Origin of the sequence: Sulfuriflexus mobilis, assembly GCF_003967195.1 — a bacterium.
GTDB lineage: Bacteria > Pseudomonadota > Gammaproteobacteria > AKS1 > AKS1 > Sulfuriflexus > Sulfuriflexus mobilis.
Map to the genome: position 1 here is coordinate 2600001 of NZ_AP018725.1, position 461373 is coordinate 3061373.

Here is a 461373-nt window from a genome sequence, read left to right on the forward strand (position 1 = left end):
CAGATCAATTGCCCTTCGACATTGATCATACACATGATATTCGTCAGTGCACTGGTGACAGCGTGTTGCCGTTTAAACATATCGGCCATCCTGGCCTGTGCCTGCCTTAATTCATGTTCGGTTTTCCTTAACCGGCTCACGTCCCGGATCACCTGTACCATACCGCCCGATTCATCTGCGCCAGAAATGGGCGCCAGGGTATAAATAAAACATCCCTGAGCATCTTGGTGCTCTACTTCCAGGTAATCCAGTGGGCTTTCGTTTTCTATGTGTTCACAAATCGGACATTCGGCCTTTGCTGCAAAGGCCGAATGAAACAAGGTGTGACAATCCTTGCCCAGCAGGGCCTGTTCGTTTTTTCCCGTCATCTGGGCTGCGGCCTTGTTTACCTGCCGGACAAGTCCTTGCCGGTCGACGACAATCGTCGCATCCGGCACGGCATCAAATGTACTCGCCCCTCGCGCCAACATGGTGAACGGTTCACTCAGGGTATAACGAATGACGGCAACAAAAATAAGCCAGTAAGAAACAAACTTCAGGATATGCCCCATCGCGTTAGACAGGTCATAGACCCCCACATAGAAGGTGAAGGCGATTTCGGCCAGGATCGTCAGCAACATTGAGGCAATCATCAAATAGACGACTTTGGCCTCCAGCAAGCTACGTTTTTGCCAAACGTGCACAATCGCCAGGGCTATGATGGCAATGATCAGGTATTCACTGTATATCTTGAACGCTGTGAGACCGGTGCCCTCAATATAACCCGAAGGGAAATGACCAAACCAAACGGAAAGAAAAATGCCCAGGGCAAGCATGCCAATGCCGGAGAACACCAACTTTCTATGCAGGGGCATGGAGAGGAAAAGCGGCGCCATGAGTAATGTCCCGGCCTCAAGAAATCTTGCACCGAGCCAGAATTGAACGGACAAGTTTGCCCCGGCGTTGTCGAAGGTTGACATACCCTTGTATGCCAGTGCGTGGGCCAGGTCGATCACCCCAACCCAAAAATAACCACAACCCAGAAACATTAAATAACTATTCCTGGTAAATGGGTACGTATGCCACGCCACCAAGCCAACCAGCATCGCAATGATTATGGCAAAGAATTCTGCCAGGGTGTGAAAAAGAAGAAAATTCTGAAGTAGCGATAGCAGTAACACAATCGCTATGACGAACGGCGCGGCGATAAAAAACAGCCTGTCACCGCGAAAATTTTTATTTCTCTGCTTGGCAATATCGGTATCCATACCCTTAAGCTGTGCTGTGCTTAGCTTACTCCCGGCGTTCAGAGAGATATCTTTCTACCACCGCGACAAAAACTTCGACCTCAAAGGGCTTGGATATATAACCGTCACAGCCTGCCGCCAGGATAGCCTCCTTGTCGCCACTCATCGCCTTGGCAGTTAAGGCTACAATCGGCGCACTGACGCCGGCAGCCTTGATGCGTCTTGTTGCCTCGATGCCGTCCATACCAGGCATTTGTATATCCATCAGGATGAGATCAAAATTATCCGCAGAGGCGGTATTAACCGCCTCTTCACCACTTGTTACCTGAACAGTTTCATGGCCGGCATCTTCCAGGAGAAACCTGGCGATATAAAGGTTGTGCTCGTTGTCGTCAGCGATCAATATCTTGCTCAAAACACTACTCCCCTCAGTAATGAAGCATTAGCAAATAACCAGGCGCATCAACAAGGAGACTCTCCCCATTGATACTAGACGCACACGTAGCAAAATAATTTCATCTATAAAGCCTTGCCGTTCACAAGGCCCCTGAACCATTACACGACCCTTGGATAAAACCCTGTATTTTTTGCGAGTTATTATTAAATTTGTGTCAACGTCTCCACAGTACCCTTCATAGTCGCTAAGAGTATTGTAATCATAGGATATTTATTGACATGTAACAGGGGCTCACTGTGTTTTCTGCGCACACAAACTAAAATAATCTTATTTAATAATAAGATAGATGTGGATAAAGACCGCTGCTTTTGTCCCCAGCCCGGTATGTGTAACCGGACAATCAACCCTCAGGAAAGCATAATGCGTGCAAAACGGCGTTTCCCCACCTGGAAAACGTGACTAGTACCCGCCACCAGTACCCGCTTCGGATCTGCCACACGCTCGCCGTCCATTTTCACCGCACCCTGTTTGAGCATGCGCATGGCCTCCGAGGTGCTCTTGACCAGTTCGGCCTCCTTGAGCAGGTTGGCAACGGGCGTATCCGCTGGCAGATTGAACTCGGGCATTTCATCCGGCATCGCGCCCTTTTGAAAACGGGCAATGAACGTCTCACGTGCCTGTTCGGCGGCATGGTGGTCATGAAAACGCGCAATGATCTCCTCGGCGAGCAGGAACTTGATATCACGCGGATTGGTGCCCGCCTCAATATCTTTTTTGAATTGTCCGATCTCATCCAGTGGACGGAAGCTGAGTAATTCAAAATAACGCCACATGAGGTCATCCGAGATTGACATGATCTTACCGAACATCTCATCCGGCGCATCACTGATACCGATGTAGTTGTTCAGTGACTTCGACATCTTCTGCACGCCATCCAGACCTTCCAGGATTGGCATGGTCAACACCACCTGCGGCTTCTGGCCGTAGGCCTCCTGTAGCTGGCGACCGACGAGCAGGTTGAACTTCTGATCCGTACCACCGAGTTCGACATCGGCCTTCATCGCCACCGAGTCATAGCCCTGGATCAGCGGGTAGAGGAATTCATGGATCGCAATCGGCTGGCCGCCACTGTAACGTTTGTTAAAGTCATCACGCTCGAGCATGCGCGCGACAGTGTGCTTGGCGGCCAGCTGGATCAACTCACTGACATCCATGCCGTTCATCCAGCTCGAGTTGAACATGACCAGGGTCTTTTCCGGGTCCAGTATTTTGAAAATCTGTTGCTCGTAGGTCCGGGCATTTTCGATCACGTCATCACGGGTCAGTGGCGGACGTGTCGCGCTCTTGCCCGTCGGATCACCAATCATGCCGGTAAAGTCACCAATCAGGAACATGACCTCGTGACCCAGGTCCTGGAACTGCCGTAGCTTGTTGATCAACACCGTGTGGCCCAGATGCAGGTCCGGGGCGGTCGGGTCAAAACCTGCCTTAATGCGTAGGGGCTTACCGGAGGCCAGGCGCTCCTCAAGCTCTTTTTCTACCAGTATTTCTTCCGCGCCGCGCTTAATCAGCGCCAGGGATTCCGCCAGCGAAGCCATGCCTACCTCTCTATATAGGTCACTACCACAAAATTTCAGGCGCAAGGGTACCACAGGCAATACCCTGCACGCAGGCTGGTAAAATAATGCCCCTATTGACCGATACTTATATAACCGCTATGGTTAGCAGGATATTAAAAAGTGACTAAATTTCCGTGGATTACCGTTCATTCATAAAGCGTGACTATAAGTCACATGAGCCAGACCAGCGCCGATTGCCTAAATACCTGTCATGGCGCCGGCGGCATATCGTCGCTTTTGCTGTCTCGGTCAGCCTCGGCGCCCTGTTGATCACCGCCGCACCCTTCGAGGCCGAGGCCACCCGCCACGAGGGGCTCGGCGCTGACGATATGCCGATTACCCAGTCACTGGCGCTGCCACAGGCCCAGAAAGACAGTAAACCGTCGATTGTTCGTGCCCCCGCCATCACACCTGCCGAGCAGGAAACCACGGCACAGACCAAGGTCAAACGTGGTGACACCCTGGCCGCGATCTTTGCCCGTTACAAGCTCTCGGCCACCGAGCTACACAACATCATGGCCCTGGGCAAACCCACCCGTGACCTGCGCTATATAAAACCCGGTGATAAAATCCACCTGCGCCGTGATGCTGATGGCAAACTGCTGGAACTGACCCACGAGAAGAACCGCCTCGAATCGTTGCGCGTCACCCGCGCTGAAAACGGCTTCCAGGCCAAGCAAATCCGACGTCAGCCGGAAACCCGTATTACCTATGCCACCAGCAAGATTGATAACTCGCTGTTCGAGGCCGGGCAAAAGAACGGTCTGCCACAGGCCATTATTATGGAACTGGCCGGGATCTTCGGCTGGGATATCGACTTTGCCCTCGATATTCGCCAGGGTGATGAGTTCCGCCTCGTCTACGAAGAGCAATTCCTCGATGGTGAGAAGATCCGCAACGGCAATATCCTTGCCGCCGAATTCGTCAATCAGGGCCGTAGTTATCGGGCTGTGCGTTACCAGGCCAAAAACGGTCGTGCCGATTACTACACCCCGAGCGGCCAGAATATGCGCAAGACTTTCCTGCGCAGCCCGGTCGATTTTCGTCGTATCAGTTCGCGCTTCGGTAAACGCCACCATCCGGTGCTCAACCGTATGCGTCTGCACAAGGGTGTCGACTATGCCGCCGCGCGCGGCACGCCGATTCGTGCCACCGGGGATGGCAAGATCATCTTCCGCGGTCGTAAGGGTGGCTACGGCAAGACCGTGATCATCCAACACGGCAGCCAATACAGTACCCTGTATGCCCACATGTCCTCGTATAACCGCAAGGCCGGCAATGGCAGCAAGGTCAAACAGGGACAAATTATCGGTTATGTCGGGGCCACCGGCCGTGCCACCGGGCCACACCTGCACTACGAGTTTCGTGTTCATGGTGCGCACCGCAATCCGCTCACGGTCAAACTGCCCAATGCAGCGTCGATCAACAAAACCCTCAAGGCTGATTTTCTTGAACAGACCCGTGGCTTGATCGCACAACTTGATGGCTTGCAGCGTATTAACGTTGCCCTTGCCGAAACCCGCTAAGTCCCAGCACATCAAGGAGGACACAGGATGGCTGAGCTTTATATCGGTCTCATGTCCGGCACCAGCCTTGATGGCATTGATGCGGTCCTCGTCGATTTTTCAGCCGACAAACCACAACTGCTCGTCGCGCATAACACCCCCCTGCCGGCAGACTTGCGTAAGAACTTATTGGCACTGAATCGCCCGGCTGCCGGGGAGATTGCACGCATGGCACAGGCCGATGTCGAACTCGGCAGGCTGTTGGCACAGACCGTCAAGCAATTGCTGGCCCTGCACAATATTGATAACACCCAGGTCCGGGCCATTGGTAGCCATGGCCAGACCATCCGCCATAATCCGGATGCCGATGTCCCCTATACAGTGCAAATCGGCGACCCCAACACGGTTGCCGAACTCACCGGCATCACTACTGTCGCGGATTTTCGCCGCCGTGACCTGGTCGCGGCGGGTCAGGGCGCACCGCTCATGCCTGCCTTCCACGCTGCCTACTTGCGCGTCAATGATGCCAGTCGTGTGATCGTCAACATTGGCGGCATGGCCAATATCACCCTGTTGCCGTCCCATCCGAATAAGGCCGTAACCGGCTTTGATACCGGCCCGGGTAACGTGCTCATGGATGGCTGGTATCAACGGCATCAAAAGGGCCGCTATGACAAGGGCGGCAAATGGGCCGCCAGCGGCAAAACCGACCCCGCCTTCCTGCAGCGCATGCAAGGCGACAAGTTCTTCAAGCTCGCCCCACCCAAGTCCACCGGCCGTGATCACTTCGATATGCGCTGGCTGGACAGACTCATCAAACGTCACGGCAAACGCCTGCAACGCAAACATGTGCAGGCGAGCCTCTGTGAGCTCAGCGCCTGGAGCATTGCCACTGCGATCAACGAATACGCGGCCGATGCCCACGACGTCATTGTCTGTGGTGGTGGCGTGCACAACACCGCGCTCATGTTCCGCCTGCAGGCCCTGCTAAACGGCAGACAGGTGTTATCCAGTGAAGATTTCGCTATCGACCCAGATTATATGGAGGCGATTGGTTTTGCCTGGCTGGCAAAACAAACCATGGATGGCAAGCCGGGCAACCTGCCTTCGGTAACGGGGGCGCGGCATCCTGTGGTGTTGGGTGGGATTTATTCTGCTTAATTTTGGTGTTTCTTTAAAGAACTTTTAAGTTTTTTAAGAACGGCTGTTCTTTCCGCGCCGGCGCGGTGCGTGTGTCTTTTCTTTGCTTGCCAAAAGAAAAGGCACCAAAAGAAAGGGCACCCGGATCTCACGCCCTTCGGGTTCCCTGCGTTTCTCGACAAAGCAGGCGCTGCGCGCTCACAGAACCCTAACGGGTTCATTATGAGTACCCTAACCTTTGTGCCAAAGGTTCAGGGCAACTCGCGCTGTGCTCCGCACTCTTTAGCGCTCAAACAGTGCTCGCTATGATCCTGCTTTGTCTGCGATGCTCGGCGAGAGATAACGGGACTTTAAGGGCGCTTTATAAAAAACCAATTCATAGCAATGAACTTGCTCTTTACCTTAAAACCCCTTCGGGTTTCTCCCTAGAATCTCTTCGAGCTTCATCAGGGATTCCCTGCTCTTGCTCCGCAAGTTCTGGTTATTAGGTATTTCCTACGCTTCGCTACGGTCATCCCCTTCGATGCAGCCGAGCCGCGCAGGACATTTCCGGATAGTCACGTGCAGTCGACCCCGTTTGTAGGCGCGACCGTAGCAACGCGAAGGTTACATTAAGCCGTTAAACAAACGGGCGGAGTTCTGCGTGTGCCGGAAATTTCTAAGCAGTGAGGGGACTTGTTTATTCAGTGATAACTGAATAAACAAGCAAATCGTGGGGCGTGCTTTCTTTGGTTACTTTCTTTGCACGAGCAAAGAAAGTGACACGCGCCCAGTGGGCGTGTAAGAAACAACTGTTCTTAAAAACTCAAAAAGCCTTTAATAAAAAACAAATAAAAAACCCGGCAATGCCGGGCTTTTCACTTATCTCTTATCCAGCGAGACATACTCACGTGATGGTTCACCGGTATAAACCTGTGTCGGTCGGAAAATCCGGTTACTGCCTAACTGTTCACGCCAATGCGCCAGCCAGCCGGCTGAACGGGAGATCGCAAAAATAGCCGTAAACTGGTCGGTCGGTATACCCATTGCCTTATAGAGGATCCCGGAATAGAAATCGACATTGGCATAAACACCCTTGCTCGCCAGTCGTTGCTCTGCCGCCTTTTCAACCGCCATGGCGATTTCAAAGCTTTTATTGGCCTCATCATCGCGTGACTCAAGCAGGTCTTTAACCAGCTTCTGCAAAATAGTAGCGCGCGGGTCCTTGGTCTTGTATTCGCGGTGCCCCATGCCCCAGATCACTTCTTTATTATCCAGCTTACGTTCAACGTACTCTTCGGCCTTATCCGGCGAGCCAATCTCATCGAGCATTTCCAGCACACGCTCATTCGCTCCGCCATGCAGAGGCCCGGATAATGTCGCAATCGCCGAGGCCATCACGCTATTAGGGGTTGCCAGCGTCGAACCACTCACCAGCATGGAGAAGGTTGAGGCATTGATCGTATGCTCGGCATGCAGGATCAAACAGACATCAAGAATGCGTGCCATCTCAGGCTCAGGTACCTTGCCAGTCAGCATGTACAGGAAATTCTCGGCATAGGTTAAATCTTCACGCGGTGGAATCGGGTCATAGCCATTACGGATGTGTTCCCACATCGCCACAATGGTCCCCATGCGGGCAATGATCTTGACCGTCATACTGTGCACGTAACCAAGGTCATTACAGACATCACTACCCGTCAGACACTCATTCCCCGGATAGAACATACCCAGGCTAGCGACGGCCGTTTGCAGCATCTCCATCGGGTGGCCGGTGGAAGGCAAGGTCTTCATCAGTTCACGAATATGGTACTGGACAACACGGTTACGACGTAACTGGTGATCAAAGTTTGCCAGTTGGCTGCTGGTCGGCAGCACCCCGTCAAGGAGTAACAGGGTGGTCTCTTCAAAGGTACTGTGTTCGGCCAGTTGTTCAATGGAATACCCGCGGTACGAGAGTATCCCCCGCTCACCATTGATATCAGAAATATTCGATTTTGTGGCAGGAACGCCTTCCAGGCCCGGCAGGTATTCGTTCATGTATTTGGTCCAGATTTCGTCACAAGGTGGTAAGCATACCAAAAAAACCCTGTGCTGACGCATTAACCCTGTAACGACAAGGCGGGAACCTGCTAGCAGGTTCCCGCCTTGTCAGGGAAATTATTATTAATTCAATTCGTTATACTGAGAACGAGGAGCCGCAACCACAGGTCGTGGTGGCATTGGGGTTATCAATGGTAAAACGTGCGCCTTCCAGGTTGTCGATATAATCGACCGTACCCCCCTCGAGGTACTGGATACTCATTGGGTCAACGACCAGGGAAACACCCTCGGTCTCAACAATGAGATCACCGTCATTCACGTTTTCATCGAAGGAAAAACCATACTGGAAGCCTGAGCAACCACCACCGGTGATATATACCCTCAGTTTCAGGTCGTCACGACCTTCATCTGCCATCAGCTTCTTCACCTGATTGGCCGCATTACTGGTAAAACTTAGTCCTGAACTTGCCGCAGTCATGATGACACTCCGCTAAAACCAATGACGCTATATATTAGCACTTCATGAATTACGGACAATACCTATCCCGAGTGTTTTAGTCAAGAACTCTCGGCCAATTGCGTGGGGGCGGCCGGATTACTGCTCACCTTGACCGCGCTCACTGACTGGCGCGCATCGGATTCATGCACAAGATTACCGTTGACCTCGGCACCCATGGCCATCTCGATCAGCTTGTAATAAACATTACCATTAACGCGGGCATGGCTGGCCAGTTCCACACCCTGGCTGGCGTGTACATCACCATTCACCGTGCCATTCAAACTGATATGCGGGACACGCACTTCCCCTTCAATCCGGCCATGTTCACTCAGGCGCAGCACTGACGAACTGCCCTCTTCTGCGCTCACATTGCCGCGGATAACACCGTCTACATGCAAGCCGCCGCTGAAGTGGATATCGCCCTGTATCTCTGTATTACGGCCTACCAGGGTTTCAACCTTCATAGAATTGCGTTTTTTACTGCCATTTCCGAACATGAGAATCTCTACTCCCGAATCACGAGGGCACCCCCGCCATATTATCTAACCATAATCACATTATGCGCCTTTCGGTCACTGTCGCAAGTACTCTCTGCGAGGGCTGTTAAATACTTCACATTAAAGAATATTTACTCGTCTACTGGCCAGTAGGGCTTGTCTTGTGTCACAATTTATCATTAACTTAGTCAAGTATATGGTTAACAAGTGTTCAAAGAATGAAAAAACGATATTTTCTGTATTTATTACTGGCCCTCAGCCTGCCCGTCCAGGCGGACCTGCAGGAGGCCCGCAGCCTGCTGGAACAGGGTCGTCCCGCGGATGCCCTCCGTGAGGTCGAGCTGCAGCTGGCCGGGCAACCAAAGGCATTACAGGCGCGTTTTCTGCAGGCACAGCTACTCGATAAACTGGGGCGCGACAAGGAGGCTATTGCCGTCTACGAGGACTTGAGCCACGACTACCCGCAACTGCCCGAACCCTATAACAATCTTGCTGTGCTCTATGCGAAACTTGGCGAACACAACAAGGCCCGCGATGCCCTGCTCAATGCCATCAACACCCATCCCAGTTATGCCACCGCCTATGAAAATCTTGGCAATATTTACACCAAGATGGCCATAAGCGCCTACAACAAGGCCCTCGAACTAGGTAAACAGAAACAACCTGCGCCGATCACACTGGCGACGATTGAACGTATTCAACAGGTCAGCGAGGCCCCTGTCGTAGAAACCAAAACTGCCACGCCAGCCCCGGCATCCCCCCCCCTCGCCGTCTTACCCCCGGTTATCGCCCAACCGATAAATATCGATGACGAGGTCAAACTCCTCGTCGATACCGTCAACGGTTGGTCCAATGCCTGGTCTGCCCAGAATGTCGATGGCTACCTTGCCTATTATGCCCCGGCATTTATGCCCGCCAATGGGGTATCGCGAAGACGCTGGGAGCAACAACGCCGACAGCGACTCCGTTCACCGCGTTTCATTCGCATCACTATCAACGAACCCGAAGTCAAGATCCTCGGCAGCACCACCGCACGCATGGTGTTTGAGCAAGGCTATGAATCTGATCGCTTCAAGGATGCGGTGAAAAAGGTGCTGTTGATGGAAAAGATCGAGGGTCAGTGGCAAATCCTGCGCGAGTATAATAGCTGATGCCTTATGATCACCGTGAAGACTAACCACCAAGCCGGCATTCGGCCCTTGCTCACAGGGCTGTTGCTTTCTGTGTTGTGCTGGCCCGTCAACGCCGACACCACCTCTCATGGAAACAGTTACGAGCACTCGCTGATTCAAAGTCTTGATGACCTGTCACAGCAACGTATCGAACCGGCCTTTGCGCGAATAGAAAAACTCGTTGAAGACAATCCCAGCTTTCGTCTCGCCCAGCTGATTTATGCTGACCTGCTGATGGCCAAGGCACAAACACCGACCGATTTTGGCGCCCACCCGAAAGCCCCGAAGGCAGAATTGAAAGGCCTGCGTGACGAGGCACGTAAACGTTGGCAACACTATTTAACGCCCCGTCAGCCTGACACACTGCCGGCCAGCATGATCCAACTGGCCCCGGAAACCAAACACGTCCTGTTAGTCGACCTGAACCATTCACGCCTGTACATCTTTAAAAATAATAAAGGCAGCCCTGAGCTGGTTGATGATTACTATATCTCGATTGGCAAGCGTGGTGCCGACAAGCTGGTGCAGGGCGACAAAAAGACCCCTATCGGGGTGTATGCCGTCACCCGTTTTATCCCGGATCAAAAACTCCCAGACTTTTATGGCTCAGGGGCCTTCCCGATCAACTACCCCAATCACTGGGATCGACGCCTCGGCAAAACCGGCTACGGCATCTGGTTACATGGCACCCCCATCGACACCTACAGCCGTCCACCCCTTGCCAGTGATGGCTGCGTGGCGATCAGTAATGATGAGTTCACCAAACTCAGACCGTTTGTCGAAATACGTCAGACGCCGGTGATCATCACACAAGAGGTTAACTGGATCCCCCGCGCCGAATGGCTACAACGCCAGAAATTTTTCTCTACGTTGCTTGATGGCTGGGAACAGGATTGGGAGAGTAAAGACAGTAAGGCCTACCTCGCCCACTATTCACACCAGGACTTTAGCAGCGGCAATTACAACTACAAGCGCTGGGCAAAACATAAGAATCGTGTAAACCAGGCCAAACAGTACATCGAGGTTGAGCGTTCGGTGGTGAATGTCTTCACTTATCCCGGGCAGGAAAATATGCTTGAGGTAACCTTCGAACAGCGTTATCGCAGCAACAATTACAATAACAATAGTTATAAGCGCCAGTACTGGAAGAAGGAGGTCGATGGCCGCTGGCGCATTATCTATGAGGGTCCGGCCTGATTATCCGCTGCGGTCGCCGGGGCCAGTAATTGTTCACGACGCGGCGTATTCTTTTTCAGCCAGCGAACCAGGTCCGTCCAGATATGACTGATCTGTTGCTTGCTTGGCATGATCCCCGCGTGAGGTAATTCAATCGTGATCACCGGGATATTATTCTCGACACCCGCATAATTCCCCAACGAACCCGGATAGGCACCCAGCAGATTCAGATAGAGATGCCCGAGGCGTTTCGGTGGACGTGGCGGCCCATCGAAATCCAGCACGCCATAGGGGGCATGCACGGCGACGATGGCATCCGGTTTAAATTCTTCAATCAGACCATACAGCCAGCGTGACTCCGGCTCACTCAGGGGCAGCTTGCCGGGGTAACGACGAGGATTACGATGGGTACGTTTAACCCAGTAGTGCTCGGCCTCCTCAACCCAGTTACGTGTCGGGAAATTGCGATTCAGGTCGACACCATTGGCGTTCATGCGCATGGACTTACGCTGTAACAGGCCATCCGGGTTCAACAGGGGCACCACCTTCCAGTGAAACAGACCTGAGTGATGCTGGTTCAGGGTCTTCATCCACTTGAACACCACGCTCACGGATGAGTATTCATCGCCATGAATGCCCCCCACCAGTAACACACGAGACTGCGGTACACGTGTTGCGACAGGCGGGTATTCTTTCATCAGGATAGGGGTGTGCTTAATAGAACTTGCACCACTCAGTACGAGTCCGCTATCACACTCGGCATATTTGACACTGGCCAGTTTGTTGGCGATACGCTGGCAGACCTGCTCGATTCCCGTCTCCGCCATGGCCGGACTGGCACTGAACGCACCGAGGAGAAAGAGGCCATATAGATTTTTCAGGTTCACAGGGCTGATATCTTCAAGGCGCCACTGCCACTGCTACTGATACCACCTGACCAGCTAAAGGTCTTGTCCAGCGTAACGCGGTTCGAGACGAGATTGATATTGACCCGGCTGGGCACAAAGCCCTCCGGCAGGATCAAATCTCCCTCAAAGCTCTGGAAATATTTGAACTTGAACGGTAGCTTGCCAATCTTCTCCACACTGATATCCGACAGCAGCAAGGTACGGAGCTTACCATCCTGCACGCCCTCCAGCTGTATACTCGCTTCGCCACGCGTAACACGATTATTCTTGATCACCTGTGTCAGTACCAGCTTGTAACGATAGGCGTTTTTCTGTGCAGCGGGTTTGATCTGAAAACGCTGGATACGCAAACCACGCGCGGACTCACGCGGGGCGACGATACTCCGGTAAAAGGCCACCTCTTCCTTCAATTCCAGTATCTCAGCCTGCAGATTACGCAACGACTCATCCACCTCGGAATAGGCACGCTTTTCGATCTCGCCACTGCGTTGTCGGGAAATCAGTTTCTGCCGCAGACCATCGAGTTCACTGTTGAGTACAGCGATCTGGTCATGCATGACCTCACGCTCATTCTCCAGAGAGGTGAAGTCAAAATTGGCACGCGAACGACCGTAGTCGTAAATCAAAAAGCCACCGACAATCACCGCAAACACGAGTGCCGCGATCAGGATGCCACGCTTGAGCGGGTCATGCTCACTGACAATGAGTTGAGGTGACTTCATGGCAGCAAGGCAATCCCGTTAAGCCCGGTCTGTTCATCCAGACCAAACATGATATTCATATTTTGTACCGCCTGACCGGCGGCGCCCTTGACGAGGTTATCGATCACCGACAGCACTACCACCGTATCACCAGCCTGTGGCCGGTGTACCGCGATGCGGCAGGTATTGATGCCCCTCACGGTGCGTGTCTCGGGGTGGCCGCCGGCCGGCAGGACATCGACAAAACCTTCACTCGCATAGCGCTGCTCAAACAGAGCCTGCAGGTCGACATCCGTGGCCTTCAGGGTCGCGTACAGGGTGGCGTGAATACCGCGGGTCATCGGCATCAGATGCGGTACAAAGGTCAGGTCAACACCCCCAGCAGCAGCGAGCTCCAGGCCCTGGCGGATCTCCGGCTGGTGACGATGACCCGGCACGGCATAGGCCTTGACGCTCTCGTTGACCTCGCTCATGAGGATGCCGACGGCCGCCGAGCGCCCGGCGCCACTGACCCCGGACTTGCAGTCAGCAATCAAACGCCCGGTATCGATGAGACCCTGCTCGATCAGGGGCAAAAAGCCCAGTTGTACTGCGGTCGGATAACAGCCCGGGTTGGCCACCAGACGTGCCCCACGCACGGCCTCACGGTTGATCTCAGGCAAACCGTAAACGGCCTCGGCGACAAGCTCCGGACAGGCATGTGACATGCCATACCATTGCTCCCACACACCAATATCCCGGATGCGGAAATCGGCGGCCAGGTCGATGACCTTGACCCCTGCCTCGAGCAGGGCCGGGGTATGTTGCATGGCAATGCCATTCGGCGTAGCGAAAAACACCACGTCACAATCGCTCAACGAGGCCGCACTGGGGTCACTGAAGCCTATCTCCACATGGCCGCGCAGGTTGGGGAAGATATCGGCCACCGCTGTCCCCGCCTCGGCACGCGAGGTAATTGCCTGCAGCTCGACGTCAGGGTGCATCGCCAGCAGGCGCAGTAACTCAACGCCGGTGTAGCCGGTACCACCTACTATGCCTGTCTTGATCATCGCTCTCGTACTCCAAACCCGCTGCCTACAAAGGAACCCGCATAATAAGGACTGCGGCCCACCGAGTGAAGCCCCAGTCTCCCCTTACACGGGCACCACACCGAAAAACAGACAAAAAAAAGCGGCCGAAGCCGCAGAGTCTGCATAGTATTGTTATTATTATTAGGTTGTTGTTATTGTTAGATTTTAAATCTTAAAAAAAATAATCTTTAAAAAACTGCCACGTACTTCTACGTGTGGGCGCCAATTTAGCGAATTACTCAGACAGGGTCAAGTTATTGATTTTATATTACTTTATAAGGATATCCTTATTTAGCTCATGGTGCGGCCGGTGCGAGCCCCTATCAAGAAAGCCATCGATTTCCGGTCAGAAAATCATAAAGACCTAATGAGAAATGGGAGTTGTGTGTGCAAGTCTTGTGAGCCTTGTTGTGTAGTATTTTTAGATCACCACAGCGGCATGACATCGGCCTATTCAGGTAATAAATGATTTAACCCCTGCTCAAATACTGTTTGGTCATTAATGAAATGAGACTTTTATTACTTTGGTGAATGAACCGAGCAATATCAAATAACTGCCCATGTCAGGTAAAACAGATTACCCACCTATGCAGCATGGGCTCTGGCATAATCAGGGCATGCTGATGGATGGAATCCCCGCGACATGAACCGCTGGCTTGATAACTTGCGCCTGCGACTCGCCAGTGTTGATGCACTGCTGCTGCTTGCCGCCCTCGGCCTGATCGTCGGCCTGTTGGCCGGGGGGGTGACGCTGCTGTTTCGCCTGCTCGTCGAGGTACTGCAAGGCCGCTTCCTCGCCCACCCGGAAGGCTACGAGGCCCTCGGCTGGCAGGCCCGCCTGTTCCTGCCCCTCGGGGGCGGCGTGGTTATCGGCGTGGTCCTGCAACTACTTAAACAGGAAGACCGCAGCACCGGCATCGTCCACGTTATGGAACGTCTGAATTACCACGAGGGGCACTTACCGCTGCGAAATATCCTTGTGCAGTTTTTTGGTGCAGCCACCAGCCTGGTCAGCGGTCACTCCGTGGGCCGTGAAGGCCCGAGCGTGCACCTCGGCGCCGGCAGCGGCAGCGTATTGGGACAAGTCTTGCGGCTACCGAATAACAGCATCCGCAGCCTGGTCGCCTGCGGTGCGGCAGCGGCCATTGCCGCCTCCTTTAACACCCCCCTGGCCGGCGTGATCTTCGCCATGGAGGTGATCCTGCTCGAATACACCCTCAGCGGCTTCGTACCGGTGATCCTCGCTGCGGTCAGCGCCACAGTCTTGTCACGTGCCGTCTATGGTGCCGACGCCGCCTTTAGCGTGCCTGCCTTTGAACTCGCCTCACTACTGGAGATGCCCTGGATCCTGGTCATGGGCCTGGTCATCGGTGGCATCGCCGCCAGTTTTAACGGCCTCCTGAATCGCATCACCACACTCAGCAGCCAATGGCCCATCCTGGTCCGCTGCAGTCTCGGCGGCCTGCTCACTGGCCTGCTTGCCTTACTCGCGCCCGAGATCATGGGGGTAGGCTACGATACGATCACGACGGCCATGCTTGGGCAGTTGGGGATCGGTGTGCTGGCCAGCATCTTGCTGCTTAAGCTCATCGCCACCGCCCTGGCGATTGGCCTCGGCATCCCCGGCGGGCTGATCGCCCCCTCACTCGTCCTCGGCGGCATGGTCGGTGGTATAGCCGGCATTACCGGCGCGCACCTCATGCCCGGGACAATCGGTGAAAGCGGCATGTACGTCATGATAGGCATGGCAGCCATGATGGCGGCGGTCCTCAATGCGCCCCTGGCGGCCCTGCTGGCCCTGCTCGAGCTGACGGGCAATCCGAATATCATCCTGCCGGGCATGCTCGCCGTGATCACCGCGACCCTGACGCATAGCGAGTTATTTGGCCGTCAGTCGGTCTTCATTATGCTACTGCGAGCCCGTGGCCTCGACTATCGGCATAATCCCTTCGCCCAGGGCCTGCGCCGGATCGGTATCGCCAGCCTCGCCGACCACAGCTTTGTCCGCCATGCCCAGGCGATCACGACTGAACAAGCCAGAGTACTGCTCACTGAACCACCACGCTGGGTGCTTGTCGAAAACGAGCAAGGCCCCGTTGCGCTACTACCCGGAGGCGACCTGGCCCATGCGCTCGAGGTGGCCAGTGAGGGGCAAACACTGGACCTGCTCGCCATCCCCGGCCAGCGTCTGCAACTGACCGGCATACATCAGCAGGCGACCTTGCAGGAGGCCATGGGGCGACTCGATGCCGAGCAGGCCGAGGCGCTCTATATATGGCGCCCCAGTGCCCCGCAGATCCTGCGCATCGAGGGCGTGGTGACCCGCGAAGCCATTAATAAGGCCTGGCGGGGGGTGCCGGGATAAGGCAGACAGGCTAATATAGCTACCACCCTTACAACAGGATAAAGCCGATGGATGTCGCTGCAACCGATCTTGTACAAACCATTGCCCTGACCATGGGTGTGGCCTGGGCCAGTGGGATTAACCTCTATGCCGCCCTGTTCATGCTTGGCTGGATGGGCAGTAGCGGCAACATGACACTACCTGCCGATATGCAAGTACTCACTAACCCCCTGGTAATGGGTGCCGCCGGCTTTATGTATTGCGTGGAATTCTTTGCCGACAAGACCCCCGGTATCGACACCGGCTGGGATGCCATTCACAGTTTTATCCGTATCCCCGCCGGGGCCATGCTCGCCGCGAGCGCGGTCGGTGATGTCGGCCCCGGAGTAGAAATCGCCGCCGCCATCCTCGGCGGCACACTGGCCACTGGCTCCCACCTCACCAAGGCCGGTAGCCGCGTGCTCATCAACACCTCGCCCGAGCCTTTCTCGAACTGGGTGGCCTCGGTGACCGAGGATGCCCTAGTCATCGGCGGCCTGTGGACGGCCCTGAATCACCCGTGGCTGTTTATTCTCTTGCTGGTCCTGTTCATCGCCCTGATGATCTGGCTGTTGCCGAAACTCTGGCGCGGCATTAAGGGTGTGCTCCGTTTTATCGGTCGTGTGCTCGGCATCGTCAAAGACCCTCCCGAGGCAGTCGCCGCGGAGACGGCACCGAAACAGGCCGAACCGGTAGCGCACCCCCCTGACAACTAAAACTTCAATTAAAGACGTGATCCCATGAAAGCTAAAGATTCCCTCATAGCATTGGTCGTACTCGCCCTCCTCGGGCTGCTCGGCTATCTCTGGTTTGCCCCGGCCGGCCTGCGCCAGGCCCCGGATATCCACCTGACCACCCTCGACGGCGACAAGCTGGCGCTCAATGACCTGCGCGGCAGACCCGTGCTCATCACCTTCTGGGCCACCACCTGCCCCGGCTGTATCAAGGAGATGCCTCATCTCGTCGAACTGCACAACGACTACAGCCAACAGGGTTTCAAGCTGATAGGCATCAGCATGCCCTATGACCCACCGAACCAGGTCTATGAACTCGTCAAACGCCGCGGCCTGCCTTATACCATTGCCCTCGACATCAATGGCGAGGCGACCCGTGCCTTTGGTGATATTCGCCTGACCCCGACCACCTTCCTCATCGCCCCGGACGGCCGCATTGTGCAACACACGATCGGTGACCTGGACATGGCGGCCCTGCGCGCCAGGATAGAGGCCATGTTGCCGACACGGGTTTCATTACGGGGAAATCACTAACATGTTATGGCTCAAGGCCTTTCACCTCATCTTCATGGTGACCTGGTTCGCCGGCTTGTTTTACCTGCCACGCCTGTTCGTCTATCACGCCATGAGCGAGGATGCCGTTAGCAACGCACGCTTCAAGGTCATGGAACGCAAGTTGTTCTTCGGTATCATGACCCCAGGCGGCATTATCACCATCGCCCTTGGCCTGTGGATGCTTTATGACTATTCCTGGCAGGCCTACGCCAACAGCGGCTGGTTACAGGGCAAGCTGGCCCTGGTCGCCGTTCTCATTGCCTACCATATCTACTGTGGCAAATTACTCCTCGACTTCCGTCACGACCGCAACCACCACGGCCATGTATTTTATCGCTGGCTAAACGAATTCCCCGTATTAATCCTGGTTGCGGTGATCATTCTGGTGGTCGTCAAACCGTTTTGATAAGGCTATAATCGCCAACCCGAATTGAAACAACTCCGGCAAGAAGGAAATAGAGTCATGGCAAAAATGGTGCAGTGTGTGGTCCTCAAGCGCGAGGCAGAAGGTCTCGATAGCCCTCCTCACCCGGGCGAACTCGGGCAACGCATTTTTGAGAATGTTTCCGCCGAAGGCTGGACCCAGTGGCTGGAGCGCCTGACCACAATCATGAACGAGAATGGCCTGAGTACGGCTGACCCCCGCAGCCTGCAGGTCATCGAGACCCACATGCGTGGCTTCTTCTTTAATGAAGGCGATGCCGGTCAACTGCCTCCCGGCTACAGCGCCGGTGGCGGTGGTGGCAAAAAGTAAGCCTTCTCAAGGCTTCGTTTGAAAGCATCTTAAAGGCTCAACGCAAAGAAACAGATTGCTCTTCTATCGGCCAGGAACACTGTCTTTTCGATGTCAATGCGTTGAATTTAAGACCTTGCGTCTCGCCGGTCTTCGATACCAAATAATGGTGCGGTAACAATCGTTAATTTGGCATGCGCCGCTCGCAGGGCCTGCTCGGCCTGCGGCGCATCCTCGGCGACGGCATAAATAAAACCGAGATAACTCGCGCCATCCGGCACCGGTACCAGTTCGTGACCTTCGCGCACGCTGATGACCAGCTCCTCAATACCCTCAACGGCCTGTGCCGCCAGGGTGCCTTCGACGCGTCGCAGGATCCCGGCCTTTGGGATCGGTATCATCAGGACCCCCGCCCCGCCGCTAAATTCTTTTTGTGGAATGACCTGCCCCAGTGCCTGCGCGATCACCAGGGTTTCCAGACGCTGACCGGTGGCCAGTTCCACCAGGCGCGCGCACTCACCGCCTATCGTGCGTGCCGCCACCTCCATGACCCAGAGCTTACCTTCTGCATCCATGCGTAACTCGGCATGCACCGGCCCCTGTTGCAGCCCATAGGCTTGGCAGGCGGCGGCTACGGTTTCATGCGCGGCCTGTTGCAAGGCTATCTCATGGCGCGAGGGGGTGATGTAATACGTCTCTTCAAAATAAGGGCCTTGCAAGGCATCCGGCTTGTCGAACAGGGCCAGCTGTTGCAGCAGGCCCTTATCCAGCATGCCTTCATAGGCGACCTCGAGCCCCTCTATATAGTCCTCGACCAGCACATAGCGCCCTTCTTCTTCGTCTTTGGTATCGCGCAGGAGGGTCTCGATACGCGCAGCGGCCTTGAGCAGGCCCTCCTCATCATCGACCCGGATCACACCACGACTGGCCGACATGGCCAATGGTTTTAACACGCAGGGATAACGCACCGCATTGATCTGCCCGGCTAAAGAGTGGTGCAAATCGAGTTGAAAATGCGCCGGCACCCTGACACCGGCCGACTGCAGGCAGGCCCGCGCCTTATCCTTGCGTCGGGCGATCGCGGCGGCCCCGGGTGGATTGTGCGGCAGACCAAGGGCCTCTGCGACCTGGCTGGCCAGTTCAACGCTGTGGTCATCACTACCCATGACAGCGTCAAAGGGTGTCGCGAGGTGGACGCTATGTAGCAAGGCAATGGCCGCATCGGGGTCGTTAAAATCGATATGCAGGCCTTCACTGATGGCGGACACCAGCGAGTGTTTACCGGCCGAGGCAATCGTGACCTCAACACCCAGTTCTGCCGCTGCCTGCAGGTAGGGCGCGATACGGTAGCTATTATGGGGGGCCAGCAACAGCAAACGCCGGGCCAATGACGAAATATTTTGAGACTGACTCATATTAAACGGTACACGATAAAAAACGGGGCCAACTCACAATAAGGAGTGGCCCCGCTCTCAATCTTTTCAGGCTACCGGTTTAGGCGCAACCACCGCCGCCACTACCACAACCACCGCAGGAACCACTGCCACCGGTTGAGGCAAAGACATTATTAAACACGAAGCTCGCGCCGTTCATGCCGTTTTCAACATAATCAATCTCGACACCTTTCAGGTAATTGTGGGCAAACGAGTCAACGAAGATCTGGAAACCTTCGGCCTGCATGACCTTGTCGTGATCGAAACGTTCACCGGTAAAGGTCATGCCATAGGTCATGCCACTACAACCCCCGCCGGAGACAAAGACGCGGACCGCGGTAATATCATCGTCATCAACATCGGCAAACAGTTTGGCCATGACCTCCGTCGCAGCCGGTGTCAGGCTAATGTCTTCACTGGTTAACTGGTCTGAAAAATCTATTGCTGCACTCATCGCTGTTCTCCATCTCTCTGCCGCCTGGTGGCGACATTTTTCAAGCATTTATGTGGCCTATTGTACGCCTGTTTGCCCGGCTGAAAAGGCCTAATTCATCCCTATAAACCGTCCGGACAAATGACTTAAAACTTATAGGTATAACGCAGGTAATAATCGACATCGACACGGTCTTCCGCCGCACCGTTCTGGCGATCAATGTCCTCGCGGTGACGCAGGCGTGCCTCAAAACTCTGTTTCTTGGCGATCTTCCATTGATAACGTGCCTCAAGGAGATTGGTGTTACTACGGAAATCCGGTGACAACAGGTAACCGTCTCCGGCACGACCCAGCACAATACCCACGCTGTGCTTCGGTACGATATCGATAAAGTTAAAGGTCAGCTGACCGGCAAGGCCATCGGCACGGCCCGAGGTGTCCGTGCGTACTGCCAGTGCCGTCGGGCGGTTCGGCGCATAACCCAGTTCACCGGCGAGCATGAACTTCATGCCGCTATTGCCCAATGGCCAGCGTGCCGCCATGCGACCGACCACGGCCCAGTAATCATCGATACGTCCGGTGACATTTCCGTCCACGCGCAGGGCATCGGGCAAATAGGTGACGTCGATGCCACGCTGCACGACCGGCCCCCACTGCTGCTTGTTTTCCAGGGCAACAAAGTAACTGGCCCGGCTGCCTTCTTCGGTGAAGGCCAGCGGGCTGCGCCGCACCTGGGTCGCACCGGCCTGTGGGTTGTACTGCACGATGCCGTGCACACCCCAACCGTTGCCGGCCTGGTATTTCACGTAAACGCCATCGGTCCAGGTGATATCGGTATTCGGGCTGTCATTACGATCCAGCGACTTTTTCGCCACCCCCTCGAGTTCGAACTTGGTCTGCATACGACCGACACGCACCTGCCATTGTTTGCTCGGCCGATAGTTCAAATACAGTTCATCGATGGTCGAGTCCCCGCGACGCAGGCCATCATCGGAAGGGATCGAGGAGAAAAACTCGAAATGGTTGTGATTGCGATCATCGGTGGAGTAACGCCCTGCCGCGCGGACCTTGGCGCTCAAGGTATCGGTCAGCTCCCCCCCTAGCCCGACACGCAGGCGCAGGCGGAATTCATCCGTCGTATTTTGACTGCCATCACGATCCTCTCGGTCACTAGAAAAGAATCCCGTACGAATATCGCCTGAAATATCGACAGGTGAACCGGCACTCTCGGCCAGGGCAAAAGAACTCGTCAGGCAGAGCAGCGACAGCATTGTGGTACGTAACATGGTAAATGCCCTACAAATGAGAATGATTATCAACAACTATATCAGAATTTGTCTATTTATGGAATTAGACTGCATGATGTTAATCTTAATGAGAATGATTTGCATTTAGATTACAGTTATGTACAATCCTTCCACTCAAGAATGCATATTGTTCACCCTGTGGAGGTTTTAAATGAAATACCCAGTTTTATTACGCCAGAGTATCGTGCTGACGGCACTGACGACGACCGGACTGGTACACGCCGCAGCCGGACCGGCCCCCACTATTGAGGAATTGTGGACCGTTATTCAGGCTCAGCAAAAACAGCTTGAGGCACTGAAGGCCAAGGCGCAGCAGACTGAAGAAAAGGTTGAGGCGACGGGTGAAATACTCGAGCAGCAGGTCGCCAGCAGCGGTGGTCACGGTGGCAGCGGCAAGACCACGATCGGTGGCTACGGTGAACTGCATTACAATAACCTTGAAGCCGGTGATGGCACCGATACCAAGGAAATCGACCTGCACCGTTTTGTTGTGTATTTTGGTCACGAATTCAATGAACGTACTCGCTTCGTTTCCGAACTCGAAGTCGAACACGGTGGGGTGGAGGCCGATGGCAGCCCGCTCGATGGCGAAGTCGAGGTGGAACAGGCCTATGTCGAGTTTGATATTAATGATGAGGTCAGCGCCAAGGGCGGTGTCTTCCTGCTGCCCGTGGGTATTATCAATGAGACCCATGAGCCACCGACCTTCTATGGTGTAGAGCGTAACCCCGTAGAAAGCGTCATTGTTCCGGCGACCTGGTGGGCCGGTGGTGCCGCGGTCACCGGTAATTTTGCCAACGGACTCAGCGCCGACCTGGCCCTGCACTCCGGCCTGCAGATCCCGACCACGGGTAGCAGTGCCTTCCGCATTCGCAGTGGCCGTCAGAAAATTTCTAATGCCAATGCCAATGACCTCGCCATGACCGGTCGCCTGAAATATACCGGCATCCCCGGGCTCGAACTGTCCGGCTCGGTTCATTACCAGAACGATATCAGCCAGGTCAGTGGCGACGGTGCCGACGAGGCCACCCTGCTCGAGGCCCACGCCATCTGGAACCGCGGCCCGTTTACCGCCAAGGCCCTGTATGCGAGCTGGGATATCGACGGTGATGCCGTTGAAGCCGCCGACGCTGACAAGCAGGATGGCTACTATGTCGAGGGTAGTTACAAACTGACCAAGGAATTCGGGGTCTTTGCGCGCTTTAATGATGTTGATGGTGTCCGTGTTCAGGACGAGTTCGACCAGGTCGATGTCGGTTTCAACTGGTGGCCGCATGAAGATGTCGTCATCAAGGTCGACTACATGGATCGTGAAAACGATAACGACAGTGATCGTGACGTGGATGGGTTTAATGTTGGCATCGGCTATCAATTCTAAGTTTATTTTCCTTAGAAATACTATACTGTAGGCCATTATGTACAGGGTACCTCGGTGCCCTGTACATTTTTTTTCAGGAAACAACGATGATTCGCATACTTGGCCTGTTACTCATTAGTCTGCTGCCAATAACAAGCTCGGCACGTGGTGTCTACCAGGAACCGACTGCGTTTATTAATGAGGTCTTCGCCGGCAAGCCGCCGGCGGTCAGTCGTCTCTGGCTAACCGGGACATTGAAAGAGGATGCCAGCGAAATCCTTGGTCACCCACCCGCCAGCCTGCGCCTGCGCTACTGGGGCCAGGCCAGGCGCACGGCCTGGGTATTGGAGGAAATTGGCAAGGAAAAACCGATTACCGTCGGTATTGTCATAAATGCAAATCGCATAGAGCGTATTAAGGTATTAATTTTCAGAGAAAGTCGTGGCTGGGAAGTTCGTCATGACTTTTTTACCGCGCAATTCAGCAATATTGGTTTGCAAGCTGATCGCGACTTGGACAAGCCCATTGATGGTATCAGTGGCGCAACCCTGTCGGTGCGTGCCCTGAAAAAATTATCACGCCTTGCATTGTATCTCCATCAACACACACCGTTCGCCCATGACGCGCCATAAACATAAAAAACCGTTCGCCATAAAACTACGCTCGTTATATTTGTGGCACCGGTATATCGGCCTGAGTGTTGCACTACTGACAGTCATCCTGGCTGTCAGCGGGCTGATGTTAAACCACACTGACCGGCTTGGACTTGATCGACAGCATGTCGCATCTGAATGGTTGCTCGACTGGTATGGCATTGAGGCGCCCGCGAGGCTGTCCAGCTACCCGGTTGCACAAGAGCATGTCAGCCTGGTTGAAGACCGTCTCTACCTGGGGCAACGTGTCCTGCCGGGTCATTACACCCAGCTTGTCGGTGTGCTGTCTTTTGACAAACTGATCATCATCGCCGTCGATCAACAACTGCTCATCGCAACCAGCGGGGGCGAGATCGTTGAGCGTATCGGTGAGGTTGAAGGCCTGCCGGCAGCACCACTGGCCATTGGCCGGCTTGGCAACCGGCAACTCGCCCTGCGCACCGCAGACGGGATTTATCTGACCAATGTGGAATTTACGGCCTGGCAAGCTGGCAGCCTGGCCCCGACGGATATCGACTGGTCAACCCCTGGTACTTTGCCCGACAAACTGGGGCAAACACTCCGACGCCATTACCAGCAAAGCACTTTGCCAGTCGAACGGGTTGTCCTGGATATTCACAGTGGCCGGATTCTCGGCAGTTTCGGTGTTTATCTGATGGATATAGCCGCCATCCTGCTAATCATACTGGCTGCCTCCGGCAGCCTGATCTGGGCGCAACAACTACACAAGCGCCTGACACACCGCAATAAAAAAACCGGCAATTAATCTGCCGGTTCATTGCAGCCAGGCCCGTCGGCCTTACTTGGACAGTCAGTTTTCCGCCTAGTGGCTCAGGGTCGAGGCCGCCGGGTTGAGCTGACGTTCGGCATCGATCAGGTGATGCCGCCAGTGAAATTCATAACTGTGCTGCCAGTCACGCGCCGCCAGCTGCGGGTTGTTATCCAGCAACTTCAGGCCGCGTTTCAGATCGAAATAAATATCGGTGATGTCATCGGCGAGGCTGCCGGAGAGACGCTGTCCTTCGAGGCCGTCATATTCATAATTGTAGCCATCACGCTCACCCAGGGCCTTATAGAGTTGGGTAAATAACTCAAAGCGCTCATCGTAATCGGTGCTCGATTCATAAACCGACATATCCTGGTTATGACCCAGCGCGCTCACGGCCTCTTCCAATTGGGGTAACAAGACCGACATATCGACTAACCATGGCTCAACAGCCTTTTCATCGAAAGACTCGACCAATTGGCAAAAACGCTCTGCCAGGTCTGCCATTTGCTGTGTTGTCTCATTCGCCATCGGTCTTCCCCTCGTGCTTATTGTTCATTTTTACTTATTTCTAAGTGTAGCCAAAAATATGAATATTTATAGGCCACCTGTCATACCTTTATTATTGCTAATGCCCTGTTTTAACAGACTGTTTTTGCAAGGCCTGTAAATCCCTGAGGATTTCACCGGCATGCTGTCGGGGGCTGACGCGAGCATAGTGGCGGGCGATACGCCCTTGCGGGTCAATAATAAAGCTCTGCCGACGGGCAAACTTGATAGGACCAAAACCACTGAGCACGCCATAGGCGGCGGCAAATTTTTTCTCACCATCGGCCAGCAGTGAAAACGGCAGGTGGTACTTGGCGGCAAAGGCCTTGTGTGAGGCTAGATCATCCAGGCTCACACCCATGACCACGGCGCCAAGTGCCTTAATCCGGTAATACTCATCACGAAACTGGCAGGCCTCGGCGGTACAGCCGGGGGTATCGTCTTTCGGGTAGAAATACAGCACCAGCCACTGGCCGCGATAATCTTCAAGACGTTGACGCTGGCTGTTTTGGTCCAGCAGGTCAAAGGCTGGTGCGTCCTCGCCCACCACCGGGCCGGCACTGGCCGGGGCGCTGCGCAATACCAGTATGGCCAGCAATAGCAAGGCTAATAGGAACAGCCCAATAGGGAGAAAATAACCCGTGCTCATCGTGCGTCGTCCTTGCGCCCCCTTCCACGAGCAGGGCGTTAAATTGCCACCATTTCAAAGTCTTCCTTGCCGGCACCACATTCCGGGCACTTCCAGTTCGGCGGTACGTCTTCCCACTTGGTGCCTGCGGCAATCCCTTCCTGGGGATAACCCTGTTCCTCATCGTAGATAAACCCGCAAATCACGCACATATAGGTCTTCATGAAATTATTTTCCTTTTTCTAATCCAGTCGGCCTTATTCATACCGACACAGCGACGGGCATGATAACCTAGTTACTTTGTTTCCGGCTTTATTCTAAGCTGCCGATATTGAAACCGAATTATGTCACGACAGCAAGCCAGCCCCATCATCCTGTGTTTTTCCGGCCATGACCCGATTGGTGGTGCGGGTATACAGGCCGACATTGAGGCGATCGCCGCACAAAGTGCCCATGCCGCAACCCTGATCACCGCATTGACCGTGCAGGATACGCGTAATGTGCAACGCATCGAGCCGGTCGCTGCCGAAACCTTGCGCGAGGCCGCCAGTGCCGTGCTCAAGGACCTGCCCGTTGCCGCCTTCAAGATCGGCCTGCTCGGCAGTGCCGAGATTGCGCAGACCGTCGCCAATATCATCCGTCAGCACCCCGGTATCCCACTGGTGTTGGACCCGGTGCTGGCCGCCGGCGGTGGCAAGAAGCTGAGCGATGACAGGCTGCTCGAGGTGATGCGTAAGCAGCTACTGCCCCTGGCGACCCTGCTGACACCGAACAGCCTCGAGGCACGCCAGCTGAGCGGGGAGGAAGACCTCGACCTGGCGGCACAACAACTCCTCAGCATGGGTTGTAAAAACGTACTCATCACCGGTACTCACGAAGCGACCGACCGAGTATATAACACCCTGTATACTGCTGCGGGCCAGCAGGTGTTTGAGTCCGAACGTCTGCCCGGCGATTACCACGGCTCCGGCTGTACCCTGGCCGCCACTCTCGCCGCCCGTCTGGCGCTGGGCGAAGAGGCCACCTCCGCCTGTCACCATGCCCTTGCCTATACCGAACACTGCCTGCGCCGTGCCCATTCACCCGGGCACGGCCAGTCGTTACCGGGGCGTATTAAAAAAGACCATGAACAGAATGCTATTGAAGATTTAAACCCTGACAAAGACTTATGACTAAAAATACTCTTAAAGGCCTGTATGTCATCACTGATGATCAACTCAGCGGTGAGCACTTACTGACACACGTGCAACAGGCGCTGGCCGGCGGCGCCCGCCTCGTCCAGTACCGCAACAAGACCGGCAGCGAGGCCGTGCGTGAACACACAGCGCGTGCCGTGCTCGAACTGTGCCGTGAACAGCGCGTGCCCTTGTTGATCAATGATGATATCGAACTCGCTGCGAAGATCGGTGCCGACGGCGTGCACCTCGGCCAGGATGATGGCCGGGTCACGGCGGCGCGCAAGCGATTGGGGAGTGGCGCCATCATCGGCGTGACCTGCCACGCCTCGCTGGCACTGGCGCAGACGGCAGAGGGTGAAGGCGCCAGTTACGTGGCCTTTGGCCGCTTCTTTGACTCGCAGACCAAGCCCGAGGCCCCGTCCGCCGAGCTGGACATCCTGCGCGAGGCCCGGGCCGCACTGGATATCCCCCTCTGCGCCATCGGTGGCATCACGCCCGACAACGCCCCGGCCCTGCTCGAGGCCGGCGCCGACCTGCTGGCCGTGATCTATGGCGTCTTTGGCCAGCCGGATGTTGCCGCCGCCGCAGAACGTTACACACAACTATTCAATTTCGAGTAAAAAACGCAGAGGTCGCAGAGGCGCAAAGGCCGCAAAGTTGTTAAAATAACCTAAAATTATGATCGTAAGCACTCTGGTATTTCTTCGCGCCCTTTGCGCCTCTGCGATCTTTGCGTTACTAACTCCTCTACTCAAACAGTCAGGAAATATAAATGTCCCGTTCGCATGATCTATTTGTCGCCGCCCAGCAACATATCCCCGGTGGGGTGAATTCCCCGGTCCGCGCCTTCAAGGGCGTCGGCGGTGACCCGGTGTTCTTCAAACGTGCAAAAGGTGCCTACCTGTTTGATGAAGACGACAAGCAGTACATTGACTACGTCGCCTCGTGGGGCCCGGCGATCCTCGGTCACGCCCAGCCGGATGTGATCAAGGCAGTCCAACAGGCGGCAGAGAATGGCCTGAGCTTCGGCGCGCCGACCGCAATCGAGACCGAGATGGCCAACACGCTGTGCGAGATCGTGCCGTCGATGGACATGGTGCGCATGGTCAGCTCCGGCACCGAGGCGACCATGAGCGCGATCCGCCTCGCCCGTGGTTACACCGGCCGCGACAAGATCGTCAAGTTCGAGGGCTGTTACCACGGCCATGCCGACTCACTGCTGGTCAAGGCCGGTTCGGGCATGCTGACCCTCGGTGTGCCGACCTCGCCGGGCGTACCGGCCGGGCTCGCCAACCACACGATTACCCTCACCTACAATGACATCGAACAAGTCAAACAGGTATTTTCTGAGATCGGCGATCAGATCGCCTGCATCATCGTCGAACCGGTGGCCGGCAACATGAACTGTATCCCGCCCCTGCCCGGTTTCCTCGAGGGGCTGCGCGAGGTCTGTGATGCACACGATTCTGTACTCATCCTCGATGAGGTCATGACCGGTTTTCGTGTCTCGCTCGGTGGCGCCCAGGGCTACTACAACATCACGCCGGACCTGACCACGCTCGGCAAGGTCGTCGGCGGCGGCATGCCGGTCGGCGCCTTCGGTGGCAAGAAGGCGATCATGGAACACATCGCTCCGCTCGGTCCCGTCTATCAGGCCGGCACCCTGTCCGGCAACCCGATCGCCATGGCCGCCGGCCTGAAGACCCTGCAGCTGATCAGTGAACCCGGTTTCTACGACGCGCTCGCCGCCAAGGTGGATAAGCTGGTCAGCGGCATCATGGCTGCGGCGAAAAACGCCGGCGTGCCGATGACCGAAAACCACGTCGGCGGCATGTTCGGCCTGTTCTTCACCGATGCCGACAAGGTCAGTAACTTCGCACAGACCTCAGAGTGCGATGTCGAGCGCTTCCAGAAGTTCTTTCACGGCATGCTCGAAGAAGGTATCTATCTGGCACCGAGTGCCTACGAGGCCGGCTTCGTTTCCAGCGCACATACCGATGCGGATATTGAGGCGACGATCGCCGCCGCGGCCCGGGTATTGGCCACACTGTAATAAAATATTCACCGCCCTGCATGGGCGGTGAACAGTGCCGCTATTTCGAGAGGTATTCTTCCAGGCACTCGAGCGTGCCCTGCCAGCCACCCTCGTGTGCGCGGCGCAGTTCCTCATTCGGCAGGCGCTCATGGGTCAGGACGATATCCGTGCCGGCGGCCGTTGCCGTAAACTCGATCGTCAGCAGCGTCTCGCCGATGTCGGCAGCGTTTTCGATCCAGCCGAAGGTCATGACAATCCTTTCATCCGGCTTGATCTCAACAAAGCTCCCGGCACAGACGGAGTCCGCCTCCGGGTCACCCTTGCAGTCATGGTCTTCACGCACGGGGATCATGCGGATCTGGTAGTCACCCCCCTCGCGAAAATCATATTCCTCTACCTTGCAGTCGTGTGAGTGAGGGCCGAACCACTGACCGAGTACCTCGGCCTTCGTCCACGCCTCGAATACGCGCTCACGGGGAAACACGTAGGAATGACTGAGTTTTACAACCTCCGTTGCCGTTTCTGCTGCCATGGTCATTTTTTACCCTCCTTGTTCGAAGTTGTCTCCAGATAACGCCCCAATGCCTCCAGTTGTTGCTCCCAGAAGCGCTGATAGTGTTCAACCCAGGACATCGCGGCCTGCATCGGTGCCGGGTTGACGACAAAACGGTGTACCCGACCCTCTTTTTTCCGCTGTATCAGCCTGGCCTTTTCCAACACCCGCAAGTGCTTGGATACCGCCGGCAGGGACATGCCAAATGGCGCCGCCAGTTCCGTTACCCGTGCCTCGCCCTCTGCCAGACGGGCCAGGATCGCACGCCGAGTCGGGTCTGAGAGGGCGCCAAAGGTGGCATCCAGCTCGTTGTCTTTATATTTAACCATATGGTTAAATATATGTCGGGTTCTGGCCGATGTCAAGTCCTACAGTCATAATAGCTGCCCAGGGATATATGACCGTGAGGGTCAATGCGATAACGGTGAGGGGGCTGACCCTATACGGGTCATAAAGCGGACGTGCCGATGTCGATATTCGAGGTAAGCCCTTATTACCGGGGATGCCGCCGCCTGGCAGGGTTTAACGATTATGCGCTGTCGCCGCTAAGGGCGCATCGTTTCGCAACCAGCGGGCAAGGTCTTCTGCTGGCTGGGGCCTGGCCATGTAATATCCCTGGCCCCGGCCACAACCCAGCGCCGCCAGGAAATTGAATTGCTGTTCGGTTTCAATGCCCTCCGCAACAACATCGAGGCCCAATCCTTGCGCCATGGTGATAATGGTCGATGCGATCTGTGCATCCGATTTATCGTCGGGTATATTCCTAATGAATGAACGATCGATCTTTAGTGTATCGATAGGCAGCTGTTTGAGGTAACTGAGACTGGAATAGCCCGTACCAAAATCATCAATCGACAGTTCCACCCCTTCACTCTTAAGCTTGTCAAAGACCTCGGCCACTTTATCTGAAATATTCAGGAACATGCGTTCAGTAATTTCCAGTTCCAGCCGCTGTGGGTCAAGTCTGGCATTGCGTAATGCCCGCGCCACCGTGGCAAGGAGTTTGTTGTGCTCGAACTGCCTGGAGGAAACATTCACCGCCAAACGCAACGGGCTAAGACCCTGGTCATCCCATTCACGTACCTGGGCGCAGGCATGTTCCAGCACCCATTCTCCCAGTGGCACAATAAGGCCGGTCTCTTCTGCGAGCGGGATAAAACTGTCCGGGGGCACCAGTCCACGCTCGGGGTCTTCCCAACGCATTAATGCCTCCACACCCACTGGGCGTTGATCGGCAATATTAAATATCGGCTGATAATGCAGGCGTAATTCATCGCGTTCAAGCGCGTGGCGCAGGCGTGTCTCCAGACTCAATCGGTTACGAACCCGATTAGTAAATTCCGCATTATAGAACTGATAATTGTTACCGCCCTGCTCCTTGGCATGATACATGGCGACATCCGCATCTTGTAACAGACTGTCACTGGTATCATCGTCATCAGGGTACAAGGCCACACCGATACTCGCTGATGAATACACATCCGTCACGCCTATATCGAAAGGTGCGCGCATGCTCCTCAGCATACGTTTGCAAACGAGGTCGATATTGGATATATCAATAATGCCCGGCAGGATAGCGACAAATTCATCGCCACCAAAACGATTAATGGTGTCTTCATCACGCAAACAACCCTTAAGACGCTGGGCAACATGCGTAATAAGTTTATCGCCCGCATCGTGGCCGAGACTATCATTAATGGTTTTAAAACGGTCCAGGTCAATAAACAACACTGCCAACTTGTAGTCTCTACGGCAGGCACTGGCAATGGCAACCTTAAGCGTTTCCGAAAATGAGACCCTGTTTGGCAGGCCGGTAAGCGGGTCGTAGTAGGCCAGGCGATCGAGGTGTACCTGGGTTTTGCGTCGCTCATCTACCTCCGCCTGTAGCTCACGGGTGCGTGCCGACACCTGTCGGCGTAGCAATATCGCCAAGCCAGCCATCAGCATCACGATACTGAACAGCCCCAGTACGAGCCATAGTAACCAATCAGGGAAATGAGGTTTTATTGACTGGTTCATCCAGCGCTGTAAGGCCGCATAGTAGACCGAATGCGTATCAGCCTTGAATTGATTCAGTTGCACATCGATAGTGTCCAGTATCGCTTTATGCCGGGTATGTGGTGCGGCATAGTGAATATTGATGGGATTAAATACGATACCGGTTTCTACCAGATGATAGGCATTGGCGTTGACTGCACCAAAGAGACGATTGGCCACACCCACATCGGCCTCACCTGCGCGCACACTTTCCATGACATCGCTAAAGTTCTCACGCTCTACCAATTCCAGCTTTACGCCGAATTTTTCCACCAGTTCACGGAAAGCTGCCGCGTGTATGTTATTCCGCATTACCGCAACCCGTTTGCCCTCCAGCTCAAGCAATGAACCAATATTTGAATTGGTGCGGGTATAGATAAGCCCCCAGTTACTGATAAGTGCATTACGGCTAAACGAATACTTTTGGGCGCGTTTGTCCGAATAGGCAATCGCGGTCAGTATATCGATCTGGTGATTGTCGAGGCCCTTAAGATGATCTGCAAACGAACCCGGCACGAATTCCAGTTGCCAACCTTGCAGTTCGGCTATGGACCTGAGCGTATCAATGGCAATGCCGCGCCATTGCCCCCCCTCATCCTGCAAGACGATAGGCGGATTGTTCCAGACCCCGACGCGAATGCTTGTCCCGGGCTTATCCTGTAACGTATGTCCTGAGACAAGGCTTATAGGAAAAACAAGAAATAAAGCCAGAAATATTTTCTTCATGCCTTAACCCTAATCGCCCATTATCGTCTTTAGAATTTTCTTAATGTCGCGGCCCAGTCATGGTGGTATTGCTGATATAGCCAAGCAGGCGGCACCCGCCACAAGACTTCAAATTTCGTTGCAACCTGCTGAATTTTCTAATATTAACGACTAAACATCGTCTTTAGAAAAAGCCCATACACTATATATATCGGCTATGATATGGAAAACCTTAAGAAAAATATGATATGACTACCCGCGCTACGAGCAGACCGATAAGCCAGGAAAGCATCGGATTCCTTGCTGCCTGGCCCATCATGACAGGTATCTCGCAGAGGAATACCAGCCCTCCCCTTGGAACCTATGCCTACAAAAACAGCGAGGTTCAGGAGGTGGTAAATGTCGTGGTGACAGTCCTTCAGCCTGGATTATTTGTTTTCATCGGTGGTGTTCTGTAACCGCCATTTTGTATAACAGTCCAGACCACAAAAATGACGGACGTAATCGTCTGCCTCCTCATTTACTGCTTCAGAGACGGGGATCACCTTGAGACATACCTCGCACGGGACGTTTTCTTCTGCGCTCTGTTCTTTTCTATCGGCCATGGCCTATCCCTATGAATGCAAACCCTCAAGGATAAGAGATGAACCATTCATCTACGCGTTTACCCTTGTCTTTACTGAGTAAAGAGTAACGAAGGGAAAAGGTCAAGAACGGCAGGGTATTTAAGGGTGTGCTGATATTTGCGTATGGTTTTAAATTATATGCTGCGAGCCTCAACCACGCGAACAAGATCCGCTTTCCGATTCAATCACTGCGTCAATGGTACTTAATAACTCTTTAATGTTAAAAGGCTTGGTTAAATACGCATACGCACCGGCGGAGAGCAGCTTCTCGATTTGACGCTTTGTTGCATCGGCGCTGATAATCACTACGGGTATTTGCTGGGTTTCCGGGTGCGACTTCAGACGTGCCAGGACTTCATCCCCCATCAGGTCCGGCAAGTGCAGGTCCAATAGGATCAAGGCTGGCTTATGCTGGAAGGCCAGGTCGATCCCCATCTTGCCCTGCATCGCGGCGATCAATTCAATATGTGGCTTTCTCGATAGCGCGACCTCTACCAGGCGAAGATTGGCTATATTGTCCTCAATATAAAGCAACGTAACAGGCTTGACCTGTTCCTCATCAGTAGTTGTGGCCAGCCCCTGGTTTTCTTTCCCATCATGATGTTGCTCGGCCACCCCATCAATCAAAGGCAGTTCTATCCAAAACGTGCTGCCTACACCCAGTTCACTGTCCAGGCCCAGCTTACCGCCCATGGCCACGATGAGCGCCTTGCTCAGCGCCAGTCCAACACCACTGCCTTCTACCTCACTTTCATCGGCATTGAGGCGCTCGAAGGCCTCGAAAACCCGCTCATGACTTTCCGCGGCGATACCCGGGCCAGTATCGCTGACGCTGATGCGAATGATCTTATCGTTAGTCGCAGCACATGACAGCTGCACTGTGCCGCCATCATGATTATACTTAACCGCATTCGACAGTAGATTCAATATGACCTGCTTTAAGCGCTGGAGATCGGCGAACACGCTGACATTACAATCTTTGGGAATATTACCCTTGAGCTGAATGTTACGCTCGGCGGCAAGCGGGCGCATCAGGTTCCAGGTATCCTCCAACACACTGTATATGTGCACTGGCTCGGGGGACAGATTCTGGTGGCCGGATTCGATACGGGCGATGTCCAGCACCTCGTTAATCAAATCAGTCAGATGCCGGCCAGCCTTATGGATGTGCCCGACACTTTCACGCTCCCTTGCTCCGAGTTCATCCAGTTCAAGTATCTGCGCAAAGCCCACAATGGCATTCAAGGGTGTACGCAGTTCATGACTCATGCGCGAGAGAAAATCACTTTTCGCGCGGTTGGCACTTTCCGAGCTTTCTTTGGCGGCCAATAATTCGTCTCTGGAGGATTTTAACGCTTTGCACATTTTATTGAATGAGATGCCTAATTCGGCAAATTCATCATTTGTTTCAATTTTAGATTGCGCATCAAGATTGCCTTTCCCTATTGAGATTGACATAGCCTTCAGTTTTTCTATAGATCTGGTGATTGATCGATATAAACCATAACCAAGCAATGAGGCAATAAAAATACATGCAATCACCAAAGCAATAATATTCTTCTGAATTGAAGCCGCCTGCTCTCTGGCTAACTTGGTCTTATTGGTCTCCCAATCAAAATTATGCAACATCACTTCATTGCTGTATTTTTGCACCAAAGAGGTGGCGGAAGACAAATCCAGAACAGGCCCTCTATACTGCTGAATCTGAAAATCCCCATGTACCCTGTTGCCACTATCGTGGGCCTCCAGCAAAGTCTTCCCTGCCTGTAGTATTTTTCTTGCTTCGAATTCCATTTTATCTATTATATCGCCGGCCGCAGGATGATTTGTTAAGCGCCTGAGTGTTGTTATCCTCTCTCTTAATGATGCATGCCGTTTGAAAAATTTCTCTTTGTCGGCCGGCTCATTTAAGGCCAAGTACAACATTAAATGACCTTCCGCCCTTTTAGCATAACTGCCCGTTTCGGCGGCAATCGTAATGGGCTTTTGCCTGTTCAGGAATAGCGTGTTCTCATCGGCAAGCATAATTCCGATTTTTCTTATAGAGGAACTTCCATCATGAAATTTTCTAAGCTGTTCCCCGTATTGTTTAGTGTTGAATTTTCCGGTACTGGCCAGATCATTATTATATTCTTCAATCAAAGACATTCCTGTCTGTAAGATATTTTCTAACTCAAATTCCATTTTATAAATGAATTCTTTTTCTCTGGGTGACGTTAATTTCTCCTTGATTTCCTGTACCCGATTTTGTAGCGATACATAGCCTTCAGAAAGCTGCTCTTTGTCAAATGGGGCGTCCAGTGTTAGATGTAAAACCAGCTTACTCTCGAGGGTTTTGACCTGCCCGCTGAGTTCCGTCGCGGCTAAAACAATTGACCGAAAGTGTTCATCCTTTCCTTCATAGGATTTCGCCACATACTTACTCGCCAATGCCCCCAGGTAGCCAATTAACCCCATCAGGGACACCAGGATAAAAAGGATTGCGATGAGTTTATGTTTTACTTTCATAGGACAAAGCCAGTTTGTAGTTGATAACACCTGTTAAGCGATTAAATAGTTTCCACTGCCTCAGTGCCTTTGCCATTATGTGACATGCACCCTTAAGCCAGTGACGATTCGTCCCGGCATTACGAGAGAGGGCTCGCTATTGTTAAACAGATCGCAGGTTTACTTATAATGTTAGCAGTAGATGCCCTGCTTTTATAAAAACAATACTAATTTTGAGAATAATCAAGGCTTGGAAAAAATATATAAGAAGTTCATTGCCTGCAGATTATTTACTTCCGCCAATGAATAGCACGTAGATGGAAGTTGACTTAGATCCTCTGCACAAATCAAGTTTGAAGGATATCGGCTACGGTTTTAAACACCCGCCTAGCCATACTTGCCATCAACCCGTCCCTTCACCAGCATCGGTGCATAGACCAGCACGAAGCCGGTAAAGGCCGCCATCCATAACAACTGCGAAAGCATGATCCACATGGCATAACTGCCCGATGTCAGGATCGGCATGACTACACGAATAAAGGCACCACTGAACAACAACAGGAACAACACCGGCATCACCCGCGGCGGGGTAAACACATCACGCCCGGTATGGCCGAGTGTGATACGTGCCATCATGCCGAGTGTGATCATGCCAACGCCACCATAGGCAAAGGCATGGATGGCCAGCATTGGGTTGACCGTACTCCAGTAGGAGAGGGCCTTGAGGGCAAAACCAGCAACCAGCCAGGCATAGCCGAGATACAAACTCCAGAGCAGGGGCTTACTCCAAATACCGTTGCTGTACCAGCCGACCAGGCGCCAGGCATGCAGGACGGCTAATGCCGCGGCGGTGATGGCGGCAAGCATCGGTGAGACAACAAACACCTCGACAATGATGAATGCCAGCATCAGTGCCAAGCTGGTCAGATCCAGCCAGCGGTGGTTGACCAGGCTCACTGGTTGATCGACGCCCTTTTCGATAAAGAACGGGATCACGCGCCGGCCCATGAGCATAATGAGCGAGACAATAAGATACAGGGCCGTGTACAGGCCGAGCCGAATGCCGTCATCCAGTTCGTTAACTGCCCCAAGGTAAAACAATATATTACCGACCAGTAACAATAACACCTTGCTCCAGATCGCCAGGTGCTGCCACTGCCGTACCTTGACTATCGGGTATAACAGGGCGAGGCAAAGCCCGGCATTAAACATAAGGTCGAACGCCGCCATGAACAGCAGCGACTGCGGCGTATTCATGAATGGCATCAGGCGCGCCAGCAGCCATAACACGGCCAGCAACAACAATGGCATACCGTGCAGGGTTTGCACGCCGGTCCAGTTACGTTCTGCCGTGAGCAGAAAGCCGGCGATCACGGCCACAACATAACCATAGAGCATTTCATGCGCATGCCAGCTCACCGGTGACAGGTTCAGGCTGGCCGGCAGGTGCCCCTGATAGGTCAGGATCCATAACCAGCCACCTATCGATACCACGGCGAGGATGCTGGCCAGGAGGAAAAAGGGGCGAAAGCCGAGGTGCTGAAAACCAATACGATAGTGCCGCGCCTCTTCTATCTGCATGTCTAGTACACTCCAGTCGAATTCTGTCACCACTTTATCAGCTTGTGGATTTTTCTGCCCGTACCGGTCGTCAGCGCGAATCACTGGTCACGGGTGCATGGCCGCGAACGGCACACCTTTCACGCCGACATTTTTCATTCGCCTGCCAAGGTGATTTTCGACCCGGGATCCCCCATAATAATATTCCTAACAGGAATATAACTATGCTTCCGGATACAAACGGCTGGGCGGCCCTGCGTGCCGTGGTTGAACTCGGCGGGGTCAGCGAGGCGGCCAAGGCCCTGCATGTCGGCCAACCCGCGATCACCAAGCGCCTGCGGACCCTGGAAAAGGTCTATGGCATCCCCCTGACCGAACGCCGTGGCGGGCGCCTGCAACTCACCGCCGCCGGGGAAAAGGTCTACCTGCTCGCGGTACAGGCCCTCGATCGGCAACGGGCGCTGGCTGCGGAACTGCGTGTGCTCGCCAGCGGCCTGGAGAGTATGCGCCTGCAGGTCAACTTCGCCATTGGCGAGCATCTGTTACCGGACCTGCTGATACGCTTTGATGAGTTATACCCGAACTTTCGCGTCGAGAGCCGCATGGGTTATGGCCGCAAGATCCAGACCGAACTGGCCGCCGGCATTACCGACCTCGCCCTGCTCGAGCAGGCCCCGGACCACCCCGATGTGCTGGTGCAAAAATGGATGGACGATGAGTTGTGGTTGCTTTGCGGCCCCAGCCACCCCTTAACCGGTACGGACCTGTTACCCGTAGACGAACTGCGTGGCCTGAAATACGTCCTGCGTGAAAAACACTCTTCAATACGTGATGGCATGGACGAGGCCCTGCAACGTATCGGTATCGGACAGTTACAGGTCGCCATGGAAGTCGGTTCCAACGAGGCCATCACCGAGATACTCACCCGTGGCAAATATGTCAGCTTCCTGCCACGCTTTGCCGTGGAGGAGGCGGTCCGTAACGGCGAGCTGTTCCATATCAAGGTCAATGGTTTTCGCATCATCCGTACCCTGTGGATTGCCCGTCACCGTAGTAAACTCGATCACCCTGTGGCCGAGGCCTTTGTCGGTATGTTGCTGAAAAAATGACCCACCCGCCTGACCAGGCCATGCTGCATAAAAAAGACCGCAACGTTGCGGCCTTTTTTATTTCTATTCTGAAAGCAACTACGTCTTATATCCTGAAGCGGGCAACGATTGCCTGCAACTTGCCTGCCTGAAGATCGAGTTCAGTACCGGTTGCCGATGTCTGCTGCGAACCGTTGGAAATAATCGTCGCCATATCACTAATATTGACGATATTGCGATTAATCTCCTCGGCCACCGCAGACTGCTCCTCTGCAGCACTGGCAATCTGCGTATTCATATCATTGATCGATGAGATGGCCTGGGTAATCGTCGTCAGGGACTCACCCGCATGGCTGGCATGACCCACGCTCACCTCGGCCTGTTCACGACCATGTTGCATCACTGTCACGGCGTTACGTGAACCCTTTTGCAGGCTCTCAATCATTTCCTGGATTTCTTCGGTCGAGGCCTGGGTTCGACTGGCCAGGGTCCGTACCTCATCGGCGACCACGGCAAAACCACGCCCCTGTTCACCGGCACGCGCCGCTTCAATCGCCGCATTCAGTGCCAGCAGGTTGGTTTGTTCGGCAATACCGCGGATCACATCCAGTACCGTACCGATGCGCTCACTATCGCTCTCCACGGTATTGATCACCTCGGCGGCATTGTCGACCTCACTGGCCAGTGTGCGGATGGCGCTGATGTTCTGCTCGACTACGTTCTGGCCATCCATGGACTGTTCGTTGGCTGTCGCGGCAGAGCCGGCGGCATCCGAGGCGCTGCGTGCGACTTCCTGCACGGTCGCAGTCATTTCGTTCATGGCGGTCGCCACCTGCTCGATCTCGGCCTTTTGTTGCTGGATACTGCTGTCCAGTTCAACCGTGACCGCATTCATCTCGCCCGCAGCGGTGCTCAGATAGGCCGTGGAGTCGGCCACATCACTCACCAGCGCATGCACCTTTTCGGCAAACAGATTAAAACCGTGACAGAGTGCGGCCACTTCGTCCTTGCCATCAACCGCCAGACGTTTCGTCAAGTCGCCATCACCCTCGGCGATTTCCTGCATGGCGGTGGCGGCATGTTTGATGGGGCTGACAATCCCCCTGGCGATCAGACCTGAGATCAGCAGGCCGATCACGACCGCCACTACACCCAGGACCAGATTGAGGAGGGTGGCATTGTTCTGCTTCGTCGCATAGGTGCTCCTGTCCATGACGATTTCCAGTACGCCAATGGCATGACCACTAAAGTCCTCGATGGCCCTGGCATACGTTGCGACGCTCAATTCCTCGATATGACCATGGGCGAAAATATGATGACCCTTGAGGGCATCTTTCAGGTGGGCCTGAATTAATGTGGTCTTGTTCGCCAGGGTACTGGCAAAGGGTTCGAGGCCCTCACCTTTGATCACATGCAGGGCCACATCCACACCATAACGCTTTTTAAAACTGTCAAAGAAGGGCTGGCCGAAAGACATGCCAAACTCGACGGAACCGATATGCTGACCCTCGTGTTTCACCGGCACAATGCCTCGCAGGCCGAGACCGGCCACACCCTTTTCAATACCGCCCACCGCTTCGACTTTTTGATTGGTTTCCACCACGGTCTTTCTGAATGATGACAGGTCATCGCCGAACTTTTGCGGCTTGTGCACGCGCAGATAGGAGATTGCCGGCGGCTCATGGAACTGGAACTGGCGGGCACCATAGTCTTTTTTCAATGTGGCAAACCCCGGCACAAACATGGACGCCAGGGCCTCACGGTCTTTGTCGGCAAAGGCCTTTTGCACCTGTGGGATCCCCGCAACCACGGCACTCATGGCACGTGCCACGCGAGTTTCTGCACCAATCGAATTCTGGATGTTTTCAAAAATACTCTGGAGTTCGCGCTGCTCAGCCTCACTAATTATGTCGTTCATACTCTGCTGGACGACAGTCACAATCACCGCGACTGCGAGAACCAGCACGCCGGCGCTGCCCACGGCGATGCGGGTACCAATGGAAAAGTTCTGTAGAGTCTTCATAGCCGGTGCCTCGTGTCCTCATAGATAAAAAGCTGCTGATGGACAGGCTATCGACCTGGTGGCAGATATATTTAACACAAAAATAGTGCCGTATTTTCCGCGCAAGTGGGACAGGGACCAGGACGGTCTTTCAGGAACGGTCGATCTCGGCGAGGATGGCACTCAGGCGTTCGAGGCGTTCAAGCGGGTCATCGAGTTGCAGGAAATACTGCTTTTGTACCAGGGAAATTGGCAGTAGTTCGGCCAGGCGGTAACTGACCCAGCCAGCCTGATCGTAATATTTCGGCAAGGTGGTATACGGGTGCCCCAACTCCTGCAACATATCCCTGACCATATTCGCCAGCATTTCAAAACGCGAGGGAAGTTCAACCACGGGCTCATTTTCAAAAAGCTCCACCCGCGCGGTGGTGAGTTGGTTCTTGCCCACTTCATGGTCGAGAATCCGGAAACGTTGCTGGCCACGCACGGTAACACCGAGCAGGCCATCCGGTAACTGTTGCCAGTAACTAATGGTGGCGAGTGTACCCTGTTCAAAACTCTCCGCGGCCTTGCCGGTCTCCTTGCCTTCACTAATCAGGCAGACACCGAAACCACTGTCGGTCTTCAGACAGTCACCCACCATATCAAGATAACGCGGTTCAAAGACGCGCAGCGGCAGGGCACCACCCGGGAATAACACCGTGTGCAAGGGGAAGAGCGGGATCTCCAATGTTTGTCCGGTTGCTGTCATCGGTGTCTCCCTGTCACGTCTGGCTCAAGGCGCATTATCTGAACCCCAGCTGGGCAAGAGGTCATGACCGATACCCAGCTGGTCGAGGATGCGTGCGACGATAAAATCGACCATGTCATCGATCGTCTGCGGCCCCTGGTAAAAACCCGGGTTGGCCGGCAACATGACCACACCCAAACGGGCCAATTTAAGCATATTCTCCAAGTGAATGGCCGACAAGGGGGTCTCGCGCACGACCATGATCAGGGGCAGGCCTTCCTTAATGGCAACATCGGCAGCCCGTTCAATCAGGTTATTGCTCGAGCCACAGGCCACTGCCGACAGCGTACCAGTTGTACAGGGACAGATCACAGTGGCATCGGCCGCGCCGCTGCCACTGGCGACCGGTGCCGTCCATTGATCCTTAGCGAAGACCTGCAACTGCCCTGCCGCCGCGCCATAACGTGCAGTAAAATAGGCCTGCATCTCGGTGGGGCGACCCGGCACATCAAGCACGGTCTCCATCGATAACACCACCTGTCCCGGTGGTGAGACCATCAGATACACCTGTGCACCGGCGGCAATCAGGCACTCGAGCAGGCGCAGGCCATAGGGGGCACCCGAAGCACCGGTCATGGCCAGGGCAATGGTCTTGTCGCTCGGTTCGATGTTCATGGCTAAACCTTATTCAATGCGGCGAGCAGTTTTTCGTGGATGCCGCCAAAACCACCATTGCTCATTACCAGGATAACATCACCGGGCCGGGCCTCAGCGACCACGGCCGCTACCGTTTGCTCGATGTCCTGCCGATGCGCGGCCTTGCCAGGCAGGGCATCGATCACCACCGCGGGTGACCACGCCAGGTCAGCCGGGGTATAGAGAAAAACCTTGTCGGCCACCTGCAACGAAGCGGCCAGACTGTCACGGTGCACCCCCATACGCATGCTATTGGAACGGGGTTCGAGCACGGCCAGCAGACGTCCCGCCCCGTTCATTGCCGCACGCGCACCTTGCAGGGTGCTGGCGATCGCCGTTGGGTGGTGGGCAAAATCATCATAGACCTTCACACCGGCGACTTCACCTCGTAATTCCATGCGTCGCTTCACACCCTGAAAGCGCCCGAGCGCAGCAATGCCTTCGGCCACGGGGACACCGGCGTGCCGGGCCGCCGCGAGTGCGGCCAGTGCATTACTGACATTGTGCTCGCCAGTCTGCGTCCAGTCGAGGCGAGCGACGTGACGGCCTTCACAAATCACATTAAAGGCATGCCCGTCAGCGACCCTATCAGTAGCCTGCCAGCACCCGCCCTCGCCGATGCGTTCAACGGGTGTCCAGCAACCCATCGCCAACACCTCGTCAATGGCGGAGTCATCTGTCGGCGTAATAATCAGGCCATTACCCGGCACGGTGCGTACGAGGTGATGAAACTGCCGCTGGATCGCCGCCAGGTCATCGAAGATGTCGGCATGGTCAAATTCGAGATTGTTGAGGATCACGGTACGTGGTCGATAATGCACAAACTTGGAGCGCTTATCGAAAAAGGCCGTGTCGTATTCATCCGCCTCGACAACAAAAAACGGCGCCTTACCGAGGCGCGCCGAAATGCCGAAGCCCTGCGCCACGCCACCAATGAGAAAACCCGGGCTGAGACCACAGTCATCGAGAATATGCGCGAGCATACTCGCCGTGGTGGTCTTGCCATGCGTACCGGCCACAGCCAGTACCCAGCGATTCGGCAGCACGTGCTCGGCGAGAAACTGCGGCCCCGAGGTATAGGCCAGACCACGGTCGAGCATGTATTCCACGGCAGGGTTGCCACGCGACATGGCGTTACCGACCACAACCCAATCGGGTGCGGGATCCAGGGGTGCCGGGTCATAACCTTCGTGCAGAACAATGCCGGCCGCCTCAAGCTGGGTGCTCATGGGCGGATACACGCCGGCATCTGAACCAGTGACCTCGTAGCCCATCGCCCTGGCGAGCAGGGCTAAGCCGCCCATGAAGGTGCCACAGATACCGAGAATATGAATATGCATCAGCCGCCCCTCGCAAATATCCAGTCACTGACCTGCCAGAACAGCAGGATATACGCAATCGCGACGACAAAGGCATAGGCAAAGTGAATATTAAAACCGTGGCGGAGGATGTGGGCAAAGACCGTCACGTTCCAGAACACGAGCCCCCACCACACCAGTGCCGCAGCCGGGGCCGTGTCGTTGGCCGCATTCGCGGCAACCAGTTGGTAAATCACCGGCATCATCAACATACCGAAGATGACTCCGGTGCCCATCAGGGCAATGAAAATTTGTACAAAGCGTGCGTTAAGACCACGCCACTGCAGACCGGCATACAGCAGGGCGCTGAGCAAGAGGATATCGAGGATGACCTCCACCAGGGCGCGGTCAAAACCGCTGACCGGGAAGCTGACCAGGGTCGCGACGAGGATATTCATGGCCAGCACGATACGCAACAGCAGGGGCGAGGCAGGCAGGTCCTGCGGCCCGGCGCGCAACATACATATATCGAAAAAACGGAAAATCAGTGCATGCATAGCGCGCAGCTTAACCGCTTGCCACGCTCAAGGCCACTCTGTACAGGCGATGCATGGCATGCACGTCCCCTGGCTGCTATGCTGCGCGACATGAATGACGCCTTATATATAGACCATGACGCAGATCTACAGCACTTTTGCACACAACTGGCCGGTAGTCAGTGGCTAAGCCTGGATACCGAATTCGTCCGCGAAAAAACCTATTACCCGAAGCTCTGCCTGATCCAGATCAGCAATGGCGAACACCTCGCCTGTATCGACCCCCTGGCCATCAATGACCTTGCGCCACTGTTTGACCTGCTCTATGACCCGGCCATTACCAAGGTCTGGCATGCCTGTTCCCAGGATATGGAAATCTTCGCCCATCTGCGAGGCGATATCCCGGCACCGTTGTTTGATACACAATTAGCCGCCTCCCTGCTCGGTCATGGCAACCAAATCAGTTACGCCGCACTGGTTAAAGAACTTTGTGATATAGAACTGGACAAGTCACACAGCCGCACCGACTGGTCACGCCGGCCCCTCAGTGCTGAACAACTCACCTATGCCGCTGATGACGTGCGCTATTTATGTACGCTGTATGAAACCTTGCGCGATGAACTGGCCGCCAGTGGTCGCGGCGCCTGGCTGGATGAAGATTTTCATGCCATGACCGACAGCCGTCGTTACCTGGTTGATGCCAGCACCATCTGGCAACAGGTCAAGGGACTGGAGGTACTGTACGACGTACAACTGGCCGTGCTGCAGGCCCTTGCCGAGTGGAGGGAAAAACGCGCACAAAAATCTGACAAACCAAGGCGCTGGATACTCAATGATGAACTGCTTATCGCCCTGGCGCAAAACAGCCCGCAGGATGCCGCGGGCCTGAGTGAGGCCGGTCTGTCTGACAAGGCCCGGGATCGGTTCGGCAGCGAGTTACTCGTTTTGATTCGCCAGGCACTGGCAACACCGAAGGAACAATGGCCCGTCATTATTCGCCGCGAGCGCCCCACCGCCGAGGAAAAAAAACTCGGCAACGACCTGATGAAGGTAGTGAAAAGGGTCGCACAGGAACACGCTATCGACCCGGCATTACTGGCCACGCGCAAGACCCTTAACGCACTGATGACAGGACAACGTGAACTGCCTGTGTTACAAGGCTGGCGGAAAAAAATCGTCGGCGATAAGTTGCTCGAGCTACTGGAATAACCTGCCCGACCCTCAGTCCTGGCAACGCAGGATCACGATGGAGATATCATCGTGTGCCATACTTTCCCCGAGGTGCAGACTCATGGCATTGATCAGGGCTATCAGGCTGCCCTCATCACTCGCGCCCTCCAGGGCCACCACCACCCGTTCCTCACCAAAATTTTCACCCTCGCTGTTTTTGGCCTCTATCAGACCATCCGAATAGAGCACCAACTGTTCCTTGCCACAATCTTTATAAACAACGGTTTCGACAAATAACTCATTGTAATCCGTTATGCCCAGGGCCACATGCCGAGAGGTGAAACGCTGGCTAACACGGTTTTGTTCATCGAGTAATAACATATCGGGGCAACCACCGTTCCAGACCTGCATGATCTTTTTTAACGGGTCAATCACGACCAATGCCGCCGCCACAAAACGTTCCACCGGCATGAGTTCCTTGAGACGCCGATTCATTTCCATGACGAGTTCTGAGAGGGGCAGCCCCTTGGCAACCATCGCATAAAATATCTGCGACAAGGGCATGAGCGGCAGTGCCGCAGTCAGGCCATGGCCGGTGGAATCGGCCTGTAACACGTACAAACGACCGTCACTGGAACGTGATGCGGCAACAATATCGCCACTAAAACGGCTTGCTGGGAAAACCCAGTGCTGGAGCATTTCATCATTGAGTCGCTCCTGATTGATCATGCGCTCCATCAGGGCATACGCAGTTTCCTGCTCGGCCTCCGCCTGCTTGTGATAAAGCTGCAATTCTGCTGTGGTCTGTGCGAGTTGTTGTTGCATCTCGACAATGCGCTGCATCGACATGATCTTGGCATCCAGCACATCGAGGTTCACTGGCTTGGTCAGGTAATCATCGCCACCGGCTATCAGACCCTTAACCTGTTCCTCACCCTTGGCCAGGGCGCTAAGAAAGATAATCGGTGTCCAGCGGCCATTGGCACGGGCCTTGATCTGCTGTGCGGCCTCGTAACCGTTCATGCCCGGCATCATGACATCAAGCAAAATCATATCCGGTTGCTCACTCTCGTACAGGCCCACCGCCTCCTGTCCGTCACAGGCCTCCAGCACCTGATAGCCCTGCTTTTGCAGATATTTACTCACTAACAGTCGGTTGGCGGGTAGGTCGTCGACGACCAGAATTTTCAAACTATCACGCATGCTTATCTCATCACCCTGCTTGCATTACTGCATATCGATATATTCTGAACTGCCTTTATCTGGCAGATATTCATCAAGTACCTGAAATAGCTTACGCGCATCAAGTGGCTTTGTCAGGTACGCCTCAAAGCCGGCCGCGGCGGCCTTTTCTATATCACCGGGCATGACATTGGCACTTATTGCAACGAGGGGTACATCCTTGGTGAGCCAGTCCCCGCGCAGGATGTCCGCCACCTCGATGCCATTGATACCAGGCAGATTGATATCCATCAAGACAATATCCGGGTGTGTGCTCTGCGCCATCCGCACACCCTCCTCGCCGTTTTCGGCAACCAGCAATGTATAATCAGAGCGTTGTCGCATCAATAATCTCATCAGTCGCACATTCGCCGGATTGTCCTCAACATAAAGGATCTTATAGGTATTACTGGCATCGGCGATATCGTCTGCGGCTTCTTTCTCGGTGGCCGCGGCTGTTGCAGACATGCCCAGCCCTGGCATTTCAATGGCCTCCACGGCGACACAACGCCTTAACTCAATCCAGAAGCAGGAGCCTTGTTCCAGTACACTGTCCACACCCATGCGGCCCCCCATCAACTCCACCATGCGTTGCGTGATCGTCAGGCCGATACCCGAACCCTCAATAGTGGTTTGTTCCGCGCCCAGACGTTCAAAGGGGATAAAGATTTTTTCCTGGTCCTGCCGGGATATCCCCTGACCGGTGTCGGTGATACTGATGCGTAACCAATCACTCTCCATCACCTCACAGACCAGCCTGACTTTACCCTGCTGGCGATTGTATTTAATCGCATTGGACAACAGGTTAATAATCGCCTGCTTCAGGCGCACATGATCGGCCTCGACCCATATTCCCTCCAGGCCATCCATGTCGGCCGTAAACTGAATATCGTACATTTCTGCCAGGGGCTGGGTCAGGCTGATACATTGTTCAAACACATCATGCATGGCCACCTGTTCACAACGCACTTCCATACGCCCGGATTCAATCCTTGCCAGGTCCAGTATCTCGTTGACCAGTTCCAGCAGGTGTTGCCCGGCCTGGTAGATTTCGTTGGTACTCTCTTTCTGCTCTTCAGTGAGCGGCGTGGTGCTATCCTCGGCAAGCAATTGCGAAAAACCCATGATGGCATTCAGGGGGGTACGCAATTCATGGCTCATATTTGACAGAAATTCGGACTTCGCACGACTGGCGTGCTCGGCATCCAGTTTGGCATTCAACAGGTCCTGTTTGGTCTGCTCTTCATGCTTGGCACTGCGCATGGCATGAATGAGAATGCCGTAAGTTGCCTGCAGGGGTTGCAGGAAATCCATCAATGAATGATCAAAACCGTCCTCGCGGTTGGCCAGGGCAAATATCCCGACCATCTCCTCGCCGTAATATACCGGCACGCCGAGAAAATTTTCGATCCGGGTGTGTCCAATCGGCACCCCACCACCGCGCGGGTCAATCGTCGCGTTATTACTAATCAATGGCAGGCCGCTATTCAGTACATACGTCAGAAGACTATGCTTATCCCGCGACATGAGTTGTCCCTCGGTATAGCGTTCTCGCGAGTCTTCATCCCAGGCGATATTACTCACGGCATGCATGGTGATATACGGCGTGTCTTCATCCGTATTCACCTCACCAAGAAAGCCCAGGCTACAATCCGTGACTTGTAACAGGCCCGCCAGCAGATCTTTTGCAACCTCCTGCAGGGAAGGTGTTTGTACATAATGCAGTATGGCCTGTCGCAACATATCGAGCAGACGTTTCTGCTTGTCCAGCATCAATTCCATCTGGCTACGCTGAGTAATGTCCTGCACGATACACAGCAAGTGTAACGGAGTGCCATCTTCAGCACGGGTGACATTACCCTTTAGCTGTAACCAATGTATGCTCCTGTCTGGCCAGAATATGCGGTGCGTGATCGAGAGTTCGCGCCCCTCGTGATTGCATGCTTCGATCGCAGTAATCACCCCCTCCCTGTCCATCGGCGGAATGGCCAACAGGTAATTTTCATAACTGGGGCTATAACTGCGGTTATCGCGCCCGAGCATCTGCGTGACCTGTTCCGACCATTGCATCTGGCCAGTCTGGATATTCCAGTCCCAGCTACCAATGTTGGCGAAGGCCTGCGTCTGCAGCAGACTCTGTTCACTCTTGACCAGGGCGTCCCGTGTCTGCATGAGTGGCGTAATATCCGTACGCACGGAAATATAGTGCTCCGGTCTGCCTTTTGCATCGAGAAAGGGCTGGATCGTTGAGTCTACCCAGTACAGACTGCCGTCCTTGCGCTGGTTACAGACAATACCGTGCCATGCCTTACCGGCACTGATGGTGGCCCATAGCTGTGCGTAAAACTCATCGCTGTGTTCACCTGAGCGCACGATACGATGATTCTGGCCAAGTAATTCTTCACGCCTGTAACCACTGACCTCGCAGAACCTGTCATTCACATAGGTAATGTACCCATCCACATCTGCCACGCTGACGATCGAGTGCGCATCCAGCACCTGTTGTTGTTGCGCCAGTTCGATACCCTGACGCTCCAGCGTATCCGCCTGCTTGCTAATCACCTTCAGTCCCATCTCTGCGCTGACACGCAACGCCGCCAGCCGCTGCGCATAGGCCTGGTACAACACCATAATTGACAGGGTCAGCAGGACGCCGGCCACCAGGACCAGCGTAATATGCATGGTATCGATATCTGAGAACTGTATCGGGTAGCGCATTTGCAGGCGGTAATCCTGATTACCGAGCCTCAGCGGGTGCAGCGCCGTGGCTATTGGTAACAGGCTCTCCCTACCCGGCATTTCCCATAGCGTATTACTCTCCACCAGTTCAAGCCGCAGACCCGGTTGCCATTCCATCTCGCGCAACAACAGGCGCAGGTCATATTGCAGGGCCAGTACGCCGTGCAGGACCTTCTCACGGCTATGTAGCGTTTCATTGATAATGTCTTTGGCGTAAATGGCCTGCAACAAATACAGGTTGTCGTTATGTATGATAGACACTGTCTCGTTGCTATCACCGGCCGCCAGCAATTTTTCCTGCAGGCCAACATGGGTCAACCAGTCACGCCCGGGTTGCTGCAGGGCCACTGTCTCAAGGCCGTTACTGTAATGGACGGCCAGGTGCATAGCCGCCGGGCTGTCCTGATAAAACTCCTCGTCGACGGGGTGAATCCGGTAGTCCTGCTTGCCATTCGCCTGCATCAGGCGCTCGTAGTCAGCTCGCCGGCCGGCGTTGACCCGACGCAGGAAGGTGACACTGCTCAGGCCGTAGTGGTGGGGCAAATGCTCGTCGGTATAACGGTGAAAGGCCGGTTCACTGGGCGCATCACGACTGGAATCAAACCGTGTCTGCAAGTCCTTCAGGAGATGCTCGGCGGCGGCGACATCGTGTTCGAGGCGCTCACTATAGGCAAACAGGCCGTTGACATAATCCCTGGCCGCCTCACGTCCGGAGTGTTGAAACTCGGTGATAAAGAACAGCAGGGTTAGCAGCAGGCCAATCACGGCAATGCCGAATAACACGTTATTATCTTTATTCACCCAACGATTTCCTTAAGTTTTATACGGCATTAAGTACCGATGATACCCATACTTTTTTCATAGTCTAGAAGTACTTATAAGTTATCGGCAAGGCAGGGGCATCCCTTAGGCCATTAGCCGGGCGTTTCACTGCACGCATCACTTGAAAGTTCTCCAAACGTTCTCTATGCTCTGGACATGCTCACACCCCGCCTGCAAGACACCCTCGACTTTATCCGCGGCTACCTCGCGCAGCATGGCTATGCCCCGCTATTGAGTGAAATCGCCCTCGGTATCGGCATCCACTCCAAGGGCGTGGTGCACCGCTACCTGCAGGACCTGCGCCGTGTGGGTTATATCGAGATCCTTGCCGGCAAGCACCGTGGCATACGCCTTATCGAGAGTGAGTCCTCACACTCCCTGCCGTTGCTCGGCCGTATCGCCGCCGGGCAGCCCATCGAGGCCATCCCCGACCATGACCGGATCGACCTGGCCGCATTTTTCATCGGCGAGAACCGTTTTGTCCTCAAGGTGCAGGGCGAGTCCATGGTCGAGGCCGGGATCCTCGATGGCGACATGGTCATCGTCGAGCAATGTGATCGCGCCAGCGATGGCGATATCGTCGTTGCCCTCATCGACCGGGAAGAGGCCACCCTCAAGACCCTGCGCCACCACGGCGATGGCGCGGTCATGCTCATCCCGGCCAATGAGCAGATGACACCCATGATCTACCCCGCCGAACGCATCACCATCCAGGGTATCGTGGTTGGCCAACTCCGCAGTTATAAATAGATCTGAATGATCATTTCTTCAGGCCTGATTTTTATAAAGGCCCAACGCAGAGGCGCGAAGACGCAAAGATCGCAGAGTAAATTACTGCAATCTCAGGATTACATATTTCAGTCCGCCTTTGCGTCCTCCGCGCCTCTCTGCGCGATGTTCAGGATGAATGAGTGTCGCGAAGTGCATGGACGCACGAGAGCGACCCTCTGTGTTGGGCTTTGATCTTCAATGCCAACACAATGTCCTGTTATCTGGCCACGGGCGATTGTCCACATCGACATGAACGCCTTTTTCGCCTCCATTGAGCAGCGCGACTTCCCGACGCTGCGTGGCCTGCCGGTAGCGGTGACCAATGGCGAACGCGGCAGTTGCATCATCACCTGTTCTTACGAGGCCCGTGCCTATGGCATCCATACCGGCATGCGCCTGCCCGAGGCAAAAAAACTCTGCCCAAAACTCATTCAGCGCCCGGCACGACCACGTGCCTACATTAAGGTCTCCACGGCGATCATGCAGGTCCTGCAGGATATCAGCCCGGACATTGAGGTCTTTTCTGTCGATGAGGCCTTCCTCGATGTCAGCCACTGCCAACGTCTGCACGGCAGCCCGGTACGTATGGCCCGCATGGCCAAACAGCGGGTACTCGAGGTCTCGGGGATCACCTGCTCGGTGGGTGTGGCCGGCGACAAGACCACGGCCAAGTTCGCCGCCAAACTACAAAAACCGGATGGACTGACCGTGATCCCGCCATGGGAGGCGCGCGAACGCCTGCGACACGAGCCCGCCACCGCACTGTGTGGCATTGCCGAGGGCATCGGCAGTTTTCTCGCCGAACACGGTGCCTGCACCTGTGGCGAGGTCGGCCAACTGCCCATCAGTGTGCTGGCACGACGCTTTGGTAATCTCGGTCGACGCATCTGGCTCATGTGCCAGGGCGAGGACCCGGACAGAGTGACGACCGATATCCCCGCGCCCAAATCGATGGGCCACGGTAAGGTCGTGCCGCCAAACACTCGTGACCCCGAGGTGCTGCTCACCTACCTGCGCCACATGAGTGAAAAACTCGCCGCCCGCCTGCGCCGCCATGCCATGCAGGCCCAGCACTATGGCATTGGCCTGCGCACCCGCGAAGGCTACCTCGGCCTGAAACTAAAACTGGCCAGCCCGGATAATGATGCCGAGGCCATTTTCAGACTCTGCCGTTTTGTCCTCGCCCATCGCTGGCATGGCGAGGGCGTGTTTCAGGTCCAGGTCAATGCCCTCGACCCGCAACCCGCCGATCAGCAACTGCAATTGTTTTCTGCTGCGGACGTCACACACGGCGAGGTCAACAAGGTCATGGATCAGATCAATCAGCGCTACGGCGAGTTCGTCCTGGCCCCGGCACGTTTACTTCACCGCTCCGATATGCCTAACGTGATTGCACCGGCATGGAAGCCGGAAGGACATAGGCAAACGATTGATGATGCCCTGAACCATCGGGACGATGATTAGGGTTGCCCCAAGCCAGTACGGCTGGGGTACGCATAATGAACCTCGAAGAGGTTCTGTGAGTCGGTAGCAACAAACTAGCTTCTAACCGTATCAGGGAACATTTAATCTTTATCTCACTCTAATATTTTTATGCAGAATAAATACAAAATCGGCCTTCTCACCACCGCACTCAACAGCAGCCTGCTTGTCTCCTTGCCCACACAGGTATTCGCCGCTGAAATCCTGCCACCAGTTTGCACAAAACAGCACTTCGACCCCTGGGCCTGTTACTGGCTGGAGGGCAAGATCACCGAGGGCATGTGTGGTGAAGCACTAAGGCCGGACATTCCCCGCATCCAGGCGGCCGCTGAACAGGGTAAACATGCCGCGGCCTATCGCCTCGGCCAGTTGTATTCCAGTGCTACCTGGGGGGTAAAACGCGACTACCGGCAGGCCCACTACTGGTTCGAACGCGGTGCCATCGGTGGTAATCGTGATGCACAGGTCGAACTGGCCCGACAGTACGAATTCGGTCGCGGCGTGAAACGTGATCTGCAACAGGCCCTGCACTGGTACGAACAGGCCGTCAGCCAGGGGCCTTACAAGGGTCTCGATAAAAAGATTAACTACTTGCTACAAAAAACTCAGATTGATGAATGATGACCTGCTGCAGCAGTTATCTGTTCAGCAATCATCAATTCTGACGACAAGGTTTTTTGCACCTCGGCGTCGGCTCCGTTAAAGTCGCCCCCCCTCATTTCACGCTCAAAATGACACTTATGAAAAACCCCTACAATATCGGCACCCTCACCGCCGTGCTGGGTGCCAGCCTGCTAAGCCCCGTTCCGGGGCTTAAGGCCGAGGGTAAAGACGCCCTCCCCGGCATATCAAGTGAGAGTAAGGCCTCTCGCTGTTACTGGCTCGAAGCCAAACTCACCGACGAGGGTTTGTGTGGTGATAAGTTGCGCCCGAATGTGCCGCTGATGATTAAAGAGGCAACACAGGGGAACACGTTTGCCGCCTTTCGCCTGGGACAACTCTACGCGGCGGGCTCCTGGGGTACCTCACGCGATATAAAGGCATCGCTTAAGTGGTTCCGTGTCGCAGCCCAAGGGGGCCACTGGCCCTCACAGGTAAAGCTGGGCCTTATGTATCAACTTGGCCGCGATGCCAAACGCGATCTGAAACAGGCCCTTTACTGGTATAAACAAGCGGCTGAACAGGGACTTTATCCGGATCTCGAAGACAAGATCCTGCAACTACAAGAACAATTATCTGCAAACCAGTAAGCATCGTTAACGAACTAAAACGGATATTAAAAAACCCGGTGAGCCGACTCACCGGGCGATTAGTTTCATAGGGATATTGTTTGCGGCCTTACCCGGGCATAACTACGTCCCACCGCACAATCAGACACCCGCTAAAGCGAATGCCCTGTAGGACAAACCACCCCTGCAGACCTAATCGTTGTCCGATGTCCGAAAAAACTTCTGACTGCCATTAACGCTTTTTAACGGCCTTCTTTTTTGCCTTCTTTTTTGCCGTTTTTTTGGCGACTTTTTTCGCCACCTTTTTCTTCGTTACCGCTTTTTTTGTCACTTTTTTCTTTGTTGCCACCTTCTTTTTTGTCGTGGTGGCATCACTGACTTTCTTTTTCAGGCCCTTGACGGCCTTGTTCACCTTCTTGCCAATTTCCCTGGCCTCTTTCTTTGCAGCCTTGCTGACCTTTTTACCAATGGCCTTGGCCTCCTTCTTGATTACCTTCGACTCTTTCTTCGCTGCCTTGGTGACCTTCTTGCCGATGGCCTTGGCTTCTTTCTTGATCACCTTGACCTCTTTCTTCGCTGCCCTGGTGACCTTCTTGCCGATAGCCTTGGCTTGTTTCTTTATCTCCTTGACCTCCTTTTTCGCGGCCTTGCTGACCTTGTTACTAACCTCTTTCACTTCCTTGGTGACAACTTTCTCGGCCTTTTGCAAGGCCTCGTCGGCCGGCTCGATCAGGTCCTTGTTGGCGGTGGCCAGCGCCTGCTGTACGGATTCAAGTACCTTGCGCTCCAGATCATCAAAGGTTGTCGAAATAATGTCCTTGAGCAAGGCCTCTTCACTTGGCAAGGTCTTGAGTTCCTTTTGCAAGGCGGTAAAGATGTCCTCGATCTCTCCCACACCCTGGATGGTGCGCAACTTATCCTGTTCCCGATAGTAATCGAGCAGTGGCATCGTCTGGGTTTCATAGATACGCAGACGGTTGCCAATGGTTTCCTCGTTATCATCGGCACGCTGCCGTAGCTCACCACCGCAAACATCACAGTGGTCATACAACCTTGAGGGCGAGGTGTATAGATTGTACATCTGACCGCATGCGCTACAGGTCTGACGGCCGCCAAGGCGTTGAATCAGCGCATCGACGTCCACATCAATGAGCAGGGCGCCCTGGACCGGCAGTCGCAACTGGACGAGTATCTTGTCCAGTTCCTCGGCCTGCGGCAGGGTGCGGGGGAAGCCGTCGAGGATAAAACCCTTGGCCACATCCTCTTCCTCGAGGCGTTCGCGGATCACGCCGAGCACGATCTCATCAGGGACGAGCTGACCACTGTCCATCAGCGGTTTGGCCTGACGACCCAGCGCCGTACCCTTGTCGACGGCATCACGCAGCAGGTCACCCGTAGAAATCTGTACGACCCCAAATTTTTTGACGAGTAACTTGGCCTGCGTGCCTTTCCCTGATCCTGGCGCGCCTAGTAAAATGATCCTCATGCTGCCCACCTGACTTTTTAAGTCTTTATTTATATTGTAGTTTTTATCCCCACCACGCCCTCGGCGCGATTACGCCCAAGCATTTCCGGGGGAGAAAATGCCGCTTTTTTATCTAACCTACTCTGCCGATGGCCGCCAAGTCAATGAACGGTTATGCATTTTCTGCGCTTTTGCAGTATCCTTTACCGCCCGCGGATGGCCCGCGTGGCAATACCAGCAACCAAAATCATCGCAAGACGGCAAAATGAGCAAAAAAATCCCCGATTTCACCGATAGCCAGATATGGACCGTCGAGAGTACCCTCGCAGCGCGCTTCAAGAAGAAGATCGAGACCCAAATCATCGACAGTGAAAACCGTCTGCACCCGCATGACCGTGAACTGCCCCCGGTGACAGGCCTGTACTGTGAGGCCAATGACGGCCATTTCGTGATTTTTCAAACCGACCGAAGTAATACCGCTGCCAGTTTTCTACCGCATTCACCAGCAATACGGCACCGGTATCGAAGAATACGATGCAATCGAAGACTGTATTATCTCGCTGTTGCGCGTACAGGCCGACCATACGCGCGATACCCGGCAGGAAGATGACGCCGCCAACTAACTCTATTTATATAAACCTAGCTAACTGACCATCTCAGGAGACTACATCATGGCAACAAAGAAAACTGCCAAAAAGAAAACAGCTGTAAAAAAGACAGCCGTTAAGAAAACCGCCGCGAAGAAGAAAACGGCTGAGAAACCAAAGAATGCGTTTTACGCACAGTCCGGTGGTGTCACCGCCGTGATCAATGCCTCTGCCTGTGGCGTGATCGAGACTGCCCGTGCCAACAAGGCCAAGATCGGCAAGGTCTACGCTGGTCGTAACGGCATTATTGGTGCCCTCACCGAAGACCTGATCGATACCAGCAAGGAATCCGCTGCGTCTATCAAGGCACTGCGTCATACCCCTTCCGGTGCCTTCGGTTCCTGCCGCTTCAAACTGAAGAGCCTCGAGGCCAACCGACGCGAATACGAACGTCTGATCGAAGTCTTTAAGGCCCACAACATTGGCTACTTCTTCTACAACGGTGGTGGTGACTCTGCGGATACCTGTTACAAAATTTCACAACTGTCTGAAAAGATGGGTTACCCGATTCAGGCCATTCACGTGCCAAAGACCGTTGATAATGACCTGCCGATTACTGACAACTGCCCGGGCTTCGGTTCGGTGGCCAAGTACATCGCCGTCTCAACCCGCGAAGCCAGCTTCGATGTCGCCTCAATGGCCAAGACCTCGACCAAGGTCTTCATTGTTGAAGTTATGGGCCGTCACGCCGGCTGGATCGCCGCCGCCGGTGGTCTTGCCTCGACTGACGATACGCCGATCCCAATCATTATCCTCTTCCCTGAAGTTGAATTTAACCAGAAGAAGTTCCTCGCCAGGGTCGATGCCATGGTCAAGAAGCACGGTTACTGCACCGTAGTGGTATCAGAGGGTGTGCACTACCCGGATGGCAAATTCCTGGCCGAGACCGGCCTCAAGGACTCCTTCGGTCATGCCCAGCTCGGTGGTGCCGCAACCGTCATTTCCGGCATGGTTCAGAATGAACTGGGTCTGAAGAATCACTGGGCCGTCGCCGATTACCTGCAGCGTGCCGCACGCCACATCGCCTCCAAGACCGATGTCGACATGGCCTATGCCATGGGTAAGGCCGCTGTGCAGTTTGCCCTCAAGGGTCACAACTCCATCATGCCTACAGTTGATCGCATCTCGAACAAGCCGTTCAAGTGGAAGGTTGGCATGGCCCCGCTGAGCAAGGTGGCCAATGTTGAGAAGATGATGCCGAAGAACTTCATCACCACCGATGGCTATGGCATTACCAAGAAGTGCCGTGAGTACCTTGAGCCACTCATCAAGGGTGAAGACTATCCGCCCTACAAGAACGGCATGCCACAGTACGTACGTATGAAAAACGTTGGTATTAAACAGAAACTGCCAAAGTTCGAGCTTTAATCCGGTACGGGTTCGGGTGCCCCATGTCTCGGGGCACCCGCCTCTGCCCTTATGACTATCGACAAAGCCCGGGAACTCATCCTCACCGAGGCCCAGAATGTACATGGCCAGGCCGCCGTAGATGGCCTGATCCGCGAATTCGACCTTGAGACCATCTTTGGGCAGGTCTTTCTCACGCCCTGTCTAACCCAGTTTGTAAGCCGTACTACCGTACTGCGCCTTTTACCCCTCCACATCTGTCCCGACTTGCCCTGTCGCCTGAAAGGCAGTAATAATGGGCGCACAAAAATAGCTACATCGTCCGACCCTGATAATTACAAATAAGTAAGGTGGAGGAATTGCAATGTCTACTGGTCTGCTAATCGCGATCGCCTGTTCGTTTATCGCCCTTGTTTACGGTGCCTGGTCCTATACATGGATCCTCTCAAAACCCTCCGGTAACGACCGCATGCAAGAGATCGCTGCGGCCATACAGGAAGGCGCCCAGGCCTACCTGAACCGCCAGTACACGACCATCAGTCTGGTCGGGGCTGTGCTGTTCGTGGCCATCTTCCTCTCCCTCGGTGTCCTCACCGCCATCGGTTTTGCCATCGGTGCCCTGTGTTCGGCCGGGGCCGGATATATCGGCATGAACATCTCGGTGCGTGCCAATGTGCGTACCGCCGAGGCCGCCAATGATGGCCTCAATGCTGCCCTGCAGGTCGCCTTCCGTGGCGGTGCCATCACCGGCATGCTTGTGGTCGGCCTCGGCCTGCTCGGTGTCGCCGGTTATTACGCCGTCCTCACCGCCATGACACCGACCGGGGGGGCTGTCAGCCTCACACCGCTGGTCGGCCTGGCCTTCGGTGGCTCACTCATCTCTATCTTCGCTCGTCTTGGCGGCGGTATCTTCACCAAGGGTGCCGATGTCGGTGCCGACCTGGTCGGCAAGGTTGAGGTCGGGATCCCAGAAGACGACCCACGCAATCCGGCTGTGATCGCCGACAACGTCGGTGATAACGTCGGTGACTGTGCCGGCATGGCCGCCGACCTGTTCGAAACCTATGCCGTCACCCTCATCGCCACCATGCTGCTCGGCGGCCTGCTGCTGAGTAACGCCGGTGATGCCGCCGTGCTCTACCCGCTCGTCCTCGGCGCCGCCTCCATTATCGCCTCGGTGATCGGCACCTTCTTCGTCAAGGCCAGAGAGGGTGGCAAGATCATGAATGCCCTCTATCGTGGCCTCGCCGTTGCCGGCGGCATTTCCGCTATCGCCTTCTACCCCATCACAACCTGGATACTCGGTGACAGTGTGACGATTGATGGCAGCAGCGTGGCCTCGATAAACCTGTTCTACAGTGCCCTCATCGGCCTCGTCCTCACTGCCGCCATGGTCGTGATCACCGAGTACTACACCGCAACTGAATATGCGCCGGTCAGACACATCGCCGAGGCCTCGACCACCGGTCACGGCACCAATGTCATTGCCGGTCTCGGTGTCTCCATGAAGTCTACTGCCCTGCCGGTGCTCGCCGTCTGTGCCAGCATCTGGGGAGCTTATGAACTTGCCGGCCTGTATGGCATCGCCATCGCCGCGACCTCGATGCTGTCCATGACCGGTATCGTCGTCGCCCTCGATGCCTACGGCCCTATCACCGACAACGCCGGTGGCATCGCCGAGATGGCCGAGCTGGATGACAAGATCCGCAGCATCACCGACCCGCTCGATGCCGTTGGCAACACCACCAAGGCCGTAACCAAGGGTTATGCGATCGCCTCGGCGGGTCTCGCCGCACTGGTGCTGTTCGCCGACTACACACACGAACTGGCTGCCCACACGAGTCAGACTATTACCTTCGGTCTTTCCGATCACATGGTCATCATCGGCCTGTTCATTGGTGGCCTCGTACCCTACCTGTTCGGTGCCATGGCCATGGAGGCCGTCGGTCGCGCTGCCGGTAGCGTCGTCGTCGAAGTCCGCCGCCAGTTCAAGGAGATCCCTGGCATTATGGAACGCACGGCCAAGCCGGACTACTCACGCGCCGTCGACATGCTGACCCGCTCCGCGATCAAGGAAATGATGTTGCCATCGCTGTTACCGATACTGGTACCGATACTCGTCGGCCTCATCCTTGGCCCCAAGGCACTCGGTGGCCTGCTGATCGGTACCATCATCACCGGCCTGTTCGTCGCCATCTCCATGACCACCGGTGGTGGTGCCTGGGATAACGCCAAGAAGTATATTGAAGACGGCAACTGTGGCGGCAAGGGCTCTGAGGCCCACAAGGCTGCGGTGACCGGTGACACCGTCGGCGACCCTTACAAGGATACTGCTGGTCCGGCAATCAACCCGCTGATCAAGATTATTAATATTGTCGCGTTGTTGATTATTCCGCTGCTGCCGATGGCGGGATAGTGTTGGTTGTTTGATTTAATGAGAAACGGGCTCCGGCCCGTTTTTTATTCCCTCTCCTTCAGGGAGAGGGTTAGGGTGAGGGGTGTTATTAGTTTTTTTCTTTAAGAGATTTTAAATTTTAATAAGCAGCTGTTTTTTCGCGCTTACCGCGCGCGAGTTACTTTCTTTGCTCGCACAAAGAAAGCTAACCAAAGAAAGTGCGCCCAACAACCCCGCCCTTCGGGTTCCCTGTGCTTCTCGACAAAACAGGCGCTGCGCGCTCACAGAACCCTAACGGGTGTGAGGGGTCACTTGGTATGCGACAAACAGGGATAGAACGGGAAGGCTAGGGATTTGGTGGGAACGCCTTTAGTGGTGCGGGTTTGAGGGCGGCGGAGGGCGTGGCGAACCGATTGCGTTTGAATTGCGACAAAATCGAAAAACGGGCCGCTCGCCACTAGAATTGCGACACGACAACAGGCCATTTAACGGGTATTTACATGCGGCGGCCTGACCACACGACACGGCCTATTACGCCAGCACCTTCACGATCATCCTGATAATCGGCGTTAAACCAGACTTTTTCCATCTCAAAGGGCTCGTAGGCAGGGTTGTCACTAGAAATGCGCATGCGCCCACCTGGCAGGCTCTGTATTCGCTTTACCAATAGCGTGCCATCCATCACCAGGACATAAATACCCTCACGGCTTGCCTTGTTGTCGCTACGGTCCACAAGGATGACATCACCAGCACGTAGTGTTGGCTCCATGCTCTCCCCCTGTACATATATAAGATAGAGGTCGGATGGGTTGATGTGGAGTTCGTTATGCAGCCATTCTTGCTTAAATGCTAATGAATCAATAACTTGTTCGCTTTCAACGATGGAACCATGCCCTGCAGCGGCGCGAACATCGTATAGAGGGATGTAGGCGTATTCATCACCGAGCTTATCCGTTTTTACTCCATAGGTGGCTGCCTGCTCTTTGATTTCAGTGATCATCATGGGGCCTTCGCCGGTGGCCAGCCATTCAATCGAAACACCGCCTGCCTTGGCCATTGAGGCGATTGTCTCAACCTTGGCCTGGCTATCGCCCGCAACAATGCGATGTAGTTGCGATTCAGACAAACCAACCCTTGCCGCCAGTTCTTTCTTCCCACCTACGCGATCGGCAGTCGCGGTTATGCGAGTTCCGATTCCGTGCGTTAGAATCGGAACCGAGTTCCTGTTTTCTATATTTGGTTCTGATTGTCTTTTAGTCATAATATTTCAACCACTTACATAATATAAAAAATTCTTACGCATAATTGCGAATCGGAACTCGCATAAACGCTTGACTTGAGTCGCAAATATGCGATAAGTTTTAACCATGAGCAAACAACGCAACCCAAAAAAAGCAGTCACAGAGGACTGGCATCGCGCCGACATTGTCGCCGCACTACGTAAAGCCGGATGGAGTCTGCGTCGTCTTTCTACGCATCACGGGTATAAGAGCCCTACCACCCTGGTGATCGCCCTGGACCGCCATTGGCCGAAGGGCGAGCGCCTGATTGCCGAAGCCTTGGACATAAAGCCCGGTGAGATATGGCCTACCCGATACCCCATAAAAGGCAACACTAAAAGCAATACTAAATGTACCACACCGGAGGCGGCGTAATGGTGCATCAATGCCCATATAAACCATCAGAATATCGATTCAAAAACGAAGGATATCAAGCTGGCGCACCCATGCCAGGGGCAGCAGAGCCCTCCCCAATAGCAATTCGATACGTTCAGAGAATGAAATGGGAAGCAGTAAACCTGTGGCGGTACTTGTGTCATCTACCAAGCCGCTTGCGTGCTTTATGGCCCGGAGCGCACGGCAAATCTGAACGGCAACTATCTGACGACTTCGATCAGTGGCTGAAAGGGCCCATTGGGTGCAAATATCGCTTTCAGGCAAAGGGCCAAGATAAGCCATGAAGTCTGAAATGATGTCATTCCACTCATCATCATCGCAGTCATCTAATGGCTCTGTGGTAGCGGGAAGCTTCATTGCACGACGAATCATTGTGAGTTCTGACTTCATTTCGCTCACTGTAAATATTGCTAAAGGATATTTACGGGCGACCTCTCTGATTGGTACAGCAGGCTGTGCATTTTTCATGTCCGAGTTCTCGGTTGTTGGATGCTTAAAGCCTAGGTCCGACAGTGATGCTGTGCAATCTCAAAATTTAGAACAGGTGACGTTATGAGACTTCCGAAAACCAAGGCCGCATGGAAACGGTTACAGCCATCCAATCTACGTGATGCGATGCGCCTCTGTAATGAATATGCACGATACTTCAATCGCCTCACAGTACCGGCCATCGCAGAGTTAATGGATGTCACAGAATCGGTCTTATACAAGTGGCTTTCAAACGGGCACATGCCCGCCAGTAAAATACCGGCTTACGAGAACATCTGTGGTATCGACTACGTAACCCAGTATCTCGCTATTCGCTCACACAAACTTCTGATCGATATCCCCACCGGCAAAGCTGCAGAGGCACTCGATATCAATGAGCTGCAGCTCATTATCGCCCGGGGTATGGGGCTCTTGATGCGGTTTTATACAGATGGCAGCAACGTCGAGGAAACTGCCGAAGCGCTGACTCAGATCATGGGTGGTGTGGCGTATCACCGGGAAAACATTCAGCGCCAGCCAGAGCTTGACATGTTTGCGGAGGGTGAGGCATGAGCAAGGAGTGGTATAGCGCTTCTGAACTGGCTGGGGTGCAAGGCATGCCGACCAGTGTTCGCGGCGTCAACAAAATGGGTGATCGTGGTGATATTACACGACAGAAAAGAACAAAAGGTAAAGGGTGGGAGTATCACTTATACAGCCTGCCAACCGATACCCAAGCCGCACTGTTAATTCAGCAGCAACCGGTTGCGACTGCAAAACCAGCAATAAAAAAGGCCGGGATTCATCACTACGATAGCGAAGGTCTCTGGGCTAATTACGAGAGCAAGTCCGAGACAGCAAAACAACAGGCACAAGATCGACTCGCTGCCATCAATGCCGCACTCACACTGATTGAAAACGGCACAGCAAAGAGCGTCGCCTGGAATACCGCCGCCAAGACAGCCGGTGTGAGCAAGGCAACCCTATACCGTCAGTATGGCAAGGTTGAGCACTACCACCGTTCCGACTGGCTTGCTGCCCTGGTCAGCGGATACACCGGACGCACCGCAAAAGCCGAGTGCAGCGATGAGGCATGGAGCTTCTTTAAGAGTGATTATTTGCGCCTTGAACAGCCTGGTGCTGCAGCATGTTATGACCGGCTACAAAGAACCGCTGCCGAGCACGGCTGGGCGATACCAAGTCTTCGCACGTTGGAGCGGAAAATAGAGAAAGATATCCCCCCAACAGTTCGAGTACTCATGCGCGAGGGTGAGTACGCCTTGATGCGTATGTACCCAGCGCAGCAACGTAGTATTCGTGATTTACATGCCTTGCAGTGGATTAATGGTGATGGCTACCAGCACAACGTCTTCGTTGAATGGCCGAACGGTGACATCGTCCGACCCAAGACATGGTTCTGGCAAGACATATACAGTCGTAAGATACTCAGCTATCGCACAGACATTAGCGAAAACACGGATGTGATCCGTTTATCCTTCGGCGATTTGGTTGAGCAGTATGGCCTCTCGGATGATGTCACCATCGATAACACCCGTGCCGCCGCCAACAAATGGATGACGGGTGGTGTCGCCAATCGTTATCGCTTCAAAGTAAAGAAAGACGATCCTCTCGGCCTGTTTCCAACACTGGGTATTCAGGTGCATTGGACATCAGTCCTTGCGGGTAAGGGTCATGGCCAGGCAAAACCGATTGAGCGTTCCTTTGGTGTCGGGGGCCTGGGTGAGTATGTCGACAAGCATCCCGCTTTTGCTGGTGCCCATACGGGCGCTAACCCAATGGCCAAGCCCGACAATTACGGCAGCAAGGTTGTGCCGCTCGATACGTTTCTTAAAGTACTCGATCAAGAAATATCCGCATGGAATGCCAAAGAAGGTCGACGCACTGAAATTTGTGACGGCGTGCAATCCTTTAACCAGGCATTTAACGACTCTTATGAAAAAGCCACGATACGCAAGGCCACCGCCGAGCAACGTCGTCTCTGGCTTTTGACTGCTGAGGCCGTCAACGTCAAAGCAGATGCCACCGTCACACTCGATGCGGGCAAGGCATCCGGTATCGGCAAGAACCGCTATGGCAGCGACGCGCTTTATGAGTTCGTTGGCAAGAAGGTGGTGGTGCGTTTCGACCCACAGGCACTGCACGATAATGTTCACCTCTACACCCTCGACAGTCGCTACATCGGTGAAGCCCAATGCATCACGACCACAGGCTTCGGCGATACCACGGCCGCACGCGAACACACGCGCCAGCGCACCGCGATGATCAAAGCGACCAAGATTGCCGCCAAGGCAGAAGATAAGATGGACGCTATCGAAATCGCCGGTATGGTGCCGACCATGCCGGTTGAGCATCCACCACAAGCCGGTTCAGTCCGTCTGTTTAATCCGGTGACCCATCAACGAAAGGCCCCGCAGAAGCGCGCACTCACCGCTGCAGAGCAGGCCATCGCCGAGGAGTTGGCCAGCATCCCGTTGGCTGACGTACAGCAACTCCCTGAACAGCCTCGCCAGCGCTTTCACCGTTGGCTTGAGATAGATGCAGCGATTGCTGCAGGAGTGGAGGTGGCAGAAAACGACCTTACCTGGCATCAGCGATACCAGGGCACGCCAGAGTATGCGGCGGAGCGGATGGTGCATGAGGAATTCGGGCTGAGCATCGCCCAATAAAAAAGCCCGCAGTTGACGCTACGGGCCGTGTTCGAAAACACTTTAGGAGCCATAAGAATGAACCAACAACAAGACCACGTCAACCCAACCGTTGCACCACTGGCCAACGTCTCCATCTGCGCGGCAGCGGTACAGCGGACGATGAATCGACCTGAACACCTGCCCGGCATGGTCTGTTTCTACGGGCCATCTGGCTGGGGAAAGAGTACCGCCGCCGCCTATGTGGCTAACAAACTACGTGCCTACTATGTCCAGTGCATGAGTGCCTGGACAAAAAAAGCCTTCCTCGAAAATGTGCTGAATGAAATGGGGGTGGTGCCCAACACCACTATCGCCGCCATGACGGCACAGGCAGGCGAGCAGCTCGCGCTCTCCAATCGCCCACTCATCATCGACGAAATGGATCACCTGGCCGACAAGAAGGCCGTCGAGATCGTGCGCGACCTTTACGAGGCCAGTCACAGCACCATCTTACTTATTGGTGAAGAACGGTTACCCGAGAAGCTGCGCAAATGGGAACGGGTTCACGGCCGCGTGCTTGACTGGGTACCCGCACAGCCAGCCGACATTGATGATGCCAAACACCTGGCAAAACTCTTCGTGCATAAGGTGACTATAGCCAACGACCTGCTCAAGCGCATCGCAGAACTCGCCAACGGCAGTGTCCGTCGTATCTGCGTCAACCTGGACCGTGTTGAGCAGCATGCCCTCACGCAGGGGCTCGACAAGATAGACCTCAAGGTATGGGGCAACAACGAACTCTTCACCGGCGAAGCGCCGAAGCGGAGAGTCTAATGATCCAGAGACAATCTATCAATGATCAAATTAGCCGGAATGCTATGTGGGCAGCGATCAGGAAGCTTCGCAGATTCACTCTGTCTGATATCGAGAATGAGACTCGCATGAATGCGTCCGTTATTCGAATCTATGTGAAGGGTCTTGAGAGGGCTGAATATTTAACCATAGCCAAAGGAGACAAAGGCTGTAAGCGAGGTTCGCACCTTTTCAAATCAGATGTATGGGAACTCATTAACGACATAGGTATCGAGCGCCCCTATGTAAACCGTGACGGCAAGGATGTCACGAATGCCGGTGGACGAGATGCCATGTGGCGTTCAATGAAAGTGCTCCAGGAGTTCAACAAAAATGAATTAGCCCTTCACGCATCAACAGAAGATCGTCCAGTTCCTCCATGCGACGCGAAGCTCTACATGCGCTACCTGAAATATGCGGGCTACATCGTAGTAGTCAAAGAAAGCCTGGGGCCTGTTGCTGAACGATGCCGCTTCCTCCCGTCAAAAAATACAGGCCCATGTCCTCCTATCGTTAGAAGGGTTGGTCAAGTCTATGACCCGAACCTTGATGAGATTGTATGGACCGCCGAAGTCAAGAAGGAGCGTGACGAATGAGCGCCGCAGAGAAGAAAAACATACCCGTGCCCGCCGTTGAGCGCGCAAAGGACAGCTGGGGCGATGAGGTGCCCTACTGGGTCGCAATCATGGCCGAGCAGTGTGACCACAGCAGCCAGAAACGCGTCGCCGACAAGATCGGTTACTCACCGGCCGTGGTCAGCAACGTCCTGGCCAACAAATACAGCGGTGATTTAGGTGCCGTTGAACAGTCTGTAAATGGCGCGTTATTGATGGCCACCGTCAACTGTCCGGTGGTCGGCACCCTCAAGGCCCATCACTGCCTGGAGAATCAACGCCGTAATTTTTCACTGAGCAACCCGCAGCGCGTGAGGCTCTACAAAGCCTGCCGCAGTGGTCATTGTCCTCACAGTCGACTGAAAGGAGAAGAGTCATGAATCGCAAGTTAAGCATGGGTCAGATGATGGTGGATGCAGAAGCGGTATTGGTGTACCTGCAAAACAGAGGTCTTGAGCTGAAGAAGATAGAGATCGACCGTGCCAACGCCGTTCTCTGGATCGAGAAACCCCCGGAGGATGAGTTTGAGACGTATGCACGCGTCACGCATAGCCGTCGAGGTCTTGGTCCTGTCGAGCGTTACGGCGCAACGCAAGTACGCGACTGTTTTGTGCAATGGAAATTAGAGTCATGAACGGGGCAGTCATCGGGCTGTGTGAGGGCTGGTGTGGACGCGTTGACCACCACTTGGTCGAGGGGCTGTGCCGTGAGTGCCGGGCACGTTCACAAATAGTCAGCAATGATGATGTTGAAGAGGTACCACTCGGTGCCGAGGCGACCGTATCTCATGTGCTATCGGTCGACGGCGAACCACAGGGGATCATGAGGAGACGATGAACATGAAAAAGTCACAGGTACTGCACGCACTATCACGCCATATTGGTGAGCGCCACGGTGTTTGTGGCAGCGTCATTGTCGCCGAGATAACAGGAGACTGGCATAAAAACGCCGTCGCTGAACGTCAACTGCGCGAGTTGATCAAAGAACTACGGCTTGAAGGCGAACATATCTGCGGGCTGCCAAGTACCGGCTACTACATGGCCGAAACACCCGAAGAACTGGAGCGGACCTGTGAGTTTTTGTACAGCCGTTCCGAGAGTACCTGGGCACAGATTGCGGCAATGAAGCGAATCTCTGTCCCCGACTTGCGTGGCCAGCTACACCTGCCAACGTAAACAACATGCAACACGAACCGGAGAATAACTGATGACTACATCCGTCCCAGAGGGATTTATACAAGACCAGCAAGGCCGCCTCGTCCCGCTCGACATGGTCAAAGATATCGACCGCGAGCGGCACGACCTGGTCAATGAACTCGTTACCAGGGCGAAGCAGGCCCAACAGGTCATGGCTCGATTCAAGGGCGAGGCAATGGGTGATATCGAGGCATTCATCGAACTCTCTGCCGAGAAGTACAACGCCAAGATGGGTGGGCAAAAAGGCAACGTCACGCTCACCAGCTTCGACGGCCGCTACAAGATACAGCGCGCTATCTCTGAGTACCTGGTATTCGATGAACGCCTGCAGGTCGCCAAGGCCCTGGTCGATGAGTGTATTCACGAATGGACGCAGGGCAGTCGCTCCGAGATACGCGCGCTGGTCGACCATGCCTTTCAGGTGGATAAGGAAGGCAAAGTCAACACCAGCCGCATCCTTGGCCTCAAGCGTCTCGATATCAAAGACCCGAAATGGCGACAGGCCATGCAGGCCATTGCCGACTCCATGCAGATTGCGGGCAGCAAGACCTACTTGCGGTTATACGAGCGCATCGAAGAGTCAGGCGACTACGAAGCCATCCCTCTGGATATCGCGGCGCTTTAACTCCAGGAGAGAACCAGTGCCACAGCCAACCAAAAAACAGTGGGCAGACGTTGCCAAAAAGTTAGACCGCCTATACGACACGGTCTTCTTTCGCTGTGACGGCTATCTGGTTCAGGCTGTGCTTGGTCGGATAAGTAATAACGGTATTGCCATTGCTATCTATGTGAACGGGTTAGCTGCGGTGCATGAGTGGGTAGATGGCAAGGATGAAGAGCCTCGTCGTTTCTGGCGTCCGATAACACGCTCTTCATTTAAGCAGCGCTACATAAAAGAAATGGAACGAATCGTCGGTAAAGATGAATGTGAGAAGCAAGGGCTTTATAACAAGGAGACCACTTACAACCCATCGTGGCTTCGCCCTTGGCCCTTCATTCGGCACCTCATCAAACACAACGAATCAATCGAGATTATTGACTACGAGACCTACAGGAAAGAAGCGGGCCTGCCCACGGAGAAAGAGAATGTCGAATAGCGTACGCAACACTGACCTCTCAAAAATCCACATTGCCAAGAAGCAACTGGGTATGGATGACGACACCTACCGCGACATGCTGTGGACCATCTCCCGCGTGCGGTCGGCGAGTAACCTTGATGATGCAGGCAGAAAAAAGGTGCTCGACCACCTTCGCGCATGCGGTGCCAAGTTCACCCGCAAGGGCCGAACTACACCCGCCAATGCTCGCGCCGGGCTTATCAGCAAGATCAAGGCACAACTCGGTGCCGCCAAACGGCAAGATGCCTATGCCGATGGTATGGCTAAGAGAATGTTTCACGTGGATCGTTACGAGTGGTGTGACGAAGCACAACTGCGCAAGATGATTGCAGCACTCACCTACGACGCTAAGCGTCACGGGAGAAACTGATGGAAAAGACTAAACAAGAACAGATCGCCAACATGCAGGCAGCGTTCCGCATCATGCTTTACAGCTTGCCGGAAGACGCGAGTGTCAAAGTTTTCCGTGAAGTGGAATCGAATACCGTCGTTATTGAGTACCGCGACGGTGATGGTCTGCAAACGTACAAGCCTGCGGACAGCAAGTAAGGCTATTTGATGGATGCCACGCTCGAACATCTGCCGCCGTCTATCCAGGAACTGGTTGAAATCACCGACCTACCTGCGGCACTTGCTATCGTCGAGGTGCGCGGCGGCATTCGCTTGTGCGTGCCAAGGCGTGCGCGTGAGGACCACTGGCTGGCTGAGTTGATTGGGCTGGAGAATATGGAAAAGCTGATAGCCATCTATGCCGGTGAAGAGATTGATATACCCCGTTGCCTTGCTGCGCTTAAAGCCGCAAAGGACCTGCAGATAGCACGAGATATTGAACAGGGTGTTAGTGGTGCTAGGTTAGCCAGAAAATATGAGTATACCGAACGTGGCATGCGCAAAGTTAAGCGTCGCCTCGAAGAGCGTGGCGAGCTCAAAGAGCGGCAAGGTGATTTGTTTTAATAGATAAGGTTCTTAATGAAGTGTAAGTTGCAGTAGTTCAGACTTGAGCTGACAGGCAGTGTCAGATGGTGCAGGTTCTGAACGTCGGCATGCGGCCAGGAGCGGCCGTTGGGTTATCAATTTATAAATCGATAGCTGACCAACTACAAGGGAACATGGTCTGTCCTCTATGATTTGCCTAATTTGCCTATAATTCAGGTCTGCGACGTCCACTGTCGACGTGACTCCTCAACTTTTTCTTCGACGCACTTAAAGATGTATTCGAAGTCATCGTGCCCAACCACCTTAGTTGAATAAACGGACGCCACGAACATATAGCTATATCGATTCACAATCGTTTTTGCCCGCTCAAGTAACGTACGAATATCATCGAACGTCAGTCCAAATCTTTCGCCGATGTCACCTGGGGAAAGAAGGGCTTTGGCATTCCGGTGAGCCATCCGGCTGCTTCGGTAGACCGTCAACTTCTTAACAATCGGATCAATATTCGAACATGTTGCGATATCGTATGCCAGCGTCGTAGCATCTGGTTTTCGTGAATCTTGCGCGAGGCTTGCGACGTATGGGTTTTCCCTGAGTCGTTCGCGAAACGACTCCTCATCAAACAAATGCAGATTCTCTTGAATCGTCGTTAGCCAATTGCGCAAGTGTAAAGCTCTTGTGTCTTGGTCGTACGCCCTAAACAGCGCATACATACACGAATTCAAATGGGCTTGGAGCGTAAATGTCCAGAAGGTGTTCGATTGTTGGACAACTAGCGGATGCTTGTCGATGGCCTCAACCAGATCCTCGTACATCTGATAGTGAATATGTGCATCGACTACGTCGTTGGACAGCGCCTTCAACAACTGTTCGAATTCAGCGGAATCTTTGATGCTGATCATAGTGTCGAAGGCCTAACGACTTGGGTAAGTTGCGCCGTTTTTTGGCGGCAACTTGACCCTTTTGTTAGACGATATAATTACCTCAATTTGTCTGGCCATTCTTTTAATTCTCGTCTTTCCTTTTTAACGAGGCGTGTTCTCCATACTAGATCTACCATGAGCATAGACATGGCTGTACAAAATCGATCTTTTATTGTTGTATTTTTCTCAAATTCAGCAGGCCCGCGCCAAGGCAAAGAGTTTGTTAGGTCTTTTATTGAATCAGTTTGGAATGACACTTTGTCCCAATTGTGTGCAAACTTATTTCGAATTTTTCGAATTGTTTCCATTTCTTCGAATTCAATTCTGTCTATTAAACCGAGAGCAAAACATGCAGATATTCTCGATGATAGAGTTCCAAAAGGCGCATTCGTACCCTTCAACAATTTTTCACTTTCCTTTGAGTCAATTAAAAATCCTTTTATTATGTCCCCGAGTCTATCTTCAAGCATTGCACCAGCAGTAAGCGCAGCACCTCTGTCAGTCTCTTTTGAAAATTGACTAAAGAATCGTTCGATTTCTTCTAGCTCAGGTTCCAATTGCTTCCTCATATATCTTTATTCGTCTAACAGCATGTTATACGGATTCCCTAGTAGTGCCACTAGTGTCGATTTGGCCTATTGTGCGGATGGCCGCTTTGGGTCGTTTCCAGTCACCGTACCCATTTTAGCCTTATTTTTCTTAATATGTCTGCCCTCGGCCAGGAGCGGACATTCGCAGGCTTGATATAACAAGATGAGGAAACAGACATTTATTCAGAAGGTGGTCCGCGTCTCCTGTTGCGCTGCGGCTTAACGGCGAAGCCTTTTGCTATCATATTCATCGTATAGCGCTCGGCAAGGAGCTCAACCAGTTCCTTCTGAGACATAGCTTGAAGACTTTCTTGATCGGCGTAATTCGGTAGAAGTTCTATAACCCGCTCTTTCAGTGTATCCCGATAACCGTCGACGAAGAAATCGAACATCTCCATCGCGGTCTCGACTCTCCGGTTTTGCTGCTGATAGACGCCGAAATAGGTATCTGGGTGCCTGGCATAGTCGGCTAGTTCGTCAAATGTCATGTCAAACGTAACGATCAATGATTTGTTCGTTGCCGGATCATGAAGTATGCAATGTGCCTTATCATTCATGACTGTTGCTTGCGTAAGCTTCGCATTGACTTCTACCCCATCAGGTCCCGGTACAACATAGAACTGACCGACCTGTAGCCTCGGCGGTGGGTTAGGAACGAAAACCTCCGAAGGTAGCTCACCACCGAATGTCTGCGGAATTTCGCGATGCTCCTCTATGGACTTAAAAAGTTGGAACATGGGCCAATGGCGTTCCCTTGCTCGCGCCGCTTCCCGCAGCGAGGGAAACTCGTCCCCCATGAAGTCGTGTATCTTGAAGCCTTTAAACGAAATGATCGTTGCGAGCGCCGATGTATCGAGCGCGTACTGGTCATTCATGTTCGTTATGCAAACGTAAGCTGCGGGCGCGGGTTTACCGGCAATCTTCAATCCTTCCGACTGTCTTACGATGCGTTCTGCTCGGTCTATTGCGATTTCTGCTGCCTCCAGTGTATGTAGCGGCTTATTGAGGTCGAGAAAGATTAGTCTCTTGTGATCAGCTTTCTTCTCAAGGGCCTCGTAGAGTTTACGGCCCACTCTTGCACGCGAGGAAGCGTTGGATTCAATCTTTCGCGATTTTGCTTCAACGGAATATTTTTCGCCGGTTTCTAAGTATGTAGCAGTGAACTCGCAATGCTTTGATGTTTTGTCCGACTCATCCTCGAATTCCAGCTCGAAACCTGCATTTATCAGCCATGCGGCGACCTGGGTCTCGAAGAAAGCACCTTGGAAATTGTCATTATTCTTCAGTCGCGCGATGAGTCGGGTTTGGATGTCCTTGCCGTTGTGTGTGATGAGATACAGGTTATAAGCGAGCCGGTTATAAGCCGATACCGCACCGGTCTTGGGTGTGGAGAATAAGGCACCTGGTTCTTTGGCATGCGCGGCTTGAAGGTGGCAGACTTTGTCGTACCACTGAATTAATGGATGACGCTCTGCCAGAGGTTTGGCAATCTCGGCATTGCCCCATTCGCTACCCAACGTATGCTTGATGTAATTGGCCAAGAAATCGGGGAAACTCTTCCATTTCCCGTAGTGAAATTTGTTCCCGACTGCGACGAACCGGTATCCCTTGTGCTCCGTCGATATAATCGGTCGGCCCAACCCCTGTTGCTTCTGCCGTTGGAGTTCTTGGGCCTTGTGTTTCTCGAAAAGACGCCGACCCTGTTCGATGATCTCCTTTTCAGCTCTATCCTGGGCAAGCAGGGCTGGGATCGTATGCTGCACCCCACCGTGACAGAGCTTGAATTTTTTGCCGCTGCCGCAAAAGCATGGTTGATTGGGGCCGATCTTGGGGCCGCGACGAAAAGGGGTATTAGTCATGAAGTAAGTACGCAAGCGGTAGCAACTGCATCATGAAAGCCTCAAACTTTTTTACCCACGCCCACATAAGCATCACGTAGCGCTCTGGCAAACACTGTGCCGCGTGTACACGGGGCACACACCTTTTTCCAGAACCTCTAACATCCGCATAATTTTATCAGTCACCTCAAATGTCTGCTTCGGGTCGATTCTTGCCCTTCATCAATCATCATCACTACCAATCAGTAAACGGAACCGCACTGGATGATGATCAGAATAACGTACCCGAAACGCGTTGTGGTTATATGGATCATCGCCTGGGTATGGCTGGTTAAAATCTTCAAACCACGGTACACGCATTGCATCAATGAGATTAATTACCTCAAACTGTCCACCCTTTACCAAACCATTCGTGCTGGAAGCAGGGTGTAGCACATTGTCATATGGTTTTGGCCCGTTAACGTTAGTATTTGTAGTTAGACATGCAGTGCCCGTATTGAGTGCCTGAAAACCTGTAGGCACAATTGCTGCTATCTCGGCACAATTCTTAAAGTTCATATCGCCGAGTATAAAAAAATCCTTTTCATCGTCATCATTAGCAGTCACCCAACTGGCTATCGCATCGAGTTCATGCTCGCGTCGTTCTTTATCTGCGTTCCGATCACCGGGTTTTAAGTGGACGGATATCAGTACAAAGTCATTACCGCCGGTGAGTGTGCGAAACGCTGCAGCATAGGGTACGCGTTCATAATCATCATGGTTGCCGCGTTTGCCTGCTAAAAATCCATTCGGTAAGTCTGCGGCAAGCTCAACGAGTTCAGGCTTATAGAAGGTTACCCACCATTCAGTCGCGGTACTATTCACATGAATTTTGTCTTTTGTGCCGGTATCTTCTTCAGATAGAATAAAGTCATAACCATTCGCCGTCATCGCTTCAAAAAAACGTCGAGCCTCTGTATCAGGGCGATAGGCTGTGCCATCAGGAAAGGTGCCATCGAATGGTGGGGCCACCAGCTCCTGTACGACAACGATGTCAAACGGTGACAACAACGCGGCCAGAGCAGTGTCGTCACGGTTCTTGAAATTTCCCAGGAATTGGATATTGAATGATACGACATCCAGGTGGCCAGCCGTGGGATCGACAAAGAAGGGAGATATACAATCATCATGATGACAATGGTACTCACCGGTGGCACGGTTTACATGCCCACCGTTGTCATCTACTCCGCCCGGGTGTGCTTGCAGTAGTGGAGTTATCAGCAATCCTAACCATAAAACTGCAATGCGACATTTGACAGGTAGTGTATTCATCCTTGTTACCCTATTTAATGTATCATTATTAAGAATAAAGTGGTCAGTACTCTTTTCCGATGACAGCCACAGGTCGTTTCCGGCCATTCAATTATCTAATGTCGACTATCTGAACGGTTGCGCCATAATGTGCGATCAATTATCGTGTAATTAAGAAGAATAGTATACCCTCGGAACGTGTTCCCCCGTTAAAACCATCCCATTGTTGCCTAGTCTGGCAGCATGTCATATCAATTACTCATAGACCGCATTCGAGACAAGGCCCGCGCCTGGCCGTGGCTCTTTTTTGCCGTTATCACAGTATCGTATGTCTCGGTCATCGCCCCGCACCAGGTGGGCGTGCTGTTGTGGTCACTCTCCAAGTTATGCATCGGTGCCTATCTGGGTTACTGGATTGACCGTTCCTTATTCAAGCATGGTCGGCCCGATCATCAGACTGAATTGCAGTGCCGCAACACGGCCTGGCTACGGCGCGCTATCATCGTCGCTGCCACCATCGTGGCACTCGGGTTGGGCGTATGAGACGCCGTTACTCATCGCCACGCAGCGGGTCACGTAGCACGGCCATTGTATTTATAGCACTCATGCTCGGCATGCTGTTGATGGCTGTAGTGGGCAGTGCTCTGGCTGAAGGCTCGATACCGGCCAATGCCAAACGCTATCAACGCACGCTCATGCGCGAGGCACAGGCACACTGGGGGCTTAATGCCCCTGTCGCACGCTTCGCTGCACAGATTCACCAGGAGAGCGGCTGGCGCATCACGGCCAAGAGCCGCTATGCCGATGGCCTTGCCCAGTTCACACCCAGCACCGCCGAGTGGATTGCTGAAATTTACCCGGCACACCTCGCCAACGCCGCACCGTATTCGCCGCAGTGGGCGATTAAGGCTTTAGTCATATACGACAAGTATCTGTTCGATCACATCCAGCCGCAGCACGCCGGGTTGATGGATGAGTGTGACCGCTGGGCAATGGCGCTGTCTGCGTACAACGGCGGTCTCGGTTGGGTGAATCGTGATCGCCGTCTGACAACAGCGAACGGCGACGATCCCGACCGCTGGTTCGGCAACGTCGAGAACCACACGCAGCGCGCCGACTGGGCGCGTGATGAAAACCGCCGCTATCCGCAGCGCATCCTTTGCATCCTTGAGCCACGTTACCTGCGCCAGCACTGGTTCGGAGAGCCTGAGTGTTAAAGCTTCTGAAATTATTCCTGCCCACATCGAAGATGGCATGGGGAGGATTGGTTGCGGCACTGGCCGCCGTTTTCGCGTTTGGCCTCTGGGTCGGCGTAACCAATGCCAGCAACGCCTGCAAGGCCGACAAGTTAACGACGGTTGAACGTGCCATTAAACAGGCACAAGCCGTCGCCGATGAGAACTATGAGATTGAACTGGATCATGTGCTAACCCAGGCAAACCGCCGCGCCGAGTTTCGGGTGCTGAGAGAGAGGGCAAAAAAACATGCAACTGCGCACCCTGAGCTTAATGACTGCAGTCTCGATGCTGACGGCCTGCAGTTTTGGATCGATGCCAATCGCGGACGTCGGCACTGACCGGCTGCCAGCGGACATGGCACAACCCTGCCCGAATGAATTGCCCGTGCCGAACAGTGGTCGTTTGCCCGATTTGCTCGATAACCATATCGAGTCGGCTGAACTGTATCACCGCTGCCGCATTCTGCATGACAGCACGGTAAAGTGGATTCGTAAACGAGAAAATAACAATGGTAAATAGATTCCCAGACCCACTCGACACTGCCAAGCAGTTGGAGATGGAGCAACGCAAGAAGGCGCTCGATGCGCATGCAGAGAAAGTCGCTAACGATATAGCAGACCTGCCAGCTCCCTGCCACGACGACGATGGCAACCGCGTCTGCTGTAGCTGTACCGTTGTGATACCCAAAGCCCGTCTCGAAGCGCAGCCGGAGTCAGTCTTTTGTGTGCCGTGCAAAGAGCAGTGGGAGGCGGCGCGATGAATGCAGGCATTAATTGGGAAACACTTGTAACCATATTGGCATTGCTCGCGGCGGTTGCCGGGCTTCTCAAGTACGTCTTCTATTTGCTGGATAAACACAAGGAGCATGTATCAGAGAAGCTCACCGATCATGCCAAGAGGCTAGACACCCATGAGTTGGATATCAGGGCTCATGGTGAACGCCTTGAAACAACCAAGGCAGAACTGCATAAGCGGGTAACGAATACCCGCGAGGAAATGCATCGAGATTTTGCCAGAAATGAACACCTCGACCGCAAGCTTGATGAGCACGGCAAGGTACTCGGTAACATTTACACCAGGATGAACGATATGGCTGGTGACCTTAATCAGGTGATCGGGGCGCTCAACGGCAAGGTAAAGGGCAAGCACGATGGCGACTGATAAACACATCATGCACCTTCGTCGCCTGCGTGTACTGCAGGCATTGTCTCGCGCCACGCCTGACCCTGTTGGCCAGAGCCTGATTCTGCAGGCAGTGCAAACCGACCCTGAGCTTTCACCCACCATCGAACGTGTGCAGTCGTCGCTAACGTATCTGGCCAGGGTCGGTTTTGTAGACGTTATAACCATCGATGGTTCTTACTGGATGGCTGGGCGCATTACCGAGGCTGGCCATGCCTGGTTGAATGCCGACGTACAAGACGACCAATTAGAAATCTATCACCCGGCAACACTGCCTGCACCGGCACCGGTTGAAAAACGAGGCCGCCTGTCTACGGTCGTCACGCTGCCGCCAGAGGTTAAGGCGTGGCTAGACCAGGAACTGATGCGCCGCAACTTTACCGGCTACATCGAACTGTCCGATCTCCTCGAGGAACAGGGCTACGAAATCAGCAAGAGTGCAGTCGGTCGCTACGGCAAACGTTTCAAGGAAGAACAGAAGCAGCTCAAGCAAACCATCGAGATGGCGCGGGCTATCTCCGAGGTTTATGGCGATGATGGTGCCGACATGAACCAGGCTATCACGGCGCTGATGCAACAGGAGGTGATGGCCATCATCCGCGACAAGACCTACAGCGAAGAGATTAAGTTGCCGCAGCTTATCCAGGGCGTGGCACAGCTCAACAAATCCAGCCTGGCCACCATCAAGTTTCAGATTGAACAGAAGGCCAGAAAGCAAGCGCTCGATGATGCGGCCGAACTGTTTACTCCAGAAGCCGCGGCGCAACAGGGCCTCAACGCTGAACAGGCACAGTTCTGGCGGGAACAGGTACTGGGCGTTAAGTGATGGGCAGCACTCCTTCAGACGTCATCCGCATAGTAGGCTGGGAAGAACTCCCGGCCTCCGTGCGCGAGATCCCGTCCACGCATAACCCAATGGCCGATGGCTTGCTGATGAAACACCAGAAAGAGTGGATCGCGCTCTGCCAGGAGCAAGACCTTACCATTGCTGAAAAGGGTCGCCGTACCGGCATCACCTATGCCTCAGCACTTGATGGTTCAATCACAGCGGCCAGTCAAAAGAACGCAGGCGGCGATAACATTTATTACATCGGTGACACCAAAGAAAAAGGTCTGGAGTTCATTGGCTACTGTGCCCACATGGCCAAGGTCATGGCGATGGCAATGGCCGAGGGCTGGAAGGGTATTGAAGTATTTCTATTTGAAGACCAGCAAGAGGATGGCAGTAGCCGTCAGATAACCGCCTACCGCATTCGCTGGGCGACTGGGTTTGAGATTGTGGCGCTGTCGAGTAATCCGGCAAACATTCGAGGCTTGCAGGGTATCGTTATCATTGATGAGGCCGCGTTCCATCAGAACGTGCAGGCCGTCATCGATGCCGCACTGGCATTGATTATCTGGGGTGGCAAGATCCGGATCATCAGCACGCACAACGGTGCCAGCAACCCGTTCAACCAACTCATCAAAGACAGTCGTCTCGGCGAGAATGACTTCAAAGTCTATAACGTATTTTTCGATGATGCCGTTGCCAACGGCCTTTATGAGCGCGTGTGCTTCATGAAGGGCTGGGAACCAACACCGGAAGGCAAGAAGGCCTGGTACAAGAAGGTTCGTGGTGCCTACGGCTCAAACAGAACCGCCATGCTGCAGGAACTGGATGGCATACCAAGCGAAGGCAGCGGCGTTGCTATTCCTGGCATCTTGATCGAAAACTGTATGACAGAGGAACGGCCTGTCTTACGCCTTGCGCTTGATGATGAGTTTGCCGTCAAGACCGAAGCCTACAAACGCAGCTGGGTGGAAGGCTGGATTAACGACCATTTAACGCCTGTTCTGGACACCCTTAACCCGGATGTGTCACACGTCTTCGGCGAAGACTTTGCCAGGCATGGCGACTTCTCCATCGTTGCCCCGATGTCCACCGAGCAAAACCTTGCCCGCCGTGTGCCGTTTCTGCTTGAGATGAAGAACACGCCTACCCGGCAACAGGAACAAATCCTCTGGCACCTCATTGAGCGCCTGCCACGCTTCACTGGCGGGGCAATGGACGCCACGGGTAACGGTGCAACGCTTGCCGAGTACACCGCTGATAAATTTGGCCGACCACTTATCCAGGAGATCATGCTGAACGATGCCTGGTACAAGGCAAACATGATCAAGGTGCAGGCCGCATTCGAAGACCAGGTGCTCGACCTGCCAAAGGATGCCGATATAAAAAATGACATCCGCGCCCTGCAGATGATCGACGGCATCATCAAGCTACCCAAGCTACGCACACAAGATACAAAGAACAGCGAGTTTAAACGTCACGGCGATTCGGCTATCGCTATCGCCCTCGCTTACATCGCCAGCCTTATGGACGTAGAAGAGTACAGCTACCACGCCATCCCTAATCCACGTCGCCAGCAAAATGTTGATCGCCTGTCGCGTCCTGTCCGTATCACGGCCGGGTTCGGTAGGCGCGGAGGAATCATGTAATGCCAAAAGATATCCGCATCCTTGGGCCGAATGGTAAAGCCATTCGCAAGCAAGACCTTACTCAGGAAATCGCTACCGCCAGCCTCACTGGCGTGCGTACTGTCTGGGGCAATGGCTCCATTGCCGAAGGCATTAACCCGTCACGGCTGGCTGCCATCCTGCGCAATGCGGCGGAAGGTAATACCAATGAATTCCTCACTCTTGCCGAAGAGATGGAAGAGCGTGAGCCGCACTACGGTTCAGTGCTTGCCACACGCAAGCGTGCTGTGACCAAGTTGCCTGTTACGGTCGAGGCTGCGAGTGATGATGCCAAAGACGTCGAGCTGGCCGATGCCGTGCGTAACCAGGTGCGCCGCCCCCAGTTCCGCAAAATGAAAAAGGCGCTGATGGATGCGCTGGGTAAAGGTTATAGCGTGGTCGAGATCATGTGGGACCGCAGCGGCCGTCAATGGCAGCCGAAGGAATTTGTCTGGCGCGACCCCCGCTTCTTCATGTTCGACCGAGTAACCGGGCGCGAGCTGCGCTTGCTCGATGAGCAGGACATGATGAATGGTATCCCGTTGGGGCCCTATAAATTCATCAAGCATGTGCCGCAACTCAAAATGGGCCTGCCAATCCGCGCTGGTCTCGCTCGCCTGGTTGCCGTCAGTTACATGTGTAAGAGCTACACCCTCACCGACTGGATGGCATTCGCCGAAGTGTTTGGCATGCCCATTCGTGTCGGTCGTCATGGTCCCAATGCCACCAAGGACGATATCGAAACCTTGATCAGTGCCGTGGCCAATATCGGCAGTGATGCGGCAGCGGTGATCCCTGACTCCATGAAAATCGAATTTATTGAAACAGCCAAGGCATCAGGCGGGCATGAGTTGTTCCAGAACCTCGCTGAGTGGCTTGATAAACAGACCTCAAAGGCTGTGCTCGGTCAGACCATGACCACCGACGACGGTAGCAGCCAGTCACAGGCCAATGTCCACGACGAGGTGCGTGAAGACATTCAGGAAGACGATGCCCATGACCTGGCCGATACCCTCAATGAAGGGTTTGTGCGGCCGTTTATCGACCTGAACTATGGGCCGCAGGAGAGCTACCCAAGCATCGGCATTAACGTGCCACAGCCGGAAGACCTGAAGGCGCTCTCTGAAGCGTTGGAGATACTGGTACCGCTCGGCTTGCGTGTTGAAGAGTCAGGGATACGCGACAAGTTTAGCCTGGCCGATCCCGCCAAGGGCGCAACACTGCTGCAGCCGCAGGGCCAACCAGTGGCAACGGAGACCGGTGCCAACCGTTCACATGCACACTGCCCGACCTGTGCCACCGCAATGAATCGTGACACCGCACCCGCCGATGAGGTTGACGAACTGGCTGATGCCGCCGCTGAAGAGTGGGAGCCGGTCATCAATGAAGTGCTCGATCCTGTTGAAGCGATGGCCGAACGGGTGGACAGTTACGAAGCGTTTCTTGCCGAGCTGCCCGGGCTCATTGAAGAGATGGGTGCCGACGAACTGGTTAAGCGACTGGCGCTGGAAACATTCAAGGCACGCGGTGTTGGTGATGCAGAGTAATGCCTGACTTCACCTTCCCTGGTCCCGTACCCAAAGATGCCCTGGACTACTTCCGTGATAAGGAACTGCGCGTTGGTTTCGACTACCGTGATGTATGGGGCGAAGAACATGCCAACGCCTTCACCGTGGCCAAGGCCATGCAGCTTGATGTGCTCGATGATGTTCGCGGTGCGCTCGATGAGGCATTGGCCGATGGCACAACCTTCCAGCAATTCAAAAAAGAATTAAAGCCTCGCCTGCAGAAGAAGGGTTGGTGGGGCCAACAAGAGCAGGTCGACCCGGCATCGGGTGAGAAACGCCTGGTGCAGCTGGGTAGCCCGCGTCGCCTCAAGACTATCTACCGTGCCAACCTGCGCAGTGCCCGTGCCGCCGGGCAGTGGCAGCGTGCGCAACGTACCAAGAAGACGCACCCTTATCTTATATATGAACTCGGCCCCTCTGAAAAACATCGAGCTCAGCATGTTGCCTGGGCGGGGATCATCCTGCCGATTGACCACCCGTTCTGGAAGACCCATTACCCGCCGAATGGTTGGGGCTGCAAGTGCCGTGTGCGCCAGGTATCACGCCGTGAACGCGAGCGCCTGGTGGCGACCGGTAACTATCTCACCGAGGCCCCCACGATCAAGACCCGGAAGTGGCTGAACAAGCGCACAGGTGAATCACTCGATGTACCTGAAGGGCTCGACCCGGCATGGATGCGCAACCCCGGACAAGACCGCACACGTGTGTTGCGTGAGCGTTTAACGCAGAAGGTCGCCTCTGTTGATCAGCAGTATGCCAGCGCCGCTGTTAATTCGATCATCAAGACCCCAGTGCTCGATGGCTGGATGAAAAAACCGGGCGGCGAGTTGCCCGTTGGCATCATCAGCCGCGACATGCAGAAGGCACTCGGCAGCACGTCACAGATGGTGCGCCTGTCTGAGGCCACGCTCGACAAGCAGTCCCGTGGCCACGCCGAACTGACGGCCGCCCACTACCGCTACCTGCCGGACCTCATCCATCGCGGGGTGGCCATCCGTCAGGGGAAAAACAAGCTGGTACTGTTCCGGCGTGAGGCCGGGAAATGGCAGAAGGCCGTGGTCAAGGTCACAGAGGATGGCAAGCGGGTCTATCTGGTGAGCTATCACCCGGCCGACCCACGCGAGATGCGTCGCATGATGAAGAGTGGCTCGGTGATTAGAAGCGTAGAAAAGTAGAGACGTTGGTGGGGCCTGCCATCCGGCCAGGCCGGAAACCCCACAAAGCACTCCGTCCCGAGGGACGTGTTACGGCAGGCAGAATGTCACCGCGTCGCAACGTCTATTCGTAGGATAGCACAAAATCCCCCCATTCGACCTCGGCCGCCACAGCGCCCCTGTGCACCCCTGAGAGGCTCTGGGTGCTGCCGTACCCCTGCCTTTTTGGTTCACCCCGTTTAACCCCCGTTTAACGGCCGGATAAAACGCTAGTCCGTTCCACATCCCGAGGCAGAATCGGCCCAGGCGAGAAAATCACCGAATCTGAACAATATTCCGGCAGCGCATATATAAGACTGGAAATGTGGCCGTGCTGTTCCGACCTTGCCAACCCGCCTTCTCACTGGTAGCGTGGAATGGTCCCTGTTCTACCTATCCCCGGAACGCGTTCCCCCGTTATTTAGTAAGTCAGCCCGCCTAATCTGGCGGCATGCACAAACACCACGACCTAGCCATCGCCGTGAACAAGGCGCTCGAATCGGACCAGCGCATCGCGCTGTGCTTCGCCCTGCCTGAAGACGGCAGTGTGCCGGAGTGGGTCGAGCTGGTCCCGGCTGGCGATGTCAAAGGGGTCGATGGCCGTAAATGGATCAATGACCGGCCACAGGCCATCCTCGATTATCACAAGGCCATGCAGGCGCAAGGCCGCGACCTCCCGTTTGACTGGGAGCACAGCACCGAAATTAAAGCCCCCAAGGGCGAAGAGGCACCCGCCTCTGCCTGGGGCGTTGAGATGCAAAACCGCGAAGGTGTTATCTGGGCACGCCCTGAATGGACCGAACGTGGCCGAAACTCGATTGCCTCTCGTGAGTACCGCTACCTATCCCCTGTTCTGGTGTACGAGAAGAACACCCGCCGCATCGTCGGCATCGCATCGGTTGGGCTGACCAACAGCCCCAACCTTAATTTAACTGCCCTTAACCGGGAAATGAATCCCGATTCCATCGACCATGAGGAGAATCCAATGGACGAAGCATTGCTACAGGCCCTCGGCCTGACTAAAGACGCCAATCTGGCGAGTGCCCTTAACGCTATCAATCAGCTCAAGGGTGATCTGACCACGGCCAACAATCGCGCCGAAAGCCCGAGCCTGGAAAAGTTCGTGCCGCGTGCCGATCACGACCAGGCACTGGAACGTGCCGCCAATGCCGAGCAGAAGCTGGCCGACCATGAAGCCGCCACGCTTGACGCTGACATTGAAACGGCCATTAACAGTGCGTTAGAGGCAGGCAAAATCACGCCTGGCACGGCCGAGTTCCACAAGGCGAACTGCCGACAGGAAGGTGGCCTGGCACGCTTCAATGACTACGTTGCTGCCGCGCCGGTGGTTGCCGCTGCCTCCGACCTCGATGGCAAGACAGTGCCTGGTGAGACAGACAAGGCGCTGAATGCCGAACAGAAAAAGATCGACGCCATGTTCGGTCATTCCTCTGACGACGTTGCCAAGCACGCCGACGCGTAACGGGTCTCGAACTCACTCATAGAACAGGAGAAAAGAAATGCTGACTTCAGATCGTAACACCCCGCACAAGGGCACCGAGATTCTGGCCGTCGCGGTGGCGGCCGCCGCCGTCATTCATGCAGGAGCCATTGTTGTGGCTAATGCAACCGGCTTTGCCGCTCAGGGCACTACTGCCCTGAACCTCACCTACCTTGGCCGCGCCGAAGAGGCCGTGGACAACACCGCCGGTGCCGATGGCGATGTTTCCATTCAGGTGCGCCGAGGCAAGGCGTTCCAATGGAACAACTCAGGGGCTGATCCAATCACCCAGGCTGAACTTGGCAAGGTCTGTTACATCGTAGACGACGAAACCGTGGCCAAGACAAATGGCGTCGGCACACGCTCCGCTTGCGGCGTAGTGGTCGGTATCGATGCCGATGGCGTTTGGGTCGAGTAGTACTAGCCCATAACGAATAACAACACCTGATTATTGACGATAGGAGTAACAAACGATGTTAATTAACAAAGCCAATCTGGAGCGCATCTTCGCTAACTTGAAGACCTCCTTCCACAACGCCTTTGAAGCGGCTCCCTCTACCTGGGAAAAGATCGCCATGAAGGTGCCTTCCACGGGTGCTCAGAATGATTACTCGTGGCTTTCTAATTTCCCAAAGATGCAGCGCTGGATTGATGAAAAAGCCATCAAGGCCCTGAAGGCCTTCAAGTATGTCATCACCAATGACGACTTCGAGACCACGGTTGAGGTTGATCGCAATCATATCGAGGACGACAACATCGGCATCTATGGGCCGCAAGCCCAGGGTGCGGGTTTTGCCTCCAAGCAGTTCCCCGATGAGCTGGTGTATGAAGCGGTTAATGCTGCCTTCGCCACGCCGTGCTACGACGGCCAGTTCTTCTTCGACACTGACCATGAGGTAAAAGGTGCCAGCGTCAGCAACAAGGGAACAAAGGTACTCGCTATTTCCACACTGGCTCTTGCCCAGGGCAGTTATGGTGCCGGTCGCACCGCCATGCGCAAGTTCAAGGATGATGAAGGTCGTCCTCTGGGCGTTCGCCCTAACATTCTGTTGGTACCGCCTGCACTGGAAGATACCGCTAATGCGCTAATGAGCGTCGACAAGCTGGAAGACGGTAAGCCCAACCCTTACAAGGGCACCGCTGAAGTGGTGGTGGGTGACTGGCTGACTTCTGACACCGCCTGGTTCCTGTTGGATACCACCAAGCCGGTGAAGCCGTTCATCTACCAGGAACGCAAGGCCCCAGTGTTTGTCTCGCAGACCGATATGAATGCCGACGGCGTGTTCCTGCGCAAGAAGTACCTCTTCGGTGCTGAAGCGCGCGGCGCATCCGGCTACGGCTTCTGGCAGCTGGCCTGGGGTTCTGACGGCACCGTATAACGCCAACCATGATAAGGGCGGGTTTAACCCGCCCTTAACTTGAACGCAAACAGATAACCAGGGGATAGCTCTCATGGCTGAAGAATCAAAGAACGAAAATAAGCAGGAAGGTAGTACGGCCGCATCCAGTGCGCCTGCGGCTACCTCACCGGAAAAAAAGAAAGTCGCTGCAAAGAAAGTGGCGAAGAAAAAGGTAGCGAAGAAAGTCGCTACAAAAAAAGAAAGTGACATCGACGGCGTTTGGGTAAAGACCAAGCCCGGCGTCAAGTCATTCCGCCGCGCTGGTTTGGCATTCAATGAAGTCGGTTATGGCATCGCACTCGATGCGCTGACCAAAGAACAGTTGAAAGCGCTCAAGGATGAAAAGAATCTCATCGTTGAACACACCACCTTCATCACCGACGGCATCACTATAGCCAGAAAGGAATAATCACGCATGTACGCCACACAACAAGACATCATTGATCGCTACAGCCTGGAAGAGTTGTTGATCCTGGCTGACCGCGATGATGATGGTGTGGCGGACGCGGACGTTGTGGACCGGGCACTGATCGATGCCGATGCCGAGGTCAACGCCTATCTGGCCGCAAAGTATGACTTGCCGTTAGCAACAACGCCGGATGTTATCACCAGATTGTGTGTCGACATCGTTATGTACCGACTTGCCGATGATGCCGGTACCGCAACCGACGAACGCCGCCTACGTTACGACGACGCAGTGACATTATTGAGCCGCATCGCAAAAGGCATTGTAAGCCTCGGCTTACCCAAGCCACCCGCATCAAGCAATGGTGGTGTCACCGTAACAAGTAACGATCGACGATTCAAGCGAGGGACGCTGTTGTGAGCCTAGGGTTTCGATACAACCTCAATGACTTAGCCAGGCTGCAAAAACGTCTCGCCAACCTGCCACAGTCAATTGACCTGTATGGCCTCGCTGAAGCGTTATCGGCAGAGGGTGAGGCACAGACCCGTCGCCGTATCTCCAGTGAGAAAAGCAGTCCCGAGGGTAAGGCATGGGAGCCCTGGTCAGAAGCTTACGCAGCAACCAGGCATGGCGGTCATTCGCTATTGGAAAACGAAGGCGATCTACTCGACTCGATTCAAGGTTTCGTTGAAGGCACAACGGCTGGCTGGGGAACCAATTTGATTTATGGCGCTACGCAGCATTTTGGTGATGAAGACCGTGGCATCCCCAGCCGAGAATATTTAGGCTTGAGTGCTGAGAATGAAGCCGACCTGGTCGCCGTAGCGGATGACTGGATTGATTCTCATATCGGAGCGGCATTGCATTGAGCATTCAATCAAATCGCGCAGCCATTGCCGTGCAGCTCGCCGCCGCGCTCGCCGCCATCGAGGTTGATGTGCATGAGCATGCCGGTCGCTTTGATAAAAATGAACTGGGTCGCATCGCGGCCAAGGCCCCTGCAGTTTTTCTCGCCATGTTGAATGTTACTGACATGAGAAAAGAAATGGGTGAAGTGGCCGGCGTGGTTCGCTGGGGTGTCTTTGTTATTACCAAGGACACCTCTACGAAGAGTCGTGACGATATCGGTCTTGAGGTTGTGCAAGTGCTAACCGACCTAATCACCGACTACGACTTTGGCCTTGAGGCGCAGCCCGCTGAACGCTTCAACATTAACAATCTGTACCGTGGCGGCATTGCAAAAAAAGGTGTGGCCATGTGGGCGGGCGAATGGACGCAGCTGATGAACATCGGCACGCCGTTCGATATCAACACGCTCAACGACTGGTTGGTATGGAACGCTGAGCATTCCCTGGCACCAGGTGAAGATGAGCCTGCTGCAATAGACAAAGTAACAGCACCATAAGGAGAACAATGTGAGCAAGATAATTCATATTAAACCCGCCGTTAATGAGCAGACGGATAAGAAAGGTCAGCAGTTGCAAGTTCGCATGCCCGATAAGCCAGGCACCTTTATGCCGTCGTATGGTGCAGAAGTGCCATACAACTCGCACTGGCTACGTCGCATTAAGGATAAAAGCGTGGTGGAAATCACCGCCGATGAATTCATAAAGGGTAAAGCCGCCGCCAAGAAAAAAGCAGCTGCTGAAGCCAAGACCCAGACTGCACAGACCAACTAGGAGTAATCAGTCATGCCACAGACAATTCCGTTTAACGAGATGCCTGCCAACTGGCGTCTGCCCGGTGTACATATCGAAATCAGTAACCTGCTGGCGGCTCAGGCGGAGCAACAGTTCAAGGTGCTGGTGATTGGTCAGCGACTAGCTACAGGTACGGTAGCCGAAGGTTTGCTGCATCGCATTACCGATGGCGTTAACCAGGGCGAAGAGAACTATGGCCGTGGCTCCATGCTCGCCGAGATGCTCAAAGCCGGTAAGGCTGTCGATGAGTTCACCGAAATGTGGGCCGTCTCTCTCGATGAAGCGGCTGCAGGTGCAGTAGCCACAGGCACTATAAATATCACCGGTGCAGCCACGAAGTCAGGGACGCTGGCGATTTATATCGGTGGCACTCGTGTACGTGTCGCAGTGACCGCAGGCGATGCCGTCGCCACAGTGGCCGCCGCCATCGCAACCGCCGTCAATGCCGACACGTCTCTGCCCGTTACGGCGGCCTCTGCATTGGGTGTTGCCACACTCACTTGCCGATGGAAGGGTGAGACTGGCAACGATATCGATGTTCGCCTCAACTTCTATGGTGAAAAAACGCCAGAAGGCATTGCTGTTGCTATTGCAGCAATGAGTGGCGGTACCGCCAACCCGGACATCACGCCTGCCCTGGCTGCAATGGGTAACGAATGGTTCAACTGGATTATTTTCCCTTACGCGGATGCTGCCAACCTTGCCCTGCTTGAAGCAGAGTTAGGCGACCGTTGGGGACCTGTTAAACAGATGGGTGCTCGAGCCTTTATGGCCTTCCGTGGCAATCATGCGGCTACCGGTACCTTTGGCTCTGGGCGTAACTATCCGCACGTGACCTGCCTCGGCACCAACATTGCGCCACAGTCGCCTTATATTATTGCGGCTATCGATGCCATGACAGCAGCCAACCCACTGGCCCTCGATCCTGCACGCCCACTGCATACGCTGGAGCTTGAAGGAATGATGGCACCGGCAATTGAAGACCGCTGGACAGACTCTGAACGTAACCTGCTTTTGTACGATGGCATTGCCACCTACACCGTAGGTGCCGATGGTCGCTGTCGCATTGAACGGCAGATAACGACCTATCAAACCAACGCAGCGGGCCTGGGCGATATCTCTTATCTGGATATCAACCGACCTGAAACCTTGGAGCGTGTGCGTTTCGAACAGCGTGCTCACATTGCCAGCCTGTTTATCCAGGGCCGTTACAAACTCTCCTCTACTGAAGAAAACTTCGGTGCCGGTGCTCCCATTATTACTGAGAGCGTGATCCGGGCTGAGTTGTTTGGATTGTACAAGGGCTTTATCGAGGAGCGTGCTTGGTGTGAAGACCTAGAAGGCTACATGGCCACGGTGGTGATCGTTATCGATACCGCACTCGGCACCATCACTTGGAAAGATGAACCACGACTGATTGGTCAGGCTCGAGCATTTGCTGGTCTGGCTCAGTTCCGCATTTAAGGAGTAAGCAATGAGCAGACTGACATATATAGCCACCGTCACTATTGACGGCAAAACCTACAAGTTCGCCAACGCCGTCACCTTCAATCCGGGCGGCATTGCAAAAACGCCCGAGGTGCATGGTGGCAAGACGTACTACACCGGAGAAGAGATGCCTGCGCTTATCAAAGGCACTCTGTTGCACGATAAGGATGCCGATATCATTGCGCAGGGCGAGATCGAAGGTGCCAATGTGCTGGTCCAGGCTAACACAGGTCAAAAATGGATCGTGCGTAATGCCGAAACCAAAGACCCGCTTGAGGTTGATCTTGGTACCGGCAAGGCACCCTTTGAAATGTTCGGTGATAAAGCAGACCGAATGTAAGCCAATTTAATTTAAGCAGGAGCAATATCGCATGAGCGAAACGCAGAACGAACAAAACAACTTATACCTTCAGTCAGATGGTACGGCAGCTGGTAAGTTGAAACACGGCCTGAAGATTGGTGATACTCAGCCTATGACTGACTTCGCAATGAAACCTGTGGCGACTGCGCAGGAAATGTTCGATGCCGAGCAGGAGGCAGGGGTGGATACACCGCTGAGTTTCAACGCCGCCATGATGGCACGGCAGATGGTACGTATCGGAACTTATGAAGGGCCATTTACCCTCGGCGTGATCGGCACCCTGAGCCCGTCTGACTACGGCATTCTCCGCACCGCGCAGATGGAGATGGAACAAGCGGGAAACTAAGAACAGCACGGCAGCAGACAATATGGGATGCCGTGCTGTTAATTGCCATAAAGACGGGTTGGTCACGCAGTGAAATTCTTGCGTTACCCGCCGACGAATTCACCCACATCATGGACAAACTGACCGAAACCAATGAACACTGAAATGACACTCGCTATGCGACTGTATCTGGAGTCCACCCAATTCAGGGGTGGTCTTCGTCAGTCTGGTCGTGAAGTCACAGGATTTACCGGCAAGGCAAAGCGTGAGCTAGGTCAGCTCAAAAGAATGTTCGGTGGCATCAAGGGGCAACTAGCTTCTCTGGGTGTTGCCTTTGGCGGGGTCCTTTTAACAAAACAATCTGCCCAGTTAGACAAGTCATTAACGCAGCTTGGACAAACGGCAGGTGAAGATAAAAAGAAGGTGCGCGAATTGCGTGCCGAGCTGTTCCGAATGACTCAGGAAACTGGGCAAGGCCTGGACGATTTGCAGGGTGGTTACAACAACCTGATCCAGGCTGGCCTTAGTTGGGAGCAGTCGCTCGCCACCATTGACGCTATCAACCCAGCGATGGCAGTAACCAGTGCCAAGGCCAATGTTCTCGCCTCCGGCCTTACTGTGGCGGCAGAAGCATTTGACTTCGACCTTTCCAAGCCGGGTCTCGCTGTCACGCTGCTAGATAAAATGGTAGTGGCAGGCCGACTTGGTAACGCCGAGTTGGAAGACTTGTCGAGTATCTTTGCTCGTGTAGGTGTGAATGCAAAAACGGCCAACCTGTCCTTTGATGAGACGCTCGGTTTTCTTGAGCAGCTATCTCTCATTGAGCGTGCGCCGGAACGTTTGGCAACACTGGCAGATAGCACGCTACGGCTCTTTACTAATGAGACTTACAAACGCAATGCACAGAAAAAGTTAAAGGTAGACTTCTACAACGATGACGGCTCTTCTCGTGGTGCATTCGATGTACTCAAGGATATCCAGGCTAAGTACAAAACGCTAAAATCTGATCGTCAGCGTGCTGCATTTATCCAGGCCGGTTTTGGCCAGACCGACCTCGACACCAAGAAAGGTCTCCGCACGCTGTTATCCGGTAATAACTTGCAGAGCATCGATGGCATGGTGAGTAACATCAGTCAGGCAGGCGGAACTATAAAGCGTGACCTGAGTGATGCACTGGACAACTCCATCGACCAGACAGGTCGGCTCAAGGCGGCGTTGCGAGAAGCAGCTGATGAATTTGTTAGTCCGATTAACTCCGTAATTTCAGAGTCCATTAAGTTTGGCCTGGATAAAAAAGAAAACGGTGGTCTTGGATTAGATGGCAAGGAAATAATCGGCGGTGGTATCGGGCTGCTCGCAGGTACTGCGCTGGCTGCGCGTTATGGCGGCAAGGCCGTTAAGGCGATAGGCGGCAAGTTGTTCGGCACGGCCGGTGGTGTGGCAACAGGCAAGGCACTGGAAGCGGCTGCGGGTGTCACCCCCGTTTATGTCGTGAATATGCCTAGCGGCATGGGCATTGATGGCCTGGCATCAGGAAGGCTCGGTGCGGCGGGTGGACTCGTACCAAAAACAGTTAGCAAACTTAAAGCCACCATTGGTTTGTTGGGCGGTGTGAATCTCAAAAGCTTGTCGATGATGGGTGCCGGGGCATTGAGTACGGCTGGACTGGCAGTTGGAGCGGCAGGTGCGGCGGGCTACGGGGCAGGCACATTGGCCAATGATTACCTGATCTCCGGCACGTCTACGAGTGACGCTATCGGTGAAGCGCTAGCTCGCATTGCCGCATTCTTCGGTAACGATGAAGCACAGGCAGCTATAGCGCGTACAGAAAAATATGAGGCCTCGCTAAAAGTCACGGTCGATGATGAACGTGTTCGTGTCACTCGTGTTGAATCAAGCAAAGGCTTCAATATGGATGTTGATGCCGGAATGGTAATGGCAGGGCCATGATGTTACGTCAACTGATCAACAATCACGCCTCTTGGCTCATCAATAAATGGGGACGTATCGCCAACGCCACAAAACCAACCCGCCGTCGATTTGCCAATATCGATACCAGGTCGCTTATCGCCAACAACGGTATAGAAAAGGTTGTGCCCTGCCGCTCTCCATTTATTGGGAAGGCTGGACGGGTTGTCAGCAATTTTAATCTTAAAGTTAACGCCCTTTACCCAGCCAGCATTTCGGGAACCAATTCCTCCTATAGAGGCTTCGACCTGTTCGATATCAGAGGCGTATTTCTTAAGGCCATCGCACGTCGTAAACAAGAGCTTGCCCGTCTGCTTGATAACGGCCATCTGTTCGGGCGTTGCACCCGGAGCATGAATGGTGAGACTGGCTTTCTTGGCCTCATAAGCCTCCTCAAAATCAAGAACGCCAGAGAAAATGGCGACAGAGATAATAATCAAGATAGCGGCAATCCAACGCATAGCAGCACTTCCATATATTTGAATGATGTGTGGAGTATAGCATGAGCCTGAAAGGAAGCTTCCGTGGAGCCGATTTTTTCATACCAGAGGATGACGTTGAGCTAGGCCGACGCAACCAGGTGTTTGAGTACCCGCTGCGTGATGATGCCTATGTTGAAGACATGGGCAAGAAGGTCCGGAAGTACAATATTCCAGCTGTCGTCATAGGTAAGGATTACAAGCAAGCGAGGGATAAACTGATAGTGGCGCTGGAAAAGCCGGGTGCGGGCACGCTGGTACATCCCGAGTTTGGCACCATGCAGGTTTCTATTGTCGCTGCACGCATGAAGAGCAGTAGCCGCGAGCTAGGCAAGGTCACTTTTTCCATCTCCTTTGTTCAAGCCAAGGACCAGCCGCGTTATCCAACCGCAACCAATGACACCGCAGAGATTGTTGACACAAAAGCCAACGACGCACTCGGAGCCGTGCTGACCGATTTCAATACAGGTTTCAATGTTACCGGATTTCCGCAATACATCCGCGATGCCGCGAGCGGCCTTTCCGGTACCGCGCTCGATGCAATTGGAGCACTCGCGGCCAGTGTTCCTGGACTACCTTCTGAGATGTCTGATTTAGTGGGCGATATTGCGAGCGCGAATGGTTCGCTAAGCAGCCTTGTCGGCTCTCCGGCCTCACTGGCATCTGAGATGGTTGGCCTGATAGGACGCCTGACAGGGATCGTTAAACAGCCAGTTAATGCGCTGTCAATCTACCGCTCACTGTTCAGTCATGGCGATGATGCGTTGCCGGTACCGCGTACCACCGTCACGCGTCAGCGTCAGTCTTCTAATCAGGCTGCCATAGATACCCTGGTGCAGCGTACCGCCGTGATTGAAGCCGCACGTACCAGCGCGCAACTCAGTTATGCCAATCGCAGCCAGGCAATCGTCATTCGTGATGAACTGGCCGAGCAGCTCGACAACCACATGGAAGCAACAAGACCGGATGGTAGCCCTATAAGCGATCAGTTGTTCATGGCACTTGTCGACCTTCGCGTCGCAGTGATTGATGACCTGACGGTTCGTGGTGCCGAGCTTCCCCTGGTTGTTAACTACACACCATTCGCCACGCTGCCAGCACCCGTCATTGCGCACCAGATTTACGGCGACGCCAGACGCGCCGATGAAATTGTGGCAAGCAACCCCGTCCGACATCCCGGCTTCATAGAGGGTGGTCAGGCGTTGGAGGTGCTGAATGCCTGAAGTCATTCTCAAGGTCAATGGCACTCGCTACGGCGGCTGGCTGAAGATACGCATCACGCGCTCGATTGAGCAGATCGCAGGGACATTTGAATTGACTGTTACCGAACGCTGGGCAGGCCAGACAAGTGCTCGCCGCATTCTGACCGGTGATAAATGCCAGGTACTGGTCGACAAAGAGATTGTGATCACCGGCTACGTCGACGACGTAGACCCTACCTACGATGCCAACCAACATGTTGTGACTATCACCGGCCGCGATAAGACCGGCGATCTGGTGGACTGTAGTGCTGCGGGTGTGCAACTCAGTAAGCGCACTTTGTTGGAAGTTGCCATACAGGAATGCAAACCCTTCGGCATTAAAGTAAGAGCTGAGACCAACGTGGGCGGCAAGTTTGAAAAAAACAAACCAGATGAAGGTGAGACCGTATTCGAATCACTGGAGAAAATCGCACGCATTCGTGCAGTACTGTTAATTTCAGATGGTCTTGGTGACCTGGTTATTGCTCGTGCAGGCAAGAAACGTATCAGCACCACTCTTGAGCTGGGCAAAAACATATTGAAAGCAAGTGGTGCCACTTCACACCGTGACCTCTATAGCAAGTACTCGGTTAAGGGTCAGCATGCGGGTGATGATTTTACTAGCCCTGAAGATAACGCTCATGCTTTGGGTGAGGCAATAGACAAGCGCATCAAACGTTACCGGCCACTGACCATTATCGCTGAAGAACAAGTCGACAAGGCGTCTGCTAAGCGCCGTGCAGAGTGGGAGCGTAATGTTCGCTTCGGTCGCTCGAAGCCGAACACGTATACCGTTCAGGGCTGGCATCATAAAACAGGCCTGTGGATGCCCAACGTTTTAGTTCCGGTTCGTGACCCGTACAAAGGCATCAATGGCGATCTTCTGATTGCTGGCGTCTCTTTAGTGCTGGATGAAAATGGATCGACCACTGAGTTGAGTATGAAGCCACGCGAGGCTTTTGATTTGCTGCCGCTGCCTGAGCCTTCTGATTGGGAGCTGGACTTTTGAGAGTGCTTCAAAAATTACTAGCCCCGCTACGCAGACGTATCAGAATGATTGTGTCTCGTGCCGTTGTAACGCTGGTTGACGACAGTCTGAAAATGCAAAGCATACAGGTGCAGGCATTTTCTGGTGAGGTGCTGGACGATATAGAGCGGTTTCAGCAGTACGGCTTCACTTCGGTACCACACCCTGGTGCCGAGGGCATCATGCTCTCAGTAGGCGGCAATCGCAGTCACGGTGTTTTGGTTTCAGTTGATGACCGTCGCTACCGGCTCAAGGGATTAGAAGGTGGTGAGGTTGCTCTCTACACCGACGAAGGCGACCACATTATTCTGAAGCGCGGCAAGGTGATGGAAATGAACACCGATACCTTGCTGATTAAAGCCGCGACAAAAGTCCGCATGGAAACACCGCTGCTTGAAACAACTCACGACATTATTGATCGTGAGGCATTGGGTAACACCAACAGTGTGAATGGTATGCGCGACATCTTTGACAACCATACTCATCCCGGTGATAGCGGTGGCACGACCGGCAACCCTAACCAGGTGATGAATTAATGGATATCGCATTAATACAAAATGAGACCGGCCTCGGCTTTGACATTGCCCGCAATGGTGCCGACCTGTTAACAGACCAGGGTCTGCGTACCGCAGTTATATATTCACTGTTCACTGATCGTCGTGCAGCGGATGACGACATTTTACCTGATGGCACCAATGATCGACGTGGCCACTGGGGTGATGCCTATCTGAAAGATGAAGGCGATAGCGAGGGCTCACGCCTATGGCTGCTTTCACGTGAAAAAGAGATTGTCGATGTGCTGAATCGCGCCAAGGAGTATGCCGAAGAGGCGTTGGCCTGGTTAATTGATGATGGTATCGCTACATCGGTGCAAGTCACCACCCAGTGGGTGCGCCGAGGTCTGTTGGGCCTGCATGTTGTCATCACACTACGTGAAGGCGCTCCATTTTCCGACAATTTTAACTACCCACTGGAGGCTGCTTAAATGCCGTTTGCACGCGCCGACCTTGCGACCCTGATTGACCGCCGCCAGGCGGATGTAGAGAGCCGTTTGCCTGGCACTGATCCAAAGCTGCGCAGGAAACTACTGACGGCCGTTGTACGCTCTGAGTCCAGCTCTGCACACTTGCTGCATGGCCACCTCGACTGGATAGCAAACCAGATATTGGTCGACACAGCCGAGGAAGAAATTCTCGAACGTCATGCCTCGCTATGGCTAAAGAACGGCCGCAAGGCCGCCGCCAAGTCGGGCGGCAATATCACGGTAACCGGCACAGACGGAAAAGTAATTTTGGCAGGCACCATCTGGCAGCGTAGCGATGGGGCTGAGTTCAGCGCTGATGCCGAGGCGACCATTGCAGCGGGTAGTGCCACTGTCGCCGTGACTGCCAGCGAGAGCGGCACAGAAGGCAACACCGCTGCTGGTAGCAAGCTTAACCTGGTTGAGACGGCTGACGGGGTGAACAGTGCGGCCACGGTCGATGTTGACGGCCTCACCGGCGGCACTGACATTGAGAATGGCGATAGCCTGCGTGCTCGAGTGATTGCACGCAAGCAGCAAGCACCACATGGTGGAGCCAGCTTTGACTACGTGACCTGGGTGCTGGAGGTTCCCGGTGTTACCCGTGCATGGGTGTATCCGCAGGAACTCGGTCTGGGCACGGTCACTGTGCGCTTCATGATGGATGATACCTATGCAGACGGCATTCCGCTGGCCGCTGATGTTACTGCCGTGCAGGACTACGTCGACGCGGTTCGCCCGGTTACTGCAGGGCTGACGGTGGTGGCACCGGTTGCCGTGCCGTTGAATTTCAATATCACTGGTCTGTCACCAAACACTGCCGCAGTGAAACTGGCCATCGAAGCCGAACTGAAAGACCTGGTCGCTCGCGAAGCGGTACCGGGTGGCACGATCTTGCTCAGTCACGTTCGCGAGGCCATCAGTATTGCATCGGGTGAAGCTGATCATGTGCTTGTATCACCTGCCGTCGATGTGACGCATACCACCGGCCAAATCGCCACCTTCGGAGTTATTACCTGGTAATGAGTTATTCAGCCAAACATTACCTGAACCAACTGAAGGCACAACTGCCACGCGGCATGTTGTGGGATTCGTTGCGCGAGGAAGGCAACGACTTTTCTGAATTACTTGCAGTCTCCGCCGCAGAGCTGGCGCGCATTGAGGCCCGAGCCGAAGACCTGCTCGATGAGGCCGACCCGCGCACCACTTACGAGTTATTGCCCGAACATGAAAAAGAAGCGGGTCTGCCTGACACCTGCACCACCCAAGCCGACACTCTGCAGGAACGGCGTGACGCCCTGGTGGCCAAGCTAACGAGTGTGGGTGGTCAGTCCCGCCAGTACTTCATCGATATCGCTGCGGCGCTTGGCTACACCATTACCATCGCAGAGGCGAAGGCCAGCCAGTTCGGCAAAAGCTATGGCGACCTGTACAACGGGGTTGGCTGGCGGTTTGTTTGGTATGTGGATGCACCTACAGAGACAGTCAGGCCGCGAAGATTCGGGCAAAGCGGCTATGGTGAGCCATACCGTGACTGGGGCAACGAGCAACTTGAATGTCTTATTAATAGATTAAAACCTGCACACACTAAAGTGTATTTCAGATACGGAGTATAAATTATGGATTATCCAAGCGATCCTAATGTTGGCCTGGTCGGAGGGAAATTTACCGACGGTAATGAATTGGGTGGCGTTCCCGCATCACTTGATACCGCCGGTCATATGAATGGCATTACAGATGAAATATTAAATGTCATTGTCTCGGCGGGCCTCACGCCAGATGAAGCGGTTCTGACCCAGCTCGACACCGCCATTGCCACACTGATTGCCGGTGCCACGCCGGATGCCAGCGAAACAGCCAAGGGCATTATTGAGCTTGCCATCAACGCAGAAGCAGCAGCCGGAACGGATGCGCTTAGAGCTCTCACGCCAGCGGCGCTGGCTTCATTGTTTGGTGTGAGCTCTCCGGCGGAAAATGGCTATGCGCGAATTCCTATAAAGATTGGGACGGCGATTGATGAAATTATTGTTCAATGGGGAAGAGCCACGAGTAACGCATCCGGGCTTGCGGCAGTCACTTATCCGATAGCCTTCACGGCAGCGGTTTATGTTGGACTCGGAACTGTATTCGCTAATGTCCTGGATAATAATCTCGTGACGGTAGGAAATCTATCGACGACAGGAATGTCCTTGTTTGCAAGTGACGGGTCGGGTGTCGCGCTCAATGCGACGGTTGTTCATTGGATTGCAATAGGTAAATAAAATGGCCAATAAATATTACATACAATTTAACGTAGCAAACGAACTTGTTACTCGATTCGACAGCCACTCGTCGCATCTCCCACACCCTGCGGGCACAGTCGAGGTGTCTAAAACCGTATGGGATCAAACTGTTCAGGAAACCGACGGTATCTGGAAGCGTGATCCAGTGACGGGTGACATCACCAAGCATCCACTCCCATTGATGCCGCTCGCTGCCTTGCAAAAACAAGGCAAGGCCCGAGTTGATGCCGCCGCCGAACAAGCCCGCATGCAATTCATTACGCCAGGCTCCGGTCAGGCTATTGTCTACGAACTGAAGCGTGCTGAGTTGATGGCGTATGAAGCAGCAGGTTCGCCCGTTGCTACCGACTACCCATTGATGAACGAACGTGCCACGCGCAAAGGCATGACGCTTGCTCAGGTGGCTACTGAATGGCGTGCCAAAGTGGATGTATGGACTGGATATGCTGCGCAGATCGAGGGCTTACGTGAAGGTGCCAAAGAGGCCATCGATGCTGTAGTTGATGATGCCAGCGCACAAGCCAACATCGACGCCATCGTCAACGGCATCACCTGGCCCGCGCCGGTTTGATTCTTGGCTAATAAGGGTGGCCGAAGACCCTGAAAAATGAGGACGGGAAAATGATAACGGCTCAGGGAAAGCCTGGGCAGTCCATTAAAGAAGAAGGGAGCGACCAGGCGGTGCGGTAACACCACCCAGCCCCCAACCACAGTGTACAAGCCACTGTGAGCCAGGCAAGGCTCCCCCGCCGCACGTGCAGCATGGGTGAGCCTACCATAACCACAATAAGAACCAGAGGCTCACATGACTGCTAAACCATTAATTCCTTGGATAGGTGGCAAAACCAGACTTGCGGACAAAATACTGCCGCTATTCCCGGCCCACACCTGCTACGTTGAACCGTTCGCAGGGGCAGCCGGATTGCTCTTTAAAAAAGAACCCAGCAAGGTCGAAGTGCTGAACGACATCAACGGTGACCTGGTCAACCTGTACCGGGTTGTCCAGCACCACCTGGTCGAATTCCTGAAGTGCTTCGAGTATGCCGTTGTCGGTCGCCAGATGTTCGAGTGGGAGCAGATGAAGAACCCGGAAACGCTCACCGACATCCAGCGGGCCGCCCGCTTCTTCTACCTGCAGAAACTGGCCTTCGGTGCCAGGGTGGAATCGCAGCACTACGGCGTTGACCCTACAGGCCCGCCAAGACTTAATCTGCGCCGTATCGAGGAGGCACTGACCGCCTCGCACCTGCGCATCTCCCGTGTCCATGTCGAGCATCTGGACTGGCAGGAATGCATCCGACGCTACGACCGCAAGCACACCCTGTTCTACCTCGATCCACCGTACTGGCAGACCGAGGGCTACGGAGTGGAATTCGGCCTCGAGCAGTACGAGCAGATGGCCGACCTGGCCGCCAGCATCAAGGGCAAGATGGTGGTCAGCGTCAACGATCACAAGGACATGCGCCGTGTGTTCAAGGGGCTTCGCATCAAGACCGTGCCGATCACCTACACCGTGGGTGGCAAACAGGGCAGGAACGAGAAGAAGGAGCTAATTATCAGGTCGTGGTAGACTATGATGAAATATATACCGTCAGGGGATGTTATGAGAGTCTTTATAAGCTGGTCTGGAGAGGCTTCAAAAATTGCAGCAATGGCACTGCGCGACCATCTTCCCGAGATCATCCAAGCATTAAGGCCTTGGTGCTCTACTGAGGATATTGATTCAGGTACCGTCTGGAATGCTGAACTTATTAAGGCGCTTAATGAATCGGTTTTTGGTATTATTTGTGTGACCCATCATAACCAAAATCGACCGTGGCTGATGTATGAATCGGGAGCGTTGGCTCATAAATTAGACCCTGAAAATACGATTAATAATGTCTGTCCGTTATTAATTGGCATGGAGAACATAGACCTCAATAAGGTTTTGGGTGCGTTTCAATCGAAGACAACCAAGAAAGAGGAAGTATATAGGCTTGTTGTTGATATAAATAAAAAGCTGAATTCTTCTGATCGGCTCAGAGAGGGCGTGTTAGAAAGGTCGTTTGAACGTGTATGGCCTGACCTCAATGCGAAGCTCGGCGAGGCAACTAAGCTTGCCAAAGAAGAGCCTGACCAACCCAAGCAGTTAACAACCCCGGACATGCTATCCCGTATAATGGGTCAAAATAGCCTCATACATGATCTCGCTATCAGAATCCTTGCCGAGAACCAGCTTCATCAGAACGATATCCTGAATAATCTCGGAATCAATAAGCAAGCTCTTCAGTATTTGCAATTGGCCGGGGCGATTACTCCACCCCCAGAACTCAGTCAATTTGGTCTTTCCCGCCCGTCAAGGGCACAAAATGACAACATCATGGCCCCGGGGGGGTTGAGTGAATTGGGTTCCCGCTTTCCTGGAACAGAGGCAGATGTATCAAAACCAAAAGACGATGATAGCCCAGGCAGTTCTAATTAATAAGCCCACAACCCGCCGTATTTATTCTTAATATATAGGGTGTATTGATGTAGCAGCGGCTACTGCCCGGTCTAGGGCTGTTTAAGGCCCATTCAAGAGGCCGCAAATCAGACGAAAACGGCGATTTTTACTGTCGCAATTCAAGTGGCGAGGCGTCGCAAACCATGTGCCGCGTTACAACGGGTTCATTATGAATACCCTAACCTTTGTCCCAAAGGTTCAGGGCAACTCGCGCTGTGCTCCGCACTCTTTAGCGCTCAAACAGTGCTCGCTATGATCCTGCTTTGTCTGCGATGCTCGGCGAGAGATAACGGAACTTTACGAGCGCTTTAGAAAAAATCAAAAACCCAACCCATAGCACTGACTTGGCTCTTCACCTTAGAACCCCTTCGGGTTTCTCCCTAGAATCTCTTCGAGCTTCATCAGGGATTCCCTGCTCTTGCTCCGCAAGTTCTGGTTATTAGGTATTTCCTACGCTTCGCTACGGTCACCCCCTTCGATGCAGCCGAGCCGCGCAGGAAATTTCCGGATGGTCACGTGCAGTCGACCCCGTTTGTAGGCGTAACCGTAGCAAAGCGAAGGTTGCAGTAAGCCGTTAAGCAAACGGGAGGAGTCTGTGCGTGCCGGAAATTTCTGAGCAGTGAGGGGACTTGTTTATTCAGTGGTGACTGAATAAACAAGCAAATCGCGGGGCGTGCTTTCTTTGGTTACTTTCTTTGCACGAGCAAAGAAAGTAACACGCGCCCGGTGGGCGTGTAAAAAACAACTGTTCTTAAAAACTTAAAAGTCTTTCGTACGCGAAGCGTACATATATTCCCCTCACCCTAGCCCTCTCCCGCAAGGGGAGAGGGAAAAGCTACAAAAACTTAACCAGAAATTTATCCAACTCATTAGCAAACGCCTGCCGATCCCGCTGATTGAGCACCGGTGGCCCACCCTCCTGAACACCACTCGCGCGCATGGTATCCATAAAATCCCGCATGTTGAGTCGTTGCCGGATATTTTCCTTATCATAAAACTCGCCACGTGGATTCAGGGCGTGGGCACCTTTATCGATCACTTCTGACGCTAATGGAATATCCGCGGTAATAATCAGGTCACCGCTGGCACAACGCTGCACAATTTCATCGTCGGCCACATCAAAACCACTCACCACCTGTATGGAGGTGATGTTTTTGTCTACCGGGGTTTGCAAGGCGTGATTGGCAACCAGGGTCAGCCGCACGCCGGTACGGCGTGCGGCACGAAAGAGGATTTCCTTGATCACCTTCGGGCAGGCGTCGGCATCAACCCATATCTGCATACTGCATCAGCCCTTGGTGTTTTTATCGACCCAGCGTTGCCCTGCTGCCAGCGATTCCTTCTTCCAGAACGGGGCATCGGTCTTCAACTTCTCGATCAGGAAACGTGCCGCATCAAACGCCGCCCCGCGGTGTGCCGACCAGGCAGCAACCAGCACGATCGGGTCATTCGGCAGGATGTCGCCGACGCGGTGCAGGACCAGGCAATCAAGGATGGGGTAGTCGGCCATGGCCTGGGCGCAGAGTTGCTCCAGCACCTTCTCGGTCATGCCCGGGTAGTGTTCGAGAAACATCTTCGTGACCTCGTCACCCTCGTTGAAGTCACGCATCGTGCCGACAAAACTGGTGGTGGCACCGTACTGGCCGGCACCATGTTGGGAGATCAGGTCGCGTTCATAGGTGGCGAGTTCGACGTAGGGGTCGAGGCGGCCGGGGAAAAGGCGGACTTCAGGCATCTGTCTAGCCCCCTGTTACCGGTGGGAAGAAGGCGACCTCGTCGCCGTCCGCTACGCTGGCATGGGCCTGCACGTAGTCCTGGTTGATGGCCATGAGCAGGTTATCGGGCATGGCCTCACCCCCGGCCACGGCCGCCCAGACTTCGCCGACGGTATTCGCTGCACCGGCCTCGAGCTCGGCATCGGCGCGGCCCATGCGCTCGCGCAGGCTGGCAAAGAATCGGACCTGGATCGTCATATACACCTCGTCTTTTCGCAAACACGGCCGCGGGCATGCCTGCGGCGGGCAGACCCGTTATACTCCCAATTACACTGGGGGCCTGTATAGAGGAGATTGTAACACCGATGGGCAAACTGACTCATTTCAATACGCGCGGCGAGGCGCATATGGTCGATATCGGTGACAAGGCCGTGACCCGCCGCGAGGCCGTCGCCGGGGGGCGCATCCTGATGGCGCCGGCGACCCTGCAATTAATCCGCGAGGGTGGGCACAAGAAGGGCGATGTGCTCGGGATTGCCCGGGTCGCCGGGATCATGGCGGCGAAGAAGACCGCCGAGCTGATCCCACTCTGTCACCCCCTGAGCCTGACCCACGTCGATATCGAACTGGATGCCCAGGCACGCGAAGATGGCGTGACCTGCACGGTCACGGCACAGACCGATGGCAAGACCGGCATCGAGATGGAGGCCCTGACCGCCGTGCAGGTCACCCTGCTGACCATCTATGATATGTGCAAGGCCGTCGACCGCAGTATGGTCATCGAGGCCGTCAGGTTATTGAAAAAATCCGGAGGCAAGTCCGGTGACTGGGTTCGCGCAGAATAGACCCGACGAAAAACGATTTTCCTATGGCAAAACAATCCTTCACCTTCGATGGTAACGAAGAAAACGTTGATGCGCTGGTGCTCGAGAATTCGACGCTCGGCCCCTATTGGGCCGCCTATGCCGGCCCCTGCCTAAAGCTCTGGCCAGAACTGGAGAAACTGGCCCGGGAGTATAACGGCCGTTTCCTGCTCGGTGGCGAACACGAACTGGTGGTGAAATACCGCAAGCAAATGATGAACTTGATGTTCTGAATCATCATGGTTATTCATCGATGACCATTCGCCCGCCTAAATCCGAACAGGAACTGCTTGAGCGCTGCCAGGCCATTGCCGGCCTGAGCGTGGCGGAACTCGCCCGCCAGCTTGATGTTACCGTGCCTGCCAACCTGCGTCAGCACAAGGGCTGGCTCGGTGAACTGGTCGAACAGGCGCTCGGAGCCGATGCCGCCTCACTCTCCGAACCTGACTTCCGTGCCCTGGGGATAGAGTTAAAAACCCTGCCCCTCAATGCGCAGGGCAGGGTCCAGGAATCGACCTGGGTCTGTAGTGTGCCGCTACGTGATGCGGCCGGGTTACGCTGGGAAGACAGTTGCGTGTATCACAAGCTGCGCCACGTACTGTGGTTACCAGTAGAAGCCGATGCCGACACCCCCCTGCCTGAGCGCCTTATTGGCACCGGCCTGCTATGGCGTGCGGAAAATGAGCAACTTGAGGCCCTGCGTGCCGACTGGGAGGAGCTCATGGAACAGATTGCACTGGGGCAATTCGAGTCGCTGGATGCGCGTCATGGCGAGGTCTTGCAGATCCGCCCCAAGGCGGCCAATGCCAGGGTATTGGTGGAGGCCGTCGGCCCGGAGGGGGCGCCGATGCAAACCCTGCCACGGGGCTTTTATTTGCGTGCGGTCTTTACCAACACCCTGTTACAGGCACATTATTTCAGCCGCTGATTAAACGCCTTGCCAGATATCCTTAATGTTACTGGCCAGGGTCATGGGGTCAAAGGGCTTGGCAATGACATCCACGGCCCCCAGGTCTTTATACTCTTTAACCTCTTGCGGTTGCACCTTGGCGGTCATGAAGATCACCGGGGTATTGGCCAGGGCCGGGAACTCCCGCAACTTTTTCATTGTGGTCGGGCCATCCATCTCGGGCATCATAACATCAAGCAGCATCAGTTGCGGGGCAAAAGCCTCAGCCTTGTCGAGCGCCTCCTGACCGGAACTGCATACCTCCAGGGTAAAACCGCCCACTGCCTCCAGGGCCAACTTGGCCACGGCCTGGATGTCCGGCTCATCTTCCACGTAGAGAATGCGATTCAATGTCTCTGAACTCATTAGTAACGCTCCTGTTGATACCTGTCCACTTATTCTGGCAGAAGCATAACACGCCGCCAGTCTCTGCTCTATTCCCTGATAAGTCTTATAGTTATTGCCGGTAGGCTGCTGCCTTAACATGGCGGCGACCCGGCGGACCCAGGGATGCTTTATGGTACCACTGTCAGCCTTCCCCGTTATCCGTCATACTATCGGGCCTTTGATAGTGACCTGTTAATTCATGCTACGCGCCGTACTACACATCATTGCCCACTTTGCCGTACCGGGCCTGGTCGCCCGGCTGGCCTTCAGGCCGCAGTGGAAATATGCCTGGCTGCTCATGTCTGCGACCATTCTTGTTGACCTGGATCACCTGCTGGCGGATCCCATCTACGACCCCAATCGCTGCAGTATCGGCACCCATCCGCTACACACAGAACCCGCTATGGCGATATACGGTGTACTCTTGCTTGTGCCGCAACTGCGTATTATTGCCGCCGGTCTGCTCATACACATGGCACTGGATGCCTCGGACTGTTACCTGCAGGCCCTATATTAATAACTGGCATTAATACCGACTTGACAGCATTGGGACGGCATCGCATGCTTGAAGCCTGACGTGCTGGAGGTCTGTATGAGAACGATTCTGGTGTTTTTAAGTTTAACCCTGGCGGCCTGCCAGTACATGCCACCGCGTGATGTCAACTCACCGTTCTTTTTTCCGCCGGTCGGCTCACAGCTGCGTTTAACCCAGCCCCTGACCATCCCCGCCGATGATGCCGGTGTCTTTATTCAGTATGGAAAACCGCAATATTCCAACTGGCGGCTAAATCAATATTACCCGCACTGTGATTTCGAGGTGTATACCCGCGCCAACCACGAAAGAATTATCCAGCCGGATACCTTTACCGTGACACGGGCCGTGCGTGAAACCGAAAATGTCTCGCTGGCACCGGCTACCGTTGCCGATATTGGTTCTAGTGCCGGCCCACCGCATGAAAACTACATGACCGTGCTCTATCTGCACTCTGACAAACAACCGGATGTCTTTCGCATGACCTGCCAGCAATGGGAAGACCCCAGCCAGGGGGATCACCTGACGGTGAAACAAATCCGTCAAGCCCTCGGTGACCTGTTTATCCTCACACTTGCGGGTGGCGAGAATTAATCCCCGCTCGGGGTGATACTGAATTCCACCAGGCGCTCAGTCCCTTTTAGGCTGCCCGCCAGTTTGCGGAAGTTTTGCGCATCATTGGTAAAAATGGTCATCCGGTATTCGAGAATACGTCCTTGATCCTCAAGGTGATAACTCGGGTGGTAGGCCATGATATCGTGATCAGCAATCAGCGTGTCGATGTCCTCATGCAGGGTTTCATCACTGGTCTTGTAACGCAGCACCAGACGGCCGAAGCGTCGAGATGGCAGTTTCCCCTCAAGCCGGCCAAACAGTGCCAGCACGACCAGTGTAATCACTGTCGCGGCAGAGGCTGAAGAATAAAAACCCAGCCCGACCATAATACCGATCGAGGCCGTCATCCAGATCGATGCCGCCGTCGTCAGGCCGCGAATGGTCAGTTTTTCCTTCATAATCACACCGGCACCAAGAAAACCGATACCGGTCATAATGCCCTGTGCCATGCGTGTGGGGTCAATACGAATCGCCTCAAGCGGTACCGTGGCAGAGAGCAGGTCCCATTGATAAACCGTCAGCAACATCAACAGGCTCGATGACACACAAACCAGCGAGTGTGTCCGCAGCCCCGCCGGGCGACCATGCCAGGCACGCTCCAGGCCGATGAGGCCACCCATTAACAAGGCCACCAATAGTGGCGTAGTAATCGTAATATAGTGACTCAACATCTTTTTCCTTTAACCACCAGGTGGTTTGTTTATACCGGTCTCTTTGCAGGCGAGCAGCTGTTTTTCCAGGAGTGTCGTACCCATTCGCCTGAGCGTTTCAACATTATTAACGGGGATATCATCCATACTTCGCCCCTTGCCTGTCCACTGGCGTACCGCCTCATCAATACTTTCTTCGCGTAACAGGTGCAACATCGGGAACGGTGAACGGTTGGAATAATTTTCCGCGGCATCGACCTCGCTGTCGGCAAAACAGTAATCAGGATGAAAACTCGCTATCTGGATCACACCTTGTAAACCGGCCTCATTGAGGACCGCATCAGCCACATCGAGGAAATCATTATAGGTCTCGAAGTCGGTCAAGACATAGGGGTGTACCAGCAGGCTGGTCTCGACCTCATCCCGCGGCTGATGGCCGAGCGCTAACAAGGCCCCAATCAGGTCTTCCACCAGTACCTCGACCCGTGCCGCCTCGCTGACGATAATTTGCAAGCGCTCTTTTGCCAGCACCGGTGCTGCAAACGGGCACAGCCCATGACGGATCACCACCGACTGGATCCAGCGTTGGGTTGCATCAATGATGAGTGAATGATCCATGCGAATTATTTTGTGATCCATGACGCAAAGTAGTAGTGCATAGCCCACAGTTTAGCATTTTACCGATTGTACATATCCAGCACTGTGCCAGAATCTGAACAGGATTTCGATATACCTATAAGCAGAGGATGACATGACCCCAGCCAGCGCCACGAACCAGCCATTGACTACCGAGCAATTGGCAACCCAGCATATACTGCGCGGCGAAAGTGAGAATAACCTGCGCTGGTTGCTGGAGCACGCCCAATATGAAACTTTTGCCGCTGGCGATGTCTTACTCACACCGGAACGCGATAACCATACCTTATACCTGATCCTCAGCGGCCGTGTACAGGTGCGTCTCGACTGGCAAGGCCACGAGGCCCTGACTTTCCTCGATGTCGGGCACTGCGTGGGCGAAATGTCGATCATAGAACGTAAGCGGCCGTCGGCGATCGTGGTCACGGACTGTGTTTGCCAATTATTACTCATCCACGAGGAAGTGCTCTGGAGCCTGGTCGAACGCTCGGGCACGCTCGCCCGCAACCTTCTCTACATGCTCTCTTCACGCGTGCGTAAGGACAATCTCGTGATTTTTGAGAGCCGCCAGCAACAGGCGATCTCCGAACAACATTCCAGGATAGATGCCCTAACCGGGCTGTTTAACCGTCGCTGGCTGGAAAGTAGTCTGCCGCGCCTGGCCACTCATGCCCAGTCACAACAGCAGCCGCTGTGCGTGATCATGCTCGATGTCGATCACTTTAAACATTATAACGACAGTCATGGCCACCGGGCCGGTGATGCCGCCCTGGCCGCTCTGGGTCATGACCTCGGTGACAATATCCGCCCCTGCGATTACGCGGTGCGCTATGGTGGTGAGGAGTTTATAGTGATCCTGCCCGATACCACGGTCAGTGATGCGCGCATTATTGCCGAGCGCCTCCGTGAGCTGTTACGCAATATGAATATACTGGACCAGGATGGTAAGCCGTTGCCGCCCATTACCGTCTCGATGGGGCTGGCCGAGCTGAAGGCCCGCCAGACCATGGACACCCTGATCGAGGCCGCCGATGTTGCCCTCTACCGCGCCAAACATGCCGGCCGCGACCGCGTAGCCCTCTGAAACAGGCTAGTGTAAAGGCCGGCCGCGGGTGGGCATTTGCAGGTCGACCTTGACCTGATTTTGACGTGTCTCGTCAAAGACCAAATCAATGGAAATCTGCTCACCGTCCTGGAGTATCTTGACCTGCTTGAGATCAGGCAGGCGGGTTGCCAGCCACGAGGTACTGGCGGCGATCATCTGTTCATTCTCGTCAAACAGGGCCTGACTCAGATAACCGGCAACGAACTTGGCACGCTGCAGCAGGTCTGGCTCTTCAACCGTATCACTGCCCAGCTGTATACCTGCATCCATCCCCTCGTCCATCTTGTCGAGGTATTCCTGCTGTTTTTCGGAGAGCGCCTTGTTGCGGTCATAATCGATTTGCGGCTGACCGTTGACGTGTACCTGCATCAAACTCATAACGTGAAAGGTTTCCCGGTGTTCAACGAGGCGCTAGAATAAGCTGCGTTTGCGCGAGCTGCAAGGCAAAATCATGTTTGATAGCGATATTCCCGATTGGGTGGAGTGGCTGGCCCAGGATAAAGACGGTAGTTGGTGGGGTTATTCGGTCGAGCCGCATCAACACTCGACCGGCTGGTATGAAAACGAAGTCGGTGATTACACCCGGCTCGGCGCCGCGGCGCCAAATCCTGACTGGCAAAACAGCCTGCGCCGAAAGCCCTGATTAGCTGTAGGAGATCTCGGCCTTTAAGCCCACCTCGTTGAGGTGATCGAGGATATTCATGGTCATATTGCTGTGGTCATCCACATCAACCAGCACCTCGCGAGGCAGGCCCTGGCCGATCTCGACATTGTGCACATGGCTCATGGCCATCAGATCGGCCTTGATGAAGGTCAACCTGTCGGCATCGATATCTCCATTGACGTAAAAGTGCAGTGTATTCATGTTGCTCTCCGATTAGTGGCAGTCATTTGCTGCCAGCCTAACTAATCTATAGTTAAGGTGGCAGCAATGGTCAAGCCGTTGCGCCGGTATTTCGAAAAATCTGTTATGCTCTCGCCGAATTAAATCCGACCCAGGCCAAACCATGCCCCGAATCACGATTTACAGTACCGCCGTCTGTCCTATTTGCGACAAAACCAAGACTCTGCTCAAAAAATGGGATATCAGTTTTGAGGAGAAACGGGTGGACCAGAGCCAGGCCAATCTCAAGGAGATGCTCGAGATCAGCAACCATGCCCGCTCCGTTCCCCAGCTCAGTATCGATGGTAAATGGATAGGTGGTTTTACCGAGCTGACCGAAATGCATATGGACGGTGAGCTTGATGCCTTGTTTGGCAGTTAGGGCTCACCTGCCGGCATAAAAAAACCCGCTGCTGCGGGCTTTTTTTATTCTTATCGGTATATTTCAGGGCATCTGGATGCCGCCGCCCGGCACACCGCCGCCACCCGGCACGACAATCTGGGAACTGGCCTGACGCTGCATTTCCTTTATTTCCTCAATGGCCTGTTCCACCGCCTGTCTGGCCGCTGCCGCATAGTTTTCCACGGCCTCGGCAAGATCCGCCGCCGCGATCTCAAAGCTCAGCGGCATCGGCCCGGCGGCCGTCATCATCTGTGCGTGGCCAAGGAACAGGGTCGGACGGCCGGCATCAGCCTCACCTGTCACCGTCACCGGGCTCAGTACCCGAATCGTGCCCGCCTTCCTGTCCGTGTAACTCTGGTCGCGATACAGGCCATTCGCGTCCATGGTCATATTTTCAAGATCAGTCATCGTCAAGGCTTCCGGAAATTGTTAGCAAATAATGCCTTAGAGTGTAACGGAAAATGGCAGGTGACCCCAACCGGGTGGAGTGATCAACCCGAGCAGATTTCAACAAAGAATTCGCCTGATTCGGTCTTAAACGGCAGTAAGACCACCGGGCCGCTGATGCTGTGTTTCACCTCGTGTCCCTCACCGGCATCAACCGTGGGCAGGGTTAGTTCAAAATCATAACCCTCTTTTTCGAGACTGGCCTTGGCGCCACCCGCCATCATGTTGGCGATCTCGCCGACCAGGTCCATAACCATATCATCGACCTCTTGCGGTTCGGTTCTGAGCATACGCTTGGTAATCTCAAAAACGACAGGTTTGGGGAAACTGATGGCCGTGGATACCTTTGCCTGTTTACCCGAAAAATCGATCAGGCCGGTGACCACGCCGCGTGCCCGGCTGTCGGCCTTGAGCACAGGTATACCCGCCTCGGGTGTCATCTGAGCCATGGTCGACAAGACATTGACGATGGAATCGAGTACCGGGTTAACAAACCTGACATCCACTATACATTCCTCTTCAAAGCAAGATTAGAGTAATAGTAGTTCAGTTCCCAATAAATACACCCGACTATATTGCCCAAAATAGCGGGGGTTTATATTGATTTACACTGCCACGGGGCACGCCATTATCCTTATTGTCATTCTGCACGCAAAGATTAGAAGATGTTTTTCGATGATGAAATATCTACCTCAATATTTCTATGATATTTGCTATGGCCGGTTATATGGAGAATTCACCTTGCCACTGACCCTTTACATGGTCGAGCGATAACCGTGCCGGGAACATACGTGTCGCAAAGCGGCTGGATAACTGCCGTTTTACCGGGTGCTGCGCGGCAAACTGCTCCGGGTCACAGGACAGGGCCTCTACCGGGCGAAAACATACCTTTAGGTTATCGCTCACAGGAACATACTCTTGTTCCGTCTCGCTACAAAACAAGACACGCTTTTGTACCACACAGGAAAAATACAACTGCATCTCAACCAGCAGGGGTTGACTACGTTGCCGCAGGGCCGTTTCGGCCCGATGTGTCCAGCTGACCTGTAACGTGTGGCCGTTCAGACTAACTGTTTGGCGATATTTATAGGGGTGCAACCAGCCAAACATTCTGGCCAGCGGATTGCCGATAGAAAAATAGCTGCCTCGCAGGTCAACGGCCATCCCGTCAGTCCAGCAGACCTGTCAGGGTATCAACGATACTGCCCACCGATGACGGATTCTTCCCGGTTATTAACATTCCGCAGCAGTTATCAGAATACGCCTTGCCATAGCTTGCCCCTCTTAGTGCCTTGCACTATTGGAACACAAGTATTTATTTCCCCACAACAGCAACCGGGACAATACACCATGGCCAGCGAGCCAGGGCAATATTCACAGTAAAAATACGTCTAAATCGTTGCGTTGCCGGACCCGACCTATTGCTTGCGTGTAAATATCAGGGAATTGCCGGCACTGAGCTTCTTATTAAAGGCGTAGCCCGCCTCATTGAAATCCTTCAGGCCCTCAGGCTTGGTGATCTGGTTCTGGATAATGTAACGTGCCATCAGGCCGCGAGCCCGCTTGGCGTAGATGCCGATCATCTTGTAGTCGCCGTTTTTGTATTCCTTGAATTGCGGCGTGATGATCTCAGCGGCGATATTTTTTGTCTTCACCGATTTAAAGTATTCATTCGAGGCCAGATTCACCAGGGTGCCCGATTTGATCTTGCTGAGCTGCTGGTTAAGGCCGTCGGTGATGATATCGCCCCAAAACTCGTACAGGTTTTTGCCACGTTCTGTATCCAGTCTCGTACCCATTTCCAGGCGGTAAGGTTGCATCAGGTCCAGCGGCCGCAACAGGCCATACAGACCGGAGAGGATGCGCAGGTGCTGCTGCGCAAACTTGAAATCCGCCGCACTGAAGCTCTCGGCATCCATGCCCTGATAGACATCACCCTTGAAGGCCAGTAAGGCCTGCTTGGCGTTGTCCTGGGTACACTCCGGCGCAAAGGCCTCGTAACGGTCGAAGTTCAGCTCAGCCAGCTTCAGGCTCAGGTTCATCAACTCGGCAATATCGAGTGAACAAAACTTACGCAGCCGCTGGATCAACACCATGGAGTGCTGCATGTAATCCGGTGTTGTCGCCGTTTTGGTCTTGGCGGGCGTGTCGTAGTCCAGCTTCTTGGCTGGCGAAATAACAATAAGCATGATGTGTCTTTAGGTCTGATTGGCAGAAAATATCATAGCGGCATTATGACATATTTGGCCATGCGCACCACCGCCTTCAGGGTACCCGCGCAGTACTTGTCGCGGTGCGAGGGACGATGTCCAGATTTTTATCATAGGCCGTTGACTGGATCTCCATCAGGCCCAGTATCGTATGGAACAGGTTGTCATGGCTGAACTGCTCGTTCTGCCTTTCCCGCACCCGGCTCATGTCGATCTCGTCATAGCTATCGCCAACCCACAAAATGGCTGGCACATGAATTTGTGCACCCGGTGCGAACAGGTATGGCATGCCGTGTAAATAGATCCCATTCTCGCCCAGTGATTCGCCGTGGTCACTAACATAAAGCATCGCCGTCTCGAAACCATGATTATTGGTCTTTAGCAAATCGATGACCTTCTTCAGAAAGTCATCCGTATAGAGGATGGCATTATCATAGGCGTTATTAATTTCTTCTACACTGCAATCTTCCAGTTGATTGGTCGCACACACCGGTTTGAATTTCTCAAAGGATTTCGGGTAGCGTTTGTAATAGGCGGGGCCGTGGTTTCCCATCTGATGCAGAACAATAAATATATCGCCCGACGTATTCTTATTTATATAGTCCTGCAGGCCGACCAACATGCCTTCATCCCTGCACTCAGGATTACAGATCGTATTCTTGTCCGCATGTTTATAACTTTCATAGGTAACCCGATCTGCCACACCCTTTGAGCTGGAATTATTGTCACGCCAGAGTATATTCACCCCGGCATGTTTCAGCACATCTAACAAGTTCTCCCGTTCCACGGCTTTGGCGATACTGTAATCATTCTTGTTCAGAACAGAGAACATACAAGGTACAGACTCGGCAGTAGAGGTCCCACAAGCAAGCACATTAGAGAAACTGATCACATCCTCTTTTTCCAACAGTGGGTTGGTCTTTCTGTTGTAGCCATTTAGCGAGAAGCGATCTGCACGTACTGTTTCGCCAATCACCAGGATGATTAACTCTCTATCTTTATCCGTAAGCGGTATACGCGCATCACGCCCAACGGCCTGCAGCTCATGTGGCCCGGCCATGACGGTATTTTTAATATATTTTCCGGCTGAATAGACATAAAAGACCGGGTTGGCGTAATAGCGGAGGGGTTTATGCTCCCTGAAGAATGAGGCGTAAAACTTGCTAAATGATAACACCACAACCACCAGCACCACTATCGCCACCAGTGTGGTGACTATCCTGGCGAGGAGTTCCTTTTTCAACGGGGCATAGTTTATCCTCGCCTTGATGACCAGATAGGCCGGCAGGACACCGAGCAAAAGAAAATACCCCAGCAACTTGAGGCTGAGCAGGTCCGCGCTTTCATCAATATCCGTGCCGACAATATTCTCTATCATGCCGTCATCAATAATGACGTTATAGCTATCCATAAAATAGGCCGCCAGCGATGACAGTAGAAAGACCAGTACCAGGGCAGGCTTAATGGTGTAACGAGAACTGAATGGCATTAGTAGCAGTATGATAATACTGCCAAGAAACGGCGCCAAAGATGCAACAAAACCAATATTTTTAGTGTTTAGTGGATACACCTCAACGACATGGCTAAAAAAAGAAATATTGTATATCGCCACCAGCATCAGTGATGCCAGCACCAGCAACTTATTGGTGGAAATATTATAAATATTGCGCGAGATCATTTTTTCATGAGATCAAACGATCATCCTTAATATTCATTCAACTTCACCCTGAAACCTTGCTACATTCCCTGAATATTCTCTTTGTACAGATATCACAAGTATCTATATCAAGCGTCTTGTAAATAAATGCTACCGCCTTTGATTTATGATCAAAAAATGCATTTGAACCTATGCTCTTGATGTATTTTCCTTGCGCCAAAAACTCCCAGACATTGGACTCAAGCCCATAAAAGTATAGACCACCACCCTTTTTACGCAGACGTTCATTCTCCATTACCAGCATTTCGGCGCCGGCGGCATCTATATAATTCACCTTCGACGCATCTATCACGATGTTTTTTATGCCTTCCTTGTCTGCAATCAGGCCCAGCTTGCATTGAATATAGTTCAAGGAGCCAAAATAGATCGAGCGATCAATGCGAATAAATTTTATCTGCGGACATTCACTAATCGGCTTGGTATCAACAGAAATAAACTTTCTTGTTGGACTTTGAGGGTCTGGCGCCAGTACGGTCATTTCTGGTTTTGAGGTGCGTGCCAGAAATATTAATATGGATAACAAGACACCCAGATAAATCGCAAATTCAAGCTCGAGGAATAATGTTGACAGGAACGTCACCACCAGGATCATTGTTTCAGATCGGTTCTTCCTGACTGTTGATTCAATGTGATGAAAATCAACCAGACCATACGCCACCAACAAGATCACTCCGCCCATTGCCGCCACCGGAAGATAGGCCGTTAAAGGTGCAATCAATAATACCGCGGCCATTAGTAATACCGCCGCGAAAATGGCAGACATGGGTGTCTCTGCACCCGCCTGATAGTTAATCCCCGAGCGTGTAAATGAACCTGAACCGGCGTAACTTGAAAAGAAACTACCGACGATATTTGAAAGACCCTGCCCGACAAATTCCTGGTTACCGTCTATACGCTGGTGAGACTTGGTGGCTACTGAACGGGAAATTGAAACCGCCTCGATCAGGCCCAATAGTGCTACCGCGAAGGCCTCTGGCGCCATCTCACGTATGGTTGATATGGAAAAATCAGGTAGCGAAAAGGGCGGCAACTGAGATGGGATCTGGCCGATAAAGGTGATCCCTGATGCCTCACCACCGAGTGCAATCGCAGCGAACGCGCCAGTAATCAAACCAATTAATAGATGCGGAAGTTTCGGATACAGGCGCTTAACCACAATTGCCGTCACCAGGGTGATCATGGCCACCGCCAGGATCATTATATTAATACTATTTATACTCTCCGCAATATTTACCCAGGTATGGGCGAAGGATTCACCGCGTGGCACTTCAATACCCAGAACATTTTTCATCTGACTGGTTACAATCAAAATCGCGGCACCCGCGGTAAAGCCCATCACCACCGTATGTGATACGAAATTCACCAGCATTCCCATTCGGGCCAGCCCGAATGCCAATTGGTAGATGCCGGCAAGAAAGGTCATTGTCAGCGCCAGGGTAATAAATTCCTCAGTCCCAGGCATGGCATGGCGGCTTACCGAGGCAAAAATTACAATGGAAATGGCCGTCGTTGGGCCGGATATCAGGTGCCTGGACGAGCCGAACAAGGCGGCGATGATGGGTGTCACCATTGCCGTATACAGGCCGTATTGCGGCGGCAGGCCGGCAATGGTGGCAAATGCCACACCCTGCGGTAAGACGATGACGGCACCAGTTACCCCTGCCATAAAATCGGCACGTAGCGTTTTACGGTTGATCAGGCCAAACCAGCTTAAAAAGGGGAACAAGGCCTTAATTGTTTCTGCTTTCATATTCTTGCATCTATAACGTTATGTTAAATATTTTCCAGGGATGTTCCCAACCGCTGGCAAAACCGACCTCGCTTGAAGCCATAAGAGTCCTTGCCGGGCAAGATCTTCGACCGACCAGCCATTTCCAGACGACAGGGCTGCATGAATACCAAAGTACCCGGGCTTTCACACAGGCCCGGCAACACATGAAAGCGTTGACTGAAAATAACGCCAAGTATGGCAATTCTATTGGTTTGGAGCCGATAGCAGGGGGAACGCAGGCGCTATTATGCCATATTTTGCTGTTTTCAAACAGTGGCTATTGACTAGACCGGCAAGTAAAAAAACACAAACCGCCCGTCTTCAATATCCACCATCAGACTAGCACCATGTGACAGGCCGTAATCGACATAGCCGGGGATGGCACTGGCCTGGTGACATTCACTCGAGTGTTGCGGGGCTTCAAAATCACGGTCGCGGTCGTACCATGAGAGCAGCATGTAAGCCCCTAATCGCAGTTCGGCCTCGGTATTGGCCAGGCTCATCGCGGCCTCATAGTCGCGCAATGCCGGGGCCGGCGACAATTTAACGACCTCTACGCCGGACAGGTCCACACCGGCACTGACCAGGCAGGCCTCGCCACTCTTCGCAGGTTTGTCTGTATCCCCCATCAGCCCTCAAAACCACACTGCTTGTGACTCGCATCGCAGAAGGGTTTATTGGCTGAGGCACCGCAACGGCACAAGGCACCTTTGCTTCGTGTCGTCACCGACACCCCGTTGCGGCTGAATATCGTCACCGGGCCCTTGATGGTCAGCATCGCATTTATTTTAACCGTAATCACAAGCGGCCCTCCCTGCCCGACAATATCTTCACCGCGTTCATCAGTGAATTCTTCGCCGGCCTGGAAACCATTTTTCTTATGACTGCCATCACAGAAGGGCTTGTTGGCCGAGCCACCGCAACGACACAGGGCCAATTCTTTTTCCTGCGCAAGGATAATTCCCTCGGCATCCTCCACCGTCAGCTGTGTTTCACTGCCGCAAATCAGAGGCCCATCAGGTCGGACCATGATGGTATTACCGGGGTAACTGGGTTTTTCGCTCAATGCCATGCCTCACTCATAGGGCCAACGGTATTCAGGCACTATTTAATCAGTTTTTTCCCTGAGCTGCCAATCGTGGCACTGTGATTACTACGCAGATAAAGGCACCAAAGCCTGACAATATTCACTATACTCCGAACATGGCAAACAAAACTGTATCACTGGTACTCGGTAGTGGCGGCGCCCGTGGGCTGGCGCACATCGGTGTTATTAACTGGCTCGATGAGCAAGGCTACGATATCAAGTCCATCTCCGGTTCCTCGATGGGCGCATTGATTGGCGGTATCTATGCCACCGGCAAACTCCAGGTTTATACTGACTGGGTCACCCAGCTGGAAAAACTGGATGTCTTACGCCTGCTCGATTTTTCCTTCGGCGAGGCAGGCCTTATAAAGGGCGAACGGATCACCAAGGTCCTGCGCGACCTTATCGGTGACCATCGCATAGAAGATTTGCCACTATCGTATACGGCCGTGGCGACTGACCTGGATAATCAAAAAGAGGTCTGGTTAAACGAGGGCTCACTGTTTGATGCGATACGTGCCTCTATGGCAATACCTTCTATCTTTACCCCGGTTGACCACCATGGCAAAAGACTCGTTGATGGGGGCCTGCTCAATCCGATCCCCATCGCGCCGACCCTGAAAGACAAAACGGATCTCACCATCGCGGTGAACCTCAGTGCCCCGGCCAGTGCCAAAGCCGCCGCTGCCACACCACAGGTAAAAAAACCTGAGCAGGAGAGTTACCACGAAAAAATTCTTCAGTTCATCGATGACCTGCAACGACGAGTATTAAGGGACGAGCCTGGTGACATGGGTATGTTTGACATTATTGCCAACTCGCTCGACGCCATGCAAAATACCATTGCCCGTTTCAAGCTCGCCGCCTACGCCCCCGACCTGATTATCAATATCCCGAGCAATAGCTGTACCTTTTATGAATTCTACCGTGCGGAAGAACTCATCGAGATCGGACGCCGTAAGACCGAAGAGGCCTGCAACGGCTCACACTGAATACCCAACTTTATCTTAATCGAGCCCCATGCATTCTATACATGCCAACCTTTAAGACTTAAGGGTTGGCAGAAACTCTGGCAAGTGTTCGCGGACCGTTTTGGCAGAGCGTTTAACCAGGTTTTTTGTCACTTCCAGCGTCACATGCCTTTTCACCTGCTCATCAAGCTCATTACGCAGTTCGCCGAGAAACGTCGGTTCACATACCAACAGCAGTGAATCGTAATGATTTTCATTCAGGTTGTTATGCAGGTAACCGGCAACCTCGCGGGCAAACTCAACGCTCGCCTGTTTGTGGGCATCCGTTTTTGGCTCCGCGGCATGATGCCCACCCGAACCGGCACTATGCAGCTTGCCGGGCAGGTCCGATGTGATCTCACGCGTATGCAGGCGTGCCTCCGGGTGCGTAAGATCATCGTGTTCAAGCAGTTCGCCAGTGGGTGTACTGGCGGTGAAAACGCGTGCACTGTTTGTGTCTGCCACAAGGACCCAAATTCTAGACATTGCCTATCTCCTTACTGAAAACTCTTGACTAGTACAGTCAGCTAACCAGTCGCCTGCAAAATGCGTGAGGCCAGTGCCGACGTAAACATTTTGTTTATTACATAGTGCGCAGAAAATCTGATATCAACCTCAATAAATAAAGTATATGGGTTAATACCCGATACGGCCAGCCATTGAATGCAATGGCTACGACAAATCGGCAGTCATCATTGATTCAAGGCCTCAGCCCTTGATCACAATAAGCGGTTCAAGCCGTGCGACCTTGTGTGCCAGCCCGGCCTTGTCGGCAGCATCGACCACCGCGGCCACATCTTTATAGGCATCTGGTGCCTCTTCGGCCACGCCACGCAGCGAGGGACTTTTGATGATGATGCCGCGTGTGGCCAGTTCATCGACCAGCTCTCGCCCCCGCCACTGGCGCTTGGCCTGGTGTCGGCTCATGGCACGCCCGGCACCGTGGCAGGCAGAGGAGAAGGCCTGCTTTTCACTTTCCACCGTACCTGCCAGAATGTAGGAGCCGGTACCCATGGAGCCACCGATCAACACGGGTTGCCCCACTGCACGTAGTGCTTGCGGAATATCCGGATGCCCGGGGCCATAGGCGCGCGTCGCACCCTTGCGATGGATGAACAACTGGCGTTTTTTGCCCTCGACCTCGTGCTCTTCGACCTTGCAGGTATTGTGCGAGACATCATAGAGCAGGTGCAGGTCGGCCTTGGGTATCACGCTGGCAAATGCCTGGCGCGTCAGGTGGGTGATGATCTGACGATTGGCCAGCGCACAGTTAATACCTGCACGCATGGCGCCCAGGTAACGCTGACCAATGTCGGAGAGAATCGGTGCGCAGGCCAGCTCCCGATCCGGCAGGTGGATGCCGTACCCCGCGGCACTCATCGCCATCTCCTTCAGAAACTCGGTACCTATCTGGTGGCCCAGGCCACGCGAGCCACAATGGATACTCACCATCACATCACCGACATGCACGCCGTAAACATCGGCGATGTCTTCATCATAAACGGCCGTGACATGCTGTATTTCAAGATAATGGTTACCGGAACCGAGCGTGCCCATTTCATCGACCTGCCGTTGCCTGGCCTTGTCGGATACCTGCTGGGGTTCGGCACCCGCCATGCAGCCCTGTTCCTCAACACGTTGCAGGTCTTCCGCCACGCCAAAGCCCTGCTCAACCGCCCACTGCGCACCGCCCTCGAGCATGGCCTTCATGCCACTGTGGTTCAGGTGGATACGGCCGGTACTGCCGAGACCGGCGGGGATGGCTCGCGACAATTCGTGGGCCAGTGTTTGCTGGTGTGCGAGGATATCTTCACGCCGCAGGCCGGTGTGCAGGGTGCGCACACCGCAAGAGATATCAAAACCGACCCCGCCACCTGAAATAATCCCGCCCTGCTCCGGGTCGAATGCCGCCACGCCGCCAATCGGGAAACCATAGCCCCAGTGGGCATCCGGCATGGCATAGGCACTTTGCACGATCCCCGGCAGGGTGGCGACATTGCAGATCTGTTCGTAAACCTTGTGGTCCATGTCGCCGATCAGCGGTTCATCTGCATAGATCACGGCCGGCACACGCATGTTACCGTGGGCAGCGATCTCCCAGCGCGTGTCACTGTGCTGCGTAAACAAACCCAGGTCCATAACGACCCCTCATTAGCGATTCAGACATCCACCACGCATTGTGCCAGCCATTTTCCATCGGCTTGTTGTCTAACCTGCAGAGAGGTATAGGTGGCGCCTTTTACCTCCACGGCGGGGTGATGCTTGTCGATTTGTAACGGCTCGCCCCAAACGGTGGCGGAAAGGCGATGGTCGTCAATCCTGACCTCGAAGCGACTGAATATCATATTGCGCGTGGCTATTTCAAAGATCAAGCTATTCAGCCACTCGGCCAATAACAACTCATCGTCAGGGGCGTCACAGCTTAGCGTAATACTTTTTGCAGGCGTAATACGTTCAAGATCGGTGATAACCGCACACAGCGCAAGGGCCGCCTGGGCGAATGCCTCAGCCTTACTGGCCGCGATACCACGTACGCCGATATCCGCGCCGTGTTCAAAATGTTGCCAGTAATTAGCCACGGTAAATTATAGAACTGTCCCTTTGACCAGCGGTCTCCACTCCCTTGTCACATCATGGCGACGTGAAGACCAATTAATAACATACTGTGTTTGCCTTATTCCAGCACAACCGAAAAGAGCTCTTCCGGTTTGAGTACCGAGATGGCGGTCTTGCTGGCGCCCTTCAAGCGGGGCGCAGCTACAGGCGCTCATCGGCCAGCAGGCTGACGGCCCTGAAAAGCCCGTCACAGACCTGTGCGAGTCGGGCATAGTCCAGCTTTTCAGCAGTATCCTGTGCGCTATGGTAGTAAGGATAACGGTAAAAGGCCGTATCGGTCACCATCAACGCCTTGTAGCGTTGTATCCAGAACGATAAGTGATCGCTCCAAGCCACGCCGGGAATAACGGCAAAGGTAGCGATATGCTGGAGCGGGAAGTCAGTTGAATGGCGAAAAGCACGCGCGAGCCTGTGCATGAGCCGGCGCGAACCGAAGTTGGAAACTAAGCTGATAAAGTCAGCACGGTGCGGATAGAAATAGCGGAACAGAGGCGGATAACGCTGGCTGTGCGGGGCGTCCGAATAATAGCCCATGGTTTCCAGCGCCAGCATGAGTCGAATGTCATCGCCGCGGCGACGTGCGGCCTTCGCGTAAAGACGACTACCCTGACGACCGGAAAAGAAGAACGGCGGTTCTTCGTTGGTGAAGGCAACAAAACGGATCGTCATGGCGGGTGATAGTGTTCGGAACAGGCGCGACAGTTCCAGCAAGACGGCGACCCCGCTGGCATTGTCATTGGCGCCGGGGCTACCCTGCACCGAGTCATAGTGTGCACCGAGCAGGATAATTTGTTCCTCTTGAGACGTTCCCTGCCGCGTAACCTCAAGGTTTGCACAGGGCACACCGTGTTCCTGGTAGGCCTGCCGTTCAACCGTGTAGCCCTGCTCGCGCCAGATGGATGTCACGTACTCTTCGGCGACGTGCAAGGCGTCCGGGTGCCAGATATTACGCTCGCCGATCTCATCGGCGAGATGATAGACATGGCGCCGCAGATTCTGTTCGAGGGTTTCAAGTTGCATGGATGAAGGCCGGTTAAAGCATTGCCAGTTCCACGTTATCGAAACTGTCAGGGTAATTGTGCAGATAATCGACTTTTCGTTCGAGGGACAGGATGACCTCGCGACAAAAATTACGTTCTTCCATTTGACCCACACTCTTCAGGCCGCCGGGACTGAACACATTAATCTCCATGAGTTTATCACTGACAATATCCAGGCCGACCAGGAACATGCCATCCTGCTTCAGTTTGGCACGTACCGCATCTGCCAGCGCCAGAATGGTATCGTTGATTTGCACCGGTATGGCTATGGCCCCGGCGGTCATGTTGCTGCGCATGTCCAGATCGCCTTTTTTACGTTGCCTGCGGAAGGCCGCGTACTTGCCCTTGCTACAGAGCGGTTCGCCATTCATCAGGAACAGACGGATATCGCCATGACTGGCATCGGGCAGGTATTCCTGGGCAATGACATAACCCTCACGGCACACGGCCTCGATCATCTGGTTGATATTGGGCTTGTCCTCCGGCTGGACGAGGAAGACATTCCTGCCGCCGGAACCGGTGATGGGTTTGAGGACGCCGCGTCCACCCTGTTCATCGATGAAGGCTTTTATCTCGCCCTTGTCACGGCTAATCAGGGTGCGGGGCCGGACTTCTTCCGGGAAGTACTGCAGGTACATCTTGTTGATGGCGTGGCTCAGACCGTTGGGGTCATTCAACACGATCACGCCATGTTGCATGGCCAGCCGCCCGAAATTAATACCTGCCAGACGTGCCCATGGCCGGTCGAGGACGTCCTCTGCCGGATCATTACGCAGCAGCAGGATATCCATATCCTCGACAGAAATACGCTCCCGGTAGGCGGAATCACTACGCAGCGACTCCAGGTACACGCTATGCGAACGGTATTTCCTGTCAGGGACCCGCCGTGCCCGGGCATGCACACGTTCATCGGGAGCATAGTCGAATTGTCCTACATCGATATACCAGACCTCGTGTCCCATGTTGGTGGCATTCATGGCCAGACCAGTGGTGGTATAGTCCGACAGCTCGGTATGGATATTGTTGACGACCATCCCCAGACGCATTACACAGCCTCCTTCATCAGATCCATGACCGTTGCCCCCTGACGCAGGTACTCGAGACGCGTAACCGTTTCAGCCGCGTCGAGGAACCTTGGTCGCAGGCGCGGTGGCAGGAGCACCTGGCGCCACTGAAGTTCCTCGATGAGTGGCAGGTAGTCATAACTGATCTTGCCAAGATACAGCCGTTCCAGGTCACCACCGCCCGACAGGTAGCTCAGAACCTGGGCCAGTCCCTGCAGGTAAACCTTGTCTTTTGTATAACCACCACCGCGGAATACTCGCATGGCAATCGTGAATGCTGTGTAAGGCGTATTATCATAATCACTGAGCAGGCTGCGGAAGGTCTCGATGAAATTGGCACCCTCGGTGATCATATGCACGGCCAGCACCCGACTTGCCAGTAGACGCAGGCGTGAACGACTCAACCCCCCGACAAGGTATTCCGCCAGCACAGCCAGGCCTTCCTGCATGGATTCATAACCGGCCATCCCCGCATACAGTTCCCGAAAGGGCTGTTGGCTACCATTGTAGTGGGTGAGCACGTGCGTGCCGATTTCATGGGCAAGTGTGGCATTAATCCGTGCCTGAGAAACGCTGGCATCTGTGCCGACCAGGAAATTACCCTTTGCTACCATGATACCCGGCACATCATCACGCAGTTCCACTCGCGCAGGCAGGCCGGCATCCTGTTGCCGGTAGTATTCGATTTCCTGGCGTGCACGTTCGACTAACTCGGCAGGGTTCAGATAACCGCGTTCGTCTTGGCTGTGAGCAGTCTCGGTCTCTATGCCGAGTACCTGCCTGGCGAGTTCCAGCAATTCGGCATCGACATCACCGTACAGCTGACGACTGCCAAGCAGGAAACGATTCGTGTTGCGATCAGCGATCAGCGTGAGCTGCCGGTCCAGTTCCTCGCGTTTCTGGGCAAAGATATGCGCCAGGGTCGGATCTTCGATCCGTTCCAGAGGGATGGCGAACAGTTCACGCTTCATCAGACTCGGATCGACTCTGCGCGGGCGGTACAGGAACTCGGGAGGGCTTGCACAATTCGCTTGCTCGAATGCCTGCCAGGCAGCGTGTGCATTGACCGGTGAAACATGCAAGAGCAATTCAAATTGTTGATTGATTCGAGTCAGTCTTTCGTCTGTTTCGTAAACCGCCCGGTTCATGGTGCGATGTCCCAGTTCGAGGTAGTGGGCAGGGCGCAGCGGCGTACAATGGCGTGTGAAGGCATAGAAACTGCGCTTGAGTCCATGTGCCAGGGCATAATGTAGCCTGCGCCAGCGAAATGGCAGCAGTGTGTTGGTCTCGGCATCACGATAGATAGGACTGACCTCCAAACCGATATGCAGGCAGTTGAGCCGCGTGAGCTCCTGTTTGGTTAACAATAGTGACTGTTGTGGTGGCGTGACGTCTTCTGCGTAGCTGATCGCCACGTCTGGGCGATCATCATCGATACGGATATTCAGCAATGCATTTTCCATGCGTTCCAGGAATGCTGATGGCGAGCCATGCTTGGGGGCAATGATACGAAAGGCCGGCTGGCGGGTTTCGTCAGTCACCTCGGCGCCGGACCACAACTCCAGCAGCAAGCAGGCACCGAATTGCTTGTGCTGGATGCTGAGGATTTCTTTTATCAGTTTGACCAGCGAGGCCTGGTGTTCGGGCCGGTCATCGGCCAGCAGATAGGAGGCCTCGCCCAGCAGCAGACGTTCCGTACCGAGGTCTGCGCGCGTTGCCGGCCGACGATATAGGGCCAGGAACGGCAGCTGGCGATCGATATGAATACGCCCGCCATCACGTAGCTTGTAACGGACAGGCTCATTACGCTGATAGGCATCGGTGATGGAGCCGATGAGCGCGTCGCTAATGTAGTCAGCACTTCCATTCATTGGATTTTCTTCAGCTCTTCCAGGATGCCAGGTATCGTTGATTGTATAGCATCCCGTATGGCCTGAATTTGATCTATGTCACCTACACCGGTCCATTCGTCCATATAGAACTTCTTGAACTCGATCGACAGCACGCAGATGTTGTCCGGGTAATTGTTATGGATCCACTCGGCCAGTTGCCGGCCTTTGAACTTGATGTTTTCACGCACATCCAGCTGCCGGCCCATAAAATCATACGCACGCAGGTCGGCAATGAAACGCGTAATAGTGGGCAAGCAGCGCTCACGATCCACCATCGTGCCGGTTCCCACATTCACTTCCGGGTTGCTGGCAGGATCGGCGGGTGCTTGCTCAGGACCTGCACGCCGGTAGTTATAGGCATGCAGATCGAACACGACGATGTGGCCGAAGTGTGCCACCAGCTTGTCGAGCAGGAACCTTAATTCTGCATAGAAGGCATCATATTCTTCCAGGGAGCGGTCTATCATGTCCTGGCCAAGGGGTTCTTTCCACAGGTGCAGCCCCCAGGCCATCTCCGGGCTCGTGTAGACGGCCTCATCGCGGGGCCGGTTCAGGTCGACTTCAAAACGTGAGCGGTCAGGAACCAGCCAGGTAGGTACTACCTTGGCGAGGTAGTCCGTATAGGGGTCTTCTTCATGGGCGCGTTCAGCATCGTCCAGAGCGAACAATGGCAACAGTTCGTGGCGAACCTTGTGTCCGGCGTGAATGGCCGTTGCCATGAGCGGGCTTTCGCCGAAGTGTTCGATCCAGATTTTACTATCGGGCATCCCGGTTCCTTTGCTAACTGATCTGGATGATTAGGCATTGCATGATGTATGAATGGGCGGTACCGTTTCAATACAGCCAATAATTCTCTTAATAGTAAACAGTGTAGAGGAAATCTGTATTTTTCCTAATAGCTGATAATCAGTCTCATTATTGGAAATGAGAGCAAGGCGAGACAGCCAATGCCGGTACACAATGAAGACATCGCGGTGATCTTCGAGGAGATGGCCGATTTACTCGAGATCGAAGACGCCAATCCCTTCCGGGTCCGCGCCTATCGCAATGCGGCCCGGACCGTACGCGGGCTGGCGCGTCCGCTGGCCGAGATGGTGGCCGACGGTGAGGACCTGACACGCCTGCCAACGATAGGCAAGGACCTGGCCGCCAAGATCATTGAGATAGTGGCCACCGGTCACGCCAAGGCGCTCGAAAACCTGCACGAGGAGGTGCCGGTCAGCCTCGAGGCCCTGCTCCGGATCCCCGGGCTTGGGCCCAGGCGCGTCAAGGCCCTCTACCAGGAATTGCATATAAAAACCCTCCGGCAACTGGAAAGCGCCGCCCGCCAGGGGCAGCTGCAGGAACTCCCGGGTTTTGGCGCCAAGCTCGAACAGCAGATCCTGGCAACGGTCTCCGCCCATCGCACAACCGAAAGGCGTTTTTTGTACCGCACCGCGCGCGCCTATGCAGAACCCTTACGGGCCTGGCTGGAGGCGGCGCCCGGTGTGCACGAGGTGGTGATCGCCGGCAGTTACCGGCGCGGCAAGGAGACCGTTGGCGATCTGGACATCCTCGTTACGGCAAAGGCTAACAGCCCGGTGATGCAACACTTCGTCGACTACGATGAAGTCCAGGATGTCGTCGCAAAAGGACCGACCCGTGCCACAGTGTTTTTGCACAGCGGCCTGCAGGTGGATTTGCGCGTAGTGGAAAAAAACAGTTTCGGTGCAGCCCTGTATTATTTTACCGGCAGCAAGGCACATAACATCCAGGTTCGACGTCGCGCGCAGCAACGCGGTCTCAAGATCAACGAATATGGCGTGTTCAAGGGCGACAAACGTATCGCCGGAGAAACCGAGGCCTCCGTCTTCAAGGCCGTGGGCCTACCCTTCATCCCTCCGGAACTTCGCGAGGCGCATGGCGAGGTCGAGGCGGCCGAGGCCAAACGGCTGCCCAAACTGATCACGCGGCAGGACTTACAGGGCGACCTGCATGTGCACACTGACGCTACCGACGGTCATAACACCCTTGAAGAAATGGCACGCGCCGCCAAACAACGTGGCCTGGAATACATTGCCATCACCGATCACTCCCGCCACCTGACCGTCGCCCACGGTCTGGATGAAAAGCGTCTTCACCAGCAGCTTGAGCAGATCGACCGCCTCAACGCTAAACTCAAAGGGTTTACTATCCTGAAAGGCATCGAGGTCGACATCCTCGAGGATGGTAGCCTGGACTTGCCTGATAATGTGCTCTCGCAACTGGACCTAGTCATTGGTGCCATACACCACAAGTTTCACTTGTCACTCCGCGAGCAAACCACACGCATCCTGCGTGCCATCGACTCGAAATACTTTACGATGCTGGCGCACCCGAGCGGACGCCTGCTGGAAGAGCGCGATGCCTACGAGGTGGATATACCACGCATTATTGAGGCAACACGTGAGCGTGGTTGTTACCTCGAACTCAACAGTCAGCCCCAACGCCTTGACCTAATAGACACCTATTGTCAGCTCGCCAAACAACAGGGTGTTCTGGTGAGTATCAACAGCGATGCCCACAGCCCGGATAACTTTGACTATTTGGAGGGCGGCATCAACCAGGCCCGACGCGGTTGGCTGGAGAAAAACGACGTCCTCAATACGTGTTCATTACGTGAATTGCGCAAGCGGCTCAAGGCAACGATGGGGTAATATAAAGTGCAGTTCCTGCGACGTGACCTGACCAAAATCATCAGATTTATTTCATATGGCAGAGGTCTCAAAACGACCCACAGCGGCCATTTATGTGATAGTTGTCTCTTGTAACTCACTCACAGCATAGAGAGTATTATGAAAATATTTGGTTACTCTTGTTTACCGCATGATTCCAATAGGGATCATTATCGAATTTTTCAGCAAGGTAATCAATCAGGGCTCTGACACGCCGGGGTAAAAAACGCTGCTGAGGATAGATGGCATAGATTACCTCTTCAGGGAAAGTATAATCTGTTAGGATTGGGCATAACAATCCCTGTTCAATTGCCTCAGAACTGATGAAGGTCGTTGTTACCAGAATACCTAGACCGTCAATGGCGGCTTTAAGTAATATATCTCCATTGTTGGCTCGCATGCGACAGGGCACATGTGCCAATACTCTTGTTTTATCCTGTTGCAAGAATTGCCAGATTTGAGTTTCAGCCAAATAACTATAATTAAGCCCCACATGGTTTTCCAACTCTTCCGGAGTTTTTGGTTCGCCATGCTGAGACAAGTAATCAGGGCTGGCGCAAACGATACGTTGCGTTGTTGCTAGCTGACGGGCGATCAAGGTTGAATCAGCCAACCGGCCAATTCGAATGGCCAAATCAATATCTTCTTCCATAAAATTCAGTGTTCGATCATTAAGATCCAGATCCAGGCTGAGCTCCGGGTGTTCCTTGAGGAATTGATTCAATAGCGGTGACAGGTGCTTAATCCCAAAGGTAAGCGGTATGGCGATGCGAATGGTGCCACGCAATAAGACCTGTTCACAGGAAATAGCCTGTTCAGTCTCTTCCAGGTCAGCCAAAATTGCCAGGCAACGTTGATAAAATTGCTGCCCATTTCCAGTCAGATTAAGGCGGCGAGTGGTGCGTATGAGTAGTTGTACGCCTAGCCTGCCTTCGAGTTCAGCCAGACGGCGACTTACTGCCGACTTGGCGATATTGAGGCGATCGGCGGCGGCACTCATGCTGCCCGCCTCGACCACTCTGACAAAAGTCAGCATTTCTTCGAAACGATCCATTGTTCACCATTGAAGAACAGTAATTTCCTTATTATCGCGTTTATTTCCAATATTGCAATGATAGACTTATTCTACAAATTTATTCGTTACATAAAACCAGGGAAACCAAACTATGAGCGACTCACAAAACATCGCCCCAATAGCAGTCGACGTTGAAGCCGGTAAGGAATATTACTGGTGCACCTGTGGCAACAGCACGACTCAGCCTTTTTGCAATGGATCACATGAAGGGACAAGCTTTACACCAACAGCATTCACACCTGAAAAATCGGGAACAACTTATTTCTGCCAATGTAAAAACACCAAAACACCCCCCTATTGTGACGGCTCCCATGCAGAGCTGTGATGAATGGGAAAACCGCTACCAACAGGGGCAGACTGGATGGGACAGAGGTGAACCTAGTCCCAATTTACTCTATTGGATAGAACGCGAATTCCTGAAACCGTGCCGTATTCTTATTCCAGGCTGTGGTAATGGTCATGAGGTTTTAACACTAGCAGAAAAAGGTTTTGATGTTGTTGCTATTGATATTGCCCCAACACCTATCGAAAACCTTAGAAAAGTGCTTAAGGATAAGCAATTAAGTGTTGAATTAATACAAACTGATTTTTTTACATGTGAATTTGAAAAAAGTTTTGACGCTATTTACGAGCAAACCAGCTTATGTGCTTTACACCCTGGGCAATGGAAGGACTACGAACAATGCCTGTATAACTGGTTAAAACCAAAGGGGAGGTTATTTGCCCAGTTTATGCAAACTGGGCAAGAAAGTGGCCCACCGTTTCACTGCGACATCCAGGCGATGAGTGGCTTGTTTGTTAAAGAAAGATGGTTATGGAGTGAACAGCATAAGACGAATGTAGTCCATTCTGATAATCTATATGAAAAAATGTACTTGCTTGAGAGGGCTTGGTAAGTGTTGTAAGTACACAGTAAAGGCTATCAATAAAACTATTTATCCATAGAAGGCCTGCTATAAAATATGAATAATCCGTGCCAGATCCTAGTATTCGCTAATATAGGGTGATCTGGTATCTGCCTCGGTTCTTCGTGAAACCGACTCAAAAAGGAAGATATGTACATACCTGAACATTTTAATGTGACCGACAAAGAAGAGATATTAGCCTTTATAAAAGCTAATGCTTTCGGTCAATTAATATCCCTAGTCGAAGGAAAGCTTTTCTCTTCGCATATTCCTTTCTTTTTGAGTGACGACAACCAATCACTCATTTGTCATATAGCCAAACGCAACCCTCAATGGGAAAACATTGAAGATCAAGAAGCCTTAGTAACTTTTCAAGGCCCACACGACTATGTATCACCATCTTGGTATTCCTCATCAGGTGTACCCACTTGGAACTACCAATCAGTTCATATTTATGGAAGGCCCCAACTAATTACTGAAACAGAACAACTTAGTACTATCGTTAACGAACTTACGGGGATATATGAATCCTCACTCGAAAAACCTTGGGAGCCTGAATACAAAGAATCTATGCTTAATGCAATTATTGGCATTAAAATAAAAATCACAGATATTCAATGCAAATATAAACTCAGTCAAAATCGTTCGGCAAATGACCGCTTGCAAGTAATCGAGGAACATAAAAAGAGAGGTTCTTCTAAACTATCATCGGCAACGAAAAATGCGTTATAACAAGGCACTCCTGTTGATCACCAAATGCGGCGGGGCTAGTACACGTGAATGGCCCCTGCGACCAGTTCCTGCCTGATCTGGTACATCCTGGCAAATTGCCCTTGCACGACCTCTTCGGCCCGTGACCTCACTGCCTCGACAGCTATGCCGTCCTGCATACAGAGCCGAAGGTCCACGACCTGGGGTTCATTGATAGGGCTGCCGATCCGACTGACCAGATAGCAGTACGCCTCACGCACCTCAGCGACCTCCCGGACCAGGCTTTCGGCAATCCGCTGCGCAACGATGTTGTAGAGCTTGCCGACATGGGTCACCGGATTCTTGCCCGCCGCCGCCTCCATATTCATGGGGCGGTAAGGGGCAATGAGACCATTCACGCGGTTGCCGCGGCCAACCTCGCCATCGTCGCCGGATTCGGCGGAGGTGCCCGTCACGGTCAGATACAGGCTGCCCGTTGCCACGTCATCGGCGGCATTGGCCGTTATGCTTAGCTGCCGGTCTGTTTCCTGTCTCGCGGCCTGCTCGGCCAGCGTGATGAGGCGGGTCTTTTTCTGCACATAGTCATCGGCATCCGAGATATATTGATCCACAAACGCACAGGCGATGGTCAATTCGATGACCTCGCCTCGGCGCACCCCCATAACCTTGATGTCTTCGCCGATCTCCGGGTGCACGGATTTGATCTCCGAGGCGTTGAGGGTCTTCTCCACCTGCAAGACGACCCGCTCGAGTTCGCTCAATGGCGCATAACCCACACCACAGGAGGTATCATTGGCCAGGGCGATGCCCGTTTTTTCCTGGCGCAGATAGAGGTCCACGAGGTCTGAAGAACCGGGCCTGACCAGGCAGTGCAGCTTGACATGCCGATCGGGGTCGAGGGCATGAAAATGCGCCCGCAGCCAGTTGCTGCAACTCTCTCTCATCAGTTCTTCAACCGGCACCTTGATGCCCTGGTATTCGCAGGTGGCCCGGCCGGCGAGAAAAATCTCCATGGGCGCCAGCACCCTGCCGCCGCCGAAGGCCGGTTGTGAACTGCCCCCCCAGAGCAGGGCCTTGTCGACGTTATGGTGCATGACGAGCCCGAATCGTTCGAGGTAAAACTGGCACAGGGCCCGACTCAGCTCCTCTGCGAGGGCATCACACACCGTGTCGGGGTGACCGATGCCCTTGCGCTCAACTATCTCTACCGGCTGGTCTAAAGATGTGCTGAGCGCGGTGAGTGTGAGTCGTTGCATGGCAGATCCCTGTTATTGTAAATGCCGCAGATAGTCTGTCGGCGGCGCGATCCATCCGGCGAAGATGATAATGATCATGATGACTGAATATACCACCGAAACAAAGGGGGGCAAGATGGGCCTGACAGCGCATCAACAAAGGGATATATTGCTGGGAGGGTGTCAGGATGAGGTTGGTAAATACCCGACTATGGCACGACTGAACCGACAGTGGCCATTTGCGGTTTTCTTGATGCTGATGTGTTATGTGGCGAGAGGGGACGTTATGGCAGCACAAGGGGAATATATTTCGCTCCCACCAGCGACGCTGGTAACAGACGGGCAGCCGCTCGAAAGGCTTTTGCAACAGCGTCGCTCAATACGCACATTCGGCAAGGCACCGCTGAGTCTCGCCGAACTGGGACAATTGCTCTGGGCGGCACAGGGGATATCACATCCTCAAGGCCTGCGCACAGCCCCCTCGGCCGGGGCACTGTACCCACTGGAGCTTTATGTCGTGGCCGGTGAGGTAGAGGGTTTGCCGTCCGCTGTCTATCGCTATCTTCCAGAAAAACATCGGCTGCTGGAAACCGCCACCGGTGATCAGCGCCAGGCACTGGCCGGGGCAGCGCTTGACCAGTCATGGCTAAGTGATGCCGCGGTCGTTGTCGTGTTTACCGCCATTTATGCCCGCACGACCCGCAAGTATGGCGAACGCGGCATACGTTATGTGCATATGGAAGTCGGCCACGCCGCGCAGAACCTGTTTCTGCAGGCCGAGGCACAGGCACTTGTCAGCGTGGTCGTGGGCGCATTCCGGGACGACAGGGTCAGCAAGGTACTGGACCTGCCCGCCGATACACAACCGCTGCTGCTGATGCCTGTCGGCAGGTAGAAAGGATAACGGGGCGCTAAACAGATCGCTAAAAACGGGGCATGCCGTCCTTATTCATGCCCAAGGGGTTAACCATGAGTATGTCCATTACGTCATCCGCCTTTGGCCACAACGGCGCCATACCCCCGCAGTACACCTGTGACGGGGCGGATCTATCACCGCCACTAGCATGGCAGGGTGTTCCGGCACAGGCGAAAAGCCTGCTCCTGATCGTCGATGACCCGGATGCCCCGGATCCCGCGGCGCCAAGGATGACCTGGGTACACTGGCTGTTGTACAACATACCGGTGTCGGCCACCGGTCTGGATGCAGCGCTGCCTGCATCCGACTTACCTGGCGGCACCTTGCAAGGCACAAATGACTGGCGGAGAACGGGTTACGGCGGGCCCTGCCCGCCCGTTGGCCGGCACCGTTATTTTTTCAAACTCTATGCACTGGACAGCCTTTTGCCCGACTTACAGCAACCCGACAAGGCACAGCTGGAGGCTGCCATGCAGGGGCATGTGCTGGCACAGGCCGAGTTGGTTGGTACCTACCAACGCTGACCGGCAAGGGCCATGCACTTTTTTTTTGCGCTGCATGGTGCATAATTTAACTAGTTGGTAATTTGTAATTAGCATAAATCAAGGGAGTACGTGCCATGCCGACCGAAAATGACCCGATTGTTGATAACTGGTATTCCCACCTCGACAAGGGCCAGTTGTTCACGGTTGTCGAGGTGGGTGACGATAGCGTCGATATCCAGTATTTTGATGGTGACCTCGAGGAGATGAGCCTGACTGACTGGTACGGCATGAATATTGAGTTAAGTGCAGAGCCGGAGAACTGGTCAGGTGCCATGGATATAGCCGAGAAGGATGATCTCGGCACAGAGGTAACAGACACCAGGGCCGCTGACTGGTCTGAGCCACTGCAGGAACACAGGCCAGCCGGACAGGAAGGTGCCCCGGGGACTGTCGCGGACGAATGGACGGAAGAGGAAAAGTAACCGCCCATCAGGAGTAGAGGACGGCTACGTCCCTGCACGCTTGTTCTTTTTACCGGTAAACGTCTTGCATAATCCGCAGGGGGAGCTTGAGGCCGTATTCAGACTTGAGGCGCTGTAACGCTTCTTCGGCAGTCGCGGGTTGCGGCTCCATTTTCCGGATAAAGCCGCGCACATCTTCAATGATGGCCCAGGGGTAAGTCAGCCAACGCCAGCTTATTATTTTCTGCGCGTAAAAATCCGGTACAACCTGCGAGATATGTTTGTGATGCAGGACAGCAATTTTTATCTCTGCAGGATGCAGAGCATTAATATGCTCAAGGGCTAGTTGCAGGGTATTGCCCGTATCACCCACATCATCGACCAGCAGGACGCGTAAGCCTCGAATATCAGTATTCAGGGGCATAGACAGGCGCGCGGCCTCGCCCTTTTCGGCGCCACTCGTATAATGGCTGATTCGCATACTGGTCAGGTTATAGATGTCCAGGTGATCGCATAACAGCCTTGCCGGCACATAACCGCCACGGGCTATAGCGACGACAATGTCCGGTCGATAGCCGCTGGCATGGATCCGGTTTGCCAGGGTGTGTACAAGGTTTGAGATTTTTCCCCAACTTACAAATTCCACCTTGAATGCTGCTTGCATCGACTTCGTTCCTTTTTTCAAGACAGGCTTATTCGCCAGGCATCCTCGTCGATTTTCTCTGAGGCAAACTCGGCTTGCATAAATTTTTTGACAACGGCCATATTGGTAATGACATGCGAACTGGGCTGCAGGGTGACAAACATGCCCTCGCCCGCCAGTGCTAAAGGTAACAACAATTGATCCGCGAGGTACCTGCCAACGGGGACGCCCGCTTGCAGGTAACGTCGCACCTCTCTCACCACACTCTCGGCAACACGTTCCGCAGGTAATCGGCGCTGCCCAAACGCGGTAAAACATTCGGTCACAAAGGCACTCTCGACGATGATCGATACGGCATTCCCGGGTCCGTTGGCCGTATTGTCGACGCGAAAGTTTAGTTTGCTCTCCGGGAACGAAAGGGCATCGCGTATCACGGCCAGTTCCCTGTTGGCGATATGCTCCGGCAGGTGCGCCAACAGGACCTCTGCGCGCTGCTGCACAATATCCCCACGTTCTGGCAGCTCAAGTGCCTGCAGATGTGCCACCGGCTTTATATGCACACGTACCCGGCCCCCGCCCTCCGGGGCGAAACCGGGGCGTTCCAGTGTTGCCGTGACGGCAGGACCCATCCGGTTAAGCAGAGGTAAAAAAGCATGCTTCAGGAAATCGAACGGTGGCGCCAGGGGGTTATGGGTACCTCCCTCCAGCAGCAAGTTCGATTCCCTGTCTGCCAGTATGAGTGCGGGCAGAACGGTTTGCAGTACCAGTGAGGTACTGCCCGCCGTGCCGATTGCAAAGTGATAATCCCCCGCTATCACCTTGCGTGGTTTGAACAGGAGTTCCTGCGAACCTTTATACGCCCCCTCGACATGCGCCTGTGAAACACTCGCCGCGGCACTCACCGCGGCCAGGTGTTGCGCCTGCAGACCGGGCCGTTCTCTTCTGGCGCGAATACGGGTAATACGGAAAGGCCTGTCCAGACACATGGCCAGCGCCAGTGACGAGCGCACTATCTGGCCGCCACCCTCGCCGACGTCACCATCAATGTTCAGCACTGCTCCCTGTCCATGGGTGTTGTTGGAAAATAACTATTCACAGTCTCTAGCGCTCCCGATGCCAGATGCACTCGTCATTTTTATACACGGCCTTGATGCGGTGAAACGGCACACTATGTTCAACCGCATCGTCGTCAAAGTAATAAAAGAAAAAATGTTCACCCGGCACAAAGGATATCTTTCGAAACGGCAGACGAATCATCTCTTGCTCAACCCGATCGAGAAAGGCAACCTCAAACTCGCCTTCCCCGAACTCGGGGTCCCAATGTATCCGGTTGAGTAATTCATTGATCGTTTGCATACCCGGTCAATATAGTCAGTATTATTCTGGATTTCATTGATTATATATTTAACATCGTCGTATCGGATGTTTTGTGCCGGCATATTAGTCCGCACTGCATGCCGCACATATGGCTCAGAAACTGGGGGATTGAAAATTCATCCCCCTGCCTGCCCTTTTCTCGTTATGATATTGCTATGTGTGCAGGAAGCAAAAATGACCGAGGGGTACGTCTTGCCGACCTTAACTGGTTGCAGGTCACTAAAATCATGCAGTCCGGTGCCACAGCAGTCCTGCCGATTGGGGCTAGCGCCAAGCAACACGGCCCGCACCTACCGATGCAAACCGATTATCTGCAGGCAGAATGGCTGGTCGATCGGCTTATCCAAAAGTTGAATATCCTGGTCTGGCCGACACTGGCTTACGGCTACTACCCCGCCTTTGCCGACTACCCGGGGAGCTGCAGTCTCGAGCGTGAGACCTTTATCCAGAGCGTCATATCTATCCTGCACACTATGCAACGTGCCGGTGCGCAACACTGTGCCCTCATCAATACCGGTATTAGCACCATCGAACCATTAGAACAGGCAATTGCTCAATGCGCCATGCAAAATCCCTGCAAGTTGATCAATGTCTATCATGGCGAGCGCTACCGGGCCGCGGTGGAGCAATATATTGACAACCAGCAAGGCGGCCATGCCAACGAAGAAGAAACCTCTATCATGCTCGCCATGCATCCGGAGTCTGTACACATGGAGCTCGCCTCGCCCGGCCTGCTGACGGGGGGGGTCCCCGGCCCGCTGAACCGTAACGACCCGACACAAGCCAATTATGCGCCCAACGGCGTCTATGGTGACCCGCGTAAGGCCAGCGCGACTAAGGGCCATGCCCTGGTGGAGACCATGTTTGAGGATATTTATACCGAACTTTGTTACCTGCTGGGGTAGCCGGGGATCATTCTTTGGCAACCCCTGCGCCATTAATCTTCTATAGTCTATAAAGACCATTATTTTCTGCGCTGCTTCTTTTCGCCAGGGAGATAGTCATGCCAGCACCGGTTTGTGTCTACAGTGGAGAACAACTGGTCAGCTATAACTTTGGACCCATACACCCGTTTGGCCCGCAACGGCATGCCGCCTTTGTCAGGGAATTTGAACGCCAGGGGCTCAAGCAACGGGTGTGTATCTGCACACCGGTCATGGCCGAACGCGCCGCCATCGAGGCCTTTCATACCGAGGACTATATCGATAAGGTCATCATGCTTTCCGAGTCCGGTACGGGTCTGCTCGATGCTGGCGATACCCCGGCGTTCAGGGGCATGTACGAGGCCTCACGTTTTGTCGTCGGCAGCGTCCTTGATGGCATCGACCGAATCCTGGGCGGCCAGTGCGCACAGGTGTTTGTGCCGATCGCCGGTCTGCATCATGCGCGGCGTGATTCGGCCGCCGGCTTTTGCGTATTCAATGATTGTGGCATTGCCATTGAGACACTGCGTCGCAAACACCATATCCGCAAGATCGCCTATATCGATATCGATGCCCATCATGGCGATGGCGTGTTCTACGCCTTTGAAGACGATCCAGACCTCTGCGTTGTCGACTTTCATCAGGATGGTCGCACGCTGTACCCCGGCACCGGTGCACTCGGTGAAACCGGCACGGGCGATGCCGCTGGTACAAAAATGAATGTACCCATGCCAGCGGGAGCGAATGATGCACTGTTAATGGAGTTATGGCCCGCTGCTGAAGCCTTTATAGAAAAGGCCCAGCCAGAGTTTATTATCCTGCAGGCCGGCGCCGACAGTCTCCGCGGCGACCCGATCACGCAGATGCAATACAGTGAGGCCGCGCACGACCATGTCACCAAACGCCTGAAGGCACTCGCTAACAGGCTTTGCCAGGGTCGCCTGCTCGCACTGGGCGGCGGCGGTTATGACCTTCACAACCTGGCCAGGGCCTGGACTGCGGTTGTGGTGGCATTAGTGACTTGATAGGGAATAAAAGATCCTGGCTAAGATGCGCCACGCCCCCACACGGTGCAGACAGATGTTTCCCCTTCCCTTATCTGCATCATTCTGGAACACCCGACGTCAAACCCCGCCACGGGCTCAACACTATAAGGCGATAACCACATGCCTACCCTCACTTTTTTTATTGGCAAAGCAACATGGCATAGATATTGCGAAACAGTCACGTACCGATTGTGAATGGATATCAAAGACAAATACCATGCTGTTTACTCCCGCCATAAAAATACTCGCCAACCTTGGGCCACGCCGCACCACCTGGTTGCTGTCGGCTATTTATATATTGTTGTGGCTTTCCCTGCTGCTCGGTCTGGCCGTTACGACAAGCCTGTTGCTCAGTCTGCTCGCGGCGTATTTCTCCCTCGCCTTTATCCTGGCGACACAAATGGATGCCCAGACCCTGCAGAGATTCCTCGCCGACAGCAGTTCCATCGACCACGCAAAGATGATCGAACACTTCACCGGCCCACTGGCCAGTCTTGATAACACACTCTTGACCGTTGCCAGCCGCGAGCGCCGCAGCTTTGAGCATTATTACAACACCCTTTCCGAAATCAGCCATTCTGCAAATGAATTAAATGGCACCTCGGAACAACTGGCGAGTAATATCCAGCAACAATCACAGGCCACCAGCACCATTGCCTCAGCCGTTACCGAGATCAGTTACAGTATTGGTGAAATCTCCAAGCGCATCCACAGCGCTTACGAATCGGCTAATGAAAGCTCCCGGCGCGGCGAGCAAGGCACACAAACCATGCAGGCCGTACGCGCGAATATGGAAGCCGTGTCCCATTTTATTCAGGAAACCTATCAGCTGCTTGCTGATCTGGAGATACGCACCCGTAATGTCTCATCTATTTCTACCATCATTCGTGAAATTGCCGAACAAACCAATCTACTTGCCCTCAATGCCGCCATTGAGGCGGCACGAGCAGGCGAGCATGGTCGTGGCTTTGCCGTTGTTGCAGATGAAGTCCGTGCGTTGGCCAACCGCAGTCATGGCTCCGCCAGTGAGATCAATAACAATATTGATGAAGTACAAAAACAGGTGCTCGCCGTCAAAAGCAGCATGGATGCGGTTGTCAGCCGCACAGAACAAACTATCGATAAAACACTGGAAGCAGAAGAGGTCCTGCATGCCATCGCAGGCAATACACAATCGGTTTCCGACATGGTCAATGCCATCGCCGCCGTTGCCCATCAGCAAAATGAGGCCGTGCGGGAAATCTCCGCCAACATTGAGGCCGTTGCCCAGGTCGCTGACAAAAACAGTCACATGGCAAAGCAATCTTCCAGGATCGCCGGACACCTCTATCAGCTTTGCCAGTCGGAGGCTGAATTATGATGACCGATAATGCACTACCCCTGCTAACCATCAGCCTCTCGTTTCTGCTGGCGTTTATATTTGTCATCGCCAGCGACAGGGGGCGAAAAAAACAGCTGCGCAAGCGCCAACAAACCGGCCTGCAATGGCTAACGGGCCTACGCGAGCTGCTCGCATACATACAACAGCATCGCGGCATGACGACAGGCTACCTGAACGGGGCTGACGGCCTGCTCAAGGATATCGCTCCCCTGCAAAAACGGGTCATTCGACAACTACAGGATATTTCCGGCATCGGCACCTGGATTGAAACCCAGCCCCGCTGGGAAGATATCAGCCAACACTGGTCGGGCCTTGCCAAAGACTTTAAAAACCACAGCGTTGATACGAATCTGCATCAACACAACACGCTGATACAGTCCATTCTTTATCTGATCGACGACATGGCGCAACGGCATGACTTATTATTGTTAAAAGATGAACAGGACAAGCCATTACACCTGCTATGGCGAGAACTGCTTACCGCCAGTGAATACATTGGCCAGGCCCGTGCGATTGGCACGGGTGTCTCCGCCGCCGGGCATTGTGACAGCATTGCAACAATCAGGCTGAAATACCTGTATCAAAAGATTGAGGCCAAGACACAACGGGTCTGGGCAGATATTTCGCCCAATGCTAAACAGCAGGCCCGGGTCGAGGACTTTATGCGCTGCCTTGATGAACAGATCCTGCGTGAGCGCCCATCCATTGCCCCTGAGGCCTTTTTCAGTATCGCCACCGCGGCACTCGATAGCCTGCTCGAACAATATGATACCTACGTCCTGGTTCACCGGTAAGCCCTGGGGCAGGGCAGTGTCAGCCCCTTATCGGCGTCGATCAGCCTCACTGCGCTGACCTGGCAGCGACTGATTGGTATTTTGTCATACCGCCCTAAGCCCAAATTTTAGTTTGCTCCGAATATCGCACTTGACTTGACCGACCGGTCTACTATAATGCGGTTATGAGTCCAGAACCTGACACACAACAGCGAATTCTCGATGCCGCCCGTGACCTGATCTTCACACGCAGTTATGCCGATGTTGGAGTCGCGGCCATCTGTGATGAGGCCGGCGTAAAAAAGGGTAGCTTTTATCACTTTTTCCCCAGCAAGCAGGCCCTTTCACTTGCCGTTATCGATGAGTATTCTGCCGATTTTAAAGATAATATTATCAACATGGCATTCGATACAGGCCTTTCGCCGATGGCTCGCATAGGCCGTCTCTGTGAGCTCCTGTACGAGTTTCAGAAACAGATGTTTGATGCCAGTGGGCACTTGCCGGGCTGTGCGTTTGGGAACCTGGCCGTTGAGTTATCCACCCAGAATGAGCCCATTCGGCAAAAGGTGGCCTCCGTGTTTACGCGCACCGAACAGGTCCTCGCCGATACCCTGCAAGAGGCCATCAAACAGGGCGAAATCGGTCCGATTAATGTCACTGCCACGGCACAGGCGATGCTCGCCTACATTGAGGGCATCCTCTTGCTTGCCAAGACGCGTAATGACCCTGCCGTGATCAAAGAACTCGCCCAGGCCATTACAAACATCCAGATACCGTTACAAAAGACATAAACGCAACCCGGATGCGTCGAATAGACTTTTCTTCGCGTCTTTACCGACCGGTCTACTACTGGTCATATTATTGTAAAAGGAGAACGACAATGAGCACTCTGAGCCAAGAAGTCATGAACGAAAAACCCCTGCTTATCCCTGCCGCCCCGGCGGGCGAGGAACAGCGTGTCAGCACGATCCTGGATATGGCCAAGGAGCACCTCGGTTTCATACCCGACGGCCTGCGCCTGTACAGTATCAGCCCGCCACTGCTGGAAACCTTTTTTACCAATGTCGGCTATTTCCGCAGCGGCACCCGCTTGTCACCCGTGTTAACGACAATGATTCGTTACCTCGTATCTTCTGAGGCAAAGTGCCAGTTCTGTATTGATATGAACGAGGGCTTTCTTGATCATATGGGTGTTGACCTGGATCGCGCGCGCCAGGCAAGAGACAATCCTGCCGTAGCACCTGTCGAGGATAAGGAGCGGGTATTACTCGATATTGCCCTGCGTTCGGTCAGTGACCCGCAGAGTGTCAATCATGCCGACATGGATGCCGCCCATGCGCAGGGCTGGGGTGATCGTGAGATATTTGATGCCGTTGCCCAGGCAACCAATAATCGTGCGTTCAATAACCTGTTACGCACTTTCAACGTCGAGCAACAAGGTGTATTTGCCTGAGTCAGGCGTAACCGCACGATGCAAAAAAGGAGTAAAGCATGAAGGTCAGTGAAGCTGTACGTTCACGTCGCGCTTATAAGTGGTATGACCCAAGTCACAGCATGCCTGAGGAGACTTTCAGGAAGTTGATGGAGCATGCAATTTTGTCACCGACGGCATTTAATATCCAGAACTGGCGGTTTGTACGCATTACCGATCCCGGGAAGCGCAAAGCCATTCGTAAGGCGGCCTGGGACCAGGCACAGATAACGGATGCCTCTGAGTTACTGGTATTGTGTTTTGACCGCAAGGCCTGGGAGCATGACCCACAGCGTTACTGGGTCAATGCCCCGCAGGAGGTACAGGATTTCCTGCTGCCGGCTCTCGGTGACTACTACCGTGACAAACCACAAATAGAACGTGATGAAGGTATGCGTTCTTGCGGGATTGTGGCACAGACCATCATGTTAATGGCAAAAGAACTTGGCTATGACACCTGCCCGATGGATGGGTTTGATTATGCTGAGGTTGGTAAGATCATACGCCTGCCGACAGAACATGAAATTGCCTTCATGATTGCTATCGGCAAACCTGTCAAGGAGGTCTGGCCAAAACCCGGACAGTTACCGCTTGACGAGGTGATGATCGTAAACAACTTCTGAACAGCCATTCCCGCAGCCAAGGACGGCATTTTTTATTCTTGTAATAAAGCTGGGTGGTACTTTAATAATAATCTCCCCGGAAACATTCCGGCGACCCGTTAAGCGTTGCGTGATTTACGCTACGCCGCCGATAAATACCTATTGTGTGCCTTGCCCAAGCAGCGCTCCATCCACCTTTTTGCCATAAAAGCACTGGTGTTTGTGATAAGTACTGGCCGTTTCTGTCATGTTGCCGTTGAAGCGCGGGTCCTTGGGCCGCTCATGGGCATTCATAAAGGCCGCTACATCCCATGCCTCCTGATCCGTCAAACTGTTGGGCTTACCCAACGGCATATTTGCCTTGATGAAACCGGCCGCTGTATTAACACGGTGCATTCCTGCCCCCCAGTTGAATGACCCCTTGCCCCACAAGGGCGGAAAGATATAGACCCCGGCGGTCTTGGTGCCCTGTCCCTTGTCACCATGACAGATGACACAGTTGGCCTCAAATATCTTCTTGCCTCGGCCCACACTGGGTTCTTTGGCGGCCTTGGACAGCTTTGGGTAACCTCGTCCGGGTAAGGCCTTACCCACCGGGGCACCGGTGGCCAGCCAGTAATGATACGTCACCAGGGCAGTCAGTTCCTTACTGCCAGACGGTGGCGGTGTGCCATTCATGCTATAGGTAAAACAACCCTGAATACGCTCCTCGATGGTATTCACATGATCATTCTTCTTGCGGTAGGCCGGGTACATCGTATAAGCGGCCCATAGCGGTGCAGAATCCGCCTTGCGGCCACTATCCAGGTGACAGTTGACACAATTCATATCGTTACCCACATATTTATTCCGCAACTTCTGGGTATTCACAAACAGCGATTTACCGTAACGGACTGCCTCACCGAACTGGTTGTCAGGGATATCCGCCTCACTGAGTGGCGTAAAACCTATCGGCCCTTTGGGGGCAGCGGGCAGTTCTACCTGGTAATCCTTTTCTAGCGCAAACACGCTGCTCGCCCCAAGTAACATTGCCAGCAACCCTGCCAGAGATAGCCCTTTCCACGTTATGTACGTCATCATTATCGGCTCCTTGTGCCTTTATTGTCTGCTGGCGGGCAGGCTGGCCAGATAGGCACTGACGGCCATGGTTTCCGCCTCGCTCAAGCGCTCGGCCACCCCCTGCATCAACTGGTTGGGGTCATTCTTGCGTTGGCCGGACTTCCATGCCTGAATTTGCTGCGAGATATAACTCGTCGGCTGCCCCGCCAGGGCCGGAAAATGTTCACCAACCCCATAGGCCTGCGGACCATGACAGGCAAAGCAGGCGGGGATATTCTTGTCCCAATTGCCATTTTTCGCCAAGTGCTCTCCCTTTTTCAGCAGGGCCTTATCCGCTGGTGATGGAGAACTACCGCCAGGGATGGGTAGTCTTGCAAAGTAGCTTGCAACTGCGGTCATTTCGTTTTTCGACAAGGCCTTGGCCACCGGCGCCATGATCGGGTTTTGCCGAGCACCACTGGTGAAGGACTCCATCTGTTTGAGTAAATAGTTTTCATTTAAGCCCGCCAGGCGAGGAAAACCTGCCTGAGCCTGGCCACCGCCATCCACACCGTGACAGGCGATGCATGCGGTGGCGCCTTTGCCATTGCCCTGCATCGCGATTTTTTTCCCGAGTTCATCTGCTGCCACCGGGTTAGCAAACAGGCCCAATCCGGTGAAAAGAAAAATCATCATTTGCCTATTCATCCACATGGGTTTTCTCCTTGCTGAACACACCGATCCCTTACCTTCCACATAAGCAACCCCTTTCATGTGTAGTCATATTTTAAAACATTGCCTCATCATAAACCTGTTTCTTAAGTACTTATAGGGGCTTGATGACATGGCATTAATCTCAGGAAAAGCGGGGATACAGGCACTACCTGCCAATCTATTATAAGCCAGTCTGGTTACCTGCCACTCACCAAGCACCCCTGTGGCCCGAAAACCCTATGCCATTTAAAAATCCCCTTAACGGGAATAAATCTTCTCCCTGGTTCGACATATATCAACAAGCTTCTGAGCCAGTTTATTGGAAGCATCAATAACCATGAACAGGAGGCAACCCATGGACAGACGTTCGTTTATTCGTATTGGTATGGCAGGTGCGGCAACAGGCATTATTGCACCGGAAATCGTCCTGGCCGGTTCGCAGGGAAAGAATATAAGCAGTAGTGATATGGCGGGGGGGTTGTTCTACACCAAGGAATCACCGGGGCGTTGGGCCAAAAAGGCCGGCTCGCACTCACCTATTCTTGAAAAGACCGATGCTGGAGTACGCATTGTAACCGGTCACCCCATGAAATCAAACGATCACTGGATTATTAAGCACGTGCTGCTGGATAGTGATTTTAAATTTATTGCTGAAAACATCTTTGACCCAAACAAGGACAAGGCGGCTATCTCCAACTTCGCCCTGTCTGGTCAGACCAGCGTGGTGTATGGCTTAAGTGTGTGTAACCTGCACGACACCTGGCTGACTGTGCTTGAGGTCTGACCACGACTAATGGGGGACCTCTGTGTTCCCCATTGTTTTTCATTTCAAGCATCAAAGGGGGCCATTATGCGCCTGAAAACTACTATAACGCACCTGATGCCGGCCTTGTGGCTGACCTTCCCCGTCTCTGGATTTACTGCCGGGGATATGACTGCGAAACAGGCCATTGAGGTCGTCGTCAACCTGGGCAACAAGGATAATCAATTGCGCTTTTATCCGTCCAGCCTGCAGTTCGAAACCGGCAAACTATACAAACTCGTCATTAAGAACCCCAGTAATCAAAAACATTATTTCACTGCTGAGGACATGTCCCGGGCTGTATTTACACGAAAGGTGCAGGTCGTCAGTCAGGCAAACGAGACCATTGCTGAGGTCAAGGGGCATATCAGTGAAATAGAAGTTTACCCGGGTGGTACGGCAGAATGGTGGTTCGTGCCTGTTAAGACACTTAAATCCTCCAGGCTTCATTGTACGATAAAAGGTCACGCAGAAGCCGGCATGCAAGGGAATATCAGCATCAAATGATCGGCGGGATTTACATGCGATTTATAATTCTATCCCTGTTGCTGCTCGTAATTTCCGACATAGCAGTTGCTGGTGGTGACCCGGTGGCGGGCAAAGACAAGGTCATTCTCTGTATAGGCTGTCACGGCATCGATGGCAACAGCAGCAGCTCTCTTTTTCCGAAACTGGCCGGACAGGTTGAGTCTTATCTCGCCAAACAGATTAATGATTTCAAAACGGGTGCCCGCAACGAAGAACACATGACTTCAATGGTTGAGACGATCGACGTATCTGACATCCCCGATATTGCGGCCTACTTCTCCAGCCAAAAACGTAAGCGTGTCGGTGTCGTAAATAACGGCACATATCCTGGCAAGCGGCTTTACCATACGGGCATAAAGAACAGGGGTGTTGCCGCCTGTGCCAGCTGTCATGGCATAACAGCGTTGGGAAATCCGACCGTGAAGTACCCGGCGCTGGCTGGGCAGCATAGAGAATATATAAACAAGGCGTTAAAAGATTTTCGCAGTGGTGAGCGTAGTAATGACCCGCAAAGCTTAATGCGCAATATTGCTGCCAAACTCAGTGATAGGGGAATAGAGATGCTCTCCCATTACATTGAGACCCTGCATTAGTTTCACAGCGTTTTCACTATTATTCAGAATAATTCAACCAGCCGGTGATGATGTATTTATCCTGGGTCATAGAGGCAATGCCGTGGTGGGTATGCGTGAAATCCGTGGGCCATATCAGGGTACGTCCCTTACGTGCCTCCTTGGTCAGATTCTGGTAGGTAAAATGCGTGCCGCCCCCCTCTGTTACATCATTCAGGTATGTCATCCAGACCAGCATACGGGTAGTCGTTTGAAAATTCGCCCGTTCATAATGTGGCAAAAAGTATCCTCCTCCCGGCATGTAGTGTTGAATAATCGGCGATTCCACCAGTGAAAACTGCCCGGAGTTATTGAGTGAAGGGTAACTCGAAAAGTACTTATCTACACATTCTTTGAGGGCATTATAGTAGTCGGGAATCTTAAATTTTATTTGCATATCATCCGGGACCATGATCAGGCCTAAATCCCATGAGTCTTTCAACTCAGGATTGACGCCATAGCCATGCTCCCCACCGACCTGACCGCGCCTGACAAGACCATTTATTTTTGACTTCTTAAACAGACTGACCAAACTGTCGCATATTTCAGTGTCTATATTGAATTCACCAATAAATTGATCAACACAGGTCTCGGCCCAGATATCAGCTTGCCTTGTCTCCATTTCTATATAACCTCCATTATCACAAAGTAGTAGACGCTGGTTGTGCAACATAATTCCCTAAAAATAACAAATAAGGTCATCACGAACGGGTTTGGGGTGGGAATATTATTTACTATCAGGAATAAGGCGGCCAAGGCCTATTCGGTTCGCCCAGAGAATCCCTGCCGCAGCCTCCATGATGTGCAGGCTGTGTCTGTAAACTAAAAGGGGTTCTGGGCAGTAGTGGGAGAAATTCTGCGATAAGGCCCGAGGCTTTATGTGTATTCCGATCTATTCATTCAGCCATAAAATTCTTTTATTTCAGTAATTCTGCCAATTCCGGTTTGCATGAGCCGCAATTGGTACCTGCTCGTAATTGTTCACCAATCTCCTCAACACTTCGCAGACCTTTTTCGTCGATGGTCTTGCGGAGTGTTTTTTCGCCGACGTTAAAACAGGCACAGACGATTCGACCGGTATCCGCTTGCTCATGCGGCGCCTCTCCCCTTAGCAGGTTGGCACGTTCTTCAGAGCTAATAGTGTCTTTCTGAAACAGGCTGATCAACCAGTCACGGGGGGGGAGGACATGACTGCTGAAGATGAAAATACAGCTATCGAGTCGGTCATTGATAATTCGCGCTGCGCGATAATGATTTTTTGCCTTATCGTAGAATTCCACCCAGCTTTCATCCTCGCCGGGCTGGTTAAGCAGGGCATGGGCGTGCTCAGACCAGTCTTCCGGCAGGTCTTCGCCAGCGAGCTCGTAGCGCCAGAAACCCTTACCCCGTGAACGTGCCCAGTACTTGGCATACTTCAAGGCCGGTTTACGCCGTGCAATAATAAAACCGTACCAACGGGCCTTGCAGGGTTTTATCCTGACGACACTGTGCTTGAACTCCGGTTGGCCGGAGATAGGATCGAGCACGGCCCTGATAAGACTGCCAACAGCCGCCTGGCTGCTGAATTGCTGGTTCCAGTGTATGGGTACAAACAGGCTGCCACGTTGTTGTTTATCACTGAGCCGCGCTCGCACATAGATCGATGTCGCCAGTGGGCTGACCAGTTCGACCAATTCGGCGTCATCAATGGCGTGACTGCGGGCGTCATCAGGGTGGATCTCAACGTAAGATTCTATCGTGTGCGCCGATAATCGTGGCGACATCCCGGTACGTGTCATGGTGTGCCAGTGATCACGTACCCGCCCGGTATTGAGGACAAAGGGATATTCATCAGTCGGCACAGTCGCCGGTGGCCGTGGCTCTACTGCGATAAAACATGCCTTCTTATCCGCGGTATTGAAACGCCCATCCGTATACAGCCGTGCCCTACCCTGCGGGTCCTGCTTTGTAATCGGCCACTGTATTGGTGCAAGCGCATCGTATTGCTGATTGGTGATATCGGCGAGGCCACTGATATCAAACAAACGCGAATGATCGTTCTCGAAACCGGAGAGACGTGCATGTTCGCGGAAAATATCCGCAGACCGGGTATAAGGGAACGCCTCGGCAAATCCCATTCTTTTGGCTACCTCGGTAATAATCCACCAGTCGGGTTTTGCCATCCCCGGTGCCTGCAGGAACGATCGTTGCCGGGAGATGCAGCGTTCTGAATTCGTTACCGTACCGTCCCTTTCGCCCCAGGTCGTGGCGGGCAGGCGGATATGGGCCAGTTGGGCGGTGTCTGTTTTGCGCACGCAGTCGGAAACCACCACCAACTCGCATTTCTCCAGCGCTGCCTTTACCTTGTCGGCTTCCGGTAAACTCACCACCGGGTTGGTGGCGATAATCCATACCGCCTTTACCTTACCGACATGAATCGCGTTAAACAAGTCTATGGCCTTGTGACCTTCCTTGTCAGCGATTTGCGGTGACTGCCAGAATCGTTTTACCCGCTCACGGTCGCCTTCATTCGTAAGCTCCATGTGTGCCGCAAGCTGGTTTGCCAGGCCACCGACTTCTCGCCCGCCCATGGCATTCGGTTGCCCGGTCAGAGAGAAGGGTCCCATCCCCGGGCGGCCGATACGACCGGTAAACAGGTGACAATTGATAATACTATTGACCTTATCGACGCCACTACTGGACTGGTTAATACCTTGTGAAAATACAGTTACGCTACGCTCGGTACGCGCAAATAAACGGTAAAACTTTTTCACCTCATCCACCGCAAGGTCACACTTTTCTGCTACCACTTCAATAGAAGGTGCAGTGTCCTTCGCCATCTTCATGGCGGCTTCCAGCCCATTGGTGAAATGACTCGTGAACAGGGCATTGTGCTCGCCCGCTGAATCCAGCCAGGCCAACAGGCCATTAAACAGTATACTGTCCGTACCCGGCCGAAGGGCCAGGTGCAGATCGGCAATACTCGAGGTTTGTGTTTGCCGCGGGTCAATATTCACCACCAGTAGATCCGGATTGTCCTTTTTCGCCCGTACAATGCGCTGGTATATCACCGGATGACACCAGGCAGTATTACTGCCCGTCAATACGATTAACTTGGCACGCTCCAGATCGTCGTAGCAACCCGGCACAACATCTTCACCAAAGGCACGTTTATTGGCGGCGACGACGGATGACATACACAGGCGTGAGTTGGTATCGATATTGGCAGAGCCAATAAAGCCCTTCATTAACTTATTGGCGACGTAATAGTCTTCCGTCAATAACTGGCCAGAAACATAAAATGCCACCGCATCGGGACCATGTTCAGCAATGATCTCCTGGAAACGCCCCGCCACTGTCGACAGCGCCTGCTCCCAGCTGACTTGCTCATCGAGTATTTCCGGATATAAAAGCCGCTCATCCAGGTAAACCGTTTCGCTCAGGGCCGTGCCCTTGGAACAAAGTCGCCCGAAGTTGGCCGGATGTGTCTCGTCACCCTTGACCGTTACGATACCCCGGTCATTCATTTGTGCGAGCACACCACAACCTACACCGCAGTAGGGGCAGGTTGTTCTGGTCAGAGGTCCTTGCTGGTTCGCTTTATTATCGGACATAAAATTTTATGCCTACACGCATAAATAATAATAGTTACTAATATACTAATATTCCACAGTGACGCAAGGCCCATCCCCACTACCCCCGGACCAGCCATGTTCTGTAACCCTTTATTATAACCATGTACTATATATGGCTATATAAATAGCCTGCGCCCGTTAAGTGCCCATATCCACTCGGATGCATGGAACAAAAAAGGATTTTCTCCCGATGGGTATTTTTTAGCCGTCAATAACCAGACAGACCGCGGCAATACGGCCCATTATTCGCATTCAAGGGGGTCATGCGAGCATAATCAGCAGCCTATACCCAGGGGGAAATAGCCCGTGCTCTATTCACTTGCCGCCGATGTCCTGCTTGTTGTGCATTTTTTATTTATCGGTTTCGTCGTGCTCGGCGGTCTGCTGCTACTGAAGTGGCGCCGGCTGATTTTCCTGCACCTGCCGGCGGCAACATGGGGGGCACTGATCGAGTTCCGTGGCTGGCGCTGCCCGCTCACCCCCTGGGAGATACAATTTCGTCGTGCCGCTGGCGAGGCCGGCTATGACACGGGCTTTCTCGAACACTACCTGATGCCCCTGATCTACCCAGCCAACCTCAACTATGACATGCAGATCGTACTCGGCAGTTTCGTCATCATCATCAACCTGCTTATCTATGGCTGGCTGGGGCTGCGAGGCAGACAGGATAAAGGGGTAAAAAAGGCCCGGTGACAAACCGCCATGCTGGGATTTATCACCGGGCCCTACACCGCCTATTCAGGCACTGGCGGGTTCAGGTACATTCACCCCACCAATATTGCCGCCTTCTTGTCTACCCTTTTCATCAATTTCATTTTGGACGTCTTCGGTATTTCTATGCACGAGGCTGCTTGTCGATGCGCCGGTATTCCTTGCGCCAACCTTAATCATATAGATGAGACCGAACAACAGTACTACCCACCACAAAGCAAGCACGGCTTTCTGCCCGGCAATACTATTTGGAAATATATAGTCATACCATTTATAGGTTTCGATCATCAGCGATGCAGACAGGAACTCTTTGTGTGCCGCATAGTTTAATGTGAAGGGTAAGTAACCCACTGCAAAGCCCATAAAACCAACTAGTGTGTTGAGATAGCCCATGCCAATTCGCATATAAGAACGAATTTCACAACCGATGAGCATCACCGCGCCAAGGCCCAGCAAAACGCCGCCAATCAGGTTTCCTGCGGTGGTCTGGAATTTCAGTGCGCCGGAAAACCCCGGGGCAACATCGAACAAAATCCAGGCAAACACAACAAAGCCGAGCATGACCACCCAGTGCGCCATCAACCCAATCATGGGTAAGTAGCTACGCATCAGCGTGCGGGTAATGCGAGGCACGCCCATTTTGGCATAGAAGCTGTCGTGTTTTTTCATCATGCCGCCGGCCTCCCATGAGACCAACGCACACTCTGTGCCCATACCACTCTTGGCCAAACCAATGCCACCGATGATGCCGGCAATCAGGGTCAAAATAACAAAATACCAGCCCTTGTCAGCCACCGATTTACCAAATGCCGCCAGTTCACCATTTTTTAAATGTTGCAGACTTTCGGGGTTATAGATACCTCCATACACCGCGATGCCGACAAAGAGCACGGCGAATATAAACCCGACCCAATAAAGCGGGTTACTTGTACCGGATTTCCCCTGTGGGCAAGTGGCCGCCTCCCCAGCATCATTTCCACATACATAGGAACGGGTCTCCTGATGCTTGAAATAGGAGGCCATGCCCGCCCGCCCAAGAACATAAAAGCCCACCGCGCCGCCAATTGCCATGAAAAATACCGTCACAAACGAATGAATATTCATTAATGGGATACCGCCCATTAAGTGGTTCAGGGTGCAACCACCAGCGAGTCGCGTGCCATAACTGAAAAGCATACCGCCGATAAAGGAGATCAGGAGCACCTTGGGCGGATAATACACCCAGGCCCGACTTTCCTTTTCCATTCGTGTGACTAACCAGCCACCGAGGATCATGCCGACAATTGGCCAGCCTATGCCCGGAATAAATGCACCACCGGCTGCCGCCACACCATCAATGGCCTTTCCATAAAGCTGAAAATCAGGTAGGTCAAAGATACGATAGAATGTGACCTCCATGCTGCGAAACATCTTTCCAAGGTCGGTAGTCACCGTAATGGGTGTCAACGTGGCAGTCTTCCCCGCCTGTGCCTTTTCGACCCATAAACCGATCATATAGATGACTTGCGCGACACCGAACGTGATGCCAGCCCAGAAGAATGACCATTGGACCCTGCTGTAGCGTTTTAAAAAACTGGTATCTTCATTCATTGCTCAATCTCCCAATATGGTTAAGATTTCATTGCTAACAAATTAAAGTGCCATTATCTACGTCAGTGAAGACTATTTACGCCAATTTGATACAAGCTAGCCAGAACACGTAATATAAATTAACCAGGGCGTGATTGGGAAATAGCTAATAATTTTTATTAGTGATTACAAATCCCCGTGTCTTCGTTTTTTATTTACACATCACACTGCTGCTATTATTTTTAATTTTAAGGCATCTATGGCTATGCCCCGAGCATTCAGTAGCAGGTTAATCTTTTTATACCTTACAATCAGGCCGGACCGTTCCAATATGACTATTTCCCGCCTTGAAGTCAATTACCCCAGGCTTGGCAGGCTAAGCGACAAGCCCGGCCAGTAGGTAATCATCAATACGGCCAGCAATAATATAATGAAAAACGGCAGCGTTGCACGGTATAGCTGCATAACCGGTTTTTTGAATCGGTAACTGGCAATAAACAGGTTCATGCCCACCGGCGGGGTGAAATAGCCTATCTGCATATTGGCCAGGAAAATAATCCCCAGATGCACCGGGTGGATGTTGTAACCCGTCGCGATCGGTAACAACAACGGCACCATGATGACCAGTGCCGAGAAGATATCCAGCATCGTCCCCAGCACCAGCAGGAAAATGTTCAGCAGGATCAAAAAGGTCAGCCTGTCACTGATATGTGACTGGATCATGGCAAACAATTTGGCTGGCACCCCGGCATCGATCAGGTAATTGGTCGATGCCAGCGACAGACCGAGAATAATCAGGATGGCACCGACCAGCACCATGGCATCTCTCATAACGCCGGGCAGTTTTCTCAACGAGACTTCACGATAAATGCCGACCTCGACAATCAATACATAAAGCGCCGTGACAGCGGCTGCCTCGGATACCGCGAAATAGCCCGTGTAGATACCGCCGAGCACAATAAACGGCAAGGGGATTTCCCACCTGGCCTCCCACAGCGCCGCGCCGGCCTCAGTCCGTGAAAAGGCCCGCAGGGGCTGGCCACGGTTGACCCACACGACCCAGACCGATAACAGTGCCAACATCAGCAGCCCTGGCAGGACCCCTGCCAGGAACATGTCATCGACCGTAACCGGTTCACCGACACCGAGTTGCTGTGCGATCACCGCATACAGGATCAACGGCACCGACGGCGCAAACAACAGGCCAAGACTACCGGAGGTCGTAACCAGTCCAAGGTTGAAGTTTTCCCCGTAACCGGCCTGCGCCATGGCCGGTACCAGCAAGGCGCCCAGGGCCACAATCGTCACGCCCGAGGCGCCGGTAAACGCTGTAAAAAAGGCACAGGCCAGCAAGGCAACAATCGCCAACCCGCCTGGCATCCAGCCAAGCAGTGCCTGAGTCAGGTGCACCAGCCGCACCGCCGCCCGGCTTTCACTGAGCAGGTAACCGGCAAAGGTAAACAATGGTATGGCAAGCAGGATGGGCATTTCGGCGAGACGGTAAAACTCGATGACCACCGCCGTCAGATCAATCCCCGAACGATAGAAACCCAGCAGCGCTGCCGCGGCGATAATCGCAAACAGCGGGGTGCGCAATAACGCCAACACTATCAGTCCGAGGCTGGTCAGGGTCGTCATGGCTGCCCCCACACACCAGCGACACAACGCACTGCGTAGCGCAGGCTCATCACGGCAAAGCCGACAGGGATAATCAATTCAAACCACCAGGCCGGCAACCCGGAAAAGGCAATAATACCGGCTGCCTGGTCCTGCATGACAAAACGTGCGCCCTCATAGGTCAGCAGGGCACAGACACACAGGGTGAAAACATTAGCAAGCAGCCCGCTAATACGCTTGATGCGTGCCGACAGGTAGCGGCTAAGAATATCGATACTGATGTGGTTGTCCTTGCGCGTGGCAACCATCGCCCCGAGCAGACCAACCCATAAGACCAGTATGCGCAGCAGTGGTTCACCCCAGACAAAACCCGTATCCCAGGCATTGCGTAACAAAATCTGCATTGTCGCAATAATGATCATGACCGCCAGCAAAAACACCAGCAAGCCGTCTTCGACTACGTTCGTGTAGTGCAACAGACGCCGCAGGAAACTCTTATTTTGTTTTGCTGATTCCTTGCCGGTAGTCATGCAGATGATTCCTGAGTGTATGTAACATGGCCTCGGAAAAATGTCCCTGCCTGGTCAGGTCAGTCATGGCCTGGGAAACCTTGTCATTCCATTCTTGCCGACTCTTGGTCTCCGGCGTAATAAACTGAATACCCTGATTCTTAAGCGCCTCGCGCGCGGCGTCATTATCCTTACGATTTTGTTCACTAATCTTATTAAACGTATTACTCATTACCTCATATACGACCTTCTGATCGGCCGCCGAGAGTTTTTCAAATGTCTGGCGTTTCACCACAAGTGTCGCATAGAGATAAAGTAGCGGAATATCCGCCAGGTATTTAACTCGTGTATGCCATTGCAGGGCGATCGCACCAATAGGTGATGAACCAACTGTATTAATCAGCCCGGTCTGCAGGCCGGTCAACACATCGATGAGAGGCAAGGGTATCGGTGACACCCCAATCGCCTCAAACGCCGCACGGCTGATGCGGTCCCCTTGTGGCGACCAGACCTTCTGGTTTTTCAGATCGTCAATAGACGCAATCGGGTTACTCGACATCAGGTAGGCAAAACCACCCCCACTCAGACCAAAACTAATAAAACCTTTTTGTTTCAGGCCCTCGATGATCTGGCTATCCATATGCTGACGAACATAGTCCACTTCCGCATAGGAATTGAAGGCGAACGGGATGTTGTAGATCTGACTGTCGGCATATATCTCCGCCACACCACCACCTGTCAGGGCGCCGCCGTGTAACTGGCCAATGCGAATCTTGCGCAGCACAGTTGTATCGTTGCCCATGACCCCACCGGGATAAAACTGGAATTCCACCCTGCCGTCGGTGCGCTGTGCGATTTCTCTTGCCCCCTCACGCACGCTCTTCATCCAACTGGTACCATCCGGGAAAATAGTCGCGATCTTGAACGTCTGCGCCTGTACTGATACAGACAGACCTAACAGACATAAAAGAGACAGTAATCGCCGCATCAGAAATACTCCGTGGCAGATTCCAGTAACTGCCGTGCCTGTTGTTGTGCCAGTACATTGCTCAGGGTCAGGCCGGGGAGCTTTGGATCCGTCTCGAGAACCTCGTTTAATAACCTGTCATGCAGTTTCCGGTCGAACACCAGCCGCGCATAACGACGCGCCAGTTCCACCTTGGCGATCAGGTTCCTGCCAGCGGACAGACTGATAGCCCGTTCGAAATGTGCACGCCCCTGCTCCGGTTTGCCGCCCATACTGGCAGGCAAGCGGGTCTGCAAGACACCTAGGTATACATGCGCCTGACCATGCTCGTAATTTTCATCAAGTGCAACGATACGTTTCATCATCGCCTCGATCTTCGGCAGGTCAGCGATCGCGTTCCAGTCCTCATTATTTGCCAGCACCCAGCCCGCCCAGGTCGTTGCATAGGTATAGAGCATATCAATATCAGCCTTCTGCAGAGTATTGATCACCGCAACAAACCTGTCGAAGCCGTTTTGACCCGTCTCGCACAGTTCTTCCCGAACCAGGCAAATAGCCTGCTGCGCATAGTCACGTGCACGTGCGGATAACAGCTTTGCACGTGCCTTATCCTGAACGAATATGGACGAGTAAGTCCCGTAAAGTCGGGCACCGGCTATCAACAACTCCCGGTCGTTCGGCTGGCTCTGGATCTTACCATCGATGATCAACATATAGGCGGGGGCACCGGCCATGACAATAGCCGGGTCATCCTGGTTCATAATGCCCTTTTGCAGGTCACGTACCAGGTCCCCGGCGATCATAGAGGCACAGCCAGACAACATGCCAATTAGCATACCGAGCAAGCTGTAGCGAAGAAATGTGATACCTGTCTGGTCGTTCACGATGCCCGTTTGTCTTTTTCCATGAAAGGCAGCCTAAGGATAACCCATCTGGCGAATGGACTCTAATGAATTGGGGTCTATCTATTATTATTTCCCTATGACTATATAATGTCTAAAATCGGAACTCGAGCACCCAGCTTATGCTTTACCGCTGCCTGTTACTGGCATTACTGGTATTACCGACAATCGCCCGGGCTGGCACGGTTACGACTGGCATCGATGAGCAGGCGCGGCTTCCCTATTGGCAATACCAGGATGAGGGACTCTCGATTCGCTTTGTGCAGCGCCTCCCCGATCAAACGCGCGGCTATTTTCTGGCACGCGGGTTTTCAGCCGAGCATGCCGAATTGATTGCACAAAGCTGTGTCTTTCAGACAGTATTCAAGAACATTTCCGACAAGGGCAGGCCTGCGGCCATCCGCTACCAGCTGATGGATTGGGTGGTCTCCCATCGTGGCAGGGAGGCTGTGATGAAGACCCGTGAGGACTGGGCCAAACAATGGCAACAATTAGCCGTTCCCGCACCGGCAAGGCTGGCATTTGAATGGAGCCTGCTCCCGACCATGCAGACATACCAGCCCGGCGACTATAATTGGGGGATGTCGATATTTAACCTGGCACCCGCCAGTCCATTCACGCTGAAGCTGACTTGGCAACAATTCGATACACGACACAACGTAGTGATCCCTGGTATGCAATGTGCTGCCGATATTCATGCTGGCCCGGAGGCACAATGAAACTGAGACGAGATTTTCTTCCACACGGGCTTTGGCTGTTGCTGTTATGCCAGTCGTCCTTACTGTTCGCAGACAAACCCTCACTGCCGCCGGTCGCCAGGCCCTTTAGTGCTTATAATTTTAGTGTAATGGATATGGATGGCAAGTGGCACCGCTTGTCAGATTATCGGGGCAAGATAGTGGTACTGAATTTCTGGGCCACCTGGTGCCCGCCGTGTCGTGAGGAAATGCCCTCGATGGATCGGGCCCACAAAAAGCTCATCCATGATGATATCGTCATCCTGGCAATAAACGTCGGCGAGGATGAAGACACCATTTTTAAATTTACCGGAGATTACCCGGTCGATTTTCCCTTGCTGCTGGACCGAGACGGTGAGGTGATTAAACGCTATCCGGTTATGGGACTGCCGACGACGTATATCATCAGTACAGAAGGTCAGGTCACCCATCGTGCCGTTGGTGGCCGTGCATGGGATGATGAGCAACTGCTGAACGAATTACGTCACATGCAGAAAAAGTCCACTGGCAAACCGTTAATACAATAACAACCCGGTAAGAATCTGTCGTATCAGTATATTTATATTATTCTTTAAACAGCTCGACCGCGTTCTGGTAACGTACCTTCTCCGCGAGTTCGGGCGGTAAGGTCTTTAACCAGCGACGGTGATAGGCATAGACTTCATCCACTGTTTGCCAGCCGGTATCGGCCGAATGCCATGAATCAATCTCAGAGACCGGCCAGATCGGGTCACTGCCGATCATGAACCGGTTCGGGTAGGCTTGCATCAGCGCCAACCAGCCTTCACGCAAGCGTCCATCTTCATGCGCAACCGGCACACCACTGACGCTTTTCAGATGGTCACGCGCGGAGAACTCTACCCAGACATTGTCGCACTGTGACAGCAGCTTGCCGACGCCGTCCGCCTGCAGGCCACCGGCATGGGCCCAGATGAAGCGCGTCCTCGTGTGTTTGCTACAGATGCGTCGCATGTATTCAAAGCTCGAGGCATTCGTATGCAGGTTGACGGGGGCATTGAAATCGGCGGCGATTTGCAGAATGCTATTAAAAACCTCACTGTCCATGCGTGGACCGATACCATCCGAAACATGTAGCTCACCAACCCCCCGATACCTGCCACTGGCCAGTGCCTCACGTACCGCCCTGGGCGCCTGCTTGTTCAGAAACCAGCTGGCCTTAAGAAAGGGCTGCAAATAAGGCTGGTAGAAGTGCACGAGTTGTACGTTATCCGTGCTATGCAGGTCGAGTACCAGTTCCGGTGGCGTACCGAAGACCACGGCCAGGGTGACGTCATTACGTTGCAGGGCCTCGACTGCCTGTTGTGGCGAGGTCACCTCAATCTGGCTCCATTTATAGTGCACATGCACATCTGCCAGCGGCGGCAACGAACCGGCCAAGGTGCTGCCGATATTCGCTGCCAGTATAAAACATGAAATAATAGAAATTTTTGTCAAATGCCCAGTGCCTTTATTGTTGACTTGATTTTTTCTGTGTGTTTCTAATTATCTTCCCTGGTTTGGCAACCTGCAACCTGACTGCTTGATGGAACAGGCACATACTAATTCTTGTCATAAGGATCGTTCTTGGATATTTTAATACTGTTTAGCATGGGTGCCATTGCCGGCACGCTCGCCGGCTTGTTGGGAATAGGTGGCGGTATTATTATCGTGCCGGTACTCGCATTGGTGTTTAGTGCCCAGGGCGTTAATGTCGATGTTTTAATGCACGTTTCTATTGGCACATCACTTGCCACTATTGTCATCACATCTATTTCATCCATACGCGCGCACCAACAACACCAGGCCATTCAGTGGGCGGTGTTTCGTCGGATTACCCCAGGGGTATTATTCGGTGCGCTACTGGGGGCCCTGTTGGCAAAATTTATTTCTGGCGATAATCTGCAGGTTATTTTTGGTGTGTTTATGTTGTTTGTTGCGGCACAAATGATCTTTGGCAACACCACCGAGCCACATCGTCAATTACCCAAAACCCTGGGTATGTTTATGGCCGGTACGTCAATTGGTACTATATCCTCCCTGATGGGTGTGGGTGGCGGCTCTATGAGTGTGCCATTCCTAACCTGGTGCAATATCGCCATACGTAATGCGGTCGCTACCTCTTCTGCCATTGGTCTGCCTATCGCTATCGCGGGGGTAAGCGGCTTTATATTGACCGGCTGGGGCGTAGAACATCGGCCACTATGGAGCCTGGGATTTGTGAATATCCCGGCATTCTTTAGTATTGTCGTCGCGAGCACCTTGTTTGCACCAGTGGGTGCACGACTTACACACCGTATTCCACCACGTCGCCTGCGCCTGTTCTTCGGTTTTTTCCTGTTGATCTTAAGTGTCAAATTTCTTTATGTATAAATAAGGTCTTGGCACAATCGGCCTGTCCATTCGCATGACCCAGTGTATCCCCTGTTAATTTGTGGGCTATCTAGTAGTGCCCCGTATTGTCACTTTTATATTAGCCCTTCATTATATTCTACGAGTACATTATTTTTGGGAACAAAATCCAAGTGTAATAGTCTATAGTCCTTGTCTGGATTTATGCCAGACAACACCATAGCGAATTATAATTAATATTAATAAGATATCTTAAAGGAGAAATAACGATGAATGGGAAAAAAACTACTGGAGCTGCCCTGGCCATTGCCGCCGCCGCCATGTTTGCCGCCGCCCCCATGTCAGCAATGGCTGGAAGCGACAAGGGTAGCAGTGATGCCAAGGTCCATTGTTATGGGGTAAACAAGTGTAAGGGTCATAACGACTGCAAGACCGACAAAAATGCCTGTAAGGGCCATGCAAGCTGCAAGGGTGAAGGTTTTGTTGGTATGTCCAAGCATGCCTGTGATGAAATCGGTGGTAAGGTCGGTAAGTAAGTCCGGCTGAAATAGAGGGGCGGGCAGGATGCCCGCCCCTTTTTTTCCCAATTAACTAAAATAATAATGACGGTTATGAACGTTGAGCAGCCAAATATACCCGAACACCCGACTTCGCGGCCCTATCTGGGCTACGGCCTGGGCCTGCGCACCGAATATTACGACACGATCCTCGAACAACAACCGAACGTCGACTGGCTCGAGATCATTTCCGAGAACTACATGGTCGATGGCGGCAAGGCATTGCACTATCTGGACCGCTTCCGCGAGCGTTATCCCATCGTTATGCACGGGGTCAGCCTGTCCATCGGCAGCACCGACCCGCTGGACCAGGATTATCTGCGCCGCCTGAAGGGCCTCGTCGAGCGCATCAATCCGGTATGGCTATCGGACCACCTGTGCTGGACCGGACAGGGTGGCCACAACGTCCATGACCTGTTGCCACTGCCGTATAACACCCCGGCCGTCAGTCACCTCGTCGACCGTATCAAGCAGGTGCAGGACTTTCTCGGCCGCCAGATCCTCATGGAGAACGTCTCCAGTTATGTCACCTACACCCACTCGCAAATGAGCGAATGGGAGTTTTACTCCACCATCGTCGAGCAGGCCGACTGCCTGATGTTACTGGATATCAATAATATTTATGTCAGCGCCGTCAATCACGGTTTTGCGCCCCTCGATTACCTTAACGGCGTGCCACGGGAACGGGTGCAACAGATCCACCTTGCCGGCCATACCGACTATGGTGATTTTATTGTCGACACCCATGACCACCCCGTCGTCGATCCGGTATGGGACCTGTATGCCCGGGCCGTTGAACGCTTCGGCGCGATATCGACCATGATCGAACGCGATGACAACTTCCCCCCCTTCGACGAACTCATGGCCGAACTTGACCAGGCCCGCGCCATCGGTGACCACGTCCTCGGCAAGCAGCAATGCACAGCCTGAAGGATCTGAGGGGTCTACAGGCCGCCTTCAAGCGCCACCTGTTCAACGGCGACAATGATATCGTCGGGCATATCGTGAGCATGGAAAACGCCAACAACGAACAGCGCCTGAACACCTATACCAATGCCTACTATGGCCGTCTGGTCGAGACCCTGACGGGGGATTACCCGGCCGTGCGGGCCCTGCTGGGTGAGGAGGCGTTCACCGTCCTGTGCCACGACTATATTCAGGCCCACCCCTCCACGCATTATTCACTACGCTGGTTTGGCCGGCACCTGCCGGCCTTCCTGGCCGAGGCCGCGGACAGCCGGGGGCGGCCCTTTCTGGCCGAGCTGGCCAACCTGGAATGGGCCTTTATCAATGCCTTTGATGCAGCCGATGCCGAGGTGCTGGATGAAGGCGCAGTCACGACCATCGCCGCCGAGGCCTGGCCCGGGATCACTATCACCTTCCATCCCTCCCTCCAGCTCGTCGACTATGACTGGAACATCCTCGACCTGTGGCGCACGGTACGCGACGAGGAAACCATCCCACCGCCCGAGGCACTGCGTGAAACGTCAACGTGCCTCATCTGGCGTCAAGGTCTTACCACGCGCTATCGCATCCTTGAGGCCGATGAGGCCGAGGCCCTCAAGGCCGCCCGGCAAGGCGCAGGGTTCGCCGAGCTGTGTGAGATCGTGACGCGGGTCTTACCGGCCGCCGAGGATGAAAACGGGCAACTCGAGATCGCACTGCGTAGCGCCGGTCTGCTGAAGACCTGGTTGGCAGAGGGGATGGTCGTGGGTCTGAACTAATGACTAATAAATAATCACCCCGCAGAAAGCATCCGTTATTATTGTTTGTGCATTAGTTAAATCAGAGCACAAGGCGTTGCAGTAACACAACTCCTCCGCGAGCTCGGCCATCAAGGTCTTTAATTTGTGTCCAATCATGGATTGGAAAGTACTATTTTATAATATTAGAAACCATTACTCCCTGATCCATTTTCCCCGACGCCGCCGGTTCACCAGCAGAAAACCCCTTGACTTCACACCTACTCGTAACCGAGTATATTTACCGTACCAGTACGGTACATGTGGATGGATATCACAAACCTGATCATGGAGGAAACACCTATGGACCCAAGTCTCAAAGGCTCTGTCTCTATTGGTACCTGGCCGACACCAGAGCGCACTATCCGTGTATCCCTACCCGGCAAAATAGCCTACGACCTGAATGCCTTTCAGAAGGCACAAGCCACGATACTTGATCGGCTTGGCTGTACTGCATGCTGTTCCGGATGGGATATTCGTTTCGACATCGTCAGAAATTTTGCTGTTGATGAAAACCTGCATATCCAGGACCTGGTATCAGGTGTTGTCGTTACTGAAGGTTAAAACAGGATCACTGTCACCATCAATCTAATGTAATTTGCTTTTTCATGGAGGAAATATTCATGGCTAAAACACTTCACCAATCCGTAGCCATCGACACAGTGCCACTTCCTGAGCGAACAGTACGCGTTAGTTTACCCGCCTCAGTGGCTTATGATCTTAATCGTTTCCAGAAAGTCCAGGCCACGATTCTCGATAAGCTTGGCTGTACCGCATGCTGCTCTGGATGGGATATCCGTTTTGATATCATTAGATCATTCGAATTCGATGAAAAGCTCAATCTCAGGTAACTCGTCAAGCAACGTCTATTGAGTTTTTACTGATGACGCGGACACTGCCCGAACTCGGTGTCGGTATCGTCTATATTCCCGGACTCGAGCCTTTGCTCGAGCCCGGATCCACCTGCGTTGACTTCCTCGAAATAGAGCCACAAACACTCTGGCAGTATCAGCCCGGCGGTGAACTATCGTATGTCCTTCCTGATTACACCTTGCGTCACCTTCAGGCCTTGCCTCAGCGCAAGCTTGTGCACAGTGTCGGCAATGCACTGGGCGGCACCCATCAACCCGACACGGCATTTGCCGCGGCGCTTGCGGCTACTATCCAGACACTCGATGCACCCTGGGCAAGCGAACACCTGAGTATCACCCAGGTCAGCAGCGCCCAGGCAGGCTTTCATACGAGTTTCATGCTGCCATCACTGCAAACACCTGAGGGCGTCAATGTTGCAGCAGCAACGATACGCCGTCTCAGTGAGCAGCTACCCGTGCCATTAGCGGTTGAAACCGGCGTTAATTACCTGCAACCACGCGCTGACGATATGCCAGATGGTGAGTTTTTTGCCGCCGCGGTTGAGGCGGCAGACTGTGGCATAGTACTCGATTTACATAACATCTGGACCAATGAGCAAAACGGCCGACAGTCTGCAAGGGATTTTCTCGCCAGCATTCCGCTTGAGCGTGTCTGGGAAGTACATCTGGGTGGCGGTTTTGAGCACGAGGGTTACTGGCTCGATGCACATTCAGGTGCCGTACCCGGACCGGTACTGGCCCTCACTGAAGAGATATTGCCATACCTGCCTCATGTCAAAGCCATTACCTACGAAATCTTCCCGGCCTTTATTCCGCTGTTCGGCCTCGAGGCAATTCAAGCCCAGCTGCAGGACATTCATTCACTCTGGTCAACGCGTCATACCTCAACGCCGCCACCCGCATATATTCGCACAGCTGCTACGCATGTCGTCTCCACTCCCCAACATAAAGCTAACCCCATTACACCGGTCCTATGGGAACAGACCCTCGGTGAACTAGTGACACATGGAGAGATAACCGGGCCTTTGGCAGAACAACTACGCCAGGACCCGGGCATTGAACTGATGCAAAAATTAATCTGGAAATTTCGGGCCGGTGCCATTGTCAAAAACCTCGGCACGTTGACCCGGTTGATCATGATCCATGCCGGTGATAGCCATCTCGAGACATTGCTTGATGGTTATTTCAGACAAACCAAGCCGCGAGCCTTCGCCTCCGAAGAGTGCAATGGTTTTCTGTGTTATTTACACAAGGCCGCCTTAACCGTTCCCTACCTGGAGGATATCATCCGCTTTGAAGAAGCCTCAATGCAGGCGTTGGCTACCCAGGAAAATCAATACATCCACTTCCGCTACGATCCGCGCGCCTTATTGGAGGCCATCCTCAGGGGTGAGCTCCCCGATCACCTGGAAAGCGGTGCCTATGAGCTTGAAATCCCACCACCGGCAATAGCCGAGGTTGACGCCATGCATCAGGGAAAAGTGCCCAGGGAATAAACGTACTCTTCCTTTATTCTGATAGGCGATAAAAATACTGCTGGCTTTTTAGTTAGTCTTTTTTGACACCTGCCGGTTTGCGTCTATATCCAAAGAAGGTAATGAGCGCCACAATTAATAATATCAATTGCAGTGAAAGACCCTCGACATTCGGATAAATACCCAGGATATCGATACGCGGGAAGCTAACCGGGTCTAATGGTAACTTTCCTGCCTCTTGCAGTGCTGCAATACCCTTGCCTGCAAACACAATGGCCAGCACAAACATGAACACGCTTGTGAAGGAGAAAAACTGTCGTAATGGCAGGCGCGCGCTGTAGCGCAGGATCAACCAGGCGAGCAATACCAGTGCGCCGGCGGCAAATCCCATCCCTGCCACCATTGATGCCTTGGCGCCCGTCCCTGCCTGCACCCACATTGCCTGATAGAAAAGTATCGTTTCAAATACCTCCCGGTATACGGCAATAAAGGAGAGACCCGCGATCCCCCACATTGTGCCGGCACTGAGCGCCTTGTTAATGGAGCCCTCGATAAACCGCTGCCACTGCTTTGCGTTGGTTTTACTGTGCAACCAGAGGCCAACCCAGAATAAAACCGCCATCGCAATGAGTGCGGCAACCCCTTCGGTAATTTCCCGGCTTGCGCCGCTGAAGGTCACCAGATATTGTGAAGCCAACCAGGTAAAGACGCCGAGTATCAATGCCCCAACCCAGCCTATATGCAAATACAGCATGCCATCGCGGCGGCCTGTCTTGATGAGGAATGCCGCCAACGCAGCGATAACCAGTAACGCCTCAAGACCTTCCCGTAAAAGAATAATTAACGCACCGCTAAAGGCCGCACTCGTCGACAGTGTGTGGGTCTCAAGGACCTCCGCAGAACGTTGCAATAATGCCAGGACATGTTCCGATTGCGCCTGAACCTTATCAATCCCTGCAGAACGTTTAATCAATTCCCGGTAGGCGGTCATGGCCACTTCAACATCGCCTTTCAGTTTATGATCAACGTTATCAATACTGTGCTCTATTAACTCGAAACCATCCAGGTAGGCTGCCAGGGCGTGTTTATATGCCACATCTTGCTTACCGGCCTTATATGCCTGCACACTGCTGGCAAGCCTTTCACGGGCAAACTGGAGGGGAGACGACTTGCCTGAAAACAATACGCCCGGCTCAGAGCGCAGGTAACCCATCAACGCCAGGCCATCCTCACCATAACGCTGTGATGCCTCATTCGGTGTCAGGGTAGTCAGTGTTTTCAGCTCGGCCAGTGGCGAAGTCTGCTTGGAGACAGACCAGAGTGTATTACCCCTGTCTCGTTCCGCCTCTGACACGGCCAGTTTGCCGACATAAAATGCCAGGGCCCAGCGGTCATTTTCATTCAACTGCCCCGTATAAGACTGCATGGCCGTGCCCTCCACGCCCATGCTAATCGTGCTGTACAAACCATAGATTGTTCGTTCACGAAACCGGGCCACATCGAGGAAGTTGGTCGGGGCAGGCTCCAGGCCACGCGCCAACTGGCCATTGCCCAGTCCAGTCTCGCCGTGGCAGGCGGCACAACTTTCTGCATACAGGCCTTGCGCGCGCCTCAGGTCGGGAACGTTACGGGGCATCACTGACAGTTTGAAATGCGTGAGCACAGTATGGCGCAATGCCGAAGTGACTTGTGCGACCTCGCCCGCCTCCGCATGCCGTGCGATCAAAGACTGTAACTGCGTGGCCTGCGAGACAAGGTCCGCCTTTGGCACCTGGCCAGCCAATTCAGCGGCCTGCGTCATGACGGTCGCGGCAAACTCCTGCATCTCTTCATATTCTGCCGCGTTGACAACCTTGCCGTCCTGAACCGCGCCGGGGTAATCTACACCAATATAATCAATGAGTTGCATAAAGCGACCAGTATCTACAACCGCATTGGCCAAGCCGGACAAGAGTATAAATACCAATCCAATCAATAACTTCACTACAACACCCTCATACTCGCAACAACACAAATACTAATGCAAATGATTATAGTTATCATTTAGATATTAATCCAGTCATCCGCGCGGCATTTTTCACATCTTGGCAACGGCCTCGAATGACAGGGGCTGTAATGAGCCTCATATAAGGAGAACATAGTGAATAAAGTAGAAAAAAGATGCGACAAGCCAGGCGCTTTGCGTAGAAGGCTGATATTCAAACAAGTCCCGGGCCCTTGCTCTTCTCCACAGCCCTTCTGCGTAACAGCGACCCCTATGGCAACTGTAGACATCGAAAGGTGCTTCTCATCGCTACATTACACAGGGTTAAGGGTAAATTCTCTTAGATATTTGAAGAAGCTTCTCTCAAAATACGGTTATTCCGGCTGTTTCAGTAACGGCCTGTCGAATTCCAAATCGATACCTATTTGTCGTTCTATTTCTGAGATATTGATCATCGTATTAAGGCTTTTAATCTTTCCGTGGCGTATTTCCCAAAATGAGGCCGCCGGGAATGCGATAATTTTATCACTCACCGGTAATCCAAATACCGGCTTTTTGACAGCACCTATAAAACTGGTATGTGTCATAACGCGATCACCTTCGCTCATGATCTCTTCTATCTCTACGATTAACCCGGGAATGGCCTCACGAAGCTCAGTAATAAATTCAATATAATCCTCAAGATTCAGGATTTCGCTAGTAAAGGTCGTTTGATAATAGAAACTTGGTGAGACCACCTCTCTGAATTGATCAAACTTACCTTCATTCCATGACCAGGAGATATGGTCAAGTACTAGCTGTTTATTGGCTTTTGACATATCTAGTCCTTTCACTTCTCAACAGACTATTCTAGGCTAAAAAAACCATTTTCCTATGCACCGGCTCCTTTTGCAACAAAGACGATTATTCCATAAGTCATTTCGGTAACCACTCAGGACACTGATTCAGTGTGGGTACCTACAAAAAAGGCGACCAGTAAAACCAATACAAACACGCGGCATGATAACAATTTGCATAAAAATATAGTTTAGGAAGTGCACTCGCTAATAATGGCGATGTCGTATATGCCATCGCGAAAGCGTTGCTAGATTGATATGGAATGAAGTCCTTGGAATTTGCCGGCGCTATTTACTGCGGTTTTCAAATTAGATATTTATATAAATGTGCTCTGGCCCAGAGCAGCTTATTCGGACTTTACTTTGCCAAAATAATAGCCCAACACCAGGGTAACGATAGGCAGGAGTACCGATGAGATAAAAGTAACGAGAAACTCAGCCGGGGCCTTCCATCCACCTTCGGTCTGGCCGAACAGCAGGTATCCAATTACCAACAGAAATATTGCCAAGATGGCGGCCACGAAGACATTAATAATACGCCAGGCAATCTTGGATTGATCTTTCGCCCGCTGACGTTTTATAAAGTCATTGACCTCTTCCTCTACCGACAGATTTTCAGATTGGAGTTCAGCGATCTGCTCGAGCAAGGTAGCCATCGTGTTTCCTCACTTGTTGATCTTGGTCATTTGTTCTTTGGCCTGTTGCGTTAGAGCTCGCGCCTCTTGTATGAGTCGTTTTGCCTCTTCTTCAAGCCACGCACGTTTGTCGTCACCCTCTGGTAACGACTCTATCTGTTCGGCATAATGCCGCGCCAGATCCAGCATCTCTTTTGATCGCGAAGTTATAGACCGCAGGCCTTCTATCGACATCTGATTACACCCGTATGTGCGAAAGGAAATATTCGCTTTAGTATAATTCAAAGCCAGGCGCCCTCCAAATTCCCTCGGCCCTTTATGCTATTGTATTTTAAGGGGGTATTTATCTTGCTGTGCCATGAGGCAAAATGGGGCTAGGGATAGATATGGCTCAGAGCAGACAATACGCTAAAATACCAGAGCCCAATATTCTCTGCCCCATGATACCGACTCTGTTATTACCCTTGTCAAAAATAAAGGCAAATTAACCCGCTTCTTCTGATTCACGCAGGCGTGCCTGCCGTTCCTGCTCTTCTGCATAGGCCGCATTGATTTCGTCCATCACCGCATCCACATCGATAGCTTGCGTGCTTTCCGCAAAATGGCCCGTCAGCTCGGTATCAGCGTGTAACTCGCCGTTCTCGTACAGCGCCCAGATTTCCTTGGCATATTGGCTGTTGAGCAATTCGGGGGCGTAGTGGGCATAGTAGTTGGTGATATTGTTAACATCTCGCGCCAGCATCGACTCGGCATTGTTATTTCCGGCCGCATCAACCGCTTGTGGCAGGTCAATAATGACCGGGCCATCTGCATCCACCAGTACATTAAATTCTGACAGGTCGCCATGCACCAGACCGACACAGAGCATACGCACCACGTATCGCATGACCATGGCATGGTCTGCCAGCGCCTGTTCAGCGGTCATCGATATATCGCCCAGGCGCGGCGCCACCTGGCCTTCGGCATCGGTGATCAACTCCATCAGTAAGACACCGTCAAGGCAGTCATAGGGCTGAGGAACGCGCACGCCGGCGCTGGCCAGGCGGTAGAGGGCATCGACCTCAGCGGTCTGCCAGGTCTCTTCCTGCTGTTTACGGCCGAACTTGGAACCCTTCTCCATGGCGCGGGCGCGACGACTATTACGCACCTTACGGCCTTCCTGGTATAACACGGCCTGCTTGAAGCTACGCTTTAACGCCTCTTTGTAGACCTTGGCACAGCGGATATCCGCACCGCAGCGGACGACATAGACATCTGCCTCTTTGCCACTCATCAGGCGGCTAATGACTTCATCCACCAGACCGCTATCAACCAGAGGCTGGATTCTCTTTGGGATTTTCATGGCGCCCTTGTACCCTATTTTAGCTCAGAAGGAAACCGCTAGATAAAGAATTAAAGACTGGGAACAAGCAACAGCGTGTATTTCTCATGAGGCCTTAAGCCGAATTCATCGCCCAACTAACCCGGTTTCTGCCGTTATGTTTTGATTTGTAAAGCAGGGTGTCTGCCTCAGTGAGAAACTCGCCTGGTGTTAAATCCAACGTGGGTATGCGCGTAATACCACCAATGCTTATCGTCACATAGTTTGCCGTTTTTGAGCGCGCATGGGGTATTGCCAGTTTGGCAACTGCCCCGCGCAACCGCTCTGCGATCGTCTGGCCGGCCCGCGCATCCGTACTCGGCAGTATCACTGTGAATTCCTCACCGCCGTAGCGGGCAACCTTGTCGGTATCACGCTCCAGGCTGTTACTAATCGTGGAGGCGATACGCCGCAAACACTCATCGCCCATAATATGACCATAGTGGTCGTTGTAACTCTTGAATTCGTCTACGTCGATTAACATGATCGACAGTGGGTAGCCTGCACGTTGCGCATGCTTCCATTCATTGGCGTAGATTTCCACGAAGGCACGACGATTAGCCACCCCGGTCAGCATGTCCAGGCGGGCATTCTCCCCTTCAGCTATTTGCAGGCGGACTATCTCGATGTAATTCTCATGCGTCTCTCGGCTGGTGAGGATCATAAACAGGCCATAAATCACCATAAAGACGATAATGGTGAGGTATATGGGACTACCGAAGTGAATATATTGCACTATATAGGGCGCAAGTATTAACACCACATACACCGGATAGACATTGCGAATGATCGCAACCATCGGCATGGCACCCGACATGACACCGCTAACCACTAACAGGGTCAGAAAATGCAGCTCGAGCCTATCCCCTGGGATCAAAAACACGGCCACCCCACACAGGGCGCCGGTCAGACAAACCGCGTAGATATACAGGTTAATCCAACGCTTTGATGATACGCCCGGGAAACGCTGTGCCCGGTAGGCAATGGCAAGCAGCAGACGCGCCAGGCTGACCGCGGAGACAACCATAAACCATTCGAACAGGTAGCTTTCGCCAAACACAAAAAACTGTGTGGTGAACAGCATAATCGCCAGCAGCATTACGAATACCGGTGCCTTCACGGCATACTTGAAGAGATGCTGCTCCTGCTTTTTCAGAAGCGCATCCTGCGAAATAACGGAAGTTGACTTAGCCTGCATGAAATCCTGTCTACCTGTCCCGGTATTCTGGTTATTATTCGACAGCAATAAGTGGAACAGCCCCATTCAGCGTGGTAATGAACTCGCTCGTACCGGCCCCTTTTATTCGGCGCTGTGACGGGTTAACTCTCAGAGTTTCATACTAATGCAAATGATTATCATTAGTCACCGCAGCCTTGGCCTTTTATTTTCACGTAATAAAGCATCATTGGTTCGCACCAATCATGAGCGAGTATAGCTATTTTAAGCAACCGCGCACACCGAGAGTGCAATTTTCCGTAATAACTGCCGTTTTTTACATGGCACAAAACTTGCCACTATAACTCCAGATGCCTCTTATAAAGAGCAGAGAAATTAGAGGAAGTAAGTCATGTCAACTGCCATCAAACACGACTATCAGTCAACGCGTCGTTATGTCATTAATCACGACATTATGCATTGCACTGCCGAGGGTGTTGTCGGCAATCATCTCTATTCAGCCCGAGCCCTGGGGCTTTCAGAACCCTGGGACATTATACAATTACATCCGGACCTGAAACCTCTGTGGCAGGATATTACTAGTCACTATAAGCGTATCGGGCTCAGCTATAGTGAGAACGTCATCTGGGATCTCGATTTAAAACACTTGATGATGCATGTCAATTACCAGCCCTCGCTTTTCTATTTTGGTCCCGACGAATATAAATACTGGGGTGACGCCGAGTGGCTGGAAACCGTTGACTATATCAATTCCAAAAATAATTTTATGACCTTAGCCGATAAACTCGGCATTGATGTGCCTAAAACACGGTGCTTTGACAAAGTCGGCGACATAGACCCTGACACCCTGGAGGAGATTGTCTATCCCTGTTATCTGAAGGCGGCTGTTTCGGTTTCCGGTGTGGGTATTTACCGCTGTGAGGATAAAGAAGCCTTAATTCTGGCAATGGTAAGGTTTGATCATGAGGTGCCGGTGCAAATACAGGAAGAGGTTAAGACCGAGACCTTCCTGAATCTGCAATATACTGTCATTGGCGATGACCTTGTTCGTCTTGCCGCGAGTGAACAAATTTTGGATGGTTTTGTCCATCAGGGAAATCGTGTACCGGCCAGCCATGAACCCTGGGAGGCCGTTGATGCCATGGCATACTGGCTAAAAGACCATGGAATGAAGGGAATCTTCGCCTTTGATGTCGCCATTGTACAAACAAAAATGGGGCTGCGTTTTCCAGCCATTGAATGCAACCCGCGTTTTAATGGTGCCACCTATCCAACCCTGATCGCACAAAAGCTCAATATACCTACATGGAGCGCGATCACTCTATCGACCCGGCATAAAAACCTGGCGGCTATAGACCTCAGTGATATTGAGTTCAACAGCAAGACCGGTGAGGGGGCCATTATCGTCAACTGGGGTACCATTAGTCTCGGTAAGCTAGTCATCCTTTTGGCCGGTTCGCCCGCTTATCAGCAAGCCCTGGCAGTAGAACTTGATGCACGCCTTTGATATGGTCAGTAACAGTACACTCAGGTGCCTGGGCATCTGAGCCTGGTCACAATCAAGAAGCCTTTTATGAGTCAAACAGCTAGCTATTCACTCATGGTTCATGGTGGAGCCGGAGCACTCGATAACGTCAAAGACGACAAAACAGCAATGAGATATCTTGAGGCGATACGGCGGGTTCTTGAACATGGCCGTGAAGTCCTTGAACTCGGCGGTTCTGCACTACAGACGGTAGAGACCTGCGCGTCTCTGCTGGAAGATGATCCTATTTTCAATGCTGGCTGCGGCTCGGTACTGAATGAAAAGGGCAAGGTCGAAATGGATGCCGCCATTATGGATGGTCGAGACCTCTCTGCGGGTGCTGTCGCGGCAGTCGGTAATATTGCCAACCCGATCCAGCTCGCCCGTTTAGTCATGTCCGAAAGTGAACACGTCATGTTAATTTCCGAGGGTGCCATGCGCTTTGCAGAGCATTGCGGCATCACTCCTGCACCAGACGACTATTTTTATACACCAGACCGTATCGAGCAGTTAAAGCAGGCACGTCTGCATAACAAGATCATGCTCGATCATGACGATACTGAAGGAGACAGCGAGGATCAGAAATACGGCACCATTGGTGCCATAGCCCGTGACCCGCTTGGCAACCTTGCCGCAGCAACATCGACAGGCGGTATCGTCAACAAACGTATGGGGCGAGTGGGTGATTCACCCATCATCGGTGCCGGCGTCTATGCCGACAATGAAACCTGTGCCGTCTCGGCTACCGGTTATGGCGAAGAGTTCATGCGCTCAGTGATATCAAAGACAATTTCCGACTTTATCTATATGAAAGATATGAATGCCGAAGAGGCCACACAAGCCGGCATGGCGTATTTAACCCGGAAGGTAAACGGTCGTGGCGGGGTCATTGTCATCGATCATAACGGTAATTGCTCCAGCGGCTTTACCACGAAGAAGATGATCCATGGCTGGATCGAACAGGGTGGAGAATCAGTGGTTCGTTTCTAAAGGAATGCCAATATAGCGCTGCCCTGGCTGCATTTTTTCTCCTCATTGCGCGACAGACGTTACGAATAATTATACGGAGATTCAACATAACGCGTTCCTTTGCAAACTAATACTTTTTTATAAGAACACATTCCGCCTAAATCAACGTTATCCGGGTCGATGATAATTTTATTTATTGATGTCCCAAAACCAACTGGAATCTGAATTTTTTTTCTATTTATATTTAGACCTGTCAAGAGCGAATTAAAAAAACAATCCATGACAATCTGACCTCCCCCTATTTAACCGGGTACCTAATTTCAAGCACGCTGACTCTTTGATTCTCACTAACCCCTGTTAACTCATTGCCTTTGAAGGCTTTTGTGTGCAGAACCCCCGGTCTCTATCATCACTTTTTACATGGCAGCTGTTTTTGCCTAGGATGAGGTCTTTGTCTTAAGATCAGGCCCATTATGCATACCGATGAACAGCGACGCTTCCAATGGACACGCGCCACAATCTTCATCATCCTTATTCTGGCTTACATGTCGGTATATTTTCATCGCATGGCCCCCGGCGTGGTATCCGCTGAACTCATGGCCAGTTTCCAGACCTCGGCTACCGCTCTGGGCTCACTGGCAGCGATGTATTACTACATTTATGCATTGATGCAGATCCCTGCGGGCGTACTCGCCGATACACTCGGCAACCGCGCATCGGTAACCACTGGTAATCTGATTGCCGGTGTGGGTTCGATAGTCTTTGCCACGGCGGAAACGATTGAATTGGCTTCAGCTGGTCGGTTTCTGGTCGGCCTCGGCGTATCGGTTATCTTTGTCGGCTTGATGAAAAATAACAGCGTCTGGTTTCGCGATCGGGTCTATGGGCTGGTTTCCGGTTTGACCCTTTTAATGGGCAACCTCGGTTCTGTACTGGCGGCAAAACCCTTATCCGTCTTACTCAATATCTGGTCATGGCGTGAGATCTTTATTGCCATGGGCATCATGTCGCTGCTACTCGCCGCCCTGACGCTACTCTATGTACGCAATCGCCCCGAAGATGCCGGCTTCCCCTCCGTGCGTGAAATGGATGGTATGCTTGCGCATGCAGAACGTCACCAGCACTGGGTCAAGGATTTACTCAAGGTATTCAGTAACCTTACCGCCTGGCCCGGCTTCTGGATAAACTTTGGCATGGCCGGTGGGCTGTTTGCGTTTGCCGGCCTGTGGGGCATCCCGTTACTCCGAGACGGCTTTCATCTCAGTCGTGACGAGGCCTCAGTCTATACTACCATCACCCTGATAAGCCTGGCGGTCGGTACATTATTAGCCGGCTGGATTTCTGATCGCATCGGCCTGCGCAAACCGGTGATCCTCATCAGCGCAGGCGTCTATACACTTGCCTGGCTGGCATTGATTTATATCCCCTGGCAACCGGGCACCCTTGCCATGACCCTGTTTATGCTGATTGGTATTACCAGTGGTGGTTTTGTGTTGACCTATCCTTGTGCCAAGGAGGTCACTCAACCTGCACTCTCTGGTATGGCAATCAGCCTGGTTAACACCGGGCTTTTTCTCGGCGCTGCTATCATGCAACCCCTATTTGGCTGGGTGCTGGACCTGGGTTGGGATGGAAAAACCGCCAAAGGTATTAACCTTTATAGCTGGCAAAACTATCAGGATGCCATGTTGCTCATGTTGGCCTTTGCCATTATTGCCTTTATCGGCGCACTGCGTATAAAAGAAACATATTGTAATAACCTGACTATAAAACATCCTTAACAAAATAAAATCAGGTCAGTGCACAGTATTCTTCACCTACACTCATTGCTGAGGAAATCCTGCAGGCTTCTGCCCTCGATAATTTGGTATTTTTCGTCATGCTTCTCGATATCTGCCATGCGGTCGAGCCGGAAGTGCCGGAACGCGTCGCGTAATTCACACCATGCCACCAAGGTCCATACCTTACCCCAGTAGAACAATCCGAGCGGGTGCACAGTTCGTTTGGAGTCTTGCCCGTCTTCACGTTTATAGTCAAAACTGATTTTGTGTTGCTGCTTGATAGCCAGGCGCACAACCATGAGTTGCTCACCCGCCTGGCCTTCCATGGGAAAATCCGGCACAACCAACTCTTGTCGTGCCAGTTCCGGTTTTAATTTATCCGGTATAACGTGTTCTATCTTTTGCAGTGCCTGATGTGCCGCACGTGCCAGGCCCTTATCCGTCCAGACCCTCACCATACGCGCACCTAATAACAATGCTTCCAATTCTTCCTCACTAAACATCAACGGAGGTAGCTGGTAGCCACGCATTATCCGGTAGCCCTGTCCTGCCTCACCCGTTATGGGCACACCAGACAGGCTTAAATCCTGAATATCCCGGTATATTGTTCGTTCTGAAACCTCAAGTTCTTCAGCCAGATCATGTGCCGTTATGACACGATCATGATGCAAATTTTGAATAATCTGAAATAGCCGATCCGCTCGCCGCATGCTCAGTACCGCAATTCCAGTGCCTGACATAGAAACTGCATGTAACTATCTGCTACTTTAAAACGATCAAATACTTTGTTCCTGAACCGCGCACTAAGTACGCTATCATCATCGATCCTGGATATCCCAATAAAGTCCTTACGCTTGAGATCATGAACAAGTGGATGGTCTTTAGCATAGCCACGAGGCGCGTTAATAAGAGAATCACCGCTTAGCTCGTAATGCTTCTTAAAGGTTTTCTGGTTAATCGCCGACTGCCATTTGTCTCCGTGCTCGCAAATCCTGTCACGGATTTTACCCAGTGCCGGAGAATCCGGTCGCCAAATACCCACGCCGACAAAACATTCACCGGGCTCTATATGCACATAAAATCCGGGGGCATGTACATCCTTGCCCTGTTCATGCCGGAACTGGATACCAATATTGGTCTTATAGGGGCGCTTATCCCTGCCAAAACGTACGTCTCGGTAAATACGCATTAACGATCCCCCCACTTTCTTTGGCTGGGCCAGAAAGTGAGGGGATAGTATTGCCAGGTCATCGGCCATGTCTGCAATAAACCGCAAAGCAGGTGTGCGGACCACCTCTTCATATACCATCTTGTTTTCAGTGAACCAGTCGCGGTTATTGTTCTTCGCTATATTGCGTAGAAACCTCATGCAGTCTGGGCTGAAGTATGGGTCCGCCATGGCCACTAGCCTATGTGCGTGTAGGTAATCAACGCCAGCACGGCTCCCTGGGGATCAGCGATCACCACGAAACGCCCGACATTGGGGATATCCCGTGCCGGGATAATGATCTTGCCCCCGAGTTTTTCAACCTGTGTGGATCGTTGATCGACATCATCTACCGTGACATAAGCGCCCCATGCAGGTGGGGCGCCTCCAGCCTCCGGGGGCATTGCCATAATCCCTGCCACCTCCTGTTGACCCGCCCTGGCCATCGTATATGACATGTCACAGGTCTTCTCATCCTGCATATCCCAGTCAAAAAGCTGGCCATAAAAGGCCTTTGCCGCAGGGACATCGGTTGTCATCAACTCATTCCAGCTAAACGCGCCATGTTGCCTCATTGTTTGTTGGTCCATTGTTATTTCCTTGTGTTTGAGTAGAGCCAACACCTTAACAACCCACTACTGACAACGTTATGTCAGTAGGTTTCAGGACTCACTATTGTTTAATATATAGGTTAAGAAAGGAATACCCTTTAATATCAGATTTCGGATGAGAATGAGAGGCATTGTGTCACCGCCCCCGGTCCATTTGAACTTCTCGGCCCCAACCGTGTCAATGCACTGTATTTTATGTAGAATTAACTATGCCATCTATCGTCTCTATATCGAATCTGTCCAAAACCTACGCCAACGGTTTTCACGCCCTGAAAGACGTCAGCCTGGATATCTCGCCCGGTGAGATACTGGCCTTGCTCGGGCCAAACGGCGCCGGCAAGACCACCCTGATCTCGATTATCTGCGGCATAGTGAATGCCAGTTCAGGCTCGGTGACCGTTGCCGACCATGACATCATCAAGGATTACCGCACCACGCGTGCCTTGATCGGCCTGGTCCCACAGGAGCTCACACTCGGCGCCTTTGATACCGTCTGGAACACGCTGTCTTTCAGCCGCGGCCTGTTCGGCAAAAAGCCCGACCCTGCCTACCTCGAACGGCTGCTAAAAGATTTGTCGCTATGGGGGAAGAAAGACAACTATCTCATGACGCTGTCAGGTGGTATGAAGCGGCGTGTGCTCATAGGCAAGGCGCTGTCTCACGAACCTTCGATCCTGTTTCTGGATGAGCCCACGGCGGGTGTGGACGTGGAGTTGCGCAAAGACATGTGGGCATTGGTGGAGCGCCTGCGCGAGTCGGGGGTGACGATTATCCTGACCACACACTATATTGAAGAAGCCGAGGCAATCGCTGACCGTGTTGGCGTGATCAACGGTGGTGAGCTGCTACTGGTCGATGATAAGCGGGCGCTGATGCATAAGCTCGGTAAAAGACAGCTGATTATCGAACTTGAACAGGCCGTGGACAGCATTCCTGCAACGCTACATACCTGGGCACTGGAACTCTCGGCCGAAGGGAGACAACTCACCTATACCTACGACCCGCTGAATCAACACACAGGGGTTGCAGGTTTATTGTCGGCCATTAGTGATGCCGGCTTGTTGCTGAAAGACGTCGACACCTCGGAAAGTTCTCTGGAAGATATTTTTATCGGCCTGGTAGGTGCCAAATCATGAACCTCTACGCCGTCAGAGTGATCTATAAATATGAAATGCTACGCGCCTGGAATACCCTGCTGCAGAGTTTTGCCTCACCGGTGATCTCCACCGTACTGTATTTCGTGGTGTTTGGCTCAGCCATCGGTTCACGCATTGAACAGGTCGGCGGTGTTTCCTATGGGGCCTTCATCGTCCCCGGTCTGATGATGCTCGCACTACTGACCCATAGCATAGCGAATGCCTCGTTCGGTATTTTCTTTCCCAAGTTTACCGGCACCATCTATGAACTCATGTCTGCGCCCGTCTCCTTCGTTGAAATACTGATCGGCTATGTAGGCGCTGCTGCCACCAAGTCATTCATCATTGGTCTGGTTATTCTGGCGACGGCGGGGTTCTTTGTCACGATTGAAATTGCCCACCCCGTATGGATGCTCGCGTTCCTGATTTTGACCTGTGTGTCCTTCAGCCTGTTTGGCTTTATCATCGGGCTGTGGGCAAAAGACTTCGAAAAACTGCAACTCATCCCACTACTAGTGATCACGCCACTGGTGTTCCTCGGTGGCAGCTTTTACTCCGTGGATATGCTGCCCCCCGCCTGGCAGACGGTGACTCTGTTTAACCCGGTGGTCTACCTGATCAGTGGCTTTCGCTGGAGCTTTTTCGAAGTGGCCGATGTGAGCGTCTGGCTGAGCCTGACCGTGGTGCTGGTATTCCTCAGCACCTGTCTTGTTACCGTCTGGTGGATGTTCAGGTCAGGCTATCGCCTGAAGCAATAAGCCATCTATGCACATAGCGCTGATTTCATTAAAATGCCTATTTTATTATTTTCCGCGCCCAGCTTCGATTCTAGGTAAATTCGGCGTTATCCTCTATTATTTTCACCCTTGGGTCGCGTAAACCCCCTGTTTACGCCAATTATTGCTCAAAATCCCCGACAAACTCTATCTGTTTTCAGGCGTAAACAGGGCTATTATTAATAAGCATCCCGAATGGGTTCCCGCCAAGGAGGCTATCATGTCACGACGCATCTATTTAACCAGTTTGCTGTTTCTATACCTGTTCCTGAACCTGTCCAGCGCACAGGCGGATGTTGTCCAGACCCCTTATACCGCGCAGAAGGTCGTCTACGACTTCTACTTTGATGAACCCCAGGACATCAACAGCGCCTTGTTCTGGCTGCGCTCGCATCTAAACCCGCTCAGCGAGGCGCCCTATGACATCAGCATTGATGAAAACTCCATAAAAGTTATCATCCACGGCACCGAGATCGTCACGGTGGCGAAGAAAAACTATGGCAAATACAAGGAGGCCGTCGAGCGTATGCGTTATTACGCCGAGCTCGGTGTCGAGTTCAAGGTTTGCGCATTGGCGGCGAACGATTTTGACTATGCCGTCGATGACTTTTATGACTTTATCGATGTCATTCCCTCCGCCATGACAGAGCTGGCGCACTGGCAACTCAAGGGCTATGCCCTCATGCGCCCTGTGATCCTGCAGAAGAAATACCGTAACGAAGAAATTCGCTAACCGGCTTATAGGGTAGGATGAAGTATTAAGGCATCTTTCTTATCATGAGGTGCAGCCATTCCGTTTATTGTTATTCCATATAGGCAAGGTAGCATAGGGCATTTGAGACGTTAAAAGTCTCTATCCCTTATTGTCAGTATTTACATGTATTAGAGGAAAGTGGGGCTCATCCAGTCTCTTGTTATTTCTTCTATTTGCCGATATTCAGGTCAGCCCAGGGTGGCCGTGTTATTAACCCTGCCGTAGATCACTGCGTAAATACGCTCACTGAGAAGGGCTCCTGGATAACCGTAAATATTGTCCCCACCCCATTCTTCTTCATGATAATTGATATTTTTTTATTGTTTTACGATAATTTTTGATCTATAGTCGTTTCATATCGGACACAGGATCAGGAGAATGCCGTCATGGAAAATGAGGATTTAATGCGTATTCAACGGGTTAGCCGCCGGTTCCGGCTACTGTTTTCAGCCCTTGTGGTGATACTGCCACTGCTATCGCTCATCTACTGGCTGGGCTTTAACCACTTCCCCCAGGAATTTGTGCCGTTGCCCATCAGGGTCGAGGCCGAATTATCTCTATTGGCGCGTCTACTCGGCTTCGTTATTAGTATGTTACCTATTGGCGTGGTCATTGCGGCTATGTATATCCTTGCCAAACTGTTCAACCTGTATGAAAAGGGCATTGTTTTTGCGAGCCCCACAGTGAAGTGCTTCAGGCAACTGGGCTGGGTATTAATGTTCTGGGTCTTGGCGAGTCTTTTGTATCTGCCGATGCTCAGCGGCGTAGTGACCTCAGTGAACCCGCCGGGTCAACGACTGATCGCGGCACAACTTGGCCTGAGCGATTTCGTCATCTTGCTTATGGGTGCCATCGTCGTATTGATTTCCTGGGTCATGGATGAGGCACGTAAACTCGAAGAGGAACAGGCACACACGGTGTAACAAGCTTATGGCGATAATTGTAAATCTGGATGTAATGCTGGCGAAGCGCAAGATGCGTTCGAATGAGCTGGCACAGTTGATCGGCATTACCGAACAAAACCTGTCTATTCTCAAAACCGGCAAGGCCAAGGCGATTCGCCTGACCACACTGGAAGCCATTTGCAAGCACTTGAACTGCCAGCCCGGTGATTTACTGGAATACAAGGATGAATGAAAAGAGGACTGCCTGCATATTATTCGACTGAGGCTGCATCTGCACCCCGGCCACGGCGCCTGGTATACCTGCTGGTCATATCAGTTGTTCTACATGTGTCTATTCTAGGCTTTATTCAGTACCCGCCCGTAAGCAACGTAATTAGCATCACAAATCCACTCACGGTGACCATCAAACCGACACCCCCGGTGAAGATTATCCGGCAAGAACAACCCGCCAAACCGGCACAAGCCGTCAAACCTCCAGCCATTATAAATTCTGTCCCGGTCAAACCACGGATAAATGCTGCGCTGTTGATCTCGCGCAGTCTGGAGGAGGTACGCCGCTTTGAGAAAAATCCCCATCCCGGTTTTAATACAAATATTACCGATGCGCGGGTAATCGAGACAAAAATCGAGCCCCCCCTATCAATCTTCAGCCAGGTCGACCAGGCCAGACAATACCAACGCAGAGATGGCAATACCTGGATAAAAATCGCATCCATCTTTGGTGGTTATCAGTGTTTTATCGTCCGGCCGGCCGACCCACAGGACAGCTTCGACCAGGGCGCATGGTATATGGTACGTTGTTGATTCGACTATTCCGGCCTGAATTTCGGATCAACATAACAACAGCGGGGAGACTATGCATTCATCCCCCCGTTGCCTCCTAATGATTCTCAAAGAATCAGATGTTTAACATAATAATTCGTATCACTTCTTCCTCCTGGGAATTTTTGTCCCCGGCGGGGAAACAGATTCTGCCACAATATTGGTCAACTCCTCTGCCACCTCCTTAGCCTTTTCAAGAGCCTCCTTCTCCGCCTGCTCTGCAAATTCTTCCTGCCCCGGTGGGGTGTTTACAGGTTTTGTCGCTCCTTGTGATTTTGTGTTATTAGTCATCTGTATATCCTCCTGTGCCAAAACTAAAGAATTAATACTCTCAATAATAGAGTTACATAAAATGATCCCTAACCATGGTCTTCAGATATAAGACCTCACCTCCTTATGTTTTGCTACGACCGCTTTTGGCAAGCAATATAGCCAACTGTGTTATGCCCTATTCGTCTCTGTTATGGCAGCTCGTGACGTGTGACAAGGTTACTCGGCAAGCGCGGCTGTAGCCTTGGCCGCCGGAAACACACGACGCCAATGCATCAGTCGACGATGTGCTAACCGGGCAGACATTACCCCTGCAGGCATAATCAAGTTTTTTTCCCACTGGATTGCTGCTTTGGCAATCACTGTCACTACAGGAAAAATGCACGCCCGGCAGATCATTCTCCGAGGCCGAGGCGACCGTCGCGGTGCATACCTTGCTGCGGTCTGTTGCGCGCGCCTCTACATCCTCTTCAGATATAGGCGCAATACCCACCGAATCGTTGCCGGGTTCCTCGGTTTTTGAACATGCTGAAAGACCCATGGTTATTATCAGAAATATGAAGACTAATTTCATAGAACTCTCCCTGTGGGCCATGCCACTTAAGCCGTCTATAAAGATTCTTACCCGTTGAAAGATAATAGCCTTCTCAGTCCTGCATTTAACTCAGTAGCGTAAGAGAGTAACTATTTATCGTATTTATCAGTATCCGGGCGTGACTAAGTAAACTCGACTGTGCAACCGTGCCCACAGCCACGTAATATATTTTACCCACGGCGGGATTAAGTCAACTAAGAAACCCACTTTCGTGAATTTATAGGGAATCATAACTACAGAAAAAATGAGGGTGTACTAGTAAAACTACCTATACAAATACATATCATAGTTAACATCGTATGTCGGGCCAGATTAAAGACTATTTAAGTGTTCTTATTCTGGCCCGACTTACGTAAAAACATGCGACGCTCTTGGCATTAATGCTTAAGGGTGATGGCCCCTGCATTTCTTGCGTTTTGCCTTATTCAACATATGCTTGTCGAACAACACCTGTTGATCCGCTTTCAGCTCCTTGCGCACGGCAATCTTATGCGCGTACTTCGCCTTCAACAGGTCTTTTTTCAATACGAGTAGTTCATCTATCTTTGCATCTATGGCCCGCTGATCAGGCTTGTCGGCGGTTACCAGCACCGCCAGATCAATCTTGATGGTTTTCATTCTGGCCTTTATCGGATACTTGACCTTCAGGTAATCCACTTTCATTTTTTTGATTTTGAGTTTCTGCACATCAGTCAGTGACTCCTTCCATGACGGGCCGTGACCACCGCCATGCATCATCTTAGGGCCTGACCCTTCGCCCTTGCCAGGGCCGTGTTCAGCCATGATAATCGGACTAAATGCCAGACCTAAGAGCAGCGCAACGGTGGCGGGCATTAACATGGTGTTTTTCATTAGAGCTATCTCCTTATGTGGACGGGACACATAAACTACACCTAATTTTAAGAACTGCAATAGAAATAATAGCCATTGTAAAATTTATGGAAAGCTATAAGAATTTACTATAGACAAGCGTCAACGACGCCAAGTCAAGACTCAAGTATGTATTGAAATGGTGTAAACAGTGGCTATAGCTACGCACGTGAATTCCACTGTCACTACATTTTTAAGAGATGGCAATACCTGGATAAAAACCATATCAATATTTGGTGGTTATCAGTGCTTTATGGTACGTCCGAATGATCCACAGGACAGCCTCGATCAGGGCGCGCGATATACGGTGCGATGTTGCTTTTTAGTATTCTTGGATCATTGGGCGCTATGAACTAACGGGTCCTAAACATGGCGACGAAAATAGCTGTCAGTAATGTCAGTATTGATCTTCATCAGGCCAAACTGTAATTTATCGATAAACTTATGAAGCTCTGCCTGTTTCAGTTTTTCCGGGTTGGCAGAAAGCACGGTGTCTTGTAGCTGTTTGATATGCGCGATACCCTGCTTATTTTTTGGCAGGTTCTTCAGACAGTTTTCCACTTCACACAGGGCATGGTAAAAGGCACGCGGGAATTTTCGTTCTTGTAACAGGAATTTCAGTACATCGGGGCGGCGTACCCTGACCTGCACGATGCGACGATACATCTGGTAAGCAGTCAAAGATTTCAGAACACTCATCCACTGTATGTTTTCATAAGGGGTAAGGCTCTCGTGTTCCTCTTCAAGCAAGTCGGCCGAGCGCACATCGATAATACGAGTAGTCATATCGGCGCGTTCAAGGTTTCGACCTAATCGCAGGAAATCATAACCCAGGTCGTGGTACATGGTTCCCGCGAGTTGCCCAGTAATGGTTTGCGCACCAAGAATGACCTTTTGCAAATAATAATGTCGGTTCTTTCGGGAAATTCCGGATTGAGCATTTGATTTGGCATAGATATATAAATCATTAATGCTTTCCCATGTTTCGCGCGGGATAATATCGCGAATGGTCCTGGCATTCTCGCGTGCCAACTGTAATGAACCTATTATAGAACAGGGATTATGCAAATCCGCAATCATGAATTTCAGGATATTGCGTTCCTCACTACTATCATAGTGTTCATGAAAAATCTCCTCGCCACCCATGATCTCAATAATCGGCTCCCAGCCCACATTGGCGCTACGTGGCATATCCAGCACCAGGTTGGTCGTGACATTGATAAGGCGTGCAGTATTTTCTGCACGTTCAATATAACGGGCCATCCAGTAAATATTTTCAGCAACACGCGATAGCATGACTAGTTAGCTTCCATATCCACGATCCAGGTGTCTTTTGAACCACCACCCTGAGATGAATTAACCACGATCGAGCCCTTACGCAGGGCCACACGTGTGAGCCCACCCATAGTGACATAGGTGGTATCGCTGCCGGATAAAATAAACGGGCGCAAATCCAGGTGACGCGGCTCTACCCGGTTACCTATAAGGGTAGGCGCAGTCGACAGTGTTAACATGGGCTGCGCAACGTAGTTACGCGGATCACGTTTTACCAGTCGTTTGAACTTGCTATGTTCCTTCCTGGTCGCATGCGGGCCTATCAACATGCCGTAACCACCCGATTCGTTGGCAGGTTTCACCACCAGTTGATCGATATTATCCAGTACGTAGCTACGTTCATCCTTATTATTACACTTATAGGTAGGTACGTTGGGGATCAGAGGCTCCTCTCCCAGATAGTATTTAATGATCTCCGGCACATAGGCGTAAACAACCTTATCATCTGCCACACCTGCACCGGGCGCATTGGCCAGGGCGACATTGCCCGCTTTCCAGGCGCGCATCAGGCCGGGAACACCAATCGTCGAATCCGGGTTAAAAACCTCCGGGTCGAGGAACAGATCATCGATGCGGCGGTAAATAACATCAACGCGCGACAAGCCGTCAACTGTACGCATATACACCACGTCTTTATCATCAACGTAAAGGTCATTTCCCTCTACCAGTTCCGCACCCATTTGCTGTGCCAGGTAGGCATGCTCAAAATAAGCAGAGTTATAAATGCCCGGGGTCAGCACCACAATCTCGGGTTGCGCCACATCGCGTGGTGAGATCGAGGCCAGTGTGTCATAGAGCTGGGACGGATAGTCATCTACCGGCAGTATATTGTAGTCTTCAAACAAATCTGGAAACACGCGTTTCATGACCATGCGGTTTTCCAGCATATACGACACGCCCGAGGGCACGCGCAGGTTATCCTCCAGCACATAGATAGTGCCGTGCTCATCGCGCACCAGGTCAGAGCCACAAATATGTGCCCAGATGTGGTTTGGTGGTGTAATGCCCATGCACTGAGGTCGGAAGTTAACCGAGTCCTGCAATAGCGCAGCGGGAAAGACCTTGTCTTTTACGATTTTTTGTTCGTGGTAAAGGTCATCGATAAACAAGTTTAATGCCTGAACACGTTGTTTCAGGCCCCGCTCAACCCGATTCCATTCTTTTTTATCAATAATGCGAGGAATAATATCGAACGGCCAGGCTCGGTCGATGGAACCCTCCTCCTCGCTGTACACGGTAAAGGTAATGCCCATAACGTGAATGGCCAGTTCAGCAGCGGCTTTGTATTCTTCTATTTCTCTGTCTTTGAGGTTGCGAAGGTAATCGCAGAGTGGCTTGGCTGCATCACGCGGTTTGCCCGCAGCACGGATGAGTTCATCATAGATGCCCTGTACCTTGTAACTCCCCCATCGAATAGACATAAAAACATGCTGGTAATGAACCTGTAACCACTATATCAACTTGAATTTACGTTGTAAAATCACTGCGCATGGCCGCGTATTTTATGTTATTACTATGCGCCTTACGCACACTTTCAGTGCAACTTAATGGGAAATATCACTATGACAGCTTGTGTAGCAATTAAAGTAGATGGCGGTATTGTGCTGGCATCCGATTCGCGCACCAATGCCGGTGTAGACTACGTGCGCACCTACAGCAAGATGCATACCTTTAACTGGCCCGGTGACAGGACACTGGTCATCTTGACCTCTGGTAACCTTGCCACCACCCAGGCGGTGATTAATCGGGTTAATCACGACCTGGACGATAAAAATGCAGACTTTAACCTGCGTAAGGCAAAAAAGCTGTTTGAAATCGCCCATTACATTGGCTCCATTAATCAGCAGGAGCAGGCTGAGCATGCGAAAGCCTTCAAAGACAACCATAAAACCCTGGAAGCAAATTTTATCGTCGGCGGGCAGATTGGTGAGGAAGAAGATGACATCTATCTGGTTTACCCGGAAGGCAACTATATTACGGTTTCTCCCGAGACCCCCTACATGCAAATCGGTGAAACAAAATATGGCAAACCCATTCTGGATCGCATCATTACACCTAAAACCAGCCTTAACGATGCCGCACGTTGTGCCCTGGTCTCGCTGGATTCAACCATGCGCAGTAATGTGTCGGTAGGTCCGCCACTCGAGCTTGCTATCTACACAGCAAATTCACTCACCGAACCACGTTATACCAAGATTGACCTAAGTACTCCGTTGTTTACCGATATTCAAAACCGTTGGGCGGAGGGCCTACAACAGGCATTTCAGAACCTGCCGAGGTTTGACTGGGAAGACTAGGCGGTCTCAGCTCGACATGACGACACGATGGATGAATCCCAGTTTGTTAATTACCGTTGGTGAATGCTCAAAGGGGTAGGGATCGGGAAATCCCAGACTGCGATTTAATTCGTTCAGCGTGCGCATGAGTTTGACCAGTTGCCCGATGATGCTTCCGAAATCGTGAAACTCAAGCCAATCGCGTAGATTATTTTGGGTGTACTTAATTTCATCACCCTGAATACCCACATGGTGATGGCTGGCCGTCTCCAGCACATCCATAAAGTGCAGGTAGTGTGCCCAGCTTTCGGCCCAGTCTTCCCAGGGATGGGAGCTGGCGTAGGCACTAATGAAATTATCCTGCCAGTTAGCCTGTGCGCCATATTGATAATATTGTGATAATGCATTTTTGTAATCATTGCGCTCATCGCCAAACAATGCACGAAACTCATCAAGACGCTCCGTTCGAGCAATAAACTGGTCCCAGTAATAGTGACCGATCTCATGACGAAAGTGACCCAGTATCGTGCGATAGGCCTCATTCATGCTCTCGCGGATTTTTTCACGTTCACTGTCGTCGGCCTCCAGAATATTAATGGTTATGGTGCCGGCATTGTGGCCTGTCATAATTTCTTCATAGGTCACCATTTCCTCAGAGAACATATCAAAGCCTTTGATATCCTCCATAAAACGAAAGGCCAGACCATGATCCTTGTCCTGATGATAGGTAGTGATCGGCAGACGCAGGGTTAATAAGGTATAGATAAGACGGCGTTTGGCGCTTTCCAGTTTATACCAGCGCTGTTCGTTCTCGTCCTTGCTCAGGTCGGGTATCACTTCGTTCAGCCGGCAGGCGAGACAAAAGTGTTCGTCCTCTTCGGCGGGGATCAACCAGTTACAACCATGGCCGGCCAGATAATTGCCACATTTATGAAAGCGTAGCGCAGAGCCTGAGTCCGGCTGCCAGTCATCCCCCTCACCCTGCAGCAGGGGTAGAATCGTCAACTGCGCGGGGTCAAAACCCAGTGTCTTGCCACATTGCAGACAAAGATTGTTATCGAAGTACAGGGTGTTGCCGCATGTACACGTAAAGGTTCGCAAGCTTTTTTCCTCTGTTAATGAGAACTAATCATTTTCATCCACATCATCTGTATCATATTGACCCGATAAGCGGCGGCGAATATGCGACCAGGACATGCCAATCGCTAATATGAGTGTCATGATAATCAGTCCGGCATACGCATAGAAACGGATACTATCCTCAGATTTCAGACCCGCATCGACCAAAAACCACAGTATTGCCACACACAAACTACTTACTAGTAACAAGCCTATTCCACCAAGGGAGCGTAACGTTGCGCGGATAAAGATCACCCAGCCAATGGCCAGTAAAATACCGGCAATAATCTTAAGTGGGTCAAGTGGGAAGAAATTTTCTAATGCCCAATGATAATAGGAGTAGCCCTCAGGATTATAGCTGACGAATACCACCAGCATTGCGAATAAGAAACGCAGGAAGAACCCGGTCCAGGTAAGCTGTTTTATCATGTAACGTTCTCTTTTATTTTATTACTCGCCAACAATTATATTAGCAGCCATTAATTTCTGGCAGTGATTCTTTTATTCCTGCAACTTCACCAGCATGGTGAGTCCATTAGCCTGAATTGTAAAGGAAACTTCATAAAAGAGTCGCGTTTCTGCTATACAAACCGACCAGTAGTCATCCTTTACTTGGGGCATGTGACATATGCTACATTGTTGATTCTTGCACTTTGAGACCCCCCTATTGATTAATTATGAAAATCCTAGTGATATTACGAGGTTAAGTAATAGCACAATGTGCATATGATTAGCATCTGGCTATAACTTCCGCGTTAACGTTAAATGTGGCATATGCATCTTGTCTCTTAAAAGCTTGCAAGGAGAAATGATATGAAAAACCAATCTAAATTATCAGTGATATTTGCCTGTGCATTGTTACTTACCGGCACCACGGTGTCAGCAGCGCAACAAGGGGGCGGTAGCGATCGCGCAGGACAAGGGCCTGAACGCGTCGAAATGGAAATGGAGAAGCGTACCCGCCAGGAATCACCTGACGATGACGCCAGTAAGACACGTGAAAGTATGCGCACCACTGAGGAAATGCAAAAAGAGGCGGGTAAAGGCTCTGACATGGCTGAGCCAGAACGCGAAACCTCCCGCAAGTGGTGGGAGTTCTGGAAATAATCACACGAATAGACGAATAAGTGAAATATCCGGGCCGGTCTTGCAGATATTTCTATCCTAGCCAGGGCAAATTAAAATGGGGCCGGCTCACACCGGCCCCTATTATTTAGTTCAGTCCTTCTATCGTTAAGCCTTTTCAGTTTATGCCCGCAGCAATTAAGGCAAAATTGCGTAGCGCATTGGCAATCCCTGCAAGCCGGGCGTCAACACCCTGGACATCGTGGCGTTCTGCAAGAAACCGTGGATCATTATAAGTAATATTGACATTGCCATGGCGATCTTCCCAGAACAGGAATTTTTGCGGTAAATCGATACCGATCCGCTGATTCGCTTGCATCAGGGGGGTGCCGACATTGGGGTTGCCAATGACAATAAGAAGTGGGGCGCGTCGTTCATTATCGTCTTCGTCATCTTCGTTTTGAGCAGAACTGTAATCGAGTACCAGAGGGATCCTGAAAGCAGGAATAGCCGAAATGGTAGCCAGGAAGGTTTCAACGGTAACGTCAAGGCTTTGCAGGCTCTTCACAGTGAGCAGTCCTTCAGGGGCATCGCTCACACGCTTGATTTTACTGTCGATCAAACCCAGCAGGTGATCTTCTAAGCGGACATCATGGCGATCAATCAGGTAGCCCGTTGCGTTGACGTCGAGGTGTACTTCGCCGTCACGCTTGAAGACCAAAAACTTTAAGGGTAGATCGATGCCAATGGTTTCGCTACGTTGTAAAAGACGCCGCTCGATGCGGCGAGGTTGTCTCGCGAAAATGACTTGTGTTGGCGCAAGTTCAAGACCTACAGCGGCGGCAGACCCCGCGTGGTCAACCGTAAGTAGAATGTCAAAGCCCTCACTGCGTAAAAAATCACTTAATAATGTGACCGTATCAGGGACATTATCGGCAACCTGAAATGAATCTCTTGAATCATTGATTATCGATAACTCATCATCGCCAGCATAAGCTGAAAAGGGTGCTAAAAGGGACAGGGTTAGGATGCAGTAACAGCTAAAGAACAGGTTTCGCATTTGACGACTCTCCATGTGTTATGTGTGACTTCCATCAGGCTCATCGGAAACAGTGCGTTGAACCGTAGAGACGAGTATATACAAAAAAAACAAACGGGGACCAATGGAAAATAGTTATAACTAAAAAGCCTCAGACTCCATCTGCCCGTACTGACCGTAATAATTCGGCGTTATGTGTGCCGAAGACCATAGGCAGACTGTCCAGGTCTGTCAGTGCCCTCTCGCAGATGGCCACTTTCGCTGTTGCATAGCCGGGTGCGAGATATTACTTATTTTCGAACCGGGGGGATCGCAGATCAGCGGGCGTATCGATGTCATGCAGCACACCCGCATCATTCGTCTTGATGGCCACAAGATGGTCAAGGTGTTGCTGCAGGATAACGCGCGCACCGCTGTCGCCATCGAGCGCCGTCAGTGCCGGATAAAACGACGCACTGAAGCCCACCGGGTGACCACGCTGCTCGTGGTAAAACGGCGCGGCCAGTGTCGCACCGTTATTCATGGCAGCAACGATCTGTCCTGTAGTCGTCGCAGTGACATAGGGCATGTCGGCAGGTAGTAGACACCAGCCGTGACTGTCTGCACTGGCCTTGACTGCACAGGCAATGGAATAGCCCATGCCCCTGCCCGCTTCCGGATTACTCACCCATTCGATACCGAGCCCCTGCAAGCAGGACTGAACAGCCTCATCCTCCGCACGCACTACCGCGATAAGACGATCACAGGGCGCCAGTGCGGTGGCGCTGTGCGCAATGAGCGGCTGACCGTTTATCTCTACAAGGAGCTTGTTGGTACCAAACCGTCGGCTGGCACCGGCGGCCAGCAGGAGGCCGGTTATGTCAGCCATGCTGACGCGCGGTCTGTGGCCGTGTTTGCGCGGCCGTGTTGCGCGCTGCGATCAGTGCCGCGGTAATGGCAATGGCAATTTCGGCCGGTGTACGACTGCCGATATCGAGGCCCACCGGTCCATGCAGACGTGCGCGTTGCTGGGGGCTGAGACCCATGCGTTGCAAGCGCTGCAGCCGGGCCTGCTGGTTTTTTTGTGAGCCGAGGGCGCCAATATAGAAGGCCTCGGTCTGCAGTGCCGCGGCCAGTGCGGCGTCTTCTAACTGTGGCGCGTGCGCCAGGGCCAGGACAACGGTCTGGGGGTCGGGCGCAAACGCTGGCAGGAAGGTCTCCGGGGCGGTGCTGACCTGGACGGTGCCTTCGACCTCCCAGCCGTTGGCATACTCCGGCCGCGGATCGCAGAGGGTGACGGCGTAATCGAGCATGAGCGCGAGTTGTGCCACGCGCCGGGCCAGTTCGCCGGCACCTATGATCAGCATGCGCCAGGCGGGGCCAAAGGCCTTGTAGAGGTGGTCGCCATCAAGGCGTAGGGCGTCGTCGGTAGTAGGGGGCTGCAGTTGGGTGGCGCCGGTCTGCAGGCAGACCCGGCGAACGATGCGCTCGCGGGCGGTCATGTGCGTCAGGACGGTGCGCAGTTGGGTGGCGTTATGGAGGGTCTCGACTACCAGCGCCAGGCGGCCCCCACACGGCAGGCCGACACGACGGGTGGTGCCGGTGCTGATGCCGTATTCGATCTGTTGCGGGCGCGGGTCTTCAAAGTCGCCGCGCAATACCCGTTGCACGAGGTCGTCTTCGACACAGCCCCCGGAGACGGACCCGACTACGCGCCCCTCGGCCTGGATCGCCATCAGTGCCCCGGGCCGCCGGGGGGAGGAGCCCCAGGTACGGACTACGGTTATCAGTGTCACGGCGGCGCCGTCGTCCAGCCAGCCGATGGCGGTATGCAGGACTTCGTTATCGGTGTTGCGATCCATTAGCTATGTAATGTAATGGGCAGACTGCGCACGGGCTGACCCGTCAGGGCAAACACGGCATTCGCCACTGCCGGTGCGGTAGGCGGCACCCCGGGTTCGCCCACACCGCCGGGGGCCTCTTCACTGCTGACGATATGCACCTCGATGGCCGGACATTCATCCAGGCGCAGCAGCGGATAATCATCAAAGTTACTTTGTTGAACCCGGCCGCCACTAATCGTAATGGCACCTTTCAACGCCGCCGTCAGGCCATAGACAATACCGCCTTCCATTTGCGCACGGATGCTGTTCGGATTAACGTTCATACCACAGTCCACTGCACAGGTGATGCGATGCACGCGCACCCTGCCCCTGTCGATGGATACCTCCGCCACCTGGGCCACAAAACTGGCAAAGGCTTCCGCCACGGCGATACCGCGGGCATGTCCTGCCGGCAAGGCTGTTCCCCAACCGGCTTTTTCCGCAGCAAGCTTGACGACACCGGCATGGCGTGGATGCTCGGTCATAAGTGCCAGGCGCGCGGCCAGCGGATCCTGGCCGGCAAGTTTGCACAGCTCGTCAAAAAAACACTCGGTAATAAAGGCATTCTGTGAGCTGCCTACCGAACGCCAGAAACCTACCGGCACCGGCGTATTGCTCATGGCATAGGTCACGCGCAGGTTATTGACGTGATAGGGGATGTTTTTAGCACCTTCGGTACTCGACCAGTCATGTCCGTCTGCTGCGCTATCAGGAAACACCCGCGCCAGGATAGAAGGCCCGGCAATGCGATGCTCCCAGGCCACAATCTTGCCTTGTGCATCCACACCCCCACGCAACACATTGTAGGTGGCCGGACGATACTGGTCATGCATGACGTCGTCTTCACGCGTCCAGATCACTTTCACTGGCTGACCCGCAAGCTTGGAACACTCCACCGCATCAACGATAAAATCCTGTTCCGAGCGCCGGCCGAAACCACCACCGAGAAACGTGGTAATCACCTTGACCTTATCACGCGCTAAGCCGGTAATGCGCATGGCGGTTTCCTGGGTAAACGTCTGACCCTGGGTGGGTGCATACACATCGCAGGCATCGACGCGCACATCGGCCGTGGCATTCATCGGTTCCATACAAACATGGGCCTGGAACGGCACGGTATACACGGCCTCTACCGTCCTGGCCGCAGCGGCTAGCGCCGCCTTGACATCGCCATCGTCACGCTCGACCAGGCCCTTATCTACCGCGGCCTTGAACTGCGCCTCGATAGCCGCCGAGTCCAGCGTGTCATTGCCGGCCTTATCCCATTCGATGCGGAGTGCATCACGACCTTTCTTCGCTGCCCAAAAGTGCTCGGCGATGACGGCCACACCGCCACTGATTTGCGCCACTTGTTTCACCCCGGGCACCGCCAATGCCTGGTGCGCATCGAAAGACTTCACCCTGCCACCTTGCACCGGGCAACGGGCAACGGTAGCGATAAGTAAATTCGGCAACTGCACATCCATGCCAAACACCGCGGCACCGTTGACCTTGTCCGGTGTATCCAGTCGCGGTAACGGTTGTCCAATCAGTACAAACTCGTCCGGTTCCTTGAGGAGCACCGCATCAGGCAACGGCAACTCGGCAGCGGCCCGGGCCAGCTCCCCGTAGTGCAGACGGCGGCCACTGGCCTCGTGCAGCACTTCGCCGTTGCGCGCCTGGCATTCGCTGACGTCCACCGCCCAGGTAGCAGCAGCGGCCTGCAATAACAACTCGCGGCCGGTGGCACCGGCCTTGCGTGCAATAGTCCAGAAACCACGAATCGCCGTACTGCCACCGGTATGCTGCCGACCGAGAATGGGATTGGTATAGGCCTTATCGGCTGGCGCATGTTCGGCGCGTACCCTGGACCAGTCGGCATCGAGTTCATCGGCGATTAACATAGCAATACCGGTCAGGGTACCCTGGCCCATTTCCGAACTGCCGACGCGAATGGTCACACGGTTATCACTATGGACAGTGAGCCAGGCATTGGGGGTAAACGCTGTCGGCGCTGTTTCTGTCTCGGCCATAGGCATTGTCTTCGGCGGCGCAGGCTTTTCATCGCATCCCCCGAGGGAAAACCCTATCAGCAGACCGCCACCCGTGGCGGCACTGATTTTGAGAAATTCACGGCGTTTCAGTTTTATCTGTTTCATGTCACGCCCCCTTAACCTTGCCGGCGGCCAACTCCACCGCTTTCATTACCGCTGTGCGAATACGGGGATAGGTGCCACAACGACACAATACCTCGCTCATGGCTTCCTCAATATCCGCTTGCGTCGGCTTTGGCTTGCGTGCCAGCAAGGCGGCTGCCGTTAATATCTGGCCGGACTGGCAATAGCCGCACTGCGGAACCTCTTCTTCTATCCAGGCCTGTTGCACGGGGTGGGAACGATCAGGTGAGAGCCCTTCTATGGTGGTGATTTGTTTGCCGGCTACGGCAGACAAGGGTGTGACACAACTGCGTAGCGGCTTGCCGTCCACCAGCACCACACAGGCACCGCACACCGCGATGCCGCAGCCAAACTTGGTGCCGGTGAGTTGCAGGCCGTCTCGCAAGGCCCAGAGTAAAGGTGTGTCGGCTTCCATGGCCACATCATGACGCTGGCCATTGATGTTGAGTTTCAGCATGCTTGCCCTCCGTGGTGTATGACGAACCGGTAGAAAACCTTAACCTATCATAATGCCGTGCGGTTGAGGAGAGGTACAATCACTGTCCAAACCCTTGTGACAATATTCAGTAACGCTAATATTCAACAATGGCGGCAAACGTAACCGGCCTGGGCTAATCGCCTTACTATCCCTAACCCAAATGAGTAGAGTCGTTACGCCCTTCGCCCCTAACCGTCCCTCTGCCCGGAATAAAAAAGCTTTTAAGAAGCCATGTAAAAATCAATTCATTCGCAAACCTACGCCGCTTTTCTGGATCACCTACCTGAAACGAGGGAAAAGACCGGCATGCCCCAGGAACAACCGAGCGAGACACGATCCTTCGTCAGCAAGTCTGAGCGTGGTGTTCGGTGAATCGATATCGATGAGCTGTGCGAATTATATCGCCAGTGATACATGGCTGGAATAAGTTTATAAAACGTTAACCAGCCTCTTTGGTTAAATATCCGTTTAATCGAGTCTGACGCTATGGGAATCCATCGTGTCTTGGTATCGGCATGGTTGCATTACCAGCCGGCATCATAAGTTCTGGCTTTGTAAATCAATTGAATAAACAACATATCATTGACCCCCCTCGCAAATGCCCCCACTGCGGAAAACCTATTGAATAGCTGCTAAATTCAGTATGCCTCAGAGCACAGCATGCGAATATATTATGCCCCGGTTTTTACTCTAACCTTCAATATTGCAAGCACTCAGACCCTTGATTTCACACAATGATAACTTCTACTTTTTCTCAAACTTGTAATAAGCCTGGTTCAGGTAATCCAGTATATTCGCGAGTTGTTGCTTAGTCAGATTAAAACCTAAATTGTGATTACAGTTCCCAATCTGACCCTCTAGCCCCTGTAAAGAATGCACCCTGCGGTCATCTCGGGTATAGATACCGCTGCCATCTCCACCAAACATACCCACGTGGCAGGACATACAGAGTTTATCGTGCAACGCTTTACCTCTCTGGCCATTGGCCTCTGTCTCAGCCGCATGGGTGACGCTGGACAGGAAGAGACAGCTGACGGTAAGTATCGTTTTGAGTAGGGAAATTCGCATCATAGTCGGCTCCGTAACAGTTTCGTTCAGTGTACAGGCATTTCGTGTGAAATGGATGCAGGCAGCGCCTTATCCTCGGTCAGCTTTATTATGAGTACTCTGTCTCATTGATGGCCACATCGTTTCTTTCGAAGCCGATACTTCTGATTTTGAAGTTTTCCTGAGAGATGACAGTACAATTTCTGCCGGTATTTTTTGCCGCGTAGAGGGCGTTGTCGGCTTCTTTCAGCATGCTCTCCAGCGTGACCGGCGCCGGGCCACTGGCATAGCTGATGCCTGCGCTGAATTTCACGTTGTGCGTCGCTTCGCTTGCATCAGTGCGCTGAGCCGACCAGGTCTCACGCAACCGATCGATGGCCTGCTCTGCCTGCTCCGGGCTACTGTTCTGAAAGAGTATAACGAACTCCTCACCACCATAGCGCGCAAACAGGTCTCCCTCACGCAGGCTATCATGGGTTAGCCTGGAGAAATGCCTCAGAACCTGGTCGCCAACCGCGTGGCCGTAATGGTCATTGACCTTCTTGAAGTGATCGATATCCACTACAGCCAGGGCCAAACTGACTCTATCTCGCCTGAGTGCCGCCAGCAATGGCCTGCTTGCCTCAAAGAATGCTCGCCGGTTCAACGCCCCTGTCAGGGGGTCTATGGCGGCCTGGTGACGCAGCCGCTGGAGGATACGTTGGTTAGTCATCAACAACAGTGAAAAGGTAAACACCATACCCATGACAATACTGCTGTAAGCGCAGATCAGGTCGACCGTAGCCGAACCACTGGCTCGTTGCAGGTCGCCGACCAGTGACAGCCCACGTGCCAGCCAGCCCAGCGTAACAAAGGCCATCGCCATGCCGGCCATGTGCGTGACGATATAATGTTCTGATTTTTTCCGGTACAGCTCCCAGATAATCATTGCAGAAAATGACACAATCGACAGGCTGGTCACGGCAACCCGCCAGCCGGGTAAGTGTGCACCCGGTAACAGAATCATGATAAAGATGACCGCGAAGACGGGCAGCAAGCCGTAACTGAACGCCCGCCTGCGGTAGAAATGCCTGATACCCATCCAGGCCAGAAACCAGCCGGTATTGACCATGCCGACCCCGGCATCACGCACCAGTAAGACAAACAATGGCGGCTCTGCACCACTCGCCTGATCACTGAGCAGGATGGCCGCAGCGATCAATAGGCTGCCAATGGCCATCAGGGCTTGCGCGATACCCCAATCACGCAACCCGACTTCCCGCGGGTTCTGCCGCCAGCTCACGAGTAAGGCTATCGCCTGTATCATCAGGGTCGTAAATTGTATGAACAGCAACGTGCTGTAGATGGTCATGACGCGCTACTGCCCGGCCCGATGCGCAGCCTTTTTTGCATGGCTGGCGGTCGCTGCTGTTGTTGTTTTTGCCATGTCCGCACACACAGCGACATGCCTGGCGTGCGGTCCCGTTTTTTCCCCTAGCATCCTGATTTCACCTCAAACTTGAATCAGACCTTTAAGGTAACATCCGGGGTATTTTCAGCTTTGTGGTAATTACCACATTTCACTTAACATCGCTCATGGCCCCTGTCTGGGCAGGTAAAAGCCCAAAAACCGCCAAAATCTTCTACACCCTCAAGCGAACGAACGGCGTATGATTATGAAAAGGCCACTGCATCCGGGGAGGACATACCATGACCACCAGGATAAATACGGGGCTGTCCACAGACCAGCTCTTAGATACCGCCCTTAGCCTGAGCAGGGAAAAGGGCTGGGAATCGCTCAGTCTGTTAGAGATTGCTCACAGCCTGCATGTGCCCATGACCGATATCTACAGGCTTATTCAACAGAAGGATGATCTTGCCGAGTATCTGTTCGATCGTGCCGACCGGCAGATGCTTGCCGAAACGGCGCAACAGAATTTTCAGCATGCCTCCCGGCAAGGTCGTTTGCAGTTATTAATAACTGCCTGGCTGGATACCCTTGCCCCCTATCGGCCCATCGTCAGGCAAATGCTTTGCTACAAACTCGAACCCGGTCATATCCACTTACAGGTGCTGGGGCTTCTGCGCATCAGCCGCACCGTGCAATGGATGCTGCACGCCGCCGCAATGAAAGACACCGGACTACGGCGCATAGCCGAGGAAATCATCCTCACCAATCTTTATCTGGCGGCATTTTCCTACTGGCTGTTTCAAGCACCGGATGACGCCCGTATGCAGCGCTTTCTCACTAACCTGCTATGGCATTACCGTTAACTTCTGGATAGATAGGATAAATAGTGCAAGACAGCCTCGAAAACTTACTCTATCCGGAATAACTCGGCGATATCCGTGCCGAAGGCCATCGCCAGCCGGTCCAGGTCTGTCAGACTCATTTCGCACAGGCCCGCCTCGATATCGCACAGCCGACTAATCGACATCGTACTGGCCTCGGCGAGTTGTTTAACGCTCCACTGATATTGCCGGCGCAGGGTAAAGACATTGCGGGCCAGGCGTTCATGGCTGGGGCTGATACCGGGCTGGTCAGCAGGCGGGCTGGGCCGTGGCTGCAAACTGAGTGATATCTCGTCGCGCAGGATGGTCAGGCTCGTATGGGCGGTAATACCCATATTCACTTGCCCCCTTTCTACATGGTTCACCCTCACCTCTATCGGCCCATGGGTGAACAAGGCCCCAAGGGGCGCGGTCAGGTCTACCCCAAGCCCTGGCTGGATGGTAATGGCCTGGCCGGGTCTGCGTGTGAGTACTAGCATGAGTAAGCTCTCCTTGCTTCTATTGAATACTATAGTATGTAATACTATATGCTGTAGACGCATAGTCACGCAAGGGCCAATTTATGGCCCATGAGCAAAACAAAAAATACTGATTTGACTGAACGTTTCCCGGCTGTATTAAAGGAACTTAGGCTACAAAAGGGAATTTCTCAGGAAGAACTGGCAGACCGTGCCAGTCTACATCGCACCTATATTTCTCAGATAGAACGAGGCCTTAAATCACCCTCACTGCGCTCGCTTGGGCAGATAGCCGATGCCCTGGAAGTCACCTTATCGAACTTGATAAAGAAAATGGAGAAATAGCCACATACGCTACAGGCTGTCTCCCTCATGATTCACTCTGCCCAACTACTCACAAGCCCCATGAGGAAAAGCATTGAATATACCCAAGCCTCTGTTTATTACCCTGCTGGTGTTACTGAATGCCGTACCGGTCTATGGCGTGTTCCAGTGGGGCTGGAAGAGTTTTGACCTGATCTTTCTTTACTGGCTTGAGAATCTCATTATCGGCGTGTTTATGATCCTTCGTATAGTGGCACGCCGCTATAGCCACCCCATTGAGTTGGCCTTGCCGCTTTTTTTAGCGCCCTTCTTTACCCTGCATTACGGCTTGTTCTCTTATGGCCACGGCACATTTATTATCAACCTGTTTGGTAAGGGACTGGAAGGTGAACTCGCTGGAATGCACATTCCGGAAATTATACTGCCGCTTATTGAAAGTCGTCATTTATTCTGGCCAGTGCTGGCATTGTTTGCCTACCAACTCATTGACTGGATAAGGGATACCAGTGAGCGGGGGTTTGGCAGTGATGGCATTAAGGATCTAACGACCGCACCGTATCGACGTATTCTGGTGCTGCATATCACCATCCTCGCATCGGGCTTTGCACTAGGTGCAATGGATGAGCCTTTAACAGGGTTACTTCTTCTCATTATTTTTAAGACGGGCATGGATATCTATCATTGGGACAAAGACGAGAAGGCCGCAGCACCCAAAGATATACAGCCGGTAATGAATGAAAAGATTAAAAAAAGGATCGATGCCTTTCTGGATAAGCCGACGATTACGGTTAATGGCGAGGAGATTCGTTACAACAACTTCGACGAGATGAAAGCATCAAAGCACTACAATTTAATGCGCTCCATCGTGCGCATGGTCGGTGGCGGCAAACACATGCAAGACATTGAGGCATATATAGAACAACAAGCCAAGCAACGTGATATATAGAAAAAATAGAAAGGGATAAAAAAACCCTGTTTCCCGAACACCAAATATCGAATCTATTTACGGCAGTTTTTTATTGTTACCGTGTGATCGATCTTATTGGTGAGCTCATCGAGATCAGGGCAAAATTGCGGGCTGAATGTGCAGCCAGTGGTTTGGTTAAGCTGTTGCTTAATGCGTTCGAGAATGTGCTTGGCCTGTTCATTGTAGGCCACATATTCCATTGCGGATGCGATCTTTGCCTTGACGAGGCCATGCTTGGCGACATTAGTCGCCGGATGGGTGATAAGTTTTTTCCTGTCCGCGGAGTTTTTCAGTATGTCACCGCGCCCTTTAATTCCCCCACCTTGACCACACTCATTCCCAAATGGAATAAATATTATACATAAATGCCCTATTATAATATTAATCAGCATACTCTAACCTTTACCTCACTAGCCATAACAGCCAGGAGGTAAATGTCATGAAAAGAAAAATGCGCGGAATCATAGACCCCTACGGAATCAGTTTAGTACTCGTCATCATCGGGGGATTCTTTTTTGAGGCCCAGCAAGATGAAATGCAGCAGGCGCAATTTAGCCAGTCCGTCACCAACAGCGATCAGGCCATTGCACAAAAGACAACTGATGCCAATAACAAGTGAACTCTATTGACTCACCCTCACTGTGATTATCAGCTTACTACTCGTCTTCCCGTATGTCTTTGTCAGAACCCATCGTCTGGGTTTTTTAAAAATGCTAACAAAGTCGATACCCGGAGTATGCTCCGTTCGAGCAGGCCTGAGCACACTGTGCTTACCTGGTGCGTATGAATGCCGGGAACCTGATGGTCACTGCCCAGTTAATAATTACTGACATAGCGTAATGAGGGATCGGGGATAATAAGCGGTCTACCCTCAGGGACTCCGGTCCCTCCCTTTATTTCCAAGTTAAAGGCGGTGGCGTCATTTAATTCATGATAAGGCTACTGTATAAACTTAATGGAGTATTCGGAAAAAACGGGAGTACTCCAGTCTGCCCCATATTATGCCTTTATTAGAAAGACTTAATTCTCCAGTCCCGGGCTGTATTTTGCTATCCATGAACCAGACGATGATATAACCTACGCCTGTTTTTTAGCCATCTATCTCAACACACAAAGGAACGGGTTTAACCGACAATGTTCAGAATTCGTAAAGTTCTCGATAACACCTCCAGCGCTAACCGCGAGGCTATAAGTCAGGTCCTGCCTATTCTTGCCGAGCAATTCCCGGCCGCTCGCAAGGAAGAATTTAAAAAACTCCCGGAACAGCTGCACGACCCACTAAAATATGAATATCGTTCAATCCTGTTCGTTGCAGAAAACGGTGTTGGTAAGGTCAAGGGCTTTGCCATGTTGCTACATTTGCCGGATATCGGCATTGCCTATCTTGAACTGATTTCAGCCGCCCCGGGGCGAACCGGGGGCGGCATTGGCAGCACGCTATATGAATATGTGCGCGAGGAATGTCAGCTACTGAAGGTAAAAGGCTTATTCTTTGAGTGCGCCATCGACGACCCGGAGAAGATTAAAGACCCTGCCATATTGAAACAAAACATAGCTCGCTTAAAGTTTTATGAGCGCTACGGTGTCTACCCGATCATTAACAATATTTATCCGTCCCCCGTGAACCCTGGCGATCAGGATTTATATTACCTGATGATGGACGACCTTGGAACCAGAAGAAAAATAAACTCCGCCCTTGCACAGAAGATTATCCGCGCCATTTTAGAACGCAAATACGGTGATGTACTATCACGATCGCAAATCGATGATGTCGTGCTTTCATTTACTGATGACACACTGCGTTTCCGCGAGCCACGCTATGTATACAAACCTGTCGCCATTAACCGAAGCCACAAGGACAAGGAATTCATTGCGCTGGTCGTAAATGAAGGCCATAGCATTCATCACGTAAAAGACCGTGGTTATGTCGAGGCCCCGGTACGCCTGTCGACCATCCTTACCGCGCTCGATAAAACCCAATTATTTAAGCGTGTTGAACCCAAGCGAGTCAGCGAGAAGTTGATTAAAAAGGTTCACCTGCCTGCCTATGTAGATTACCTACGTCGTGCCTGTGCCCAAATGGCTCCAGGCAAATCTATGTACCCGCTTATCTTCCCGTTGCGTAATTTATCACGCCCGCCAAAAGATATTGAATTGCAGGTGGGTTACTATTGTCTGGATACTTTCACACCGTTAAACAGCAATGCCTATCTGGCTGCTCGTGGCGCAGTAGATTGTGCCGTTACCGCTGCTAATGCGGTATTAGATGGCGCTCACATCGCCTACGCACTGGTGCGTCCGCCGGGCCATCACGCTGAGCGTCGTGCCTTTGGCGGGTTTTGTTATTTTAATTCCGCGGCTATCGCGGCCCATCATCTCAGCGACTATGGCAAAGTTGCTATACTCGATATCGACTTTCATCATGGTAATGGTACGCAGGACATCTTCTATGAACGCAATGATGTGCTCACGGTGTCAATACATGGTGACCCGCACTTCGCATATCCGCACTTTGCTGGTTTTAAAGACGAAATTGGCAATAAAGATGGTGAAGGCTTTAACATTAACTTTCCATTACCGGAACATATTACTGCAGAGAAATATCGCCGTACGCTGTCTACTGCCTTAAAACGTATTAAAGTCTTTAACCCTGCCTACCTGGTGGTCTGTTTGGGACTGGACACCGCCAAATCGGACCCGACCGGGACCTGGGATCATACATTTGAAGACTTTTTTAAAATCGGTCAATTAATCGGAGCACCCAAGTACCACACCGTTGTAGTGCAAGAAGGCGGTTACCGCACACAAACCCTGGGCACCAATGCCAAACATTTTTTTCAGGGATTATGGGCAGGATTCTTTGGGCAGGATAAGGCCAAAAAAAAGTAATTATGATCAGGGCACAAACTGAGGTAACCCACTTTTAGTCACTGGCCACATTGAACAGTAAAATAGTCAAACGCCAGTGTTTGATCACAACCTTTATCCCCGGAAATTGAAACCTGGGGCTTGGCAGTAATCGTATAACTCTGTGGTGCTGGCAGGTAAGTAAATCTAGAATATGTATCCCCAAGCCGCTTACATGCCTTTTCCTTGATAAAGGCCTTCATACTCGCGCCCTGGAGGTAGTTATTGACAGCACCACACGATCCCGGCCGAACCGAATAGATTTCGTTTCATGGATCCTTCCTCCATAGTATGGACTGATGATTGCTTTACATGACTACCTCATCATTTTATTACACAATGGTTTGAATGATAATGACCATGATACAGATCAAATCTTCACGCGAATTACCCGATAATTTGAGTCTGATCCTAATTACCAGCTTTTATTTCACAGTTTCCCAAGATGTTGTTTTACCCAGTCCCTGATGAAGCGCATGTGAAAATCGTAATAGTTATCATCAATCCAGGCGTCGCCAATATGTTTGCGCATCATTAGTTGGAAGCCGAGCAACTCGAATTCACGGATCATGACAAACGCAGGTAACAGCGCCTTTTCCTCGTGCGACAGTTTGCGCACGCTGGTATAGCCGCGCAGGACAGCGCGCCAGCGGGAGGCACTTTGATCATCACGCAGCGTCCACCACAGTGTTGCCAGGTCATAAATCCGCCAGCAGTAGCCACTCCAGTCAAAATCGATCAGGGTCAGTCCCCCGTCGGGCGACAACATGACGTTACCGGTATGCAGGTCACCGTGACACAGGCCAAAGTCCAGTGCCCCTGCCGGGGTGTCGTCAAGCAACACCTGTAGATGATCGGCAAGCCGATGCAGGTAGGCCAGGTCCCTGTCACGCTGCGCGAACAACGGTGAAAGTCCTGTCAGGGTCTGCGTGACGAGGAAATCAAAATCCATCGTCCAGCGTTTTGCCGGCGGCTGGAAGCGGTCGGCGGCGTTATGCAGTTGGGCTGCGAGCTCCCCCAGGCGTAGCATGTTGGTATTGCGCGGACCGGCGTTCCTGCCCAGCAACCGCCCCGGCACGTAGCCAAACAACGCGCCGTAGCGGGTACCTTCCGCCGTCTTTACCGAAATATAACGCTGATTATGTTTGTTACGCTTCGGTACCACGGCACTGATCTTTTGCCGCTTTATGAATTCGAGGAAACGTAGTTCTTCCTCGAAATCCAGCACGGGCCACCAGTCCTTACGGTTCAGACGGAACACGTAATCCTGGCGCTTGCCCTTGATGAAAAAATTATCGTTGCAGTTAAGCGCCAGAATCTTGCAGTCACTTGCACCAATCGTCGGATAATGACGTTTAATCACCGTCAACAAGCTATCAGGGCGAATAACAGAATGTTGCGCTTTGAGCATGTCACTGTCCCCCTTGTTTTTGTTGGTTAGCGGGTTTCTGGCCATAGATATAATACTGCGTCATATCATGCCATGCGCCCTTATCGGTGGCACGCTGGCGGATATCGGCCTCGTAATCCTGCTGGATACGCTGGCGGGTTTCTTCTGTCATGCCTTGCAGAGGGTGCGGGTACTGTCCCGGCGAATACGATTTCAAGCTCAGGAAATCACCCATATCGTCATCAACCTCCAGATACTCTCCGTCGTTCTCTTCATAAAGACGAAAATTATCAAAACCCGCCAGTTCGAGCATGTCGCGGGCATTGTCGTAATCGCCCGCCGGGATATTGCAGGTGAACTCATAACCATGTTTTGCCATGGCGCGACGCGCACCATCACCCCAGAAGAAGGAGTTCGACGGCGTGGCATTGAACCCGACATGGCCACCGGGTTTCAGCAGCTCAAACCAGTGACGTAACGTCGCCTGCAGGTTACTCATCCAGAAAATCGCCGAAGTGCAGTAAATGCGATCAAAACTGTTGGCCGGAAAATCCAGGTTTTCGCCATCCGCATACATAAACTCGAGGTTATCGAGCTCGGTTGCGGCAAGCTTTTCGTTGCACTTGTCGAGCATGCCCCGGGAAATATCGACGCCAATCACATGGCCAGCCGGGCCAACCCGCTCGGCGGCATAAAAGGCAATCGTGCCCGTCCCGGTCGCCACGTCAAGCACTGCATCACCCGGGCCAGGCGGGCAATAGTCGACCGCCTGAATCGCAATCCCCCTGTGCCACTCACTGTTGTCATAGTTTTTGCTGCGCTCATCGTATGAATCGGTAATCGTACGGTGATAGCCCTGCCTGTCAGCGACCTTGTTATACAGGGGTAAATTGATCGACTCGACATAGCGCTTGAGCGTCGCCCAGCTGGAGTAGCCGTATTCACGGGCGACAATGCGCTGCGCATCGTTGATCGAGAACTTCGCGGTCAGGATCTCGGTATCAGACAGGTTTTTATAAGCGCTATCGTTGTCGCGCAGGCGTGCACAACACGCGCGATCGCCCTGTCGGTGAAGCGCACGCAGGGCTTTAGCTTCTTTTTTCAGAAACTCGAGATGTGGTTTGCTGGGTAGAGATTTCATAGAAATCCTCCTTTCGTCATTCCTGTTGGCCGCGAGACAGGTAGAAAGAAGGACATAATGTATGTCATTAAATAATAGGTGGGGATCATCCCCTTTCCGCGGACCCAGCTGTGCCCTACTGCACTTTGTTCAGTATAGCAAAAACGCGCAAGATGGGAAGCTGTCGATGCAGGGGCAGAGCACAAATATTCTATTATTATTTCGAGTGATCTGCCCCTTGATTACATGGGTTTCAAGTGTCCTGATCCCTTGATTTCCATCAGAGAAATGAAAGGCAGCGGTGACAAATGAGAATCATTAGTATTTTAACCTATCACCGACCTTTTTATCCGTTGAGTAGATGAATAGCATAAAATAACGTACTCTAACTCCATTTGTTCTTTCAGGGAATTGAATATGCGAATTCAGATTATAAAAGTTTATCTCCTTTTGCTTTGCAGTTCTTTATTAATCTCCTGCAATAATCCACCGACAGAAATCACAATTGGTTGTGATGTACAGGAATTAATCACTGCTATTAACACAGCTAATAATACGGCCGGTAATTATCATATTCATCTGGCACCAGGTTGCACTTATAGCTTCACTTCAAAAGATAACAGTAATGGTGGACATGGTGCCAATGCACTTCCCCTCATTACTAGCACCATTTTCATAGAAGGTCATCAGGCACGCCTCGAGCGTTCTCAGTCGGCATCGCAGCAATTCCGCCTTTTCTTCATCTCGACTAATGGCAATCTCCGTTTAGACGATCTAAGCATCGCTAATTTCTATAGCATTGGCATTCCTGACGAGATCGATCGTGGTGGCGGTGCAATCTATAATGATGGCGACTTGCTCACTGTTAACGCTGTTATCTTCGAAGGCAACCACAATGTTGCAAATGGCGGCGCCATCTTTAACAAAGGCACTTTGATTATCCGTAATAATAGTGTGTTTAATGGCAATAACGCGAATATTGGCGGAGCGCTATACAACACAAACATAACAAACATCGCTACATATATCGAAGATAGCCGCTTTGAAAACAATATTGCCCAAACTGGCGGTGCAATATACAACACCGGCGGTGATTCGGACTTATCAATCAACACAAGTGAATTTACCGACAATGTTGCATTCGACGATGGCGGCGCCATTTATACTTCACATGGTGAAGTATTGATTTACTCTAGTACTTTTTCTGACAACCGCGCTATTCATGCGGCCAATCCAGGCAGTCGTGGCGGCGCCATTTTTTGTGGAGATTGCACACTCTCCCTGCAACAAAGCACTTTCAAGCTCAACCGCGCCGATGGCGAAGGTGGCGCAATATATAACCATGACGGTGATTTACGTTCTATACAAAAAACCACCTTTGACAACAACCTTTCTGATAGAGATGGTGCTGGCTTGTATAATCTTTCTGGCACCTTCACCATGAAGGAAGTTTCCTTCGTGTTTAATAACGCTGACCCCTTTCAGGCCAGTGGCGGCGCAATCTACAATGGCGGAACCGGAACTATCGAGAAAGCTTATCTGGCTGCGAACGTCGCCGAGCATGGTGGGGCCATATACAACAACGGCTCAATGAGCGTGCTTAACAGTACTTTTAGTGTAAACAGTGCCCGCGAAGATGGTGGCCATATCTACAATGGGCAACAATTTGATATCAGTTTTAGTACATTAGCTGAATCCCAGGCTTATCATGGGCGAGCTATATTCAATGCTGGTAGCAGTTTACGCATCAAAAGTTCAATTCTTTATAATACCACCGTCCACCAAAACTGCACCGATCAATCCGGTACACTGCAAGCACTCGGGGTGAATCTCGATAATGTTGGAGATTGCCCTGGCTTTAGTATCGTCGCTGATCCCACTCTCGATGCAGTGAAGAACAATGGCGGTTATGCGCCAACCTATGGCCTGCTTTCCGGCAGCCCTGCCATCGGCGCGACAAATGATTGCACCGACCATAACGGCATAACTGTCAACCAGGATCAACGCAACGTCGCTCGACCACAACCACCGTCCACTGGTTGGTGTGATCTCGGTGCTTACGAGGGTGAAGTTATTCCTGCAGCGCCTCCCGCACCACCTCTTTCCAAGAATACGTCTAACCAGAGTATCGAACATGAAAACCTATAACGGTAGTTGTCACTGCGGCGCGATTAAGTTCGCTTTAAACTGTACTGCAATTACAAAAGGCTTACGTTGCAATTGCTCAATTTGCCGTCGCAAGGGCACCATGATGCTGGGCGAAGCCGTAGACGAAGCGGACATTACCATCGAAGCCAACCCGGAAGACATCGGCCTCTATCAGTTCGATAGCAAAATCGCTAAACACTACTTTTGCAAACACTGCGGTATTTATACTCATCACGAAACAGCCCGCTATCCCGGTAAATACCGCGTCAACCTGGGCTGCCTCGATGAAGTCGATCCTTTTGCGCTGGAATATGATGTGTTTGACGGAAAGAATTGGATGCCAGAGACTTAAAAAATGGATTCAGGTACCAGTACTTTCTAATATTAGAGAAAACTGCGACCAGAACCTGTGGTTCAGGAAGTTGCCCTGACACTGGAAGTGTAGGGTACTCATAATTGCCTCGACCCATTGGAAATGGGTGAGGTATCCATAATTGTCCTGACCCATCGGAGATGGGTAGGGTATCCATAATGAACCTGAATAGGTTCTATGGTGTAAACCTGAATAGATTCTATGGTGTAACCCTGAAAGGGTTCTAAGTGAGTTCTGACCCCTTTTATCATTACGTATTCTATCGATGCCGGTATTGGCCACGCGCAACGTTGGCGTTACTATATAAATACGTTTTTTTCATCACGTTCACCCTCTACCTTGTTTTTTATCCGTTTTTGTAGGAGAAACATATGCATATATCCAAACTGTCTTTACTGCCTATGCTTGCTGCAGTCGTCGCGACGCCTCTACTGGCCGAGGAACCCATGACCATCAGTGTCAAGCGTCTGACCCTGGATACAGCGAGCCGCATCGCCCAGGCCGCCATTAAGCAGTGTCGCAAGGAAGGGGTGCAGATTGCCGTCACCGTCGTGGATCGCGCTGGCCACCCGCAGGTCGTAATGCGTGATGTACTGGCCATGGATATTACCCTGACCATCAGTAAACAAAAGGCCCACACGGCTATGGCCTTCAATACCCCACTTTCCGAAATGGAAGACCGTTTCAAGGGCGCTTACGCGGTACCCAAGATCGACGGACTGGTGGTCAGTGCCGGCGGTCTACCCATTAATATTGCTGGTACGATCCTCGGTGGCGTTGGTGTCAGTGGTGCACCTTCAGGCGTGACGGATGAAAAATGTGCCAAGGCCGGTGTGGATGCGGTACGCGCGGATCTGGAACTAGAAGGCTAGCTAGCCTGCGGGACGACACAGGGAATGTCTCCCGCACTCGCCATTAAACGTGGTATGTCCCCTATTATTCTGCAATGGATGGCGGTCATTCAGAACAGGGCATTACCAACCCATTCCACCTTTGCCCCTGCCTTTAATTCCGGCGGTCAGCGTGAAGCGCATAGCCTCTTCCATGCTCATGTCCAGGGGACGTACGGCACTGCGTGGCATCAGCACGGCATAACCGCCAATCATGTAGCTCAGGGGTAGATAAACCAGGATGCTGCCTTCTTCCCGAAAGCCTTCTGGCAGGCGTTCTGGTACCGCCTGAGTAACGAAGCCAATCACCTGCATGCCTGTGTCGCCTATCGCAACGGCGACTACCTGCTCGAACTCCTTTTGTTTATCCGGAGAGAAATAGTCAAAGAAATCGCGGATAGCTCTATATACCGATTTAACCAGCGGCAAGTGGTAAAGAATCTGCTCTCCCCAGGCAAATAGACGTTGCACCACGTAAGCATGCATCAGCAGTCCGACCAAAAATATCATCACCAGGCCGGCCATTGAGCCCATGCCGGGCCAGTACAGATTTTCCGGTAGCACCAATCGAATCACGCTCCCCAGCGCAGCCTCCGTCGAAACCACGAACCAGTAGAGGAGATAAAACGTGAGTGCGACCGGCAGGAGGGTAATCAGGCCGGTAAGAAAGGTTTTGCTTATGGATTTCAGCATCAGGTGTCTCTCCGCTAATAGGGGCGGTAATTAATAACGAAAATAAAAAGGGTCTGCCCCTGAGTGATCCTCACAAAAATCATGCCCACGACTGTAGCAGGACATGTTGTTTAAGTGCATGCATTGCCTCGGTGTATTCATGTTGCCGGGATACGATACCCTTGTCCAGCACACGATAGCCCAAATAACGCGGCCGTGTTGTCGCTGTGTCAAGGATAGGCTCAACCCGTATACACTCCGCTTTGGATTGGGGGCTTATCATCGTGTGACCTCCGATACGGCCCACAAAGTCCCAGCCCAAGGCCTGTACGGCCTTAAACCTCGGTACGCGGTATCCCGCATCGGTAACAATAACGGGGCAACAGTCATCAGGAAGAATGGTCTTTAATGCCAGCAGAAAACGCGCATGCACCTGTGGGTTTCCTTCATATTGCTGGTGATGCGTTTCTTCATAGAGTGTTAAGGCACGACCCCCTACAGGTAGCGAAGCACGTAATAAATGAAATTTACGGCCTGCACTTAAATCAGACCAATCGACGAGGATAACCGGTTGTCGTTGCTTGCCAATCAAACGCTGTGCCAGTGCCTGATAAAGCATCCTACGCTCTTGATGCAAATACCGATTCCCACCGTTTAATATTGTGCTTTTCGTAGGCGGTACTTTGTATGGCTTGACATTGGGTTGATAACGCTTCATTTAGTAGATGAATAGCATGCATGGTTGTCTTCCTGTTCGTTTGGTCACTTACAAGGAGATCAAAGACAGCCATGCATGTCTACTCAATTATCTTTATGTCTAAATTATTGTTTTTGATCGCTTTTTTATGGGGACGCCTCAGACTCCGACCCCTTTAATTCTCTTTCTTTTCCCTCAAGACCGAGCAGACAACACCTGGCTGATCTTAACCACTCGAGCTCATCATCATTTTTACATGTATACCACGCCGTCAAGAGTTCCTCCTCGTGGATCACTTTGATTTTGTTTTTCTTCGCCCCCTTATCCTTTTGTATCTTTTCAAGTAACTTTATCAGGATAGCCCTCGAACTATCATCCCGCATCACATCGACGAAATCGAAAATAGTCCTGATCTTTGCCTCTCTCAATGTATATATTTTATCTCGAAATATCAGATATAGCTTTGCCTGGGCTATCCAGTCAATCAGCAATCGTGGATTAAAGGGTGTGCGTATCAATAATTCGAGAAGGTTAGCATTTGCCATATTCTCGGTGTCATCTATCCCTGCCTCAGACAAACGTGTGCGTTGAAAAAGCTGCGTGCCCTGTATCATTTCAAGCGGCAATGATCTGGCTTCTTTCGCTCGCATACCGATTAGATAGAATACTTTTTCCTTCATATATTGAAACACACGTCTTGGAAACCAGCCAACAAAAAATGCTATGGCAGGTATCCACCCTGGAAAACTAGTGAGAATTTTATCTTCGAAAGCCAGAAAAAATATTATGGCTATGAAATTTGACAAAATTATGCGTACGCCTACGCTATAAAAAGCGTTCGAATCGAGGTCAATCACATAAAGCCTTCGCATAATATAGGTAAGCGACCAAATAAAGGCTCCCATGAATGCAAACACACTAACTTGCAGGTTCTGTAGTGTCCTTATCTTATTCTTACAGTTATCCACACCCTTACAAAGATCGGTGAATCTTCCTGTTTCCCTGGCATTTAAAATACTACCTTCCTCTTTTTCATCAGTGATTTTTGTTACTTTTTCATCAGTGATTTTTCCTAATTCCTTAGCAACCGAATCCAGGGTTATCTTCTTGGTATCTGTTTGGCCATCTGTTTTTTCAAAATAAAACGGACCATCCATGACAATACTTACCTTGGAAAACGATTTATCTACGAAGCTTGGACCATAGACAAGAAGTATCGAACCAAGCATGGCAGTTATTGAGGCAAAGATTACCGGCAATATATAATCTTTCCTTGCTGCCTGGCGAGCCGTTTCCAGTAGTTCCTCTTGTTTCGATGTGTTTGCCTCAAGCGCATCTCCTACTTCCACCAGAAGTGAATATGGTATCCATGCGGGTTCACGCTTTGATTTTGTCCACTTGCACTTTTTCATGATTTCCAGCAAGCGCTTTTGCTTATCCGGGAGTTGCCAACGTAAGTACGAGATGACAGAAAATGAGAAAAAAGCTGAGAAGAGCAGAATGGTAATGATTCGAAATGTATGATCAGCCACATCCATGATGGTTCACTCCTGATAATTTAAACAATTAGTCTCTGAGACCTCTTAACCGACCATCCTGGTAACGTTGCATCTCATAATACAAAAAAGAGACGCTCCATGTAATCATCACAAGCCCGGTTAAGAGTTAAATGGGGTCTGTCCCCTATTATTACTATTGTCTTAAAGGGCACTGACCCCTTAAATTAATATCAGTCCACATACTAATGAGTAATTAGGGTCAGAGTGGGGTTACCTCAGTACCCTTTTATTGTTAAAAATGAGAATGATAACTATTTGTTACCGACCTAGTGGTCTTATATGCTCAAGTGCAGGCCGTTTACATTTGAAGCTGAAATTTGCAATCTTAGTACATGTCTTGCCACTTGGCTCCCGCTGTTTAATGATATAGCTGGTCCAATAAGGTTCGCTGCGGTTCATGGAGTATCCACAATAGAGGTAGTCCTTGTTATTGACCTCCCCCATATAATGACTTGAGACAATATAATCCAAGCCACTATAACGTTTTGCATCATGATATTGCCAATCAGCTGGCGCGCTTATCTGACCATTATTCCATTTCTGGCACATAGGTTTAACATTCATACCGATAATGCCACAGTCATGTAAGTTGACTGGTTCGTGATGCCAGCCATCAAGCTTCTCCGGGCACTGAATGATTTGTGTACCAAATAGAGCACTTGTTGAAGGGGCCTGTTGTACGGGTGGGTCAGCCTGAAGCGGCATATTTATAGTGGTCGTAAGAAAAGCAATAAATAGTATCTTCTTCATCTTTAGATTCCCTCCATGCAAATAAATAGCTATTTAGTTAATGGCACCAGCCATCCTGGATGGTGCGCTAACCATAATAAGCAAACCACATATCGTCACTCTATACATTGATACACATCAAAATATGAATGGTTAAAGGGCTCTGATCATTTTTATTATGGCCCTATTTATATGCTATTTATTGGATTATGGTCCTAATCTGGTTGCACCTTCAGGAATAAGGTATCCGGAAATCGACGAAAAAACTGTCAATGTGCCCGTAAAGACATCCTGTTTTGCTATAGTAATAGATACGTTGGTTCCGGAATCAGCATATAGCCTCACAGAATGTAACCCTCTGTAATATCTTGAAGTACCAATCACGGCCAATTCCGGTAAATCAAAATGATGTTCTGCAGAATTTGCTGATGCCGTGGTGGTAACACTGCTTCGAAACAAGACCTGGCTTGATGGTACGGTTGTCAGCACAGAAAAGCTTTCAATTACCAAGGTGTAACCATCGGGAACTGGATAATGATGCGTCACACTGATGGTATCGGGTACTTGCGAGCTTTGTTGCTGTCTTTGAAAAGGTATTCTCTGAAAACCCCCTTCTATTATTACCGGCAAGGGATCGGCATTAACAACTTCTATATCCACTGTGTTAGTTACGGTAGTTTCCCCCACAATGGGCACAGGGTTTACCGGATCATTAACAACAATGACATCTTTCACTTTTTCTGCGAAGGCAGGCACGCCTATAACAATAAAAATTATCGAAATTGTTAACACGGTAATTCTTTTCATAACCATCTCCTTTTTAAGGTTCTATATTACTGCCAGTTCAATAAAAGGATACTTAGGTAACCCCAGCCTGTCCCCTATTATTTTTTATCGACCCCACTTATTTACTGAAACTGACAGATGGAGAGGTTAATTTTTAACCCCTCCATCCTTGTTATTATTGTTCAAACCTGGTTTAGCGTCTGGCGACCACGACCGGGCCATTGATTGCGGTAAACGCGACGAGGTCCATGCTGATTTCCTTGAGCCTGGAGGAAACCAATTCATGCGCCTGTACCGCCTCGGCATGGGCATTCTTCTTATAGGCGGCGTATAACAGGCCGCCAGGCAACAGGAAGGCCAACACGGCATCACTTCCCTTGGTACGTTTTTGCTCTTCCTGACGGGAGAGCAGTTTTTCATCGTGTTTAAGCGCGATCTTTAGTTTGGCAATCTCATCAACCAGTACATCCATGTTGATGCTCGGAGCCATGACGGTGAAGCCTCCCTTATCTTGCTTCGGAGCCCACTGGACTCCTTCAGCGAAAGCCCATCCTGGCATTCCAATAGCAGCAATCATCGACAAAATTCTGGCGTTACGGATAATTAAAGGTAGCTTAAACATAAAGTGTTTCCTTGTGAGACGACAATTGCTCAATAAGAACATATTATGCTTTGCCAATCCGTTAACGGGTCGAGCGTAAATATATTATTTTTGTGATTTTATATTAAACGAAATTCTGTCAATTTTTCGGTTTTAGCGGAAGTACTGTCAAGGTCATTTGATAGCAGATCCATTTCTATCGGGCTCAAACCCGTTGCAGGTTACCTGTTGCTATTTCCTTTATTTCACATCTTTAACCGGATAGCCTGTAGCGGCTACCAATGCTAAGGCCAACTCAGATGAAACCTGAAAGGGTTCTAAGTGAGAGCCCTGACCCCACTTATTCTTTTAATTTAATATATTATGATCAGGATCATGGCTTCCCCGGACCGATTTGTTAGCATAACATTTTATAACTTATGATTGGGAGAGCGACACCATGAAATACAAAGAGCTTCTTATTATTATCCCGTTGCTTGTTCTAAGTATGGGAACCAGTCCGATATTGGCACAAGAAGAGCCGCCGGAAGAGGAAGAGGAACCCATTCAGGCACGCCCGGTCCCCTATACCCGGCCAGACCCGACAAGCAGAGAGGCTGTGGGCACACAGCAGCAGAAATTGCAGCAACAGAAATTACAGCAGCAGAAATTGCAGCAACAAAAATTGCAGCAGCAAAAATTGCAGCAACAGAGATAGTATCTGGGATCAGTGGAATTAAGTGGGGTCAGATTAAGTCTGAACTACTTCACTTGATTCGTCATTTCATGTGCTCTGACCCCTTGATTTATTGCCGTCACGTGTAAATCGTGGTCTGTTCTTTATTATAAATCACTCCGACCACTTTAATTACGCATAACTCCGCTGATGTATATTTTTCGGTAGCTTACCTTTCTGCATCTTCTTGATAACATCGATCACAGCCTTTACAACATTGTCAATGTCTGTCTTGGTATTGTTGATGGTCGGTGCAATGCGTAGCAGACCTGCGAGTGCGGCAATGGCGTAACCGTGTTCAGTATAGACATGCTGCATAACACTTCCCGGGTCGATGCCTGGTGGCGTCTTGAACAAAAAGACGGAGCTGCGCAGCGAGGCATGGGTGGTAGGTGTGGCAATATAATAGTAGGGCCTTTCTTTGAAGTCCTTGATGACCTGTGGCAAACCTGCGTAAAGGGCGTCTTTGGTCAGGTTGCCAAGATGTGCGATGCGGTTCTCGATCACCTTTGGATTGACGTTCGGGTGAAAGCGCCCCGTGTGAAAAAGCGCGGTAATCCATGTTGAGACCAGGGTCGCGTCATTTTGCTGACCAAGGTAGGAAAAGCGCTTGGCATCCGCATCGATCTCACCCTTGGCCGCGTCATAGCCATAGTCCTCGGGTGTTTTAATGTATTCATCATAACCCCAGTTGTTCGGTAAAAAGCGTTCGGCCGGGCTATTATCAGCACGCATGTAAAGCAGGCCGACCATCTTCGGGCCGCAGGGCCACTTATGGAAGCTTCCGGCGATGCTGTCCACGTCCAGGCCACCGAGCTTGAGGTCAAGTACACCGAAGGTCTGCGCGGAGTCTGCATGAATGTGGACATTATTGCCGTATTTCTTACGGATGAATTCGACCACATCACCCATGGGCAGCAACATGCCACATTCGTTTGACTGCCAGGACAGACTGACCACGCGGGTGTGCTTGTCCATCGCCGTATCAAGTGCCTTGATGATCGGGTCAATACTTTGCGGGTCGGAAGGGATGCGCATATTACTGCTCGGCTGTTGGGCAAACAGATCGGTACCTATGATTCTGACCGAGCCATCATCCCATTTCTTTGTCGCCTTACGGTACTTCCAGGCTTGGAAATTGGTCGGGTGATTCTGATCCCAGACGACGACATTGTCCTGCGACGGATTGAAATAACCCGAATCGACCAGGCCATTGTTCAGGATATTGTTGCCCTCGGTGGTGTTGCGCGTCAGTGCCATCAGGCACGGCGGGGCGCAGGTCGATGCCCCCTGGCCGATCCAGGTCTTGATTGCGTCCGTAGCATAAGCCTGACTTGCCGTGGCCAACTCGCCGCGCAGCGGAAAAGAGATATCACGTGCCAGTACGTTATCTACCCATTGCACCATCTCATCGACGTACCTTAGCGACGGACAGAGGTTGGCCGCGTTCACGGAGGTGCAATAAGGGACAGGCCCTGTCTTGTCACGTGGAGGAAAATAAAAATCGATCAGCCGCTGCCATTGCAGCTCATTACTCGGTTCAAGCTTGTCGCCCGCGAACCGCTGAGCGCCTTCCATGGACCATTGATTGATCATGTCCTCAATGTCTTTAAGGACCGACGACGAACCAGGATTATACGCGACACCGGCAATGGCCTGACGCGGATCGGATAAGAGTGTGAGGGGTACCGAGGAAGCGGAGGCAAGCCCCGCTATATAACCAAGAAACCGACGACGTGTGATTCCGTTCATGTTATTCGCCTCCTGCGTTAGTTTGGTGATTCCTGAAAAAGCATAAATCATCCTACGCCCCCAAACAAGTCACCGCACTGAGAACCATAATTAAAGGGGTTCTAGTAGGCGTCGTTGATTACGAATGAGAATGAGATGCATTTGTCACGTGTGTATCTGCTTCCTGTGGATTAACAAATATTCTTGTTATACATAATATTAAAGGGGTACTGACCCCTTTTCTCTTATTTAATTTTTTAATTCACTACGGAAATACTAATCTGGGTTTCACTGCCCATGGTGCCGATTGCAACATTGGCACTACGTTCTTTCTTTACATACAGTAATGTTGAATGTGTCCCCATGCTCATCGTTTGTGTGACGGTCCAGCCGTTGGCAGTCATTTCCTGTTCAAGGGTTGCTATGACTTTATCTATATCATCACCGCTCGTCATGACCACGCTAAAACCCTCTGGCATCTGCATTGAAGAAATGACTTTGGCAGCGGGATAGATCGGTATATCGTCGGGAAATTCTTTAGGTAGCTTGACATCCTCACCACCCATTAACGTATATTGACTCCCTTCCAGCTCTCCCTTGATAGTTACTTGGTTCTTTGTAATATCCACATCGGTATCTCCCCCTGTGGATTTCTCGATCATCTCTTCCATCGCCTTCTCCTCAGCATCTTGACCACAGCCAGCAACCAGGACCACAAGGCCCAATATGAACAATGGTAGTAATCTCATGAGATTCTCCTTATTTCTTGCATTGATATAGGTCAATACAATGATAAATGTAAATGGATAAATGGGGTTACCTCACTCTAACCCTTCTAATTTTAGAGAAGTCTGTGCTCTGATCCCCACTTATTTCGCGTTTGATAATTCATGATTTCTCATCGCATCATTCTCAATAAGCACCCGCTCCTGCACCAGTCGCCACTGGTCATCGTCCTCTTTCTCCAGCGACATCTCTACGATCTGTTCATTCAGGGTGCCATCCGCCCCCACCACCATTTCAAAAACAGTGAAGTTAATCTGAGTCTCCGTTGCACTGATCAGGTTAAAACCCTTGTAAGCAATGCTTTTTATCATGGCATTTTCAAACTGATGTCTGCACTGCTGATGCCAGATATCGTAATCAATGTTATCAAACCCGGGAACACCCTGTACGCTGACACGTTTTGATATCATCCCCATATGGCCCTTAAGGTCTTTTTGCCCGGCACTTTCTGCCGCATGCGTTAACCACTGCTCTGCAATCTGTTGGGCACGTTCTTCTATCATAAAAACTCCAGTATTTTTTGTTGTAATAACGCCAGTCAAGCTGGTTTCTTACAGGCACACTTATTAAAGATATCCATCATACTAGCAACAAACCAGAAGCCAACCGAATACAAGATAATAGGTGTCAGAGAACAATACTCTCTAATATTTAGTCAAAAGGAACAGATTTATTTGGAGGCTACCGGCGGTTGCTATGAGCATCCTACTCTTTTGCAGAAATTAAGGGCACTGATCCAATTTAATCTTATGATTATGCTTGATTGCAAGACCTGACCCCGTCGTTTTTTTGACATCGCTATTGGCGAAATCGGTCATTTCGACCGTATTTGCTGAATTTTCGCTTCAGCCGATTTTAAAAAAATGGCAAGATAATTAGTATCCCAGCCGCGCTTTTTAAGCGCTTCGGTTTCATTCGATGGGGCTTTAAAAAGCTATTAGATAGTCCCGTAAGCATCACACCAACTACCAATCATCAAAGACAACTTTTTCAAGCTCGATCGACTCTTTTGCATTGTACACCTTCGCTCGACTGTTTGAGCGGGGGTATTGCAAATCCAGTTCAAGTGCAATTCTCCTTTGTTCTTCTGTTAAATTTTCATGTGCGTTCAACTGCTCAAATGCAGCTACAATTTCAAGATGGTCAAAATGAACATCGTAGATGTGGTCTTTTGTCTCGAACAGTAACTGACGCGGAACCGGTAGTAAACGCAGTTTGTTTTCCGAATCCACAAACGGAAAATGCCCTTTCTCACTCTCGCCATTCACATAGTGGACACTAAAACTGTGTACGTAGCCTTCCTTGGCCCTTGGAAACCAGTGGTATCGATTTCGATAACGTGACCACAAATCAAAAGGAATGCCATTCTCTTTTATTGACCTCAGCTCATCAGGAGAAACTGACTCAAGTAATCCTTTTGCCATATAATCATCTGCCTCTTCTGCCGAATCAAATGGCAAATCAAATGCAATACTCGGATCGAGATGCGTTTCTTCGGCTTGCCCAAAGAAAACTTCCACTTTTGATTTTCCTGTTACCCACACAGACACTACACCACCTGGCGCAATGCCTGCCATCATTTTCGTATATACTGGAAATACTTCGCCGGTTTGCACGCCTTCCTGGAATAAAGCAACCAACCGATCGTAAGGCAGAGCAAATTCACCATGATAGAATTTTTTTTCCGCGTAAGAGAAAAACGTGATTTTCAGGCGATCCGGTAAACTATGAAGAATACTTCCATGATTAGACAAGGAATTCCCCCAACCGCCCGTTAGTGTGCCACCAGCAGGAATATACAGGCCGTGGTCTTCCCCTTTAAAAAGAAAAGTACCACTGATAATTTCCATCGGGTAGCCTTTGGGCGCACATTCCGTGGCTCCCCATGTAAATTCTGTCATATTTTTTGCTATCGCATAGTAGTCGACAAAGAACCATAATATAACAGTTAAAACAAAAATCTTATACGGTTCTGCTCTCATTATCCCTGGATTCCTTTTGCAGAAATTAAGGGTACTGATCCAGTTTAATTTTATGATTATGCTTGATTGCAAGACCTTACCTCGTTGAGCCCCTAACCCTGAAGGCTCTGACCCTACTTATTTTATCGCGCTGCCTGCCGGATTCTAATATCAAAGACCTCGTCCTTAGTCGCATTAAGAAATCGAAAGTATTCTTCGTCGCTCAATATCTCTGCATATTGATTTAGCGCTGCATTGATACCCTTGTTCATTTGCTCAAGGTACAGGTCATGATTATCTTCAGGCGCCTGCAAGCTCTTCAGGGTTTCTTCCATTTGCATACGAATCGACTGTAACTGATCTCTTTTGCCCTGACTAAAGTCCTTTCCCAGTTTTTCCTCGATATTGAGATCGAATAAATCCGTTAGGTATTGTGCCTGCCGGATATTGGCAGCTGATGCACTTAGGGTTTGCTCAGCTTGCTTGCCAAAATAACGCTCGAATAGGTGTACACGCGGGTCTACTTCGCCAGCCTTGTCCATCAACCAGTTCAAGGATCTGCCCTGCCAGGGATAATTATCCTGACTTGATTTCATACACTTAGACCAGGCGTATAACCTACGCCCTTCCCGGCATTTTTTACGAAAACAGGTAGAGTTCGTATCCAGACCGTAAGTTCCGAAGTAGGACTCAATGACCGCGTAGAATTTAACCTTGTGCACGGTCTTGCCCGTATGATACAGCCCTCGGTTGGTGGCGTTCCAACAAACACCGACCACCGCGTAGTATGGATCATAAGGCCAGATACAGGGTGACTCGGACATCACATAATTGACATTGCTAATATCAACGCAGTCCTTGTCGCACTTAGTAGTCGTGTCAGCCAGAGGCTCTCCGCCCGAATCGCCTCCAAGGGCCTTCCATGCCCTGTGTTTACCGTCATTGCCGATTGCAACCGGATAAGTGTGTACCGCTATCTTTTTCAGGACGGGCTGCGTAAGCGGATAATTATAAACCTCAAGTTTTTTTCCCATGATATGGGCAGCAGTTGAATCCTGAGTTTCCTGACCCTGTGTTGACGACCATGAAATCAAAAGGCTGACTGCGGTTATTGTTATCAATAGCCGCGCTATAGATATAGATTGATAATTAAACATTGAACTCCTCCGTGAGAATGCCTATGTAAGTGTAATGGGTGTAATTGGGGTCCGAGTAAAAAATCGGAATAGTTTTTACCCGGACTCCCATTACTCTAGAGTTTTTACTCTGACCCCTTTAATTCTTTTTACCTTTTACCTCAATTGTCTTCCCACCATTTTTGCGCCTTGGCGCGATCAAAAGCCGGCAAAATGGCCTTTTCAACCTGGGCACTGGTGAGCTGGGGGAAACGCTGCTGAAAGATCGGCCAGTCACGTTGCCACTGATCCGATACAACAATATCAAATGAACCACCGGAGGCGCCGGCAACCGACTGGTCAATTAGTGGAATGGGTGAGCCCGCCCGGAATTCATCACCCTGGCGTTCATTAACAGTGGCATCTACATGGCCAAGATAGTACATCCCCGATCCATTGGCTTTGACATCGGCATGTAGCGGTGCAAAGAACGAAGCAATAATGGGGAAGGATCTGTACAGGCTGGTAAATCCGCGAATAATATAATCCCCCCTGGCCAGTGGCATACGCAGGTAATAGGTATTTCCCGTAGCCACATTGTCCGTTTCCGCCTTGGCCTTGTCGTCCATGGTGAAATTAATACGGTCCTCACTTCCATTGACAATGGCCTTTTCTACATTGACCACCAACAAGTTAGGCTGATAGTCCGGCCGGTACTTATTCTTGATAGTAAAGGTCATGAGGTATACAGGCTTATCCGGTTCAAGTGGTGTTGTCAGCTCCGGGTCAAAGGCCATTTTCGTTGGGCTGGCACAGCCACTGAGCAAGCTGCCAAGCAGAAACAGGACAGGAACAAGTAGTCGTATATACATGGATTAAGGCCCTCGTTTATTTTTTTTAGGAAATTGGGGTCAGAGCCCAATCGTTTCTTATATTAGTGGAAACTGTGCTCTGACCCCACTTAATTGTTATTTTGTTGGAGGAGGTGGAGGTTCTGGTGGTGGCGGTGGTGGCTTTGGCGAGTAATCTTCTTTACAGCACTTACTGCCACAACAATAGGTGCCCGCTGGGCAGTATTTGCCGCTACCCGGGGGGCACTCGTCTGCGAGGGCGGGCACAGCCAGTGATGCAATAAATAGTAGCCCGTATAGACTGATTAATTGCTTTAACATGTTGGCCTCCTTTGTCTTAAATAACGCTATCAGCTTCAGATAAATAGTATACGTAAAATTAATTGGGGTTAGATACCATTTATTTCTAATATTAGAGAAAAGTGCATCCATAACCTTTGGTTCAGGAAGTTGCCCTGACACTGGAAGTGTAGGGTACTCATAATTGCCTCGACCCATTGGAAATGGGTGAGGTATCCATAATGAACCTGAATAGGTTCTATGGTGTAACCCTGAAAGGGTTCTAACTGTGCTCTGACCCCATTTATTATGCGTAAGGTTCAAGTCTTGCAATGTGCCTGCAAAAGACAAGACCTGATCCCGTCTATTTTTACATCCCACCCATTTCTAGGCTCATTCCATGAGCCAAACATTTATTGGGGTCAGAGCACAGTTTTTTCTAATATAAGAGATTGTGAATATTAGCGTTAATTGTGCTCTGACCCCACTTATTTTTTTTGAAGTAGCCCCTACTACCTATGACTACTCTAACAATAAGGGGACGGAGGGATTATATTTTGACCAACTGATACAACTGTTAATTTTTTAATCCCTTCATCCCCTTTTATTAAATAAATCTGCCCCCTTTGGTTAATCTTCAGGGCTCATAATAATGTAAATGAGAATCATTTGTCACTGCCCCCTTTTGACCTAGTATCCCCTTATCTAAGACTCTATGAAACCTAGGGGGCTTCACTCTGACCCGTTTTTTTTCTTGTAACACCTTACTGCCATGTTGAATTCCAAAGCCCTATTACTTCACACTGAGAACCTCTACATGACCCATACGGGTTCATGTTGATCCAGGTAACACGATGAGCTTCCATTCCAAATACAACAACAGGCCTTTTTATCAAACCAGCTGTAATTACAACACTGCCATACCCGTCACGAATGTCCCTGTTTTGCTCAGGTAAGGATTCGACGTAGTCCTTAATATCGTCGTAGTGATCGCCAAGCTTGAGTGAAAACGCCTGCCGTGTATTGCCTGCTGAAATGGCACCGTGCCCCAGGACGGGGAGCCCGATGGCTGCCACGGGAACAATAAGCGGAGCAGTAAATACTGCTGTACTTGCGATTGCATAACCAGTCTTGGCAGCCTGTCCGAGAGACGCACCCTCATCAGAACTTCCAGCTGATGCATCAGGCTTATCCGGATAAGGGGTCAAATAAGCGTGAGCCGGGTTATCATCCAGCACCCTCCTCGTAAAATCATCCAGGCATTCACTGGACTTGTTCACCTGTAATGGCGGAAACGTCGTGCAGTTCGTGATCTCTGGACGGAAAGCCAAGCCACGAGTCCGTCCAACTATGGTGACAAGCTGGGTGTCGCGATACAGGAGACCATGATGTCTGCCCGTATCAGCACCGTAATAGGTTTCATACCTGTAGGCATGGCCCAGGGCGATATAGTCAGCCCTGAACATATGATTTCCATTGGTAACGGCACTGACCTCTTCGGTCGAGGCATGATGTCCTAGCCGGGTGATCGCATTAAAGTTGACGCCTGATGTGGAACAACCACTTAAGACGAACAACAACAGTAAAATGACTGCCCTTTTCATAAGACCTCCCTTGATAATTGGGGTCTGAGAACAATACTCTCTAATATTAAAAACTGCGCTCTGACCCCACTTGTTCTGGGTACCCCGGCAATGATAGACCTCCTTGTCCGTAATGCGAATGAATATATTTATTATTTACCTTCTGAAGAGATTAACCAGGACAGTCAACACAATGCTGATGATCACCATCGAAGTAATGGGAATGAATATCTTTCCCTGTCCCGTTTGTATACGGATATCGCCGGGCAACTTCCCAAACCAGTTCACTGCCCAGGGGGCGTATTGTAACAATGCACCCACTACCAGCAACGCTACACCCAGTATCATGAACCATTTAGCCATAAGCAACTATCTGTTCTTTACAATAAGGTTGTCGATAATCGAGTCTGATGCCATTTATGTGATTTATCAACTACTGCCTTGTTATTTCCCTACAAGACACCAGGCAAACTCCTGATCAGTAAAAGGGGTTAGCAAATGTTTATTTAGAAATAAGGAAATAAGTGGGGTCAGAGCATTTGATTCGTCAATATATTGCCATTTCAAGTGTTCTGACCCCTTGATTGAAGCAATAAATGGTACTGATCCCTTTTATTGCCTTTTATTCTATATTAGAGAAAAGTGCGCCCAGAACCTCTGGTTCAGGAAGTTGCCCTGACACTGCAAGTGTAGGGTACTCATAATTGCCTCGACCCATTGGAAATGGGTGAGGTATCCATAATGAACCTGAATAGGTTCTATGGTGTAACCCGATAGGGTTCTTTGAGAAATAATGAAGCTCTTTAGAGATTCTAAGTGTGCTCTGATCCCATTTATTATTGAATACCGTTATCCGGGCGTCTGTTTCTACTTATTGACCGGCGATTTCGGATCCAGCAGATAGGCCATGACGTCGCTGATCTGCTGCTGGGTCAGTACACCGTTGTGGCCGAACCTCGGCATGGCGGTGCACGGGAAGTAGGTGTGGGCGTTGTAGATGACCTCGTAGGTGTACTTGAGGATGGCATCGCTGTTACCACGTTGCTTGCCGTAGCCGGTAAGGCTAGGACCCAGCGTGCCGTAGGTGAATTCATCGGGAGCCAGGGCATGGCAGGCATAGCAGTTACCGCCGGGGTTGCGTTTGCTGTGGTTGTCATTGCGGTGGCCAATACGGAAACCGTAACCGGAACGTGCCACTGCTTCACCCTTGCTCCAGTCACCCAGCTTGATGCCGCCTTCCGGCAGTTTGATCGATTCCCGGGCAATGCTGGTCACCTTGCTCGCGGTAGTGCTGTCGATGCTGCGCTTCCCCAGCGCCGAGCACGCCTTCTGAATTCCGTCCTGAGTCAGACGGTCCTGGGTCGTGCCGCCTTCTTGTGCCTTTTCGTTCAAGCGGAAGCCTGCTTTTTCGATAATCAGGTGATCGGCCAACTCCTGCGGTGTCATCGCAGAGTAGTCTGCTGCGCTGGCGTCTTCCGCCACCGAATCACCGGCGAACAAACCGAACAGTCCAAGTACGGCCAGGCCGCCCGCGGTAGTAAGAATCTTGTGAGTAAACATATGTCAGTCTCCTTATGCGTTCGCGATTAGCGTTTCATATCGGGAAGGATGGCCGGCTGGCCTCGCGCGGCATCGGTCCAATACAGGATTAGCGCGATGGAGGCATCGGAACCGGCCTCGACCCGCCCCTGACGCATCTGCCAGTAACAGCCACGTACGCGATGCTGGCTGCTGCGCACGTTGTCGTGTCCCACCCGGAAGGCAGGCCAGGAAATCGCCTTGGTCCATTCTTCGGGCACGTTGATGTTCGGCAAAACCGAGGCACGGATACGCTTGTTGGTGGCACCGTGGCAGGTATTGCAACTGAAATCCATGTTACCGGCACGGCGATAGAAGAGTACTTTGCCGGCGTCACGCATGGTCTTTTCCACCGGATGATTGAGCGGCGGATTCCACGGATAACCGCTGGACTTGCCGGCGATGAAGGTCTGCAGCTTCATCATGTCCGAGCCTGAGCCGTGGCGCTTCTTGACCGCCGGGTCGTCCTTGGGGAAACCCTGAATGGTGGTCATGCAATGCACCAAACGGGTCTCCAGATCCATGACCTTGCCGGTGTCCTCGAAATAGCGGGGCATCTCGACGTAAGCGCCTTCCAGCACGCCGGGACCTTTGCCGAAGTCACAGGTCTCCAGAGAGGCATTGTTGGGTCCGCGCTTTAGGTAGAACAGCGCTTCCCCGTCCTCCGCAGTCCAGTAGGCCGGATTGTCGGCCATCATCATGAGGTTCTGTTCACTTTGGGTGAGGTACTTCGAGTCAACTTTCTCGATGAGCCCTTTCAGCACATCCTCCGGCGCCTTATAAGAATCGGCACTCAGGGTGCCTGGCATGGTCAGTACTATGGGAATTGCAAATAAGATGCGTTTGAACATTCAATCCTCCTTACAAACATGGCGTTTGTTCTGGTTGTTATCGGGCATCTATGTTCCAGTTCGAAGTTAACTGCGTATTAGTCTAGTCTTGATTTTCCGTTCTATTGCCCATCTTAGTATTCCACACAAAAAATTAGATTTTTAATAATAGCTGTCGCGGCTCTGATATTTTCACACTGCGAAACCATGACATTTTTCAGTATTTTACAATGTCTTCGGACTCGGCCGCATATACTGCCGAAGCGGTACTAAGCAACAGGCAGACAAAAGTAAAAAATATGCACTGGCGAAAAAAGGAGAACCTTTTTCTGGCTTTGGCTAAGTTTTAACATGCCACTTTCCGCCTACCTTTCCATTCTCTCTTGCGCCTTTATAACGTGTCCCACCGTATTGATTTCTGAAAATTACACACATGACATTTTCCCTGTCGTTTGAAATAGCGCTATGACCTGAATCTTGCAGCGTCCATCGCTGACATGGAAGGTCTATATCCACAGCGTGTAGCCATCAATGCGGTAGTCAGGACTGTGCATATGCACAGCCACAAAGGTTATAAAAGTACGATATGATAAAAACCGGAATGAATGATTAAACCAGCTTATGCGTTAAGCGTAGTCAGAGAACAATTATTTTAAATGGCTCTAACTCCTTTAATTAGTTAAATTTAAATGACCAGAACAAGCAAAGCGAGTTCAGGAAATGCTTGACGAAGCCCGAAGAGGGTTCTAAGTCACTCCGACCCCTTTAATGCTTTAGAGAAAACTGTGCTATGACACCTTTTATTTGATTAAAATGGGTTCACAATAAGCACATCGCCTGATAAACACATGAGGAGGCAACAATGAGAGTACTCGTTCTTTTATGCCTGGGTATATTCAGCAGCCAGCTGTTTGCGGAGCAAAGCCCGGTGATTTCAACCAAACGCCTGACCATGGAATATGCGTTGAAAATGGCACAGGGTGCAATTAATGCATGCCGTCAGAAAGGAATACAGGTAGGGGTAACCGTCGTCGACCGCAATGGTCAGCCACAGGTCATGTTACGTGATGTGCTGGCGCCTATCCTCACAGCAGAGGTCAGCATGAAAAAGGCCTATACGGCGGCCATGTTTATCGCGGCCACATCCGCGTTGCAAAGGCAGGCTGGTAGCTCACTGGCGCACATGGATAACATAATGTTTGGTGCCGGTGGTTTACCTATCCAGGCAGGTGGTGAGATCTATGGTGGTATCGGTGTCAGTGGAGCACCGGATGGTAAAGATGATGAAAAGTGCGCCCAGACTGGGATTAATTCAATAATAGAAGACTTGGAATTACTATAAGTTTAACCTTACCCTTATCTACTTATAGTAAAAGGGTCAGAGTGATTAAATTTTAATCACTCTGACCCTTTTATTTTTCCTGCAAAAGGCAAGACCTGACCCCATCTATTCATTTATTCCTTATATTAGAGAAAACTGTGCTCTGACCCCACTTATGTTAAAATCACTCCGACCCCTTTAATTTGGAGATTAACAGTAACAGTGAGGTTAAGAGGTCTGGCCCCTTTAATACTGGCAAGTGGTAATTATTTCTTCTTCAAACTTCAGGCATTCATTTTCAACAATAGCTCTAACTACATGTATATCCATTGCTTCGGTGCCAAAGTTTTTATAATACAGAAACATATTTGTATCGTTGAGAGTATTGACGCTTGATAGCGATCCATTCTTATATTGAGTGAATGTGTGTTTATGATACAGGTCGGTTGATCTCATTATTGACAATTGATGAGTATGGCCACTGAAAACGTGTTCTATATGATTCTCTCTTACGAACTCGACAACGGTTCTGGAATTGAAAAGAGGGTCTGAATCAGTATCCAGGATAGAATGATGATTTAGAAGCATTATTCTATCGTAACTATCTTTATTAATTGCATGAGAAAGTGTTCTCAACATTTCTTGATCCACAAAACCGTTGTCTTCATAGAGTGAACAGGTATCGAGGCATACTATCAGGACTGACTCACCATTGACCGTGATGTTTTTAATAAAATTGATGTCAGTAAAATCTTCCTTTATGCCATTGGTATTTCCATCAAGAAAAATATTATTCTTTCTACAATTGTCACGATTTAATGGGCGAATGACTTCTATGTCGTCGATATACTGTCGAAAATAGTCAGCACAGCGCATATTTCGTTTGTCATGATTTCCGGGAATAGAAACGACGTGTTGGCAATCAATTGACTTCAAAAAATTCCCTGCGGCTTCAAATTCATTTTCGAGAGCATCCGTTGTATTATCGCCTGTGTTGATTACAATGTCGGCCTCATAGCTGTTCAATTTCTCCAACAACAATTCACTTTTTCCGAGCCAGTGACGAGGGCCAAAATGCATATCTGAGATGTGTAGTAGATTCATTTTCGTTTCGAGTATATCCATTTCCCTAAGCAGGTGAATTGTGCCCAATAAACAACATTTAGGCTTATGATCTTTGGATCTGGTATCAACGTGCACACAGTCCCGACCAATAGACACAGAGTATGCAGATAATGTGACAATAGCGTGTTCAACAATGGAATAAAAGGATCAGTACCTTTTAATAATATCGCAAAAAGCGCTTCTAACTGGCAAGAAACCATTGGCTATACAAGACGATACAAATAAAAAATTAAACAGCTGTGCGCCTGACTAAATAGAGCGTATAATTACACTGTTAATATTTCTCTGTATCGAGCCTACTGGCCAACATGCCTCTATCCTCCTTATTGCGACCCTGTTTGCTTGCAAGCGAATAGAGCCTATTCATAGCACCCCCTGTTTGCGCTTCTCAAGCTTAATGAGAACGACCAAATTTTAGCGTAAGTCTGTTCATTTGAGCAGCGAGGTGCGCGCGTTATATCTCCAGCGTGATACAGGTGCGTCCTTGATTTGTATTTATGCCTTTTAGGAGCGCCATGACCACCAGCAACGAAAAAGCCCAAGAGTTACAACCCGCCATTATTTCCTATGTGAAAGATCTCCCTAATTTGTGTTCACTTGCCGGCTTGGCCTGCACAATATTGGCGATCTATTTCAGCATTCTTGGCGTTTACTACGCAGCAATGATTGGCATGATATGGGCCGTTGCCTTTGACTGGGCCGATGGTCTGGTTGCGCGAAGAATGAAGGGCCGCACCGGTAGTGACCGAATTTTTGGTGGCCAACTCGATCTACTCATAGACATTGTGAGCTATGGCGTTACTCCCGCGATTCTTTTGCTTAGTTATGGAAAGTTCGACCCAATATTTCTGCCAATCGCTTTCATTGTACTTGCTGCCAGTGCGATACGCTTAAGTTACTTCAGTACTTTCGGTTTGTCTGATGAGTCCAAATACACTGGGCTGGCACTGGATAACAACAACATCGTACTGGTTCTTATATTCCTTTTAGAAAGTGTTCTTCCCGGTGGGGTTTTCTCAATGGTCCTCTATGTCAGTGCTCTGGGGCTGGCCGCACTCAATGTATCTCAAATTAAAACACCCAAATTTTCTGGCAATCCACGAAATGTTTTTTTGCTTGCGTTTTATACGCTTGGAATAACGTTCATTTATGCCTGGAAGCTTTGGTAGCCGGTATCGGCACTGGTAAAACGGTCGATTAAAAACGGCACTGATAATTATTTCTTCGAGGAAGTAAGCGCATGATTGTATATACCGTAGGTACTTTTGATTTATTGCATGTAGGACACCTTGCTTTACTGGAGTACTGTAAATCACTAGGTAGTGTTGTGGCCGTAGGCGTTGCGTCAGATCGTGTTGTAAATTCTTACAAGCCTAATGTGCCTGTTATTCCTCTTCAGCAACGAATGGAAATGCTGAGAGCTTTGAGCTGTGTTGATATTGTGCGCCCCTACGACGAACTTGAATATGTGTCTGGTTGCAAAGAACTGAATGTTGATATTTTCGTGATTGGCGAAGATTGGGGGAACAAACCTCACAATCTTGCGGTGGAGTCTTATCTAAAATCGGCAGGGAAGCAGATCAAGCAAGTACTTTATAACCCCCGCACTTCATCAACCACAATAAAACAAAATGTCATAGCTCAATCTTATAATGTAAGTGATTTTAAGATTGCTGTTGCGTAGCGGCCTAATTAACAGGAATTAAGTTGACGCAGGGCTCAACGGGTCAGAGGGCTAAAGAGGTAATCCATTTAATGCTAGTGGGAAGTAAGATTAAAGGGTACTGACCCCTTTTATTATTGCTACGGCTGCTCATTTTTTAATCCCTCCGTCCCCTTTTATTAGTCCGATTTAAAGGGGTCGGAGTGACTTAGAATCCCTTCGGGCTTCATCAAGTATTTCCTGAACTCGCTTTGCTTGTTCTGGTCATTTAATTTTGACCACTAGCACCCCTTGCTTTCGGGCGACCCCTTTGTTTTTTTCCCAGATTAAAGGGGTCAGACCCCTTTAATTTCGAGTCTGACCCTATTTATCACTGTTACGGCTTAATTATTGAGGCATCATACTAATGTAAATGAGAATCATTTGTCACTGACCCCTTTTATTTCTGAAAAGGCAAAAGACAAGACCTGACCCCGTTATTTCTCCCGTTATTTCTCCAAATATTTTGTATTTCTCCCGTTATTTCTCCAAATATTTTGTATTTCTCCCGTTATTTCTCCAAATATTTTGTAATTAGGACCCCGTTATTTCTCCCGTTATTTCTCCAAATATTTTGTAATTAGAACAGAAAGGCAAAAAGCAAGACCTGACCCCGTTGTTCTTTCGTTGTTCTTTTAGAGAAAACTGTGCTCTGACCCCACTTATTGCATTGATTCTAAGCGTGAGTTTTTTCAAGTACTCTGACCCCTTGATTGAAAGGCAAAAAGCAAGACCTGACCCCGTTGTTCCACTCGTCCAGATGGCACCGCGTTTTCGCCCCATGTGATCTTCACCTGCAAGAACTGGTCGAGCAACGAAGAAGGTGCCGCGGCGGTCGGGCATCATGATAAAACCGGCCCGACAGAGGATAATTGGGCAAAATCCTGGAACTTCTCACATTTCAGCAGGGGCTGTAGCCAGAAGGCGCTCGAAAGCACGGGCGGCGCCGGGTTGATATATTGTTTTGCTATTGATTGAAAAACAGGGGCAGATCGCGATTCAGTTAAAGGGGACGGAGGGATTATTTTTTGACCAATTAGTATAACTGTTCATTTTTTAATCCCTCCGTCCCCTTTTATTTTTATTCGTTGGCAAATGAGAATGAGATGTATTTGTCACCGACCCCTTTTATTGTTTTGCAACTTATAATACCCGTTCCATGAATTCTCCAATTTCCCGCCTCAAAGCTTTCGCGGCGGGAACAAGTAAGCTCTTCAGTGTGCCGCCACCTTTCTCAACTTCATCCACCCCACTCAGCAGTGCGGGTACTGATGTTCTGGGAGAATAAAAATTAGAGCCGCTCTCCGCATAAATACGCCAGGAATCTGATAAACAATGGGCAACATGGTGGTTGAATAACTGCTGCAGCAAAAAACTTCCATCAGAGACCATCCCTGAAACCAAAAACGCCTGCAGCTCTAGCGCTTGCTCAGGTTTCAACTCATCCGACAACAATTGCACCGCAGCACCACAGCGTTTACACCGATCTGCACTCGCATCATACAGAATCTCAGGCTGCGAATAACCCTCACTGAATAACCTGATATTGTTCGTTAGGTCGGCGCCATCACCAAGGAGTCGCCTGCTATCCTCCGCCCATATACCCAGCTTTGCTTGTACGTCTAGACCAGCACATACCAATCCAGCGCACAACAATCCAAACCAATAGTCTGGCTCTACTAGCGGCCCAGACTCTGGACCATTATCAGGCTCCAGAAATAAATGACTGGAATCTTCTTGTATGAGGCGTTGAGCTTGTACATAGCTCAATATAGCCTCTACAAAACCCTCTCCGGCGCCAAGAGCGAAAGACAAAGCAAGTTGCGCTTCTGCCGAAACCCAGCGAACGGCGCGGTACCTAGACCCTTTAAGCCTGTCCAATTCTGCCTTGTACTTTGCTGCCTCAGGCGCCATGGTGGACAAAACGAGAATAACTTGTGCGCAAATAAATTCACGACGCGCTTCCAGTCCATCTTCCACGCTAAGGACTTTTAAGTCTGGCGAGCTTGCATAACCAACCTCTATAAAAGCATCATCTTTGCCTCTCTTCCAAATGCTATTCTCAATTGCTTTGCATACATCAACAGCAACACGGTGTACCGCATCCCACCGCTCAACCTCCTGACTGAAGACTTCATCAGGCAAGAACAAAACTGTTTCTGCTAGCAACTTTGCGGCAGAAACGCTATCTCCCTCTTTAAGCATGGAATGGGCGGCATCCACTCTCAGCCCGAACTTGGTAAACTCATAAGTACCTGGCTGAATCGAGTCAGCCCCAGCGGAAAATATCTGTCTTGCTTCACCCCACAGGCCTAATCGCGCGGCGCTCATTGCTGCCCGCCGAAACGCAAATGGGTCAAGTGTTTCTTTGGTGTCAGGGTTGTTGAATAATTCACGCCAAATCTCAAGCACAGACTTATCATCTTCGACGTGAAATAAAACATTGGCCCGCTGCTCCATAAGCACAGCCGACGACCCATACTCTTCTTCAGCCTCTTTGAGCGCCACAAGCGCGGCATCGCTTTGCTCAAGATACTCCGTCAGAATTATGGCCCTTGATTTTGCTACCTCCCTCCCCAGATTGCAGGAAGACTCACCTCTTGAATAATCGTCTAGACGGTCAAGCACTTCAAGCCAAGGCTCCCAGTCGCTTGTTTCCTCGTGAGTTGCCACCCACGCTGTTTGAACGAATGCACCAACATTCTGCACAAGAGGCCATTCCAGCATCTGATCGAACTGCTGTTTAATTTCAGTGGTTGCCTCACTTTTTAACCAGTGCAGCAACTCATTAAGACTTTCCATGCCTGTTACAGAATGAATTGCACCAATCAATCCAACTTGTGCCGTCGTTCCGCTTTTGGGCAGTCCATCTAAGTCAGTGACGCCGAAAAAACCTTTACCAATATCCGGAAGAATATCTGACAATTCATCGGGTAATTTAGAAGGCGATCTCAATAACCCGCTTATGGCGTCCAAGCGCATTTTGAGCGGTATTTTTGAATTATCCTTCGCAATCACAGACATCCACATCAACACCTCGTTAACCATCCTTGCCTCGGGTTTTGATATTTTTTCAACATCTTCCTTCCAGCGAGCGCACACTTGCGGAATACTGTCTGCATCCAAAGTGCATGCCACACTAAATTGCAGGCTTCTAATAATCACATTAGCTATTTCAGTGCTTGCAAACGTTTCGCCAGCGTCAATTGCGACAAAAGGCAGCCATAAAAGGTGACGCTCAACTTCATTTACGGCATCATTTTCTTCTGATGTTTGTAATTTTATTGCCGTATTCGCAACCAGTGATGGCTCTCCACCCATATATGCATGAAAAAATAGCGCCGCAACTTCGGATGGGTCAAGCGTGTGTTTTGATAGCAATGCACTATAGATATCAATATGAGCTTTCTTCCTCCTCTCTTCAGTCCAAACATCAGCCGAGACCCCTTTCAACAAGGCCGTCACCCGGTACCACTCAGATTCTATGCACTCAATCCATTTGCCAGCCAATCCATCAATAACATCGCCGCCGTTTGCTATCTTGCTTATTCCCTCAGCCAGTTTGAGCGCAACCTTTCTATGCATAAGCACCGAGCTTTCTGATAACAAATAAATAAACTCCGCAACCGGCTCTGTCACAGTATCCCTGAGTAATTGCCTTGCTAACTGCCGCACTGAAGTTACAGCCGTTGACTGGGCGGTTATACTGTCTACGCTCGGCGCAGGCCATCCTTCCGAGGAAAGTTCACTCAATCTGACTTGAACAAGTTTCGGATGCCCCCCGGTCGAAGCCGTTACAAGAGCACTCCACTTATGCGCAAATTTCACTGGGCAGCCTTGCTGGATACACAATGCTTTCACCTCTTCTGCATCCATCTCCGGCACATAAAAAAGCTCAATATTACTGAAGTCATGAATTGCCGCTGAATCGCTTGACGCCCCTTGCGCAGTAAGGATAATGCCGCGCCCAGTTATGTTGGCCCTATGCAATATGAGCTCAAGCGAATCTTTGTATGCACGATGTGCGACAGGACTCAAATCCAAGTCATCAATAACAATCAAGCTAGAGCAGGCGTCTTCATCAATTCTTCGCGCAATCGCCATAAACAGGCTGTCTACCTCGCTTGGTTTTCGCCCGCTTAAAGCAATCCACCACGCATCCGGACATAGGACTGAAGATACCAGCTGCGCTAACGTGGTCTTGCCCTTGTACACAGTCCCCGTAAGAAGCACTACTTTACGAAGATTAATTAGCTCTTGTAGCTGGTTAGTCAGGACAGGTCTTAACAAAAGGGGTTCGGGTAACTTGGGGAGCTTGTCGACCAACAACTCAAGAAGCGCTTCGCCTGAGGCGCCGCCAGCGATAACGTCCGCCACCTTTTCAGCAGGAACAGGCAAGTACACTGTAGTTGCCTCTTCAATCTGACGCAGCGCATCCCCAAAAGTCAGGTATCTTTTGCTGGAATCCCTCTCCCGAATAACCTGCCAGAACCTTGATTCCAAATACTTCTTAACACTCTGGACGAGGCTTAACGGTCGACTACGAGAACTTAGAATCACAGCGATGCGGTCATCCACACTCCTGATAACCGCATCAGTGTCTGGCTGCTCTGTGAACCAGAAAAACCTCCGTATAAGCTGCTCCTGTATAGCTTCGGGTTTCTCGGTAGCCAAAAAAGTTTTGAGCGGACTACCCTCTTTGAGCTTTGTTGAGAGATAGTTGGCTATTTTGGTTGTTATATCGAGGCTTGTTTGTGCCGCTCTCCACAAATCAATACCCTTGCCGCCGTTAAAATTTCCGTCCTTCTCAGCAGCAACCGAACTGGTTGTCAGGAATTGGAACGATACCCGGCGAGTAGGTTCTTTGCTTGCTAGGGACCAGTAATTCTCCAGCGCCTCAAGAGCTTTAGCATTCCCAAGGGAGATTGAGCCTTTGTGTCTTTTTACCTGTACTGCCTTTGCTGAGCCAGTACTGACAACGTCAAAATCTTCCGCCCCCTCCAGATAAATAACCTCTTCTCCATCCCTCAGCCTGAGCCAAGCGTCGATTGACCACCAAGCCTGATAAATTATCCCGTCTATGGAGTCGACAGCCTGTCGACGAGAGTCGCCAGTCAGCTCACGAAGAGGATTGGCGTCCTCTATCTGAGAATTTGCAGATTTTATATCTACGTCAGGTGGAGGGTTATCATTATTCATAGTCTGGACTGCAGTTTTCAGAACTAAAAGCTGCTTAATGCCCCCTTAGGAAATGCACACCCCTACAATACAGCTACAGGACATGCTTCAATGCATTTTTGTACTTATACAAAAGCAAAAAACAGGTCTTTTCAGACGACTGTGGACTCTGTGAATCAAGGGGTCAGATCATTTGATTCGTCAATATATTACCATTTCAAGTCCACTAAGCCTTTTCTGAGTGTCCGTTAAACTAGGGTAAGTCAACCTAACCCCTTTGATTGATTATTTCATAAACTAAAAAATATGAATATAGACTTAATATATACTTATGCTGCTTTATTTGGTCGCCATTTTGAATGGCTCTTTTGAAATGTGCGTTTTTTGGCTGCTTCTTTACGATCCAAATTATTAAGTCTATCGACCAATTCAATAATAGTTTCATTTCCACCATGCACTTCTAGATATACCTTACGAACAAAACGATCAGCCCATTGAGGAACAATCCCTTTACGCTCCCATAGAGATAATGTTTGCTCTTTTGTGCCCATTAATTCAGCTAACCGTTTTTGGGACATATCTATTTCTTTACGCAAGAATCTAAATTCTGTACCTGTAAGTTTAGGTTTATAATGAATCAAATCACATGCGATCGCATGATGCAGATCTAACAGGTTCTCTATAGCTACAGTTTCACCATACGGAGTTTTACGTATCTTAAAACCATTTTTAAGGTAAATATTTCGTAAGCCACACTCCCGATAATGCAAAGGTTTTGCACTCATCGCTTTTCTCCTTAATCAAACCTGTGTTACTACAACTAATTATCTTTGTTATATTTAATTACATTACTTTTTACTGCTATTCCATAGCGGTCACTATGATAATAGGTGTTGAATCTTCATTTCTTTCTATAGCTACCACTACATTGACATTGTCACCAGCTGTAAATTGCTCAAGCCTACACTTCCAGTGACCAGTCTTTATATCTTCGTATGGCCCTTCAAGTATTCCACCGGTCTTAAGAACACGTAGCACTTGTGTCATCGACACTTTACGCTGCCGCATTCTTTTTTTTGCGTGACTCGACCACTCAACACGATCTGTTTCCTGTGCAGCAGTTCGAATGAGTTGCAATGCTCTACGCTGGGTCATTCCAAATTTTACGACCTTTCTCACCAAACCCTCGCACCCATAATTATTATTGGTTACCTGTAAATACTATAGGTTTATGAGCATTTGTCAAACCTACTTTCTCATGTTCTATAATTCTGTATAAATAAGCTTAATTCATTAATTTCAGTTGGTTACACCTAGCTAAACCAATAAAAAAGCCCGCTTTCGCGGGCTTTGTCAGCATTTACTTACAAAGTAAGGTCTACGCTTTCTTATAAATCTCACTGCCTGTCTCAGTAAATTCCTTCGCTTTTTCCTTCATCCCAACCTCAATAGCAACCTCCACTTTCGCTCCCTGCTGCGCCGCATAGTCCCGCACTTCCTGGCTAATCTTCATCGAACAGAACTTAGGCCCACACATGGAACAAAAGTGCGCGACCTTGTGCGCCTCTTTAGGCATGGTTTCGTCGTGGTATTCGCGGGCGCGTTCCGGGTCCAGCCCCAGGTTGAACTGGTCTTCCCAACGGAACTCGAAGCGCGCCTTGGACAGGGCATTATCCCGAACCTGTGCACCGGGGAAGCCCTTGGCCAGGTCGGCGGCGTGGGCGGCGAGCTTGTAGGTGATGATGCCGTCTCGGACATCGGCCTTGTTGGGCAGGCCGAGGTGTTCCTTCGGTGTCACGTAACAGAGCATGGCACAGCCGTACCAGCCGATGTTGGCGGCACCGATGCCGGAGGTGATGTGGTCGTAACCCGGGGCGATGTCGGTGGTCAGCGGGCCAAGGGTATAGAACGGTGCCTCGTGGCAGTCCTGCAGCTCTTTATCCATGTTCTCCTTGATCATCTGCAGCGGCACGTGGCCGGGGCCCTCGATCATGACCTGCACGTCGTGCTCCCACGCAATCTTCGTCAGCTCACCGAGGGTCTCGAGTTCGGCAAACTGGGCCTCGTCGTTGGCGTCGGCAATGGAGCCGGGGCGCAGACCGTCACCGAGCGAGAACGACACGTCGTAGGCCTTCATGATCTCGCAGATGTCTTCAAAGTGCGTGTAGAGGAAGCTTTCGGTGTGATGGCTCAGGCACCACTTGGCCATGATGCTGCCGCCACGGCTGACGATGCCGGTGACGCGGTTGGCGGTCATGGGCACATAGCGCAGCAGCACGCCGGCGTGGATGGTGAAGTAGTCGACGCCCTGCTCGGCCTGCTCTATTAATGTATCGCGGAAGATCTCCCAGGTCAGGTCTTCGGCGACGCCGTTGACCTTTTCCAGTGCCTGGTAGATCGGCACGGTGCCGATGGGCATGGGTGAGTTACGCAGGATCCATTCGCGGGTCTCGTGGATGTTCTTGCCGGTGGAGAGGTCCATGAGGGTGTCGCCGCCCCAGCGGGCCGACCAGACCATCTTCTCGACCTCTTCCTCAATCGACGAGCTGACCGCCGAGTTACCGATGTTGGTGTTGACCTTAACGAGGAAGTTACGGCCGATGATCATCGGCTCGATTTCCGGGTGGTTGATGTTGGCCGGGATGATGGCGCGGCCACAGGCGATTTCACTGCGCACGAACTCGGGTGTGATCACGTCCGGGATGCTGGCACCGAAGTTCTCGCCCTTGTGCTGGCGCAGCAGGGGTTCGTAGGCCGGGTCGGCGCGCATCTCAATCAGCTTGTTGTTCTCGCGGATGGCGATGAATTCCATCTCCGGGGTGATGATGCCCTGGCGCGCGTAATGCATTTGCGTGACGTTCTTGCCGGCCTTGGCGCGGCGCGGGGTCTTGATGTGCTCGAAGCGTAAATGCTTGGTGGCCGGGTCGTTGGCGCGCTCGGTGCCAAAGGCGGAGCTGGGGCCGTCGAGCAGTTCGGTGTCATTGCGCTCTTCGATCCAGCCGGCGCGCATCGGCGGCAGGCCTCGAAGCAGATTTATATCTGCTTCGGGATCCGTGTAGGGACCGGAAGTGTCGTAGATGGTGATCGGCAGGTTGGCCTCTTTACCGTTGGCGGTCTGCGTCGGCAGGGTCGTGACCTCGCGCATGGGCACGCGGATGTCCGGGCGCGAGCCTTCGACATAGATCTTTTTCGAGTTGGGAAACGGCCGGGTGATGTCTTCAGACAGTTGGGCGGTCTTTTTAATAAACTCTTCGGGGATTGCGCTCATGCTGTTTTCCTTGCCCCCTCGGGGAGGCCTTGCGCGCAGGGGGTCAGAGTGTTCCGGACCAGCTTCCCTACGCTGATGTTAATCAGGTCAGGTTCCAAGGGTATGAATATATAAGGTTCATTCTCAGCCCCCCTTCACTACCGGGGCACCCCTAGCCAATGGTCTGATTCTACCGGAAGCCTGCCCCGTCCACCACTACAAGGAGAAAAATGCCTATAAATAATAGACTTATGCCCTGCAGGGGTAAGTCCAAACCACGTCCAAATCCATCATATGCACCCATAAAGGATACCTGTGCCGGGGTGCTTGCCTGCCGGGGGCAACCTGTTACTCTCTTGCGGCGTAGAAATAAGGATGGGGAATAGAACAATGCAGAATCCTGACCTCGAACTGGCCCGTCACAACATGGTCGTGCAGCAGGTCCGCCCGTGTGACGTCATCGACGACCACGTGCTGGAGCTGATGGAAAGCGTGCCGCGCGATGCCTTTGTTTGCGAACCCTGCCAGAAACTGGCCTACACCGATACCATGATCCCGCTTGGCCATTTCGAGGGGGATTGCCCGGTGATGATGACACCGATCGTCGAAGGTAAAATGTTGCAGGCCCTGAACGTGCAGCCCACCGAGACCGTGCTCGAGATCGGTACCGGCAGTGGCTATGTCACCGCCCTGCTGGCCAAACTGGCCCGCCATGTGCACAGTGTTGAGATCATCCCCGCCCTGAGCGCCAGCGCCAAAGACAAGCTCGCCGCCCAGCACATCCGCAACGTCACGCTCGAGGTCGGCGATGCCGCCCACGGCTGGGGGGCCCATGCCCCCTACGACGTCATTGCCATTACCGGTTCGCTGCCGGTACTGGAAGAACGGTTCCAGCAGAGCCTTAAGGTTGGTGGCCGCCTGTTTGTGATCACCGGCGAGGGCCATGCCATGCAGGCCCTGCTGATCACACGCACGAGTGACCACGAATGGCACTACGAGAGCCTGTTTGAAACCGAGATCCCCGCGCTGCTGAACGCCACCCAGCCGCAGCACTTCGCCTTTTAATTTATCTTTGGCTGATTGATACCGCTATTCCGCTTATAATCTGTCCGCCGCACTGTGCGGCCGGATGGAACCACGATGCAAAACTTCAGCGCCAGTCAATTACAGCAATACCTGAACGATAAGGAAGAGGCCCCGCTGCTGCTCGACGTGCGCGAGCCGTGGGAATTCGAGCGCTGCCACATCGAGGGCTCGGTGCTGGTGCCGATGAACCAGCTGGCCGCCCGGCTGCCGGAGCTTGACCCGCAGCGCGAAACCGTGGTGATCTGTCACCATGGCATTCGCAGCCGCCACGTCGGCATGCAACTGGAACACGCCGGTTTTAGCCATATCATTAACCTTGCCGGTGGCGTCGATGCCTGGGCGCGAGATGTGGACCCGGAGATGGCGGTTTACTGATGTCCTTATTAGAATAGATATAAAATATTATACAAATGGATGAGACCATGAAGACTGTTCGCCTGCTGACCCTGACATTGAGTTTATGCGCCCCGGCCGCCGTCTTGGCCGGCGGGCTCACGGATGCCTACCGCCAGGCGCTGGAGAGCGACCCGCAACTGCGGGCCGCCGAGGCCGCACGCGGGGCCCTCGGTGAGGCCGGGCCACAGAGTCTGGCGCTGTTGTTGCCGTCGCTGAACCTGTCGGCGAATACCACCGCCAATGACGTTGAGACCACGCAGAGTAGCTTCTTTCCGAATAACAGTGAGGAATATAACTCAAATGGTTACAACCTGACCCTGACCCAGCCGATTTACCATCACGACTACTGGGTGGGCCTGCGCCAGGCCGATGCCACCGTCGCCCAGGCCGAGGCCGACTATGCGGCGGCCAGGCAGGAGTTGATCGTGCGCGTCGCCACCGCCTATTTCGATGTGCTGGCCGCGCAGGATACCCTCGAGTTTGCCCGCGCCGAGAAAGAGGCCACCGCGCGCCAGCTGGAGCAGGCCAAGCAACGCTTCGAGGTGGGGCTTATTGCCATCACCGATGTGCACGAGGCGCAGGCACAGTACGACCTGACCGTGGCGCAGGAGATCGTTGCCGAAAACACCTTGGCGAATACCCGTGAGGCCCTGCAGGAGATCACCGGCCAGTATGACGAGGCCTTGCAGGTGTTACGCGAGGAGATCCCGCTGCTGAACCCGGAGCCATACAATATCGACGCCTGGGTGACACAGGCCCGCGATCAAAACCTCTCGCTGCGTGCCGCCGAGTTTTCCGCCACGGCCGCCAGGGAAGAGATCAACCGCCAGCGCGCCGGCCATTACCCGACCCTGGATCTTGTTGCGACACAATCCAACTCCTTATCGCACAGCATTACCGGGCGCGAGGTCGATTCGGAAACCCTGGCCCTGCAACTGAATGTGCCGCTGTTTGCCGGTGGTGCGGTAAACTCGCGGACCCGCGAGGCGCATTACCGTTCGGAAGAGGCTCGCCATCGCCTCGAGCAGACCCGCCGCAGCGTCAAGCGCCAGACGCGCGATGCCTACCTCGGTGTGCTCGCCGGCATCAGCCGCGTCAAGGCCCTGAAGCAGGCCGTGCTCTCGAATGAAAAGGCCCTGGAGGCCACCCAGACCGGTTTTGAAGTTGGCACACGCACCATCGTTGATGTGTTGTTAAGCCAACGCGAACTGTTCCGTGCCCAGCGCGACTACTCACGTTCGCGTTATGACTACCTGTTGAACACCTTCCGCCTGAAGCAGGCCGCCGGTTCACTGGCGCAGACCGATGTTGAAGCGATTAATGGCTGGCTTAAATAGATCGATGATTTCTGGCTCACAGAATCCCTTCGGGCTTACAGCATAGAACCCTATGGGTTCATCATGCATACCTTACCCACCGTACCGGAGGGTCAAGGCAATAGAACCCTATGGGTTCATCATGCATACCTTACCCACCGTACCGGAGGGTCAAGGCAATTGTGAGTACCCTAACCTTCGTCCCGAAGGTTCAGGGCAATTGCTGATTTTGGCTTAAGCCGGTTTGATCAATTAGTTTTAAGAGTTTTTCCATCGCGCCGCGGTTGCGCTCGACAACGCCCCTGGCATTCTCGCCACGCTGGTGACGCAGGTTGGGGTCACGGAAACAATCCAGGACCATTGCCGCGAGTTGCTCGCTGTCTTTCACCACGCACACGGCCTCGTCTTCGCGCAGCATGCGACCGACCTCGGTGAAGTTATAAAAACTCGGGCCAATGATAATCGGCAGGCCGAGTGCGGCGGCCTCGATCGGGTTTTGCCCGCCGGCCGGGACCAGACTGCCGCCGATGAAGGCGACATCGGAGGCGGCATAAAACAGCGGCAACTCGCCCATGCTGTCGCCGAGATAGATATCGGTGTCGCTGTCACAGCCGCGGTGTTCGCTACGGCGCACCAGGTTAAAGCCGCGCTTCTCACACAGGCTGGCGACACCATCAAAACGTTCCGGGTGGCGTGGCACCAGCACCAGCAGGGCATCGGGCTGGGCATGTTTGACCTGGGCATAGGCATCGAGGACGGACTCCTCTTCACCCTGGCGGGTGCTCGCCGCTATCCAGATGCTGCGGCCCACACCCCAGTCGCGACGCAGCACCTCGGCCTGTTCCTTCAGGCTGGCGGGAATATAGACATCGAACTTCACGCTGCCGATGATGTGCATGTGCGCGGGTTTGACGCCAAGGCTGATCAGGCGCGCGGCGTCATCCTGAGACTGTGCGGCGACAACATCAATGCTGCCCATAACGCCCTGCATGAACTTGCCAAGCTTACGGTAACCGGCCGCCGAGCGGGCCGACATACGCGCGTTGGCGAGCATGGTCGGGATCTTGCGCTGTGCGCAGTGATAAAAGATGTTCGGCCAGATCTCGGTCTCCATGATGATGGCCATGACCGGCTGCATACGGTTGAGGAAACGCCCGACGGCGCCGGGCAGGTCGTAGGGGGCATAGACGTGCATGACCTCGTCACCGAGGGCCTCACGCACACGTGCCGAGCCCGTGGGCGTGGTGGTGGTGACCAGCACCGGGTGTCCGGGATAACGTTCGCGCAGTTTATCGATGAGCGGGACGGCGGCCTGTGCCTCGCCGACCGATACGGCATGGACCCAGATGGGCGGTTTTTCCGGTTTCAGTTCGTAGAAACCAAAACGTTCCGCCCAGCGCTCACGGTAGGCCGGCGCACGCCGACTGCGCCACAGCAGGTAAACGATGAACAGCGGGGAAATAAGGTAGAGGACAGCACTGTATAGATAACGAGCCATGTTTTTATTTAATCGTTAAAGCCCAACGCAAAGGCGCAGAGACGCAAAGGACGCAGAGTATTGATATTTTTCTTTGCGAGCCTCGTAGCTTTGCACCTCTGCGTTAAATTTTTATTTTTCGCCCGCATTCAGGATTTCCATATAGGCAGTGACACCTTGCTCGACCGTCTTGAAGGGTTTGTCGTAACCGGCGGCGCGCAGCTTGCTGATGTCGGCCTGGGTGAAGCTCTGGTAACGCCCCCTGAGGTGATCGGGGAAGGGGATGTATTCGATCTGACCCTTGCCGTGAAACTTGATGACCGCCTCGGCCACTTCGCGGAAGCTTTGCGCACGACCGGTGCCGACGTTAAAGATGCCTTTCGCCTGCGGGTTATCGAGAAACCACAGGTTCACATCGACGACATCATCGATATAGATAAAGTCACGTTGCTGGCCGCCGTTGCCAAAACCGTCGGTGCCTTCGAACAACTTCGGGTTTTCGCCTTTATGGATTTGTGTGTTCAGGTGGAAGGCGACGCTCGACATGGTGTCTTTGTGCTGCTCACGCGGGCCGTAGACATTGAAGTAACGGAAGCCGGCGATCTGGATGCGGGCGCTGGGCAGGTGATGGCGCACGTATTGATCAAACTGAAACTTGGAATAGCCGTACATGTTCAGCGGCGCCTCGTTGGCGCGCTCTTCGACGAAGACGCTACCCCCGCCATACACCGAGGCCGATGAGGCATAAATGAACGGGCAGTTCTGCAGCATGCAGTAGTGCAGCAGGCGCTTGGAGTATTCGTAGTTGTTGAGCATGACGAAGCGGCCGTCCCACTCGGTGGTCGAGGAACAGGCACCCTCGTGGAAGACGCCCTTGATCTTCGCACCGAAGTTATCGCCATCACCGGCACGAGAGATGAAGTCGTCCTTGTCGAAATAATCGAGGATGTCGCAATCGGCGATATTGACAAACTTGGTGCCGTCACTGAGGTCATCGACGACGATGATGTCTTTGATGCCGCGTCGATTCAACGCCTTAACAATGTTACTGCCGATAAAGCCGGCACCGCCGGTGACGATATACACGTTACTCACTCCAGAAAAATGATTTCAGCTGCCTTCACTGACCTGACCGCGGATGGCCTCGACCATGCGTGTGGTCGAGACGCCCTCTTCGTAATCGAGGACGATGACCTCGCCGCCGTTGTCCTGCACACACTGCCCACCGGCGATGTCTTCGGGACGGTAGTCGCCACCCTTGACCAGCAGGTCGGGCAGGAGCTTGCAGATCAGGCGCTCGGGGGTGTCTTCACTGAACGCTACGACCCAGTCGACACAGCCGAGCCCGGCCAGCACGGTCATGCGTTGTTCAAGCGGGTTGATGGGGCGTTCTTCGCCTTTGAGGCGGCGCACCGAGTCGTCGTCATTGACGGCGATAATGAGGCGGTCGCCGAGCTTGCGGGCGGCCTCGAGATAACCGACGTGGCCGGCGTGCAGGATATCGAAACAGCCGTTGGTCATGACGACCCGCTCGCCGTGGGCGCGGGCATCCTCGACGATTTGCAGCAGGCTGTCTTCATCCATGCTGCCGCGGTTACCGGTCTGCTGGCTATACAGGGCACGGCGGATCTCGGCGACGCTGGCGGTGGCCGTGCCGAGCTTGCCGACCACGATCCCGGCGGCGAGGTTGGCGATGCTCATGGCCTGCTCGGCGCTCTGGCCGGCGGCCATGCTCGCGGCGAGCGCCGCGATAACGGTATCACCGGCACCGGTGACGTCATAGACCTCACGGGCCTGGGTGGGAATGTGCACGGGGACATTGGCCGGGCGCAGCAGGCTCATGCCCTTGTCGCTGCGTGTGACCAGCAGGCTGTCGAGCCCGAGACGGCGACACAGCGCCTCGCCACGTTCGGCCAGGTCGATATCGTCCGCGCAGGGGCCTACCACGCCCTCGAATTCAGACAGGTTTGGCGTGATCAGGCTGGCACCGTGGTAGTGGTCAAAGTCCATGCCCTTCGGGTCGACCAGCACCGGCTTGCTGGCCGTACGGGCGCTCTCGATCAGGGCCGGGGCGCCACGCAGGGTGCCCTTGCCGTAGTCCGAGAGCAGCACGACATCGACATCGGCGAGGTAGGTACGAAACTGCAGGAGCAGGTCCTCCGGGTTGTATTCGGCGAAACCGTCCTCGAAATCCAGGCGGATCAGCTGCTGGTGACGGCTGAGTACACGCAGTTTGGTGATAGTCGGCTGGCCGGTGAGGCGCAGGAAGTGGCACTCGACCCCGGCATCCTCGAGGCGCTGTTGCAGGGTATCAGCCGGTTCGTCGTTGCCGGTGACGCCGAGCAGGGTGACACTGGCGCCGAGGGCGACGATGTTGAGGGCGACATTGGCGGCCCCGCCGGGGCGTTCCTCGGCATCGGCGACGCGTACCACCGGCACCGGCGCCTCGGGCGAGATGCGCGAGGTATCGCCGTGCCAGTAGCGATCCAGCATGATATCGCCGATAACGAGCACATGTGCCTTGGAGAAATCGGGCAGACTAACTTTCGTGTTCTTTGACATATTGGCCGTAAATATCGGTCGTCATTGATAATTTGTGCCTATAATAGCACAGCCTCTGGAGTGAAAAGCGACCCCGAGGCGACGATTTGTCATAGGGCCGCAGGCTGCTTAGAATCACACGCTTTGTGAACCAAACCGACCCGATACCGTGAGTACTGCAAAAACCACCTTCAAGCCTTCACGCTACCTGCACCCACGTTACGGGTTGTTGTGGATGGGCCTTGGCCTGATGTGGCTGACCGCGCAGTTGCCCTACCGCCTGCAAATGGGACTGGGGAGCCTGCTCGGCTGGTTTATGTACCGGCTTGTGCCGGCACGACGGCGGATTGCCGAGATCAACCTCGAACTGTGTTTCCCGGAGTTGAGCGCAGCCGAGCGCCAACACCTGCTGCACCGTCACTTTGACTCGCTAGGCAAAGGAACGATTGAAACCGCCATGGCCTGGTGGACACCGGCATGGCGGCTGCAGCGACTACAGCACATCGAAGGCCTGCCACACCTAGAGGCGGCCCTGCAACAGGGCAAGGGTGCCATCCTGCTCAGTGCTCACTTCACCAGCCTTGAGCTCGGTGGCCGCCTGCTGGCCCTGCACCGCCCCTTTCATGTCATGTACCGTGAGCACCGCAATCCCCTGTTCGAGGCCGTGATGCGTTCCCGCCGGGAAAAAAACTTTGAGCGCGCCCATGAGCGCCAGGACATCCGCCATATCATCGGCAGCCTCAAGGCCGGCATGCCGGTCTGGTATGCACCGGACCAGGACTATGGCCGCCGGCACAGTGTCTTTGCGCCGTTCTTTGGCAAGCCTGCCGCCATGATCACCGCCACGGCACGGTTTGCGAAGATCAGCGGCGCACCCGTGGTGCCCTTCTTCCAGCAACGCCTCGAGGATGGCAGCGGTTACGCGCTACGCATCCTGCCGGCACTGGAGGGTTTCCCGAGCGGTGACGATGTTGCCGATGCGACGCGCATTAATGAAATTATTGAAGAAGAGATCCGCCGCCAACCGGAGCAATACCTGTGGGTGCACCGTCGTTTCAAGACCCGGCCCGAGGGTGAAGCACGCCCTTACCCGAAACGTAAACGCCGGGTGCGTCGCAAACGAGTCAAGACATGATCCCGACTCGTCGTTGTGCACATGTATTTCATGGTGAAAAAATCTGGTATGCCGAAGGCTGGCGGCACGCGCTCGAAAAAATTGGCGTCGCCAAGGGAAATAACTGGGCGCGGTTGAGTCCGGGGCAATTCATTTCCGGTGGTTCACCGATCACCAATTGTTACCGGGTGGAACTGGATAATGGTGAGGTCGGTTACTTCAAGCGTTATGTCTATGACATTCCGCGCCCGCAATTCTGGATGCTACCGAGCAAGGCCGCGGTTGAGGTCTTTGGTTATGCCTTTCTGCACCGCCATGGTATGGAAGTCCCGGAGGTCGTTGCCTACGGTGAACAACGTCGCCGTGGCACCCTGTTTGCCGCCTTCATCGTCACCAAAGAAATACCCGATACTATCAACCTTATGGAGTTTGCCCGTGACCAGTGGTTTGCTATGCCTGAACCGGAAAGATCGGCGACGTATACACAAATCTCTGGGCGCCTGTGTACACAGGTAAGGACAATGCATGCGGCGGGTTTCTTTCACCACGACCTGAAGTGGAAAAATATTCTCCTGCGCCATGACGAAGACGGCTGGCACCCGATCTGGATCGACTGCCCGCGCGCCGCGCACGTACGCCTGCGCAAAAGGCGTTCGGTGATCATTGACCTCGGAAGGCTCGGCCGACTCGCCGGGCACTATCTCAGCGTCAAACAACAATTGCGCTGGCTGCATGCCTACCTCGGCCCGCATGCCGGTAAAAAAGATGTGAAAAAACTTTATTATGAGGTAAAGGCGTACCTCGACCGGCGTGGCCCGCCGCATGACTATGAACTGCCGGCAGTGAAATAAGCTACTTGTGTACTTTAAAAATCAGTATCGCGTCGCCACGTTTATTGGCGGCACGATGGATCGGCTGACTACCCGCCCAGGCAATAACCTTTTCTTCAAAGCCGGTTTGTTTACGGCCGATCCGCATTACCACATAATCAAAGGATCTTAGTTCCATAAGATTTATAGGTGGCAGCTGTGCAAGACGTGTTGCGGTAAGGGCGGATGAAATAACGTCCTGGTTCATGGTTCGCCCTGAATAATAATATACGGCTTCTTCATTTGAAAAAAGACGCGCCTCTGCCGCGACATTTTCCTTCAGCCAAATACCCGACTCGCGGATATAGGCCTTGCTTGAGCTGAATGACGTGACGCCATCCAGAAACATATAACCCAGAACAACAACGATCAATATCTGCCCACGTCGTCGCCATACAGAACGTCTATGTCCTGCAACTGGCACCTCAGTACGGAAGAAACTTGCCAAAGCAAATGCCGCAAGCAGAGTCATTAACAGTGCAAAGGTCATTGCATAGCGTGGCGTTAAAAATGTTCGACTAATAAGCACCGTTGCCAGCACCAAGGCATTAATCGCCATAAAGCCGATAATGACATTTACACCCGTCATACTGCTTCGAATTCGAGCAGAGAGGCCGGCCCATATTGAGAAGAACAATGGGATATAGCCACTCGCTGAAATGATTTTTAGCACAAACATCATAACCAGAATCGCGAGCATACTCTTTGTGCCCATATTTCTGGCATTGACATCAAGCACAACCTCTTCTATGAGCCTGCCCTTCTCAACAATACCCTGCGATATGCCTTGCAAGGTCGTTTTTAAATAAAAGAGAGGTTCAAATAAGCGTCCTTGCTCAAGCAGGGAAGAAGACGTCAATAATGCAGTGGTCACTGCCAGACCACCTAATACTATTAGTGGGGACAATGTCCATCCACACCGATAAACACGCTGCTTCCAGTTACCTGTCTGGAATAAAAATATCAACGGCGCCATAAATGCAAAGACTATCCCCTCTATACGAAATAGGGTTGCTATTAGTACGCTGATGCTAAAGCCTAATGCATATTTAACAAGTCTCGTGCGATGGTATTGCAGGAAAAAATACAGGGCGGTAAAGAAAAAGGCCCAGTAACCAAAATCGCGGATAATGAGGTCGCGGTAGCCGTTAAGCGTGACATTCGTCAGTAGCAGAATAGCAGCAAAGGTCGCTACCCATCGATTACCGCCCATCACCTGGCTGCAGCGGACAAATACATAAGCCAGCAGCGCCTGTAATGTTACATTAAGCACATAGGCCGAAGTTTCAAGGCTCAAAAAGCTGATCTTGCTCATGATGGCAATCAGCGCTGAATAGAAGGGCCAATTATAACGCGCTATCGCCGCCTGCCAGTCACCCTCAAGGAGTAGCCCGGCAACCTCAATGTAGAGAATACCGTCACTATTGATCAGATCATCACTTATAATATTCCAAGTGGAGATGAGCAGACTGAGTATCGCCGCACTCCAGGCGGGGTTACGGGTAAGTACACGTATAACGGATTGCATTTTGTTAATTCTATCCCTACTAATAAGCATCCTGGAAACCAATATAACCAGTTGTTTTATATGCTATACTAGACAAAATTTAAACGCTATAAGTCTTTTCTTACATTTAAGATAATATTCGAATATGTCCAAGCCCGAAGTCACCATCCTGCTACCGAATTACAAGACGCCGGAGATCACGAAGATCTGCCTGCGCCTGTTGCGCAAGTACACCGACACCTCGCGTATCCATGTCATTGCCATCGACAATGCCTCCGGTGATGCGTCGCTGGATTATTTACGCTCGCTGAGCTGGATCGAGTTGATTGAACGCCCCAACTATGAGGATGAAAGCGGTCCGCTGTCGCATTCACACGCCCTGGATGAGGCCATGGAGCGTGTGACCACGCCCTATGTACTCTCCATGCACACCGACACCTTTGTCCGCCGTCATGACTGGCTGGATTTCCTGCTCGCCCGGATCAAGGCCGATGACAACATTGCCGGGGTCGGCTCGTGGAAGCTTGAGGTCAAGCCGTGGATCAAGCGTGTGCTCAAGCGTATCGAATACAAGTGGCAGAGCTTCTACTTTCCGTTGGTCGGCAAAGGCTACGGCAAACTCGAGGGCAAGGGCGATAATTTTCTCTATCTGCGTAGCCACTGTGCCTTGTACCGCACCGACCTGATCCGCAAATATGGCCTGAAGTTCTCGCAGGAGAATGATACCGCCGGGCGTATCCTGCACAAAAAACTCGTTGAACACGGTCACGTCATGCAGTTCATCCCGTCCGAGGAACTCATCGACTACATGGTGCACCTGAATCACGCCACCATGTTATTGAATCCCGAGCTCGGCATCCGCAAACACAAGCGCGTCAAGGGATTAAAACGTATCAAGCAGGTCTTTGAAGAACTGGAGTGCGAAAAGGTCTTGCAGGACACAAGCCTTGATGCCTGAGGTAGTCACGAAGTGACTAGCGAATACCTTCGCTACCTACCCGTACCAGGCCAATACCAATCTTTTTGCCTGTACCCTCGGGGCCGATAAACTCAACGGTATCGTACTTTTCCTTCAGTTCCAGCCAAAACCGGTGCACATCAAGACCTGCGACCTCGGGTCGATCAACGATATCGTGAAAACCGATCAAGCCGCCTGGGCGTACCAGCGGCCCGTACATTTCGAAGTCCTGTTTAACACCTTCATAGGTGTGATCACCATCAATAAAGGCAAAGTCGATCTCATGGCCGGCAAACAATCTTTTAACTTCATCCAGCGTTTCCGGCTGGTGTGAATCAGTTCGCATCAGATGCATGATTTGTTGTTCACGGGCAAACTCGCTGTAAAAAGGCACACGACATGCCGGGTAAGCGCCACCAAAGTCTCCCCCAGGCAGATCGACACTAACCAGTGTCGCATCAGGTGCCGCCGCCTGCGTCCATAGATACAAGGTGCCGCCCCGCGCCGTACCTATTTCAAGTATGCGTTTTGCGTCCAGTTCACAGACTGCCTTGTAAAGCGATTCAATCTCGAACGGGTTCTGGCGCGGTTCAATGATTCGATAATAACCCTTGCCACGATAGGCAAACGGGATCGCAAAACGTGCTTCGCGTGAAATGAGTTTTCGCTCGAGATCTCGTAAGACTTTAATGCCATAACGGAAATGTCGGGCCGATAGCAGGCTGTAGAACCAATGTTTAAGCATAGCGTTAACTTTTTTACCTTATTAAATGCTGTTACAAACCCAGCCGTCCGGCATGCACAAAGATCGCATTCGACCACATCAACATGCCATTTTCGTCCGTCTTCGGTTTGTACAGATTATACAGCATGAACCCGGCCTCCCGCAGGCACAGGTCGATCTCACTATACAGTGCGCCACCCTCGTAAAGCGGGTTAAACAGTATCTCGGTATAAACCAGTAGCGTGGATTCGCGCAGGGTTTGCTGGGCACCGCGCAAGGCCGCGAGTTCGCCACCCTGGATATCGAATTTCATGACCTCGATGCCCGGGTTACCCTGCTGCGCACGCCAGTCATCAATGGCGACGACATCGACCGTCGCGGTTTCCTTGATAGCGGCCTCGTCCGGGTACATGGACTGCATGCGGGCACTGGGTTTGAATAAGGAGGTGCAGCCCGCCGACGCTGTGATCTGCAACTCAAGGCTACCCTGTCGTTCACCGAGGGCGAGAAATTGCGGGCGGATGCGCGAGTCCTGTTCGGCTAAGCTTGTTAGCTGCTCGCGGTACATGGGCTGTGGTTCAAAGGCATAGGCCCGGGCCGTTGGAAAGACCTTCAGAAATTTTCCCGTGATACGTCCTGTGCTCGCGCCCGCATCCAGGATACCGTTTACCTCTTTGCCCTTAAGCAAGCCGGCCATAACCTGGTAATGATCATCCAGGCTCACCAGGTTGCCCTTGTTCTTGAACGCAGTCTTACGCATCAGTGACCAGAGTAGTTTTGCCATGTTCCTTTCCCGTTTATTCTTTGCCGCGCAAGATAGTTACGATCTGTTCCAGCGTCTTGTGCATATCATGTTCGCGTAAAACAAACTCTCTGCCCGCCCTGCCCAGTCTTTCACGCTGTGCCTTGTCCGCCAGCAAGGTCTCGATGGCGCGACGCCAGTCAGAGTCTTGCTTCACCGGCAGGCTGTTCGAGGCATCGAGTATTTCCGCCGTTGCCCCACGCACCTGTGCCACCACCGGCAGACCGCAGGCCAGGTATTGCAGGGCCTTGATCGGTGACTTGCCGCGGGTAAAGGCATCGTCTTCGGGCAAGGGCAACAGGCCAATATCCAGCTGCTGCACAAAGGCCGCCTCGGTGCCCGGGGCAAACGGCGTGTAGGCAAACTCGCAATCCAATGTGGGCCGTACGCCACAATACACCGCCAGTCTTAATGACGGATTGGCCGCGAGTGTCTCGCATAATTGCGGGCCGATGTGTTCCAGGTTTTTCAGGGTCGCCGGTGATCCCGCCCAGCCCATGACAACCTCGGCGCGCGTTGTTCTTTCAGCCGGTTGCCACTGGCCGGTATCCAGTGCCATGTGGATGACCTGCACCCGCGCAGAAAACTGTCGCGCATAACCGGCCAGGTAATCATTCGCCGCCGTGACCACATCGGCCGCCGCCAGCCATTGCCTCAGGCGCGCCTTTACCCGCCAGACGGTAAACCAGGAGTGCGTACGCCCCGACCGGGTCCAGATCGCATCATCCATATCGAACACCAGGCGCTTGCTTGCTGCGATCACCTTCGCCGCCAGGCGTTTTTGCATCAGGCACTTCTGGTTAATGACCACGTCATAGTCGGCCAGGCGTTGCAGCATGGCCGCATCAATCGCATCGCGCCTGACATAATCCAGGCTGATGCCGTGCTCGGCCAGCATGGCCTCGTACTGCACGAACCGAAAACGGGTACTGGCCTTGTCTCGATCACGACTGATGATGACAAGCGCCTTCATTGAACTATGTTTAAACGCCGTGCTTGGTGATCATGATGTCTTCCATGATCAGGTATTCGAGGTCCGAGCCATAGAACATATCCAGCGCATCCTTCGGACTACAGACCATTGGTTCGCCACGACGGTTCAACGAGGTATTCAACACCACGCCGTTGCCGGTGCGTTTTTCCAGCTCTTCGATCAGCTGGTAGTAACGCGGGTTGGTTGCCTTCGTCACCACCTGCGCACGCGCCGTGCCGTCTTCATGCACAACCTCGGGGATGCGCGACTTCCATGATTCGGCGACATCAAAAGTAAAGGTCATATACGGTGACGGATGATCGGTTTGCAGGATCTCCGGCGCGACGCGGTCCAGCATACTTGGGCAGAACGGGCGCCAGCGTTCACGGTATTTGATCTGTGCGTTGATGCGGTCCGCTACACCCGGATGGCTCGGGTCACCAAGGATGCTGCGGTTGCCCAGTGCACGTGGACCAAACTCCATGCGCCCCTGGAACCAGGAAATAGGATTCCCCTCGGCCAGCAACTCGGCGGCTTTGGCCGGGGCATCCTCCAGCACGATGTATTCCGGTGCCTTTTCGTGTTGCCGGCAGGCCTCTATGCATTGCTCGTTGCTGTAGGACGGGCCAAGATAGGCGTGCTGCATCGGCTCGACCTGTTCGCCCATTTGTACGGCCACAAATGAGGCCGCACCGAGTGCGGTACCGGCATCGTTCGCGGCCGGTTGTACAAATAATTCTTTCACCCCATCCATGGCGATAATGCGCTGGTTGAGTTTTACATTTAGCGCCACACCACCGGCATAACAAACCTTGCCGGTCTCGCGGATGATGTCACCAACGTAGTAATCGATCAGCTTCAGCGCCACTTCTTCAAGCAGGGCCTGAATACTCGCCGCGTAATCAATATAGGGATCGTCGATCTCATCACCCTTGCGCATCGGCCCGAGCCAGTCGATCAGCTTCTGGGTGAAGAAATAACTCTTGCCATCATTCTTGTAACGACGCAGGCCAACCACGTTGGCGTAGTCGGTATTAATCTTGAAGTTCTTGCCATCGAAATCGATCAGGCGCGAGAAATCAAAACGCGTCGGGTCACCATACGGCGCCATGCCCATGACCTTGAACTCGCCGTCGAGCATCTCGAAACCCAGGTATTCGGTCAATGCACCGTACAGTCCGCCGAGTGAATCCGGGTCGTAGAATTCTTTTATCTTGTGGATCTTGCCGTTCTCGGCATAGCCGAACATGGTCGTCGCATACTCACCCTTGCCATCGATCGTGATGACAGCGGTCTTTTCCTTGAAGCCACTCAGGTGGTAGGCGCTACTGGCGTGGGTCATATGATGTTCGACCGGCATCAGGCGGACGTGACGCGGGTCAAGACCGATCTCGCGCATCATGTCATGCGCCATGCGCACGTTACGACGATAACGGCGGTTGCCATTGAAGATCGCGGTCAGGGCACGGTCCGGGGCATACCAGTGGCGCATGGCATAGTGCCAGCGCGCTGGGTTAAACAAACCAATTTTCGCATAGGGCATGGCGACAATATCGACCTCGTCCGGGCGAATGCCGGCCTGCTCGAGACAAAAGCGTGCCGCCTCGACGGGAAAACGGCCCTTGGCGTGCTTGTCGCGGATGAAGCGCTCTTCCTCAGCGGCGGCCACCAACTTGCCATCGATGAACAATGCCGCGGAGGCATCGTGGAATACTGCACCGGAAATACCGAGGATAATCATGTTAGTGCCTGTTCGTGCTGCAAAAAACGGTCAAACGAGACCGGCATAATACAGCAAAATGTCCTGATAATTGAGCCATTTATTCCGCCGGCAGGTCGGCCTGCAGGCCCGCCGCACTGAAAACCTCGCGGAACTGCTCGGCCACCTCGGGCAAGTCACCCCAGTTCTGGAAGAAACGCCGCAGATCGCGCCGAAAAGCGTACTCAAAACAGCTCTTATTCCTGTGCTGACGCAGGGCATCCAGGTCCAGCACGACTAACCGGCCATCACTGATCATAAAATTGGTCGCCTTCATGTCACCATGGCTAATCTGTTCCCGGCGCATAATGATTAGCATCTCCGCAAACTGGCTGGCTATCGAAAACTGTTCCGCCTGACTGACCGACGGCTCGCGAAAAAACTCGTGGGCACTTGGCCCTTCAACTGCCTGCATAATAAACCAGGCCGTCCCGCGCAGGGGGCCGAAGCGATTCTCGATCAGTGCCAACGGCTTGGCCGTGGCAATGCCGTGCATGAGCAGGCGATGTGCACTACGCCACGACCTCGAGGCGCGACTCGGACGAAATGCGCGACCCAGGCCATGCCAGATATTCTTGATGTTATAACGTTTACAAACCAGCTGTTGTTGCCCAATCCGGACCGATGTCACCGTACAGGTATTACCGGCCTTGAGTATGCTGCGGTGTGCCGTCACCGGCAGGATGTCCGGGTTGCTCACCAGTTCACGAAACAGGGCCTTATCTTCATGGCGGTCATAAACATGGAAGCGTCGCCAGGTTTTGTTGGCGACAAAGGCCGTGCAATGGCGGAAGACCTTATCGAGAAACTTGTTTTGCTTATAACGACGTTGTCGCCGGACTTCGACCAGCAGTTTGGCTTCATCATGGGGGTCCACCTGCCAACCCCGATGTTGACAATAGCGGGCATAAAACTCCGCCAACCACTGATCGTATTCCGGCCTGAGCAGGGCAAACAGGGCGGCAAGATTTTCCACTGACGCCTGTTTGTTCAATTCACCAGGGTTGATCTCAATATCAGCGGCATCCAGCGTATACAGTATTGAACCACTGTATAAAAAATTCCTCATGTGCAGGTCTTGTTGTCGCAAACCGGCGGCATGATGCGTTGCCAGCAGGTCTACCAGTTCTTCAAGCAACTGGTGACGACCCTCATCATCCTCACTTTCCCAGCGCTCACGACTGCTCTGCACCTGCTCGAGTGCGGCATAGACAAGCACATGGGCGGCAGGTTGTGTCAGACTTGTGCTCAAGAGTAATTTCGGCGCGGCAATCGCCTTCTCTTCCAACTTACCTATGCCGCGCTGCTCATTCTGCCATTCCCGTGTGGCTCGGGCCTCTTGCATAAACAATTTTATAAAGACGTCACGCTCACCCCATTTACCACGACAAACATAACGCCGCCCGGGCATCGCACGCACAACTTCGTCACAGGTGATATGACTCCCATCAGGCAGATCGATACCTAATGGCAGTATTGGGGTATAACCGGAATCCCACAATTGTGACGCTTCCTGCATCAGTGATTTTTATCCTCACGGGCTTTATAACGTTTTTTCCTGCGTTCAAGCAGCTGTGACCAAAGATTCCGCACAGCACTTGTTAAGCTTTCACTGTGCAGGTAGCTGTGTAAAAAGAACAAGCGGTCTGCTGACGACCAATTATGTGTGTGCCGATTAAGCGAATCCAGATCACGAACCATGGCCGTACGCTCAAACAAGCGTCGTTTGGTTTTTTCCAGGTCAATCAAGCGCGCCTCAAAACCAGCCCCTGTCTGTTTGACAAAAATATGTTTCGGGTACAGGCAATTATGCTGCAAATTCTTCGCATGCAAGCGCCGAACCAGGGTCGCAACGGCCTTGATAAGCTGACGACGCGCACTATGTTCAAGTTCACCCGTTGAGATTTCATCAAGTGGCGTGAAGCCGTCAAGTGATTCAGTCACTAACACTGCGCGTTGTGCACCATTTATTGTCCGTACTGCAAAATAAACAGGCTCCAGGGCAGCAACACCCGCCTCCTTTAGTCGCAGGATATTGTGCATTTCCCGAACAAATGTTGGTACCCCGCGCAATGGATGCAAGAGCGTTTTTGCAACATGATTTTCCTGGCGCTTGAGAAATACTACGCGTGTTGATCCATCTGTCGCCCTTAGTTCCAGCCGACTCACACCACTCCAGCCACCACGCCGGTAATTGGGTTCTTCAAACCAGTCGGCTTCACGTTGCCACCAGTCATCGAAACTCTTAAGGCCATTGTTTGCCAGAAATGCTTTCCAGTTATCCGCCTGATAGTCTTGCATTGTTTGTTATTTTTTCCGCAAGACATAGATACGCCACATGGCGTAATACTTTAAGAAATCGACGTGATCAACGATCTCAAAACCGGCCTCGCGCATTTCCGCTTCGATGCTCTCGCGTGGCTGCACGAAACGGTTTTGATACTTCTTGTGTCGACGATGCTGTTCTAGCCTGGCGCGCTTGCGCGCCTTGTAATTACCATCCACCCACAGTGATACGACTACGGTATCCGAGGTGACGCGGTGAAACTCGCGCAGCATCTTCATACGGTCTTCGCGTTCCCCGATATGGTGCAACAGGCGCATGCTAAATATGCATTCAACAAAGTTATCCGGCTTCGGGATATCAAAGGCCGAGGCCTGGAAGGTTTCAATCCGGCGGGTGATTTCCCGCGGGCGCTCTTCCAGAGCCACGTTGAGCATGCTCTGGTTGTAATCGGCGGCATACAGCTTGCGTCCTTCGTCTTCGGCCAGCATGGACCAGAAACGCCCGGTACCGGATGGCAGGTCCAGAACCGTCCTGGGATGACCCGCCAGCTTCAGGGCCTTGCGTGCGATGCTGATCTCGCGCTTGTTTGAAAGATTCCGCCAAAAGCCATCCATGTGCTTGTGAAAATAGGCGCGTGCATGTTCATCCGTGTACTTCTCGGAGAACTCCAGATTCGGCACGTCTTTATCAGTCTCGCTCATTACTTTGCCTCATTAATATTACTGTTTTGCTCATACCATGCCTGTAAACAAGCTGGTAACGGTGCGACCACACCTTTGTCTTTTTTATAGGTGCGCATAATACGCTGCAACACCCGTCGCCAGAAATCACGGCGGTCTATCATTGCCTCACGCCAGTGCTGCCCCGTATAGGCTTCAATGAAGCGGATCATATCACTTCGGTTAAGGGCAATGCCCTTGCTGTCGTACAGGGCCGAATACAGCAGTCCGGCGATATCCTTCACTGCCCAGCGCTCGGGCAGTTTTTTGTACTGCTCGACCCGGTGCAGGTCCATTAAATAGATATGCAGGTCGTCCACATTCGGCAGCGGCGCGGCCTTGCTCATATCGAGACGAAAGTGGCACAGGTAAAAATCGCGGTGGTTCATACCACTGCCGTGCAGGCGGCGGCCGATGTCACCGAGGCGACGGATAATCGCCCGCTTCAGGCGCAGGCGCTCGGCCCGGTTTGGCCACTGCCCCAGCTCCGGCAGCCAATGCTCGAGGTCGACCGTGTCATCCAGCGCATCGGTCATGATAAATGAGCGCTGCCGCGCCGGGTTCCAGCCCTGCTTGCCACAGGCCGCCAGGCGCATGGTCTCGATTCCGACCTCGGGCTGTTCAAAACGGCGGATCGCCCGCCATTCGTTTTCTGCGCCAAGCACCGGGCGTTTCAGCTGGAATAGATTTTTGACGATCTCACGCCAGCCGACCCCGAAGTGGGCCTTCATATAAAAGGCGTGGCCACCGCGCTCGAAGCGGTAGGTGCGGCGTGAGGCCACCTCCTGCTTGACGGTCTCGCCGTCGATGGCGAGGAACGCCTCGACCGTGCGTTCCGGGAACAGGGCCTTCAGGTCATCACGCAGGTAGGTCATGCCACCTCCCTATTACGGGCTGCGCGCGCGATAATGACATCGGCGGCGCGTTCGATGAGGCTGTACAAATCGGTCTGCTGACAATATTTCGGTCCGTTCGCGGCCCACTCCCCTAACTGCTCGCTGGCGATCATCTCACTTAACAGCCGGTTAAACTGTGACTGGCTGAACGGTTCTGGACATACCCTGCCGGCCCCGGCATCGCGCACGTGGTAGGCGAAGCCGCAATTATCGGTAACCAGGATCGGTAACGAACACAGCATGGCCTCGATCAGGATGGTACCGGTATTTTCGCTATAGGGCGGGTGCACAAGCAGATCGGCGGCATGATAGAACCGTACCAGGTCTTCGCGCGCACCGGTAAACACGACTCGGTCCATGATGCCGAGCTGCTCAGCCTGCCTGCGGTAGGGGCCCTGCTTGTCACCGCCAACGACGACAAAGCGGACCTGTTCACGCTGTTCAACGGGCAGGGCGGCGATCGCCGCCAGCGCCCGGTCCAGGCCCTTGGTCTTAAAGCGCGCCCCGACCAGTAACAACATCTTTTCATTCTGGGCGACACCGAGCTGGGCACGTAACAGGGCAATGTCTTCTGCCAACGGCACGTTTTCAAAACGTGCCTTGTTGATACCCGGCGGTAGCAGATGAAAACGCGCCGCCTCGGTGCCGTAATAATGCATAAAATATTGCTGCTCGTTGTGTGCGATCAACATCAACTCGGTGTCCAGGCCCTTTGCAAAAACAGCCGCCTCCTGGCGACGCAGACCACGGTAACGTGGCGTAAGGCGATACCACCACGGACGAGTCTGCCTGATGCGCTCGACGTAACAGGGGTCACCGGCATAATAGACATCCAGCCCGGGTATTTTGGTAAAACCGATGACGGCATCAAAGCCACCGTCACGTTTTATCTCTTCGGCCAGCCTGCGGGCGAGGCGGTCGTTACTACGGACATTGGTCAGGGCGCGCGTATCGAGCTCATGTACGTGAATGCTGTCATCACGCTCGCCGATCCAGCCACCGGTAAAGATATGTACCTCGTGACCACGGGACACGCATTCCTGCGCGATACGCAACAGACTGCGTTGCATGCCGCCGTATTCAAAAAACAGTGACACGGCAAAGGCCAGTTTGTAAGGTTTATCTCCGCTCATGCCAACATTCATAGCGCTGGCCCCTCAAGCACGGCACTGAGGCGTTCGAGGACCTCATCGACCGTGATCAATTGCATGGCGCGTGCATCGTGCACACGTGTACCCCACTTGACGGTTTGCGGGTCCTTGCCAAGGATCTCGCGCACGGCCTGATCATAATGGTCAATCACATACTCGCGTTGCCGGTACGGCCCCGACAACCATGACGGTGCCACGGCATACAGACCGACCACGGGGGTGCCCACGGCCACGGCCATGTGCACCGGGCCGGTGTCGGGTGCCAATAGACAATCGGCGGCCTCTAACAGCGCGGCCAGTTGCTTGGGATGGGTCTGGCCGGCGAGATTCTTTATCGGTATTACCAGCTGCCTTTCAATGGCCTGGATAAGCGCAGCCTCTTCAGGGTTCGCGCCCCCGGTGAGAATGATCTGCGCGCCCCTTGCCTGCAGCTGCGTGATCACCTCGGCATAACGCTCGGCCGGCCAGTTACGTTCGGCCTTGCTCGCCGCCGGGTTTACGATCACGACGCGCCCGGTGCCACCGGCCAGTTGCTGTCGCGCCCAGTCGCGCTCGGCATCGCCGATAGGCAGGCGCCAGTCGATGACGGTGTTTTCTATACCAAGGGTCTTCGCAAAGGCGAGGAAACTGTCCAGCAGGTGTTCATTAGCAAAGGGGATGGCGGCGTTGGTGAACCAGTCTTGCCGGTCGCGGGCACGCCGGGCATCAAAGCCGATCTTCAAGGGCGCCTGGATCAGCGGGTAGATCAGGTTGGCGCGCAAGGCGGCCTGCATGGCCAGTAACACATCAAAACGTTCGTGTTGGAGTCGCTTGCGCAGGGCCAGATAATCACCGGGCCCGCGCGGCTTGTCGATGACGATGAACTCTACGCCATCCAGGCCCTCGACTAAATTATACGCCGGGCGGGAAATGATCCAGGTGATCTGTGCCTGCGGCAGGGCCTGTTGCAGGGTGCGGATGACGGGCACGACCATGCAGATATCACCGAGTGCCGACAGGCGCAGCACGGCAATGCGCCGAATATTTTTTAACTCGATGGCCTTGTCGGGCTTCATACCGGCACTCATACCGCTGACTCAAGGGCGTCGATGACCCGTGCGGGGAGCAGGTCTTTCAGGCACTTCAGGTGGCCGAGCGGGCATTCGCGCTTGAAACATGGGCTGCAATCCAGCCCCAGGCGCAATACTCTTGCCTGGGCATTCAGGGGTGGGGTGAAACCCGGATCGGAGGAACCGTATATCGCCACCAGTGAACGACCCAGGCTGGCCGCCACATGCATGAGACCGGAATCGTTACTCACCACGTGCGTCGCCAGTGACATGAGGTCTATCGCCTCACCCAGCGAGGTGCGTCCGGCAAGATCCACGCAACGGTTTTCTGTTAGCATATTGATCGCCGTCGTCACCGGCTCATCTTTATTCGAACCAAATAACCACACCTGCCCACCCTTATCTAACCAGTAGCGTGCGACCTCGGCATAATATTCTTCCGGCCAGCGCTTGGCCGGGCCGTACTCGGCCCCGGGGCAAAGGACCAGGATCGCTTCCGCGTTGTTTAAACCATGTTTATTTAACGCGGTCTCAACACCTTCATCAGAAATGGACAAGACCGGTGTTGGTATCGGCGGCGGTTGCGGGGCATCGGCGGCATAGGCGGCATAGGCGAGCGCACAAAAGCGCTGCACCGTCATGCTAAGCACTGTCTTATCCAGCTTGCGTGCGTCATTGAGCAGGCCGTAACGAAATTCACCAACATAACCGGTGCGCGTTGGCGCACCGGTAAAGAATGGCACCAGTGCCGACTTCCACGAGTTCGGCAGGACGATGACTTGTGAATAATTGTTTGCACGCAGCGCCACGCCCAGGCGACGGCGTTTGCCAAAACCAAACTCACCATGACCGAGTGGCATGTCGATCGCCGCATTCACCTCGGACATGCGTTCCAGCAAGGGCCGTGACCAGGCCGGCGCGAGCACATCAATCAGGCAATCGGGCTGCTGTTGCTTGAGGGTAATGAACAGGCTTTGTGCCATAACCATGTCGCCGACCCAGGATGGGCCAACAACGAGAATATTTGATGCAGGTATAGCAGACATGATGCGGCTAATCGTCAGACCCCGCGTGTGCCACGGCGTAGAACGTGAATAGTTTATTTATCCTTGAGGATGTATTCGGCGCCACAGTAAGGGCACTTGGCCTTTCCGGTTTCCTCAATCGGCAGGAATACGCGCGGATGGGAGTTCCATAAGGACTGGTTTGGCATCGGACAGTGCAGGGGCAACTCACCGCGCGTGATCTCATAGTGAGTGTGTACCTTACTCGCGTTCAAACTCTTTTGCGCCTCAGCCATGTTCTCTCCTCCGGAACTCGATTTATTTTATTTTAATAAATTCTTTATCCCCCTCCCTCGATGGGAGGGGATTAAATTAAACCGTTGTCAGCCAGTCCTGATGTTCTTTACGGCGCCCGTGCACGTAGTCGAAATACAGCGACTGCAGACGTTCGGTTACCGGCCCACGTGAACCCTCACCGATAGGGCGACCATCGAGTTCACGAATCGGCGTCACCTCGGCGGCGGTGCCGGTGAAGAAGGCCTCGTCGGCGACATAGACCTCATCACGGGTGATGCGTTTTTCGCGCACCTCGTAACCGCACTCATTGGCGATCTGCACGATGGTCTCGCGCGTGATGCCTTCCAGCGCCGAAGTCAGCTCCGGGGTATAGATAACGCCATTGCGCAGCATGAAAAAGTTTTCACCACTGCCCTCGGCAACAAAACCATCGACATCGAGTAACAGCGCCTCGTCACAACCACAGGCCAGGGCCTCCTGCAGGGCAAGCATGGAGTTGATGTAATTACCATTCGCCTTGGCCTTGCACATGGCGATGTTGACGTGGTGACGGGTATAAGAGGACGTACGAACCTTGATGCCATTCTTCATGTTATCGGCACCGAGATAAGAACCCCACTCCCAGGCCGCGACCATGACGTGCGTCTTCAGGTTATCGGCGCGCAGGCCCATGCCCTCGGAACCATAAAAACACATCGGCCGAATGTAGGCCGACTCGAGATTGTTTTCACGCACCGCGGCGCGGGTCGCCTCGTTGACCGTGACCTTGTCGAACGGCATCGGCATGTTCAGGATCTTCGCCGAACGAAACAGGCGATCGGTATGTTCCTGCATGCGGAAGATCGCCGTGCCCTGCTCGGCCTTGTAGGCACGCACGCCTTCAAACACCCCCAGGCCATAGTGCAACGTGTGCGTCAGTACATGAACGGTGGCCTCGCGCCATGGCACCATCTCGCCGTCCAGCCAGATGAGGCCGTCACGATCTGCCATGGTAGGTGTTAAAGTAGTCACGTCTCTCTTCCTATTTAAAGGCACCCGTATAAATTGCTCCAGCACTTTCTGAGGGTGTCAAAAATCTGCTCAAAATGCTCATTTACTATTTGTAAACTCCGCTTTTTCGCAGATGTTTTCCTACTCAGAAAGCACTATCCCTAATTTATACAGGCACCTATTTTAAGTTTAACTGCCCAGCCAGGCCTGCCAGAGCCGCTGGACGGTTTGCCGCTCCGCCACGAACCGGTCTGCCGGGACGCGCGCGGGCTGGGCCTGCAGCTTCAAACGGTGGACCTCGGCGCGGTAGGCGCGATAGGCATCGGCCAATGCCGCCCCGTCCGCCTCGGCTAATAAGCCGGTGGCGACCAGTGTCTCAAGCAAGCGGATATTGTCCGTCCATTCGAGCAATTGCGGGTGGCTAACCGACCACTGCAGGACTGCGTATTGAACCATAAACTCAATATCGACGATACCACCGAGGTCCTGCTTGAGGTCAAATTCTTCACGATTTTTACTGCCCAGCTCGCTGCGCATACGGGCACGCATCTCGACCACCTCGCGCACCAGTTCTGCGGTCTCGCGTGGCCGGGCAAGCACCTCTCGACGCACCGCGGCAAAACCCTCGCCGAGGCGTTCATCACCGGCGACCTTACGTGCCCGCACCAGGGCCTGATGCTCCCAGGTCCAGGCCTCTGCCTGCTGGTAGGTACGGAAGGCCTCGAGGTCGGAGACCAACAGACCGGAGGCACCGCTCGGGCGCAGGCGCAGGTCGACCTCATACAGGATCCCGGCCGTGGTCTGGGTGTTCAAGAGGTGGGTCATGCGCTGCGCGAGGCGGGCGAAAAATACTGTAGAATCAATTGGTTGCTTTCCATCCGTAACGGTCTCGGCGACCCCGGCATGGAGGAACACAATATCGAGGTCGGAGCCGTAACCCAGCTCGATGCCGCCGAGCTTGCCGTAGGCGAGCACGGCAAAGCCCGGGTCACAGGGCTTGCCGTCAAACAGCGACGGCGGGCGACCGTGCCGCCGGACCATATGCTGCCAGGCCAGGTCCAGCACGCGCTGCAGACAGACCTCGGCGATCTCGGTGAGGTGGTCACTGACCTGCATCAGGGGCATATCGGCGGTGACATCGGCGGCGGCAACACGCAGCACGTTGGCCTGCTTGAACTGGCGCAGGATATCCATGTGCCGCTCCAGGTCCGCCTCGTCGACGCCCTGGAAGCGCATATCCAGCTCGGCCTGCAATTGCTCGCGTTTCGGTAACTGGTAAAGACTGCGCACATCGATGAGCTCGTCGAGCAACAGCGGGTAATTGCTCAGTTGCTCGGTGATCCAGGGGCTGGCCGCGCACAGGCGCACCAGTTGTGAGAGGGCAATGGGGTTTTCAACCAGCAAAGACAGATACGCGGTACGCCGCGCAATTTGCTCAATCAGGCCCAGTACGCGGATCAGGGCCATGTCGGCCTCTGCCCCCGCTGAGCCTGTGGTCCCGGCCGCACCGAGCAATAGGGGCATGAGCCGATCCATACGCTGGCGGCCCTGCGCGCTCAGGGCGCGGCAGGCGTAGCTGTCGCGTAACTCGCCCAGCCGACGTAATATCTCGCCGACATCCTGGTAACCGGCCTGGTGCAAAATCTGCTCGGCCCGCGCCGTATCAAGGCTATTCTGCCAGACGGCCTGCAGGTCGGTATGGCCACTGGCCTCGGTCTGTGTCTCGCCCTGCGGCGCGGCAAATACCTGGCGGAAATGCGAGTCGACCTGCCTGCGATAGGCCGCCAGCCTGGTACTAAAGACCTGCCAGTCGGCACAGTCCATGGCCAGGGCGAGACGCGCCTGGCCGGCGGCGTCAGACGGCAGCTTATGGGTTTGCTCATCACGCCACATCTGCAGGCGGTGTTCGGTATTTCGCAGGAAGATATAGGCCTCGCGCAACGCGGTAACAACATAGCCCGGTAACATCCCCTCTTCTTCGAGGACCTGTAAAATCTTTAAAATCGGCCGCTGCCGCAGGGACTCATAGCGGCCGCCATGGATGAGCTGAAAGGCCTGGCCGATGAACTCGACCTCACGGATCCCACCCGCACCGAGTTTGACATTGTTCGCCATGCCCTTGCGCGCCACCTGCCGCTCAATCATCTGCTTCATCTCGCGCAGTGACTCGAAGACACCGAAATCGATATAGCGCCGATAGACAAACGGCCGCAGGGTCTCGAGGAGTTGCGCGCCCTGCCTGCGATCACCGGCCACCACGCGGGCCTTGATCATGGCATAACGTTCCCACTCACGACCGTGGGTCTGGTAATACTCCTCGAAGGCATCAAAACTCATCGCCAATGGCCCGCTCTCGCCAAACGGACGCAGGCGCATGTCGACGCGGAAGACGAAACCCTCGGCAGTGGCGGCATCCAGGGCATTGATCAAACGACGGCCGAGGCGAGTGAAATACTCGCTGTTGTCCAGCTGCACGCGCCCACCGCGCGTCGTACCCTCTTCCGGGTAGGCAAGGATAAGGTCGATATCCGAGGAATAATTCAGTTCCCTGGCGCCGAGCTTGCCCATGCCCACGACCACCAGCGACTGGTCTCGGCCCTCGGCATCACAAGGCCGGCCGAGTTCCTTCTGTTGCCAGCGTGACAGCATGCCGAGCGCCGTTTCCAGGCAGGCCTCGGCCAGCCAGCTCAATTCATGGGTGGTTTGTCGCAGGTCATTCCAGTGCAGCAGGTCGCGGAAACTAATACGCAGCATCTCGCGTTGCCGGTATTCGCGCAGTACCTGCTGTAAGGCCGCCTCGTTGCCGACATCGAGCACGCGGTGTGCGAGTGTCTGCAGTTGCTCGCCATAGCGGTAGGCACGAAACAGGTCACCACTGCGACACAGGTCAGCAAACAAATGGGGTTCTCGCGCGCAGAGGCCGGCAGCAAACTCGCTTAAGGCGAACACCTTAATCAGGCCGCGATGCAAACCCGGCTCAAGGGGAGGGGCCAATCCTGCTTCATGGAGGGCCTGCTGATAGCGTTCCCAGGCCTGGCCTGCTGATGGCTGTAATATTTCAGGCAGGTCAGCAAATAACGCTGTTTGTTCGTCACTCATGCCGCAAGCTTAAGAGCCTTGCCCCGTCCATGACAAGCGCTTTACACATTTAGACCTAAAGTCCTGTGCCTGCAGGCCGCAATAAATAGGGAATAAACCTACTCAAGCAGATATTCAGCAGGAGACCTTGCATGGAGTTTAAGGACTATTTGAAGATCATGGTCATGAAGGATGCCTCGGACCTGTACCTGGCCGCCGGTGCCCCGCCTTCGGCCAAATTCCATGGCTCACTCAAGGCCATGGAGCAAAAGACCCTGACCGGCCAGGATGTCAAAGACATTGCCTATGCGATCATGGATGAAGGCCAGATCGCCGAATTTGAGGCCAAGCCGGAGATGAACCTGGCCCTGTCACTATCCGGAGTCGGCCGTTTTCGCGTCAATATCTTCAAACAGCGCAATAACCTGTCGATGGTGATCCGCAACATCAAGACCGATATCCCGCACTTTGAAGACCTCGGCCTGCCGCCGATCATGAAAAAGATCATCATGACCAAACGTGGCTTGGTGTTGTTTGTCGGTGCCACGGGTTCCGGTAAATCGACCTCGCTAGCCTCGCTCATTGATCACCGCAACACCAACAGCGCCGGGCACATCATTACCATCGAAGACCCGATCGAATTTGTGCACCAGCATAAAAAGAGCATCGTCAACCAGCGTGAGGTCGGTGTCGATACCGACAGTTATGCCGACGCACTGAAAAACACCCTGCGCCAGGCCCCGGATGTGATCCTGATTGGTGAGATCCGTGACCGCGAGACCATGGAACACGCACTGGCCTTCGCCGAAACCGGCCACCTCGCCATCTCGACCCTGCACGCCAACAATGCCAACCAGGCACTCGATCGTATTATCAATTTCTTCCCGGAAGAGCGTCGTAACCAGTTACTCAATGACCTGTCCATGAACCTGCAGGCCTTTATCTCACAGCGCCTGATCCCGACCGTGGATGGCAAGCGCTGTGCCGCCATCGAGATCCTGCTCGGTACACCGCTGGTACGCGACACCATCAAGCGTGGTGAGATCGGCGAACTTAAGGAGATCATGAGCAAGTCCGCCAACATCGGCATGCAGACCTTCGACCACGCCCTCTATGAACTGTTCAAGACCGGCAAGATTAGTGAGGAAGAGGCCCTGCGCAATGCCGACTCTGCCAACAACCTGCGTCTGCGCATCAACCTTGCGGATGAACAGCGTGATGATAACGCGGCCGGTGCCGGCCTGAGTCTGGTCGATGACGAACCTGGAGAAGAAGAGGCACCAGCCACTGGCGGACCGGCTAGCTTTAGCCTTGAGGATATACCCAGCGATGAAGAAACTACTAGCTAGGCCTGCCTGCTTTTAATAGTTCAATAGCTCAAAGAACCCTGCAGGTTACACCATAGAACCTGTTCAGGTTCGTTATGAGTACCCCACCCGTACCGAATCGGGGTAACCTCAACCTTCTCCGATGTCTGCGGAGCTTACGATTTCTACGTATTTGCAAGCTTCCTAGGTTGTCAAATTCACCACTCATAGATGCCCTGACGCTGGAAGCGTAGGGTACTCATGATGGAGCTTGAAAAGCTCCTATGAGCCACTACGGGTCCATCATGCTGTCTCATAGAATGCTTGCAGCATTCATTATGAGTACCCCACCCATACCAGGTCGGGGCAACCTCAACCATCTCCGATTTATCTGTGCTTAGTTGAGTTCTTACGTTTATGTGAGCTTCTTAGGTATCTTATTTAACCACTCATAGATGCCCCGACGCTGGAAGCGTAGGGTACTCATGATGGAGCTTGAAAAGCTCCTATGAGCCACTACGGGTCCATCATGCTGTCTCATAGAATGCTTGCAGCATTCATTATGAGTACCCCACCCATACCGGGTCGGGGCAACCTCAACCATTTCCAATGGGTCAGGGCAAAAAAAGCCCCGTCATTGCTGACGGGGCTTTTATCATTTAGCTCGCGCATAGATACCTACGGCATCATCATGCTGTCTCACAGAATCCTCTTCGGGTTACACCATAGAACCCTGCGGGTTCATTATGGATACCCTAACCACTTCCAGTGGTTCAGGGCAATTAAAAAAGATACGTTAACTGCAGGCCCATGCGGTCACCAATTGAATCCGTAACAATGTCGACATTGTTATTGGATGCGCCAGCAACCGTCGCATTAGAGAAGGCGGCCGTGTAATCATTTGGTTTTTCAACATCGCGGAAGCCGTAGTTAAAGGTCAAACGCGCCTTCGGTGTGAAGTGATAGGTAACACCCAATGTGGTTTCATCGATTTCACGCTCATTACCCGGGTCGATGCCTGCGGCGACAGAATACAGGCGCTGTTCACGCGCCCAACGGATGTCAAACTGCCAGTGCTTGTCGAGATAGAAGCCATATTCTAATTGTAAGGCGCGTGATTTGTTGTCTTCATCGGCAGCCAATTGAACTGTCCCTACGAAAGGGTTACCCGTTTGACCTGCGACACCCGCAACAGGGCCAAGGAAGATCATGCCTTTGGCATATTCAAGCTCGGCGGCAAAGCGGTGTTTGTACTTGGAGCCAAAGAATTTGCCCAGACCCTTAACACCAACACCGTAGCGGGTACGGTCAAATTCTTCACCCGTAGGGTCGGTGTAGAACTGGCGCTCACCACTCTGGTGCCAGGCAAACATCTTCACGCCATTCTTGCGTGGGCCTTTCCCGCCTGGCAGCAATTTTTCTGCTGAGGCATAAAGATATAGTTCCTCGTTGTTATCGCTGTCACTGCCGCGGCTAATGGATTCGCCACGACCGACCTTGACGGCGTAGCTCAAGTCCCACGAATTGTTGGCAACCTTAAAACTATCAAAGACCTGCACACCCCAGTCACGCGCCGCACTAAAGCCATAGGCCTCACGCTGTGCCGTGCCGATGTCATCTGACCCCGGTACTTGACCGACAGCAGTGGTATTACCACTGTAGAAATTTTCCAGTACCTGTGCCGCACCAAAGGTGGTGAATTCGATGAAATCAATGGTATGGACAGCCTGAAAGATTTCTTCTGAAATCGGGTTTTTGAACAAACCTGCGCGGATACGGGCGCCCGGGATATGGTTAAAGGTCAGGCTGGCATGGTCGAGCGAGACCGGGCGACGATCTGTACTAAATTGGTTCTGATTGAACAGGCCATCATCGAGTGCCAGCAGGCCGAAGTAGTTAATCTTCGAGGTAAAGCTATTTAATAACGGCCCCGATAAACGACCACGCATCCCCAGGCGTGCGCGACGCAGGTAGACTTGTTCGGTCTCGTTAAAGTCAGGGACAACGGTATTAGGCACGGCATAAGAGCCGTTAGCAGGGGCACCTACAAGGGTGAGCCCTTTCAATTTTTCAGCACCCGGGTTAGCACTGTAGGCAGGCTGAACAAAGGCAAACAGACGGTGATCCGGCGCCTTTTTCCCTTCCGTGCCCTGCAACATCAGCCAGTTAGCAGCACTGGCGGTACCCGTGAGCAGCAGCCCTGACAGGCAAGCAACCGTAGTCACCGCATGCTTAATATGGGGGGATATGAACATGTGTCTCTCCAAATGAATAGTGTTAAATACACTTTGTTATTATCAGTTGTTATTATTAACTGACGGCGCAGTATAGAAATTTTTTTGCCTGTTTTTATAAGCTAAAGATGGCAATCAGATGGATAGACGAACTTGAGGAGCCATTTATTCCATTTTCTTCATTTGTATATTTTATGGCTGCCATAAAAATAAAAAGTACGTGAGCGATGGAATAATTGCTTATTGTTATCCGTCTACGCTTAAGGGCTACGATAATTATCATGAAGCTGCTTGATACATTATGCAAAAACCGTGAATTTGACCAAGCACTAACCAAAAGCCGTGAACGTCTGTATCGGATCGCCTTTGCATGGAGCCATCACCCCGATGTCGCCGATGATTTAGTGCAGGAGACGTTTTCCAAGGCCTTGCGTCAACGCAAGCAGCTTAGAGACATCGATTCAATCGGGCCGTGGTTATTCAAAATACTTATGAATACCTGGCATGATTATCTGCGTTGCAAAAAAGAGACTATTGAATATGACGAAAATCTCTTTGCCGATGAGGAAACCCCCGAGTCAGTCAATTCACGCTATGAAACGAAACAGCACGTGAGACAAGCGATGCAGAGTTTACCGATGGGCCAACGTGAGGTATTAACATTGGTTGATCTGGAGCATTGCAGTTACGCCGAGGTGACCGAAATATTAAATATACCCGCAGGCACCGTGATGAGCCGGTTATGTCGTGCTCGGCGTCTTTTAAAAGAGATATTGCTTGATAATAGTCGACAAGCCAATGTGCTTGAACTAAGGAGACACAAGCTTTGAACCGGGATAAACATTTTATTTCAGATGAAGAGCTAAGTGCTTTTCTCGATGATCAACTCGATGCACATGAACGCGACCGGATATTGGCCGTGATTAATCACGATAGTAATACTAACCACCGCCTGAGCGAACTGCGCCTGTTACGGGATATGCTTCAACATACCTACGAGCAACCACCCCGTCGCAACAATATGAATAAAAATTCTGTTGCTACCAATAATTTCACTACGCGCTGGGCCATGGCAGCCTGTGTGATGCTGTGTTTTGGCGTAGTACTGGGTTGGTTCGGCCATCTGGGAGTAACTACCGACAAACCGTTAGAAAATTTATCTGCTGTCAGTACCCCTACACAGTCGGCTAATATGATTTTGCATCTGACGTCCTCTGATCCGGATAAAATTAATGCTGCGCTGGATCGGGCAGAGCATATACTTGCAACGAATAAAACACATAACAAGAATTTTCAACTTGAGATTATTGCCAACGATGGTGGGCTTAATTTAATGCGTCAGGACGAACCTTCTTACCAATTGCGCGTCAAGGCATTAACGGCTCAATACGACAATGTGACATTTCTTGCTTGTGCCAAAGCAATCAAGAATTTGCAGGAAAAAGGTATCGATATAGAGTTATTGCCCGAGGTTGGAATCGCCCCATCGGCATTAAAGCAAATTATTCAGCGCATGCAACAAGACTGGCAATACATCAAGGCTTGAAGCAAAACCCTACTTCCACTATATCGCTTGCAGGGCAACCCCGCTAAAAAGAGATTCCAGGAACAATTTTAAACCTCGGTGTACGTGCACAACGGGCATAAAAAAACCCCCGCCTTTCGGCGAGGGTTTCATATAAGGCTTGGGAAAAGCCAGGGCTTACATCATGCCGCCCATGCCACCCATACCGCCCATACCACCCATATCCGGGGCACCGCCACCGGCACCATCTTCAACTGGTGCATCAGCCACCATGCATTCGGTGGTGATCATGAGGCCGGCTACCGACGCGGCATTTTGCAATGCTGAGCGGGTGACCTTGGTTGGATCCAGAATACCCATTTCGATCATGTCGCCGTACTCACCGCTAGCGGCATTATAACCGTGGTTACCTTTACCGGCCTCAACATTGTTAAGAACCACTGAGGCCTCTTCGCCGGCATTGGTGACGATCTGACGCAGCGGCTCTTCCATGGAGCGACGGGCGATGCTGATGCCCACGTCCTGATCATGGTTGTCACCCTTCAGATCCTTGAGGGCCTGCAGGGCCCGCACCAGGGCAACACCACCGCCCGGTACCACACCCTCTTCGACGGCAGCACGTGTTGCATGCAGGGCATCTTCCACGCGGGCCTTCTTTTCTTTCATTTCAACTTCGGTAGCAGCACCGACCTTGATCACGGCAACACCACCGGCCAGCTTGGCGACGCGTTCCTGCATCTTTTCACGGTCGTAGTCAGAAGAGGTTTCTTCCATTTGTGAACGGATCTGGTTAACGCGGTCTTCGATTTCCTTGGCGTTACCGGCACCATCGATAACAATGGTTTCTTCCTTGGTGACAACGATTCGCTTGGCGGAACCCAGTTCTTCGAGAGTGGCCTTCTCCAGTGACAGACCGACCTCTTCAGAGATCACGGTACCACCGGTGAGGATAGCGAGGTCCTGCAGCATGGCCTTGCGACGATCACCGAAGCCCGGGGCCTTAACGGCACAGACCTTGACGATACCACGCATGGTGTTCACCACCAGTGTCGCCAGGGCTTCACCTTCAACGTCTTCGGCGATAATGATCAGCGGACGACCCGCCTTGGCAACAGCTTCCAGCACAGGCAACAATTCACGGATGTTGGAGACCTTCTTGTCATGGATAAGCACGAACGGCTCTTCCATTTCGGCGGTCATGTTCTGCTGGTTGTTGACGAAGTAAGGTGACAGGTAGCCGCGGTCGAACTGCATACCTTCAACGACGTCGAGTTCGTTTTCCAGGCTGGTGCCTTCTTCAACGGTGATAACGCCTTCCTTGCCGACCTTATCCATTGCATCGGCAATGATGTCACCGATATTGGCATCGGAGTTGGCAGAGATGGTGCCGACCTGGGCAATGGCCTTGTTGTCGGCGCATGGCTTGGAGAGCTTCTTCAGTTCTTCAACGGCAGCGGCAGCGGCCTTGTCGATACCGCGCTTCAGGTCCATCGGGTTCATACCGGCGGCAACTGACTTCATGCCTTCACGGACAATGGCCTGGGCCAGAACCGTAGCCGTGGTGGTACCGTCACCGGCGACATCAGACGTCTGTGACGCGACTTCCTTCACCATCTGTGCGCCCATGTTTTCAAACTTGTCCTGCAGCTCAATTTCCTTGGCGACAGAAACACCGTCCTTTGTCACGGTTGGAGCACCGAAGCTCTTTTCCAGAACAACATTACGACCCTTAGGACCCAAAGTAACCTTAACGGCATTGGCCAGGATGTTGATACCGGCGACCATACCGTGACGCGCGTCATCACCAAATCTTACTTCTTTTGCTGACATGTTATTTCCTCTTAAAAATTATTCGTTAATAGTCGCGGGATGGCCTTAGCCTTCTACCACGCCCATGATGTCTTCTTCGCGCATAACCAGCAGGTCTTCGCCGTTAACCTTGACTTCGCTGCCTGAGAACTTGCCAAACATCACGATGTCGCCCACCTTAACGTCGAGGGCGCGAATATCGCCGTTCTCGAGGATCTTGCCCTTACCTACTGCCAAGACTTCACCCTGGGCAGGCTTTTCGGTTGCTGAATCTGGGATCACGATGCCCCCGGCGCTGGTGCGCTCCTCTTCCTTACGGCGGACGATCACACGATCATGCAAAGGACGAATGTTCATGAATAAACTCTCCTGAAATTATTACTATATAAATCAATGGTTAATCTTTTATTGCGAGCGTTGTTAGCACTCACCGCGGATGAGTGCTAATCATAAGGCCGAAACATGAAAAATCAAGGGCGCAGGGGAAGAATTATCTCGTGGGAAGAATTATCTCGTTGCAGATCGAGTCAATAACGCAAAGGGCGCAAAGACGCAGAGGACGCCAAGAAAACCTAACTGTAAGAATAAGAAAGTGTTATAGAGGATTTATATGATTAACAGGGTAGTTTGCCGCTCTATGTTGAATATATACGACTTTTTAATCCTTTCAATTTTGTCCAGATTATTTAATACCGCATAGAATAAGCATAGTCTCCTGGTATTTTTTTCTGGATTTCCTTTGCGTCCTCTGCGTCTTTGCGCCCTTTGCGTTACTTTCCAGAGAGTTAACGACTACTCAGTCATCATCACGCCAGTATTCGCCCTCGATGGTGCGGGAAGAGTCAGTGGGGCGGCGGCCAGGTCCCGGCGGCGGGCGCATGCGGCGACGTAACCAGGCCTTGATCACGGCACGCCGCAGCGGCGTGACCAGGCACAGAAATCCAATAATATCTGTGAAAAAACCGGGGGTTAGCAACAATATGCCGCCAATGAGCAGGAAAAAACCTTCCAGCATTTCAATCGCCGGGACCTCTCCGCGTGCAGTGGCCTCCTGCACCCGGCGCAGGGTCGACAACCCCTGGGCCTGCAACAGCATGGCGCCGAGTACGGCGGTAAAGACCACCATGAAGACGGTCGGGATGGCACCGATCACCGAGCCTATCTCGATCAACAGGTAGAGCTCGAGCAGGGGCACGGCGATAAACAGCAGGAATAAAATATGGCCAGGACGCATCTTGTATAAGGTACTCGGGACAGCGGCTGAGGGCAAAGAAAAATCCGCTACCTCGGCTATTACGGGATCATCACTAGTGGCGAGTCTGTGAATCTAGTATCTTTCCTTATATATGGAGCCAAAGACTGTCCATTCGCACACACCCATGCTGGTGTATTGCACCTGTCCGGATCATGCGACAGCGGTTAGCCTCGCCAACACCCTTGTCGATGAGGCGCTGGCCGCCTGCATCAATATCGTGCCGGGCCTGACCTCGATATATCACTGGCAGGGCAAACGCGAAACGGGCAGCGAAGAACTACTTATGATAAAAACTATCCAGGAACAGTACCCGACCCTGCAGGCACGTATCGTGGCATTACACCCTTACGAACTTCCCGAGGTGATCGCTGTCTCTATTCAGGCAGGCTTACCCGCCTATTTGGACTGGATTGATACATCCTGTCACCGAAATACCATGAAGCCGAACCATTAACGAAGACAACAGATATGAAAAAACTACTACTCCTGCTCGGCACCCTGCTTATCAGTCAGCTGGCCTTTGCCATTGCTGAAGATGAACTCCTGCCCCCGGAACAGGCGTTTAGTGTTAACGCCCGCGCCATTGACGCCAACACCATCGAGGTTGAATGGAAAGCGGCTGAGGGTTACTACCTCTACCACGACAAATTCAATTTCCAGTCAGAAACCCCCGGCATTGATCTGGGCACGGCACAAATTCCACCAGGCAAAAAGAAGTTTGGCCTGCGTGCCGACGGTACCGAGGGCGAACTGGAGGTCTACCGTCACAAGGTAGCGATCACCCTGCCGCTGAAACGCAGCGATGCCGCCAGCCAGAACAGCCTGCGCCTGAGCGTCGGTTCCCAGGGCTGTGCCGATGTGGGTGTCTGCTACCCACCCCGTCGCCAAACTGTTTTACTCAACCTGCCCGCAGCCACGCTTGTATCAAAAAACGTTACAGGCCTGCAGTCATTAACCTCACTCGGTAACAGTCTGGGTCTGGGCAGCGCCGAGCGCGAGTTCCTGCCCCCCGATGAGGCCTTTGCCTTTAGTGCCCACATAAATGAAACCGGCAACATCATTGCCGACTGGCAGATCGCAGAGGGTTATTACCTGTACCGTGACAAGTTTGCCTTCAGTACCGACAGCGCCGGCATGCAAGTCGGTAATGTCAGCCTGCCCGCGGGTGAAATGCACCACGGTATTCTGCCTAGCGGTGGCGAAGGTGACGTTGAGGTTTATATGCACGGTGTGCAGGTCGCCGTGCCCGTGCTACGAAGTAATGCCGCAGGCAAAGTAATTAACCTGACTGCCAAGTTCCAGGGTTGTGCCGATGCCGGTATATGTTATCCACCGATGAAGAAAACGGTGAGCCTCGAGTTACCCGCCGGTCTTGCCAGTAGCTCTCAAGGCAGTGCGTCAGCAGATACCAGCTCAACTGTCTCGTCAACCAAAGACGAGCCTGTTGCCGAACAAGATCGGCTTGCGCACCTGCTTACCAACAAGCCTGTGCTTGCGGTGTTATTGTTCTTCGTCTTCGGTATCGGACTAGCACTAACACCCTGTGTCTTCCCGATGATACCTATCCTGTCCAGTATCATTGTTGGCCAGGGCGAAGGCATTACCACGCGCAAGGCCTTCACCTTATCACTTGTCTACGTTTTAGCTATGGCGGTTACCTACACAACTGGCGGTATTATTGCCGGCATGTTTGGTGAAAACCTGCAGGCCGCCTTCCAGAATGCCTGGATCATCAGTGGTTTTGTCGGCATCTTCGTCGTCTTGTCGCTGTCGATGTTCGGTTTCTATGACCTGCAACTGCCCTCCGCCCTGCAGAGCAAACTCACCGAGATCAGCAACAAGCAGGAAGGCGGTACACTCATCGGTGTTGCTATCATGGGTTTCCTCTCGGCCTTGATCGTCGGCCCTTGTGTCGCCGCACCACTGGCCGGTGCACTGCTTGTCATCGGTCAGACTGGTGACCCAGTTCTAGGAGGCTTTGCCTTGTTCTCATTGTCGATGGGTATGGGTGCACCGCTTCTCGCTATCGGTGTCTCGGCCGGTAAATTCCTGCCACGCGCCGGTGACTGGATGAAACCGATCAAGGCCGTGTTCGGCGTAGCCCTGCTGGCCGTGGGTATCTGGATGCTGGAACGCATTATCCCGGCAGAAGTCACCAATACGCTCTGGGCCGTGTTGCTCATCATCTCTGCCGTTTATATGGGTGCACTCAGCCACCTACCGGTAGAGGCTGATGGATGGAGCAAACTTTGGAAAGGCATAGGACTGGTCGGTCTGATCTATGGTGTTATGTTGTTGATTGGTGTAGCCAGTGGCAATACCGACATGATGCAACCACTGCGTTCTTCTAACACCGTGATCATGGGAGGTAGTGCAACGGCCATGGAGCATAAAGTCTTCGACAAGGTAAATAATAATGCTGAACTCGATGTCGCGATCAAGAAGGCCAGTAGTGAGGGTAAGGCGGTGTTCCTCGACTTCTATGCCGACTGGTGCGTCGAATGTATCCGCATGGAAAAATCGACCTTTGCCAAACCAGAGGTACAAGCCCTGTTTGCCGACATGGTTCTGCTCAAGGCCGACGTTACCGACAATAATGATGAACACAAGGCGATGCTTAAACGCTTTGGTTTAATAGGCCCGCCGGCGATGATGGTGTTTGGCAAGGATGGCATGGAAAGGCGTAACTATCGCATGATCGGTTTCTATCCACCGGAAGAATTTGTGCCACACGTACGCCAAGCCTTGCAGTAGAACACTGCTGGGAAGCCGTCATTGTTGTTACTATGCGCGCCGGTCGTATTGATTACGACCGGCCTTTTTTATAAAACAAACGAGAAAGATGCTTTCTCAAGTACCTTTATTTAGGGATATGTCCGTGAAAAAACTCAGCCTCGTCAGCCTTGGATTACTGGCAGTATTACTCAGTGCTTGTGGTGAGAACAAGAATGCAAATACTGAAAACCCACCAGCCAAAACAGTAACCAGCAGCATAAGCATTATCGGCAGCCCACGCCCCGGGTTTGCCCTGCCTGATACCGAGGGTACACCACACCATATTAAAGAATGGGATGGCAAGGTGCTCGTGATCAACTTCTGGGCGACCTGGTGCCCGCCCTGTCGCAAAGAGATGCCAGCCTTTATCGCCTTACAGGAACAATATGGCGCACAGGGCCTGCAGTTTATCGGCGTCGCCATCGATGAGGCCGACAAGGTCATCGACTTCATGGATACCTATGGTGTGAACTACCCGATGCTGCTTGGTGATCTGGCCGCCATCGATGTGGGCAAACAATATGGCAATCGCTTCGGCGCGCTGCCCTATACCGTGATCGTCGACCGCCAGGGCATGATCGCCTTTACCCGCCGTGGAGAGCTTGAAAAACACGACGCCGAGGCCGAGATCAAAAAACTACTCTAGGCCTCGCTTGGCCTTCTGGAAAGTAACGCAAAGGTCGCAAAGACGCAGAGAACGCTGAGTAAACTCGAAAAAAATCAGTTCCACATAGTAATTCAAGTGAAATACGAATTATCCAGTTATCATGTAAATCCTGTTTAATTAGCTTTTGTTCTTCTCTGCGAGCTTTGCGTCTCGCGCGATGTTTAGGAGAAACAAGTGTCGCGAAGTGCATGGACGCACGAGGGCGACCCCCTGCGTTACCTACCGGGAATAAAAATATACTCCATGCCTATTTTGTGAACTTTGTTGAGAAATTCGGCGAATTTTGGCTTAAATTCTCAAAACGTGCGCAGAACTGGACAAGCTTTCCCAGATCCTTCACAATACGCACAGGATTACTGAAAATTTCATGCGTGATCATGTAGCTATATGCATCGATCATGCCGCTATTTCAAAGATTAACGATAGACATGGCAAAACTATTACTCCTGAATGGCCCGAATCTGAACCTGCTCGGCACCCGTGAGCCGGCGATCTATGGTGCCACTACGCTCAAGGATATCGAGACCCGCCTGACCGAACTGGCCACCGGGGCCGGCCATAAACTCGACTGCCTGCAGAGTAATGCCGAGCATGAGCTCGTCAACCGCGTACAACAGGCACAGCAGGAAGGCGTCGCCTTTATCATTATTAACCCGGCCGCCTTTACGCATACGAGTGTCGCCCTGCGCGATGCCATCGCCGGGGTCGCCATCCCGTTTATCGAATTACACCTGTCCAACGTCCACGCCCGTGAGGAGTTTCGCCGCGAGTCCTACTTCTCGGACCTCGCCGTCGGTGTCATCACGGGGCTTGGCGCACAGGGTTATGAACTTGCACTGCAGGCGGCCATCGCCCGCGTTGAATAACAATTTTGATTAGAAGAGTCTGAAACATCATGGATATTCGCAAAGTAAAAAAACTCATTGAACTGCTTGAAGAGTCCGGCATTGCCGAGATTGAGATCAAGGAAGGTGAAGAGTCCGTACGCATCAGTCGCCACGGCCAGGCCCCTGCCTATGCCGCGCCGATGCCGGCACCGGTTGCCGCGGCGCCGATAGCCGCACCGGCCGCAGCAGCTGCCGCTGCCCCTGCCGAGGCAAGCAGTTTGCCGACAGGCCACCAGGTCTTGTCACCAATGGTCGGAACCTTCTACCGTTCACCTTCCCCCGGTACGCCAGAGTTTGTAAAGGTCGGACAGAGTGTTAGCGTCGGCGATACCCTCTGTATCATCGAGGCGATGAAGATCCTGAACCAGATCGAGGCTGACAAGTCAGGTGTGGTCAAGGCCATCCTTGCCGAAAACGGCCAGCCTGTCGAATACGACGAGCCATTGTTCATCATTGAGTAAAACTTGTCGGCCATCTGTAATCAGTTGCCGTCAGTGAGAGTGATCGGATCCTATGTTTGAAAAAATTGTTATCGCCAACCGCGGAGAGATCGCGTTGCGTATCCTGCGCGCCTGCCGTGAAATGGGCATCAAGACCGTTGCCGTGTATTCATCTGCCGACCGTGACCTGAAGCACGTGCGCCTGGCCGACGAGGCCGTCTGTATCGGTCCGCCCCCATCAGCCGACAGTTACCTGAATGTCCCTGCCATCATCAGTGCCGCCGAGGTGACTGATGCCATGGCGATTCACCCGGGTTATGGCTTCCTCGCCGAAAACGCCGACTTTGCCGAACGTGTCGAACAGAGTGGCTTTACCTTTATCGGTCCGAAGCCACACTCGATTCGCACCATGGGCGATAAAATCGCCGCTATCGAGGCCATGAACGCTGCCGGTATCCCCTGTGTACCAGGCTCCGATGGCCCAATTACCGAGGATGACAGCAACGTGTTAGAGGTAGCCCGCCAGATTGGTTATCCTGTCATCATCAAGGCCGCCGGTGGTGGTGGTGGACGTGGTATGCGCGTCGTGCACAGCGAGGCCGCACTGCTGAACGCAATTTCACTGACCCGCAGCGAGGCGCGCGCCGCCTTTAGCAACGATATCGTCTATATGGAAAAATTCCTCGGCGACCCGCGCCACATTGAGATCCAGGTTCTATCCGACTCGCATGGTAACGCCATCCATCTCGGTGAACGTGACTGCTCCATGCAGCGTCGCCATCAGAAGGTCGTTGAAGAAGCACCGGGTCCGGGGATTACCGCGGAGCAACGCAAGTTCATCGGTGAGCGTTGTGCTGAAGCCTGCCGCTCAACCGGTTACCTCGGTGCCGGGACCTTCGAGTTCCTGTTCGAAAACGGCGAATTCTACTTTATCGAAATGAACACACGCGTGCAGGTGGAGCACCCGGTTACCGAAATGATCACCGGTGTCGACATCGTCAAGGAACAGATCCGCATCGCCGCCGGTGAGAAACTTGGTTATAAACAGGAAGACATTGTCCTGCGTGGTCACTCGATCGAGTGCCGTATCAATGCCGAGGACCCGAAGACCTTCATGCCGTCACCGGGTACGATCAATAACTACCATGCCCCGGGCGGGCCGGGTGTGCGCGTTGATTCACACATCTATAACGGCTATCGCGTGCCACCGAATTACGATTCGATGATCGCCAAGATCATCACCCACGGTGATACCCGTGATATCGCCATCGCCCGCATGCGAGGAGCCCTGAGCGAACTGGTCGTCGATGGCATCAAGACCAACGCACCGCTGCAACTCGACATCCTCGCCGACAGCGCCTTCCAGGCCGGCGGCACGAATATCCACTTCCTCGAGAAAAAGTTAGGCTTGTAATACAGCGCCTTTCTTGAATCCCGATATAAATGCAGAGGTCGCAAAGACGCGAAGGTCGCCGAGAAGAACAAAAAATAACCATGAAAAAATTATTCATGTTTCCTTTGCGTTCTCTGCGTCTTTGCGCGATGTTTAGGACGAACAAGTGTCGCGAAGTGCATGGACGCACGAAAGCGACCCCTTGCGTTAATAACTCCTGATCATGCCATGGTTACGTTTCACACTCCGCACCGATAACGCCCACGCCGATGCCGTGATCGAAGCGCTTGAGGCCGCCGGTGCGCAGGCCGTGACACTCGTCGATGCCGAAGACCAACCCCTGTTTGAACCCGGCCCGGGCGAGACACCGATGTGGACCGAACTCGAGGCCACCGGCCTGTTCGAGGCCGACATCGATACAAAGGCCCTGCGCCAGCAACTCGCGACACAGATACCGGAAACCATCCTCGCCACGCAGCGCCTCGAACCGCTCGAGGATAAGGACTGGTCGCGCGTCTGGATGGACGACTACCAGCCGATGCGTTTTGGCCAGCGGCTGTGGATCGTGCCGAGCTGGTGCGAGGCCCCGGAAGCAGAGGCCGTCAACATCCTACTCGACCCCGGCCTGGCCTTCGGTACCGGCACCCATCCGACCACGGCCCTGTGCATGGCCTGGCTGGATGCACAGGACCTGCAAGACAAGACCGTGCTCGATTACGGTTGTGGCTCCGGCATCCTCGGCGTCGCCGCCGCCAAGCTCGGTGCCAAAAGCGTTACCGCCATCGATATCGACCCGCAGGCCCTGCTTGCCACACGCAGTAACGCTGAACGCAACGGGGTCAGTGACAAGATCCGCACCGGTCTGCCGCACGAACTGCATGATGATGAACGCTTTGATGTTGTGCTGGCCAACATCCTCGCCGGCCCGCTCGTCGAGCTGGCGCCGAGCCTCTGCCAGGCCCTGCGACCCGGCGGCTTAATAGCACTATCCGGCATCTTGCAAGAACAGGCCATGGCGGTACGCGAGGCCTACACCGCTTACTGTGACATGGACGAGCCCGTCACTGAGGGTGACTGGTTTCGTCTAAGCGGGACCAAAAGATCCTAATGGCCACTGAGCACTATGGCCGTGGCGGCCAATAATGCTATCTTCGAGCCATGATGCAGACCCAATGTCCACAATGCCACACCGCCTTTCGCGTCAGTGAAGAACAGCTTGAACTCGCCGGGGGGCGGGTCCGCTGTGGCCAGTGCCTGCATGTGTTTGTCGCCCGTGAGCACTTTATCGACACGCTGCCCGCGAAAACTATTGATCTTATTAGCGCGGATGAAATCACCCTCCCCGATATTGAGACCGACAACCAGCTTGTCGAGGTCGAGCTTGAGGGCATCGAACTCGAACAACCTGAGGAACTGGTCCTTACCGAATTAGACGTCCCTGAGATCGAAATACCCTCTCTCGACGCACTAGATGACCATGCCGAACAACCGCTAGAAACAGAAGCCGCCAGCACCGAGCCCCCGGCCGAGGATGCAACCGAGACACTGGCGAAAGCCCCAGCGGATACCTCGACTGGCATAGGGGGCGTTGAAAGTACTCCGCCTACTGACGCCGTAGCCGGCCTCCCGCCGGCCATCAATACGGCATGGTTGGGACATTATGCGGCCAATGAGGAATACCAGCCGGACGAGCTTGCCGCAGGAGAAATTCAGACTGGCCAAACGGTAGAAGTCGCCGAGGCTACACAAGGGCAGCAGGCGGCAACAGCGGCGACTGATATCACTGAACCCAGCGGCCCGGATGAAACCATACCGCTACTCACCGAAACCTATGATGCCGCGCAGCTCTACCCCGAGCTGAGCGCCGCGCCGATGCCCGTGCGGACGGCGCATACCGGACTCTACAGTCTCGCCATTCTTGCCCTGCTGGTGACTTTTCTTCTGCAAGCAACCTACGTCCTGCGCGATACCCTGGCCGAACAGCCGGCACTGCGACCCTTCATGAGCGATTTCTGCGCGGTTCTTGACTGCCGGCTCAGCCTGCCGCGTGAGCCGGAAAAGATCCTCCTCACACGTAGCGAGGTGCGCAGTCACCCGGCCCAGCGCGGCGCGTTGCTGGTCAAGGCAAGCATGCAGAACCGGGCCCACTTCCGCCAACCCTACCCTGTCCTGCGCCTGCAGTTCACTGACCTCGATGGCCGCGCCCTGGTCGGTCGCGATTTTCTACCCCGTGAATACCTGCCGGATGATGTGAATATTCAGGCCGGTATGCCCATCAATAGTGATGTCAACCTATCGCTGGAACTCGTCGATCCCGGCGGCCAGGCGGTCAGTTTCAACTTTAACCTGTTATAAGGCCCTAAAACGTGAATCCGGCACTTTGCCTATGGAGTCGAAGGGGGTATGATCGGCGGTTCGCCGTTGGCGACACTGTGTATTTAAAATAACAATTTCGGACACAAACCAGCAACATGCAAATCGGGCCTTACCACATCAGTAATCGTCTCGTCGTCGCACCGATGGCCGGCGTCACCGATCGCCCGTTCCGCCAGTTGTGCAAACGCCTCGGTGCTGGCATGGCCGTCTCCGAAATGGTCTCCTCGAACTCCCTGCTCTGGGGCAGCGAAAAGACCAAGCGCCGTGCCAACCACGATGGCGAAACCGACCCCAGATCAGTACAGATCGCCGGCGCCGTGCCGGCCATGATGGCCGAGGCCGCCAGGCACAATGCTGATAATGGTGCCCAGCTCATCGATATCAATATGGGCTGCCCGGCGAAGAAGGTCTGCAACGTCATGGCCGGTTCGGCCCTGCTGCAGAACGAGCGCCTGGTCGGCGACATCCTTGAGGCCGTGGTCAATGCCGTTGATATCCCGGTAACCCTGAAGATTCGTACCGGCTGGGACCGTGACAATCGCAACGCCGTCAACATCGCCCGCATTGCCGAACTGGCCGGTATCCAGGCGCTGGCCATCCATGGTCGCACCCGCGCCGATGCCTACAAGGGCGAGGCCGAATACGACACCATCGCCGAGGTTAAAAGCCGTATTGCGATCCCGGTAATCGCCAATGGCGATATCAACACGCCCGAGAAGGCCCGGCACGTGCTCGACTACACGGGTGCCGATGCCGTTATGATCGGTCGTGCCGCCCAGGGTCGGCCGTGGATCTTCCGCGAGATCGACCACTACCTGAACACCGGTTCACTGCTGGCCGAACCTAGCCTAACCGAGATCCGCGATATCCTTATTGAACACCTCGATAACCTGTACGCCTTCTACGGTGAATACACCGGCGTACGCATGGCGCGTAAGCACATCTCCTGGTACAGCAAGGGCCAGACCCACGGTGCTGCCTTCCGCGATGCTGTTAACCGTATCGAAACGCTTGATGATCAACTTCACATGGTCCATGAGTTCTTTGCCGAGCTCATCGACAAACAGGAACTTGCTGCATGAGTACTACTGCCGAAGCCGCCGTGCTTGAAACCTTGTTTCAGGTCAGCGCCGAAAAGAGCCACCGCCCCTTACGCGAGTGTATCGCCACTGCCCTGGAAGAATATTTTCGTCACCTCGACGGCCATGAGCCGGATGACCTGTATCAACTGGTCCTGCAGGAAATGGAAGAACCCCTGTTGCGTGCCGTACTCGATTACACGCGCAGCAACCAGAGCCGCGCTGCCATAATGCTCGGCCTGAACCGCGGTACCCTGCGCAAGAAAATGAAACAGTACAATCTCGACTAACACCCACCGCCTTTACATCTTTTGCCTCCGAGGTCTTCCATGTCTGCTATTCGTCGCGCCCTGCTCAGTGTCTCTGATAAAACCGGCATTGTTGAATTTGCCCAGTCCCTGAGAGATTCAGGTGTAGAAATTCTCTCCACCGGCGGCACTGCCAAGTTACTGGCCGACAATGGCATTACGGTTATCGAAGTCTCCGACTACACCGGCTTTCCGGAGATGATGGACGGTCGCGTCAAAACCCTGCACCCGAAGGTACACGGTGGCCTGCTCGGTCGTCGCGGCATCGATGACGCGGTGATGGCCGAACACGATATCCCGCCCATCGATATGGTGGTTGTAAACCTGTACCCGTTCCAGGAAACCATTGCCCGTCCGGACTGCGACCTGCCGATGGCGATCGAAAACATCGACATCGGTGGCCCGACCATGTTGCGTTCGGCCGCGAAGAATCACAAAGACGTGACCGTAATCGTCAATGCCGATGACTATGCCCGCGTACTCGAAGAGATGGCCGCCAATAACGGTGCCGTCAGCGATGCAACACGCTTCGACCTCGCGGTTAAGGTTTTTGAACATACGTCAAACTATGATGGTGCGATCGCCAACTACCTCGGTGAGCGTACCGAACCTGGCGAACAAGACTTCCCGCGCACCTGCAACCTGCAGTTCCAGAAGGTACAGGCCATGCGTTACGGTGAGAACCCGCACCAGTCTGCGGCCTTCTATGTTGAGGCCGGTAGCAAGGAGGCCAGCATAAGCACGGCCAGACAGTTACAGGGCAAGGAACTCTCCTATAATAATATCGGTGATACCGATGCCGCGCTCGAGTGCGTCAAGCAATACAGCGACGGCCCGGCCTGTGTCATCGTCAAACATGCCAACCCCTGCGGAGTCGCCATTGGTGGCTCGCTGCTCGAGGCCTATGACCGCGCCTACAGCACCGACCCGGAATCGGCCTTCGGTGGCATCATTGCCTTCAACCAGGCCCTTGATGCCGAAACGGCCAGCGCGATTGTTGAACGTCAGTTTGTTGAGGTGATCATCGCACCGAGTGTCAGCCCGGAGGCGATTGAAGTCGTCGCCAGCAAGAAGAACGTCCGCCTGCTTGAGTGTGGCCAGTGGTCAAATGAACCCGCTGCGCGTTTCGATTACAAACGCGTTAACGGTGGCCTGCTGGTACAGGGTGCCGACCTCGCCCTCTATGATGACCTGAAGGTCGTCAGCAAACGCGCGCCGACCGAGCAGGAAATGCTCGACCTGTTGTTCAGCTGGAAGGTCGCCAAGTTTGTGAAGTCGAACGCGATCGTCTACGGCCTGAACAATATGACTATCGGTGTCGGTGCCGGCCAGATGAGCCGCGTCAATTCGGCCCGCATCGCCGCGATCAAAGCCGAACAGGCCGGGCTGGAGGTGAAGGGTTCGGTAATGGCCTCGGATGCCTTCTTCCCGTTCCGTGACGGACTCGACCAGGCGGCCTCGGTCGGTATACGTGCCGTCATCCAGCCGGGTGGCTCGATGCGTGACGATGAGGTCATTGCCGCCGCCGATGAACACGACATCGCCATGGTCTTCACCGGCATGCGGCACTTTAGACATTGATGACTCATTGGCCCACAGAACCCTAAAGGGTTCTGTGAGCCAATAAATCCTTGTGCCTCTCCACCGGTTTCATTCTGAGTCCAGCAAGTTACGCACGCGTCGCAACAAGGTTTTGACAGAGTAAGGCTTGTCGAGAAGGGTCTTGCTATAGGGGTTGTCTTTTTCCCTGTTGTTCAGGTCGCTGGTATAACCACTGGCAAGTTGAATTTTGACCTGTGGATACATTTGTTTAACCTGGCGAGCGAGTTCATAACCATCCATACCCGGCATAATGACATCACTGACCATCACATCAACCCTGTTACGCGACAGGATCCACAAGGCACTGTCAGCACCTTCGGCACAATAGACCTTGTAGCCCTGTTGCCTGAGAATATTCTGACCCAGTTCCAGCAGGGCCTTTTCATCATCAACCAACAACACGATTTCAGTACCTCTAAATTCCTCAGGATCGTCGCCTTCACCCGACGGGCCTTCATCGGCTATAGCTCCGGAATGATCGCGCGGAAAATACAAAGAAAATTCGGTACCCCTGCCCACATCGGAATGTACCGTGATAATCCCGCCGCACCGTTCCATAAAACCATAAACCTGACTCAGACCCAGTCCGGTTCCCTGTTTCCCCTTGGTAGTAAAAAATGGGTCAAAGATCTTGCTTTGTGTTTTTTCATCAACCCCGATACCACTGTCAATGATTGACAGCCTGACGTAATCGCCCGGACAGGGTAAACCGACTGCATCCGCCTCCAGTGCCGCCAGGCTTTCATTCTGTGTGACATAGGATAGCTTGCCACCACCCGGCATGGCATGCATGGCGTTGATACTCATATTCAGGATTGCGTCTTCCAGCTCGCCCTTATCGACCATGACCGGCCAGAGCTCATCATCCAGTTTCATCGTCACGTGGACCCTGGCGGTGAGTGTCTTTTTCAACATGTTTGCATCGTCCTGCAATACCCTGTTGATGTTAACCTTCGACTCCTCGGTGCCGCTTTGCCCGGAGAACGACAGCAATTTACGGGTTAACGCCGCGCCACGTTCGCCGGCGGCCTTGATCTCCTCGGTGAAATGCAGATTCGGTGAATCCTTATCAAGATTCCGCCGCAGGATCTCGGCATAACCAATAATCACATTGAGTATATTATTAAAGTCATGCGCAACACCGCCCGTAAGTTTGCCGATGGCATCCATCTTCTGGCTACGGCGTAGCAATTCGGCCTGCTTTCGTGACTCGGTGATATCGGTTGATATACCACACACGGCATAAGGCTCGCCCTCCTGGTCAAACAGACAGAATTTGGAGCTGGAATATATGTGCATGCCATCTTCCTGTGGTGCTCTTTCCTCGGAATGCAAAGCCAGACGGGAGTGCAGCACATCCTGGTCATTACTTGCCATTTCATCGGCAATCGTCCGGGGAAATACATCATGTGTGGTCTTGCCACAAATCTCCTCACTACTGATATTAAAGAGCGTCTCAAACTGCCGGTTAATCATCATGTAGCGGCCTTCAACATCCTTGACATAAATGACCGCAGGGCTGTTATTTATGATGGCCTGCAGGCGCTGCTCATTACTTCTAATCGTTTCCTGCAGGGCGTATTCTTCCGTGACATCCCTGAAGACGAGGATGGCACCAATAATATGCTGTTGTTCAGCGTAGATGGGTGCCGCGCTGTCGGCAATCTGGTACTCCGTTCCACCCCTGGCGATCAACACCGTATGGCTGGCCAGACCCACCATCTCACCGGTTGCAATCACCCGCTCCACCGGATTTTCTGCAGGCTCACGTGTCTGCGCATTAACGATCGAAAATATCTCGCTCAGGGGCTTGCCCCTGGCATCGGCCAGTTTCCAGCCCGTCAACTTTTCCGCCACCCGGTTCATCCGCGTGACCTGGCCTTTGATATCGGTGGCAATAACGCCATCACCGATACTGTTGAGTGTCTGTGACAGGTTCAGCTCATTCTTCGACAGTTGTGTGATCGATTCATCAAGATTGAACTGCATGGTATGAAAGGCATCGACAAGCAAATCGAATTCATCCTGGTGGCTGCTGTCATTTTCCCGGCGATCCAGCACCAGACGGCGATCCAGGTTTTTTATGCTGATAGTCTCCGCATATTCCGCCATCTTGCGTAAATGTCTTGCCACCAACTGGAAAAAAAGAAACAACATGAAACCACTGATCAGGAATGTCTTAATGGCATTACTGATAATAATGGTCGTCGCCTGATCAATGAGGTGCTGATATACACTTTCCAGGCTTGCGGTGATCTGTATCAGGCCGATCAGTTGCGGCTGATTCTGAAACGTATATGTCAGCGGGTATTCCCGTTTTATGGTATTGGTATTCGGCAAGGTCCCTTTGTCAATAATTAATTCCGCATCTTCATAGACCCGGATATGTTCGATATCCGGAAGGCGCAGGATGCCCTGCAGGGTTTGCTCAAGTTCCTCCTGGTCCGCCACCCACAGCCGCGAGGCAATATTGTCAACATAACTGTCACGAATTTCATTCAGACGCGACTCAATACCGCTTACATCCACCTTATATATTTCGTACAACTGAAAGGCCGAGGTAAACACTGTGATGAGGGTGCTCGCCAGCACCACATAGATAACCAGGCGTCTGGCAAGACGACTGCTGCTGCGAAAAATATTATTATTCTTTATAAGATTCACTTTATTAAATTCACTTTTTTGTATAGCCATGCCTACTTTAATGGCAACAAATGTTTTTTCTCCAACTGGGCATAGCTACCATCTTTTTTCATAGCCACCAGGGCAGCGCTCAATTTTGGTACCAGTGCCTGGTGTCTGTTATGCAGGTATATAAACATTTCCTTAACGGCCAGCGGTGGGCTACGCAGCTGCACATCGTTCATGTCAAGGTCTCGCAACAAGTAACGGCCGCCCCAGCGCTCGTACAAAACATAATCCGTACGCCTTTTGCGTAACAGGTTAAACAACTGCTCCGCGCTGCTGGTTTTGGTCACTTCCGTAGTGACCGGCAGATTTTTCTCAAGGATCTTCCAGCCATTGACATGGGCAACGGACTTGCCTGACAGGCCAGCCCACCCCTGATGCAATTCGACCGGCTTGTAGGAGAACACCACGAATTCCCAGTCCATGATCTTTTCCGGCACCCGGATCAGGTTGAGGTAATAACGTTCAAGCCCCGCGACCCGACTCATTTCGCCGTCGATGAGACCTCGATTGGCATTCTTCAGACCGCGTTCGGCCGGCAGGCGTATGGTCTGCAGTGGGTAACCGATACGCCGAAATGCCGCAGCCGCCACCTCATCCATAAAACCATCCTGGGCGGCCGTATTCAGGGGTGGCTGGCCGGTCGTATTCATGCGTAATATCGGTTCAGCCCACAACAGACCGCCATAGGCGAGCAAGCCTACCAGCATGACGAGATATAACCGTTTCACTCCCTGCACCTTAACTGTAACGTCCCTGGTAACCCGTTTTTATCGTCATGGTTAGTATTCTTTGAATAGCCGTGTCAGGCATTTATATGCAAGCCCCAGCAATACCACACTGTCAAACTCGGGAATCGATTGGATTAAGCATAGCCTAAAGTCACCACAACAACATGTTTAGGCTGAAAGTGTCCCTTCGCTTCGATCCGGTGATCGTTTAGAATGTCGTGCTGTTACTGTATCGTCAGCCAGACCCTGTTAGTTAACTATTTGTAGCATTTTCAATTTGCTATCGCTGACATGCAGATTTCCATATGCACCAATATAGAGCGAAGAATCTGATCATGAATGTACTGGTTGTCGGCGGCGGAGGTCGCGAACATGCCCTGGCCTGGAAACTGGCACAATCACCGCGCGTTGATAAGGTTTTTGTCGCCCCCGGCAATGCCGGTACGGCACTGGAACCTAATATTGAAAATGTTGCCATCGATGTCGAGGCGATTGATGAACTCATCGCCTTCGCCAAAAATAATGACATTGCCCTGACTGTCATCGGCCCCGAGACCCCGCTCGTGCTTGGCATTGTTGATGCCTTCGAGGTAGCCGGCCTGCGTTGCTTTGGTCCGCACAAGGCCCCCTCACAGCTGGAGGGCTCGAAGCGTTTCAGCAAGGACTTCTTCGCCCGCCACCATATCCCTACCGCCGCCTACCAGACCTTTACCGAGATCGAGCCGGCCGTGGCCTACATCAAAGACCAGGGCGCACCGATTGTGGTCAAGGCCGACGGCCTGGCCGCCGGCAAGGGCGTGATCATCGCCCACACCAAACAGCAGGCCATCGATGCCGTTAATGACATGCTCGCCGGTAATGCCTTCGGTGAGGCGGGCTCTCGGGTGGTCATTGAAGCGTTTCTCAGCGGCGAAGAGGCCAGTTTTATTGTCATGGTCGATGGCACGCACATTCTGCCGATGGCCACCTCACAGGACCACAAGGCCCGTAATGAGGGGGATACAGGCCCCAATACGGGGGGCATGGGTGCCTACTCACCGGCCCCGGTATTAACCCCGGAGATTGAGGCCCGCGTCATGCGTGAAGTCATTGAACCCACGGTCCGGGGTCTCGCCGCCGAGGGCATGCCCTACACCGGATTCCTCTATGCCGGCCTGATGGTGGCCGCGGATGGCAGTGCCAAGGTCCTCGAATACAATTGTCGCTTTGGTGACCCGGAGACCCAACCGATCATGCTGCGCCTGAAGTCGGACCTCGTCGACCTGGTTGAAGCAGCCCTTGACGGCAAGCTCGACACGGTCAGCGCCGAATGGGACCCTCGCGCCTCACTCGGCGTCGTGCTCGCTGCGGCGGGCTACCCTAACAGCTACCGCAAGGGCGACGTCATTCGTGGCCTGCCCGAAGGGGAAACCGAGGGCACCAAGGTCTTCCATGCCGGCACACTGCTCAAGGACGGCCAGGTTGTCACCAACGGCGGCCGTGTGCTCTGCGCCTGTGCCCTCGGTAACAGCGTCGCCGAGGCCCAGCAGGCCGCCTATAAACTGGTCAATACGATTGACTGGGACGGCATGTACTGTCGTCGCGATATCGGCCACCGCGCCATTGCCCGCGAACACACCTAAGCGCTTTCCGGGCCAATAACGGCCTCTCATCCTACACAAAAATCAGCATTTTCTTACAAGGAAAGTGTGTGCCCGTCACGCCCCTGTCACGCTTTGTCCGGTAGAATGGACTCGTTCCAAAATCCTGCTCAAAAGGGATGCGAACAGAAAAAATAACTGTAAAGTTTAATTATAACAATAAGTTAGAATCAATGTGTCGCCCTTAGAGGAAGGCTGTGTGCAGTAGTGATATGGGCACAGGTATGACACGTACAAGTACGTTCACAACAAAAGGGAGAAATACTATGAAATTACGTAATCTCAGCGTTGCCTGCGCGATCGCGCTCGCCACGCCTGTCGTCGCCATGGCCGGCGATGATGTCGATATCGGCAAACTCTATCGTGATGATTTCCGTGTTAACCAGGACACCATTACTGATTTGAGCCGTGATGAAATCCGTCTCGCCGGTATGCGCATGTTCACCAACCCGTTCCTGAAGCAGGAAGGCTACGGTGACGGCGACGACAACCCGCCCAGCCCAACACCCGGGACGAACCACGAAGGTGAGCGCGGCACCCTGCAGGGTAATGGCACCTTCCAGCGCATTAACGGCCTGGATGCCCAGGCCTGTCTCGAGTGTCACAGTATCATCAGCCGCCGCAAGGTGCCGATGACATTCGGTATCGGTGGTGTCGGTGGCGTCAACAATAACGTGCTCGGTGCCGGGGGCGCGACTTTCGTTGACCTGACCACGAGCGACAAGCAGGCCAATATCAATGGCCGTGTCATCAACCCGCCCTTCATCTTTGGTGCCGGGGGTATCGAACTGCTCGCCAAGGAAATGACCATCAGGCTGAACCGTCAGCTGCAGCACACCGGCCCTAACGAGACCACGGCACTGCGTGCCAAGAGTGTCGATTTCGGCAGCGTCAGCAAAGATGCTGCGGGCAACATTGTTACGGTTGACCATGATGGTGACCCGAGCACTGAGGAAATCGCTGATGGTGTAGTGGGCGTGTTCGATCTGCGTCCGAAGAGGTATGTTGACGGTGCATTAGTCGATAACGATGACTTTCTTGTCGTCGCCCCATTCGGTCGCAAGGGTGACAACAAGTCCACCCGCACCTTCGACATAGGTGCCCTGTCCTTCCACTTCGGTATGCAGATTGGCAACCATGACGATGATAATGACGGCATCTCTAACGAAGTCACCGATGGTGAGTTATCTGCCCTGAGCGTGTTTGTTGCCACCGCGCAGACGCCTTTCCAGACCGAGCTGAATGCCGAGGCCCGCCGTGGTCGTCGTGTCATGAATGAGGTGGGTTGTACCGAATGCCACAAGCCGAAGATGAACACGCACAGTAAATTGCTTACCTTCAGCTCTGACGAGGTCGGTAATGACCCAACCCATGCTGTCTACTACAGCGTTGACCTGACCAAGCCACCGATGAACTTCCCCAAGAATAATCGCGGTGGTGTCACGGTGGAGTTGTTTGCGGACCTGAAGCGTCACTACATGGGACCGTCACTGGCCGAGTTTAATGGCGATGCCATGTTCACGACCATGCGCCTGTGGGGTGTGGCGGATACCGCTCCATACCTGCATGATGGCCGTGCCCTGACCATTCCTGATGCCATCAGGGAACACGGTGCCGATGCCAGCAGTGAGGCCAATCCGGCCGTGTCTGCCTTCCTTGCACGCAGTGCCGAAGACCAGGAGGCCGTGCTCGCCTTCCTCGACACGCTGCGTTCACCGGACGGTACCTTCCCGCGCCTGCAACGCCTGGCGAAGGATGTTGCCACGGTACAGGGTGTAGACTAATAACGGTTTCTTAACACCGTTATGCAGACGCGGGGACTTCGGTCCCCGCGTTTTTTTTGCCTTGACCTCACTGGGACAGTGAGGTAGGGATCATAGATGCCTTTCAGGCATCATCATGAATACCCCACTCACGTCTAGTGAGTCTGGGCAACTCATAATGACCAGAACCTGCGGAGCAGGTGCAGGAAATCCCTAATGAAGCTCGTAGAGATTCTTGGGAGAAACCCGTTAGGGTTCTGTGAGCGCCCTGACACTCCGAAGGAGGGTGGTGGCTCATAGAAGCTTTTCAAGCTTCATCATGAGTACCCTACGCTTCCAGCGTCAGGGCGCTCAAAGAAACTTTTCAAGCTTCATCATGAGTACCCTACGCTTCCAGCGTCAGGGCGCTCAAAGAAACTTTTCAAGCTTCATCATGAGTACCCTACGCTTCCAGCGTCAGGGCAACTTCGACATCTTTCCAGAAGGCAACATGGTCTTTAATCCGGTCTGCGGCGGCTTTCGGCGCAGGGTAATACCAGGCCGCATCAGGATGGGTCTGTCCGTTCACAACAAGGTGGTAATAATGTGCTGTGCCCTTCCATGGGCAGGCAGTGGTAGTCGGGGAGTTTATAAAATACTCGGCATGGATCGCCGCAGCAGGGAAATAGATGTTGCCTTCCAGCTCAACACAGGCATCGCTCTCGGCGAGTAACACCCCTTGCCAGCGTGCCTGCCACACAAGAGATTACTCCGACGGCCCCTGCAGGGCCTTCTTCACCTCTTCGAGCAGACGCTCGGCACGAATCGGTTTGGCAAGAAATTGATAACTACCATCCTTGTTATCGACCATCATCTCCTGTTCCTCGGAAATAATACTGGTCAGGAAGATAATCGGGATATCCTTGGTGGCGATATTCTCTGACAAGTGATGGGCGGTCATACCACCACTCATATCCGGCATCATCACATCCAGAACGATCAGGTCAGGTAATTCCAAACCCGCCAGTTCGATACCGCGCGTCCCGTTAGGGGCCGATATCACTTTATAACCTTTATGGCTGAGTAATTCTTCAAGAAAGGAACGGAAGGAATCATCGTCATCGACGACGAGAATTTTTTCCATTTTCATACCGTTATCAGCCATTCAATAACATCTCCTACCCGTATACCCATCCTTAGACAGATTCTTGTTGTTTTTCCCGGGTTAAGATTGCTTACCCAAAATCCGCTACGAGTGTACACCAAAGGATTTATCAATAAAACAAGATGTCTTGTTGCTTAACCGTCTCATAGGTTGTTGCAAAACAGCATATCTTCGCAACGCATAAAGTCAGGGCCTTGAGACCTGACGCAGTATGTCTCTCAGGGCCTCGGCCTTATCCTTGCCGAAGGTGTTGTGTAACAGCACCTCTTCAGCACTGATCTTGCGACCATAATACTTTTGACTATAGTTATCGTTCAGGCTGACGATCCCGCCCTCCAGCGATACCCCGGCAAACAGGCCCCGGCTGCGGGCATAGGAATAGATGTCTGCGACCAGATTACCTGTGGTCGCCGTTTCATTACGCACCCCGACCGGTCCGGCGGCAATACTCAAATCGGCACCCAGTTTCACCTTGTTATTCATCACCGACCGCAGGCCGCGCTCATTCATGATCACCATCACGACCTCCGATGATGAAACACCAATCTGCAGACCGACACTCGCCAGGGCCAGGGAATAAAAGACCGGTGCACTCCACTCACCACTCTGATGATCATGGGAAAGTAAGATACCCGTCCCCCCGGCACCGCCCCAGACGAGTCCGGCCTTAATATAAGAAGGCACGATCAGGACACCGTGCGCCTGCGACAACATCGAACGGAATGCGCCTTGATTGGGATCCTCTTGCAATGCCTTGATAACGAGTCTGGCATCATCGACAAGTTCACTGGCGTCATCTGCATGACTAGGCGATGTAAATAGACTTAGTCCCAGTAAAATGGTTATCAGGTATTTCATAGCTTCTCTCCTGTCGGCATTACACCATCGGCCCCGCTATGGCGCAAGCAGGTCTAATGTGCCGCACAAACAATGTATTCACCCCGGATGGAGACAGGCCATGGCTCAAGACTCTTACCCGCGCAAGGCCCCCGGATACAATAACCATCTTCTAGACGAAACAACGCACCGTGTACGGAGCATTGCAGGTACTCGCCACTGCCATCGAAAAACTGATCGGGTACCCAGTCAAGGTTGATACCGGTGTGCGGACAATGGTTTCGATAGCCATACACAACCGCCCCCTGGCGGACGATAATCACGGCCAGTACCTGCCCCCCGTTATCGACACTGAAACCTCTCGCCGTGTCGTCGACCATATCATCAAGGCGGCAAAGCACCTCCTCTCTGAGATTATCCATACCGCCCCCTATTCACTGATGTGGACCACCAGGCGGCGGAGACTGCCACGGTGACGGTGTTCCCAGAGATACACCCCCTGCCAGGTACCGAGGGCAAGTTGCCCTTTCACCAGCGGGATACTCAGCGAGGTCGCTGTCAGTACCGATTTGATATGCGCCGGCATATCATCGACACCTTCATCGGTGTGCGTATAGAGGGGGTCATTTTCGGCGACCAGACGGTTTAACCAGTTGTGCAGGTCTGCCTGTACAGCCGGGTCGGCATTTTCCTGAATAATGAGACTGGCCGAGGTATGTTGAACAAAGAGCGTACACAGGCCCTCGCCAATACCCGCGTCACTGACTGCCGCAGCAAGCTGTGCAGTCATGTCATATAAACCCTGACCACGTGTGGTAACCGATAAATGCTTAATCACAACAAACCCTGGTGGAGAAACTTATTCGCGCACCAGTCGGATGCCAATCGTATTCAGGCGACTGTCGATGGCATACTGTGTGCGTTTTTTCAGGCGCAGACTGTCAGACGGGCTATTAAAGGCGCCACCGCGCACCATGCGCTGCTGACAGTCGCCACGCTGCCAGGCGGAACCATCCACAGGTGCGCCGCGGTAATTACTATTGGCACAGTCCTGCAGCCACTCACTGACATTTCCTGCCATGTCATTCAGGCCAAAGGCATTGGCCTTGAATGAACCGATGGCCGCCGGCCCGGCACGGTCCCACTGACTACCGCAATCAAAACAATTGGCCTGACCCTTGCCGATCTCTTTACCCCACGGGAAACGGCTGGTCACCCCGGCACTGGCGGCATATTCCCACTCTGCCTCGCTCGGCAGACGATACTTGCGCCCGGTCTGGGCCGATAACCACTTGGCATATTTCACCGCCTCCAGCCAACTGACTTTTGTTACCGGCTCGTTATCCTTGCGCCCCTTCACAGCCGCAGCGGAACTGCCCGTGGCCTGCACATAACGGCGGAAGTCTGCGACGCTGACCTCGTAACGTGACATGGCAAAACTACGCAGGCTCACCTCATGCTGCGGTCGCTCATCAAACTCCGGTGAAGACGAGGGGCTGCCCATACTAAAACGCCCCGCCGGGATCAGTGCCATAGCCGGGGCCTTGCCCCCTAGCTTGAGCGGGTCCTGAATATATATTGGCTTATGTGTTACCGGCTTGGGCTCAGACTTAATACCCGTCACGGCCTGGGGACTGGTGGGTGACTCGATTAGTGGTGAGGGTATGGCTAAAGGTGCCCTGGCAATTTCTGTTTCGTCAACACCAGGTGCCGGTACGGGTTCGGGCACCACCTGCGCAGGCGCCGTCGCAACCCGGGTAGGCGCCTTGTCACCGCCACTTAACCACCAGCCTAAAACCCCGACGACAATCACGGCGGCAACACCGATGCCGGCATATAACTTGCCGCGCCGACTTTTTTCTTCACTGGCGAGACGGGACTCGATCACCTGCTCGGTAAACTGCGAAACAAATACCGACTCCTCATCAAATGCTTCACTGATCAGTTTTTCGATATCATCCTGACCATCGACGAAGCTGGATGGCACCACGACAAAATCATCCTCCGCCCCGGGATCGCCCATTACGATGATCTCGGCCTCATCGTTATCTGTCTCCAGCAGCGGTGCGATCTCTTCGATATTGACCTGTTCTATCGGCAAATCCGTATCCATTGCCGCGACGGGTGTGGCCTTGCTGGCTTTATCCTCATCGACCACACGTTGTTTTAACGACTCGGCATCGGCGCGCATTTTATGGATCATGCTGTCGGCACGTTTCTGTGCGGCCTCGGCCTCGAGCTGCAAACGCTGACCGTCACGTTCGGCCTGTTGCCGCGCCATCTCGGCCTCATTAGCCAGGCGCGCCGCCTCCTGCTCGGCCTGTTGACGTGCCACATCCGCCTGCTGCTTGATGCGTTCGGCCTCTTCTTCGACCTTACGCCGGGTGGTCTCGGCCTCGGCCTGGATACGCTTGGCATCTTCTTCGGCTGCCAGCCGCGCGGCCTCGGCCTCTTCACGTATCTGACGTGCTACCGCCTCAGCCTGTTGCCGCGCCGCTTCGGCCTCTTCTTTCAGACGCAGGGCCTCACTGGCCTCGAGCCGCGCGGCCTCGGCCTCAGATTCCAGACGCACCAATGCGTCGGCATTTTCATTCTCGACATCCATGCGCGCCGCCTCAACCTCGGCACCCAGGCGCGCCGCCTCTTCCTCCGCCCGGAGGCGGGTACTCTCGGCCTCGGCCTTAATCCTGGCCGCCTCTTCCTCCGCCCGGAGGCGGGTACTCTCGGCCTCGGCCTGACGTCGATTCAACTCTTCTTCAAGCTGGTGGCGACTGGCCTCGGCCTCGGCCTTCAGACGCGCCGCCTCTTCTTCTGCGCCCAGACGTGCCGCCTCGACCTCGCGCATTTTATGTTGTTCCTCTTCGGCCTTGATCCGGGCCTGTTCGGCCTCGGCCTTGATCCGGGCAACCTCCTGCTCAACCTTGAGCCGCACCTCTTCCTGTGAAGAAAGGAAACCGGCATGTTCGGCTTCGGCGCGCAGCTTCTCGGCCTCGGCCTCGGTCAGCAGGCGCGCCGCCTCCTGCTCAATTTCAAAACGGGCCGCCTCGGCCTCGGCAACGATCCTCGAGGCCAGTTCCTCGGAACGCAGCCGAGCCTCTTCCTCGGCCTCGGCCCGTACCCGTTCGGCCTCGACACGCAGGCGTTCGGCCTCCGCCTCGGCCTTTTCACGCGCTGCCAGCTGCTCTTTTTGCAACCTTTCTGTCTCAGCCTGTGCCTGCTCCTTCGCCGCGCTCGCCTCGGCCCGGATACGTTGTGCATCGTCTTCTGCGGCCTGGCGTGCCGCCTCGGCCTCCGCCTTCAAACGCGAGGCCTCCCCGGCGGCGATCTCACGTGCCGTCTCGGCCTCTTCTTTCATCTTTATCGCCTGTGCGGCGGCCTGCTGTTCCACCTGCTCACGTTGTTCACGCAAGGCGCTTAATTCCACCTCGGCCTTCTCACGTGCGGCCTCTCTTTCTGCCTTCAACTTGCTGGCCTCGGCCTCAGCCTTGTCACGCGCTACTTGTGCCTCATGTTTGATCCGGGTGGCCTCTTCCTCGACCTCTTTACGCTTCTGGATCTCTTCCTCGGCCTTTTTACGTGCAGCCTCCTGCTCGATCTGCATCTGTGCCACGGCCTCTTCGGCCTTGAGTCGTTTGCGGGTTTCCTCCTCGGCGAGGCGACTGGCGTCTTCCTGCGTGGCCTTGAGCCGGACGAGCTCGGCTTCAACCTGGGCACGACGTTCACTCTCCGTCGCGGCGCGTTGCTCGGCATCCTGCTGTGCCGCCGTCTTGTCTGCGAGCTCTGCTACAGCCTGACGGGTATTGATATCGACAACCGTGGTATCCGGTTTTTTTGTCTGGGGAGACTCAGTGGCCACCTGGCTGACCATTTCCGGAGTGTATCCGCCTGCCAGCACATAGGCATCAAAGCCACGCTGACTGAGTAAGAAGGCCGCCACTGAGCTACGTTTGCCGGTGTCGCAATAGATGACGTATTTACGCGTGGGCTTCAGTCGTTCGGCATTGCTGCGCAGGATCGACAGGGGAAAATTATGGCTGCCGGCAATGCAGGACTGCTTGTATTCGTTCGGTGCCCGAACATCCAGCCAGACCCCGCCGTCTTCGACGATCATCATCGCTTCGTCCTGGCTCACCCAGTTAATAAGCGGTTGTATCATCAGACTGTCGAAATCATCCTTAGACAGCCGCATGAGAACCCCGTCACTGAGCATGGTCACCGTGGCATTTCGCAGGGTCTCGGCGATCAGGGCCTCCTCACCAAACGAGTCCCCTGCATTAAGTTCCGCCACAACCCGTGACTGGTTATTTTTTTCGACACTCACCTGGCAACGCCCACGACGCACCATAAAAAAATAATCGCCGCGTTCGCCCTGGCGGATGATGACATCATCGGTCTGTACCGCGACCTCCTCCATACGCATAAACAGGGCCTGGATATTTTCCGCCGGCAACTTGGCAAAGGTCTCGGACTGCAGCATCTGGCTCATCCAGTCGCTGTCTTCCTCTTCAAGGACCTCGCTGACCTCATAGGTCTCCTGCTGTGGCCCATTGCTATTGAGCAGATTATCGAGCAACTGGGGGTCTATACGCACGAAACTGACGGCATTCTTGGCCACGGCCGTCAGCTGGCGCGGGATATGGTGGGCAAGCGGATAACGAGAATGTTCGGTACCCCCCACCACGGTATCGACCACGCTCTTGCCAGACATCATGGCGACCTTGCCGGCCAGGACGTAGACGGCACGCGCATCCTTGTCACCCTCGCTAAAGAGCTTGTCGCCTGATTTAATTTCCTGGATATGGGTACCGGCAGCCAGTTCGGCGAATTTTTCATCCGACAGGGCGCTGATCGGCACCAACATGCGTAAACTCGTCTTCAGGTCTTCATTTTTTTCGACCGCAGCCATGTCCTGTCCCTACGTTATCCGGTATCACGTTATTCGTTATATTTAGAATGGGCGTGACACAGCGACAGCGCTCGTAACGCGCCCATCACATCATTTCACTCGCATTCCAAGATAAATGAGGACCACTGTGCGGTAATGAGTAACACGTCACAATCCCTGTTATTTAGGCGGGAAGGCCCATTCATTGGTGCATAGCGCCCGCCTGCTGCCGGCGTTGAAACAACCCTGGCAAGGAATTCCCTCTTAGTTAACAGCCAATTAGACGCTACTGTTAACGCACTCTAATAAATAAGATAACAGGTTTTTCCTCAAGGTAAAGGCCAATGCGGCCGATTTGTCAGTGAAAGCCTACAGCGAACACTGACATTTTCGACTTTTATGTTGTCTCAAGGGAGGGGAGAATATGCCCCGCCTTGTACCTGGCGACCATTATATTGATGGAGAAACCAAAGACCATGCGATACCTGACCCTGCTGACTGTACTACTAATGTGTAATCTGAGTTCGCTCGCTGCCGAGCCCCTGCCGTCAGCACGGGCACTGGTGCAGAAGACCGCCGCGCAGGTCACGAGTCGTATCCGGGCGGACCGACCGCTGATCGACAGCAATCCGCAACACCTGCAAAGCCTGATCGACGAACTGATGATGCCGCACATCGATTTTCAGCGCATGTCAAAATGGGTACTGGGCAAATACTGGCGTCGCGCCAGTGACGAACAACGCGAGCAATTCGCCACTGAATTCAGCCAGCTCATCCTGCGTACCTATTCCACCGCCCTGCTTGAATACAGCGACCAGGAGGTTGCCGTATTACCCGTGCGTGCCGCCGCAGATGCCCGTGAGGTCACCGTCCGTACCGAGGTTCAACCCGACCAGGGGCCGGCGATCCCGATCGCCTATGACCTCTATCTCAATCCACAGGGGCAGTGGAAGGTCTACGATGTGTCCATTGACGGCATCAGCCTGATCGCCAATTACCGCTCCAGCTTTTCCTCCCAGATACGACGTAGCGGTATCAGTGCCCTGCTGACGCAACTGCATGCACGAAACCAGCAGGCAATAAAATAATTTTGTCAAGCCCATCTTCGGATCATGATTTGCATTACCGTGCAAACCGCGATCCAATATGGCACATTTTTATAGCTCTATATCAGTATAAAAATCACCCCGAATGAAAAATTTACTTGCATTGTAGCGGTAAAGTTGTGCTATCTTACGCACACACTATACGAACAGGATCGTTTGCAATCCGAAAATAACGAATTCATCAGGAGTTACCGATGGCAGCAAAGAAACCAAAAACCAAATCCGAAATTCTCAAGACAATCGCTGAAAACACCGAGTTGACCAAAAAAGATGTCACCGCCGTGTTTGATGAACTGGCAGGGATGATTCAAAAAGATATGAAGAAGAACGGCCCGGGTGTTTTCACCATCCCTGGTCTGGCCAAGGTTAAGGTTGTGCGCAAGCCGGCCACCAAGGCACGCAAGGGCACTAACCCATTCACCGGCGAAGAGATGATGTTCAAGGCCAAGCCGGCCCGTAACGTCGTCAAGCTGACCGCGCTGAAGGCCCTGAAAGATATGGTCTGAGGCCTGCGTCCAGGTGCATAAAAAGGGAGGCCTCGGCCTCCCTTTTTATTGTCTTGTTGAATAGCTGCCTCAGTCGCCCATCGCCCGGTGCTTGGCCGCAATGAAGGCCGTGTGCGGCACATAGAGCAGGTCAGCAATCTGCCGGACAAAGGCCTCTTCATACTTGTCCAGCACGGCATCGCTGAGTGCCACCTGCCAGAGCATTTCCACCACTTGCTGTTTTTCCCCCTGGCTGAAGTGTTCATTGAGCAGGCGGGTAAACTCCTGCAGGCATACCGCATGCCTGGCCGTCTCGGCGGCAAGCTCCAGCAGTTCGGCGACGGTGGCGGCATCGAGCTGGAAGTACCGACACAATATCCCGGTTATGGCGTCTCGCTCACGGGCCTCGATATGGTCGTCGGCCTGGGCCATTTCAAACATCAGGGTCGCCGTGGCCACGCGCAGGCTACGCGCATCAACCGGCTCAGGACCCGAGCTCAGGACACGTTGTTGAAAAAAATCTCGTATAGAATTCAGCATACTGATCCGGGTTTTTATCCTCAAGTAAATCGACTGCTATAGTGTAGAGACAATACAGGAGTGCGTCATGCCCGCACGGGTCACATTATACCCGAGCCAGATCAGCTTTGAGGCCGCCAGGGGCGAGAGTTTACTCACAGCCGCCCTGCGTGCCGGCTTGAATGTTGATTATGGTTGCAGCAATGGCAGCTGTGGGCGTTGCCTGGCCTACCTGAAAAGTGGTGAAGTGGTGCCGGTCGCCCACCATGACTATATCATCTCTACTGCAGACAAGGCGCAGGGTGGCCTGCTCATGTGTTGCCAGGCCGCAAGCGGCGATGTCTCACTCGAGGCACGGCTCGCCCATGACGGCACCGAGATCCCCCTGCAACAGCTTCGCGCCAAGGTGCGTAAACTGGAGCACTGCGATGCCCATACCCTGCTCCTGCAATTACGCACCGCCCGCTCCAAAACACTGCGTTTTATTGCCGGCCAACATGCCCGCCTGCATCTCGTCAATGGCCTCGAACGCGAGTTGCCTATCGCCAGTTGCCCCTGTGATGGAATGAATCTCGAATTTCATCTGCACCGTGACGCCAGTGACCGCTTCACCGAGTATGTCTTTAATGAACTGAGCAACAGTACCTGGGTCGACATAGAGGGTCCCTGCGGCGATTTCACCCTCGACGAGGATGACCCCAGCCCGATCCTGTTTATCGCCTGGGGTGCCGGCTTTGGGCCAATCCGCAGCCTGATTGAACACTGCCTGTCACTGGAGTTGACACAGACAATACGCCTGTTCTGGGTCATTCACGAAGGGGAGGTCCATTATGCCGAGGGCTACTGCCGTGCCGTCGCCGATGCCTTTGAAAATATCCACTTCCATGCCTTGCAAACCGAGACGGCAGATGAGGCCCTGCAACAGATCCGTGAACAGGCGGTTGACCTGGCTGGCTGGCATGCCTACATTGCAGCCCCACCCACGATCATTGACCGCTGTACTGAACAGCTTGGTCAAATCGGCCTGCAGGCGAATAAGGTGAAATCAGACCCGCTGGTGGCCTGACAATTAACCTGGCCAGTCCACGCAATCATTCGGCATTGGCAAGCCGGCAATGCGACAGCCTTGCCGGGAGGGACCGTTCGGGAACAGGTTATAGAGATGTTTCTTGTTGCCGACCTCTTCGCCAAACTCCTTGGCCAGGACTTTAACCAACAAGCGGACATTCGGCGAGCTGCCGTACTTGATATAGTGTTGACGTAAAAAATTAACAACCTGCCAGTGTGCATCGGTGAGCGATATCTTTTCCTCAGCTGCCAGTGATTGTGCGATCTCTTCCGACCAATCATTCAGGTCGAGCAGAAAACCGTTGGGGTCGGTATTGATAAGGTCTTCATCAATGATGTAGTTCATAATACTGGTCATAACATCTTCCTTAATTCATGCGTACAAAAACTAAAACCACATTGGAAACCGTGCATGACTAATTTACACCCACAACCCCCTCGAATTAAAGCCTTTTATTTGTGCAGTAATAGGGGGATTAAAACCTGGGTTACGCTAAAAGAATAAAGGCACTTATCATCACAAGCGGCAAAGCGATTGAAACAAAAGGTTCATCAGCATATCACTACATACCTCAATTAATCTGAGTTGTGCAGCGCATAAACTTTACCAATTAGACAGCCCGGGGAGTACGTGGTCTTCTTGGCGCCGGGATCATCGTACAAGGGGTAGTACTATGGTTAGGCCAGCACCGGCAATTGGTACACGTTATGACATTGCACCCGATGATCACATGGAGGTCATCGCCATCGGCACACGCGGCATCGTAGTGGAATACTCGGATGGCCGGGTCGAGCTTGTCGCCGGTGAGCACTGGCCATTACGCCAACGTGAAGTACTACGTCACGCCAACACACGGCGGGGATACGGGGCCAGCCCGTAATAAAAGCGGACGACGACTAGTTCTCCCACTCCTCGATTCGCGGTTTCTCACGCCGGGTCGTCAGCAGGATACGTGCCTGTCTTTCATTATCGGCAAACACGAGACGGAAGTGATTCAGGTCTTCATTTGGGTAAGCCGCGCGCATGTCCTTGACCTGTTGCTTGGCATCACGGTAACTGTCATGCGAATCCTGCAGTTCAAGCTGGTTGGTCTTTTCCGGAAAAAATCTGTACACAAAATAAGGCATGCCGGGATCTCCGTTGGCGACTATCACCCTGTAACCAAAGGGTCTTCCACCACAATTGGCGGGGTCGGCACATTAGCATACCGTTGTCACCGCTGTCGAGATGCGGCCTAGCCAGTGGCACGCTGGCGCCAGAAATTCGCCTGCAGGGGGTCCCGGGGCAGACCGTACCAGCCCCGGCTATAGGCACTGGCCAGCAGTTCCTGGGCCTGTCGATTGCCGCTGCGTGCCGCGCTGCGGAACCAGTAGACGGCCTCTTCTTCATCCCTTTCCACCCCTCGCCCGGAGGTATAGAGGATCCCCAGGTTGGTCTGTGCCCCGCTATGCCCCTGCTCGGCGGCGCGGTGCAGCCAGTAGGCGGCGCGTTCGCTATCACGCCCCACGCCGAGGCCAAGGCTGTACATAAAACCCAGACTGTTCTGGGCCTGGGCCAGACCCTGTTCCGCCGCCCCCCGGTACCAGCGCAAGGCCTCATGAATATCGGACTCAACCCCGTAGCCGTATTCATACATCACCCCCATCAGGTATTCGACCTTGAGCTGCATCGGGTCATGCCGCGGTGAGCGAAATGGGATGATCTGTGCGCCCTGCCCTGCTGTTACTGCCATTTGTCTTCTCCCTGGGTCACGCCCCGTGCGCGACACACATGTCTGTTTAATCAACATTTGTGCCAAGCACAAAAACTAATTAATTAACAATCAATTAGGTGATATTTTTTATACCTAAAAAGAAATGCCGGATGACCCAGGGCGTCACATAGTGACCCCGAGGCGGTCCAGCAGGGGCAAGAGTTCGTCGAGTCCGGCGATTTCGTGGCGGGCCTGTCGACGACGGTGGTCCATAGCCGCCTTGTCCAGGCGTGCGGCGACAAAGTGGGTCAGCAGGACACTGTGCATACCGAGCGCGCTGGCACCGGCGTGCTCCTGGCTACCACCATCCCCCACAAAGGCCGCCTCAGCGGGCTGCACCGCGAGTTGTCGAAGGGCCTGTTGGTAAATCGCCGCATCCGGTTTGGCATGGCCACAGTGGCAGCTGAAGACCGTGGTATCAAAACAGTCGGCCAGTGGCGAGTCTGGCCAGGCATCGACCTCACCGGTCGAGGCATTTGATATCAGGGCCAGCTTCAGGCCGCGCCCACGTAAACGCCACAGATGTTCCAGCACCCCGGCCTCGACATGGCGCAGGGTATAATCAAAGCGTGCCTTGCGCTCATCGGCCGCCTCATGCAGCAGTGCCTGGGGGATGGTGGGGTCGAGACTGTGCGCCAGTTGTCGCACCACCTCGCGGTAGTCCGTCGCCTGGCAGATTTCATGGGCTGAGCTGAAACAGACACGGTTCCAGTCCTCACGATCCAGGCCAAGGATATCCGCGGTATAACGTCCCGGTGTACCCGGGCTGCGACCGACATCCACCAGGGTATGGAACAGGTCAAAACAGACGGCGCGGATCATCAAAGATAACCCACCTTACGTGAACAGCGCCAAGACCTCGGCGGCATGTCCACGCCGATGGGCGTTACAACTGATGGTACGGCGTACCGGGAAGGTCGTGCACTCGGCATTGCGATATACCCGCTGGGTGAAGGGCGTGTCGTGATTGGAGATGATCACCGTCACCCCGCGGGCGGCCAGTTTTTCCGCCTGCCCGGCCAGGGCCAGCTGTTCGGCCTCGCCAAAACCCCCGGCACTGTAGGCAGTGAAATTGGCCGTTTTGCTCAGCGGCACATAGGGCGGGTCACAGTAGACGATGTCGCCACGACGCGCCTTGCGCATGGCGGCCAGGAAACTTTCGTTGGTAAAGCGCGCCTGCCTGACCTGGCGGTGAAAATTTTGCATTTCCTGTTGTGGAAAGTACGGCCGCACGTAACGTCCAAAGGGGACATTAAAACCGCCCTGGCTGTTATAACGACACAGGCCGTTATAACCATGGCGGTTCATATAAACGAACAGGGCCACACGCAGGTAAGGGTCATCGGTCTCATTAAAGGTCTTGCGCAGGCGATAATAAGTGGCTTCGTTATTATTCCGCGCCACAAACCATGACTTGATATAGGCAATGAACTCATCGCCCTCATCCTGCAGGGTGGTATAGAGGTTGATGAGATCAGCATTGGTGTCGTTGAGCACATTCAGGTCGTAGTTTGTATTCAGGAACAGTGCACAGGAACCGGCAAAGGGTTCGATCAGACGCCGTCCTTTGGGCAACAGCGGCAGGATACGATGCATGAGCCGGTATTTGTTTCCGGCCCATTTTAAAAATGGTCGTGATACGCCTGCGTTATTCATATCCGGGTCTTGGTCATGTCGCATGCCGAGCCAACCTGACCTTAGCCATACACCTTGTTATTCGTATTGTCAGGCATTCTATCTCAAAAACAGATGTCATAGGTAACCGGCATAGCGTGGCAACAGTTTCCTTCGCCAAAACTGTATCGTCCGTATCAGGAGAGCTATACTTAGAAACAGGTCAGGGTGACCTGCCTACCATGTCTGCTTATGAAAAAATTGATTTACCTGACACTCGCCGTTGCCGGCATCACACAACTAGCCGCCTGCAGTACCTATGATGCGGTACGCATCGCGACCAGCCGAAACCCCGGCGATGCCCTTGAGAGCATTGCCAGGTCCCGTGTCAGCGGCTACAAGACCAATCCCTTGCGACTGGCCGCTGATGTCAATCGCCTGGTGCGGCTACTCAGTGGTGAAGTCGATCGTGAATGGGGACGCAAGGAGCGCGTGCTGCCGGGCTCACACCACTATGTGAAATATACACAGAATTACCAGAGCCGTGCCATTATTGATTTCGATAGTGGCCTGATCCGTATTGAGAGCCTCGACAGGCAACAGCCTATTACCAGTCTGCGTAATGCGATCATCACGACCCTGCTGACTCCCGATGACCCGCGCGCCGTCGACCTGTATTCAGCAAAGACCATCACACTCAGCGGCCGCCCCTACCTGCATGGGCTGGTACAGAATCAGCATGGAGAATATATCGACCACCCTGCTGGCGCCGAGGCCTTTGCCGATCACCTGATCGCCAACAGTCTCGACAAACGTGTCATACACACCGCGACGGGCAACAAGACCGTCTATGCCGTTCATCTGCAGATGGTCAATGATCACGAAAATCGTCGCGCCCAGCGCTATGTGCCACTGGTGAATCACTATGCCAGGCATTTTGCCATCAGCCGCAGCCTGATCTACGCGATAATTAAAACCGAGAGTAACTTCAACCCCTTTGCCATCAGCAACGCCCCCGCCTACGGTCTCATGCAACTGGTACCCACCAGCGGTGGTCGTGATGCCCTACGCCGCGCCAAGGGGCAGGACCGTATCCCCTCCGCCAACTACCTGTTCGATGCCCGCAACAATATCGAACTGGGGACGGCCTACCTGAACCTGTTGAACTACAGTTACCTGAACGGGATCAGCAACCCCTTGTCACGCGAATACTGCACCATCGCCGCCTATAACACCGGCGCCGGTAATGTTCTGCGGGTCTTTGCCGCTGATCGGCAACGTGCCAAACGCATCATCAATAGCATGCCACCGGAAAAACTCTATCGACACCTGCGCCGCTATCTCCAGCAGGCCGAGGCACGCCGCTATCTGGCCAAGGTTACCGAGGCCCGGCGACAGTTCGTCAGGCTCTAGTGAAGGGAATAAAAGAGAAAGGGTCACCTCGCCCGGAGACGACCCAAAAGGACTGGACCTCAAACTAACGGTTTAGCCGTCAGCGGCCTGACGTCTTACGTTCAGATCCAGGAAGTTCCAGGCATCGATATCCACTATCTTTACCGAACTATCGAGATACTCAATCATGACCCTCGACAATCGCTGCTCGGTATGTAGCAACATACGAACCTTCATAAGTTTGCCGGTCTGATTCAGATACCAGGAACCGACCACCGGTTCTTGCAAAATTGCCATTATCCTTGCGTCCTCTTCTTCGAACTTATATTACGATCCAATTTGCTAATTCATCCCTGTTGTTATTATCTGCTTCCACCTACCACAAGGGGCCAAACCCGCACCCCGCACACCTCCACGTACAAACATAAAAAAACCGGCGCCACGGGCGCCGGTTTTAAAGGGGGAAAGCCACACTGCGCCAGTGCCTGGCACCGGACAATGACAAAGTGAAAATTGTTTTTGTTGTTGCAAGTCCGCACCCTGCTTTTATTTTAGGCAATAGTATTTCACGCTACGATCCTGGACTCAATATCAATCAAGTCACCACTATTCTGCACAGCCTGAGTAGTGAGAGCAAAGCTACCGCATCCTGCTCTCGCCCCTTACCTACGTCCATGTAGGCAAGGCGCGAATAATTTTTTACAGCGCAGTTGGCATTAGCCAATGAGCATGTAAAAAATTATTCAGCAACGCTGCTATCGCTGCTCAGGCGCAGCAGATTAGCCACACTTGCTGTCGCCGCAGTTCAGACAGGTCATACAGCCATCCATCATAATCATGGCCTTGGTATGACACTTGCCGCATAGCTTGGAACCAGCCGGGAAGTCACTGGCTTCATCACTGGCCTCTACCTGTGCCGTGGCCGACTCGAACTGGGCGCGCTTTTCTGCGATCAGGGCTTGCTGGTGCTCGTCAAGACCGTCGTCCTTGAGCAGACCGATCATGCGCATGTGACACTCGATGGCATCACCGATCTCACCAACCAGCGAAGGCATGTACTTGCCACCCTTCTTGAAATAGCCCCCGCGCGGGTCAAACACCGAGCGCAGTTCCTCCACCAGGAAGGTCACATCACCGCCCTTGCGGAACACCGCAGAGATGATTCGGGTCAGCGCGACGATCCACTGGAAATGGTCCATGTTCTTCGAATTAATGAATATCTCGAAGGGCCGGCGCAACTCGTGATCGGTACCCGGATTCAGTACCACGTCGTTAATGGTGACATAGAGTGAATGCTCGGAGAGCGGGGTCTTGATCTTGTAGGTCGAGCCGAGCAGCATCTCCGGGCGCTCGAGTTTTTCATGCATGTGAATAACATCGGCGACCTCATCAGCCTTTACCTCGGCGCTTGCCGCTACTACGGGTGCGGCCTCATCTTCCTCTTTGACAACATTGTAACTGACGATCTTCTTTTCTAATTTAATAGCCATAATCTTGTTTCCTTCTACCTCGCTATCCGTGCTCAGAACTTGCCGTAGTAGCCTTCTTTCAGGGCATCATACAGGTTGGCGGCGGTATGCATTTCGCCGTCATATTCGATTTCATCATTACCCTTGGCCTCGACCACAGTCCCGTCCTCCAGGGTGAAGCGGTAGGTCGTATTCTCAAGGTCCTGTTCTTTCACCAGCACGCCCTGGAAGGCCTCCGGGTTAAAGCGGAAGGTGGTACAACCCTTCAGACCCTTGTCAAAGGCATACATGTAGATGTCCTTGAAATCTTCGTAAGGATAATCGGTCGGCACATTGGCGGTCTTGGAAATACTCGAGTCCACCCACAACTGCGCGGCGGCCTGAATATCGACGTGTTCCTTCGGTGTAATGTCTTCGGCAGTAATGAAATACTCCGGCAGCTTGCAGGACGCATCCTCAGTATAGGGCAGTGCTTCTTTATTGATCAGCTCCCGGTAGGCGAGCAGTTCAAACGAATAGACATCGACCTTTTCCTTGGTCTTGCGACCTTCGCGAATCACGTTACGTGAATAGTGGTGGGCAAAACTCGGTTCGATACCGTTACTGGCATTATTCGCCAGGGACAAGGAGATGGTGCCGGTCGGGGCGATCGAACTGTGGTGGGTGAAGCGGGCACCTTTTTTCGCTAGTTTTTCAACTAGCTCAGGCTCGTGTTCGGCGATACGCTGCATATAGTGACTATAACGCGCATGCAGGATACGACCCTTGATCTTGTCGCCAAGCTTGATGCCGTCTTTCTTCATCTCCGGACGCAGGCGCAGCATCTTTGTGGTGACCTCAAACTCCTCGTCCATGATCGGTGCCGGACCCTTTTCCTTGGCCAGTTCCAGGGCTTGCTTCCAGCCGGTTATGGCCAGCTCGCGGCTGACGCGCTCGGTGAATTCGACCGATGCCGGGGAACCGTACTTCATGCCGAGCATGGTAATGGTCGAACCGAGGCCGAGGAACCCCATGCCATGGCGGCGCTTGTTCATGATCTCCTTGCGCTGACCCTCAAGCGGCAGACCATTGATCTCGACCACGTTATCGAGCATGCGAGTAAAGATAGCCACGACCTTGTTGAACTCGTCCCAGTCAAAACTGGCCTTATCGGTGAACGGGTCACGTACGCACTTGGTCAGGTTCACCGAACCGAGCAGGCAGGAACCATAAGGTGGCAGCGGTTGCTCACCACAGGGGTTGGTGGCACGGATATTTTCGCAGAACCAGTTGTTGTTCATCTCATTGACCTTGTCAATGAGAATGAAACCCGGCTCGGCATAGTCATACGTGGAGGACATGATCACGTCCCAGATGCGCTGGGCACGCAGGGTCTTGTAGACCTTGCAGGCCACCTGGCCATCATCGTTGCTCAGGTATTTCTCAGGGGCCGGCCAGTCACGCCAGATGACCTGCTTCGGGTCATGCACATCGATGTCATCAGCCTTCGCCTCGGACTCAGTGATCGGGAAGGCCAGTGGCCAATCGGCATCGTCTTTGACGGCCTGCATGAAGTCTTCAGTGACCAGCAGCGACAGGTTGAACTGGCGCAGACGACCGTCTTCACGCTTGGCCTTGATGAAGTCGAGCACATCTGGGTGGGCGACATCGAAGGTTGCCATTTGCGCACCGCGACGGCCACCGGCCGACGAGACGGTGAAACACATCTTGTCATAGATATCCATGAACGACAGGGGCCCGGAGGTGTAGGCGCCGGCGCCGGAGACATAGGCGCCCCGCGGACGCAGGGTCGAGAATTCATAGCCAATACCGCAACCGGCCTTCAGGGTCAGGCCGGCCTCGTGGACCTTCTCGAGGATGCCGTTCATAGAGTCCTCGATGGTGCCGGAGACCGTGCAGTTAATCGTTGAGGTAGCGGGCTTGTAGGCCTGCGCGCCGGCATTGGAAATAATGCGGCCAGCCGGAATCGCACCGTGCCGAAGGGCCCAGACGAATTGCTCAAAGCAGGCTTCCTGCTTCTCCGGAGACTCAACCTCAACCAGGGCCTTGGCTACACGCTGGTAGGTCGCATCGATATCCGCATCAATCGCGGTGTCATCCTTCTTTTTCAGGCGGTATTTTTTGTCCCAGATGTCCATTGAGGCATCCTGGAACGGGATCTGTGCCACGCTAGTCGCCACTGGTTTGAGGTGTGCCTTCGCAGTCATGAATAGTGTCGCTCCTGATCTTATTATAATAGATAGCTATTTATTGTTGTTCTGTTGAACGTACCGGGCCTTTCGCCCTTAACACAACATGTTGTGTTAAGGGCATACGATAGCTACAAGATGCGGTATCTGTCAATGACTTTGTGACGATTTTGTTACCGCCGGCCAGCCCCCGGTATTACTGGTTTTTCAACCGCTTGGCAGGGTCCAGCAAGAAAAACCCCGGGATTTTTCCTCGCAAAAAATTTCCCTTGAAAAGTCTCTCGACACCCCCACGTATCCTGTCATGAGAAGGAAATGACGCAACCATACCAGCGTCGGGTGCAACACTACTATGAACGAGGTAAGCCAAATGACTATTTATCGCCCTTTGCGAAATCTGAACCACCTGCAACGTGAAATGAGCCGGCTGTTTGAGCCAGCCCTGCCAAGTGATAATGATGAATTCAGTAGCAGCGACTGGACGCCGGCCGTTGACGTAAAGGAAGAGGAAGACCGCTTTCTGATCCGCGCTGACCTGCCCGGTGTAGACCCAAAAGACATCGAGCTGCATATCGAGAAGGGCATGCTCAGCATCCGCGGCGAACGCGAAAGCGAGAGCAAGGAAGAACGCGAGGGTTATAAGCGCATCGAGCGTATGCACGGCAGCTTTTACCGCCGCTTCAGCCTGCCGGACAATGTCGATGCCGACAATATCAAGGCCGATAGCAACCATGGCGTGCTCGAGATCAGCATCCCGAAAAAGGATACTGGCCAACCGCGCAAGATCACAGTGAACGAGTAAACGGCCCCGGCTCATCACGGCGCACCGCTAACACGGTGCGCCGTTTTTATTTCTCTATGAACCTGTAGACTGGAACACAGTCTCATTTCTAACAGTACGATTACAGGATGTCCCCTATGCGCTTAAGCCGACCCTGGCTGGCAACACTGGCTGGTTTTTATCTTATTTTAATCAATAGCTTGCTTGTAAATGCGGCGCTGCCTGTGGCGGTAAATGGCGAGCAATTACCCAGCCTGGCCCCTGTGCTGGAGCGCAGTACACCGGCAGTAGTCAACGTCTTTACCCGCACCCGGGTCAAGGTCGAGGAAAACCCGCTTCTCAGTGACCCCTTCTTCCGACGCTTTTTCGACATCCCGCAACAACCGCGCCAACGCGACACACAGGGCCTTGGCTCCGGTGTGATCATCGATGCGAAAAAGGGCTATATCCTGACCAACAATCACGTCATCCAGAAGGCCGATGTCATCACCGTGACCCTGCGTGACGGTCGCAAGCTCGATGCCAAACTAATCGGCACTGATCCGGAGACCGATGTCGCTGTGCTGCAGGTCCCGGCCAATAACCTGACCGCCCTGCCTCTGGCGGATTCCGACGCCCTGCGCGTGGGTGATTTTGTCGTTGCCATCGGCAATCCCTTTGGCCTCGGCCAGACCGTGACCTCGGGGATTGTCAGCGCCCTGGGACGCAGCGGCCTGGGCATTGAGGGTTACGAAGACTTTATCCAGACCGATGCCTCGATCAACCCGGGTAACTCCGGTGGCGCGCTGGTCAACCTGCGCGGTGAACTGATCGGTATCAATACCGCGATCTTCTCGCGCAGCGGCGGCAACATCGGTATCGGCTTTGCCATCCCCATCAACATGGCCCGCGACATCATGCAACAACTGGTCGAACACGGCGAGGTTCAGCGTGGCCGCCTCGGCGCCCAGGCCCAGGACCTGACCCCGGAACTGGCCGCTGCCTTCAAGCTCAAGCAGAAAGACAGTGGCGCCGTGGTGGTCAAGGTGATCCCGGATTCACCGGCAGACAAGGCCGGCCTGCGAGTGGGTGACGTGGTCATTAATGTTAACCAGCGCCAGGTGCGTAGCGCCGATGACCTGCGTAACTTTATCGGCCTACTCCGCGTTGGTACGCATGTACGCCTGACCGTGCTGCGCAAGGGTAAGCAACACCTGATCGATGCGCGTATTGCCCGATCTGTACAGAAAAAATCCACGGCGCCCCTGCACAGTCGTCTCAAGGGTGCGGTGCTCGGCTCGCTTGATGAAGGACACCCGGCCTATGGTCAGATTGAGGGTGTTGTTGTACTCAAGGTGGAACGCGGCAGCCCGGCCGCCCAGGCCGGCCTGCGTCCCGGCGACATCATTACCTCGATAAACCAACAGACGGTGCATGACCTGGACGAGGCCTTTGAACTGGCAAAACAGGGCGAACGTATACTCTTGAATATCCGGCGAGGACGCAGCTCGCTGTTTATTGTGCTCAACTAGGTAATTGATGATCTATGAGTGATGATTTGTCATGGTTCAAATTAATTCTGCATATTAGATAATTTGATTTCAATATATTAAGCAGGATAGCTCTAATTATTAGTGATCGTATTTTAAGGGAAGCTTACACAAGCACTGAGCCCGTCTAACTATTTCAAATAGAGGTATAATCATCGGATCTTTGGAATATATTTCCTGCGTTTTTATTACGGATTGATAACATTCTGCTGCTGCCGTATGCATCGCCCCTCTTATATATCAAAGCATGCAGGAGTACCGGGAGCAACTTGCCCTGAAAGCGCCACAGGACATTGTCGCCCAGCTCGAACAGTATTGGGAAAATGGAAAAAGAATAGCTGCCATAAAAATTTTACGTGACTATGCTGTTATTTCCGAGCACATAAAATAGCCATCATTGGTATGGCTGATAGTGCTGATGATAGAAATATGGAACAAACAATCTACCGCCTGATATACGGGTTATTTGCGGGTCTAATTTTTTCAGATGAATGATGCTCGTGCCGTACATCAATCTTTGTTCATAAACCATCAATCTATCTACGTTATCAGGCGATGGTAGATATCCGAGACCTTCATCGGGAGTTTCCGTAGCTCGGAAATGACGGTGTACTTCACCGCGATAACCATCAAAATCATCCGGCTTGCCATCGGCAAGCGTGATCAATAACTTGGTGCGGGCATCGACCTCGTTGAGCAACCTCGACTGGTACCGGATGGTCACCCCCATGCGGGTGTAATCTTTCGGCTCGATCCCGGCGATGCGTCCCTTCACTGCGTTACTATAATGCTCGTCAAAACCCTTCACCGGGTAAATTCATAGACTGTCGTCCTGCCAGGTCGCGGCGACGCCGGCCTCGAGGAGTCGCCCGTCAGCGGTTTGCGTGCCCAGCTGCATAGGCCTCGCCTTGCCCGGCATGACCTGGTTGATGAGGTCGGCCACGTCCTCGGCGAGCATGTCCTTGGTGTGCAGCGAGACCCAGATACCGCGGCAATCCGGCGTCACCAGCCGCGGCAGATACTTTATCAACGGTTGAAAGTCACAGCGAACATCCCAGACCTTGCCCTTGCCGGCACGACCGAAACTGGGTGGGTCCATGATCACCATGTGGTAACGCTCGCCCTTGCGGACCAGGCGCTCGACATAGGTCATGACGTTTTCTTTTATAAAGCGGGCGCCTTTCTCACCGACATTGAGTCGGGCAAGTTCAAGTTGCGAGGCCTGGGCATCGACGTGTGTAACCTTTGCCCCGGCCAGTACCGCCGCCTGCGTGGCGCCGCCGGTCCCGGCAAACAGGTTCAGTACGCGCAATTCGTCAATGTGGTAACACCCCTCAAGGTGTTCACGCACCCACTGCCAGCAGACGGCATGTTCCGGGTACACACCGACCTGGCCACCTTTACCAAGGCGACAATGCATGCGCTGACCGGACATCTCCACCTGCCATGTCATCGGCAAGCCCTCGCGCTGTGCCTGCCACTGCCCGTCTGTAATACGGCTACCGCTGTAGACCCAGTCGGCCTGCCAATCCTGCAGGGACTTCGTACCCGTGGCCTGCGGGGCAGGCCGATCAATCAGGTAATTACCAAAACGCTCGAGCTTACGCCCGGCGCCGAAGTCCACCAGGGCATAATCCCCGCTGCTTGTATTTTTATCAGGGTTCATGGGGTGGGTAATCGATTAGGCATGCTTGTGTACATATACCGATGTTAGCGGCATCGCGATGAAAACTCTATTTTTATACTGTAATACGCCATTTATATTAGCCAGACGCTTGAACAGCGTATCCGTGAGCTGGAGATCGCGCGTGATGCGGCCGAAAAAGCCAACCAGATAAAAACGACGTTTCTGTCACAAATAAGTTACAAACTATGCACTCCCATGATCGAAATGATGGGCGGCCGAATCGGTTTCTACAGTATCGAGAGCCAGGGCAGCTGTTTCTGGATCGAGCTAAAACGGACCGAAGAGACCGGCCCGGCCTAAAACACCCAGCTGCTCAACTCGTTCACGGCGGTCAGCGCCTCGGAGAGGGCCCCACGACAGGCGGTGACCGGGTCGATACCCGATACGATGAGCTTGCCAGTGTGCACGAGCAGGCGCGTACTCGCGCCCTCTTCCAGGCCACTGTCCTTCAGGTTACGTGTCATCCTCGCAAACCTGACCAGTTTCGCCGCCATTTCGGCGTCAATACCGGCCTCTTTAACGACGATCGTCTGTTCCGTCGTCTCGCTGGGATAATCGAACTCGAGCGCGACGAAGCGTTGGCGCGTGCTCTGCTTCAGGTCTTTGGAGAGGTCGCCATGAATCACTGGAGGTCGTGTAGGAAGCCCCTGATGAAGCCTCAAAACAGTTCTGGGCTAAGGTTTCTCGGGAGAAACCGTGAAAATGCTCCTGTGCTGGCCCTATAAGAAAAGTCCATGGATGCATATTCCATTATTTACTCTATAGTATTAAAACCGGTTGCCGTAGATATCCGGCTGGAGGAGATAATATGACACGTTTTACTATAGCCGCACTGGCCGCCGGCCTGTTGCTAGGCAGCAGTCTGTTACAGGCGGCCGAAGAAGCCGCCGGCAAGACCCTGACCTGGGTCGGTTGCGGTATTTCCAAAAAGGCCTTTATGGCCGAACTGGCCGCTGCCTATGAGAAAAAGAGCGGGGTCAAAATAGACATCCAGGGCGGCGGTGCGACCCGCGGTATCCGTGAGGTGGCTGCCAAGAATGCCGACATGGGTGGTACTTGCCGGCACAAGATCGACGGTGAGGCCAAGGAGCGCGGTGCCTCGCTCGAACCCGTGGCCTGGGATGCGCTGGTCGTCATCGTCCACCCCGATAACCCGGTCGACAACATCACCTTTGACCAGATCCGTGGTATCTACTTAGGCAAGATCACCAACTGGAAGGAATTGGGTGGCAATGATGCCCCCATCCGCCTGCTGGTCCGCAAGGGCAAGATCTCCGGAGTTGGCCGCGCCCTGCGCAAACTCGTGTTCGCCGACTACAACCAGGAATTCAAGGCCACCGAGGTCATGAAATCCTCAGGCCCGCTGGAGAAGGCCGTGGTCGAGGACGTCAATGCTATTGCGGTAACCGGGATCAGCTCGGCCCGTAAGCGCAAGGTGAAAAACCTCAAGCTCGATGGCAAGGAACCCACTTACGACAACATCCGTGCCGGTGAGTACGGCCTCTACCGCCCTCTCTACCTGGCCGTGAACAGGCACGGCAAGAATGCAGAGGAGGTCGACAAATTCATCAAGTTTGCCCACAGTGCGGAGGGCCGGCAGATTATCCGTAATAACGGCACTGTGCCCTACCTTGATGCCCTCAAGCTCGTCCTCAAGCAGGTCGAACAGGAAGAACGTGCCAACGAACGCGGCCTGTATCAGAACTGAGGCCGTCTAGCAGGAAGTTAAAAGGCCCTTTCCGGAGGGCCTTTTTGCCTCGAACCATTGGAAATGGTTGGGGTACGGATAATGAAGCCCGATAGGGATTCTATGCGCGCCCTGCCCCCTTCACTTTTTTCACCCCTATAAACGCGCATACACGGAAGAATTCCTGTAAAATGCGCGCTTTGCCCCGCCGTCTTAGCGTCGCCGGCCAGATGAAATTATGACCGAACAACAGCTTAACAACGTCAATGTCCTTTCCCAGGACCTGCTGCCGACTCCGGCCGAGGTCAAGCGTGCCCTGCCGCTGACCGACAAGGCCGAGCAGACTGTGCTCGCCGGCCGCGAGGTCCTGCAACGCATCCTTGACCACAAGGACCATCGCCTGTTTGTCGTCGTTGGACCCTGCTCGATCCACGACCCGAAGGCCGCCTACGAATACGCCAAGCGCCTGAAGAGACTCGCCGATGAGGTCAGCGACACCCTCTACATCGTCATGCGCGTGTACTTCGAGAAACCACGCACCACGGTCGGCTGGAAGGGGCTCATCAACGACCCCTACATGGATGATTCCTTCCATATCGAAAAGGGCCTGTACCAGGCACGTGAGATCCTGCTGCACCTGAACGAACTCGGCCTGCCGACGGCCACTGAGGCCCTCGACCCGATCACGCCACAGTACCTGTCGGACCTGATCACCTGGTCAGCGATCGGCGCACGCACCACAGAGTCCCAGACCCACCGAGAAATGGCCAGTGGCCTGTCGACCCCGGTCGGTTTCAAGAACGGTACCGATGGCAGCCTTGATGTTGCCATCAATGCCCTGCACTCGGTCTCGCAGCCGCATAATTTTCTCGGTATCAACCAGGATGGCCAGTGCACCGTGGTCAAGACCCGCGGCAATGCCTACGGCCATGTCGTGTTGCGCGGTGGCGGTGGCCTGCCCAATTATGATGCCGAGCACGTGGCCCACTGCGAGGCCGTACTCAAGGCCGATAATCTTCCCCTCAATATCACGATAGACTGCAGCCATGGCAATTCAAATAAAGACCCGGGTAACCAGGCCAAGGTCGTTGAGAATTGCGTACAACAAATCCTTGCCGGCAACCAGTCCATCACCGGGCTCATGCTCGAGTCCAACCTTGGCTGGGGCAATCAGCCGATCCCAGCCGACCTCTCGCAGTTGCAATACGGTGTCTCCGTTACCGATGCCTGCATCGACTGGGACACCACCGAGGCCCTGCTGCGCAAGACCCGCGAGCAGCTCAAAGACGTACTCGGCAAGCGTTACAGCGTCTAAGCCCGTTTTACCCCCAGACTATTGATTTTACCGCCCTGCTGGGCGATGCTCGACTATGCCCCCTCGGAAGAGGCGTAGCGGATTTATAAATCTTTTATTTGTACAGCGTCCCACTATTTTTTAAATAGCCGTTTCTAAATACAACAAAATATACTGCTACCCAACGGCCTGAATTAAAACGGGCATTTAGACCCAATAACTATAATTATATTTTATGAAAATAACGTATTTTTCACTCATCAGTGGTTTTGTTTTAGGTGCGGCTGGCTGGGCGATAGTCCCGCTTGTATCTGACAGGTTTGAACCTTTCGACAGTGACCTCGGATTCTATATGGGCCAATCCATGTTATCTGCCTTTGCCTTTTATTTTGGCTTCAAACACGGCCTGAAGCAGGTATTTATTTTTATTCTTGGCGCCTACATTAGCGCCAATGTTTATCCCTACGTGTTTGGCTCATCCGAATCGAGGGCGTGGGCCTATTTAGCCCTTATAACAACACTGGCCTTATGTATACTCCCCATGTTATCGGGAATACTTGGAAAACTGATGCGTGCAGGAACAATCAAATATAAGCACTGGCTAAAAAATACGGCTACCAAACGTCCGGCCTCATAGCCGCGACGTAAAGATTCTTATAGGGATAGGACATATACTCTAGCCTATACTTACAGCTACTATCTTTTAACCGGCGAGGGGGAAAGTGAAATGAATAAACGAAAAGTGCATGATGGCATCGCAGGTGCCGTAATAACTCTGGGGGTAGTACTGGGTCACTATATTGACCCCTTGTGGTTATGGGTTCCAGGCGTTCTGGGGCTTACATTATTGCAGAGTGCCTTCACGGGTTTTTGTCCGGTCTACTACACCCTGGATAAAATCGAACCTGAAAACCAATAGGCGCTGTGGCCTGACAAATCATCCCGGCCTATGCTGGAAAACCCTACGCCTTAGCGCCATAAAGTATTCGCTAATGAAATTATTTATTACAATACTGGTTTTCCTGCTGACAATTTCCCAACTGGCCCTGGCATCAACTGGTGAGCCAAGGATTATAGCGTTTTCGAGTGGCGAGCTGAGCCTTCGCGGTGAATTATTTCTGCCTGAGGGGAAAGGTCCCTTCCCCACAGTGCTTTACAATCATGGCAGCGCACCGAAGATGTTGAACAGTCAGACCAGTGCTGTCATTGCGCCGATGTTTACCAAAATGGGCTGGGCCTTTTTTATGCCTTACCGCCGTGGACAAGGGCTTAGTGAGGACAAGGGTCCTTATATAATGCATGAAATCCGTGCTGCAAAATGGTCGCTGTTTGGGAGTGCCTCGGAGACAATGGTCAATTTACTCAAAACCGATCATTTGAATGATCAAATGGCCGCACTGGCCTGGCTCAAACGGCAAGACTTTGTTCAAAAAACTCGGATAGCCACGATGGGCAACTCCTTTGGCGGGATTCAGGTCGTGCTTGGCATGGCCCGCGGCACATATTGTGCCGGTGTAGACGCTGCAGGGGGAGCGGAAAGCTGGAAAAACTCCCTCGAGTTAAGACAGCTTATGATAAGCACAATCAAGGCATTACAACGGCCTGTTTTCTTTTTTCAGGCCACCAATGATTACGATCTCTCGCCGAGCAAGATATTATCCTCAGAGATGACCAAAGTTGGCAAGATGCATCGACTTAAAATTTATCCCCATTTCGGGGATTCGGCAAAAGAAGGACATAGCTTCCCGTATAAAGGCGTATCAATCTGGTTTAATGATGTTTTTTCTTTCTTAAATATACATTGTCCCGTATCAATTGATGCGTCTTGAGAACAAAAGACTAATAAGAAACTCCCCATGCTTGCTTTGCGGCATAATATTCCGAAATTGCATTCAGCCGAAATCAGAGGTACCTTACTATTTTCATACATTGTCAATGCCGTATTGGATAATTCAGGCAGCTATATAATCAGATACTACGTCACACTTACTGCTTAATGTTTTTTAATATTACTAACTGAGGCTAAATAAAGTGATAAAAATTCTCCGCAGAACTTTATTTTTTCTTGTATTAGCAGGCGCTACCAACATCACCTTGGCGGGGCAATCTGGATTGCCCGGCAATATTGAAAATGAAGATATTATTCTTCATTTTGATCAGTCTCGGATACCCATAGACAACTTAAATTTCAGACAGCGCAACCGATTAAAACCATCAAAAAATGATTTTCGCCTAGTTGAGATGTCTTTCCTGAGCAATAACATCGGTGAACGTTGGGCTATCGTGACGATAAAAAATACCTCTCAGGGAAGGCGTTTTTTCAAAGATGATAATATTATTGCCACGCTGGCAGATGGCAGTCAGTCGCGCGCATCAGGTCTTGATGAAGCATTAGAGGGCGGCGAACTTTTAACCAGGGCTATATATTTTGGCATTCATAAATTCCCGATTGTGAAGCTGGAGCTTGAGTATAAATAACCAACCTACTCCCGTGACATTCTGGGAAGCCTTTGCCTATTGGCTAAAGCTGGGCTTTATCAGTTTTGGTGGACCGGCAGGTCAGATAAGCATGATGCACCAGGAACTGGTAGAGAAACGCAGATGGATCTCTGAACATCGCTTTTTGCATGCGCTGAATTACACCATGGTACTGCCCGGACCGGAGGCGCAGCAACTGGCTACCTATATCGGCTGGTTGATGCACGGGCTATGGGGCGGCATTGCTGCCGGTGTTCTGTTTGTCATACCATCATTATTCATTCTCATTGCCCTGACCTGGGTCTATCTGGCCTATGGCGATGTGACAGTGGTCGCGGGCATTTTATATGGTATCAAACCTGCTGTGACCGCCATTGTAGTGTTTGCTGCCTACCGCATTGCCTCGAGGGCCTTGAAGAATAACGTCCTGCGCGGTATAGCGGTTCTGGCGTTTATCGCCATTTTTGCCCTGGATATCCCTTTCCCCTACATTGTTCTGATGGCCGGCATTATTGGTTATATCGGTTCGGTCGTCGCCACCGATAAATTCAAGGCAGGTGGGCATCATGTGGATTCCAGCCTCTCCTATGGCCCGGCACTCATTGATGATGATAGCCCTGTGCCAGAACATGCACGTTTTAAATGGTTCAGGTTAATTACTTATACTTTAGTAGGGCTCGCTATCTGGGCCGGTACGATGTTTATACTTTTCACCGCCTATGGTTGGGAAGGCACGCTTACACAAATGAGCTGGTTCTTTACCAAGGCCGCACTGGTCACCTTTGGCGGTGCCTATGCGGTGCTGCCCTATGTCTATCAGGGTGGCGTGGAGCAGTTTGCCTGGCTAAGCGGCTCACAAATGATTGATGGCCTGGCACTTGGCGAGACAACTCCGGGGCCCCTGATTATGGTTGTCGCCTTTGTCGGCTTTGTTGGCGGCTGGACAAAAGAAATTCTTGGGCCAGAGATGCTACCGCTGGCAGGCGTGGCTGGCGCTGCTGTTGCCACGCTGTTCACGTTTTTACCCTCGTTTCTTTTCATATTGATCGGTGGGCCCGCTGTAGAGGCAAGCCGTGGTGATATTAAGTTTACCGCGCCGTTAACCGGCATTACCGCTGCCGTGGTAGGCGTGATACTGAATCTGGCTGTATTTTTTGCCTATCATGTGCTTTGGCCCCAAGGCTTTGATGCAGCATTTGAATGGCTGTCTGCTGTAATAGGCGCCATTGCCTTTATTGCCTTGTTTAAATATAAGGCAGGGATCGTCCCGGTTATTGTTGCCTCGGCAGTTATTGGTCTGGGTTACTCGTTGTTGCTGTAAACAATTACGGGCCAACAAGCCGCAATTGATGCATTTTACCTTAAGGAGTATTTTATGCCCGAACAAGAATACGCCGGCTTCTGGATCAGGGCAGTAGCGGCAGTCATAGACACACTTTTGGCGCTAATCATTACCCTGCCAGTACTTATTGCTATCTATGGTACGGGCTACCTGCTAAGTGAATCGTATATCCAGGGCTTCTGGGATGTACTGTTCAGCTATATCTTTCCGATAATCGCTGTCATCCTCTTTTGGATTTACAAATCCGCGACCCCGGGTAAAATGATAACCCGACTAACTATTGTTGATGCAAAAACCGGCGGTAAACCCTCTATCGGCCAGTTTATCGGCCGTTATTTTGCCTACTACGTTTCAATTATTCCGCTGTTTCTTGGGATTATCTGGGTTGGCATTGATAAACAGAAACAAGGCTGGCACGACAAGCTGGCCGGTACGGTGGTAGTATAAAATACTACGCCTGAACCTGTTACATTTGATAAGCCTGTATAATAAATCGGTTTATCAACGGGCCATGCTAATCGTACAATCCCTTATCTCATAATCTATGCCCTTATGTTTGGCATTCAAATGAATGATGAGAAATAATAAAAAGGACTTATTCTCATGCTGCGCAAACTACGTATCCTGATCGCCCTGCTGGTATTGTTTTTCGTTGCCGGCACCGCTGCCCTGACGCGCTTTCAGACTACTGACTGGAATAATACGCTGTATGTCTCCATCTATCCGGTGAATGGTGATAAGAGCCCCGCTACCACTAACTATATCAAGAGTCTCAGTCATGTAAGCTTTGCTGATATTGAACAGTATCTTGCACGCCAGGCCCTAAGCTACCGCAATATCCAGAATAAGCCCTTTGCCATCACCCTGGCCCCTGAGGTCAGTGAAGTACCGCCAGCGCCACCCCGTGACGGTAATGTCCTGCAGATCATGGTCTGGAGTATGAAAATGCGTTACTGGGCCTGGGCCCATAACAGCCAGCCAGGGCCTGATCCGGATATCCAGCTCTACGCGGTCTACTATGACCCAAAAGTTTATGGCCGAGTAGGCCATTCATTCGGTCTGCAGAAGGGCCTGGTCGGCGTGGTTTATGCCTTTGCCAGCCATGCCGAAGGCAAACGCAATAATGTCGTCATCGCCCACGAATTGCTGCATACCCTAGGCGCCACGGATAAATATGACCTGAGCACCAATCAGCCGATCTTCCCCATCGGCTATGCCGACCCCGATCAACAGCCGCGGTACCCGCAAAGGCGTGCCGAGCTCATGGGCGGGCGGATCCCGATCACCGCGCATCGGGCCGAACAGCCTGAGCACCTGCGTCAGACGGTCATCGGCAAGGTCACTGCTATTGAGATCGGTCTTCTCAACTAGTCCCTTGCCGGCACCCATAAAAAAACACCTCCATAAATGGAGGTGTTTTTTCAGCGCGTTTGAATTGACTTAGTCTTCCTTTTTCTCTACTTCGACATTGTCTTTCTCGATCTCATAGGCGTCTTTTTCTTTCTTCGCCACGTCTTCGGCAATTATCGCCTGCTTGCGTGCCTCGAAGGGCTAGATGCCACCGATACCTTGAAAATATCATCCCAGAAGCGTTTGAGCACTCAATGGTACTAAGCGCATGAGTGTTCACGAGAGTTAAGCAAGTCCAACGTTGCTTAACCCGGTGCCCGGGAAACCGGGGTTACCTCAGTCCGACCCATAGATTTTTCACTGTAGGTATCAAAATAGAGAAGCCGCGCGACCTTCCAGGTACACGCGGCTAATCGGCTTACGGCTTCCGTTAAGGCTTCTTCGGAGTGCTGTAGGGTACTTCTTTTTGGAAACTTTTCCAGGTGGTGGTATAACCAACATGGAACTGTCCCGGTACAATCTCTTTCTGTGTTGTTGTCACATACTCTGTTACGCCTTCGGGAACCTTAGGTCGGGTAAAAGGTGCAGTACTCATAATCATTACTCCTATTAATACGGGGAGGAATTTCAACAGGGTTGTCAGCCCCTCCCACTCAAACTGACTAAATTATACTCTCTATCGCGTGTAATGTGCATTCTTCGGAATCACATGCCGCACGCCCCCCTGGGGATTCTCAACATCACCCTCGTAGCGGGGAATGATGTGAATATGGACATGGTAAATACTCTGCCCGGCCGCTGTACCCACGTTAACGCCTATATTGTAGCCATCAGGCTTGAATTTCTCGTCCAGCAACTTGCGTTCCTCAGTTATCAGCGCCATGCAGGCACTGACCTCTTCGGGCGCCAGGTCAAAAAAGCTGGCGACATGCCGACGCGGAATAACCAGTGTATGGCCCGGGCTCACCCCGTAGGTGTCGAGGGCACTGTATGCCAACTCATTCTGCAGCGATACCCCACGTGGATCAGTACAAAACAGGCACGGGTTATTTGGGTCTCGCTTTTTTTCTAGTTTATTTTCAAGCGGCAAACTTCAACACCCTTCGTTTAACTTGCTAAATTGGCCAAATAGTACAGCACCACTCCGATGGGCACTGCACAAAATAGTCGCTGAAAACCGTCCTGTCATTTTAGCACCCTTATTCCATTTAAAGCAGGCACATAGCAGGTTATTTACATACTATTTTTTTATTAAGGCATTGTTATATCTAATAAAACTGCTTTTTTACAGTGAATTCGACAACTTCAGTCCTGTCTGCTGCTTCAGAGTAATCTCCAATCAGGGCATCACATGTATTCAGCCTAATACGCTATAATTCCGTCTCGTATCGACTATCTTATTGATGAGGACACTATCCGTGGCATCTAACAAAGGACGAGCTTATTTTGGGCTCTCTGGCTATCACTTCGACCCTAGAGTAGTCACACAATTCATTGGCCTGGAACCGACATCATTCGATGATGCTGGAATGCGCGGTGATCTGGATAAACCCGTCATTAGCTCTTGGGAATTCTCAACAGAAACCATAACGTCTGACACTCAAGAGCTCGATATTTACAAACTTCTCGATGATGAAATTCTTAAAAAAATCGAACCCACCAAGGATAAAATTATCGAGATCTGTAAGAGCCATAATCTATCCCCAAGAATCGGTATCGTGTTGACCCTGTCTATTGATAAAGATGAAACGACACCAGATGTTGGTTTTGGCGCTCGCGTTATCAAGTTTTGTTCTGAGATAGGCGCATTTATTAATATCGACTATGAGCTTTCCGAACGGATTTAGGTTATAGGTGCGAATTCATTCGCACCTACGTTACGCAGCAGAAATTCCTGCTATCTTCTTCGCATGATCAAATTGCTCATCACAATGCTTTTGGCAAAGTGGCTGTAAAGCATGTGGGAAACATTCCATAATTATTTCAAACTCATCAGCAACATCTTCTGCAAGCACGGCATCGTTTGTTAATTCCGCCAGTTCGCACTGTGCTGTTGCCTTGTTTACCCTGCAGAGCACCGACAGGTGAACAGGACGTTGCTGCTCCATACAGACTTTCCAACCTGTCTCATACGACCTTACCGCCTCTTCAAAGCGTTCAGGGTTTTCCTCCGATTCCGCCAGGTTAAGTAATACCGCACCACAATTATTATGTGCTGCGGCCAATTCAACTGGGTAATTGTCGGCATCGAGCTCTGCAAGCGCATTTTTGTAGGCCACAACGGCTTTTTGAAACGTGCGATTGCCTTTCAGGAGTGTTCCGTAGATGTGAAATGTCATGCCCAGTTGCAGCATGATCAGCTTCCATTCTTCCGGTGTTTCTTTTTTCGTATATACCAATAACGCTGCAGTATAGGCATCAGTTGCCGTATTCAGTGCTTTTGCATCTGATTCGAGTCGACCCAGCGCCTGTAATGCAGTAGCCAGGTTCGCCTGTGTCGCTGCCCACTCTAGCGGAGAGTCTTCCTGCTTATATTCTTCCAGCGCAAGTGTGAAACACTCAACAGCCTTCTGGAAGATCTCAGGATCGTGCTGCTGTTGCCCGATAGCGCCAAGAATATTCCCCAGCCGGTTCTGTGTTTCAGCCCATGCTAGCGGGTCTTTATGACGTAATTCATCTGTCAGCGTAGCCTCAAGTGCATCGCGTAAACTTTCAAATATATTCGCACTAAAACTATGCTGTTCAAAATTACCCCGTGTGTAAAGAAAATTATCGGCAACCGGAACACTTCTGTCAGGCGTTGCTAGTTTCAGTGTTTCTTCATCAATTAGCCTGAGTGAGCCGGCAATAGCGCGCTCGAGTGCACGGTTCACCGGGTATATAATGTATGGCTTACTGTAATTCATTGGGAGTAATTCATTCTGCGCGTTCAAGAATTTCATTTAAATCCGGATCGGCATCAACTGCCCCACCAAGATCGATTTCTTCATCAGTTGCTTCACGTATAGAAAGCACTTCCAGTACGAAAGTCACGTCTCTGCCACAAAGTGGGTTATTACCGTCAACGGTCAAGGTCTTGTCATCAAAACGCGTAACGATGAAGCTTTTAGGTTCACCCTTTTCATTTTCCATGGTGATGGTCATACCTATCTCACGATATTCCTCAGGAACATTTTCGATGGCGTCGGTAAACACCAGAGACTCATCTCTTTCACCATATAACAGAGTTGTATCAATCGGCACTTCGATGACGTCACCTACCTTTTTGCCATACAGATGTTTTGTTACGTCTTCTGACATCACATCATTGACACCATGGACATAACCCAGTGGATAGTCCACCGTGATCAGTACATCACCGGTTTTGTCATCGACGACTTTGTAATTTAATTCAACGAATTTTTCGTCTTCAATTATATCTGACATATCTATTAAAGCCTTTGTTTAGGTTACGTTGGCCTAGAACAGGGTAGCACCAAAGATTTTTACCTTGTCCTTTTCATAACCCAGCACGAGCCTACCAAGCCATTCGCCTTTGTCCTTTTTATTAATGACTTTATATAGAACGGTGACATGTTCGCCACGACGTATCATGCCAAGATAGGAATAATCTTCTGACAGATTTTTTGCAAGGTCGCTTCTGGCAAACTGTTTACCCATTTCAACTTCATTCGCGCCCTGCATAAATGAAGACGAGAAATTACGTGTGAAAGCGCCGTAGTTTCCTTCATTAGAGTACTTGACAAGATCCGCCCACATTGGATGGGCATGCTCTAAAATTTCTTCATCTGTTTTTTCAATAATGTTCATCTAAAACTCCATTAAAAAACATCGTTGTTTTTTAATATTATCCTCAGAGCTAATTTTCAAGTCTCAGAGTAAAAAAAAGGACCAACATTATACATGTCAGTCCTTTTTTTATCGCAAATAAATTTTCAGGCCTGCAAAATCAAGCCTGTATTTGCTTAGTGGTGACCTTCTGCTTTCAGTTTAGCCAGGTCTTTGTCCTCGATATCACCTACAAGGTGGTACAGAGGAGCCTTCTCCATAGTGTACTCACCAGTCTTAGGGTCACGGCGAGAAACTGTCAGTACATGCCAGTTCTCATCATCAACCTTCATGGCATCACCACGGTAGTAGTAACCAGGCCAGCGTGTTTCCTTACGGAACATCGTGTGCTGGAATACCGCTTCGGATGTCAGGAAGCGGTGCTTCAGTTCCCATGCACGTAACAGTTCATGGATATCTGAGGCAGCAACTTTTTCCAGGTCTTCACCCAGAATAGCCATCTTCTTCAGACCGATGCTCAGGAGCTTATCGTTGGTCATGTAGTTAACACCAAAACCACCACAGTACTCATCCATCAGTTTCTGCAGACGATCCAGACCCTGACGCGGGTTGATGTAGTTCGGGTTAACAGAACCCGCAACAATCTCGTTACGGCCAACAGTGTATGTTTCCAATGGCTTGTAGATTTCTTCCTTGCGGCGAGAAATCTGGGCGTCAGTAACAATGATTCCGTTAGCTTTGCCGTCATCAATGTACTTACAGGCAGCCTTGGCAGCCAGACGACCTTCAGTGAAGGAACCGGATGAGAATGCGTGTGGTGTACCACCCACGGCATCACCTGCACCAAACAGACCTTCAATGGTTGTCATACGGTTGTAACCCCAGAAGTATTCATCTGGAGATACATCCTCAGGACCTGAACACCATGCGCCACAACCGGTTGCGTGTGAGCCCATTACGTATGGCTCAGATGTTGTCAGTTCTGGGTTTTCGTACTTTGGATCAACGTCTGTCGCTGCCCACAATACGGCCTGACCGACGGTCATACCCAGGAAGTTGTGCCAGCCAATCTCTTCAAGATGCGGATCCTGGAAGGCTTCCATGGTAACCATGTGAATCGGACCACGACCGGCATTAACTTCGTTAATGATTGCGTGGTTACGCAGACAGGTTGGAATTGGACGGTGAGTAGCGTGTGAAGCTTCTGGATCCAGGTATTCCTTACCGACCATTTCTTGCAGAGCTGGGAACCATTTTGATTCGTACTCTTCACCATAAGCATTCTGAGTGTAGGTTTTCAGATGCAGGAAGTAAGCACCAACAGGACCGTAACCATCTTTGAAACGAGCCAGTACGATACGGTTTTCCATCTGTGTCATTTTCGCGCCTGCTTCGATCATCAAACCGTATGCAGAGCCTGAAGACCATGGAGCGTACCAAACACGACCAGCACCTTCACCGACTGAACGTGGTTTGAAGATGTTAGACGCACCACCAGCACCACAGATAACAGTCTTAGACTTGAATACGTGGTAGTTACCAGTACGAACGTTGAAACCAACGGCACCCGCTACGCGGTTTTCCTTGGATTCATCCATCAACAGGTGAGTGACACAAACACGGTTGAATACCTTGTCAGCTGAGTTCTTGGCGGCTTCAGCAACGATTGGCTTGTATGATTCACCGTGAATCATGATCTGCCAGCGACCTTCGCGCAGGTATGCGCCGGTCTTTTCGTTACGCATGATAGGCAGACCCCATTCTTCAAACTGGTGTACTGCGGAGTCAACGTGACGTGCCATATCAAAGGCCAAATCTTCACGGACCATACCCATCAGGTCGATACGTGCATAGCGAACGTGATCTTCCGGGTTATTCTCACCGAAGCGAGTACCCATGTAACAGTTAATCGCATACAGACCCTGTGCAACCGCACCGGAACGATCAATGTTTGCCTTTTCAGCGATAACGATCTTCTTGTTCTTACCCCAGTATCTGGCTTCGAAAGCAGCACCTGTACCACCAAGGCCAGCACCTGCGACGAGAATATCGATATCGTCTTCAATAATTGTCTTGTAGCCCATTAGTAGTAAACCCCTTCTTTAATTTCCAAGCCGTTTGATTCCAGCGTCATTAAAGCATTGTCATTCATAGCGACATACTTAGGCTCGTTATATAGCAGCTGTGTGTCACGCATGCTGTCAGCTGGTGCTGCTTCGTTAGCCAGCTGAGGAATACAGGTACCCCAAGGCTTGGTTGTAATCGGTGCTAAAAGATCAAAGTCTTTCTTGCCGTTGCGGAACTTGATGCGCCATGCAATGGTGCCTTTCTCTTCATCACGATGTACACGCACTGAGTGACCCAGAGGGGCGAAATCAGCATAACCGCGGACGTCAATAGCGTGATGAGGGCAGGCCTTCACACAGGAATAACATTCCCAGCACATGTTAGGTTCAATGTTGTAAGCACGGCGAAGTGTTTTATCGATGTGCATAATGTCAGATGGGCAGATATCAACGCACTGTCCGCAACCATCACATCGAGTCATATATACAAAAGTTGGCATAATATTTTCTCTTATACTTTGTAAGTTAAGTAAATGTTAGTAGTGGTTTGCAGGCTCACGTCTGATACCAGCGCCCATATTGGGTGGATTCTTACCCATGTACATTGGTACGTCCGGGTATCTTGCATGTACTGCAGGATCTGACAGATCATAATCAGCAGGCAGGTTCAAATTTCCGCCATCTGCATGTGCAACGCGCTTCTGGAATGCTGCAGCAGGTTTGAAGAACATATGTGCGAACTTCGACCACATTACAGTAGAGAAAAGCACTGTGTTTGAAAGGATGAATAAGGCGAAGAACAAAGTTGTCCAACCCATATCAGCAACTGCACCGGCACCTGAAGATTGCAGGTAAGACCAGATTAATGCAAACGTTGCTGTTGTGAGCAAGGAAACGATAAAGATATCTGCACGACGCAGTTGATACCACTTTACACCTTCTGAATTCACATCAACGCGGATAAAGAACCAGAACCAGTAGCCACCAAGACAAAGCATGAGTGCACCGGTATGCCAAAGATTCGCGACAAGCGCGTCAGTTGACCAACCAAAGATCATGGTTGCAGTTGATGCGACAAAGAGAATGAAGCCATACATGGTTAGCATGTGTGAAATTCTGCGCTTCGTATTGCAGAATTCAGCCGACGTTAAAATTTCGTTGGCGACCACTGCAATCGCAATACCAGCTTTCTCGCCAGTACCTACAGAACGCTTGGCGTTCTTATTATTCTTTTCAGTATCTAGGGCAAAGTACTTGGCACTCTTTTTATGCATCATATCTAGCACAGTACCCACGAACACCAGGATGGCCATTAATATAATGTAGCCCTGCTGGATGTCAGTAGATATTAATGCTGTCACTGCATCGAATGGGTTGGTGTTGAACATATCGACACTTCCTCGGTTTATATTTCTATTGGATTTATATCTATTTTATTTAACTGCGGTTAATACCCGCTACACCGCGCAGTTACGGATGTAACGCTCGAGACTAAACTTTTTTCGGGTGACTATCTTCTAGCTACCCCGGATTACGAGCCATGCCCCAAAAACTCTCGCAACCCATTGTTATTAAATCACTTCTTCTCTTTCTCAGGCGGGCTTATATAACCTCACCACAGCCCTTTCACAGACTTACCCGTTAATAGGGAGGGTTACCTTAATCCTTTGGCGCGAACAGTCCAAGCAGTAATATCTTTGCATACTATAAATATCCTTTATTGTATTTTTTATGGCCAATGAGGCAGAAAATCTCGGGAAATGATCACGCTGGATCTGTTTTATCAGGTTGATTCAATGTTAATCACGTATCCAATTGTTATTTATATAGATTTAGCCGAATCCAACGACCTCAACAACACTGCTGAAGGGTCAGCAATACAGACTGCACGGCACAAACCACAACCCACGCAGTAATCCATATCGATACGCGGGCGCGTGTCGTCCCAGACCAGAGCTCCCGGCACCGGGCAGCTGCCCTCGCAGGCCCCACATTCCGGTCCCTGGTAGGGCAGGCAATCAGCCGTATTGATCTCGGCATAGGCCAACTTCGGAAACAGCTCCGGGGCACTGCCTGTGCTCCCCCCCTCGCCCGTCATCTCCTCTTTAACCTCTGGCAGGCGCAAGGCCGCCGGTTCGCAGGCCGTCACACAGGGCCAGTCCTCGCAGAGATGACAGCCGCCGTCCAGCACGTCGAGTGCCGGGGTTAAGGCAACGTCGGCGCCATAGCTGGCCGGCAGGGGAAACAGCACGTCGTGCGGGCAGGCCTTGATGCAGGCATCGCAGCGCGTACAGGCGAGCATGAATTCCAGTTCCGGCCGGGCCCAGGGCGGACGTATCCAGCGTGAGGCGCGCGCCGCGTACCGTGCATCGGCCTCTTCGACTACATGTTTGGCGGCCTTGCCCGCGGCACGGCGGAAGAAGGCCCGACGACTCTCATCCATGCTTAGTTACCATTCGATCTTTTCATCGGCCTGGGCCAGGTTCTTGTGGCAATCACCGCAGGGGCGACCACTTGCCTTGAATGCGGCATGCAGCTTGCCATCGGCATCAAAGTCCTTCGGCAGGGTATGCGCAATACCGCGGTGACAATTGATACAGGTTATGCCCTCTTTCACACCGCGCGCATGCTTTTGCTGCGAGAGCTTGCTCTGACTGGCCAGTTGCATAAATTCATTGGCGTGACAGTTGCGGCACTCACGTGAGTCGGTATCTTCCATTCCTTTCCAGACATGCTGCGCCAGCTCCAGGCGTTTGGCCTCAAATTTTTCCGGCGTATCAATTGATCCTACCAGCTTATGGTAAAGCTCATTGGTGGCGCCAATCTTGCGTACTACCATGTGTTGCCATTCACGTGGCACATGACAATCCGGGCACGTGGCACGCACGCCGGTGCGATTGGTGTAATGGATGGTGTGTTTATATTCCTGGTAGACGTTATTTTCCATTTCATGACAGCTGATACAAAAAGCCTCGTTATTGGTCATTTGCATGCCGGTATTGAACGCACCCCAGAACATAATGCCAAGGGCAAACATACCGATCATGAAGATGAGCGGTGCACGCTCGACCCATTTGCATAACCAGTCGCGCAAACATTGTTTACGTGTTGAACAGCTGTCTTTGTTTGATACCGACATCGTCTGCTTCTCTACATGCGCATAACCATAGGCTGCGCCAGCAGCCACAGGTTAAAGACGGTGATGACAAGAATAAAGGCCACACCCGGCAACAGATGCCAGGCATGCAGGCGCTGCGCTTCGCTCAGCACATCTGTGCTGCGTTGTTTTAGTACCTGCAGCGCGAGCCAGAAACCAAATGCAATCAATATCGCCTGCAGGCCAAACAGCAACTGTTCAGGTATCAATGGATTCATATGCCGCATATGCAATTCATTACTGCTCAGCGGCAAGGTATCTCGTCCGAGCGGGTTCATCAGCACACTGGTAAAGCCCCTGCTTTCACGGATGAGGTGATTCAGGTTATGCGCAATATGATAGGTAAAGGCCAGCGGCAAACTGACAAAGGCCAGGCGTGCAAATAATTGCTGGAAGGCAATCTTCTCGGGCAGTAAGACCTGCATAAACCTGATCAAACCGGCATAGAGCAGGATGGGCACAATCAGGATGATCAGCATGCCAAGACTGAAGCTCCACAACAACTGCCCCGAGTCGCCGATGAGTTGCGCGAAAGTCGACATGCCCTGCTCCCAGAACGGCATCATGGTGATGCCGTGAAAGGTTGTCAGGGCCATCAGGCCGAGCATAAACCAAGCCTCGTCCCAGTGCGGGCGGGCGTGTTGTATGGCCTCTACGGCCGGACTACGCAGACGCCAGCCGACATTGTCGTGCGGGCACGACATGGTGCAGGCGCTGCAGGCCGTGCAATAGGTACTCTGTGTCAGGCGCCCCATCACCAGGTGGGTTGGGCAGGGCTCAATCTCCTCCGTGCCGTGGTAACACTCGAGGGTCTTGCAGTCCGCACAGGTCTGTGTCGAACGCGGCCGTAGCTCGACCATGGCCAGTTGTGAATAGAAACCCACGGTGCGGCCAACCGGGCAAACATGTTTACAAAAGGCCTTGCCTTCAAACACGGCCATGTAGATAGTCGCCAGTACCACCATGATCAAGGCCAGTACGGCGGTCATATAGGGATTGGTGGTCACGCCTACACCCAGTTCCAGCCAGGTCAGGCCGATAAACATGGCCAGCGCCGGCCAGACGCTACGCCACAACTTCGGGACACGCAGGCCCAAGCTCGCGCCCGCATCGGCACGTCGCCAGAGTTTACGCTTTACCAGCCAGCTGGCCAGCGTGTCCCACGGGCACACCGCACACCAGGCGGACCCAAGAAAGAAGATCACGATGACGATCCCGGCCCACCATAGCGTCCAGGTCAGGGTCGTGGCCAGATTGCGCTCGGGGACCGGGGTGCCGAACAGACCGGCGGCGATGACCAGCAGGAACAGGCTGGCGACAACGGCCTTCAGAAACAGCAACGGCCAGGGGCTGGCATTAAAAAACCGCGCCAGTGACCCCAGTAATGGCAGACGATTAACATCCATCGTAGCCGACCTTGCCATAAGGGTCCCCGGCCGCTGTAACAAAATCCGCAGCAGGGCGAAAAGCATGAAAACGGCCACCAACCACTGCCAGGCCTCCGGCAGGCCAGGGTGCGTCATGGTCATGCAGATTTTTCCGGCTGGTGGCGCTGTGCCTTGAGACGAAAACGACGTTTGCGTTGCACAACATTGACGATCACCAGCACGCTCACCAGTACCGCCAGGGTAATACCGATTGGCCCGACAGCGGCCGGCTCACCGATACGCAAGGGAAAGTCGATAGTATATGGCTCACCCCCTGAGGCAAACTCGGCCGTGATAATGTAGTTGCCTTCTTTATTAAAGACAAAACCCTGTCGATAGACATTGTCATCAATGGCCTGGATACCGAGGGTTTCTTCATCAGCGGAAAACCAGCTATCGTCACGCACCTTGAAGGTCACCTTGCCATCAAACGGTACGCCATTATCAATCCGCGAGGCATACAGGTTAACCCGACCCTGTTCGTTAGGTTTGGGAAAAGCCGGAAAGGCCATATAGGTGACAAAGAATTCACCGATCTGGGTCTCTACCTGCATGCTTGGCGGGGTATTCGAGTCGGCGCTCAGGCTGTAGGCAGGGCGACCCAGCACATGGTGTGCCTGAACGGTGAATGCACAGAACCAGAGTAAAACCATTACCGAAATAGTATGAGCCAACCTCACAAATCGTACTCCCTGATTAATATCGAGTTATTAACGCAAAAAACCAATTCAATAAGAACGTCTACGTGCCGCAACGCCATGCTTGGCGACAGTACCTTCACTGCGATTTACAATCCAGATCGGCAAACTCGGTTCAGGACACACTTCCACACACTGACCGCAACCGACACAACCTTCCCGGACGGCCGGTTTATAGATATTCGCAAATTCGAAGCCAATTGCCTCCTCACCCAACGGGCAAATCGCTACACAAGCGCCGCAGATGCCTTCACCCACCCAGGGGTAACAGGCGGCGCGGTCTATCTGGGCAATACCCATATCTATTTCGCGGATCGGTGTAATCGTTAGCGCATCGGTCGGGCAGACCTCCATGCACTTGTTACACAGGATGCAGGCCTTCTTCGCCGGGTCGATATAGGGTGTGTTCAAGCCATCAGCACCCTCGCGCTTCTCGAACTCTACACAACGTGGTGGACAGACCTCGCCACACAGGCCACAGCCGATACAGGCACGGTTAAACGCGTCGATGTCTGGTAAGGCACCCGGCAGGGGAATATGCCGGTGTGGATCGGCGTAGACTTTTGGTGCCAGCAAGCGCACCAGCCCGTAAGGCGTGGCGGCAGCAAAGATCAACGCTGCATAGGCACCGAACCGCTTCAGGAAGGCCCGCCGTCTCATGACTCCGCCTCAGCCTTTTCTGCGCGACGGTATGTTTGTCCCAGGTGCCCCGGTCCCTGATAGGGAATGTCTTTTATCGCGATCCTGAACTCAAGCGCATCGGTCGGACAGACCGCGATACAGGCCGTGCAGTTATTACACTCCTGGCCAAAACCATCCTGTAAGGGGTCAAGGCCAAACTCGCAGACCACGTTACACTTCTTGCAGTCATTACACTGACTGACCACACGCTGAATACGCAACAGGCGATAACGTCCGAGCAGGGAATAGAGGGCGCCACCGGCACAGACGTAGCGGCAAAAACCCCGGCGTGCCACCAGCAGGTCAAAGAGGATGGTGAGGATAAAGAATACCGCACCGACACCAAAACCACCCTGGGCGATTGCATAATACAGTTCACGACCGATGATCGCCGGCGGATAGATCGCTGCCGTGACAACACTGCCGAGTAACATCGATAAGACCAGGCCGACCGCCAGCACCAGGTACTTGGTGCGTTTATCAAACTCCTTATCACCGAGCGGCACACCGGCGCGGCGCAACCAGCCGGCCAGAGTATCGTTCAGTTCATATATAAAGGTGGCTGGACAAATCCAGCCACAAAAGACGCGACCCAGGACAGCGGTCACGACGAGAGGGACCAAGGCCGTTAATACGAATGGCCAGTATATAGAGAGTGAGGCACTGATCTGACTGAGCACTGCCAGCGGGTCACTGATCTGCAGACCAAACAGGTTTCCTGACCAGGTCGTACCCTTGATGACATCCAGGTCATGCTCGGCATCACTGACAAACGGCGCGGTCAGCCATTCCATGCTGTCATAGATCAGTTTTTCGTTCGGGTACAGCAGGTCATAGGCGTGGGCTGCCACATAGGTTTGATAGAGGTGGATAAACGGCAACAGCACCAGCATTAAAAATATACTGGTCAATACCAGCCAACGCAATTTGTTCAGGTGACGTAAAATAACGGGTTTGGCAATCATCTTTTACATACTCAGACTTTTTTATGGCGGTTATGATCTGGAATAATCCGTATGGCCTGTGGGATCTGGATACAGGAACGTTCACACAGGCCGCAACCGACACACTGTTCCAGTACATGCGGTTGTTCAAGACGACCAATACGGATCGCCACATCCGCCAGGGGGCAGGCGCGGTAACAAACCCCGCAGGTCTTGCCCTGCCATGACAGACACAGTGATTGATCCACGCGTGCCTTGCCCATGCTGACCTTTTCCAGGATTGGTTCGGCCTCGCGGGGAATCGATTCGATCGCCCCGGTTGGGCAAACATCACCACATTTCATACACAGGATACAGGCCTGCTCACGAGGCACGATGTACGGCGTATCGAGTGACTCGATACCATTTTCCGTGCCATGGTATTTAATACAGCGGTTCGGGCAGACCTCACCACACTTACCGCAGTGAATACACGTCGAGAGAAAATCATCCTCTGCCAGTGAACCCGGGGGACGAAGAAAACGGAAGCTCGGCCGATTCGCTGCCTGGACCTGTGGCCAGGCCTGAATCATCGCAGTACCGATCAGCGCCTGAATAAACGTTCTACGTTGCATGGCTTGCCCCTGCCAGCCCCTGACCCATGTCAGGGGCAAGCAGTTGGAGTGACGCCTTATACCTTTTCGATGCGACAGGCGAGCTTCTTGAAATCAACCTGTCCTGAAACGATATCCCAAACACGGCTCGATACACCGTTGACGAGCCACTTGTTCTTCTTCGGATCCGCACTGTCGGCCACCGACAGGTTCCAGGGACTGAACATATAACCCCGTGGCACACTGTTACGCGCCGGTTTGACCAGGCTCTTGACACCGACCTGCGCCTTCGCCTCATAAAAACCACGTCGTGTGACGAGGCGCACCTTGTCACCGTCCTTGATGCCGAGTTCCTTGGCATCTTCGACATGCATCTCGACATACATCTCCGGTACCAGACGACGCGTGGTCGGGCTGCGATTCGACTTGGCGGTGTGGAAGTGCTCGTACACCACGCCGAGACCGAGCCAGTACGGGTACTTGCCGGCCGGTACCTTGTCCCAGGTCTGGCCGCGTTCGGCCTCGTCCGGCAGGTCCGGGGTCAGACCCATGTCTCGCGCCTGCTTCAGCAACGGGATATTGTCGATGGTGTAGACGCCTTCCTTGTCACCGAATTCCATGAGCTTCTTCGTGATCTCCTCACGCTGTGAGTAGTCCTGCAGACACAGCTTCATGTGCACCTTGCCATCCTGGGTGCGGAAGTAACCATACGGCTTGTTCGCCCACTTGCCTTCCTGCAACATGTAACGGCGCTTGGTGCCACCCGCCTTGGCGGCCTCGTAGCTTGGTGCCGGCCACTGGATACCACGCAGGTCCCGCAGTTGCTGGTACGGCGTCTTGCCATCGATCTTCTCGACCTCGAGCAGGCCGGTTAGGTCGGTATCGGTACCCTCCGAGGCGGCACACACGGCACGGAAGATCTCCTGTGCATCATAGAAACCGTCCTCCTTGCGCTGCCAGGGGAAGATCTTGTCGGCATCCATCCCCAGCAGGTGGGCGATCTCCTTGCCCTTGTCGATCACCATGTCCATGTCCGGCAGGCAGCCCGGAGGGGCTTCGGCAGCCTTCTCGACCCGGTTAATGCGGCGCTCGGAGCTGATGTAGACACCATCGACCTCGCCCCAGGTGGCGGCCGGGAAGATCACGTCGGCATACAGGTTGTTCGGCGCATGCCGGTAGATCTCCTGCACGACATTGAAGGTCTTCATCATCGCCGGGCGTACCAGCTTGTGTTGATCCGGCAGGTCGATATGCGTGGCATAGACGAGGAACATGGCCTTCACATCACCTTTCAGGGCACGCTCCATCATGCCGACCGCGAAACCCGGGTTCTCAGAATTCATGGCCTTGATGAGGTTTTCTTCCGGCACATTCCAGTGGCGCGCCATGTGCTTGCGGTGGCTGGTGTTCTTTAGCGGCTGGTTGAACGGCAGACGGTCGGTCAGGCCACCGGTGAAACGTTCGCCCATAGCGTTCGGCTGGCCGGTCATGGAGAACGGTCCGCAACCCGGCTTGGCGAGATTACCGGTCAGGGTCAGCAGGTTAACGATAGAGATCACGTTGTGCTGGCCGTGGATATGCTGGTTATAACCAATACCCCACATGATGATGACACCACCATAACCCTCATCGGCCTGTTTGCCCTTACTGCGGGCAAGACGCTTGCGCGTCGCATCGGCGAACATACCGGCGACTCTGCGGATGAGCTCCGGTGAGACATCATGGTTCGGTCCGCCCATGCGGTCCTGTACCTGTTCAGGGCTGTAGTTATTTAGAACACCATCGGTGTATTCCTTCCAGCCTGTCGTGTGCGCCTTGAGGAAATCCCAGTCAATCACATCTTTATGGTCTTTCAGCAGCACATGGGCGATGGCATTGAGGAAACTGATATCACCGTTAAGGATCGGCACATGCACCGAGTTATCCTTATTGATATCTTCATAGCCTTTAGATGTGCCGGTATAGCGTGGGTCAACCACCACGGTCGGGATGTCAGCCTTTCGCTTGTGATCGGCAATACGCCAGAAGATGATCGGATGCGCCTCGCGGGCGTTGTGCCCGAAGTGCATAACCATGTCGGCCAGTTCGATATCCTCATAGGCCAGCGGCGGCGTATCTGAACCCAAGGTGGCGAAATAACCGGTTACCGCCGAGGTCATGCACATGCGTGCATTCGCCTCAATCGTATTGGAACCGAGTACGCCCTTCATGAACAGGTTCTCGAGGTACTGGCCTTCCATGGTGAGCTGACCGGAGCCGTACAGGGCGATCGAGTTACCGGTATATTTCTTGGCCAGGTGCGCGATCTTGTGCGCAGTCATATCAGAGGCCTCTTTGTACGGTACGCGGACAAAGTGCTCCTCATCGAAAGAACCCTTGGTCTTGCTGATGTACTCCATGTCACCATGGTTGGGTTTGTTCCACTCCGCCCAGACGTCCTTACGCACGTAGGCATCGCCTTCCATACGGTCAACATAAATCGGTTCGGCGGCGGTCAGGCCCTTGATGCACTGCAGGCCATAGTTGGTCGGGTGGTCCTTGTCAGGACGCATGGAGACGATCTTACCGTTTTCGGCCTGGATAATCGTGCCGCAGCCGACGCCACAGTATGGACACTGGGCAATCGCCGTCTTGCGCGAGGCAGTGGCCTTTTCCGGCGTTGCCGGGGCGGCCTCAAGTTCCGGGTTGGCACCGACCATGAGACTGGAACCGGCTACGGTACTGGTGATAAATGCGCTACCCTTAAGAAAGTCGCGGCGATTCATTTTGATGCGTTTCATTTCTGTATCTCCCTCAATTCTGGCTAGGTACGGTGCGCAAGTAGGCGATGATGTCGTCGATTTCACGCTCCGACAGGTCGGCCATCTTGCTGGGACCGGCACCGAAGAAACCGAGCATGCGTGTGTTTGAACGGCCTTCCTTGATGGTGGTGCGGATAAAGCCATCAGAGGCCTTGCTCAGGAAACCGGCCTTGCCGATCGCCGTGCCGGTACCCCCGGCGGAATAACCATCGCCATGGGTGCCATGGCAGGTCAGGCAGAGCTGATCAAACCAGAGCTTGCCGAGGCGTGGATCGCCCTGCGTAGCGGGTTGTGCATCAACCTCCGCAGAGCGATCGGTAAGTGTTGCATGATCACGCAGGTAGGCCACAATGGCCTCAATGTTTTCCTTACCCAGGTGTGAATACGGCGGCATACCGGTACCGACACGGCCATCACGGATGGTACTGAGCAGGAACTTGTTCGAGGCCACACTCAGGAACTCTTTATTCGTCAGTGAGGGGGCGATACCCGGCTTGCCAATCGCATCTGCCTGATGGCAGAAGATGCAATTCTGTTCATACAGACGTTGCCCCTCTGCTGCGAGCTGGGGGTCTATAACTGGCGGGCTCTCCACCCTGGCTGCCATAGGCTCGGCAGATTGCTTTTCCTCGGCTTGTTTTGCACTGTCAGCAGGTTTATCACAGGCCGTGATAAACAAGGATGCCGCCATCAGTGCACTGAGTGTGATTAACTTGGCCATCATATTTCCCTCTAACCTCAGTAACGTTACGGATATTTATTATTTTCTTACTAGCCAGTATGTTTATACGCCAACTGGTTCTGCTAGCCTTGATCCAGGTCAAGTTACAAAAATTTCAGGCAATTCCCTCTCCTTGGAAGAGGCATTGGCACGGGCCTAACCGACCACGTCCAGTACGCGACGGCGAAAGGCGACGCCTAAGTCGGCGGCAATGGCCTCGCAGGCCGAGATATCGACGCCCTCGAGGCCGTCAATGGCGGTCAGGGTCACCTCGGCGATGTGCCGCCGGGCGCAACAGGTGAAATCGAGCATGCCAGCAAAGGCATCGGGGTACTGTGGTCGGCAATGCTGTTCGTATAGCTCGGCATTGTGGGCATTCAGGGAAATTGACACGGCATCGATGACCCCACCCAGTTGCGGCGTAACATCCCGGCCATAGACGAGATTGGCCATGCCGTCGGTATTCAGGCGGAGCCTCGCACCCTGCTCATGCAGGCGAGCGGCGACCGCCAGTAGCGTATCCAGACGCTGGGTCGGCTCGCCCAATCCACAAAAGACGATCTCTTTATATGCTGCCGGGTCACCCACAGCGACGAGGATTTCCTCAACATCCGGCTCGTGGTGCAGGCGCAGGGAATAATCCTGCACGTCCCAGACCTTGTTGAACTTCGGACAAAACCGGCAACGCAGGCTACAGCGGTTGGTGATGTTCAGGTAGCGATTGCCATGCAGGGTATAGGCGACGACATCGGCGGTGTGTGTACTCTGAGTACTGTCAGACATAACCATATTATTTATTATTTGGCTTTCCCGAGTCGCTGCAGGATCCTGTCCGCGACACGAAAGGCGTTCGCATAAATGGTCCAGGTATAGGGTACGCTACCACCGGTGGGCATGAAGCTGCCATCGGTGACATAGAGGTTATCAGCGGAATGTACCTGGCAGTCTGCGTCCAGCACCGAGGTCTTCGGGTCATCGCCGAAGCGACAACCGCCGGCAACCAGGTTGGCCGGTGGCGCGCCGCTGACACCGGAACGGATGTTGTCCGCACCCATTTGCCGGAGGACCTGCTCGGCCTTTTCGGTCAGAAACCCGGCGACCTTCAAATCATGCTGGTGATAACCGATGCGTACCCGCGCCACCGGCGTGCCCCACTTGTCTTTGACCTTGGGGTCGAGGCTGACAAAACAGTCATCTGTCGGCAGCCAGTCGCAAAACACCTCGAATCGCAGGGTCTGTGCCCCGGTCATGGCCGATTTGAGTTTGTCCTGCAGGACCTTGCCCCACACCAGCTTGTCATCATCCCACTTCTGCGCACTGGCGCGAGACATAATGTTCGGGTGCCGCAAGAGAAAATCGATCGTGCCGCCCTTGGCGCGCCCGGCAAAGCGACTGTCATTAATAAAATACCAATCCTGCAGGCCACGGTTCACAAACGGCCCACGGGTCTTCATGCGTTCGGCGTCTTTTTTGTCCAGCTTGTCGTAAACAAAATCACCGCTGCCGGTACTGCCCGCCGAAAAGATCAGGTTCTTGCCTACCTGGCCATACTGATTGCCCAGGCCATCCGGATGCCTTGGCCCGGTCGAGAGCAATAACAGCCGCGAGGTCTCTATCGCATGACAGGCGACAACAAACAGGTCCGCCGTGACGTTTTGCCGGGCATTGTCTTTATCAAAATAATGGGCGGCGGTAACGCGTCCCTGCTGATCACTTTCCAGCTGATACACTTTCGAGTGCGGACGAATCTCGCAATGCCCCGTCGCCAGGGCACGATTCAGCAAGGCAGCGCGTGAACTGCCCTTGGCCCCCGAGGAACAACCATAGCTGCCACAAAAACCGGAATACTCACAACCACGCCGACCCTTGTCGGCATAGGGCAATACAGCGCGCGCAGTCGTCAGCGAGTGAAAATCTAATTCCTCACAGGCCTGGTCGATATTTTTAACAATCGGGTGTTCCCTTGTCGGTGGATAGGGAAAGTCTTGCGTCGAACGGGGTTCGGAAAATTTATGCTCGACCACGTGGCCGGAAATACCCACTTCCGTTTCTGCTTTTGTATAGTATGGTTCCAGATCGGCATAGCTGATCGGCCAGTCGGCGATATTGGCACCCTCGATCCCGCCAAAGGTCGAACGCAGGCGAAAGTCATCCGGCTTGAGGCGATAAAAAAAGCCACTCATGAAATTTGTGGCACCACCTACACAACTACCGTTCCAGAAATCCCAGCCCGATTCCGCGGTAGGCGTCGCGTCCCAACCCTCACGACCTCCATCTTCGATGACGTGTTGCTCGTCCTTCAACTTTGGTGTGTAGACACTGCGCCGACAACAGGCCAGTTCGTCTTTGTAGAAATCTTTTTCAGTAAACCACGGGCCTTTTTCCAGCACCAGTACCGAGTAACCCGCCTCTGACAAGGCCAATGCCACCGGACCACCCCCGGCGCCACTACCAACAATGCAAATGTCATAGTGCTTGTTCATAAGCGATAGTAGACCTTGCTGGCCGGTGGTTGCGGAAAACCCGGCTGATGTTCGAGCCAACGCCAACCGATGCCGTTCGTGTTGCCGCCATATGCAGGTGCGGTTAATAAGGCCTCGATGAGGTAGGTCAGCAGGGTCGATAACCAGTTCTCACCGGCACGGCTCTGCGCGACCTTACGCAAGACTGATTCCTTTGCCGCAGTATTCAGTTCAACAAACCTTAGCGAAAACTGTTCTTTGGCAAGCCCATTCAGCCACTTTACCCCGCTTTGAATAAAGTCTTTTTCTGACTGTTCAATATCATGATGATCAATGACATTTTTCAGGTATTGCGTGGCATTGATCTGTCTGGCCCCCGGGGCCTCGGCATTGGAAGGGAATAAGTGTTCCTGCACGGCAGCCAGGGTCAGCCAGGGTTCTTTTACTCGCCAGGCAGGTGTCTCGCCGGCAATGGCATCGACAGGGGCCGCGCTCACAAAGGGTAAGGCGGCCGTGCCGGCACAGGCGGCCAGGAAACGACGGCGCGCATTCAGGCGCTGCTGTTTGGCGAGTACCGATGCCGGTACCTGCTTGTCCCACTCGTCGAGTCGCTTACTCATGTGCGTTCAATGCAGTTTGTTTGTGGTCTTAGCCGTTTTTGTTTTCTGCCGCCAGCGTTCGATAAACGCCAGAAAACGTTGTGCCGAATACTCCCCGTTTTCCAATAACTCGGCCGTGTCTTTTGAGTACAGTACTGAACCATCACTCCTGGAAACATAAAAATGCGGATAACCAATCACCCTGGGGAAGGCGGAAAGAAACTCACGGTTCTCGTTCTCGTCACTGACGTTGACTTTTAAGACGACAAAGTTTTCGTAAAGTTTCGCTTTTACTGTTTTGTTGCCGGCAATGAACCGCTCCAGCTTGTTGCACCATGCACACCAGTTACCCCCCAGCTCAATCAGGATACGGCGCTGTGTAGCCTGGGCGTTGGCAATGGCCTCGCGACCATCAACAAAGGGATCACGATTCGGGTCGTAGATGCGACTGTATTCAGGCAGGCGCTCAACGTCGGCGGCTGCCGCGGTGGTAATAAAAAAGGCAATAATCAGGAGGAGGTGTTTCATAAGCCGCATGTGTTTTACATACACCCCGCAGGCCCGGATTAAATCTGTTGTCAGGCGGCGAGGCTTTCCAGTCCACCGATGTCGAGCAGGCGTATGTTTTTGTTATCAATATGCAGCATACCAATCTCCTGCAAGTGTGCAAGCTGGCGACTGACCGTCTCGAAGGCAAGACCAAGATAGTTACCAATATCCTGGCGTGTCATGGGCAGGCGTAGTTGATCACCATCAAAGCCACGCTTGAGCAGGCGTTCGCGAAGGTTCAACAAAAACCGGGCCAGACGTTGCTCGGCCGAGGTGCTGCCAATCATCATGAGCATACTCTGGTCACGGCGGATCTCCCGGCTCATGATACAGGCCAGGTCATGTTGCAGACTGGGCAGCTGCCGTTGAAGTTGCTCGAGTGCATCGAATGGTAGTTCACAGAACTCGGTCTTTTCCAGGGCGACGGCATTACAACTATGGGTACTGGAATCGATGGCATCCAGACCGAGTACCTCACCGGTCAGGTGGAAACCCGTGATCTGCTCCTTGCCGTCAAGTGTTATACCATAGGATTTAACGGCCCCGTGTTGGATCGCATAAAGCGAAGTAAACTTGTCGCCACTACGATAGAGATATTCACCCTTCTTTAAGGGTGTACGACGTTTCACGAGGTGGTCCATCAGGCTTAGCGCCTCGCCATCCAGCGACACGGGCAGACACAGGCGGCGCACACCACAATCCTCACAGGCCGGCCTGACGTGAAAAACATTGTCGGTGTTAGTTGGCTTACTCATGCGTTTCCTGAATCTATGGCTTTTTCTTGTTTAAACACTATTGTGACTAAACACATTATATAAGTATAGCGTCTAATTGGCTGAATAACCTGTGTTATCAGGGGATATTCACCTGACCGCCTCTGTCGTAGTGTTTCCCTCTGCGATATACTCAGACAACTATTCACTGCCACAAGGCAGACGCCGCATGCCCGAGCTTATCGACAGCTTTAACCGACCCATCGAATACCTGCGTCTTTCTGTCACAGACCGTTGCGACCTGCGCTGTAATTACTGCATGCCCAGGGACTTTCATGACTTTGAGGATCAGGAACATATCCTCAGCTTCGAGGAAATTGAACGGGTAGTTGGCATATTTGGCACCCTCGGGGTGAAACGCGTCCGCCTCACCGGTGGTGAACCACTGGTGCGCAAGGGCCTGCCCGAGCTTGCCGCGAGGCTTTCGGCACTGCCCGGCATCGAGGACCTTTCCCTCTCCACCAATGCCGTACGCCTTGCCAAACACGCCGAGGCGCTGGCGCAGGCCGGGATTTCACGGATTAATGTCAGCCTCGATTCCCTGCGTCCCGAGCGTTTTAAAGAAATCACGAGCGGCAAGCTGGAGAAGGTCATTGATGGCCTGATGGCGGCAAAACAGGCGGGATTTCAACCGATTAAGCTAAATATGGTCGCCATGCGCGGCGTCAATGACGACGAATTCGAGGACATGGTCGATTTCTGCCTCGAACACAATTTCACCCTGCGCTTCATCGAGACCATGCCAATGGGCGACACCGGCCGTGGCGCAACGGATTATTACCTCAGCCTGCAAACCGTGAAACAACAACTGTCCGAACGCTATGAGCTGGTGCCCGGCGTTATGGCCGGCGGCGGCCCGGCCAAATATATGCAGGTGGCCGACACCGACCTGCGCATCGGCTTTATCACGCCGATCTCCCAGCACTTTTGTGAGACCTGCAACCGCGTGCGCCTGTCCGCCGACGGCACCCTTTATTTGTGCCTGGGCCAGGATGACAAACTCGAACTGCGTCCACTGCTGCGCCGGGGGGTTAGTGATGATGGCCTGCGCGAGGCCATTCTCGGCGCCATCGCCCGCAAACCCGAAAAGCATGAATTCCGCGAAAAACCCTCACAACAAGTTAGAATTATGTCCATGACCGGGGGCTAAAAGCCTTGCTTGATCGGGGTAATATTAGACAAATCTAATATACTAGCTATAATAGCCGCCCGCTTAACTAACAAACCCCGCACGGGAGCCCAGATATGAACCTCGATCGCGTCGAATCCGGCAAAAATGTCCCTGAAGAAATTAACGTCATCATTGAGATCCCTTCTCACAGTGACCCGGTCAAATACGAGGTCGATAAGACCACCGGCGCCATGTTCGTTGATCGCTTCATGAACACGGCCATGCACTACCCCTGCAACTATGGCTACGTACCCCACACCCTGTCTGAGGACGGCGACCCGGTGGATGTACTCGTCGTCACGCCGGTGCCCTTGATCAGCGGTTCGGTTATCCAGTGTCGCCCGGTCGGCATGCTCGCCATGACCGATGAGTCCGGCCCGGATGCAAAGATCCTTGCCGTGCCGATCGACAAGCTGTGCGTGTCCTACCGCAAGGTAAAAGGCTGCGACGATGTGCAGCCAATGCTACTGGCCCAGATCGCACACTTCTTTGAGCACTACAAAGACCTGGAAGCCAATAAGTGGGTGAAGGTAGAAGGCTGGACCGGTCCGGACGAGGCCAAGGCCGAGATCATCGCCTCTATTGAACGTTACAACACCGCGCCGGAAAAGCCTTGCTTCTAAAGCCAACGTCTATTCCAAAATAAAAAGGGGAGCTGCTAACAGCCCCCCTTTTTATTTGCCTGTACTCTAAATGTATATAGATTAATAGACAGGATTTAACGGGACGCTATCCGTGCCCCTTTTTCAATCTTGTGAATCCTGTCCAATTGTTTTTTCTAATGTTCCGGCGTGGTAAAGGCGTCCGCCGAGATGTCCTGCATGGATGCACCGGCCAGAAAGGCCTTCTTGCGCGTCTGTTGCACCATCTCCGGGGCACCACACAGGAATACCCGCCAGCCTTTCAGGTCTGGGTGTTCACCCAGGGCGATATCGGCGGCACGTCCCGCCTGCAGGCCCTCGGCCGGCTCATCGCCGCTGACACAGGCGTGGTAGTACACATTATTATGTTGCTGTGCCATCGCTAACAGGCTTTCATGCAAGTAGAGTTCGTCGTGCGTGCGCACACCATGATACAGGTGAATCGGACCGCGATGTCCCTGATGCAGAGCGTCACGCAATATACCGACCAACGGCGCCAGCCCGGTACCGGTGCCGACCATGATGAGGGGGCGCTCCGGTTCGCCATCGGTATAAAGGCAATGCCCGTTTGGTCCCTCTATCTCGATATGCATACCGACTGAAAAATGATCAATGAGCCAGTGACTCATTTGGCCATCGGGCATGCGCCGTACGTGTAGTTCCAGAAATTCATCTTCATTGGGCAGACTCGCCAGTGAATAACTGCGCACCCAACCGGCCTCGTTTTTCAGATTTAAAAACTGACCGGCGTGATAATAGATGGGCACCGCGGCCTCAAGCCGGAAGCGCCAGACTGTAGGCGATAGTTGTTCTTTCTCAACCAGTCGCGCTGAGACATAGACATCCTCATCATCGGGCAGGGCCACTTCGACATCCTGCTCCGGCACGCACTGGCAGGCAAGAAAATACTTCAGGTTCTTCAGGGCCGGCTTCAGGTCCTTTTGCGAACGCTCGCTCACCTCGCCCTTCAGACAATGCAACATGCAGGTATGACAGGCTCCCGCACAGCAGGAATACGGCACCTCAATACCATTGCGTCGCAAGGTATCAAGGACCGTTTCATCGGGCTGACAGGGATAGGCCTTACCCTGATAGATAATCTCAGGCAAAATTCTAAAGAACTCTTAACTTAGCGGTTGAGGACGTCATCCTTGGTGCTGCCGGCAATCGCCATGACTTCACCAATCAGATCAGCGGGTACATTCAGTTCTTCGAGAGTGGCCTGCAGGTGACCGGCGACGGCATTGAAGTGGTCTTCATTCAGGCCCTTGGCCACGAGCGGCGCGTGGGCCTTGCGCATGTCTGCACCGGTGTAGTTATTCGGTCCGCCAAAGGCCATGGTCAGAAAGGCCTTTTGCTTGGCGTGCTGGGCTTCCATATCGGTGGTTTCAAAAAAATGGCTAATGCTGTCATCGGCCAACACCTTGCGGTAAAAAATATCCACGGCGGCGTTAACGGCGGCATCACCACCGATCTTCTCGAATAATGTACTCATAGTTACTGTTCCTGTCTCTTCATTGAAAAATGCAATTTATCTAAATATGTATATTGAATACATATTTAATTCGTATAAGCTTAGAGCATCTAGATAAAAGTGCAAGTTACCCTGACAAGACTATGCAATTAACACTTCATACCGACTACGCCTTACGTGTGCTCATGTACCTGGCTGCCCATCCCGGGCAACAGGTGACCGTCGCTGAACTCGCCGGGTTTTACGATGTTTCCCGCCACCACCTGGTCAAGGTGGTGCAAGGACTGGTTGAACACGGCTTTGTCCGGACAACGCGTGGTAAGCACGGCGGTATGAAGCTTGCCCACAATGCGGAGAGGGTTTCTATCGGCAAGGTCATCCGCCTGCTGGAAAATCACTTTGATATCGTCGCCTGTTTCAGCGCAGGTGCCGATGCCTGCCCCCTTGATAGCGCCTGCCGCCTGAAGGGCCTGCTCTCCCGTGCGACCGAGGAATTTCTGCAAAAACTCGATAGTGTTAGCCTCGCCGATATAACCAAACCAAAACTGCGGCAACAAATTGTCGAACTCCAATAGACCTGACAGACCCGATTAAAAACTTTTATTTCCGCTTTTCAGGCACCGGCCTATACTTAGAGTGCGGAGTGTTTTCCTGTAGGCCGCTTCGCATACCTCATAATTCTATTTCGCCGTCTGCCTTTACGACGAACCACGACCGTTCACCGGGAGGTACACCATGGCCATTGCCATTACACTTGAACGATATCTTCAGAATCAGGATATTGCCTTTGATGTCCTGCATCACAACAAGTCCCATAGCAGTCTTGAGACAGCCTCGAGCGCGCATATCTCGGGCGATTATGTCGCCAAGACCGTGATCCTCGAGGATGACGCCGGCTATGTCATGGTCGTCGTACCGGCTTCACACCAATTGGACATGGCCCGTGTACATGAACAAATGTCCCGGCCCCTGACACTGGCAACTGAAAATGAACTGCCGCGACTGTTCAGTGACTGCGAGTTGGGCGCGATCCCCCCGATCGGTGATGCCTATGGAATAGAGACCCTCGTCGATGACAGCCTTGCCGAGCAACCCGATATTTACTTTGAGGGTGGCGATCATGAGGTTCTCGTCCACGTCGACGCGGAAAACTTTGGTTACCTGACCAGTGACGCCCTGCACGGACGATTCAGTCACCATCTATAGACGTATAAAGAGAACCAAGGGCAAACGGGACATAGGCCCATAACTTTGGTGTACAATTTCCGCGATCACAGATTGCGATATGGAAGCCTGTTACACCATGAGAACTTTTCTACCTGATGAACACCGTGATAGCCGGCAACTGGCCTACTGGCTACTCATCGTTGCCGCCCTGATCTTTGCCATGGTCGTCCTCGGTGGTGTTACACGCCTGACCCATTCCGGACTATCGATGGTGGAGTGGGAACCCATCATGGGCGCGGTGCCGCCGCTTAGTGAGCAGGCCTGGGAAGAGACCCTGCAAAAATACCGCAGTTCGCCTGAGTACCAGAAGATCAACAAGGGCATGTCGATCAGTGAATTCAAATCTATCTTCTGGTTTGAATATTCTCATCGCTTGCTTGGCCGAGCCATCGGCCTGGCCTTCCTGCTGCCGTTTCTATACTTCCTCGCCCGCGGCAAGATCCGGCGACGGCAGGTACCAACCTTTATTACACTGTTCATCCTCGGTGGCCTGCAGGGCCTGCTTGGCTGGTACATGGTCAAGAGCGGACTCGTCGATATACCGCAGGTAAGCCAGTACCGCCTCACCGCCCACCTGATCGCGGCGATCACGATCTATGTTGTCATCCTCAGGGTGGCCATGGGCCTGCTGCGTAGCAGTACTATCGAGGTCCGTGACCGAAGCCTGCGCGGCCTCAAACGCCATGGCCAGTTCACCACTGCCATCATCCTGCTTATGATCATCTCCGGTGGCTTTGTTGCCGGCACCAAGGCTGGTTTTGTCTTTAACAGCTTTCCACTCATGGATGGCCAGTGGTTGCCGCCGGGTGGCCTGGCCCTGCAGCCATGGTGGCTGAACCTGTTTGAGAACCTTGCCACCGTGCAATTCACGCACCGCCTGCTCGCCATGCTTGTAGCCATTACTGTATTTAGTTATGCCCTGCGTGGCTGGCGAAGCAAGGCCATTAGTGACACGACCTGCTTCACCTTCACTCTATTGTTCATGATGCTGTTGATCCAACTGGGTCTGGGGATCAGTACGCTCGTCTATGTGGTGCCGGTTGCACTCGGTGCAGCACACCAGGCGGGTGCATTGCTACTGTTAACGATCGCGGTGATTTTAAATCACCGGCTGCGAGCGCATTAAATATAGTTTTTTCTTTTCTTGTTTTAAGTTTTTAAACGTATCTAAAAAAAGAAGCCCCAGGGTTAACCCCTGAGGCTTCAGGGCATGCGCTAGTCCAGATTCACTACAAAGATACAATCAAAACTGATCTGCCCCAATGTATTCAGTTCGGCAAGGTTCACCAGGCCTGACAGACGTACACTGCCCTGCGCACTCCTGAAACGACGTGAACCGGATATGACGTCATTACCGCCACTTGGCTCGGCCCCGGTGATATGGGTAAAGTTACTGGCACCATGCAGGATTGGTTGCACCGTGGTCAGACCACGACTAACCAGTTGTGAGCCCCCTGTGAAATTAAAAAAACTCGTAGCAACCAGTTGTATAGAACCGCCATTATCGACGATGTCTGACAGACAGTCTGTGGCCGTACCAATCTGCAGGCCATTCGATAAGTCAAACAACTCTACATCAAAACAGGTCGCCGCCGTGGTGCCACTGCCCGCAATGGCAGGGACTTCTGCATCATAGGCGATACCGGTGCCTTTCAGGTTCAAGGTGAGTACCTTACCCCCACCACTCGCCCGTCTGTTATCAGGCCCCGCACTGGCTGTCGCACTGGCTGCTATCAGTGCCAGCAGTGCAACGCAGAGGGTAAACAGACCCGTGAATGATGTACCGTATCTTCCATTATAATTAATCATATCTTCTCTCCATGGTGATTGATCGTGAATACAACTCCTATATGTATTTTCTGTTGCCTTAACGATTGCAATGTCTTGCTGTGGTCAGTTCGACTTGCCCGGCAACTTTACCAAAGTTGTCCTTGCGAGTTGAATGATTTATTTGAATAGTTGCAAACTTTCAATAACTTACCTATATTTAAAAACATGACGAAGCGCCTGAAATGGCCCATTGAGGCTAGCCGTGGGGATGCCATAAGCGGCTATCGCTGGCAGCAGGCAGATTCCAACTTGTGCCTCGATTTTCATGGCAATCCACTGGCCGCCCGCCTGGTGGTGTTTTCGGATGGCAACCATCACATGGCCCTGGAGGCCTGTTGTCAGGCCTTCAGACAGAGCAACCCCGACGTGCAGGATATCTTTTACGCCACAACCCCACCCCAGGTGATCTTACAATCTGTATTACAAGGTGGCGTGTTGCTGGGCAATCTGCAATTAACTATTCAGCCGCATGTCTTTATCAGCCCCGCGAATATTCTCGACAAACTGCTCGACAACGGCCTGATGACATCCCACCGGCCTTTCGCCAGCAGCCGTGGCAATGTGTTACTGGTAAAAAAGGGCAATCCGAAAAACATTCATGGTATTGCCGATTTATTACGCGAGGATGTACGCCTGACCCTGTCTAATCCACTAACGGAAGGCGCAAGTTACTCTGTGTATAAACAGACCCTGCTGGACGTCGCAGGGGAACAGGGCGCGGATGTCGCAGCGGTGGCCCGGTTAATTGATAAGGATTCCAGGAAAATCGTATTTGGCGAATCCATTCATCACCGCGAGGTCCCGCAGACCCTATTCTCGGGCCGCGCCGATGTGGCAATGGTCTATTACCACCTGGCCTTACGCTATACACGCATCTTTCCGGATGATTTTGAATTGATCGAACTCGAATCAAAGGCAAACGTCTACTCGGATTATCACATTGGCGCCCTCCATGATGGGGGTGAGTGGGGACAAAATTTTATTGAATTTATGCTGAGTGACACCGCCGCAGGTCTTTACCAACAACATGGTTTGTCACAGCCTTAACAAAAAATGCCGCCCACAGGCGGCATTTCTTGATCAACCTACATCGTTGACGGCCCTGTATTATTTGAACTTGATAAACATGGCTGAAGTCCAAACCTTGCCATCATCAATTTGGCGACCGGCCAGATACACAGGACGATGGCCATGTGGCCCATTTTTGGCATCAACCTTGAAAGAACCCGATACTTCACGCGGCATGGCTTGATCACTCAAGCGTTCCATTGCCAGGAATAGTTCGGTACCCCCCAACTCTTTACGCAAGGCACCACCTTCCAGTAATTCCTGACCAGTCATTTCCCACTCAAAGGTCGGGCAATGTACAAAAGGATTACCATCTAAAGGGTTACCGACTTTAACGTAACCGTCTATCGTGCCCTTGACCTTGATACGGCAGTTCTCAAGATTGCTGATATCAATATCAATGGCATCAGCATCACCGTAGGTATCTGTGCGGAAACGGATCTGGGTAGCACTAATGCGTCCACAGGTTTCTTCATCATGTTCAAAGCCATGCGAGTTGAAGCTGTTGATTATGCCATTAGTGATCGTAATTGTGCCTTTCCAATCCGCCCAGCGATAGCGGTCTTTAATCCGGGCACCACCCCAACGAATGCGGATGCGGCGATCAGAATAGCCGGCTTCTTTTTGTAAATTCCGTGCCCAGATAATACCGGTATGATCATAGGCGACGATTTCATCCCAGCCTTCATCGCCAAGGAAACGATAATTAATTTCAGCGGCACCTTTATGTTCAAACTCATCACCCTGAATATTATCGCCGCAGTGGGTTAAACCCACCAGACGCTCGCCCGTGGTTGCCCAGGTATGGCGTGCGCGCACGGCCTCACCAACTGTCTTACGGTCCAGTTTGTCGGCAATGATCCCGGTAACGCCGCCCTTGGTACCAAATACGGCCGTACCCGGTACACCACCACCACAGCGGCCACGGTGTTCATCACCATTGGCGGAGGCTCCCAGTTTATAACCGCGTCGCATCACATCTTCATACAACCAGGGGAAGTGCCCCCAGGCCGACTCAATTTCCACCAGGCGTTCCAGTACCGGGTGATGCCAGTCCATAATACAGCGACGACCACCAACGTGTGGCATTAACAGGTGGCCTTCCGGGTCATCTATATAGGTAGCCCAGAGTTCTTCCAGCGGCCAGGCACCGGGCATAATGGTATCGCCGACCATATCCTCATTCCATTCGAACGAACGTGCTACGTTACCGTCTTTATCAAAAGGAAATTGCGGCGTCTCATCGCGCAGGAATACCACGTTGTGGTCACCACCGGCACAGGAGTTGCCACACCACTCTGTTCCCGGATAACAAACAAATTCACCGTCTTTATTTAAATCATTAATCAGGTCAACGGCCTTTTCCCAACGATCCTTGGTGATCTGGAAGTCATTTGCGGTGTAACCGAGAATATCCAGACCGGCGATATCACGACCATAGGTTAGATTATACGTCGTGTTATTCGTACCGACCGTGTCATCGGAGTGTACATGCAGGTCACCATAGTAACTACGAGGATAAGCAAACTTGCTGTCTATTGTGATATAAAAGTTACTGGCATCCACACGCGGGTGATTAACCAGTGTCGCTGTAATTTCCAGCTCACCATCGACATTCGTCGGCAGGTCAGTGACATTCACCACCGCCCAGCCGTCACTGTTCAGGTTTAAGGTTTTGTCATAAACCTGCTTGCCGTTTAATGTCGCGATCACTTCTACCGGCTCATTATTCAAATTCCAGCAGGTATTACCCCAGTTATCTTCTGCGCGTATTTTCAGAGGAACCTTTTCACCTTTTTTAACTAGCCTGGAACCCGCCATAACCATTTTGGAAGGTGCACCTGGCACAATATCAAAGGTGATATCACCGGGGATATCGCAAAAACGTGATGTGCCAAGGGGATCTATATAACAACGGAAGCGGAAACCTTCTTCGACAAAGGTTTGAATACGTGTGCCCGGGCCACCAAAACGACGATCACCCAAACGAATAATGATGTGGTCACCTGGCTTCACATAACCATCAACCGTATCGACAATCACCGCTTTCTGGAACGGGCGTTCATGACCCTTTTGATCAAAGCGAACTTTTAAAGACTGTACCGTTGCTGGTGATTGACCTTCTGCGAGTGGCCCGGCCTGATATTCTGCAGATACATAGTTTGCATCACTCGGTACGGTGGTCTGAAATAATGCCCAATCAGAATAAAACTTGAACGTGGCCTTCAGCCAGGCACCATCAGCGATACCCGATGCGCCCACCTCATAATCCAGTACAATTTCCTGCCAGCTGCCCGCCTCAAGCTGGTCGATATGACAGGTGACCTTACCCAGGAAGTCCATGTCTTTGGTTTTTCCATACAGACCAATCGGGGCAGTATAGTCACCGAGTTTTTTCTTTAATTCTGCATCAGACATCTTTTTCATAAATCCACCTCAGTTCTTAAATTATTTCTGCATTGCTGTTGTTCGTCTGTCTGTGAATAACATTAAGAGCTTATGGAGGCAGCCATCATCGGCTGCCTCCCGTTACGCTCTTGTTATTTGGCGCCTAGAATGGCCACGGCACAGAAGCATCCCATACTGGCAGTCCAAGGAAGGCATACCATGGCGCCATAATGAGAAGGCCATAGGCAATGGCTATCAAAATACAAACCCAGCCCGCCTTCGCATAATCTGTGACACTAAACTCATCTGAGCCATAGGCAATCACTGCCGCCGTGATTTGCGTCGGCAACAAATAGGCAAAGGTATCGGTATCACATACCAGCAGAGTAAATGCGACTGGATGCAAATCCAAAGCAGGTGCCATGGCGAAGACAATCGGTGCCAGCATCGCAATTGCCGCCACATTGGAAAGCATGCCAATACGGATGATATGTGTACCTACCATCATAATGAGAATGATCATCCACCAGGAATGGCCGGCCACCAGGCCATGAATGCCGTCGGCTAAAAACTGTGCCAAACCGGATTTTGACATCGCCGCCGTCATGGTGATTGCGCCACCCAATAACAGGAAGGTACCCCAAATGGTTTTAGCCTGAACCTGGTTCCAGGTGTACGGAAATAATCCTGGGGTAAACAGAACGAGAATACCAATCAGGCCAATTACGCCGAGTTGGAACTTATGCAGCTCGTATATCGGACTACCCTTACCCATCATGAACAACAGCGCAATCAAAACAAACACTGAAACCAGCATCCACTCCGCAGTAGACATTTTACCCAGTGCCTTATGCTCTTCCTGAATCTTGGCATGACCACCGGCAATTTTGATTCCGCCGGTTTTAAAGTGATAACGCACCCACCACTGGGTCAGGACAAACATTCCGAGATAAGGGAATTGCAATAACATCCAGTCCAGATAACCCAGACCCTCAAAACCGTTATTGGAAAAAATCCCTATCATAATCAGGTTAGGCAGATGTGCTGTGAGGATAAACACACCACAGATCATGGTGCCATAAACGAGAGACTGAATAATGATCGCCTTCTTGGCTTCATTCTCTTCAGGTGTATCGCCTAATAGATTGGTAATTCCCTTAACCACCGGTAACAGAGTTGCCGCACGGGCATTTGCAGCCGGGATTAAGAAGGCGAGGATGATGTTTACAAAAAACATGCCCCAGATAACGCGGCCGACGTTGGATGCCTTGATTTTATCCAGGATGCCTAGTGCTATGCGCCGATCCAGTTTGAGTAACTGCATCACAGCACCGATCAGAAATGCAAATAGACACAACCAGACGACATGTTTGGTAAAGCCGGAAAATACAATTTCCATGGGCGGGACAATCTTGCCCTTTTTCTCAATCCAGGGGATACCATGCGTGAGGATCAACAAGGTAGGGACGGATATACCTGTTATACCAACCGGTAATGCCTCCGATACCCACATGATGCTGGCCCAGACAACCACGGCCAGGACCGCCATGCCACTGGCACTCAGGCCTTCAGGTCTTGGGAATACCCATAATATAAGCGCAAACAATATCCACGCCGCCAGGAACCCGCTTATCACTCGCGTCGGATTTCTCCCACTGGCCTCAATATTACCGACCAAATATTGAATAAAGCTGCCTTGCGCTACAGATGTATTCATAAATCCCTCCGATTCTACGTATGTGTGCAGGCGATAGCGTTGTTATTTCCTGCCTGTGCTGCTAGATATATTATAGTTATGGCTACTTCCCAATATGGCGCGCTTGTTTGCATAAATCTGTCAGCTGGCTGACAACCTGAATATTAGCGTTTAACTAAATAAGAATATTAATAATATAATTTTAGGCATTTTTTATGGGCAATACACTCAACTGGTTTACTCAAACCTCCGACTACCTCAATAAACTATCCTTGTCGGATCGTGATGACCTGCTGGCCATTGCTGATCAACAATATTTTTCAAAATCTGAATTTATTTTTCGTGCGGGCACGGCTTCGGAGTATGTTTACATACTTAAAACCGGTCAGGTCAAAATTTATGAGCTATCGGCACAGGCTAAAGAAGTCATCTTGTGGTTTTGTTTTCCCGGTGAGGTCTTTGGTTTGTCCGAAATCACGCGCGGCGCAAGGCGGGCTGTCTACGCACAGGCCAGTACGCCTTCCGAAGTTTATTTGATTAAACGTGTTGCTTTTAATACATTTCTGACACAACACCCCGCTGCCTCCATGTCTATTATCGACTTGCTTTCCTGTCGCCTGCGAGGCCTGTCTGAAATGTTGTCCAATCTAACCTCGGACGACGTCACTTCACGTATTATCAAATTACTCATTCGCATGAGTATGCTCTACGGTGCACAAAAGCAAGACATGCTTTGCTTAAACATGCATATTACGCATCAGGAGATTGCTGACATGATCGGTGCGTCCCGCCAAACGGTTAGCAGCATTATCGGACGTCTTAAACGGGAGGGGCTATTGTTTATGGATCATCATACTATTCATATTGACAAGGCCAGCCTCTCTGATAATTTTAAATACATCCAGCCCTGAACCATCGCAATCACTATTACCCTGGAGATTTATGGAAACTATTCTAGCCATTATTATTCTGCTTGATGCCTATGCCATTATCTTTTATCGCCTGATGGTCAAGCATTATTATGAAAAAGAAAATAATACAAAGGAAAGTAACTTTGGGGCTATTTTCAGCTTGCCTCCACATAGCAAGTTATCAGACAAAGGTAAGCACTACTCAAAGCGTTACTGGCTTGCGATCGGCGTATTGGCGATCTGTATTGCCCTGCTGATCCCGGGCCGCGACTTCAGTGCATTGACGAATAGTTTTAATTCCGCAGCTTCATAAACCGCGGCAACGCCAGCAAATAGGCCTACAGGGATTAAAACCAATACTGCGGATAACGGCGATGCGGTGACAGGTTATTGATCAAAATAGCGACTAGCAGCATCAACGTGGCACCCAGGGCAATCGGCGTTAACACATACCAATAGCCCAGCGCGTGAATCGTATCACCACCAATCACGGCGATCATGGCAGTCGCCCCGCCCGGCGGGTGTACGGTGCGCGTCAGGTGCATCAACGCCAGTGACAGGGAGACGGCCACTGCCGCGCCAATGGCCGGGTAGTCACTAAAGACTGTCGCACAACCCACGCCGATAAGGGCCGAGATAACATGCCCACCCACCAGGTTACGTGGCTGTGCATAGGGGCTGGTCGGTATGCCATATAACAACACGGCACTGGCACCGAACGAACCCACCAGAAACAGCGAATCCTCAAGGCGTAGGTCCTGCTGGTGGCCAATCAGGTATACCGCCAGGATGCCGATAAAACTCCCTAGCAGTGACCAGAAAATTTCATGCCAGGGCGCGCGGGCCGGACAGCGCTTACCGCCACGCATCTTATTTATGTAGTCCCGAAAAAGCATTGGCAACGTCTTTACTTATCTAGTACACACCCGGATAGTACTGTATGCGGTCTGGCCGATGGAAACACTCAGGTAATTAACACCCTCTTCCCTGATGCGCATTATCATAGCGCAAAAAACCCTTCCAGCCCTGTATTATAGATAAGCATGCTGCGCCTGCTCGAAAAAGGCGGCCAAGTACTCATGCTTCAGCCATAAAGCCAGTGCCATAACTGAAACAGCAATAGTGACAGGGTAAACACCACACCCAGTACGGCCACCGCCATCGGGTAGACCCGCACACCCTCGATAGCAGGTTCACGCCGCTTGATCACGATCAGGGAAAGATTAATGAGACTGAAGACCAGCAGGGTGATAAAACTCGTGATCTGCGCCAGGGTAAGCAGGGGTAACCACATCGCCATGCCCCAGATAAGCAGGCTTATGATCGCCGTCGCCAGCAACGGTGTCCGTGTGCGCGGATGAACCCGGCCCAGTGCCGCCGGCAACCAGCCCTGACGCGCAGAACCATAGAGGATGCGTGAGGCCATGATGATTTGCACTAGCACGCCATTGACTACAGCCACCACGCCGACCAAGCTAATAAACCATGCCGGTTCACCCGTCTGCCGCTGGTAGACTGCCGCCAACGGGGCCTGGCTAGCGGCCAGTTCGACCACGGGTATACTTAATACGACGACCAGTGCCACCGTTGCATACAGTATCGTCGTCACGACCAGGGCAATGATGATCGCCCTGGGCAGGTTTTTTCGCGGTTCCTTCACTTCCTCGACCACGTTTACCATATCTTCAAAACCAACAAAGGCATAAAAGGCCACAAAGGAACCCAACAGGATTGCCTGCCACACCCCGCCATCCATCCCCGGCCACAGGTCCTTGCTGTGTGCGGGTAAGTCGGTAAAATGTTCTCTGGCGACCCACAGAACGATCAACAGGCCGGCGATCTCCAGCAGCGTCAAGGCCGCAGCTAACCCGACCGACTCGCGTACACCCCATGCGGCAATCGCCCCCAGTAACAGCACCATAGCGCCAATAACGATCTCGGCAGGGATGTCCACAAATAACTGCAAATACCCGACGACACCACTTACCAACGTTGCACTCGATACCACGCCGATACTAATGATCAACAAACCGACAAACAGGGACAGATATTTGTGCCGAAAGGCAGCCTGTATGTAAACGGCCTCACCGGCACTGCGCGGGTAACGTGCCACCAATTCTGCGTAGGCAAAGGCGGTAAAGCTCACCAGCAGGGCTGCCACCAGAAAAGACAGGGGCGTGAAGTAACCGGCCAGACCGGCGACCTCGCCCACCAGCACATAGATACCGGCGCCAATTATCGTACCGAGACCATACAGAGTAATAAGCGGTAAGGAGAGACTGCGCCGGAGTTCGCCCTGTTCATTCATTGTTCAAGTATGCCGTACTTACAGTGAGAATTCCTCTGCCGACCCGTCAGTAACCCCATAACACATGCAGGTTGAGTTTTATGTTGTCATCCAGCTCACAGACTTCCTTGATGGCGTATTCCTTGAGGCTGCAATCCCGTCGCAAGGGGTTGGCAAACATGCCGCCGCGTGGGCTGATAAAACTGCTCGCCTGAGGTTGCATACTACCTTTCTGGTTTCGTTTCGTGATCACGGCCATCTCACCGTTTATCAGTTTGACAAACGTGCCCGGCGGATAAATTCCCAGTTGTTTAATGAGTAACAGGGAGAGTTTTTCATCAAACTCCCCCCCTGCCTGCAACAGAAACTTGCGCAGCGCAGCAGTCGCCATCATTGACTTACGATAGGAACGCGATGACACCATCGCCGTGTAGCGGTCCATCACGGCCAGCAGGTTAGCCTCTTCGATGATCAGGGGTGCCTTCAGGCCCAGGGGGTAACCTTCACCATTGATACGTTCATGGTGTTGTAACACCACATCGAGCCAGAGCTGATCATCGACACCGGCCGCCTTGAGTAGACGCACGCTCTCGGACGGGTGGGCGTGAATCTTCAATTTCTGTTCAGGACTAAGCGGTGCCTTTTGTTCATACAGCTGGTTTTGTAATTCCAGGATCGCAATATTCGCCGTCAGGGCCGCCGACATGACCGACAAGCGCCTCTCCAGTGGCAGGTCGAGCTGCGCGCCAACCAGCTCACAAAGGATGCCCCGGTGTAGCGGGTGGTAGGTGGTATACAGGTCCTCGTGCACAAGATGCACCGCCGCCAGCAAGGCATCCGGCGCCTCCTCACAGAGCCGTTGAATATCCTTACTCAGGCGGCGCATCCCCGCAGCCGCCTCCGTCTGGCCCGCCGCAATGGCCACCTGCAGGCCCGTCAGGCGCTGGCTGAGAACCTGCAGGCGGAGAAACGGGCTTTCGCGATACGCACTCACAGCCCTGGTCCGGCTATTCTCGTCCTCACGCCGCCGGTACATGCCACGGCGCATCAGGTTATCCAGCTGATAGGCCGAGGCAATAATATATCCCTCTCTTAACAATAACTTACCATAAGCGTCATACACCGCATAAGGCAATTCCTGGCCGATGCGGACCTCACCCTTATTAAGTCTGTCGTAGCCCATATCCTGACCCCACCCCCGTTGCCCGCACACTAATATAACGTCCATTCAGGTTAAATGCTGTAATAAAACTGTGCTTATACCCGTAGCGTCCCCCAGACCTGCCCGCATTCTGACGCTATACTCTGACTAGCATTCGTGCCAGCATAGCAAGTAATTCTCGAGCCTGATCACAACCATGTCCGCCAATAGCCGTACATATCTAGCCTGCCTTGTTTGCCTGTGCCTGTTGCCGCTGTCGGCGCTGGCCGGCCTCGACCAACAGCGCCGGGATTTCAGCGAGGCACGCCAGGCCGCGCGCCAGGGGGCCACCCAGCGCTATGAAAAACTGCTCAAGGGTTTACAGGATTATCCTCTCAGGCCCTACCTGGAGTATGAATACCTCAAGCGTAATCTGGGCCAGCAACCGGCCAGCCGTATCCATAGCTTTCTCGAGGCCAACCAGGATTCGCCCCTGCAACGACGCCTACGCCGACAGTGGCTAAAGAAGCTGGCGCGCCAGGGCCGCTGGAAACAATTTGTCGCCGACTACCGGGACCTGGATAATACCCAGCTTGCCTGCCAGCATGCCCACGCCCTGCAAACCCTCGGCAAAAAACAACAGGCCCGCCTTGAGGCCGAGGCCCTGTGGTTAAAGGGGAAATCCCAGCCAAGTGCCTGTGATAGCGTATTTAAAAACTGGCGCGCCAGCGGTGCGGCAACGCCGGAATTGATCTGGCAACGCATCCGCCTGGCCATGCACCAACGCCACCCAAGCCTCGCGCGTTACCTGGCCAAATTTCTCGGCCCGGCCGACCGCGTCTGGGTAGAGCGCTGGTATCGTATGTACCGCCAACCGGCGAAGATGCTTGATCATCCCTCCCTGAAAAAGGATGTGCCGCTGGTCAGGGAGATCCTGCTGCATGGCCTGGAGCGCCTGGCGCGCCTCGATGCCGCCGAGGCGACGAAACGCTGGAGTGGAATCCGTACTCGCTACACCTTTACCCAGGAAGATATTGGTAAGCTGGAACGACGCATAGGCCTGTCCGCAGCGACACAGGGGCTCGACAATGCCCATGAACTACTCAGTCGCGTTGATATCAGCTGGACAGATGAGACCGTACAGGAGTGGCGCGTACGCAGTGCGCTACGTGCCGAAAACTGGCATGCCGCCCTGCAGGGCATCGAGGCCATGCCTGCGACCATGACAGAAAAACAAACCTGGCAATACTGGCGAGCACGAGCGCTGGAAAAACTCGGCTTTAAAAAGCAGGCCAACGATATCTATACCACGCTCTCTACACGACATAATTATCATAGCCTGTTGGCCGCCGACCGGCTTGAGCTGCCCTATTCACTCGAGGGCACACCCCTGGTCTCCACAGAGGCCGAACTTGAACAAATACGCACACTGCCGGGCATTCGTCGCGCCGAGGAGCTTTATCATGTTGGCCTGAAGGTCGATGCCCGCCGCGAGTGGCATTACACCATAAAAGACTTCACAAAACGTCAGTTGCAAATCGCCGCCATGCTGGCAAACCGCTGGAACTGGCATGACCGTGTCGTTTTTACGCTTGGCCGTACGGATACGCTGGATGACCTGAAATTGCGTTTTCCCATCGTTTATGAAAAACAGGTCAAGCAACATGCCAAACACAACGGTATCGATACCGCTTGGGTCTTCGGTATCCTGCGCCAGGAAAGTGCCTACATGAGCGATGCTCGCTCTCACGCCGGGGCACTCGGCCTCATGCAGCTCATGCCGCGCACGGCCCGTTACGAGGCACGTAAACTCAAACTGCCACTGCGCAACCAACACGAGATCCTCAACGTCGATAAAAACATTCGTCTCGGTACCGCACACCTGAAACGTGTACTCGATATCAACAAAGGCAACCAGGTGCTGGCCACGGCCTCGTATAATGCCGGTGCCCAGCGCGTAAAAAGCTGGCTGCCAAAATCCGCTGACCAGGATGCCGATATCTGGATCGAAACCATGCCTTTTAATGAAACGCGCAACTATGTAAAAAAGGTCATGGCAACCATGGCCATTTTTGAGAAACATCTCGGTGAACCCATCAGTCCACTCAAGCATCGCCTCACCGGAATAAAGCACAATCCCTAAACGCACACTTACCCAGTAAGATTAGTAGGTTTTATTTTATCGAATTGCGTTCTATGCTCAAGGCATGAAACGTATCTGTGTATTGGGTGGCAACGGTTTTGTGGGTCAATCGCTATGCCGGTTACTGGCCGGAAATAACTGGCTGGTACGCGTGCCTTCACGTCGGCATATCGGTAACCAAGAACCACTGCGCACACTGGACGGTGTGGAAATCATGCAGTGCGATATCCATGAGCCTGCCAGGCTGGAGACCCTGTTGACCGGTTGTGACGCCGCCATCAACCTGGTCGGCATCCTTAACGAAAAGGGCTCAGATGGCAGCGGCTTTCGTCATGTCCATGTCGAACTCACGCGCAAGCTCATTCACGCCTGTCAAAATCAGGGGGTATCCCGTCTCCTGCACATGAGCGCCCTGCATGCGGATGCCGAGCGCGGGCCGAGTCACTACCTGCGCAGCAAGGGTGAGGCCGAGCAGCTTGTCGTCGAGGCAGGCCGACTCGGCTTGTCCGCCACACGATTTTGTCCCTCCATCATCTTTGGACCGGAAGACAGTTTTTTTAATCGCTTTGCCTCACTCTTGCGCTTCGCCCCGGTCTTCCCACTGGCCTGCCCGGCCTCACGCTTTGCCCCCGTTTACGTTGAAGATGTGGCACGCGCCTTTATGCTTTCACTCGTTGACGACGACACCATTGGCCAGGCCTATAACCTGTGTGGGCCAAACACGTATACGCTAAAAGACCTGGTTCGCTATACGGCGCAGTGTTGTGGCTATCACCGTTTGATTATTGGCCTGAACGATAGTGCCTCCGCCCTGCAGGCGAGACTACTCGGCCTGCTGCCCGGCAAACCGATGAGTTATGACAACTACCTTTCACTGACTGTCGATAGTGTCTGTGCCGAGGGTTTCCCGGCCAGATTTGGTACGCCCGTGGCGATTGAAGAGGTCGTGCCGGAATATTTGTACCGAGGCTAATCGGGCAGCAAGGCGTTCAATTCTTGCCGACGACGTGCTGCATCCATTTGCGCCAGTTCTTCTACCGCTTTATAAAAGGCTGGCAGATCGCCCTGGTGCTGTTCCAGTAATGCCTGGAAAAGCGGTACGTCCTGATGATAGGTGCCAACCGGCGCCAGCACGGCATTATTAAGTTTTTTAGTAAACCAATGATCATAACCAGCATAACCTTTCCAACTTTCTTTCAATGTCAGATAGGCCCGATGGAGTTGGTTTAGTATTCTCCTTTTCTCTGCTCGCTTATACCTGGTCGTGTTTTCGCTTGCGTATAGCTCCTCAAGATTTTTCCGGTAACCCATCAACAGTAAGACAAATGTCTCGTCACGTCGTATATTCTTATTATACGCATCAAAGTATTCAGCTTGTTGTTGTTCCATCAACCAGCGTCTTACGCCTTCCAGTTGTACCGTCATGGCAAACGACTCATTGGCCTGTGAGTCATCTTTCAGATAGATCTTTTCATGCGCCAGTTCATGGAACAGGATCGCGGCACTGTCGATGGCCGGATAACGCAGCACCGGGTTATAAATGGGATCCGCAAACCAACCTCGCGTAGAGTAGGCCGGCGAGGGCGCTACATACACATCCCAGCCCTGTGCCTGTAGTTCAGCAGCAAGTTCTTGTGCATAGGCCTCGTTAAAAAACGCCCGATAGCCCTGACAGCCAAAAAATGGGTAACACCACTGTTTCTGCTGCAATGACAAGGCCGGCGTCGCAAACACATTCCAGAGTACGTAGGGACGAGACACATCACTGTAGCTGCGGTAGCTTTCACTATCCGGCAGGTGTAAGGCGCGAATCGCAAAGGCATGCGCCCGTTCGATATACTGTAGCCGCTCACGCACGGCTGCTGGCGTTTGCGGGTCGGCGATCACCTCAGGGATGGGGCGACGATTATTGATGACCTCAAGCTGCCCGGCCGCGGCATGACCGTAATAAGCCAGTTCGGCACAGCCGCCGAGCAGGATACTCAGGGCAAGTAATAATAAATAAGCCGGACGCATAGGTTTTTATACCATGCCTGCAGCCACAAATAAAAAGGCCGCCCCAGAGGGCGGCCCTTTATACGAGCTTCTATAGACTTTGGTAGTAATCGATCAGGATCTTGGCGACTTCCGGGCGTGAGAATTCCTTCGGCGGGGCTTCACCGTTACCGAGCATTTCACGTACCTTGGTGCCTGACAGCAGCACGAAGTCTTCCTTCTCGTGGTCCGGGGCCTCGCACATCATCACCACCTTGTTCAGCTTCTTCGACCAGGCGGTGTGATCGGCCTTGAAGATCTCTATCGCCATGGCACCGGCCGGGACTTCCTCTTCAAAGATGGTCTGCGCATCGAAGGCACCGTAGTAGTCGCCGACACCGGCATGGTCACGACCAATAATAAAGTGTGTGGCACCCATGTTCTGGCGGAAGTAGGCATGCAGCACGGCCTCACGCGGGCCGGCATAGAGCATGTCAAAACCGTAACCGGTGACCATGGCGCTGTTCGGCGGGAAGTACAACTCAACCATCTTACGAATGGCGGCATCACGCACCGGCGCCGGGATATCACCCGGCTTCAGCTTACCAAGCAGCATGTGAATGACGAGGCCGTCACAACCGAGGCGATCCATGGCCATGTGGCAGAGTTCTTCGTGAGCCAGGTGCATCGGGTTACGCGTCTGGAAGGCCACGATCTTCTTCCAGCCACGCTCCATGATCTCGTTACGGATCTCGACGGCGGTACGGAAGGTATCCGGGAATTCCTCGATAAAGTAACTGAAGTTCAGGACCTTTATCGGACCGGAGATGGCAAAACGGCCGACGCTGTTGAATGCCGCTACGCCCGGGTGTTCCACATCATCGGTGCGGTAGACCTTATCGGTCATGACCTTCATCTGCGCATCGCTAACCTCTTCGATGGCCTCGACGTCCTGGATGGCGATCACCGGGTTACCGTCAACGTTCGGGTCACGCAGGGCGATACGCTTGGCGCCCTTGATGGCAGCGATGTCTTCAACCAGGTTCAGCACCGGCACCGGGAAGAACTTGCCATCGGTGGTCTTCATGTTTTCGGCACAACCCATGGCATCGGCCACGTTCATGTAACCTGTCAGCGGGGTAAAATAACCACCGCCCATCATCACCGCATTACCGGCGGCGGCAGAGCTGATGACCACTGATGGCAGACCTTCGGCCTCTTTGCTCAGCGCTTCGTGTTCATTAGTATCGTAAACGAACAAAGGCATGAGTTCGTCGGCACCAATAGGCTTGATCATGGGGTTTCTCCTGATATTTTCTTAATATAGTATTCGGCGCGTGCGGGGCGCATAGGCACCTACACCACACGGGGATGCCTGTTGTACAACAGGATCGACCCGTGTTTCAAACAAAATTACGCTGATACGCGGGTTTACGAGATTTATAATGCCGCTATCATGCTGGCCTGACAGGCACATAGCCCGCTGCGTGGTATTCTGAACACATGAAAATTTATCTGGTTGGCGGCGCGGTCCGTGACAAATTACTCGGCCTCGAGCCCAAAGAACGCGACTGGGTCGTGGTCGGTGCCAGCCCCGAGGAGCTGCTTGCCCTGGGTTATACCCCGGTCGGCAAGGACTTCCCCGTATTCCTGCACCCCGAAACCAAAGAGGAATACGCCCTGGCGCGCACCGAGCGCAAGACCGCGCCGGGTTATACCGGCTTTACCTTTCACGCCGCGCCTGATGTCACGCTTGAGGAAGACCTCGCCCGCCGTGACCTGACCATCAACGCCATCGCCGAGGACACCAACGGTAAACTCATCGACCCCTTCAATGGCCGCCAGGACATTGAAGCAGGCATGCTGCGGCATGTCTCGGCGGCCTTTGTCGAAGACCCGGTGCGCATCCTGCGCTGCGCCCGTTTCGCCGCCCGCTTTGCCCGATTCGGCTTCAAGGTGGCGCACGGCACCAACGCCCTGATGCGCAAAATGGTCGAGAATGGCGAGGTCGATGCCCTGGTTGCCGAGCGTGTCTGGAAGGAGTTCGAAACGGCCCTCAAGGAAGACCGGCCGACGGCCTTCTTCAAGGTGCTGCGCGGCTGCGGCGCACTCGCCAGGCTGTTTCCCGAGATCGATGCCCTGTACGGCGTGCCACAACCGGAACAGCATCACCCCGAGATCGATACCGGTGTGCACGTCATGATGGTCCTCGATCAGGCGACGCAACTGACCACCGACCCGCGCATCCGCTTTGCCGCGCTGACCCATGACCTCGGCAAGGGCGCCACACCTAAAGAAGAATGGCCGCAGCATATCGGCCACGAGGCGAGCAGCGTCAAACTCGTCCACGAGATGTGCGATCGTCTGCGTATCCCCAACGACTATCGTGACATCGCCGCGCTGATGGCCGAGTACCACACCCACTGCCACCGTGCCTTCGAGATCAAACCGGCCACGCTGTTAAAGGTGCTCGAGGCCCTCGATGCCTTTCGCCGTGAAGAACGTCTGGAGATGTACCTGACTGCCTGTCTTGCCGATGCCCGCGGCTGCAAGGACCGAGAAGACCTCGACTACCCCCAGGCGGACCGCTTTCGCGCTGCCTTTGTCGCGGCCAGGGCCATCACCGCCAGGACCTTCGTCGAACAGGGCCTCAAGGGTGAGGCGATCAGCAAGGCCCTGCGCGAGGCGCGCATCGAGGCGATTGCCGCACTCGATTAACCCCGGCCCGCATCAATCTCATCACGCAAGGCCTGCAGACAGGCGGCACACAGACAGCCCTGATAACGCCCCCGGATAAGCCGGCGTTGCGCCTCGTTCAGCTCGACCGTACGGCACTGACAGGTAGCAATCGCCTCTGGCCTGCAAGGAAAGTGGCGCTGACAACGCGGGCAGGTCTGCTGTGTGTTAACGGCCATGCGACCGGAGAATGATGCCTTCCAGATAGAGCAATAGTGTCTCGAGTCGGCCACGCATCAACAGCCCCGCGACCAGCACGCCGGAACCATTGGCCAGCATATCGGCCCATTCAAAGCTGCGTTCATTGACGAGTAATTGTGCGAACTCCAGCAACACCCCCATCATGGCAAAAATATATAACTGCCTTTGTCGAATACTCGCACGCAGGTATAGCTGCGCAAACCAGGCCGTGACCCCAAAGTAACCCGAGAAGTGCAAGACCTTGTCGGAGAATCGGCCGGGTACAATGACAGGGTGCGGACTTAGGCTGGAGTAGATGATAAACACCCACATCGCGGCACCGATTAACCACCATAAGGTAAACAGGCGTAGCGGTTGTCTTTGTTCCAACATTAATAAAAAACGATGAGCAAGGCGATACCAAGGACAAGGCGATAGACCACAAACGGCCACATCCCCATGCGGTTGATAAATGTCAGGAACAGGTGAATACACAGGTAGGCAGCCAGTGCCGACAGGGCGGTGCCGATAACCAATGCCCGCCAGTCCGGTGCAATATCAGCCTGCACCAGCTTCACGGTCTCCAGCCCGCCCGATAACACAATCACGGGAATGGATAATAAAAACGAAAAGCGTGCCGCGGCATCACGTGTCAGGCCCAGCATCAGACCGGCGGTCATGGTAATGCCGGAACGCGAGGTCCCGGGTATCAGGGCCAGCGCCTGGGCGAGGCCCACAAACAGGACATTCCCCGCCGTCAGGGTGTGTTCATTGCGTGTACGTCGACCTTGCCAGTCGGCCCAGCCCAACAACACACCAAAGCCGATCGTGGTCACGGCGATCACCAGCGGTGAACGCAATTGCGTGGCGATAAAGTCATGGAACAACAGGCCACAGAGGCCGACCGGGATCGTCCCCAGCAATACCGCCCAGGCCAGGCGACTCTCACCGATGTGCGTACGGGTATAAACGGAGCCAAGCCAGTCACGGCTCATGGCGCTGAGTTGCTTGCGAAAATACGCCACCACGGCCGTCAGGGTGCCGACATGCACGGCGACATCAAAGGCCAGGCCCTGGTCGGCCCAGCCACTGAGCAGGGGGGCGAGGATCAAGTGTGCCGAGCTTGAGATGGGTAAAAATTCAGTCAGGCCCTGGATCAGGGCAAGGATAATGATCTGTTCTATCAACATACTTTTATTCTCATGCCCTTATTCTATAGCCGTGCACGCTGATCCTGAAAGGAGAAACCACTCAGGGCGCCATTCACAGACTGGCCCAGCCCCTTGCCAAAGGCGATCGCCTTGAATAACTCGCCCATCTCCGAGGGCAAGACGAGTTGCTTGATCTGCTGCGCCGCCTGCAGGACATCGCCGGCCTGCGCGACACGCTGTTCGATACCCAATGACAACAACAGGTGCGCCTGCGTCGTAAAACCCAGCACCTCCAGGTCACAGGCCTGGGCGGTCTCGGCCAGGGCGGTGAAATCGACATGTGCGGTGATGTCCTGCAGACCCACTAGTATCAGCGGGTCAGGATGGGCACGATGCCGATAATGACACATGAGGGTGCCGCCGGTGCGTTGCGGGTGATAAAACTCGTGCGCCGGGAAGCCATAATCAACAAACAGGATCAGCCCCTGCTGCATAACCTCACTGATACTCTTGAGCCAACCCAGGGCCGCGAGGTTGAGCTCGGACTCGTAACCCTCGGCAAACGGCTCACCCCGTTGTGCCTCGATGTGTCTTACCGCACCGAGCAAGGCCTTGCCTGCCGGCCGGCCCTGATAGGCAAAACCCTCACCTTGCAGCACGACATGAAGTTCACGCACCTCGCCATTCTCAATACGAAAGCGCGCTACCGGCATGGCATCGAGTAATTCATTCCCCAGCACCACACCGCGAAAACCGGGCAGGGGCAAGGCATCCAGCCACTCTACCTTCTCTAGTAAGTGCGGGACTTTAGCTTGCAGGGTTTGCTGTTGCCGTTGACGTAACTCGCCACTAAGTTCGAGAATAAAATAGTGCTCCGGCAACTGCCCCAGCCGTTCCAGCTCGGCGAGGATATCCGCGGCCATGACCCCGGAACCGGCACCGGCTTCCAACACATCGGCCCGCCCCAACGCGGCCAGCACCTGGGCACACTGCACGGCCAGGGACTGTGAAAACAGCGCCGAGATCTCCGGTGCCGTAGTGAAATCCCCTTCCCGGCCGAACTTGTGCAGACCGCCGCTGTAATACCCCAGCCCCGGGGCATACAGGGCCAGCTCCATAAAGCGGGCAAAGGGGATACTGCCCGCCTGCGCCTGTATTTCTGCCTTTATATACGTTTGTAGCCGCTCACTGTGTGCGGCGGCCTCGGGGCCAGGCGCGGGCAAGGCAGATTTGTTTTCATTCGGTGCATGCATCATCAGGAGTTTTTGCGCTACAGTTAGACTTCGATTAGACAGCTTTAAAGGATCCTCGTGGAGCATAATACACCGTCGGCAAACGATACAATGTCCTCCCTGAATGGCAAGGTCGCCCTCATCACCGGGGCCGCCCATCGCATTGGTGCCACCATCACGCGCATGCTGCACGCCGAGGGCATGAATATCATCGTCCACTACCGCTCCTCGCGTGAGTCTGCACAGGCCCTGCAGGAAGAACTCAATGCCAAGCGGGAAAACTCCATTGTCCTGATCCAGGCCGACCTGCACGAGACCGCCAAGATCACCGAGATGGTCCGCGAGGCCATCAAGGCCTGGGGCCGGCTTGATGTCGTGGTCAACAATGCCTCGAGCTTTTACCCGGCCCCGGTCGGCAAGATCGACGAGAGGGTCTGGGATGACCTCATTGGCAGCAACCTCAAGGCCCCGCTGTTTCTCTCGCAGGCCGCCGCGCCGCACCTGAAGGCCAACCATGGCTGCATCGTCAACATCGTCGACATCCACGCCGAACGGCCACTGAAGAACCACACCGTCTACAGCGTCGCCAAGGCCGGGCTGGTCATGCTCACCAAGTCACTCGCCCGCGAACTAGGCCCCGAGGTGCGTGTCAACGCCGTCGCCCCCGGCGCCATCCTCTGGCCGGAAAGCGACATCGACGACTTCACCAAGAAACGCATCATCTCCGGCACCGCCCTCAAGCGTCAGGGTGAACCGAAAGACATCGCCCGTGCGGTGAGGTTTTTGATCAAACATGCGGATTATATGAGTGGGCAGGTGCTCACCGTGGACGGTGGGCGCACTTTGACGAATTGATGAATGACAAGGAAGTTACTATAGCTAACCGCATTCTGGTTGACTGTGCCTCGGCACTGCTCTCGATATTGTTCTGGATCTATCTACTCGACTATTTACGCAGCAATGATCTTATTGGGCCTGATATCAGGATTCTTATTGGGTTGGTAATTATTAGCGTACTGACAATTGATAGGCTTTACGTAAGACTCAAGGGTGCTACTAAAGTGAGTGACAAAACAGAAAAAACATTATGCACGCCTGCCGGAGTAGCAATATTTGAATACACGAATCATCTTTTATTTGATGAATCATGTGATGGCTTCTTGATTTTCGAGAAGGTGGCGGGTCTACATATTTTTCGAATATTGAGAGATGAACAGAAAGTAGTAAAGTTTTATCACTCGTCACCTAGTTGTGGTACGAGAGTCGCATCTATTGATCTTAATAATGTAGAAGAATCAGATTCAATAAACATTAGAATTAAGTGGAATGTTGATGAAATTTGCTTATTTATTAGGCCAGAAAAAGAAGGTGATAAAAGAGAATTTACTATTGCTAAAGGAGTTATCTCAGACATATCACTCCTCTCTGATAAAAGCGGTGTTATTTATACCGTAAATAGCTCGGCAGGAGTCAGTAGTATAACTATTTATCAAAATGGAAAACCAGTTTTAATTCCAACTTCTCTTGAAGCATGGGAATCAACTATTAAAGCAATAGAGCCTCTCACTATAGATAACACTGAAAAAGAACATACACATGAAGTTCTAATAGCAAATATGATATTGGTTATGTTAGTCACTGGTTTTGAGGCATATTTTAAAAGAAGATTTCTTGAGCTGGAGAAGGAAGGTGTTCTACCCAATACAAGACAACTCATTAGTGCTTTTTACTCAAAAAAAGAGATTGATAGTGGAATTGTTGAGATACTAGAAGCCGAAGCAGATGAATTAAGCATTTCGTTATTAGAGCTCATTATTAATAAGAGAGTAGTGAATTTTCAAAATATGGATATATGCAAAAAAGCATATAACAAATCATATGGTGTTGTATTTGGAGATCTTGAGTTAAGTGGGAATATAATCTCTGAGGTGCAAATGTATATCAAACATAGGCATAGAATTATTCATTTTTCACCCAATGAAAGCACAATAAATCATGAAGAATTTTGCACGGGTGCCGAACCAATTTTCTCTAGTACTAAAACAGCTAAAGCGGCAATGTGTATTTTTGATGAATTTATAAAGGTATTACATAAATCCACGATCGAAAAAATGAGGCAACAGGGAAAGTTAGATGCTGCTAATACACTTGAATCAAGGTAATCAAAGAGTCAGAGCACTGGATTGAACTGGTTTTCAATCCCCTACGATGCAGCCGAGCCGCGCAGGAAATTTCCGGAAGGTCACGCGCAGTCGACCCCGTTTGTAGGCGCGACTGGAAGTCGCAGTAAGCCGTTAAGCAAACGGGAGGAGTTCTGCGTGTGCCGGAAATTTCTGAGCAGTGAGGGGATTTCTTTATTCAGTGATAACTGAATAAACAAGCAAATCGCGGGGCGTGCTGGTCTCAAAGCATCCCTTCGGGCTTCATTATGAGTACCCTACAACACTTCCAGTGTCGTCAGGGCATCTTTTGGTGCCTTTTCTTTGGGCGAACAAAGAAAAGACACACGCGCCGTGCCGGCGTGGAAAAAACAGCTGCCTTTAATAAGATTAAAAGCTCTTGGTGCGCAAAGCACACCCTACTATTAAAATCTAAAACTAAAATTCAAGATCCACTGCCCATAACTCCTGAACCCCCTTATTAAACCGCCCCTACATCTCGATAAAGGTCTCACCCGTAATCGGATACACCACCTAATACGGCCTAAGATTTTTTACAGACTATTTTCTCAATTCTTCTTCAGCTTAATAAGCAACAGAAATTTTTTCTGTATTAAATAACAATATCAGGAATAAAGTTAATAGTGGCAACGCCTTGGCATTCACAGGGGCTTTAATATCAATGTCCCATATAACCATCCGGAGAAATAATATGAATACTAATAAATTACTACACACTACCTGTGTTGCAATACTTGGCCTTAGCCTTTCAAGTGTGCAAGCTTATGCGGGTGATGTATTGTTCACCACTGATGATGATGATGACGCTATCGCAAACATTGGTGTAGATTTTGATTCTTTACCTCATACCAGCACTCTCACTATCATTCATCCAGATGATGACGCTAACGCAAATGTTGGCGAAGACCTGGAGTCATTGCCCCACACCAATACATTGTCTATTGCTCATCCTGATGATGAGGAGGAGCTTACAAATACCAGTGCTGGTTAAGAACGTCTAAAACCAAGATGCTCATAATAAAATACGTATAGCATTACTAACGGCGACTAATAGACATAATCTATTAGTCGCCGTTTTCAATTAAAAAGCCTGATAATTCTTCTACTTTCTCGCCAGCTTAGCCAAGTTAATCCCTAGATTCTGATGCTGCACAGCTTTGCATCAGCAAATAATAAGCAGCCTGATACTGAATAGAACATTATTTAGTATCAGGCTTTATCTTTATAAAAAAATCGTATTTATATAACTAAGTGAAGAGTTAAAAGTCTATCTTATCTGGCGTAGGTAGTGACGCAGTTGGCCCTACAACCAGCACCCCTGTATCGCTAAGCGGGAATGCGAGCACATCTACTTTTTTATTACTATGTTTATAGTTTCCAGAATCAGCAATAGCTTGACGGACTACCGGGTTGCGAAATAAAACTGTTTCATTTATCTGATACTGAAACACAATATTTTGACCGCTACGTATAGCAAATACTTGTGCCGGCTCACCTGCCACGTTAGTTGTCCATGTCGCTAGCGTTCGCGCATCAGGCCAAAGAGCGGGGGCTTCAAGGCCGGAATCTTTACTTGAAACTGGAAATGCCATGTTACTCATTTTATGATATTCAGCTAGCGCATCGTTAATCATTGGGATGCCGCTACTTGGTGACTGCCACGATGATGGTAACAGCATAACGAGAGCGAACGCCATTGCAACAGCCCAGCCACTAGCGCCAAAGAGCGATTGTGGGCTAATTTGATTTAACCAATTTTTTAATACAAAGAAACCATCAGTCCATGTATGACGCCCACAAGAATGCGATTCGGGTGATTCTTCTAACTGCATGGTTTCTATACGCTGCTGAAGCGATGATGGCATCCTTGCAGGTGTAATTGACTCAAGACGTTGACTCAACACTTGCTGCCGAGACAAATCACGCCGGCACTCTTCACAACCCGCCAAATGTGCCTCAATAATTAATGTGTCTTGAGCATCGAGTTCATTATCAGCGTAGCCCGCCAATAAGTCTTGCAAGCTTTCGTGCAGCTTGACCCATTTCATCATGGAATTATCTGATTGGCTGTTCATCGTTTTTTTCTCACATCAATACTCATTATGTCTGCTGACTTTTCTTTGTTTTCCAACTCTAGCAAAGCAGAAGCCAACATTCTTCGTCCACGTGACAAGCGGCTCATTACCGTTCCTTTTGGAATCTCAAGGATATACGCGACTTCAAGGTAAGATAGCCCTTCAAGATCACGCAGTAATACTGCCTGGCGAAATTCTTCAGGCAAATTTTGCACAGCGGTCATAAGCTGATCATTAGTTTGTTGATTAACTGTTTTTTCAAAGGGTCCCGGTGCTGAACACGGATGTTCGTTCAAGTATTTATCCTCAACGGTTAACACCGGTGCAAGTTGATGACGACGCTTCTCTTTGCGCACATCATCCGCAGCCACATGATCAAGAATTTTCAGTAACCAGGCATAAACGGTTATGTCTTCTGATAGTTGGCTAAAATCTCGCCAGGCACGTAATAGTGCTTCTTGTACCCAATCTTCGGCGATATGAGAATCATTGGTTTGTCTCAGTGCAGCACCGAATAACCTACCCGCCCACGGATGGGTTAACGTCTGAAAGTGCTTTTGCCTGCTTGATAAGGTCATTCTAGTTCCTAAGTGATACATCCTTACCCAAGCAAGGCGTTACCAAATCGAATTTTATTCCCGCAAACAGTATTTTAATTAATTTGGGGAATAAATGTCTTTTTCATCACGCCTTGGTAGCCACCGCGGCATTGAGTTTTTACTCAGTCAATAAATATATAAGGAAAAAATACATGAAAAACAAACTATTAGGCTACTGCCTTGTTTCAATTTTGTCCACATCCGCCAGTTCAAGTGCCCTTGCAGGCGGTGACCCAATAAACGGCAAAGTTAAGGCCGACAGTTGCATTGGCTGCCATGGCGCTAATGGAATATCTGACAACCCACTATTCCCTAATTTAGCGGGACAAAAAGAGCTTTACCTTATTAAGCAACTCAAGGCATTCAAAAATGGTTCACGCATCGACCCTACGATGAATGCGATGGTTACTGCATTAAAAGATGACGACATCCATGACCTGAGCGCCTACTTTGCTAGCCTTGCGCCTACATCAGCACATGTTAAGAAATCAGCCGCTAATAAAGCTAAAGTGGCTAAAGCAACAAGTAACGAATTTCCAGAAACTGTTTATATCTCAATGAAAAAAAGTGCAACGGTAGAAGAGTTCCCTAGTGAAAACACATGGGACGGTGGCCCAAACATGCTGTACACCGCCGTGACACCTGATGGCAAACGTGTACTTTCTACTAGCCCATCTAGCAATATGCTATATGTATTCGATGCATTAACAGGTAAACAGATAGCAATCATCCCTGTCGGCAAGGCGCCGAAAGGTGTCAAGGTTATGCCTAATGGCTTATTTGCTTACGTTAGTAACCAAGACTCTGCCAACATTAGTGTCGTCAATTTAGATAGCCTTAGCGTTGTTGATACTATTCAGGTTGAAAAAGGCCCACATAATGCTCGCTTCACTGATGATGGAAAACTCGCGTACGTTACTTTACAAGGTGGTGCCGGTATTGCTGTTGTTGATACTGCCTCACGCAAAATGATTCGAGTGATCCCTGTCCCCGGTATTACTGGCCCGCACAACCTGGATCTTTCAGCAGATGAAAAAACAGCCTATGTTCGCGATTTCGTTCATCATGTTGCAGTACTAAATTTGGACAGTGGTGAAGTCAACAAAGTAATTAAAGTTGGCAACGGCCACGGTGGCATTGATACTGCACCAAATGGCCGCTTTGTCGCGACCGCCGCTATTGGTGATGACTTTATTTCAGTGATTGATACAAATTCACTTAAGGTCACCAATGTTAAGGTTGGTAATGGTCCACACGGTATAAGAGCCAGTAAAGATAGCCAGTGGATCTACGTCACTGTTGCTAAAGACAATATAGTTGCTGTCATCAACACTAATACGATGACTGTAGAGAAGAATATTGAAGTTGGAAAATTTCCTTTCTGGGTTGCGGTCCAGGGAAATCCATAATACTTTTAACTAGTAATTAAATAGTGCTAACATCTGCATTAAATCTTGCATTTGTTAGCACTTTTTAATCAAGAAATATCATATTCTTTAAGTTATGAAGCTGGCTCAGCGAGGTATCCTGCACCCGTAACATTTTGTGCCAGCACGTTTACATCAACATTACCGAAGCAATTAGAAATAGGCACCAGAGAGCAATTGTTTCTAATATTAGAAATAATTGCTCTCTGGTACGGTTTTATTTAGGTCAGTCCAGTCGGTACACGGACTTCAGTTTTGTTTATTCTGTTGTTGCATTTCATTATCGGCCGCTACCATGCGCTCGAAGAAGCGATGCAATTCGGCGCGCTCGATTTTGACCAGGCCTCCGCGATCGCTGCCACCATTGTGATAGCCATAAGCCGTCACCCAGATATTGTTTTTATCGACCATAATATCAGAGACAATATAACCCGGTAATCCTTCTGCCTCGTCAAGCGAGTAGGCAAGCTGACTCTTCTTGTCATAGATTACCAGCGCACGTTGCTGACCGATGAGAATAAAATTATCGACTGCTGCAATCTTCACACCACCGAGTTCAATGCCATTTCGGCTTTTCTTAACAACCTGCCAGCGGCCGGCGTTATGGTTAATAAAACTTAAGCCACGTTCTTCTTCCCAGTGTGTAACCCAGACATTTTTATCTTCACTGGCAGTAATGCCATGACAATAAGAATGGGCCAGTCCATCAGCAGTAGTGAATTGACGGCCGCGCTTGGTGAGTGGGTGCATCATGGCAACCCCACCGCCCTTGAATCCCTTAGTGCGTCTATGATTACCCGTGTACGTCATCCATACATGACCACGATGATGCAATATGTGGCTCGGATTATAGCCCATCGCATCGCTGTTTTCTGGCGTAAAACTACCACCAGCCCTGACTTGATGAATGGTCAGTCGGGTTTTTTCGTAGTGATTCTTCTCCGCATCAAACCAGTACTGCCCGCCGCCGCCAAGGCTGTTTTTACCTGTCCAGTTAAGCACCTTCAGAAACAGACGATCGCCATCTGTGGCAATATCGTAGGCCGTATCACCAGGCAGACCGTTTTTACGGTTATACAAATACCACTCTTCGGTTTTGGTATTGAATTCAAGCAGACCAATATCCGAGGCAAACCATAGTGAATCGCGCCGGCCTTCAATGTGTAGCAGGCGTGCCTTTGGCAGCAACGGCGGCAGTAAACGATACACACTCATGGAAAAAGGCTTGAATAGATCACCTTTAACAATGTTGGCGGTGACGTTTTTGGCTTTACCAGTACTCTGGTTAAAAAGCCCCTTCGGATAATCGCCGAGGTGTGAGTCAGGGACTACATTAGGTTTGATATCTTTTGAAATGTCTTCGGCTTTAGGCGAGGCTTTTTCATCATCACCAAAATGCACACGTCCCTGTTCATCAACCCAGCGATAGATACCTTCAGCACAGCTCAAAGAGCTATACAAAACCAGGGCCATGAGAATGATAGAACGACGAGGCATAATCATATTAAATTTATTGTAGCGCATTTTGCGGAAATAGGTACCAGAGGGCAATTGTTTATAAAGTGAATAGGGATCAAAAGGGTCAGAGTACTTGATTGGACAGGTTTTCAATCCCCTTCGATGCAGCCGAGCCGCGCAGGAAATTTCCGGATGGTTGCCCTGAACCTTTGGGACAAAGGTTAGGGTACTCATAATGAAGCCCGAAGGGGTTTTGTGAGCCAGCGCGCAGTCGACCCCGTTTGTAGGCGCGACCAGAGGGAGCATTAGCCGTTAAGCAAATACGTGAGTTCTGCGTGTGCCGGAAATTTCTGAGCAGTGAGGGAACTTGTTTATTCAGTGATAACTGAATAAACAAGCAAATCGCGGGGCGTGCTGGTCTCAAAGAATCCCTTCGGGCTTCATTATGAGTACCCTACAACACTTCCAGTGTCGTCAGGGCATCTTTTGGTTACTTTCTTTGTACGAGCAAAGAAAGTAACACGCGCCCGGTGGGCGTGTAAGGAACAATTGTCATTAAAAATTCAAAAAGCTCTTAAGAATAAAGAGCACTAAAAGAAAAACCTATTACCCCCTCACCCTAGCCCTCTCCCCTTGCGGGAAAGGGGAAAAAATCTAAAACTCAATATCCGTCGCCCACAGATTCTGATCCCCCTTATCAAACCTCTCCCACATCTCAATAAACGTATCACCACTCACCGGATGCCGCATATCCGGCGCCAGTTCACTCAGGGGCAACAACACAAAGGCATAGGTCTCGATCTCATTGCGCGGCAGGTTCATGCCCTCATCGATCAGGTCATCGTAAAGCAGCATGTCGATATCGAGGGTTCGTGCCATAAACCTGTCCGCATCGCGGCGACGCCCATGTGCATCTTCGATATCATCCATGAGTTCACTAATCACCTCGACACTTTCCTCGGCGGTGAAGGCCACCACCAGGTTCAGAAAGTTATCGCCCTGAAAACCGACTGCCTCGCTTTCATAGACCGTTGATACCACCAGGTCGGAATAGAGTTCACGCAAGGTAGTGATCGCCGAGCGAATATTTTCTTCGGCGTCGATATTACTGCCGAGACTGAGAAAGACACGTGCCATGATTAGCCCTTGTCACCACGTTCGATGATCACACCGACATCACGGGCGCCACGCACGGCGCCCTGCTTGTTGATACGTACCCGCACCCACGGTACGGGAAATTCACCGAGGATGATCCCGGCGATTCGTTCGGCGAGGGTCTCGACGAGCTGGAACTCGGCGGCCTCGACAAAGGCAATAATCCGTTTTGCCACCGATTTGTAATCCAGGGTGTCATCGATGTGGTCACTGGCGGCGGCCTTGCGGATGTCGGAGCCCATATCGAGGTCGATGACCACGTCCTGGCGGATGCGGCGCTCCCAGTCGAAAATGCCGATAACGGTATCGACCTTGAGGTTGTGCAGAAAAATAATATCCATGGGTACTTACTTTACTGAATCTCTAAACATGCGCGCACTGTAGCATAAATCATTAATCTGCGGGCTTGACCCGCGAGTCCTCAGCGTTTCAAATAGCCCCATGCAAATACTCGACTACAGCCTCATCCTCGCCGGTTATCTGTTTGGTTCGGTTTCCAGCGCCATTATTATCTGCAAGCTCATGCGCCTGCCCGACCCGCGCACCCAGGGTTCGAACAACCCCGGCGCCACCAATGTCTTGCGCTTTGGCGGCAAAAAGGCCGCGGCGATCGTGCTGCTTGGCGATATGGCCAAGGGTGTGATCCCGATACTGGTCGCGCGACTGGCCGGTGCCGATGCACTGGTACTGGCTGTCGTCGGCTTCGCCGCCTTTATCGGCCATCTGTATCCGGTATTTTTCGGCTTTCGTGGCGGCAAGGGGGTGGCGACGGCCTTTGGCGTGTTTGCCACTTTAAACTGGCAGGTGGGCCTGGCCCTGATCGGTACCTGGTTGCTCATAGCCAAGGTCTTCAAGATCTCGTCCCTGGCGGCACTCACCGCCGCTGTGCTGACACCGCTTTACCTCTGGTGGCTAAGTGGTGAGCAATACTGGGTGAGTATGAGCATCATCATGAGCGCGATCCTGATCTGGCGCCACCGCAGCAACATTCAGAAGTTGCTCAGCGGCAAGGAAGACAGCATCGGCACGGATGTCGACGAGAGTTAAGTCTCGCTTTTACAAATTGAAACGGTGCAACTGGTTATGCAGCCGGTCGGCATCCGCTTCAAGCTCATTACTGGATGCGGCTGAACGCGCGACATGCTCTGCAGCCTGTTGACTGAGGCTGCTGATGCTCACCACATTTTTGTTAATTTCTTCCGCGACATGTGACTGTTGTTCTGCGGCACTGGCAATCTGGATGTTCATGTCATTGATCAGGGCAATGGCACTGGCAATTTCGTTAAGTGATTTACCGGCTTCACCGGCCTTGTTCACGCTTTCTTGAGCCTGTTCACGCCCCTGCTCCATGACCTTCACCGCATCATGTGCGCCACTTTGTAACTGCTCGATGATTTGTTGAATTTCTTCGGTCGACTCCTGGGTGCGTCCGGCCAGGGTACGCACCTCGTCGGCGACCACAGCAAAACCTCGTCCCTGTTCGCCTGCACGCGCAGCCTCGATCGCGGCATTCAGGGCCAACAGATTGGTTTGGTCGGCGATACTCTTGATCACTTCCAGGACCACCCCGATCTTGTCACTTTGTTGTTCAAGGCGATCGATCACACTGGCCGCCTCTTCAACACGCGTCGCGAGGGTCTCAATGGTCTTAATGGTGCCGCCAACGACCTGCTTGGCCGATTCACCGGCTTCGTCGGCATCACGAGTACCTTGCGCCGCCTCGCTGGCATTACGCGCAACTTCCTGCACCGTTGCCGTCATCTCATTAATAGCGGCTGCCAGCAGATCGGTTTGCTGGCTTTGTTCCTGCATGCTCTGGTTGGCCATGGAACTCAGGTTCTGCATTTCTGCCGTATTGGTGGCAAGGTGATCGGTTGCCGTCTTTGCATCCCGCATGGCATCGTGAATGGCCTGAATGAAGCTATTGAAGTCCACGGCAAAGCGGCTTTGCGGATCTTGCTTGCGGTAGGCGAGGTCGATACGGCCGTCGACAACCACAAGGTGCTTGCCGATCTCGAGCAACTCGACTGACTGCACCAGCTCGCTACGTAATTTAACCGCCAGATAAATCAACACGCCCGTCTCGAAGACAACATAGGCGGCGTGGATAATTACCATATTGAAACCGGCACCCGCCGTAAAAACAAAGACCGGGTAGCCGCCCTGCTGCATGAAGAAGAACGCAACATGATGGACGGCAATCACAGCGGCCGCCGTCAGTACCGGGACCCAGTCACGGTAATACAAGAGGAAGGCCAGCAGCACAAAAATGCCGAAGTGCATTTCGATCATGCCGTGTGCCTGGTGAATATGCAGTGCGCTGAACACCATGAATGCCGCGGCATGCGCGGCGCGTGACAGGCGCGTGCCACCATATAGGTAGGTCAGGATCGTCGGCACGGCTGCAGAGGACAGGCCGATGACAAGCGCCTCGGTCCATGTGTCATACCAACCGGCAAGGCCCAGGCTGAAAACAAACAATAACCATTGCACAGCGCTCATTAACTTGTCGCCCTGCACACCATACTGTCTTAGCGCTTCATTCTGTGTATTCATCGTCATTCTCTTTATCTAAAAGCCATTACACATTGCCGCTTCGCTGCCAGGGGCAAAAACAACCCGTTGCAAGGGTGTTCACCTGTTGCGGGTTATTACCCTGCAATAATTTATTCAACGTGCCTTCAACAAAATCACCATTCCCTACCGAGCAGACCGCACCAATACTGTAAGGCCCGAAATAGGCCAGTTTTCCCCTGGCGTCTGTCACTGCCACCGCCGGGCTGGATGGCGGCATGCCCTGTTGCGGCCATGCCGTGCGCACCTCGACCACGGCCGCGTGCGGAAAGGCCTTATGCGCCTCAGCTTGCAGGCGTTGCGGGTCATGTCCCGGACGAGCCCGTACCACGACCAGAAACTCAACCAGCCGGTTGCCGTACTCTTCCATGAGGTTATTGACGTGTACCTGATTAAAGCGGTTGCAGGCACACGCCGGGTCCCAGAAATGCACCACCCTCGCCTTTGCATGGGTCTGCATCAGCGGCGGCAGGTGACGGGCAAGCTCGGTACCGGTAAAAAATTCGGTACGGGTTAATTCACTGGCATCAAAGGCGCGCAGACTGCGTAACTGGAACCACCAAAAGGCCGTGAGCATTGCCACAAACCAAAGGATCGCCAGGCCCCACGCCGGGTAACGCCGCCACGCCCGCTTGCCAGTATTCATCTCGGACACCGCTAATCCCGCTGCAAACCGTATAAGCGTTATCGGCAGTCCAGGGAAAAGATTTAATTTCTATAGTGGGGTTGGCTGTTGCAGGGTTTCCAGTGACCAGCGCGGCTGGGCACCGAAGCCCTCGCCACCTCGCTCACCCGCCTGCAGGCGCAGGTAGCCGGCATAGGCGATCATCGCGCCGTTATCGGTGCAGAACTCCAGGCGCGGGTAAAACACCTCGGCCTGTTCCGCCTTCACCAGGGCCTGCATGCGTGCACGCAAGGCGGTGTTGGCACTGACGCCACCGGCCAGTACCAGCCGTTTCACACCGTTCTCGCGCAGGGCACGGCGGCACTTGATGGCCAGGGTATCGACCACAGCATCCTGGAAGGCGCGGGCAATATCGGCCTTGGCCTGTTGGTCCTGTGCGCTGGTTTGCCAGGTATTGAGGGCGAAGGTCTTCAGGCCACTGAAACTGAAGTCCAGGCCGGGGCGATCGGTCATCGGCCGCGGAAATTTGTACTTGTCGGGGTTGCCCTCGGCGGCGAGTGTTTGCACTGCCGGGCCGCCCGGGTAGCCGAGGTCCAGCAGTTTGGCGGTCTTGTCGAAGGCCTCACCAACGGCATCATCAAGGGTATCGCCAAGGATCTGGTACTGGCCGACACCCTCAACCTGCACCAGCATGCTGTGGCCACCGGAGACCAGCAGGGCGATAAACGGGAAGGCGGGCGGGTTGTCCTCGAGCATGGGGGCCAGCAGGTGGCCCTCCATGTGGTGCACGCCGACATGCGGCACCCCCCAGCTCCAGGCCAGCGTGCGGCCAACCGCCGCCCCGACCAGCAAGGCCCCGACCAGCCCCGGGCCCTCGGTATAGGCCACGGCGTCAATCTCGGCGCGTCTTAGCCCGGCCCTGGCCATGACCTCGTCGAGCAGGGGCACGATCTTGCGGACATGGTCGCGCGAGGCCAGTTCCGGCACGACCCCGCCGTAATCGGCATGCAGTTCGACCTGACTATATAAGGTGTGCGCGAGCAGGCCCCGGTCGCTGTCGTAAACAGCCACGCCGGTCTCATCACAGGAGGTTTCGATGCCTAAAACACGCATAATGGGCCGCATTCTAACAGACAGCCGCTGACCCGCACGGCCTGAGAACAAAAAGTGCCGGATAATTTTGCATTTTGGGGCAGAAATCATTAAGATCTCGCACCCTCGGCAGTCGGTTTCGCACCGGTTGCAGGGATACCCGGGTATAAGGACTTAATTTTTAAGGTTTAATCAATGCCATCAGTTAAAGTTAGAGAGAACGAACCCTTCGACGTAGCACTGCGTCGCTTCAAGCGCTCCTGCGAAAAGGCCGGCACCCTTGCCGAAGTCCGTCGCCGTGAAGCCTATGAGAAGCCAACAAGCGTGCGTAAGCGTAAGGCTGCTGCGGCAGTAAAGCGCAACCAGAAGAAGGTTTCGCGCCAGATCCAGCACCGCGTTCGCCTGTACTAATACAGGATTTGGCTGCGGGCCTGAGCGTGTGTCAGTCCTGTCAAACCAATACGAATGAGCGACCTCAAAGAGCAGATCACGTCGGCCATGAAGACCGCGATGCGCGAGAAAGACAAGCCGCGTCTCGGTACTATTCGCCTCATGCAAGCGGCTATCCAGCAGATCGAAGTCGATGAGCGCAAACAGCTCAACGATGCCGAGACCCTGGCCGTGCTCGACAAGATGCTCAAGCAACGCCGTGAGAGCATCAAGCAGTATGCGGCCGCCAATCGCCAGGACCTGCTTGAGCAAGAGCAGTATGAAGTCGGTGTGATCCAGACCTTCATGCCCGCCCAGCTCGAAGAGGCCGAGATCGACAGCATTATCGCCGCGGCGATCACCGAGACCGGTGCGACCTCCATGAAAGATATGGGCAAGGTCATGGGCATTATTCGCCCCAAGCTGCAGGGTCGTGCCGATATGGGTGCGGTCAGCGGCAAACTCAAAGCCCGGCTCGGCTAACTACTGCTCCAAGCTGCCTCGAACCATCGGAGATGGTTGAGGTACTCACAATGAACCCGTAGGGTTCTGTGAGCATCAACTTTCAACCTAGCCAGTAATATTTTCTTTGCTTGGCATACAAATAATCACTTTTCTTTACAATCTGTGTCCAATTGCACACAAGTTATACTGACTGACATGGCAACTCGGCTTACACTCTAGGTTATGGGCGGGAAGATTCCACAGGGTTTTATCGATGACTTACTCGGTCGCATCGACATCGTCGATGTCATCGACACACGCGTGCCATTGAAAAAGAAGGGCAAGGACTTCATGGCCTGTTGCCCCTTTCACACTGAAAAGAGCCCGTCTTTCAGCGTCAGCCAGGACAAACAGTTTTATTATTGCTTCGGTTGCGGTGCCTCCGGCAGCGCGCTCGGCTTTCTCATGGACTATGAGCATATGGGCTTTGTCGAGGCCATCGAGTCCCTCGCGGCCACGGCCGGCATCGACGTACCACGTGAAGAAGGCGACAACGACACGCCACGACAAAACTACCAGCCACTCTACGATGTGCTAGATGCCTCCTCCAAATTTTACCGTGACCAGTTGCGCAGCCACCCGCAGGCGCAGCGCGCCATTGACTACCTGAAGAATCGTGGCCTGAGCGGCGACATCGTCACCGCCTTCGGCATTGGCCTTGCCCCACCCGGCTGGGACAACCTGATCAAGCACATCGGCGATGATGCCGCGAAACAGGACAGCCTGACGGCCTCGGGCATGGTCATCGACAAGGGCGACAAGCGCTATGACCGCTTTAGGGATCGCATCATGATCCCCATACTCGATCGTCGTGGCCGTTGCATCGCCTTTGGCGGCCGCGTGCTCGAGCCGGACGAAAAAGGCGCCAAGTACCTGAACTCACCCGAGACGCCCATCTTCCACAAGGGCCGCGAACTCTATGGCCTCTATCAGGCCCGCAAGGCCCTGCGTGATATCCCGCGCCTGCTCGTCGTTGAAGGCTATATGGATGTGATCGCCCTGGCGCAATACGGCATCCGCTACGCCGTGGCCACACTCGGCACCGCGACTACCGCCGAACACCTCGAACAGGTGTTCCGCACCGCGCCCGAGGTGGTGTTCTGCTTTGATGGCGACCGCGCCGGCCGGGCCGCTGCCTGGCGGGCCCTGGAAAATGCCCTGCCGGTGATCCGTGAGGGCCGTGAGGCCAAGTTCCTGTTCCTGCCCGAGGGCGAAGACCCGGATACCTATGTGCGCCAGCATGGCCGCGAGGGGCTGGAGAAAAAGATCGCTGAGGCCAAACCTTTTTCCCGTTTTCTGCTTGAAAATCTCTCTGCACAGGCCGATATACACAGCATTGATGGTCGCGCCAAGCTGGTCGAACTGGCGCGGCCCCTGTTTGCCAAGCTCAGCGCCGGTGTCTACCGTGACATGCTCGTGACAGAACTGGCGCGCATTGCCGATATGGATGCCGACCGCCTGACCTCACACCTGTTCAACCAGCGTACCGGGGTGGTCGAACCACCCACCCGGCGTCCGCAACGCCAGGCTGCCGTGGCACGGCCGGGCAATAGCCTGGTCACCCGTGCTATCCGTTGCCTGTTGCAGCAACCCGCACTGGGCAGTGTGGGCGGGGATGCCAAACGCCTGCTCGCCGCCGGGGAACCGGGCGTGGCCTTTTTGGTCGAATTGCTTGAATTATTGCAGGCCAAGCCGCATTTAAATACCGCAGCGGTTATTGAACACTGGCGCGACCAGCCGATTGCGCAACGCCTGCAGGCCCTGGCCGCCCCCGATATCGCACTGGCCGACGCAGGGGCGCTGGAAACGGAATTTCTACACACCCTGGCCCGTCTGGATGAACAGGCCGCGCGGCGGCAGAAAATGGCACATATTGAGAACGTGAAATCAAAACGATTTGACGAGCTCACCGAGGATGAGAAAAAAGCATTCAGAAATCAGATAGTTAATGATTCCTGAAAGATGGACGATCACAGACTACACTGTGTAAAACGTCCGTATTTGGACTATAATAGTTCGTTTAATATCGCCCGGTTTACCGGGTAGTGGTAAGACACACGTACTTTTACAAGGCATATCGACATGGCAATGGATAAGGAAACACAACAATCTCAGCTTAAAGCACTGATTGCGAAGGGAAAGGAACAGAGTTACCTGACCTACGCTGAGGTTAATGATCACCTGCCAAACGAGATCGTCGATCCGGATCAGATCGAGGGTATCATCAGCATGATCACCGACATGGGTATCACCGTACAGGAGTTTGCCCCGGATGCGGACAGCCTTGTCATGTCAGATCAGGCCGTCAGCGCCGATGACGATGCCAGTGAAGAGGCCGCTGCCACGCTCGCCACCGTCGATGCCGAATTTGGTCGCACCACCGACCCGGTACGTATGTACATGCGCGAAATGGGCGCCGTTGAGCTGCTGACCCGTGAGGGTGAAATCCGCATCGCCAAGCGTATTGAAGAAGGCATGAACCAGATGCTCTCTGCGCTGGCCACCTACAGTGACACCATTGCCACCCTGCTCACAGAGGCCGACCGCTTCGAACGTGAAGAGACCCGCTTAACCGATATCCTCACCACCTTTATCGACCCGAACGCCCCGGACGTGATTGCCAAACCCGGCAATGCGCAGAGCAGCGCCGACGACAAAAAAGACGATGATGAGGAAGAAGAGGAAGTCGATACCGGTCCGGATCCGGAAGAGGCCAAGCAGCGTTTCGAGAGTATTCGCAAGCTCTACAAGCGTTACCTGAATGCCGTCAACAAACACGGCAACAAGGACGAAAAATGCCTGAAGATGCGCGAACAGCTTTCTGCGCAGTTCATGGAAATCAAACTGGCACAGCGCCTGATCGATCGTCTGGTCAATGACCTGCGCGGCATGGTCGACCGCATACGCGCTCAGGAAAAGGTCATTATGAATATCTGCGTGGAAAAGGCTCGTATGCCACGCAAGGACTTCATTGTTTCCTTCCCGGAAAATGAAACCAATCCTGAGTGGCTGGAAAAATTGCTGAAGTCCAGCAAGCCGTTTGCCAAGGTCCTGAAGGAACATGAGGACGAGATCCTGCGTGCGCAGAAGAAACTGATTGGACTGCAGGAAGAATCCAACATGACCATTGGCCAGATCAAGGACATCAATCGCAAGATGTCTATCGGTGAGGCCAAGGCACGTCGTGCGAAGAAGGAAATGGTTGAGGCCAACCTGCGTCTGGTGATCTCGATTGCGAAGAAATACACCAACCGCGGCCTGCAGTTCCTCGACCTGATTCAGGAAGGCAACATCGGCCTGATGAAGGCTGTCGACAAGTTTGAATACCGCCGTGGTTACAAGTTCTCGACCTATGCCACCTGGTGGATTCGCCAGGCCATTACGCGTTCGATTGCCGACCAGGCCCGTACCATCCGTATCCCGGTACACATGATTGAAACCATCAACAAACTGTCGCGTATCTCGCGGCAGATGGTGCAGGAAATGGGCCGTGAGCCGACACCGGAAGAACTGGCTGAACGCATGGAAATGCCGGAAGACAAGGTTCGCAAGGTCATGAAGATCGCCAAGGAACCGATCTCCATGGAAACCCCGATCGGTGATGACGAAGACTCACACCTCGGTGACTTCATTGAAGACGGTAATGCCCTGCTGCCACTGGATTCAGCGACTATCGAAGGCCTGCGTGAAGCCACCCAGGATATTCTCGACGGCCTAACCGCACGTGAAGCCAAGGTCTTGCGTATGCGTTTCGGTATCGACATGAATACCGACCATACACTGGAAGAAGTCGGCAAACAGTTTGACGTTACCCGTGAGCGTATCCGTCAGATCGAGGCCAAGGCCCTGCGTAAGCTGCGTCACCCGAGCCGCTCGGAACAGTTGCGCAGCTTCCTTGACCAGCAGACCGGTTCGTAAGCGTACCCAGCAGAAGCCGAAGAAAATAAAGGCCTGTCCGCAAAGACAGGCCTTTTTTCATACACAAGCTTTTAAAAATATTGCTACAATAACGCCTGTTCAGGGGCCTGTAGCTCAGTTGGTTAGAGCAGGGGACTCATAATCCCTTGGTCCAAGGTTCAAGTCCTTGCAGGCCCACCAAATAAAAGGCACAGCTTGTTTGCTGTGCCTTTTTTGTTTTCATTTACTCGCAGGACGCTCTATTAAGTCCGCAAGAATGCACAATTCGTAGTGTATTTATGCCCCCGCATACGACTACATATTTTTAACGGTCATTATTGATCCCATGTGACACATACCATCCATGTAGGCTATAGTCTATAAATACGTATAGCGTTATTCTGATAAATGTCTATTATTAATGCCTACTAAATTACAACGATGGCTTTATTGGCTGACGGGTGTTCTTGCCGGCATTGTGATTTTGTTTGTTACCTCGATTGCCCTCATACCTGCTACAACCATCTGGTTGGCCACTGGATGGCTCGAAGATCGGGGTGTACACAGCTCGATCGAGGATGTCAGCATTAACCTGTTTAATGGCCAGGTAAGAGTCTCCGGTTTTCAGGCAATTGGCCCGAACAAGAAGAAAATCAATCTCAGTGAATTATTTGTCTTTTTAAATATAAAAGATCTGTTCGACCATAAAATCACCATTGAAAAAGTCGAGTTTTCAGATTTCTATATTGATGTTCATCAGGAAACAGGAAAAACGTTAAGGTTCGGTGATATTGATTTTTCGCAAATCACGGACAAACAATCAACAACAGATCAAGACTCTACGCCATGGCCCGTTATTATAAAAGATATCGGATTCAGGAATTTCAAAACCTGTTACCAGCTATATAGCCACGAGGGTAAATCGCTCTATAACAATTGCCTTGCACTGGGTAGTTTTTCCGTGGATGGACAATCAAGTTACATTATAGATAAAAAAGCCGGTCAAAAAGACCTTGGTCTGTTGGCAAACTTATCCTTTGTTTTAAAGAATATTACATTACATGACAATCCTGATGATGCCGACGTGGTTACTATCGGCACCATGAAGGTCAATGGCTTGACGCTCAATGGATTAAATAACATTGATGTAGAATCCATTAATATCAACGACCTTGCTGTTTTGGAACTTAAAAGTTCTGATTCAGCAACCTTGAATAATAAACACGTCGCCTCAGTTAATAGTATTGCTGTCACTGATTTAAGTATTTTGCATACCAACAACTACCTGATTTCTGATATTGCTATTGATGGCCTGAATACTTACCTGTTTCGTAAAAAAGATGGAGAGCTTGGATTTTCTGAAAGGATAAAAAAACTTTTCCATCCCGAGACAGTACATCAATCGAAGATTGATACAACAGAACCTGACCCGGCGATTTTCAAAATCAATAATTTGTCTATTCAAGGTGATTCTAAGATTGCCATTAAAGATGATCGAGTCACACCATCCTATGTTGGGGTAGCCCGCGATATTAGTTTACAGTTAAGCCAGATAGATTCCTCTGACATCAACAACAAAAGTCCGATCTTACTATCAGCTATTGCAGGGGAGCATGGAAAAATTAATTTCAATGGTGAAATAGTTCTGTTCGCAAAACGCCCTACCGGTAATTTAAAAGGGTCTATTCAAGGAGTGAATGCTGCAGACTTTTCAGCTTATTTGAGTGATGCTCTTCATCACAATATTAAGAGTGGTTACATGGATGCGGATATCGCACTTGCTGTGGATCAGGGAAAACTTGATTCCACATTTAATTTTATCTTCCACAAATTTTATCTGGAGGAATCAGATCAAGGCACCTCAAAAGAATATACGGAAAAATTAGGTATCCCTCTTACACAGGCATTAAAACTACTCCGGAATAAAGATGGTAGTATCTATCTTAAATTACCCGTAACGGGTGATATTGAAAGTCCGGAATTTTCATTTAAAAATACGATAAACAAGGTCATTCTGGATTCAATCAAATATGCCGTTATTAACTATTACACACCTTTTGGCATTGTTACTCTGGGAACAAAAGTCTTTAATCTCGCTACAGCACTTCGCTTTGAACCCATCAAGTTTGAGGCCGCTGATACCGAACTGGACAGTAGTGACACAGGACAACTTGATAAACTTGCCATACTCCTTAATGAGCGGCCAGGTGTACATCTAATTTTATGTGGCCAGTCAACAATCGCTGATCGTATAACGATCTTTTCTATAGATAGCGCGTTAATGGATAAAGCTCGAAAGTCTGCAGCTGATGAGAAAACGGCGATCACGGCTATCGCTAACTTGTTACCTGCCGCCAGTCAATCTGAAATCACGCAATTGGTGAACCTGGCCATTCAACGGGGTAAAAATGTCCGCGACTACCTGTCGAAAAATAATGGCATTGACCCTTCCCGGTTGATTATGTGTAATCCAACATATACCAATGATACACAGGCACCCAGGGTAGAGATTTCAATTTAGTCGTAATATATCAGGCCGGTAGTCTTTATTTAGCTGGATGGTTTGCAGTTTCACCTTCCTGCCAGATTCTGCTCCGCCTCACAGCTCGATTATTCGTGAAAACCCCATACGGACAAAAGCAGGCGCGTCAGGTCGGTGTATTCGCTTTCCTTTACTGCAACGAAATTCTTGCTACGGAAGCGATTCAAAACCGGCTGTGGTCCCGGCTTACCCTCGCTGTCTAATAAGGCAAGGCGAATCTTTTCACGCGTAGCGGCATCGACACGCTTTGATATGGAAAATGTACGCGGTGGCAGGGGTTGCTTGTTTGTTGAATAGAGCAGTCTAAGGCCCTTGGTCTTGCCTGCCTTTTCAAACTTCTTCCAGAATGCGACTGGCAGGATCGCTGCATCCGCCTTGCCATCTTTCAGGCACTGCATGGAATCCTTGAAACTACGCTGTGCGACGATCACCGGCTGGCGAACCGGATTCGGAAAGGCGTCCAGCACCATGAGGGTGGCGAGGTTGGGCGAGTTTACCGCGCAGACCTTCTTTCCAACCAGTTCCTTGATATCTTTGATCGTGCCGCCATCCTTCACCGCTGCCATAAACACCAGCTCACCGGGGATACGCGCCAGGGGTATATGCCCGGTGTGTTGCATACGCCAGCTGACAAAATGTGGCCCATCAAAGATGATATCGAACTCATCCTTGCGCATCTTGCTCGTGTATTCGAGGAAGTTGCGCACCGGTACCAGCTTTACCTGTTTGCCACTGGCCTGTGACAGGTACTCGGCTAATGGCCCATAGAGTTTGTGTGTATCAGCCACCGACTGGGTGGGGGCCGTGGTCATGGTGATGACACCTGGTTCGGCCGCCGCTGCCCATGCCGGTAACAAGGACGTGCATAGCAACAGGGCCATGCGGAAAATCTTCAGCTTTAAGCAGCAAATTGCCTTCGACACTGGTCATACTCCTGGAATATGGCGGTTATTATTGTTTATTCTGGGCAACCGCCTCGTCCCCGATTATGGCAAAAAGCCACTAACAGTGAAACCATCCTCACACAAATCAGTCATATCAGGCATGGCCTGTATCCGTTGGGTGGACTTACCCCCCTGCCTGAAAGATCATACAATTAGTCCCTAATTTACCAGGATTTCCTGCCTGGCACAGGATGACAACAATAATGACAGCGCGTAGTCTTTCGTTTAGCGGTTTTCTCCTTCTCATCGCCGGCCTTATCCTGCAGTCCGGATGCTCTGATAAGCCTGCTGTGAATAAAAAGTCCCCCTCACGACCCGCCCAGCTGGTTGAACTCACCACGGCCAGCAAGCAGCTTGTCCGTCACAGCACGCAACGGACCGGCACCCTGCGTGCACGTAGCGAAATCAAGCTTTTCAACCAGGAAGAGGGCACACTTACCGAGATACCCTTTCACGAAGGCACCCATGTGAAAAAGGGCGATGTCCTGCTGCGCATCGATGACAAACTGCTGCGCGCGGAACTCGACAAGGCCGGGGCGACGCGTCGCCAGGCCGAACAGGACGTGGCGCGCCTGAAAAAACTGCGTGGTAAACGCCTGGTCGCCGAGGAAGAACTGGCACGCGCCATCACGGCCATGGATGTGGCCGAGGCCGAAGAGCGTCTGTTGCAGACCCGGCTGGGATATACCATCATACATGCCCCGATCGATGGCGTGATCAGTCAACGTCTTGCCGAACCCGGGCTGGTGGTCTCCCGGCATACGCACCTGCTGACGCTAATCGATACCGCAACCCTGATCACCGAAGTGGCCGTCTCCGAATTATTACTCCCCGACCTGCACAAGGGTGACAAGGTCGAAGTGCGTATCGATGCCCTGCTCGCACGGCGTTTTCATGGTGAAATCCTGCGTATTCATCCGAGCCTGAATGTTGCCACGCGCAGTGGCCTCGTAGAGATCATCCTTGACCCGGCACCGGACGGCGCACGCCCCGGGCAACTCTGCCGCGTTAACCTGCAAGGCCCGGCACAGGAACGTTTATTGATCCCGTTCTCTGCCCTGCGCCGTGATCACGAAGGCGAATTCGTCTTTGTCGTTGACGACCAGGACAAGGCTATTCGTACGACGGTGCACAGCGGTCTGCGTATTAATCAGGACATTGAGATCCTAGATGGGCTTGAAGAAGGGCAGCGTATAGTCGTCAAGGGTTTTCTTGGCCTCAAACATGACAAGCCGGTGCGCACGGCACCAGACAAGGCCGTCGATAACAATGTCCATTAGAGGAAACACGCTTGTCAGCCTATACCCATAACATGCGTTTCCGCAGTGGCGGCCTGGCCAGTTGGTCGATCCGCCATCCTGTCGGCATTATTATGATCACACTTGCCGTGCTTGTCCTTGGTGCGTTTGTACTTGAGCGTCTCTCCATCAACCTGCTGCCACATATTATCTATCCCGAGGTACGGGTACGCATCATCGACCCGGGGGTGCCGGCAACGGTGATGGAAGACCGTATTACCCGCCAGCTCGAGGAACAACTCGCCATTACCGAGGATGCCATCAGTGTGCAGTCACGCACTTCTGAAGGTGCCAGCTCGGTAGACCTGTCTTTTGAATATGGCAAGGACATCGACATTGCCCTGCGCGATGCCAGTACCCGTCTTGACCGGGCAAAACGTTTTCTCCCTACCTCGATCGACCCACCAGTCATTTATAAACGCGACCCTTCACAGATCCCGGTGATGGAATATGTGGTCAGTTCCTCGCAGATGGACGAGGTTAAGCTGCGTGACTGGGTGGATAGCACCTACTCCAAGTGGTTTCTGAACCTGCCAGGGGTCGCCTCGGTAGAAGTGGGCGGCGGGCTGGTCAGGGAGATCCTGGTTCTGCCCGATCAGGAACGCCTCAGCGGTCTGGGTCTGTCCATTGAGGATGTCGTCCGGGCTTTGCAACGCGGCAACGTCGAAGCCCCCGGCGGTCGTTTGATCATGCGCGAACAGGAAATTATCAGCCGCACCTCGGGGCGCTTTACCCGCGTCAGCGACATTGCCGAATTGCCCATTGCCTTGCCAGGTGGCGGCATGATCCGGCTGAGTAATGTTGCCGAGGTGATCGACGGTCACGAAGAGCAACGCCTGCAGGTTCGTTATAACGATATCCCCGGGGTCAAGGTCTCTATTCAGAAACAGCCCGATGCCAACACCGTCAATGTCGCCGAACGCGTACAACAGCAAGTGGCCTGGCTACAGACGCAGTCACTGCTACCGGAAGGCACGCGGGTGCAGATCGTCGACGACCAGTCGGTCTACGTTCGCAATGCCCTGAATAACGCCATTATGGCCGCCATCAGTGGTGCCATACTGGCGATGATCGTGGTCTACCTGTTCCTCGGTAACCTGCGCCACACCCTGATTATCGGTAGCGCCATCCCCATAGCGATCATGGTCACCTTTATCCTCATGGGCCTGGCCGACCTGAGCCTGAATATCATGACCCTGGGTGGGTTGGCCCTCGGCATCGGCATGCTGGTCGACAACACCATCGTCATGCTCGAGAACATCTCGCGTCACCAGCAGGAACATGACTTTGTACAATCCGATACCACGGCTGGGATGGATGAGGAATCTGCCGCGGCCGTCACCGCAGCGGGTGAGGTCAACAGCGCCATTGTGGCCTCTACCGCCACCAACCTGGCTGCGGTGCTGCCCTTCCTCTTCATCGGTGGATTGATTGGCCTGCTATTCCGTGAACTGATCTTTACGATCTCCGCCGCTATCGTCGCCTCACTGGTTGTTGCCCTTACCCTGGTACCGGCCCTGGCTGCCTCTGCCGCCGACAACAATAAAGTCTCTGTCATGCGTGTACGCATCGACGATTTCATGACATTGCTACGTAATGCCTATAGCAACTTGCTCGAGAAAATCCTGAACCACCGGAGTTTGCGCCTTACGGCCATGCTGACACTCCTTGTCGCCCTGCTTATTAGTATTTTTACCGTCTTTGCGACCAACAAGAATATTTTTCTGCCCACATTCGATGATGGCAAGTTACGCGTCAGCATCAGCGCCGATCCAGGTATTGCCTTGACAGAAATGGACCTTGCCGTACATAAGCTTGAAAAACTCCTGCGTGCCCAACCAGAGGTGACAGGCGTATTTTCAATTGTCGGTGGCCGCATCTTCGGCCGCTCCGAGTACGAGGCAAGCAATCAGAGCACCCTGACTGTACAACTCGTACCAGCATCGCGGCGCGACCTTTCCAGTGAGGCCTGGAAAGATAAAATACAGGCACTGATCCGCAAGCAAAATCTTGCCGGTATTCGTGTACGTATGCGTACCTATGGTATTCGTGGTTTCCGCACCAGCCGTGGTGATGATGACCTGAGTCTGCGTATCCAGGGCCCCGAACTGCAGACACTCGATGAGATTGGTGAAGCCATTATGCTGCGTCTGCGTGGCACCAAAGGCCTGCGCAACCTCAAACACTCCTCGGAAGAGGTTCGCCAGGAACTGGCCATCACCGTTGACCGTGAGCGCGCCACCAGCCTTGGCCTTGACGTGCAGGATGTCACGGATGCCTTGCACTATGCCCTGGATGGCGAGGTGGTTACTGACTTTATCGAGGGTGATCGCAGTTACGATGTCCGTGTCCGCCTGCCACGCAGCCGTATTGAAACCCCGCAGGATATCGAATCAATACTTCTGTTCGGCTCACGTAAAGATGCCGCTATCTACCTTGCCGATATCGCCAGTGTCACGGTCATTGCCAGCCCGGCGCAAATACTGCGTGACCGACAACAGCGTTATGTTGAGGTCAGCGCCTCATTGACCACAGAAAAACGTACGTCCGGTGAGATCCATGCCGATATTGAAACAAGGCTGGCCGGTCTGGAGTTGCCCGATGGTTATACGCTTTATGATGGTGGTTCCAAGCAGGCGTTGCAGGAAGGTAAACAACTCTCAGGGGTATTACTGGCGTTGGCCCTGTTTCTGGTGTTCGTGGTCATGGCCATACAATATGAGTCACTGCAAAACCCGCTGATCATCCTCTTGAGCGTGCCCTTCGCTGCCATTGGTGTTGCCATCGGTTTGTTTGTCACTGACCTGCCGGTATCCATGCCGGTGGCACTGGGTCTGATTATGCTTGCCGGTATTGTTGTGAATAATGCCATCATCATGGTCGAATACATTGAACTGCAGCGTGTCAACGGTCAAGACTTGCATAATGCCGTGCTCACTGCCGCACGCCTGCGCCTGCGCCCTATACTGATGGCGACGCTCACGACCGTGGTCGGTATGTTGCCGCTGGCCCTGAAGCTCGGCGAGGGTGCTGAAATGCTGCAACCCCTGGCGGTGACTATCGTCTCTGGCCTGAGTTTCTCGCTACTCGTCAGCCTGTTTCTGATCCCGATTATCTATACGGAATCGCACCGCTTGCTGCTTGCGCGGGAATCCTGAAGACGCTCTCTTGCCATGTACTGGTAAAGCGCCTACTGTATATTAATAGCTGACAATAAACTTTGGAGTGCATCATGGCCACACCTGAAATAAAGGATGACCACCTCTACCGCTTGTTACGCGAAGGCAAGATCGGAGACTTTAACCATGCCTGTGCCAGTGGAGAACAGCCTGACCTGAGTAATTGTGATATGCGTGGTCTTAGCCTGAAGGGGCTGAATGCCGATGGCCTCGACCTGCGTGGCTGTTATTTTCGCCAGGCCGACTTGCGTGGTATTGACTTTAGCAAGGCCAATCTTGAGGGTGCCAGTATTCATGCGGCAAAGATTTCCGGCTGCCTGTTCCCGACTACTCTCAGTGCCGATGAGATCAACCTGTCACTCACACATGGCACCCGCATGCGTTATCAGCGCTAGAATCTGAACGCCTCGCGAGCATGACTTGCAAACCAGTAAGGCTCGGCGAGTAGCATTTCCTGACCGGCTGCTACGGCCAGCATCACCCTCTTGCGCAGGTCTGCATTGTCGGTGTGCTGCAAAACATCCAGGCTTGCCTGCACAAGTACCGCCGAGGCAGAGGGAATAGGCCCGTCAGCCAGCATCACTTCCGTACTGGTCATCGCCAACAGACTGCTTTCCGTCAGTCGCCAGCCCTGGCGAGTATAGAAACGTGACCAGGCCTGTTCGATCACCTGCATGGCCAGCGAAAAATCTCCTGCCTTGTCTGTATATCTGGCCCAATCCACCAGGCCCTGCGCGACATAGGCATAATCTTCGAGGGTCGCCTGACCAATCGGCTGGCCGCGGCCGTCACGTGCGCGTATGACCTGCTCATGCTCCCACAGTGTGTTAACAATATAATCACGTATCTCGCGGGCCGCTGACTGGTAGGTCTTATCACCGGTCTGTTGCGCCGCCTGCGCAAAGGCCGACAGGGCCATGCCGTTCCAGCCGGCCAGTCGCTTGTTATCTACGGGCAGGTTACGCTGGCTACGCTGTTGAAACATTTTTTTCCGTGCAGACTGCAGACTTTTTTCAAGCCCAGCCTCGCTGATGCCCAGCTCGGCGGCTACCTCGGCGGGCTCACGCAGGGCGATGGGCAGGTAACCGTCTTCTGTTGTCGGCCCGCCACTTATCTGCCAGGCCTTTTCCACCGCCAGCCATTCCTTGGCTGTAAGGAGTTGTTGCAGTGTCTCTACCTGCCACAGGTAAAAACCGCCTTCGACCTGCTTATCGTCTATCGCCGACAAACTTGCATACATACCGCCCTGCGGGCTGCGCAGGCTGGTCAGCATAAAATCGAGTGTTTCACGTGCGGTTTTTAAGTAACGTGTTTCATTCAAGACCTTACTGGCGCGCAGGTATAGCCGGGCCAACAAGGCATTGTCGTAAAGCATTTTCTCAAAGTGGGGGACTCGCCATTGCGGGTCCACCGTGTAACGGAAGAAACCACCGCCGATCAAATCATTCAGGCCCAGTCGTGACATGTTGTCCAGGGTCAGACGCAGAAAATCCCCCACCTGGCTGTCCTGCTCGTCTGCATAGACATCCAGCATGGCCTCCAACTGTGGCACGGATGGAAATTTACTCTGGTTACCAAAGCCACCGGCAAAGCTATCGGCACGGGAGAGTGTTTCATTTCTCAGGGCTTTGCGCGCCTTCTCAGCGAGACCTTTTTGAAGCGTAGTCTCCTGTCGCCCCCGTGGGACCTGTAACTCCTCATTGGCGAGACGTGCATCGTCTGCCAGTTGCTGTGGGTTTTGTTGCCAGAGTGTGTTCAGTTCAGTCAACAGGGCATCAAAGTCTTTTGCCGGTAAATAGACAATGCCGAGCAGGGGATGGCCCTGTGGGGTAATAAAGACATTCAGCGGCCAACCGGAATAGCCGCGCGTGCGTTCCACAAACTCGATGAGGCGGCTATCCAAGGCCGGGTTTAATTCACGGTCAACCTTGATCGGAATAAAATCCCGGTTAAGCTTTGTCGCGATCGCCGCGTCCTGGTAACTCTCGCGCTGCATGACATGGCACCAGTGGCAGGCAAAATAACCGATCGAGACAAACAGCAGTTTGTTTTCCTTGCGTGCGGCGGCCACGGCCTGCTCATTCCACTCCTGCCAATGCACCGGGTCGCCGCCATGCATGGCAAGGTAGGGCGAGGCATTGTTGGCGAGGGTATTCTTCAGGTCGGCATGGGCGATACTGACCATTAACAACAGGCTAATGCCCAGCATCAGACGTCGGTACATACGCAACTCCAGAAGTAATTATTTATTATATGACAACAGGGAGGCGGGGTTTATTCCCGGTTGATGCCGGAAATTACTGTTTTTCGCCCTTGTCCTTAGGCGGCGTATCCGTGTCGTCTGTTTCTTCATCGGCTTCGTCTTCTTTCTCCATACGGTCCAGCTCGGCCTCCATCTCCTCGTCGGTCAGCTCCTCGTAGGGTTCATCGTCTTGCCCCTCTTCGACAACACTGGCCGGTTCTTGCGGGCTATCCGTCGACGTCGCCGCAGCCGCGGCGGCCGCCTTCGGCATAATGCTATGCTCTGCCTCTTCACTGCTGTCGTCAGCATACTCATCTGCATCACGCTTCGGCATCCGGCGTGAGAAGAATAAACCCACCTCGAACAACATCCACATCGGCAGGGCCAGCAGGGTCTGCGAGATGATATCCGGCGGGGTCATGAGCATGCCAATAATGAAGGCACCGACGATGACATAGGCACGTTTTTCTGCCAGCTTCTCGGGCGTGGTCATACCGGTCCAGCACATGAGGATGGTGGCAATCGGTACCTCGAAGGCGATACCGAAGGCGATAAATAGCTTCAAGACAAAATCGAGGTACTTGGAGATATCGGTCATCACCGCCACGCCTTCCGGGGCGACTCCAATGAAAAAACCAAACACGAGCGGGAATACAATGTAGTAGGCAAAGGCGATGCCGGCATAGAACAGCAAGGTACTCGAGACCAGCAGCGGGATAACGAGTTTCTGCTCATGCTGATAAAGACCCGGGGCGATAAAGGCCCAGGTCTGGTAAAGCAGGTAGGGTACGGCGATAAAGATCGCGGCGATCAGCGCCAGCTTGAAAGGGGTCAAAAACGGTGAAGCGACCTCGGTCGCAATCATCTGCGTGCCTTGTGGCATGTGTCTTAACAAGGGTTCGGCAAGCAGGGAATACAGGTCGTTGGCGAAATACAGCAATGGCAACAACAGCAACACAATGACCAGTACACTTCGCAACAACCGATCCCGCAACTCGATGAGGTGCGAAAGGAAGGCGGGTTCTGTCGGGGTGTTATCTTGCTCGCTCATCGTCGACCGGTTGTTTTACTTCTTTCTTGTCTTCTTCTTTCTTGTCTTCTTCTTTCTTGTCTTCTTCTTTCTTGTCTTCTTCTTTCTTGTCTTCTTCATCGACGATGGCCCGCAACAGGTAATCCTGCTGCTTCACATCCTCGGCCACCGATCGGGTTTCCTCAATGATCTCGTGCACACCGACAGAATCGGTATGTTGTTTCATGATGCGCTTGAGTTCCTCTGCCTTCAGTTCCTGGTCAATATCGGCCTTCACTGAGCCGACAAAGCCGCGTAACTTGCCTAGCCATAGCCCGGCAGAACGCGCGACATGTGGCAGGCGTTCGGGACCTATCACCAGTAAGGCAACGATCGCGATAAGGATAAGTTCGAAAAAGCCGATATCAAACATGACATCACCGAACGGTGCGAGGCTACAAGGGCCTATACGCCGTTAACAGGGGGCTGGCTTCAGCCCTTATCCTTTTCCTTGTCTTCTTTGACGACTTCAGCATCTATGGCGTCGCTGTCTTTCTTCGCCAGTGTTGCCGTCTCTTCGTCTTCACCTTCCTTCATCGACTTGCGGAAACTCCGCAGTGCACCGCCCAGGTCACCACCGACATTACGCAACTTCTTGGTGCCGAACAGCAATATGACGATCACCAGAATAAGGATGAGTGAGCCCACTCCAATTCCACCAAAACCCATTGTCTTATCTCCTAAAAAATTATCCCGCGCCTACTTGCTGCGCGAGGCCTTCTCTTCATGACCTGAGACACCGAAGCGACGTTGCAGTTCTGCAAGTACATCTTTCGGCCCCAGCCCTTCGTTGGCCAACATCACCAGGGTATGAAACCACAGGTCGGCAGTCTCATAGACGATTTGCGCCTTGTCACCCGACTTGGCGGCGATCACCGTCTCGGTGGCCTCTTCACCGACCTTTTTTAAAATCGTATCCAGACCCTTGGCATACAGACTTGCGACGTAAGAGGAGTCAGCCTTGGCCTGCTTACGTTCTTCGAGTGTCTCGGCAATCTGTTCGAGTATGTCGCTCATGTCTATTTATAAATCTCGCTCGGATCTTTCAGTACCGGCTCAACCTCAACCCAGTTACCATTTTCATAGCGCTTGAAAAAACAGTTATGCCGACCGGTATGACAGGCAATGCCGCCGTGTTGCTCAACCGTAATCAAGAGCACATCATTATCACAGTCGAGGCGGATGTCATGCAGCGCCTGCACATTCCCGGACTCTTCACCCTTGTGCCATAATTTGCCACGCGAGCGTGACCAGTATACGGCCTCATTCTTTTCCACGGTCAGTTGCAGGGACTCGCGGCTCATCCAGGCGAACATGAGCACCTTACCCGTCCCCAGTTCCTGGGTAATCACAGGCACCAGGCCGTCGCCGGTCCATTTGATCTCGTCGAGCCACTGGCCTGACATATTATCCTCCCGGAAAAACACAACGCCTAGTGTAACAAAATTATTGTTATAAGCGTTACGAGCGCAGCTGAGACAAGGCATAAGTAGCCGAAAAATCGCGAGTTGCCTCGACCCGAAGGGTGAGTTACGCATAATGAACCCCGCAGGGGGTTCTATGCGTAAGTGACTCATTTTGCTCATAGAACCTCTCGAGGTTCATTGCGGGTTAACCGGACTCACTGGGGCAATGAGTGGGCTACTCATGATGATGCCTGAAAGGTATCTATGAGCCACTAAGCATCGTTCCGACGGTTCAGGGCAAGCTCAGAGGCGGACTTCGATGCCCCGATCGGCCATATGACGCTTGGCCTCCTGCACGGTATGGTCGCCGAAATGGAAGATACTCGCGGCCAGCACCGCATCGGCCTTGCCCTGGATGATGCCCTCGGCAAGGTGGTCGAGTGTACCAACACCGCCGGAGGCAATCACGGGCACGTCGACGGCCTCACTAATGGCCCGGGTCAGCTCGACATCAAAACCATCGCGGGTACCATCCCGGTCCATACTCGTCAGCAGAATCTCGCCGGCACCGTATTCGACCATGCGCCGGGCCCACTCAATCGCTTCCAGTCCGGTGCCCTGTCGGCCACCGTGGGTAAATATCTCCCAGCGTGGTGGTTCACCCTCGGCGCTGACGCGCTTGGCATCGATCGATACAACAATGCACTGTGAACCAAACTTCTCCGCTGCCTCGCGCACAAACTCCGGGCGGTTTACAGCCGCCGTATTGATGCCGACCTTGTCGGCACCGGCATTGAGCAAGCGACGAATATCGTCCACCGTACGGATTCCGCCACCGACGGTCAGCGGGATAAAGACCTGACCCGCGACTTGCTCGACGACATGCACAATGGTCTCACGGTCATCGGAGCTGGCGGTGATATCGAGAAAGGTGATCTCATCTGCGCCCTGCTCGTCGTAACGCTTGGCAACCTCGACCGGGTCACCGGCATCGCGGATATCGACAAACTGCACGCCTTTCACAACGCGGCCGTTATCGACATCGAGACAGGGGATGATTCTTTTCGCCAGGCCCATGAAAAGTCTCTTATTCCTTACCGCAGAGTTCATCGGCCAGCGCCTGGCCTTCGGCGAAGTCGAGTGTACCTTCGTAAATGGCACGCCCGGTAATCGCACCGATAACACCCTCTTCATAAAATTTCGAGAGTTCACGCACATCATCAAGGTTGGTTATCCCACCGGAGGCGATCACCGGGATCTTGATCGCACGGGCCAGCTCTACCGTAGACTCGAGATTAACACCCGTCATCATACCGTCGCGGCCAATGTCAGTGAAGATAATGGCTTCGACACCATCTTTCTCAAAATGCTGCGCCATATCGATGACATCATGGTGAGACAGTTTTGACCAGCCATCGATCGCCACCTTGCCATCCTTCGCATCCAGACCAACGATGATGTGACCCGGGAACTCAAGACACAACTCAGAAACAAAGTGCGGGGCACTCACGGCCTTGGTACCGATGATGCAGTACTGCACACCGGCACTTAAATAGGTTTGCACCGTGTCTTCATCGCGAATACCGCCGCCGACCTGAATAGACAGGTCCGGATAGGCCTCGGCGATATCGTGAATGACACCAGCATTAACCGGTTCGCCGGCAAAGGCACCATCAAGGTCAACGATATGCAGGCGACGTGCCCCTGCTTCGACCCAACGTCCGGCCATCGCCACCGGGTCATCGGAGAACACCGTAGAGTCATTCATCTTGCCTTGTCGCAGGCGTACACACTTGCCTTCTTTAAGGTCGATTGCCGGTATTAACAACATGCTTTATGTCCTCTTAGAGACTGCCATCCCATTGCACAAAATTTTCCAGCAGGGTTAGCCCGGAATGCTGGCTCTTTTCCGGGTGAAACTGTGCTGCAAAGACATTATCGCGGGCAATCACCGATGTAAACAGCCCGCCATAGTTGGTTGAGCCGGCAATAAACTCGGGCCCCTGCGGCTCAACGTAATAACCGTGAACAAAGTAAAAGCGACTGCCATCGGCAATGTTTTTCCACAACGGGTGGCTCATGGTCTGAAAGACCTCGTTCCAGCCCATGTGCGGGATCTTCAGGCGCTCGCCCTTGTCATCCTTCAGGCCCTCGGCAAAGCGGCGCACTGTACCGGGAAAAATGCCGAGGCACTCAATACCATTGTTCTCTTCACTATGATCCATGAGCGCATGCATGCCCAGACAAACCCCGAGCAGGGGTTTATCTTTTGCGCATTCACGCACCACGTCGTCAAGTTCGAGCCGTTGCAGTTCAGACATACAATCGCGGATCGCACCGACACCGGGGAAGATCACACGATCGGCAGCAAGGATGACATCGGCATCGGCGCTGACAATAACACGCGCGGCGGCATCGGCAACATGCTCGACGGCCTTCGCCACCGAGTGCAAATTGCCCATTCCGTAATCAATAACAGCTAGGGTACTCATAGTCTGGGAGTCGTCGGAGGTTTACAGGCTACCCTTGGTCGAAGGAAGAATACCCGCCATGCGTTCATCATGCTCGGCGGCCATGCGCAGGGCTCGACCAAAGGCCTTGAAGATGGTCTCGGCGACGTGGTGCGCATTCTTGCCACGGATATTATCGATGTGCAGCGTGGCCTTGGCGTGGTTAACAAAGCCCTGGAAAAACTCCACGAACAGGTCGACATCAAATTCGCCGATCGCCGCGCGCGGGAAGTCGACGCCGTACTCGAGACCCGGGCGACCCGAGAAATCGATAACGACGCGTGAAAGGGCCTCATCCAGCGGCACATAGGCGTGGCCGTAGCGACGGATACCAGACTTGTCGCCCAGTGCCTCGGCCATGGCCTGGCCCAGGGTGATGCCAATGTCTTCCACCGTGTGGTGGGCATCGATGTGCAGGTCACCCTTGGCCTGGATATCGAGGTCGATCATGCCGTGGCGGGCGACCTGGTCGAGCATGTGGTCGAGGAACGGCACACCGGTCTCGAATTTGGCTTCACCGCGCCCATCCAGATTGAGGGAGATCGAGATTTGCGTCTCGTTGGTATTGCGGGCCACACTGGCCTTACGTTCTGACATGGATGTCTTCCAGTAAATCAGTCACTTCAGGGCGCATAGGATACCTGCACACACGCCCGGATCAAGCTTTAATAAAGGTTTGCTACTGCTGTGGCGATCATACCTGATTTTTTGTGACAAAAAGTCACAAAAACCGTCTTTTCTTGATCGATGTCAAGGTACAGAATTCTGGCTAAGGTAAATTAGCAAATACTTATTTATACATATTATTTGAACGGAGATTAACCCATGAAGTATTCCCTGAAGCGTGCCCTGCCCGCCGCCATCGCCCTGAGCCTGGGCATGACCGCCCTGCCTGCCGCCGCCTACGAGGCGGGTGACTGGGTGGTACGTGCCCGCGTGATTTCTGTCAGCCCGGATGAGGACAGCAGCGCTATTTCGGCATCGGCCGTCCCAGGGGCCGTCGCCGGCTCGGGGGTCTCGGTCGACAATGACGTGGTGCCCGAACTCGATTTCACTTATATGCTCGACCCGCACTGGGGCCTGGAACTCATCCTCGCCACCTCTAGTCACGACGCGGATGCCAATGGCACCCTCACCGCCCTGGGTAACATCGCCGATGCGAAAGTACTGCCACCGACCCTGACCCTGCAGTACCACTTCCTGCCGAAGAGCAATATCCGCCCGTATGCCGGTGTCGGTATCAACTACACCTACTTCTATGACGAAAGCGTCGAAGATGTACTTGATGCACCCGGTGCCAGCGTTGACTTCGATGACTCCTGGGGTCTTGCCGCACAGGTCGGTGTCGATGTCGACATCAACAAGGACTGGTTCGTGAACTTTGACGTCAAGTACATCGATATCAGTACCGAGGCCACCTTCAAAAATACAACCCTGGGTACGGTCACCGCCGATGTCGACATCGACCCCTGGGTCTTCGGTATTGGTATCGGTACAACGTTCTAAACGTTCTAACAGTAAGCTGAGTCTGCATATTTTAAGGCCGGGCAAATGCCCGGCCTTTTTTGCCTCGAACCATCGGAGATGGTTGAGGTACTCACAATTGCCCTGACCCACTGGAAGTGGGTAGGGTATCCATAATGAACCTGAAAGGTTCTATGGTGTAAACCCGTTAGGGTTCTGTGCGTGGTGAACTTGGTAACCTAGAAAGCTTACAAATACGCGAAACCATAAACTCCACAGACATCGGAGATGGTTGGGATCATAGATGCCTTTCAGGCATCATCATGAATACCCCACTCACTGTCCCAGTGAGGTCGGCGGCTCAAAGAAGCCATTCAGGCTTCATTTTGAGTGCCCTACTCCTCCGGAGTCAGGACAAACCTGCAGCCAGAACGTCACCGGGCCATCATTGGTCAGGTTGACCTGCATATCCGCCCCAAACTCGCCGCTGGCCACGTCCGCATGCAAGCCTTTGGCCTTGTTAAGAAGAAATTCAAACAAGACCTTGCCGTCTTCCGGTGCTGCCGCCGGGGAAAAACTCGGCCGCGCACCCTTTTGTGTATCCGCAGCCAGGGTGAATTGTGGCACGAGCAATAAGCCGCCACCGGTATCGCGCAGGCTCAGGTTCATCTTGTCATCCGCGTCGGCAAACACACGGTAGCCGAGCAGGCGATCCAGCAGGCGCTCGGCCTGTGCCTTGGTGTCCCCCTTCTCGACGCCCACCAGTACCAGCAACCCGGGGCCGATCTCACCGATGGTCTGCCCTGCGACCGCCACCCTGGCCTCACACACACGCTGTAATAAACCAATCACGCCGCGCCCAGGTTTATTTTCCTGGCCATATCCCGCGTCGCGCTGACCAGGGCATCGACAATACCCGGCTCGGAGGCGGCGTGACCGGCATCGGGGATAATATGCAGGTCGGCCTGTGGCCAGACAGTATGTAGGGCCAGGGCGTTATCCACCGTGCAGACCACATCGTAGCGACCGTGCACGATCACACCCGGAATATCCTTTAATTTGTACGCATCGCGCAATATCTGTCCAGGTTCAAGAAAGCTGTCGTGCATAAAGTAGTGGCACTCGATGCGGGCCATGGCCAGGGCAAAGTGGGCACCGGCGAAGGTCGATGCGGTCTCTTTGCAGGGCAACAGGCTGATCGTCCGCCCCTCCCACAGTGACCAGGCCCGCGCCGCTTCCAGCCTTACCGTCTCGTCATCACTGGTCAGTAGGCGGTAGTAAGCGCTCACCATATTGTTGCGCTCGGCCTCCGGTACCGGTGCCAGGTACTGCTCCCAGTACTCGGGAAAGATGCGCCCGGCACCGTGCTGGTAGAACCAGTGGATATCCTGCGGCCGGCAGAGAAAGATGCCGCGCAGGATCAGGCCAAGGACCTTTTCAGGGTGCGCCTCGGCATAGACCAGCCCCAACGTCGAGCCCCAGGAACCGCCAAACACAACCCAGGCCTTGATGCCGAGGGCCTTACGGATGGCCTCAATATCATCGACCAGGGCCTGGGTCGTATTCCCGCCCAATTCCGCATGCGGGGTCGACTGACCCGCACCGCGTTGGTCAAAGAGGATGATGCGATACACGGTCGGGTCAAAGAACTGCCGGTGGTATGGCAGACATCCCGCACCCGGCCCGCCGTGCAGAAACAGCACCGGCAGTCCCTCCGGGTTGCCGCATTCCTCTATATACAACTCATGTGGCGGCCCGACCGGCAGGCGCCGGCTTCGATACGGCTCCAGCGCCGGATACAATCCCTGCACCGTCTCAGGCCACCTTGCCCTTCCAGCCTATCGCCGCGGCAATACCCGCAAGTAGCAGACCGAGCAGGATCAACACCGGGCCAACCCCCGTGCCGAGCAAGGTACCGGCCCAGGCCAGGTTAAACACCACCACGAGGTACAGGAGCCCGGAATGCAGCAGGGTGCCAAGGATAAATACCGCCGAGATTAGCTGCTTGAAGCGCAGCCCCACACTCAGGAACACGAGTACGACACCGACGACGATATTCAGCAGGGCCTCAAGGTTGCCGTGTGCATGCGGGCCACCCTTGATTGCCGTATTCGGCAACTCGGCATTGAACTGCTTGTTCAGGGCCAGCAATGCTGCGGCATTGGCACGCGCGATCTCGGCTGCCGTCATCGGCTCGAGGGTCTCGGCATTCTCAAAACCACTATCGGCAGCAAGCTGCAGGGCACCCATGTGTTGCTGCTTTCCAGCCTGTGCCTCGCCGATCGCCGGCAGGTTGTTGACCATGACCGGGCCGAGAGCGGCGGTCAGTACCAGATACAGAAAACCAAAAACAATATTGTATTTTCCCGTCATGTCCGTTCTCCTGATTATCCTTGTTTCGTCTCAATGTCTCGAATGACGAAGACCTTTATGGGTAAATATCCTACAGGTATCACCTGTAGTCTCCGACAGCCAACAGCGACCGTCACGTGCATACTACACCTCGTCAATCTCCTTCCAAAAGAGCGACGTTACCGAACCCGGCCCTCCTTGGCCGGGTTTTTTTCTAGTGTCAGTTGTTCTGTATTACTGACACTTATGAGTACTTTATTATGCCCGTGTTATACCATGGCAGAGGGTGGCTGCATGCACTGCGATAAGGGGACAATAATATAAAGCGGATCCAGGCAGGGCGAATGGCTCAGGCGGCCAGATGGTGGACCATGGTATCCAGCGAGGTACTGCAATCCATGATGTTCTGACACAGGCGCTGTACGCCCTCCCGCTCCAGGCCTAGTGTCCTGAGCAAAGCCTCTGGGATCTCATCACTCGCCTCATCACCGATATCATGCTGTTTTAATAGCCGGTTGGCCAAAAAGATAAGCAACACCTCGCTGCGGTGCTGGCCGGTATAGGAGACATCATGGTGGTGCCGGATACTGCGGACAACGACCGGGGGCAGGTCCCAGCGGCGCATCAGGTCGGCACCCAGCTCAGCATGGGTCATGCCGTACAGCTTGCATTCGAGTTGCCAGACAGGCTTCCCGGCTTGCTGCTGCGCCAGCATTTCAAGCTCGGCGTGTTCCTCTCGGAAACAATGATTCAGGATCAGCATACCCACATTGTGCAGTAGCCCGGACAGGTATACGCCACCCGGTTTCAACTTCATATGGGCGGGCACTTCGCGGGCCAGGCCCTCTGCCAGCGTCGCGCAATAGACGGCATGACGCCAGACACGATCCGTACCAAACCGCCCCTGTTGTTTGCCGGTAAACACCTTGCCGGCGGCCATGCCAAGGGCAATATTGTTCGCCATATCGACGCCCAGGACACTGTAAATAGCCTCGTCCAGGCTCTCGATCTGCCCCGAGTAGGCAAACCAGGGTGACTGCGCATAACGCATGATCTGTGCGCTGATTGCCGGGTCGCTCGCCACGACGCGTGCCACATCGGCAGGCATGGTCTCGGGGTCACTGCTAAGGCGCAGCAACTGTGCGACCACATCCGGCATGGGTGGTAAATCCTGCAGGTTCCCCACCTTTTCTCGCATCATGCGTGCGCGGGATTGCACTTTCTGCACCTCGACACTGGCCGTACCCGTATTCATTGCGGCCCTTGGCGCATTCTCGAGGGTAAAAGACAGTTGGGTCGCAGAGGCCTGCAAGCGCATAAAGTCCTGCCTGCATACCTGCAGCAGGCCCTGGCCACTGCCATCTGGCAGGAAAATCCTCTCGCTGTCGGCAAAACTTGTATCCAGTAGCGTGGCGACCCCGTATAAGGGCGCCAGCGGCGGGATCGCGCCGATATGCATAGCGCCAAAGACCTCGGCTGACTCCTCCGGCCAGGCCAGCTCAAAATCCCTCGACAAGGCCTGTTTCAGAGCCACGAAATCAATGCTCTTCCCCACTGGCAGCACGGCCATAAGGTAACCTTTTGCATCGCGCAGTAAAGTGGCTCGGGCAAACTGATATAGCGGGATAAACAGCTGCCGGGCAACCTGTTCAAGGGACAGCGCAGGCGGGTGGGGGATATGCTCACAGTGAATGCCGCACTTTTGCAAGAATACCCTGACTATTTGAGTGCTCATTCAGATCCTACAAATTACTTAATACAATCATTCTAATTGATTATTATTACAGGGGTTATTGATTTTCACAAGGCCTTACATACATTATTAAAGGGGGCATTTCTGGGGTGAGTCTGGCCCGAGTACTATCCGGGTCATCGCGGTATTAACGCCAGCGGTGGCGATCCAGCCAGTTGGCGACCTTCGACCAGAAATATTGCTGTAGACGGGTCAAGGTATTGCGTTGTTGCCAGGCCGACAGCGCCAGGGCCCGGCTCTGCTCAAAATCGGTGATAAACTGTCGACAGACCTGTTCGGCAAACCCCGCCGAGTGTATGGCCAGATTCGCCTCAAGGTTCCAACGCAGGGTCCAGCGGTCAAAATTGCTCGAGCCCATGGTCACCCAGTCATCACAGAGCAGAATCTTGCTATGCAAGACCTGCGGCTGGTACACATAGATCTTCACACCCTTACGCAGCAGACCGGCGTAGTGGCGCTGTCCCGCCAGGTTCACCGCCGGGTGATCCGACTTCCCCGGCACCAGCAGACGCACATCGACACCACGTCTTGCCGCCAGCAACAGGGCACGTCGCAGGCGGCGTACCGGGATAAAATACGGTGTCGACAGCCATACCTGTCGCCTGGCCTGGCCGATCGCCCGCATCACACTACTGCGAATCGCCTGGCCACCAAAACCATAACCCACCAGCAACTGTGCAGGCACATCGCCCCTGGCCAAATCCGCATCCCGGAATTGCTCCGCGGGACCAACCCCGGTCAGTTGCTGCCAAAGACGATCAAACACCTGCTGACAATCGAGCAGTACCGGTCCCTGGATCGCCAGCATGGTTTCACGCCAGGCCGGGGCCTGCCCACGTTCGATAAAGGCATCGGTGATCCCGGTCCCACCAGTAAAACCGTAGTGGGCATCAATAAGCAGGAATTTACGGTGATCCCGGGCGATATTTTTTTTCCAATGAGACAGGGGGTACCAGCGCAAGGGGTTATAAAAGACCAGTTCAATCCCGGCGTGACGAATTTGTTCGCGGTCACGTAGCGCCAGGCCACGCGCGCCAAAATCATCCAGCAATAAACGTACGTGGACATCCCGCTCGACCGCGGCACTCAGCGCCTGGATAAAATCCGTGGCCACCTGTCCGGATTCAAACAGGTACATCTCCAGACAAATCGACTCTTGTGCGGCCTTGATCGCCGCCAGCATGCGTGGCAAGAACACCTTGCCATTAATCAGCAACTCAAACTGGTTGCCCTCGCGAAGGGGAAAATGGCTCGCCATCGATTTCTTTTTGCCCGTCATGGACAAGCCTAGCCATTACGCGCCATGTAGATCAGCAGAATAATAAACAACACCATCCCGCCGATCGGCAGCAGGAAACCCGCCCAGTCTTTTTTCGCCTGTTGGCTGCGCTCCCAGGTGGCCTTAATACCGGGACGGAACAGAAAGATCAGGCCCACGACCAAAACGCCGATTAAGAGTTTTTCCCAGAGCTCCAGTGCCTGCATGTATAATCTCCTGTCTATCTAGCGAGTTAACACAGACTCACAACGAGTCCGTTAACCATCATAACGAGGTCGGAGTAAACAATGAAGCTTGCCGGTCACTTGCGCAAGATGCGCGTTAGCCTGGAGTCACCCGTTACCTACACCCTACTGGTCGATAATGAGGCCGAGACTCTTAATCCGCATGTCGGCAAACGCCTGCGCATGGCATATAGCGGCGATATTCACTGCCTCGCCTGTGGTCGCAAAACCAGCAAGAGTTATAGCCAGGGACATTGCTACCCCTGTTCACAAAGCCTGGCCTCCTGTGACCTGTGCATCATGAAGCCGGAGACCTGCCACTACGCGGCCGGCACCTGTCGTGAACCGCAATGGGGTGAACAAAACTGCATGCAGGCCCACTACGTCTACCTGGCCAATTCCTCTGGTATCAAGGTCGGCATTACCCGCGCGCCGCAAATTCCCACGCGCTGGATTGACCAGGGTGCCAGCCAGGCCCTGCCGATCTTTCGCGTCTCACACCGCTACCTCTCAGGCCTGGTCGAGGTCGCCATGAAAGACCATGTCTCGGACCGCACAGACTGGCGTCGTATGCTCAAGGGTGCACCGGAGGCCGTGGACCTGGCGGCACAGCGTGATGCCCTGTTTACGCAGACCCGTGATGCCGTGCAGGCACTGGCAAGTCGCTTTGATGACAATGCCATCGAATGGCTTGATAACGCGCCGATCGTCGAAATCGACTATCCGGTGCATGCCTACCCCGACAAGGTCCGCTCACTGAACTTTGACAAGACGCCGCTCATCGAAGGCACCCTGCAGGGCATCAAGGGACAATACCTGCTCCTTGATACCGGTGTATTGAATATCCGTAAGTTTGCCGGTTATTATGTCGAGGTAGAACTCGATTAAAAACGCCGGGATGACCTAAGCGATTAGGGGCAGGGACGCCCGGGCAGAGGGCTATCACTAATGGAGGAGAGTATGTCTGAAGGTCATCCTGAACCGGCACACAACAAACGTGTATTTCCGCGCATGGTGGCGACATGCCCGGTGCTCTACCGTACCCATGAAGAAGAACGCTGGTGCGTGGGCATGTTACTCGACTTTTCAGCCACGGGTGTGCTCATGACCTGCAACCGAGACCTCCCGATCGGCACCTTGATCAGCCTGCGCCTGGAGCGCGGCCGTCATCGCGACCTGCCGGCCCTGAGCGGCTCGGGCAACATCGTTCGTTGTGACAAGCTCTCGATAGTAAAATATGAAGTGGCCTGCAAACTGACTCACATCGACCCACCTGACAAGGCCGGCAGCTAGCCTGATACCGGCCCTTTATAGCAGCCATTGGCGAAGACCCTAGTTAACCGATAAGTGGCTGGTGTCGATTTGGGCCGGCGGGACCTCTTCGCCCTCCACCAGTCGTACCCCCGGGGCATCCATAGACATGCTGTTAGTATCAATGTTGGCCGGCGGGGTCTGACTCGGCTCGACCAGGGTAATACCCACCTCGGCCATGTCTATGCCGTTAGTATCAATGTCGGCCTCGATCACGTCCTCGTGCTCGGCCAGTTGTACACCGGGCTCGGCCATATCCATACTGCCGATATCAATGTTCGCCTCCGGCACAATCTGTTGCTCGACCAGTTGCACACCAGGCGCGGCCATATCCATACTGCCGGTATCAATGTTCGCCTCCGGCACAACCTGCTGCTCGACCAGTTGCACACCGGGCGCGGCGATACTAATGGCTGATGATGGGGCTTCTGACGGCGCGGTTTGTGGGGTGACAGGGCCAGTCGCGGGAATGACGGTCTCTGCCTTGGCGGGTGCCTGGCCCGACGACATGTCCTGCACTTCGCAGATCGCACCGGCGCGCAGCATGGTGGACTGGTATTTTTCGGCCATCGCCTGGTCGACCTGTTTTTTCAGGATCAGGCGTCTGCCACAAAAGAGTTTATCAACCTGCTCGGGTGCCAGCTTAAACAGGCGCGCCACATTGCCCTTGACCATATCAAGCTCGGCACCATCGATAATGCGCCCACTGAAGATCACCTGATATTGCCCTTCTGCCATTTTCGCTCCAGTTTAAGTTTTCTTGAGGTTTATTCGTCTCTGAGGAAAATAGTAGTCACTGGCTGGGCATTTATCAATCTGTAATGCGATAGGTCGCTTACTGGCTATGTTGGGTCTTGATGATTTTCTCAACCGTCTGTGAAATCGCTGTCGACATATTGGCATCTTTTTTAATGACATAATCAGGGTCACTATCACGCCCGCAAGACTCAAGGTCTTTCGAGGTTAATAACACGCTGGGGATATTATGATTACGCCGCTTTGACAAGCGTAATGCGGTGATCATGGCAAAACCATTGAGATCGGGCAGCTCCATATTAGAAATAATAAAGTCGAAGTTTTCATGCAACAACCTGCCCAATGCATGATAACCACTTTCGGCAAATGATAAGGTCACCGTGTCATTATCCAGGGCGGATATACACATCTGCTGGTGCAGGCCCGGGGCCATTACCAGCAGCCCACTAAACTGGTAGTCACAGCCCTTGCCGCGTAGCTTATCCAGCTCGTCTTCAATAACGGTAAAGTCTTCACCGCCGGTATTGATCAAGTCGAGTGTTTGTCGCAAGACATCGATAAAACGCAGCCACACCACCACCTTGTCATGATTGAGCAAAGACTGTTTGTCCTCGACCTTGACGATCTCGTCTTCAAGGGCATGACAAACTGTTGAGATGATCGGCAACCCATGGGTACCGGCACTGCCTTTGATACTGTGCACATGGCGATAGAGTGACTCGTACTGCTCGGTGAATGCCGCACTCTTCTCCAGTTCGAGGATTATCCCCTCCACCTCCCCAAGCCGCGAGGGTAACTCGGTGACAAAGTCAGCACGCAACAATGCCAACATCTTGCTGACATCCGGGGAGGGAGTTTTGCTTTTATCAACCATTAACTGACTCTAGTACAAGGTTATAAGACCGACAACGAGGCCGCCCCCTATATTATCGACGGACAGGCGAGAGACTTTAAATAACTCTATTATTTTTTTTATGGCTTTTAGCCTGCCGGACATTTTTTTTCGATAAACTATACAGACGATGCGCGACTACAAACACTTTCACTACGGCCTTATCACACTATTGTACTGGTTGTTCACCCTCAGCGATGGCGCGTTGCGCATGCTGGTATTGTTGTACTTTCACCAGCTGGGTTTCGATGCCTTGCAGATTGCCTCACTGTTTCTCTTCTACGAAGTCTTTGGCATCGTCACCAACCTGGCCGGGGGCTGGATTGCCGCGCACACGGGGCTGCGCCTGACCCTGTATGCCGGGCTTGGTCTGCAGGTGATCGCACTGGGTATGCTCGGCCTGATGGATCAGGCCTGGTCGCAGGGGCTACTCATAGTCTATGTCATGGTTGCCCAGGCCCTGTCCGGGATCGCCAAAGACCTGACCAAGATGAGTGCCAAGAGCGGTGTCAAGCTGGTGGTGGAGAGTGATCGGCCCGGTCACCTCTATCACTGGGTGGCCCTGCTTACCGGCTCAAAAAATGCCCTGAAGGGCCTCGGTTTCTTCCTCGGCGGCCTGCTGCTTTCGACGATCGGCTTCCAGGCCAGCCTCTTCAGCATGGCCGCGGTCCTGCTCGCCGGCCTGCTCATTCTTGCCCCGGCGCTGCCAGGTGAATGGGGACAGGCCAGTCGCAAACCGAAATTCAAACAACTTTTCTCAAAGAGCCATGAGATTAACCAGCTGTCTGTGGCCAGATTCTTTCTGTTTGCGGCACGGGATGTCTGGTTTGTCGTTGGCCTGCCGCTTTATCTGGCACAACAGCTGAACTGGTCACCACCCCAGGTCAGTGGCTGGCTGGCGACCTGGGTGATCGGCTATGGCGTCGTCCAGGCCATGGTGCCGCGCTTTATCCGGCGCGGCCAGCACCCGCATGGCGGCACGGCCTTGAAGGTGCTCGGCTGGTTGATCCTGAGTCTCGGCCTGTTGCTGGCCTTGCTGCAGTCCGGTCTCTCCCCGGCACTGGCCATTTTTGTCGGTCTGGCCTTGTTCGGCATTGTCTTTGCCATCAACTCCGCCATCCACTCTTACCTGATACTGGCCTATGCCGAACATGACGGGGTTACACTGGATGTGGGTTTTTACTATATGGCCAATGCCGCCGGCCGTCTGCTCGGTACGATCCTGTCGGGGCTATTGTTTACACAGTTTGGGCTGACCGGCTGTCTGCTCGGCGCTGTGGGCCTGCTGCTCGGTGCGCTGGCCTTTAGCCTGCGCCTGCCGCGCGCCCCTTAACTCTGGCGGGCCGGACCAAAATTAAAGCCCACTGACAGGCGCATCTGCTGGCTCAGATTTTTGCTCACGGCGTGAGGCATGTCGGGGGGGAAACATACCAGTCGGCCGGCATGCGGACTCAGTGTATAAGGCCCCGTCTGCGATTCCAGGATCAGGTCACCGGAGCCCTGCGGGGCGGTCACGTAATAGACAGCAGAGAGACGCTCATCGTCATCATCGTGGGTATGTATCTGGGTGCTCTGTCCGGGTGACATGGCGTTAAACCAGAATCCCGCCTGCAAGGCTTGTGGGTCGCCGAGAAATACCTGCGCGGCAGCAATCGCCTGCTCGATGACGTTTGCCATCGCCGGCACCTGCTCGGTGCCCAGATAGATATTCTCAAACCGACCATCAATAAAGTGACTGCGCTGGACGTCGGCATCACCCTGGTGAAGCATGAAATCACGCAGGATGTCACGATTCAGCATCTCGGTCCCGACCAGTTCCTGAATAAAGACACCCTTGGGCAGTGGCATGTTTACAGTCCCAGTAACTCGACGAGTATGGATTTGGCGATTACGCCAACAAAGCCCAGTCCCAGGCCAATAAACAGGATGATAAATCCATAGCGACCCGCCTTGGACGCCTCACCCAGTTTATAAATAATATATAGCATATAGAGGATCAGCCCACCGACGCAGATGATCAGGGCATACTCTTCGAATACTTCAATACTCATAGTTGCTATCCCACCGGGATGTTTGCCTCGACTGGACGGGCGGCCAGTATAGCATATTAGTAAACCCTTATATTCTCCTGAGGCCCTGACCTGTAACCACCCTGCCCCTGCTGCTATTCTGGGCACGAACCCCAGAGGACAGTAACAGTCCCGGAACCAACAACCCGCAGACCTGTCAAAGCTTTTAGTTTTGCTACCCACACAGAGAAACTCCGATATGCCAAAAATAACCCTTGCAGCGATCTACACGCTCCTCCTCGCCAGCCTGCTCGTGTTCGCCGCCAGCAGCCAGGCCGCCGGCCTGACGGATTTTACCGGGACACCGCGCAGCATTGAGGACTATAGCGGCAAGGGAAAATGGTTGGTGGTCATGTTCTGGGCCTCCGACTGCCATATCTGCGCCAGAGAGGCCCACGAATACGTGGCACTTCATGACAGGAACAAGGATGGTAATGCCCGCGTACTCGGCATCACCATCGATGGCCTTGCCAATAAAGAGGCGGCGCAGGGCTTTGTCGATGAGCACAAACTCAACTTCCCAAACCTTATCGGTAACGCCGAGGATATTGGCGCCATGTATTACGATATGACCGGCGAGTTCTGGGTCGGCACGCCCACCTTCTTCGTCTTTGACCCGACAGGCAAACTGCGCGCGGCACAGGCCGGAGCGGTACCTGCCGAGGTCCTGGAAAGTTTTATTGCCGAGAACAGTTAAAGAACAGTTAATATGGATTGATGCTTGATGATCACCTTCATCAAGCATCAATCTACGTCGGTCCCTCTCGCACTGTCTCATAGAACCCCTTTGGGTTTCATTATGAGTACCCTACCTATCTTCGATAGGTCAAGGCACCGTGTGCTTCGGGACATTCGTATATCCTATACATCGGCCCTTCCCGCGCGTCCATGCGCTTCAGGGCACTAGCATGTCCTATACGTCGTATCCGAGGTTTGGGGATAACCAGCGTTCGGCCTCGGCCAGGGACATACCCTTGCGCTTGGCATAATCTTCAACCTGATCACGGTTGAGCTTGCTGACGGCAAAGTAACTGGAATCAGGGTGTGCATAATAGATACCACTCACCGCCGCTGTCGGCAGCATGGCCATCGACTCGGTCAGGGTGATACCGGCGTTATTATCCACATCGAGCAAATCCCACAGTAACAGCTTTTCAGTGTGATCCGGCGAGGCCGGGTAACCTGAGGCGGGGCGAATGCCCTTGTATTGCTCCTTCACCAGTTCTTCATTTGTTAAAGCCTCATCACTCGCATAGCCCCAGAACTCCTTACGCACGCGCTCGTGTATGCGTTCGGCAAAGGCCTCGGCGAGGCGGTCGGCCAGCGCCTTGAGCATAATAGAATGATAGTCATCGTGATCCGCTTCAAACTCGGCGACCTTTTCATCGATACCGATACCCGTGGTCACCGCAAAACCACCGATGTAGTCGGCCTTGCCACTATCTTTCGGTGCCACAAAATCAGACAGACACAGATTCGGTTTGCCCGGTGGTTTTTCCTGTTGCTGGCGCAGGTTGTGCAGCGTCATGCGTACTTCGCTGCGCGATTCATCCGTATAGACCTCGATATCATCATCGTTAACACTATTCGCCGGGAACAGACCGATCACGGCACGGGCCTTGAGCCAGCCTTCGTTGATGATCTGGTCGAGCATGGTCTCAGCATCGGCAAACAACTTGCGTGCCTCTTCGCCCTTCTCCGCATCGTCGAGGATCTTCGGATAACGGCCCTTCATTTCCCAGGCATGGAAGAACGGTGTCCAGTCGATATAATCACGCAACTCCTGCAAGGGGTAGTCATCAAAGACCTGCACGCCCATTGTTGCCGGTACCGGAGGTATATAGGAACCCCAGTCTATGGCCTGCTTTTTCGCGCGCGCTTCATCCAGCCTCAGCCACTTGGTCTGCGCGCGGCGACCGGCATGATTGATGCGCACAGTGTCATATTCTTCACGTAAGGCACTGGTAAAGTTTTCACGCAGGTCTTCGCTGATCAGGTTCTGCGCCACCCCCACGGCACGCGAGGCATCCTTCACCCACACGGTGGTGCCATGATAGTTTTGTTCGATCTTCACCGCGGTATGCGCCTTCGAGGTGGTTGCGCCACCGATCATGATCGGGATATCAAAACCAAGACGTTCCATCTCCTTGGCCATGTGTACCATCTCATCCAGTGAAGGTGTGATCAGACCACTCAGGCCAACGATATCGACATCATGTTCCCTGGCGGCCTCAAGGATCTTGTTGGCCGGGACCATCACACCCAGGTCAATAACTTCGAAGTTATTACACTGCAGGACCACGCCAACGATGTTCTTGCCGATGTCATGCACATCGCCCTTCACCGTGGCCATGAGGATCTTGCCATTAGTCTGCACGGCCCCTGACTTCTCCGCTTCAATATAAGGTATCAGGTGGGCGACGGCCTTTTTCATCACGCGTGCCGACTTTACGACCTGCGGCAGAAACATCTTGCCATCACCGAACAGGTCACCGACCACGTTCATACCATCCATGAGCGGACCTTCGATTACCTGGATGGGACGATCAAACTGCTGACGCGCCTCTTCGGTGTCTTCAATAACATACGTGTCCATACCCTTAACCAGGGCATGCGCGATACGCTTGGCCACCGGCCAGCTGCGCCATTCAAGGTCTTCTTCTTTTTTGGCAGTCGTGCCATCGCCACGGTATTTGTCGGCAATCTCGAGCAGGCGTTCCGTGCCATCCTCACGGCGATTCAGCACCACATCTTCGACACGCTCGCGTAATTCCTCCGGCAGGTCATCATAGACCGCCAGTTGTCCGGCATTGACAATGCCCATATCCATACCGGCCTTGATGGCGTGATACAGGAACACCGCATGGATTGCCTCGCGCACCGGGTTGTTACCGCGGAAAGAAAACGATACGTTCGACACGCCGCCACTAACCATCGCGTGCGGCAGCGTGTTCTTGATCTCGCGGGTCGCCTCGATAAAATCGATGCCGTAGTTATTGTGCTCTTCGATACCGGTGGCGACGGCAAAGATATTCGGGTCAAAGATGATGTCTTCTGCTGGGAAGCCAACCTGCTCAGTCAGAATCTTGTAGGCACGTGTACAAATCTCCACCTTGCGTGTCTGTGTGTCGGCCTGGCCCTCCTCGTCAAAGGCCATGACGATGATCGCCGCGCCGTAACGGCGACATAATTTCGCCTGGCGGATGAAGTTTTCCTCGCCCTCTTTCATCGAGATCGAGTTCACTACACCCTTACCCTGGATACACTTCAGACCGGCCTCGATAATCGGCCACTTCGAGGAGTCGATCATGACAGGCACACGCGAGATATCCGGTTCACTGGCAATCATATTCAGAAAAGTGACCATGGCCTGTTCACCATCAAGCATACCCTCATCCATGTTTACATCGATGATCTGCGCGCCGTTCTCTACCTGTTCGCGCGCGACAGTAAGGGCCTCGTCATATTGCTCGTCGAGGATCAAACGTTTGAATTTCGCCGAACCGGTAACGTTGGTGCGTTCACCCACGTTCACAAACAGAGAATCTTTTGTAATATTACATGGCTCAAGGCCGCTCAGGCGCGTGGTAAAATCTTTCTGCCTTGGCTGGCGTGGCGGGTACTTGCTAACCGCAGCCGCGATGGCCTTAATGTGCGCCGGTGTCGTGCCACAACAACCACCGATAATATTCAGGAAACCGTTTTGCGCCCACTCCTCGATCTCGGCGGCCATCTGCTCGGGTGTCTCGTCGTATTCACCAAACTCGTTTGGCAGGCCGGCATTCGGGTGCGTGTTGATATGACAGTTGGCTATGCCTGCGATCTCTTCGACGTACTGGCGCAGTTCCTTGGCACCCAGTGCGCAGTTAAAACCAAAACTGACCGGTTGGATGTGGTTCAGCGAGTTCCAGAAGGCCTCTGCAGTTTGCCCGGATAGCGTGCGGCCAGAGGCATCGGTAATCGTCCCCGAGATCATGACCGGCAACTTGGTGTTGTGCGCCTCGAAATATTCCTCGATGGCAAATAGCGCTGCCTTGGCATTCAAGGTATCGAAGATGGTCTCGACCAGCAGGATGTCGGCGCCACCATCGACCAGGCCTCGAATGGATTCGCCATAGGCCTCCCTGAGCTGATCAAACGTGATGTTACGAAATCCAGGGTTATTCACATCCGGCGAGAGACTACAGGTGCGATTGGTCGGGCCGAGTACGCCGGCGACAAAGCGCGGCTTGTCGGCCTTTTCAAATTCATCACAGGCGGCCCGGGCAATCGCCGCGGCCTCGCGGTTGATCTCATAGACCAGTTCCTCCATCTCATAGTCGGCCATCGAGATCGAGGTCGCGTTGAAGGTGTTGGTCTCGAGGATATCGGCGCCGGCCTCGAGATAGGCCTTGTGAATATCACTGATAATCTGCGGCTGGGTCAGTACCAACAGGTCGTTATTGCCTTTGACATCACAGCCCCAGTCAGCAAAACGTTCGCCGCGATAATCGGCCTCTTCCAGCTTGTAGGTCTGGATAAGACTACCCATAGCGCCGTCGAGGATAAGGATGCGCTCGGCCAATACCTGGTGAAATAACTGTGTGCGACTATTTTGTTCTGACATGAATTCCAAACCCGTTCTTGTGCCGTGCGCAGCTCAGGCTGCACCGCACTACCTTAAATTAAGGCGGTATTGTAGCACAGGTCCTTGTTAAATAAGGGAGATGGCGCTATATGTCGACACCGGGTGGCTAGCCTTAGGTGCCCAGGGTGGTATAGAAACCCGGTTTTTTCCTGCTCTTCGCCTTGGACTTGTACATCAAGGCATCGGCATGTTTAACAAAGCTGTCTATATCCATAAACTCATCCGGGCCCATACTGGTAATGCCCAGGCTGAATGAGATGCCCTTATTTTCGCTGGCCTCGAAGGTTTTTATAATGCGATCGGTCAGCACCCGGGCCTCGTCGGGGTTTGTCTTCGGCAGGATCAGGCAAAACTCGTCTCCCCCATATCGACAGCCAATATCGGTATCACGCAGCTCGGCCATGGTGACCTTGCCGACGAGTTCCAGCACGGCATCACCCTCTACGTGCCCTTCCGTGTCATTGAGGTTTTTGAAGCCATTCAAATCGAAATAACACAGGCTCAAAACTTCCTGGTAGCGTTCGCTATTTGCGACTTCACGCCGCAGGTGATCATAAAATGCACGTTGGTTATACAAACCTGTTAAGGCATCTTTTAGCGATAACTCCTCAAGTTGTCGGGTTCGCGTGGCCACTTCGTCTTCCAGGTTTCTCGCATAATCAGCCACCTCTTCTTTTGCCATATTGACTTCGGAGATCAGGCTGGCGATATAAGTATCGAAGACTAACTGGATATCGAACATCAGTAATTTGTTAATGGCCTGCTCGAGGGACTTGACCTCCTGACTCTCTTCTTTACCGAAAAACTGCATAGTAATGGTTTTCAGCAGGACCTTGCGCAACAAATGTACGGCGGCGATATACAGCTTCGGCGAAACCCCGATACGCTGATGAACCTTACCGATACGCAGGCGACGGTTGACGTATTCCTCATCATAGTGACCATCAAACAGTTCAAGGATATAACGGCGCATGGCGCTTTGCAGGCGGCGCAGGGTCTCGGCATCACCAATCAGCAGGGAAATTTCCGTTACCTGAATCTGCCGCTCGTAAAACTGTGCAACGATACCATCAATATATTTATTGAATAAGGGTTTATGGTACAGCAAGATGGCCTCATCATCTGCGGTGAAGTCGAGTAATTCCTTACGCTTTTCGATCTCTCGCTTGGTGATCTGTAGTTGCTCGGCCAATGTTTGTTCGAGTTGTTCCATAGGCTACCTGCCCGTTATTTATACTTGAATTATCCTCGTAAGATTATCGGCAGACATAACAAGAACTCAAGATCTCCGCGGATATCTCGCGTATTACCACTGAAACCTTATTGAAATCAGCACAGGCCTAAGTCTGCTTTTCGACACGAAGTACGACACCGTCCACCCCGGTCACGCGTACTTGCACACCACTTGCACAATCCAAACCCTCTATCTTCCAGGTACTGTCATCTACCTGCAGTTTTCCCTGGCCGTTCACAATCGGCTCGTCGAGTGTAAAGGTGCGTCCCACGTATTGCTCGCCACGACGGTTCAGTGAGGGTTGATCGGTGGCTTCGGGATTTTTATTACGCCACTGACGAAACATGACAATACTGACCACCGAGACAATGGCAAAGGTTATAAACTGCATCTGCCAGTCCAGGGTCGGTATAAATACCAACAGGATACTGTTAACGGCTGCGGCTATACCCAGCCAAAGCAGAAAGGCGCCAGGGGCAAACATCTCAAGAATAATCAACACGGCAGCAATAATGCCCCAGTGCCAGGCATTCAATTGTGTAAACAATTCCATTACTGCACATCCTTGTTAAAGGCCTGCTTGGCGATCTCGCCAATACCCCCGATGGCACCGATCACACTCGAGGCCTCAAGTGGCAGGAACAGGACTTTCTGGTTATCGGCGGCACCAATTGTCGTCAGGGCCTCAATATACTTATTCGCCACAAAGTAGTTAATCGCCTGTATATCGCCTTTGCCAATGGCCTGCGAGACCATCATGGTCGCCTTGGCCTCGGCCTCGGCCAGACGTTCACGGGCCTCGGCCTCACGGAAGGACGCCTCCCTGTCACCCTCGGCCTTGAGGATCGCGGCCTGTTTTTCACCCTCAGCCTTGAGGATCTCGGCCTGACGAAAACCTTCTGCATCGAGAATATTGGCGCGCTTGTCACGCTCGGCCTTCATCTGTCGGCCCATCGCCTCAACCAGGTCTCGCGGCGGTGAAATATCCTTGATCTCGATTCGCGTCACCTTCACACCCCAGGGCGTGGTCGCATCATCAACCACTGACAGCAACTCCGCGTTGATCTTGTCACGCTGTGAGAGCAGCTCGTCGAGGTCCATCGAGCCCATGACGGTACGGATGTTGGTCATGGTCAGGTTGAGGATCGCATTATCGAGGTAGCTCACCTCGTAGGCGGCCTTGGCGGCATCCAGTACCTGCGAAAACACCACGCCATCGACCGTGACCATGGCATTGTCCTTGGTGATGATCTCCTGCGAAGGCACATCAAAGACCTGCTCCATCATGTTTATCTTGCGGCCAATCGAATCGATGACCGGCACAATGATATGCAGGCCCGGGCGCAGGGTCTTGGTGTAACGACCAAAGCGTTCCACCGTATATTCCATCCCCTGCGGCACGACCTTGGCCCCCATGAAAACGAGGCTGATGCCGACCACGAGGAAGGCGATAATGAATAAATCCGCTGAGGCAATATCTAAAAAAGGCATGTTGTGTCTCCTTGTGTCATTATTATTCTGCTAGCGCCAGTATAGTGTGAGTCGGGCAAGGCTTACATCCAGACTGACAACTATTGATATGGGGTCTATGCAGCGCATATATGGCATTAAAATCCCATATAAAGGAACTTTACCCTTAAATGGATTATATATTTACCACTATTAATAAGATTTAACATAATTTCAGTACAATTTGATATGTTGTCACTACTTTAGAGATTTATAGCATTTAATTTACAATTTTTTTATATAAGTGGGAAAAAATCCATAATGAGTAGTGAAAGCGTGATTGTCGCCCGTTTTGATAGTATGCCCGAGGCCCATATTGCTATGGGGCGGCTACAGGCCGAAGGGATCGAGGCCTGGCTAGCCGATGAGCACCTGGTACAGACCGACTGGTTGTACAGTATTGCCGTCGGCGGCATCAAACTACAGGTCCGGCCGGAACAGACACAACGCGCACTGGAGATCCTGAATACCGACTATTCCAGCGAGCTCGAGGCCGAAGACTAGGCCTCAGACCGGTTTCTGCAAACGCCGCAAAAATACGCCCATCTCCTTGGCGGCCTGTTTGTCGCCCTGCTCCTCGGCCACCTTGATGCCCTGCCCATAGGCCTGCATCGCCGCCGTTGTCTCGCCGGCGGCCGCCAGTGCCTTGCCATAGACCTTCCAGGCTGCCGAATAATCCGGCTTTTGCCGCACCGCCTCAGCCAGGTGTTCACAGGCTTTCGCATGGGCCTCTGCCTTCAGGTATTCATTGCCGAGGCTAAAACGCAGTAAAGCATTATCCTGTCCGCTGGCCAGTAGCTTTTCAAAGTTTTCCACGCTGCTCATATTCGCCTCTGCGCCACCAGCATGGCCACACTACGCTGGCCTTTCCCCATCGTGCCGACCAGACCCTCTTCACGGTAGGCCAGCAGGTGCAATCTATTAAACAACCTCAGTAGTTCATTTTCACGCAATAAATAATCCGGATTCGACGGCCCGAGTCCCGGTGGCTTTTCCCGTATAAAGGTTTCGTAAAACAATAGACCATTCGGTTTTAGTGCATTCATTAAAGCAGGTGCGAGGCCTCGATCGAGATAATAACTCACCACAATGACATCAAAACTGTTTGCCGGCGGTGGTGCCTGCTCCACATCACGCACACTGGCCCGAATCGCCAGACCACGTGCATCGGCAAGACTTTGCAGATGCTCTACTGCCACCGAAGACAAATCCCAGGCCTGGGTTTGTAAACCCTGCTCTGCTAATAACAGGGCGTTGCCGCCACGGCCACAGGCCAGGTCCAGTGCCTCACCTTCATTCGGTAACAAATGCGCAAACTCGCGTAGGGCATAACAAGCGGTGACCTCACCTTCTGCGGCGCGGTAGCGGGCATCCCACTTGGTGGTTAATTCTTCACTCATCCTAACCTTCTCACTGAGGGAGAGGGACAAAAGAATATGAAAACACCTTTAACGTCGCCAGAATGCAGGCGTCAGCAAAACCAAAAGTGTAAAAATCTCCAAACGCCCGAGTAACATCGCAAAACACAACACCCATTTAGCGGTGTCGTTAATATCACCATAGTGCAGGGCAACCTTGCCCAGGCCCGGGCCAAGGTTATTCATGCAGGCCGCCACTGCCGAGAAGGCCGTTACCTGATCAAGACCTGTGCCCATGAGGATTAACAGCATAATGCTGAAGGTCGCCACATAGGCAGAGAAAAAACTCCATACCGAATTTATGACTCGATCAGACACGGCCTTCTTGCCAATCTTGACCGGGATCTGCGCATTCGGATGGACCAGCCTGCGAACTTCACGCACCCCTTGTTTCAATAACAAAAGGAACCGGATCACCTTCATGCCACCACCGGTGGAACCGGCACAACCCCCAACAAAACTCGCAAACAGTAATAACACCGGTAACATCCCCGGCCAATTGGCATAACCGGTGGTGGTGAAACCTGTAGTTGTACCAATCGAGACCGTTTGAAAAAGCCCGTGACGAATCGATTCGCCGAAGGAGAAACTTTGGCTAATAAACAAATACGCCGCAGTGATCACAGCAACAATAAACAGGACGCTGACATACATACGTACCTCGGGATCATGCAGGTAGGGACGAATGCTCAGTGAACGCCAGGCCATAAAATGCATGGCAAAGTTCATGCCGGCCAGTAACATGAAGATGATCGCGACACTCTCGATAAGCGGGTTTTCAAAATAGCCCATGCTCAGGTCATGTGTCGAAAAACCACCAATCGCCACCGTGGAAAAGGCGTGGGCGATCGCATCAAAGGTGTTCATGCCACCAAAACGGTAGGCGAGGGCGCAGACTACCGTCAAGCCGAGGTAGATATACCAGAGTGCCTTGGCCGTTTCGGTAATACGCGGCGTCAGCTTGGAATCTTTCATCGGTCCCGGCGTCTCGGCGCGGAACAACTGCATGCCACCAATACCGAGCATCGGCAGGATTGCCACGGCCAGTACGATAATCCCCATGCCACCCAGCCACTGCAGTTGCTGGCGATAATAGAGGATGGCATGCGGCAGGGTATCCAGGCCGGTGATCACGGTGGCACCCGTGGTGGTCAGGCCGGAGAGGGATTCAAACGCCGCATCGGTATAAGAGAGACCAAGGTCTTTATAAAGCACGAAGGGCAGGGCGCCGAACAGACCCAGCACCGTCCAGAACAACACGACAACCAGGAAACCGTCGCGCAGGCGCAGCTCACGGCGTGAACGGTGTACGGGTAACCAGGCGGCAAGGCCGGTTACCAGGGTCAGGATAAAGGCCAGGATGAAGGGTCCCATGGCACCGTCGCCATAAAGCCAGGCCACTGCGGCCGGCGGCAACATGGTTATGCTGAACAGCATGAGCAGGATGCCAAGGATGCGTTGTATGGCAATCGGTTGCATGAGTTTAGATAAAGGTAATACCGACCTGGAAGAGTTTTTCCACCTCGGCGATACGGCTCTTGTCTACGAGGAACAGGATCACGTGGTCATCTTCCTCAATCACGGTATCGTGGTGGACGATGATCACCTCTTCACCGCGAACGATGGCACCGATAGTGGTGCCCTTCGGCAATTTGATCTGCCCAACGGCTCGGCCGACCACCTTCGAGGTATGACTGTCACCGTGGGCAATTGCCTCAATGGCCTCGGCGGCACCACGACGCAGAGAGTGCACGACCACCACGTCACCGCGGCGCACGTGTGCCAACAAGCTACCAATGGTGGCCTGTTGGGGTGAAATGGCGATATCAATGATACCGCTTTGTACCAGGTCGACATAGGCGGCACGGTTGATAAGGGCCATAACCTTGCGTGCGCCCATACGTTTGGCCAGCATGGCGGAGAGGATATTTGCCTCATCGTCATTGGTCAGGGCACAAAACACATCGGTGTTCTCGATGTTTTCTTCCAACAACAACTCCTCGTCGGCCGCATCGCCGTAGAGGACGATAGTACTCTCCAGTTCCTCGGACAGTCTTTTGGTTGCATCATAGTTATGGTCGATCAGTTTGACCTGATATTTTGACTCCAGCGACTTGGCCAGACGACGGCCGATATTGCCGCCACCGGCCAGCATTACCCGCTTGCAGGGTTTATCCAGCTTGCGCAACTCACCCATCACGGCACGAATGTCTTTATTCGCCGCGATAAAAAACACCTCATCATCGGCCTCGATCACGGTCGTTCCTTCGGGAATGATCGCACGACCACGGCGGAAGATGGCGGCCACCCGCGTAGCCACCTTGGGCATGTGCTCGCGCAGGGCACGTAGTTCGTGACCCACCAATGGCCCGCCGTAGTAGGCCTTAACTGCCACCAGTGACACCCGGCCATCAGCAAAGTCGAGAACCTGCAGGGCGCCAGGATACTCAATCAGGCGTTCCACATAATCCTTGACCAGCTGCTCGGGGCTGATGAGTACATCGATAGGCAGGGCCTCCTGGGTAAACAGCTGTGGTCGCGAGAGGTATTCGACTTCACGTACACGGGCGATCTTGGTGGGGGTGTGAAACAGTGTATAAGCCACCTGGCAGGCGATCATGTTGGTCTCATCGCTGTTGGTTACAGCAAGAATCATATCGGCATCTTCGGCGCCGGCACGTGTCAGTACCCCGGGGTGCGAGGCATGGCCGACCACCGTGCCAAGATCAAAACGGTCCTGTAATTCCTGCAGACGCTGGATGTCGGTATCGACCACCGTAATGTCATTCGCCTCACTGACGAGATTCTCTGCCACTGAGCTACCGACTTGCCCGGCACCAAGGATGATGATTTTCATACCCGCTTACCCATCTGTACTACCTATCTTTTTTGTATCAATGCCCAGGGCACGCAGTTTGCGATACAAGTGGGTGCGTTCGATCCCGGCTAGTTTCGCCACCTTGCCAACGCTGCCGCCGGCCTCCTGCAGGCGATGTTCCAGGTAGGCCTTCTCGAACTGCTCACGCGCCTCACGCAGGGGCAGATCAAAAACCTGTGGCACACCCTGCATGCTTGACTGCGAGCGCAGACGATCTTCGTTCAGCATCGGTTCAATCTCATCCAGCTCCACCGAACTGCTGCCACCATTTATCAAGACCCGCTGAACCATATTCTGCAATTCACGGATATTTCCCGGCCAACCGTAATTACGCAGGCGGTTTTGCGCGGCAACACTGAAGCTGCGGTAAGGCAGGTGATCGTGGGTCACAAACAGGTCGACAAAATGATTGAGTAATTCAGGAATATCTTCGCTATGTTCGCGCAAGGCCGGGATCCGCACTGGCACCACACTGAGTTGATAATACAGGTCATCGCGAAATTCACCGGCGGCAACCTTTTGCTGCAAGTCATGATGGCTGGCGGCAATCACGCGCACGTCGATCTTCACGGCCTCACTGCCGCCGACCCGGACAAAGGAACCCGTATCGAGGGCGCTGACCAGGCGTCCCTGCGTTGCCAGGTCCATGTCGGCAATGTCATCAAAGAAGAGTGTGCCACCATTGGCCTGTTCAAGTCGACCATAACTGATCTTGCCGTTGCGCTCGCTACCGAACAGTTCCACTGCTGAATGTTCATCGGTTATCGAGGCGACCCCCACCTCGATAAAGGATCCTTTTCCGCGGTTACTCTTACTATGCAGGTAGAGGGCGGCCTGGTGTTTGCCGCTGCCCGGCTCACCGGTAATCAGCACACCCGCATCATGCTCGGCGACGCGCTCTATTTGTTCGCGTAACTGTTGCATACAGACACTCTTGCCCAACGGCTCGATCACGGGACGCAGGTGCTCGCGCATGTCGACGTTTTCGCGTTGCAGCTTGTCGGCCTCCAGGGCCCGTTCCGCCGTTAACAGCAACTTGGCGAGGGACAGCGGCTTCTCAATAAAATCGTAAGCGCCGAGACGGGTCGCCTCCACGGCGGTTTCCACCGTGCCATGCCCGGACATCATGATCACTGGGGCATTGCCTGTGCCTTCAGCCTGCCATTCCTTGAGAAGGGTGATGCCATCGACATCCGGCATCCAGATGTCCAGCAGGATCAAGTCCGGGCGGCGGGCGCGACGCGCCGCCCGGGCGGCAGCGGCATTTTCGGCCACGGTAACATCATAGCCCTCGTCGATGAGGATCTCCTGGACGAGGTTTCTGATGTCTGGCTCGTCATCAACAACAAGTATGTGTGCCGTGCTCATGAATGGATTCTTATATTGTGGGTTGTCTGCCCTTCAGGACATAGAGGTATTGTAGCGTGCTGTCGCCGTTTTACTACTGCGCTTGTGCCCTTATTCAGCATTCGTTTCAACATGCACTTCTTTTACGACATCACTATGCAGTACTGGTAAACGGATGACAATGCAGGCACCGCCCTGTTCGCTGTTTTCTGCCCAGACCATGCCACCATGTTCTTCAACGATCTTTTTCACTATCGCCAGCCCCAGCCCGGTACCCTTGGCCTTGCTGGAAACATAGGGTTCAAACAGTTCATTCTGCAAATCGGCGGGCAAACCCGGGCCCGTATCGCGTAGTCGCACTTCAACAAAGCGACAATTCGACTCCTCCATGCAGTGTGTCGTCACATACAGACTCGGTGCCGCTACCGCCTCCATGGCCTCGAGTGCATTCTTAATCAGGTTGTGCAATAACTGACGCAAACGCCCCTCGTCGGCCTCCACCTGCGGCATGGAGGCATCGAGTTCCAGTTCAATGTGCAGTGGCATTGCCTCGTTACGATACAGGTCAAGGACCTCATTGATCAGCGAATTCAGGTCCAGTGCTGCCAGTTTCATCTGCGGGGCGCGGGCATATTCTGAGAAGGCATCAACCATCGCCTTCATGGCCTCGACCTGCTGGACGATGGTATGCGTGGAGCGGTCCAGCACCTCGGCAGACTCGGCATCCATCGTCTTCAGGTACTTATGGCGCAGGCGTTCGGCGGAAAGCTGGATAGGCGTCAGTGGATTTTTGATCTCGTGCGCCAGGCGTCGCGCCACTTCGCCCCAGGCCGCGTCTCTTTGAGCCTGCACCAGGGTGGTGACATCCTCGAAGACGATCAGGCTATCACCCTCATGCAATGCCGTGGCCGGCAGGCGCACACCACGACAAACCACTACCCGGCGCCCGCCCCGGCCAAACAGGATAATTTCCTCACGCCACTCCGTTTCATCATCAAGATGCGGGGTGATGGCCTCGACGAAATACCTGATCGTCGGCTGTCTCTCGGCAAGTTGCGCAAAGGGCTGACCCCGCTCCTGTTCAAGCTCAACACCTAAAATCTGGACGGCGGCCTGGTTGTTGCTTCGCAGGGTATGTTGCTGGTCCAGGGTCAGCACGCCGGAACTCAGGTGCGCAAGCACACCCTCCATATAGGCACGCTGTTCCTCTGCCTGTTGCCGGCTTTGCTGGGCGTCATTACGTGCCCGCTCAATCCGGCGCGTCATCTGGTTAAACGACTGCACCAGGAAACCCAATTCATCATTGCCCGGTAATGGCAGGCGCTTGCTGTAATCTCCCGCAGCCACCGCGCGCGTCCCTTCAGCCAGGTCGGATATCGGTTCCACCATGCGCCGTGCCGAGAAAAACGCTGCCCACACCGCACTCAGGATACTCAGTAACAGCACCAGTGACAGGGTCAGGGTAAAAGAAAACTTCAGGGGCTGGCGCAGAAAGACCAGCTCTTTATATTTGGCAAAGGCCCCTTGCACACTGTCGGCGAGTTCACTTTGTCGTTCGGCAACCGGGAACAGGGCCTGTATCGCCCGCACCCCGAAACCCGGGCTCGCCACCGGCACACGTACCACCACACGGATGTGTAAACCCTTATCGCGAATCGGGTCCAGCCCGACATAGTGTTTGCCTTCCCGGATATAACCAAGGATGGACTCATCAGGACGATTCGGGTTTATCACCATAGAGTCACTGCCACTGCTCGATGCCACGATCCTGCTACCATCAAACAAGGTCATCTCGCGCGCACCGCTACGGCTGATCATGTCATCCAGCGCCAGGGCCGCTGTATCATCAGAAACATTGGCCAGCTCCACGGCCAGACTATCCATCTGCCGCAGCAAATCACGCATACGGTTATCCAGTGAGGTGCGTGACAATTCCAGTGAGTCGTCAAGCGCCTGTTCAATACGCACATCAAACCAGGAATCGATACCGCGATGCAGGAACTCCAGCGAGAAGTAATACACAATGGATACCGGCACGACGGCAATAACGATGAACAGGGTCAACAGGCGCGTTGTCAGACGAGAGCCCGGAGCGCCGCGCTTGTAACGCAAATACAGGCGATAAGCATTGGCCCCGATCATGATCACCAGCAGGGTGAGACCGATAATATTGGTGATCAGCAGGATCTCGTACTGGCGATTAAAAGTGGCCGAGTCGTCCGTGGCACCACTCATCAGGTATAGTGACAGTAACAGCAGGGCCGAGAGCAGGGTGGCCGATAAAGGCCCCATACTTAGCCGTTTCAGGAGCGTAAGGGACATACAAACCACTCGCTACGAATTTTCCAGTCACTGCTCAACCAGGCCACCGGGCGCAATGGGGCTGGCAGGGCATTGAGGTCGATCTCGCTGCGCAGGCGCACCTGATAGGTGGACGGTTTTCCCGTCAGCAGACGCTCATCCAGAATCGGCAAGGCGCGGATCTCACCCATGGTCAGCAGCGCGGTATTCAGGGAACGAAAATTTTGTTGCTGGCCACGACTCACATTTCTGACCAGGTACTGCTCACTCAGTGCGTGATACTCCAGGGTATAGACCTGTTGCAGGCTTGTAATCGATTTATTCCAGAGATAATTGCGTCGCTGTTCGATCTCGACCTGCAAACGGATCGTGATCGGCACGCCGTTTGCCAACGCCTCGTGTACCGGGTCACTGAACTGGTAACGGATATCGGCCTCCAGTTGATAAACCCCGTCCACCTGATGTGTCCGGGCATCCCGCACGGTAAATTCGGCCGCCTGCACGGCGACGGCAGATAACCCGAGTATGCCCAGGCACAGGGACACGAGTAACAAGGTCAAACCCGGCTGTTTTCTATCAATCGTCATGAATCGTGGCAGGCATTGCAAGCGCGGCTATCCGCGATCACACCTTATATATTTAATTATGGCTGATGTTATACCGCGCGCACGGCATACAAACAAATCCTCAGGCCTGTTTTTCCAACACGGCATAGTAAAACCCATCCCGGTCGGCCTCGCCCGGGAGTATCTGGCGACCGACCGTCTGCGCCTGTCCCCATTCGGCCTCGATGACCCTTTCCCGCGCCGCCGGCTGGCGAGACAGGAAGGCCAGCATTTGTCCGACGTTTTCGGCCTTGAGTACCGAGCAGGTCGCATAGACTAGGCGACCGCCCGGTCTGAGTAGCGGCCAGAGTGCGTCCAACAGGCCGGCCTGCGTGCGGACCAGGGCCTCGATATCCGTATCACGCCGCAGCCACTTTATGTCCGGGTGGCGGCGGATCACCCCCGTGGCACTGCAGGGCGCATCGAGCAGGATACGGTCAAACACCTCACCCTCACCCCAGGCCGCCACGTCTGCCGCATCGGCGACGCGCAGCTCAGCACTCAGCTCGAGACGATCGAGGGTCTCTGCCACCCTGCCCATACGGCGTTCATCATTGTCCAGCGCCACCAGCTCCGCCTCACCGCCCTGTGCGGCGACCCGCTCAAGGATGTGTCCGGTCTTGCCACCCGGTGCGGCGCAGGCATCCAGTATGCGCTGTCCTGGTTGCGGCTCCAGCAGGGCCGCCGCCAGCTGCGCGGCACCATCCTGCACCGAGACACGGCCCTCGGCAAAGCCGGGCAGGGCCTCGACGGCCAGCGGTGCCAGCAATTGCAGGCCCTCGGCGCACGCCGGGATGGGGGCCGCCTCGATAGCGGCGGCCTTCAATTCATCCAGGTAGTCCTCACGCTGTCCGCGCGCCACATTCACACGCAGGCTCATCGGCGCGCGGGCATTATTCGCCGCGACGATCGTCTGCCAGTCTTGTGGCCAGTCCGCCTGCAGGCGTTCGAGTAACCAGCCAGGGTGTTCATAACGGCTCTCCGGCGACGCGGAAACAGCCTGAAGTAAGTGTTTACTTTCTCTCTGATACCTTCTTAACAAGGCATTAACAAGGCCCCTGGCCCAGGGTTTTTGCAGGCCCTTGGTCGCGGCCACTGTCTCATTAATGGCGGCATGATCGGGCACGCGCAGGTGAATCAGCTGGTAGAGGCCGACCATGATCAGGCAACGGACGTCGCTGTCTTTCGCCTTCAGCGATTTGCTAAGGAGACGTTCAGTCAGTGCCGAGAGGGAAAAGACATGGCGCATCACCCCGTAACAGAGCTCGCGCAACAAGGCGGTATCGCGGCCCTCATCGCCCCCCCTATCCCCCTTATTATCTGGCTGTCGATCGAGGACGGCGGTCAGGGACTGGCCGTCACCGATCACCCTGGCCAGAATTCGCGCCGCCTCGGCGCGGGTATTTTCTGCAGCCGGCTTAGCCTTCGACATCGAAGCACACCCCACCGTCGGCATCGTTACGCAGCGTCGGTCGTGCATTGACAAAATCCGCTGCACTCATACGGCGCTTGCCGGCGGCCTGTACCTCCGTCAGGCGCAATACCCCATCGCCGGTCGCCACCTCGATGCCATCGCCACCGGCGGCTATCACCGTGCCCGGCTTGGCATCGCTATGTGTCGCACTGATCTCACTGCGCCAGATTCGCAAGATGTCACCGTCCAGCGTGGCCTGTGCTACCGGGTAGGGATTAAAGGCGCAGACCTGCCGGTGTAGTTCGCCGGCCGGGCGTCGCCAGTCCAGCGGGGCCTCGGACTTGCTGAGCTTGACGGCATAATTGCTGAGTGCGTCATCCTGCACCTCGGGCTGTGCCGTGCTGGCGGCAAGGGCTCCGATGACCTCGAGCAGGGCCCGGTTGCCGAGTGGGGCGAGCCGATCGTGCAGCTCGGCAGCCGTCTCGTTAACACCGATAGCAACGCTGACCCTGGCCAGCATATCGCCGGTATCCAGGCCCTCGGCCATCTGCATAATGGTCACGCCGGTCTGTGCGTCCCCGGCGAGAATGGCGCGCTGGATCGGTGCCGCCCCACGCCAGCGGGGTAATAACGAGGCGTGTACGTTGATACAACCCAGCCGGGGAATGGCCAATATCGCCGCTGGCAGGATCATGCCGTAGGCAACCACGACCATAATATCCGGCTGGTAAGCAGCCAGCTTGGCCTGCTCCGTCGGGTCTTTCAGGCTCAGGGGCTGCTCGACCGGTAGCCCGTGATCAAGGGCGCACTGCTTGACCGGGCCAGGGCTCAACTTGCGACCCCGCCCGGCGGGACGGTCCGGTTGGGTATAAACGGCCTTTACATGGTGCGGGGAATCCAGCAGGGCCTGCAGGCTCGGCACGGCAAAATCCGGCGTGCCGGCAAAAACAATATTCAGTGCTTCCATGTTACGGGTGCCCTACAGGGAGACGTGGTCCGCGTCGTATTTATAGACCTTTTCGAGTTTTTTACCGATGCGCTGCTGTTTCAGGGGCGAGAGATAGTCGACAAAGACCTTGCCATCGAGGTGGTCGATCTCATGCTGGATACACACGGCGAGCAGGCCATCGGCCTCAAGCTCAAAGGCCGCACCGTCCCTATCCAGGGCGTGCACCGTAATGCGCTCGGCGCGTTCGACCTTTTCGTAAATGCCCGGAACCGACAGGCAACCCTCTTCCATGACCTCGGCCCCGTCACGGGCGATGATCTCGGGGTTAATAAATACCTGGGGCTTATTTTTTTCCTCAGAAATATCAATTACTAACATGCGCTCATGGATGTCAACCTGGGTCGCCGCCAGGCCGATCCCGGGTGCCCCATACATGGTCTCGAGCATATCGTCGAGTTGCTGGCGATGCTGATCGGTAACGGCGGCGATGGGCTTCGCCACCGTGCGCAGACGTGGATCCGGGTATTTGAGTATGTTTAGTTTGGCCATGTGAATTGCGTCAACAAATTCTAGTCTTTACACAGGTTAAGCTGCTAAGATAATGATCATAATGGATTCCGGCCCCGATTGCGCGGTCCGAAAATGCGCAAAGCGGCACAGGAAACCCTAATGATTGAGTAAACTCCGGATTATCGCTAAAAGTCCGGTATAACAAAAGGTATGCTCATGTTAGCCAGAAAATTTTTCGCATTCGTCTTCGTCTGCCTGGTGAGTGCCACGCTGCTTGCCGCGCCGCCGGTACTAAACACCTCACACCCGGACAAGTACGTTGTCGTCAAGGGCGATACCCTCTGGGACATCTCGGCGCGCTTCCTGCGCGACCCCTGGCGCTGGCCGGATGTCTGGCAGGCCAACCCGCAGGTTAAGAACCCGCACCTGATCTATCCTGGTGATGTCATCAGTCTCAGCTACGACGCCAACGGCAAACCGGTGCTGCGTATCCAGCGGGGACGTCAGACCGTAAAACTCTCACCCGGCATACGTGCCACCAAGCTGGACCGGGCCATCCCAACCATCCCGCTCGATGCGATCCGCCAGTTCCTGTCGCGACCCCTGGTGCTTACACAGAAAGAGATCGATGCAGCCGCCTACGTAGTGGCAAGTGCCGGTGAACATGTCGTTGCCGGTGCCGGCGACCGCGTTTATGTCCGTGGCATCAAGGGTGATACACAAAGCAAGTTCAGCCTCTTCCAGCCAGGCAAACCTTACCGCAATCCGGGTGCCGACAAGGATGATATCCTCGGTATCGAGGCGATTTATGTTGGCGAGGGTACCGCGCAGGCCTTTGGTGACCCGACCACCCTGTTGCTGACCAGCACCGAGCGTGAAGCGCGCAGTGGCGACCGTGTCATGCCCTTCGATGAAAATGAAATTAGTGAACACTTCATGCCACATGCCCCGCGGACGAAGGTTGAAGGCGGCGCCATTATCGGTGTCGTCGATGGCGTCAGCCAGATCGGCCAGCACCAGATCGTCGTACTGAACAAGGGCACACAGGACAAAATGGACATCGGTACGGTACTGGCCGTGTATCGCAGCGGTGAAACCATTCATGACCTGGTTACTACCGAGAATCGTGACGATACCGTCACCTTGCCGGACGAAAGGGCCGGTACCCTGATGGTATTCCGCAGCTTTGACCGCGTCAGCTATGCCCTGGTCATGGAGGCGACACGCGCCATGCACATTTATGACGCCGTCCGCAATCCGCCTGAATTATAACGGTGGCAAAGCGATAATCAAAAACGTCGACAGGGCAGGGAGGCCTTGTCATGGATACAATCACCGACAACGCCTACTCGCCCCCCGGCCGGCCCCGCCATGAAGGCCTGCACGACTGGCTGGTCTTGTTGCATGCCCCCCGCCTGGGTCCACGTGGCCTGTTAAAACTGCTCGAACACTACGGCAGCCCGCAGGCCATCTGCGAGGCTCACCTTGAACTCGCCCCCTCTCTACGTGATTACCTGCAGGCCCCCGACATGGCCGCCGTGGAGGCCGACCTGGCCTGGCTGGAGGCGCGTGAGGGCAGGCATATCCTTTGTATCGACTCGCCGCTGTACCCGCCACTCTTACGTACCCTCAGCGACCCGCCAACCCTGTTATTCGTGGCGGGTGACCCGGCCTGCCTGAGCCAACCACAGCTGGCCATTGTCGGCAGCCGCAACCCGACCGCAGGTGGCACGGATCACGCCCGGGCCTTTGCCGCAGACCTGGCCCAGGCCGGGCTGGTGATCACCAGCGGTCTGGCACTCGGTATTGATGCCGCCGCCCACCAGGGGGCACTGGCCGCAGGCGGGCAGACCGTGGCCGTCACCGGCAACGGCCTGGATAGCATTTACCCGGCTCGCAACAAGGCTTTGGCCGGTGAGATCGCCCAACATGGCGCCATTGTCTCCGAGTTCCCGCCCGGCACCCCGCCACTGGCCGCCAACTTCCCGCGCCGTAACCGTATTATTAGTGGCCTGAGTGTCGGCACACTGGTCATCGAGGCCGCCCTGCGCAGTGGCTCACTGATCACCGCGCGTCTGGCTACCGAGCAGGGGCGAGAGGTCTTTGCCCTGCCTGGTTCCGTGCATAACCCAATGGCCAAGGGCTGTCACCGCCTGATCCGCGATGGCGCGACCCTGGTCGAGACCTCGGCCGATATCATGGCTGAGCTCGGCAGCCTGCTCGGCGCCCTTGGCGAGGGTGGCAATGAGCAGGGCACCGAGGACGCCGGGGGGGCACAAAACCACCCCTTATTCCCGCATTTGGGTCACGATCCGGTCGATATTGACACCCTGGTTGAGCGGAGTGGATTGACGGCGGAGCAAGTTTCAGCGATGCTGTTGGCACTGGAATTACATGGCAGTATAGAGGCGCTACCGGGAGGCCGGTATTGCCGCAGCTGAAAAGGCTCAATGAAAGAAAACGTACTCGACGTCCTCGTCTACCTGTTTGAGAACTACATGGCAGACGATATCGACCCTCCTGAGGATCATGAATCCCTGCAGACTGAATTACGCCAGGCCGGTTTTGGCCAGGGCGAGATCAGTAAGGCCTTCGACTGGCTGGAGGGTCTGACCGCCCTGCAGGGCAGTGACAAGCTGCAGAAACTGAAACACCCGACAGCCCTGCGCATCTACACCGATGAGGAGATGGATCGCATCGATGTCGAGTGCCGCGGCCTGCTCATGTATCTGGAAGAGGCCGGCGTACTCGATCAACACAGTCGTGAACTGGTCATTGACCGCATCATGGCGCTCGACGCCGAGGAGGTCGACAGCGACGTCGTCAAGTGGGTGGTGCTCATGGTGCTATTCAACCAGCCCGGACAAGAGGCCGCCTACGCCTGGATGGAAGACTTCGTTTTTGAGGAAAACTTCGGCCAACTGCACTAAGCCTGATAGATCATCCTGACCTGCCGGCAGACAAGGTTTGTGTCAAAAATACTTCGCGGGCTTCTCTTTTGCAAAAAATTGGCTTACCGTGAATAAGCAAGTAACCAACGAAAGGAATAACGGGCTAAGTAAAGCCCGGCCGTAACAATGGGCAAAAATCTCGTTATCGTCGAATCACCGGCGAAGGCAAAGACCATCAAGAAGTACCTCGGCAAGGACTACGAAGTCCTCGCCTCCTATGGCCATGTCCGCGACCTGCTGCCAAAAGAAGGCGCCGTCGATACCGAGCACAATTTCGAGATGAAGTACCAGTCCATTGAGAAAAATCAGAAGCACATCGATGCCATCTCCAAGGCGCTGAAGAAATGCGACGCCCTGTACCTCGCGACGGACCCGGATCGCGAAGGTGAAGCCATCTCCTGGCACCTGCTTGAATTACTCAAGCAAAAGAAATTAATCAAAGATAAGCCTGTCGGCCGCGTCGTCTTCCACGAAATTACCAAACGCGCGGTTCAGGAGGCCATAGAGAACTCACGCGATCTCTCGTATGACCTGATCAATGCCCAGCAGGCGCGCCGTGCACTCGACTACCTTGTCGGCTTTAACCTCTCGCCATTGTTATGGAAGAAAATCCGTCGCGGTCTTTCCGCCGGTCGTGTACAAAGCCCCGCCTTGCGCATGATCGTCGAACGTGAGCTCGAAATCGAAAAGTTCGTAGCGAAAGAATACTGGACCATCGAGGCCGACCTCTCGGCGGCGAAGAAGTCCTTTGCCGCCAAGCTGCAGCAATACCATGGTGATAAACTCAGCCAGTTCACTATCACCAACACTGAGCAGGCACATGGCATTGAGAAAGAACTCAATGATGCCGCGCAGGGTACGTTGATCGTTGCCAAGATCAGCAAAAAACAGCGCAAACGTAACCCGGCCGCTCCGTTTACCACCTCGACCCTGCAACAGGAGGCCTCGCGCAAGCTGGGCTTCACCGCGCAACGCACCATGCGTACCGCACAGCAGTTATATGAAGGTATTGATACCGGCGAAGGCGCCGTCGGCCTTATCACCTACATGCGTACCGACTCGGTGACACTGGCCAACGAGGCGCTTGATGAGATTCGCGAGGTGATCGGCGAGCGTTATGGCAAGGACAAGCTCCCCGCCGAGCCGCGTACCTTCAAGACCAAGGCCAAGAATGCGCAAGAGGCCCATGAGGCGATCCGCCCTACCTCGGCCGCGCGCGACCCGGATTCGATCAAAAAATCCTTATCAGCAGAACAGTTCAAACTTTACTCGCTGATCTGGAAACGTACGATCTCCTGCCAGATGATCAATGCGACCATCGATACCGTCTCTGCCGATCTGCAGGCCGGTGAAGGCAACCTGTTTCGCGCCAACGGCTCGACCATTGTTGACCCTGGTTTCATGGCCGTGTATATGGAAGGTGTCGATGACCAGGCGGAAGAAGATGACGAAAAAATACTGCCACCCTTAAAAGAAGGTGACAGCATAAAGCTGAAAAAGATCCGCCCGGAACAGCACTTCACGGAACCACCGCCACGCTTTAATGAAGCAACACTGGTGAAAACATTGGAAGAGCATGGCATTGGTCGTCCATCGACCTATGCCTCGATCATCTCCACCCTGCAAAACCGTGAATATGTGGAAATGGACAAACGCCGCTTCATCCCTACCGATGTCGGCCGCGTCGTCAACAACTTCCTCACCAAATACTTTACCCAGTATGTCGATTACGACTTCACCGCCAACCTCGAAGATGAACTCGATGCCGTGGCCCGTGGTGAAAAAGACTGGGTGCCGCTGATGCGTGACTTCTGGCAACCCTTCAAGGATCGTGTCGACGATACCGAGAAGAATGTTGACCGCCGCGATGTCACACACGAGAAGATCGAAGAGAAGTGTCCGAAGTGCGGCGGCGAGTTATCCATTCGCCTCGGTCGTCGTGGCCGCTTCATCGGTTGCATGGGTTACCCGGAATGTGACTATGCGCGTAACCTGAATGGTGATGATGACAGTAAAGATGCCGAGATGCTGCAAGGTCGCAAGTGCCCCGAATGTGATAGCGACCTCGTCATCAAACATGGTCGCTATGGCAAGTTTATCGGTTGCAGCGGTTACCCGAACTGCAAACACATCGAGCCGATTGAAAAACCGGCCGATACCGGCGTCGAGTGTCCCGAGTGCCACAAGGGCAATATCCTCAAGCGCAAGTCACGTTACGGCAAGATCTTCTATTCCTGCGCACGCTACCCGGACTGCAGCTACGCGATCTGGAACGAGCCACTCGCCGAGCCGTGTCCGAAGTGTAACTGGCCTATCCTGTCGGTGAAGACCACCAAGAAACGTGGCACCGAAAAGGTCTGCCCGCAAAAGGACTGCCGTTTCTCTGAACCCTATGACCCACCGGAGAAACCCGCTGACGAGGATGACGAAGCCTCTTAAGACCCGTTCCGGCCGTTGGCCGCTACGCCAGGCCGCCGCCACACTGCATGCCGGGGGGGTGATCGCCTATCCGACCGAGGCCGTCTATGGGCTTGGCTGTGACCCGCTCAATCTCGACGCCGTGCTGCGCCTGCTCAGCATCAAACGCCGCGACCCAGCCAAGGGCCTGATCCTGGTCGCCGATAACATCCAGCGCCTGCTACCCTTTATCTCGATCAGCGCCGCACAGCGCAAGACCCTCATGCAAGGCTGGCCGGGCCCGAACACCTGGCTGGTACCGGTGCAGGACTGGGTGCCGAAATGGCTGACCGGCCAGCACGACACACTGGCCGTGCGTGTCAGCGCCCACCCGCTGGTCGCCGCCCTCTGCTGCGAGGCGGGCATGCCGATCGTCTCCACCAGCGCCAACCTCACCGGGCATCCGCCGGCACGCAATGCGCTGCAGGTACGCAAGGGACTGGGTGAACAGATCGACTACCTCCTCAGCGGTCCGACCGGCGGCCAACGCCGGCCCACCCCGATCCGCGACCTGAAGAGCGGCCGCCTGATCCGTGCCGACTAGGCAGCCCATCCACCACCCATTCGTCATGGACCCGCTCATTGTGGTTTAATACGGCGCCATGGACACACCCGATATCAATGCCGTAAAGGCCTACCTGCTCGACCTGCAGGACCGCATCTGCGCCGGACTCGAAGCCGAAGACGGGCAGGCCCGATTTGAGCAAGACGACTGGGATCGTGAAGGCGGCGGCGGCGGGGGCCGGACCCGCGTCATGGCCGATGGTGCCGTGTTTGAACAGGCCGGCATCAACTTCTCCCACGTCGAAGGCCCAAGCCTGCCGGCCGCAGCCACGGCGCACCGCCCGGAGCTGGCCGGGCGCAGCTTCCAGGCCATGGGTGTTTCGCTGGTCATCCACCCGCACAACCCCTACGTGCCAACCTCACACGCGAATGTGCGTTTCTTTATCGCTGAGAAGGAAGGCGCCGATCCGGTCTGGTGGTTTGGCGGTGGCTTCGACCTGACCCCTTATTACGCCAATGAGGAAGATGTCATTCACTGGCACGAGACCTCGCGCGCCGCCTGCGAACCCTTCGGCGAAGCGGCCTACCCAAAATACAAAAAATGGTGTGACGAATACTTCTACCTGAAACACCGCGACGAACCACGCGGTGTCGGCGGCCTGTTCTTCGATGACCTGAACGAGCCTGGCTTTGAAAAGAGCTTCGCCTTCATGCAAAGCGTCGGTGATCACTACCTGCCGGCCTACCAGCCGATCATCGCCCGCCGCAAAGACCATGAATACGGTGAGCGTGAACGCGATTTTCAACTCTACCGGCGCGGCCGCTATGTCGAGTTCAACCTCGTTTACGATCGCGGCACCCTGTTCGGCCTGCAGACCGGCGGCCGCACCGAGTCCATCCTCATGTCACTGCCGCCGCTGGTGAAATGGAAATATAACTGGAAACCGGAGAAGGGCAGTCCGGAAGCAGCGCTTTATGAAAAGTATTTGCAACCACAAGACTGGCTTAAATAGATCAGCGCCAAAGATCATTACTGGTTCATCAATTTCATCGTTGCTAGCCCAGAGACGCAAGTTCGATCGCAAAACAATAATAATTTAAATGGTTTCGGCATATCACTTGTCTGGCAGCTAATCGTCGACAAATTTATATCGTTATAACAATCTTGCCTCGTTGTATTCCTGACTCCATGTATTTATGCGCTTCAACAATATTATCCAGCGAAAAACTGCGGTCGATCACCGGTTTTAGTACGCCGGACTTAAGCCTCTCATAAATATACTCCTTGGCACGCGCCAGTCTGTCGGGGTTTTTAGTAATTTCAAATACTGTATATCCACGTAGTGTTAAGCCCTTACCCAATGCCGTAAACAGCGGGAAGGGTGTGGCTTCTGGAGACAACGCCCCGTATTCGAAAATAAGTCCACCTTGCGCGGCTGCATCTGCAAGTGTTTGTAATATAGGACCACCGATCGGGTCGAAAATGATATTAGCACCCTCTTTGGCAGTGATGGCCATGACCCGATCCACTAAATTTTCTTCATCGGTAATAATGACATGGTCTGCCCCGGCATCAATCAAAAAAGCCTTTTTATCGGCTCCGCGTGTAGCCGCAATCACTGTCGCCGATGAGGCTTTAGCAATCTGAATCGCAGCAAGGCCGACACTGCTACTAGCTGCTGTAATGAGTAAGGTGTCGCCTTGCTTTAGTTTTCCAAATTCAATCAACGCGCCAAAAACGGTTATATACTGCATCCAAATCGCCGTTCCTTCTGCAGCAGTTAAATTATCAGGATAGGGTGCAACCGCATACCCGGGTACAACGGGATTTTCACCGTAAACGCCATATTGTCCCATTGAAAATGCCGGCACAGTGCTAACCCTGTCGCCGACCTGAAGACCATTATTATCAGGGCCGACTTCTTCGATAATTCCGCTCGCCTCATAACCAAGTCGACAGGGTGGTTCGGGGACCTCAAGATACTGTCCCTCGCGGAACATTACCTCCGCCCGGTTGAGGCCAATTGCCTCCACTTTAAGTCGCACTTCACCTTTGCCAGGCTTGGCCTTTGCTACCTCTTCCACCTTAAGCACATCAGCATTTCCTGTTTCATAAAAACGAATAATTTTTGGCATTATGGACCTCACTTTTTTCATGGTCTGCGGCAAAAACTGGCGAATTTGTAGTAACTGTCTCCGGTTACGCTGTTATAAACTGTATATAAGTCTATAATACTTAACAATTCATATATTATTGACTTACTGTTTAGTGAAAATTAACAAACTTCGACAACTTCCCAGGCTTTTGGCTTTCGCGGCTGTAGCGGAAAAGGGCTCCTTTACACGGGCTGCCGAGGTACTCGGCGTCACCAAATCGGCTGTCAGTCAGCAAATTAGCTTGCTTGAGGAGGAGTTAGGTATACGAGTGTTAAATAGGACCACTCGAGGTGTATCTTTGACCGCCCTCGGTGAAAGCCTGCTGTCACAGTGCCAATTGCTTCAGGATCAGACTAACCGAATATTCACGGATGTTGTGAATGCAGGAGCCAATCCCCAGGGGCGTTTTGCAGTAACTTTCCCTCATGCATTTGAATCAAATATTGTAATTCCGGCTATAGAACAACTATGCCTCGAGTTTCCAGGACTTGAGCCTGAGCTCATTGTTAGTGATAAGGCTCTGGATATTGTTTCAAACAACCTCGACGTTGCCATCTATTCAGGTGAGCTTCCTGATAGCAGCTACCGTGCATTACCCATTGGCGCCATGACAGAAATATTCTGCGCAACACCGCTCTATTTACATCGCGCTGCCAGCCCGGTAACACCAGAAAGCCTTGGTGAGCATCGATGGCTGGCAACAAGCTGGCAACAGCAAAAAATGCCTATATGGCATGTAGACTGTAACAAAAGCGATGTTATCCAACTAAACCCGTTCGCCCGTGCTAATACCTTGGCCTGCGCATTAAAGATGGCCCTACGACACATGGGAGTAGTATTGTTAGCAGATGTGGTCGCCAAACCTTATTTAAAGACGGGAGAACTGGTACATATCGCCCATCGTATTAGCGGGCCTCACTGGCCCGTTTATACCCTGCACGCCTATCATGGAGAAAAACCTGTCCATCTGACGCGCTTTCACCAGTTAGTGAGCCGGTTCTTTATGGCATTATAGAAATATATATTCTGAATCAAGTGTTCTGCCCCCTTGATGACCTTGATTAATGATTAATATAGCCGCATTTTACGACTCTAAAGCCGAGCCCGTTTCGATTTTGATGAAAGAATCGAAATGATAATTCCGAGTATCAGCCCAAACAAAGCATCACCGATATATACCATTAGGGGAAGCCCACTTGTGAACCCCAGCATCAACGCCAATAGGCCAAACAGTATTAGTCCATACGCGCCCAGATCCAACATGGGTCCATAACCTAGAGGATTCCGTGCAAGAATAATAAAAAAAATGCCTATCAATCCAAAGACACCACAGACCACTCTAACAAAATAGACTACAACCGGTACATTAGGCAGTGGCTCGATGCCGAACCACGAAATAAGATTTTCCAAAATTGCCCAAGGCAAAAAAATAAAAGGAACCGCTGTCAAGCATCCAAGAGCCGTTACCCAGAGTGCAACTTTAAGACTTTTCATATTGTTAGCTCCTTTTAAATATACAAAAATAAAAGAGCACTGACCCCCTTTATTGCTTTTCATTTACCCTCCCAGTTCGAATGTAGGAGTGTAAGTGCCAACTACAACATAAAAGTTTATTAGAATCGTTGCGACGATAAGACACCCAACGACTGTAATGGTATTAAGAATTAGAACCTCCTTTCTTTTCCATATGTCATAGGCGGTGAGCGCTGTCATAGCCATGAAAATATATATTAGTGGTTGTGCGTATGACAGTAGGGTTATTAGCGGGTGATCCTCTCTAAATGCTTTAAACATTGTGGAAAACTGTAGAGAAACCCTCGCCAGTAATATTTGCCAAATACACAATGCCACGAGAATGAAGCATGCTATATATTTAATTACGTTATATTTTCTATTCATGGCACACATTATCTAACTGTAGTGATGTCAAGCGTTCTGACCCCTTGATTCGTTTTGGTAAGGACTTTGCGTCTCTGTATATCCACACAAATCCAACTATTCCCGGCACTGCCCATGCGGAATAGTAAATGTAAAGAAAAAAGTTAGCGAAAAGGCAAAAGGTCCTGGTTACATATTTTCAATATTCCTTCTATTAACAACTAACGGCAAACTAAGGGACCAATCTCCGTTTACCTGGTCCCAGTGTGTGATGCTTGTTCACGCACGAACCTTACCGCCTTGTTATATGCTTTAGCGTTCATAAGGTTTTCGACCATTTACAACATTAATTAATGTTTGATGATTCAGTTCATCTACTGGCTTGTGTATTATTTTAACTGATGCAGGATGAGCGCCTAAGTAGTTATTGTTCTTTAGATTATTTTCTGGCCTTATTGGCCTGTGACAAAAGCCACCACCACAATTTGGGCAAACATTTTGAAGAATTTCATCAACGCATTTTTTACAGAATGTACACTCATATGAACATATCATTGCTTCTTGAGAATTAGGTGGCAATTGCTTATTACAGTTTTCACATGTTGGGCGTAATTCAAGCATTGTAATTCTCTTTTTCTTCCCTCACATAACTATAACTAGATGCTTGCACCTATAACAACCGCCCTGCATAGATTATAGACTCACTTTCTTCACTGTCTATTCGCTCATCAGCTTATCCAGCACTGCAAGCACATCCGGCTCATCCCACTCGCGACTGCCAAACAGGGCATAGCGGATCTTGCCCTGCTTGCCGATCACATACGTGGTCGGGAAGGCGAACACACCCCAGTTTTTCAGCGCGGTGCCATCGCTGTCAAGCATGATGGGGAAATCGACCTGCACGGTCTCGGTGACAAAGCGCTGAATGGTTGCCTTATCTTCGGCCATGTTGATGGCGAGGATCTCAAACGGCTTGTCACGCAGTTTATCCGCGAGCCGCTGCATGGAGGGCATTTCGTATACGCAGGGCGGGCACCACGAGGCCCAGAAATTCACCAGTACGACCTTGCCCTTGTAATCCGCCAGCGACAGGCGTTTATCAAACAGGTCCAGCAGGCTTAATGGAGGTGGGGTGGGATTGCCGCCGTAAACTTTCAGTTCGCGCTCTTTCTTCGTGACCGCAATCTTGTCTTCCAGTGGCTGTTTGCTTAACACTGCCTGGCGTTTCGGCTCGAGGGTACTGACCAGTTTTGCCGCCTGCAACAACAGGCTCGGCAGCTTTTCGGCAAGCGTATCTTCAAAGGCCGTGGCATCGGGCCGGTAGTAAAAACGATCCCGCACACCGTTCAGGGCCCGCACAAAGACCTCGCTACCACCTTGCTCCAGGGCGGGGATGGTCTGCTCCAGCTTCCACCACCACGGCGACTTGTCTGGTTGCATGACAAAGATCGGCAGGTTGCTGGCCTTAACCACCGGCATGATCTCGGCGGCCTGACCCGGTTCCGGGGTTTCCAGAAAGAACTTCGGGCTTATGAGGATAAGGCCACGCAGGCTGTCACTTGAGGGGTGTTGTGTTTGCCATTGGCGCAGGCCACGCAAGACCGGGATCACACCACGGCCACTGGTTACCACATACACCTGCTTGCCGGTTTTACTCGCGGCCTCGACCAGACCCGCCAATTGTTCCGCCGGAATCTTATCCATACTGCTGGCAACCACGGGTAAAAAATTGGCCTCAAACAGATCCGGGTACCAGACCTCGATACCACTCTCTGCCAGCCGGCTTGCGGTATTCCGCTCGGCCTGCTGCAAACCCGCTTCAGGTGCCAGCCAGATAAACAACTGTTCACCCGCTGCCATGTAACGTTCGATTAACAGTTCACTGCCATCCGACAACGTCAGCGGATATTCACTGGCCGCCTTCACTGACTGACAAAACAACAAAAGAAAAAATAAACTGTATTCAGGAAATCGTTTGATCATAGTAGATAATGGATAGGGATTACGATGAAAAATACTGCGTAGTCAGTATTTTCATGGCTACGTCTTGTTAATGCAATACTTCACTGCTGATATATTCACGTACATCGATGCCATAAGTATTGGGCTCCAGTACCCGGCAGATTTCCAGTGACTGTGCGCTCTCGTCGCTTTTGAACCGTGACAGGTCAATCACCTTCGGTGGCATCATGACTCTCTTTTCAGCATTACGCACCAGCATGATCATTGGCGTCAGACGTCGGCCTTGCGCTACCGAAATCACAATACCTACTTCTTCGCTATTCAGCTCCACCAGACTGCCAATCGGGTAAATACCCAGGCATTGAATGAATCGCTCAACCAGTTCACTATCCAGATCGGTCACACGCCACTCAAACATATTCTTCAATGCATCAAGCGTATTCATGCCATGGTGATAAATACGGTCACTGGTAATCGCGTCATAGATATCGACAATCGAAACTACCCGTGCATACAGGTGTATCTCTTCTTCTTTCAGGCCGCGAGGATAGCCTTCACCATTCTTTCGTTCGTGATGCGAACGGGCAATCTCAGCCGCACTGGTAGGCAGGCCAATGGTCTTTTTAAGAATCTCATGGCCGTAGCTAGCATGGCTGCGCACCACAGTATACTCTTCATCGGTAAGCTTGCCTTCCTTGTTAAGGATCTCTAATGGCACACGCATCTTGCCGATGTCGTGCAGCAGGGCACCGATACCAAGCTCGTTCAGTTCTTCTGTGGTCAGGCCGAGATAACGACCGAAGGTCAAAGAAAAAATACAGACATTCATGCTATGAATGGCCGTGTACTCATCCCGCTTCCTCAAGTTGGTCAACCACTGCATGGCATCCGGATTGCGGACAATACTGTCCACCATATCGGACACCACTTCCTTGGCCCCGCTAACATCGAGATTTTTTCCCATGCGCACATCAAGAAACATCGTATCTATTTGCATCCGGGTTTGTTCATGAACCTCGCGTGCCTTGGCTATCTCCTGTTCAAAACCAATCATGATTTCCGGGCGGCTACGTTGCTTCAGGTCAATCAGTTTTTTGTTTAACGATTGAGCATGAAGAATGGAAACGTCAACATCGTCTCCCTTCTCCAGGTCGATGTGAACATACTCACATAATGATTTCAGCGTTTGCAGGTCTTCGTCTGAATCAACAACAAAACCCTGAAATAGAAACGGCGACTCCAGCCATGGCCGATCCAATTCGGCCACGTACATCCCCTGTTTCAGGTGCATGATGTCGATTTGTCTTTTCATTTATTTACGATGCCCGAACCCGTGACAGAAGAAATACCCCATGCCTGAAATCTAGCAGTGGAGATTATGCACTACCTCTCTCATTTGTATTATTTACTGCCGTATTTCGGCGTAACCAGGCTGAGGCACCCGCCGCAGTGAGGATGCACCAAACGGCAAACAGTGCACCCGGCAGGGCGGTGATGGGTGAAAAATGTGCAAGCGCCAGCGCCACCCCCAGACCGGCATTTTGCATGCCTATTTCAATCGCCAGGGTCAGCTGATGCCGGGCATCAAAACCATACCACCTCGCCAGTAACCAACCCACAAGATAACCAAGGGCGTTGACGAGGATAACTAGTAGAATTACTAGTATGCCGACCTCGGCGATGCGGGCCTGGTTCTTGGCCACGGCAAAGCTGCAGATGATCACAATCGCGATGGCCGCCGCGGCCGGGGCAATCTGGCCGGCCTGCTGCAGGGTGCCACCCAGAAAACGCCTCACCAGCATGCCCAGCAACAGTGGCAACAGCACGGTCAGTAATATGGTCTTCATCAGCGGCCAGAATTCAATCGGCAGGAAGGCCCCGCCCAGCCATTGCACCAGTGCCGGGGTCAGCAGCGGCGAGAGGATGGTGGCAACGGTGGTCAGGGCGATGGAAAAGGCCACCGCGCCACCGGCCAGGTAGACAATGACATTGCTCGCCATTGCACCGGGGGCACAGCCGACAATAACAAAGCCGAGTGCCAGTTCCGGTGGCAGGTTACCCAACCAGGCGGCGGCGAAGCCCAGCAACGGCATGACCGTATACTGGGTCAGCACGCCGAGGCCAATCTGCCCGGGGTGGCGCAAGGTTTCTTTCAGCTCGGTAGGCTGGAGGACAATGCCGAGTGCAAACATGGTGATGGCAAACAGGGCCAGAAAGACCTTGATGCCGAGGATCGAGCCATCAAAAATCAGAAAGGCCGCGGGTTGGAAATAGGCCCAGATGGCAGCTATCAGGGTCAGCGGCGCGAGGTTATTGGTGATCAATCTGGGAATGCCCATATTCAATAAGTCTTTATGATCATTAGTCTTTATTCTTTTTGTGATGGCCGTCGCAAGGCAATTGCCAAGCACTGCCCGGAATTTTTCCGCTGAAAACCGATAATAGCACCGTCTTTACCGCATTACGGAGCCACGACCATGCTGAATAAAATCATTTTGTTTGCCGCCCTGCTGATCCTTGGCCAGCAGGCACTGACCTGGCTGATGCAGTTCGACACCAACCTGCTGCGCGAGGTCGCCACCTCGATCCTGATCGCCCTGTTCCTGCAACCCGTCATCATGCACCAATTCCGCTAAGTGGAGTTTGATTAACCGCCCGTCTCGGGTACGATCCCCTGATAAACCATAAAACAGGGGATCACAGTGAGCACACCTGATACCGGCCACGGCCGTTTTCCACAGGCACGCATGCGGCGTATGCGGCGCGATGATTTTTCACGCCGCCTCATGCGTGAAAACACCCTCACTGTCGACGACCTCATCTACCCGATGTTTATCCTCGAGGGCAGCGGCCAGCGCGAGGCCGTGGCCTCCATGCCCGGTGTCGAACGCCTCAGTATCGATGAGCTCCTGAAAGAGGCCGCCGAGCTCGTTGCCCTTGGCATCCCGGCCGTGGCGCTGTTTCCGGTCACCCCGGCCGAGGCCAAGTCCGAGGATGCCCGTGAGGCCTATAACCCGGATGGCCTGGCCCAGCGTGCGGTACGGGCGCTGAAGGAAAAATTTCCTGAGCTGGGCGTGATCACCGATGTCGCCCTCGACCCCTTCACCACCCACGGTCAGGACGGGCTTATCGATGACACGGGTTACGTCCTCAACGATGAGACCGTCGACGTGCTCGTGCAACAGGCCCTCTCGCATGCGGCGGCCGGTGCCGATGTCGTCGCCCCCTCGGATATGATGGATGGCCGCGTAGGCCGAATCCGCGAGGCCCTCGAGGCCGAGGGGCATATCCACACGCGCATCCTTGCCTACTCGGCGAAGTATGCCTCCAGTTATTATGGCCCGTTCCGCGATGCCGTCGGTTCGGCCGCCAATCTTGGCGCGGGTAACAAATACAGTTACCAGATGGACCCGGCCAATTCCGACGAGGCGCTGTGGGAGGTTGGCCTCGACCTTGATGAGGGTGCCGATATGGTCATGATCAAACCCGGCATGCCTTATCTTGATATCGTCCGTCGCGTCAAGGATCAATACGGGGCACCCACCTATGTCTACCAGGTCAGTGGTGAATACGCCATGCACATGGCCGCGATAGAAAATGGCTGGCTCGATGAACGCGCCGTGGTCATGGAGTCACTGCTTGCCTTCAAACGCGCCGGTGCCGATGGCATCCTCACCTATTTCGCCAAACGTGCCGCGCAATGGTTACGAGAATCCTGAGGCCTTTGCAAGGGTAATACTGGCGGCTTTAAAACATAAAAATTGCTTGTCATAAAAATGTCATAAACTATTTGCAATCGGTCTTTCAGCCGATATACTGCGCGCGAAACGAGCACACCATTACTATTAACGCTGATACTGAAAGCAGTATCGGGAAGCCGTACCGAATGGCGGTACGAAGAGGACATCTACCATGGCCCGATCCACGATCTCCAGTCTGTTTGGCAGCTCCCCCGTAAAACCGTTGCAAACCCACATGGCCAGCGTACAGGCATGTGTCGTCGAACTCATACCATTCTTCCAGGCGGTGATTCAGGAAGACTGGAAAGGGGCGCGCGCGCAACAGAAAAAGATTGCCAAACTCGAAGGCGAGGCCGACAAGCTCAAACGTCAACTACGTTTGCACCTGCCAAAAAGCCTGTTCATGCCCGTATCACGCCGTGACCTGCTTGAGGTCCTGACCATGCAGGACAAGATTGCCAACAAGGCCAAGGATATCGCCGGCCTGATCACCGGCCGCAAGATCATCCTCCCCGAGACACTGCATGAAGCCTTTATCGAATACGTTCAGCGTTGTATCGATGCCTCCGCACAGGCCCAGAAGGCTATCAATGAACTCGATGAACTCATAGAAACCGGCTTCGGGGGTAAACAAATGGATCTGGTAGAGTCGATGATTACTACCCTCGACTCCATCGAAGGCGATACGGACAAGATCCAGGTCAAGATCCGGACAACAGTCTTTGCAAAAGAGAAAGACATGAACCCCGTTGAAGTTATGTTTCTCTACAAGGTCATCGACTGGGTCGGTGACCTGGCAGACCTGGCACAGCGTGTCGGTAGTCGTCTTGAATTAATGTTGGCACGCTAAGAGGGTTTACACGTGGTATTAGAATTCGGTATTACCTTTATTGTCCTCGCCTGCGCCTTCGGTTTCTTCATGGCCTGGGGTGTAGGCGCCAACGATGTGGCAAATGCCATGGGCACCTCGGTCGGCTCCAAGGCACTGACCATCAAACAGGCGATTATCATTGCCGCCATCTTTGAATTTGCCGGTGCCTACCTCGCCGGTGGTCAGGTAACCTCGACGATCCGCAAGGGCATGCTTGATGCCAACTTGTTATCCGGTCAACCCGAGTTGCTTGTCTACGGCATGCTGGCCTCGCTGCTTGCCGCCGGCATCTGGTTGATGGTTGCCTCCCGCGCCGGTTGGCCGGTCTCGACGACGCACTCGATTGTCGGTGCCATCGTCGGTTTTGCCGCGGTCGGTATCGGCATTGACGCCGTGCAGTGGGGCAAGGTTGGCAAGATCGCCATGAGCTGGGTGATATCACCTGCCATAGCCGGCATTATCGGTTACTGGTTGTATATGAGTGTGCAGCGCCTGATCCTGAATACCAGTGAGCCCTTGAAGAACGCAAAAATTTACGTGCCGTTCTACATCTTCCTGGTCGGTTTCGTTATTGCACTGGTGACCCTATTCAAGGGCCTCAAACATATCGGCCTCGAACTCAGCACGACACAAAACTACATTATCGCCCTGATCATCGGTTTTATTTCCATGCTCATCGGCATAGTCGCTATCCGTCGCATGCACTTTGACCCGGCCGCTGATAAGGACTTTCACTTTACCAATGTTGAAAGGGTCTTCGGCATCCTGATGATGTTTACCGCCTGCGCCATGGCCTTTGCGCACGGTTCCAACGATGTCGCCAATGCCGTTGGTCCGCTTGCCGCTGTTGTCAGTATCGTTGAGAGCGGTGGTGAAGTTGCGCAGAAATCTGCTCTACCGGTCTGGATCCTGTTGCTCGGTGGCACCGGTATCATCATCGGCCTGGTCACCTATGGTCACAAGGTGATCGCTACCGTCGGTACCGGCATTACTCAGCTGACCCCGAGTCGCGGCTTTGCCGCCACGCTGGCTGCGGCCATGACCGTTGTTATCGCCTCCGGTACCGGCCTGCCCATCTCCACCACGCATACCCTTGTCGGTGGCGTCCTCGGTGTGGGCCTGGCGCGTGGAATGGATGCCCTCAACATGAACGTGGTGCGCACCATTTTCCTGTCATGGATTGTGACCCTGCCGGCCGGGGCGATTCTTTCCATCCTGTTCTTCTTTACCCTTAAGGGCATGTTCTCATAAGTATGACTGCGCACTATGCCGTCATGGGTAACCCGATTGCCCACAGTAAATCGCCGCGTATCCACGCGGCGTTTGCGTCTCAGACGCATCAGGACCTCGATTACACCGCGATCCTCGTTGAGCCGGGTCAACTCAAACAAGCTGTAGAGGATTTTCGCCGACAGGGCGGGCTGGGGCTCAACATTACCGTGCCTTTTAAAACCGATGCCTTTGCACTCGCCGACCAGCATAGTGAACGTGCCCTCAAGGCCGAGGCGGCGAACACACTGGTACTGAATAAAGACGGCAGTATCCTTGCCGATAATACCGATGGTGTTGGCCTGGTCCGTGACCTGACACAGAACCACGGTTTCTCACTGCAGGATAAACGTATTCTTATCCTCGGTGCCGGGGGCGCCGTGCAGGGCGTATTACTGCCCTTGCTCATGGAAAAACCGCAACGGCTGGTGATCGCCAACCGTACCGCCGACAAGGCCGTGGCCCTGGCGAATAAGTTTGCCGCGGCAGGAAATGTTTCTGGTGGCGGCTTTGAGACCCTGGCAGGTGAAAAGTTTGACCTCATCATTAACGGCACCGCCGCCAGCCTGAAGGGTGAAGTACCGGCCATCCCTGATGATGTATTGTTTAAAGAGGGTGTCTGTTACGACATGATGTATGGCAATGCGCCGACGGCCTTCGTTCGCTGGGGGCTGGAACACGGTGCCAGCCAGTCACTCGATGGCCTGGGAATGCTGGTCGAACAGGCGGCCGAATCGTTCCGCCTCTGGCGCGGCGTACAGGCGGATACCTCACCGGTGATACGGCTGCTGCGCGAATCTGCCCAGTAAGTCAGCCCAGATTAAAAACGGCGGCACCTTGTTTCGCCGTGCTACCCATCTGCGTTTGCATCCCACGACGATTCCGTCCACGCCGTTCCATCTTCGCCCAACCCCGTTGTCGCCAGTCCAGGGCGCGACGATCATTACTGTAATTGCGGTAATTAAACTCTCTGACAATGAGACGCTTGTCCCTGAAGGGGCGGCCATGAAATTGTTTCATGATTTTCCGGGCGAGCTTGTCTGATTCGACACTGACCAGTCCGTAACGATGGGCCTTGTCAGCGCCATCATGATTGACGATCTTGAAGCTAAGCTGCCCGCCTGTAATCGAGAAGAACTTGCGCAGGTCATAATCTTCGGTATCGTCTGGAATATTACCAATATAGAGTTCCATGACATATCTCCATATAGAGGTCTATTTAATCATGCCATGTCCGATCAGGATTGCAAGTGAGTAATGTCACGTATTCAAGGGGTTTTAAGCACGTCGTCCACGTAAATATACAGGTGGCAGCGCAATCACCCGCTAACTGTGTTTTTATTCTGCCAGGTAGCGGTTTTTCAAGACGACATAATGGGCCGCGGAGTATTCCAGCCACGCCAGCTCACCGGCCTTGAGGGGGCGAACCTTTTGTGCCGGGCTGCCCAGGTAAAGGTAGCCGCCCTCGAGGACCTTGCCGGGCGAGACCAGGCTGTTGGCACCGAGCATGACCTTGTCTTCGAGCACCGCACCATCGAGCACGGTTGAACCCATGCCGACCAGACAATAATCGCCAATCGTGCAGGCATGCAGAATAACCTTATGTCCGACCGTGACGCCCTCACCTATCTTTAGCGAAAATCCACCCGGGGCATGCTCACTGTCGTGTGTCACATGCAATACCGAGCCGTCCTGGATGTTGGTCCTGGCACCAATGCGAATGGGGTTAACATCGCCACGGATCACTGTCGTCGGCCACACCGAGACATCTTCACCCATCTCGACATCACCAATGACCACGGCCATCTCATCGACGTAGGCGCTGGCCGCGATCTTCGGGGTATGTTTTTCAAAACGACGTATTGTCATGATCGTCGCGCGCCTAGCGCATGGTCACCAGTTCTTCGGCGCTGCTTGGGTGGATGGCGACCGTATCATCGAGGTCTTTCTTGGTCGCGCCCATGCGCAGCGCCACGGCAAAACCCTGCAGCATTTCATCGGCACCAAGGCCGATAATGTGGATGCCGACGACCTTTTCCTGCGCGCCGACACAAACCAGCTTCATTGCCGTCTGAGTCTTGTGCTCGGTAAGGGCGTGATACATCGGCGTAAAGCGCGAGCTATAGACCTTCACCGCATCGCCATGCAATGCCCGCGCCTCGTCTTCACTCAGGCCAACAGTACCGATCGGCGGGTGACTGAAGACTACGGTAGGGATATTTGCATAATCCAGTTTGCGCTCGGTCTTGTTATCAAACAGACGGTCGGCCAGGCGACGCGCGGCACCGATCGCCACCGGCGTCAGGGCCGCACGACCGGTAACATCACCCACGGCATAGACACCGGCCACATTGGTATTCTGAAAGTCATCCGTAGGGATGTAACCGGCCTTGTCGACCTCGACACCGGTGGCGGGCAGATTCAGTGCCGCCGTATTCGGTTCACGACCGATCGCCCACAACAGGCTGTCGAAACCGCTCAGGCTGTGGCCACCGCTGCATTGCAACGTCAGGCTGCCATCGGCGGCCTTTTCAACCTGCTCGATCTCCATGCTCGACATAATATTGATACCGGCACTGAGCATCTCTTCCATAAGTACCTCACGCAGCATGGCATCGAAGTTACCCAGCACATGCTGGCGGCGGATGATTAAGGTCACTTCAGTACCCAGGGCGCGCATGAGGCCGGCGATCTCAACGGCGATGTAACCGGAACCAACCACGGCCATACGCCGCGGCTGTTCCTTGAGGGCAAAAAATCCGTCCGAGTCGATGCCCAGTTCTGCACCCGGGGTCGCGGGCACAACCGGCTGCGTTCCCGGCGCGATCACAATGTGTTCAGCCGTGTACTGCTCGCCGTTAACCTCAACCGTGTGGGCATCAATAAAGGTTGCGGTACCGACGATCTCATCAATATTCGAGTCGGCCAGGTAGGTGTGATACCAGTCATTGATACCCTGAATGTAACCCTGGCGACCCTTGACCAGGGTGTCCCAGTCCAGCGCCCCCGTCTTGGCGTCAAAACCATAACCCTTTGCGTCTTCCACGGCATGGGCGAGCATGCCCGCATACCACATGACCTTTTTCGGCACGCAGCCGACATTCACGCAGGTGCCACCCATCGGGCCGCTTTCGATCACCGCGCACTTGGCGCCATACTTCGCGGCCCGCTCGGCGGCCGACAAACCACCGGAACCGCCGCCGATGGCAATAAGATCATAGTGTTTGCTCATGTTGTACCTGTTTACTTACTTAAAGACGAAAAGGGATTCTAACAAGCTGGCTAATATATTGTTATATCAGAATATAATAACCTTGTAGATCGCGCGTGAATTTGATCGAGATCAATTTTCTCCGGCCCCGGTGTGGTTAGCATTAGCCCCCATGTTCCACCCACAGAAGAAAACAGGAGAGACCGATATGATGATGCAGGCAGGCGATTCCGACGCACTCGGCAATGTGGCCAAGGCCGTCGCCATACTGGCGGCCATTACCTTCGTCCTGATCTGGCTGGCCAACGCGATAGGCTAGAAGACCCACATACGCCCGCAACGGGCCCGACCCCATCCGGCCAGCGCCGTTGTCAGTTCCATACCAGCGGCGGCTCGTCGAGCAGGGCAAACTGCTCACGCAGGGCGAGGATCTGTTGCTCCCAGTACTGCTGGCTATTGAACCAGGGGAAATTCCTCGGGAAGGCCGGGTCTTCCCAGCGCCGACCTAGCCAGGCCGAGTAAAACAGCATGCGCAGGGTGCGCAGTGCCTCGACGAGGTGCAGTTCGCGAGGGTTGAAGTCGCAAAACTCGGTATAACCCTCGAGCAGGTCGCCGATCTGCATCGTCATATCGGCACGCGAGCCGTTCAGCAACATCCACAGGTCCTGGATCGCCGGGCCCGTGCGGCAATCATCCAGGTCGACAAAGTGTGGCCCCGTGTCCGTCCACAAGACATTACTCGGATGACAATCGCCATGCAGGCGGATCTGTGCCACCTCACCTGCCCGCGCAAAACAGGCCTCGACCACCGGCAGGATATCCTCGACCAGACTGCGGTAGGGCAGGCTCAGCTCCGACGGCAGCAGGCCCTTTTCGAGCAAAAATTGATACGACTCACGTCCATAGCTGTCGATCGTGATCTGCGGACGGTGGGCGAAGGGACGTAAACGCCCGACGGCATGGATGCGGCCGATAAAACGCCCGAGTATCTCGTAGTCCTCACCACCACTGAGCTCCGGCATACGCCCACCCTGGCAGGGGAAGACGGTAAAACGGTGGCCACCATGGTGAAAGAGGGTCTCGCCCTTCGCATTTCTGAGCGGGGCGACCACCGGGATATCGGTCTCGGCCAGCTCGAGGGCGAAGGCGTGTTCCTCGAGGATGGCCTCATCACTCCAGCGCCCCGGGCGATAGAACTTCACCACCACCGGTGCCGACTCCTCAACACCCAGGCGATAAACACGGTTTTCGTAGCTGTTCAGGGCCAGCATGCTGCCGTCCGGCCACAGGCCAAAGGCCTCCAGCGCGTCGAGGATGGTATCCGGGTCGAGGTCGTAAAAACCCTGTTGTGCTGTATGGTTACTATCCAATGTTGTAATTCCGGCTGACGGCTATATATAAGGTGTGCATAATAGATTAAATAGACGGCGCACGCTGCCGCTAAACTGAACTCATCGCGTATTATCGTGTATTAAAGGGTAACTAATTCGTATGTCCAATCCTCTGCTCGAAATGACCGGCCTGCCACCATTCTCGCAAATCAAACCCGAACACGTTGAGCCGGCCATTGACCAGTTACTGGCCGAGAACCGTCGGCACATCGTAGAACTGCTGGCGGCCAACAGCCATTACAGCTGGGACAACCTGGTGGCCCCGATCGAAGCGATGGAAGAGCGCCTCAGCCGCACCTGGTCACCGGTCAGCCACATGAACTCGGTGGTGAATTCAGATGCCCTGCGCGAGGCCTATAACAAGTGCCTGCCGAAACTGAGTGAGTACGGCACCGAGATGGGACAAAACCAGGCACTGTTCCGTGCATACCAGCAGATCGCCGACAGCGAAGAGTACACACAGCTCGACACGGCACGGCAAAAGATCATCGACAACGACCTGCGCGACTTCCACCTCTCCGGCATCGCCCTCAACGAGACCGACCAGGCCCGCTTCAAAACTCTGAAACAGGAACTCTCGACCCTGACGTCAAAATTTGAAGAAAACGTCCTCGATGCCACGCACGGCTGGGAAAAATATATCGACGCCGAGACACAACTGGCTGGCCTGCCGGAATCGGCGATCGCGCTGGCGCGTCAGCATGCCAAGCAGACCGGTAAGTCAGGCTGGTTATTCACACTCGAGTTTCCGTCTTATTACCCGATCATGACCTATGCCGATGACGCGACACTGCGCGAAGAGATGTACACGGCGTATGTCACCCGCGCCTCCGAACATGGCCCGAATGCCGGCAAATGGGACAATGCCCGCAACATGCAGGAAATCCTCAAGCGTCGCCACGAGGTCGCACAACTGCTCGGTTATAAGAATTATGCCGAGCGCTCGCTGGCAACGAAGATGGCCAGCTCTCCCGATGCCGTGCTCGGTTTTCTGCACGACCTCGCTGAACGTTCCGTGGACATGGCGCGCAGGGAATTTTCCGAACTGCAACAATTTGCCACGGACGAGTTTGGCGTTGAACAACTGAATGCCTGGGATATCGCCTACTACAGTGAAAAACTACGACAGCGTCGTTATGCCATCACCCAGGAAGAGGTCAAACCCTACTTCCCGGAAGACCGCGCCCTCGAGGGCCTGTTTATCGTTATTGATAAACTCTATGGTATGCACGTCAGCGAACGCCATGACATCGATACCTGGCACAAGGATGTTCGCTTCTTCGAGATTGTCGACAACAATAACGAACTACGCGGCCAGTTCTATCTCGACCTCTATGCACGCAACAAGAAACGTGGCGGCGCCTGGATGGACGAGTGCATTGTGCGCCGACGTCTCGACGGGGGCGTGCAAACACCTGTCGCTTACCTGACCTGTAACTTCTCACCACCCGTCGGTGACTCACCGGCACTGTTTACGCATGACGAAGTCATTACCCTGTTCCATGAATTTGGTCATGGCCTGCAACACATGCTGACCCAGATCGACTATGCCGGTGTCTCCGGCATCAATGGCGTGGAATGGGATGCGGTGGAACTACCCAGCCAGTTCATGGAAAACTGGTGCTGGCAACCTGAGGCACTGAACCTGTTCGCCCGTCACTATCAAACCGGCGAGGTCATGCCCGAGGAATTATTTAACCGCATGAATGCAGCGAAGAACTTCCAGGCCGGCATGCAGATGGTGCGCCAGCTGGAGTTCGCCCTGTTCGATTTTCGTCTGCACCTTGAATACAGCACCGAGGTCGAAACTGATATCGACCAACTGCTTCAGGATGTGCGCGAGAAGGTCGCCGTGTTCTTCCCACCGGAGTACAACAGCTTCCCGAACAGCTTCACACATATCTTTTCCGGCGGTTATGCCGCGGGTTATTACAGCTATAAATGGGCAGAGGTGTTATCCAGTGATGCCTTTTCTGCCTTTGAAGAAAGCGGTATCTTTGACCGCGATACCGGGCTGCGATTTTTAAACAGCGTCCTCGAGCAAGGTGGTTCACGCGAGGCCATGGAGTTGTTTATCGAGTTCCGTGGTCGTGAACCCGACATTGATGCACTGTTGCGTCATAGTGGCATCGCCGCCTGATACAATAATAAAAACTAACGGGGTAGGGCATGAAAAAAATTCAATGGTTAGCCTTTATGTCTGCAGTACTGGCTTCTGCGCTGGTACAGGCACAGACCTATTATGTGACAGACAAAATACTGGTCGGTGTGTATGAGGAGGCCAGTGCAGAGAGCATCCTGCTTACCACCCTGCCCACCGGTACGCCGCTGGAAGTCATCGATCGCAGCGGTAACTTTGTCCAGATACGCAGCCCGGATGGCAGCAGTGGCTGGATCGAAAAGTCCTATATGATCGAACACAAGCCGGCGCAACTGGTTGTGCTCGAACTCACCGACAAGCAAAAACAGGCCGACGAACAGCTGACCCTGGCACAGGCTGAGCTGCGTGCCATGCGCGATCAGGTAAAAAAACTCAAAGACAGTGTCAATGCCAGTAACCAGTCAGACCTCCGCGATGAAATCAAAAACCTGACCCAGCAACGCCGGGAACTGGGCAAGCAACTGGATACCGTCAATAACCAGCTCAGCGATGAGACAAAACGCCGCACCGCCGCCGAGGCCAATATCGCTGCCCTGCAACAGCAGATCGCCACACTGAAAAAACAGGCCCCCGCCCCTGACGATGACGCCCTGCAGGAAGCTGATGCCGATCACGAGCGCCTGCTCGCCGAAAACCAGCAACTCTCAACGGCACTGGAACGTGTCCGCGAGGCCTTGCAGCTGCCCGCCGCACCGGCACCCGGTGTCGTGGAGAATGGTGGCCTACAGGTGAAGATGATCTGGTTATGGCTTGGCATCGGCCTGCTGATCGTGGTCGGCTTCATCGCCGGTGTGAAATGGCTGGATTGGCGTAACCGGCAGCGCCACGGCGGTTTCAGAATCTAGCCTATGAAATATAAAGACCTGCGTGACTTTATTCGCCTGCTTGAAGAACGCGGTGAACTGCTGCGCATTCAGCACGAGGTCGACCCGTATCTCGAAATGACTGAGATCTGTGATCGCACCCTGCGGGCCGCCGGCCCGGCGCTGCTGTTTGAAAATCCCAAGGGCTTTACTACCCCGGTTCTCGGTAACCTCTTCGGTACCCCTGAACGCGTCGCCCTCGGCATGGGCGAGGAATCCGTCAGCGCCCTGCGCGAGGTCGGCAAGCTGCTCGCCATGCTCAAGGAACCCGAGCCACCCAAGGGCATGAAGGACGCCTTTGAAAAACTGCCTGTCTTCAAACAAGTGCTGAACATGTCACCGAAGGTCTTGAAAAAGGCCGCCTGCCAGGCGCACGTGCTGGAGGGCGATGAGGTTGACCTCTCCAGGCTACCCATACAGACTTGCTGGCCCGGTGACGCCGGGCCGTTGATCACCTGGGGGCTCGTGGTCACCAAAGGCCCGGACAGGGAACGCCAGAACCTCGGCATCTACCGCCAGCAGGTCATCGGCAAGAACCGCGTCATCATGCGCTGGTTGGCCCACCGCGGCGGGGCACTCGACCTGCGCGACTGGCAGGCCAAGCACCCTGGTGAACCCTTCCCCATTGCCGTGGCACTGGGTGCCGACCCGGCGACCATACTCGGTGCCGTGACCCCGGTGCCCGACACACTCTCCGAATACGCCTTTGCCGGTCTGTTACGCGGCGGCAAGACCGAGGTCATCAAATGCCTCGGCTCCGGGCTGCAGGTCCCGGCCAGTGCCGAATTTGTCCTCGAGGGCCACATCCACCCGGACGACATGGCCGAAGAGGGCCCGTTTGGTGACCACACCGGTTACTACAACGAAGTCGATAGCTTCCCGGTCTTTACCATTGACCGCATCACGCACCGCCAGAATCCGATTTATCACAGCACCTATACCGGTCGGCCGCCCGACGAGCCGGCCGTGCTCGGCGTGGCCCTGAATGAGGTCTTTGTGCCGATCCTGCAAAAGCAGTTTCCCGAGATCACCGACTTCTACCTGCCGCCCGAGGGCTGTTCCTACCGCATGGCCTGCGTGAGCATGAAGAAGCAATATCCCGGCCACGCCAAACGCGTCATGCTCGGGGTTTGGTCATTCCTGCGCCAGTTTATGTACACAAAATTCGTCATCGTCACCGATGATGACGTCAACGTGCGCGACTGGAACGATGTCATCTGGGCCATGACCACGCGCATGGACCCTGGTCGCGATACCACCATTATCGACAATACCCCGATTGATTACCTCGACTTTGCCTCACCGGTCTCCGGGCTGGGCTCAAAGATGGGTTTTGATGCCACCAACAAATGGCCCGGCGAGAGCACGCGTGAATGGGGTAAACCCATCGTCATGGACGAAGCCGTAAAAAAACGTATTGATAATATCTGGTCGGAACTTAATATTGATACAATAGACAAATAGGTCATAAGCAAAAAAACTGAGCGCCATTATGAGACTTACTTTAAACCTGACTATTTATCCCCTTGTCCTCCTTGCCTCACTTGGCATGCTGGCCAATATCGCCGTCGCCGCACCGGAAGATGCGCAGGCGCTGATCGTTGAACACTCCAATCAACTGGTCGACGCATTAAAGGCACAAAAAACGGCGATCAAGGCCGACAAACAGATCGCCTACAAGCTGGTCGATGATATCGTGCTGCCACACGTTGACTTTAACCGTGTCGCCCGCCTGGTGCTGGGCAAGTACTGGCGATCGGCCAACGAGGAACAACGCCAGCGTTTTACCAGCGAGTTCCGTGCCTTTCTTGTGCGTACCTATGTCACTGCCATGATCGAGTTTTCCGATCAAATCGTCTCACACGCCGATAGTGTGAAATACCTGCCATTCCGTAACAGTGACCCGAACGATGTCTCTGTGCGCATGCAAATCACCCTGCCGGACCGCCCACCGGCACAGATCAACTACAGCCTCTACCAGGACGGTGCTGGGAGTGAGTGGAAGATCTATGACCTGGCCGTGGAGGGCATCAGCCTCGCCACGACCTACCGCAGCTCGTTTGCCAGCCAGATCCGCCGCGAGGGCCTTGATGGCCTGATCAACAAACTCGCTGAGCGCAACGCCACCGCCGACCCGAATCCCACTGGTACCGCCACAAATTAAGCCTTCACGACTGGCATTTCTGCCCTACCCACGGTAAGTTTATGGCCTGCCCGGCTGGGACAGCGGGCGGGTAAAAGCCGTTATTAACGCGCATTCTAATAAGAATAGGGAGGCCGCTATGCGCACGATCATGGTCATTAATGCAAAGGGCGGTTGCGGCAAGACCACCCTGTCTACCAATATCGCCGGCTTTTACGCCAGCAAGGGCCACCAGGTGGCCCTCGCCGATTTCGACCCGCAGGGCTCCAGTCTCGACTGGCTCAAGGCCCGCCCCGAAGACCGCGCCCCCATTCACGGCATTGCCGCCTACGAAGGCACGCTGCGGCCGCCCCGTGATACCGATTACCTGATCCTCGACGTACCCGCCGCTGTCCACGGCAAAATCCTCACCCAGCTCGTGCGCCGTGCCGAATCGCTGATTATCCCCGTGCTGCCGTCACCCATCGACATGCGCGCCTGTGCCCACTTTATTGAAGAGCTGCTGCTGGTCGGCAAGGTCAACCGTGACGAGGTCAAACTCGCCGTGGTCGCCAACCGCGTGCGTGAAAACACCCTCATCTATCACAGCCTGGAAAAATTCCTCAAACGCCTGAAGATCCCACGCATCGCCACCCTGCGTGAAACCCAGAACTACATCCGCGCCGCCGAACGTGGCCTGAGCATTTTTGAAATGGCACCCTCACAGGTCGAGCAGGATGTCGAACAATGGAAGTCGCTGACGAGGTGGCTGAACAGCAAGCGTAGTGTTGTGGAGTAGGTTCATTATAAAAGGATACTAACTCCTTTTATTTCTAGTCCGTTTTTTTGCAGCCTTTTTCCGATGGATTAAAAGCAATAATGGTAGCTAACATATTGTATTTTTTGAATATAACCTCGCAATAGACGAGAAACACAAATGTAATAGACTGCATGCGGTCTAAATCACTGTTAGCGTCACAATAAGAAATATAGGTATTCATACACAATGGATTTTCTTACGTTTAAAAGTTTTATTAGCACTGAGGCTCTAATAATATTTTATTACCTTGGCGCAATTATAATGCCTGTTGGGATATGGCTCTTACTTACCTGGCTTCTGCGCAAATATAAATTATTTAATACTGCATATGAAAGCGGGAAGGAAATAATATGGAAATCATTGAATAGAAAACAACAAACTAAACTCGTAGCATTTTTCGTAACTTCATTTATGTTTATGGAGTTATTTTGGCGAATGTTTTTTGAATTTCTAATTGCCTACATGCAAATGCGGGATGCGTTATTACAAACTCAACTATGAATAAATCAAAGAAATACGCTAATAAATCGTTCAATCAGACCGGCAAAAGACGCGTCTTCTGGGTAATTCAAGCGTTAGAGAAAATAAAATATGACAAGAGAATTTGCTAATCAGTTTGCATTAGAGTGGATTCAGGCCTGGAACAGTAAAGACATAAATACAATCATGTCACATTATGCAGAAGATTTTGAAATGACATCTCCCATTATAATGAGTCTTGTCAATGAGGCAAGTGGCACTATAAAAGGCAAAGACGCTATAACAAAATATTGGTCCAAAGCCATTAAAACAAATCCTAATTTACACTTCACATTAGTAAATGTATTTATCGGTGTTACTAGTATACTTATTAATTACAAAGGTCATAGAGGTCTATCTTCTGAGGTTTTACATTTCAACGCAAACAATAAAGTTAACCGGGCATATGCGCACTATATTCAGGAATAATTACTTTAATAAGGCAATAAACATAGGCCACCTAGAGCCAGGGCCTATAATATAGGCTTCCACCCTAGACAGATGTTTATCGCAACATTATACGCATAAGAGAACATCATGGAATTATCCAATGTAATCCCCTGGGGGAGGTCATTTAAAGAATACAGGGAAATGTTTTCGTTATCTGACGATGATCTTGAAAAAAAACTACTAGGTTGTAGTGATGGGCCAGCTTGCTTTAATGCAGAGCTGACAAAAATTGGCGGCAGCATCGTATCCGTTGATCCAGTATATCAATTCAACGCTGAGCAAATTCGATCAAGAATTGATGAGGTTTACCCTCAAGTAATGGAGCAAATGTCAAAAAATAAAGGTAACTATGTATGGAAAACTATCAGTAGTATTGAGGATTTGGGGCAAGTACGAATGAAGGCCATGGAAAAATTCCTGAGTGACTATGAAATAGGAAGGGAATCAGGAAGATATATTAATGCATCACTGCCAGTATTGCCGTTTGAAAGTGACGCATTTGATTTGGCCTTGTGTTCGCACTACTTATTTCTTTATAGTGAGCATATAAATCAAGAGCAACATATTTCCGCTATGAAAGAATTATGTCGTGTAGCCAACGAGGTTCGAGTTTATCCATTGTTATCACTTGATGGAAAAAAATCAAAGCATCTCCAGCCAGTGATCTCTGCTCTCAGGAAAAACGGTATTGATGTTTCGTTAAGGTCCGTGAAATATCTATTTCAAAAAGGCGCTACTGAAATGTTGGTGGCGAAATGCGTATAACAAGGCAAATACACTCTAATCATAAATAAACTACGCGCCTTCGTCGCCCCACTTTTACTCGCCAGAGACTTGCAACATTAACCCTTTTGCGCACTTTGCACGCAAAAGGGTTAACGTTATAGTTGAGTATTACTCAGACGTCATGTTGCCTTGCGCGCATAGTGCGAGTCCACAGATAGGCGCTATGCAGACAACATTGATAATCTCATATGGGCACAGTAGTTAGCGATTGTGTCATATCACTATTAATTAATTTATCTTAACTTAATTATTCGTTGCTTCTTGTCCATCGCTATTTTGGTTAAAGCTACTGGTTAACCTACGGTGCTTGTAGGCACTTTGGTGCTGGCGCGATCTACGAAGAGCAAGCAAATTATGAATGAAATTCTCACATCCGGTTATCGGCTTGCAGAATTTTGTATTGGCAGGACTGAGAAATATTAGGATTATTAGGCGCAGATGAACAATAAAGTATAACCATGGTATTCACCTGTAATTCAAGGAGTCAGTAACAAACACGAATCATTAGTATTTTTATTTATTATTTGTTTGTGTTCTGATTTCAGTTTTGTGAATTATTTCTTTTCAAGATTAATAAATAGTTCAATACCCTCCCTGGGCTCAATAGAGTTGTAAGATTCCTCGAAGACCCGGATGTTGAAATACGGCCTAAAATACGTTTCGTATTCTTCTTTTGTGCCCCCATAAGGTGGGCCACTACCGAGTTCACAATTAAATAATACCCCGACCAATTTGCCATTGGTCGCCAGGAGTTCATGGGTTTTTTGCGCATAATCAGGCCGCAGACGGGGCTCGATGGCACTAAAAAAGGTTTGCTCTAAAATAAGATCATACTGTCCTGCGTGGGCAAAAAAATCTCCATGAATAAGTTGTTGCGTCGGAAAATCCGGCATGCGCCTCAGTAAATTTTCAAAGGGCTTTTGCGTAAGCTCCATCGCATGGACGTTAGCAAAGCCCTGTTTGTACAAATATTCCACCTCATAGGCATTTCCGCATCCAGGTATCAGGATTTTCAAATCCTTGTTTTGCAGCTGGTCAATGTACGCCTTTAGGGGCGTGGAAATATCGCCAATATCCCAGCCTGTTTCTCCGGCATTATAGCGTTCTTCCCAATATTGCTGGTTGTGCTCTGAGTCTGTATTTATCATAGCGGCCATTTATTTATGATGTTCTGCTTATATTTCAAGGTATGCTCATGCATAGTATATAGAGACCCTATGTAATATCCTAAGCGATCAATACTTTTATTTACACTATAATATTTATCTTCTCAAGCGTTAACGCCCGCTAGAATTCAAAGGAAAGATTATGGGTTATTTTGATAAAATTGCTGCGACTGCATTTAAAGAAGGAAAAAATGGTGAAACCCTTTACTTCCCGAATGGGATATTGGGTAAAGGCCGTTTAGTTGAAGACCCTGTCCGAAAAGAAAAGCTGTTTAAATTCCATAAGCGCTTAAATAAGTATTTCTTACCCTTGTGTATCCTATACGGGTTGCTGTTAGGTTTGAGCGGCGGAGTTTCATTAAACGGTTTTATGCCTATTATAATAATCGGCCTGGTGGTAATAATGAGACAGCAGATTCTCATTAGAGGACTACCTGTTAAAAATGAGAAGCTGTCCGCAAAAGAGGCCATGACCTCGACATCTAAAGCGCTTCACCCTGCATGGGTACCCGTTATGTTTGTAGCCGGGATAATAGGAATACTTCTTTCCCTGTCTATTCCGTTCTTTTTCGAAAAATCATTCAATGAGCTGCTTGGCTTAGTCGTTATTACCCTGACGCTTGGTATCGTTTCACTTGGAATCAGCTTGTATTTATATAAAATACAAAAAATTTAATAAAGCCTTCAGTAAACAGGCAATAAAAAGAAGCTAACATATTATTGAAGCATTACTTCAATAATTAATTCAATCTAATTACCCTCAGGCGCAGGCCTCTCTCAGAATTGGCAGGCGTGATCGCCCGAGCAGCACCTGCCGGATGGCGATTAAGGCTAGTATTCCCAGCGCCGTATAACTGACACTGAAGATTAGCAGTGAGGCAATAACCTGTTCATTGGACTGGGTGGTGACGGTCTGTACGGTTTTCACTATGCCGTAAATCGTCCAGGGCTGTCTGCCTGCCTCTGCCGCGGACCAGCCTGCGACAACGGCGATCAGGCCTGCCGGGGCGGTCAGCATGGCCAGGCGCAGGTACCAGGTCTTGCTTTCTATTTCAGCGCGTCTTCGTATCCATACGCCGATGACGGCGGTCACTAACATTATTATTGCCATGGCGATCATGATGCGGAATGAAAAAAATGTCATTGCCACATTAGGGCGTTCTGCTGGTGGCAATTCCTTCAGGCCCCGCACTTCACCGTCTGGATCGTGTTTGATGACCAGACTCAGTGCATACGGTATTTCAACTTCATAGCGATTGCTTGCATTTTTTTGATCCGGAAGGGCAAACACCTTGAAACCTGCACCGCGCTCCGTTTCCCATTGCCCCTCGAGGGCGGCTATTTTCATGGGTTGGTGCTGGTAAACATCAAGCCCATGCAGGTCGCCGATAACAAACTGGGCAATAGAAAAAATCAGCCCGGCCGTCATGCCTATGTGCATACCTTTTCGCGCAACCCGATCGCCTTTGTGACGCAGCAACCGATAAGCAGAAAGCCCCATGATAAAGAAACTGCTGGCCATGAGCCCTGCCGTTATCATATGCAGATAGCGCAATGGAAAGGAGGGATTGAGTAACACCTGCAAGGCGGAAAAGACTTCGGCATGATCACCATTCCAGGTAAAACCCGCCGGCGTATTCATCCATGAGTTACGGCTGACAACAAAAAAGGCGGTCAGAAAGATGCCGAACGTAAACAGGAGTGTCGCCGCAAAGCGTTTGTAAGATCGCTGATTTTGCGTACAGAGCAGCATGACGCCAATGCAACCCCCTTCAAGCAGGGTGGCAAAGATCAATTCATAGTTACGGAAGGGAACCAGCGTATCTTCAAGCCGCCGATAAAAGCCGCCAAACAGGTTGTCGAGCTGCGCAGAGAGCGCCACGCCGGTTATGGCCGCCACGACATAGATGATCAGTAACAGTCGCAGCCATAAATTATAGCTATCCAGATAGACTCTGTCATCGGTGCGTAGCCAGCGCCAGTATAACAGGCAGAGATAGGTGGACAGGCCTATCAATAGCGTTGGAAAGATAATGTGAAAGCCTGCTGTCAGACCAAATTGCAGGCGGCTCAGGTTTGCAACCAAGTCCATGGTTGATACTCCCGAATTTTAGAAGCACACCTAAAAGGTGACGATAAACGTCATCATTGTTTTGAGCGTGAGATAGGCCATAAAAAAGGCCATAACGGATAGTAGGTATAGTCTGGTTGCGCGCATGATAAAACATCCCTGTGTCGTTATCGTAAGTATCGAGTGCATGGTAATGCACTGATAGTCCCCGGTATGTAGTAATCTTGTGTAACGATTTGTAGTTATTTGACTACATTATAATAAGTTATGTTGTGAAGAGTTCTCACAAAACAGCCGGCGCTAAAATTAACGCCTTTTCTGTGCATTAACAATAAGCATAAAGTACTAGGAAGGACACTGCTCTTACGGACAGTTTGCTCGCCTTATCTGTACTGTTAGCATTTATTTTTCAGCAAGACATCGGCCCTGCTCATGCGGAATGGCTACAACAGAAGATATCTCGTCATGATGACAAAATAATGAATTATGCGCATCGAGGGATTATTGCCAGTGTAAAAATTGATTAACCCATCATGTTCTTGCATATCCTTGTGTTGCGTACAATACGTACTTGCTACACCTCGCTGCGGTCATATTGAGGGCAAGGATATAAAACACCTAGTCACTGGCCCCCAGGCCAAGCCTCAAGTCGGTATAGGCTAACTCCACCCCCAATTCCTCGATCATCTTCCTGTTTGATATCCGCCTCGATTCTTTCAAGTAACCAAGCATCCCGGCAGACACCTGCGTCTCGGCCTCGGTCAGTGAAATCTGTGGCGGCCGCGACAGGCCGAGGTGATCGGCGACGGCATTGAACCATTCCGTCATTGTGCCCGGGTGGCCATCGGAAATGTTATACACCGCACCCGGCTGACCACGCTCGGCCGCGGCGACACAAATGGTGGCGAGGTCTTCACTGTGAATGCGGTTGGTATAACCGGATTCGGTCTCGTTCAGCACCGGCAGGCCCTTTTCCAGCCGCGCACGGGGCAGGCGGCCGGGGCCATAGATACCCGGCACACGCAGGATGACGACCGGCACCCCGGTTTGCCCCGACCAGTCGCGTAGGGCCATTTCCGCATCAAGGCGGCGGCGGCCCCGATCGGTGCCGGGCTGCAGGGGCGATTGCTCAGTGACCCAGTCACCACCGCTATCGCCATAGACGGCCGTGGTACTGATCAGCACCACCCGCTGCGGCAGGGAGGTCTTCGCCAGGCTGGCCAGCCAGTTGCGCAGGCGTGTATCCTTCTGGCCCTCACGAGGAGGTGGGGCGAAGTAGTACACCAGCGCCCCTTTGGCCGATAGGCCACCCAGACTGGCGGGCTCATCGAGGTCGGCACACAGGGGCGTGATACCGGCCCCCTGCAAGGCCTCGCAGGTCGCGGGATTACGGGAAAGCCCCGCCACATGGGCCTTTTGTGCCTGCCAGCGGTGCGCGACGCGCTGGCCGATATCCCCA

General features: G+C 52.9%; 475 protein-coding genes, 1 tRNA gene, 3 pseudogenes and 1 riboswitch (2 of these 480 running past the window's edge). Of the genes and pseudogenes, 223 read left to right on the forward strand and 256 right to left on the reverse strand.

The genetic code is table 11. From position 1 onward, the window contains the following. From EL386_RS12915 to tyrS, 3 genes are all read right to left on the reverse strand, one after another. On the reverse strand, positions 1 to 1247 hold the start of the coding sequence (locus EL386_RS12915) for an MASE3 domain-containing protein (RefSeq protein WP_126456643.1). The gene continues 1474 nt to the left of window position 1, outside the view; 1247 of the gene's 2721 nt are visible here — the first part of the coding sequence; the start codon lies at positions 1245 to 1247; its stop codon lies beyond the left edge, outside the window. A gap of 25 nt (positions 1248 to 1272) precedes the next feature. Then, the gene (locus EL386_RS12920) at positions 1273 to 1641 is read right to left on the reverse strand and encodes a response regulator (protein ID WP_126456644.1); all 369 of its coding nucleotides are present in this window, start codon (positions 1639 to 1641) and stop codon (positions 1273 to 1275) included. A gap of 389 nt (positions 1642 to 2030) precedes the next feature. Further along, positions 2031 to 3221 (reverse strand): tyrosine--tRNA ligase, encoded by a 1191-nt coding sequence (tyrS, locus tag EL386_RS12925; protein WP_126456645.1) that lies wholly within the window; start codon positions 3219 to 3221, stop codon positions 2031 to 2033. A 155-nt stretch (positions 3222 to 3376) separates the two neighbouring features. Here tyrS and EL386_RS12930 point away from each other — a divergent pair, with 155 nt between their 5' ends. After that, positions 3377 to 4768 (forward strand): OapA family protein, encoded by a 1392-nt coding sequence (locus EL386_RS12930; protein WP_197722092.1) that lies wholly within the window; start codon positions 3377 to 3379, stop codon positions 4766 to 4768. Positions 4769 to 4795: 27 nt separating this feature from the next. Then, positions 4796 to 5908 (forward strand): anhydro-N-acetylmuramic acid kinase, encoded by a 1113-nt coding sequence (locus EL386_RS12935; RefSeq protein ID WP_126456646.1) that lies wholly within the window; start codon positions 4796 to 4798, stop codon positions 5906 to 5908. An 840-nt stretch (positions 5909 to 6748) separates the two neighbouring features. Here EL386_RS12935 and EL386_RS12940 read toward each other — a convergent pair. From EL386_RS12940 to EL386_RS12950, 3 genes are all read right to left on the reverse strand, one after another. Beyond that, positions 6749 to 7906, reverse strand: coding sequence for a citrate synthase (locus EL386_RS12940; protein ID WP_126456647.1), 1158 nt, complete (start codon positions 7904 to 7906; stop codon positions 6749 to 6751). Positions 7907 to 8045: 139 nt separating this feature from the next. Further along, positions 8046 to 8387 carry an iron-sulfur cluster insertion protein ErpA gene (gene erpA, locus EL386_RS12945; protein ID WP_126456648.1) on the reverse strand — a complete coding sequence of 114 codons (342 nt, stop codon included), beginning with the start codon at positions 8385 to 8387 and terminating at the stop codon, positions 8046 to 8048. A gap of 80 nt (positions 8388 to 8467) precedes the next feature. Then, complete coding sequence (locus EL386_RS12950; RefSeq protein ID WP_126456649.1) at positions 8468 to 8905, reverse strand: bactofilin family protein; 438 nt, start codon at positions 8903 to 8905, stop codon at positions 8468 to 8470. 218 nt (positions 8906 to 9123) lie between these two features. Between EL386_RS12950 and EL386_RS12955 the strand changes: the two genes are divergently transcribed. Together EL386_RS12955 and EL386_RS12960 are read left to right on the forward strand one after the other, a co-directional pair. Then, positions 9124 to 10056 carry a L,D-transpeptidase Cds6 family protein gene (locus EL386_RS12955; RefSeq protein WP_126456650.1) on the forward strand — a complete coding sequence of 311 codons (933 nt, stop codon included), beginning with the start codon at positions 9124 to 9126 and terminating at the stop codon, positions 10054 to 10056. Positions 10057 to 10062: 6 nt separating this feature from the next. Then, complete coding sequence (locus tag EL386_RS12960; RefSeq protein WP_126456651.1) at positions 10063 to 11274, forward strand: L,D-transpeptidase family protein; 1212 nt, start codon at positions 10063 to 10065, stop codon at positions 11272 to 11274. Here EL386_RS12960 and EL386_RS12965 read toward each other — a convergent pair. Genes EL386_RS12965 through argC form a run of 3 tightly spaced genes read right to left on the reverse strand, consistent with a single transcriptional unit; the run spans position 11256 to position 13911 of the window. Beyond that, entirely contained in the window at positions 11256 to 12140 is an 885-nt protein-coding gene (locus EL386_RS12965) for a M14 family murein peptide amidase A (protein WP_197722093.1), read from the reverse strand. The genes EL386_RS12960 and EL386_RS12965 overlap by 19 nt on opposite strands. Then, positions 12137 to 12883 carry a DUF6776 family protein gene (locus tag EL386_RS12970; RefSeq protein WP_126456652.1) on the reverse strand — a complete coding sequence of 249 codons (747 nt, stop codon included), beginning with the start codon at positions 12881 to 12883 and terminating at the stop codon, positions 12137 to 12139. Before EL386_RS12970 ends, EL386_RS12965 begins: the two co-directional genes overlap by 4 nt. After that, on the reverse strand, positions 12880 to 13911 hold the full coding sequence (gene argC / locus EL386_RS12975; RefSeq protein ID WP_126456653.1) for an N-acetyl-gamma-glutamyl-phosphate reductase: 1032 nt from the start codon (positions 13909 to 13911) through the stop codon (positions 12880 to 12882). The genes EL386_RS12970 and argC overlap by 4 nt, the downstream gene beginning before the upstream one ends. 664 nt (positions 13912 to 14575) lie before the next feature. Here argC and EL386_RS12980 point away from each other — a divergent pair. Genes EL386_RS12980 through EL386_RS13000 form a run of 5 tightly spaced genes read left to right on the forward strand, consistent with a single transcriptional unit; the run spans position 14576 to position 18358 of the window. Further along, positions 14576 to 16297: a chloride channel protein gene (locus EL386_RS12980; RefSeq protein WP_126456654.1), complete on the forward strand. Its 1722-nt coding sequence runs from the start codon at positions 14576 to 14578 to the stop codon at positions 16295 to 16297. A 47-nt stretch (positions 16298 to 16344) separates the two neighbouring features. Beyond that, on the forward strand, positions 16345 to 17031 hold the full coding sequence (locus tag EL386_RS12985; RefSeq protein WP_126456655.1) for a DUF4126 domain-containing protein: 687 nt from the start codon (positions 16345 to 16347) through the stop codon (positions 17029 to 17031). Positions 17032 to 17055: 24 nt separating this feature from the next. Next, positions 17056 to 17583, forward strand: a complete 528-nt coding sequence (locus EL386_RS12990; RefSeq protein ID WP_126456656.1) for a peroxiredoxin family protein — start codon at positions 17056 to 17058, stop codon at positions 17581 to 17583. A gap of 1 nt (position 17584) precedes the next feature. Then, on the forward strand, positions 17585 to 18010 hold the full coding sequence (gene hemJ, locus EL386_RS12995) for a protoporphyrinogen oxidase HemJ (RefSeq protein ID WP_126456657.1): 426 nt from the start codon (positions 17585 to 17587) through the stop codon (positions 18008 to 18010). 57 nt (positions 18011 to 18067) lie between these two features. Beyond that, entirely contained in the window at positions 18068 to 18358 is a 291-nt protein-coding gene (locus tag EL386_RS13000; RefSeq protein WP_126456658.1) for an oxidative damage protection protein, read from the forward strand. 107 nt (positions 18359 to 18465) lie between these two features. Here the strand turns inward: EL386_RS13000 and EL386_RS13005 are convergent, their stop codons facing one another. The 3 genes from EL386_RS13005 to EL386_RS13015 form a co-directional block, all read right to left on the reverse strand. Further along, positions 18466 to 19752 carry an ATP-grasp domain-containing protein gene (locus EL386_RS13005; protein ID WP_126456659.1) on the reverse strand — a complete coding sequence of 429 codons (1287 nt, stop codon included), beginning with the start codon at positions 19750 to 19752 and terminating at the stop codon, positions 18466 to 18468. A 79-nt stretch (positions 19753 to 19831) separates the two neighbouring features. After that, positions 19832 to 20224, reverse strand: coding sequence for a HesB/IscA family protein (locus tag EL386_RS13010; protein WP_126456660.1), 393 nt, complete (start codon positions 20222 to 20224; stop codon positions 19832 to 19834). A gap of 125 nt (positions 20225 to 20349) precedes the next feature. Next, the gene (locus tag EL386_RS13015) at positions 20350 to 21489 is read right to left on the reverse strand and encodes a porin (RefSeq protein ID WP_126456661.1); all 1140 of its coding nucleotides are present in this window, start codon (positions 21487 to 21489) and stop codon (positions 20350 to 20352) included. A gap of 172 nt (positions 21490 to 21661) precedes the next feature. Here EL386_RS13015 and EL386_RS13020 point away from each other — a divergent pair, with 172 nt between their 5' ends. The 3 genes from EL386_RS13020 to EL386_RS13030 all read left to right on the forward strand — a co-directional run bounded on the left by EL386_RS13020 (position 21662) and on the right by EL386_RS13030 (position 24286). Further along, positions 21662 to 22888, forward strand: coding sequence for a porin (locus EL386_RS13020; protein WP_126456662.1), 1227 nt, complete (start codon positions 21662 to 21664; stop codon positions 22886 to 22888). 86 nt (positions 22889 to 22974) lie between these two features. Beyond that, positions 22975 to 23499 (forward strand): FMN-binding protein, encoded by a 525-nt coding sequence (locus tag EL386_RS13025; protein WP_126456663.1) that lies wholly within the window; start codon positions 22975 to 22977, stop codon positions 23497 to 23499. 106 nt (positions 23500 to 23605) lie between these two features. Further along, complete coding sequence (locus tag EL386_RS13030; RefSeq protein ID WP_338057547.1) at positions 23606 to 24286, forward strand: PepSY domain-containing protein; 681 nt, start codon at positions 23606 to 23608, stop codon at positions 24284 to 24286. A gap of 57 nt (positions 24287 to 24343) precedes the next feature. On the opposite strand, the gene EL386_RS13035 is transcribed toward EL386_RS13030, so the two are convergent. The 3 genes from EL386_RS13035 to EL386_RS13045 form a co-directional block, all read right to left on the reverse strand. Next, the gene (locus EL386_RS13035; protein WP_126456665.1) at positions 24344 to 24817 is read right to left on the reverse strand and encodes a DUF5063 domain-containing protein; all 474 of its coding nucleotides are present in this window, start codon (positions 24815 to 24817) and stop codon (positions 24344 to 24346) included. A gap of 97 nt (positions 24818 to 24914) precedes the next feature. Next, complete coding sequence (locus tag EL386_RS13040; protein ID WP_126456666.1) at positions 24915 to 25484, reverse strand: peroxiredoxin; 570 nt, start codon at positions 25482 to 25484, stop codon at positions 24915 to 24917. 38 nt (positions 25485 to 25522) lie between these two features. Next, entirely contained in the window at positions 25523 to 25687 is a 165-nt protein-coding gene (locus EL386_RS13045; RefSeq protein WP_126456667.1) for a rubredoxin, read from the reverse strand. Between the two features lie 120 nt (positions 25688 to 25807). Between EL386_RS13045 and thiD the strand changes: the two genes are divergently transcribed. The 3 genes from thiD (at position 25808) to hemL (ending at position 28694) form a co-directional block, all read left to right on the forward strand. Next, on the forward strand, positions 25808 to 26635 hold the full coding sequence (gene thiD / locus EL386_RS13050; protein WP_126456668.1) for a bifunctional hydroxymethylpyrimidine kinase/phosphomethylpyrimidine kinase: 828 nt from the start codon (positions 25808 to 25810) through the stop codon (positions 26633 to 26635). Continuing rightward, positions 26632 to 27261, forward strand: coding sequence for a thiamine phosphate synthase (gene thiE, locus EL386_RS13055; RefSeq protein WP_126456669.1), 630 nt, complete (start codon positions 26632 to 26634; stop codon positions 27259 to 27261). The genes thiD and thiE overlap by 4 nt, the downstream gene beginning before the upstream one ends. Before the next feature lie 152 nt (positions 27262 to 27413). Next, positions 27414 to 28694, forward strand: coding sequence for a glutamate-1-semialdehyde 2,1-aminomutase (gene hemL / locus EL386_RS13060; protein WP_126456670.1), 1281 nt, complete (start codon positions 27414 to 27416; stop codon positions 28692 to 28694). Positions 28695 to 28734: 40 nt separating this feature from the next. On the opposite strand, the gene EL386_RS13065 is transcribed toward hemL, so the two are convergent. The 6 genes from EL386_RS13065 to EL386_RS13090 form a co-directional block, all read right to left on the reverse strand. Further along, entirely contained in the window at positions 28735 to 29214 is a 480-nt protein-coding gene (locus EL386_RS13065) for an SRPBCC family protein (RefSeq protein WP_126456671.1), read from the reverse strand. Beyond that, positions 29211 to 29558 (reverse strand): ArsR/SmtB family transcription factor, encoded by a 348-nt coding sequence (locus EL386_RS13070; protein WP_126456672.1) that lies wholly within the window; start codon positions 29556 to 29558, stop codon positions 29211 to 29213. The genes EL386_RS13065 and EL386_RS13070 overlap by 4 nt, the downstream gene beginning before the upstream one ends. 193 nt (positions 29559 to 29751) lie before the next feature. Beyond that, positions 29752 to 31992 (reverse strand): EAL domain-containing protein, encoded by a 2241-nt coding sequence (locus EL386_RS13075; RefSeq protein WP_126456673.1) that lies wholly within the window; start codon positions 31990 to 31992, stop codon positions 29752 to 29754. A gap of 407 nt (positions 31993 to 32399) precedes the next feature. Then, positions 32400 to 32576, reverse strand: a complete 177-nt coding sequence (locus EL386_RS13080; RefSeq protein WP_126456674.1) for a DUF3330 domain-containing protein — start codon at positions 32574 to 32576, stop codon at positions 32400 to 32402. A gap of 171 nt (positions 32577 to 32747) precedes the next feature. Then, entirely contained in the window at positions 32748 to 35105 is a 2358-nt protein-coding gene (locus tag EL386_RS13085; protein WP_126456675.1) for an ATP-binding protein, read from the reverse strand. Between the two features lie 366 nt (positions 35106 to 35471). Continuing rightward, positions 35472 to 36665: an NnrS family protein gene (locus tag EL386_RS13090; protein ID WP_126456676.1), complete on the reverse strand. Its 1194-nt coding sequence runs from the start codon at positions 36663 to 36665 to the stop codon at positions 35472 to 35474. A gap of 203 nt (positions 36666 to 36868) precedes the next feature. On the opposite strand from EL386_RS13090, the gene EL386_RS13095 reads away from it, so the two are divergent. Then, complete coding sequence (locus EL386_RS13095; RefSeq protein WP_126456677.1) at positions 36869 to 37753, forward strand: LysR family transcriptional regulator; 885 nt, start codon at positions 36869 to 36871, stop codon at positions 37751 to 37753. Between the two features lie 85 nt (positions 37754 to 37838). On the opposite strand, the gene EL386_RS13100 is transcribed toward EL386_RS13095, so the two are convergent. The 5 genes from EL386_RS13100 to EL386_RS13120 all read right to left on the reverse strand — a co-directional run bounded on the left by EL386_RS13100 (position 37839) and on the right by EL386_RS13120 (position 43015). Further along, on the reverse strand, positions 37839 to 39755 hold the full coding sequence (locus tag EL386_RS13100) for a methyl-accepting chemotaxis protein (RefSeq protein ID WP_126456678.1): 1917 nt from the start codon (positions 39753 to 39755) through the stop codon (positions 37839 to 37841). A 130-nt stretch (positions 39756 to 39885) separates the two neighbouring features. Beyond that, on the reverse strand, positions 39886 to 40485 hold the full coding sequence (locus EL386_RS13105) for an LON peptidase substrate-binding domain-containing protein (RefSeq protein WP_126456679.1): 600 nt from the start codon (positions 40483 to 40485) through the stop codon (positions 39886 to 39888). Positions 40486 to 40509: 24 nt separating this feature from the next. Then, positions 40510 to 41133 carry a flavin prenyltransferase UbiX gene (locus EL386_RS13110; RefSeq protein ID WP_420856735.1) on the reverse strand — a complete coding sequence of 208 codons (624 nt, stop codon included), beginning with the start codon at positions 41131 to 41133 and terminating at the stop codon, positions 40510 to 40512. Between the two features lie 8 nt (positions 41134 to 41141). Further along, positions 41142 to 42500: a UDP-N-acetylmuramate:L-alanyl-gamma-D-glutamyl-meso-diaminopimelate ligase gene (gene mpl / locus EL386_RS13115; protein ID WP_126456681.1), complete on the reverse strand. Its 1359-nt coding sequence runs from the start codon at positions 42498 to 42500 to the stop codon at positions 41142 to 41144. Beyond that, entirely contained in the window at positions 42500 to 43015 is a 516-nt protein-coding gene (locus EL386_RS13120) for a hypothetical protein (RefSeq protein WP_126456682.1), read from the reverse strand. Before EL386_RS13120 ends, mpl begins: the two co-directional genes overlap by 1 nt. On the opposite strand from EL386_RS13120, the gene rnd reads away from it, so the two are divergent. Further along, positions 43010 to 44203, forward strand: a complete 1194-nt coding sequence (gene rnd / locus EL386_RS13125) for a ribonuclease D (protein WP_126456683.1) — start codon at positions 43010 to 43012, stop codon at positions 44201 to 44203. The two genes, EL386_RS13120 and rnd, sit on opposite strands and share 6 nt — an antisense overlap. 12 nt (positions 44204 to 44215) lie before the next feature. Here rnd and EL386_RS13130 read toward each other — a convergent pair whose 3' ends face one another. After that, positions 44216 to 45367: a PP2C family protein-serine/threonine phosphatase gene (locus EL386_RS13130; RefSeq protein ID WP_126456684.1), complete on the reverse strand. Its 1152-nt coding sequence runs from the start codon at positions 45365 to 45367 to the stop codon at positions 44216 to 44218. Between the two features lie 24 nt (positions 45368 to 45391). Beyond that, positions 45392 to 48925: a PAS domain-containing protein gene (locus tag EL386_RS13135; RefSeq protein WP_126456685.1), complete on the reverse strand. Its 3534-nt coding sequence runs from the start codon at positions 48923 to 48925 to the stop codon at positions 45392 to 45394. A gap of 177 nt (positions 48926 to 49102) precedes the next feature. On the opposite strand from EL386_RS13135, the gene lexA reads away from it, so the two are divergent. From lexA to EL386_RS13155, 4 genes are all read left to right on the forward strand, one after another. Further along, positions 49103 to 49696 carry a transcriptional repressor LexA gene (gene lexA / locus EL386_RS13140; RefSeq protein WP_126456686.1) on the forward strand — a complete coding sequence of 198 codons (594 nt, stop codon included), beginning with the start codon at positions 49103 to 49105 and terminating at the stop codon, positions 49694 to 49696. Between the two features lie 219 nt (positions 49697 to 49915). Then, on the forward strand, positions 49916 to 51181 hold the full coding sequence (locus EL386_RS13145) for a DNA polymerase Y family protein (protein ID WP_126456687.1): 1266 nt from the start codon (positions 49916 to 49918) through the stop codon (positions 51179 to 51181). Between the two features lie 129 nt (positions 51182 to 51310). Then, on the forward strand, positions 51311 to 51820 hold the full coding sequence (locus EL386_RS13150) for a tetratricopeptide repeat protein (RefSeq protein WP_126456688.1): 510 nt from the start codon (positions 51311 to 51313) through the stop codon (positions 51818 to 51820). A gap of 119 nt (positions 51821 to 51939) precedes the next feature. After that, a complete protein-coding gene (locus EL386_RS13155) occupies positions 51940 to 52449 on the forward strand; it encodes a tetratricopeptide repeat protein (protein WP_172597727.1) in 510 nt (169 codons plus the stop codon). Positions 52450 to 53272: 823 nt separating this feature from the next. On the opposite strand, the pseudogene EL386_RS15910 reads toward EL386_RS13155, so the two are convergent. Next, positions 53273 to 53914, reverse strand: a pseudogene (locus tag EL386_RS15910) (adenylate kinase); the annotation flags it as partial. Positions 53915 to 54158: 244 nt separating this feature from the next. Here EL386_RS15910 and EL386_RS15555 point away from each other — a divergent pair. The 4 genes from EL386_RS15555 (at position 54159) to EL386_RS13180 (ending at position 58303) form a co-directional block, all read left to right on the forward strand. Then, positions 54159 to 54503, forward strand: coding sequence for a hypothetical protein (locus EL386_RS15555; RefSeq protein ID WP_148103032.1), 345 nt, complete (start codon positions 54159 to 54161; stop codon positions 54501 to 54503). 61 nt (positions 54504 to 54564) lie between these two features. Next, complete coding sequence (locus EL386_RS13170; RefSeq protein ID WP_126456692.1) at positions 54565 to 55908, forward strand: 6-phosphofructokinase; 1344 nt, start codon at positions 54565 to 54567, stop codon at positions 55906 to 55908. 51 nt (positions 55909 to 55959) lie between these two features. Further along, the gene (locus EL386_RS13175; RefSeq protein WP_126456693.1) at positions 55960 to 56232 is read left to right on the forward strand and encodes a hypothetical protein; all 273 of its coding nucleotides are present in this window, start codon (positions 55960 to 55962) and stop codon (positions 56230 to 56232) included. Between the two features lie 19 nt (positions 56233 to 56251). Then, positions 56252 to 58303 carry a sodium-translocating pyrophosphatase gene (locus tag EL386_RS13180; RefSeq protein ID WP_126456694.1) on the forward strand — a complete coding sequence of 684 codons (2052 nt, stop codon included), beginning with the start codon at positions 56252 to 56254 and terminating at the stop codon, positions 58301 to 58303. A 475-nt stretch (positions 58304 to 58778) separates the two neighbouring features. On the opposite strand, the gene EL386_RS13185 is transcribed toward EL386_RS13180, so the two are convergent. Further along, positions 58779 to 59543, reverse strand: a complete 765-nt coding sequence (locus EL386_RS13185; protein WP_126456695.1) for an XRE family transcriptional regulator — start codon at positions 59541 to 59543, stop codon at positions 58779 to 58781. 106 nt (positions 59544 to 59649) lie between these two features. Here EL386_RS13185 and EL386_RS13190 point away from each other — a divergent pair, with 106 nt between their 5' ends. Continuing rightward, positions 59650 to 59937 carry a helix-turn-helix domain-containing protein gene (locus EL386_RS13190; RefSeq protein WP_126456696.1) on the forward strand — a complete coding sequence of 96 codons (288 nt, stop codon included), beginning with the start codon at positions 59650 to 59652 and terminating at the stop codon, positions 59935 to 59937. Between the two features lie 39 nt (positions 59938 to 59976). On the opposite strand, the gene EL386_RS13195 is transcribed toward EL386_RS13190, so the two are convergent. Beyond that, positions 59977 to 60426, reverse strand: a complete 450-nt coding sequence (locus tag EL386_RS13195; RefSeq protein ID WP_126456697.1) for a hypothetical protein — start codon at positions 60424 to 60426, stop codon at positions 59977 to 59979. An 84-nt stretch (positions 60427 to 60510) separates the two neighbouring features. On the opposite strand from EL386_RS13195, the gene EL386_RS13200 reads away from it, so the two are divergent. The 13 genes from EL386_RS13200 to EL386_RS13260 all read left to right on the forward strand — a co-directional run bounded on the left by EL386_RS13200 (position 60511) and on the right by EL386_RS13260 (position 67808). Continuing rightward, positions 60511 to 60999, forward strand: coding sequence for a hypothetical protein (locus EL386_RS13200; protein WP_197722094.1), 489 nt, complete (start codon positions 60511 to 60513; stop codon positions 60997 to 60999). Continuing rightward, the gene (locus EL386_RS13205; protein ID WP_126456699.1) at positions 60996 to 63113 is read left to right on the forward strand and encodes a transposase domain-containing protein; all 2118 of its coding nucleotides are present in this window, start codon (positions 60996 to 60998) and stop codon (positions 63111 to 63113) included. The genes EL386_RS13200 and EL386_RS13205 overlap by 4 nt, the downstream gene beginning before the upstream one ends. A 57-nt stretch (positions 63114 to 63170) precedes the next feature. After that, positions 63171 to 63908, forward strand: coding sequence for an AAA family ATPase (locus tag EL386_RS13210; protein WP_126456700.1), 738 nt, complete (start codon positions 63171 to 63173; stop codon positions 63906 to 63908). 107 nt (positions 63909 to 64015) lie between these two features. Beyond that, positions 64016 to 64522, forward strand: coding sequence for a hypothetical protein (locus tag EL386_RS13215; RefSeq protein WP_126456701.1), 507 nt, complete (start codon positions 64016 to 64018; stop codon positions 64520 to 64522). Next, on the forward strand, positions 64519 to 64920 hold the full coding sequence (locus EL386_RS13220; protein ID WP_126456702.1) for a transcriptional regulator: 402 nt from the start codon (positions 64519 to 64521) through the stop codon (positions 64918 to 64920). The genes EL386_RS13215 and EL386_RS13220 overlap by 4 nt, the downstream gene beginning before the upstream one ends. Then, on the forward strand, positions 64917 to 65174 hold the full coding sequence (locus EL386_RS13225; RefSeq protein ID WP_126456703.1) for a hypothetical protein: 258 nt from the start codon (positions 64917 to 64919) through the stop codon (positions 65172 to 65174). The genes EL386_RS13220 and EL386_RS13225 overlap by 4 nt, the downstream gene beginning before the upstream one ends. Then, the gene (locus EL386_RS13230) at positions 65171 to 65377 is read left to right on the forward strand and encodes a hypothetical protein (protein WP_126456704.1); all 207 of its coding nucleotides are present in this window, start codon (positions 65171 to 65173) and stop codon (positions 65375 to 65377) included. Before EL386_RS13225 ends, EL386_RS13230 begins: the two co-directional genes overlap by 4 nt. A 2-nt stretch (positions 65378 to 65379) precedes the next feature. After that, positions 65380 to 65715 (forward strand): hypothetical protein, encoded by a 336-nt coding sequence (locus EL386_RS13235; RefSeq protein ID WP_126456705.1) that lies wholly within the window; start codon positions 65380 to 65382, stop codon positions 65713 to 65715. A gap of 31 nt (positions 65716 to 65746) precedes the next feature. Further along, a complete protein-coding gene (locus tag EL386_RS13240; RefSeq protein ID WP_126456706.1) occupies positions 65747 to 66361 on the forward strand; it encodes a DUF3164 family protein in 615 nt (204 codons plus the stop codon). Positions 66362 to 66377: 16 nt separating this feature from the next. Beyond that, the gene (locus EL386_RS13245) at positions 66378 to 66833 is read left to right on the forward strand and encodes a hypothetical protein (RefSeq protein WP_126456707.1); all 456 of its coding nucleotides are present in this window, start codon (positions 66378 to 66380) and stop codon (positions 66831 to 66833) included. After that, positions 66823 to 67224, forward strand: a complete 402-nt coding sequence (locus EL386_RS13250; protein WP_126456708.1) for a gp16 family protein — start codon at positions 66823 to 66825, stop codon at positions 67222 to 67224. The genes EL386_RS13245 and EL386_RS13250 overlap by 11 nt, the downstream gene beginning before the upstream one ends. Next, a complete protein-coding gene (locus tag EL386_RS13255) occupies positions 67224 to 67403 on the forward strand; it encodes a hypothetical protein (RefSeq protein WP_126456709.1) in 180 nt (59 codons plus the stop codon). The genes EL386_RS13250 and EL386_RS13255 overlap by 1 nt, the downstream gene beginning before the upstream one ends. Positions 67404 to 67412: 9 nt before the next feature. Beyond that, positions 67413 to 67808 carry a Mor transcription activator family protein gene (locus EL386_RS13260; protein ID WP_126456710.1) on the forward strand — a complete coding sequence of 132 codons (396 nt, stop codon included), beginning with the start codon at positions 67413 to 67415 and terminating at the stop codon, positions 67806 to 67808. Positions 67809 to 68002: 194 nt separating this feature from the next. On the opposite strand, the gene EL386_RS13265 is transcribed toward EL386_RS13260, so the two are convergent. From EL386_RS13265 to EL386_RS13280, 4 genes and pseudogenes are all read right to left on the reverse strand, one after another. After that, positions 68003 to 68692, reverse strand: coding sequence for an AbiU2 domain-containing protein (locus EL386_RS13265; protein WP_126456711.1), 690 nt, complete (start codon positions 68690 to 68692; stop codon positions 68003 to 68005). Between the two features lie 77 nt (positions 68693 to 68769). Next, positions 68770 to 69282 carry an MltR family transcriptional regulator gene (locus EL386_RS13270; RefSeq protein ID WP_126456712.1) on the reverse strand — a complete coding sequence of 171 codons (513 nt, stop codon included), beginning with the start codon at positions 69280 to 69282 and terminating at the stop codon, positions 68770 to 68772. 1787 nt (positions 69283 to 71069) lie between these two features. Beyond that, positions 71070 to 71150, reverse strand: a pseudogene (locus EL386_RS15950) (SEC-C metal-binding domain-containing protein); the annotation flags it as partial. A 213-nt stretch (positions 71151 to 71363) separates the two neighbouring features. Then, positions 71364 to 72539: a YHYH domain-containing protein gene (locus EL386_RS13280; protein WP_197722095.1), complete on the reverse strand. Its 1176-nt coding sequence runs from the start codon at positions 72537 to 72539 to the stop codon at positions 71364 to 71366. A 135-nt stretch (positions 72540 to 72674) separates the two neighbouring features. Here EL386_RS13280 and EL386_RS13285 point away from each other — a divergent pair, with 135 nt between their 5' ends. The 22 genes from EL386_RS13285 (at position 72675) to EL386_RS13390 (ending at position 89239) form a co-directional block, all read left to right on the forward strand. Then, the gene (locus tag EL386_RS13285; protein WP_126456714.1) at positions 72675 to 72974 is read left to right on the forward strand and encodes a putative holin; all 300 of its coding nucleotides are present in this window, start codon (positions 72675 to 72677) and stop codon (positions 72972 to 72974) included. After that, positions 72971 to 73648 carry a transglycosylase SLT domain-containing protein gene (locus tag EL386_RS13290; protein ID WP_197722096.1) on the forward strand — a complete coding sequence of 226 codons (678 nt, stop codon included), beginning with the start codon at positions 72971 to 72973 and terminating at the stop codon, positions 73646 to 73648. Before EL386_RS13285 ends, EL386_RS13290 begins: the two co-directional genes overlap by 4 nt. Further along, complete coding sequence (locus EL386_RS13295; protein ID WP_126456715.1) at positions 73642 to 74007, forward strand: hypothetical protein; 366 nt, start codon at positions 73642 to 73644, stop codon at positions 74005 to 74007. The genes EL386_RS13290 and EL386_RS13295 overlap by 7 nt, the downstream gene beginning before the upstream one ends. After that, on the forward strand, positions 73982 to 74188 hold the full coding sequence (locus EL386_RS13300; RefSeq protein WP_126456716.1) for a hypothetical protein: 207 nt from the start codon (positions 73982 to 73984) through the stop codon (positions 74186 to 74188). Before EL386_RS13295 ends, EL386_RS13300 begins: the two co-directional genes overlap by 26 nt. Continuing rightward, complete coding sequence (locus EL386_RS13305; RefSeq protein ID WP_126456717.1) at positions 74178 to 74429, forward strand: TraR/DksA C4-type zinc finger protein; 252 nt, start codon at positions 74178 to 74180, stop codon at positions 74427 to 74429. Before EL386_RS13300 ends, EL386_RS13305 begins: the two co-directional genes overlap by 11 nt. Further along, the gene (locus EL386_RS13310) at positions 74426 to 74830 is read left to right on the forward strand and encodes a hypothetical protein (protein ID WP_126456718.1); all 405 of its coding nucleotides are present in this window, start codon (positions 74426 to 74428) and stop codon (positions 74828 to 74830) included. The genes EL386_RS13305 and EL386_RS13310 overlap by 4 nt, the downstream gene beginning before the upstream one ends. Continuing rightward, positions 74820 to 75677: a DUF3486 family protein gene (locus EL386_RS13315; RefSeq protein WP_126456719.1), complete on the forward strand. Its 858-nt coding sequence runs from the start codon at positions 74820 to 74822 to the stop codon at positions 75675 to 75677. Before EL386_RS13310 ends, EL386_RS13315 begins: the two co-directional genes overlap by 11 nt. Continuing rightward, complete coding sequence (locus EL386_RS13320) at positions 75677 to 77329, forward strand: hypothetical protein (RefSeq protein WP_126456720.1); 1653 nt, start codon at positions 75677 to 75679, stop codon at positions 77327 to 77329. Before EL386_RS13315 ends, EL386_RS13320 begins: the two co-directional genes overlap by 1 nt. Continuing rightward, positions 77329 to 78894 carry a DUF935 domain-containing protein gene (locus EL386_RS13325; protein ID WP_126456721.1) on the forward strand — a complete coding sequence of 522 codons (1566 nt, stop codon included), beginning with the start codon at positions 77329 to 77331 and terminating at the stop codon, positions 78892 to 78894. The genes EL386_RS13320 and EL386_RS13325 overlap by 1 nt, the downstream gene beginning before the upstream one ends. Further along, positions 78894 to 80090, forward strand: a complete 1197-nt coding sequence (locus EL386_RS13330) for a phage head morphogenesis protein (protein WP_126456722.1) — start codon at positions 78894 to 78896, stop codon at positions 80088 to 80090. Before EL386_RS13325 ends, EL386_RS13330 begins: the two co-directional genes overlap by 1 nt. Positions 80091 to 80559: 469 nt before the next feature. Beyond that, positions 80560 to 81591: a phage protease gene (locus EL386_RS13335; protein WP_126456723.1), complete on the forward strand. Its 1032-nt coding sequence runs from the start codon at positions 80560 to 80562 to the stop codon at positions 81589 to 81591. Positions 81592 to 81628: 37 nt separating this feature from the next. Next, complete coding sequence (locus tag EL386_RS13340) at positions 81629 to 82027, forward strand: hypothetical protein (protein WP_126456724.1); 399 nt, start codon at positions 81629 to 81631, stop codon at positions 82025 to 82027. A gap of 55 nt (positions 82028 to 82082) precedes the next feature. Next, complete coding sequence (locus tag EL386_RS13345) at positions 82083 to 82988, forward strand: Mu-like prophage major head subunit gpT family protein (RefSeq protein WP_126456725.1); 906 nt, start codon at positions 82083 to 82085, stop codon at positions 82986 to 82988. 73 nt (positions 82989 to 83061) lie between these two features. Then, the gene (locus tag EL386_RS13350) at positions 83062 to 83418 is read left to right on the forward strand and encodes a hypothetical protein (RefSeq protein ID WP_126456726.1); all 357 of its coding nucleotides are present in this window, start codon (positions 83062 to 83064) and stop codon (positions 83416 to 83418) included. A gap of 6 nt (positions 83419 to 83424) precedes the next feature. Beyond that, the gene (locus EL386_RS13355; RefSeq protein ID WP_126456727.1) at positions 83425 to 83835 is read left to right on the forward strand and encodes a gp436 family protein; all 411 of its coding nucleotides are present in this window, start codon (positions 83425 to 83427) and stop codon (positions 83833 to 83835) included. Further along, positions 83832 to 84284 carry a phage virion morphogenesis protein gene (locus EL386_RS13360; RefSeq protein ID WP_126456728.1) on the forward strand — a complete coding sequence of 151 codons (453 nt, stop codon included), beginning with the start codon at positions 83832 to 83834 and terminating at the stop codon, positions 84282 to 84284. The genes EL386_RS13355 and EL386_RS13360 overlap by 4 nt, the downstream gene beginning before the upstream one ends. Beyond that, positions 84281 to 84820 carry a phage protein Gp37 gene (locus EL386_RS13365; protein ID WP_172597729.1) on the forward strand — a complete coding sequence of 180 codons (540 nt, stop codon included), beginning with the start codon at positions 84281 to 84283 and terminating at the stop codon, positions 84818 to 84820. The genes EL386_RS13360 and EL386_RS13365 overlap by 4 nt, the downstream gene beginning before the upstream one ends. Positions 84821 to 84830: 10 nt before the next feature. Further along, positions 84831 to 85094 (forward strand): DUF2635 domain-containing protein, encoded by a 264-nt coding sequence (locus EL386_RS13370; RefSeq protein WP_197722097.1) that lies wholly within the window; start codon positions 84831 to 84833, stop codon positions 85092 to 85094. 12 nt (positions 85095 to 85106) lie between these two features. Beyond that, positions 85107 to 86579 (forward strand): phage tail sheath subtilisin-like domain-containing protein, encoded by a 1473-nt coding sequence (locus EL386_RS13375; RefSeq protein ID WP_126456730.1) that lies wholly within the window; start codon positions 85107 to 85109, stop codon positions 86577 to 86579. 10 nt (positions 86580 to 86589) lie between these two features. Further along, the gene (locus EL386_RS13380; protein WP_126456731.1) at positions 86590 to 86943 is read left to right on the forward strand and encodes a phage tail tube protein; all 354 of its coding nucleotides are present in this window, start codon (positions 86590 to 86592) and stop codon (positions 86941 to 86943) included. A gap of 31 nt (positions 86944 to 86974) precedes the next feature. Next, on the forward strand, positions 86975 to 87310 hold the full coding sequence (locus EL386_RS13385; RefSeq protein ID WP_126456732.1) for a hypothetical protein: 336 nt from the start codon (positions 86975 to 86977) through the stop codon (positions 87308 to 87310). A 156-nt stretch (positions 87311 to 87466) separates the two neighbouring features. Beyond that, positions 87467 to 89239, forward strand: a complete 1773-nt coding sequence (locus EL386_RS13390) for a phage tail tape measure protein (RefSeq protein ID WP_172597730.1) — start codon at positions 87467 to 87469, stop codon at positions 89237 to 89239. A 2-nt stretch (positions 89240 to 89241) separates the two neighbouring features. Here the strand turns inward: EL386_RS13390 and EL386_RS13395 are convergent, their stop codons facing one another. Further along, positions 89242 to 89718 (reverse strand): hypothetical protein, encoded by a 477-nt coding sequence (locus tag EL386_RS13395; protein WP_126456734.1) that lies wholly within the window; start codon positions 89716 to 89718, stop codon positions 89242 to 89244. Between the two features lie 41 nt (positions 89719 to 89759). Between EL386_RS13395 and EL386_RS13400 the strand changes: the two genes are divergently transcribed. From EL386_RS13400 to EL386_RS13445, 10 genes are all read left to right on the forward strand, one after another. Then, a complete protein-coding gene (locus tag EL386_RS13400; RefSeq protein WP_126456735.1) occupies positions 89760 to 90959 on the forward strand; it encodes a DNA circularization protein in 1200 nt (399 codons plus the stop codon). Then, positions 90952 to 91986 (forward strand): phage baseplate assembly protein, encoded by a 1035-nt coding sequence (locus tag EL386_RS13405; RefSeq protein ID WP_126456736.1) that lies wholly within the window; start codon positions 90952 to 90954, stop codon positions 91984 to 91986. Before EL386_RS13400 ends, EL386_RS13405 begins: the two co-directional genes overlap by 8 nt. Before the next feature lie 2 nt (positions 91987 to 91988). Continuing rightward, positions 91989 to 92540: a phage baseplate assembly protein V gene (locus tag EL386_RS13410; RefSeq protein ID WP_269471107.1), complete on the forward strand. Its 552-nt coding sequence runs from the start codon at positions 91989 to 91991 to the stop codon at positions 92538 to 92540. After that, positions 92540 to 92989: a phage GP46 family protein gene (locus tag EL386_RS13415; RefSeq protein ID WP_126456738.1), complete on the forward strand. Its 450-nt coding sequence runs from the start codon at positions 92540 to 92542 to the stop codon at positions 92987 to 92989. Before EL386_RS13410 ends, EL386_RS13415 begins: the two co-directional genes overlap by 1 nt. Further along, entirely contained in the window at positions 92990 to 94048 is a 1059-nt protein-coding gene (locus EL386_RS13420) for a baseplate J/gp47 family protein (RefSeq protein WP_126456739.1), read from the forward strand. Further along, entirely contained in the window at positions 94048 to 94641 is a 594-nt protein-coding gene (locus EL386_RS13425) for a YmfQ family protein (protein ID WP_126456740.1), read from the forward strand. Before EL386_RS13420 ends, EL386_RS13425 begins: the two co-directional genes overlap by 1 nt. Before the next feature lie 3 nt (positions 94642 to 94644). Continuing rightward, positions 94645 to 95286 carry a gp53-like domain-containing protein gene (locus EL386_RS13430; protein WP_126456741.1) on the forward strand — a complete coding sequence of 214 codons (642 nt, stop codon included), beginning with the start codon at positions 94645 to 94647 and terminating at the stop codon, positions 95284 to 95286. Between the two features lies 1 nt (position 95287). Continuing rightward, positions 95288 to 95878: a hypothetical protein gene (locus EL386_RS13435; protein WP_126456742.1), complete on the forward strand. Its 591-nt coding sequence runs from the start codon at positions 95288 to 95290 to the stop codon at positions 95876 to 95878. Positions 95879 to 96112: 234 nt separating this feature from the next. Next, on the forward strand, positions 96113 to 96877 hold the full coding sequence (locus tag EL386_RS13440) for a DNA adenine methylase (protein ID WP_126456743.1): 765 nt from the start codon (positions 96113 to 96115) through the stop codon (positions 96875 to 96877). A 3-nt stretch (positions 96878 to 96880) separates the two neighbouring features. Next, positions 96881 to 97768: a toll/interleukin-1 receptor domain-containing protein gene (locus tag EL386_RS13445; protein ID WP_126456744.1), complete on the forward strand. Its 888-nt coding sequence runs from the start codon at positions 96881 to 96883 to the stop codon at positions 97766 to 97768. Positions 97769 to 98624: 856 nt separating this feature from the next. Here EL386_RS13445 and EL386_RS13450 read toward each other — a convergent pair. Genes EL386_RS13450 through moaD form a run of 3 tightly spaced genes read right to left on the reverse strand, consistent with a single transcriptional unit; the run spans position 98625 to position 99762 of the window. Beyond that, a complete protein-coding gene (locus tag EL386_RS13450) occupies positions 98625 to 99071 on the reverse strand; it encodes a YaiI/YqxD family protein (protein WP_126456745.1) in 447 nt (148 codons plus the stop codon). A gap of 6 nt (positions 99072 to 99077) precedes the next feature. After that, entirely contained in the window at positions 99078 to 99524 is a 447-nt protein-coding gene (locus EL386_RS13455) for a molybdenum cofactor biosynthesis protein MoaE (protein ID WP_126456746.1), read from the reverse strand. A 4-nt stretch (positions 99525 to 99528) separates the two neighbouring features. Next, positions 99529 to 99762: a molybdopterin converting factor subunit 1 gene (gene moaD, locus EL386_RS13460; protein ID WP_126456747.1), complete on the reverse strand. Its 234-nt coding sequence runs from the start codon at positions 99760 to 99762 to the stop codon at positions 99529 to 99531. 107 nt (positions 99763 to 99869) lie between these two features. Between moaD and moaC the strand changes: the two genes are divergently transcribed. The 3 genes from moaC to mutH are packed head-to-tail and all read left to right on the forward strand — an operon-like array spanning position 99870 to position 101295. Further along, positions 99870 to 100349 carry a cyclic pyranopterin monophosphate synthase MoaC gene (moaC, locus tag EL386_RS13465; RefSeq protein WP_126456748.1) on the forward strand — a complete coding sequence of 160 codons (480 nt, stop codon included), beginning with the start codon at positions 99870 to 99872 and terminating at the stop codon, positions 100347 to 100349. 23 nt (positions 100350 to 100372) lie between these two features. Beyond that, entirely contained in the window at positions 100373 to 100600 is a 228-nt protein-coding gene (locus EL386_RS13470) for a hypothetical protein (RefSeq protein WP_126456749.1), read from the forward strand. A gap of 20 nt (positions 100601 to 100620) precedes the next feature. After that, positions 100621 to 101295: a DNA mismatch repair endonuclease MutH gene (mutH, locus tag EL386_RS13475; protein ID WP_126456750.1), complete on the forward strand. Its 675-nt coding sequence runs from the start codon at positions 100621 to 100623 to the stop codon at positions 101293 to 101295. Here mutH and EL386_RS13480 read toward each other — a convergent pair whose 3' ends face one another. Next, positions 101296 to 101682 (reverse strand): response regulator, encoded by a 387-nt coding sequence (locus tag EL386_RS13480; RefSeq protein WP_126456751.1) that lies wholly within the window; start codon positions 101680 to 101682, stop codon positions 101296 to 101298. A gap of 220 nt (positions 101683 to 101902) precedes the next feature. Between EL386_RS13480 and EL386_RS13485 the strand changes: the two genes are divergently transcribed. Beyond that, positions 101903 to 102220 carry a DUF6122 family protein gene (locus tag EL386_RS13485; RefSeq protein WP_126456752.1) on the forward strand — a complete coding sequence of 106 codons (318 nt, stop codon included), beginning with the start codon at positions 101903 to 101905 and terminating at the stop codon, positions 102218 to 102220. A 75-nt stretch (positions 102221 to 102295) separates the two neighbouring features. Then, positions 102296 to 102829 (forward strand): hypothetical protein, encoded by a 534-nt coding sequence (locus tag EL386_RS13490; RefSeq protein ID WP_126456753.1) that lies wholly within the window; start codon positions 102296 to 102298, stop codon positions 102827 to 102829. On the opposite strand, the gene EL386_RS13495 is transcribed toward EL386_RS13490, so the two are convergent. After that, positions 102826 to 103521 carry an MgtC/SapB family protein gene (locus EL386_RS13495; RefSeq protein ID WP_126456754.1) on the reverse strand — a complete coding sequence of 232 codons (696 nt, stop codon included), beginning with the start codon at positions 103519 to 103521 and terminating at the stop codon, positions 102826 to 102828. The two genes, EL386_RS13490 and EL386_RS13495, sit on opposite strands and share 4 nt — an antisense overlap. A gap of 9 nt (positions 103522 to 103530) precedes the next feature. After that, positions 103531 to 104118, reverse strand: coding sequence for a DUF1415 domain-containing protein (locus EL386_RS13500; protein WP_126456755.1), 588 nt, complete (start codon positions 104116 to 104118; stop codon positions 103531 to 103533). Positions 104119 to 104251: 133 nt separating this feature from the next. On the opposite strand from EL386_RS13500, the gene EL386_RS13505 reads away from it, so the two are divergent. Then, the gene (locus EL386_RS13505; protein ID WP_126456756.1) at positions 104252 to 105220 is read left to right on the forward strand and encodes a GGDEF domain-containing protein; all 969 of its coding nucleotides are present in this window, start codon (positions 104252 to 104254) and stop codon (positions 105218 to 105220) included. 6 nt (positions 105221 to 105226) lie between these two features. On the opposite strand, the gene EL386_RS13510 is transcribed toward EL386_RS13505, so the two are convergent. Then, positions 105227 to 105619: a hypothetical protein gene (locus EL386_RS13510; RefSeq protein ID WP_126456757.1), complete on the reverse strand. Its 393-nt coding sequence runs from the start codon at positions 105617 to 105619 to the stop codon at positions 105227 to 105229. 73 nt (positions 105620 to 105692) lie between these two features. On the opposite strand from EL386_RS13510, the gene EL386_RS13515 reads away from it, so the two are divergent. After that, positions 105693 to 105884, forward strand: coding sequence for a hypothetical protein (locus EL386_RS13515; RefSeq protein WP_197722098.1), 192 nt, complete (start codon positions 105693 to 105695; stop codon positions 105882 to 105884). On the opposite strand, the gene EL386_RS13520 is transcribed toward EL386_RS13515, so the two are convergent. After that, positions 105885 to 106106 carry a hypothetical protein gene (locus EL386_RS13520; protein WP_126456758.1) on the reverse strand — a complete coding sequence of 74 codons (222 nt, stop codon included), beginning with the start codon at positions 106104 to 106106 and terminating at the stop codon, positions 105885 to 105887. Between the two features lie 142 nt (positions 106107 to 106248). Between EL386_RS13520 and EL386_RS13525 the strand changes: the two genes are divergently transcribed. After that, positions 106249 to 106506 carry a glutaredoxin domain-containing protein gene (locus EL386_RS13525; RefSeq protein WP_126456759.1) on the forward strand — a complete coding sequence of 86 codons (258 nt, stop codon included), beginning with the start codon at positions 106249 to 106251 and terminating at the stop codon, positions 106504 to 106506. A 63-nt stretch (positions 106507 to 106569) separates the two neighbouring features. On the opposite strand, the gene EL386_RS13530 is transcribed toward EL386_RS13525, so the two are convergent. The 6 genes from EL386_RS13530 to EL386_RS13555 all read right to left on the reverse strand — a co-directional run bounded on the left by EL386_RS13530 (position 106570) and on the right by EL386_RS13555 (position 112651). Continuing rightward, positions 106570 to 106935: a hypothetical protein gene (locus tag EL386_RS13530; RefSeq protein WP_197722099.1), complete on the reverse strand. Its 366-nt coding sequence runs from the start codon at positions 106933 to 106935 to the stop codon at positions 106570 to 106572. Positions 106936 to 107018: 83 nt separating this feature from the next. After that, complete coding sequence (locus tag EL386_RS13535) at positions 107019 to 107480, reverse strand: chemotaxis protein CheX (protein WP_126456760.1); 462 nt, start codon at positions 107478 to 107480, stop codon at positions 107019 to 107021. Between the two features lie 217 nt (positions 107481 to 107697). After that, positions 107698 to 108138 (reverse strand): hypothetical protein, encoded by a 441-nt coding sequence (locus EL386_RS13540; protein ID WP_126456761.1) that lies wholly within the window; start codon positions 108136 to 108138, stop codon positions 107698 to 107700. 254 nt (positions 108139 to 108392) lie between these two features. Further along, the gene (yaaA, locus tag EL386_RS13545) at positions 108393 to 109163 is read right to left on the reverse strand and encodes a peroxide stress protein YaaA (protein WP_126456762.1); all 771 of its coding nucleotides are present in this window, start codon (positions 109161 to 109163) and stop codon (positions 108393 to 108395) included. 76 nt (positions 109164 to 109239) lie between these two features. Continuing rightward, positions 109240 to 110862, reverse strand: coding sequence for a phosphoethanolamine transferase (locus EL386_RS13550; protein WP_126456763.1), 1623 nt, complete (start codon positions 110860 to 110862; stop codon positions 109240 to 109242). Positions 110863 to 110905: 43 nt separating this feature from the next. Further along, the gene (locus EL386_RS13555) at positions 110906 to 112651 is read right to left on the reverse strand and encodes a SulP family inorganic anion transporter (protein ID WP_126456764.1); all 1746 of its coding nucleotides are present in this window, start codon (positions 112649 to 112651) and stop codon (positions 110906 to 110908) included. 20 nt (positions 112652 to 112671) lie between these two features. Between EL386_RS13555 and EL386_RS13560 the strand changes: the two genes are divergently transcribed. Continuing rightward, complete coding sequence (locus EL386_RS13560; protein ID WP_126456765.1) at positions 112672 to 112956, forward strand: hypothetical protein; 285 nt, start codon at positions 112672 to 112674, stop codon at positions 112954 to 112956. Here the strand turns inward: EL386_RS13560 and EL386_RS13565 are convergent, their stop codons facing one another. Beyond that, positions 112957 to 113301 (reverse strand): AF1514 family protein, encoded by a 345-nt coding sequence (locus EL386_RS13565; protein WP_126456766.1) that lies wholly within the window; start codon positions 113299 to 113301, stop codon positions 112957 to 112959. It lies immediately after the preceding gene. Continuing rightward, positions 113301 to 113744 (reverse strand): CDGSH iron-sulfur domain-containing protein, encoded by a 444-nt coding sequence (locus EL386_RS13570; RefSeq protein ID WP_126456767.1) that lies wholly within the window; start codon positions 113742 to 113744, stop codon positions 113301 to 113303. Before EL386_RS13570 ends, EL386_RS13565 begins: the two co-directional genes overlap by 1 nt. A gap of 131 nt (positions 113745 to 113875) precedes the next feature. On the opposite strand from EL386_RS13570, the gene EL386_RS13575 reads away from it, so the two are divergent. Then, positions 113876 to 114751: a patatin-like phospholipase family protein gene (locus EL386_RS13575; RefSeq protein ID WP_126456768.1), complete on the forward strand. Its 876-nt coding sequence runs from the start codon at positions 113876 to 113878 to the stop codon at positions 114749 to 114751. A 51-nt stretch (positions 114752 to 114802) separates the two neighbouring features. On the opposite strand, the gene EL386_RS13580 is transcribed toward EL386_RS13575, so the two are convergent. The 7 genes from EL386_RS13580 to EL386_RS13610 form a co-directional block, all read right to left on the reverse strand. After that, positions 114803 to 115255, reverse strand: a complete 453-nt coding sequence (locus EL386_RS13580) for a host attachment protein (RefSeq protein ID WP_126456769.1) — start codon at positions 115253 to 115255, stop codon at positions 114803 to 114805. A 222-nt stretch (positions 115256 to 115477) separates the two neighbouring features. Further along, the gene (locus EL386_RS13585; RefSeq protein WP_126456770.1) at positions 115478 to 116908 is read right to left on the reverse strand and encodes an RtcB family protein; all 1431 of its coding nucleotides are present in this window, start codon (positions 116906 to 116908) and stop codon (positions 115478 to 115480) included. A gap of 20 nt (positions 116909 to 116928) precedes the next feature. Further along, on the reverse strand, positions 116929 to 117348 hold the full coding sequence (locus tag EL386_RS13590) for an archease (protein ID WP_126456771.1): 420 nt from the start codon (positions 117346 to 117348) through the stop codon (positions 116929 to 116931). Between the two features lie 178 nt (positions 117349 to 117526). Continuing rightward, a complete protein-coding gene (locus EL386_RS13595) occupies positions 117527 to 118405 on the reverse strand; it encodes a M28 family peptidase (RefSeq protein ID WP_126456772.1) in 879 nt (292 codons plus the stop codon). 13 nt (positions 118406 to 118418) lie between these two features. After that, entirely contained in the window at positions 118419 to 119471 is a 1053-nt protein-coding gene (locus EL386_RS13600; protein ID WP_126456773.1) for a glutathione synthetase, read from the reverse strand. Further along, positions 119471 to 121360: a peptidase MATCAP family protein gene (locus EL386_RS13605; RefSeq protein WP_126456774.1), complete on the reverse strand. Its 1890-nt coding sequence runs from the start codon at positions 121358 to 121360 to the stop codon at positions 119471 to 119473. Before EL386_RS13605 ends, EL386_RS13600 begins: the two co-directional genes overlap by 1 nt. Next, positions 121357 to 122148 carry an N-formylglutamate amidohydrolase gene (locus EL386_RS13610; protein ID WP_197722100.1) on the reverse strand — a complete coding sequence of 264 codons (792 nt, stop codon included), beginning with the start codon at positions 122146 to 122148 and terminating at the stop codon, positions 121357 to 121359. Before EL386_RS13610 ends, EL386_RS13605 begins: the two co-directional genes overlap by 4 nt. 180 nt (positions 122149 to 122328) lie before the next feature. Here EL386_RS13610 and polX point away from each other — a divergent pair, with 180 nt between their 5' ends. Then, on the forward strand, positions 122329 to 124056 hold the full coding sequence (gene polX, locus EL386_RS13615) for a DNA polymerase/3'-5' exonuclease PolX (RefSeq protein ID WP_126456775.1): 1728 nt from the start codon (positions 122329 to 122331) through the stop codon (positions 124054 to 124056). A 136-nt stretch (positions 124057 to 124192) separates the two neighbouring features. Here polX and EL386_RS13620 read toward each other — a convergent pair whose 3' ends face one another. Then, on the reverse strand, positions 124193 to 125128 hold the full coding sequence (locus tag EL386_RS13620) for a LysR family transcriptional regulator (protein WP_126456776.1): 936 nt from the start codon (positions 125126 to 125128) through the stop codon (positions 124193 to 124195). Positions 125129 to 125240: 112 nt separating this feature from the next. On the opposite strand from EL386_RS13620, the gene EL386_RS13625 reads away from it, so the two are divergent. The 3 genes from EL386_RS13625 to EL386_RS13635 all read left to right on the forward strand — a co-directional run bounded on the left by EL386_RS13625 (position 125241) and on the right by EL386_RS13635 (position 126786). Then, positions 125241 to 125474: a CDGSH iron-sulfur domain-containing protein gene (locus EL386_RS13625; RefSeq protein ID WP_126456777.1), complete on the forward strand. Its 234-nt coding sequence runs from the start codon at positions 125241 to 125243 to the stop codon at positions 125472 to 125474. Further along, a complete protein-coding gene (locus EL386_RS13630) occupies positions 125461 to 126045 on the forward strand; it encodes a methyltransferase domain-containing protein (RefSeq protein ID WP_126456778.1) in 585 nt (194 codons plus the stop codon). Before EL386_RS13625 ends, EL386_RS13630 begins: the two co-directional genes overlap by 14 nt. A gap of 159 nt (positions 126046 to 126204) precedes the next feature. Continuing rightward, positions 126205 to 126786, forward strand: a complete 582-nt coding sequence (locus EL386_RS13635) for an FMN-binding negative transcriptional regulator (RefSeq protein WP_126456779.1) — start codon at positions 126205 to 126207, stop codon at positions 126784 to 126786. Positions 126787 to 126821: 35 nt separating this feature from the next. Here EL386_RS13635 and EL386_RS13640 read toward each other — a convergent pair whose 3' ends face one another. Next, on the reverse strand, positions 126822 to 128021 hold the full coding sequence (locus tag EL386_RS13640; RefSeq protein WP_126456780.1) for a methionine adenosyltransferase: 1200 nt from the start codon (positions 128019 to 128021) through the stop codon (positions 126822 to 126824). Positions 128022 to 128097: 76 nt separating this feature from the next. On the opposite strand from EL386_RS13640, the gene EL386_RS13645 reads away from it, so the two are divergent. The 3 genes from EL386_RS13645 to EL386_RS13655 all read left to right on the forward strand — a co-directional run bounded on the left by EL386_RS13645 (position 128098) and on the right by EL386_RS13655 (position 129883). Continuing rightward, positions 128098 to 128895, forward strand: a complete 798-nt coding sequence (locus EL386_RS13645; RefSeq protein WP_197722101.1) for a SagB/ThcOx family dehydrogenase — start codon at positions 128098 to 128100, stop codon at positions 128893 to 128895. A gap of 74 nt (positions 128896 to 128969) precedes the next feature. Further along, positions 128970 to 129440: a YbhB/YbcL family Raf kinase inhibitor-like protein gene (locus tag EL386_RS13650; RefSeq protein WP_126456781.1), complete on the forward strand. Its 471-nt coding sequence runs from the start codon at positions 128970 to 128972 to the stop codon at positions 129438 to 129440. A 95-nt stretch (positions 129441 to 129535) separates the two neighbouring features. Beyond that, on the forward strand, positions 129536 to 129883 hold the full coding sequence (locus EL386_RS13655; RefSeq protein WP_126456782.1) for a DUF6763 family protein: 348 nt from the start codon (positions 129536 to 129538) through the stop codon (positions 129881 to 129883). Positions 129884 to 129932: 49 nt separating this feature from the next. Here the strand turns inward: EL386_RS13655 and EL386_RS13660 are convergent, their stop codons facing one another. The 3 genes from EL386_RS13660 to EL386_RS13670 are packed head-to-tail and all read right to left on the reverse strand — an operon-like array spanning position 129933 to position 131861. Further along, a complete protein-coding gene (locus tag EL386_RS13660; protein WP_126456783.1) occupies positions 129933 to 130526 on the reverse strand; it encodes a phosphoribosyltransferase in 594 nt (197 codons plus the stop codon). A gap of 17 nt (positions 130527 to 130543) precedes the next feature. Next, positions 130544 to 131560, reverse strand: coding sequence for an RNA 3'-terminal phosphate cyclase (gene rtcA, locus EL386_RS13665; protein WP_126456784.1), 1017 nt, complete (start codon positions 131558 to 131560; stop codon positions 130544 to 130546). Positions 131561 to 131606: 46 nt separating this feature from the next. After that, positions 131607 to 131861 carry a DUF504 domain-containing protein gene (locus tag EL386_RS13670; protein ID WP_126456785.1) on the reverse strand — a complete coding sequence of 85 codons (255 nt, stop codon included), beginning with the start codon at positions 131859 to 131861 and terminating at the stop codon, positions 131607 to 131609. Positions 131862 to 132037: 176 nt separating this feature from the next. Here EL386_RS13670 and EL386_RS13675 point away from each other — a divergent pair, with 176 nt between their 5' ends. The 7 genes from EL386_RS13675 to EL386_RS13705 all read left to right on the forward strand — a co-directional run bounded on the left by EL386_RS13675 (position 132038) and on the right by EL386_RS13705 (position 138099). Beyond that, entirely contained in the window at positions 132038 to 132787 is a 750-nt protein-coding gene (locus EL386_RS13675; RefSeq protein WP_172597732.1) for a creatininase family protein, read from the forward strand. A 98-nt stretch (positions 132788 to 132885) separates the two neighbouring features. After that, positions 132886 to 133830 (forward strand): arginase family protein, encoded by a 945-nt coding sequence (locus EL386_RS13680; protein WP_126456787.1) that lies wholly within the window; start codon positions 132886 to 132888, stop codon positions 133828 to 133830. 238 nt (positions 133831 to 134068) lie between these two features. After that, the gene (locus EL386_RS13685) at positions 134069 to 135211 is read left to right on the forward strand and encodes a methyl-accepting chemotaxis protein (RefSeq protein WP_172597733.1); all 1143 of its coding nucleotides are present in this window, start codon (positions 134069 to 134071) and stop codon (positions 135209 to 135211) included. Continuing rightward, positions 135208 to 136026: a nitrate- and nitrite sensing domain-containing protein gene (locus tag EL386_RS13690; protein ID WP_126456789.1), complete on the forward strand. Its 819-nt coding sequence runs from the start codon at positions 135208 to 135210 to the stop codon at positions 136024 to 136026. The genes EL386_RS13685 and EL386_RS13690 overlap by 4 nt, the downstream gene beginning before the upstream one ends. Before the next feature lie 164 nt (positions 136027 to 136190). Then, positions 136191 to 136796, forward strand: a complete 606-nt coding sequence (locus EL386_RS13695; protein WP_126456790.1) for a TetR/AcrR family transcriptional regulator — start codon at positions 136191 to 136193, stop codon at positions 136794 to 136796. An 89-nt stretch (positions 136797 to 136885) separates the two neighbouring features. After that, the gene (locus tag EL386_RS13700; RefSeq protein WP_126456791.1) at positions 136886 to 137458 is read left to right on the forward strand and encodes a carboxymuconolactone decarboxylase family protein; all 573 of its coding nucleotides are present in this window, start codon (positions 136886 to 136888) and stop codon (positions 137456 to 137458) included. Between the two features lie 38 nt (positions 137459 to 137496). Continuing rightward, positions 137497 to 138099 carry a nitroreductase family protein gene (locus EL386_RS13705; RefSeq protein WP_126456792.1) on the forward strand — a complete coding sequence of 201 codons (603 nt, stop codon included), beginning with the start codon at positions 137497 to 137499 and terminating at the stop codon, positions 138097 to 138099. Positions 138100 to 138237: 138 nt separating this feature from the next. Here EL386_RS13705 and EL386_RS13710 read toward each other — a convergent pair whose 3' ends face one another. Beyond that, positions 138238 to 139158: a c-type cytochrome gene (locus tag EL386_RS13710; protein WP_232020207.1), complete on the reverse strand. Its 921-nt coding sequence runs from the start codon at positions 139156 to 139158 to the stop codon at positions 138238 to 138240. Positions 139159 to 139176: 18 nt separating this feature from the next. After that, entirely contained in the window at positions 139177 to 139812 is a 636-nt protein-coding gene (locus EL386_RS13715) for a c-type cytochrome (RefSeq protein ID WP_197722102.1), read from the reverse strand. A 373-nt stretch (positions 139813 to 140185) separates the two neighbouring features. Between EL386_RS13715 and EL386_RS13720 the strand changes: the two genes are divergently transcribed. From EL386_RS13720 to EL386_RS13730, 3 genes are all read left to right on the forward strand, one after another. Next, positions 140186 to 140614 (forward strand): desulfoferrodoxin family protein, encoded by a 429-nt coding sequence (locus tag EL386_RS13720; protein ID WP_126456794.1) that lies wholly within the window; start codon positions 140186 to 140188, stop codon positions 140612 to 140614. 66 nt (positions 140615 to 140680) lie between these two features. Further along, on the forward strand, positions 140681 to 141139 hold the full coding sequence (locus EL386_RS13725; protein ID WP_197722103.1) for a cupredoxin domain-containing protein: 459 nt from the start codon (positions 140681 to 140683) through the stop codon (positions 141137 to 141139). Positions 141140 to 141153: 14 nt separating this feature from the next. Further along, on the forward strand, positions 141154 to 141753 hold the full coding sequence (locus EL386_RS13730) for a c-type cytochrome (protein ID WP_172597734.1): 600 nt from the start codon (positions 141154 to 141156) through the stop codon (positions 141751 to 141753). Between the two features lie 19 nt (positions 141754 to 141772). Here the strand turns inward: EL386_RS13730 and EL386_RS13735 are convergent, their stop codons facing one another. Then, entirely contained in the window at positions 141773 to 142393 is a 621-nt protein-coding gene (locus tag EL386_RS13735; protein WP_172597735.1) for a 2OG-Fe(II) oxygenase, read from the reverse strand. A gap of 295 nt (positions 142394 to 142688) precedes the next feature. Then, complete coding sequence (locus EL386_RS13740; protein ID WP_126456797.1) at positions 142689 to 145364, reverse strand: nitrate reductase; 2676 nt, start codon at positions 145362 to 145364, stop codon at positions 142689 to 142691. A 327-nt stretch (positions 145365 to 145691) separates the two neighbouring features. On the opposite strand from EL386_RS13740, the gene EL386_RS13745 reads away from it, so the two are divergent. Continuing rightward, positions 145692 to 146078: a DUF2784 domain-containing protein gene (locus tag EL386_RS13745; protein WP_126456798.1), complete on the forward strand. Its 387-nt coding sequence runs from the start codon at positions 145692 to 145694 to the stop codon at positions 146076 to 146078. 45 nt (positions 146079 to 146123) lie between these two features. On the opposite strand, the gene EL386_RS15720 is transcribed toward EL386_RS13745, so the two are convergent. The 5 genes from EL386_RS15720 to EL386_RS13780 all read right to left on the reverse strand — a co-directional run bounded on the left by EL386_RS15720 (position 146124) and on the right by EL386_RS13780 (position 151642). Beyond that, entirely contained in the window at positions 146124 to 147686 is a 1563-nt protein-coding gene (locus EL386_RS15720) for a YeeE/YedE thiosulfate transporter family protein (RefSeq protein ID WP_197722104.1), read from the reverse strand. A gap of 336 nt (positions 147687 to 148022) precedes the next feature. Continuing rightward, positions 148023 to 149303 carry a TRAP transporter large permease gene (locus tag EL386_RS13765; RefSeq protein ID WP_126456800.1) on the reverse strand — a complete coding sequence of 427 codons (1281 nt, stop codon included), beginning with the start codon at positions 149301 to 149303 and terminating at the stop codon, positions 148023 to 148025. Continuing rightward, entirely contained in the window at positions 149300 to 149812 is a 513-nt protein-coding gene (locus EL386_RS13770; RefSeq protein WP_126456801.1) for a TRAP transporter small permease, read from the reverse strand. The genes EL386_RS13765 and EL386_RS13770 overlap by 4 nt, the downstream gene beginning before the upstream one ends. Further along, positions 149778 to 150779 (reverse strand): TRAP transporter substrate-binding protein, encoded by a 1002-nt coding sequence (locus tag EL386_RS13775; protein WP_126456802.1) that lies wholly within the window; start codon positions 150777 to 150779, stop codon positions 149778 to 149780. Before EL386_RS13775 ends, EL386_RS13770 begins: the two co-directional genes overlap by 35 nt. Next, entirely contained in the window at positions 150779 to 151642 is an 864-nt protein-coding gene (locus EL386_RS13780) for a TRAP transporter TatT component family protein (protein ID WP_197722105.1), read from the reverse strand. Before EL386_RS13780 ends, EL386_RS13775 begins: the two co-directional genes overlap by 1 nt. A gap of 140 nt (positions 151643 to 151782) precedes the next feature. Between EL386_RS13780 and EL386_RS13785 the strand changes: the two genes are divergently transcribed. Continuing rightward, positions 151783 to 152379, forward strand: coding sequence for a hypothetical protein (locus EL386_RS13785; protein WP_126456803.1), 597 nt, complete (start codon positions 151783 to 151785; stop codon positions 152377 to 152379). Then, positions 152376 to 152924, forward strand: coding sequence for a TlpA disulfide reductase family protein (locus tag EL386_RS13790; protein WP_172597736.1), 549 nt, complete (start codon positions 152376 to 152378; stop codon positions 152922 to 152924). The genes EL386_RS13785 and EL386_RS13790 overlap by 4 nt, the downstream gene beginning before the upstream one ends. Before the next feature lie 37 nt (positions 152925 to 152961). Here the strand turns inward: EL386_RS13790 and EL386_RS13795 are convergent, their stop codons facing one another. Then, a complete protein-coding gene (locus EL386_RS13795; protein WP_126456805.1) occupies positions 152962 to 153852 on the reverse strand; it encodes an amidohydrolase family protein in 891 nt (296 codons plus the stop codon). 129 nt (positions 153853 to 153981) lie between these two features. Here EL386_RS13795 and EL386_RS13800 point away from each other — a divergent pair, with 129 nt between their 5' ends. From EL386_RS13800 to EL386_RS13830, 7 genes are all read left to right on the forward strand, one after another. Then, complete coding sequence (locus EL386_RS13800; protein WP_232020208.1) at positions 153982 to 154767, forward strand: sulfite exporter TauE/SafE family protein; 786 nt, start codon at positions 153982 to 153984, stop codon at positions 154765 to 154767. A 248-nt stretch (positions 154768 to 155015) separates the two neighbouring features. Continuing rightward, positions 155016 to 155282 carry a BufA2 family periplasmic bufferin-type metallophore gene (bufA2, locus tag EL386_RS13805; RefSeq protein WP_126456806.1) on the forward strand — a complete coding sequence of 89 codons (267 nt, stop codon included), beginning with the start codon at positions 155016 to 155018 and terminating at the stop codon, positions 155280 to 155282. Between the two features lie 75 nt (positions 155283 to 155357). Next, positions 155358 to 156233 (forward strand): MNIO family bufferin maturase, encoded by an 876-nt coding sequence (gene bufB, locus EL386_RS13810; protein ID WP_126456807.1) that lies wholly within the window; start codon positions 155358 to 155360, stop codon positions 156231 to 156233. Next, the gene (locus EL386_RS13815) at positions 156221 to 157027 is read left to right on the forward strand and encodes an HvfC/BufC N-terminal domain-containing protein (RefSeq protein WP_126456808.1); all 807 of its coding nucleotides are present in this window, start codon (positions 156221 to 156223) and stop codon (positions 157025 to 157027) included. The genes bufB and EL386_RS13815 overlap by 13 nt, the downstream gene beginning before the upstream one ends. 285 nt (positions 157028 to 157312) lie before the next feature. Next, a complete protein-coding gene (locus tag EL386_RS13820) occupies positions 157313 to 157609 on the forward strand; it encodes a hypothetical protein (RefSeq protein WP_126456809.1) in 297 nt (98 codons plus the stop codon). A 59-nt stretch (positions 157610 to 157668) separates the two neighbouring features. Then, complete coding sequence (locus EL386_RS13825) at positions 157669 to 157896, forward strand: hypothetical protein (protein ID WP_126456810.1); 228 nt, start codon at positions 157669 to 157671, stop codon at positions 157894 to 157896. Positions 157897 to 157928: 32 nt separating this feature from the next. After that, the gene (locus EL386_RS13830) at positions 157929 to 159413 is read left to right on the forward strand and encodes an MbnB/TglH/ChrH family RiPP precursor modification enzyme (protein WP_126456811.1); all 1485 of its coding nucleotides are present in this window, start codon (positions 157929 to 157931) and stop codon (positions 159411 to 159413) included. Positions 159414 to 159465: 52 nt separating this feature from the next. On the opposite strand, the gene EL386_RS13835 is transcribed toward EL386_RS13830, so the two are convergent. The 6 genes from EL386_RS13835 to EL386_RS13860 form a co-directional block, all read right to left on the reverse strand. Continuing rightward, positions 159466 to 161376: an FTR1 family protein gene (locus tag EL386_RS13835; RefSeq protein ID WP_126456812.1), complete on the reverse strand. Its 1911-nt coding sequence runs from the start codon at positions 161374 to 161376 to the stop codon at positions 159466 to 159468. 374 nt (positions 161377 to 161750) lie between these two features. Then, positions 161751 to 162194, reverse strand: a complete 444-nt coding sequence (locus EL386_RS13840) for an ester cyclase (RefSeq protein ID WP_126456813.1) — start codon at positions 162192 to 162194, stop codon at positions 161751 to 161753. Between the two features lie 365 nt (positions 162195 to 162559). Next, on the reverse strand, positions 162560 to 162868 hold the full coding sequence (locus EL386_RS13845; protein WP_126456814.1) for a hypothetical protein: 309 nt from the start codon (positions 162866 to 162868) through the stop codon (positions 162560 to 162562). Between the two features lie 9 nt (positions 162869 to 162877). Next, on the reverse strand, positions 162878 to 163081 hold the full coding sequence (locus EL386_RS13850) for a hypothetical protein (protein ID WP_126456815.1): 204 nt from the start codon (positions 163079 to 163081) through the stop codon (positions 162878 to 162880). A gap of 250 nt (positions 163082 to 163331) precedes the next feature. Continuing rightward, positions 163332 to 164189 (reverse strand): PA4780 family RIO1-like protein kinase, encoded by an 858-nt coding sequence (locus EL386_RS13855; RefSeq protein WP_126456816.1) that lies wholly within the window; start codon positions 164187 to 164189, stop codon positions 163332 to 163334. 94 nt (positions 164190 to 164283) lie between these two features. Then, entirely contained in the window at positions 164284 to 165405 is a 1122-nt protein-coding gene (locus EL386_RS13860) for a diguanylate cyclase (protein WP_172597737.1), read from the reverse strand. Positions 165406 to 165775: 370 nt separating this feature from the next. On the opposite strand from EL386_RS13860, the gene EL386_RS13865 reads away from it, so the two are divergent. From EL386_RS13865 to EL386_RS13875, 3 genes are all read left to right on the forward strand, one after another. After that, the gene (locus tag EL386_RS13865) at positions 165776 to 166891 is read left to right on the forward strand and encodes an ATP-grasp domain-containing protein (RefSeq protein WP_126456818.1); all 1116 of its coding nucleotides are present in this window, start codon (positions 165776 to 165778) and stop codon (positions 166889 to 166891) included. Positions 166892 to 166957: 66 nt separating this feature from the next. Then, the gene (locus EL386_RS13870; RefSeq protein WP_126456819.1) at positions 166958 to 167899 is read left to right on the forward strand and encodes an isoaspartyl peptidase/L-asparaginase family protein; all 942 of its coding nucleotides are present in this window, start codon (positions 166958 to 166960) and stop codon (positions 167897 to 167899) included. Between the two features lie 452 nt (positions 167900 to 168351). Further along, positions 168352 to 169659: an MFS transporter gene (locus EL386_RS13875; protein WP_126456820.1), complete on the forward strand. Its 1308-nt coding sequence runs from the start codon at positions 168352 to 168354 to the stop codon at positions 169657 to 169659. Between the two features lie 32 nt (positions 169660 to 169691). Here EL386_RS13875 and EL386_RS13880 read toward each other — a convergent pair whose 3' ends face one another. Genes EL386_RS13880 through EL386_RS13890 form a run of 3 tightly spaced genes read right to left on the reverse strand, consistent with a single transcriptional unit; the run spans position 169692 to position 171456 of the window. Next, positions 169692 to 170399, reverse strand: a complete 708-nt coding sequence (locus tag EL386_RS13880) for a helix-turn-helix transcriptional regulator (protein WP_197722106.1) — start codon at positions 170397 to 170399, stop codon at positions 169692 to 169694. Then, the gene (locus EL386_RS13885) at positions 170372 to 171058 is read right to left on the reverse strand and encodes a DUF2461 domain-containing protein (RefSeq protein WP_126456821.1); all 687 of its coding nucleotides are present in this window, start codon (positions 171056 to 171058) and stop codon (positions 170372 to 170374) included. Before EL386_RS13885 ends, EL386_RS13880 begins: the two co-directional genes overlap by 28 nt. A 5-nt stretch (positions 171059 to 171063) precedes the next feature. Next, complete coding sequence (locus EL386_RS13890; protein WP_126456822.1) at positions 171064 to 171456, reverse strand: VOC family protein; 393 nt, start codon at positions 171454 to 171456, stop codon at positions 171064 to 171066. A gap of 230 nt (positions 171457 to 171686) precedes the next feature. Between EL386_RS13890 and EL386_RS13895 the strand changes: the two genes are divergently transcribed. The 6 genes from EL386_RS13895 to EL386_RS13920 all read left to right on the forward strand — a co-directional run bounded on the left by EL386_RS13895 (position 171687) and on the right by EL386_RS13920 (position 175852). Then, on the forward strand, positions 171687 to 172613 hold the full coding sequence (locus tag EL386_RS13895; protein WP_126456823.1) for an ABC transporter ATP-binding protein: 927 nt from the start codon (positions 171687 to 171689) through the stop codon (positions 172611 to 172613). Then, positions 172610 to 173371, forward strand: coding sequence for an ABC transporter permease (locus EL386_RS13900; protein WP_126456824.1), 762 nt, complete (start codon positions 172610 to 172612; stop codon positions 173369 to 173371). The genes EL386_RS13895 and EL386_RS13900 overlap by 4 nt, the downstream gene beginning before the upstream one ends. Before the next feature lie 238 nt (positions 173372 to 173609). Then, entirely contained in the window at positions 173610 to 174122 is a 513-nt protein-coding gene (locus EL386_RS13905; protein ID WP_126456825.1) for a DsrE family protein, read from the forward strand. A gap of 407 nt (positions 174123 to 174529) precedes the next feature. Further along, the gene (locus EL386_RS13910) at positions 174530 to 175066 is read left to right on the forward strand and encodes a DUF2975 domain-containing protein (protein WP_126456826.1); all 537 of its coding nucleotides are present in this window, start codon (positions 174530 to 174532) and stop codon (positions 175064 to 175066) included. Positions 175067 to 175073: 7 nt separating this feature from the next. Continuing rightward, positions 175074 to 175280: a helix-turn-helix domain-containing protein gene (locus EL386_RS13915; RefSeq protein WP_126456827.1), complete on the forward strand. Its 207-nt coding sequence runs from the start codon at positions 175074 to 175076 to the stop codon at positions 175278 to 175280. Positions 175281 to 175444: 164 nt separating this feature from the next. After that, positions 175445 to 175852 (forward strand): hypothetical protein, encoded by a 408-nt coding sequence (locus tag EL386_RS13920; RefSeq protein ID WP_126456828.1) that lies wholly within the window; start codon positions 175445 to 175447, stop codon positions 175850 to 175852. A gap of 120 nt (positions 175853 to 175972) precedes the next feature. On the opposite strand, the gene EL386_RS13925 is transcribed toward EL386_RS13920, so the two are convergent. From EL386_RS13925 to EL386_RS13945, 5 genes are all read right to left on the reverse strand, one after another. Continuing rightward, the gene (locus EL386_RS13925) at positions 175973 to 176161 is read right to left on the reverse strand and encodes a hypothetical protein (protein ID WP_126456829.1); all 189 of its coding nucleotides are present in this window, start codon (positions 176159 to 176161) and stop codon (positions 175973 to 175975) included. 157 nt (positions 176162 to 176318) lie between these two features. Continuing rightward, entirely contained in the window at positions 176319 to 176714 is a 396-nt protein-coding gene (locus EL386_RS13930) for a hypothetical protein (RefSeq protein ID WP_126456830.1), read from the reverse strand. Between the two features lie 405 nt (positions 176715 to 177119). Continuing rightward, positions 177120 to 177587: a Spy/CpxP family protein refolding chaperone gene (locus EL386_RS13935; protein WP_126456831.1), complete on the reverse strand. Its 468-nt coding sequence runs from the start codon at positions 177585 to 177587 to the stop codon at positions 177120 to 177122. 381 nt (positions 177588 to 177968) lie between these two features. Further along, positions 177969 to 178901 (reverse strand): alpha-E domain-containing protein, encoded by a 933-nt coding sequence (locus EL386_RS13940; protein WP_126456832.1) that lies wholly within the window; start codon positions 178899 to 178901, stop codon positions 177969 to 177971. A gap of 2 nt (positions 178902 to 178903) precedes the next feature. Further along, positions 178904 to 180361, reverse strand: a complete 1458-nt coding sequence (locus EL386_RS13945) for a circularly permuted type 2 ATP-grasp protein (RefSeq protein WP_126456833.1) — start codon at positions 180359 to 180361, stop codon at positions 178904 to 178906. A gap of 141 nt (positions 180362 to 180502) precedes the next feature. Between EL386_RS13945 and EL386_RS13950 the strand changes: the two genes are divergently transcribed. Continuing rightward, positions 180503 to 181237 (forward strand): proteasome-type protease, encoded by a 735-nt coding sequence (locus EL386_RS13950; RefSeq protein WP_126456834.1) that lies wholly within the window; start codon positions 180503 to 180505, stop codon positions 181235 to 181237. Positions 181238 to 181243: 6 nt separating this feature from the next. Here the strand turns inward: EL386_RS13950 and EL386_RS13955 are convergent, their stop codons facing one another. Together EL386_RS13955 and EL386_RS13960 are read right to left on the reverse strand one after the other, a co-directional pair. Continuing rightward, positions 181244 to 182317, reverse strand: coding sequence for a zinc-binding metallopeptidase family protein (locus EL386_RS13955; RefSeq protein WP_126456835.1), 1074 nt, complete (start codon positions 182315 to 182317; stop codon positions 181244 to 181246). Positions 182318 to 182341: 24 nt separating this feature from the next. Further along, positions 182342 to 182764 carry a DUF6524 family protein gene (locus EL386_RS13960; RefSeq protein ID WP_126456836.1) on the reverse strand — a complete coding sequence of 141 codons (423 nt, stop codon included), beginning with the start codon at positions 182762 to 182764 and terminating at the stop codon, positions 182342 to 182344. A gap of 384 nt (positions 182765 to 183148) precedes the next feature. Here EL386_RS13960 and EL386_RS13965 point away from each other — a divergent pair, with 384 nt between their 5' ends. Next, on the forward strand, positions 183149 to 183442 hold the full coding sequence (locus tag EL386_RS13965; RefSeq protein WP_126456837.1) for a hypothetical protein: 294 nt from the start codon (positions 183149 to 183151) through the stop codon (positions 183440 to 183442). 136 nt (positions 183443 to 183578) lie between these two features. On the opposite strand, the gene EL386_RS13970 is transcribed toward EL386_RS13965, so the two are convergent. The 6 genes and pseudogenes from EL386_RS13970 to EL386_RS13990 form a co-directional block, all read right to left on the reverse strand. Continuing rightward, on the reverse strand, positions 183579 to 184460 hold the full coding sequence (locus EL386_RS13970; RefSeq protein WP_172597738.1) for a DUF302 domain-containing protein: 882 nt from the start codon (positions 184458 to 184460) through the stop codon (positions 183579 to 183581). Positions 184461 to 184725: 265 nt separating this feature from the next. Then, entirely contained in the window at positions 184726 to 185307 is a 582-nt protein-coding gene (locus tag EL386_RS13975) for a nucleotidyltransferase family protein (protein WP_126456839.1), read from the reverse strand. After that, positions 185300 to 185785: an XdhC family protein gene (locus EL386_RS15825; protein ID WP_232020209.1), complete on the reverse strand. Its 486-nt coding sequence runs from the start codon at positions 185783 to 185785 to the stop codon at positions 185300 to 185302. Before EL386_RS15825 ends, EL386_RS13975 begins: the two co-directional genes overlap by 8 nt. A 306-nt stretch (positions 185786 to 186091) precedes the next feature. Then, positions 186092 to 186280, reverse strand: a pseudogene (locus tag EL386_RS15955) (XdhC family protein); the annotation flags it as partial. Further along, positions 186280 to 188439 carry a xanthine dehydrogenase family protein molybdopterin-binding subunit gene (locus EL386_RS13985; protein ID WP_126456841.1) on the reverse strand — a complete coding sequence of 720 codons (2160 nt, stop codon included), beginning with the start codon at positions 188437 to 188439 and terminating at the stop codon, positions 186280 to 186282. The gene EL386_RS13985 and the pseudogene EL386_RS15955, both read right to left, overlap by 1 nt. 1 nt (position 188440) lies before the next feature. Continuing rightward, complete coding sequence (locus tag EL386_RS13990; protein ID WP_126456842.1) at positions 188441 to 188914, reverse strand: (2Fe-2S)-binding protein; 474 nt, start codon at positions 188912 to 188914, stop codon at positions 188441 to 188443. 894 nt (positions 188915 to 189808) lie between these two features. Between EL386_RS13990 and EL386_RS15650 the strand changes: the two genes are divergently transcribed. Next, entirely contained in the window at positions 189809 to 189991 is a 183-nt protein-coding gene (locus EL386_RS15650; RefSeq protein ID WP_172597739.1) for a hypothetical protein, read from the forward strand. Between the two features lie 100 nt (positions 189992 to 190091). Here EL386_RS15650 and EL386_RS14000 read toward each other — a convergent pair whose 3' ends face one another. Beyond that, positions 190092 to 191333, reverse strand: coding sequence for a GGDEF domain-containing protein (locus tag EL386_RS14000; RefSeq protein ID WP_126456843.1), 1242 nt, complete (start codon positions 191331 to 191333; stop codon positions 190092 to 190094). A 338-nt stretch (positions 191334 to 191671) separates the two neighbouring features. On the opposite strand from EL386_RS14000, the gene EL386_RS14005 reads away from it, so the two are divergent. Next, a complete protein-coding gene (locus tag EL386_RS14005; RefSeq protein WP_126456844.1) occupies positions 191672 to 192235 on the forward strand; it encodes a TetR/AcrR family transcriptional regulator in 564 nt (187 codons plus the stop codon). Positions 192236 to 192279: 44 nt separating this feature from the next. On the opposite strand, the gene EL386_RS14010 is transcribed toward EL386_RS14005, so the two are convergent. Next, positions 192280 to 192732 carry a carbon storage regulator gene (locus tag EL386_RS14010; protein ID WP_172597740.1) on the reverse strand — a complete coding sequence of 151 codons (453 nt, stop codon included), beginning with the start codon at positions 192730 to 192732 and terminating at the stop codon, positions 192280 to 192282. A 90-nt stretch (positions 192733 to 192822) separates the two neighbouring features. On the opposite strand from EL386_RS14010, the gene EL386_RS14015 reads away from it, so the two are divergent. Together EL386_RS14015 and EL386_RS14020 are read left to right on the forward strand one after the other, a co-directional pair. Then, complete coding sequence (locus EL386_RS14015; protein ID WP_126456846.1) at positions 192823 to 193056, forward strand: helix-turn-helix domain-containing protein; 234 nt, start codon at positions 192823 to 192825, stop codon at positions 193054 to 193056. Positions 193057 to 193129: 73 nt separating this feature from the next. Continuing rightward, entirely contained in the window at positions 193130 to 193981 is an 852-nt protein-coding gene (locus EL386_RS14020; protein ID WP_126456847.1) for a DUF6498-containing protein, read from the forward strand. Positions 193982 to 194034: 53 nt separating this feature from the next. Here EL386_RS14020 and EL386_RS14025 read toward each other — a convergent pair whose 3' ends face one another. Continuing rightward, on the reverse strand, positions 194035 to 194394 hold the full coding sequence (locus EL386_RS14025) for a hypothetical protein (RefSeq protein WP_126456848.1): 360 nt from the start codon (positions 194392 to 194394) through the stop codon (positions 194035 to 194037). 47 nt (positions 194395 to 194441) lie between these two features. Here EL386_RS14025 and EL386_RS14030 point away from each other — a divergent pair, with 47 nt between their 5' ends. Next, complete coding sequence (locus EL386_RS14030) at positions 194442 to 194621, forward strand: hypothetical protein (RefSeq protein ID WP_126456849.1); 180 nt, start codon at positions 194442 to 194444, stop codon at positions 194619 to 194621. A gap of 515 nt (positions 194622 to 195136) precedes the next feature. Beyond that, positions 195137 to 196891, forward strand: coding sequence for a histone deacetylase family protein (locus EL386_RS14035; protein ID WP_126456850.1), 1755 nt, complete (start codon positions 195137 to 195139; stop codon positions 196889 to 196891). Positions 196892 to 197339: 448 nt separating this feature from the next. On the opposite strand, the gene EL386_RS14040 is transcribed toward EL386_RS14035, so the two are convergent. Then, complete coding sequence (locus EL386_RS14040; protein ID WP_172597741.1) at positions 197340 to 198320, reverse strand: phosphotransferase enzyme family protein; 981 nt, start codon at positions 198318 to 198320, stop codon at positions 197340 to 197342. 1 nt (position 198321) lies between these two features. Beyond that, a complete protein-coding gene (locus tag EL386_RS14045) occupies positions 198322 to 199440 on the reverse strand; it encodes a class I SAM-dependent methyltransferase (protein WP_126456852.1) in 1119 nt (372 codons plus the stop codon). A 396-nt stretch (positions 199441 to 199836) separates the two neighbouring features. Here EL386_RS14045 and EL386_RS14050 point away from each other — a divergent pair, with 396 nt between their 5' ends. The 3 genes from EL386_RS14050 (at position 199837) to EL386_RS14060 (ending at position 202812) form a co-directional block, all read left to right on the forward strand. Next, positions 199837 to 201567, forward strand: coding sequence for a choice-of-anchor Q domain-containing protein (locus EL386_RS14050; RefSeq protein WP_126456853.1), 1731 nt, complete (start codon positions 199837 to 199839; stop codon positions 201565 to 201567). After that, positions 201554 to 201919 carry a GFA family protein gene (locus EL386_RS14055; protein ID WP_126456854.1) on the forward strand — a complete coding sequence of 122 codons (366 nt, stop codon included), beginning with the start codon at positions 201554 to 201556 and terminating at the stop codon, positions 201917 to 201919. The genes EL386_RS14050 and EL386_RS14055 overlap by 14 nt, the downstream gene beginning before the upstream one ends. A gap of 392 nt (positions 201920 to 202311) precedes the next feature. Continuing rightward, positions 202312 to 202812 carry a GlcG/HbpS family heme-binding protein gene (locus EL386_RS14060; protein ID WP_126456855.1) on the forward strand — a complete coding sequence of 167 codons (501 nt, stop codon included), beginning with the start codon at positions 202312 to 202314 and terminating at the stop codon, positions 202810 to 202812. 102 nt (positions 202813 to 202914) lie between these two features. Here EL386_RS14060 and EL386_RS14065 read toward each other — a convergent pair whose 3' ends face one another. From EL386_RS14065 to EL386_RS14090, 6 genes are all read right to left on the reverse strand, one after another. Continuing rightward, positions 202915 to 203523, reverse strand: a complete 609-nt coding sequence (locus EL386_RS14065) for a DUF502 domain-containing protein (RefSeq protein ID WP_126456856.1) — start codon at positions 203521 to 203523, stop codon at positions 202915 to 202917. Positions 203524 to 203602: 79 nt separating this feature from the next. Further along, positions 203603 to 204121 (reverse strand): hypothetical protein, encoded by a 519-nt coding sequence (locus EL386_RS14070; RefSeq protein ID WP_126456857.1) that lies wholly within the window; start codon positions 204119 to 204121, stop codon positions 203603 to 203605. 224 nt (positions 204122 to 204345) lie between these two features. After that, on the reverse strand, positions 204346 to 205737 hold the full coding sequence (locus EL386_RS14075) for a hypothetical protein (RefSeq protein WP_126456858.1): 1392 nt from the start codon (positions 205735 to 205737) through the stop codon (positions 204346 to 204348). 279 nt (positions 205738 to 206016) lie between these two features. Then, positions 206017 to 206508: a hypothetical protein gene (locus tag EL386_RS14080; RefSeq protein ID WP_126456859.1), complete on the reverse strand. Its 492-nt coding sequence runs from the start codon at positions 206506 to 206508 to the stop codon at positions 206017 to 206019. 186 nt (positions 206509 to 206694) lie between these two features. Then, positions 206695 to 207294 (reverse strand): hypothetical protein, encoded by a 600-nt coding sequence (locus tag EL386_RS14085; RefSeq protein ID WP_126456860.1) that lies wholly within the window; start codon positions 207292 to 207294, stop codon positions 206695 to 206697. A gap of 172 nt (positions 207295 to 207466) precedes the next feature. Continuing rightward, complete coding sequence (locus EL386_RS14090; RefSeq protein WP_126456861.1) at positions 207467 to 207763, reverse strand: hypothetical protein; 297 nt, start codon at positions 207761 to 207763, stop codon at positions 207467 to 207469. 550 nt (positions 207764 to 208313) lie between these two features. On the opposite strand from EL386_RS14090, the gene EL386_RS14095 reads away from it, so the two are divergent. Then, positions 208314 to 208571, forward strand: a complete 258-nt coding sequence (locus EL386_RS14095) for a hypothetical protein (RefSeq protein ID WP_126456862.1) — start codon at positions 208314 to 208316, stop codon at positions 208569 to 208571. A 150-nt stretch (positions 208572 to 208721) separates the two neighbouring features. Here EL386_RS14095 and EL386_RS14100 read toward each other — a convergent pair whose 3' ends face one another. The 10 genes from EL386_RS14100 to soxA all read right to left on the reverse strand — a co-directional run bounded on the left by EL386_RS14100 (position 208722) and on the right by soxA (position 219324). Beyond that, the gene (locus EL386_RS14100) at positions 208722 to 210341 is read right to left on the reverse strand and encodes an aminotransferase class V-fold PLP-dependent enzyme (protein ID WP_126456863.1); all 1620 of its coding nucleotides are present in this window, start codon (positions 210339 to 210341) and stop codon (positions 208722 to 208724) included. A gap of 236 nt (positions 210342 to 210577) precedes the next feature. Then, entirely contained in the window at positions 210578 to 211069 is a 492-nt protein-coding gene (locus EL386_RS14105; RefSeq protein WP_126456864.1) for a hypothetical protein, read from the reverse strand. A 120-nt stretch (positions 211070 to 211189) separates the two neighbouring features. Next, the gene (locus EL386_RS14110; RefSeq protein ID WP_126456865.1) at positions 211190 to 211648 is read right to left on the reverse strand and encodes a hypothetical protein; all 459 of its coding nucleotides are present in this window, start codon (positions 211646 to 211648) and stop codon (positions 211190 to 211192) included. Positions 211649 to 212071: 423 nt separating this feature from the next. Continuing rightward, the gene (locus EL386_RS14115) at positions 212072 to 213088 is read right to left on the reverse strand and encodes a DUF2931 family protein (RefSeq protein ID WP_126456866.1); all 1017 of its coding nucleotides are present in this window, start codon (positions 213086 to 213088) and stop codon (positions 212072 to 212074) included. A 122-nt stretch (positions 213089 to 213210) separates the two neighbouring features. Further along, positions 213211 to 214224 (reverse strand): hypothetical protein, encoded by a 1014-nt coding sequence (locus EL386_RS14120; RefSeq protein WP_126456867.1) that lies wholly within the window; start codon positions 214222 to 214224, stop codon positions 213211 to 213213. 140 nt (positions 214225 to 214364) lie between these two features. Then, complete coding sequence (locus EL386_RS14125; RefSeq protein WP_126456868.1) at positions 214365 to 215054, reverse strand: hypothetical protein; 690 nt, start codon at positions 215052 to 215054, stop codon at positions 214365 to 214367. 1022 nt (positions 215055 to 216076) lie between these two features. Beyond that, positions 216077 to 216916, reverse strand: coding sequence for a hypothetical protein (locus tag EL386_RS14130; RefSeq protein WP_126456869.1), 840 nt, complete (start codon positions 216914 to 216916; stop codon positions 216077 to 216079). A gap of 135 nt (positions 216917 to 217051) precedes the next feature. After that, positions 217052 to 217258, reverse strand: a complete 207-nt coding sequence (locus EL386_RS14135; protein WP_126456870.1) for a DUF2905 domain-containing protein — start codon at positions 217256 to 217258, stop codon at positions 217052 to 217054. 504 nt (positions 217259 to 217762) lie between these two features. Next, complete coding sequence (soxX, locus tag EL386_RS14140) at positions 217763 to 218455, reverse strand: sulfur oxidation c-type cytochrome SoxX (protein ID WP_126456871.1); 693 nt, start codon at positions 218453 to 218455, stop codon at positions 217763 to 217765. A gap of 26 nt (positions 218456 to 218481) precedes the next feature. Continuing rightward, positions 218482 to 219324: a sulfur oxidation c-type cytochrome SoxA gene (soxA, locus tag EL386_RS14145; protein WP_126456872.1), complete on the reverse strand. Its 843-nt coding sequence runs from the start codon at positions 219322 to 219324 to the stop codon at positions 218482 to 218484. An 841-nt stretch (positions 219325 to 220165) separates the two neighbouring features. Between soxA and EL386_RS14150 the strand changes: the two genes are divergently transcribed. Continuing rightward, complete coding sequence (locus EL386_RS14150) at positions 220166 to 220645, forward strand: GlcG/HbpS family heme-binding protein (RefSeq protein WP_126456873.1); 480 nt, start codon at positions 220166 to 220168, stop codon at positions 220643 to 220645. A 225-nt stretch (positions 220646 to 220870) separates the two neighbouring features. Here EL386_RS14150 and EL386_RS14155 read toward each other — a convergent pair whose 3' ends face one another. Then, positions 220871 to 221749 carry a metallophosphoesterase family protein gene (locus EL386_RS14155; RefSeq protein ID WP_197722107.1) on the reverse strand — a complete coding sequence of 293 codons (879 nt, stop codon included), beginning with the start codon at positions 221747 to 221749 and terminating at the stop codon, positions 220871 to 220873. A gap of 515 nt (positions 221750 to 222264) precedes the next feature. Here EL386_RS14155 and EL386_RS14160 point away from each other — a divergent pair. Then, positions 222265 to 222918, forward strand: coding sequence for a CDP-alcohol phosphatidyltransferase family protein (locus tag EL386_RS14160; protein ID WP_126456874.1), 654 nt, complete (start codon positions 222265 to 222267; stop codon positions 222916 to 222918). 71 nt (positions 222919 to 222989) lie between these two features. Further along, the gene (locus tag EL386_RS14165) at positions 222990 to 223433 is read left to right on the forward strand and encodes an FAD synthase family protein (protein WP_126456875.1); all 444 of its coding nucleotides are present in this window, start codon (positions 222990 to 222992) and stop codon (positions 223431 to 223433) included. 1161 nt (positions 223434 to 224594) lie between these two features. Here EL386_RS14165 and EL386_RS14170 read toward each other — a convergent pair. The 4 genes from EL386_RS14170 to thiC all read right to left on the reverse strand — a co-directional run bounded on the left by EL386_RS14170 (position 224595) and on the right by thiC (position 231897). After that, positions 224595 to 228650 carry a hypothetical protein gene (locus tag EL386_RS14170; protein WP_126456876.1) on the reverse strand — a complete coding sequence of 1352 codons (4056 nt, stop codon included), beginning with the start codon at positions 228648 to 228650 and terminating at the stop codon, positions 224595 to 224597. 308 nt (positions 228651 to 228958) lie between these two features. Next, complete coding sequence (locus EL386_RS14175) at positions 228959 to 229414, reverse strand: helix-turn-helix domain-containing protein (RefSeq protein WP_126456877.1); 456 nt, start codon at positions 229412 to 229414, stop codon at positions 228959 to 228961. Between the two features lie 76 nt (positions 229415 to 229490). Continuing rightward, a complete protein-coding gene (locus EL386_RS15960; protein ID WP_126456878.1) occupies positions 229491 to 229784 on the reverse strand; it encodes a DUF4258 domain-containing protein in 294 nt (97 codons plus the stop codon). Positions 229785 to 230007: 223 nt separating this feature from the next. Next, the gene (thiC, locus tag EL386_RS14185) at positions 230008 to 231897 is read right to left on the reverse strand and encodes a phosphomethylpyrimidine synthase ThiC (protein WP_126456879.1); all 1890 of its coding nucleotides are present in this window, start codon (positions 231895 to 231897) and stop codon (positions 230008 to 230010) included. Positions 231898 to 231944: 47 nt separating this feature from the next. Beyond that, a riboswitch (TPP riboswitch) is annotated at positions 231945 to 232060 on the reverse strand. Positions 232061 to 232266: 206 nt separating this feature from the next. Here thiC and EL386_RS14190 point away from each other — a divergent pair. The 3 genes from EL386_RS14190 (at position 232267) to EL386_RS14200 (ending at position 234695) form a co-directional block, all read left to right on the forward strand. Then, positions 232267 to 232941: a protein-L-isoaspartate O-methyltransferase family protein gene (locus EL386_RS14190; RefSeq protein WP_126456880.1), complete on the forward strand. Its 675-nt coding sequence runs from the start codon at positions 232267 to 232269 to the stop codon at positions 232939 to 232941. A gap of 75 nt (positions 232942 to 233016) precedes the next feature. Next, complete coding sequence (locus EL386_RS14195; protein ID WP_126456881.1) at positions 233017 to 233337, forward strand: rhodanese-like domain-containing protein; 321 nt, start codon at positions 233017 to 233019, stop codon at positions 233335 to 233337. Between the two features lie 47 nt (positions 233338 to 233384). Beyond that, complete coding sequence (locus EL386_RS14200) at positions 233385 to 234695, forward strand: TolC family outer membrane protein (RefSeq protein ID WP_126456882.1); 1311 nt, start codon at positions 233385 to 233387, stop codon at positions 234693 to 234695. 190 nt (positions 234696 to 234885) lie between these two features. Here the strand turns inward: EL386_RS14200 and waaA are convergent, their stop codons facing one another. From waaA to hldE, 3 genes are all read right to left on the reverse strand, one after another. Next, on the reverse strand, positions 234886 to 236172 hold the full coding sequence (waaA, locus tag EL386_RS14205) for a lipid IV(A) 3-deoxy-D-manno-octulosonic acid transferase (protein ID WP_126456883.1): 1287 nt from the start codon (positions 236170 to 236172) through the stop codon (positions 234886 to 234888). A gap of 111 nt (positions 236173 to 236283) precedes the next feature. Further along, a complete protein-coding gene (gene rfaD, locus EL386_RS14210) occupies positions 236284 to 237237 on the reverse strand; it encodes an ADP-glyceromanno-heptose 6-epimerase (RefSeq protein WP_126456884.1) in 954 nt (317 codons plus the stop codon). Between the two features lie 24 nt (positions 237238 to 237261). Next, complete coding sequence (hldE, locus tag EL386_RS14215; RefSeq protein WP_126456885.1) at positions 237262 to 238713, reverse strand: bifunctional D-glycero-beta-D-manno-heptose-7-phosphate kinase/D-glycero-beta-D-manno-heptose 1-phosphate adenylyltransferase HldE; 1452 nt, start codon at positions 238711 to 238713, stop codon at positions 237262 to 237264. A gap of 148 nt (positions 238714 to 238861) precedes the next feature. Between hldE and lpxL the strand changes: the two genes are divergently transcribed. Both lpxL and EL386_RS14225 read left to right on the forward strand, forming a co-directional pair. Continuing rightward, positions 238862 to 239827 carry an LpxL/LpxP family Kdo(2)-lipid IV(A) lauroyl/palmitoleoyl acyltransferase gene (gene lpxL, locus EL386_RS14220; RefSeq protein WP_232020211.1) on the forward strand — a complete coding sequence of 322 codons (966 nt, stop codon included), beginning with the start codon at positions 238862 to 238864 and terminating at the stop codon, positions 239825 to 239827. Further along, positions 239824 to 240657, forward strand: a complete 834-nt coding sequence (locus EL386_RS14225) for a lipopolysaccharide kinase InaA family protein (RefSeq protein WP_126456886.1) — start codon at positions 239824 to 239826, stop codon at positions 240655 to 240657. The genes lpxL and EL386_RS14225 overlap by 4 nt, the downstream gene beginning before the upstream one ends. Position 240658: 1 nt before the next feature. Here EL386_RS14225 and EL386_RS14230 read toward each other — a convergent pair whose 3' ends face one another. Next, on the reverse strand, positions 240659 to 242203 hold the full coding sequence (locus EL386_RS14230; RefSeq protein ID WP_126456887.1) for a hypothetical protein: 1545 nt from the start codon (positions 242201 to 242203) through the stop codon (positions 240659 to 240661). A gap of 124 nt (positions 242204 to 242327) precedes the next feature. Between EL386_RS14230 and EL386_RS14235 the strand changes: the two genes are divergently transcribed. After that, entirely contained in the window at positions 242328 to 243140 is an 813-nt protein-coding gene (locus EL386_RS14235) for a glycosyltransferase family 2 protein (RefSeq protein WP_126456888.1), read from the forward strand. Positions 243141 to 243156: 16 nt separating this feature from the next. Here the strand turns inward: EL386_RS14235 and EL386_RS14240 are convergent, their stop codons facing one another. From EL386_RS14240 to glnE, 14 genes are all read right to left on the reverse strand, one after another. After that, positions 243157 to 243885, reverse strand: coding sequence for a class I SAM-dependent methyltransferase (locus EL386_RS14240; protein ID WP_126456889.1), 729 nt, complete (start codon positions 243883 to 243885; stop codon positions 243157 to 243159). A 31-nt stretch (positions 243886 to 243916) separates the two neighbouring features. Beyond that, entirely contained in the window at positions 243917 to 244648 is a 732-nt protein-coding gene (locus EL386_RS14245) for an FkbM family methyltransferase (protein ID WP_126456890.1), read from the reverse strand. 13 nt (positions 244649 to 244661) lie between these two features. Then, positions 244662 to 245639: a glycosyltransferase family 4 protein gene (locus EL386_RS14250; RefSeq protein ID WP_126456891.1), complete on the reverse strand. Its 978-nt coding sequence runs from the start codon at positions 245637 to 245639 to the stop codon at positions 244662 to 244664. A gap of 10 nt (positions 245640 to 245649) precedes the next feature. After that, a complete protein-coding gene (locus EL386_RS14255) occupies positions 245650 to 247380 on the reverse strand; it encodes a carbamoyltransferase family protein (protein ID WP_126456892.1) in 1731 nt (576 codons plus the stop codon). A 79-nt stretch (positions 247381 to 247459) separates the two neighbouring features. Beyond that, the gene (locus EL386_RS14260; RefSeq protein ID WP_126456893.1) at positions 247460 to 248917 is read right to left on the reverse strand and encodes a lipopolysaccharide kinase InaA family protein; all 1458 of its coding nucleotides are present in this window, start codon (positions 248915 to 248917) and stop codon (positions 247460 to 247462) included. Then, complete coding sequence (locus EL386_RS14265) at positions 248917 to 249699, reverse strand: lipopolysaccharide kinase InaA family protein (RefSeq protein ID WP_126456894.1); 783 nt, start codon at positions 249697 to 249699, stop codon at positions 248917 to 248919. Before EL386_RS14265 ends, EL386_RS14260 begins: the two co-directional genes overlap by 1 nt. A gap of 6 nt (positions 249700 to 249705) precedes the next feature. Next, entirely contained in the window at positions 249706 to 250386 is a 681-nt protein-coding gene (locus tag EL386_RS14270; protein ID WP_126456895.1) for a class I SAM-dependent methyltransferase, read from the reverse strand. After that, positions 250386 to 251279: a lipopolysaccharide core heptose(I) kinase RfaP gene (gene rfaP / locus EL386_RS14275; RefSeq protein WP_126456896.1), complete on the reverse strand. Its 894-nt coding sequence runs from the start codon at positions 251277 to 251279 to the stop codon at positions 250386 to 250388. Before rfaP ends, EL386_RS14270 begins: the two co-directional genes overlap by 1 nt. Continuing rightward, positions 251276 to 252433 carry a glycosyltransferase family 4 protein gene (locus EL386_RS14280; RefSeq protein WP_172597742.1) on the reverse strand — a complete coding sequence of 386 codons (1158 nt, stop codon included), beginning with the start codon at positions 252431 to 252433 and terminating at the stop codon, positions 251276 to 251278. The genes rfaP and EL386_RS14280 overlap by 4 nt, the downstream gene beginning before the upstream one ends. Positions 252434 to 252441: 8 nt before the next feature. Beyond that, a complete protein-coding gene (locus tag EL386_RS14285; protein ID WP_197722109.1) occupies positions 252442 to 253518 on the reverse strand; it encodes a glycosyltransferase family 9 protein in 1077 nt (358 codons plus the stop codon). Beyond that, a complete protein-coding gene (gene waaF, locus EL386_RS14290; RefSeq protein ID WP_126456898.1) occupies positions 253515 to 254546 on the reverse strand; it encodes a lipopolysaccharide heptosyltransferase II in 1032 nt (343 codons plus the stop codon). The genes EL386_RS14285 and waaF overlap by 4 nt, the downstream gene beginning before the upstream one ends. 53 nt (positions 254547 to 254599) lie before the next feature. Further along, complete coding sequence (locus EL386_RS14295; RefSeq protein WP_126456899.1) at positions 254600 to 254800, reverse strand: zinc-finger domain-containing protein; 201 nt, start codon at positions 254798 to 254800, stop codon at positions 254600 to 254602. Between the two features lie 76 nt (positions 254801 to 254876). Further along, entirely contained in the window at positions 254877 to 255791 is a 915-nt protein-coding gene (locus tag EL386_RS14300) for a branched-chain amino acid transaminase (RefSeq protein WP_126457383.1), read from the reverse strand. Positions 255792 to 255980: 189 nt separating this feature from the next. Then, positions 255981 to 258890: a bifunctional [glutamate--ammonia ligase]-adenylyl-L-tyrosine phosphorylase/[glutamate--ammonia-ligase] adenylyltransferase gene (gene glnE, locus EL386_RS14305; protein ID WP_126456900.1), complete on the reverse strand. Its 2910-nt coding sequence runs from the start codon at positions 258888 to 258890 to the stop codon at positions 255981 to 255983. A 131-nt stretch (positions 258891 to 259021) separates the two neighbouring features. Between glnE and EL386_RS14310 the strand changes: the two genes are divergently transcribed. Next, positions 259022 to 260218: a PilT/PilU family type 4a pilus ATPase gene (locus tag EL386_RS14310; protein WP_126456901.1), complete on the forward strand. Its 1197-nt coding sequence runs from the start codon at positions 259022 to 259024 to the stop codon at positions 260216 to 260218. Between the two features lie 740 nt (positions 260219 to 260958). Here the strand turns inward: EL386_RS14310 and EL386_RS14315 are convergent. Continuing rightward, positions 260959 to 262431 (reverse strand): hypothetical protein, encoded by a 1473-nt coding sequence (locus EL386_RS14315; protein ID WP_126456902.1) that lies wholly within the window; start codon positions 262429 to 262431, stop codon positions 260959 to 260961. 260 nt (positions 262432 to 262691) lie between these two features. Between EL386_RS14315 and EL386_RS14320 the strand changes: the two genes are divergently transcribed. Both EL386_RS14320 and EL386_RS14325 read left to right on the forward strand, forming a co-directional pair. Then, positions 262692 to 263240: an RNA polymerase sigma factor gene (locus tag EL386_RS14320; protein ID WP_126456903.1), complete on the forward strand. Its 549-nt coding sequence runs from the start codon at positions 262692 to 262694 to the stop codon at positions 263238 to 263240. Next, positions 263237 to 263956 carry a DsrE family protein gene (locus EL386_RS14325; protein ID WP_126456904.1) on the forward strand — a complete coding sequence of 240 codons (720 nt, stop codon included), beginning with the start codon at positions 263237 to 263239 and terminating at the stop codon, positions 263954 to 263956. The genes EL386_RS14320 and EL386_RS14325 overlap by 4 nt, the downstream gene beginning before the upstream one ends. Before the next feature lie 156 nt (positions 263957 to 264112). Here EL386_RS14325 and groL read toward each other — a convergent pair whose 3' ends face one another. The 3 genes from groL to EL386_RS14340 form a co-directional block, all read right to left on the reverse strand. Further along, entirely contained in the window at positions 264113 to 265765 is a 1653-nt protein-coding gene (gene groL / locus EL386_RS14330) for a chaperonin GroEL (protein ID WP_126456905.1), read from the reverse strand. 45 nt (positions 265766 to 265810) lie between these two features. Next, a complete protein-coding gene (locus EL386_RS14335; RefSeq protein WP_126456906.1) occupies positions 265811 to 266101 on the reverse strand; it encodes a co-chaperone GroES in 291 nt (96 codons plus the stop codon). Positions 266102 to 266540: 439 nt separating this feature from the next. Further along, entirely contained in the window at positions 266541 to 266978 is a 438-nt protein-coding gene (locus EL386_RS14340) for an FxsA family protein (protein ID WP_126457384.1), read from the reverse strand. 112 nt (positions 266979 to 267090) lie between these two features. Between EL386_RS14340 and cutA the strand changes: the two genes are divergently transcribed. The 11 genes from cutA (at position 267091) to purH (ending at position 278505) form a co-directional block, all read left to right on the forward strand. Further along, positions 267091 to 267453, forward strand: a complete 363-nt coding sequence (cutA, locus tag EL386_RS14345) for a divalent-cation tolerance protein CutA (RefSeq protein ID WP_197722110.1) — start codon at positions 267091 to 267093, stop codon at positions 267451 to 267453. A 14-nt stretch (positions 267454 to 267467) separates the two neighbouring features. Next, positions 267468 to 269753 (forward strand): protein-disulfide reductase DsbD, encoded by a 2286-nt coding sequence (locus EL386_RS14350; protein ID WP_126456907.1) that lies wholly within the window; start codon positions 267468 to 267470, stop codon positions 269751 to 269753. 124 nt (positions 269754 to 269877) lie between these two features. Next, positions 269878 to 270420, forward strand: a complete 543-nt coding sequence (locus EL386_RS14355) for a TlpA disulfide reductase family protein (protein WP_232020212.1) — start codon at positions 269878 to 269880, stop codon at positions 270418 to 270420. Between the two features lie 449 nt (positions 270421 to 270869). After that, positions 270870 to 271307, forward strand: coding sequence for a type II 3-dehydroquinate dehydratase (gene aroQ, locus EL386_RS14360; protein ID WP_126456909.1), 438 nt, complete (start codon positions 270870 to 270872; stop codon positions 271305 to 271307). Between the two features lie 29 nt (positions 271308 to 271336). Further along, a complete protein-coding gene (gene accB, locus EL386_RS14365) occupies positions 271337 to 271789 on the forward strand; it encodes an acetyl-CoA carboxylase biotin carboxyl carrier protein (RefSeq protein WP_126456910.1) in 453 nt (150 codons plus the stop codon). 52 nt (positions 271790 to 271841) lie between these two features. Then, on the forward strand, positions 271842 to 273182 hold the full coding sequence (gene accC, locus EL386_RS14370) for an acetyl-CoA carboxylase biotin carboxylase subunit (protein ID WP_126456911.1): 1341 nt from the start codon (positions 271842 to 271844) through the stop codon (positions 273180 to 273182). A gap of 202 nt (positions 273183 to 273384) precedes the next feature. After that, the gene (gene prmA / locus EL386_RS14375; RefSeq protein ID WP_126456912.1) at positions 273385 to 274269 is read left to right on the forward strand and encodes a 50S ribosomal protein L11 methyltransferase; all 885 of its coding nucleotides are present in this window, start codon (positions 273385 to 273387) and stop codon (positions 274267 to 274269) included. 50 nt (positions 274270 to 274319) lie between these two features. Then, positions 274320 to 275516, forward strand: coding sequence for a DUF3426 domain-containing protein (locus EL386_RS14380; RefSeq protein WP_126457386.1), 1197 nt, complete (start codon positions 274320 to 274322; stop codon positions 275514 to 275516). A 116-nt stretch (positions 275517 to 275632) separates the two neighbouring features. Then, the gene (gene dusB / locus EL386_RS14385) at positions 275633 to 276619 is read left to right on the forward strand and encodes a tRNA dihydrouridine synthase DusB (protein ID WP_126456913.1); all 987 of its coding nucleotides are present in this window, start codon (positions 275633 to 275635) and stop codon (positions 276617 to 276619) included. After that, positions 276616 to 276906 (forward strand): DNA-binding transcriptional regulator Fis, encoded by a 291-nt coding sequence (gene fis / locus EL386_RS14390; protein ID WP_126456914.1) that lies wholly within the window; start codon positions 276616 to 276618, stop codon positions 276904 to 276906. The genes dusB and fis overlap by 4 nt, the downstream gene beginning before the upstream one ends. A gap of 39 nt (positions 276907 to 276945) precedes the next feature. Then, a complete protein-coding gene (gene purH / locus EL386_RS14395; protein WP_126456915.1) occupies positions 276946 to 278505 on the forward strand; it encodes a bifunctional phosphoribosylaminoimidazolecarboxamide formyltransferase/IMP cyclohydrolase in 1560 nt (519 codons plus the stop codon). 69 nt (positions 278506 to 278574) lie between these two features. On the opposite strand, the gene EL386_RS14400 is transcribed toward purH, so the two are convergent. Beyond that, a complete protein-coding gene (locus tag EL386_RS14400) occupies positions 278575 to 281220 on the reverse strand; it encodes a PAS domain-containing protein (RefSeq protein WP_126456916.1) in 2646 nt (881 codons plus the stop codon). Between the two features lie 2 nt (positions 281221 to 281222). After that, positions 281223 to 281945, reverse strand: coding sequence for a substrate-binding periplasmic protein (locus EL386_RS14405; protein ID WP_126456917.1), 723 nt, complete (start codon positions 281943 to 281945; stop codon positions 281223 to 281225). Between the two features lie 335 nt (positions 281946 to 282280). Here EL386_RS14405 and purD point away from each other — a divergent pair, with 335 nt between their 5' ends. Continuing rightward, complete coding sequence (gene purD, locus EL386_RS14410; RefSeq protein WP_126456918.1) at positions 282281 to 283567, forward strand: phosphoribosylamine--glycine ligase; 1287 nt, start codon at positions 282281 to 282283, stop codon at positions 283565 to 283567. Between the two features lie 284 nt (positions 283568 to 283851). Next, positions 283852 to 285369 (forward strand): di-heme oxidoredictase family protein, encoded by a 1518-nt coding sequence (locus EL386_RS14415; RefSeq protein WP_172597743.1) that lies wholly within the window; start codon positions 283852 to 283854, stop codon positions 285367 to 285369. A gap of 421 nt (positions 285370 to 285790) precedes the next feature. On the opposite strand, the gene EL386_RS14420 is transcribed toward EL386_RS14415, so the two are convergent. From EL386_RS14420 to EL386_RS14445, 6 genes are all read right to left on the reverse strand, one after another. Continuing rightward, positions 285791 to 286087, reverse strand: coding sequence for a DUF427 domain-containing protein (locus tag EL386_RS14420; protein WP_126456920.1), 297 nt, complete (start codon positions 286085 to 286087; stop codon positions 285791 to 285793). A 6-nt stretch (positions 286088 to 286093) separates the two neighbouring features. Then, positions 286094 to 286492, reverse strand: coding sequence for a response regulator (locus EL386_RS14425; RefSeq protein ID WP_126456921.1), 399 nt, complete (start codon positions 286490 to 286492; stop codon positions 286094 to 286096). A gap of 186 nt (positions 286493 to 286678) precedes the next feature. Next, the gene (locus EL386_RS14430; protein WP_126456922.1) at positions 286679 to 287350 is read right to left on the reverse strand and encodes a lipid-binding SYLF domain-containing protein; all 672 of its coding nucleotides are present in this window, start codon (positions 287348 to 287350) and stop codon (positions 286679 to 286681) included. A 53-nt stretch (positions 287351 to 287403) separates the two neighbouring features. Beyond that, positions 287404 to 287751 (reverse strand): Rieske (2Fe-2S) protein, encoded by a 348-nt coding sequence (locus EL386_RS14435; RefSeq protein WP_126456923.1) that lies wholly within the window; start codon positions 287749 to 287751, stop codon positions 287404 to 287406. 8 nt (positions 287752 to 287759) lie between these two features. Continuing rightward, on the reverse strand, positions 287760 to 288167 hold the full coding sequence (locus EL386_RS14440) for a secondary thiamine-phosphate synthase enzyme YjbQ (protein WP_126456924.1): 408 nt from the start codon (positions 288165 to 288167) through the stop codon (positions 287760 to 287762). A gap of 21 nt (positions 288168 to 288188) precedes the next feature. Then, positions 288189 to 292235, reverse strand: coding sequence for an SUMF1/EgtB/PvdO family nonheme iron enzyme (locus EL386_RS14445; RefSeq protein WP_126456925.1), 4047 nt, complete (start codon positions 292233 to 292235; stop codon positions 288189 to 288191). A gap of 455 nt (positions 292236 to 292690) precedes the next feature. On the opposite strand from EL386_RS14445, the gene EL386_RS14450 reads away from it, so the two are divergent. Both EL386_RS14450 and EL386_RS14455 read left to right on the forward strand, forming a co-directional pair. Further along, positions 292691 to 293302: an MlaC/ttg2D family ABC transporter substrate-binding protein gene (locus EL386_RS14450; RefSeq protein ID WP_172597744.1), complete on the forward strand. Its 612-nt coding sequence runs from the start codon at positions 292691 to 292693 to the stop codon at positions 293300 to 293302. Positions 293303 to 293514: 212 nt separating this feature from the next. Beyond that, positions 293515 to 293826 carry an HU family DNA-binding protein gene (locus tag EL386_RS14455; RefSeq protein WP_126456927.1) on the forward strand — a complete coding sequence of 104 codons (312 nt, stop codon included), beginning with the start codon at positions 293515 to 293517 and terminating at the stop codon, positions 293824 to 293826. Positions 293827 to 293895: 69 nt separating this feature from the next. Here the strand turns inward: EL386_RS14455 and EL386_RS14460 are convergent, their stop codons facing one another. After that, positions 293896 to 294345 carry a tellurite resistance TerB family protein gene (locus EL386_RS14460; protein WP_126456928.1) on the reverse strand — a complete coding sequence of 150 codons (450 nt, stop codon included), beginning with the start codon at positions 294343 to 294345 and terminating at the stop codon, positions 293896 to 293898. Positions 294346 to 294412: 67 nt separating this feature from the next. Here EL386_RS14460 and EL386_RS14465 point away from each other — a divergent pair, with 67 nt between their 5' ends. Continuing rightward, positions 294413 to 295390 carry a 2Fe-2S iron-sulfur cluster-binding protein gene (locus EL386_RS14465; RefSeq protein WP_126456929.1) on the forward strand — a complete coding sequence of 326 codons (978 nt, stop codon included), beginning with the start codon at positions 294413 to 294415 and terminating at the stop codon, positions 295388 to 295390. A 3-nt stretch (positions 295391 to 295393) separates the two neighbouring features. Here the strand turns inward: EL386_RS14465 and EL386_RS14470 are convergent, their stop codons facing one another. Next, a complete protein-coding gene (locus EL386_RS14470; RefSeq protein ID WP_126456930.1) occupies positions 295394 to 295750 on the reverse strand; it encodes a TusE/DsrC/DsvC family sulfur relay protein in 357 nt (118 codons plus the stop codon). Between the two features lie 316 nt (positions 295751 to 296066). Between EL386_RS14470 and EL386_RS14475 the strand changes: the two genes are divergently transcribed. Then, complete coding sequence (locus EL386_RS14475) at positions 296067 to 296273, forward strand: hypothetical protein (RefSeq protein WP_126456931.1); 207 nt, start codon at positions 296067 to 296069, stop codon at positions 296271 to 296273. A 16-nt stretch (positions 296274 to 296289) separates the two neighbouring features. Here the strand turns inward: EL386_RS14475 and EL386_RS14480 are convergent, their stop codons facing one another. The 4 genes from EL386_RS14480 to EL386_RS14495 form a co-directional block, all read right to left on the reverse strand. Continuing rightward, complete coding sequence (locus EL386_RS14480) at positions 296290 to 296520, reverse strand: hypothetical protein (RefSeq protein WP_126456932.1); 231 nt, start codon at positions 296518 to 296520, stop codon at positions 296290 to 296292. Between the two features lie 107 nt (positions 296521 to 296627). Continuing rightward, the gene (locus EL386_RS14485; RefSeq protein WP_172597745.1) at positions 296628 to 297125 is read right to left on the reverse strand and encodes a tetratricopeptide repeat protein; all 498 of its coding nucleotides are present in this window, start codon (positions 297123 to 297125) and stop codon (positions 296628 to 296630) included. A gap of 144 nt (positions 297126 to 297269) precedes the next feature. After that, positions 297270 to 297968: an HAD family hydrolase gene (locus EL386_RS14490; RefSeq protein WP_232020290.1), complete on the reverse strand. Its 699-nt coding sequence runs from the start codon at positions 297966 to 297968 to the stop codon at positions 297270 to 297272. Between the two features lie 15 nt (positions 297969 to 297983). Beyond that, positions 297984 to 298826: a DNA adenine methylase gene (locus tag EL386_RS14495; RefSeq protein ID WP_197722112.1), complete on the reverse strand. Its 843-nt coding sequence runs from the start codon at positions 298824 to 298826 to the stop codon at positions 297984 to 297986. Between the two features lie 186 nt (positions 298827 to 299012). Between EL386_RS14495 and EL386_RS14500 the strand changes: the two genes are divergently transcribed. Further along, the gene (locus EL386_RS14500; RefSeq protein WP_126456935.1) at positions 299013 to 300173 is read left to right on the forward strand and encodes a murein transglycosylase domain-containing protein; all 1161 of its coding nucleotides are present in this window, start codon (positions 299013 to 299015) and stop codon (positions 300171 to 300173) included. Between the two features lie 72 nt (positions 300174 to 300245). On the opposite strand, the gene EL386_RS14505 is transcribed toward EL386_RS14500, so the two are convergent. The 3 genes from EL386_RS14505 to EL386_RS14515 all read right to left on the reverse strand — a co-directional run bounded on the left by EL386_RS14505 (position 300246) and on the right by EL386_RS14515 (position 303828). Then, complete coding sequence (locus tag EL386_RS14505) at positions 300246 to 300449, reverse strand: hypothetical protein (protein WP_126456936.1); 204 nt, start codon at positions 300447 to 300449, stop codon at positions 300246 to 300248. A 482-nt stretch (positions 300450 to 300931) separates the two neighbouring features. Further along, positions 300932 to 301642, reverse strand: coding sequence for a TSCPD domain-containing protein (locus EL386_RS14510; RefSeq protein ID WP_126456937.1), 711 nt, complete (start codon positions 301640 to 301642; stop codon positions 300932 to 300934). Positions 301643 to 301674: 32 nt separating this feature from the next. Further along, on the reverse strand, positions 301675 to 303828 hold the full coding sequence (locus EL386_RS14515; RefSeq protein WP_126456938.1) for an adenosylcobalamin-dependent ribonucleoside-diphosphate reductase: 2154 nt from the start codon (positions 303826 to 303828) through the stop codon (positions 301675 to 301677). A gap of 352 nt (positions 303829 to 304180) precedes the next feature. Here EL386_RS14515 and EL386_RS14520 point away from each other — a divergent pair, with 352 nt between their 5' ends. Further along, positions 304181 to 304612 carry an Hsp20/alpha crystallin family protein gene (locus EL386_RS14520; RefSeq protein ID WP_126456939.1) on the forward strand — a complete coding sequence of 144 codons (432 nt, stop codon included), beginning with the start codon at positions 304181 to 304183 and terminating at the stop codon, positions 304610 to 304612. A 116-nt stretch (positions 304613 to 304728) separates the two neighbouring features. Continuing rightward, positions 304729 to 306102 (forward strand): DegQ family serine endoprotease, encoded by a 1374-nt coding sequence (locus tag EL386_RS14525; RefSeq protein WP_126456940.1) that lies wholly within the window; start codon positions 304729 to 304731, stop codon positions 306100 to 306102. 412 nt (positions 306103 to 306514) lie between these two features. On the opposite strand, the gene EL386_RS14530 is transcribed toward EL386_RS14525, so the two are convergent. The 3 genes from EL386_RS14530 to EL386_RS14540 form a co-directional block, all read right to left on the reverse strand. Further along, entirely contained in the window at positions 306515 to 306928 is a 414-nt protein-coding gene (locus EL386_RS14530) for a hypothetical protein (RefSeq protein ID WP_126456941.1), read from the reverse strand. A 9-nt stretch (positions 306929 to 306937) separates the two neighbouring features. After that, positions 306938 to 307786 (reverse strand): class I SAM-dependent methyltransferase, encoded by an 849-nt coding sequence (locus EL386_RS14535; protein ID WP_126456942.1) that lies wholly within the window; start codon positions 307784 to 307786, stop codon positions 306938 to 306940. A gap of 317 nt (positions 307787 to 308103) precedes the next feature. After that, the gene (locus EL386_RS14540) at positions 308104 to 308433 is read right to left on the reverse strand and encodes a CbbQ/NirQ/NorQ domain-containing protein (RefSeq protein WP_232020213.1); all 330 of its coding nucleotides are present in this window, start codon (positions 308431 to 308433) and stop codon (positions 308104 to 308106) included. A gap of 182 nt (positions 308434 to 308615) precedes the next feature. On the opposite strand from EL386_RS14540, the gene EL386_RS14545 reads away from it, so the two are divergent. The 9 genes from EL386_RS14545 to EL386_RS14585 all read left to right on the forward strand — a co-directional run bounded on the left by EL386_RS14545 (position 308616) and on the right by EL386_RS14585 (position 315979). Next, positions 308616 to 309515 (forward strand): phosphate ABC transporter substrate-binding protein, encoded by a 900-nt coding sequence (locus EL386_RS14545; RefSeq protein ID WP_126456944.1) that lies wholly within the window; start codon positions 308616 to 308618, stop codon positions 309513 to 309515. Between the two features lie 217 nt (positions 309516 to 309732). Continuing rightward, complete coding sequence (locus EL386_RS14550) at positions 309733 to 310809, forward strand: 3-deoxy-7-phosphoheptulonate synthase (RefSeq protein ID WP_126456945.1); 1077 nt, start codon at positions 309733 to 309735, stop codon at positions 310807 to 310809. A 214-nt stretch (positions 310810 to 311023) separates the two neighbouring features. Next, the gene (locus tag EL386_RS14555) at positions 311024 to 311425 is read left to right on the forward strand and encodes a hypothetical protein (protein ID WP_126456946.1); all 402 of its coding nucleotides are present in this window, start codon (positions 311024 to 311026) and stop codon (positions 311423 to 311425) included. A 90-nt stretch (positions 311426 to 311515) separates the two neighbouring features. Next, positions 311516 to 311707, forward strand: a complete 192-nt coding sequence (locus EL386_RS14560; protein WP_126456947.1) for a YgaP family membrane protein — start codon at positions 311516 to 311518, stop codon at positions 311705 to 311707. Positions 311708 to 311780: 73 nt separating this feature from the next. Further along, on the forward strand, positions 311781 to 312617 hold the full coding sequence (locus EL386_RS14565) for an alpha/beta hydrolase family protein (RefSeq protein ID WP_126456948.1): 837 nt from the start codon (positions 311781 to 311783) through the stop codon (positions 312615 to 312617). 202 nt (positions 312618 to 312819) lie between these two features. Continuing rightward, positions 312820 to 313266 carry a hypothetical protein gene (locus EL386_RS14570; RefSeq protein WP_126456949.1) on the forward strand — a complete coding sequence of 149 codons (447 nt, stop codon included), beginning with the start codon at positions 312820 to 312822 and terminating at the stop codon, positions 313264 to 313266. Continuing rightward, entirely contained in the window at positions 313253 to 314587 is a 1335-nt protein-coding gene (gene chrA, locus EL386_RS14575; RefSeq protein WP_126456950.1) for a chromate efflux transporter, read from the forward strand. The genes EL386_RS14570 and chrA overlap by 14 nt, the downstream gene beginning before the upstream one ends. A 54-nt stretch (positions 314588 to 314641) precedes the next feature. Further along, positions 314642 to 315055, forward strand: a complete 414-nt coding sequence (locus EL386_RS14580) for an RDD family protein (RefSeq protein ID WP_126456951.1) — start codon at positions 314642 to 314644, stop codon at positions 315053 to 315055. Between the two features lie 156 nt (positions 315056 to 315211). Further along, positions 315212 to 315979, forward strand: a complete 768-nt coding sequence (locus EL386_RS14585; protein ID WP_126456952.1) for a metallopeptidase domain-containing protein — start codon at positions 315212 to 315214, stop codon at positions 315977 to 315979. 409 nt (positions 315980 to 316388) lie between these two features. On the opposite strand, the gene EL386_RS15655 is transcribed toward EL386_RS14585, so the two are convergent. Beyond that, positions 316389 to 316553 carry a hypothetical protein gene (locus EL386_RS15655; RefSeq protein ID WP_172597746.1) on the reverse strand — a complete coding sequence of 55 codons (165 nt, stop codon included), beginning with the start codon at positions 316551 to 316553 and terminating at the stop codon, positions 316389 to 316391. 81 nt (positions 316554 to 316634) lie between these two features. After that, positions 316635 to 316955, reverse strand: coding sequence for an HIT family protein (locus EL386_RS14590; protein ID WP_197722113.1), 321 nt, complete (start codon positions 316953 to 316955; stop codon positions 316635 to 316637). Between the two features lie 421 nt (positions 316956 to 317376). Between EL386_RS14590 and EL386_RS14595 the strand changes: the two genes are divergently transcribed. After that, complete coding sequence (locus EL386_RS14595; RefSeq protein WP_172597747.1) at positions 317377 to 317805, forward strand: DUF4279 domain-containing protein; 429 nt, start codon at positions 317377 to 317379, stop codon at positions 317803 to 317805. Between the two features lie 30 nt (positions 317806 to 317835). Here EL386_RS14595 and EL386_RS14600 read toward each other — a convergent pair whose 3' ends face one another. The 20 genes from EL386_RS14600 to fnr all read right to left on the reverse strand — a co-directional run bounded on the left by EL386_RS14600 (position 317836) and on the right by fnr (position 337200). Then, positions 317836 to 318864: a tetratricopeptide repeat protein gene (locus EL386_RS14600; protein ID WP_126456955.1), complete on the reverse strand. Its 1029-nt coding sequence runs from the start codon at positions 318862 to 318864 to the stop codon at positions 317836 to 317838. A gap of 10 nt (positions 318865 to 318874) precedes the next feature. Further along, positions 318875 to 319384, reverse strand: a complete 510-nt coding sequence (locus EL386_RS14605; protein WP_126456956.1) for an FKBP-type peptidyl-prolyl cis-trans isomerase — start codon at positions 319382 to 319384, stop codon at positions 318875 to 318877. Positions 319385 to 319417: 33 nt separating this feature from the next. Further along, positions 319418 to 319768 carry a hypothetical protein gene (locus tag EL386_RS14610; RefSeq protein WP_126456957.1) on the reverse strand — a complete coding sequence of 117 codons (351 nt, stop codon included), beginning with the start codon at positions 319766 to 319768 and terminating at the stop codon, positions 319418 to 319420. 155 nt (positions 319769 to 319923) lie between these two features. Further along, entirely contained in the window at positions 319924 to 321831 is a 1908-nt protein-coding gene (gene aprA / locus EL386_RS14615) for an adenylyl-sulfate reductase subunit alpha (RefSeq protein ID WP_126456958.1), read from the reverse strand. Continuing rightward, positions 321831 to 322313: an adenylyl-sulfate reductase subunit beta gene (aprB, locus tag EL386_RS14620; RefSeq protein ID WP_126456959.1), complete on the reverse strand. Its 483-nt coding sequence runs from the start codon at positions 322311 to 322313 to the stop codon at positions 321831 to 321833. Before aprB ends, aprA begins: the two co-directional genes overlap by 1 nt. A gap of 36 nt (positions 322314 to 322349) precedes the next feature. Beyond that, positions 322350 to 323201, reverse strand: a complete 852-nt coding sequence (locus EL386_RS14625) for an adenylyl-sulfate reductase (protein WP_126456960.1) — start codon at positions 323199 to 323201, stop codon at positions 322350 to 322352. Positions 323202 to 323635: 434 nt separating this feature from the next. Beyond that, entirely contained in the window at positions 323636 to 324256 is a 621-nt protein-coding gene (locus EL386_RS14630) for a 4Fe-4S binding protein (RefSeq protein ID WP_126456961.1), read from the reverse strand. A gap of 6 nt (positions 324257 to 324262) precedes the next feature. After that, positions 324263 to 324952, reverse strand: a complete 690-nt coding sequence (locus EL386_RS14635; RefSeq protein WP_172597748.1) for a NapC/NirT family cytochrome c — start codon at positions 324950 to 324952, stop codon at positions 324263 to 324265. An 11-nt stretch (positions 324953 to 324963) separates the two neighbouring features. Further along, on the reverse strand, positions 324964 to 326499 hold the full coding sequence (locus EL386_RS14640; RefSeq protein ID WP_126456962.1) for a 4Fe-4S binding protein: 1536 nt from the start codon (positions 326497 to 326499) through the stop codon (positions 324964 to 324966). Continuing rightward, positions 326496 to 327077 (reverse strand): hypothetical protein, encoded by a 582-nt coding sequence (locus tag EL386_RS14645; RefSeq protein WP_126456963.1) that lies wholly within the window; start codon positions 327075 to 327077, stop codon positions 326496 to 326498. Before EL386_RS14645 ends, EL386_RS14640 begins: the two co-directional genes overlap by 4 nt. A gap of 48 nt (positions 327078 to 327125) precedes the next feature. Further along, entirely contained in the window at positions 327126 to 327755 is a 630-nt protein-coding gene (locus EL386_RS14650; protein ID WP_126456964.1) for a 4Fe-4S dicluster domain-containing protein, read from the reverse strand. Then, positions 327752 to 328741 (reverse strand): 4Fe-4S binding protein, encoded by a 990-nt coding sequence (locus EL386_RS14655; RefSeq protein ID WP_197722114.1) that lies wholly within the window; start codon positions 328739 to 328741, stop codon positions 327752 to 327754. The genes EL386_RS14650 and EL386_RS14655 overlap by 4 nt, the downstream gene beginning before the upstream one ends. An 11-nt stretch (positions 328742 to 328752) precedes the next feature. Next, on the reverse strand, positions 328753 to 329334 hold the full coding sequence (locus EL386_RS14660) for a 4Fe-4S dicluster domain-containing protein (RefSeq protein ID WP_126456965.1): 582 nt from the start codon (positions 329332 to 329334) through the stop codon (positions 328753 to 328755). A gap of 56 nt (positions 329335 to 329390) precedes the next feature. Then, entirely contained in the window at positions 329391 to 332093 is a 2703-nt protein-coding gene (locus EL386_RS14665; RefSeq protein ID WP_126456966.1) for a molybdopterin oxidoreductase family protein, read from the reverse strand. Positions 332094 to 332106: 13 nt separating this feature from the next. Further along, entirely contained in the window at positions 332107 to 332838 is a 732-nt protein-coding gene (locus tag EL386_RS14670; RefSeq protein ID WP_197722115.1) for a c-type cytochrome, read from the reverse strand. A gap of 153 nt (positions 332839 to 332991) precedes the next feature. Next, positions 332992 to 333618, reverse strand: a complete 627-nt coding sequence (locus EL386_RS14675) for a TatD family nuclease-associated radical SAM protein (protein WP_126456967.1) — start codon at positions 333616 to 333618, stop codon at positions 332992 to 332994. 14 nt (positions 333619 to 333632) lie between these two features. Continuing rightward, a complete protein-coding gene (locus EL386_RS14680) occupies positions 333633 to 335318 on the reverse strand; it encodes a GMC family oxidoreductase (RefSeq protein WP_126456968.1) in 1686 nt (561 codons plus the stop codon). After that, entirely contained in the window at positions 335315 to 335917 is a 603-nt protein-coding gene (locus EL386_RS14685) for a gluconate 2-dehydrogenase subunit 3 family protein (RefSeq protein WP_126456969.1), read from the reverse strand. The genes EL386_RS14680 and EL386_RS14685 overlap by 4 nt, the downstream gene beginning before the upstream one ends. A 6-nt stretch (positions 335918 to 335923) precedes the next feature. Then, complete coding sequence (locus EL386_RS14690; RefSeq protein WP_172597749.1) at positions 335924 to 336424, reverse strand: thioredoxin family protein; 501 nt, start codon at positions 336422 to 336424, stop codon at positions 335924 to 335926. A 50-nt stretch (positions 336425 to 336474) separates the two neighbouring features. Next, positions 336475 to 337200, reverse strand: coding sequence for a fumarate/nitrate reduction transcriptional regulator Fnr (gene fnr / locus EL386_RS14695; protein WP_126456971.1), 726 nt, complete (start codon positions 337198 to 337200; stop codon positions 336475 to 336477). Positions 337201 to 337387: 187 nt separating this feature from the next. On the opposite strand from fnr, the gene moaA reads away from it, so the two are divergent. Both moaA and ppa read left to right on the forward strand, forming a co-directional pair. Next, a complete protein-coding gene (moaA, locus tag EL386_RS14700) occupies positions 337388 to 338368 on the forward strand; it encodes a GTP 3',8-cyclase MoaA (RefSeq protein ID WP_126456972.1) in 981 nt (326 codons plus the stop codon). A gap of 95 nt (positions 338369 to 338463) precedes the next feature. Next, positions 338464 to 339012, forward strand: coding sequence for an inorganic diphosphatase (ppa, locus tag EL386_RS14705; protein ID WP_126456973.1), 549 nt, complete (start codon positions 338464 to 338466; stop codon positions 339010 to 339012). Positions 339013 to 339167: 155 nt separating this feature from the next. Here the strand turns inward: ppa and EL386_RS14710 are convergent, their stop codons facing one another. Continuing rightward, positions 339168 to 340139: a 2Fe-2S iron-sulfur cluster-binding protein gene (locus EL386_RS14710; RefSeq protein ID WP_197722116.1), complete on the reverse strand. Its 972-nt coding sequence runs from the start codon at positions 340137 to 340139 to the stop codon at positions 339168 to 339170. Positions 340140 to 340159: 20 nt separating this feature from the next. Beyond that, complete coding sequence (locus tag EL386_RS14715) at positions 340160 to 340525, reverse strand: group I truncated hemoglobin (protein ID WP_126456974.1); 366 nt, start codon at positions 340523 to 340525, stop codon at positions 340160 to 340162. Between the two features lie 122 nt (positions 340526 to 340647). On the opposite strand from EL386_RS14715, the gene EL386_RS14720 reads away from it, so the two are divergent. The 3 genes from EL386_RS14720 to EL386_RS14730 all read left to right on the forward strand — a co-directional run bounded on the left by EL386_RS14720 (position 340648) and on the right by EL386_RS14730 (position 342857). After that, a complete protein-coding gene (locus EL386_RS14720; protein WP_126456975.1) occupies positions 340648 to 341079 on the forward strand; it encodes an RrF2 family transcriptional regulator in 432 nt (143 codons plus the stop codon). A gap of 160 nt (positions 341080 to 341239) precedes the next feature. Beyond that, the gene (locus EL386_RS14725) at positions 341240 to 341710 is read left to right on the forward strand and encodes an aminoacyl-tRNA deacylase (RefSeq protein ID WP_126456976.1); all 471 of its coding nucleotides are present in this window, start codon (positions 341240 to 341242) and stop codon (positions 341708 to 341710) included. A 97-nt stretch (positions 341711 to 341807) separates the two neighbouring features. Beyond that, entirely contained in the window at positions 341808 to 342857 is a 1050-nt protein-coding gene (locus EL386_RS14730) for a COX15/CtaA family protein (protein ID WP_126456977.1), read from the forward strand. Positions 342858 to 342946: 89 nt separating this feature from the next. Here the strand turns inward: EL386_RS14730 and EL386_RS14735 are convergent, their stop codons facing one another. After that, entirely contained in the window at positions 342947 to 343540 is a 594-nt protein-coding gene (locus tag EL386_RS14735) for a hypothetical protein (protein ID WP_126456978.1), read from the reverse strand. 186 nt (positions 343541 to 343726) lie between these two features. Here EL386_RS14735 and EL386_RS14740 point away from each other — a divergent pair, with 186 nt between their 5' ends. Then, the gene (locus tag EL386_RS14740) at positions 343727 to 344608 is read left to right on the forward strand and encodes a molybdate ABC transporter substrate-binding protein (RefSeq protein ID WP_126456979.1); all 882 of its coding nucleotides are present in this window, start codon (positions 343727 to 343729) and stop codon (positions 344606 to 344608) included. 60 nt (positions 344609 to 344668) lie between these two features. On the opposite strand, the gene EL386_RS14745 is transcribed toward EL386_RS14740, so the two are convergent. Together EL386_RS14745 and EL386_RS14750 are read right to left on the reverse strand one after the other, a co-directional pair. Continuing rightward, positions 344669 to 347056 carry a hypothetical protein gene (locus tag EL386_RS14745; protein WP_126456980.1) on the reverse strand — a complete coding sequence of 796 codons (2388 nt, stop codon included), beginning with the start codon at positions 347054 to 347056 and terminating at the stop codon, positions 344669 to 344671. A 124-nt stretch (positions 347057 to 347180) separates the two neighbouring features. Beyond that, positions 347181 to 348734 (reverse strand): SLC13 family permease, encoded by a 1554-nt coding sequence (locus tag EL386_RS14750; protein ID WP_126456981.1) that lies wholly within the window; start codon positions 348732 to 348734, stop codon positions 347181 to 347183. Between the two features lie 194 nt (positions 348735 to 348928). Here EL386_RS14750 and EL386_RS14755 point away from each other — a divergent pair, with 194 nt between their 5' ends. Then, the gene (locus EL386_RS14755; protein ID WP_126456982.1) at positions 348929 to 349624 is read left to right on the forward strand and encodes a Crp/Fnr family transcriptional regulator; all 696 of its coding nucleotides are present in this window, start codon (positions 348929 to 348931) and stop codon (positions 349622 to 349624) included. A 31-nt stretch (positions 349625 to 349655) separates the two neighbouring features. Then, complete coding sequence (locus EL386_RS14760; protein ID WP_126456983.1) at positions 349656 to 349937, forward strand: hypothetical protein; 282 nt, start codon at positions 349656 to 349658, stop codon at positions 349935 to 349937. A gap of 34 nt (positions 349938 to 349971) precedes the next feature. Here the strand turns inward: EL386_RS14760 and EL386_RS14765 are convergent, their stop codons facing one another. From EL386_RS14765 to EL386_RS14775, 3 genes are all read right to left on the reverse strand, one after another. Then, entirely contained in the window at positions 349972 to 350493 is a 522-nt protein-coding gene (locus EL386_RS14765; RefSeq protein WP_126456984.1) for an HPP family protein, read from the reverse strand. Positions 350494 to 350708: 215 nt separating this feature from the next. After that, positions 350709 to 351932: an APC family permease gene (locus EL386_RS14770; RefSeq protein ID WP_126456985.1), complete on the reverse strand. Its 1224-nt coding sequence runs from the start codon at positions 351930 to 351932 to the stop codon at positions 350709 to 350711. A 46-nt stretch (positions 351933 to 351978) separates the two neighbouring features. Further along, positions 351979 to 353094 (reverse strand): HD-GYP domain-containing protein, encoded by a 1116-nt coding sequence (locus EL386_RS14775; RefSeq protein ID WP_126456986.1) that lies wholly within the window; start codon positions 353092 to 353094, stop codon positions 351979 to 351981. Positions 353095 to 353269: 175 nt separating this feature from the next. On the opposite strand from EL386_RS14775, the gene EL386_RS14780 reads away from it, so the two are divergent. Then, on the forward strand, positions 353270 to 355195 hold the full coding sequence (locus EL386_RS14780; RefSeq protein ID WP_126456987.1) for a transglycosylase SLT domain-containing protein: 1926 nt from the start codon (positions 353270 to 353272) through the stop codon (positions 355193 to 355195). Positions 355196 to 355259: 64 nt separating this feature from the next. Further along, positions 355260 to 356168: a complex I NDUFA9 subunit family protein gene (locus EL386_RS14785; RefSeq protein WP_126456988.1), complete on the forward strand. Its 909-nt coding sequence runs from the start codon at positions 355260 to 355262 to the stop codon at positions 356166 to 356168. On the opposite strand, the gene EL386_RS14790 is transcribed toward EL386_RS14785, so the two are convergent. Together EL386_RS14790 and sat are read right to left on the reverse strand one after the other, a co-directional pair. Continuing rightward, on the reverse strand, positions 356165 to 357211 hold the full coding sequence (locus tag EL386_RS14790) for an aminopeptidase (protein WP_126456989.1): 1047 nt from the start codon (positions 357209 to 357211) through the stop codon (positions 356165 to 356167). The genes EL386_RS14785 and EL386_RS14790 overlap by 4 nt on opposite strands. Positions 357212 to 357281: 70 nt before the next feature. Next, a complete protein-coding gene (gene sat, locus EL386_RS14795; protein ID WP_126456990.1) occupies positions 357282 to 358466 on the reverse strand; it encodes a sulfate adenylyltransferase in 1185 nt (394 codons plus the stop codon). Between the two features lie 206 nt (positions 358467 to 358672). On the opposite strand from sat, the gene EL386_RS14800 reads away from it, so the two are divergent. Beyond that, on the forward strand, positions 358673 to 359887 hold the full coding sequence (locus EL386_RS14800) for a multifunctional CCA addition/repair protein (RefSeq protein ID WP_126456991.1): 1215 nt from the start codon (positions 358673 to 358675) through the stop codon (positions 359885 to 359887). Here EL386_RS14800 and EL386_RS14805 read toward each other — a convergent pair. Genes EL386_RS14805 through EL386_RS14820 form a run of 4 tightly spaced genes read right to left on the reverse strand, consistent with a single transcriptional unit; the run spans position 359884 to position 362492 of the window. Further along, positions 359884 to 360084: a cysteine-rich CWC family protein gene (locus tag EL386_RS14805; protein WP_126456992.1), complete on the reverse strand. Its 201-nt coding sequence runs from the start codon at positions 360082 to 360084 to the stop codon at positions 359884 to 359886. The genes EL386_RS14800 and EL386_RS14805 overlap by 4 nt on opposite strands. Then, a complete protein-coding gene (locus EL386_RS14810) occupies positions 360074 to 360478 on the reverse strand; it encodes a VanZ family protein (protein WP_126456993.1) in 405 nt (134 codons plus the stop codon). Before EL386_RS14810 ends, EL386_RS14805 begins: the two co-directional genes overlap by 11 nt. Beyond that, positions 360478 to 361275, reverse strand: coding sequence for an undecaprenyl-diphosphate phosphatase (locus EL386_RS14815; protein WP_126456994.1), 798 nt, complete (start codon positions 361273 to 361275; stop codon positions 360478 to 360480). Before EL386_RS14815 ends, EL386_RS14810 begins: the two co-directional genes overlap by 1 nt. A 23-nt stretch (positions 361276 to 361298) precedes the next feature. Then, positions 361299 to 362492 (reverse strand): class I SAM-dependent methyltransferase, encoded by a 1194-nt coding sequence (locus EL386_RS14820; RefSeq protein WP_338057549.1) that lies wholly within the window; start codon positions 362490 to 362492, stop codon positions 361299 to 361301. An 87-nt stretch (positions 362493 to 362579) separates the two neighbouring features. On the opposite strand from EL386_RS14820, the gene EL386_RS14825 reads away from it, so the two are divergent. From EL386_RS14825 to EL386_RS14835, 3 genes are all read left to right on the forward strand, one after another. Continuing rightward, the gene (locus tag EL386_RS14825) at positions 362580 to 363323 is read left to right on the forward strand and encodes a pteridine reductase (protein WP_172597750.1); all 744 of its coding nucleotides are present in this window, start codon (positions 362580 to 362582) and stop codon (positions 363321 to 363323) included. Next, positions 363323 to 364630, forward strand: coding sequence for a hypothetical protein (locus EL386_RS14830; protein WP_126456995.1), 1308 nt, complete (start codon positions 363323 to 363325; stop codon positions 364628 to 364630). Before EL386_RS14825 ends, EL386_RS14830 begins: the two co-directional genes overlap by 1 nt. 709 nt (positions 364631 to 365339) lie before the next feature. Beyond that, positions 365340 to 365639, forward strand: coding sequence for a hypothetical protein (locus tag EL386_RS14835; protein WP_126456996.1), 300 nt, complete (start codon positions 365340 to 365342; stop codon positions 365637 to 365639). Positions 365640 to 365907: 268 nt separating this feature from the next. Here the strand turns inward: EL386_RS14835 and EL386_RS14840 are convergent, their stop codons facing one another. Further along, positions 365908 to 366723: an anti-sigma factor family protein gene (locus EL386_RS14840; protein ID WP_197722118.1), complete on the reverse strand. Its 816-nt coding sequence runs from the start codon at positions 366721 to 366723 to the stop codon at positions 365908 to 365910. Then, on the reverse strand, positions 366720 to 367301 hold the full coding sequence (locus EL386_RS14845; protein WP_172597751.1) for a sigma-70 family RNA polymerase sigma factor: 582 nt from the start codon (positions 367299 to 367301) through the stop codon (positions 366720 to 366722). The genes EL386_RS14840 and EL386_RS14845 overlap by 4 nt, the downstream gene beginning before the upstream one ends. Positions 367302 to 367474: 173 nt before the next feature. Between EL386_RS14845 and EL386_RS14850 the strand changes: the two genes are divergently transcribed. After that, positions 367475 to 368731, forward strand: coding sequence for a c-type cytochrome (locus EL386_RS14850; RefSeq protein ID WP_126456998.1), 1257 nt, complete (start codon positions 367475 to 367477; stop codon positions 368729 to 368731). Positions 368732 to 368998: 267 nt separating this feature from the next. On the opposite strand, the gene EL386_RS14855 is transcribed toward EL386_RS14850, so the two are convergent. The 3 genes from EL386_RS14855 to folB form a co-directional block, all read right to left on the reverse strand. Continuing rightward, positions 368999 to 370441: a DUF4124 domain-containing protein gene (locus tag EL386_RS14855; RefSeq protein ID WP_172597752.1), complete on the reverse strand. Its 1443-nt coding sequence runs from the start codon at positions 370439 to 370441 to the stop codon at positions 368999 to 369001. A 420-nt stretch (positions 370442 to 370861) separates the two neighbouring features. After that, on the reverse strand, positions 370862 to 371344 hold the full coding sequence (gene folK / locus EL386_RS14860) for a 2-amino-4-hydroxy-6-hydroxymethyldihydropteridine diphosphokinase (protein ID WP_126457000.1): 483 nt from the start codon (positions 371342 to 371344) through the stop codon (positions 370862 to 370864). Positions 371345 to 371346: 2 nt separating this feature from the next. Continuing rightward, positions 371347 to 371703 (reverse strand): dihydroneopterin aldolase, encoded by a 357-nt coding sequence (gene folB / locus EL386_RS14865; RefSeq protein WP_126457001.1) that lies wholly within the window; start codon positions 371701 to 371703, stop codon positions 371347 to 371349. A gap of 100 nt (positions 371704 to 371803) precedes the next feature. Between folB and plsY the strand changes: the two genes are divergently transcribed. Beyond that, positions 371804 to 372409 (forward strand): glycerol-3-phosphate 1-O-acyltransferase PlsY, encoded by a 606-nt coding sequence (gene plsY / locus EL386_RS14870; RefSeq protein WP_126457002.1) that lies wholly within the window; start codon positions 371804 to 371806, stop codon positions 372407 to 372409. A gap of 9 nt (positions 372410 to 372418) precedes the next feature. Here plsY and EL386_RS14875 read toward each other — a convergent pair whose 3' ends face one another. The 3 genes from EL386_RS14875 to tsaD all read right to left on the reverse strand — a co-directional run bounded on the left by EL386_RS14875 (position 372419) and on the right by tsaD (position 375674). Further along, a complete protein-coding gene (locus EL386_RS14875; RefSeq protein ID WP_172597753.1) occupies positions 372419 to 373918 on the reverse strand; it encodes a methyl-accepting chemotaxis protein in 1500 nt (499 codons plus the stop codon). A 25-nt stretch (positions 373919 to 373943) separates the two neighbouring features. Then, complete coding sequence (locus EL386_RS14880) at positions 373944 to 374582, reverse strand: DUF6436 domain-containing protein (protein ID WP_126457004.1); 639 nt, start codon at positions 374580 to 374582, stop codon at positions 373944 to 373946. Positions 374583 to 374651: 69 nt separating this feature from the next. Next, positions 374652 to 375674 carry a tRNA (adenosine(37)-N6)-threonylcarbamoyltransferase complex transferase subunit TsaD gene (tsaD, locus tag EL386_RS14885; RefSeq protein ID WP_126457005.1) on the reverse strand — a complete coding sequence of 341 codons (1023 nt, stop codon included), beginning with the start codon at positions 375672 to 375674 and terminating at the stop codon, positions 374652 to 374654. A 174-nt stretch (positions 375675 to 375848) separates the two neighbouring features. On the opposite strand from tsaD, the gene rpsU reads away from it, so the two are divergent. From rpsU to EL386_RS14915, 6 genes are all read left to right on the forward strand, one after another. Further along, a complete protein-coding gene (rpsU, locus tag EL386_RS14890) occupies positions 375849 to 376064 on the forward strand; it encodes a 30S ribosomal protein S21 (RefSeq protein WP_126457006.1) in 216 nt (71 codons plus the stop codon). A 54-nt stretch (positions 376065 to 376118) separates the two neighbouring features. After that, positions 376119 to 376565, forward strand: a complete 447-nt coding sequence (locus EL386_RS14895) for a GatB/YqeY domain-containing protein (RefSeq protein WP_126457007.1) — start codon at positions 376119 to 376121, stop codon at positions 376563 to 376565. 204 nt (positions 376566 to 376769) lie between these two features. Next, positions 376770 to 378545 (forward strand): DNA primase, encoded by a 1776-nt coding sequence (gene dnaG / locus EL386_RS14900; protein WP_126457008.1) that lies wholly within the window; start codon positions 376770 to 376772, stop codon positions 378543 to 378545. A gap of 129 nt (positions 378546 to 378674) precedes the next feature. Next, positions 378675 to 380504: an RNA polymerase sigma factor RpoD gene (gene rpoD, locus EL386_RS14905; RefSeq protein ID WP_126457393.1), complete on the forward strand. Its 1830-nt coding sequence runs from the start codon at positions 378675 to 378677 to the stop codon at positions 380502 to 380504. A 103-nt stretch (positions 380505 to 380607) separates the two neighbouring features. Further along, positions 380608 to 380684: transfer RNA gene (locus EL386_RS14910), tRNA-Ile, on the forward strand. A 220-nt stretch (positions 380685 to 380904) separates the two neighbouring features. Beyond that, entirely contained in the window at positions 380905 to 383004 is a 2100-nt protein-coding gene (locus tag EL386_RS14915) for a DUF748 domain-containing protein (protein WP_126457009.1), read from the forward strand. 89 nt (positions 383005 to 383093) lie between these two features. On the opposite strand, the gene EL386_RS14920 is transcribed toward EL386_RS14915, so the two are convergent. Further along, positions 383094 to 383948: a phosphate/phosphite/phosphonate ABC transporter substrate-binding protein gene (locus EL386_RS14920; protein WP_126457010.1), complete on the reverse strand. Its 855-nt coding sequence runs from the start codon at positions 383946 to 383948 to the stop codon at positions 383094 to 383096. A gap of 224 nt (positions 383949 to 384172) precedes the next feature. Between EL386_RS14920 and EL386_RS14925 the strand changes: the two genes are divergently transcribed. The 3 genes from EL386_RS14925 to EL386_RS14935 all read left to right on the forward strand — a co-directional run bounded on the left by EL386_RS14925 (position 384173) and on the right by EL386_RS14935 (position 388841). After that, entirely contained in the window at positions 384173 to 385249 is a 1077-nt protein-coding gene (locus EL386_RS14925; RefSeq protein ID WP_172597754.1) for an efflux RND transporter periplasmic adaptor subunit, read from the forward strand. 11 nt (positions 385250 to 385260) lie between these two features. Continuing rightward, on the forward strand, positions 385261 to 388425 hold the full coding sequence (locus EL386_RS14930) for an efflux RND transporter permease subunit (RefSeq protein ID WP_232020214.1): 3165 nt from the start codon (positions 385261 to 385263) through the stop codon (positions 388423 to 388425). 74 nt (positions 388426 to 388499) lie between these two features. Further along, positions 388500 to 388841, forward strand: coding sequence for a pentapeptide repeat-containing protein (locus tag EL386_RS14935; RefSeq protein ID WP_126457012.1), 342 nt, complete (start codon positions 388500 to 388502; stop codon positions 388839 to 388841). Here EL386_RS14935 and EL386_RS14940 read toward each other — a convergent pair. The 10 genes from EL386_RS14940 to hisB all read right to left on the reverse strand — a co-directional run bounded on the left by EL386_RS14940 (position 388838) and on the right by hisB (position 396270). Beyond that, positions 388838 to 390670, reverse strand: a complete 1833-nt coding sequence (locus EL386_RS14940) for a thioredoxin domain-containing protein (RefSeq protein WP_126457013.1) — start codon at positions 390668 to 390670, stop codon at positions 388838 to 388840. The two genes, EL386_RS14935 and EL386_RS14940, sit on opposite strands and share 4 nt — an antisense overlap. A gap of 73 nt (positions 390671 to 390743) precedes the next feature. After that, positions 390744 to 391739, reverse strand: a complete 996-nt coding sequence (gene tatC / locus EL386_RS14945) for a twin-arginine translocase subunit TatC (RefSeq protein WP_126457014.1) — start codon at positions 391737 to 391739, stop codon at positions 390744 to 390746. After that, complete coding sequence (gene tatB / locus EL386_RS14950; RefSeq protein WP_126457015.1) at positions 391723 to 392130, reverse strand: Sec-independent protein translocase protein TatB; 408 nt, start codon at positions 392128 to 392130, stop codon at positions 391723 to 391725. The genes tatC and tatB overlap by 17 nt, the downstream gene beginning before the upstream one ends. A gap of 59 nt (positions 392131 to 392189) precedes the next feature. Continuing rightward, the gene (gene tatA, locus EL386_RS14955) at positions 392190 to 392426 is read right to left on the reverse strand and encodes a twin-arginine translocase TatA/TatE family subunit (protein ID WP_126457016.1); all 237 of its coding nucleotides are present in this window, start codon (positions 392424 to 392426) and stop codon (positions 392190 to 392192) included. Between the two features lie 30 nt (positions 392427 to 392456). Further along, positions 392457 to 392774 (reverse strand): phosphoribosyl-ATP diphosphatase, encoded by a 318-nt coding sequence (locus tag EL386_RS14960; protein WP_126457017.1) that lies wholly within the window; start codon positions 392772 to 392774, stop codon positions 392457 to 392459. A gap of 2 nt (positions 392775 to 392776) precedes the next feature. Next, positions 392777 to 393163, reverse strand: coding sequence for a phosphoribosyl-AMP cyclohydrolase (gene hisI / locus EL386_RS14965; protein ID WP_126457018.1), 387 nt, complete (start codon positions 393161 to 393163; stop codon positions 392777 to 392779). Positions 393164 to 393466: 303 nt separating this feature from the next. Beyond that, on the reverse strand, positions 393467 to 394240 hold the full coding sequence (gene hisF, locus EL386_RS14970; protein ID WP_126457019.1) for an imidazole glycerol phosphate synthase subunit HisF: 774 nt from the start codon (positions 394238 to 394240) through the stop codon (positions 393467 to 393469). Between the two features lie 10 nt (positions 394241 to 394250). Continuing rightward, complete coding sequence (hisA, locus tag EL386_RS14975; protein WP_126457020.1) at positions 394251 to 394994, reverse strand: 1-(5-phosphoribosyl)-5-[(5-phosphoribosylamino)methylideneamino]imidazole-4-carboxamide isomerase; 744 nt, start codon at positions 394992 to 394994, stop codon at positions 394251 to 394253. Between the two features lie 13 nt (positions 394995 to 395007). Beyond that, the gene (gene hisH / locus EL386_RS14980; protein WP_126457021.1) at positions 395008 to 395655 is read right to left on the reverse strand and encodes an imidazole glycerol phosphate synthase subunit HisH; all 648 of its coding nucleotides are present in this window, start codon (positions 395653 to 395655) and stop codon (positions 395008 to 395010) included. A 21-nt stretch (positions 395656 to 395676) separates the two neighbouring features. Then, positions 395677 to 396270 carry an imidazoleglycerol-phosphate dehydratase HisB gene (gene hisB / locus EL386_RS14985; protein ID WP_126457022.1) on the reverse strand — a complete coding sequence of 198 codons (594 nt, stop codon included), beginning with the start codon at positions 396268 to 396270 and terminating at the stop codon, positions 395677 to 395679. A 228-nt stretch (positions 396271 to 396498) separates the two neighbouring features. Between hisB and EL386_RS14990 the strand changes: the two genes are divergently transcribed. Beyond that, complete coding sequence (locus EL386_RS14990) at positions 396499 to 397179, forward strand: OmpW/AlkL family protein (RefSeq protein ID WP_126457023.1); 681 nt, start codon at positions 396499 to 396501, stop codon at positions 397177 to 397179. 339 nt (positions 397180 to 397518) lie between these two features. Here the strand turns inward: EL386_RS14990 and dtd are convergent, their stop codons facing one another. The 6 genes from dtd to EL386_RS15020 form a co-directional block, all read right to left on the reverse strand. Then, positions 397519 to 397989 (reverse strand): D-aminoacyl-tRNA deacylase, encoded by a 471-nt coding sequence (dtd, locus tag EL386_RS14995; protein ID WP_126457024.1) that lies wholly within the window; start codon positions 397987 to 397989, stop codon positions 397519 to 397521. Next, the gene (gene pip / locus EL386_RS15000; protein ID WP_126457025.1) at positions 397986 to 398948 is read right to left on the reverse strand and encodes a prolyl aminopeptidase; all 963 of its coding nucleotides are present in this window, start codon (positions 398946 to 398948) and stop codon (positions 397986 to 397988) included. The genes dtd and pip overlap by 4 nt, the downstream gene beginning before the upstream one ends. Positions 398949 to 398952: 4 nt before the next feature. Then, complete coding sequence (locus EL386_RS15005) at positions 398953 to 399510, reverse strand: hypothetical protein (protein WP_126457026.1); 558 nt, start codon at positions 399508 to 399510, stop codon at positions 398953 to 398955. Between the two features lie 328 nt (positions 399511 to 399838). After that, complete coding sequence (locus EL386_RS15010; protein WP_126457027.1) at positions 399839 to 401224, reverse strand: HDOD domain-containing protein; 1386 nt, start codon at positions 401222 to 401224, stop codon at positions 399839 to 399841. 145 nt (positions 401225 to 401369) lie between these two features. After that, positions 401370 to 402521, reverse strand: a complete 1152-nt coding sequence (locus EL386_RS15015) for a phospholipase D-like domain-containing protein (RefSeq protein ID WP_126457028.1) — start codon at positions 402519 to 402521, stop codon at positions 401370 to 401372. 8 nt (positions 402522 to 402529) lie between these two features. Then, positions 402530 to 402727, reverse strand: coding sequence for a hypothetical protein (locus EL386_RS15020; protein WP_126457029.1), 198 nt, complete (start codon positions 402725 to 402727; stop codon positions 402530 to 402532). Positions 402728 to 402808: 81 nt separating this feature from the next. Here EL386_RS15020 and EL386_RS15025 point away from each other — a divergent pair, with 81 nt between their 5' ends. Together EL386_RS15025 and EL386_RS15030 are read left to right on the forward strand one after the other, a co-directional pair. Continuing rightward, positions 402809 to 403633, forward strand: a complete 825-nt coding sequence (locus EL386_RS15025) for a DUF2797 domain-containing protein (protein ID WP_197722119.1) — start codon at positions 402809 to 402811, stop codon at positions 403631 to 403633. Positions 403634 to 403705: 72 nt separating this feature from the next. Then, the gene (locus EL386_RS15030) at positions 403706 to 404038 is read left to right on the forward strand and encodes a PilZ domain-containing protein (RefSeq protein ID WP_172597755.1); all 333 of its coding nucleotides are present in this window, start codon (positions 403706 to 403708) and stop codon (positions 404036 to 404038) included. Between the two features lie 39 nt (positions 404039 to 404077). Here the strand turns inward: EL386_RS15030 and EL386_RS15035 are convergent, their stop codons facing one another. Together EL386_RS15035 and EL386_RS15040 are read right to left on the reverse strand one after the other, a co-directional pair. Continuing rightward, the gene (locus tag EL386_RS15035) at positions 404078 to 404794 is read right to left on the reverse strand and encodes a hypothetical protein (protein WP_126457031.1); all 717 of its coding nucleotides are present in this window, start codon (positions 404792 to 404794) and stop codon (positions 404078 to 404080) included. A gap of 97 nt (positions 404795 to 404891) precedes the next feature. Continuing rightward, positions 404892 to 405686 (reverse strand): Hpt domain-containing protein, encoded by a 795-nt coding sequence (locus EL386_RS15040; RefSeq protein ID WP_126457032.1) that lies wholly within the window; start codon positions 405684 to 405686, stop codon positions 404892 to 404894. Positions 405687 to 405834: 148 nt separating this feature from the next. Between EL386_RS15040 and arsJ the strand changes: the two genes are divergently transcribed. Next, on the forward strand, positions 405835 to 407037 hold the full coding sequence (gene arsJ, locus EL386_RS15045) for an organoarsenical effux MFS transporter ArsJ (protein WP_126457033.1): 1203 nt from the start codon (positions 405835 to 405837) through the stop codon (positions 407035 to 407037). Here arsJ and EL386_RS15050 read toward each other — a convergent pair. Beyond that, a complete protein-coding gene (locus EL386_RS15050; RefSeq protein ID WP_126457034.1) occupies positions 407034 to 407552 on the reverse strand; it encodes a 2OG-Fe(II) oxygenase in 519 nt (172 codons plus the stop codon). The two genes, arsJ and EL386_RS15050, sit on opposite strands and share 4 nt — an antisense overlap. Before the next feature lie 2 nt (positions 407553 to 407554). Next, a complete protein-coding gene (locus tag EL386_RS15055) occupies positions 407555 to 407755 on the reverse strand; it encodes a DUF2788 domain-containing protein (RefSeq protein ID WP_126457035.1) in 201 nt (66 codons plus the stop codon). A 217-nt stretch (positions 407756 to 407972) separates the two neighbouring features. On the opposite strand from EL386_RS15055, the gene EL386_RS15060 reads away from it, so the two are divergent. Further along, positions 407973 to 408470, forward strand: coding sequence for a peroxiredoxin family protein (locus EL386_RS15060; protein WP_126457036.1), 498 nt, complete (start codon positions 407973 to 407975; stop codon positions 408468 to 408470). 216 nt (positions 408471 to 408686) lie between these two features. Here the strand turns inward: EL386_RS15060 and metH are convergent, their stop codons facing one another. The 4 genes from metH to EL386_RS15080 form a co-directional block, all read right to left on the reverse strand. After that, on the reverse strand, positions 408687 to 412379 hold the full coding sequence (gene metH / locus EL386_RS15065; protein ID WP_126457037.1) for a methionine synthase: 3693 nt from the start codon (positions 412377 to 412379) through the stop codon (positions 408687 to 408689). A 133-nt stretch (positions 412380 to 412512) separates the two neighbouring features. After that, a complete protein-coding gene (locus EL386_RS15070; RefSeq protein WP_126457038.1) occupies positions 412513 to 413613 on the reverse strand; it encodes a GGDEF domain-containing protein in 1101 nt (366 codons plus the stop codon). 127 nt (positions 413614 to 413740) lie between these two features. Beyond that, entirely contained in the window at positions 413741 to 414187 is a 447-nt protein-coding gene (locus EL386_RS15075) for an NfeD family protein (protein ID WP_126457039.1), read from the reverse strand. Beyond that, on the reverse strand, positions 414187 to 415125 hold the full coding sequence (locus EL386_RS15080; protein WP_126457040.1) for an SPFH domain-containing protein: 939 nt from the start codon (positions 415123 to 415125) through the stop codon (positions 414187 to 414189). The genes EL386_RS15075 and EL386_RS15080 overlap by 1 nt, the downstream gene beginning before the upstream one ends. 279 nt (positions 415126 to 415404) lie before the next feature. Between EL386_RS15080 and EL386_RS15085 the strand changes: the two genes are divergently transcribed. After that, on the forward strand, positions 415405 to 415647 hold the full coding sequence (locus EL386_RS15085; RefSeq protein WP_126457041.1) for a putative signal transducing protein: 243 nt from the start codon (positions 415405 to 415407) through the stop codon (positions 415645 to 415647). Positions 415648 to 415650: 3 nt separating this feature from the next. Here the strand turns inward: EL386_RS15085 and EL386_RS15090 are convergent, their stop codons facing one another. The 10 genes from EL386_RS15090 to def form a co-directional block, all read right to left on the reverse strand. Further along, on the reverse strand, positions 415651 to 415968 hold the full coding sequence (locus EL386_RS15090) for a hypothetical protein (RefSeq protein ID WP_126457042.1): 318 nt from the start codon (positions 415966 to 415968) through the stop codon (positions 415651 to 415653). Next, on the reverse strand, positions 415965 to 416543 hold the full coding sequence (locus EL386_RS15095; RefSeq protein ID WP_126457043.1) for a class I SAM-dependent methyltransferase: 579 nt from the start codon (positions 416541 to 416543) through the stop codon (positions 415965 to 415967). The genes EL386_RS15090 and EL386_RS15095 overlap by 4 nt, the downstream gene beginning before the upstream one ends. 48 nt (positions 416544 to 416591) lie before the next feature. Beyond that, on the reverse strand, positions 416592 to 418040 hold the full coding sequence (locus tag EL386_RS15100; protein ID WP_126457044.1) for a TrkH family potassium uptake protein: 1449 nt from the start codon (positions 418038 to 418040) through the stop codon (positions 416592 to 416594). A 4-nt stretch (positions 418041 to 418044) separates the two neighbouring features. Continuing rightward, positions 418045 to 419418, reverse strand: a complete 1374-nt coding sequence (gene trkA, locus EL386_RS15105) for a Trk system potassium transporter TrkA (RefSeq protein WP_126457045.1) — start codon at positions 419416 to 419418, stop codon at positions 418045 to 418047. A 6-nt stretch (positions 419419 to 419424) separates the two neighbouring features. After that, positions 419425 to 420807 carry a sigma-54-dependent transcriptional regulator gene (locus EL386_RS15110; RefSeq protein ID WP_126457046.1) on the reverse strand — a complete coding sequence of 461 codons (1383 nt, stop codon included), beginning with the start codon at positions 420805 to 420807 and terminating at the stop codon, positions 419425 to 419427. 90 nt (positions 420808 to 420897) lie between these two features. Next, complete coding sequence (locus tag EL386_RS15115) at positions 420898 to 423108, reverse strand: sensor histidine kinase (RefSeq protein WP_126457047.1); 2211 nt, start codon at positions 423106 to 423108, stop codon at positions 420898 to 420900. Further along, positions 423090 to 423674 carry a DUF4390 domain-containing protein gene (locus EL386_RS15120; RefSeq protein ID WP_126457048.1) on the reverse strand — a complete coding sequence of 195 codons (585 nt, stop codon included), beginning with the start codon at positions 423672 to 423674 and terminating at the stop codon, positions 423090 to 423092. Before EL386_RS15120 ends, EL386_RS15115 begins: the two co-directional genes overlap by 19 nt. A gap of 100 nt (positions 423675 to 423774) precedes the next feature. Next, positions 423775 to 425124 carry a 16S rRNA (cytosine(967)-C(5))-methyltransferase RsmB gene (gene rsmB, locus EL386_RS15125; protein ID WP_126457049.1) on the reverse strand — a complete coding sequence of 450 codons (1350 nt, stop codon included), beginning with the start codon at positions 425122 to 425124 and terminating at the stop codon, positions 423775 to 423777. Continuing rightward, complete coding sequence (gene fmt, locus EL386_RS15130; protein ID WP_126457050.1) at positions 425111 to 426073, reverse strand: methionyl-tRNA formyltransferase; 963 nt, start codon at positions 426071 to 426073, stop codon at positions 425111 to 425113. Before fmt ends, rsmB begins: the two co-directional genes overlap by 14 nt. A gap of 12 nt (positions 426074 to 426085) precedes the next feature. Beyond that, positions 426086 to 426604, reverse strand: coding sequence for a peptide deformylase (gene def / locus EL386_RS15135; protein ID WP_126457051.1), 519 nt, complete (start codon positions 426602 to 426604; stop codon positions 426086 to 426088). Positions 426605 to 426781: 177 nt separating this feature from the next. On the opposite strand from def, the gene EL386_RS15140 reads away from it, so the two are divergent. From EL386_RS15140 to hemF, 6 genes are all read left to right on the forward strand, one after another. Then, positions 426782 to 427837, forward strand: a complete 1056-nt coding sequence (locus EL386_RS15140; protein WP_126457052.1) for a LysM peptidoglycan-binding domain-containing protein — start codon at positions 426782 to 426784, stop codon at positions 427835 to 427837. A 50-nt stretch (positions 427838 to 427887) separates the two neighbouring features. Further along, positions 427888 to 429006 (forward strand): DNA-processing protein DprA, encoded by a 1119-nt coding sequence (gene dprA / locus EL386_RS15145; protein WP_126457053.1) that lies wholly within the window; start codon positions 427888 to 427890, stop codon positions 429004 to 429006. A 9-nt stretch (positions 429007 to 429015) separates the two neighbouring features. Then, positions 429016 to 429495: a DUF494 family protein gene (locus tag EL386_RS15150; protein WP_126457054.1), complete on the forward strand. Its 480-nt coding sequence runs from the start codon at positions 429016 to 429018 to the stop codon at positions 429493 to 429495. Positions 429496 to 429642: 147 nt separating this feature from the next. Continuing rightward, entirely contained in the window at positions 429643 to 431955 is a 2313-nt protein-coding gene (topA, locus tag EL386_RS15155; RefSeq protein WP_126457055.1) for a type I DNA topoisomerase, read from the forward strand. Next, positions 431939 to 432517 (forward strand): L-threonylcarbamoyladenylate synthase type 1 TsaC, encoded by a 579-nt coding sequence (gene tsaC / locus EL386_RS15160; protein ID WP_126457056.1) that lies wholly within the window; start codon positions 431939 to 431941, stop codon positions 432515 to 432517. Before topA ends, tsaC begins: the two co-directional genes overlap by 17 nt. 58 nt (positions 432518 to 432575) lie before the next feature. After that, positions 432576 to 433490, forward strand: coding sequence for an oxygen-dependent coproporphyrinogen oxidase (hemF, locus tag EL386_RS15165; protein ID WP_126457057.1), 915 nt, complete (start codon positions 432576 to 432578; stop codon positions 433488 to 433490). Between the two features lie 133 nt (positions 433491 to 433623). Here hemF and EL386_RS15170 read toward each other — a convergent pair whose 3' ends face one another. Continuing rightward, positions 433624 to 434613 carry a zinc-dependent alcohol dehydrogenase family protein gene (locus tag EL386_RS15170; protein ID WP_126457058.1) on the reverse strand — a complete coding sequence of 330 codons (990 nt, stop codon included), beginning with the start codon at positions 434611 to 434613 and terminating at the stop codon, positions 433624 to 433626. A gap of 133 nt (positions 434614 to 434746) precedes the next feature. On the opposite strand from EL386_RS15170, the gene EL386_RS15175 reads away from it, so the two are divergent. Further along, positions 434747 to 435649: a LysR family transcriptional regulator gene (locus tag EL386_RS15175; protein WP_197722120.1), complete on the forward strand. Its 903-nt coding sequence runs from the start codon at positions 434747 to 434749 to the stop codon at positions 435647 to 435649. A gap of 77 nt (positions 435650 to 435726) precedes the next feature. On the opposite strand, the gene EL386_RS15180 is transcribed toward EL386_RS15175, so the two are convergent. The 5 genes from EL386_RS15180 to EL386_RS15200 form a co-directional block, all read right to left on the reverse strand. After that, positions 435727 to 436191, reverse strand: coding sequence for a hypothetical protein (locus tag EL386_RS15180; protein ID WP_126457059.1), 465 nt, complete (start codon positions 436189 to 436191; stop codon positions 435727 to 435729). A gap of 633 nt (positions 436192 to 436824) precedes the next feature. Then, positions 436825 to 437133: a DUF1272 domain-containing protein gene (locus EL386_RS15185; RefSeq protein ID WP_126457060.1), complete on the reverse strand. Its 309-nt coding sequence runs from the start codon at positions 437131 to 437133 to the stop codon at positions 436825 to 436827. Positions 437134 to 437229: 96 nt separating this feature from the next. Next, positions 437230 to 438495: a TlpA disulfide reductase family protein gene (locus tag EL386_RS15190; RefSeq protein WP_126457061.1), complete on the reverse strand. Its 1266-nt coding sequence runs from the start codon at positions 438493 to 438495 to the stop codon at positions 437230 to 437232. 67 nt (positions 438496 to 438562) lie between these two features. Continuing rightward, positions 438563 to 439786, reverse strand: coding sequence for an HD-GYP domain-containing protein (locus tag EL386_RS15195; RefSeq protein ID WP_126457062.1), 1224 nt, complete (start codon positions 439784 to 439786; stop codon positions 438563 to 438565). Between the two features lie 64 nt (positions 439787 to 439850). Beyond that, complete coding sequence (locus EL386_RS15200) at positions 439851 to 440813, reverse strand: bile acid:sodium symporter family protein (RefSeq protein WP_126457063.1); 963 nt, start codon at positions 440811 to 440813, stop codon at positions 439851 to 439853. Between the two features lie 138 nt (positions 440814 to 440951). On the opposite strand from EL386_RS15200, the gene EL386_RS15660 reads away from it, so the two are divergent. From EL386_RS15660 to aroE, 5 genes are all read left to right on the forward strand, one after another. Continuing rightward, complete coding sequence (locus EL386_RS15660) at positions 440952 to 441110, forward strand: hypothetical protein (protein WP_172597756.1); 159 nt, start codon at positions 440952 to 440954, stop codon at positions 441108 to 441110. A 66-nt stretch (positions 441111 to 441176) separates the two neighbouring features. Then, positions 441177 to 442193 carry a porphobilinogen synthase gene (hemB, locus tag EL386_RS15205; protein WP_269471108.1) on the forward strand — a complete coding sequence of 339 codons (1017 nt, stop codon included), beginning with the start codon at positions 441177 to 441179 and terminating at the stop codon, positions 442191 to 442193. Between the two features lie 193 nt (positions 442194 to 442386). After that, the gene (locus tag EL386_RS15210) at positions 442387 to 443064 is read left to right on the forward strand and encodes a TIGR00153 family protein (protein WP_126457064.1); all 678 of its coding nucleotides are present in this window, start codon (positions 442387 to 442389) and stop codon (positions 443062 to 443064) included. Positions 443065 to 443133: 69 nt separating this feature from the next. Next, entirely contained in the window at positions 443134 to 444336 is a 1203-nt protein-coding gene (locus tag EL386_RS15215; protein WP_126457398.1) for an inorganic phosphate transporter, read from the forward strand. Between the two features lie 2 nt (positions 444337 to 444338). Continuing rightward, a complete protein-coding gene (gene aroE, locus EL386_RS15220) occupies positions 444339 to 445163 on the forward strand; it encodes a shikimate dehydrogenase (RefSeq protein WP_126457065.1) in 825 nt (274 codons plus the stop codon). Position 445164: 1 nt separating this feature from the next. Here aroE and EL386_RS15225 read toward each other — a convergent pair whose 3' ends face one another. The 4 genes from EL386_RS15225 to EL386_RS15240 all read right to left on the reverse strand — a co-directional run bounded on the left by EL386_RS15225 (position 445165) and on the right by EL386_RS15240 (position 448935). Next, complete coding sequence (locus EL386_RS15225) at positions 445165 to 445548, reverse strand: RNA recognition motif domain-containing protein (protein WP_126457066.1); 384 nt, start codon at positions 445546 to 445548, stop codon at positions 445165 to 445167. A gap of 144 nt (positions 445549 to 445692) precedes the next feature. After that, a complete protein-coding gene (locus EL386_RS15230; protein WP_126457067.1) occupies positions 445693 to 446223 on the reverse strand; it encodes a gamma carbonic anhydrase family protein in 531 nt (176 codons plus the stop codon). Between the two features lie 13 nt (positions 446224 to 446236). Next, positions 446237 to 447586 (reverse strand): glutathione-disulfide reductase, encoded by a 1350-nt coding sequence (gene gorA / locus EL386_RS15235; protein WP_126457068.1) that lies wholly within the window; start codon positions 447584 to 447586, stop codon positions 446237 to 446239. A gap of 350 nt (positions 447587 to 447936) precedes the next feature. Further along, positions 447937 to 448935: a serine/threonine protein kinase gene (locus EL386_RS15240; RefSeq protein ID WP_126457070.1), complete on the reverse strand. Its 999-nt coding sequence runs from the start codon at positions 448933 to 448935 to the stop codon at positions 447937 to 447939. Positions 448936 to 449056: 121 nt separating this feature from the next. Here EL386_RS15240 and prlC point away from each other — a divergent pair, with 121 nt between their 5' ends. The 8 genes from prlC to EL386_RS15280 all read left to right on the forward strand — a co-directional run bounded on the left by prlC (position 449057) and on the right by EL386_RS15280 (position 456656). Then, complete coding sequence (gene prlC / locus EL386_RS15245) at positions 449057 to 451096, forward strand: oligopeptidase A (RefSeq protein WP_126457072.1); 2040 nt, start codon at positions 449057 to 449059, stop codon at positions 451094 to 451096. Positions 451097 to 451125: 29 nt separating this feature from the next. Further along, a complete protein-coding gene (locus EL386_RS15250; RefSeq protein ID WP_126457074.1) occupies positions 451126 to 451962 on the forward strand; it encodes a TIGR04211 family SH3 domain-containing protein in 837 nt (278 codons plus the stop codon). Positions 451963 to 451965: 3 nt separating this feature from the next. After that, positions 451966 to 453444, forward strand: coding sequence for a 4-hydroxy-3-polyprenylbenzoate decarboxylase (gene ubiD / locus EL386_RS15255; protein ID WP_126457075.1), 1479 nt, complete (start codon positions 451966 to 451968; stop codon positions 453442 to 453444). A 28-nt stretch (positions 453445 to 453472) separates the two neighbouring features. Then, positions 453473 to 454144 carry an MlaC/ttg2D family ABC transporter substrate-binding protein gene (locus tag EL386_RS15260; RefSeq protein WP_126457077.1) on the forward strand — a complete coding sequence of 224 codons (672 nt, stop codon included), beginning with the start codon at positions 453473 to 453475 and terminating at the stop codon, positions 454142 to 454144. A gap of 118 nt (positions 454145 to 454262) precedes the next feature. Further along, entirely contained in the window at positions 454263 to 454901 is a 639-nt protein-coding gene (locus EL386_RS15265; protein WP_126457078.1) for a ParA family protein, read from the forward strand. A gap of 207 nt (positions 454902 to 455108) precedes the next feature. Continuing rightward, on the forward strand, positions 455109 to 455423 hold the full coding sequence (locus EL386_RS15965; protein ID WP_126457080.1) for a DUF4282 domain-containing protein: 315 nt from the start codon (positions 455109 to 455111) through the stop codon (positions 455421 to 455423). 90 nt (positions 455424 to 455513) lie between these two features. Further along, positions 455514 to 455870 (forward strand): YybH family protein, encoded by a 357-nt coding sequence (locus EL386_RS15275; RefSeq protein WP_126457082.1) that lies wholly within the window; start codon positions 455514 to 455516, stop codon positions 455868 to 455870. Between the two features lie 108 nt (positions 455871 to 455978). Beyond that, positions 455979 to 456656 (forward strand): class I SAM-dependent methyltransferase, encoded by a 678-nt coding sequence (locus EL386_RS15280; protein ID WP_126457084.1) that lies wholly within the window; start codon positions 455979 to 455981, stop codon positions 456654 to 456656. Between the two features lie 575 nt (positions 456657 to 457231). Here the strand turns inward: EL386_RS15280 and EL386_RS15285 are convergent. Then, the gene (locus EL386_RS15285; RefSeq protein WP_197722121.1) at positions 457232 to 457834 is read right to left on the reverse strand and encodes a class I SAM-dependent methyltransferase; all 603 of its coding nucleotides are present in this window, start codon (positions 457832 to 457834) and stop codon (positions 457232 to 457234) included. A gap of 151 nt (positions 457835 to 457985) precedes the next feature. On the opposite strand from EL386_RS15285, the gene EL386_RS15290 reads away from it, so the two are divergent. Then, positions 457986 to 458519: a hypothetical protein gene (locus EL386_RS15290; RefSeq protein ID WP_126457086.1), complete on the forward strand. Its 534-nt coding sequence runs from the start codon at positions 457986 to 457988 to the stop codon at positions 458517 to 458519. Between the two features lie 84 nt (positions 458520 to 458603). Here EL386_RS15290 and EL386_RS15295 read toward each other — a convergent pair whose 3' ends face one another. Both EL386_RS15295 and EL386_RS15300 read right to left on the reverse strand, forming a co-directional pair. After that, positions 458604 to 459935 (reverse strand): cytochrome ubiquinol oxidase subunit I, encoded by a 1332-nt coding sequence (locus EL386_RS15295; RefSeq protein WP_126457087.1) that lies wholly within the window; start codon positions 459933 to 459935, stop codon positions 458604 to 458606. 597 nt (positions 459936 to 460532) lie between these two features. Further along, positions 460533 to 461373, reverse strand: the 3' portion of a protein-coding gene (locus tag EL386_RS15300; protein ID WP_126457089.1) for an SDR family oxidoreductase. It continues 26 nt past the right edge of the window; only the last 841 of its 867 coding nucleotides appear in the window; its start codon lies beyond the right edge, outside the window — the gene reads right to left on this strand; its stop codon occupies positions 460533 to 460535.

Coding starts and splice junctions, on each gene's coding strand:
- EL386_RS13170 (WP_126456692.1), top strand. CDS start 54,565: ATGGCAACAAAGAAAACTGCCAAAAAGAAAACAGCTGTAAAAAAGACA.
- EL386_RS14775 (WP_126456986.1), bottom strand. CDS start 353,094: ATGGGCTACGACAGACTTAATAAGGGTGAGGTCCGCATCGGCCAGGAA.
- EL386_RS13175 (WP_126456693.1), top strand. CDS start 55,960: ATGACTATCGACAAAGCCCGGGAACTCATCCTCACCGAGGCCCAGAAT.
- EL386_RS13610 (WP_197722100.1), bottom strand. CDS start 122,148: ATGCCCGATAGTAAAATCTGGATCGAACACTTCGGCGAAAGCCCGCTC.
- EL386_RS13690 (WP_126456789.1), top strand. CDS start 135,208: ATGATGACCGATAATGCACTACCCCTGCTAACCATCAGCCTCTCGTTT.
- EL386_RS13830 (WP_126456811.1), top strand. CDS start 157,929: ATGACGCGGACACTGCCCGAACTCGGTGTCGGTATCGTCTATATTCCC.
- EL386_RS13265 (WP_126456711.1), bottom strand. CDS start 68,692: ATGATCAGCATCAAAGATTCCGCTGAATTCGAACAGTTGTTGAAGGCG.
- EL386_RS13700 (WP_126456791.1), top strand. CDS start 136,886: ATGAGCACTCTGAGCCAAGAAGTCATGAACGAAAAACCCCTGCTTATC.
- EL386_RS13660 (WP_126456783.1), bottom strand. CDS start 130,526: ATGCAAGCAGCATTCAAGGTGGAATTTGTAAGTTGGGGAAAAATCTCA.
- EL386_RS13990 (WP_126456842.1), bottom strand. CDS start 188,914: ATGCTGAAACTCAACATCAATGGCCAGCGTCATGATGTGGCCATGGAA.
- bufA2 (WP_126456806.1), top strand. CDS start 155,016: ATGAATGGGAAAAAAACTACTGGAGCTGCCCTGGCCATTGCCGCCGCC.
- EL386_RS14875 (WP_172597753.1), bottom strand. CDS start 373,918: ATGAATACACAGAATGAAGCGCTAAGACAGTATGGTGTGCAGGGCGAC.
- EL386_RS13725 (WP_197722103.1), top strand. CDS start 140,681: ATGCGCCTGAAAACTACTATAACGCACCTGATGCCGGCCTTGTGGCTG.
- EL386_RS14000 (WP_126456843.1), bottom strand. CDS start 191,333: ATGACCATCTACAGCACGTTGCTGTTCATACAATTTACGACCCTGATG.
- prmA (WP_126456912.1), top strand. CDS start 273,385: ATGCCATGGTTACGTTTCACACTCCGCACCGATAACGCCCACGCCGAT.
- prlC (WP_126457072.1), top strand. CDS start 449,057: ATGTCCAATCCTCTGCTCGAAATGACCGGCCTGCCACCATTCTCGCAA.
- EL386_RS14585 (WP_126456952.1), top strand. CDS start 315,212: ATGCTGCGCAAACTACGTATCCTGATCGCCCTGCTGGTATTGTTTTTC.
- EL386_RS14415 (WP_172597743.1), top strand. CDS start 283,852: ATGAAATTACGTAATCTCAGCGTTGCCTGCGCGATCGCGCTCGCCACG.
- EL386_RS13915 (WP_126456827.1), top strand. CDS start 175,074: ATGGCGATAATTGTAAATCTGGATGTAATGCTGGCGAAGCGCAAGATG.
- EL386_RS15180 (WP_126457059.1), bottom strand. CDS start 436,191: ATGAAAAGCAATAAAGGGGGTCAGTGCTCTTTTATTTTTGTATATTTA.
- EL386_RS14045 (WP_126456852.1), bottom strand. CDS start 199,440: ATGAAATCTCTACCCAGCAAACCACATCTCGAGTTTCTGAAAAAAGAA.
- EL386_RS13375 (WP_126456730.1), top strand. CDS start 85,107: ATGCCACAGACAATTCCGTTTAACGAGATGCCTGCCAACTGGCGTCTG.
- EL386_RS13025 (WP_126456663.1), top strand. CDS start 22,975: ATGATTCGCATACTTGGCCTGTTACTCATTAGTCTGCTGCCAATAACA.
- mpl (WP_126456681.1), bottom strand. CDS start 42,500: ATGCATATTCATATTCTCGGTATCTGTGGCACCTTCATGGGCGGCTTA.
- EL386_RS14065 (WP_126456856.1), bottom strand. CDS start 203,523: ATGCTGAAATCCATAAGCAAAACCTTTCTTACCGGCCTGATTACCCTC.
- EL386_RS13350 (WP_126456726.1), top strand. CDS start 83,062: ATGGCTGAAGAATCAAAGAACGAAAATAAGCAGGAAGGTAGTACGGCC.
- EL386_RS13870 (WP_126456819.1), top strand. CDS start 166,958: ATGAGTCAAACAGCTAGCTATTCACTCATGGTTCATGGTGGAGCCGGA.
- EL386_RS14810 (WP_126456993.1), bottom strand. CDS start 360,478: ATGTTGGAACAAAGACAACCGCTACGCCTGTTTACCTTATGGTGGTTA.
- EL386_RS13455 (WP_126456746.1), bottom strand. CDS start 99,524: ATGCCTGAAGTCCGCCTTTTCCCCGGCCGCCTCGACCCCTACGTCGAA.
- EL386_RS13300 (WP_126456716.1), top strand. CDS start 73,982: ATGCCAATCGCGGACGTCGGCACTGACCGGCTGCCAGCGGACATGGCA.
- cutA (WP_197722110.1), top strand. CDS start 267,091: ATGGAGCCAAAGACTGTCCATTCGCACACACCCATGCTGGTGTATTGC.
- EL386_RS13320 (WP_126456720.1), top strand. CDS start 75,677: ATGGGCAGCACTCCTTCAGACGTCATCCGCATAGTAGGCTGGGAAGAA.
- EL386_RS13085 (WP_126456675.1), bottom strand. CDS start 35,105: ATGAAAGTAAAACATAAACTCATCGCAATCCTTTTTATCCTGGTGTCC.
- EL386_RS14470 (WP_126456930.1), bottom strand. CDS start 295,750: ATGACCAGTATTATGAACTACATCATTGATGAAGACCTTATCAATACC.
- EL386_RS14990 (WP_126457023.1), top strand. CDS start 396,499: ATGAAGTATTCCCTGAAGCGTGCCCTGCCCGCCGCCATCGCCCTGAGC.
- aprB (WP_126456959.1), bottom strand. CDS start 322,313: ATGCCAACTTTTGTATATATGACTCGATGTGATGGTTGCGGACAGTGC.
- lexA (WP_126456686.1), top strand. CDS start 49,103: ATGCTCACACCCCGCCTGCAAGACACCCTCGACTTTATCCGCGGCTAC.
- EL386_RS14170 (WP_126456876.1), bottom strand. CDS start 228,650: ATGAATAATGATAACCCTCCACCTGACGTAGATATAAAATCTGCAAAT.
- EL386_RS14485 (WP_172597745.1), bottom strand. CDS start 297,125: ATGGCAGTAACAGCAGGGCAGGGCGCACAGATCATCCCATTTCGCTCA.
- EL386_RS13200 (WP_197722094.1), top strand. CDS start 60,511: ATGAGACTTCCGAAAACCAAGGCCGCATGGAAACGGTTACAGCCATCC.
- EL386_RS14715 (WP_126456974.1), bottom strand. CDS start 340,525: ATGAGTACATTATTCGAGAAGATCGGTGGTGATGCCGCCGTTAACGCC.
- hisI (WP_126457018.1), bottom strand. CDS start 393,163: ATGTCAGGCCAGTGGCTCGACGAGATCAAATGGACCGGCGACGGCCTG.
- EL386_RS13620 (WP_126456776.1), bottom strand. CDS start 125,128: ATGGATCGTTTCGAAGAAATGCTGACTTTTGTCAGAGTGGTCGAGGCG.
- EL386_RS13935 (WP_126456831.1), bottom strand. CDS start 177,587: ATGAAAAACACCATGTTAATGCCCGCCACCGTTGCGCTGCTCTTAGGT.
- EL386_RS14080 (WP_126456859.1), bottom strand. CDS start 206,508: ATGAAGAAGATACTATTTATTGCTTTTCTTACGACCACTATAAATATG.
- EL386_RS14190 (WP_126456880.1), top strand. CDS start 232,267: ATGCAGAATCCTGACCTCGAACTGGCCCGTCACAACATGGTCGTGCAG.
- EL386_RS14745 (WP_126456980.1), bottom strand. CDS start 347,056: ATGAAAAAGATGTCTGATGCAGAATTAAAGAAAAAACTCGGTGACTAT.
- EL386_RS13425 (WP_126456740.1), top strand. CDS start 94,048: ATGAGTTATTCAGCCAAACATTACCTGAACCAACTGAAGGCACAACTG.
- EL386_RS13340 (WP_126456724.1), top strand. CDS start 81,629: ATGCTGACTTCAGATCGTAACACCCCGCACAAGGGCACCGAGATTCTG.
- EL386_RS14280 (WP_172597742.1), bottom strand. CDS start 252,433: ATGAGCGGAGATAAACCTTACAAACTGGCCTTTGCCGTGTCACTGTTT.
- EL386_RS15030 (WP_172597755.1), top strand. CDS start 403,706: ATGTCTGAAGGTCATCCTGAACCGGCACACAACAAACGTGTATTTCCG.
- EL386_RS14480 (WP_126456932.1), bottom strand. CDS start 296,520: ATGCCTTATTTTGTGTACAGATTTTTTCCGGAAAAGACCAACCAGCTT.
- EL386_RS15040 (WP_126457032.1), bottom strand. CDS start 405,686: ATGGTTGATAAAAGCAAAACTCCCTCCCCGGATGTCAGCAAGATGTTG.
- EL386_RS13940 (WP_126456832.1), bottom strand. CDS start 178,901: ATGCTATCGCGTGTTGCTGAAAATATTTACTGGATGGCCCGTTATATT.
- EL386_RS13530 (WP_197722099.1), bottom strand. CDS start 106,935: ATGACTGATCTTGAAAATATGACCATGGACGCGAATGGCCTGTATCGC.
- EL386_RS14510 (WP_126456937.1), bottom strand. CDS start 301,642: ATGGCTATTAAATTAGAAAAGAAGATCGTCAGTTACAATGTTGTCAAA.
- EL386_RS13965 (WP_126456837.1), top strand. CDS start 183,149: ATGAAAAACCAATCTAAATTATCAGTGATATTTGCCTGTGCATTGTTA.
- EL386_RS14685 (WP_126456969.1), bottom strand. CDS start 335,917: ATGAGTAAGCGACTCGACGAGTGGGACAAGCAGGTACCGGCATCGGTA.
- EL386_RS13325 (WP_126456721.1), top strand. CDS start 77,329: ATGCCAAAAGATATCCGCATCCTTGGGCCGAATGGTAAAGCCATTCGC.
- EL386_RS15555 (WP_148103032.1), top strand. CDS start 54,159: ATGAGCAAAAAAATCCCCGATTTCACCGATAGCCAGATATGGACCGTC.
- EL386_RS15120 (WP_126457048.1), bottom strand. CDS start 423,674: ATGACGATTGATAGAAAACAGCCGGGTTTGACCTTGTTACTCGTGTCC.
- ppa (WP_126456973.1), top strand. CDS start 338,464: ATGAACCTCGATCGCGTCGAATCCGGCAAAAATGTCCCTGAAGAAATT.
- EL386_RS13355 (WP_126456727.1), top strand. CDS start 83,425: ATGTACGCCACACAACAAGACATCATTGATCGCTACAGCCTGGAAGAG.
- EL386_RS12985 (WP_126456655.1), top strand. CDS start 16,345: ATGGATGTCGCTGCAACCGATCTTGTACAAACCATTGCCCTGACCATG.
- EL386_RS13850 (WP_126456815.1), bottom strand. CDS start 163,081: ATGTCGATAGAAGGCCTGCGGTCTATAACTTCGCGATCAAAAGAGATG.
- EL386_RS13650 (WP_126456781.1), top strand. CDS start 128,970: ATGAGTATGTCCATTACGTCATCCGCCTTTGGCCACAACGGCGCCATA.
- EL386_RS12955 (WP_126456650.1), top strand. CDS start 9,124: ATGAAAAAACGATATTTTCTGTATTTATTACTGGCCCTCAGCCTGCCC.
- EL386_RS14770 (WP_126456985.1), bottom strand. CDS start 351,932: ATGAATGAACAGGGCGAACTCCGGCGCAGTCTCTCCTTACCGCTTATT.
- EL386_RS13255 (WP_126456709.1), top strand. CDS start 67,224: ATGGAAAAGACTAAACAAGAACAGATCGCCAACATGCAGGCAGCGTTC.
- glnE (WP_126456900.1), bottom strand. CDS start 258,890: ATGAGTGACGAACAAACAGCGTTATTTGCTGACCTGCCTGAAATATTA.
- tyrS (WP_126456645.1), bottom strand. CDS start 3,221: ATGGCTTCGCTGGCGGAATCCCTGGCGCTGATTAAGCGCGGCGCGGAA.
- EL386_RS14060 (WP_126456855.1), top strand. CDS start 202,312: ATGCATATATCCAAACTGTCTTTACTGCCTATGCTTGCTGCAGTCGTC.
- EL386_RS15150 (WP_126457054.1), top strand. CDS start 429,016: ATGAAAGAAAACGTACTCGACGTCCTCGTCTACCTGTTTGAGAACTAC.
- EL386_RS13680 (WP_126456787.1), top strand. CDS start 132,886: ATGCCAGCACCGGTTTGTGTCTACAGTGGAGAACAACTGGTCAGCTAT.
- EL386_RS14055 (WP_126456854.1), top strand. CDS start 201,554: ATGAAAACCTATAACGGTAGTTGTCACTGCGGCGCGATTAAGTTCGCT.
- rpoD (WP_126457393.1), top strand. CDS start 378,675: ATGGATAAGGAAACACAACAATCTCAGCTTAAAGCACTGATTGCGAAG.
- EL386_RS14300 (WP_126457383.1), bottom strand. CDS start 255,791: ATGGCAGATCGTGACGGCCTCATCTGGCTGGACGGCGAGATGGTGCCA.
- EL386_RS13550 (WP_126456763.1), bottom strand. CDS start 110,862: ATGATCTCGCGCAATATTTATAATATTTCCACCAATAAGTTGCTGGTG.
- EL386_RS13420 (WP_126456739.1), top strand. CDS start 92,990: ATGCCGTTTGCACGCGCCGACCTTGCGACCCTGATTGACCGCCGCCAG.
- EL386_RS13400 (WP_126456735.1), top strand. CDS start 89,760: ATGAGCCTGAAAGGAAGCTTCCGTGGAGCCGATTTTTTCATACCAGAG.
- EL386_RS13260 (WP_126456710.1), top strand. CDS start 67,413: ATGGATGCCACGCTCGAACATCTGCCGCCGTCTATCCAGGAACTGGTT.
- EL386_RS13450 (WP_126456745.1), bottom strand. CDS start 99,071: ATGCAGATATGGGTTGATGCCGACGCCTGCCCGAAGGTGATCAAGGAA.
- EL386_RS15660 (WP_172597756.1), top strand. CDS start 440,952: ATGCTGAATAAAATCATTTTGTTTGCCGCCCTGCTGATCCTTGGCCAG.
- EL386_RS14430 (WP_126456922.1), bottom strand. CDS start 287,350: ATGAAATACCTGATAACCATTTTACTGGGACTAAGTCTATTTACATCG.
- EL386_RS14315 (WP_126456902.1), bottom strand. CDS start 262,431: ATGTTCATATCCCCCCATATTAAGCATGCGGTGACTACGGTTGCTTGC.
- EL386_RS13685 (WP_172597733.1), top strand. CDS start 134,069: ATGCTGTTTACTCCCGCCATAAAAATACTCGCCAACCTTGGGCCACGC.
- EL386_RS15140 (WP_126457052.1), top strand. CDS start 426,782: ATGTTAGCCAGAAAATTTTTCGCATTCGTCTTCGTCTGCCTGGTGAGT.
- EL386_RS13985 (WP_126456841.1), bottom strand. CDS start 188,439: ATGAAACAGATAAAACTGAAACGCCGTGAATTTCTCAAAATCAGTGCC.
- EL386_RS14165 (WP_126456875.1), top strand. CDS start 222,990: ATGATTGTATATACCGTAGGTACTTTTGATTTATTGCATGTAGGACAC.
- EL386_RS14880 (WP_126457004.1), bottom strand. CDS start 374,582: ATGAATACTGGCAAGCGGGCGTGGCGGCGTTACCCGGCGTGGGGCCTG.
- EL386_RS14720 (WP_126456975.1), top strand. CDS start 340,648: ATGCAATTAACACTTCATACCGACTACGCCTTACGTGTGCTCATGTAC.
- tatB (WP_126457015.1), bottom strand. CDS start 392,130: ATGTTTGATATCGGCTTTTTCGAACTTATCCTTATCGCGATCGTTGCC.
- EL386_RS13490 (WP_126456753.1), top strand. CDS start 102,296: ATGAGAACGATTCTGGTGTTTTTAAGTTTAACCCTGGCGGCCTGCCAG.
- EL386_RS13520 (WP_126456758.1), bottom strand. CDS start 106,106: ATGAATACACTGCACTTTTACGTCAATGGAGATATCGATGCCGACAGG.
- EL386_RS14830 (WP_126456995.1), top strand. CDS start 363,323: ATGAATGACAAGGAAGTTACTATAGCTAACCGCATTCTGGTTGACTGT.
- EL386_RS14040 (WP_172597741.1), bottom strand. CDS start 198,320: ATGCTCAAAGCGCAACATTCTGTTATTCGCCCTGATAGCTTGTTGACG.
- EL386_RS13470 (WP_126456749.1), top strand. CDS start 100,373: ATGGCAAAACAATCCTTCACCTTCGATGGTAACGAAGAAAACGTTGAT.
- EL386_RS14135 (WP_126456870.1), bottom strand. CDS start 217,258: ATGGCTAAATGGTTCATGATACTGGGTGTAGCGTTGCTGGTAGTGGGT.
- EL386_RS14490 (WP_232020290.1), bottom strand. CDS start 297,968: ATGATCCGCGCCGTCTGTTTTGACCTGTTCCATACCCTGGTGGATGTC.
- EL386_RS14835 (WP_126456996.1), top strand. CDS start 365,340: ATGAATACTAATAAATTACTACACACTACCTGTGTTGCAATACTTGGC.
- EL386_RS14090 (WP_126456861.1), bottom strand. CDS start 207,763: ATGGCTCCGAGCATCAACATGGATGTACTGGTTGATGAGATTGCCAAA.
- EL386_RS13150 (WP_126456688.1), top strand. CDS start 51,311: ATGCAGAATAAATACAAAATCGGCCTTCTCACCACCGCACTCAACAGC.
- EL386_RS13335 (WP_126456723.1), top strand. CDS start 80,560: ATGCACAAACACCACGACCTAGCCATCGCCGTGAACAAGGCGCTCGAA.
- bufB (WP_126456807.1), top strand. CDS start 155,358: ATGAACGTTGAGCAGCCAAATATACCCGAACACCCGACTTCGCGGCCC.
- tatA (WP_126457016.1), bottom strand. CDS start 392,426: ATGGGTTTTGGTGGAATTGGAGTGGGCTCACTCATCCTTATTCTGGTG.
- EL386_RS15720 (WP_197722104.1), bottom strand. CDS start 147,686: ATGAATGAAGATACCAGTTTTTTAAAACGCTACAGCAGGGTCCAATGG.
- EL386_RS14940 (WP_126457013.1), bottom strand. CDS start 390,670: ATGTACCGACGTCTGATGCTGGGCATTAGCCTGTTGTTAATGGTCAGT.
- sat (WP_126456990.1), bottom strand. CDS start 358,466: ATGATCAAGCCTATTGGTGCCGACGAACTCATGCCTTTGTTCGTTTAC.
- EL386_RS13675 (WP_172597732.1), top strand. CDS start 132,038: ATGTGTGCAGGAAGCAAAAATGACCGAGGGGTACGTCTTGCCGACCTT.
- EL386_RS13815 (WP_126456808.1), top strand. CDS start 156,221: ATGCACAGCCTGAAGGATCTGAGGGGTCTACAGGCCGCCTTCAAGCGC.
- EL386_RS14160 (WP_126456874.1), top strand. CDS start 222,265: ATGACCACCAGCAACGAAAAAGCCCAAGAGTTACAACCCGCCATTATT.
- folK (WP_126457000.1), bottom strand. CDS start 371,344: ATGGCACGTGTCTTTCTCAGTCTCGGCAGTAATATCGACGCCGAAGAA.
- EL386_RS13205 (WP_126456699.1), top strand. CDS start 60,996: ATGAGCAAGGAGTGGTATAGCGCTTCTGAACTGGCTGGGGTGCAAGGC.
- EL386_RS15285 (WP_197722121.1), bottom strand. CDS start 457,834: ATGGCCGCTATGATAAATACAGACTCAGAGCACAACCAGCAATATTGG.
- hisA (WP_126457020.1), bottom strand. CDS start 394,994: ATGTTGTTAATACCGGCAATCGACCTTAAAGAAGGCAAGTGTGTACGC.
- EL386_RS14800 (WP_126456991.1), top strand. CDS start 358,673: ATGAAAATTTATCTGGTTGGCGGCGCGGTCCGTGACAAATTACTCGGC.
- EL386_RS13770 (WP_126456801.1), bottom strand. CDS start 149,812: ATGACTACCGGCAAGGAATCAGCAAAACAAAATAAGAGTTTCCTGCGG.
- EL386_RS13730 (WP_172597734.1), top strand. CDS start 141,154: ATGCGATTTATAATTCTATCCCTGTTGCTGCTCGTAATTTCCGACATA.
- EL386_RS13895 (WP_126456823.1), top strand. CDS start 171,687: ATGCCATCTATCGTCTCTATATCGAATCTGTCCAAAACCTACGCCAAC.
- EL386_RS12990 (WP_126456656.1), top strand. CDS start 17,056: ATGAAAGCTAAAGATTCCCTCATAGCATTGGTCGTACTCGCCCTCCTC.
- EL386_RS13270 (WP_126456712.1), bottom strand. CDS start 69,282: ATGAGGAAGCAATTGGAACCTGAGCTAGAAGAAATCGAACGATTCTTT.
- EL386_RS14635 (WP_172597748.1), bottom strand. CDS start 324,952: ATGTCGGTATCAAACAAAGACAGCTGTTCAACACGTAAACAATGTTTG.
- folB (WP_126457001.1), bottom strand. CDS start 371,703: ATGGATATTATTTTTCTGCACAACCTCAAGGTCGATACCGTTATCGGC.
- fnr (WP_126456971.1), bottom strand. CDS start 337,200: ATGAGTAAGCCAACTAACACCGACAATGTTTTTCACGTCAGGCCGGCC.
- purD (WP_126456918.1), top strand. CDS start 282,281: ATGAATGTACTGGTTGTCGGCGGCGGAGGTCGCGAACATGCCCTGGCC.
- EL386_RS13415 (WP_126456738.1), top strand. CDS start 92,540: ATGGATATCGCATTAATACAAAATGAGACCGGCCTCGGCTTTGACATT.
- EL386_RS14285 (WP_197722109.1), bottom strand. CDS start 253,518: ATGAGTGCCGGTATGAAGCCCGACAAGGCCATCGAGTTAAAAAATATT.
- EL386_RS14235 (WP_126456888.1), top strand. CDS start 242,328: ATGTCCAAGCCCGAAGTCACCATCCTGCTACCGAATTACAAGACGCCG.
- EL386_RS14935 (WP_126457012.1), top strand. CDS start 388,500: ATGGCCACACCTGAAATAAAGGATGACCACCTCTACCGCTTGTTACGC.
- EL386_RS14545 (WP_126456944.1), top strand. CDS start 308,616: ATGACACGTTTTACTATAGCCGCACTGGCCGCCGGCCTGTTGCTAGGC.
- EL386_RS13630 (WP_126456778.1), top strand. CDS start 125,461: ATGCAGAGCTGTGATGAATGGGAAAACCGCTACCAACAGGGGCAGACT.
- EL386_RS13565 (WP_126456766.1), bottom strand. CDS start 113,301: ATGGGGGATACAGACAAACCTGCGAAGAGTGGCGAGGCCTGCCTGGTC.
- def (WP_126457051.1), bottom strand. CDS start 426,604: ATGGCCAAACTAAACATACTCAAATACCCGGATCCACGTCTGCGCACG.
- EL386_RS13070 (WP_126456672.1), bottom strand. CDS start 29,558: ATGGTTAAATATAAAGACAACGAGCTGGATGCCACCTTTGGCGCCCTC.
- EL386_RS15115 (WP_126457047.1), bottom strand. CDS start 423,108: ATGTCCCTTACGCTCCTGAAACGGCTAAGTATGGGGCCTTTATCGGCC.
- EL386_RS13220 (WP_126456702.1), top strand. CDS start 64,519: ATGAGCGCCGCAGAGAAGAAAAACATACCCGTGCCCGCCGTTGAGCGC.
- EL386_RS14125 (WP_126456868.1), bottom strand. CDS start 215,054: ATGTATATACGACTACTTGTTCCTGTCCTGTTTCTGCTTGGCAGCTTG.
- EL386_RS13395 (WP_126456734.1), bottom strand. CDS start 89,718: ATGCGTTGGATTGCCGCTATCTTGATTATTATCTCTGTCGCCATTTTC.
- EL386_RS14380 (WP_126457386.1), top strand. CDS start 274,320: ATGATGCAGACCCAATGTCCACAATGCCACACCGCCTTTCGCGTCAGT.
- polX (WP_126456775.1), top strand. CDS start 122,329: ATGCCGGTACACAATGAAGACATCGCGGTGATCTTCGAGGAGATGGCC.
- EL386_RS13840 (WP_126456813.1), bottom strand. CDS start 162,194: ATGTCAAAAGCCAATAAACAGCTAGTACTTGACCATATCTCCTGGTCA.
- EL386_RS13865 (WP_126456818.1), top strand. CDS start 165,776: ATGTCAACTGCCATCAAACACGACTATCAGTCAACGCGTCGTTATGTC.
- EL386_RS14670 (WP_197722115.1), bottom strand. CDS start 332,838: ATGATGGCCAAGTTAATCACACTCAGTGCACTGATGGCGGCATCCTTG.
- EL386_RS14825 (WP_172597750.1), top strand. CDS start 362,580: ATGTCCTCCCTGAATGGCAAGGTCGCCCTCATCACCGGGGCCGCCCAT.
- EL386_RS14640 (WP_126456962.1), bottom strand. CDS start 326,499: ATGACCATGACGCACCCTGGCCTGCCGGAGGCCTGGCAGTGGTTGGTG.
- EL386_RS14070 (WP_126456857.1), bottom strand. CDS start 204,121: ATGCTTTATCAGGCACTGGCACAGCGTTTGATTGGCAAGCAACGACAA.
- EL386_RS13480 (WP_126456751.1), bottom strand. CDS start 101,682: ATGAGTTCAGAGACATTGAATCGCATTCTCTACGTGGAAGATGAGCCG.
- EL386_RS13015 (WP_126456661.1), bottom strand. CDS start 21,489: ATGTTACGTACCACAATGCTGTCGCTGCTCTGCCTGACGAGTTCTTTT.
- EL386_RS14400 (WP_126456916.1), bottom strand. CDS start 281,220: ATGGCTATACAAAAAAGTGAATTTAATAAAGTGAATCTTATAAAGAAT.
- EL386_RS13845 (WP_126456814.1), bottom strand. CDS start 162,868: ATGGCTACCTTGCTCGAGCAGATCGCTGAACTCCAATCTGAAAATCTG.
- EL386_RS13945 (WP_126456833.1), bottom strand. CDS start 180,361: ATGTCTATTCGATGGGGGAGTTACAAGGTACAGGGCATCTATGATGAA.
- EL386_RS12935 (WP_126456646.1), top strand. CDS start 4,796: ATGGCTGAGCTTTATATCGGTCTCATGTCCGGCACCAGCCTTGATGGC.
- EL386_RS15015 (WP_126457028.1), bottom strand. CDS start 402,521: ATGACGGGCAAAAAGAAATCGATGGCGAGCCATTTTCCCCTTCGCGAG.
- EL386_RS14605 (WP_126456956.1), bottom strand. CDS start 319,384: ATGTCAGATATAATTGAAGACGAAAAATTCGTTGAATTAAATTACAAA.
- EL386_RS13080 (WP_126456674.1), bottom strand. CDS start 32,576: ATGGCCGATAGAAAAGAACAGAGCGCAGAAGAAAACGTCCCGTGCGAG.
- EL386_RS13405 (WP_126456736.1), top strand. CDS start 90,952: ATGCCTGAAGTCATTCTCAAGGTCAATGGCACTCGCTACGGCGGCTGG.
- EL386_RS14475 (WP_126456931.1), top strand. CDS start 296,067: ATGGTTAGGCCAGCACCGGCAATTGGTACACGTTATGACATTGCACCC.
- EL386_RS15275 (WP_126457082.1), top strand. CDS start 455,514: ATGACAAGAGAATTTGCTAATCAGTTTGCATTAGAGTGGATTCAGGCC.
- EL386_RS14230 (WP_126456887.1), bottom strand. CDS start 242,203: ATGCAATCCGTTATACGTGTACTTACCCGTAACCCCGCCTGGAGTGCG.
- accB (WP_126456910.1), top strand. CDS start 271,337: ATGGATATTCGCAAAGTAAAAAAACTCATTGAACTGCTTGAAGAGTCC.
- EL386_RS13695 (WP_126456790.1), top strand. CDS start 136,191: ATGAGTCCAGAACCTGACACACAACAGCGAATTCTCGATGCCGCCCGT.
- EL386_RS15655 (WP_172597746.1), bottom strand. CDS start 316,553: ATGAGTACTGCACCTTTTACCCGACCTAAGGTTCCCGAAGGCGTAACA.
- EL386_RS15295 (WP_126457087.1), bottom strand. CDS start 459,935: ATGGACTTGGTTGCAAACCTGAGCCGCCTGCAATTTGGTCTGACAGCA.
- EL386_RS13040 (WP_126456666.1), bottom strand. CDS start 25,484: ATGAGCACGGGTTATTTTCTCCCTATTGGGCTGTTCCTATTAGCCTTG.
- EL386_RS15280 (WP_126457084.1), top strand. CDS start 455,979: ATGGAATTATCCAATGTAATCCCCTGGGGGAGGTCATTTAAAGAATAC.
- EL386_RS12980 (WP_126456654.1), top strand. CDS start 14,576: ATGAACCGCTGGCTTGATAACTTGCGCCTGCGACTCGCCAGTGTTGAT.
- thiE (WP_126456669.1), top strand. CDS start 26,632: ATGACTAAAAATACTCTTAAAGGCCTGTATGTCATCACTGATGATCAA.
- tsaC (WP_126457056.1), top strand. CDS start 431,939: ATGACGAAGCCTCTTAAGACCCGTTCCGGCCGTTGGCCGCTACGCCAG.
- EL386_RS15225 (WP_126457066.1), bottom strand. CDS start 445,548: ATGGAACTCTATATTGGTAATATTCCAGACGATACCGAAGATTATGAC.
- EL386_RS14245 (WP_126456890.1), bottom strand. CDS start 244,648: ATGGCAAAACTACTCTGGTCACTGATGCGTAAGACTGCGTTCAAGAAC.
- EL386_RS15190 (WP_126457061.1), bottom strand. CDS start 438,495: ATGATCAAACGATTTCCTGAATACAGTTTATTTTTTCTTTTGTTGTTT.
- EL386_RS15055 (WP_126457035.1), bottom strand. CDS start 407,755: ATGAGTATTGAAGTATTCGAAGAGTATGCCCTGATCATCTGCGTCGGT.
- EL386_RS14665 (WP_126456966.1), bottom strand. CDS start 332,093: ATGAAACGCATCAAAATGAATCGCCGCGACTTTCTTAAGGGTAGCGCA.
- EL386_RS14840 (WP_197722118.1), bottom strand. CDS start 366,723: ATGAACAGCCAATCAGATAATTCCATGATGAAATGGGTCAAGCTGCAC.
- EL386_RS13100 (WP_126456678.1), bottom strand. CDS start 39,755: ATGAAGACTCTACAGAACTTTTCCATTGGTACCCGCATCGCCGTGGGC.
- EL386_RS14460 (WP_126456928.1), bottom strand. CDS start 294,345: ATGCTGAATTCTATACGAGATTTTTTTCAACAACGTGTCCTGAGCTCG.
- EL386_RS13635 (WP_126456779.1), top strand. CDS start 126,205: ATGTACATACCTGAACATTTTAATGTGACCGACAAAGAAGAGATATTA.
- EL386_RS14805 (WP_126456992.1), bottom strand. CDS start 360,084: ATGGCCGTTAACACACAGCAGACCTGCCCGCGTTGTCAGCGCCACTTT.
- EL386_RS14535 (WP_126456942.1), bottom strand. CDS start 307,786: ATGAACCCTGATAAAAATACAAGCAGCGGGGATTATGCCCTGGTGGAC.
- aroQ (WP_126456909.1), top strand. CDS start 270,870: ATGGCAAAACTATTACTCCTGAATGGCCCGAATCTGAACCTGCTCGGC.
- EL386_RS13105 (WP_126456679.1), bottom strand. CDS start 40,485: ATGACAGCAACCGGACAAACATTGGAGATCCCGCTCTTCCCCTTGCAC.
- EL386_RS14855 (WP_172597752.1), bottom strand. CDS start 370,441: ATGAGTACCCTAACCTTTGTCCCAAAGGTTCAGGGCAACCATCCGGAA.
- EL386_RS14520 (WP_126456939.1), top strand. CDS start 304,181: ATGACTATTTATCGCCCTTTGCGAAATCTGAACCACCTGCAACGTGAA.
- EL386_RS13495 (WP_126456754.1), bottom strand. CDS start 103,521: ATGTTGAGTCACTATATTACGATTACTACGCCACTATTGGTGGCCTTG.
- EL386_RS14895 (WP_126457007.1), top strand. CDS start 376,119: ATGAGCGACCTCAAAGAGCAGATCACGTCGGCCATGAAGACCGCGATG.
- EL386_RS13925 (WP_126456829.1), bottom strand. CDS start 176,161: ATGACTAATAACACAAAATCACAAGGAGCGACAAAACCTGTAAACACC.
- ubiD (WP_126457075.1), top strand. CDS start 451,966: ATGAAATATAAAGACCTGCGTGACTTTATTCGCCTGCTTGAAGAACGC.
- EL386_RS13385 (WP_126456732.1), top strand. CDS start 86,975: ATGAGCGAAACGCAGAACGAACAAAACAACTTATACCTTCAGTCAGAT.
- EL386_RS13210 (WP_126456700.1), top strand. CDS start 63,171: ATGAACCAACAACAAGACCACGTCAACCCAACCGTTGCACCACTGGCC.
- purH (WP_126456915.1), top strand. CDS start 276,946: ATGTCTGCTATTCGTCGCGCCCTGCTCAGTGTCTCTGATAAAACCGGC.
- EL386_RS14500 (WP_126456935.1), top strand. CDS start 299,013: ATGAAAAAATTGATTTACCTGACACTCGCCGTTGCCGGCATCACACAA.
- EL386_RS14790 (WP_126456989.1), bottom strand. CDS start 357,211: ATGCGTCCGGCTTATTTATTATTACTTGCCCTGAGTATCCTGCTCGGC.
- trkA (WP_126457045.1), bottom strand. CDS start 419,418: ATGAAAATCATCATCCTTGGTGCCGGGCAAGTCGGTAGCTCAGTGGCA.
- EL386_RS13570 (WP_126456767.1), bottom strand. CDS start 113,744: ATGGCATTGAGCGAAAAACCCAGTTACCCCGGTAATACCATCATGGTC.
- EL386_RS14350 (WP_126456907.1), top strand. CDS start 267,468: ATGAAAAAACTACTACTCCTGCTCGGCACCCTGCTTATCAGTCAGCTG.
- EL386_RS14155 (WP_197722107.1), bottom strand. CDS start 221,749: ATGGATATACTCGAAACGAAAATGAATCTACTACACATCTCAGATATG.
- EL386_RS13970 (WP_172597738.1), bottom strand. CDS start 184,460: ATGCGAAACCTGTTCTTTAGCTGTTACTGCATCCTAACCCTGTCCCTT.
- EL386_RS13155 (WP_172597727.1), top strand. CDS start 51,940: ATGAAAAACCCCTACAATATCGGCACCCTCACCGCCGTGCTGGGTGCC.
- EL386_RS14025 (WP_126456848.1), bottom strand. CDS start 194,394: ATGCTGATTAATATTATAATAGGGCATTTATGTATAATATTTATTCCA.
- EL386_RS14260 (WP_126456893.1), bottom strand. CDS start 248,917: ATGCAGGAAGCGTCACAATTGTGGGATTCCGGTTATACCCCAATACTG.
- EL386_RS14735 (WP_126456978.1), bottom strand. CDS start 343,540: ATGATTAATTATAATGGAAGATACGGTACATCATTCACGGGTCTGTTT.
- EL386_RS14550 (WP_126456945.1), top strand. CDS start 309,733: ATGACCGAACAACAGCTTAACAACGTCAATGTCCTTTCCCAGGACCTG.
- EL386_RS13555 (WP_126456764.1), bottom strand. CDS start 112,651: ATGAAAGCAGAAACAATTAAGGCCTTGTTCCCCTTTTTAAGCTGGTTT.
- EL386_RS14340 (WP_126457384.1), bottom strand. CDS start 266,978: ATGCGTCCTGGCCATATTTTATTCCTGCTGTTTATCGCCGTGCCCCTG.
- EL386_RS13305 (WP_126456717.1), top strand. CDS start 74,178: ATGGTAAATAGATTCCCAGACCCACTCGACACTGCCAAGCAGTTGGAG.
- EL386_RS13435 (WP_126456742.1), top strand. CDS start 95,288: ATGGCCAATAAATATTACATACAATTTAACGTAGCAAACGAACTTGTT.
- EL386_RS12960 (WP_126456651.1), top strand. CDS start 10,063: ATGATCACCGTGAAGACTAACCACCAAGCCGGCATTCGGCCCTTGCTC.
- hisB (WP_126457022.1), bottom strand. CDS start 396,270: ATGTCAGAACGTAAGGCCAGTGTGGCCCGCAATACCAACGAGACGCAA.
- EL386_RS14580 (WP_126456951.1), top strand. CDS start 314,642: ATGCCCGAACAAGAATACGCCGGCTTCTGGATCAGGGCAGTAGCGGCA.
- EL386_RS14725 (WP_126456976.1), top strand. CDS start 341,240: ATGGCCATTGCCATTACACTTGAACGATATCTTCAGAATCAGGATATT.
- EL386_RS14445 (WP_126456925.1), bottom strand. CDS start 292,235: ATGGCTGCGGTCGAAAAAAATGAAGACCTGAAGACGAGTTTACGCATG.
- EL386_RS15035 (WP_126457031.1), bottom strand. CDS start 404,794: ATGGCAGAAGGGCAATATCAGGTGATCTTCAGTGGGCGCATTATCGAT.
- EL386_RS14085 (WP_126456860.1), bottom strand. CDS start 207,294: ATGAAAAGAATTACCGTGTTAACAATTTCGATAATTTTTATTGTTATA.
- EL386_RS13715 (WP_197722102.1), bottom strand. CDS start 139,812: ATGATGATTTTTCTTTTCACCGGATTGGGCCTGTTTGCTAACCCGGTG.
- EL386_RS13655 (WP_126456782.1), top strand. CDS start 129,536: ATGCCGACCGAAAATGACCCGATTGTTGATAACTGGTATTCCCACCTC.
- thiD (WP_126456668.1), top strand. CDS start 25,808: ATGTCACGACAGCAAGCCAGCCCCATCATCCTGTGTTTTTCCGGCCAT.
- fis (WP_126456914.1), top strand. CDS start 276,616: ATGAGTACTACTGCCGAAGCCGCCGTGCTTGAAACCTTGTTTCAGGTC.
- EL386_RS13010 (WP_126456660.1), bottom strand. CDS start 20,224: ATGAGTGCAGCAATAGATTTTTCAGACCAGTTAACCAGTGAAGACATT.
- EL386_RS13735 (WP_172597735.1), bottom strand. CDS start 142,393: ATGGAGACAAGGCAAGCTGATATCTGGGCCGAGACCTGTGTTGATCAA.
- arsJ (WP_126457033.1), top strand. CDS start 405,835: ATGCGCGACTACAAACACTTTCACTACGGCCTTATCACACTATTGTAC.
- EL386_RS15060 (WP_126457036.1), top strand. CDS start 407,973: ATGCCAAAAATAACCCTTGCAGCGATCTACACGCTCCTCCTCGCCAGC.
- tsaD (WP_126457005.1), bottom strand. CDS start 375,674: ATGCGTGTTTTAGGCATCGAAACCTCCTGTGATGAGACCGGCGTGGCT.
- accC (WP_126456911.1), top strand. CDS start 271,842: ATGTTTGAAAAAATTGTTATCGCCAACCGCGGAGAGATCGCGTTGCGT.
- EL386_RS12940 (WP_126456647.1), bottom strand. CDS start 7,906: ATGAACGAATACCTGCCGGGCCTGGAAGGCGTTCCTGCCACAAAATCG.
- EL386_RS14660 (WP_126456965.1), bottom strand. CDS start 329,334: ATGCAACGTAGAACGTTTATTCAGGCGCTGATCGGTACTGCGATGATT.
- EL386_RS13890 (WP_126456822.1), bottom strand. CDS start 171,456: ATGGACCAACAAACAATGAGGCAACATGGCGCGTTTAGCTGGAATGAG.
- EL386_RS14150 (WP_126456873.1), top strand. CDS start 220,166: ATGAGAGTACTCGTTCTTTTATGCCTGGGTATATTCAGCAGCCAGCTG.
- EL386_RS15185 (WP_126457060.1), bottom strand. CDS start 437,133: ATGCTTGAATTACGCCCAACATGTGAAAACTGTAATAAGCAATTGCCA.
- dprA (WP_126457053.1), top strand. CDS start 427,888: ATGGATACAATCACCGACAACGCCTACTCGCCCCCCGGCCGGCCCCGC.
- EL386_RS13575 (WP_126456768.1), top strand. CDS start 113,876: ATGGCAAACAAAACTGTATCACTGGTACTCGGTAGTGGCGGCGCCCGT.
- yaaA (WP_126456762.1), bottom strand. CDS start 109,163: ATGCTTATTGTTATTTCGCCAGCCAAGAAGCTGGACTACGACACGCCC.
- EL386_RS14050 (WP_126456853.1), top strand. CDS start 199,837: ATGCGAATTCAGATTATAAAAGTTTATCTCCTTTTGCTTTGCAGTTCT.
- EL386_RS13880 (WP_197722106.1), bottom strand. CDS start 170,399: ATGTCAGGCACTGGAATTGCGGTACTGAGCATGCGGCGAGCGGATCGG.
- EL386_RS14335 (WP_126456906.1), bottom strand. CDS start 266,101: ATGAACATTCGTCCTTTGCATGATCGTGTGATCGTCCGCCGTAAGGAA.
- EL386_RS13195 (WP_126456697.1), bottom strand. CDS start 60,426: ATGAAAAATGCACAGCCTGCTGTACCAATCAGAGAGGTCGCCCGTAAA.
- EL386_RS13035 (WP_126456665.1), bottom strand. CDS start 24,817: ATGGCGAATGAGACAACACAGCAAATGGCAGACCTGGCAGAGCGTTTT.
- EL386_RS13900 (WP_126456824.1), top strand. CDS start 172,610: ATGAACCTCTACGCCGTCAGAGTGATCTATAAATATGAAATGCTACGC.
- EL386_RS14785 (WP_126456988.1), top strand. CDS start 355,260: ATGAAACGTATCTGTGTATTGGGTGGCAACGGTTTTGTGGGTCAATCG.
- EL386_RS13235 (WP_126456705.1), top strand. CDS start 65,380: ATGAAAAAGTCACAGGTACTGCACGCACTATCACGCCATATTGGTGAG.
- EL386_RS13440 (WP_126456743.1), top strand. CDS start 96,113: ATGACTGCTAAACCATTAATTCCTTGGATAGGTGGCAAAACCAGACTT.
- EL386_RS13825 (WP_126456810.1), top strand. CDS start 157,669: ATGGCTAAAACACTTCACCAATCCGTAGCCATCGACACAGTGCCACTT.
- EL386_RS14690 (WP_172597749.1), bottom strand. CDS start 336,424: ATGAAACACCTCCTCCTGATTATTGCCTTTTTTATTACCACCGCGGCA.
- EL386_RS13485 (WP_126456752.1), top strand. CDS start 101,903: ATGCTACGCGCCGTACTACACATCATTGCCCACTTTGCCGTACCGGGC.
- EL386_RS14960 (WP_126457017.1), bottom strand. CDS start 392,774: ATGAGCGACATACTCGAACAGATTGCCGAGACACTCGAAGAACGTAAG.
- EL386_RS14225 (WP_126456886.1), top strand. CDS start 239,824: ATGATCCCGACTCGTCGTTGTGCACATGTATTTCATGGTGAAAAAATC.
- EL386_RS15170 (WP_126457058.1), bottom strand. CDS start 434,613: ATGCCAAAAATTATTCGTTTTTATGAAACAGGAAATGCTGATGTGCTT.
- EL386_RS13315 (WP_126456719.1), top strand. CDS start 74,820: ATGGCGACTGATAAACACATCATGCACCTTCGTCGCCTGCGTGTACTG.
- metH (WP_126457037.1), bottom strand. CDS start 412,379: ATGTCAGAACAAAATAGTCGCACACAGTTATTTCACCAGGTATTGGCC.
- EL386_RS14450 (WP_172597744.1), top strand. CDS start 292,691: ATGCGATACCTGACCCTGCTGACTGTACTACTAATGTGTAATCTGAGT.
- EL386_RS13280 (WP_197722095.1), bottom strand. CDS start 72,539: ATGGCCGGAAACGACCTGTGGCTGTCATCGGAAAAGAGTACTGACCAC.
- EL386_RS14675 (WP_126456967.1), bottom strand. CDS start 333,618: ATGTCTGACAGTACTCAGAGTACACACACCGCCGATGTCGTCGCCTAT.
- tatC (WP_126457014.1), bottom strand. CDS start 391,739: ATGAGCGAGCAAGATAACACCCCGACAGAACCCGCCTTCCTTTCGCAC.
- EL386_RS13600 (WP_126456773.1), bottom strand. CDS start 119,471: ATGCGTCTGGGGATGGTCGTCAACAATATCCATACCGAGCTGTCGGAC.
- EL386_RS15005 (WP_126457026.1), bottom strand. CDS start 399,510: ATGACGGGAAAATACAATATTGTTTTTGGTTTTCTGTATCTGGTACTG.
- EL386_RS14780 (WP_126456987.1), top strand. CDS start 353,270: ATGTCCGCCAATAGCCGTACATATCTAGCCTGCCTTGTTTGCCTGTGC.
- erpA (WP_126456648.1), bottom strand. CDS start 8,387: ATGACTGCGGCAAGTTCAGGACTAAGTTTTACCAGTAATGCGGCCAAT.
- EL386_RS15960 (WP_126456878.1), bottom strand. CDS start 229,784: ATGACCCAGCGTAGAGCATTGCAACTCATTCGAACTGCTGCACAGGAA.
- EL386_RS14610 (WP_126456957.1), bottom strand. CDS start 319,768: ATGAACATTATTGAAAAAACAGATGAAGAAATTTTAGAGCATGCCCAT.
- thiC (WP_126456879.1), bottom strand. CDS start 231,897: ATGAGCGCAATCCCCGAAGAGTTTATTAAAAAGACCGCCCAACTGTCT.
- EL386_RS15085 (WP_126457041.1), top strand. CDS start 415,405: ATGAGTAGTGAAAGCGTGATTGTCGCCCGTTTTGATAGTATGCCCGAG.
- EL386_RS13310 (WP_126456718.1), top strand. CDS start 74,426: ATGAATGCAGGCATTAATTGGGAAACACTTGTAACCATATTGGCATTG.
- EL386_RS14435 (WP_126456923.1), bottom strand. CDS start 287,751: ATGGATAATCTCAGAGAGGAGGTGCTTTGCCGCCTTGATGATATGGTC.
- EL386_RS13120 (WP_126456682.1), bottom strand. CDS start 43,015: ATGCATGCACTGATTTTCCGTTTTTTCGATATATGTATGTTGCGCGCC.
- EL386_RS13445 (WP_126456744.1), top strand. CDS start 96,881: ATGATGAAATATATACCGTCAGGGGATGTTATGAGAGTCTTTATAAGC.
- argC (WP_126456653.1), bottom strand. CDS start 13,911: ATGATCAAGACAGGCATAGTAGGTGGTACCGGCTACACCGGCGTTGAG.
- fmt (WP_126457050.1), bottom strand. CDS start 426,073: ATGGAAGCACTGAATATTGTTTTTGCCGGCACGCCGGATTTTGCCGTG.
- EL386_RS14030 (WP_126456849.1), top strand. CDS start 194,442: ATGAAAAGAAAAATGCGCGGAATCATAGACCCCTACGGAATCAGTTTA.
- EL386_RS13790 (WP_172597736.1), top strand. CDS start 152,376: ATGAAACTGAGACGAGATTTTCTTCCACACGGGCTTTGGCTGTTGCTG.
- EL386_RS13075 (WP_126456673.1), bottom strand. CDS start 31,992: ATGAAGAAAATATTTCTGGCTTTATTTCTTGTTTTTCCTATAAGCCTT.
- EL386_RS15010 (WP_126457027.1), bottom strand. CDS start 401,224: ATGAGCACTCAAATAGTCAGGGTATTCTTGCAAAAGTGCGGCATTCAC.
- EL386_RS14295 (WP_126456899.1), bottom strand. CDS start 254,800: ATGGCTGAGGCGCAAAAGAGTTTGAACGCGAGTAAGGTACACACTCAC.
- EL386_RS13950 (WP_126456834.1), top strand. CDS start 180,503: ATGACAGCTTGTGTAGCAATTAAAGTAGATGGCGGTATTGTGCTGGCA.
- EL386_RS13855 (WP_126456816.1), bottom strand. CDS start 164,189: ATGAAAATCCCAAAGAGAATCCAGCCTCTGGTTGATAGCGGTCTGGTG.
- EL386_RS13885 (WP_126456821.1), bottom strand. CDS start 171,058: ATGGCGGACCCATACTTCAGCCCAGACTGCATGAGGTTTCTACGCAAT.
- EL386_RS14655 (WP_197722114.1), bottom strand. CDS start 328,741: ATGATTGCCAAACCCGTTATTTTACGTCACCTGAACAAATTGCGTTGG.
- EL386_RS14115 (WP_126456866.1), bottom strand. CDS start 213,088: ATGAGAGCAGAACCGTATAAGATTTTTGTTTTAACTGTTATATTATGG.
- EL386_RS14755 (WP_126456982.1), top strand. CDS start 348,929: ATGGGCAATACACTCAACTGGTTTACTCAAACCTCCGACTACCTCAAT.
- EL386_RS13000 (WP_126456658.1), top strand. CDS start 18,068: ATGGCAAAAATGGTGCAGTGTGTGGTCCTCAAGCGCGAGGCAGAAGGT.
- EL386_RS15230 (WP_126457067.1), bottom strand. CDS start 446,223: ATGACAATACGTCGTTTTGAAAAACATACCCCGAAGATCGCGGCCAGC.
- EL386_RS13090 (WP_126456676.1), bottom strand. CDS start 36,665: ATGCAGATAGAAGAGGCGCGGCACTATCGTATTGGTTTTCAGCACCTC.
- EL386_RS14525 (WP_126456940.1), top strand. CDS start 304,729: ATGCGCTTAAGCCGACCCTGGCTGGCAACACTGGCTGGTTTTTATCTT.
- hisF (WP_126457019.1), bottom strand. CDS start 394,240: ATGGGCCTGGCGAAAAGAATCATCCCCTGTCTCGATGTCGATAACGGC.
- EL386_RS14650 (WP_126456964.1), bottom strand. CDS start 327,755: ATGAGACGGCGGGCCTTCCTGAAGCGGTTCGGTGCCTATGCAGCGTTG.
- EL386_RS14845 (WP_172597751.1), bottom strand. CDS start 367,301: ATGACCTTATCAAGCAGGCAAAAGCACTTTCAGACGTTAACCCATCCG.
- EL386_RS14015 (WP_126456846.1), top strand. CDS start 192,823: ATGAGCAAAACAAAAAATACTGATTTGACTGAACGTTTCCCGGCTGTA.
- EL386_RS14195 (WP_126456881.1), top strand. CDS start 233,017: ATGCAAAACTTCAGCGCCAGTCAATTACAGCAATACCTGAACGATAAG.
- EL386_RS15265 (WP_126457078.1), top strand. CDS start 454,263: ATGCGCACGATCATGGTCATTAATGCAAAGGGCGGTTGCGGCAAGACC.
- EL386_RS13065 (WP_126456671.1), bottom strand. CDS start 29,214: ATGACCATGGCAGCAGAAACGGCAACGGAGGTTGTAAAACTCAGTCAT.
- EL386_RS13740 (WP_126456797.1), bottom strand. CDS start 145,364: ATGTCCGATAATAAAGCGAACCAGCAAGGACCTCTGACCAGAACAACC.
- EL386_RS13820 (WP_126456809.1), top strand. CDS start 157,313: ATGGATATCACAAACCTGATCATGGAGGAAACACCTATGGACCCAAGT.
- EL386_RS14625 (WP_126456960.1), bottom strand. CDS start 323,201: ATGTTCAACACCAACCCATTCGATGCAGTGACAGCATTAATATCTACT.
- EL386_RS14425 (WP_126456921.1), bottom strand. CDS start 286,492: ATGGCTGATAACGGTATGAAAATGGAAAAAATTCTCGTCGTCGATGAC.
- EL386_RS14100 (WP_126456863.1), bottom strand. CDS start 210,341: ATGAACGGAATCACACGTCGTCGGTTTCTTGGTTATATAGCGGGGCTT.
- EL386_RS13180 (WP_126456694.1), top strand. CDS start 56,252: ATGTCTACTGGTCTGCTAATCGCGATCGCCTGTTCGTTTATCGCCCTT.
- rfaP (WP_126456896.1), bottom strand. CDS start 251,279: ATGACCTACCTGCGTGATGACCTGAAGGCCCTGTTCCCGGAACGCACG.
- EL386_RS13345 (WP_126456725.1), top strand. CDS start 82,083: ATGTTAATTAACAAAGCCAATCTGGAGCGCATCTTCGCTAACTTGAAG.
- hldE (WP_126456885.1), bottom strand. CDS start 238,713: ATGTCAAAGAACACGAAAGTTAGTCTGCCCGATTTCTCCAAGGCACAT.
- EL386_RS13525 (WP_126456759.1), top strand. CDS start 106,249: ATGCCCCGAATCACGATTTACAGTACCGCCGTCTGTCCTATTTGCGAC.
- EL386_RS14730 (WP_126456977.1), top strand. CDS start 341,808: ATGAGAACTTTTCTACCTGATGAACACCGTGATAGCCGGCAACTGGCC.
- EL386_RS13145 (WP_126456687.1), top strand. CDS start 49,916: ATGCCAACACAATGTCCTGTTATCTGGCCACGGGCGATTGTCCACATC.
- EL386_RS13250 (WP_126456708.1), top strand. CDS start 66,823: ATGTCGAATAGCGTACGCAACACTGACCTCTCAAAAATCCACATTGCC.
- EL386_RS13960 (WP_126456836.1), bottom strand. CDS start 182,764: ATGATAAAACAGCTTACCTGGACCGGGTTCTTCCTGCGTTTCTTATTC.
- EL386_RS13645 (WP_197722101.1), top strand. CDS start 128,098: ATGATGACTGAATATACCACCGAAACAAAGGGGGGCAAGATGGGCCTG.
- EL386_RS14915 (WP_126457009.1), top strand. CDS start 380,905: ATGCCTACTAAATTACAACGATGGCTTTATTGGCTGACGGGTGTTCTT.
- mutH (WP_126456750.1), top strand. CDS start 100,621: ATGACCATTCGCCCGCCTAAATCCGAACAGGAACTGCTTGAGCGCTGC.
- EL386_RS14095 (WP_126456862.1), top strand. CDS start 208,314: ATGAAATACAAAGAGCTTCTTATTATTATCCCGTTGCTTGTTCTAAGT.
- rnd (WP_126456683.1), top strand. CDS start 43,010: ATGCATAGCGCGCAGCTTAACCGCTTGCCACGCTCAAGGCCACTCTGT.
- EL386_RS14750 (WP_126456981.1), bottom strand. CDS start 348,734: ATGAATACATCTGTAGCGCAAGGCAGCTTTATTCAATATTTGGTCGGT.
- EL386_RS13625 (WP_126456777.1), top strand. CDS start 125,241: ATGAGCGACTCACAAAACATCGCCCCAATAGCAGTCGACGTTGAAGCC.
- EL386_RS14250 (WP_126456891.1), bottom strand. CDS start 245,639: ATGAAGGCGCTTGTCATCATCAGTCGTGATCGAGACAAGGCCAGTACC.
- EL386_RS13875 (WP_126456820.1), top strand. CDS start 168,352: ATGCATACCGATGAACAGCGACGCTTCCAATGGACACGCGCCACAATC.
- EL386_RS12970 (WP_126456652.1), bottom strand. CDS start 12,883: ATGAAGTCACCTCAACTCATTGTCAGTGAGCATGACCCGCTCAAGCGT.
- EL386_RS14760 (WP_126456983.1), top strand. CDS start 349,656: ATGGAAACTATTCTAGCCATTATTATTCTGCTTGATGCCTATGCCATT.
- rsmB (WP_126457049.1), bottom strand. CDS start 425,124: ATGTCGAAGGCTAAGCCGGCTGCAGAAAATACCCGCGCCGAGGCGGCG.
- dusB (WP_126456913.1), top strand. CDS start 275,633: ATGCAAATCGGGCCTTACCACATCAGTAATCGTCTCGTCGTCGCACCG.
- EL386_RS13595 (WP_126456772.1), bottom strand. CDS start 118,405: ATGCAACTTGAAACCCTCGAACAGAATCTGCGGCGCCATGTCTATCAT.
- EL386_RS14075 (WP_126456858.1), bottom strand. CDS start 205,737: ATGGATGTGGCTGATCATACATTTCGAATCATTACCATTCTGCTCTTC.
- soxA (WP_126456872.1), bottom strand. CDS start 219,324: ATGTTCAAACGCATCTTATTTGCAATTCCCATAGTACTGACCATGCCA.
- EL386_RS14120 (WP_126456867.1), bottom strand. CDS start 214,224: ATGTTTAATTATCAATCTATATCTATAGCGCGGCTATTGATAACAATA.
- EL386_RS14255 (WP_126456892.1), bottom strand. CDS start 247,380: ATGATTATCCTCGGTATTTCCGGTGCAGTATTCCACGATGCCTCCGCG.
- EL386_RS15825 (WP_232020209.1), bottom strand. CDS start 185,785: ATGCTGATCATAGGTGCCGGCGAACTGGCCCGGCGCGTGGCACAACTC.
- soxX (WP_126456871.1), bottom strand. CDS start 218,455: ATGTTTACTCACAAGATTCTTACTACCGCGGGCGGCCTGGCCGTACTT.
- EL386_RS15050 (WP_126457034.1), bottom strand. CDS start 407,552: ATGCCACTGCCCAAGGGTGTCTTTATTCAGGAACTGGTCGGGACCGAG.
- topA (WP_126457055.1), top strand. CDS start 429,643: ATGGGCAAAAATCTCGTTATCGTCGAATCACCGGCGAAGGCAAAGACC.
- EL386_RS12950 (WP_126456649.1), bottom strand. CDS start 8,905: ATGTTCGGAAATGGCAGTAAAAAACGCAATTCTATGAAGGTTGAAACC.
- EL386_RS15965 (WP_126457080.1), top strand. CDS start 455,109: ATGGATTTTCTTACGTTTAAAAGTTTTATTAGCACTGAGGCTCTAATA.
- EL386_RS13560 (WP_126456765.1), top strand. CDS start 112,672: ATGTTAAATATTTTCCAGGGATGTTCCCAACCGCTGGCAAAACCGACC.
- aprA (WP_126456958.1), bottom strand. CDS start 321,831: ATGGGCTACAAGACAATTATTGAAGACGATATCGATATTCTCGTCGCA.
- EL386_RS13190 (WP_126456696.1), top strand. CDS start 59,650: ATGAGCAAACAACGCAACCCAAAAAAAGCAGTCACAGAGGACTGGCAT.
- EL386_RS14505 (WP_126456936.1), bottom strand. CDS start 300,449: ATGGCAATTTTGCAAGAACCGGTGGTCGGTTCCTGGTATCTGAATCAG.
- EL386_RS14005 (WP_126456844.1), top strand. CDS start 191,672: ATGACCACCAGGATAAATACGGGGCTGTCCACAGACCAGCTCTTAGAT.
- EL386_RS15025 (WP_197722119.1), top strand. CDS start 402,809: ATGAAGCTTGCCGGTCACTTGCGCAAGATGCGCGTTAGCCTGGAGTCA.
- dnaG (WP_126457008.1), top strand. CDS start 376,770: ATGGGCGGGAAGATTCCACAGGGTTTTATCGATGACTTACTCGGTCGC.
- EL386_RS13020 (WP_126456662.1), top strand. CDS start 21,662: ATGAAATACCCAGTTTTATTACGCCAGAGTATCGTGCTGACGGCACTG.
- EL386_RS14495 (WP_197722112.1), bottom strand. CDS start 298,826: ATGCGACATGACCAAGACCCGGATATGAATAACGCAGGCGTATCACGA.
- EL386_RS13720 (WP_126456794.1), top strand. CDS start 140,186: ATGGACAGACGTTCGTTTATTCGTATTGGTATGGCAGGTGCGGCAACA.
- EL386_RS14740 (WP_126456979.1), top strand. CDS start 343,727: ATGACGAAGCGCCTGAAATGGCCCATTGAGGCTAGCCGTGGGGATGCC.
- EL386_RS13705 (WP_126456792.1), top strand. CDS start 137,497: ATGAAGGTCAGTGAAGCTGTACGTTCACGTCGCGCTTATAAGTGGTAT.
- EL386_RS13860 (WP_172597737.1), bottom strand. CDS start 165,405: ATGCAGGCTAAGTCAACTTCCGTTATTTCGCAGGATGCGCTTCTGAAA.
- plsY (WP_126457002.1), top strand. CDS start 371,804: ATGCAAATACTCGACTACAGCCTCATCCTCGCCGGTTATCTGTTTGGT.
- moaA (WP_126456972.1), top strand. CDS start 337,388: ATGCCCGAGCTTATCGACAGCTTTAACCGACCCATCGAATACCTGCGT.
- EL386_RS13380 (WP_126456731.1), top strand. CDS start 86,590: ATGAGCAGACTGACATATATAGCCACCGTCACTATTGACGGCAAAACC.
- moaD (WP_126456747.1), bottom strand. CDS start 99,762: ATGACGATCCAGGTCCGATTCTTTGCCAGCCTGCGCGAGCGCATGGGC.
- waaF (WP_126456898.1), bottom strand. CDS start 254,546: ATGTCTGCTATACCTGCATCAAATATTCTCGTTGTTGGCCCATCCTGG.
- EL386_RS14565 (WP_126456948.1), top strand. CDS start 311,781: ATGAAATTATTTATTACAATACTGGTTTTCCTGCTGACAATTTCCCAA.
- EL386_RS13005 (WP_126456659.1), bottom strand. CDS start 19,752: ATGAGTCAGTCTCAAAATATTTCGTCATTGGCCCGGCGTTTGCTGTTG.
- EL386_RS14850 (WP_126456998.1), top strand. CDS start 367,475: ATGAAAAACAAACTATTAGGCTACTGCCTTGTTTCAATTTTGTCCACA.
- EL386_RS13215 (WP_126456701.1), top strand. CDS start 64,016: ATGAATGCGTCCGTTATTCGAATCTATGTGAAGGGTCTTGAGAGGGCT.
- EL386_RS13605 (WP_126456774.1), bottom strand. CDS start 121,360: ATGAATGGAAGTGCTGACTACATTAGCGACGCGCTCATCGGCTCCATC.
- EL386_RS15200 (WP_126457063.1), bottom strand. CDS start 440,813: ATGGGCATTCCCAGATTGATCACCAATAACCTCGCGCCGCTGACCCTG.
- EL386_RS13775 (WP_126456802.1), bottom strand. CDS start 150,779: ATGCGGCGATTACTGTCTCTTTTATGTCTGTTAGGTCTGTCTGTATCA.
- EL386_RS13285 (WP_126456714.1), top strand. CDS start 72,675: ATGTCATATCAATTACTCATAGACCGCATTCGAGACAAGGCCCGCGCC.
- EL386_RS15075 (WP_126457039.1), bottom strand. CDS start 414,187: ATGGAATTGTTTACACAATTGAATGCCTGGCACTGGGGCATTATTGCT.
- EL386_RS13765 (WP_126456800.1), bottom strand. CDS start 149,303: ATGACGACCCTGACCAGCCTCGGACTGATAGTGTTGGCGTTATTGCGC.
- EL386_RS15215 (WP_126457398.1), top strand. CDS start 443,134: ATGGCCTGGGGTGTAGGCGCCAACGATGTGGCAAATGCCATGGGCACC.
- EL386_RS13225 (WP_126456703.1), top strand. CDS start 64,917: ATGAATCGCAAGTTAAGCATGGGTCAGATGATGGTGGATGCAGAAGCG.
- EL386_RS13910 (WP_126456826.1), top strand. CDS start 174,530: ATGGAAAATGAGGATTTAATGCGTATTCAACGGGTTAGCCGCCGGTTC.
- EL386_RS13975 (WP_126456839.1), bottom strand. CDS start 185,307: ATGGCTGACATAACCGGCCTCCTGCTGGCCGCCGGTGCCAGCCGACGG.
- EL386_RS14555 (WP_126456946.1), top strand. CDS start 311,024: ATGAAAATAACGTATTTTTCACTCATCAGTGGTTTTGTTTTAGGTGCG.
- EL386_RS13585 (WP_126456770.1), bottom strand. CDS start 116,908: ATGGACCTGGGTTTGTTTACGCAGCACAGTGACACGCGCTGGGAGATC.
- EL386_RS14310 (WP_126456901.1), top strand. CDS start 259,022: ATGGAGTTTAAGGACTATTTGAAGATCATGGTCATGAAGGATGCCTCG.
- EL386_RS14175 (WP_126456877.1), bottom strand. CDS start 229,414: ATGAGTGCAAAACCTTTGCATTATCGGGAGTGTGGCTTACGAAATATT.
- EL386_RS13905 (WP_126456825.1), top strand. CDS start 173,610: ATGTCACGACGCATCTATTTAACCAGTTTGCTGTTTCTATACCTGTTC.
- groL (WP_126456905.1), bottom strand. CDS start 265,765: ATGTCAGCAAAAGAAGTAAGATTTGGTGATGACGCGCGTCACGGTATG.
- EL386_RS14200 (WP_126456882.1), top strand. CDS start 233,385: ATGAAGACTGTTCGCCTGCTGACCCTGACATTGAGTTTATGCGCCCCG.
- EL386_RS14010 (WP_172597740.1), bottom strand. CDS start 192,732: ATGCTAGTACTCACACGCAGACCCGGCCAGGCCATTACCATCCAGCCA.
- EL386_RS14320 (WP_126456903.1), top strand. CDS start 262,692: ATGAAGCTGCTTGATACATTATGCAAAAACCGTGAATTTGACCAAGCA.
- EL386_RS13130 (WP_126456684.1), bottom strand. CDS start 45,367: ATGCGTGATAGTTTGAAAATTCTGGTCGTCGACGACCTACCCGCCAAC.
- EL386_RS14820 (WP_338057549.1), bottom strand. CDS start 362,492: ATGATGCATGCACCGAATGAAAACAAATCTGCCTTGCCCGCGCCTGGC.
- EL386_RS13330 (WP_126456722.1), top strand. CDS start 78,894: ATGCCTGACTTCACCTTCCCTGGTCCCGTACCCAAAGATGCCCTGGAC.
- EL386_RS13430 (WP_126456741.1), top strand. CDS start 94,645: ATGGATTATCCAAGCGATCCTAATGTTGGCCTGGTCGGAGGGAAATTT.
- EL386_RS14515 (WP_126456938.1), bottom strand. CDS start 303,828: ATGACTGCGAAGGCACACCTCAAACCAGTGGCGACTAGCGTGGCACAG.
- EL386_RS14765 (WP_126456984.1), bottom strand. CDS start 350,493: ATGCGTGGCGGTAAGCGCTGTCCGGCCCGCGCGCCCTGGCATGAAATT.
- EL386_RS13185 (WP_126456695.1), bottom strand. CDS start 59,543: ATGACTAAAAGACAATCAGAACCAAATATAGAAAACAGGAACTCGGTT.
- EL386_RS15110 (WP_126457046.1), bottom strand. CDS start 420,807: ATGAGCACGGCACACATACTTGTTGTTGATGACGAGCCAGACATCAGA.
- EL386_RS14130 (WP_126456869.1), bottom strand. CDS start 216,916: ATGAAAAGGGCAGTCATTTTACTGTTGTTGTTCGTCTTAAGTGGTTGT.
- EL386_RS14815 (WP_126456994.1), bottom strand. CDS start 361,275: ATGTTGATAGAACAGATCATTATCCTTGCCCTGATCCAGGGCCTGACT.
- EL386_RS13030 (WP_338057547.1), top strand. CDS start 23,606: ATGTTAAACCACACTGACCGGCTTGGACTTGATCGACAGCATGTCGCA.
- EL386_RS15650 (WP_172597739.1), top strand. CDS start 189,809: ATGCACCCTGCGGTCATCTCGGGTATAGATACCGCTGCCATCTCCACC.
- EL386_RS14455 (WP_126456927.1), top strand. CDS start 293,515: ATGGCAGCAAAGAAACCAAAAACCAAATCCGAAATTCTCAAGACAATC.
- EL386_RS13785 (WP_126456803.1), top strand. CDS start 151,783: ATGCTTTACCGCTGCCTGTTACTGGCATTACTGGTATTACCGACAATC.
- EL386_RS14105 (WP_126456864.1), bottom strand. CDS start 211,069: ATGAGATTACTACCATTGTTCATATTGGGCCTTGTGGTCCTGGTTGCT.
- EL386_RS14680 (WP_126456968.1), bottom strand. CDS start 335,318: ATGAACAAGCACTATGACATTTGCATTGTTGGTAGTGGCGCCGGGGGT.
- rpsU (WP_126457006.1), top strand. CDS start 375,849: ATGCCATCAGTTAAAGTTAGAGAGAACGAACCCTTCGACGTAGCACTG.
- EL386_RS15210 (WP_126457064.1), top strand. CDS start 442,387: ATGGCCCGATCCACGATCTCCAGTCTGTTTGGCAGCTCCCCCGTAAAA.
- gorA (WP_126457068.1), bottom strand. CDS start 447,586: ATGAGCAAACACTATGATCTTATTGCCATCGGCGGCGGTTCCGGTGGT.
- EL386_RS15195 (WP_126457062.1), bottom strand. CDS start 439,786: ATGAAAAGACAAATCGACATCATGCACCTGAAACAGGGGATGTACGTG.
- waaA (WP_126456883.1), bottom strand. CDS start 236,172: ATGGCTCGTTATCTATACAGTGCTGTCCTCTACCTTATTTCCCCGCTG.
- EL386_RS15095 (WP_126457043.1), bottom strand. CDS start 416,543: ATGAGTGAAGAATTAACCACCAAGTGGGATGCCCGCTACCGCGCCGCA.
- EL386_RS13240 (WP_126456706.1), top strand. CDS start 65,747: ATGACTACATCCGTCCCAGAGGGATTTATACAAGACCAGCAAGGCCGC.
- EL386_RS13045 (WP_126456667.1), bottom strand. CDS start 25,687: ATGAAGACCTATATGTGCGTGATTTGCGGGTTTATCTACGATGAGGAA.
- EL386_RS13580 (WP_126456769.1), bottom strand. CDS start 115,255: ATGTCTAGAATTTGGGTCCTTGTGGCAGACACAAACAGTGCACGCGTT.
- EL386_RS13500 (WP_126456755.1), bottom strand. CDS start 104,118: ATGGATCATTCACTCATCATTGATGCAACCCAACGCTGGATCCAGTCG.
- EL386_RS13540 (WP_126456761.1), bottom strand. CDS start 108,138: ATGGCCGTTGACCTGCGAGGCAGCTATTTTTCTATCGGCAATCCGCTG.
- EL386_RS15260 (WP_126457077.1), top strand. CDS start 453,473: ATGAGACTTACTTTAAACCTGACTATTTATCCCCTTGTCCTCCTTGCC.
- EL386_RS13230 (WP_126456704.1), top strand. CDS start 65,171: ATGAACGGGGCAGTCATCGGGCTGTGTGAGGGCTGGTGTGGACGCGTT.
- EL386_RS14925 (WP_172597754.1), top strand. CDS start 384,173: ATGACAGCGCGTAGTCTTTCGTTTAGCGGTTTTCTCCTTCTCATCGCC.
- EL386_RS13515 (WP_197722098.1), top strand. CDS start 105,693: ATGTTTGATAGCGATATTCCCGATTGGGTGGAGTGGCTGGCCCAGGAT.
- EL386_RS14270 (WP_126456895.1), bottom strand. CDS start 250,386: ATGAGCGAGACTGATAAAGACGTGCCGAATCTGGAGTTCTCCGAGAAG.
- EL386_RS13640 (WP_126456780.1), bottom strand. CDS start 128,021: ATGCAACGACTCACACTCACCGCGCTCAGCACATCTTTAGACCAGCCG.
- EL386_RS14265 (WP_126456894.1), bottom strand. CDS start 249,699: ATGCAAGACTATCAGGCGGATAACTGGAAAGCATTTCTGGCAAACAAT.
- EL386_RS13930 (WP_126456830.1), bottom strand. CDS start 176,714: ATGAAATTAGTCTTCATATTTCTGATAATAACCATGGGTCTTTCAGCA.
- hemL (WP_126456670.1), top strand. CDS start 27,414: ATGTCCCGTTCGCATGATCTATTTGTCGCCGCCCAGCAACATATCCCC.
- EL386_RS14600 (WP_126456955.1), bottom strand. CDS start 318,864: ATGAATTACAGTAAGCCATACATTATATACCCGGTGAACCGTGCACTC.
- EL386_RS13510 (WP_126456757.1), bottom strand. CDS start 105,619: ATGAGTTTGATGCAGGTACACGTCAACGGTCAGCCGCAAATCGATTAT.
- hemF (WP_126457057.1), top strand. CDS start 432,576: ATGGACACACCCGATATCAATGCCGTAAAGGCCTACCTGCTCGACCTG.
- hemJ (WP_126456657.1), top strand. CDS start 17,585: ATGTTATGGCTCAAGGCCTTTCACCTCATCTTCATGGTGACCTGGTTC.
- EL386_RS13710 (WP_232020207.1), bottom strand. CDS start 139,158: ATGATGACGTACATAACGTGGAAAGGGCTATCTCTGGCAGGGTTGCTG.
- EL386_RS15250 (WP_126457074.1), top strand. CDS start 451,126: ATGAAAAAAATTCAATGGTTAGCCTTTATGTCTGCAGTACTGGCTTCT.
- hisH (WP_126457021.1), bottom strand. CDS start 395,655: ATGAGTACCCTAGCTGTTATTGATTACGGAATGGGCAATTTGCACTCG.
- EL386_RS15100 (WP_126457044.1), bottom strand. CDS start 418,040: ATGCAACCGATTGCCATACAACGCATCCTTGGCATCCTGCTCATGCTG.
- EL386_RS14240 (WP_126456889.1), bottom strand. CDS start 243,885: ATGCTTAAACATTGGTTCTACAGCCTGCTATCGGCCCGACATTTCCGT.
- EL386_RS13095 (WP_126456677.1), top strand. CDS start 36,869: ATGCTTCCGGATACAAACGGCTGGGCGGCCCTGCGTGCCGTGGTTGAA.
- moaC (WP_126456748.1), top strand. CDS start 99,870: ATGGGCAAACTGACTCATTTCAATACGCGCGGCGAGGCGCATATGGTC.
- EL386_RS15290 (WP_126457086.1), top strand. CDS start 457,986: ATGGGTTATTTTGATAAAATTGCTGCGACTGCATTTAAAGAAGGAAAA.
- EL386_RS15090 (WP_126457042.1), bottom strand. CDS start 415,968: ATGAGCAGCGTGGAAAACTTTGAAAAGCTACTGGCCAGCGGACAGGAT.
- EL386_RS15020 (WP_126457029.1), bottom strand. CDS start 402,727: ATGCAGGCACTGGAGCTCTGGGAAAAACTCTTAATCGGCGTTTTGGTC.
- EL386_RS15070 (WP_126457038.1), bottom strand. CDS start 413,613: ATGGAACAACTCGAACAAACATTGGCCGAGCAACTACAGATCACCAAG.
- EL386_RS15080 (WP_126457040.1), bottom strand. CDS start 415,125: ATGCCTTTTTTAGATATTGCCTCAGCGGATTTATTCATTATCGCCTTC.
- EL386_RS14465 (WP_126456929.1), top strand. CDS start 294,413: ATGCCCGCACGGGTCACATTATACCCGAGCCAGATCAGCTTTGAGGCC.
- EL386_RS13290 (WP_197722096.1), top strand. CDS start 72,971: ATGAGACGCCGTTACTCATCGCCACGCAGCGGGTCACGTAGCACGGCC.
- aroE (WP_126457065.1), top strand. CDS start 444,339: ATGACTGCGCACTATGCCGTCATGGGTAACCCGATTGCCCACAGTAAA.
- EL386_RS14035 (WP_126456850.1), top strand. CDS start 195,137: ATGTTCAGAATTCGTAAAGTTCTCGATAACACCTCCAGCGCTAACCGC.
- EL386_RS13390 (WP_172597730.1), top strand. CDS start 87,467: ATGCGACTGTATCTGGAGTCCACCCAATTCAGGGGTGGTCTTCGTCAG.
- EL386_RS14630 (WP_126456961.1), bottom strand. CDS start 324,256: ATGGATGAGAGTCGTCGGGCCTTCTTCCGCCGTGCCGCGGGCAAGGCC.
- EL386_RS13670 (WP_126456785.1), bottom strand. CDS start 131,861: ATGCAAACGATCAATGAATTACTCAACCGGATACATTGGGACCCCGAG.
- EL386_RS14560 (WP_126456947.1), top strand. CDS start 311,516: ATGAATAAACGAAAAGTGCATGATGGCATCGCAGGTGCCGTAATAACT.
- EL386_RS13505 (WP_126456756.1), top strand. CDS start 104,252: ATGACCCCAGCCAGCGCCACGAACCAGCCATTGACTACCGAGCAATTG.